The organism is Blastococcus aurantiacus (assembly GCF_900102425.1).
In the GTDB taxonomy this organism is placed as follows: domain Bacteria; phylum Actinomycetota; class Actinomycetes; order Mycobacteriales; family Geodermatophilaceae; genus Blastococcus; species Blastococcus aurantiacus.
This window is the reverse complement of the sequence record NZ_FNBT01000001.1, coordinates 55970-507794: the sequence shown is the minus strand read 5'-3', so window position 1 is coordinate 507794 and position 451825 is coordinate 55970. Positions and strand designations below refer to the sequence as shown.

Sequence of the window (451825 nt, the reverse complement as noted above, 5' to 3'; positions counted from 1 at the left end):
CGCTGACCCCCGGGGTAGCGCGCCCCTCGTCGCCACCCGAGAACCGCAGCCCGCTCAGCTCTGCGCGGTCCCGGATGGACCGCGCGCAGCGAACTCACCCGAGCGGGTACATGTAACGCCGTGACGCACTCAAGCGGGACGGCCGATCTGCCGACCACGTACAGGTGAGCCGGTCCGCAGCCCCCGAGGTGGCGACGACGCGCGTCATGGCGCGGATCCTGGCCACCTTCTTCGCCTTCGGCGGCTCGGCCGGGCTGCTCATGTGCCTCGACGTCGAGCCCGGTGCCCGCCGGACGGTCCTGGCCGCCCTGGGAACCGTGGCACTCGTCGCGGCTGCTGTCGCCGGGCGGTGGGGTGCCCGCTGGCGCCGGTCGTACTTCCACGGGGCGGTGGGTGCGGCGACGGCCCTGATCGTCAGCGCGGTGGCCCTCGCGCCGAACCCGGTCACGGCCATGGCCGCCGCCTTCCTGGTCACCTTCGTCGTCGTCGACGCCCACTTCTTCTTCTCCGCACGGCAGGCCAACGCCCACCTGGGCATCGCGGTCGTCGGCATCACCGTGGCGCTGATCGCCGGCGACGTGGGCATCGGCACCGCACTCGGCTACGACCTCGTGCTCGTCAGCATCGGCACCGTCATCCGCCAGCTGGTCACCCTGGCCTCCAGTGCCAGCCGTGACCCGCTGACCGGGCTGAGCAACCGGCGCGGCTTCGACCAGGCGCTCGAGGAACTGATGGCCGAGGCGGCCCGGACCGGCGAGCCGCTGTCCGCGGTGCTCATCGACGTCGACCACTTCAAGGCGGTCAACGACACCTACGGCCACGAGGAGGGCGACCGGGTGCTGCGCCGGGTCGCCGAGGTATGGCAGCGCGAGGTGCCCGACGGCACCTTCCTGGCCCGGCACGGCGGCGACGAGTTCTCCCTGCTGCTCCCCGGCATGCGGGCCACCACGGCGCTCGCCCTGGTCCGGCGGGTGTGCGCCGCCAACCCCGAGGTCTCGCTGTCCTGCGGCGTGGCCCAGTACCAGGCCGGCGACAGTGCCTCCCAGCTCATGCGCAGCGCGGACCGCGCCCTCTACGACGCCAAGATCCTCGGGCGCGGTCGCGCCGAGCTCGTCGGCGAGTCCGCCCGGCCGGCCGACGCAATCACCCGGACGCCCCCGCGCTCCTGAGCAGCGGCCGTCATCCGCGTTCCGGTCGACGGTGCCTCCTCTCCGTGAGCAGCCCGTGCACAGGTGGCGACGGCGCACGACGCCTGCGCACGAGCGGCGACGGAGCGCGCCCCGCGACGCGCGGTCGGCTGGGAGTTTCGCCGCGTTCTCGGGGGATCTCGAACGCTGAGGAGAGACGCATGCGGAACATCAGGAAGGCCGCGGTCGCGACCGCGGTCATGGCGCTGGTGATGGTGTCACCAGCGGTGGCGAGCGCCGACGACAAGCGCCGGCACGGAGGCGGCCCGCCGGTCAGCACGGTCGCCGGGGGCCTGGGCGGCCCGCGCCAGCTGAGCGACTACGAGGGACATCGGCTCGTCGTGGCCGAGTCCGAGTCGGGCGAGGTGTCCTCGGTCGACCTGCACAACGGTCGGGTGCGCACCCTGCTCACCGGCCTGGGCAACGCCCAGGGCGTCGACGCTGCCAACGGCCGGTTGTACGTCGCCGTGGGCGAGGAGATGGGTCCCCCCACCGGCGGACCCAGGACGGCGCTCGTCGAGGCCAAGCCCAACGGGCACGTCGTCCGCTCGTTCGACCTCCTGCAGTACGAGCTCGCCCACAACCCGGACGGCCAGTCGCAGGACGTCGGCGAGGAGGCGGACACCCTCTCCAACCCGTTCGCGGTCCTCGCGCAGCGGAACCGTGTCCTGGTCTCCGACGCCGGTGCGAACGCCGTTCTCGCCGTCGACCTGCGTCGCGGGAAGGTCAGCACCTTCTTCGTCCCGCCGACGGTCACCGACACCCCGGAGTGCCGGACCGCACCGAACAACGGGGGCACGTTCGGCTGCGACTCGGTCCCGACCGAGATCACCGAGGGCCCCGGCGGGCTGATCTACGTCGGCACGCTCGGCTCCGAGGCGCCCGGCGCCGCGCGGGTCTACGTCCTGACCCCGTCGGGCAAGGTCATCCACGTCATCAAGGGGCTGACCGGCATCACCGGCGTCGCGGTGGACCACCGCGGGACCGTCTACGCCTCGAACGTGTTCGCGGGTATGCCCGAGGGCGGGCCGGGACCCGGCCTCGACCCGAGGACGATCGGCGAGGTGACCAGGATCCCGGTGTGGGGGCCGCGCTCCACGGCGAAGGTGACGATGCCGACCGGCCTGGAGTTCGAGAACGGCAAGCTCTACGCCTCCGCGTGGAGCGTCGCCGGCTTCCTCGGCATGCCCGGCCGCGGTGAGGTGCAGCGGATCGAGGACCGCGCCTTCAGCGTGCTTCCGCGCTGACGGGCGAGCACGGCGGTCGGTGCGCGGATCCCGCGCACCGACCGCCGTCAGGCGGTGCCTTCCGCGTCGATCAGTTCGGTGACCTCGTCCGGGGGTGAGCTGCAGTCGTCGCCCGACGGCTCCTCGTCCGACGCGTCGCCCTCGATGCCGACGTCCTCGACCGGCTGGGTGCCCAGCCGCTCCAGGTGCGCCGGCACCCGCGCCTCGGCGTTGAGCACGTGCGAGCGCGACAGCCAGCCCAGGCCGTCGTCCACCTCGAAGTCCATGCCGCCACCCGGTGCGCGCTGCACGTGCCCGGGGGAGGGGAGCAGCCCGACGATCCGCACCGCCTGGGCCTGTGTCAGGTCGGCCGGCGAGACGTCGAACCAGTACCAGGAGGCCGCGCAGACGCCGTAGATGGTCGGGCCGAACTGCGCGTAGTTGACGTACAGCTCCAGCATCCGGCGGTCGTCGATGAGCGCCGCGACCTCCACCGACAGCAGCGCCTCGACGCCCTTGCGGACCGCGCTCAGCTCCTGGTTCAGGAAGAGGTTCTTGGTCACCTGCTGCGGGATGGTGGAGCCGGAGGTGTCCTCCTCGCCCGCCATGTGCGCCTGCGCCCGCTCCCACAGGTCGCCCCACTCGAAGGCGCCCGCGCGGGTGGGCAGTGCGGAGTCCTCGTGCGCGATCACCGCGGCCAGGAACGTGCGGGACACGTGCTCCACCGGCACCGACTGCTGGATGGCGCCGTCGGGGTTGGCGGACATGAAGGCCGTGGTCGGCGGGTCGACCCAGCGCAGCGAGAGCACGACCAGCGCCTGGACGACGGCGAGCACCGCCAGCACCTTCGCCACCCGGCGCAGCAGCTTCCGCCGGCGGGGGCGCCCCGATCGACCGCCCCGGCGACCGGGCTCCGGGGCAGGCGGGAGGGGCGGCTGGGGCGGCTGGGGCGACGGCGGGCGTCCGTAGCGGTCGTCGACCGGGGGAGCGCCGTACCAGTCGTTCCCGGCCGGCGGCGGCCGATCGAAACGGGGATCGCGGACGGGGCGGCCGTACTCGTCGAAGCGGAGCGGCTCGTCCGCCTGGGGTGGGCGGGCGCTCGGCGGCGGGCCGGCGGGCGGCCGGCGGAACCGTCGGGTGGCTCGGCGGTCCGGCTCGTAGGAGCCCATGAGGCGCTGCTCCTCTGGTCGGGTTCGGGTCGCCAGGCTAGGTGGGCAACCTGTGAGAGCCGCTGTGCTGCGCGGCCGGGGTGGGGGTCAGTCGGTGGGGTCGAGCCAGGCCTCGATGCGGTCCAGTTCGGCGTGGGTCAGCCCGCGCGTGTAGTGCGGGGCCACGACCAGCACCTGCCCGTTGGCGGCCAGCCAGTCGCGCGTGTCGTCGGCCTGGTCGGCGAGGTCGTCGTCCACCCAGACGATCCGCCGTCCCGGCTCGGCCTGGGCGACCGCTCGCGCTGCCGCCAGCTTCCACCAGCCGGAGGCGCCGCCGAGCGCGCCGCCGAACCCGGTGGGCAGCAGCTCGCGGCTGTGCGTGCGGAGCCCGCGCGGCAGCTGCAAGGGCTCGGCCAGCAGGCGGTCGGCCATCTCGGTCCAGGTCGTCAGCCACTGCAGCTCCACCCGCCCGGCCTCGTGCATCGCGCGCAGCCGGGCGAGGACGGTCGGGTCCCACGACAGCACGTAGCCGTTGAACCGCCCGCGCTCCCAGCCCTCCGGGAGGTCCGGTCGCACCGCGTTCAGCACGCCGTCGACGTCGAGCAGCAGGACCGGAGGAGGAGTCACGAGGTCGTGCCTACCCGGCCGCCGGCACCCGGAGTCGCTGCGTCGCGGTGCGAACCGGTGCGTCGAGCAGAGATCACGCTTGGGCCTCTTTCGGTTTGCACAATTGAATCGTGTAGCAACTACATGGTGTGACCCACACGGTGGATCGGTCCGACACAGCGGCCGACACGTCCTTCGCCGACCTGCTCGACCAGTACACGGCCCGCGCCTGGGCCCTCGCCCGCCGGATCCTCGGCGACGACCGGCTGGCCGAGGACGTCGTCCAGGAGGCATTCCTCGCCTACTGGCGCAATCCCGCGGCCTACGACGGGACGCGGGGACCCTTCGGGTCCTGGTTCCTCGCGCTCGTGCACCACAAGGCGGTGGACGCCGTCCGGCGCGAGGAGTCGCAGCGCCGCCGGGTGGATGCGGCGGCGCAGCTGGCGGGTCAGGACACTGTCCGCGACGTCGCCGAGACGGTGGCCGACCGGATCACGGACCTGCGCGTGCGCTCCGCGCTCGAAGCGTTGCCCCCGCTCCAGCGCGAGGCGCTCGTGCTGGCCTACTGGGGCGGGTACACCCAGCGCGAGATCGCGCAGCGCACCGGAGCCCCGCTGGGCACGGTGAAGACGCGGATGTTCACCGGGATGCGCCGGCTCCACGAAGGTCTCCACCCGGTGGGTGCGCCGTCCGTCGTGGCACCGCGGGTGGCCGGCGGCTGAGGCGCCGACGGTCAGGCGGTGATGGCGTCGCGGCGCTGCATGCGCAGCCGACGGCGCTCGCGCTCGGACAGGCCGCCCCAGATGCCGAAGCGCTCGTCGTTCCGCAGCGCGAACTCCAGGCACTCGGCCCGCACGTCGCAGCCGGTGCAGACGCGCTTGGCGTCGCGGGTGGAGCCGCCCTTCTCCGGGAAGAAGGCCTCCGGGTCCGTCTCGCCGCACAGCGCCGACAGGCGCCAGGACTCGTCGCCCTCGGCCGGCGCCGCCGTCCACGGCTGCGACCACGAGTCGGTCGCCGGCTCGGACCACTCCGACCAGGTCGGCTCCGCGGCCGGCGCATCGGGGACCAGGGACAGGAAGGGGCGGTACGAAGACACGGGATGCTCCAGGGGAAGTGGGGCGCTGGTGACGGACCGGTACGGATCCGTCTGCTGTCGGTAACGTTATGTGCCCGTGACCGACGGGGCTCCGGCGCAAGCACCTGAAACGACCGGGTTCCTTTGGCGCAATGTGTCGACACGTGGACTTCTCGACGTGTCGACCGGCGTGGCGGTGCGACGGCGTCACGGAGCGGCCGCTCGTGCAAGCATCGGCGCCGTGGCCGACCCCGCGCGCCTGCTGATCGCCAACCGCGGCGAGATCGCCGTCCGCATCGCCCGGGCGGCGGCGGCCGAGGGCATGGTCCCGGTCGCCGTCACCGCTGCGGACGAACCCGACGCCCCGCACCTGTCCGCCGCCGCCGAGAGCCATCCCCTCCCGGGCAGCGGCCCCACCGCCTACCTCGACGCCGCCGCGATGGTGCAGGCCGCCGTCGCCACCGGCTGCTCCCTGATCCACCCCGGCTACGGCTTCCTCTCCGAGAGCCCCGCGCTGCCACGGGCCTGCGAGGCCGCCGGCGTCCCGGTCACCGTCGTCGGCCCCGGCGCCACCGTGCTGGAGGCGCTCGGCGACAAGGTGCTCGCCCGCTCCGCCGCCGAGGCCGCCGGCGTGCCCGTCCCCAGGAGCACTCCGGCCGAGCCCGGCCCGGAGGCGGTCGCCGCCCTCCTCGACCGGACCGGCGCGGTGATGCTCAAGGCCAGGTTCGGCGGGGGAGGGCGGGCCACCCGCATCCTGCGCCGCGGTGACGACGTCGCGGCAGCCCTCGCGGAGGTGGCCGGCGAGGCGCGCGTCGCGTTCGGTACCGACGCCCTGCTGGCCGAGGAACTCCTCGAGCGCGCCAGGCACATCGAGGTGCAGGTGCTCGGCGACGCCCGGCAGCAGGTCGTCGTGCTCGGCGACCGGGACTGCTCCCTGCAGCGCACCCGGCAGAAGGTCGTCGAGATCGCACCGGCGCCGAACCTCCCCGAGGCGGTCCGCGCCCAGCTGCACGCCGCCGCGGCGGCGCTCGCCACCCGCGTCGGGCTGCGCGGCCTGGCCACCGTCGAGTTCCTGGTGCCCGCCGACGACCCCGGGCGGTTCGTCTTCCTCGAGTGCAACCCGCGCCTGCAGGTCGAGCACACCGTCACCGAGGAGACCCTCGGCCTCGACCTCGTCCGGCTGCAGCTGCGCGTGGCCACGGGCGCCGCTCTCGGCGACCTCGGCCTGGCCGACGGCGCACCGCGTCCGGTCGGCTGGGCCGTGCAGGCCCGCGTCAACGCCGAGACGATCACTCCCGATGGCGTCCTGCCCTCCGCCGGCACCCTCGCGGCGTTCACCCTCCCCGGCGGTCCCGGCGTCCGCGTCGACACCGCAGCCCGCGCCGGGACCGCGCACAGCGCCCGCTACGACACCCTGCTGGCCAAGGTCGTGGTGCACGAGCGCCACGGCAACCTCGACGACGCCGTCCGCCACCTGGCGCGAGCGCTCTGCGAGGTGGACGTCCGCGGTGTCGCCACCACCACAACATTCCTCCGTGCCCTCCTCGCCCACCCGGACCTCTCACGCGCCACCACGACGTTCGTCGACGACCACCTCGACGAGCTGGCGCCGACGGGGGAGGACGACGGCGCGACGGCCGGCGGCGAGGACGGCCTGCGCGCCCCCATGCCGGGCACCGTCGTCGCCGTCGAGGCGGCCGCGGGCGCGGACGTGCCGCCCGGGGGAGCCGTCCTCGTGCTGGAGGCGATGAAGATGGAGCACGTCGTCTCGCTCCCGGCCGGCGGCACCGTCCGGCGGCTCGCGGTGCGGGTCGGCGAGACCGTCCGCGAGGGACAGCTGCTCGCCGAGGTCGAGCACGCCGGGGACGGCGGGCAGGCGGGAGCGCCCCCGGTCGACCTGGACGCCGACCGCCCGGATCTCGCCGAGGTGCGCCGCCGCCACGAGATCGGCCTGGACGAGCACCGCACCGACGCCGTCGCCACACGGCACGCGCAGGGCCGCCGCACCGCGCGGGAGAACCTGGCCGACCTCGTCGACGAGGGCAGCTTCATCGAGTACGGGCCGCTCGTGTTCGCCGCGCAGGAGCGCCGCCGGAGCCGCGAGGAGCTGATGGAGCGCACTCCGGCCGACGGCGTCGTCGGCGGCCTGGCCGACGTCAACGGCGAGCTCGTCGGACAAGGGAACAGCGCGGCGGTCGTCGTCTCCTACGACTACACCGTGCTGGCCGGCACCCAGGGCATGCGCGGCCACCTGAAGAAGGACCGGCTGTTCGAGCTCGCCGAGAAGCGCCGGCTGCCCGTGGTCCTCTTCGCCGAGGGTGGCGGCGGCCGGCCGGGCGACGTCGACTCGGGCCACATCTCCGGCCTCGACACGGCTGCCTTCCACCTGTTCGGCCGGCTCTCCGGCCTGGTGCCCATGGTGGGCATCGCGAGCGGCCGTTGCTTCGCGGGGAACGCCGCGCTGCTGGGCACCTGCGACGTCATCATCGCCACCGAGGACGCGAACATCGGCATGGGCGGACCGGCGATGATCGAGGGCGGCGGCCTGGGCGTGGTCGCACCCGAGGACATCGGGCCGATCGGCGTCCAGCACGCCAACGGCGTCGTCGACGTCCGGGTCGCCGACGACGCTGCCGCCGTCGCCGCGGCCCGGAAGTACCTCGCCTTCTTCCAGGGCCCGGGGCAGGAGTGGACCGCACCCGACCCGCGCCTGGCGCGCCACGTCGTCCCGGAGAACCGCAAGCGGGTCTACGACATGCGCGCCGTCCTGCACGCGGTGGCCGACGTCGACTCGGTGCTCGAGCTCCGCGACGGCTGGGGGCACGGGATGATCACCGCGCTGGCCCGGGTCGAGGGAGCGCCGGTGGGCGTCGTCGCCAACGTGCCCACCCACCTCGGGGGCGCCATCGACGCCGACGCCGCCGACAAGGCCGCCCGCTTCCTGCAGCTGTGCGACGCCCACGGGCTGCCGGTCGTCTCGCTCTGCGACACCCCCGGCTTCATGGTCGGTCCCGAGTCGGAGGAGACGGCCACCGTCCGGCACTTCTCCCGGTTGTTCGTCATCGGGGCGAACCTCTCGGTGCCCATCGGGACCGTGGTCGTCCGCAAGGCCTACGGCCTGGGCGCGCAGGCGATGGCCGGTGGCAGCCTGAAGGTGCCGCGGTTCACCGTCGGCTGGCCGACCAGCGAGTTCGGCCCGATGGGCCTCGAGGGCGCCGTCCGGCTGGGCATGCGCAGGGAACTGGCCGCGGTCGAGGACGACGCCGAGCGTGCCGCGCTGTTCGACGCCGCCGTCGCCGCGTCCTACGAGCGCGGCCGCGGCCTCAACGTGGCGGCCCACTGGGAGATCGACGACGTCATCGACCCCGCCGACACCCGCCGCTGGATCACCACCCTCACCCGGGAGGCGGCGGCCACCCCGCGGCCGGCCGGGCGCGTCCGGCCACACGTCGACACCTGGTAGCGGCGGCCGCCCGCCCGGAACGGGACTCCCGCCCCACGACACCGGGACACGTCCCGCCCCACGGTGGTGCTCGCCCGACGGGAAGGACCTGCCGGGCGAGGAGGTGGACCCATGACCGCTCAGCCCGTGACCCCGGCTCCGGCCCGCAGCGCGACGCGAGAGCTGCCGGCCCCCCGGCCGGCACCGTTCGGACGCCGCACGGCCGTCGTGGCCCTGACCGTGGGTGCCGCGCTGAACCTCGCCGAGGCGCTCGTCTGGCGCGTCGTGGGCCAGAGCGGCTCGATCCCCGACGACCTGGCCGCCGTGGCGGACCGGCCGACGCTCGCCGCCGTCGCCCTCGCCGTGGGGACGATCGGCATCCCGTTCCTCCTGCTGGGGCTCGTCGCGATGGCCCAGCTGGTCCGGCCGCACATGCCGCGGCTGGGCACCACCGCCATGGTCCTGGGGTTCGTCGGGGTGCTGGGCTTCGCCGGCATGCACGCCGTATCGATCTACGACATCGCCGCGGCCGAGCAGCCCGACCGCGCCGCGATGGTGGCGCTGGTCGAGGACGCGCAGGGCAGCGCTCTCGCGCTGCTGGTCCTCGTGCCGTTCCTGCTGGGCATGGCCGGCTCGGTGCTGCTGTCCTCGATCGGGTACCTGCGCACCCGGGTCGTGCCGATCTGGATCCCCATGGCCTTCCTGGTCTTCCTGGTCCTCGACTTCGGTGGACTCCCCACCGGCCCGGTCGACCCGCACTGGCTCTTCGTCGCCGCGTCCCTCGGCCTGGCCGTGACGGTGGCCCGGCGCACCGACGAGCAGTGGTGGACCGGCCGCGCGGACGGCGACGCGGACCGCTGACCAGCCGCCCGGGTTCCGTTAGCGTCGCCGTCACGGAGGCCAGCCGGTGTTGAGACGACGCGCAGGCTCGAGCAGCCGGGCCGCCACCACGGCGGCCCGGCTGTCCGCCGCGGCCGCGATCGGCTACCTCGTGGTCGGCCTGGTCGCGCAGCTGGCCACCCCGGCCGCCGACCGGGCGGAGCTCTTCGCGTCTCCCGAGCCGACGGTGGGCCCCGCCATGGCGGTCGTCGGCGCCGTGCTGCTCGGCCGGGGGAACCGGGTCGTGCAGCTCACCACCCTGATCGGCTGCTCCGCCTGCGTCTACGCCGGCTCCGTCGGCCTCGCCGCGCACGGTTTCGCCGGCAGCGACGATCCCGCCCTCGTCTTCCGCGTCGCCGCCTGGCTCACCTTGTGGACCTGGGTGCCCTCGTTCCTCTCCTTCGCCCTCCTGCTGCCCCTGTTCTTCCCCGACGGCCGGCTGCTCTCGCGGCGGTGGCGGCCCGTGGCGGCCATGGCGGTCGCGCTGATCGTGGTGACATCGCTGCTCACCGCCTTCACCGACATCCAGCCCGAGGGCGGCCAGCCGCCGAACCCCGTCGCCCTCACGCTGCCGGAGGCCGTCCTCGACGTTGTCGAGGCGGTGCTCGACCCGCTCCTCCCGGCGCTCGCGCTGCTGGCGTCGGCGAGCCTGGTCCTCCGGTTCCGCCGCGCCGATCCGCAGGGCCGCCGCCAGATCGCCTGGGTCGGGTACGCGCTGGCCGTGGCGGTCCTCGCCTCCTTCGTCGCACCTCCACCGCTCAACGTCGTGGCCACCCTCGCCGTCCCCGTCGCCATCGGCATCGCCGTGGTGCGCTACCGGCTGTTCGGCATCGACGTCGTCCTCAACCGCACCCTGGTCGGCACGGCACTGCTGGCCTGCTCGGCGCTGGTCTACGTGGCGGTGGTCGGCTGGCTCGGCGGCCTCGCGGGCACGGCGGACACCGTCGTCGGCCTCGTCGGGGCGGTGGCCGTCGCTGCCGTCTTCCACCCGCTGTACGTCCGCATCCAGCGGGCGGTCGACCGGCTGCTCCACGGCCTCCGCGGCGACCCGCACCGGGTGATCGCGCACGTCACCCAGGTGCTGCGCGACGCCGCCTCGCCGCGGCGTGCGCTGGCCGAGGCGGTCGCGACGATCGCGGCGGACCTCAAGCTGCCCGCCGTCAGCGTCCGGGTCGACCGGCCCGACGCCCTCCCGGTGGTCGAGTCGGTGGGCGAGCCGGCGCTCGCGGTCCACTCCTTCCCGCTGCGGTGGCACGACGACGTCGTCGGCGCGCTCCACGTGGCCCGACGTGTCGGCACCGACGCCCTCGATCCGCTCGACGTCGCGCTGCTGGGCGATCTCGCCGACCAGCTCGCCGCCGTCGGGTTCGCGCTCCGGCTGGCCACCGACCTGGAGCGCTCGCACGACCGCCTGGTCAGCGCCCGGGAGGAGGAGCGCCGTCGGATCCGCCGCGACCTGCACGACGGCCTCGGGCCCCAACTGGCCTCGGCCGTCATGGCGCTCGACGTCGCGACGCGCGCGCTCGCACAGGAGCCGGGGCGGGCGGCGCCGCTGGTGACGACGGCGCGCGGGCAGCTGCAGGAGGCCGTCGGCGACGTCCGTCGCATCGTGCACGGCCTGCGTCCGCCTGCGCTGGACGACCTGGGACTGGTCGGCGCCCTCCAGGCGACCGGGCCCGGGCTGCTCGCGGACCAGGCGGGCGCACCGGACATCCGGATCGAGGGCAGCGGCGAGCTGGCGTCCCTGCCCGCCGCCGTGGAGGTGGCGGCCTTCCGCATCGCCCAGGAGGCGATGACCAACGCCATCCGGCACGCCGGGGCGAAGCGGATCACGGTGCACCTGGACGCCGGTCCGGACGGCGTCGGCATCGAGGTGGACGACGACGGTCGCGGGTGCCCGGACGACGCGGTCCCCGGTCTCGGCCTGCAGTCGATGCGTGACCGCGCCGCCGAGCTCGGCGGGTCCTGCCGGATCTCCTGCGGGCCCGGCGGCGGAACCCGCGTCTCCGCCCTCCTGCCGCTCCGGGTCGGAGGACCGGGATGATCCGCGTGGTCATCGCCGACGACCATCCCGCGTTCCGGGCCGGCCTGCGCCTGCTCCTGGAGGACAGCGGCCTCGACGTCGTGGCAGAGGCAGCCGACGGGCTCGCCGCCGTGGACGCCGTCGTCACGACCGGACCCGACGTCGCCCTGCTGGACCTGCAGATGCCCGGGATGACCGGCGTGGAGGTGACCCGACGGCTGCACGAGGTGGCGCCCGCGACGAAGGTCCTCGTGCTCACCATGATCGAGGCCGACGAGACCGTGCTCGCCGCGATCCGCGCCGGCGCGTGGGGCTACCTGCTCAAGGGTGCCGGTCAGGAGGAGATCGAGCGCGCGGTCCGATCGGTCGCGGACGGCCAGGTGGTCTACGGCACGGGCGTCGCGGAGCGCGTGATGGGCTTCCTCTCCGTCCGGTCGGGGTCGTCGGTGACTCCGTTCCCGCAGCTGTCCGACCGGGAGCGCGAGGTGCTGCGGCTGGTCTCCGAGGGGCGGGCCAACGCCGACATCGCGCGCCGGCTGTTCCTGTCCGAGAAGACCGTCCGCAACCACGTCTCGAGCATCTTCACCAAGCTGGACGTCCCGGATCGTGCGTCGGCCGTCGCTCGGGCACGAGACGCGGGACTGGGCGGACAGCCAGGCTCTGCCCCGATCGACTGACAACCCGGCCGCCGCGGTTGACGGACCGTCCGGCGGGGCACTCCAGGGATCAGTCCCACTGCCGAGGAGGCGAACATGGCCGGAATGATCCGGAAGCTCATCGTGTCCGGGGTCGCCGCACGGGTGATCCAGGAAGCGCGCAAGCCGCAGAACCAGGCGAAGCTCAAGAAGATGGTCGCCGACTTCCAGAACAAGAACAGCGGCAAGCGCCGCTGATCCACCAGCACGCCACGACGGCCCCCGTCCGCACCCGCGGCCGGGGGCCGTCGGCGTCCGGCCCGGGCATCGGCGCGGTGTAGTAGACCGGGCACGTGCACCGCATCGCCGTCCTCGACGACTACCAGTCCGTCGCCGCCGATTTCTGCGACTGGTCGCAGGTGCCCGGCCCCGTCGACGTCGTCGAGTTCCACGACGCCGTCGCGGACCCCGACGCCCTGGCCGCCCGGCTCGAACCCTTCGACGTCGTCGTCGCCATGCGGGAGCGCACCGAGTTCCCGCGCAGCCTCCTGGAGCGGCTGCCCAACCTGCGGCTGCTGGTCACCACCGGCATGCGCAACCGGGCCATCGACGTCGCCGCCGCCACCGAGCTGGGCATCACCGTCTGCGGCACCGGAGCGAGCGCCGCGGCCACCGCCGAGCTCACCTGGGGGCTGCTCCTGGCCACCCTCCGGCACATCCCGCGCGAGGACTCCTCGATCCGCGCCGGCGGCTGGCAGCAGACCCTCGGTGGTGACCTGGACGGGGCGCGGCTCGGTGTCGTCGGGCTGGGCCGGCTCGGCAGCCGCGTCGCCGCGGTGGGGAAGGCCTTCGGGATGGACGTCGTCGCGTGGAGCCAGAACCTCACCGACGAGCGGGCCGCGGAGGTCGGAGTCCGGCGCGTCGAGCGCGACGAGCTCTTCGCCACCGCGGACGTCGTCACGATTCACCTGCTGCTGTCGCGGCGGACCCGCGGTCTCATCGGCGCCGACGACCTCGGCCGGATGAAGCCCACCGCCGTGCTGGTGAACACCAGCCGCGGGCCGATCGTCGACCAGCAGGCGCTGCTCGACGCCCTGCACGGCGGACGGATCGCCGGCGCGGGGCTCGACGTGTTCGAGGCCGAGCCCCTGCCGCCCGACCACCCGCTGCGCTCGGCGCCGCGCACCGTGCTCACCCCGCACCTGGGCTACGTCACCCGGGGCACCTACGAGGTCTTCTACGGCGAGGCGGTGGAGGACGTCGCCGCGTGGGTGGCCGGCCGGCCGGTGCGGGTGATCGGGCAGTAGGTCCGCGGACAGTCGGCCTCTGCCCACACCTGTGGGCAGAGGCCGACTGTGCGAGGACCAACAGTGCGGCGGAGGTCAGCCGGCGTCGCGGCGCAGCAGCCGCCAGCCTCCGGCCGCCAGCGCCGCGGCCGACCAGCCGGCCTGCAGCGCCAGTGCACCGCCGAGGGACATCGAGTCCGGCTCGCCCAGCAGCGTCCGCACCGCACCCGTGCCCGGCAGCCACAGGGCGACGTCGTTCAGCCACCCGACGCCGAAGGACTGCATGAGGAACGGCAGCACCAGTTGCAGCAGGAAGACGGTGGCCAGGCCGGCCGCGGTCGACCGCAGCAGCAACCCGACCCCGACGGCGAGCAGCGACCCGGCGACGAGAACCGCGGCGATCCGCGCCAGCCCGGCCACCGCGTCCTCCAGGGGCAGCGTCAGCTCCGGGTCGATCAGCAGGGCGACGACGTCGGCGGTCAGCGCCAGCAGCACGCCGGTCACCGTCGCCACCACGGTCGGGACGGCGACCCGCGCCGCCAGCAGCACCCCGCGGCGCGGCGTCCACTGCAGCGTCGGCCCGATCGACCCGCTGGCGTACTCCTGGGTGACCGCGAGGAGGGCCAGCACCAGCAGCCCGAACTGGCCGAGCAGCACGCCGTACTCGCCGGCGAACGTCGACACGATGGGGTTCGCGGCGGTCGCCGTCCCCTCCGCCTCGTCGGCCGCCGCGATGGCGCCCAGCCCGACGATGACCACGGTGGCGGCGAGCAGACACGCCCACGTCGTCCGCACCGTGCGCAGCCGCACCCACTCCGCCCCGGCGGCCCGCAAGAAGACCGTGCCGGTCCCCGGCTCGGCCGGTCGCGCGAGCACCGCGGCGCTCATCGCTGCACCTGCCCGGCCGGCACGGGCTCGGCCGCCACCCGGTACTGCACGCTGTCGCCGGTGAGGTCGAGGTAGATCTGCTCGAGGGAGTTGTGCACCTCGGCCAGCCGGTGCACGGCCACGCCGACCTCCAACGCGACGTCGCCCACCGTCTCCGGCGAGGCGCCCTCGACCAGCAGGTCGCCGACGTCGGTCGGGTGCACCCGCAGCTGCCGGCGCAGCAGTGCGCCGGTCAGCTCGTCGGGGAACGGGGTGCGCACCTGCACCTGCCGGCGTGCGCTCTCGCCGCGCATCACCTCGGCCATCGAGGCGTCGGCGATGAGCCGGCCGCGGCCGATGATCACCAGGTGGTCGGCGGTCTGCTCCATCTCGCTCATCAGGTGGCTGGACAGCAGCACCGTCCGGCCCTCGTCGGCCAGTTGGCGCACCAGGCGGCGGATCCAGCGGACGCCGTCGAGGTCCAGGCCGTTCATCGGCTCGTCGAACAGCAGCACCGCGGGGTCGCCCAGCAGCGCCGTCGCGATGCCGAGCCGCTGCCGCATGCCGAGCGAGTAACCCTTCACCCGACGGCGGGAGGCCGGCCCCAGTCCGACCTGGTCGACCACCTCGTCGACCCGGCGCAGCGGGATGCCATTGGCGCGGGCGGCCACCCGCAGGTGGTCGCGGCCGCTGCGGCCCGGGTGCACCGCCTGCGCGTCGAGCAGCGCGCCGGCCGTGCGCAGCGGCTCGGCCAGCCGGGCGAACGGCCGTCCGGCCACCAGCGCGGAGCCTGCGGAGGGCCGGTCCAGCCCCAGCACCATGCGCATCGTGGTCGACTTGCCCGCACCGTTCGGGCCGAGGAAGCCGGTCACCTTGCCCGGCTGCACCTCGAAGGTCAGGTCGTCGACGGCGCGCACGGCGCCGTACTGCTTCGTGAGCCCGCGCACCTCGATCATGCGGAGCTCCCGGTGAGGCGGCACTGCCGCCAGGAGTTCGTCTCGGTCATGATCAGCAGCGTGTCGGCCAGGGACGTGCGCGCGGATCACCCCGCGGTGCCGACCTGGCTCCCCCACGTGGGGGAGGAGCGGAGCACGCCGTCGGGGGAATCGCTCGGCCTCGGCGAGCAGCAGGATCGAACCGTGCCGACGACGACGTTCCCCCGCTCCGCCCCAGAGATCGGGGCCGCCTTCCGCGGGGTGCTCGCCACCGCCGCGGGTCCCGGCTGGCCCGGCCGCGTGCTGTACGCCCTTCTCCTGCTGCCGGTGGGCGCGCTGGGCCTGGCCTTCTACTTCGCGCTGTTCGGCTCGGTCGTCGCGGTCATCTACGGCGTCGGGCTGCTGCTGATCCTGCTCGTGCTGGCCGCCATCCGCGCATTCGCCGGGCTCGAGCGCCGGATGCTGCGCACCCTGCTCGGGGTCGACGTCCCCACCGGCGAGCGGGTGCGGCGGCTGCCCGGCGTCCGGGCCAAAGTGCGCCGGCTGGTCACCTCGGCCAGCACCTGGCGGGCGGTCGGCTGGCTGGGCGCCCGCGTGCTGCTGGGCGCGGCCACCCTCGCCGTCCTGTTCTTCTCCACCGTGCTGTCCGCCGCGCTCATCGTCGGCATCGACTGGAACGTGCTCAACGGGCTGCCCCTGCTGGCGCTCATCGGCGTCATCGTCCTGCTGGCCCTCCTGCTGCTCGACCTGCTGGTGCGCCTCGCGGCGGCGGTCGGTCCCCGGCTGCTGGGCGCCGGCGCCGAGCAGCAGATCGCCGCGCTGCAGGCCGGCGGGCGGCGCCTGGCCGACCGCAACCGGCTGGCCCGCGACCTGCACGACACCATCGGCCACGCCCTGACCGCGAGCCTGCTGCAGGCCACCGCGGCCCGGCGCACCCTCGGTCCCGCCGGCGACGAGCCCCTACAGCCGGAGTTCGCCCGCCAGGCGCTGCAGCACATCGAGACCAACACCCGCGCCGCGCTCGCCGAACTCGACCGGGCGCTCACCGTGCTGCGCGCCGAGGACGACGGCCGCGACCCCGCCCCCTTCGCCGCACCGACGCTCGCCGACCTCGACGAGCTGCTCGCCGGGCTGCGCGACGGCGGCCTGCCGGTCGCCCTGACCGTCGACGTCGGAGCCGACGGGATCCCGCCGGAGGTGCAGGCGCTGGCCTACCGGGTGGTGCAGGAGGGGACGACGAACGTGCTGCGGCACGCGGGCACCCCGGCGACCGTCGCGCAGGTGCTGCGTCTCGGCGACACCCTCGTCGTCAGCGTGCACAACGAGCGCCCCGACCAGCAGGAGAGCCGGCCCGGTCCCGGCGGCGGTCGCGGGCTGGCCGGCCTGCACGAGCGCACCCGCGCCGCCGGGGGCACCCTCACCGCCGGACCCACGCCCTCGGGCGGGTTCGAGCTCTGCGTCGTCCTGCCGCTGGCCGGTGCCGCGTGACGCTCCGGCTGGTCCTCGTGGACGACGACGTGCTCGTGCGCTCCGGGCTGCGGGTGATCCTGGAGAGCGAGCCCGACCTGACCGTGGTCGGCGAGGCCGGCACCGGCCGGGAGGCGCTCGAGGTGGCGGCCCGCACCGACCCCGACGTCGTCCTGATGGACGTGCGCATGCCCGACATGGACGGCATCACGGCGACCGGGCTGCTGGTGGCCCGGGATCCCGGCCGGCCGCGCGTGCTGGTGCTGACCACCTTCGAGGACGACGACTACCTGTTCCGGTCGCTCAAGGCCGGGGCCAGCGGCTTCGCGCTCAAGCGGGCGGACCCCGACGAGCTGGTCGACGCGATCCGCATCGTGGCGCGGGGGTCGTCGCTCGTGCTGCCCGACCTGACCCGCCGGCTCATCGCCTCCCACGTGCCCTCCCGTGCGCGGGGCGCGGCCGCGCTGCCGGAGCTCACCGGCCGAGAGGCCGACGTCCTGCGGCTGATCGCCGGCGGGCTGTCCAACGCCGAGATCGCCGCCGAGATGTTCCTCAGCCGCGAGACGGTGAAGACCCACGTCAGCAGCGTGCTGCTCAAGCTGGGCGCGCGGGACCGCACCCAGGCCGTGATCGCCGCCTACGAAAGCGGCTTCATGACCGCCTGACCCAGCCGGCTCAGACCAGGAAGCGGTAGGCCGTCGAGCCGGGCGTGAGGTGCTCGATGCGCAGGGGGCTGGCCTGGACGCGCGTCAGCAATTCGGCCAGCCCCTCGGCGCGCCCCAGCTCGATGCCGGTCAGTGCCGCGCCGGTCTCCCGGTTGTCCTGCTTGACGTACTCGAACCGCACGATGTCGTCGTCCGGGCCCAGCACCTCGTCGAGGAAGCGGCGCAGCGCACCGGGCTCCTGCGGGAACTCGACCAGGAAGTAGTGCTTGAGCCCGCGGTGCACCAGCGAGCGCTCGATCACCTCGGCGTACCGGCTGACGTCGTTGTTGCCGCCGGACAGCACGCACACGACGGTCTGCCCGGGCTCGAGCGCCACGAGCCCGCCGCTGAGTGCGGCCGAGGCCAGGGCTCCTGCGGGCTCGGCGATGATCCCGTCGGCCTGGTAGAGGTCGAGCATCTCGGTGCAGATCTGCCCCTCGGGCACGGCGAGCAGCTCCGCGCCCGAGTCGCGGACGAGGGGATAGGTGACCGCGCCGGCCCGGCGCACCGCCGCGCCGTCGACGAACGTGTCCATCTCCGGCAGGTCGACCGGCCCGCCGGCGGCCAGCGCGGCCGCCATGTTGGCCGCACCCGCGGGCTCCACTCCGATCAGCCGGGTCGCGGGGGAGGAGGCGCGCAGCCAGCTGCCAGCACCGGCGAGCAGCCCACCACCGCCGACCGGCAGGAGGACGACGTCGGGTGGCTCGGGCAGCTGCTCGAGGATCTCGACCGCCACGGTCGCCTGCCCGGCCACCGTCGCCGGTGAGTCGAACGCCGGAACCAGGGTCGCGCCGGAGACCGCGGCGAACTCGGCTGCCGCGGTCGCCGCGTCGTCGTAGGAGTCGCCGCTGATGACCAGCTCGACCATGTCGCCGCCGAGCGCCGCGATCCGCTCGCGCTTCTGCCGCGGCGTCGTCCCCGGCACGAACACCCGGCCGCGCACCTGGAGGGCCCGGCAGGCGTAGGCGACGCCCTGCCCGTGGTTACCGGCGCTGGCGCACACCACGCCGGCGGCGCGCTCGGCCGCCGGGAGGGCGGAGATCATCGTGTAGGCGCCGCGGATCTTGTACGAGCGTCCGACCTGCAGGTCCTCGCGCTTCAGCCAGACATCGGCGCCGGTCAGCCCGGAGAGCCGGGCGTTGCGCTGCAGCAGCGTCCGCTCGGCCACGCCGTCGAGCCGGCGGACGGCGTCGCGCACCTCGGCGGTGAAGGTGTCGGAGGTCGGGGCGGCAGCACTCACCGGGCCATCGTCGTCCACCCGCCCCGGCGGCTCGCAGGGAGGCCGGTCAGGTCTGCAGCAGGCGGAGCTTCGGCTCGGCGCGCAGGCGTTTCTCCAGCACGACGCGGTGCCGGCCGTCGTCGGAGCGGACGAACTGCAGATCGTCGACGAGCGCCTTCATCAGCACGAGGCCACGGCCGGCCTCCAGGGGCGAGCCCTCGGGCGCGGCGGCCGCATCGAAGTCGAAGCCCTGGCCGTCGTCGAGCACGGTGACTCTGCAGATGTCGTCGGTGATGGCGACGTCGACCTGGTACTCGTCCAGTTCGCCCGCGTGCTGCACGACGTTGGCGCACGCCTCGGTGAGCGCCAGCACGATCTCCTCGATCGTCTGCGGCTTCGCATCCAGGTGCTCGAGCGCCTGGCGCATGAGACCGCGCATGAGAGGCAGGCTGCGCGCGTCCCGCGGCAGCCGGACGCTGAACGAGATGTCCATGGCAGCTCTGTCCCCTCGGCACCGATGTCCTACCCTCGACGGAACGACGAGGTGGGAGGGGCGGTGCGGTGCAGTTCGATGTGGAGCGGACGATCGTCGCCGGCCGGCCGGCTCTCACCGTACGGGGTGAGCTCGACCTCGCGACCGCACCGCGCCTGGATGCGGCCGCCGACGAACTGCTGACCGAGCGGGTCGGCGAGTTCGTCGTGGACCTGACCCCCACGATGTTCCTCGACTCCTCCGGCGCACGCAGCCTGCTGGGCGTGGCCCGCAAGGCCGAGGTGGCCGGTGTCGGGCTGTTCGTGCTGGCGCCCCGCTCCAACAGCCCTGTCCGGCTGACCATCGACCTGCTCGACCTGGGCGCGTTCGTCCCGCTCGTCGCCTCGGTCGGTGAGATCCCCACGGGCATCTCCGGGCGCGACGCCGGCACGTGACCTCCCCGCGGGTGGACGACGAGGCGCTGCGGCGCTGCGCCGACGAGCCGATCGCGATCCCGGGGGCGGTGCAGCCGCACGGGGTGCTGCTCGCCGTCACCGAGCCCGGCCTCGACGTCGTCGTCGCCTCGGCCAACGCCGCGGAGCTCTTCGGCGGACCGGTGAGCTCGCTCGTCGACGTGCTCGACGACGACGCCCTCGCCCGGCTGCGGGACGGGCTGGCCGGCGACCTCGCCGAGGTGAACCCGCTGCGCACGACCGTGGCCGGCGTGGAGGTCGACCTCGTCGTGCACCGCGCCGACGGGCTGCTGCTCACCGAGTGGGAGCCGGTGACCGGGGCGGAGCAGGCGGGTGCCGCGTGGCACCGCCGCCTGCCCGGCGTGCTGCAGCGGCTGTCGTCGTCGGCCACGCTCGAGCAGCTCGCGGAGACCCTGGCCCGCGACGTCCGCACCGTGACCGGCTTCGACCGCGTCATGGTCTACCGCTTCGACCCGGAGTGGAACGGCGAGGTGATCGCCGAGGACCGGCGCGAGGACCTCGAGCCCTTCCTCGGTCTGTGGTTCCCCGCCAGCGACATCCCCGCCCAGGCCCGCGCGCTCTACACGACCAACTGGATGCGGCTGATCCCCGACGCCGGCTACGAGCGGGTGCCGCTGGAGCCGGCGGCGAACCCCCTGACCGGCCGCCCGCTGGACCTCTCCGGCGCGATGCTGCGCAGCGTCTCGCCGGTGCACCTGGAGTACCTGGCCAACATGGGCGTGGTCTCGTCCATGTCGGTCTCGCTGATCGACCGCGGCCGGCTCTGGGGTCTCATCTCCTGCCACCACTACGCCGGTCCGCACCGACCCTCGTACGCCGACCGCACCGCCGCGGAGTTCCTCGGCCGCACCGCCTCGCTGCTGCTGCGCACCGTCGTCGCCGAGGACGAGCAGGAGGGCGTCGTCGACGTCGCCGAGCGCGCCGCCGAGCTGGCCGCTGCCGTCGGCCGCACCCCGCGCGCCCTGGGCGCGGCGCTCACCGAGCAGGACCTCACCGTGCTCGACCTGCTGCCCGCCGGCGGCGCCGCCGTCCGGCTGGGCGGGCAGCTCCGGCTGCTCGGGGACACGCCCCCGGCGGACCGGGTGACCGCGCTCGTGGGCGCACTGCTGGCCGCCGGCGTGACCGCGACGGACGCCGCCGCCCGGGTCGTGCCTGCGGCGGAGGAGTTCATCGCCTCGGCCAGCGGGGTGCTGGCCGTTCCCGTCGGCACGGGTGATTTCCTGGCCTGGTTCCGCCCGGAGACGCTGCGCGAGGTGACCTGGGGCGGCAACCCGTACGCGTCCAAGGTCGCGCAGACCGACGACGGGCCGCGGCTGAGCCCCCGCCGCTCCTTCGCAGCGTGGAGCGAGACCGTCCGCGGCACGTCGCGCCCCTGGCGGGACCACGAGGTGAGCGCGGCCCGCGCGCTGGCCGGGCACCTCACGGCCGCCGCGCTGAACCGCTCCGAGGAGGACAACCGGCTCGTCGGCGCGCTCCAGCGCACGCTGCTGCTGCAGGAGCTGCCGAAGGTCCCCGGTGTCGCCCTGGCGGCCCGCTACCGGCCCAGCGCCGAGGACGTCGTCGGCGGGGACTGGTACGACCTCGTGCCGCTGCCGGGCGGGAAGCTCGCCGTCGTCGTCGGGGACGTCGCCGGGCACGGGCTGGCCGCCGCCTCGGTCACCGCCCAGCTGCGGCACGCGCTGCGGGCCCAGCTGCTGCGCGCCGCCGGGCCGGCCGCGGCGCTGGGGCTGCTCAACGAGGTGACCAGCGCGCTCCTGCCCGGTGAGCTGGCGACCGTCGTGGTCGCGGAGCTCGATCCCCGGACGGGGGACGTCGTCGTCGCCAGTGCCGGACACCTGCCGGTGCTGCACGCGCACGACGGAGCCGCCGAGTACGTGATGGGTGGTCGTGGCCCCGCGCTCGGCGTCCTGGACCGGCCGACGTACGCCGAGTCGGAGCTGACGCTGGCCGGCGACGACCGGCTGCTGCTGTTCAGCGACGGGTTGGTCGAGCGAGGGCGGGGCGGGTTGCCGCGGGGGCTGGACGCGCTGCGCGAGGTGGTCGCGGCCGGGCCGGCCGGCGCCGAGCCGCTCCTCGACGCGGTGCTCGCCGCGTTGGCGCCGCCGGACGCCGACGACGTGACCGTGCTGGCGCTCGCGCGCACCTGAGCCCCACCCGCCCCACCGTCGGTGCGGTCGAGCCTCGGGACTGCCGATGCGAACGGGTGGAACGCCGAGCTCGCTCGGCAAGCAGCCCGTACGCACGCCGACGCAGGAGCACACCCCATGTCCCACCGGACGCTCACCCGCCGCCTGGGTCGCACAGTCGCAGCACTCGCCACGATCGGGACGCTCGCGCTCGCCGCGGGCTGCGGCCCCGAGGAGACGAAGCCGGCTGCGGCCGGCGAACCCGCCGCCCCGCCCGCCCCGGTGCTGGTCCCGTGGCCGCTCACCGGCGTCGAGGTGGACGCGGTGCCCGCCCGTCCCGCCCTGGCGGTGAAGATCGAGAACTCGGTGGCCGCCCGCCCGCAGAGCGGCCTGAACGCCGCCGACGTGGTGTGGGAGCAGGTCGTCGAGGGCGGCATCACCCGCTTCGTCGCCGTCTTCCACTCAACCCTGCCGCCGGACGTCGGGCCGATCCGCTCGGTGCGGCCGATGGACGCCGCGATCGCCGGTCCGCTCAAGGGCCTGTTCGCCTTCTCGGGCGGGCAGCCGAAGTACGTGGACGCGATCGCCGGCACCGGCGCGCAGGTGCTCAGCCAGGGTGCCGGGACCGCCGGGTTCTTCCGGCTGGACAGCCGGGACGCGCCGCACAACGTCTACGCCAACCCGGCCGACTTCGTCGCACAGGCCGACCCCGGCCACCAGGCGTCGCCGGTCGGGGAGTTCGCCTTCGCGACCGCGGGCCGGCAGCCCACCGCGGTCGCCGCGGGCGCGCCGTCCGCCGCCGTGCGGCTGAAGCTGTCGCCCAGCAGCTACCCGAGCTGGACGTGGAGCCAGCCCGACAACGGCTGGCTGCGGGCCGAGGGCGACACCCCCGCGACCGTCGCCGACGGAGCGCGGGTGCGCGCCGCCAACGTCGTCGTGCTGCGGGTCGACGTCGTCAACACCGCAGCCCGGGACGCCGCCGGCAACCCGGTGCCCGAGACGCAGATGGTGGGCGGGGGAGAGGCGCTGATCGCCAGCGGCGGCAGCACCATCGCCGCGACGTGGTCCAAGGCGTCGCCGACCGACCCGGTCGTCCTCGCCCTCCCCGACGGTGGGCCGGTGGAGCTGGCGCCGGGCAACACCTGGGTCGAGCTCGTGCCCAACGGCACCGGCTCCGTCACCCTGGGCTGAGCTGTCCGCACGGGCCGCCGTCGGTCAGCGCGACAACGGCGGCCCGTGCCCGGTGCCGTGCGCCAGGACGTCGCCGGCCGGATCGGTGCCGGACCCGAACAGCCGCAGCGGGACGCCGCGGGCACCGGGCTCCGGGGCGGGTTCGTAGGAGAGCCGCCAGACGTCGGGCCGTGCGGTGAGCGCCTCCACCTGCCGCCACTCGTCCGGGTCGACGTAGGTCCGGACGATGCTGTGCCACACGACCGGGACTCCTTGTGCCGAGGGCTGGTCGTCCAGCCGGCGGGTGAGCCATTCGGCGGCGCCGGCCCGCTCGACGGGGACCCGGTGGGAGCCGGCCATCTGGAGAGCGCCCTGCAGTCGTCGGAAGCGAGCCACCTGGTCGCCCCACACGCTGGACGAGAGCCGCAGTCGTGCCTCGTCGTCGCGCGGGTCCAAGGGCGCCGGGTCGCAGCCCGCCCGCTCGACGACCCGCACGCCGTCCAGGTCCAGCGGGATACCGGGATCGGGCAGCCGGCACGGTGAGTCCGGCGGCCCCCAGACCTCGCCGAAGCGGAACCGGTCGAACAGCAGGTTCAGCCCCGCGGAAGCGCCGATCTCCAGCAGGCGCAGGGGTTCGCCGGTGCGACGGGCGACCTCGGCGAGGCCGACGAGCAGCGGCACCGTGCGGCCGACCTCGTTGGTCTGGCACGGCTGCCCGGTCAGCTGCTGCACGTCCTCGGTCTCGCGCTCGAGAACCCGCCGGGCTGCCGGCCAGGCCCCCTCCGGATCGGCGGCACCCCCGACGGTCGGGTAGTGCTCGGCCAGCTCCGGCGCCCTCCCCGTCAGCACGAGGCGGTGCAGTGCCGCCGCGAACCGCAGCGGCAACGCCGATCCGGGCGGGTCGCCGGCGAAGGGCTGCAGCGCGGCGTGGGTGATGCCACCGGCGTCCCAGTCGCTGGCGGCGCCCAGGAGGAGGGCCTGCATGAGCGGGGAGCTGCGCTCGGCCGGGTGGTCGGCGTTCTCCCGGAACACCTCGGCGACGGTCAGCGGCATGGGCGCATCCTGGCGCACCTGCACTCTTCGCGTGCGCGGGAGCAGCCGGGCCGGCGCTCCGGATGGAACGCCGGCCCGGTGGTCAGTCGCCCTTGACGTTGACGATCTGACGCAGCGTGTGCCGCACCTCGACCAGATCGGCGGCGTCGGCCATCACCTGGTCGATCGGCTTGTACGCGTCGGGGTGCTCGTCGAGGAACGCGTCCGAATGCCCCCACGCGATGCCCGCCATCCGCGCGTCGAGGTCCTGCCGCGTGAACCGCTTGCGCGCCGCCGTCCGCGAGAAGTTCCGGCCGGCGCCGTGCGGCGAGGACATCAGCGAGGGCACGTTCCCCAAGCCGGCGACGACGTAGGACGCCGCACCCATCGAGCCCGGGATGAGGCCGAGCTGGCCCTCCCGTGCCGAGATCGCACCCTTCCGGGACAGCCACACCTCACGCCCGAAGTGGGTCTCGCGCTCGGTGTAGTTGTGGTGGCAGTTCACCGTCTCGGTGCGCTCGACCCCGGCGTTCAGGAACCGGCCCAGCTGGTCGACGCAGCGGTCCATCATCTCCTCGCGGTTGAGGTAGGCGAACCGCTGCGCCCAGCGGAGCGCCTCGACGTACCGGTCGAACTCCGGCTCGCCCTCGACCAGGTACGCGAGATCCCGGTCGGGCAGCTGGATGTGCCGGCGCTCGCACTGCTCCCGCGCCACCTTGATGTGCTTCTGCGCGAGCCGGTTGCCCACACCCCGGGACCCGGAGTGCAAGAACAGCCACACCCGGTCCTCCTCGTCGAGCGAGAGCTCGATGAAGTGGTTGCCGGAGCCGAGGGACCCCAGCTGCTGCGGCCACTGCCGCGACTCGGCGTCGGCCTGCCCGGCACCCGGCGTCTCGCGCAGCTCGGCGATCCGCGGCTCGGCGGACGCCCGGATCTTCTGGTTCCGGCCACCCGCCGACAGCGGGATCGAGCGCGAGATCTGCTGGTGCAGCACGTCCAGCGGGCGCCCGGCGACGTCGTCGGCGGTGAACTGGGTGCGAACGGCGATCATGCCGCAACCGATGTCCACGCCGACCGCGGCCGGGATGATCGCGCCGTCGGTCGGGATGACCGAGCCGACGGTCGCGCCCATGCCCAGGTGGGCGTCGGGCATCAGGGCCAGGTGCGGGTAGATGAACGGCATCTGCGCCGTGCGCTCCGCCTGCTCGCGGGTGGTGTCCTCCAGGATCGACGCCCAGTTGAGCAGGCGTGCGTTGATCTTCTCCATCGTCCTTTCGATTCGCTCGGATGCGGTCGTGTGTGCCCGAAGGCCGGTGCAGTCAACACACGCATCCGGAAACGCGCAGCCCTATTTCCCGGGAGCACTCCACGCCCCGCCTTTCCGCGGAAAAGCGGTCTGCTTAACCGCGGAAAAGCAGACCGCTTTACCGCGGAAAAGCGGGGACGGGGTCAGATGGTGAGCAGGCCGTTCGGCTGCTCGGTGAGCTTGCCGCGCTCGATCGCGGCGGTCAGCGCCTGCTCCAGGACGCCGGTCACCGCGGCGGAGCGGCGCTTGTGCCCGAACACCGCCGCTGTCTGCGTGAGCAGCTCACCGCGGCCCATCCCCGCCGAGGCGCGGCACAGGGCCGCCATCGCGTTGGCGATCTCCTCGGGCGCGACGTGGTCGATCGGCCGGTCGGTGCTGGAGACCTGACGGCGGAAACCCTCGTAGCTCTCGGGCGTCACGCCCTCGGGCCACAGGTGCTCGCCCTGCACGGCCGACGGGGGCAGCAACGACAGCAGCGTCGACTTCCGCGACTCGGTCGCCCGGTTGAGCCCGAAGGCCCCGACGGTGAGCTTGGCCAGCCGGTCGACGTGGATGGGGCCCTCGGCCTTGATCCCGGCGGCGAGCACGCGGCGCACCACGCGCGCGGCCTTGGACGCCGGCAGCTCGTCGAGCACCGACTTCTCGCCGGCGGTCTTCGGGATCCACGGCACGAACGGCGTCTCGCCCTCCATCGCCACCGGCCGCGCGGGCTTGGCCGCCGCCGGCTTGGAAGCGGCCGGACGCGTCGGCGCGGACGTCGCGGGCACCGCCACCGACGCGGTCACCGACGAGCGCAGCGCCGCCACGCCCTTGAACGACTCGACCGCCGCCGTCGGCAGGGGGATCGGTGCCGGCAGCACCGGGGTGGCCGGAGCGGAGTCGACCGCTTCGACCAGGCGGTCGACGACGGTGGACGGCGACAGCAGCCACGAGGGCAGCCAGACGCGGGAGACCACCGGCCAGCGCAGCAGCCCGCCGAGCACCTCGACCGGCAGTCCGTCGCGGTCGCCGACCGTGCCGCGCCGCGCCCATGCCGGGCTGTCCAGCAGCACGGCCGCGACCGGGGTCTCCGGGTCGACAGGTCGGCTGATCGACAGGTCGACACGGAACTCCGAGAGACCGACGTCGGTGCGCACGACCAGACCCCGCTCGCGCAGGGCGGCGGCGATCTCCTCGCGGTGCCGGTCCACGACGGCGACCGACCGCGGCGAACGGGGCAGCACGTCGGTGCCGCGCTCGGCCATGTCGAGGTAGGCGCGCAGGTGCTTGATGCCCACCGAGCTGGTCTCCTCGGCCCGCAGCTGCTCCGGGTCGAAGGAGGAGAAGACGACGACCTGCCGCCGGGCGCGGGTGATCGCGACGTTGAGCCGGCGCTCGCCACCGCTGCGGTTGAGCGGGCCGAAGTTCAGCGGCAGCGTGCCGTCGGCGGTGGGGGAGAAGCCGGTGGAGAAGAAGACGACGTCGCGCTCGTCGCCCTGCACGTTCTCCAGGTTCTTGACGAACAGGCCCTCGCCGTCGGTGCGGTCCAGGGCCGCGGCCAGCCGCTCGTCGTCGGCGTCGCGCAGCAGCGACTCGATGTAGGAGCGCTGCTGGGCGTTGAAGGTGACCACGCCGATCGAGGGCACCGCGTCGACGCCGTCCCACTTGGGTACCGCGTCGAACCGGCGGCGGATCTCGGCGACGATCGCCTTGGCCTCGATCGGGTTCGTCCGCAGCAGGCGGCCGGCGCCGGAGCGGTGGAAGGTGCCGGGCACCCGCACCAGCGAGACGCCCCGGCCGTCGGGCTCCGACGACGCCCGGCCGTGCGTGGGCGCCGGGAACGACGACAGCCGGTTCTCGTAGTACTGCGCGTTGGAGAACGCGATGAGCGACTCGTCCTGGCTGCGGTAGTGCCACGACAGCCAGTGGCGCGGCACCCGCGCCTGCACGCACTCGCTGAGGATCGACTCCTCGTCCTCGACCGCGGTCTCCACCTCGACGACGTCGTCGGAGACCGAGGCGGTCGGCTCGAGGAAGGACGTCGGCGGCATCTGCTTGGAGTCACCGACGACGACGGCGGCCTTCGCGCGGCCCAGTGCGCCCACGGCGTCGGCGACCCGGATCTGCGAGGCCTCGTCGAAGACGACCAGGTCGAACTGCGCGGCCGCGGCCGGGAAGAACCGGGCCACCGAGTCCGGCGACACCAGCACGCACGGCATGACGGAGGTGATCAGCTCGCCGTACTGCGCCAGCAGCTGGCGGACGCCCAGCCCGCGGCGCTGCTTGGCCAGCTCGCGCTGCAGCGCACCCACCTGGCCGGCACCGGACGCGGCGTCGAAGGGCCGCGTGGCCAGCACCGACGCGGGCAGGGCCGCGGTCAGGTGCTCCCGCACGGCCCGGGACGCGGCGGCGAAGCGGGTGATCGCCTTCTCGTGCAGCCCCTCGTCGAAGAGGTCCAGCCCGGTGGCGTCGAGGCGCTCGGTCACCGAGGCCGTCGCCATGCCCCGGTCCAGGGCGCGGACGGCGTCGTCGGCGGCGATCGCACCGGTGACGAGCAGCCGCCGGGCGTCGAAGAGCCCCGCGTAGCGCAGCGGCTCGAGGGTGTCGAGGAAGCTGACCCAGCGGCGCAGCGACATGAGCACCGAGCCGTCGGTGCCGCGCTCGGGGCGGGTCATCGACCAGCGCAGCGTGAAGCCGTCGTCCCCGGTCCAGGCGGCGAGCTGGTCGGCGCTCGTGGCGCAGACGCGCACCAGTGCCGTCACCGAGCGCTGCAGCCGGTCGACGGCCGTGGCGGCCTCCGGACCGACCGGCATGCCGGCCACGATCAGCTTGCGCAGCTGGACGTGGAAGGACGACGACCCGTCGACGGCCTGCCCCGCGCGGCGCAGCCAGGCGACCTGGTGCTCGGGCAGGTGCGGGTCGACGAACGGGTTCCAGCCCTCGGGCACGGCCAGGCCCGGGACGGCGTTGACGCGGCCGGCGATCTGCTGCACCGCGGTCTGCACCCGCCACAGGTTCTCCACCAGCGCGGGGACGTCCTTGGGCCTGACCTTGGCCTCGGCGCGCAGGTGCGGGGCGAGGCGGTCGCGCACGGCGACCAGCCGGCGCCGGCGACCCCACCACGACGACGCGGCGGCGGTCTGCGCGGCCACGTAGATGTCGGCCAGCGGCAGCGCCAGCACCTCGGGGGCGACCAGGTCCATGCCCGGGTGCCGGAAGGCGAGGAAGGCCGCGATCTCGCCGAGGACCGCGCCGGTCGCCGTCGTCCAGCGGCCGGAGAAGGTCTCGTCGAGGACGTCGAGCCCGACCGCCGGCCCGCCGAGCAGGTGGCCGAGGGCGGCGAAGTCGTCCGGCGTGCGCGCGTGCCGCAGGACCTGGGTGAGCTCGGCGTGGCCGGCGACGGCGCGCACCGCCTCGTCCACGGCGGTGGCCGCGGCCTGGGTGGCGGGCAGGTCGATGGCGGGGGAGTCGACGAACGCCCACGGGTGGCGGAGTGAGGGGCGGGTCAGGTCGGCGATCTCGGGCAGCAGCGCCAGGGCCCGCCGGATCTGGGCGAGCACCTCGGGAGCGGCGTTGGCGACGAAGGGCAGCGGCACCGGGAGGGGCTCGACGTCGGTGCCGGCGGTCAGCTCGGCGGTGCGGGCGGTGTACAGCGACAGCCCGGCGGCGTTCTCGGTGTGCAGCCGGTCGGCGTAGCGGGCCAGCAGCCGGCGGGCCGAGCGCAGGTTCTCCGAGTCGGCGGCCAGCCCCTGCTCGTCGACGGCGACCGCGTGCTCCAGCGCCAGCCGGATCTGCGCCCGCACCATCGAGGCGCGGCTGCCCTTGTCGTGCAGGTCGAGGGCGAACATGCCCATGCCGACGGCGTCGAGGCGGCGCGCGACGACGTCCAGGGCCGCCCGCTTCTCGGCCACGAACAGCACCCGCTTGCCCTCGGCGACCGCCCGGGTGAGCAGGTTGGTGATGGTCTGCGACTTGCCCGTGCCGGGAGGGCCCTCGAGCACGAAGGTGCGCCCGGCGCTGGCCTCCGCGATCGCCCGCAGCTGCGAGGCGTCGGCGGGGGCCGGCAGCTGCGCGGCGAGGTCGTCGAGGTCGGCGAAGGCGCCGGTGTCCAGCGCCGGGTCGGTGAACGGCTCGGTGGGCTCGTGCACCAGGTGGGAGACCAGCGGGTTCTGGGCGAAGTCGGCCCAGTGCTCGTCGAGGTCCTTCCACAGCCGGTACTTGGCGAACTGGAGGACGGCGAGGTCCGCCGTCGCCTCGACGCGGTAGGGCAGCCCGTGGCCGACCAGCGCGACCCGCATGGCCTCCAGCGCCGCCTCGACGTCCATCGTGCCGTCGGCGGTCTCGGTCAGCGTCGGGATGGAGAGCCCGTGCAGCTGGCGCAGCTTCTCCAGCAGGCAGTAGTTCGGTGCGGTGCTGCCCGACTCGTCCAGCGCGAGCCGGTAGGAGCCGGTGCGGCTCAGCGGCGTGAGCGTGACCGGGATGAGCACGAGCGGGGAGCGCAGCGGCCGGCCGTCGAGCTCCCACACCAGCGAGCCGAGCGCCAGGTAGAGGTTGTTGGCGCCGGTCTCCTCCTGCACGGTCTTGGCCCGGTAGGCCAGGTTGCGCAGCCGGGGGAGGTAGCCGCCGGTGGTGACGTCGGCGTGCAGCTCGCGGCGCTCGACGAGCAGGTCGGCCAGCTGCTGCGAGGGCAGGTCGCCGGCGCCGGTGAGGCCGCGCTCGGCCTGGACGGCGGCGAGCTTGTCGCCGGGCAGCAGCGTGATGGGTGTGCCGTCGTGGACGAACCGCTCCAGCACCGGCAGCGAGGTGGCCGGCACCGTCAGCGCCAGCCCGGTGCGGTCGGTGTAGTTGATCAGGCGGTTGCGCAGGCTGAGGTCCAGCAGGGCGTTCTTCCACTGCTGCACCCGCGGAGGCGCCTCGGGGCGGGGTGCCGCCGTCGTCGTCCCCTCGGGGGGTGCCGGGGCGCTGTGCACCGCGGCCCGGTACTCCACGACCTGCAGCACGCCCTGCTCGTCGCGGGCGCGCGCCGGCAGCGGCACGATGCCGTCGCGCCGGGCGCGGTGGACGTCGGTGACGCCGATGATCCGGTCGAGCTCGCCGGTCAGCCAGCCGTCGTAGGCCGGGCGGTGCAGGTCGGCGCCGGGCTCGCCCATGCTCGTGAGCAGCGTCGTCTCGACGAGACCGATCAGCCCGAGGTCGACCAGGTTGACCAGGCCGGCGGCGTCGGTGGTGGCGGCGGACTCGGCGCTGCGCTCCTCGCGCCAGTAGCCCAGGAACGAGTGCCCCTCCGCGAGCCACAGCAGCGGCCGGATGCCGGCCTGCTCGAGCGCGGCGGCCAGCAGCACCACGGTGTCCAGCGGCGTGCCGACCTTCCAGGTCAGGACGTCGCCCGGCGTCCGCACCTGCTGGCCGACGTCGGACCAGGTGGCCGGCGGCTCGCTGTAGCGGAGGCCGCGGGCCCGCAGGGTCTCGGCGATCGAGGCGACCACCTCGTCGACCCGCTCGGCCGTCGCGGCGTACCCGACGAGGGCGCCGCTGCCGGTGGCCTGCTCGAGGTGGTCGACGGCCTCGGCGACCAGCGCGGTGACCGCGGGGTGGTTGGGCATGACGTGCGCGGCGAGCATCTCCAGTGCCAGCGGCAGGGGAGAGGCCAGCCACTGGTTGGCGGCGAGCACCTGCACGGGCCGGGATGCCTCACCGGCCAGGACCGGACCGTCCTCGCCGTCCACCAGAACCTCGACGTCGATGACGCCCGGCCGCTGCTCCTCGACCTGGAGCATCGCGGCGGGGTCCATGACCAGGCCGACGTCGGTGAGCACGGTGCTGCGACCGGCGTCGATGTCGGCCAGCAGCTCCACGGGCCGGGCGATCGGGCCCTCGGCGTCACGGACCGACAGCCGCACGGTCGCGCCGCGGACGGTGGCCTCGGAGGTGAGGGCCAGCCGCGGGACTACGGGGATGCCGTTGTGCGCCAGGGCGTAGCTGAGCACCGGGGTGGAGGTGATCTCGATGGAGATCGCCGCCGTCTGCGGCGCCACGGCGTCGCGGAGGTCGAGATCGACAGTGCTCTCCATGTCACCTGTCTACCGGGTAGGACGGAATGGTCCCTTCATGCTCCCCGACGGGTGGGGCGCATGTGACGCCTGCGTCGGGAAGCCGGTGCGAATCACAGGGACGGCGCCGTGGAGGACCGGATCCGTTCCGGAGCCGGTCCTCCGGTGCGACGATGACGGGCGACGTCTGGACTGCGGAGGTGGCATGACCCACGCGCCCGGGCTGCGGGCGGCCGACGCCGACCGGCAGGCGGCGGCCGACCGGCTGCGCGCCGCCCACGACGAGGGCCGGCTCGACCTGGCCGAGTACGACCGGCGGCTGGCCGAGGCCTACGCGGCGGTGACCTACGCGGACCTCGACCGGTTGTTCACCGACCTGCCGGCGCGGCCGAACTCGCCCGTGCCGGCCTACACGGTGTCGTCCGCTGCGGCTGTGGCCCGGGCGGCGGGGGCATCGGTCGTGCGGAGCCCGGCCCGCTTCCCGCTGGCGTTGAAGATCCTGTGGACGGCGTGGGCCAGCGTGGTGGCGATCAACCTGACGGTGTGGCTGCTGGTCAGCCTCGCCGCGGACGGGTCCGTGCACTTCTGGCCGATGTGGTTCGCGGTGCCGGGTGTGGCGCTGGGCATCGGCACCACGATCACCATGCGGGTGCGCAACACCCGCTGACTTCCGTCAGCGGCGGAGGGTGCGACCGTCGGGCAACGTGCGACCGCCCAGCAGGGCGACCAGTTCGCCGGCGCCGGCGCGGACGACGTCGCCCTCGCCCCAGGACCAGTCGGCGTCGTCCGCCTCGAGCCCCGTGACGGTCAGGTCGAGACCGAAGAAGGCGCCGTTCGCGGCGGTGAGCTGGTCGAGGACGGCGACGACCGCCTCGCCCGGTGCCACCGCAGGCATGCCGAGCGCGACGGTGACGTCCAGGGAGTGGATGACGGCGTGGCTGAGCGCGCCGGCCGCGCCACCGCCCGGCGGCTCCCACTGGTGCAGGGTCGGTGAGCGCAGGTCGGCCAGGAGGTCGTCGGCCGGCAGGGCGCCGTCGCGGGCAGCCACCGTGTCGGAGAGCCGCCCGAAGTCCCCGCCCGCGGCCGCCATCTCCGCGCCGAACCGCTCGGGGGTGAGCCGGACGGGCATGGTCACGTGGGCGACGACGTGCCGGACCTGCCAGCCCTCGCACAGCGTGGCGGCGTCCCAGGGGTCGGCGGAGCCGTCGTCCAGCAGGTCCGCGAGGCTGCTGTACGTCTGCGCGATCCACGGCTGGAGGTGACGCTGGGTCTGGTCGGTGCCGGTCTCGGTCATCGCGTGCTCCTCCCGCGGCCGGTGTTCGGCGGCCGTCATGACGTAGACGTGCGGTGGCGCGGGAACTCAGCGCCGCTCTTCCCGGAGCCTCTCCCGCGGAGCAGCCGACGGCCCTCCGCGCGGAGTTGGTCAGCGTGCTGGACGCTCCCGCATGTCAGGCGAGGAGCCCGCTCAGGGCCAGCAGGTAGACGAGCCCGAGCCCGACGACGAGGACGACAGCGAGCCATACGAGCATGCGCATGGCTCGGCGTCTTCCCGGCCTGTTCTGCTTCAGCCCCTGAGCCAGGTCGCCCCACTGATCGATCTGGCCGGCCGGCGAGTACTGGTTGTGCTCGTATCGCTCCATCGGCCATCTCCCCTGTGCGGTGGCTGCCGAGTCGCACCTCACTCCCACCATAGGGCAGGGCCGCGCCGTGGACAGCCGCCCGCACGCACCGGCGGTGCCTCCCTTTGGACGCGCTTCTCCACTCGCGGCGAGGCAAGCATGAATCTGTGGACAGGCCGCTGACCTGGGGATTCAGGTGGTGCCCGGCACTCGATAGCGGTAGGATTCGTACATGTGTTCGACCGACTGTGCGACTCCGGTGGCGTGCCTCGCAGGTGTGCTGGAGGCGCTGGCCGGTGAGGACCTGAAGGGGTCGTTCGGCCCGGCGGTGATCGAGCGCACCGGCTCGCTGCTCGTGGCGCGGAACCGATTGGACGCGGTGCTGGCGCGGACGGTGCGCGAGGGGGAGCTGACCCAGGCGGCCGAGCACGACGGGAAGGCATCGATGTCCTCCTGGCTGCGGGGGCACCACCGACTGTCGCAAGGGGAGGCGAGCCGGCTGGTCCGGAACGGCCGCGTCCTGGAGCAGCTACCCGCCCTCGCGGCAGCGGCTGTTGCCGGCGCGGTGACCGCGGAGGCGGTGTCCACGATCGCGCCCGTGGCGGCGGCGGAGAACCTCGCCCGCGCCGACGAGCAGGGTGTGGACGTGCCTGCGGTCGACGCGGCACTCGCCACGGTGGCCGCGACCCGGGCGCACTCCGAGCTGCGGCAGGTCGTCGGCCACTACCTCGCGCGGCTCGATCCTGACGGCACCGAGCCCGACCCGACGGAGAACCGCAGCTTCGCGACGGCCCGGGACAGTCATGGCATGGTCACCGGCCGGTTCGTCCTCGATGAGATCGGCGGGGAGAAGCTGCTGGCCGCGGTCGAGTCCATCGTCCAGGCCAACCGGCCCGCCGGCGACGTGCGCACCCGCTCCCAGCAGCAGGCCGACGCCCTGGTCCAGTTGTGCGACAACGCCCTCGCCTCCGGTGACCTGCCCACGATGCGGACGGTGAAGCCGCACGTGGTCGTCACCATCGACCTCGAGGACCTGATGGACACCTCGACCGGGGAAGGTGCCGGACGGACCGGCTTCGGCGGCATCATCTCCGCGGCCGAGGCGCGCTGGCTGGCCTGCGGCGGCAACGTCACCCGCATCGTCATCGGCCCCGAAGGCCAACCGCTGGACCTGGGCCGCTCCACGCGCCTGTTCCCACCGCACCTGCGCCGAGCGGTCGAGGTGCGCGACCGGCACTGCGTGTTCGCCGGGTGCGACGCCCCGTCCCATTGGTGCGACGTCCACCACCTCGTCCACTGGATCGACGACGGCAACACCGATCTCGACAACTCAGCGCTGCTGTGCGAACGGCACCACACCAAGGTGCACCACGGCTTCCGCGTCGAACGACAACCGAATGGCCGATGGCGCACCCGGCGCCCCGACGGCACCGAGATCGTCGTCCACGAGCCGTTCCTCGTCCCCGCCTGATCGTTGGGGGACGCGGTCGTCGCGCGTCTGCAACGAGGGGAGGGTCCTGCACCGGTGCCTTCCGGATGGCGCGCCGCCTCAGCAGTGCTGGCCGGGGCCGGGCAGACGTCGCCACGCGCTCGGACCGTTCGCGACAGCGACGCCTGTCATCGGTCCGTTTCGATGGGAAGCCCGAACGCTGCGACGGCGCGGTGGTCCGTGAAGCAGTGGATCGCCTCGAGCTGTCCGCCGCGAAAGGTGAGCACGTCGACGGACAGCGCACGGAACAGACGATCGCCGGGACGGCGCAGATAGTTCACCGTGGCCGGCCGCCCGTTCGCACGCGCTGTCACGAGCCGCCATTCTCCGGGACGCGAAGGTCCGACGGCTCGGGTGAAGAACGCCGCAGCGGCGGCGCGGCCGATGGCGGGCTCCTCGGGCGGCATGCTGACGCGCACGTCCGCCGCCAACATCGCGGTGATCGCGTCGACATCGCCGTCCTGGTGGGCGCGGACGTACCGCCGGACGAGGCCGTCGTCCACAGGAGCGTCCGGTAGGCCACGTTCCGATGTCCCGTGACACCGCCTGACCTCGGCACGCGCCCGCTGCACGAGACTGTTCGCTGATGGAACGGAGACCCCGAGCAGCGCCGCGGTCTCCGTCGAGGACAGCCCGAGGAACTCCCGGGCGATGAGCGCTATCCGCTGCCGCGGCGGCAGGCGGAGGAGCGCGGCGACGAGCATGAGCTCGGTCGTCTCCCTGGCCTCGACCACGACGGCAGGATCGGGGCCCGACGGCGCGGACGTGAGTCGCCAGTCCGGGAACGGGCCGATCCTGCCCTCGCCCTCCAGCAGTTCTGTCAGGGAATCGGTAGGCGCGGCGCGCCGCTCGTGGAGGGCGAGGAAGTCCAGACAGGCGTTCGTCGCGATCCGGTACAGCCAGGTGCGCAGGGACGACCCGTGGCGGAACCCGTCGCGGCTGCGCCATGCGCGCAGGAACGTCTCCTGTGTCAAGTCCTCCGCGTCCGCGAACGATCCCGTCATGCGGTAGCACAGCACCAGGAGTTCGCGGCGGCGCTGCTCGAAGACACTGCCCAGGTCGGCCTCGGCTTCCACCGCGGGCGTCGTCACGTTCCCGTGAAGGAGTGGTGCTCGTGTGCGACCTGCCATGCACCGTCCTTCGCACGCAGGCCGACGCTGAGCCGCAGGCGTCGTTCCGGCCGGGCGGCCAGCTCGTCGGCGGTGCCACACCGCAATAGTGCCCACGCCCAGGCGACGTCCTCGCCGGCCTCCACGCGGAGATCCGCCAGCTCGAAGACCGCGCCGCTGCGGACGTACTCAAGGAACGGTGACCACGCGACCCTGTAGGCGTCGATCCCGCGCACGCCCTCCTCGGGGGGCGGCACGTCCATGAGCACGACGTCGTCCGTCCGGCGGGCACACACCCCGTCGAGGTCCGCCGCGTTCACGGCCTGTACCCAGTCCTCGATGAGAGCCCGGATGGTCTCCGGTCCCGTTGGCGCCGCCATCACGGCGCGAGCGCGAGCGCCGCCGCGCCCGTCTCGGGCTCGAACGGGAAGGACACGTGCTGGTGCACCATCAGCCACTTGCCGTCGACCTTGCGGAAGATCCGCGTCCCTCGCGACCACGTGACCCGCTCCGTCCCGTCGGGTCGACGGCTCGCCATCCTGTTCAGGCCCCAGGCGACGCCCAGATCCTCCCGGACGATCACGCGCAGGTCCGGGACGGTCCAGGTGAAGTCATCGAGCTCCTGCTCGAAGCCGCGCTGGCACTCCTTGCGGATGTCGTCGAGCGCGGTGAACTGCAGCGGCGAGACGTGCTCATAGGAGATGATGTCGGCGGAAATCGGCTCCATGGACGCCTCCACGTCCTTGTTCTCGGCGGCCGCGAACCACCTCTCGTGCAGCTCTATGAGTTCCCGCACGGATGCCTCGGTCTCGGTTGTCATCACAGTGTTCCTCTCGTGGGCCGGTCGTACAGGTACAGACGGGTGAGAAGCGCCGACTCATCGCTGCGGCGGCCGCAGGGCCGGCCGCGCCAGGGCCTGAACAGTCGTTCCGTCGGGAGGGTGGTCGGTCGTGCATTCACGACCCGGACCCCGCAAGCCCCCTGTACGGCGACAACCCGACCCGACGGGCCGCACCACGAGCGGGACCGGTACGAATGGGTCGTGAGCGGATCGCAGCGGTACGAGTCGGGCCTGGTCGTCGAGAACCGAGGGCACGTCCGCGTGCTCACCCTCGACCGGCCCGAGCGGCGCAACGCACTCTCCTCCGGGCTGCAGGCCGACCTGGTCGACCAGCTGCTCGACGCGGGGGAGGGCGGCGAGGTGCGCGCCATCGTGCTCACCGGCAACGGTCCCGCGTTCTGCGCCGGCTTCGACCTCAAGGAGATCCGCGAGCGCGACCAGCGCGGCGAGCGCTTCCGCCCGCCGATGAACCGCCCCGGCCGATCGCTGTTCGAGGTCGTCACCGAGACGCCCGTCCCCATCGTCGCCGCGCTCCAGGGGCACGCCGTCGCCGGCGGGTTCGAGCTGGCCCTTGCCTGCGACCTGCGGGTCGCCGCTCCCGGCATCAAGCTCGGGCTGCCCGAGGCGACGATCGGCATGGGCGCCAACTTCGGCTCCGTCGTCCTGCCCAAGCGCATCCCGATGGGCATCGCCCTGGAGATGCTGCTGATCGGCGAGTACGTGACCAGCGAGGACGCCGAGCGCTGGGGTCTGGTCAACCGGATCGTGGACGCCGACGCGGTGCTGCCCACCGCCATGGAGCTCGCCGGGCGGATCGCGGGGAATGCGCCGATCAGTGTCCGCCGGATGAAGGAGACCGCCGTCAAGGGCGTCGACCTGCCGCTGTGGCAGGCGCTCCGGCTGGACGTCGGCCCCAACCCCTACCTCAGCGAGGACCGCCGCGAGGGGATCGCCGCCTACCTGGAGAAGCGCCGGCCCGAGTGGCGCGGACGGTAGAGCTCGCGCCCGTCCGCCCGGCCGCTGCGCTGGGGCAGCTGGGACGCCGGTCATCGCACGGGGCGGCGCGACCGGTCGATCCCCGATGTCCTGGTGCGACGGGCGGCCGACCCCTAGGTTCCGCGCGGATGCCGGAAGTGCCGGCACGACCGACAGGAAGCGGGCGCATGTCCACGCCAGGTGGTTCCCCAGCTCCGGACTACGGCCAGCCGTACCCGGCGGCGCAGCCCAGTCAGACCTACGGCTACGGCGGTCAGCCGATGCCGAACGCTCCGGTCGGCGCCCAGTACGCGGCGCCGCAGGGCCCCGCGGGCAAGATCCGGCCGACCGGCATCGCGATCCTGCTCTGCATCGTCACGCTGGGCATCTACAGCCTGTACTACTACTACGCGACCCACGACGAGATGAAGAAGCACACCGGCGAGGGCCTCGGCGGGCTCGTGGCCTTCCTGCTCGCCTTCTTCGTCGGCATCGTCTCGCCCTACCTCCACAGCCATGAGGTGGGCAACCTCTACGAGCGTCGCGGCCAGGCCAAGCCGGTCAGTGCCGTGACCGGTCTCTGGGTGTTCCCCGGGATCCTGATCATCGTCGGGCCCATCGTCTGGTTCGTGAAGACCAACGGTGCGCTCAACGCCTACTGGCGGAGCGTCGGCGCCCAGGGCTGAACGCCCGCCTGCTGCGCCTCGCACCACCTGACCGGCCGTGTCGTCGCCCCCGACGGCACGGCCGCTCGCTTCCCGGCGCGCGCCGGAAGACCCCACGTGCGTCGCGACGGTGACACGATGCCGCTGCCCACGCGCGCCAGGAGGAGCCGGCATGAGCACACCGCAGCACGAGCCGCAGCCGCACGGCACGCCGCCGTCCGCACCGCCGGTCGACCAGACCCAGCAGATCTCCGCGCCCGGCTACGGGCAGCAGGGCTACGGGCAGGACCCCTACGTGCAGCCCGGCCACCAGCAGCCCGGCTACGGGCAGCAGGGGCCAGGGGGTCCCGGTGCCGCCATGCCGGCCCCGCCGTCCTGGGCGCAGTACGCCCAGCCGAACGGGGCGCTCGGCACGATGCGACCCACCGGCATGATCATCCTGCTGTTCTTCGTCACCTTCGGGATCTGGGGCTTCGTCTACTACTTCCAGACCCACGAGGAGATGAAGCGGCACACGGGCGAGGGGCTCGGCGGCATCGTCGCCCTGGTCATCTCGCTGATCTTCGGAATCGTCTCGCCGTTCCTGCTGAGCAACGAGGTGGGCAAGCTCTACGAGCGCCGCGGCCAGGCGCCGCCGGTCACCGCCCTGACCGGGCTGTGGTTCTTCCCGGGCATGTTCATCCTGGTCGGGCCCTTCATCTGGTTCGTGCGGACCAACAACGCGCTCAACGAGTACTGGCGCAGCCAGGGCGTCACCCGGACCAGCCTGGTCTGACCCGGCCCGGCAGAATCCGGGAGGTGCCGAGGACCAGCGCCGGGATCCTGCTGCACCGGCGCGGACCGGCCGGCCGCGAGGTGCTGCTCGGCCACATGGGCGGGCCCTTCTGGGCGCGCAAGGACGACGGCGCGTGGTCGATCCCGAAGGGGGAGCACGGCCCCGACGAGGACCCGCTCGCCGTCGCCCACCGCGAGTTCACCGAGGAGCTGGGCTCGCCGGTGCCGGCCGCCGACCTGGTGCCCCTCGGGCAGCTGCGCGCCTCGGGGAAGGTGCTCACCGTCTGGGCGGCCGAGGGCGACCTGGACGCGGCGGCCTGCACCAGCAACACGTTCGAGCTCGAGTGGCCGCCGCGCTCGGGCCGCATCCAGGAGTTCCCCGAGATCGACCGGGCGGCCTGGTTCGCGGTCGACGAGGCCAGGGCCAAGCTGGTCGGCGGTCAGGTGCCCTTCCTGGACCGGCTGCTCGAGGCCGTCGGCGGCCCCTGACCCCGCGTGGCCGGCACCAGACCGCCTGCATGACGGTTCGATGACATGTCGTCCCACCGCATGCGGAACGCCTCGGGGTCGCCGGTGGGCCTGTCACTGTTCCCCGGTCCGGTTCCACACCACGCCCATCGGGGAGGCATCCATGACCTGCACGCATTGCGACGCGGTCGAGCAGCGCGGCCGGTTCTGCGTCGGTTGCGGCAAGCGTCTGCCGCCGTCCCCGCTGCCGGCCCGCCGGGCGCGGCTCGCGCCGCAGTACCTGCGCGACGACGACACGCAGCCGGTGCTCCGCTTCAACGTCACCCCGCGCACCCCGCTGGAGCGGCAGAGCGACGCACTGGTCTGACCGGGCCGTTGCACGCGGAGACGCGTGACCGGCCTCACTGCTAGCAAATCGCTTGCAAGAGTTAGCACTCCGCCGGATCGGGGCATGACCCAGACCGTCAGGTCATCCCCGATCCCACGGAGTTGTTCCCAGTCATGACCGACAACACCAAGATCCAGAACCAGCTGCGCGCCCTCGTCCTGCTCACGCAGACCGAGGAGCAGGTCGCCCGGACGCGGATCTCCCAGGCCCGTACCGACGCCGTCCGTCGCGAGCTGACCCAGAACGCCGACAACGCGGCGGCGCGCACCATCGAGATCACCGAGGCGCTGCGTGCCGCCGGCGGCGTCCCTGACGTCGTCACCCCGGCTCTCGGCCGGCTCGCCGCCACCCTGAAGGCGACCTTCGAGCAGGCCGGCCCGCTGGAGGAGGCGCTGCTCACCGACCTGCAGCTCGAGCACCAGCTGCTCGACCGGGCCACCTACGTCAAGGTGCTGGCCGAGACGGCCGGCGAGACGAAGGTCGCGCGCCTGGCCGAGAAGCTCATCGAGGCGCACCGCGCCACCGTCGAGTGGCTGACCGTCGTCCTCGCCGAGGAGGCCATGGGTGGCCCGGCCGCCCTCGTCGCCACCCCGCTGCAGAAGGTCGCCGGCACGGTGGCCCGCGCCGCGGGTGCGCCCGTCCGGTTCGTGCACAACACGGTCAACAGCGCCGTCGACACCGTGCAGCACGCCGGTGAGGAGACCACCGAGCGCCTCGGCGCCGTGGCCGACCGCGCCGCCGCGCTCAGCGGCGCCGTGCGCGAGACGCTCACCGTCAGCCGGGCCGCCGGCCTGCGCCGCGCCGAGCGGATCGCCCAGCGCGAGGGCAACCCGCAGGCCGCACACGCCGCCAAGGCCGCCCGCGAGGAGCTCGGCGACGTCAGCGCCGACGAGCTGCCGATCAAGGGCTACGACTCGATGGCGGCCACCGATGCCGTGAAGGCGATCAAGCAGCTCACGACGCCCCACGACATCAACGTGATCATCCGCTACGAGGAGACCCACAAGAAGCGGTCGAACGTGGCCAGCGCCGCGCAGACCCGCCTGGCCGACCTGGCCAAGGAAGCCGTCGGCGTCTCCAGCTGATCGACGGACCCCGTCCTGACGAGGGCCCGCACCCCGCGAGGGGTGCGGGCCCTCGCCATGTGCGGAGGGTGAAACCGGGTGCCGGACGGGTGACAAGCGCCGCTCCCGGTTTGCCACGCCCGGGAGGCGGGGGACACCTTCCCCATGAGCATCACCCCCGAGGCCCTGGAAGCGGAGTTCTCGCTGTCCACGGCCGCGACCCGACTGGACTTCCTGAGCCGCCGCGACAACGGCGACACCGCCCTGAACACCGTGCGGCACGACGAGGACGAGGACGGCTGGGCGTCGCTCAAGGCCACCGAGACCCAGCTCGACGTGCACGAGTCCCTCGAACTGCTCGCCCTCGGCGAGGTCGTCGCCCGCAAGGCACACGACAGCCGGCTGGTCGGCATCCGCGCGGCGCTGCGCGGCGGCGCCGACTGGGACGAGATCGCCCGGGCGCTGGGCGTCAGCCCCGAGCGGGCCTACGACACCTTCCTGGCCGCGGTCGCGCAGCAGCTCGACAGCGACGCCGCGGCGGCCGCCCGCGAGCTGGCCGGTTCCCGCCCCGGCCGCTGACCCCCCGGAGCGAGCCTCCGGGGGCCCGCTCGAGAGGGCGGGCTACCAGCGCAGCGGCTGGATGGACCGGGACGTCGCGGTGTGGCAGGGCCGGCAGTGGCCCCACGTCACGATGTGGAGCGGAGTGGCCGGCCCGCCGCACTCGGGGCACTCGACCGGCTCCTGGCCCTTGGCGCGGGCCTCGGTGACTTCGGCGGATCGCTCCTCGTGGGCCTTGGCGTCCCCTCGGCAGGGGCATCCGAGATGGTCATCGGCGCATCGTCCGTGCTGAGCGGGAACGGGGTGCCTCCTGGGGCCGACCGCAGCGGAGCACCGTGCGGAGTTCCCCCAGGATACCGGCACGCACCGGCACAGGAACCCGTGAGTGACCAGGAACCTGCTGGGCATCACCCCATGGGGCACCCGCCGCCACGGCAGGACCGCCCGACCCACCCGTCGTCCGCGGGCGGGCCGCTTCCCGAGGAGACGTCGATGTCCAGCCCTGCACCCGATCCCCACGACCCCCACGCCGGACGGCCCACCGGCCGTTCCACGGAGAGCGGGCGCCGTCGCGGCCGGCTGCTGATCCCGGCGGTGTTCATCGGCGTGATCGTGCTGATCTTCCTGTTCATCCTGCTGGTCAGCCAGCTCAACCAGTGAGCGCGGGCCCGGGAGCGCCGGCCCGCGCCCCCGGGCTCAGCCGTGCAGCAGCGCGAAGGTGGCCACGGCGTGCCCGATGGCCTTGCCGTCCTGCTCCACCTCGGCCTCGCAGACGGTCAGGTGCTCGCCCTTGGTGCGCACGCGCGCGGTGACCGACAGCGGGCCGGGCTTCCCCGGGCGCAGGTAGGTCACGGTGAGCTGGCTGGTCGCCGGGACGTCGTCGTCGTCGGTGGCGGTGCGGACCGCCGTCCCCATCGCGGTGTCGACCAGCGTGGCCAGGACGCCGCCGTGCAGCGTGCCGGCCGGGTTGAGGTGATCGGCGGTCACCTCGAACGCGATGCGGGCCGACCCGTCGTCGGCGGCCGCCACGTGCGCCCCCAGTCGCCCCGCGAACCCACCCGATGCCCCGTCGTCAGCCATGCCCCGCCGCTACCCGTGACGTCGGCGGGCACACCTGGACGTGGATCGTCGGCGGCTACGTCGGGCTCCGCACACCGTCCAGCGCCTTCAGGTCGCCCGCGTTCGAGCGGGAGATGACGCTGAGCGACCCATCGGACTCCAGCACCACGGCGGCGATGCTGCCGAGATCCCCGCTGCCCGTCGCTCGCACGGCCTGCCGGACCTCGTCCTCGGTCACCCGCTGCTCGCGCAGGCTCACCGCCTCGGTCACCTGGGTGCTGCAGATCTACCCGGCCCTCGTCCGGCGGCGGGCGCTGGCCGTGCGGCTGGCGGTGCTCCGTCCGGTCGCCCCCGAGGACCTGCTGCACGACCCCGGCTCGAGCCTGGCCGCGCCGCTGCTCGCGGACCTGGGGGCCGAGCTGGTCCAGTTGCGGGTCGACGCCACGCAGTACGCCGGGACGTACTACTTCCGGGACGGTGACGAGGAGGTCGCGCTGCCGGCGATGATCCGGGTCGCGACCTCGCTGGCGGAGACCGGACGGTCCGCGCCGCGTCCTGACGTGCGGGTCGCTGCCGCGCTCCTGGCCGGGGCCGTCGACGACTCCGCCCGGGTGCTCGACGACCAGTTCCTGCACACCGGCGGTGGGACGGCGGAGATCCTGGAGGCCTATGCCAGGGCGCACCAGCGCGCGGCTCACGACTGAGCGCCGGCCCCCTGCCGGTGGGCCGCCCGGCGGCGGTACAGCACCCGCCCGGGAGCCGCGGTGATCCCGTGCACCAGGGTGCTGGCCGCGACGACGAGCGTGCCGGCAGCGAGCACGGTGGGGTCGGCCCCGAGGCGCTCGGCCTCCATCGCCAGGTAGAACAGCGCCGAGACGCCGATCGGGCCGAACCAGCCGAGGTGGACCGCGTCGGGGACCCGCAGCCCCAGCGGCCGGCGGAGCACGAACAGCACCGGCAGCCTGCGGAGGAGCAGGATCGCCACGGCAAGCGCGGGCCCCTGCCAGCCGAGGTCCGCCCACGCCGACCAGGGCAGCGCGGCCCCCACGGCGATGAACAGCGGGATCACCAGGAAGCGGTTGATCGCCTCGTCGATGGGCGCATCGGTGGTCCGCTCGGAACCGGTGGCCACGAGGTTGAACGCCAGGCCGCAGACGAACACCGCGAGCACGCCGTCCACCCGGACGATGCCGGAGAGTCCGAGCACCGCGAAGGCGAGCACGACGGTGAACAGCGCCAGCGGTCCCTGGTCGGTCGAACCGTGCGCCTCACCGGCCCGCAGTGCGCGTCCGCCGAGCCAGCCGAAGGCCGCGCCCAGCGCCACGGCGCCGACGACCTGCCACAGCGACTCGAGCACTGCGGCACCGGTGCCCAGCGGACCCGCCAGCGCGACGGCGAGCAGGACGAGTGGGAGCGCCAGGCCGTCGTTGGCCCCGGACTCCAGGGACAGGACCTGCCTGTCGCGTGCGGGCAGGTCCTCCTCGGCCGGCGCCCCGGTCACGACGTTGGAGGCGAGGACCGGGTCGGTGGGGCACAGAGCGGCGCCGAGCAGCGCGGCGGCACCCAGCCCGACGCCGAGGAAGGCAGCGGACAGGCCCGCGGTGATCAGCGCCATCGCCGGCATCGCCACCGCCAGGAGCAGCAGCACCGGCCGCAGCCGCGAGCGGGCATCCCGGAACGGGTAGCGCAGGGCCACCGACATGACCGAGACAGCCAGGAGCAGCCGGGTGGCGGTGTGCAGCCAGGTCTGGTCCTCGGTCAGCGGCGCCACGGGCAGCAGGTCCAGCACGGCAGGGCCGCACGCGATGCCGACCAGCAGTCCGACCATCGGCTCGGACACCGGGAGGCGGCGCAGCCGGCTGGACAGCGCCGCCACGACGATGCCCAGCAGACCGCCGACGAGCAGCAGGACGTCGATCGTCATGCGGAGCCACTGCCCGATCGTTCTCGCGGCCATGCGACGCCGCTGTCCCAGACGTCACGTGCGTCCGTCGACGTGCCCGGCAGCCGTCGGGAAAATCTTTCTGCGACGTGTCGATTCCGGCGGCGCCCGTTCGACGGAAAGGTAGAGCGGAGCCCACGCCGGGACGAAGAACCGGCCTCCGCCTCCACGACAGGGAGATTCCGATGCGTTTCATGGTGATCGTCAAGGCGACGGAGGACAGCGAGAAGGGCGCCATGCCCAGCCAGGACATGCTGGAGGCGATGGGCGCCTACAACGAGGAGCTCGTCAAGGCCGGGGTCATGCTCGACGGCGACGGGCTGCGGCCGAGCTCCTACGGCGCGCGGGTGCGGTTCGACGACGAGGGCAACGCCAGCGTCATCGACGGTCCGTTCGCCGAGACCAAGGAGCTGGTCTCGGGCTACTGGGTCTTCGAGGTCTCCTCCAAGGAGGAGGCCGTCGAGTGGGCCCGCAGGGCGCCCTTCCGCGGCGGCGAGCTGGAGATCCGCCCCTTCTCCGTCCCCGAGGACTTCGGCGAGGCGTTCACGCCCGAGCTGCAGGAGAAGGAGAACGAGCTGCGGGACACGCTCACGGCCCAGCGCGAGGCGTGAGCACCCCTCCTGCCCCGACGGCGTCGGCGACCGCGGATCTGCACCGCGTCGTCGACGCCGTCTGGCGCATGGAGTCCGCCCGGATCGTCGGTGCGCTGACCCGCGTCACCGGCGACGTCGGCCAGGCCGAGGAGCTGGCGCAGGACGCCCTGGTCGCCGCGCTGGAGCAGTGGCCGGAGTCCGGCGTGCCGGCCAAGCCCGGCGCCTGGCTCATGGCGATCGCCAAGCACCGGGCCATCGACTCCTTCCGCCGGTCGCAGAACCTGCAGCGCAAGACCGTCGAGCTGGGCCGCGAGCTCGTCCAGCAGGAGGGGGTCGAGGAGGACTGGGCCGCCGCGCTGGACGAGGTCGTGGAGGACGACGTCCTGCGGCTGGTCTTCATCTCCTGCCACCCCGTGCTCTCCCGCGAGGCCCGGGTGGCGATGACCTTGCGCCTGGTCGGCGGCCTCGCGACCGACGAGATCGCCCGCGCCTTCCTGGTGCCCGAGAAGACGCTGGCGCAGCGGATCGTGCGGGCCAAGCGGACCCTCACCGCCGCCCGCGTGCCCTTCGAGATGCCCACCGGGGCCGACTTCGGCGCCCGCCTCTCCTCGGTGCTGGAGGTGCTCTACCTCGTGTTCAACGAGGGGTACGCCGCCACCGCGGGGGAGGACCTCACCCGTCCGGCCCTCTGCCAGGAGGCGATGCGGCTGGGCCGCATCCTCGCCGGGCTGGTACCGGAGGAGTCCGAGGTGCACGGACTGCTGGCCCTCATGGAGCTGCAGGCCTCGCGGCTGGCCGCCCGCATCGGTCCGGACGGCGAGTCGGTGCTGCTGGCCGACCAGGACCGCTCCCGGTGGGACCGCGTGCTGGTCAACCACGGGCTGGCGGCCCTGGACCGCGCGAGGGAGACCGCCGCCGGTGCGCTCGGGCCCTACGCGCTGCAGGCGGGGATTGCCGCCTGCCACGCCCGCGCCCGCAGCGTCGAGGAGACCGACTGGGCGGGCATCGCCGGGCACTACGAGGCGCTCGCCGCGCTCAACCCGTCGCCGGTGATCGAGCTGAACCGCGCCGTCGCCGTCTCCCGCGCCTACGGGCCCGCCGCCGGGCTGGAGCTGGTGGACCGGCTGCTCGACGTCCCGGCGCTCAGCAGCTACCACCTGCTGCCCGCGGTCCGCGGCGACCTGCTCGTGTCGCTGGGGCGCGACGACGAGGCGCGGGCGGAGTTCGAACGGGCAGCGGGGCTGACCCGCAACGAGCGGGAGCGGGCGCTGCTGCTGGGCCGGGCGGCCGACTGCGGCGGGCCGGCCGGGCTGCCGACCGACTGACCGGGACGGCGCCGGAGGCGGGCGCTGCGCGGCGTCAGCGCCCGCCGGGACCGGGGCCCGCGCCCTCCGCGGCCAGGCGGAGCCGCTCCAGCGTCGTCCGCATGCCCTCGGCGAGCGCGGCCCGCCGGTCGCCCGCGGCGAACACCTTCTCGATGACGAACCAGCCGAGTCGGCGCACCGGGCGGAGCACCTCGTAGCTCTCGGTGACCCGGGTGCCGCCGGTCACCGGCTCGAACCGGTAGCGCCAGACGATGGTCCCGGCGAAGGGCTCGGTGCGGGAGAAGGCGAATTCCCGGCCGGGGTCCGCCACGACGACCTCGGGGCGGTTCTTCCACCTCTTGCCCGCCGCGGTGGTGTTCACGGCCTCGAAGCGCGCACCCACCGCCGGGCCGTCGGCGCCGTCCAGCCACCGGCAGCTCACGATGTCCGGACTGAACTCCGGCGTCCGGGTCACGTCCGCGACCAGGGCGTAGACCTCGTCCGGCGGAGCGGCGACGACGGTGCTGGCCTCGTCACGGTCGAGTGTCTGCACGGCGGGCTCCTCAGCGTGCGGAGGCGGCCCGGTCGGGCGCCGGGCCGTGGCCAGACGGTGTCCCTCGCGCCCGGGTTCGTCAACGCTCCCGGGCACGGGCCCGCATCCGGGTGCCCGCGGGCAGCGGTGGGGGAGCCGAGGCACCCGCGGTTGCACGGGCACGTCATGCTTAGGTGTGCCTTGCCATACCGGTAGGGTGCCGGGCCCGATGCAGGAGGACTTCCACACGTGACCAGGCCGCGCCGGGTGCTCACCGGTCTGCTGACTTCCGCCACCGTCCTCGTCGCGCTCGCCGCGTGCGGGGACTCGCAGGCGTCGGACACCGAGACCCTCACCGTCTACAGCGCCCAGCACGAGAGCCTGGTCCGGACCATGCTCGAGGGGTTCACCGACGAGACCGGCATCGAGCTGGAGTTCCGCGACGCCAACGACTCCGAGCTGGCCAACCAGATCGTGCAGGAGGGCAAGGCCTCGCCGGCCGACGTCTTCCTCACCGAGAACAGCCCGTCGATCGACGTCGTCGACAAGGCCGGGCTGCTCGCGCCGATCGACCCGGAGACCGCCGAGCAGGTGGAGGAGCGCTACCGCCCCGACTCGGGCAACTGGACCGGCTTCGCCGCGCGCTCGACGGCGCTGATCTACAACCCGGCGGAGATCCCCGAGAGCGAGCTCCCCGCCTCGATGCTCGACCTCGCCGACCCGGCCTGGGAGGGCCGCGTGGCGATCGCCGCCGGCGGCGCCGACTTCCAGGCCATCGTCAGCGCGGTCCTCGCGCTGGAGGGCGAGGACGCCACCCGCGAGTGGCTCACCGGCCTGGAGCGCAACGCCGAGATCTACGCGAGCAACACCGCCATCATGAAGGCCGTCGACGAGGGCGAGGTCCCGCTCGGCATCACGTACCACTACTACTGGTTCCGCGACCAGGCCCAGGAGGGCCTCGTCGGCGACGACGCCGAGCTGCACTACTTCCGCAACCAGGACCCCGGCGCCTTCGTCAGCGTCTCCGGTGCCGGCGTGCTGGCCTCCTCCGACCAGAAGGACGCCGCCCAGCGCCTGGTCGCCTGGCTGACCAGCCCCCAGGCGCAGGAGCGGCTGGCCGAGAGCACGGCGCTGGAGTACGCCGTCGGCGTCGGGGCGGACTCGGCCGAGGCGCTGCCGCCGCTGGCCGAGCTGCAGGCACCCGAGGTCGACCCGGGTTCGCTGGACGCCGAGCTCGTCACCGAGCTCATGCAGGACGTGGGGCTCCTCTGACCACCTCCGAGCTGCGGGCCCCGGCCCCCGGTCCGCCCGCGGCGGACCGGGGGTCCGGCGCGTCCGGGCGCCGGCTGCGGCGCTCCCCGGTCACCGTCGCGCTCGCGCTGGCCGTCGCCGCGCTCGCGCTGCTGCCGCTGGGCTACATCGTCTGGTACTCGGCCGATCTCGGGTGGGCGGGGATCCGCGAGCTGGTCCTCCGGCCGCGGGTCGGCGAGCTGCTGTGGAACACCCTCCGTCTCGTGCTGGGCACCGTGGTCTGCTGCGGGGTGCTCGGCGTGGGGGCCGCCTGGCTGGTCGAGCGCTCGTCGGTGCCCGCCCGCCGGATCTGGCACGTCCTGCTGGTCGCCCCGCTGGCCGTGCCGGCATTCGTGAACAGCTACGCGTGGATCTCGCTGCTGCCCGGCCTGGACACCTACGCCGGTGCGCTGCTGGTCGTCACCCTCTCCTACTTCCCGTTCGTCTACCTGCCGGTCGCCGCCGCCTTCCGCGGGCTGGATCCGGCCCTCGAGGACACCGCCCGCGGGCTCGGACTCTCGACCTGGGCGGTCTTCCTCCGGGTCCAGCTGCCCCAGCTCCGGGTGGCCCTGCTGGGCGGCGGACTGCTCGTCGCGCTGCACCTGCTCGCCGAGTTCGGCGCCCTGCAGATGCTGCGTTACCCGACCTTCACCACCGCGATCTACGACCAGTACCGCGCCACCTTCAACGGTCCGGGCGCGACCATGCTGGCCGGCGTCCTGGTGCTGCTCTGCCTGGTCCTGCTGATCGCCGAGATCCGGCTGCGCGGACGGCGGGGCTACGCGCGCAGCGGCCGCGGCGCCCCGCGCCCGGTCCGGCCGGTCGCCCTGCGCCGGCTCACCGCACCGGCGCTGCTCGCGCTGGGCACGCTCGTCGGACTGGCCGTCGCGGTCCCGCTGTGGAGCCTGGGCTACTGGATGGCGCGCGGGGCGGGCTCCGCCGTCGACTGGGCGGACCTCGGCTCCACGACGTCGACCACGCTGGGGCTGGCGGCGGCCGCGGCGGCGATCACCACGGCGATGGCGCTGCCCGCCGGCTGGCTCGCGGTGCGGGCACGCGGGCGGGTCGCCACGCTGCTCGAGCGCAGCACCTACCTCGGCAGCTCCGTGCCGGGCATCGTCGTGGCCCTCGCCCTGGTGACCGTGAGCATCCGGGTCACGCCGTGGCTCTACCAGACGGTGCCGGTGCTCCTGGCCGCCTACGCGATCCTGTTCCTGCCGCGGGCCATCGTGACCGTCCGGTCGGCCGTCGAGCAGGCGCCACCCCTCTACGACGACGTCGCCGCGTCGCTGGGTGCCTCGGCCCCCGACCGGCTCCGTCGCATCACCCTGCCGCTGCTGGCCCCCGGCATCGGCGCCGGGGCCGCGCTGGTCTTCCTCGCCGTCGTCACCGAGCTCACCGCCACCCTGCTGCTCGCGCCCACGGGAACGCGCACGCTGGCCACCGCGTTCTGGGCGGCGAGCAGCGCGGTGGACTACGGAGCGGCCGCCCCCTACGCGGTGATCATGGTGCTGCTCTCGGCACCTGCCACCGTCCTGCTGTCCCGAGACGCCCGACGAGGTCTGACCACATGAGCACCCTGACCGTGACCGGCCTGTGCAAGTCCTACGCGGCCGGCGTCCCCGTGCTCGACGGGGTGGACCTGCACGTGCCCAGCGGCAGCTTCACGGCGCTCCTGGGCCCGTCCGGCTGCGGGAAGACGACGCTGCTGCGGCTGATCGCCGGGTTCGACGACCCCGATGACGGCACCGTGGTGGTCGGGGACCGGACGGTGGCCGGTGGCCCCGGGCGCAGCGTCGCCGCACGGAGTCGAGGCATCGGCTTCGTGCCCCAGGAGGGCGGCCTGTTCCCGCACCTGACGGTGGCCGGCAACATCAGCTTCGGGCTGCCGCGCCGGCAGCGGCGCGAGGGGAGCCGGGTCCGCGAACTGCTCGGCCTCGTCGGCCTGGACGCCGCGCTGGCCGACCGCTCGCCGCACCAGCTCTCCGGCGGGCAGCAGCAGCGGGTGGCGCTCGCCCGGGCGCTGGCGCCCGCGCCGTCCCTCGTGCTGCTCGACGAGCCGTTCTCCTCGCTCGACGCCACGCTGCGGGAGGAGACCCGGCTCGCCGTCTCCGCCGCGCTGGACGCGATCGGCGCCACCGCGGTGCTGGTCACCCACGACCAGGCCGAGGCGCTGTCGATGGCCGACCAGGTCGCGGTGCTGCGGCACGGGCGGCTGGTGCAGCTGACCGACCCCCGGACCCTGTACCGCAATCCTCAGGACCTCGACGTGGCGACGTTCGTGGGCGAGGCCGTCGTCCTCGACGCCGACGTGCGCGCGGGGACGGCGCACTGCGCGCTCGGCGCGGTGCCCGTCGACGGAAGCCACCCCGACGGGCGGGCGCGGGTGCTGCTCCGACCCGAGCAGTTGCGTCTCTCCGCCCCGGGGACGGAGCCGGGCTCGGTCGTGGCACGGATCGGCGGGGTCGACTTCTTCGGGCACGACGCCCGGGTCCGGCTGGTCCTCCCGGGGGCGGGGACCGTGAGCGCACGGCTGGTCGGTGCGGACCTGCCGTCGACGGGCGAGGAGGTCGCCGTGACCGTCCTCGGGTCCGCGCAGGCCTTCCCGCCGTCCGCGGCCGACGACGTGCCGCACCCCGCCCTGTCGGCCTGACCGGCCCGTCGGCCGCGCCCGCCGATAAGGGAAGCCTAAGCTGACCGCCGTGGACCTCTTCCTCTTCTCCGTCGATCCCCTCCGGGGCGGCGACGTCGTCGCCGCCGGGGCGGCCGGGATCGTCGTGGACTGGGAGCGCCGGGGCAAGGAACGGCGGCAGCTGGGCGAGGGCACCCAGATCAGCACCGACACCCCCGAGGACCTGTCCCGGATGCGGGCGGCCACCGACGGCCGGGTCATCTGCCGGCTCAACGGCTACGGCCCCTGGACGGGGGACGAGGTCGAGGACGCGATCGCCCGCGGCGCCGACGAGCTGCTGCTGCCGATGGTGCGGACGGCGGAGTCGGTCGACCGGACCCTGGACCTGGTCGCGGGCCGGTGCGGCCTGGGCATCCTGATCGAGACGCAGGACGCGGTGGCCGCGGCCGCCGAGCTCGCCGCCCGCCCGCTGTCGCGGATCTACGTGGGGCTCAACGACCTGCGCATCGACCGCCGGTCCGACCAGCTCTTCCGGCCCCTCGTCGACGGCACCGTGGACGCGGTCCGCGCCGCGGTCACCCAGCCCTTCGGGGTCGGCGGGCTGACGCTGCCCGGCGGCGGCTTCCCCGTGCCCGGCGAGGTGCTCGCCGCCGAGCTCGTCCGGCTGCGCACCGACTTCACCTTCCTGCGCCGGTCCTTCACCGCCGACATGCAGGGCCGCGACCCCTGGGTCGAGGTGCCCCGGCTGCTGGCGCACCTGGCCGACCTGCGCCGCGCGGACCCGGTAGCGGCGGAGACCAACCGGCAGCGGCTCCTGGCGGTCACCCGGCCGGTGGCCCCGGTGTCGCCGTCGCCGGACCCGGTCGGCGTGGGTTCCTCGGCGTGAGAGCCGTGGTCACCGGGGGCGGCGGCTTCGTCGGCCGTCACCTGGTGCACCGGCTGCGCGCGGACGGCTGGGACGTCGTGCCGCTCGGCCGGGAGCAGGTCGACCTGGCCGACCCGGCGGCGGGCGCGGCCGCGGTGCGCGCGGCCGACCCGGACGTCGTGTTCTCCCTCGCCGCCGGGCGCGCCAAGGCGACCCCCGGGGAGCGGGCAGCCACCGTGACGGTCAACACCAGCCCGTGGCTGGTGGACGCCCTGCCCGACCGGTGCCGCACCGTCGTCCGGCTGGGGTCCTCGACCGAGTACGCGGCCTCCTCCGTGCCCCTCACCGAGCAGGCCGCCCTGGAGCCGAGGGGCTTCTTCGGTGCGACCAAGGCCGCGGGCTCGCTGCTGCTGCAGGCCGCGGCCGCCGAGCGGGGCGTGCGGGCGGTGGTCCTGCGCGCGTTCCAGGTCTACGGCCCGGGTGACCACCCGACCCGGTTGGTCCCCGTCGTCCTCGAGGCGGCGCGCACCGGCGGCACCGTGCCCCTGCCGCCGCACCTCAGCCGGCGGGACTGGGTGTGGGTGGGCGACGTCGTCGAGGCGTGCCTGCGTGCCGCCCTGCAGGAGGACCTGTCCCCGGGTGTGGTGCTCAACATCGGCACCGGGGTGCAGACCAGCACCGAGGAGCTGGTGGAGACCGCCGCCCGGGTCACCGGCCGGCCGATCGCCACGACCCCCGGCGCCCATCCGGGCCGGCACTGGGACACCGCGGACTGGGTCTGCGACCCCACCGCGGCGCGCCGCCTGCTGGGCTGGACGCCGACGGTCGACCTGGCCGAAGGGCTCGCCCGCACCTGGGCGCGGTCGTGAGCCGGCGGATCGCGGTCGTCGTGCCGGTGTACGGCAACGCGGCCACGCTCCGGCCCCTCGCCCAGCGCGTCGCGGCCGCGCTGGACGGGCGGGACTGGCGGCTGCGCCTGGTCATCGACGCCTCGCCCGACGACAGCGCAACCGTCGCCGCGTCCCTGGCGGCGCAGGACCGGCGGATCGCGGTCAGCGGGCTCACCGTCAACGGCGGTCAGCACGCGGCGATCGCCCACGGCCTGGCCGTCGAGGAGGACGCCGACGTGTGGGTCTGCCTCGACGCGGACCTGCAGGACCCGCCCGAGGCCGTGCCGCTGCTCCTCGACCGCCTCGCGGAGGGCGGCGTCTCGGCGGTCTTCGCCGGACGGCGGGGGCGCTACGAGTCGCCCGTGCGACGGGTCACCGGTGACCTGCACCGGCGGCTGGCCGCCCGGCTCACCGGGCTGCCGGCCGACGCGGGCGCCTTCCTGGCGATGGACCCGGTCGTCCGCGACGCGGTCGTGACCGCGGTGCGCGACCAGGGTGCGCCCAGCGTCGTCCTCGCGGTGGCCCGGGCCGGTTGCCCGGTCACCAGCGTCCCGGTCGAGCGGGACCTCCGCACGGAGGGCCGGTCGGCCTGGACCGCCCGGGCGCGGCTGCGCCAGTCGGTCCGTTCGCTGGCCTGGGCGCTGCGCTCCCGACGCTGACCGGCCCGGTCAGTCGCCGGCCTCCCAGCGCTGCAGTACCAGCCGGGTCTGCGTGCCGCGGAAGCCCTGCTCGTCGACGAGCCGGAGACCCGCCTCCCGGAGGATCTCGTCGTCGTCGGTCGGTTCCGGCACCCCGTCGATCACCCGCCGGACCAGCCACACCCGGTCGGCGTCGGCCGGCGCGTCGTCCGGGGGGAGGACGAGGTCGGCACGCAACCGCGGCGCCAGGGTGCGCACGTAGTGGTCCAGGCCGATCGCCGAGCGTTGGTCCGCGGCCACGACGGGTTCCCCGGCGACCTGCACGTCGGCCAGAACTCGCACCAGGTCGTCGGCGCGCTCCCGGGGCTCCCGGTCGGCCAGCGGGACGCTGGCGAGCAGCGCGCAGCCGAGCAGCAGGCCGGCGAGCGGACCGCGGGCACCGCGCGGCACCGCCAGCGCACCGGCAGCGGCCAGGACGCCGAGCCCCAGGAGCCCGGCGAGGAGGTAGCGCGGGTGGTAGACGGGGCGCAGGAACTCGGCGCCCGCCAGGAGGAGCAGGGGCACGCAGGTCCACGCCAGCCCCAGCACCCGCAGCTCGCGACCGCGGCTGCCGCCGCCCCGCACCGCGCCGATGACCGCCAGCCCGACGGCGAGGAAGAGCAGCGGCGTCCGGCCGCCGGCCCAGGCCTCGACCGCGTAACCCAGCAGGCGGCCGTCGGTGTCGCGCAGGTGCTCGGCGTTGCGCGAGCCGGTGCCGTTGAGCACGTTCAGCCCGACGAGCAGGCAGGTGGGCAGCGCGGCGACGGCGCCGACGAGGACGACCGGCAGGGCGCGGCGCCCGCGGAGCACCACCGCGGCGACGACGAACGCCGCGAGGACGGTGACCGCGTACCAGTGGGCCAGGCCCATGCCGGCGCCGGCCAGGCCGAGGAGTACCAGCCCCCGCGGCGGCTCCTGCAGCCAGCGGACGAGGGCCAGCGCGGTGGCCCCGGTCGCGAGGACGGCGAGCCCGTAGCTCCGGGCCTCGACCGAGTGCAGGACCAGCAGGGGGCTCGCGGCCAGCAGGAGCCCGGCCAGGACGCCGGTCGCGGTGCCGCCCAGTCGCGCCACCGCCCGGGTGACCAGCGCCAGTCCGCCGGCGGTCGCCAGGAGGGAGAGGACGCGCAGCGAGGTGTCGCCGCCCAGCCCCGGCACGGACATCCAGGCGTGGACCACCACGTAGTACGGCGCGTTGTACGACGGCGGGACGCCGGCGAGGTAGCTGGTCACGCCCTCGCCGCGCACGATCGCGGTCAGGATGTCCCCGAGCGACCGCCGGCCGACCTCCGCGGTGAACAGCTCGTCGAACCACAGCCCGTGCCCGGGGAGCAGCAGCAGGACGCCGAGGGCCACCACCAGCACGGGCGGGGCCAGCTCGACCGGGGACCAGCGCGGTGGCCGGCACCGGTCGGGAGGTGCGGTCGGCGCGGGGTGCTCCCGGGTCGCCGTCACGGCCCGAGATTAGGCGACGACCGGCCGGTTCCCGGTGGGTGCCGACGTGTCGCCCGGAGCCCTGCTCAGGGCAGGCGGGCGAGCAGGGCCCGGGCCAGGGTGACGACGGCGGGATCGGGAGCCGGGCGTGTGGCGGCCGCGCGCAGCAGCTCGGCCAGCGGACCGGCGAGGGCAGGGGAGAACGCGGTGATCCACGCGCCGGACCCCGCGCGCGCCTCGGCCACGTGCTCGGCGCCACCGTCGGCCCGGTGGGCGACCACCTCCGGGCGAGAGGCCAGCAGTCCGGCCGGCCGCCAGTCGCCCGGCGTCGTCCGCCCGGCCAGCTGCTCGATCCGGTCGGCGGCACTCAGCAGTGCGGTGGCGTCGTCCACCGGCGCATCGTCGCCGGTCGGCGGTTGTGCCCGATCGTCGGGGGTAGCGGCGCCCCGTGGACGTCTACGACACCCCGACGATCGAGCTGCAGACGATGCCCCTCGGCCTCTACGACGTGGTGCAGCTCGCGCTGCTGGGGGCCGGCTTCGCGCTGCTGGCCTACTTCCTCTACTCGCTGATCAGCATGAACGAGGTGTCCGCCCGGTACCGGCCCTCGGCCTACGCCGCGGTGTGCCTGGCGGCGGTGGCCGCGCTGGCCTACGCGCTGCTCTACAGCGACTGGGACTCCGGCTTCCGGCTCCAGGGGGAAGTCTGGGTGCCCACGGAGGAGGCGCGGAACTCCGTCGGCACGCGCTACATCGACTGGTCGATCACGGTGCCGCTGCTGACCGTCGAGCTGCTCGCGGTGTGCTCGATCGCCGGCGCCCGGGCGCGGAACCTGCGCTTCACGACCATGGGCGCGGCCTGGCTCATGATCGTCACCGGCTACTTCGGCTCGCAGGTGATCGCCGACGGGCGCGACCGCACCGCCCTGGTCGTCTGGGGGCTGATCAGCACCGTCTTCTTCGTCTACCTGGCCGTCGCCCTCATCGGTGCCGTGCGCGCCTCGCTGCCGACGATGGGCACCGAGGCCGCGGCCAGTCTGCGCAACGCCACGATCGTGCTGTTCAGCAGCTTCGGGATCTACCCGCTGATCTACGCGATCCCCGTCTTCGTGGACGTGACCCCGGCCTGGCTGACCGCCATCCAGGTCGGCTACAGCGCCACCGACGTCGTGGCCAAGGTCGGCTTCGGCGTGCTGATCCACAAGGTCGCCAAGCTGCGCACCGCCGAGGACGTCGCCGCGGGCACCGACACCCATCCCGAGCCGGTCTGGTCCTCGCACGTGCACAAGAGCGACGGCGTGCTGCCCGAGGTCGGGCGGATGTCGTCGTCCGTGGTCTCCCGGCTCCGGGGGGACGCGGGTGGCGGGGAGGTGCACCACGAGGGCTGACCGGGCGGGTGCCCGGCCCGGGGGCGCCCGCCTCGACGAGCCGTCCGCGGAGCACGCCGGGGCGCCGCGGGACCTGATCGCCGTACCGGCCGCGCTCGCGACGGCCGTGTCGACGACGGGGGTGGCCGCCGTGCTCGCCGTCGAGGTGCTGGTGCCCGGAGGCTGGGGTGCTGCGGCCTGGGTCCCCCTGGTCGCCGGGCTCCTCCTCGGGCTGCCGCACGGCGCGGTCGACCACCTCCTGCCGTCGTACCGGCTCCACTGGCGCCCGGTGGGGCTGCTCGCTTTCGCAGCGGGCTACGCCGCCCTCGCCGCTCTCGCGTGGGCGGTGTTCACCGCCGCCCCGGGGCCGGGCCTGCTGGTCTTCGTGCTCGTGTCGGCCTGGCACTTCGGGACCGGGGAGACGGCCTTCGCCGACCTGCGTGCCGGAGGCGTCCCGGTGCCGAGGCCGATCGCGGCGAGCGTGCTGGGCGCGCTCGTGCTGCTGGTACCGCTGGCCCGGGGATCGAGCGAGGTGGCGGCGATCTCCGCCGCGGTCGTACCGGGCTGGGACGGCCAGCTGCCCGGCGCCGTCCGCGTCGCTGTCCTCGCTGTCGTGCTCCCGGCCGCCGTCCTGCTAGCAGGGGTGTCGGCCGCACGGCGTCGGTGGCTGGAGGCGGGGGAGGTGCTGCTGCTGCTCGCCCTGGTGCTCGTCGTCCCCCCGGCGGCCGCCTTCGGGACCTGGTTCGGCACCTGGCACGCGGTACGTCACGTCGCGCGGGTGGTCGCCGAGGACCCGGCGGGGGCCGCCGACCTGCGCGCGGGCCGGCTGGCTCCGTCCCTGCGCCGTTTCGCGGTGGCTGCCGCGGCGCCCACGGTGGCGGTCCTCGTCGTCCTGACCCTGCTCTGGTCCGCGGCGGACGGCTGGCGCGGGTTCGTCGCGGCCTACCTGCCGTTGCTGGCGGCCCTCACGGTGCCGCACGTGCTGGTGGTCGCCTGGTTGGACCGCTCGGCTGCTCAGGCCGGCTCGCGCCGCATGGGCACGTGCGGGATGCCGTCCTCGACGTAGCCGGGGCCGCTGCGGCGGAAGCCGAACCGCTCGTACCAGCCCTCGAGGTGCGCCTGCGCGCCGAGGGTGAGCGGGACGGCGCCGTGGTCGGCGATGCCCTGCCCGATCAGCCGGGCGGCCAGCCCCGCGCCCCGGAACGCCGGCGCGGTCGCCACCCGCCCGATCGCGCGGGTCGCGCCGTCGTCCAGGACGCGGATGGTGGCCGCGACCTCGCCGTCGACCTCGAACCACAGGTGCTCCGTCCGAGGCTCCAGGTCCCGGCCGTCGAGCTCCGGGTAGGGGCACTGCTGCTCCACGACGAAGACGTCGACCCGCAGGCGGCACAGCCGGTAGACCTCGAACGGGGTGAGCTCGGCGAACCGGGCCCGCCGGAGTCGCGGCTGAGCATCAGAAGGAGCAACGGACACCCGGCCATCCTTCAGGGTCCCGCGCCGAGCCTGCGAGGCGAGGGGGGGGAAGGATGGTTCTTCTGTCAGGAGCGGTTGCCGTACCGGCGCATGGTCAGCGGGCCGAGCACGGCGACGAGCAGGGCCGACCAGAGCAGCACCATGCCGACGTCGCCGGCCATCGCCTCGCCGTGCATGAGCCCGCGCACCGCCGTCACCAGGTGGGAGACCGGGTTGACATCGACGAACGCCTGCAGCCAGCCGGGCATGGTCGAGGGGTCGACGAAGATGTTGCTGCCGAAGGTGAGCGGCGTGATGACCAGCATCGACCAGCCCATCACCGCATTGGGCGTCTGCAGCCGCAGGGCCAGGAACGTCCAGATCCAGCCCAGCGCGAAGGCGAACACCAGCAGCAGACCCACGGCGCCGAGCACGCCGAGCGGCCCGCCGTCAGGGCGGAAGCCCAGCAGCAGCCCCAGCGAGATGATCACCGCCGAGGCGAGCGTGAACCGCAGGACGTCGCCGAGCAGTGCGCCGACCAGCGCCGAGGGCCGCCACACCGGCAGCGAGCGGATGCGGTCGAAGACGCCCTTCTCGATGTCGGTGTTCAGCGCGACGCCGGTGTACATCGTGATCATCAGGATGCTCTGCACGAGGATCCCGGGCAGGAAGAACTGGATGTAGGCGTCCACCGAGCCGGCCAGGGCGCCGCCGAACAGGAACGTGAAGATCAGCGTCATCATCACCGGGAAGGCGGTGACGTCGAACAGCTGCTCGGGCACGTGCTTGATCCGCAGCAGCGTCCGCCAGCCGAAGGTGGCGGAGGCGGCGAGCGGGCCCTGCGGCCGCGGCCGGGCGCCGGCGACCAGCGCCTCGTGCACCGCGGCGGTGTCCGGCGTCCAGTGCTGCTGGGTCGGAGTCGGCGTGCTGGCGACGGCGGTCATGCCGGGGTCTCCTCGGAGGTGGCGCCGTCGCGGGACGGCGGGACGGTCTCGGCGGTGTGCCCGGTGAGCGCGAGGAAGACCTCGTCCAGGCTGGGCTGGCCGAGCGCGTACTGCGCCAGGCCGATGTCGGCGTCCTCGAGGGCGGTGAGGGCGCGGGCGACCGGTCCGGCGTCGCCGATGGCGGCGGTGAGCCCGGCCGGGTCGCTCTGCTCGCGGACCTCCACACCCAGCACCCGCGTCAGGAGGTCGCGGGCGTCGGCGCGCTGGTCGGGCCGTCGCACCCGCACCTGGAGGGTCCCGGTGCCGACCGAGGCCTTGAGCTCGCCCGGGCTGCCTTCGGCGACCACGCGTCCGGCGTCGATGACCGAGATGCGGTCGGCGAGCTGGTCGGCCTCGTCCAGGTACTGGGTGGTGAGGAGGACCGTCGTCCCGCCGCGCACCAGGGCGCGGATGACCTCCCACACCTGGTTGCGGCTGCGCGGGTCCAGCCCCGTGGTGGGCTCGTCGAGGAAGATCAGGTCGGGCCGGACGACGATGCTCGCGGCGATGTCGATGCGCCGCCGCATGCCGCCGGAGTACTTCTTCACCTGCTTGCCGGCGGCGTCGGTCAGGCCGAAGGCGTCCAGCAGCTGCTCGGCCCGGGCCCGCCCCTCCGCTCGGGGGTAGCCGAGCAGCCGCGCGAGCAGGCGGAGATTCTCGTCGCCGGTGAGGTCCTCGTCCAGCGAAGCGAACTGGCCGGTCAGGCTGACGCGGGCGCGCACGGCGTCGGCTTCCCGGACCACGTCGTGACCGAAGACCCGGGCGGTGCCCTCGTCGGGCCGGATCAGCGTGGCCAGCATGCGGATGGTCGTCGTCTTGCCCGCGCCGTTGGGTCCCAGGAACCCGTGCACGCCACCGCGCGGGATGACCAGGTCCACGCCGTCGACGGCGCGCGTGGCGCCGAACCGCTTGACCAGGCCCTCGGTCTCGATGGCGGGCTCCTCGGCCGGACGTCCGGGGCCCCGGACCGCGGCAACCTCTGCGATCGTCACTGCGCCTCCTGTGCTCCTCGTGCGCGCCGGGTGGCCGCACGGGAGAAGAGACGCCGGAGGCGCGGGGAACTCATCGGCGGCCGTTCCCGTGGCCCGCCCCGCGCCGAGAGCCGGGTGGGGACGGCCAACGGCAGGTGACCGGAGGGCGTCGGGACGCGGAACGGTGCCCCGCGGGCGGTGACGGGGCAGCGGAGTGGGTAGGGCGGCCGGCATGTCGATGTGGACGCCGATGGAGCCGAACCTGGGGACCCCCGACGAGGGCATCCCGGCCGCCGATCCCGGAGCCGGCGCGCCGCCGCCCGCGGAGGGGTTCGGGGTGGGCGGGGAGGAGCCCGACCGGCCCGAGGAGACGCCCGCCGACCAGACCGTCGCGGATGCGCCCGACGACCCGCCGTTCCGCACGCCGGACCCGACGGAGATCGGGCCCGACTGACGCCCGGGCCGGTCCGGAGGCCCGGGCCGGCCCGGTGCCCGCCCCGCGGGCTACAGGCCGAGGGCCGTCGTCGCCCTGTCGACCAGCTGGAAGTGCCCGACGGCCCAGAAGGCGGCACCGGCGGCGGCCAGGCCGCCGACGGTGATGGCCAGGGAGCTCACCGGGTGCTGCCTGGCGTGCGCCCAGGCGTCGGACGCCTTGCGGCGGAACGTCGCGAAGAACCGCGCCGCCCAGGCGAACTCGGTCGACCACACCCACAGGCCGAGCAGCACCGGCGGGATCGTCAGCGGCCCGGGCAGCACCGTGAGCGCGATGCCGAGGGCCACGAACAGCAGGCCGACGACGAAGACGCCGATGCGCCAGGCCAGCGCCACGCTGCGGTTGGCGTGCACCCGCTCGCGGAAGGAGCCGGGACGCACCTCTCGCGGCTGGCCGAGCCCGTCGGTGCAGTCGGGGCAACGGCTCGCGCCCGAGGTCTCGGAGGTGGGTGCAGCGGTGGTGGTGGTCACGGGACCAACGGGTACCCGGACCCGGGGCCCGCCAGTCCCGTTGTGCACGACCGATGCATGTGGGTCAGCCCACCAGCTCCGTCAGGGCGGTGCGCAGGTCGGTGGCCGGGCGGCCGAGCAGCTCCTCCAGGTCGGTCGGCGGCACGTCGAGCTCGCCGGCCGCAGTGGCCAGCTCGAGGGCGAGGACGAAGTCCGCGGTGCCCTCGTCGAGGCCGGCGGCCAGCAGCCCGGCGCGGAAGTCTGCCGGCGGGAGGTCGCGGTAGGCGAGGTCGGTGCCGGTGACGTCACCGAGCACGGCGGCCAGCTCGGCCATCGTGAAGGCGGGGCCGCCGAGCTCGTACCTCGCTGCGCGCGGCTCGTCGGCCAGCAGGGCAGCGGCGGCGGCCTCGGCGTAGTCGCCGCGCGTCGCGGCGGCCACCCGGCCCTCACCAGCCGCCCCGACGACGGCTCCGGTCGCGCGGTACTGCGGCAGCTGCGCGGTGTAGTTCTCCACGTACCAGCTGTTGCGCAACAGCACGGTGTCGATGCCGGAGTCGCGCAGCAGCTGCTCGGTGAGCCGGTGCTCCACCGCGAGGGGGGTGCTGTTCGTGTCGGCGCGCGCGATGCTGGTGTAGACGATCCGCCGCACGCTCGTGGCCTGCGCGGCCGCGACCACGTTGCGGTGCTGCACCTCGCGGCGGCCGGCCTCGCTGCCGGAGACGAACAGCAGGCGGTCCACGCCGGTGAAGGCAGCTTCCAGGGCAGCGGGGTCGCCGTAGTCGGCCACGCGCACCTGCACGCCGCGCGCAGCCAGGTCGGCGGCCTTGGAGGCGTCCCGGACGACGGCGACGAGGTCGGAGGGGGCGACGCCCCGGTCGAGCAGCGAGGAGACGGCGAGACGACCGAGGTGGCCGGTCGCGCCGGTGACGGCGAAGAGGCTCATGAGCCGCCCAAGCTGCATGAAGCCTCAAGCATTCCCGCGGGGCGCCGCCCTCAGGTGCCGTAGCGGAGGGCGGCGCGCTCGCGGGCCTTGGCGGCCTCGACCTCGCGGTCCTTGGGTGGCGCCGTCGTCACCAGCTCGGCCAGCAGCCGGGAGGAGATCTCGGCGATCTCCTCCACGGCCCGGTCGAACGCCTCGGTGTTGGCGCGGGACGGCTTGGTCGTCCCGCTGATCTTGCGCACGTACTGCAGCGCGGCCGCGCGGATCTCGTCGTCGGTCGCCGGCGGCTCGAAGTTCGACAGCGGGCGGATGTTCCGGCACATGCCCGGAGCGTAGGAGCGCAGGCTCAGCCCGGGAAGCCCGCGCGGTCGACCTTGCGGTGGAAGCGGTCGCCGAGCTTGCCGCCGAGCATCGCGCCGAGCAGCGTGGCCAGCAGGATCGCGACCAGGGTGACGATGCCGCCGGTGGTGGCGGTGCCCTCGTCGATGGGGATGCGCGGCAGGTCGAGCTCCTGGAGCACGTTGTACTGGGCACCCGCGATCGCACCGGCCGCGGCCAGCACGAGGACGACGACCAGGCCGATCACCCAGACGGCGATGCCCTGCCGGACGCCGTCGAAGCGCGCCATGCGGCCCGCGACGTACCCGCCCGCGAGGTAGGCCAGGAAGAGCACGACGAGGACGGCGATCGCCCCACCGAGCCCGATGGTCTCCGCCTGCTCGGCGGCCTCGTCCGCGGAGTCGACACCCCGGGCCAGGCCGAAGGCGACCCCGGCCGCGCCGAGCAGGCTGATCAGCAGCACGGCCAGCCCGTTGGCCGACAGCCAGCCGAAGAAGGCGGCACCCCACTTGACCCCGCCGAAGGTGGCGCGCTGGGCGGCGACCGCCTCGCGTGCGGTCGGGGGAGCGGTGTGCCGGCCCGTCGGGGGAGCCACCGCCGGCTGGACGAGGGTGTCGTCGCGCTGCGGCGTGGTGGGCTCGGTGCTCGCCATCGTGGGTCTCCTTCGGTTGCGGACCTCTCCGCGTCGGTCCCCCGGGCAGTCGTCCGCACTACGGTTCCCGGCTCTGACCTGGGCACACGCGGTGTCGCCCGGTCGGGCGAACGGGTAGGACCGGCCCGACGGGGAGGAGGACGGCGATATGGCGGTGCTGCTGGTCGACGTGGCCAACGTGGTGGGGTCGCGCCCCGACGGGTGGTGGCGCGACCGCGCGGGTGCCACGACCCGGCTGCTGGAGCGCCTCACCGCGGTGGTCGGCCGCACCCTCGCGGGGCCCGACGACGCGCCGCTGCTGTGCGAGGCCGTGGTCGCGGTGGTGGAGGGCCGGGCCCGCGACGTGCCGGGCGCGGGCCTGGTGCGGATCGTCCGCGCGCCGGGCAGCGGGGACGACGCGCTCGTGACCGAGGTCGCGGCGCTCGCCGCGTGCGAGCGGGACGTCCTGGTCGTGACCGCCGACCGCGGGCTGCGCGCCCGGCTGCCGGCGGCGGTCGACGTCGCGGGGCCGGGCTGGCTGCTCGCGCGCCTGGACGAGGTCGCGCCCGGTTGACCCACCGGGCGCACGGGTAGGCCTGCCGGGACGTCGCCCCAGCCGAGGAGCTGAGCCCGCCCCATGCCGATCCCATCCGACGGCGCCCCCCTGACCGTGCTGATCACCGGTGCCTCCAGCGGCATCGGCCGTGCCACCGGGCTCGAGCTCGCCGGTCGCGGCGCTCAGCTGGTCCTGATGTCCCGGGATCGGGAGTCGCTCGAGGAGGCCGCCATCGAGATGCGCGCCGCCGGGGCGAAGGAGGTCGTCGTCTGCGCCGGCGACGTCACCGACGAGGACCAGGTGCGCGCCGCGGTGACCGCGGCGACCGGCCGGTTCGGGCGGCTGGACGTCGTCGTCCACTCCGCGCAGGTCATGGCCTACGGGAAGATCGAGGACGTGCCCCGCGAGGTCTACGAGGCCGTGGTCGACACCTCGCTGCACGGCACCGCCAACCTCGCCCGCGTCGTCCTGCCCATCTTCCGGGAGCAGCGGGCCGGCCACCTGACCGTCGTCAACTCGTTGCTGGGCAACGTCACCGCGCCCACCATGGGCAGCTACGTCGCGGCCAAGTGGGGCCAGCTGGGCCTGGTGCGGACGCTGCAGCTGGAGACGCGCGACGAGCCGGGCATCTCCATCTCCATCGTGCAGCCCGGGGGCGTCAACACCCCGATCTACAGCCAGGCGGCCTCCTGGACGGGCAACACCGGGCGGCCGCCACCGCCGGTCTACTCGCCGTTCCGGGTCGCGCGACGGGTGCTGTCCACGCTCGACCAGCCGCGCCGGGTGGTGCAGGCCGGGGTGCTCAACCACGTGGTCACCGCGGGCTTCCGGATCGTGCCGGGCGTCTACGACCTGCTCGTGGGTCCGCTGCTGCAGCAGTTCGCGGTGTCCAAGGACGAGGTGCCGCCGACCTCCGGCAACGTGCTGGAGAGCAAGCCCGCGGGGAACGCCACCGAGGGGCGCTGGCGCAGCATCTGAGGGGCCGCGCCGCACGGGTGTGAACTCCGTGTTCCAACCTGTCGCAACCCGTTGCTGCGGGGCCTTGGACAGGGCCAGGCTGGCGACCCCGGGCTCGCGGGGGCTGACCGGAGAGGCCCGCCATGACCGTCGAACCCACCGCCCGGTCCGCTCCCCACCACGCCGGCGTCGAGGCGGAGGCGGTCGACGCGGGCTACCTGGAGAAGCGGCAGCTGCGCACCGGCACCGCCGGCTGGGTGCTGCTGGCCGGGCTCGGCGTGGCCGCGGTGATCTCGGGCGACTACGCCGGGTGGAACTTCGGCCTGGCCGAGGGCGGCTTCGGCGGGCTGCTCGTCGCCGTCGTCCTCATGGCGGTCATGTACGGGGCGATGGTGCTCGGGCTCGCCGAGCTCGGGTCGGCGCTGCCGACCGCCGGGGGCGGCTACACGTTCGCGCGTCGCGCGCTGGGGCCGTGGGGTGGCTACGCCACCGGGGTGGCCGTGCTCATCGAGTACGCGATCGCGCCCGCCGCGATCGCCACCTTCATCGGCGCCTACGTCGAATCCCTCGGTCTGTTCGGCATCACCGACGGCTGGTGGGTCTACCTCGCCGCCTACGCGCTCTTCATCGGCGTGCACCTGCTGGGCGTCGGTGAGGCGCTGAAGGTCATGCTGGCCATCGCTGCCGTCGCCGTCGCCGGCCTGGTGCTCTACCTGGTCGGCGCGATCCCCGCCTTCGACTCGTCGAACCTGCTCGACATCGCCCCGACCGACGCCGCCGGCGCGTCGGACTTCCTGCCGCAGGGCTGGATGGGCGTCTGGGCCGCCTTCCCGTTCGCCATCTGGTTCTTCCTCGCCGTCGAGTGCGTGCCGCTGGCCTCGGAGGAGGCCCGCGACCCCGCCCGGGCGCTGCCGCGGGGGATCGTCGCGGCCATGGGCGTGCTGCTCGTCCTCGCCGTCCTCATGCTCGTCTTCACCGCCGGTGCCGGTGGCTCGGAGGCGATGTCGGCGAGCGGTAACCCGCCGGTCGAGGCGCTGGAGATCGCCGGCTCGTCGTCCGCGCTCACCGACGTCGTCAACTACGCGGGGCTGTTCGGGCTGGTCGCCAGCTTCTTCTCGATCATCTACGCCTACTCGCGGCAGACCTTCGCGCTCTCCCGCGCCGGCTACCTGCCGAGGACGCTGTCGGTGACCAACAGCCGGAAGGCCCCGGTGCTCGCCCTGCTGGTGCCGGGAGCCATCGGCTTCCTGCTGTCGCTGACCGGCGAGGGCGCGATGCTGCTCAACATGGCCGTCTTCGGGGCGACCGTCTCCTACGTGCTCATGATGGTCAGCCACATCGTGCTGCGCCGTCGCGAGCCGGAACTGCACCGGCCCTACCGCACCCCCGGCGGGGTGACGACGACCGGCGTGGCGCTGGTGCTCGCCGCGGCGGCCGTCGTCGCCACCTTCCTGGTCGACGTCGAGGCGGCGCTGTGGACGCTGGCCGCCTACGCGCTCTTCCTCGGGTACTTCGCCCTCTACAGCCGGCACCACCTCGTCGCCTCCGCGCCCGAGGAGGAGTTCGAGCTGCTGGCCGCCGCCGACGAGGAGGTGCGGTGACCGTCCGCCGGACGACGCTGGGCGGGCACACGTTCGAGTTCGCCTCGCTGGCCGACCTGCTGGCCCGCGCGACCCCGCACCGCTCGGGCGACGTGCTGGCCGGGTGCGCCGCGGGGTCGGCGGCCGAGCGCGTGGCCGCCCAGTCGGTGCTGGCCGACCTGCCGCTGGCGACCTTCCTGGAGGAGCAGGTCGTCGGCTACGACGAGGACGACGTCACCCGGCTGATCCTCGACACCCACGACCGGGCCGCCTTCGCGCCGGTCGCGTCGCTGACCGTGGGGGAGTTCCGCGACCGGCTGCTGGCGTGGGCCGCGGCCGGCGACGAGCCGGCGATCTCGGCACTGGCCCCCGGGCTCACCCCGGAGATGGTGGCGGCGGTGTCCAAGCTGATGCGCAACGCCGATCTGGTCGCGGTCGGGCGGCGGGCGCGGGTGGTCACCGGCTTCCGGTCCACGATCGGGCTGCCCGGCCGGCTGGCCTCGCGGCTGCAACCCAACCACCCGACCGACGACCCGCTGGGGGTGACCGCATCCATCCTCGACGGGCTGCTGCACGGCTCCGGCGACGCCGTCATCGGGATCAACCCGGCCACCGACTCGCCGGCGCAGACCGTCGCGCTGCTGGAGCTGGTCGACGCGGTCATCCAGCGGTACGGGATCCCGACGCAGTCCTGCGTGCTCGCCCACGTGACGACCACGCTGCGCGCGCTCGAGCGTGGCGCGCCGGTGGACTTGGTGTTCCAGTCGGTCGCCGGCACGCAGGCCGCCAACCGCGGGTTCGGCGTCACCCTCGACCTGCTCGCCGAGGCGCGGGCCGGCGCCCTGGCACTGGGCCGCGGGACGGTCGGCCGGGACGTCATGTACTTCGAGACCGGGCAGGGGTCGGCGCTCTCCGCCGACGCCCACCGCGGGGTGGACGGCCGGCCGGTGGACCAGCAGACCCTGGAGGCGCGCGCCTACGGCGTGGCCCGCCACTTCGGGCCGCTGCTGGTCAACACCGTCGTCGGCTTCATCGGGCCGGAGTACCTCTACGACGGCAAGCAGGTGCTGCGCGCCGGCCTGGAGGACCACTTCTGCGGCAAGCTGCTCGGCCTGCCCATGGGCGTGGACGTCTGCTACACCAACCACGCCGAGGTGGACCCGGACGACACCGACGCGTTGATGCTGCTGCTCGGTGCGGCCGGCTGCTCGTTCGTGATCGCCGTCCCCGGGTCGGACGACGTGATGCTGCACTACCAGTCGCTGTCGTTCTCCGACGTCCTCACGGCGCGGCAGGTGCTCGGGCTGCGGCCGGCACCCGAGTTCGAGGAGTGGCTGGCACGGATGGACCTGCTCGGGCCCGACGGCCGCGTCCGCGACCTGCCCGCCGACGCCCCGACCACCCGGGCGCTGCTCGCCGCGGCGCGGCCATGAGTGTTCATGAGGGCCAGGATGGCCATTCTGGCCCTGACCCGTGGGCCGCGCTGCGCAGCGCCACCCGGGCGCGGGTGGCGCTGGGCCGGGCCGGTGACGCGCTGCCGACCTCCCGCGAGCTGGAGTTCAGAGCCGCGCACGCCGTCGCCCGGGACGCCGTGCACGCGCCGCTGGACCCCGTCCGCGTGCGGGCTGCGCTGCCCGGGCTCGAGGTGCTGGAGGTGCGGTCGGCGGCCGCCGACCGGGCCGAGTACCTGCAGCGCCCCGACCTCGGCCGCCGGCTGGCCGAGGGCACCGCTCTGCCGTCGGCCGGTGCGGACCTCGGCATCGTGATCGCCGACGGGCTCTCGCCGCGGGCGGTGCACGAGCACGCGGCCGGGCTGGTCACCGCGCTCCTGGCGCGGCTGGCGGGGTGGTCGGTCGCCCCGCTGGTGCTGGCGCACCAGGCGCGGGTGGCCCTCGGGGACGAGATCGGCGCGGCGCTGGGCTTGCGGGCGGTCGTCGTGCTCGTCGGCGAACGGCCGGGGTTGTCGTCGGCGGACTCGCTCGGCGTCTACCTCACCTGGGACCCGCGCCCGGGGCGGGTGGACGCGGAGCGCAACTGCGTCTCCAACGTCCGCCCGCCCCACGGCCTGGGTTACGAGCAGGCGGCCAGCACGGTCGCCGCACTCCTGGCCGGCGCCCGCGAGCTGGGCGCCTCCGGCGTGGCGCTCAAGGACGAGGCCGCGCTGCCCGGCTAGGCCGCTGCGCCGGTCAGGTCGCCGAGAGGCCCTGCGCCACCTCGCCGGGACGCTGCTGCTCACCGGCGTAGGAGCTGATCGCGACCAGCACGCCGGTCAGGGCCGGGATGACCCACTGCAGGGTGTCCAGCTGCTGCTGGGCGACGGCCACGTCGGCCTGGGCCACCTTGGTGCGCTTGCTCGGCTTCGTGCCCGACTTCGAGGGCACCGCCCCCGCGGCAGAGACCCGCTGGCCGAGCACCCGGCTGTAGGCGGTGGCGCCGAGCGCGGCGGCGGTGACCAGCGTCTTGAGCGTGGACATGCCGGCGACGCCCTGCTGGGCGGCGACCCGCTGCTTGTTCGCGCGCAGCTGGCCGACGCTGCCGACGAGGTGCGCGCCGATGGCGGCGGCGTTGACCGGCGTCCACCGGTCCCAGCCGGCGTTGGCGACCCGGCCGGTGGCGGCGTCGGACCCGGCCTCGCCCGCGGCGGCGTTCAGCGCCACCGCGTTGGCCAGCGTGCCTCCGAACCAGGCGGACAGGCCGACGTCGTGCAGCGTGCGGGAGAGGGTGTTGCGGGCCATGGGAACTCCTGAGCTGTGGGTGGACGGTCCTCCCGCCCTACCCGCCCCAGCCGAGGGCATACCGATCCCGCGCAGCCGGAACGGTCAGCGGCGGCGCAGGATCCTCGCGACCCGGTGGGTGCGGCCGGCGCGCAGCTCGGTCGTCGTCGGAGGTGCGGGCTCCGGGACGGCGGCCAGCGCGGCGTGCCGCTCGTGCAGCCGCGCCCGCACGTCGTCCGGGGTCAGCGCCCGGCGCTGGCGCTCGTCGCGGGCCAGCACCGCACCGGTGGCGGCGACACCGGCGAGGCCGGCCAGTCCGAGCAGCTTCCAGGGGCGCACGTCCGTAACGTAGCGCCCCGTGCCTGCGCTCCCGCTCGACGACGCGGTCGACCTGACCCGCACCGGTGACGTCTGGATCTTCCGCGGCGTCTCGGTCGCCGACCGCGCCATCCGTGCGGTGACCAACGCGCCGGTCAACCACGTCGGTATGGCCGTGGTCCTGGACGACCTGCCGCCGCTGCTGTGGCACGCCGAGCTGGGGCGGTCGCTGCCCGACGTCTGGTCCGGGGAGCACCAGCGCGGGGTGCAGCTGCACGACCTGCGCGACGCCGTCCTGACCTGGCGCCGGAGGTACGGCCAGCAGCCCTACCTGCGGCAGCTGGTCGGCCCGGCCGACGACGGCGGCGTGACCCCCGACATGGAGGACGCCGTGCTGCGCACCGTGGCGCGGCTGGACGGCCGGCCCTTCCCGACCACGCGCGGCCTGGCCGCCGGCTGGATCAACGGGCGGCTGCGCCGCCGCACCTCCGCGGAGGCCGTCTACTGCGCGGAGCTCGTCGCGGCGACCTACACGGCGATGGGGCTCCTGCCGGCCTCGCGCCCGCAGAACTGGTACGACCCCGGCAAGTTCTGGTCCGGCGACGACCTGGAGCTGCTGCAGGGTGCGGAGCTCGGTACCGAGATCCCGGTGGACGTGCCCGCAGCCTGACAGCACGAGAGGAGCGGTCGGCCCGGACCCGTCGGGAGTCGCGCTCGTCAGGGTGCGGTCGGGTACCGGCATGCGAGGTCGGCGGCCGCTCGGCGCAGCCACCGCGTGGGGTCCTGCAGGGCCGCCGGGAGGTCCCCGGCCACGTCGACGAGCGAGGCGGTAGCCGCGAACCCCTCGGTGCCGGTGGTGATGCTGCCGGCGACGAGCAGCGTGGGTGTCCCCGCCCGCCGGGCGAGGTCCTGGACGTAGGACGGCACCTTGCCCGCGGCGCTCTGCTCGTCGTAGCGGCCCTCGCCGGTCACGACCAGGTCGGCCGCGCTCACCAGTCGTGGGAGGTCCACGGCGTCCCCGACGGCGGCGGCACCGGTGGCCATCGTGGCGCCCCAGAGCCGGAGCCCGAACCCCGCGCCACCGGCCGCGCCCGTCCCCGGCTCGGCCGGGTCCCCGCCGGTGAGCCCGGCCAGCCGCTCGAGTCCCGCCTCCAGCACCGGCACGTCGGCGGGCCGGGCTCCCTTCTGCGGCCCGAAGACGGCCGCGGCGCCGGACGGCCCGAGCAACGGCGCGTCGACGTCGCCCAGCACCGTCGCGCCACCGGAGGGCAGCGGTCGCAGCCCGGTGAGGTCGATCCGATCCAGCACGGCCAACCCCGCGTTGCCGAGGGGGACCTGCCGGCCGGCGCGATCGAGGAAGCGGGCGCCGAGGGCGGTGAGCAGACCGGTGCCGCCGTCGGTGCTCGCGCTGCCCCCGAGGGCGAGCAGGAGCCGGTCCACGCCCTTGTCCAGGGCCGAGGCGATCGCCTGGCCGAAGCCGAGCGTGTGGGCCGCGAAGGCGTCGGGCCGGCGCATGAGCGGCAGGCCGCTGGCCGCCGCCAGCTCCACGACGCCCGTGCCGTCCGGGAGGCGGAGCCAGCTGCAGCGCACCCGCCGGCCGTCGGGTCCGTCGACCTCCAGCGGAACCCGCCGGGCACCGGGCACGGCTGCGGCGAAGGCGTCGAGGGTGCCCTCCCCGCCGTCGGCCATCGGCGCGAGCACCACCTCGTCGGACGCCCGTTCGGACAGCCACCCGTCCCGTAGCGCGGCCGCGACCCCGCCGGCGGTGGCCGATCCCTTGAACGAGTCCGGCGCGAGGAGCACGCGCATCAGGCTCGCCGCGGTCCTGCGATCCGGTGGGCGGCGCCGGTCATGACCGGCGGTCCCGGTTGCGGGCCCGCAGCGCGTCGAGGCCGCCCTGGGCGTCGGCGTTGTCCAGCTCCTCCGCGGTGGCGGCGTCCCCGGCGCGCAGCGCCCGCACCAGCGCCCGGTGGCTGCCGTACCGGTCCAGCCCGAAGCTGCCGTCGGCCGCGATCTCCTCGAGCAGCCGGGCGCGGCGCTCGGGCCGGGAGAAGACGCGGGACTGGGCGAGCAGTCGCACGAGCACCGGGTTGTTCGCGCACGCCTCGAGCGCGTCGTTGAAGTCCTGCATGAGGTCCAGCAGCGCGGTGACGTGCCGCTCGACGTCCTCGCCGTTGCGGTACCTCGTCGTCAGCACGATCAGCTGGTCGTCGGCCTCGTCGAGGATCGCGTCGAGACGGTCCAGCTGCTCCGGCGTGGCGTGCCGCGCGGCGAAGCGGGCCACCAGTCCCCGCAGGGCGACCTCCACCTCGGCCAGGTCGTCGATGGCCCGTTCCTGCATGTCGGTGATGACGACGGTGCGCGGCCTCAGGCGCTCGATCAGCCCGTCCTGCTCGAGCCGGCGGATGGCCTCTCGGACGGGCGTCGGGCTCACGGACAGCTCGTCGGCCAGGCCGCGCTCGGTGATCTTCTGCCCCGGCCGGAGCGCCCCGGAGCCGATCTGCCGACGGACCTCGCGGTAGACGAACTCCGCCCGCGTCCCGCCGGCGTCACCCGTCGGCCTCGCACCCGTCAACACCGTCATGGCGGAGAGTCTAGCCAGCTTTATGGCAAACCATGATGCGATGGTTGACTTGGTTGCTATGGCAAGTACGTTGCAGTGGGACGCGAGGAGGAACCGATGTCCGCTACGCCCGGGGCGGTGCTGATCACCACGGACCACCTCGTGCCCGGCGACGAGGTCGACCTCCTGCTGCGCGACGCCGGGTACGCCACCCGGCACCGACCGCTGCGCGGAGCGCGCACCGAGGACGACCTCGTGACCGCCCTGGACGGCGCCGTGGGGGCGCTCGTCGCGAACGAGCCGATGACGGCCGCCGTCCTCGCCCGCGCACCACGGCTCCGTGCCGTCGTGCGCACGGGCGTCGGGTACGACTCCGTCGACGTCGACGCCGCCACCCGCGCGGGCATCTCGGTGAGCAACCTGCCCGGCATCAACGCGAACGCCGTGGCCGAGTACACCCTGGCGCTCCTCCTGGCCCAGGCCCGCCGGCTCGTGCCGGTGGCGACGGGCGTGGCCGCGGGCGGCTGGCCCCGGGCGAGCGGCGTCGAACTGCGCGGCAGGGTGCTCGGCCTCATCGGCTACGGAGCGACCGCCCGAGCCGTCGTCCCCCTCGCCCGGGCGTTCGGGATGACCGTGCTGTGCACCACCGGCGTGCCGGCCGGGCAGCGCGACGGGTCGGTGCGGTTCGTCGAGCTGCGGGAGCTGCTCGCCTCGTCCGACTTCGTCTCCGTGCACACCGCCCTCACCCCGGCCACCCGCAACCTGCTCGACGCCGACGCGCTCGCGGCGATGAAGCCCACCGCGCACCTGGTCAACACCGCGCGCGGGCCGATCGTCGACGAGGCGGCGCTGGCCGAGGCGGTCACCTCCGGGCGGCTCGCCGGCGCCGCGCTGGACGTGACCACCACCGAACCACTGCCCCCGGACAGCCCGTTGCGCGGCGTGGAGGGCATCACCGTGTTCTCCCACCTCGCCGGGCAGACCGCCGAGGCGCGCCGCACGGCCGGGCTCGACGGTGCCCGCGAGCTGCTCGCCGCGCTGGACGGCCGGCCCCGCCACTCGCTCAACGCGCACCTGATCCCGCCCGCCTGATCCCGATCACCCGACCCCGTCGAGAGGACCCACGCGATGTCCAGCACCCCAGCACCGCCGGAGGAGGTCCGGATCCTCGTGCCGTCGGGGATGCTCGGCGGCGGCTTCCCCGCCGGGACGGTCGAGCGGGGGCTCGCCCTCGGCGCCGACGTCATCGCCGTCGACGGCGGGTCCACCGACTCGGGCCCCCACTACCTCGGCTCGGCGACGGCCAAGACCAGCGCCGCCGCCGTCGCCCGCGACCTGCGCTCACTGCTCGGTGCGTCGGCGACCGCGGGCATCCCGCTGGTCATCGGCTCGTGCGGCACCGGCGGCACCGATGCCGGCGTCGACTGGGTCGCCGGCATCGTGGAGGGGATTGTGCGCGAGCAGGGCCTGGCTCTGACCGTCGCCCGCATCTACAGCGAGCAGGACGCCGCCGACCTGGTGGCGCAACTGGACGCCGGCCGCATCCACCCGCTCGCCCCCCAGGGCCCGCTGGACGCGGCCACGCTGGAGAGCTGCACGCACATCGTCGGCATGATGGGCGCCGAGCCGATCATGGAGGCACTGGAGGCCGGCGCCGACGTCGTCCTCGCCGGGCGGGCCACCGACACCGCCGTGATCGCCGCCGTCCCGCTGATGCGCGGCATGCCCGCCGGACCGACGTGGCACGCCGCGAAGATCGTCGAGTGCGGCGGCCAGTGCACCACCGACCCGCGCTCGGGTGGCGTCCTCGCCACCATCGACGCCGGCGGTTTCACCATCGAGCCGCTGGACCCGGCGGTGGCCTGCACGCCCACGTCGGTCGCCGCGCACATGCTGTACGAGACGGTGGACCCGTTCCAGATGCGCGAACCGGCCGGGACGCTGCTGGTGCGCGAGGCGACCTACCGGGCCCTGGACGAGCGGCGGGTCCGCGTGGAGGGGTCGCGGTTCGAGCCCGCCGACCAGCACACGATCAAGCTCGAGGGCGCCCGCATCTCCGGCTACGCCACCATGTCGTTCAGCGCGATCCGCGATCCGCACATCCTCGGCAGCATCGAGAACTGGGCGGCGCTGCTGGAGCAGGTCCTCACCGCGCGGGTCCGGCAGACCCTCGGGATCTCGCCGCCCGAGTACGAGATCGACCTGCGGCTCTACGGCTACGACGCCGTCCTGGAGTCGATCGACCCGGCCACCGGCCCACCGCGGGAGGTGGGGGTGATGCTGCTCGTGCACGCCGCCGACCAGGCGACCGCGACGTCGGTCGCGAAGATCGCCAACCCGCTGATGCTGCACCTCCCCACGCGGGACATGGCCTACCTGCCGAGCCTGGCGTTCGCCTACTCGCCGGCCGAGACCGAGCGCGGCCCGTCGTACGAGTTCGCCCTCCACCACGTCGTCGACGTCGACTCACCGACCGGCATGTTCCGGCTCCGCCTGCCCGAGGGGGCCACCCGATGAGCGCCGAGCACCTGCCCACGCTGGGCGAGCTCGCCCTGGAGGTCCGGTCGAAGAACGCCGGCCCGTTCTGGGTGACCATGGAGCTGTTCATGCGGGACGCCGAGGGCTACGCCCTGGTCGCCGACGAGGAGTTCCTGGACGAGGACGTCGTGGCCCGGCTGTACGACCTCGACCCGGCGGACATCCTCTTCTTCCGCATCCCGGAGCTGAACGTGGTCAAGGTGTCGTTCCCGCGGCCGGTCGCGCAGGGCAGCCTCCGGGACCGGGACGTCCACGCCGGGCAGCACCACGTGCCGCTCGCCGCGCTCGTCCCCGGGCGCCGCTAGGCGGGCGTGCGGGCGGCGGCCTCGCCGAGCCGGACGACGGTGTCGCCCGGGCGCGGCACGTCGTCGTCGTGGGTCACGCAGACCACCACCCGGCCGGCCAGCGCGGTCCGCAGGTCCTCGACCAGCGCCCGCGCGGTCGGCGGGTCCAGGTGGGCGGTCGGCTCGTCGAGCAGGACGACGTCGCGGTCGGCGAGCAGCGCGCGGGCGGCGGCCAGCCTCCGGCGCTCGCCGCCGGAGAGCGCCGTGCCGCCGGCGCCGACGGGGGTGTCCAGCCCGGCGGGCAGGGCGGCCAGCAGCGGGCCGAGGCCCGCCGCGGTCAGTGCGCGGGCCATCCGGGCCTCCCCGTGGGGACCGGTCAGCGCGCCCCGGGGTGCGGCGACCGCGAGGTTGGCGCGGATGCTGCTCGCGAAGACGTGCGCCTCCTGCGGCAGCCAGGCGATGCGGGAGCGCACGTCGTCGCCGGTCAGCCGGGCGGAGTCGAGCCCGGCGAGGTCGTAGCGGCCGGCGCGCGGGCGCAGCGAGGCCATGAGCACGGCCAGGAACGTCGACTTGCCGGTGCCGGAGGGGCCGCGCACGACCAGCCACCCCTCGCCGGCGTGCGCCGGTGCGGTCAGGCCGCGCAGCACGTCGGGTCGCCCCGGCCAGCCGGCGGCCAGCTCCTCGACGGCGAGGTGGCCCACCGTGGCCGGCGCGGGCAGCGGGTCGGCCGGGTCCGCCGGCGGGGCCGCGGCGAGCACCGCGTCCAGCCGGGCGCGGGCGTCGAGGAGCGCCCCCCGCCGCTGCAGCGCGGACACCAGCCCGGCGAGCGGCTCGGCCAGGGCGAGCGGCGCCAGCGCCAGGACGGCGAGCACCGGGCCGACCAGGCCGCCGCGGGCGGCCACGGCGGTCGCGAGCACCGCCGCCAGGCCGGTGCCGAGCACGACCAGTCCGGTGCCCAGGGCCGCCGCCCGGTCGCCGGTGCGGGCGATGCCGGCACGCCGGCCGGCCACCGCCGCCAGGTCGTCGGCGGTGTGCGCGGCCAGTCCGTGCGCCCGCAGGTCGGCGGCGCCGTCCAGCGCGGCGGTGGTGGCCTGCAGCGCCTCGACCTGCAGCGAGCTCTCGGCCCGCGCCGCCCCGGCGTCGACCCGGCGGTGGACGGCGAGGACACCGGCGATGGTGAGGGCGAGCACCGCGGCGACCGTGCCCGCGGCCGCGACGTCGACCAGCGCCAGGGCGAGGACGGTCGCGGTCGGGACGGCGGCGGCCGCGACCAGCGCCGGGCGCACCCGCACCGTCAGGTCCTGCACGACGCCGACGTCGCCGACCAGCCGGGCGAGCGCGGCACCCGGGGTGCGGTCGGCGGCCAGGCCCTGGACGGCCAGCGCCCGCCACACCCGGACGCGGGTCGCCGCGGCGAGCCGGAGGGCGGCGTCGTGCGCGGCCAGCCGCTCCAGCCAGCGCAGCGCGGCCCGGCCGAGCCCGAAGAAGCGGACCCCCACGATGGCCACCATCAGCGTGAGCACCGGCGGCATCTCCGCGGCCCGCACGATCAGCCAGCCCGAGACGGCGGTGAGCGCCACCCCGGCGGCGGAGGAGAGCACGCCCAGGAGCCCGGCCCGGGCCAGCGCCCCGCGGGTCGGCGCCGTCCCCGGCTCCGCCGCCTCGTCGGCCGCCGGAGGAAGGGACTTTCGGTACAGGAAGTCCTGGGTGACCTGGGAACTTTCTGTACAGGGAGTTCCGGAGGGGGCGGGGGAGGGGAGGGCGACGACGCGGTCGGCGAGGGCGGCGAGCGCGGGGTCGTGCGTGGCCACCAGCACCGTCACGGTGCCGCGCAGGCCGCTCAGCACGTGGGCCACCAGGTCGCGGGCGTCGTCGTCGAGGTGGGCGGTCGGCTCGTCGAGCAGGAGCAGCCGGGCGCCGCGGCGGACGCGCACCAGGGCCCGCGCCAGGGCCACCCGCTGCAGCTGGCCGGGGGAGAGCGACTCCGGCGCGCGGCCGGCGAGGTCGGTGGCGCCCACCCGCGCGAGCGCCTCGATCACGTACGCCTCGCCGACGACCTCGTCCGCCCCGGGCGCCGACCCCGCGTGCCGGCGCAGCTCGTCGGCGACGGTCGCGCCGGTGGTGCGGGGGAACTGCGGCACCGAGGCGAGCGGGCCGACCCCGGTGACCGTGCCGGCCTGGACCGCGTCGGGGCCGAGCCCTCCGGCCAGGGCGGCCAGCAGCGTCGACTTGCCGCAGCCGCTGGCCCCGGTGAGGGCCACGAACTCACCCGGGCGGACGGCGAGGTCGGTAGGGGGCAGCGCGGCGGCCGTCCGGCCCGGGTAGCGCACGGTCAGGCCGCGCACGGCGACGTCGGCACCGCGCGGGTCGTCGTCGTCGATCGGCACCGGGAGCGGCGGAGCAGGAGCCGCGAGCACCGCCCGCGCCTCGGCCGCGGCGAGTGCGGCGTCCTCGGCGGCGTGGTGGGCCGAGCCGAGCGCGCGCAGCGGCGCGAACGCCTCGGGCGCCAGCAGCAGCGCGGTCAGCCCGACCGCCAGCGTGAGGTCGCCGTGGATCAGCCGCAGGCCGACGGTCACCGCCACCAGCGCCACCGAGAGGGTCGCGATCAGCTCGAGCACGAGCGCCGAGAGGAAGGCGATCCGCAGCGTGGCCATGGTGCGGGTGCGGTGCGCTTCGCCGAGCCGGGCGAGCGCGGCGGCCTGGTCGGCGGCGCGGCCCAGCCCCACCAGCACGGGCAGCCCGCGGACGAGCTCGGCGACGTGCGCGGCGATGCGGTCCAGGGCCCGGGCGGAGTCCGCTGTCGCGCTCTGCGTGTACCGCCCGACCAGCACCATGAAGACCGGGACCAGCGGGAGGGTGACCGCGACCAGCGCCGCCGAGAGGAGGTCGGTGGCGGCGAGCACCACCAGCAGGGCCGGCGGCACCACGAGCGTCTGCGCCAGCGCCGGCAGGTAGGTGGCCAGCGCCGGCCCGAGGTCGTGCAGCCGGGTGGTGGCCAGCACCGCGGCCGGGCCGGGACCACCGGCGGTGGCGACGGCGGCGGGGGAGGCGGCCAGCCGCTCCAGCAGCGCCCGGCGCAGGCGGTCCTCGGCGCGGCGCGCGTCCCGGCCGGCCAGCACCTGGCCGACTGCGCCCGCGGCCGAGCGGAGCACCACACCCCCGGCGGCGATCAGCAGCGGGCCGGTGAGCGGGCCCTCGGCGAGGCCTGATCCCCGCGCCACCGCGTGCGCCAGCCCGGCGGCCAGCAGGACCAGTCCCGCCGTCTGGGCCAGTGCCGCGACGGCGGCGCGCACCAGCGCCCCGGTCAGCCCCGGCACGCCGGCCAGCGCGCCCAGCGGCCCCCGGGCCGGAGGGGCCACCATGGCCATTCTGGCCCTGATCACGCGTGCGCCCCGGTGACCTGCTCGTGCACCGGTTCGGCGGTCAGCCGCTTCCGGAACACCCAGTACGTCCACGCCTGGTAGCCGAGGACGACCGGCAGGCCGACGCCGGCGGCCCAGGTCATGACGGTGAGGGTGTAGTCGCTGACCGAGGCGTCGGCGACCGTCACGTCGAAGGCGACGTCGATCGTCGAGGGGACGACGACGGGGTAGGCCGCGCCGAAGATGGTCGCCGCCGAGGCCACCAGCAGGACCGCCCAGGCGGCGAACGCGGAGCCCTCGCGGTCCAGCCGGATCCGGGCCCAGGCGACCACCACCGCGAGCGCCGCGACCAGCCAGAGCACCCCGGTGACCGGCGTCCCGTAGCGCAGGTGGGTGATGCCGGCCCAGGCCAGCAGCGGCAGCGCGGCGACCGGTGACCAGCGCAGCGCGAAGGCCCGGGCGCGCAGCCGCACGTCGCCGTCGACCTTGAGTGCGAGGAACAGCGCGCCGTGGATCAGCGAGAAGCCCAGGACGGCGGTCGCGCCGAGCAGCGCCGACCAGCTCAGCCCGGAGAAGGCGCCGCCGACCCGCGTGCCGTCGGCGTCGATCGGCAGGCCGAGGGTGGTCGCGCCCAGCGCGGCACCGATGCCCAGGGCGGCGATGAGCGAGCCGGCCGTGATGACCCGCGTCCAGGTCGCGTCCCAGGCCTCGGTGTGGTGGGAGTGCCGCCACTCGAAGGCCACCGCCCGGATGATCAGGCCGAACAGCACCAGCACGAACGGCAGGTAGAGCGTCGGTAGCCAGGTCGCGTACCAGCCGGGGAAGGCGGCGAAGACCGCCCCGACGGCGGTGATCAGCCAGACCTCGTTGCCGTCCCAGAGCGGGCCGATGCTGCGCAGCATCAGGTGCCGGTCGGCCGTCCGGCGGCCCAGCACGGGGAGCAGGGCGGCGACGCCGAAGTCGAAGCCCTCGAGCAGGAGGAAGCCGGTCCACAGCACCGCGACGGCGGCGAACCAGAGAATCTGCAGGTCCATGGTCAGCAACTCCCGGTTCAGTGGGCGAACTGGAGGACGTCGTCGTCGCGGTCGTTCCTCGCCGCGTCGTCGTCCGGCGGTTCCGGTGCGGGGTGGCCGTCCCCGGTGGTGACGCCGGCGCGCACGAACCGGGTGATCAGCCACAGCTCGACGACGGCCAGCGCGCCGTAGACCAGGCCCAGGGAGATCAGCGACGTCCACACCTCGGCGGCGCTGATGCCGGGGGAGACGGCCTGCGCGGTGAAGAACCACACCTGGTCCTCGACCGCGACGTCCGGGTTCGGGTGGACGACGAAGGGCTGGCGGCCCATCTCGGTGAAGATCCACCCCGCCGCATTGGCGACGAAGGGTGCGCCGACGGCGAGCAGTGAGCCGTACACCCCGATCCGCGAGGTGGGCACCCGCCCGCGGCGGGTCGACCAGAGCGCGTAGGCGGCGACCCCGGCGGAGACCGCACCCATGCCGATCATGAGCCGGAAGCTCCAGTAGGTGACGGCCAGCACCGGCGCGTAGTCGATGGGCTCGCCGGCCTTGTCACCGAACGACGGGTCGTCGGGGTAGGTCTCGCCGTAGACGGCCGCGTACTCCTCCTGCAGCTCGTTCACACCGGGCACGGCGGTGGAGAAGTCGCCGTGCGCGAGGTAGCTGAGGATGTACGGGACGGTGATGGAGTGGACGTCGTCGCACTCGTTGTCCCCTAACTTGCCCCAGGCGAAGATCGAGAAGGACGCCGGCGCCTCGGTCTGGCAGAGCGCCTCGGCCGAGCTCATCTTCAGCGGCTGCTGCTCGTACATGAGCTTGCCCTGCCAGTCGCCGGTCAGCGCCGTGAGCGCGAAGGCTGCCAGCGACACCCAGCCGCCGAGCCGCACCGAGCGGCGCCACACGGCGTGGTCCACGTCCTCGGGCGAGCGGCCGGCGAGCCGGCGCTTCCGCAGGTGCCACAGGCCGATGCCCACCAGCAGCGCGCCGGCGACCATCAGCGCGGCCACGATGGCGTGGCTGAAGGCGGCCAGCGCGGTGTTGTTGGTTAGGACGGCGAGGAAGTCGACCTGCACGGGGCGGCCGGTGGCGTCGTCCACCTCCACGCCGACGGGGTGCTGCATCCAGGAGTTCGCGGCGATGATGAAGTACGCGCTCACGACCGAGCCGATGACCGCGGCCCAGAGGGCGGCCAGGTGGAGCTTCTTCGGGATGCGGCCCCAGCCGAAGATCCACAGGCCGAGGAAGGTCGACTCGAGGAAGAACGCCAGCAGCGCCTCGAGCGCGAGCAGCGAGCCGAAGACGTCGCCGACGAAGCGCGAGTACTCGCTCCAGGCCAGCCCGAACTGGAACTCCTGCACCAGGCCGGTGGCCACGCCGAGCACGAAGTTGATCAGGTAGATGCGGCCCCAGAAGCGGGTCATCCGCAGCCACTCCGGCTTGTCGGTGCGCACCCACATGGTGTGCATGACCGCGACCAGGATCCCCAGGCCGATGGTCAGCGGGACCATCAGGAAGTGGTAGACGGTGGTGATCCCGAACTGCCAGCGCGCGATGTCCAGCGTGTCCATGCCCAGGACGTCCACGGCAGCTGTCTCCTCGTCGTTGAGGCCGACGTACTATCGACACGTCCTTTCTACGCCGAGTAGAAGAGTTTTTTCTACGACACGTAGAGGAGTTGGCTGTGACCCGTACGACAGGAGGAGCGATGGCCTCGCTGGGCGAGCTGGAGCGGGCCGTCATGGACCGGTTGTGGTCGGCCGACGGCCCGGTCGCGGCGACCGAGCTGCGGGCCGGGCTCGCTGACCGCGGCGTCGCGCTGACCACCGTGCACACCGTGCTGACCCGGCTCGAGCAGAAGGGCTTCGTCACCCACGACGAGGCCCGGCCGCGCCGCTTCACCGCGCGGGCCAGCCGCGAGGACCACGCCGCCGAGCTGATGCACGAGGTGCTCGGTCAGGCCGCGGACCGGCAGGCGGTGCTGGCTCGCTTCGTCGGCGGGGTGGACGACGACGAGGCGCGCCTGCTCCGGGAGCTGCTGGCCGGCGACGGGCGCTGACCGGCTCCTCCTCGCCGCTCCCGACCGATGCTGCCCCTCACCGCGGCCGCGCTGGCCGTCCTCGCCGCTCTGCTGGCCTGGCCGGTCCCGGCGCTGCTCGGGCGCGCCCGCTGGCCGGGACGGGACCCGCTGGTCGCGCTGGTCTGCTGGCAGGCGGTCGGCCTGGCCGGGGGACTGTCGATCATCGGGGCCCTGCTGGTGCACGGCCTCGCGCCGTGGGGGCACTCGCTGCCCGAGGCGTGGTGGTCGTGGGTCCGCGGAGAGCTCGCCGGTGACCCGGTGCGCGGCGACCACTGGGTGACGATGACGCTGGCCGCGGTGCTGGCTCTCGAGCTGGTCGGCGTGCTCGCGCTGTCCTGGCTCCGGACCGCCCGCGCCCGGCGTCGGCACCGCCAGCTGCTGGAACTGGTCGTCGCGCCGGGTGCCGAACCGGACACCCGGCTGTTGGAGCACCCGGCGCCGGTGGCCTTCTGCATCCCCGGCGCCCGGCCGCTGCTGGTGCTCTCCTCCGGGATGGTGGCCGAGCTCGACGAGGCGGAGCTGGCCGCGGTCGTGGCGCACGAGCGGGCGCACCTGCGGGAGCACCACCACCTGTACCTGCTGCCGTTCGTCGCCTGGGAGGCGGCGCTGCCCGTGCTCCCTGCGGCCGGGCGTGCCCACGCCGCCGTCCGGGAGCTGGTGGAGATGCGCGCCGACGACGCCGCCCTGGGCGAGCTTGGCGGGGCCGATCCCCGGCGCACGCTGGCGCGGGCGATCGTGGCCGCGGCCGGCCGACCCGGCGGCGCGGAGGTGCCCGGGAGCGCGCTGGCGGTGACCGGGGGAGCGGTGCGCGCCCGCGTCGTGCGGCTGCTCGACCCGCCCGCCCCGCTGTCGGTGGCGGCGCGCACCGGCGCCCTGCTCGGCGCCGGGCTGCTCCTCCTCCTGCCGACCGCCCTGCTGCTGCTACCGGCGCTGTGACCGGGTCGCGGCGCCCGCGAGGGCGGCGGAGGCGAGGGCGACCGCCGCGCTGATCCGCGCCGTCCGGCCGTAGCGGGCGGAGGCGACGAAGGGCAGCACGCTGGCGGCGTGCAGCACGTCGAGGCCGGCGCCGGCTGCCAGGAGCTCCGGCGCGGGCCGGACGAGCACCGGGGCGTGCTGGGCGAGCATCCGGGCGCCGAGCACGCGGACCACCCACCGGCGCTCCCGTGGGAACTCCGGTGCGACCACGTCGAGGACCCGCTGCGGGCCGGTCAGCAGCGCGAGCCCGATCGTGGCGCCGGCCCCGGCCAGGACGCGCGCGGGCGTTCGGAACGGCTGCTGGCGCATCAGGACCTCCAGGGATCGAGGGTGTTCCAGCACAGTCGGTCTCTGCCCGCTGGTGTGGGCAGAGACCGACTGTGCCGGACGACGTCCTCCGCGGGGAGGTCAGTGCCGGGCAGGTGCCTCGACGCGGGCCGTACCCGAGGGAAGTGCGGTGGCGACGTCCCGGTTCTCCGGCAGCGGCGCGAAGCCGCGCAGGCGCAGCGAGTTGGACACGACGAACACCGAGCTGAACGCCATCGCCGCGCCCGCGATCATCGGGTTGAGCAGCCCGGCCATGGCCAGCGGGAGCGCCGCCACGTTGTAGCCGAACGCCCAGAACAGGTTGCCCTTGATGGTGGCCAGCGTGCGGCGGGCCAGCCGGATGGCGTCGGTCGCGGCCCGGAGGTCGCCGCGGACCAGCGTCAGGTCGGAGGCCTCGATCGCGACGTCGGTGCCGGTGCCCATGGCCAGTCCCAGGTCGGCCTGGGCCAGCGCGGCGGCGTCGTTCACCCCGTCGCCGACCATCGCCACGACCCGGCCCTGGGCCTGCAGCCGCTTCACCGCGTCGACCTTCTCCTGCGGCAGCACCTCGGCGATGACCTCGTCGATGCCCACCGCGGCGGCCACGGTGCGGGCGGCCCGCTCGTTGTCGCCGGTGAGCAGGACCGGGGTGAGCCCGAGCGCGCGCAGCTGGGCGATCGCCGCGGCCGACGTCGGCTTGACCGCGTCCGCCACGACCAGCACCCCACGCGGGACGCCGTCCCAGGCGACGGCGACCGCGGTGCTGCCGGCCTGCTCCGCGTCGTCCACCGCCCGCCGCAGGGCGGGGGTGAGCGGGGCGGACCAGTCGGCCAGCAAACGGGGGCGGCCGACGACGACGGCGGCGCTGTCCACCATCCCGGTCACGCCCAGGCCCTCGACGTTGGTGAAGCCGTCGACCCCGGGCAGCTCTCCGCGCTCGGCGGCGGCGCGGGCCACCGCCTGCGCGATCGGGTGCTCCGAGGCTGCCTCCAAGGCGCCGGCCAGCCGCAGCAGCCGGTCGGCGTCCTCGCCGTCGGCCGGGACGACGTCCAGCAGGGTCATCCGGCCGGTGGTGACCGTGCCGGTCTTGTCGAGGACGACGGTGTCGACCCGGCGGGTGCTCTCCAGCACCTCGGGGCCCTTGATCAGGATGCCGAGCTGCGCGCCGCGGCCGGTGCCGACCATGAGCGCGGTCGGCGTGGCAAGCCCGAGCGCGCAGGGGCAGGCGATGATCAGCACGGCGACGGCGGCGGTGAACGCGGCCGGGAGGCCCGCGCCGGTGCCGATCCAGAACCCGAGCGTGCCGACCGTCAGCACCAGCACGACCGGCACGAAGACGCCGGAGATCCGGTCGGCCAGTCGCTGGACCTCCGCCTTCCCGTTCTGCGCGTCCTCGACCAGCCGGGCCATCTGCGCCAGCTGGGTCGCCGAACCCACGCGGGTGGCCTGGACGACGAGCCGGCCGCCGGCGTTCACGGTGCCGCCGACGACGGCGTCGCCCGCGCCCACCTCGACCGGCACGGACTCGCCGGTGAGCATCGACGCGTCGACCGCGGAGGAGCCCTCGGTCACCTCGCCGTCGGCCGCGACCTTCTCACCGGGGCGGACGACGAAGAGGTCGCCCACCGCGAGCTGGTCGACCGGCACCCGCACCTCGGCGCCGCCGCGCAGGACCGAGACCTCCTTGGCGCCTAGCTCCAGCAGCGCCCGGAGCGCCGCCCCGGCCCGACGCTTGGAGCGCGCCTCGAAGTACCGGCCGGCCAGCAGGAACGTCGTCACCCCGGCGGCGGCCTCGAGGTAGATGTTCGCGCTGCCGTCGGAGCGCTCGATGGTCAGCTCGAAGGGGTGCACCATGCCGGGGATGCCGGCGGTGCCCCAGAACAGCGCGTAGAGCGACCAGCCGAAGGCGGCCAGGGTGCCGAGCGAGACGAGGGTGTCCATCGTGGCGGCGCCGTGCCGCAGGTTGGTCCAGGCGGCGCGGTGGAAGGGCAGCCCGCCCCACACGACCACCGGTGCGGCGAGGGTGAGCGAGAGCCACTGCCAGTACTCGAACTGCCAGGGCGACACCATGGCCAGCACGATCACCGGCACGCTGAGCAGCGCGGAGACGACCAGCCGGGTGCGCAAGGCTCGGGTGGGGTCGGCGGCCTCCTCATCGGCCGGCTCGCCGCGCGGCGGCTCGGGCAGGGTAGCGGTGTAGCCGGTCTTCTCGACGGTGGCGATCAGGTCGTCGGTGGTGACGTCGCCGGTGACGCTGACCTTGGCCTTCTCGGTGCTGTAGTTGACGGTGGCGGTGACGCCGTCGAGCTTGTTGAGCTTCTTCTCGACGCGGGCCGCGCACGAGGCGCAGGTCATCCCGCCGATGAGCAGCTCGACGTCGGTCAGCGGTCCGGTGGGTGCGGTGGTCATCAGCCGTGCTCCTCGTGCTCGCCGACGGTCACCGTGAAGGCGGCCGTGCGGACGACGTCGCCGTGCCGGAAGTCCAGGAACAGGCGGTAGCTGCCGGCGGACGGCGTCGTGGTGGCGAAGGTGATGCCGGGGCCGGCAGGCGTGACGCCGTCGCCCGGCTCGCCGGTGGGGTGGACGTGCAGGTAGGCGAGGTCGCCGGTGCGCAGGGCCACCAGGTGCCCGTAGGCGTCGAGGTAGGGCTGCAGGTCGGTGACCGGCACGCCGTCGCGCCGCACGGTGAGGGTCAGCTCCGACTCCTCGCCGGCCACCAGGTCGCCGTCCAGGGTGACCTCGTAGCCGTCGACCTCGGCGGTGCGGGACGGCCCGGGCAGCGACCCGGGCGCGTAGTCGCCGGCGACCTGCAGGTCGGTGCCGAGGGTGCGGTCCTCGTCGTCGGCGGTCGCGGCGAAGTCGGCGAAGACCCGCCACGAGCCGGGGGAGAGGTCCAGCGGCACCCGCCAGACGCCGTCGGCGCCCAGCTCGGGGTGGACGTGCTGGTAGCCGGCCAGGTCGCGGCGGACCGCGATGAGGTGGAGGTCCTGATCGTGGCGCACCGCGTAGTCGGTCACGGGGTGGCCGTCCGGCCCCAGGATGCGGAAGGCGAACGGGACGTCCTCACCGGCCGGCAGTGCGGGCCGGTCGAGCGCGAGGGTGTAGCCGTCCTCGGAGACCGCCAGTCCGCCGGGGAGCTGGGCGGCGTCGCCCTCGTGGGCGGCCTCGTCGCCGTGGGCCGCTGCACCGTCGGCCGCCATGTCGTGCGCGGCGGGGGAGTTGTCCGCTGCGGCGGGGCCGACCGGGCCGACGGCCGCGCCGAGACCGGCCGCGGCACCGAGGACCGCGACCAGGCCGACGCCGAACGTGGCGAGCTTCAGGGAGGTGTTCATGGCGATGCGGTCGCCGGGGCCGGCTGGATCAGCCGGCCACCGAGTAGCCGGCCTCCTCCACGGCGGCGCGGACGGCGGCCTCGTCGACCGGGGCGTCGCTGGTGACGGTCAGCCCGCCGGACTCGAGGTCGACGTCGACGGCGCTGACACCGGGAACGGCCGAGACCTCCTCGGTCACGGAGTTGACGCAGTGGCCGCAGGTCATGCCGACGACGGTGTAGCTGGTGGTGGTCATGGGAGTCCTCTTCCGTTCAGTGGATGGGTGGGGGCAGTGAGGGGTGGGAGGTGGTCGGTCAGGAGCGCACGAGGCGGGCGATGGCCTCGGTGGCCTCGCGGATCTTCTCGTCGGCCTCGCGGCCGCCCGCCTGTGCGGCGGCGACCACGCAGTGGCTGAGGTGCTCCTCGAGCAGGCCGAGGGAGACCGCCTGGAGCGCCTTCGTCATGGCCGAGACCTGGGTGAGGATGTCGATGCAGTACTTCTCGTCCTCGACCATCCGCTGCAGGCCGCGGGCCTGGCCCTCGATCCGCCGCAGGCGTTTGAGGTAGTCGTCCTTGCGGTGGATGTAGCCGTGCTGGTGGTCGTGCGACTCCTCCGCGGACGCCGTCGCGGCAGCCGGCTGGTCGACACTGGTCACTGGGGCCTCCTGGTCGGGCGGCTCGAACTGCCGCCCGCAGGGAACTATACCCCCCTAGGGTTCCCGCGCAAGGGGTTCCGGGTGCGCAAGGAGGCGACGTCGGCGCGGAGCCGGTCCGCGTCGGCGCGGGCGTCGGCGAGCTGGTCCTGCAGGTCGACGATCGCCTCGGCCGAGGCGAGCGGGTGCCCGTCGTCGAGCAGGCCGCGCAACCGGGCGGCCAGCCCCAGCTGACTGCGGGAGTACCGGCGGTGCCCGCCGGCGGACCGGGACGGCTGCAGGGCGCCCGAGGCGTCCAGGCTCCGCAGGAAAGCGGCCTGCACGCCCAACAGCTCGGCGGCCTGGCTCATGGTCAGCGCCGGGAAGTCGGGGTCGTCGAGGCGGTGCAGTGGATCGCCGGGGCCGGTCATCGCCGTCCTCCTCCTGGAAGCACGTCCGGGAAAGCGGAGGGGCCGGACCCGCCGGGTCCGGCCCCTCCGGTCGCCGTCGTCAGTTGCCGACGGCCTTCTGCTCCGTGCCGGACGTGTCGCCCTCGATGGTGCGGGCCTCGACCGCCGCCGGGGTGTCGGCCCGGGTCACGGTGATCTTGCGGGAGCGAGCCTTCTCGGCGACCGGGATGCTCACCGTGAGCACGCCGTCGTGGTAGCTGGCCTCGAGCCGGTCGGTGTCCAGGCTGCGGCCCAGGACCAGCTGCCGGGTGTAGCTGCCGTAGGGCCGCTCGGCCGCGACCCACTCCGCGTTCTCCAGCTGCGGGACCGAGCGCTCCGCGCTGATGGTCAGCGTGGTGCCCTCGACGGAGAGGTCGATGGAGCCCGGGTCGACGCCGGGGAGGTCGAAGTGGGCGACGAAGTTGTCACCGACCTTGTAGGCGTCCATCGGCATGCCCGACAGCGGGCGGGCGGTCATGGAACCGGACCGGCCGGCCAGCTGGTCCAGCGCGCGGAAGGCGGCGGACGTGGCGGCGAACGGGTCGTAGGCGGTCAGCATCATGATCGATACCTCCGGTGTGTCTCTGGTGTGTTCGCTGCCCGAGGAAGAACCTCTAGTGGCGACTGGAGATTACCTCGGACAGGCACCGGAGTAAACATCTCAGCGGGTTGGATGTTCCCGCTTCCACGCGGCACTCAGCGCGCTGCTCCGGGAGATGGCCGCGGCGATCACGAGCGGCCCGACGCCGAGGAGCGCGGTGGCCCAGAGACTGTTGCCGAGCCCCGCGGTCATCGACTCCCGCGAGGCGAACAGCGACCAGCCCAGCCCGAGCAGCGGCACGGTCACGACGCCGGTGCCCAGCGCGGCGGCGACCGCCCGGACCGCACCCCGGTTCCGCGCCGCGAGCCCGGTCAGCAGGGCCGGGACGAAGGTGAACATCCAGTGGAAGACCGGGATGAGCGCGCCGGTCTGGAACTCCGCGTCGGCTGCCAGGACGAGCGCGTTCCAGATCAGCGCGGCGGCGGCGAGCAGCGACACGGCCAGCCAGACGAGGAACACCGGGTCCCGGGGCCGGAGAGCGGCACCCCGCAGGGTCACGGCCGAGCCGACGAGCAGGCAGGTCGCGGTGACGCCGAGCACCAGCGCGGTCAGCGACGACGGCACGTCCGCGACCTGCCAGTCGCGGAGCACCCGCTCGGGGACCGCCCAGTCGCGCTGCCCGAGCAGGACGGCGCCGACGGTGAGGACGGCGACGGCGAGGATCGTCGGCCACGGCAGGTCGACGCGTGCCCGGTCGGCGGGCGGTGACGACGGCGGGGGCGTCCGCGGCTGCATGGCGCGGAGCGTGGCAGAACGCCGTGCGGGGACCAGGTCGCGCGCGTGAACTCCACCCGTCCGGGGCAGTGACCAGCGCATGGCCGAGAGCGCAGCGCAGAGCCCGGGGCAGGAGAACGAGCCGCAGGTCCGTGCCGTCGTCGACGGCGACGTCCTGTCGGTGACCGTCGAGGGGGAACTCACCGAGGCCGCTCGCCGGCCCCTGGTGCGCGTCCTCACCGAGGAGCTGCTGTCCCGGCAGCCGCTGCGGCGGGTCGCGCTGCAGCTGGGCGGGGTCCCGTTCATGAACTCCGCCGGGATGGCGGTGCTGGTGCAGTTGCAGCGCATGGCCGCGCCCAAGGGCGTGGACGTGGCCCTCGTGACCCCGTCGGACGCGGTGTCCCGGCCGCTGCAGCTGACCGGCCTGTGGCACCGCTTCCCGATCGTGGACGAGAACGGCGGCGAGGACGCCACGGTGATCTCCTCCGCTGGGCCCGACGGGAGCCCGCGCGAGCACACCTGACCCGGTGTCGGGCACCGCCGGTGCCCGACCCGCCTCCTAGCCTGACCGGGTGCCTCCCAGCCACTCGCACAGCCACGGACCCGACCCCGACGCGCCACCGCCGAGCCCCGAGGCGGTCAGGCTCCGCCGGCGCGCGGTCTGGCTCATGCTGCTGCTCCTCGTGCCCGTGGGCCTGGCGACCGTCATCGGCTTGCTCGTCCTGTGGCCCAGCGGCGAGCCGACCCGCGCCCAGCAGGTCGCCGCCACGTACCTGCCGCCGGGGACGACCTACCCCGACGGCCGCGTGGTCTCGGTGGAGGACGTCGACTGCGGCGATCCGGAACGGCCGGCGACCTGCGCCCGGGTGGTCGTGGAGGTCCTCGACGGGGAGGGGGCCGGCGACTTCCAGCAGATCGACCTGGACGCCGTGGTGTCGGCGAACGGGGTCGAGGAGGGCGACACCCTCGTCCTCAGCCGGGACCCAGGCGCCGAGGGCGAGGCCGCGTACAACTTCTACGACTTCGAGCGGGACACCCCGATCATCGTGCTGGCGGTCGCCTTCGCCGTCGTGGTGGGGCTGGTCGCCCGATGGCGCGGACTGGCCTCGCTCGTCGGCCTGGGCTTCGCGTTCTTCGTGCTGCTGCAGTTCGTGCTGCCCGGGCTGCTGTCGGAGTCCTCGCCCACCCTGGTGAGCCTGGTCGGCTCCGCGGCGATCATGTTCGTCGTCCTCTACCTCGCCCACGGCTTCTCGGCCCGGACGACGACGGCGCTCGTGGGCACGCTGTTCGGGCTCTCGCTGGTCGCCGTCCTCGGGTCGCTGGCCGTGGCGACCGCCCGCCTCACCGGGCTGACCAGCGAGGAGACCACCACGCTCAACAACTTCGACCCGACCCTCAGCTTCTCCGGCCTGGTCCTCGCCGGCATCGTGGTCGCGGGCCTGGGCGTGCTCAACGACGTCACGATCACCCAGGCCTCGGCGATCTGGCAGCTGCACGAGGTCGACGACGCCATGACGTGGCGCGAGCTCTACGACCGCGGCATGGCGGTCGGCCGCGACCACATCGCGTCCACCGTCTACACGATCGTCTTCGCCTACGCGGGCGCCGCGCTGCCGCTGCTGCTGCTCTTCGAGCTCTACGACCAGCCGTGGAACGTCGTGCTCACCTCCTCGGCCCTCGCCGAGGAGGTCATCCGCACCCTCGTCGGTGCCATCGCCCTGGTCCTCGCCGTCCCGGTGACGACGGCGGTCGGCGCGTTCTTCGCCAAGGCCGCAGGCACCTCCGCGGGCGAGGCCACCGAGCGCCGGGTGACCGCCCTGCGCAGCCGCTTCGCCCGGTAGGCCAGGCTGTAGGCGTGTCCGATCTCCTCGCCGCTGCCTCCGCCGCCCCCGGGTTCATGCCCGACGACGAGGGCCGCGCCCTGTACGAGGCGGCCCGCGCCGTCGCCGTGCCCGGTCCGCTGCTCGAGGTCGGCAGCTGGATGGGGCGCTCGGCGCTGTACCTCGCGGCGGCCGCCCGGGAGACGGGCCGCCAGGTGGTCACCGTCGACCACCACCGCGGGTCCGAGGAGCACCAGCCCGGCTGGGAGTACCACGACCCGTCGCTGGTCGATCCCGCCGTCGGCCTGATCGACACGCTGCCCCGCTTCCGGCACACCGTCGCGACCGCCGGCGCGGAGGACGTGGTCATCGCGATCGTCACGCGGTCCGAGGTGCTCGCGCCGCTGTGGAGCACCCCGCTGGCGCTGCTGTTCCTCGACGGCAGCCACACCGAGGAGTCCGCGCGCCGCGACCAGGACGCGTGGGTGGCCAAGCTCGCCGTCGGCGGCACCCTGGCGATCCACGACGTCTTCCCCGACCCGGCCGACGGCGGCCAGGCGCCCTACGGCGTCTACACCCGGGTGCTGGAGTCCGGCGACTTCACCGAACTGCCCGGGGTGGGCTCGATGCGGCTGCTGCGCCGGGACCGATGAGCGCGGGGAGCGGGGACGCGCTCTCGGCGGAGCGGGCGGCCGCGCTGGCGCAGATCGCGGCGCTGACCCGTGAGTTCGACGAGGTCGTGGCCGCGTCGAAGGCCTCCAACGCCGACGACGAGCACGACCCGGAAGGCGCCACCATCGCCTTCGAGCGGCAGCAGGTCGCGGCGCTGCTCGGCCAGGCCCGGCGGCGGTTGGCCGACGTCGACGCCGCGGTCACCGCCGTGGAGGCCGGCACCTACGGCCGCTGCGAGGCCTGTGGCCGGCCGATCGCGGCCGAGCGGCTGGCGGCCCGGCCGTCCGCGCGCACCTGCATCGACTGCGCCCGCTGAAAAAACTTCCCGGCGGGATGTCGAGAACGCCCGCTCGGCTCCGTCCCCGGGGTGCACGCGGCCAGAATGGCCGCACATCACCGGAGGAGATCCCGATGGCCAAGTACCTGCTGCTCAAGCACTACCGCGGCGCACCGGCGGCCGTGAACGACGTGTCGATGGACCACTGGTCGCCGGAGGAGGTCACCGCCCACATCCAGTACATGAACGACTTCGCGGCCAAGCTGGAGGAGGCCGGCGAGTACGTCGACGGGCAGGCGCTGGCACCCGACGGGATGTGGGTCCGCTACGACGGCGAGGGCCGGCCGCCGGTCACCGATGGTCCGTTCGCCGAGACCAAGGACCTGATCGCCGGCTTCATGATCATCGATGTCGACGGTCCGGAGCGGGCGGTCGAGCTGGCGGGCGAGCTGTCGGCCGCGCCGGGCAAGGACGGGAAGCCGATACACGAGTGGCTCGAGGTCCGTCCGCTCTACGGCGAGCCGTCGCTCGTCACGGAATGACCGTCCCGCTCGACGAGGCCCTGCTGAGGGGCCTCGTCCCGGGCGTGCTGGGCGTCCTCGTCCGCCGCGGAGTCGACTTCGCGGCGGCCGAGGACGCCGTCCAGGAAGCGCTCGTCGAGGCGGTCCGCGTGTGGCCGGCCGACCCACCGCGGGACCCGAAGGGCTGGCTGGTCACGGTGGCGTGGCGCCGGTTCCTGGACGCGACGCGTTCCGACGCCGCTCGGCGCCGGCGCGAGGAACGGGTCGAGGAGGAGCCGGTGCCCGGGCCGTCCGGCGAGCTGGACGACTCCCTGCAGCTCTACTTCCTGTGCGCGCACCCGTCGCTGTCGCCGTCGTCGGCGGTGGCGCTGACCCTGCGCGCCGTCGGCGGGCTGACCACGCGGCAGATCGCCGAGGCCTACCTGGTGCCCGAGGCGACGATGGCGCAGCGGATCAGCCGTGCCAAGCGGACGATCGCCGGCGCTCGGCTGGACCGGCCGGGCGACGTCGCCACCGTGCTGCGCGTGCTCTACCTGGTGTTCAACGAGGGCTACTCCGGGGACGTCGACCTGGTCGCCGAGGCGATCCGGCTGGCCCGGCAGCTCCGGGCGGCGCTGGACCACCCGGAGGTGGCCGGGCTGCTCGCGCTGATGCTGCTGCACTCGGCGCGGCGTGCCGCCCGCACGGCGCCCGACGGGAGCCTGGTGCCGCTGGCGTCGCAGGACAGGGGCCGCTGGGACCCCGCGGCGATCGCCGAGGGCGTGCAGATCCTGCAGACGGCGCTCTCGCGGGACCGGCTGGGCGAGTACCAGGCACAGGCCGCCATCGCCGCGCTGCACGCCGACGCCGCGAGCGCCGAGGAGACCGACTGGGTGCAGATCCTCGAGTGGTACGACGAGCTGGTGCGACTCACGGACAGCCCGGTCGTCCGGCTCAACCGGGTGGTGGCGGTGGCCGAGGCCGACGGCTCCCGCGCGGGGCTGGCCGCGCTCGCCGAACTGGACCCGGGGCTGCCCCGCTACGCCGCCGTCGCCGCATACCTGCACGAGCGCGACGGCGCCCCGGTCACCGCTGCGCGGCTCTACGCCGAGGCGGCGCGGGCGGCGACCACGCTGCCCGAGCGGGACCACCTCACCCGCCAGGCCGCCCGCCTCAACGCTCAGCTCACGTAGCGGCGGGCGGTGGAGCTGCGCTGCGCCGCCTCCAGCGCGGCGAAGCGGGCCTCGGCGTGCGGGGGCAGCACCTGGCGCTCACGCAGCACCCAGGGCAGCCCGCGGACGGCGTCGAGCAGACCGAACGCGGTGATCCGGTCCCGCGGCACGGTGCGCAGCAGGTGCACGGTGCGGCGCAGCGCGGGCCGCAGCGGCCGGCGGAGCCACGTCGTCCACAGCGTGTTCCGGATGCCGTCCCGACGGCGCTTGTGCGGGTCGCGGGCCCGGCTGGCCTGGTGGTGCACGGTGAGGGCGGGGAGGTAGCAGAGTTCCCAGCCGCGGGCGGCGAGATCGCCGGCCATGAGCTCTTCCTCGCCGCCCAGCCACAGCCGCTCGGAGAACCCGCCCACCTCCTCGAACGCCGCGCGCCGCAGCACCGAGGCGCCGGCGAGGAAGGAGCCCAGCGCCGGCCCGGGCAGCCAGTCGGCGCCGCGCACCGGGGAGTCGCGGAGCTCGGGGACGATCGGGTCCTCGTGGCCGCCGGGCTCGACCAGGATCCGCGCGGTGACGACGGCGAGGCGCGGGTGGGCGGCCAGTGTGTCGGCGGCCGTACGCAGCGAACCGGGCTCCCACCAGGTGTCGTCGTCGCAGAACGCGACGTAGGGGGTGTCCAGCCGGGCGACGCCCAGGTTGCGGCCGATCGCGCCCAGGTTGACCGGGCTGGTGATCAGCTCGACGGAGGGGAAGCGCTGCCGCACCGCGTCGGCCGTGCCGTCGGTCGAGCCGTTGTCCACCACCACGACGTGCGGCTGCTCCGGCAGCGCGAGCAGCCGGTCCAGGGCGCTGAGCAGCTCGTCGCGCCGCTGGTGGGTGATCACCACGACCGCCACCCGCGGGTCAGGGGGGCTGTCCGTCGTGTGGTGGTTCCGGCCCTCCTGCAGGGGCCCGCTGGGAGCCTGCGAGTGGTGGGGGGCAGGAGGGTCCTCTTTCATGCCGACTCCAGCAGCCGCAGGTCGGCGTGCACGCGCGGGGGCACAGGGCTCCGACGGTGGATCGCCGCGGTTACGTCCGGCAGCGCCCGCGCCAGCCCGGTCAGCCCCGGGCGCCCGGCCCGCACCGCCTGGGCGACCAGTCGGGCGACGTCACGGGCGGGCAGCCGCATCACGGCGGTGAGTAGCCGGCTGCGCCAGATGCCGGCCTGACGGCGGCCGGGAGCGTCCCGGCGCGGCGAGGGGTGGTGGTGGATGGTGACCTCGTCGACGTAGGCCATGGTCCAGCCCGCGGTCGCCAGGTCGAGGGCCAGCCGCTCCTCCTCGCCCGGGAAGCGGACGACGGGGTCGAAGCCGCCGACCTGCTGGAACGCCTCGGTCCGCACCAGGGCGGCGCAGGCCACGAAGCCCAGCAGCGCCGGTCCGGGCAGGTCGCCGACCGGCAGCGGGCTGCGCGCCATCTCCTCGCACACCGGGTCGAGCCGTTCTTCGGGGCCGACGAGGATGCGGGCGTTCAGGACGGCGAGCCTCGGGTGGTCCGCCATGATCTTCGCGGCGCGGGCGAGGTCGCCGGGTGCCCACCAGGAGTCGTCGTCGGCGAACGCGACGAACGGGGTGTTCGCGCGGGCGACCCCGAGCGTGCGGGCGCGCGCGCCGAGGTTGCGCTCCAGCGGGACCACGGTGACCTCGGGATGCGCGGCGCGCACCGCGTCGACCGTGCCGTCGGTGGAGCCGTTGTCGACGAGGACCACGGGCGCCTCGTGGCGGGGGAGGGTGACCAGGAGGTCCTCGCGCCGGTTGCGGCTGGCGACCACCACGGTCACCTCGGAGGACGGAGCGGAGCGGGAGACGGTCACAGGGAGACCGTGCCCGTCCCTGCGGGGATCAACCCGTGGCGACAGGCACGTTCGCCGGGGCACCGGGGTCGACCGGAAGGGCGAACACGAAGACGTTGTCCTCGTAGTTGCCCGACGCGCGGTCGAACGCGCCCCCGCAGGACACGAGCACCAGCCGTCCGGTGCCGGGAGCGGGGCCGAAGGCGCTCTGCTGGTCGTACAGCGCCGCTCGGAGCTCCGGGCGGGCGGCCAGTTCCTCCTTGTCGTACTGCTCCCCGCCCGTGATGCGGTAGACGAGCTCACGGCCGTCGGCGAGGACGACCGTGAACTCCTCTCCCACGTGCTCGACGGCGTACTCGGCGAGGTCCGACAGAGCGCCACGCACCAGTTCGCCGTCGAGCACGGAGTTGACGTGCCCCACCAGGATGGCCGTGCCCCGGTGCGCGCCGGGTGCGGCGTCCTCCCGCGCCCAGCTGACGGCGCGCGGGTCGGACGGGACGAACAGGTCGCCGGCCCCGGTGAGTGAATCGGCGGAGATGGGCGCGGCGACCCCGCCGGGGTGGTTGCTGCTGGCGAACGGGATCTCCAGGCGTACCGGCACCCCGGACCGGTCGGGTGCCGTGTGCGCACGGGCGGCGGGCGCGACGGTGCGTGCGGCGGCGCCGGCCGACGTCGGCGTCCTGGAGCCCTCCGTCGTCTCCGGCCCCCACCCGTACTCGATGAGGAGCGCCGAGCCGGTGAGGGAGAGGAGCAGGCTCAGGACGACCGACGCTGGCCGGCGCACGGCGACGTCCTCAGCTGCCGGCGGACGCGCGCCGGTAGAGCGCGACGCCACCGGTGAGAGCACCGACCGAGGCCAGGCCGAGGCCCGCCATGAGCTGCCAGGTGCTGGTCAGTCCCTGGCCCGCGTCCGCGGCACCCGGGATCCGCCCGGTCGCGGACGTCGGGGTGCCGGCACCGCCGGCGGTCCGGTCCGTCACCTTCTCCGGCGCGTTCGGCGTGGTCGGGGTCGCTCCCTCGCTCACGGGGGCGACCGGCGTGCCACCGGTGCTGGGCGTGCCACCGGTGCTGGGCGTGCCACCGGTGCTGGGCGTGCCACCGGTACCGGGGGTACTGGTACCGGGGCTACCGGGGGTACCGGGATTACCCGACTCCACGGGCGCCTGGCAGCCGGCGGCGAGCACGGCCTGACCCTGTGCGTCCCAGTTGAGCGAGTAGGTCTGCCCCTGGAACTGGAACGGCGGGATGATGTCGCCCTGGCCGAGGTCGGCGTGCTGGCTGTAGTGGCCGTTGTAGGCGCCTGCGGCGGCCAGGGTGATCTGCACGTACGGGTTGGTGGCCGAACCGGTGGCGTGGCAGAGCGTCACCTTCGAGTTGTCGCGCGGCGGCTCGGGGTGGCTCGGGTTGCTCGGGTCGGCCGGTTCGGCGGGATCGGCCGGCTGGGCCGGGGTCCCCGGGTTTCCGGGGTTGTGCGGGTCGGCGGGCTTGCCCGGCTTCGGCGGCGTCTGGCAGCCGTTCGCGGCGATCGCCTGGCCCTGTGCGTCCCAGTTCAGGGAGTAGGTCTGCCCCTGGAACTGGAACGGCGGGATGATGTCGCCCTGGCCGAGGTCGGCGTGCTGGCTGTAGTGGCCGTTGTAGGCGCCCGCGGCGGCCACGGTGATCTGGACGTACGGGTTGGTGGCCGAGCCGGTGGCGTGGCAGAGGGTCACCTTCTCGGCGCCGTTCCCGCCGTTCCCGCCGTTCCCGCTGTTCCCCGGGGGTGTGGCCGCTGCCGGCAGGGCCGAGAGGACGACGATGGCCGACGATGCGGTCAGCACGGAGAGCCGGCCGGCCCTGGTGGCCATGAGTCGTGCACGAGTCGGTGCGGCGGAGCGCGCCATGATTACCCCCTGTGTGCGGACCGTGCCGGCCGGAGTGGCTGGAACGGTCGATGCGCCCCGAGTTCGGGGCCTGACGTCCGTGACAGTCAGTAGGGGGAGTTTGGTGACTCTCCGCAGTTCCAACCTGCGGAAATACGCTGAAAGGGTGAACGGCAGCAACGGCGCAGAGTAAGCACGCTACGGAACGTGAATCTCTGAGGGCCTGGCAGCAGGCGGGGTCACAGCCACCACGCGCGGGTGTCTAGGGGCGGACGGCGTTCGCACCCTTGCTCTCCGTGACGGAAAGGATGTCGTGGGCCTGCCGGTCCGGGACGAGGGTCGGAGCGCGATGGGCAGCAGCGGTCCTCCCACGGGCCCGCAACGGCAGGCGCGGCAGACCGAGATGTCCGGCATCCCGGAGGGCACCACGATGGGGCGGGCGGAGGCCCTCGCCGATCAGGCCTCGCTGTGCACGAACGGTCCGCGATGCGTCAGCGGCTGAACGGTGCTGCCCGGTCCGGTGATGCCGTCGTCGCGTCGTCCAGAGGCGCGGTCCCCGGAGACGGGATCGCGAGGGGGTCGGCGAACAGGTCGCATGCCGCCGTCGCCCCGGAGAGGGCATCCGCGGCCAGCAGGACGGCGGCGGCGGTCCAGGTGGTGCGCTCGATCGGCCACCGGGCGTCGTCGGCGAAGACGAAGCCGGTCCAGTACGACCCGTCGTCGTCCCGCAGGTGCTGCATGGCCGCGACCTGCTCCAGCGCCGCCTCCCGCTGTCCGGCGACGACGAGGGCCAGGGCCAGCTCGCAGGTCTCCGCCCCGGTCACCCACGGCCGGTCGGAGACGCAGCGCGCACCCAGGCCGGGGACGACGAAGGTGTCCCACCCGGCGGCCAGCCGGTCGCCCGCCTGCTCACCGGTCATCGCACCGGCGAGGATCGGGTAATACCAGTCCATCGAGTACCGGGACCGGTCGGCGAAGGCGTGCGGGCGGCTGCGCAGCGCCGTCCCGAGGTCGCTGACGGCCAGCTCCCAGTCCGGCTGCGGTTCGCCGACCAGTCCGGCCAGCGCGATCCCGCAGCGCAGCGACTGGAAGAGACTCGCGTTGCCGGTGAGCAGCGCGAGCGCGTCGGGCGTGCCGTCCTTGCGGAGGGCCCAGCCGATCGCGCCGCCGTCCAGCTGCATGGCCACCACCAGGTCCAGGCCGCGGCGGACCACCGGCCACAGCTCGCCGACGAACCGCTCGTCGGCGGTGATGAGCCAGTGGTGCCACAGCCCGACGGCGAGGTAGCCGGCCTGGTTGCTCTCCACGTCCGCGGACACCTCGGCCCCGTCGCGGTACTCCGCGGCCCAGGAGCCGTCGGCGCGCTGCCGGCCGGCCAGCCAGCGGTAGGCGGCGCGGGACCGGTCGTGCTCGCCGCCGAGGTCCAGGGCCATGGCCGCCTCGACGGAGTCCCAGGGGTCGAGCTGGCCGCCGCGGAACCAGGGGAGGGCGCCGTCGGTGTCCTGCTGGGCGGCGATCCAGGAGACGGTGGACCGCACCTGGTCGCCGGTCAGCACTCCCGGGAGCTCGGGGAGCAGCCGGCCGCTGTCAGCCGGCGGCAAGGGCCCGCTCCGCCCCGACGGACGCGGAGCCGGCCGCCGTCGCGGGCTTGTCGGCGTAGACCACGAAGCTCTTGCCGAACACCGGGTCCATGAGCTTCTCGGCGGTCCGCGTGAGCCACGGCCGGTGCATGAGGTCCCACACCAGCAGCCGGTGGTAGGCGCGGACGGCCGCGTTGTCCTTCTCGACGCCGACGGCGCACTTGAGCCACCAGAAGGGGGCGTGCAGCGAGTGGGCGTGGTGGGTGCGGCCGGGCACCAGGCCGACCGAGGCGAGCCGGTCGCGCAGGACGCCGCCGCGGTAGATGCGGATGTGCCCGCCCTCGTTGGCGTGGTACTCGTCGGACAGCGCCCAGCAGATGCGCTCCGGGCCGTAGCGGGGGACGGTGATGACCATCCGCCCGCCCGGCTTGAGCACGCGGAAGATCTCCGCCATCGCCGTCACGTCGTCCGGGATGTGCTCGAGCACCTCCGAGGCCATGACCCGGTCGACGCTGGCGTCGGGGAAGGGCAGGTGCAGCAGGTCGCCGCGGACCACCTCGAAGCGGGCCGGCGTGCCGTCGGGCCGCAGGCCCGCCTCGCCGGCCTCGCCGATCGCGCCCAGCCACCGCTTGGTGGTCCCGACCTCCGAGACGCCCCAGTCGACGGCCACCACGTCGGCTCCGCGCCGGTAGGCCTCGAAGGCGTGCCGCCCCTCGCCGCACCCCAGGTCGAGGACGCGCATCCCCGGCCGCAGGTCCAGCAGCTCGTAGTCGACGGTCAGCAAGGACGTCCCTTCCGTTCCAGGGTCTGCGCGTACCAGGCGGCGGTGCGCTCGGCGGTCGCCCGCCAGGTGTAGGTGTCCAGGACGCGGCGCCGGCCCGCGCGGCCCAGCTGCTCGCCGAGCGAGGGCGAGTCGAGCACCAGCTTCAGCGCGGCGGTGAGCTCGCCGACGTCGCCGGCCTTGACGCGCAGCCCCGCCTTGGTGCCCACGACCTCCGGCAGCGCGCCGGCGTCGGTCGTGACCAGCGGCGCGCCGCAGGCCATGGCCTCGATCGCGGGCAGCGAGAACCCCTCGTACAGCGACGGGATGGCGACCACCGTGGCCCGCTGCATCAGGTCGATCAGTTCGGACTCGGGCACCGGCCCGGTGAAGCGGACGGCGTCCTGGAGACCCAGCCGGTCCCGCGTGGTCTCCGCGGGGCCGCCCGGTCGCGCGCTGCCGACGACGGTGAGGGTGACCGGCCGCTCGGTGCGCAGCTTGGCCACCGCCTCGAGCAGGTGCACCAGGCCCTTGAGCGGGACGTCGGCGCTGGTGACGACCAGGATCGAGTCGCTGTCCCGGCGCTGGCCGTCCGGCGGCGGGGTGAAGGTGGCGGGGTCGATGCCGACGGGGATGACGTCGATGGCCGCGGGCGGCACGCCCATGTGGGTGCCGATGTCGCGCCGCGAGCTCTCCGAGACGGTGGTGACGGCGTCGAGCCTGCGCACCACCTTGGCCTGCATGCGCGTGAAGGCGTACCAGCGGCGCAGCGTCAGCTTGCGATACAGCGACGGGGCGGCGGCGAGGTCCAGCGCCCGGTCGATCGCCACGGGGTGGTGGACGGTGGCGACGGTGGGCAGCCCGGCCCGCGTGAGCCGGAGCAACCCGTACCCCAGCGACTGGTTGTCGTGGACGATGTCGAACTCGTCCGCGCGGGGGACCAGGTGCCGGGCGGCGCGCAGGGTGAAGGTCAGCGGTTCGGGGAAGCCCGCGGCGCACATGGTCGTCCACTCGGCGACGTCGATCCAGTCGCGGAACTCCGAGGGACGGGGCATCCGGAAGGGGTCGGGCTCGCGGTAGAGGTCGAGGCTCGGCAGCTTGGTGAGCGGGACGCCGGCGTCCAGCTCGGGGTAGGGCTGACCGCTGAGGACCTCGACGCGGTGGCCCAGCTCGGCCAGTTCGCGGGACAGCGCGCGGACGTAGACGCCCTGGCCGCCGCCGTGCGGCTTGCTTCGGTAGGACAGCAGTGCGATGCGCAGCGACCGTCCCATGCTCGCGACTCTAACGAGGCCACCCCGTGCCCCCGGCCACCAGCCGGGCCGGGACCCCCGTCCGGGTGGCGGTTCCACCTGGGATGGTGGAGCACATGATCCGTCACGTCGTCACGTTCACGTGGGAGCCGACGGCCGGTGAGGAGCGGGTGGCCGCCGCGATCGCGGCCCTCAGGGATCTCCGCCGGGAGGTCGGCGGCATGAGTTTCCTGATCGTCGCCGAGGACGCCGGGCTGTCCGACGGCAACGCCTCGGCGGTGCTGATCGCCGACTTCGCGGACGCCGAGGCGTTCTACCGCTACGCCCAGGACCCGGTGCACCTGTCCGTCGTCGCGGAGTTCGTCCGACCGATCCTCGCCGCCCGGGCCGCCGTCCAGTACCACGTCTGACCTCGCCGTCCGGCTCCCACCGCTACCGTCGGGCCATGTCGACGACGACGTCCCGCCCGTTCCGCCTGCGGAGCCTGCTCGCTGCCGGTCTGCTCTCCACCGCCGTGCTCACCGGGTGCGGTGGGGACGACGCGGACGACGAGCCGCGGGCCGAGTCCGACGCGAAGGCGTCCGAGGCGGCCGAGAAGGAGGAGCCCGAGGCCGATCTGGCCTCCGGTCTGCTGGGCGCCGACGCCTTCGGGCCCACGGCGGTGGTGACGGCGCTGTCGCCGGAGCAGCTGGAGGAGGGAGCCGCGCTGACGGGCGACCTCGACGACGTGCAGGTGACGCCGCCGGAGTGCGACGCCGCGGTGCAGGGGACGCAGCCCGACCTGGACGACTTCGACGACGTCGCGGCGGTCAGCGCGGTGGAGGAGACGACGGCGGTCGTGGAGATGCTCATCCGCGGCGGGCCCGTGGAGGGCGCGGTCGACCAGCTCGCCGAGGCCGCCCAGCGCTGCCCGCAGGCGCAGATCAGCTCTCCGGAGACCGGGGACGTCACGGTGACGTTCGAGGAGCTGCCCGTGCCCGACCTCGGGGACGGCGCCGCCGCGCTGCGTTTCACGACCGTCGTCTCCTTGCCCGACGGGACGCAGGCTTCGGTGCCGGCACTGCTGGGCGCGGTCGAGGACGGCGACCGACTGCTGGTGCTCACGTCCCTGGCGGTGGACCCGACGGGCGCGGCCGCCGTCCCGCTGGACGCCGCGGAGTTCACGGTGCTCCTGGAGCAGGCCTTCGAGACGCAGGCCGCCGCACTCGACTGAAGACGGACCGGGTCGACGGTCCACAGGCGGCGGTCCCGTCCACAGATGACCGCGGGCGCTCCTGCCCGGCCCGGCCGGCGGGCACGGTCGGGCCATGGATTTCCGCGACCCGGCACCGTTCCCCTTCCGCGCACCGCCGGGCGTCCCGCTCGACGACGCCGTCCGCGTCGGTGACCCCGGCGACCTCGCCGCCGGCCTGCCGCAGCTGCTGGGCTACCGGCCGAGCGAGTCGGTCGTGCTCGTCGCCCTGGGCGGTGGGACGGGTCGCCGTGTGGGTCTGACCGTGCGGGCCGACCTCCCGCCGCCCGGGTACGCCCGGGAGCTGGCCGCGGTCCTGGCCCGCAGCCTGGCCACCGACGGTCCCCGGGCGGCGCTGGCGTTCGTGGTGTCCGAGGCGCCCGACGAACCGGAGCTCCTGCGCCCGGACGCAGCGGGCCCGGCTGGCGGGTGCGGCACCGACCTGCCCCACCGCTCGCTGGTGCACGACCTCGTGCTGGCGCTCGACGCGGTCGGGCTGCCGCTGGAGCAGGCGCTCCTGGTGCGCGCCGAGCGCTGGTGGGACTTCGACTGCCCCGGCGCGTGCTGCGCCCCGGACGGCGGCACGCCGCTGCCCACGGGCGTGGGGGCGCTCGAGGCGGCGGCCGTCGCCTCCGGCACCGTGGTGGCGGCCGACCGCGGCGCCCTGCACGAGCGGCTGGCGCCGCCGGGGGAGGCTGCCCGCGCGGCGATGGAGGCCGTCGTCCTCCGGGTGGGACTCGAGGGGCCCGTCGGCCGGTCGGCGGCCCGCCGGCGGATCCGGTCGGCGGTCGGGCGCTGCCGGCCGGGCCGGGACGGGGAACGTCCGGTGGACGAGGAGGTCGCCCGGATCGCGTGGAGCCTCCGGCAGCCGGATGTGCGGGACTGGGCGCTGATGCTGTCCCTCGGCGAGGACGCCGCGGCCGCCGAGGCGCTGTGGACCGAGTGCACCCGGCGTGCGCCTTCCCCGCTGGACGCCTTCCCGGCGGCGCTGGTCGCGGTCTGCTCGTGGCTCCGCGGCGACGGCGCGATGGCGAACATCGCCCTGGACCGGGCGCTGGACAGCGAGCCCGGCAACCCGCTCGCGGGGCTGCTGGAGGACGCGTTGTCCGCCTGCGTCGCGCCGTGGCAGCTCCGCGCTCTGCTGGCCGAGGCCGGTCGCTCCGCCGGTGTCACCGGGCTGCCCGGTGCGCCCGCACGCTGACGCACCGGGCAGCCGCGGGCGGGTCAGAGCAGCGCGGGCCGCTGCCAGGGTTCGTCGAGGACGTGCTCGGCGAGGAAGGCCAGCACGGTCTCGTACCAGACCGTCGAGTTCCCGGGCGTGAGCACCCAGTGGTTCTCGTCCGGGAAGTAGAGGAACTTCGAGGGCACGCCCCGCTTCTGCAGGTCGTACCAGAGGTGCAGTGCCTCGCCGACGGGGACGCGGTAGTCCCGGTCGCCGTGGATGACCAGCATCGGCGTGCGGATGGCGTCGGCGTAGCGGTGCGGCGAGTTCTGCTCGTAGCGGCGCGGCTCGGCCAGCGGGTCGCCCCACTCCTTCTCCCAGTAGTACGCCGCGTCGGTGGTGCTGGTGAACGCGTCGATGTGCCACAGACCGGCGTGGCTGACGATCGCCCGGAAGCGGTCGGTCTGCGTGGCCGTCCAGTTGGCCATGTAGCCGCCGAAGGAGCCACCCATCGCCGCCGTCCGGGTCGCGTCGATGTCCGGGCGCTGCTCGGCGGCGTCCACCGCGGCCATCAGGTCGGTGTAGGGCGCCTCGCCCCACTCGCCCCAGCCACGGCGCACGAACTCCTGCCCGAACCCCTGCGACAGCGCCGGGTTGGGCAGCAGCACCGCGTAGCCCCGGGCGGCCAGCACCCACGGGCACCAGCGCCAGGACCACGAGTTCCAACTCATGAGCGGGCCGCCGTGGATCCACAGCACCAGCGGCGCGGGCGAGTCGGCCGAGGCGCCCTCGGGGAGGACGAGCCAGGACTGCACCCGGGTGCCGTCGGCGGCGGTGGCGTCGACCTCGTGCAGGGTCCCGGGAAGCGCGTCGATCGTGCCGGGGCTCGGCAACGGGGCAGGCTCCTGACCGGTCGCCTGCGGGTCGAGCCGGACGGGTACCGACGGCGAGTCGTACGCCGAGCGGAGCGCGTACAGCGCTCTCCCGTCCGGGGCGACCTGCAGGTGGCTGTAGGCGCCGTCCCCGGTCAGTCGCACCGGTGCGCCGCCGTCCACGGGCACCCGGAAGACGGCGTGCCGGCCGTCGTCGTCGGCGAGGAAGTACACGCCCGTGCCGTCCGCGCCGAACTGCGGTGCGCTCGGCCACCGGTCGAAGTCCGGCGTCAGGTCGCGGGCCGTGCCCGCGGCGACGTCGACGACCAGCAGCGTGTAGTCCGGCGGCTCGGCGTACGTGGACAGGGCCTCCCGGACGCACACCAGCGACGAGCCGTCCGGGGAGAAGGCCGCCCCGTAGACGTCGGCCAGGGGGTCGTCGACCAGCACCCGGGTGCCGCTGCCGTCGGTCGCGGTGACGACCAGCCGGTTGCGGTGCCCGGCCGGCCCGTCGGGGACCTCCTCCGAGCGTGCCAGCAGGCGGCCGTCGGGGGAGAGGGTGAACTCCTCGCCCGCGCCGTGCGGCGGGATCGCGTCCGGGGTCAGGTCGCGCAGCGCCACCGGCCCCACGGCGTCGTCGTCCGGCAGCGGACCGGCCCAGAACAGGTGCGGCGCGGCGGGGCCGAGGTCGTGGTCCCAGTACCGCACCGGGTAGGCCTCGTGCAGCACGGCCGTGACCCCGGCGTCCGCGCGCGCCTTGCGGCGTTCCTCGTCGGCCTCGGCCTCCGCACCCCCGGGCATCGTCGCGGCCGCGACGACGACGTCGCCGGTGTCGGCCGCGACCGACACGGCGGAGATGCCGCCGGGGCGGCTGAGCACCGGCCGCGCCTCGCCGCCACCGGGGGGCAGGCTCCACAGTGCCGGCTTCGGCTCGCCGGCCTCGGCAGCCGTCGGGTCGGGGCGGGCGGAGGTGAACAGGAGCGAGCCGTCGGGCGCCCACACCGGCGAGGACTCACCCGGCACGCTGCGGGTGAGCCGCCGGGCCGGGCGGGCGCCGGCGGGGTCGACCTCCCACAGCGCCGACTGCCACTTCTTCTTCGCGGGGTCCAGCGTGGCGACCGAGATCGCCAGCCGCGAGCCGTCCACGGACAGCGCCAGCGCGCCGATGCGGGGCAGCGCCGCGAAGTCGGCCAGCCGGGCGAACGGGCCGGACCCGGCGGCGCTCGCCGGGTCGGACGCGGGGTCCGACGCCGGGGCGTCGGGGGAGTCGGACGGGCTCACCGGGACCTGCTCTCAGGAGGGGTCGACGTCGGCCCCACCGTAGTGAGCGGCGCCCGTCCCAGGGCCGAGGGCCGGACCGCGCCCTCAGAGCAGGGGTGCCGCCTCCAGCGGGGTGAGCTCCTCGTCGACGGCGCTGACGAACATGTGCCGCGCCACCTCGAGGGGCAGCACGTAGCCGTTCAGGCTGACCGAGCCCTCGACCAGCCGGGCCTCCATCGTGACGCCCGGGCGCACCCCCTGGTCGGCCAGCGCCCGCAGCAGCTCGGGGTTCTCCTGAAGCTGCTCGCTGATCCGCCGGATCACCACCGGGCGCCCCTCGGCGGTGGCCGTCGTCGACAGCACGGTCAGCGCGTCGAGCACCGCGGAGGTCTCGCCACCGAGCGGCTCGTCGCCGCGCAGCGCCTCCAGGCCCGGGATCGGGTTGCCGAAGGGCGAGACGCTCGGGTTGCCCAGCAGGGCGAGCAGCCGGCGCTCCACCGCCTCGCTCATGACGTGCTCCCAGCGGCACGCCTCCTCGTGCACGTCGGCGTAGTCCAGGCCGATGACGTCGACGAGCAGGCACTCCGCCAGCCGGTGCTTGCGCATGACCGCGGTGGCCAGCTGGCGGCCCTCGTCGGACAGCTGCAGGTGCCGGTCACCCTCCACGGTGAGCAGGCCGTCGCGCTCCATGCGGGCCACCGTCTGGCTCACGGTGGGCCCGCTCTGGTGGAGACGCTCCGCGATCCGGGCCCGGAGGGGGGTGATCCCCTCCTCCTCGAGCTCGAAGATGGTGCGGAGGTACATCTCGGTGGTGTCGATCAGGTCGTTCACGCAGTACTCCTCCGGGTCGACGCCCAGTCTAGTGGCGCGACGCCACCCCACCGGGTCGCGCGACGCCGCAGGCGGGGGACGCGTGCCCCGCTCTCCGCCGGTAGCGTCGCCCCCGTCGGCCTCCGGAGCCGGCGCGGGGCACGAGGAGGTCCGGTTGAGCGACTCGGTCGCCGTCGTCTGGGACGAGAGCCTGCTCGGCTACACCATGGGCGGGGAGCACCCGCTGCACCCGGTGCGGCTCGACCTGACCATGCGCCTGGCCGACGGCCTGGGCGTGCTGAGCAGCGACCGGGTGCGGGTGCTGCGGCCCACGCCGGCCGGCGCGGACCTGCTCGAGCTGGTCCACGACCCGGTCTACCTCGAGGCGGTCCGCCGGGCACCGTCGGACCCGACGGTCGGGCACGGCCTGGGGACGTCGGACAACCCGATCTTCCCGGACATGTACGACGCGGCCGCGCTGATCACCGGCGGCAGCGTCCTCGCCGCGCAGCAGGTGCACAGCGGGGCGGCGCAGCACGCGGTGAACATCTCCGGCGGGCTGCACCACGCGATGCGGGACGCCGCCTCGGGCTTCTGCGTCTTCAACGACGCGGCCGTGGCGATCGCCTGGCTGCTCGGGCAGGGGTACGAGCGGATCGCCTACGTCGATCTCGACGTGCACCACGGCGACGGCGTCCAGGCCGCCTTCTACGAGGACCCCCGGGTGCTGACGGTGAGCATCCACCAGACCCCGCTGACCCTGTGGCCGGGCACCGGCTTCCCCGAGGAGACCGGGGACGCCGAGAAGGCCTCGGGCAGCGCGGTCAACCTGGCGCTGCCGAACGGCACGGAGGACTCCGCCTGGCTGCGGGCGTTCAGCGCCGTCGTGCCCAGCGTGCTGCGCGCGTTCGACCCGCAGATCATCGTCACCCAGTGCGGGTGCGACGCCCACCACGAGGACCCGCTGGCCGACCTCGGCCTCACCATCGACGGCCAGCGCGCCAGCTACCGGGCGATGCACGAGCTGGCGCACGAGATCTGCGACGGCCGCTGGATCGCCCTCGGCGGCGGGGGGTACGGCCTGGTGCGCGCGGTGCCCCGCGCCTGGACCCACCTGCTCGCCGAGGCCGCCGGCTCGCCCCTGGACCCGAGCACGGAGATCCCGCAGTCCTGGCGCGACGACGTCGTCGCCCGGGGCCTGCGCGCCCGGCCGCCCACCCACATGACCGAGGGCGGCTACACCGGCTTCGCCCGCTGGGACGCCTTCACCGAGTCCCGGGTGGACCGCTCGATCATGCGTACCCGCCGGGCCAGCTTCCCGCTGTTCGGCCTGGACCCGGACGACCCCCGTGATTAAGGACCTCCCAGCCCCCCACCACTCGCAGGCTCGCGGCGGGCCCCTACTGGGAGGCCGGAAGTGAACCCGACCCCCGCCGAGGAGGAAGCGGTGCCCACTCCGCCGAAGCACTGGGAGGCCGACATCGTCGCCGCCGACGGCGGCACGGTGCACCTGCGCCCGATCTGCCCGCAGGACGCCGACGGGCTGACCGGCCTGATGGACCGCAGCAGCGACCAGACCCGCTACTACCGCTTCTTCGGCCCGATGAAGCGGCTGTCGGCCAAGGAGCTCCACCGCTTCACCCACGTCGACCACGACGCGCGCGTCGCCTTCGTCGTGCTGCTCGGCGACCAGGTGATCGGGGTGGGCCGCTACGACCGCTACCCGGGCACCGACGACGCCGAGGTGGCCTTCCTCATCGAGGACGCCCACCAGCGGCGGGGTCTGGGCTCGGTCCTGCTCGAGCACCTCGCCGCGGCCGCCCGCGAGCGCGGCATCAAGCGCTTCGTCGCCGAGGTGCTCGCCCAGAACAGCACGATGGTGCGGGTCTTCCAGGACGCCGGCTACAAGTCCCAGCGCTCCTACGAGGACGGCGTCGTCCACCTCACCTTCCCGATCGAGCCGACCGAGGACGCCCTCGCCGTCGCCTACGAGCGCGAGCAGCGCAGCGAGTCGCGGTCGATCGCCCGGCTGCTCACGCCCTCCTCGGTCGCCGTGGTCGGTGCCAGCAACGACCCGGACAAGATCGGCAACGCCCTGCTCCGGCACCTGCTCGACTACGGCTTCGCCGGGCCGGTCTACCCGGTCAACCCCTCCGCCCGGCACGTGCGCGGGGTGCCGGCCTACGCCGACATCGAGTCGATCCCCGACGACGTCGACCTCGCCCTGGTGGCGGTACCGGCCGACGAGGTGGCCGGGGTGGTCGAGGCCTGCCGGCGCAAGCGGGTGCGCGGCCTGGTCGTGGTCTCCGGCGGGTTCGGGGAGTCCGGTCCCGAGGGGCGGGAGGCCGAGCGCCGGCTGGTCGCCTCCGCGCGCGCGTCCGGCATGCGCGTCGTCGGCCCGAACTGCCTGGGTGTCGTCAACACCGATCCCGCGGTGCGGCTCAACGCCTCGCTCGCGCCGATGGTCCCGGGGCGCGGCCGGGTCGGCTTCTTCGCCCAGTCCGGCGCCCTCGGCGTCGCGCTGCTCGAGCGGGCGCGCAGCCGCGGCATCGGGCTGTCCACCTTCGTCTCGGCCGGCAACCGTGCCGACGTCAGCGGCAACGACCTGCTCCAGTACTGGGCGACCGACCCGGGCACCGAGGTCGTGCTGCTGCACCTGGAGAGCTTCGGCAACCCGCGCAAGTTCGCCCGTCTGGCGCGCACCGTCGGCCGGACGAAGCCGGTCGTCGCGGTGAAGAGCGGCCGGCACGTCGGCGTGGCGCCCGGGCTGGCCGGCACGTCGGTCGCGGTCCCCGAGCAGTCGGTCGCCGCGCTGTTCGCCTCCGCCGGCGTCATCCGCGTCGAGACGGTGGCCCAGATGTTCGACGTCGGCACCCTGCTGGCCCACCAGCCGCTGCCCGCCGGCGACCGCGTGGCGATCGTCGGCAACTCCACGGCCATCGGGGTGCTGGTCGCCGACGCCGTGCTCGAGGAGGGGATGTCGCTGGCGCACGACAAGCCGGTCGACATCGGGGTCAACGGCACGCCCGAGCAGTTCCGCGACGCCCTGCAGGCCGCCGTCGACGACGACGGCGTCGACGCGGTCATCGCGGTGTTCCTGCCGCCGCTCATGTCGGGCTCGCACGAGTTCGGTCCCGCGCTGCGCGACGTCGCCGTCGGCTCGGCCAAGCCGGTGCTGGCCAGCTTCCTGTCCACCGAGGGCGTGCCGCCGGACCTCGCCGTCCTCGACGAGCACGGCATGCCGGCCCGCGGGTCGGTGCCCTCGTACAGCACCCCGGAGCGCGCCGTCATCTCGCTGGCCAAGGTGGCCGAGTACGCCCGCTGGCGCCGCCGTCCGGTCGGCGACGTGCCCGAGCTGCCCGAGGTGGACGAGGAGGCGGCGCGGGCCGTCGTCCGCGGGGCGCTGGCGTCGGCCCCGGCCGGCCGGGAGCTGGACGACGACGAGCTGATCGCGCTGCTGGGCGCCTACGGCGTGCCGTTGCTGCGCACGCGGACCGTGACCGACCCCGAGGCGGCGGTGGCCGCTGCCGAGGAGGTCGGCTACCCGGTCGTGCTGAAGTCGACGGCGCCGTGGCTGCGGCACCGCTCGGACCTGGGCGGCGTGCGGCTGGACCTGGTCGACGCGGACGCGGTGCGCACCGCCTACGCCGCGATCCCGTCCGGCGACCCGGTGATCGTGCAGGAGATGGCCGCACCCGGCGTCGCCACGGTCGTCGAGATCGTCGACGACCCGTCCTTCGGCGCACTGGTGAGCTTCGGCGTCGGGGGAGTGGCCACCGAGCTGCTCGGCGATCGGGCGTTCCGCACCCTGCCGCTGAGCGACCTCGACGCCGCCGAGCTCGTGCGCGGGCCGCGCGCCTGGCCGCTGCTGAACGGGTGGCGCGGCTCGGAGCCCGTGGACACCGCGGCGCTGGAGGACCTGCTGCTCCGGGTCGCCCGGCTGGCCGACGACCTCCCGGAGGTGCTGCGGCTGACCCTGGAGCCGGTGATCGTCGGCCCGGCCAACCCGTGGCACGGCGGCCGGTCACTGGTGGTCGCCGGCGGTACCGCGCGGGTGGGGCCGCCCACCGCCCGCGTCGACCCCGGCCCCCGCCGCATGCGCTCGCCCATCTGATCGGCTCGCCCGGCGAGCCGGAGGAGGAAGCGTGACCCCCGAGACACCCGACTGGCTGGACCTGCTGCGCGCCCACACCGAGGGATTCGCTGTCGCCATCAGCGATGCCGACCACGATGCGCTCGTCCCTGCCTGTCCGGGCTGGTCGGTGCGCGATCTCGTGGTGCACCTGGGTGAGGTCCACCAATGGGCGGCGCACTGTGTCGTCGAGGGCAACCCCGCCTTCCGGCCACGACCCGTCGAACGGGATCGTCGGGAGCTGACCGCTTGGTACCGCCACCACGCCTCACGGCTCGTCGACGTACTGACGGCGACACGGGCGGACGCACCCGCGTGGACCCTCGACGACCGGGATGCATCCGCGCTCTTCTGGAGGCGACGGCAGGTGCACGAGACCGTGCTGCACACCTGGGACGCCCACGACGCGCTCGGGCAGGTGCCGCAGGTGGATCCGTGGCTGGCATGGGACGGAGTGCTCGAAGTCCGGGACGTCATCTACCCGCGGCAGGTACGGCTGGGTCGCGTCGAACCGCTGCCACGAGGCATTCGGCTGGTGGCCACGGATGTGGCCGGCGACATCACCATCGGCGAGCGGGAGCCGGTGGCTGTCCGGGGCAGAGCCGAGGTGCTCCTGCGCTTGCTGTGGCATCGCGCGGACCCGGACGCCGCACTGGTGGATCGACAGGCGAGCAGGCTGCTATCGGGTGCCCTCACCCCTTGAGTCCCGAGACGACGAGAGCCCGCCCCCTCGCGGGGACGGGCTCTCGTTGGTCGTTTCTCTACGCGAGGTAGTCGCGCAGGGCGTCGGCGCGCTGCGGGTCACGCAGCTTGGCCATCGTCTCGCGCTCGATCTGGCGCACGCGCTCGCGGGACAGGCCGAACTGCTTGCCGATCTGCTCCAGCGTGCGCGGCTGACCGCCGTCGAGACCGAAGCGCAGGATGACCACGTCGCGCTCGCGGTCCTCCAGCGTCTCCAGCACGTTGCGGACGTCGCCCTTCATCATCTGGAAGGCGACCGCATCCTCGGCGACCGCGGCGTCGGCGTCCTCGATGAAGTCACCGAGCCGGGACTCCTCGTCGGCGCCCACGGTCTGGTCCAGGCTGACCAGGTCGCGGCTGTGCTCGAGCAGCTCGACCACCCGCGCCTCGGTCATGTCCAGCTCGAGGCCGATCTCCTCCGGGGTGGGGTCGCGCTCCAGCTCCTGGTGCATGCGGCGCCGGGTGCGGACCACCTTGTTCACCTGCTCGGCCAGGTGGACGGGCAGCCGGATCGTGCGCCCGGAGTCGGCCATGGCGCGGGTGATCGCCTGGCGGATCCACCAGGTGGCGTACGTGGAGAACTTGAAGCCCTTGGTGTAGTCGAACTTCTCCACCGCGCGGATCAGCCCGACGTTCCCCTCCTGGATGAGGTCGAGGAAGGTCATGCCGTGGCCGGTGTAGCGCTTGGCCACCGAGACGACGAGCCGGAGGTTGGCCTCCAGCAGGTGCGCCTTGGCTGCCTTGCCGTCGTTGGCCAGGATCTTGTAGTCCCGCTTCTTGGCGGGGGAGAGGTCCGGCTTCTCGGCCAGCAGACGGTCGGCGTAGAGGCCGGCCTCGATCCGCTTGGCCAGCTCGACCTCCTGCTCGGCGGTGAGCAGCGCGGTCTTGCCGATGGTGTTGAGGTACACGCGCACGAGGTCGGTGGACACCAGGCCGGTGGTGTCGGGCTCCCGGCGCGGCGTCCGCGAGCGCACCTCGAGGGTGTCGTTGAGGGAAGACTGCAGCAGCGTCACGATGCTTCTTCGTCCTTGCCTTCGATTCGGATGCATCCGCCGGTCGTCGCTGGCGCGGCGGTGATGCCATCCGGGGCGTCGATGGGGGTCCCGGGTCGTCCGGACCGTCCCCGTTGCTCTTCTGTCCGATGTGGTACGCCCTGCACAACGGTCCGGACCGGGGCGCGTGTTCCACGGATCCCCGGTTCACAGCCAACCGACAGGGAGTGTTGTCGCTCACGCGTCCTACCCCCGGGGATCGGGGCTCAGACCTCCAGCAGCAAGGTCATCGGGCCGTCGTTGACCGAGGACACCTGCATCCGCGCACCGAACACTCCCGTGGCCACCGTGCACCCGCGGCGGCGCAGCTCCGCCACCAGCTCGTCGACCAGGGGTTCGGCGACCTCGCCGGGTGCGGCCTCCGACCAGGAGGGGCGCCGACCCTTGCGGGTGTCGGCGTAGAGCGTGAACTGGCTGACGACCAGCACGGGGAGCCCGAGGTCGGCGGCGGAGACCGTGCCGTCGTCGCCCGGGAAGATGCGCAGCTCGTGGATCTTCCGCGCCAGCAGGCGGGCGGCGTCGGCGTCGTCCGCCCGGCCGACTCCGACCAGTGACAGCAACCCTCGCCCGATCTCGCCGACCACGGCGCCCTCGACCGCTACAGCGGCTGAATCGACCCTGGTCACGACTGCGCGCACGGACACATCCTCGTGGTGGGCCTGATCCGGGTCGCGGGCGCCCGGGCTGGCTCGGCCCGGGCGCGCCTGGTCACGCGGATGCCCCGGTCCGCACGGGGCGAACCGGGGCGTCCGGGTGACCGTGGCTACCGCAGGTCGAAGCGGTCCAGCTCCATGACCTTGACCCACGCGTCGGCGAAGTCACGCACGAACTTCTCCTGGGCGTCGTCCGCCGAGTAGACCTCGACGATGCCGCGCAGGATCGAGTTCGAGTTGAACACCAGGTCCGCGGCGGTGGCCGTCCGCACCACGTTGCCCTGCGCGTCCAGGCCCTCGTAGACGCCCTCCGTGGCGGCCGAGGTGCGCCAGGAGATGCCGAGGTCCAGGAGGTTGCGGAAGAAGTCCTGCGACAGCACGCCCGGGCGGTCGGTGAAGACGCCGTGCGGCGCCCCGCCGGTGTTCGCGCCCAGGACCCGGAGGCCGCCGACGAGGAGGGTCATCTCCTTGGCGGTGAGCTCGAGCATGTAGGCCTTGTCGACCAGGAGCGTCTCCGGCTCGAGCTTGCTGCCCGGCGCGATCCAGTTGCGGAAGCCGTCGGCCCGCGTCTCGAGCCAGCGGAAGTTGTCGACGTCGGTCTGCTCCTGCGAGGCATCGGTCCGGCCCGGGTGGAAGGGCACGGTCACCTGGACGCCGGCGTCCGCCGCGGCCTTCTCCACCGCCGCGGTGCCGCCGAGCACGATGAGGTCGGCGAGCGAGATCTTCTTGCCGGTCTGCTCGAACTCCGCCTTCACCCGCTCGAGCACCGGCAGCACATCCCGGACGCCCTCGTTGGCCGCCCAGTTGATCTGCGGCTCCAGGCGGATCCGGGCGCCGTTGGCGCCACCGCGCTTGTCCGTGCCGCGGTAGGAGGCCGCCGCCGACCAGGCCGTGTGCACCAGCTGCGGCACCGTGAGCCCGGAGGACAGCAGGCGCTGCTTGAGGTCCGCGATCTCCGCGTCGCCGACGAGCTCGTGGTCGACGGCGGGCACCGGGTCCTGCCAGATGAGCTCCTCGGCCGGGACGTCGGGGCCCAGGTAGCGGCTCTTCGGGCCCATGTCGCGGTGCAGCAGCTTGAACCAGGCGCGGGCGTACTGGTCGGCGAAGTACTCGGGGTCGTCGCGGAAGCGCTCAGACATCGCGCGGAACCCCGGGTCCATGATCAGGGCGAGGTCGGTGGTCGCCATCATCGGCGGGTTCTTCTTGCCCTCGATGTGCGCGTCGGGGACGAGCTCCTGGGCCTCGGGGTTCTTCGGCTGCCACTGCTTCGCGCCGGCGGGGCTCTCGGTCAGCTCCCACTCGAAGCCGAACAGGGTGTCCCAGTAGGAGTTGTCCCACTGCGTCGGCGTCGGCGTCCAGGCGCCCTCCAGGCCGCTGGTGATCGTGTCGGCGCCCTTGCCGGTGCCGTGCTGGCTGATCCAGCCCAGGCCGTTGCCGTGCACCGGGCAGCCCTCCGGCTCCGGGCCGACCAGCTCGGGGTTGCCCGCGCCATGGGTCTTGCCGAAGGTGTGGCCGCCCGCGATGAGGGCGACGGTCTCCTCGTCGGTCATGCCCATGCGGCTGAAGGTCACGCGGATGTCGTGGCCGGAGGCGACCGGGTCCGGCTGTCCCTTCGGGCCCTCGGGGTTGACGTAGATCAGGCCCATGGTGACGGCGGCGAGGTGGCCCTCCTCCAGGTCGAGGGGGGCCTGGTCGGCGTAGCGCTCGTCACCGAGCCAGGTGTCCTCGGGACCCCAGAAGACCTCCTGGGGCTGCCACGAGTCCTCGCGGCCGAAGGCGAAGCCGAACGTCTTCAGGCCCATGTCGTCGTGCGCGACGTTGCCGGCGAGCACCAGCAGGTCGGCCCAGGACAGCGTGCGGCCGTACTTCTGCTTGATCGGCAGCAGCAGGCGGCGGGCCTTGTCCAGGTTGGCGTTGTCCGGCCAGCTGTTCAGCGGGGCGAAGCGCTGACCGCCCTCCCCGCCGCCACCGCGGCCGTCGGCGATCCGGTAGGTGCCGGCCGCGTGCCAGGACATGCGGATGAACAGCGGGCCGTAGTGCCCCCAGTCGGCGGGCCACCAGTCCTGCGACGTGCGCATGACCTCGGCGACGTCGCGCTTGAGCTGGTCGACGTCGAGCTTGGCGAACTCCGTCCGGTAGTCCGAGTCGCCGAGGGGGTCGGAGTCCTTCGAGGGCTTGTTGAGCACCGAGAGGTCGACCTGGTTCGGCCACCAGTCCCGGTTGCTCCGCGGCCGGCCGCTGGTCACCTGCTTCGGCGACGGGATCGCCGGGTTCTCGCTCTCGCTGGTGCTGTCGGTCTCGACCTTGTTGGTCTCGTCCTTCACGGTGGGCCTCTCTGGTCTCGGGCGGGGGAGGGGGAGTTCTCGGGAGGTCAGGCGGCCGTGCACGCAGGGCAGCGGCCCCAGAAGACGACCTCGGCCTCGTCGACGTCGAACCCGGCGTCGTCGGACGGCGTGAGGCAGGGGGCCGCCCCGACGGCGCAGTCCACGTCGACGATGACGCCGCAGTCGCGGCACACCAGGTGGTGGTGGTTGTCGCCCACGCGGGCCTCGTACCGGGCGACCGACCCCTGCGGCTGGATGCGGCGGACGAGGCCGGTGTCGGTGAGCACCCGGAGGACGTCGTAGACGGCCTGGTGGGAGATGGCGTCCAGGCGGGTGCGCGCGGCCCCGATGAGCGCCTCGGTGTCGAGGTGCGGATGGGCGTGCACCGCGTCCAGCACCGCGAGGCGCGGGCGGGTGACGCGCAGGCCGACGCCGCGCAGATCGCGCTCGAGCTCCACGGGGTCGGGCACGCACGCATCCTGTCGCGCTTCCCTTGAGGGAGTCAAGAAAGTTGCTGCGCATCCTGCGGGGGTGCCGAGGGCCAGCCGTCGGGTGCCGTGGACGCCCGGCGCGCATGACGGTCGGATGACCCCGGTTGAGGACTCACCCACCACGGAGGTACGCACATGCTCGGCTTCATCGTCCTGCTGCTCGTCATCTGGCTGGCGCTCGCCGTCGTCGGCGCGGTCGTCGAGGGGTTGTTCTGGCTCCTCGTCGTCGGCGCGGTCCTGTTCGTCGCCACCGCGGCCTACGGATGGGTCAAGCGCAACACCAGGGTGTGAGGCCCGGGGCGTGCGGTGGTCCGCCGGCACGGCATGACCTGCGGTCCGCGGCGGGCCCGACCGCCCCGGCCGCGGAGCCAGGGTCGGCCGGCGCCCGGTGCGGCAGACTGCGTGCCGTGCCAGCACTCCGCATCGCCCAGGAGGCCGCCGCCGACGAGCTGCTCGGCCGCGACCCGCTCGCCCTGCTCGTCGGGATGCTGCTCGACCAGCACAGTGCCTAACCCCTAACCGCGGGGAGTGCACAGACCTCGGAGTTTCTCGACGGAGTCTCGGTCAAGTCCCGATGGGACCCTTGCGGGCGTATGGGCGCGCCGCCATCCTCCGCGCATGCAACTGACGAAGGTCCCGGCGGGTTTCCTCCTGGCTGTTGCCGCCGCCGGGACGCTCTCCGCGTGCTCCTCCGTGCCCCCGGCGGCCGATGAATCGGCTCTGCCACCTGATGCAGGCTCACCGGCGGCCGCCTACGAGCGGACGGGGGACTGGGGTACCGGTGAGCAGGCGCGGCTGGCCGGGACACTCCGCCTGATCGACGGATGCCTCGTCGTCGAAGGTGTCGACGGCGCGCAGGTCGTACCGGTGTTCCCCACGGACTTCACGTGGCGCGAGGGCGACTCCTCCCTGGAGGGATTCGGTCACGCTGTCACCGTTGACGGAGATGTCGTGCTCACGGGAGGGGTCACCGTGCGCGCTGGTGATGTCGCCCGCCTCCCGAAGGGGTGCGAAGGAGCCCAGGCGTACTTCATGGTCCACGCCATATGAGGTGAGGTCGCCGCGAGTACATGCGGCACGATCACCGGTGTGCCGACCCTCCGCATAGCCCAGGACGACGCCGCCGACGAACTGCTCGGAAGAGACCCGCTCGCGCTGCTGATCGGGATGCTGCTCGACCAGCAGTTCCCCATGGAGCGCGCCTTCGCCGCGCCGCGCCTGCTGGCCGACCGCCTCGGCGTGGACGCCCTGGACGCCGCGCACCTGGCCGGGGCCGACCCCGACGAGCTGACCCGCGTCTTCCAGGGGCCGCCGGCGCTGCACCGCTACCCCGGCTCGATGGCCGGTCGCACGCAGGAGCTGTGCCGGCTGCTGGTCGAGCGGTACGACGGGCGCGCGGAGAATCTGTGGGGCGACGCCCCGGACGGGCGGACGCTGTTGCGCCGGCTGAAGGAGCTCCCGGGCTTCGGTGTGCAGAAGGCGTCGATCTTCCTCGCGCTGCTCGGCAAGCAGTACGGCGTCACCCCGCCGGGCTGGCGCGAGGCGGCCGGCGCGTACGGCGAGGAGGGCGCGCACCGCTCGGTCGCCGACATCACCGGGCCGGAGTCCCTGGCCGAGGTCCGCCGGTTCAAGCAGGAGCAGAAGGCCGCCGCGAAGCAGGAGCGGGCCGCGCAGGCCTGACCGGTCAGGGCAGGATCGGGACCACCGCGATGGGGGCGGCCGCCCGGTGCAGGACGCCGTGGGTGGTCGACCCCAGGCGGGCGAGCCGGCTGCGGTGCCGGTGGCCGACGACGAGCAGCTCGGCCCCGGCCGAGGCGCCGAGCAACGCGGTCGCGGGGCCGTCGCGCAGCACCTCCTCCTCGATCCGGACGTCGGGTGCGTCGCGACGCCAGGGTGCGACCGCCTCGGCCAGCAGCTCCCGCTCCTGTGCCTCCACGACGCTCCAGTCGATGAGGGGCCCGAACCCGCCGACGGCGCTCTCCAGCGGGACGTCGCGCCAGGCGTGCACGGCCCGGAGGACGACGGAACGGGCGGCGGCCTCGGCGACCGCGAAGGCCAGGACCTGCTCGTCGCCGGGGCGTCCCTCCACGCCGACCACCACCGACGGCGCTGCGCCGTCCACCACGGTCTCGTCGGGCAGTGCGATGACGGGGCAGAGCGCGTGCTGGACCAGCGCGCCGGCCGTGGAGCCCAGGATCAGGCCCGGTAGCCCGCCCGTGCCCCGGCGCCCGGTGACCAGGACGACGGCGTCGGCGGAGAGCGCCAGCAGCCCGTCGACGGGATGGTCCTCGACCACCGACGCCGTGACGTCGGCGGAACCGGTCGCCTCTCGGACGTGGTCGGCGGCGGCCTGCACCAGGCGGGCGGCGCTCTGCCCGTACCGCTCCCGCACCTCGCGGTCGGCCATCGGGCGCGCCTCCTCGCCGCTCCCGTACGGGGTCACGTGCACCAGCAGCAGGCCCACCCCCCGGCGCCGGGCGCACTCCGCGCCGTGGACGGCGGCCTGCATCGAGGACGCCGAGCCGTCGACGCCGACGACCACCCGCCCATCGGCGTCCACCTGCGGACCGGACATCGGTTCCTCCCGTCGCGAGGCCGTGCGCCCGGCACCGGCGTGCCGCGGCGGGCCGGTCCAGTCCTACCCGACGCGGCGGCCCGTGACGACCCGGGCGCGCGGTGTGAGGCGGGTGGTCGCCGGTGTCACAGGCGACGCCTGCACGACCCCGCTCCGCGGTGGCACCATGGGGCGCGGATCCGGGGCTGTGCCGGGGCGCTCGCCCCCGGTGCACCGGGCAGCGGAGGGATGGACACCCGTGGCCACCAGCCAGCAGAACCCGCGGCCACGACGGGCCGAACCGGTGCTCATCACCGAGGCCCAGGTCAGCCAGGTCGACCAGCACGCCGCGCGCAAGAAGCGCTACGTGATCACCATGCTGGTGCGCACCGTCTGCCTGCTGTTCGCCGCGGTCTTCTACCAGACCGTCTGGCTGATGATCATCCTCGCCGTCCTCGGCACGATCCTGCCCTGGTTCGCGGTGATCATGGCCAACGACCGGCCGCCGAAGAAGCGGCAGGACGTCAACCGCTACGTGGCGCGGCCGGACCGGCAGCTGGAGAGCCGCCCGCACCGCGTCATCGAGGGCTGACCCGCCCGGCTCGGGCCCTGCTCAAGCCTCGGCGGGCACGGGCGCCTCGGCGTGGTGCCGACCGATCGGCAGCATGAGCGGCTTGCCCGAGACGGGGTCGACGATCACCCGGCTGTCCAGGCCGAACACCGCGCGCACGCAGTCCTCGGTCAGCACGGCCGACGGGTCCCCGGCCGCGTGGATCCGGCCGGACTCCAGCGCCACCAGGTGGTCGGCGTAGCGGGCCGCGAGGTTGAGGTCGTGCAGGACCATGACGATCGTCGTCCCGCGCCGGCGGTTGAGGTCGGTGAGCAGGTCGAGGACCTCGATCTGGTGGCTGACGTCGAGGAACGTCGTCGGCTCGTCCAGCAGCAGCAGGTCGGTCTGCTGGGCCAGCGCCATCGCGATCCACACCCGCTGGCGCTGGCCGCCGGAGAGCTCGTCGACGGCGCGCTCGGCGAGCTCCGTCGTCTGCGTCGCCTCGAGCGCAGCGGCCACCGCGGCGTCGTCCTCCCGGCTCCAGCGGGAGAAGATGCCCTGGTGCGGGTGCCGGCCGCGCCCGACGAGGTCGGCGACCGTGATGCCCTCCGGGGCGAGCGGCGACTGCGGCAGCAGGCCGAGCGTCCGGGCCAGCTCCTTGGCCGGCATGCGGTGCACCGCCCTGCCGTCCAGCAGCACCTGCCCCGCCCGGGGCGCCAGCAGCCGCGACATCGAGCGCAGCAGCGTGGACTTGCCCGAGGCGTTGGCCCCGACGATGGCGGTGATCGCGCCCGCGGGCACGGCCAGGTCGAGCCCCTCGATGACGGTGCGCTCGCCGTACCCGAGCGTCAGGTCCTGGGCCGTGAGCGTGTGGGTCGCCGTCATAGTGAGCCTCCGGCCCGGTTGGTGCGGATGATCAGGTAGATCAGGTACGGCGCCCCGAGCACCCCGGTGACGACCCCGACCGGGAAGCGGGTGTCGAAGGCGAACTGCCCGACCAGGTCGGCGACCAGCACGAGCAGTGCCCCGACCAGTGCGGCGGGGACGAGCAGGGAGCCGTGCGGCCCCACGATGCGCGCGGCGATCGGCCCGGCGAGGAACGACACGAACGCGATGGGCCCGCACGCGGCCGTGGCGAACGCGACCAGGCCGACGGCGGTGACGATCGCGATCAGCCGGGTGCGCTCCACCCGGACGCCCAGCGCGGCCGCGGCGTCGTCGCCCAGCTGCAGCGCGGAGAGGTTCTTCGCCTGGCCGAGCAGCACCGGGGCCAGCACCAGCAGGGCGACCAGCGCGGGGAGCACCGCCGTCCAGGTGGTGCCGTTCAGGCTGCCCGTCAGCCAGCGCAGGGCCTCCTGGTAGTCCCACTGGCCGGCCTTGGTCAGCACGTAGTTGATGACGCTGGTGAGCATGGCGCCGACGCCGATGCCGATGAGGATCAGACGGGTCCCCGCGACACCGCCCTTGAAGGCCAGGCCGTAGATGAGCACGGCCACGCCCAGGGCCGCGGCCACCGCGATCGTGGAGACCGCCGTGCCGTCGAGCGAGAAGATCACGATGCCGACGACGGCCGCCGCGCTGGCGCCGGAGCTGATGCCGATGACGTCGGGGCTGGCCAGCGGGTTCCGGAGCATCGTCTGGAAGGTGACGCCGCCCAGGCCGAAGCACAGGCCGGCGACGACGGCGAGGACCCCGCGGGGGAGCCGCAGCCGGCCGACCGTGAAGGAGGCGCCAGGCACGCGCTCGCCCAGCACCACGCGGACGACGTCGCCCAGCGGGTAGAACGTCCGCCCGACCATGAGCGTGGTGACGAAGGTGACGACGACGAGCACCGCCAGGACCGTGACGACGACGCGGCGCCGCGACGCCCGGCGGACCCGGTTGCGGGCGACCGCGTCGACGTCGGCGGCCGGCGCGGGGAGGAGGGCGGTCACAGCTCGCGCACCCGCTGCCTGCGGACCACCGCGATGAAGAACGGTGCGCCCACGAGGGCGGTGATGATGCCGACGTCGAGCTCCGAGGGGCGGGCGACGATGCGGCCGATGACGTCGGAGGCGACGAGCAGCGAGGCGCCGGCCAGCGCCGAGAACGGCAGCAGCCAGCGGTGGTCGACCCCCACGAGGAGCCGGCACAGGTGCGGGACGACCAGCCCCACGAACCAGATCGGTCCGGCCACCGCGGTCGCCGCACCGCAGAGCAGCACCGAGCCGAGGGCGGCTACGCCGCGGGCGACGGCCACGCGCTCGCCAAGCCCCGCGGCCAGCTCGTCGCCGAGGGCCAGGGAGTTGAGGCCGCGGGCGGACAGCAGGCTGATGACCAGGCCCACCGCGAGGAACGGCAGCACGGGGGTGAGGTTGTCGAAGGTGGCTCCGCCCACGCCGCCGACCTGGAAGGACTGCACGTTGGCGGCGATGTCGCCGCGGGGGAGGGCGATGGCGGTGATGAACGAGGTCAGCGCCGCCGAGGTGGCCGCGCCGGCGAGCGCCAGCTTGAGCGGTGTCGGTCCGCCGCGACCCAGCGCGCCGACCGCGTAGACGAAGACCGCGGCCAGGGCCGCGCCGGCGACGGCCACGAAGATCCGGCTCGTGGCGGTGAACAGGCCGAACCAGGCGAGGCCGGCGACCACCGCGAGCGAGGCGCCCATGTTGATCCCGAGCACGCCGGGGTCGGCCAGCGGGTTGCGGGTGACGCCCTGCATGACCGCGCCGGCGAGCCCGAGCGCCGAACCGACGAGGACGGCGAGGACCGTGCGGGGGATCCGCTTGGTGACCGCGGCCTCCTCGATGGTCTCCGACGACCCGCCGAGGGCGGACCAGATGTCGGACCAGCCGACGCCCCGCGAGCCGATCGCCACCGAGGCGACCGAGAGCAGGGCGAGGACCGCCAGGACGACGAGCAGCCAGAGGAGCCGGCCCGACCCCGGACGTCGCCGGGTGGCGGCGTCCGGGGTCGGGACGGGAAGGACCGAGGTCACGGGAGGAACGTCACAGCCGACGGGTCAGGAGGCCTTGCCGGCGGCCTCGGCCAGCATGGACACGTAGTCCTCGAGCACCCACGAGATCGCCAGCGGCGTGGGGTTCGCGGCGGTGCCGAGCGGCGTGTCCGGGAGCAGCACGATGGCGCCGTTCTTCACGGCGGGCATCTGCGCGAGCAGCGGGTCGGCGTTCAGCGCGTCCACCAGCTCCTGGTCCCCGTAGGTCACGATGAGCTCGACGTCGTCCAGCGTGTCGATCTGCTCGGCGCTGATCGTGCCGGAGAACTGGTCGGCCTCCGTCGAGGCGTCGGCGATGCTGGCCGGGGTGGCCAGGCCGAGGTCCTCGAAGAAGGCGGCGCGGGTGTCGAACGGCGTGTAGTAGCTGACCTCGCTGAGGTCGGTCGTGTCGACGTGCGTCATGAACATCGCGTTGGTGCCGGCGAGCTGGGGGTGCTCCGCGACGGTGTCGTCGATCTCCTTCTCCAGGTCGGCGACGAGTTGCTCGCCCTCCTCCGCCAGGCCCATGCCTGCGGCGTTCGTCTCGATCATGTCGCGCCACGACGTGGCCCACGGGCCCTCGGGGTAGGCGACGACCGGGGCGATCTCGCTGAGCGTGTCGTAGTCCTCCTGGGTCAGCCCGGAGTAGCCGGCGAGGATGACGTCGGGCTCGGTGTCCGCGACGGCCTCGAAGTCGATGCCGTCGGTCTCGTCGAACAGCACCGGGGTCTCGGCGTCGAGCTCCTCGAGCCGCTCGGCCACCCACGGGAGCACGCCGTCGCCGTCGTCGTCACCGAAGTTGGCCGCCGCCATGCCCACGGGCACGACGCCGAGGGCCAGGGGCACCTCGTGGTTCGCCCAGGCCACCGTGGCGACGCGCTCGGGCTTCGACTCGATGGTGGTGGTGCCGAGGGCGTGCTCGATGGTGATCGGCGAGAAGTCGCCGGAGCCCGCCTCCTCGGTGTCGGAGGAGTCGGAGCAGGCGGCGAGCCCGCCGGCCAGCAGCGTGGCCGCGGCGAGAGCGACCAGACGTGGTGCGCGGTGCATGGTGTCCTTCCAGCATGGTGCCGGGCAGCGCCGGAAGGGCGGCCGACAGGATTCGGTGAGGTGAGGCTCGCCTAACCTAGATGCACCCGATCGGGCTGTCGATCACGGAATGGTCACGTTCGGCGCCTGTCATCATGGGTGCGGCGCGGCGGCGCCCGGGCACCGGGTCGCGACCGCGAACGCAGACCCGAAGGAGTTCCAGTGAGCAGCAGCGACATCCTCGAGCGGCCGGACGTCCGCGACGCCGACACCGGCAGCGCCAACGAGGTCTTCCACTACGTGCGCAAGAACAAGATCGCCGAGAGTGCCGTCATGGGCACCATGGTCGAGGCGCTGTGCGGAGAGGTCTTCCCGGTCACCAAGACCCCCAAGCCCGGCAGCCCGGTATGCCCGGCCTGCAAGGAGGTCTACAACCAGCTCAAAAAGGACTAGTCACCGTCCGAGGCGGCGGGCCTCGGCGGCCAGCTTGGCCTCGCGCCGGGCCCGCCGACGGCGTTCGTGGCGGCGCAGCGGAGCCGGCCAGCGGGCCTGGATCGTGGCGTTCAGCTCGGCGCCCAGCAGGACGGCCATCCCGAAGAAGAAGCAGAACAGCAGGATGCCGATGGGTGCGGCCAGGGCCCCGTACGGCAGGGCCGCGGTGAGGACGTCGGCGACGTAGGTCCGCAGCACCAGGGCGGCCACCATGAAGAAGCCGAGCGCCAGCATCGCGCCGGGCAGGTGGCGGCTCCACGGCAGGCGGTTGGGCAGCACCACGTTGTAGAAGCTGGTCAGGGCGAGCAGCAGCCCGATGATCACCAGCGGCCAGTAGATGCCGTCGATCAGCACGGTGGCCACCGGCTGCCAGCTCGGGGGCAGCAGCGCGACCAGCACGCCGCGGCCGAGCACCAGCAGCGGCAGGGTCAGGACGGCGATCACCATGCCCACGATGAACAGCCACAGCGCCTTGAGCCGGGTGCGGATCGGGCCCCGGACGTCGCGCTGGTCGTAGGCGATGACGATCGTGTTCATGAACGTCGCCGTCGCCGACGACCCGGCCCACAGCGACAGCAGGAAACCCAGGCTGACGACGTCGAGCCGGCCGGCGCCCAGGATGTCGTTCAGCGTCGGGGCGACCAGCGAGTCGACGACGTCGGGGGTGAGCACCTCCGCCGAGGCGCTGAGCAGGTCGTCCTCGATCTGGCGCACGGCGTCGGCGCCGATGAACGCGCCGAGGTAGCCCAGCGAGCCGAGCAGCCCGATGAGCAGCGGGGGGACCGAGAGGATCTGCCAGAACGCCGCCTCGCCGGACAACCCCAGGATGCGGTCCTGCCAGGCCTTGGCCAGCGTGCGGCCCAGCACCTGCAGCGGTGTGCGGACGAACGCCGGCCAGGAGTCCAGCCGGCCGCGGTGCCCGTCCTCGGCGCCGGTCGATCGCGCGCCGTCGTCCGGTTCGCCGGCCGGTGGACCGCCGGTGGCAGCCGTCCCCTCGACCTCCCCGGCCTGCGCCGGCGGGTCGCCGGGCAGGACGGTGCTCATCCGGTCAGTGTGCACGTCGCGCCGACCGTCGGGGGCGGGTGCCCGCTCCCGATCGCCCCCCCCGGGTGATCCGGTCAGCGCACCCGCCGGCCGGCGGGCCGACGGTCCCCGGGGCGACCACCGGGTGCGGGAGCGCCGGACGGCGCCGTGCCCTCCGGACGGGGAGACGGCGACGCGGGTGGCCCGCCGGGACCCTCGGGCTTCGGCACGCAGTTGATGACCGCCTCGGCGTTGTAGCGGGTCCGGAAGTCCTCCCGCTTGATCTCCGCGCCCGTCGCCAGGTCCTTGAACACCCGGGTCACCGTGATGTCGAAGCCGGGCACGCCGGACTGCGGGATGCAGTCGCCGTCGTCGACCTTCTCGATCACGGCCGGCGTCCTCGGGTTCCGCCGCTCGCTGCTGATCGACTCGATCTCGTAGCGCTTGGTGCCGTAGAAGGTGACGGTGAGAGAGCTGGGCGTCCAGCGCGTGTCGACGTAGACGCCGGTCTCGCTGTCGTTCTTCCACTGGAGGTCGATCGCGCCCTCGTAGACCGTCGCCTCCCGGCCGGCCGGGTAGCGGCTGATGTAGAAGCTGTGCGGCTTGTGGAAGACGTCCTCGAGGCCGGCGAAGAACACCGCGTTGAACATCGTGGTGGCGAACTGGCTGATGCCGCCGCCCACCGCAGTCGACAGCTCGCCACCGCTGATGACCGTGGCCGGGACGTAGCCCTGCGCCGTCCCGCGGGGGCCGGTGAAGGTGTTCAGGCTGAACGTCTCTCCGGGCAGCACCAGCGCGCCGTCCACCTCGGCGGCCACCACGCGGATGTTCTCGCCGCTGCGCGGATTGCTGATGGTGGTCGTGAAGCTGCTGATCTCCTCGCGGATGCCCAGCGCCTCGGCCTCCTGGGTGGTCAGCTCGGCCGGCACCGGCCCCGGCTCGGCGGTCACCGACCGCGGCGCCGGGTCGTCCAGCACGGGCAGCAGCTGCTCGACCAGGTGGGCGGGGTCGATGCCCGTCCCGTCCACCGAGGGCACGACGCGGACGGTGCCCCCGGAGACCTCGAAGCTCGCGTCCTTGGCCGGGGTGCCGAACACCGCCAGCTCGTCGCCCAGGGCGGTCTGCAGCTCCGCCGGGTCGATGCCGACCTGCAGCTCGCCGTCCTCGGTCGGGGTGAACGTGAGCGACGCCGCGATGGCGGCGGCCGGCACCTCGGCGGTGGCACCGCCGGTGCCGCCGGTCACCGCGACCGGCGCGGCGAGGGCGGGCTCGACCGTCTCGGTGAGCACGCGTTCGGCCTCGGCCGCCTCGACGTCGACGGGGTCGACCTCCACGGGCAGTTCGAGGGAACTCGCGCCGTCCGGCTCGTCGGTCAGGGCGCCGGTGATCGCGTTCCGGGCGCCCTCGCGGTCCAGCGTCCGTCCGTCGGCGGGGGCCACGACGCTCGCCGTGGTGCCCTCGATGGCGATGGTGGCGTCGACCGGCGCGCGGTCGACCTGCTCCGCGAAGGTGGCCAGCTGGGCGTCGAAGGAGCCGAGCTCGTCGGCCACGGCGGACTCGTCGACGGCGATGACCGGCTCGACCTCGCGGTCGGAGAAGAACGTGCTGATGCGGGTCCAGGGGTTCAGCGGCTGGTCGTCGGCCGCGGCGACGGTGCCCTCGGCGTCCAGGCGGACGCCGGCACGCGTGGGGGAGAAGACGCCCTCCACGTCGTCGGCGACCACGGGGCGGTCGGCCGCCACCCGGTCGCCGAGCTCGGTCTCGAGCTTGTCGGCCGCGGCGGCGGGGGAGAGGCCGCCGATCTCGACGCCGGCGACCACGGTGGACCGGGGCACGTCACCGGACGAGAGGAGCAGGTCGACGCCGTAGACGGCGGCCAGCACCGCGACGGCCCCGGCGGGCACGAGCAGGGCCCGCCGGCGCCACCAGGGCGAGCCCTGCGCGTCGTCGACCCAGGGGGGAGGAGGCCCCTCGCCGCCGTCACCGGCGCCCGTCCCGGGCAGGACGCCGGTGGCCGAGGAGGCGGGCGGGACGTCGTCGTCGGGCGCGGCCGGAGCCTGGACCGGCTCCACGTACGCGGTGGTCCCCACGGGCTCCACGTAGGCCGTGGTCTCGACGGGTTCCACGTACGCGGTGGTCTCCGCCGGCTCCACGGACCCGGTGGTCTCGACGTCGTCGCCCTCCGGCGCGCCGCTGAGCCAGTCGCGGGGAACCGGCCGGGTGTCGTCGACCTCGCCGTCGGCCGGGAAGGAGTCCGGGAAAGAGTTCTGCGCTCCGGGCGTGTCGGCCTCGGCGGGCGTCGGGCGCGACGCCTCGACGGGGGGCCGGTTGTCGGTCCCGTCGCTGCGCATCCGCACGGTCTCGTCGTGCCCGGGGGGCTGGGGCATGGGGGATTCCTCCGGTCGCCGTGTACCGGGGGTGCCCGGGAACGACGGAGCCGCCGGTCCTCCCTCCGCTCGGGGCGGTAGGGAGGAGCCGGCGGCGTCGTCGGGTGAGGCTGTCATCGCGGGCGCGACGATAGCGGTTCTCTCACGCAGTTACGTGCTGCTCGCCCTCGGTGTCGATGATGTCGACGGCGATGTCTCGGAGCTTGCTCTCGTACTCACGTGCGTGGTGCCCGCAGAAGACGAGGTCGCTGCCACTGGCGAGTACGACCCGCACCTTGGCCAGAGCACCACAGCGATCGCAGTGGAAGGGAACGACGAGGTCATCGGTGGGCGGGGTCGTCGTCAGCGTCTGGGTCATCTGGCTCATCACTCGCTCTCTACCGCACGGACCCGCGGCTGCGGATCGGCCTCCTGCACAGCGCCAGGATGGCCCCTCGTGTTCCCGCTCCGCTGCCGGCGAACACGGACTCGCCGAATGAGATGAGTCCGTGATGTGCCGGGCGGTGGAACGGGTTCAGCAGGGGACGTCACTGGGGTGGTACCGGTCGTGCACGTGCTGGTCTCGCGCGCCGTCCCGGTCGGGTGACCGGTGCGGCCGTGGGTCCGCTGCTGTTCTGACGACCCCCACGCTACGCCGTCTACCCGCGGCATGAGGGCCTAACCCGGAGTCCCCCCTTCCGGGTCGGTCCTCCGGGACCGGCGCGAGCCACCGGGGGCGCAGCTCCGGGGTCCTCTTTCAGTCGAGGTAGTCGCGCAGCACCTGGGAGCGACTGGGGTGCCGCAGCTTGCTCATCGTCTTCGACTCGATCTGCCGGATGCGCTCGCGCGTCACGCCGTAGACCTGCCCGATCTCGTCCAGCGTGCGCGGCTGGCCGTCGGTGAGGCCGAAGCGCAGGCGGACCACGCCGGCCTCCCGCTCCGACAGCGTCTGCAGCACGCTGGTCAGCTGGTCCTGCATGAGGGTGAAGCTGACCGCGTCGACTGCGACGACGGCCTCGGAGTCCTCGATGAAGTCGCCGAGCTGGCTGTCGCCCTCGTCGCCGATGGTCTGGTCGAGGCTGATCGGCTCCCGGGCGTACTGCTGGATCTCCAGCACCTTCTCCGGGGTGATGTCCATCTCCTTGGCCAGCTCCTCCGGCGTGGGCTCGCGGCCCAGGTCCTGGAGCAGCTCGCGCTGGATGCGGCCGAGCTTGTTGATGACCTCGACCATGTGCACGGGGATGCGGATCGTCCGGGCCTGGTCGGCCATCGCGCGGGTGATCGCCTGGCGGATCCACCAGGTGGCGTAGGTCGAGAACTTGTAGCCCTTGGTGTAGTCGAACTTCTCGACCGCGCGGATGAGCCCGAGGTTGCCCTCCTGGATGAGGTCCAGGAAGGCCATGCCGCGGCCGGTGTAGCGCTTGGCCAGCGAGACGACGAGGCGGAGGTTGGCCTCCAGCAGGTGGTTCTTGGCGCGCTCGCCGTCCCGGACGATCCAGTTGAGGTCGCGGCGCATCTGCGGGGAGAGCTTGATGCCCTCCTCCTCGACCTGGCGCAGCCGCTCGGAGCCGTAGAGCCCGGCCTCGATCCGCTTGGCGAGGTCGACCTCCTCCTCGGCGTTGAGCAGCGCGACCTTGCCGATCTGCTTGAGGTAGGCGCGGACCGAGTCGGCGGAGGCGGTGAGCTCGGCGTCCTTGCGGGCCTGCCGCAGCGCCTCGGACTCCTCCTCCTCGTCCCACTCGAAGTCCGTGCCGGGCTCGGCGGCGGCCTCGTCCTCGACGGGGGCGACCTCGACGCCGTCCTTGCCCGTCATGACCGTCTCGTCGAGCTTGAGGCCCTCGGACCCGCCGTCGACCACCGCGACGGTGGTGCCGTCGACCGCCACGGCGGCCAGTACGGCTCCCTCGCCGGCGGCGGTGGACGGCGTGATCGCCGGCTTCGTCCGGCCCTTGGCGGGCGCCTTCTTGCCTGCGGCCTTCTTCGCCGGGGCCGCCGTGCCGGTGCTCTCGGGAACCGCGGCGGTGGCCCTCGGGGCGCGGGAACCGGCGGCGACCGTCCTGGAGCGCCTGGCGGTGCTCGCGTCGGCTGCTTCCGGTGCTGGCTGGTCGGCGGGCACTCAGGTTCCTTCCCGTGCTGGGACGTACGCCAGGGGACCGTCTGGTCCTCGGGTAGCGGCTCCGCCTCCCGCCCTCGACCTTCGGGGAGTCCCGGCGGGCCCGTGCGGGTTTGACCGCGCTGGGTGCAGGGGATCCCTCTCGGCTGGAGGGCGGCGGGCTGGGGCACCGCCATTGTAACGACGGCCACCGGCGATGACACCGCCCTTTGCACCTGCTGCGGCCGGTGCCCGCGGGGAGCGCCCGCTCCGGCTAGGCGCTGGCCCCGTCCGGGCGTTCGTGGGCCGCCAGGGCCGCGCCCACGATGCCGGCGTCGTTCTGCAGCTCCGCCGGCACGACCGGGGTCCGGGTGGTCAGCAGCGGCACCCACTTGTGCGCCTTCTTGCTGACCCCGCCGCCGACGATGATCAGGTCCGGCCAGAGGCCGGCCTCCAGGACGTCGAGGTAGCGGTCGACCCGCGCGGCCCACTCCGGGTAGCTCAGCTCCTCCCGCTCCCGGGCCGACGCGGCCGCGCGCCGCTCGCCGTCCTCGCCGTCGACCTGGATGTGGCCGAACTCGGTGTTGGGCACCAGCCGGCCGTCGACGAACAGCGCGCTGCCGATGCCGGTGCCGAACGTGAGCATCAGGACGACGCCGTCGCGGTCGCGGCCGGCGCCGTAGCGCATCTCGGCGATGCCGGCGGCGTCGGCGTCGTTGAGGGTCTCCACCGTGCCGGGGATCCGCGCGTCGAGGCCGGCGTCGACGTCGGTGCCGATCCAGCTCCGGTCGACGTTGGCGGCGGTGTGCGCCACCCCCTGCTTCATGACGCCGGGGAAGGTCACACCGAGGCGATCGGTCCAGCCGAAGTGCGCCACGATCTGCCCGACGGCGTCGTACACCGGTTCGGGCAGGGCGGGCTGCGGGGTCTCGATCCGCAACCGCTCTCCGACGAGCTGCCCCTTCTCGAGGTCCACCAGGCATCCCTTGATGCCACTGCCGCCGATGTCCACACCGAAGCCCTGCATCCGTCCAGGTTAGTAAGAGGGCCCCGTCGCCCCCCAACACGCGCTCCGCACGCGCCGGGTCCCTGCGACGGGGCCGGGGTGTGTGCGAGCGGGGAGGATCGGTGCATGACCGCGCCCCCGGACGCCGCATCCCTGCTGGAGCTGGCCGTGGCCACCGCTCGCGAGGCCGCCGAGCTCGTCCGGCGCGGGCGGGCCACGGCGGGGGACGACGTCGCCGTCAAGTCCAGCCCCGTGGACGTCGTCACGGCCGTGGACGCCGCGAGCGAGCACCTCGTCGTGGGGCGCCTGCTCGGTGCCCGGCCCGACGACGGGGTGCTGGGGGAGGAGGGGGCGCAGCGGCCCGGTACCACCGGCGTGCGCTGGATCGTCGACCCGATCGACGGCACGGTGAACTTCCTCTACGACCTGCCCGCCTACGCCGTCTCCATCGCCGCGGAGGTCGACGGCGCCGTGGTCGCGGGCGTGGTCCTCAACGCCGCCACCGGCGAGCTGTTCACGGCCGTGGCGGGCGGGGGCGCCTTCCGGTCGGCACCGGGGGAGGACGCACCGGTCCGGCTGACCGGCAGCCGGGCGTCGTCGCTGGGGCTGAGCCTGGTCGCGACCGGGTTCGGGTACCGGGTCGAGCAGCGGCGCGCGCAGGGCGCGGTCGTGGCCGCCCTGCTGCCGCGGGTGCGGGACATCCGCCGGCACGGCAGCGCGGCGCTGGAGCTCTGCGCGGCCGCCGCGGGACGGGTGGACGCCTACTACGAGACCGGTCTGGAGCCGTGGGACCACGCAGCGGGTGCGCTCGTCGCGGCCGAGGCGGGCCTGGTGCTGGGCGGGCTGCCCGGCCGGGCCTTCGGCGAGCCGCTGGTCGTCGCCGCGGCGCCCGGGATCGCCGACGACCTCCTCGCCCTGCTCGGCGAGCTGCACCGGGCCTGAGCGCCGCGGCCGTCAGCAGGCGGCGGCGGCCTCGTCTGCCTCGGCCAGGGCGGCGTCGACGACGTCGTCGGTGGCCAGGCTCTCGCCGATCACGAACTCCGGGCCCAGGACGAGGTCGACCTGCTGGGTGGAGCGGACGTCCTGCCAGAGGCCGGCTCCGGGGAGGTACAGCGCCAGGAAGGCGGCGGTGGACTTCCCGCTGACGCCGTGCCGCACCTCGCCCACGCCGGTGACCTCCCGGTTGGTGGGGTCGTTGGCGACCTCGGCGATGGTGAAACCACGGGCGCCGAGGTCGTCCGCGACGGACTGGGCGAGGCCGCCCTGGTCGGAGGCGTTGTAGACGCGCACGGACACGGTGGCGGGGTCCAGGGCGTGGGGCGCCGCCTCGGCCTCGGCGCAGGCGGCGTCCTGCTCGGCCTGCAGCTCGGCGTCCTGGTGGAAGACGTTCCACCAGACGCCCCCCGCGATCAGGGCGAGCACCAGCAGGAAGATGATCGGCGGCAGGGGCCGACGCCCGCTGCGTGCGCGCACCGTCGGGCGTTCGGTGCGCAACGTCGTCACGCGAGGGAGCTTAGAGCCGGACCGGCCGGCTAGATCGCACCGTCCTCGAGCGCGGCGCGTCCCAGCTCCACCACCGGATCGATGCGCTCGGCGTACCCGCTGGTGTTCTTGCCGGCCATGGCGCCGGCGGCCGAGCGGGCGACGATGCCGGCGATGATCGCGGCGAACTTGAAGAAGGCGAAGCCGACGTACCAGTTGAGGTCGGCCAGGTCCACCCCGGTGCGCTGGGCGTAGCGCTCCGCCGCCTCGAGGCGGGTCGGGAAACCGGGCAGCGTGGTCAGCGCGCTCTGCGTCGAGGCGCGGTCCTCACCGGCCTGCGGCCAGTAGACGAACATCATTCCGATGTCGGTCAGCGGGTCGCCGAGCGTCGACATCTCCCAGTCCAGGACGGCGCGGATGCGACCCGGCGCGGTCGGGTCGAGCAGGCAGTTGTCCAGCCGGTAGTCGCCGTGCACGATGCTCGACCGCTGCGTGGCCGGGACCGTCTCGGCCAGCCGGGCGGCCAGCGCGTCGAGCTCGGGCCGGTCCCGGTCGCGGGTGGCGTCCCACTGCTTGGTCCAGCGGCGCACCTGGCGGGCGGCGAACCCTTCCGGCCGGCCGAAGTCGGCCAGCCCCACGGCCTCGTAGTCGACCGAGTGCAGGTCGGCCAGGACGTCGATGAGCCCCTCGCCGATGGCGCGCCGCTGCTCGGGCTCGTCGGCGTACCCGGGCGGGAACGCGTTGACGGCGTGGATGCCGACGACCCGCTCCATGACGTAGAAGGGCGCGCCGAGAACCGACTCGTCGGTGCACATGTGCAGCGTGCGCGGCACCGGCACGGCGGTGCCGTCGAGAGCGGAGATCACCCGGTGCTCCCGCGCCATGTCGTGCGCCGTGGCCAGGACCGCGCCCGTGGGCGGCCGCCGGAGGATCACGGCGTCGTCCGGGGAGCCGCCCTGCGGGGTCACCACGTACGTGAGGTTGGACATGCCGGCGGCGATGAGCTCGACGGTCACCTCCCGCCACCGCTGATCGCCCAGCGCACGCGCCAGGTAGGGGCCCACGACGGTCGGATCAGCACCCACGGGAGTCGCCACGGCGGCAGGGTAACCTCTGGCGCTCCGCCGCCCGGACGCCCGTCCGTGCGCCCGATGTGTCGCCCGTGACCCCGCGGGCACAAACCGGGCCCGTACGGCGTTGGGCGGCTGCCGGTCCCGAACGCCGTCCACCAGGAGGGCAGGGGACGACCGGCACGGACCAGGACGCCCCGCATGCGGGCTCCTGCCGACAGACACACCGATCGCCCACCGGCGACCGGCCGAGACGACGGAGCCCACCCGGCACCGCGTCAGAAGAGCGGGTTCGACGCCCGCGAGAACCGAGGAGGGGCACCCCATGGCCACCGACTACGACGCCCCGCGCCGCAACGAGGCCGACGAGCTCGGCGAGGACTCGCTCGAGGAGCTGAAGGCACGCCGTGCCGAGGCCCAGTCCTCGTCGGTCGACGTCGACGAGACCGACTTCAACGAGAACCTCGAGCTGCCCGGCGCGGACCTCTCGAACGAGGAGCTGACCGTCCGCGTGCTGCCCAAGCAGGAGGACGAGTTCACCTGCTCGCGCTGCTTCCTGGTGCAGCACCGCAGCCGGCTCGCCGCCACCAAGGGCGACGACATGTACTGCCGCGACTGCGCCTGAAAGCAGAAGGACCCCGTCCTCCCCACCCCCTTGGCAAGCTCGGGGCGGGACCCGGGACGGGGCCATGACCGAAGGGGGACGTCGGTGAGTGAGCACTCGGCGCGCACCGCTGCGCCCCGCGACGTCCCTCCGCCGCGCCCGGTCGCACCCACCCCGGCCCCGACGGAGGACAGCGGGCTGGGGCGGGCGGCGCGTGCCGTCGCCGAGGCCGTGGCCGCCATGGCCGGGGGCGCGTCCGGACCCCAGGCCGACGGGACGACGGGGCGGTCGACCGGTGCCGGTCTCCGCGACGCGCTGGGCGCGGTCGCCACCGCGGTCGGCGCGGCCCTCGGTGGCGCCCCGACCGCCGGCGGGCCGGCCGACGCTCCGGCAGCCGATCCGGGACGTCCCGCGGGCGCGCTCCTCGACGACCTGCTGGCGGCGGTCGTGCCGCGGCTTCCGGTCCGCGACGCGGCGCGGCTGCGGGCCGCCCACCCCGGCGCATCGGATGACGAGATCGCCACCGCTCTGGTCGACCGGGCGGCACGAGCGACGTCCCGCATCGGTGCGGCGACCGGCGGGCTCGCGGCGGCGCACCGGTCCGCCCCGGCCTCCCTGCTGGCCGTCCCGCTCGAGCTGGGCGTGGAGACCGTCCTCGCCGCCGCGGTCGAGATCGTGCTGATCGGCGAGCTGCACGAGCTGCACGGCCGACCCGCGCCGGGCGACGCACGGGCACGCGGCGCCGCCTACCTGGGCAGCTGGTCGGCGCACCGCCCGGCCGCGAGCTCCACCGGCCTGGCCTCGGTGCTCGGCGCCGCGGGGCTGCGCGCCGTGCAGAGGGGCGTGGGCCGGCGGCTGGTCAGGAACGTGCCGACGACGGCTCCGTTCCTGCTCGGCGCCGCGCTGGCCGGCCGGGGGAACCGGCGGGCCACCGAGACGCTGGCGGCGCGCGTGCTCCGGGAACTGCGCGGCGGAGCCTGAGCCCGACGGTGCTTATAGGGTCGCCGACGTGCCCGACCTCCCCCCGTCCGGCCTGGACGTGCCGGTCTCCCTGCTGTCCGCCGAGGGCACCGTGCCGCGCTACGCGCTGCCCGGCGATGCCGGCGCCGATCTCACCCTCACCGAGGACGTCGAGCTGGCCCCGCTGCAGCGCGCCGTCGTCGGCACGGGCGTGGCGGTGGCCATCCCGGAGGGCTACGCCGGCTTCGTCCACCCGCGGTCGGGGTTGGCCGCCCGGCACGGCCTCGGGGTGGTGAACGCGCCGGGAACCATCGACGCCGGCTACCGCGGTGAGATCAAGGTGATCCTGGTCAACCACGACCCGACGCACGCGCTGACCCTCCGCCGCGGCGACCGCATCGCGCAGCTGGTCGTGCAACCGGTGGTGCGGGCCCGCTTCGTGCCGGTGGAGGAACTTCCCGCCAGCGAGCGCGGGGCGGGCGGGCACGGCTCGACGGGGGGCTTCTCGGGGCTCCCCACCACGGTGGACGAGGAGCAGGGCTGACATGCCGTTCGGACGACGACGCAACCGGATCGACCGCAGTCTGCGGGAGCGCGGCGTGCCGCCGGAGCCGCAGGTGCGCGAGCGCGACGTCGAGGAGACCACCGGGCCCTGGGACGTCGCGGACGCACCCGACGACGGGATCACCCGCCTGGACCTCGGCGCGCTGCGCCTGCCCGCCCGCCCGGGCATGGAGCTGCGGGTGGACCTGAACCAGCAGCAGCAGGTGATCGGGGCGACCCTGCGCTCCGGGGACTCCCTCCTGCAGGTCGCCGCCTTCGCGGCGCCACGGGCCGCCGGCATCTGGGACGACGTGCGCGCGGACATCGCGCGGACCGCCTCGGGCCAGGGCGCGTCGCTGCGCGAGGTCGAGGGGCCGTTCGGCACGGAACTGGCGGGCACCGTCGTCGCCGCGCCCCCGGCCCAGCCCGGGCAGCCCGCGCCCGAGCCCACCCGCCGTCCGGCCCGTTTCCTCGGCGTCGACGGGCCGCGCTGGTTCCTGCGCGGCACCATCAGCGGGCCCGCGGCGGCCGGCCCCGAGGCCGCGGCGGAGCTGGAGGAGGCCTTCCGCGCCGTCGTCGTCGTCCGCGGGAGCGAGCCCATGCCCGTCCGGGAGGCCCTGCCGCTGACCCTGCCGGCGGAGGCCGCCGCGCGGGTCGCCGCCCAGCAGCAGGAGGCGGCCGCCCGCCCCGCGGGTGCGGCGGCGCCGCGGACGCCCCCCGCCGGAGGGAGCACGGGCGGCTCTCACGCGCCGGGCAGCACTACGCTGGGTCCGTGACCGAGACCCGTCCGGTCGGCTGGCTGTCGCGGACCCTGCAGCGACTGACCGCCGACGAGCAGACGATCGATGCCGAGGAGCTGCGCGCGGAGTCGGCGAGCGCCGGCTGCGAGCCCCTCAGCTCCTGCCGCAAGGGCGCCGTCGTGACGGTGACCGGGCGGCTGAAGTCGGTGGTCTACACCCCCCGGGAGACGGTGCCGACGCTCGAGGCGGAACTGTTCGACGGCTCCGGGTCGGTGACGCTGGTCTGGCTGGGCCGCCGGCGCATCCCGGGCATCGTGCCCGGGCGCACGCTCACCGCGCGCGGCCGGTTCGCCGCCTTCGACGGCAAGCGGGTCATCTACAACCCCTGGTACGAGCTGGGTTCCTGCTGACCGCCACACGTGGGGGAGACGCGTGAGCGCGACGGGGAACGGACGGTCCGGGGAACCGGCGATCGTCTTCGACCGGCACATGGTGCTCGACCAGCTGGGGGGCTGGCGCGGCATGGTCGACGCGACGGTGCCCACCATCGCGTTCATCGTGGCCAACGGCATCGGCGGGCTCCGGACCGGGATCTGGGCCGCCCTCGGTGCCGCCGTCCTGATCTTCGGGCTCCGGCTGGTGCGCCGGGAGAGCGTGCAGCAGGCGGTGAGCGGCCTGTTCGCCGTCGGGGTCGCCGTCGCCATCGCCGCCGCCACCGGCCAGGCGCGGGACTTCTACGTCCCCGGCATCCTGCGCAACGCGGCGCTCGCCGTCGTCCTCCTGGGGTCCGTGGTGCTCCGCCGTCCCCTGGTCGGCGTCGTCGCCGAGTTCCTCTCGCCCAGCCACCTCGGTGCCATGGCCGCTCCGGGGGCGGGGTTCCCCGGATGGCGCGGCCGGGTCGATGCCACCCGCGTCGTCGCGCACCGCACCGAGCGCGACCCGGCGACCGGACGGGCCCTGCCGGACCCGGATCCGGAGCTGCCCTGGCGCGAGGACCCGCGGCTGGTGCGGGCATACGGCTGGCTGACGGTGCTGTGGGCCGCCGTGTTCCTCGTGCGCGCCGGGGTCCAGGGGTACCTCTACCTGGGCAGCAAGGACAGCGACGCCACCGACCTGGGCATCGTGTCGCTGCTGCTCGGGGTCCCGGTCACCGCCGTGGAGGTCGCGGTGACGCTGTGGGTGGTCTCCCGCCTGCACCGCCACCGCGCGGCGGGCGCGCCGGCCGGGGAGCCGGACGAGCGCCCCACGGACTGACGCCCGGCGTCAGATCCCCGCGCCGCCCGCGGGGGCGAGCACGGCCTTGAGGTCGTCCTCCACGTCGCCGTGGGTGATGAACAGCAGCTCGTCCCCGGCCTCCAGCGGCTCGTCCGGGGACGGCGTGATCACCCGCTCGCCGCGCAGGATCGCGGTCAGCACCGTCTCGCGGGGCAGGGGGACCTCCCGCAGCGCCCGGCCCACCCAGGGGGTGTCCTCGGCGAGGGTGATCTCGACCAGGTTGGCGGCTCCCTTGCGGAAGCTCATCAGCCGGACGACGTCGCCGACGGTGACCGCCTCCTCGACGAGCGCGGCGAGCACCCGCGGGGTGGAGACGGCGACGTCGACGCCCCAGGCCTCGGTGTAGAGCCACTCGTTGCGCGGGTCCTTCACGCGGGCGACGACGCGGTTGACGGCGAACTCGGTCTTGGCCAGCAGGGAGACGACGAGGTTGGCCTTGTCGTCGCCGGTGGCCGCCACGACGACGTCGCAGGTGGCCAGCTGCGCCTCCTCGAGGGAGGAGACCTCGCACGCGTCGGCCTGCACCCACTCGGCTCCGGGCACCGACTTGGTGCGCACCTTGCGGGGGTCCTTCTCGATCAGCATGACGGTGTGCCCGTTGCCGAGCAGCTCGCCGGCGATGGAGCGGCCGACGGCGCCGGCGCCCACGATGGCGACGCGCATCAGTGCCCACCCTCCTGGGTGCCGCGCTCGACGACGTCGTGGACTCGGGCGGTGATCTCGTCGGTGACGGCGACGACCAGCTGGTCGCCGTCCTGCAGGATCGTCGTGGGGGTGGGCAGCTGGGACTCGCCGAAGCGGACCAGCCACGCGGCCCGCGCACCGGAGGCCGCCTCGAGGTCCGCCAGCCGGCGGCCCACCCAGGTCTCGGTGACCGTCACGCGCATGAGCGAGACCTTCCCGGTGGGCTCGCGCCACAGCTCGCTGACCTTGACCGACAGCAGTTCCCGGATGAGCCGGTTCACCGTCCAGGGCACGGTGGCCACGCTCGGGATGCCCATGCGCTCGTAGACCTCGGCCCGCTTGGAGTCGTAGATGCGGGCCACGACGTGCTGGACGCCGAACGTCTCGCGGGCCACGCGGGCGCTGATGATGTTCGAGTTGTCACCGCTGCTGACCGCGGCGAAGGCGCCGGCGGAGTCGATGCCGGCGTCCAGCAGGGTCTGGCGGTCGAAGCCCAGACCGGTGACCTGCCGGCCGCCGAAGTCCGGCCCCAGCCGGCGGAAGGCTGCGGGGTCCTGGTCGATCACCGCGACGCTGTGACCGACCTGTTCGAGCCGGCGGGCGACGGCGGAACCGACCCGCCCGCAACCCATGACGACCACGTGCACGAAAGGGCTCCCACGGACTCGTCGCGCCGGCGGCCGACCCGCCCGCGCATCCGGCGCGAAGCTACACCCGTGACGGCCGCCGCCCGGGCCGGAACCGGCACGTCACCCGCGTGAGCAGGAGAACAGTCCGGCGGCGGCCATCGGCACCCCGCGCTCCGTACCATCGCCGCCGTGCCCACGCTGTCCGACCTCGGACATCTCCCCAAACGGCTGGTCCTGGGCCGCGCCGTGCCCAGCGACCGCCTCGGCGAGTCCCTGCTGCCCAAGCGGTACGCGCTGCCCATCTTCGCCAGCGACCCGCTCTCCTCGGTGGCCTACGCCACCCAGGAGATCCTCATCGTCCTGACCCTGGCGGGGACGGCGGTCCTGTACCTGGCGCCGTGGCTGGCCGTGGGCGTCGTGCTGCTGCTGGGCACCGTCGTCCTCAGCTACCGGCAGGTGGTCCACGCCTACCCCTCGGGTGGCGGCGACTACGAGGTCGCGATGAAGAACCACGGGCAGTTCGCGGCGCTGGTCGTCGCCAGCGCACTGCTCGTCGACTACGTGCTGACCGTGGCGGTGTCGGTCTCGGCGGGCACGGACAACATCATCTCGGCGTTCCCGTCGCTCGACGAGCACCGGGTGCTCATCGCCGTCGGCCTGGTGGCGCTGCTGGCGGCGGCCAACCTGCGCGGCCTGCGCGAGTCCGGCAAGGCCTTCGCCGCCCCGACGTACCTGTTCATCACCGGCATCGGGATCATGATCGTGACCGGGCTGATCCGCTGGTGGTTCAGCGACGAGGGGCTGGTCTCCGAGACGGCCGGCTACTCGATCACCCCGGAGCCCGAGCACACGAACATGGCCGGCCTGGCCCTGCTGTTCTTCGCGCTCCGCGCCTTCGCCTCCGGGTGCACCGCGCTGACCGGCGTCGAGGCCATCGCCAACGGCGTCCCGGCGTTCAAGCCGCCGAAGAGCCGCAACGCCGCCACCACGCTGGCCCTGATGGGCGGCGTCGCGGCGTCCATGTTCGCCGGGGTGACCGCCCTGGCCCTGCTGTCGGACGTCAAGTACGTCGAGCACCCCTGCGACCTCGAGGGCTTCGCGAACTGCGGGACCGAGCCGCAGCGCACGGTCATCGCGCAGATCGCCGCGGCCGTCTTCGGCGGCGACACGTCGATCGGCTTCTTCGGCATCCAGGCCGCCACGGCGCTGGTCCTCATCCTCGCGGCGAACACCGCGTTCAACGGCTTCCCGCTGCTGGGCTCGGTGCTCGCGCAGGACCGCTTCATGCCCCGGCAGCTGCACACCCGCGGCGACAAGCTGGTGTTCAGCAACGGCATCCTGCTGCTGGCCGGGTTCGCGATCCTGCTCATCGTCGCCTTCGACGCCGACGTCTCCCGGCTCATCCAGCTCTACATCATCGGCGTCTTCACCAGCTTCAGCATCGGCCAGTGGGGCATGGTGCGGCACTGGAACCGCGAGATGCGGGCGACCTCGGACGTCGCGGTACGGCGCGGCATGCGCCGCTCGCAGATCATCAACACCGTGGGCGGGACCCTCACCACCACGGTCCTGGTGATCATCGTGGTCACCAAGTTCACCCACGGTGCCTGGCTGGTGCTCGTGGCGATGCCGATCCTCTTCGTGCTGATGCGGTCCATCAACAAGCACTACTCGCACGTCTCCGACCAGCTCGTCCCCGACAGCGACTCCCGCATGCTGCCCAGCAAGGTGCACGCCGTCGTCCTGGTCTCCAAGGTGCACAAGCCGACGCTGCGCGCGCTCGCCTTCGCCCGCGCCACCCGCCCCGACGCGCTCACCGCGCTGACGGTCAACGTCGACGACGCCGAGACCCGCCAGCTGCAGCTGGACTGGGACAAGTTCGACATCCCCGTGCCGCTGACCGTCGTCGAGTCGCCGTACCGCGAGATCACCCGGCCGGTGGTCGACTTCGTCAAGAACATCCGCCGGGGCAGCCCGCGCGAGCTGGTCGTCGTCTTCGTCCCGCAGTACGTCGTCGGCCACTGGTGGGAGAACGTCCTGCACAACCAGAGCGCGCTGCGGCTCCGGGCCCGGCTCCAGTTCCAGCCGGGCGTGATGATCACGACCGTGCCGTGGCAGCTGGAGAGCTCCGTGGGCCGGGACGTCGGCGACGGTCCCGCGCCGGGGGACCTCCGGCGCGGGATGACCGACGACGCCGACGTGACGCCCTATGGCTGAGAAAGGACCCCGCCGCCCCCCGAGAAGGACCCCGTCCCCCTCACCCCTCGCAGGCTCGGAGCGAGCCTCCGGACGGGGCCGCACGGGCTCGCGGCGGGACCCTGCGGCGGGGCCGAAAGGCCTGGGTTGGGTCGGCACCGAGTTCGAGGTGACGGTCGGGCCCGTGGCGCACGGCGGCCACTGCGTGGCCCGGCACGAGGGGCGGGTCGTCTTCGTCCGGCACAGCCTGCCCGATGAGCGCGTCCTGGTACGGGTGACCGAGGACCGCCATCCCGGCTTCTGCCGGGCCGACGCGATCGAGGTGCTGGAGGCGTCGCCGGCCCGCGTGGAGCGGCCCTGCCCCTACAGCGGGCCCGGCAGGTGCGGCGGCTGCGACTGGCAGCACGTCGACCCCGCCGAGCAGCGCCGGCTCAAGGCCGCGGTGGTCCGGGAGCAGTTGGCCCGCCTCGCCGGGCTCGACGACGTCGCGGTGGTCGTGGAGGAGCTCCCGGGCGGACCGCTGCGCTGGCGCTCCCGTGCCCGCTTCGCCGTCGACCGGAACGGCGCGCCCGGTCTGCGCCGGCACCGCTCGCACGACGTCGTCGTCCTCGACGACTGCCCGATCACGGTGGAGCCGGCTGCGCAGGCCGTGCTGGGCCGGTCGTGGCCTGGCGCCGGCGCCGTCGACGTCTCGATCGACTCCGCGGGCGCGGTGACCACGAGCCGGCTGGACCGCACCGGGCGGCCGACGTCGAGCCGCGTGGTGCGCCCCGGCGGCGAGCTGCCCGAGGAGCCGGTCACCCGGGCGGAACGGCGCGCGGGCGGGCGGGACTGGGAGGTCGAGGGCACCGGTTTCTGGCAGGTGCACCCCGCCGCCGCGGACGCCCTCGTCGGGGCGGTCGCGGAGTTCGCCGCCGTCCGTCCCGGGGAGACCGTGCTGGACCTGTATGCCGGTGCCGGTCTGTTCGGCGGCGCGCTGGCGCCGACGGTGGGAGAGACCGGCCGGGTGGTGTGCGTCGAGTCCGACGCAGCCGCCTGCGCCGCCGCGGACGCGAACCTCGCCGACCTGCCGCACGCCGAGGTCTGGCAGGGCGACGTCGATGCCGAGGGGCTGCGCGAGCTGCTCGAGGAGCTGGGCGGCCCGCCGGACGTCGTCGTCCTGGACCCGCCACGGGCCGGTGCCGGGCAGGCGGTGAGCCGGCTGCTGGCCGGCACGGGTGCGCGCGCCGTCGTCTACGTGGCCTGCGACCCGGCGGCGCTGGCCCGGGACGTGGCCGCGTTCGGCGAGGCCGGCTACCGGCTGGCCGGCCTCCGCGGCTTCGACGCCTTCCCCATGACCCAGCACGTGGAGTGCGTCGCCCTGCTGGTCCCGGCCGGACCGGCCCCGTCCGGAGGATGACGGCGCCCGTCGCAGACGTCACCCGGGCCCGCACCGCGCCCGCCGTGGCGCGCGTGCTCACCGCCGCGCTGCTGGCAGCGGGTGCACTGGTCGTCCTCGCCCGCGCCGCGTGGTACCTGGTCGATCGCCTGGACCGCCCGTTCCCGCTGACGCCCTACGTTTTCCCGCAGTACTGGCTGGACTACGGCGACGGCTTCGTCCGGCGCGGGCTGCCCGGTCAGCTGCTGCGCTGGGTGCTCGGACGCCCGCCCGACCGCGGGGAGGCCGTCCTGGCCGCCACCGTGCTGGCTCTGGCCGCGGTGGCCGGCGTGCTCGCGCTCGCCGTCGCCCTCGGCCGCCGGGCCGGGTCGGTGTCCGGCGGGATCGCGGTGGCGGCGGCGGTCGTCGTCTCGCCGCTCACCCTGTCCCTGCCGGTGCGCGACCTGGGCCGGCCGGACTCGGTGGGGCTCGCCGTCCTGGCGCTGCTGGCCTGCCTGCCGTGGCGCCGGCTGCCGGTACCGCTCGCGGTCGGGCTGGTGGCCGCGCTGTGCGGGGTCGCTACGGCGACCCAGGAGTTCCTCCTGCTGGTGGTCGCCCCGGTCGCCGTCCTCGCGCTGGCCCGCTGCGTCCCGTCGCGGCGTGCCCGGGTGCTCGCGACGGGTGCGGCACTGATCCCTGCCGCCGCGGTGGCGCTGCTGAGCGCGGTGCGGCCCGCTCGGGCGGCGGCGGTGGACCGGGCCACCGCGGAGGCGGCGGCCGCCGGGGTCCCGCCGCCCGGCGCGCTGGTGCCGGACCACACGTCGGTGCTGCGCCTGCGCTACGGGTTCCTCGACAACCTCACCGCCTACTACTCGTTGCTCGACCCGCTGACCGTGGTCGCGACGACGCTGATGTGGGGCGGTGTCGCCGCCCTGACACTCGGCCTGGTCTGGCAGCTGATGGGCGGCGCGCTGCGGGACCGCCGGTTCGTCGCGGTCCTCTCCTCGGCGGTGGTGGTCGCGGGCCTGCTGTCCTGCGCGGGCATCGACCACCGCCGGTGGTGGGCCCTGGCGACCATGGGTGGCCTGGCCGCACTGGTCCTGCTCACCCCGCCGTCCGGTGCGGGAGCCGGCCAGGACCGGCGACGGGCGCTGCTGCTCCTCCCCGCCGCCGCGCTGCTGGTCGCCGCCGGCTGGAAGATGCAGCTCTTCCCGGTCTTCTCGCTCCAGGTCTGAGGAGGCCGGTCGGGTCGCCGGGAGGCCACTCGCTACCGTGCAGGGGTGCCCATGTGGGAATACGCCTCGGTCATCACCGCCAACGACGCGGAGTCGCAGCGGGCCGGCGTGAGCGTCAAGCTCCCCGGCGGTTCGTCGGAACGCCAGCAGGGGGACACCAGCACGGTGCTCAACCAGCTCGGCGCCGAAGGGTGGGAGCTGGTCAGCTACCACTCCAGCGGCGCGGGCACCTGGGGCTTCGAGCAGTTCTGGCTGAAGCGCCAGGTCGGTTCCTGACGGTCCTGCCGTCGCCGGCGGCAGGGGTCACCCGAGCACCGTCGCGCCGGCGGTCATGGTGCCCGGCTCGACCTCGGTCAGACCGGCGTCGTGGATGACGACGGGCATCGCGGCGACCTCGTCGCTCGTGCCGTCGAGGACGACCACCCGACCGTGCGGGACGTCGAACGCGCGGAGCGCGGCGTGCACGGCCTGGGCGCAGGCCTTGCCACGGCTCATCGGGACGTGGCGGTTGAGCAGGATGCGGACCTCGGGGGCGCTCGACGGCTCCGGGCCGGGGGAGGGGAGTCGGGGTCTCACGGCTGCTCCTGGGGGAGGACGGCGGCGGGTGCGGAAAGCGTCGTGCAGGAAGCTCGATAGCCGCTGCTCCCGCCGCGCGCCAGAGGTCGCGGTGCGCGACGTCGGCGCACCCGTGCGCAGCGACCCACTGCGGACGGCGAGGCGGATCGAACGCTTGTTCGATCGTGCGGCAGACTGGTGCGGTGGACGCGACGGTGCCGCCGGGCTGGCCGGACGAGGTGCGTCCGCCGGGTGCGCCCGACTGGGAGCGCACCGCGGTCGCCTGGCTCTACGACCTCGTCCCGCCGGACTACCGGGCGCACGAGGTGCTGCGCCGCTACCCGGTGCTGCTCGCCCGCTTCGCCTCCGACCACGTCGCCGCGGGGCTCGAGGCGGCCCGCGCCGGCTGGCGCACCGTCCGCGTCGAGCTGGCCGACCAGTTGCCGGTGGAGGCCATCGAGGCCGCGATGCGGGCCTACGAGCGGGAGGGCGCCCGGCTGGTGGCGGCCGCCCGCGGCGTGGAGGTCGTCGCCGGGGCGCTGCGGGGCGAGCGGTGGGTGCCGCGGCTCTGAGCGGCGGCGGGTGCCTCGCGCGGTGAGCGGAGGTGAGGGAACCCGGGGGCCCGGCCGCAGCAAGCGGACCCCCGGGTGGTCTCAGGCGGCGAGGCGGTCGGTCTCGCTCAGGGCCGCCGCGAGGGCTCCGAGCACCTCGGCGCGTCCGCCGAGGCTGCCGGGCACCACGCTCAGGCACTCGACGGCCGAGGGGATCGCCGACTGCGCCAGCGCCCGCCGCATCGGCTCGACCAGCAGGTCCCCGGCGGTGCCGAGCTCGCCCCCGACGACGATGCGGTCGGGGTTCAACGTGTTCACCAGCCCGCCCAGGACCACGCCGACGTAGGTGCCGGCGTCGGCCACGAGCCGCCGGCAGGCCTGGTCGCCCTCGATCGCGCCGTCGACCAGCGCGCGCAGGTCCGCCAGGTGCGGGGCGGCGGTCCGGACGGCGCGCAGCAGGGCGCTGCCCCCGGCCTTGAGCTCCAGGCAGCCGCGGTTGCCGCAGCGGCAGAGGTCGCCGTCGGGGTCGAGGCTGACGTGCCCGATCTCGCCCGCCGTGCCCGACACGCCACGCAGCAGCGAGCCGTCGAGGACCAGTGCGCCGCCGATGCCGGTGGCGAGCTTCAGATAGACCGTCGACCGGGAGCCGACGCCGGCCCCCCAGCGGGACTCCGCCAGCGCGCCCAGGTTGGCGTCGTTGTCGACCAGTACCGGCAGGCCCAGCCGTTCACGCAACTCGGCCGCGGGAACGGTGCCCGACCAGTTCGGCAGGATGTTCGACTTCACGACGATGCCGTCACCCGCCTCCGTGTCGCCGGACACCGGTGTCGGCAGGCCGGCGACCATGCCCACGACGTCGGCCGTCCCGGCGCCCACGCGGTCGAGCTGGGCGCGCACCTGCGCCGCCACGGTGTCGAGCACCGCGTCGGCACCCAGGTCGACCACGGGCACCGAGGCGACGTGCTCGCCGATCACCTCGTGCGCCAGGTCTCCGACGGCGACCCGTACGTGGGTGCGGCCGATGTCGACGCCGACCACCACACCGGCGCGGCGGGTGAGCTGGACCAGGCTGGCCGGCCGGCCGCCCGTCGGCAGCTGCCCGGAGGGGTCGGCGGGGGTGACGAGGCCGCGGTCGACGAGCTCGGCGACGTAGCCGGAGACCGTCGCGCGGGACAGCCCGGTGTGCTCGACCAGCTGGGCGCGGGTGGCCGGCCCGGCCAGGCGGAGGGCCTGGACCAGACGGCGTGGGGGGCCCGTGACGTCAGCCAGCCACGGTTGGTTCCCCATGGTCGGTGATGGTCGGGGCCGGTCGTACTTCTGTCAACTACCGACATCACAGGTCTCGATCCGGTGACATCTCGATGTCGTATTGACAAGTCCAGGCAGAAGGTCGACCGTCTCGTGCGGTGCATCACCTTTGCGCCCTTCGTCTTCCGACTCATCGAGGAGTTTCCGTGGACAAGCGTCGAGGCGCGGCCCTGGGCCTGGCTCTGACGGCGGTACTCGCCGTCACCGCCTGCGAGAGCGACAGCGAGGGTGGCGGAGGTGGTGGGGACGACGACACCCTGAACATCGCCTTCCTGCTGCCCGAGTCCCAGACCACCCGGTACGAGAGCTTCGACCGGCCCCTGTTCGAGGCCGCGGTCGAGGACGAGTGCCCGAGCGACCAGACCTGCAAGGTCCTGTACAGCAACGCCAACCAGGACGCCTCGCAGCAGCAGTCGCAGGCCGAGGCGGCCATCAACAACGGCGCCGACGTCCTCGTGCTGGACCCGGTCGACGGCGACGCGGCGGCCAACATCGCCGCCACCGCCAAGGAGAAGGACATCCCGGTCGTGGCCTACGACCGTTCGATCAGCGACGCCGAGGTCGCCTACTACGTCTCCTTCGACAACGTCACCGTCGGCGAGACCCAGGCGCAGGCGCTCGTCGACCGACTCACCGAGCAGGGCGTGACCAGCGGCAACATCGTCATGATCAACGGTGGCCCGACCGACCCGAACGCCAAGCAGTTCAACGAGGGCGCGCACAACGTCTTCGACGAGTCCGGCTTCACCCTCCAGCCCGAGGGCGAGGACTTCTTCACCCCCGACTGGGAGCCGGAGAACGCGCAGTCCTTCATGGACGGGCAGATCGCCGACCTCGGCCCGACCGGCTTCGTCGGCGTCTACGCCGCCAACGACGGCACGGCCGGTGGCGCCATCTCCGCCATGCAGACCGCGGGCATCAACCCGCTCCCGCCGGTGACCGGTCAGGACGCCGAGCTCGCGGGCATCCAGCGGGTCGTCTCCGGTGAGCAGTACATGACCGTCTACAAGCCGATCGCCCCCGAGGCGGAGAAGGCGGCCGAGGTCGCCGTCGCGCTGGCCCAGGGCGAGGAGGTCGAGGGCGACACCACCGTGAACAACGGCGAGATGGACGTCCCGTCCACGCTGTTCGACCCGATCGCCGTCACGGCGGAGAACGTGGCCGACACCGTCGTGGCCGACGGCTTCTGGACGGTCGAGGACATCTGCACCGCCGACTACGCCGCCGCGTGCGCGGCCATCGGCCTGCAGTGACCCTGCAGTGACCCCCTGCCCCGTGGGCCCGGGCATCCGCCCGGGCCCACGGGGCGCCGGTCGTCCCGGCACCCCCACCACCCCGCACCACCAGGAGGAACCGCGTGAGCGCCGACGTGCTCAGCACTGAGCCGCACACCCCGCCGGTGGGGACCAGCCTGCTGTCCCTCACCGGCATCCAGAAGCGCTTCGGCGCCGTCCGCGCCCTCTCCGACGTGGACTTCGAGGTCCGGGCCGGTGAGGTCGTCGCCCTCGTCGGCGACAACGGCGCGGGCAAGTCCACCCTCGTCAAGGTGATGTCCGGCGCCGGCCCCGCCGACGAGGGCAGCTACCGGATCGAGGGCCGCGAGGTCTCGATCGGCACGCCCGCCGCCGCGTCGGCCCACGGCGTCGCCACGGTCTTCCAGGACCTCGCCATCTGCGACAACCTCGACGTCGTCGCGAACCTGTTCCTCGGCCGCGAGCTCACCCGCGGCGTCGCCCTGGACGAGCCGGAGATGGAACGCCGCACCGTCGAGCTGCTCGAGCAGCTGTCGGTGAAGCTGCCCAGCGTGCGCATCCCGATGGCCTCGCTGTCCGGCGGTCAGCGTCAGTCGGTGGCGATCGTCCGCGCGCTGCTCGGGTCGCCCAAGGTCGTGCTGCTCGACGAGCCGACGGCGGCCCTCGGCGTCGCCCAGACCGCGCAGGTGCTGAACCTGGTCGAGCGGCTGCGCGAGCGGGGCCTGGGCGTCGTGCTGATCAGCCACAACATGGCCGATGTCATGGCCGTGGCCGACCGCGCCGTCGTCCTGCGGCTGGGCCGCGTGGCCGGCCGCTTCGACATGGCCGACGTCTCCCGCGAGCAGCTCGTCGCCACCATCACCGGTGCGGACACCAACGTCGTCAGCGAGCGGGCCGCCCGCGTGGCCGGCCGCTCGGCCGCCGCGCCCGCCGGTACCGAGGGGAACCAGGCATGAGCACCACCTCCACCGACAGCGCGGCCGACGCGGCGGCGATGGACCCCGCCGTCCCCGTCCCGGACGCCGCACCGCAGCAGCCCAAGCAGATGCTCCGCGAGCGGCTGGCCGGTCTGCGCGGGGGCGACCTCGGGTCGCTGCCCGTCGTCATCGGCCTGGCCGTCATCGTCATCGTCTTCCAGTCGCTGAACTCGACGTTCCTCAACTCGTTCAACCTGGTCAACCTGTGCCTGCAGATCGCCGCGGTCGGCATCATCGCCACCGGCGTGACGCTGGTCCTGCTCCTCGGCGAGATCGACCTGTCGGTCGGCTCGGTCTCCGGGCTGGCGGCGGCCATCCTCGCCGTCCTGAACGTGAACGAGGGCCTGCCGCCGGTGGTCGCGCTGCTGGCCGCCGCGGCCGGCGGCCTGGTGATCGGCACCATCCACGGGCTGGTCTTCACCAAGCTCGGGGTGCCGTCGTTCATCGTGACGCTGGCCGGCCTGCTGGTCTGGCAGGGCGCCCAGCTCCAGGTGCTCGGCTCGCAGGGCACCATCAACCTGCCGCCCAGCGGCGGGCTGCAGCAGTTCGGCCGGTTCTCCTACCTGGCGGACTGGCAGTCCTACGGCCTGGCCGTCGTCCTCCCGGTGCTGTTCCTCGCCGCGAAGCTCGCGACCCGCTCCCGCCGCACCCGGGCGGGGCTGCCGGTCGGCGCGGTGTGGGTGCCCGTGGCCCAGGCGCTGCTGCTCCTGGCCGTGCTGCTCGCCGTCGTCGCCAAGCTGTCGATCGACCGCGGCGTGCCGTGGATCTTCGTGGTCTTCGTCGCGATCCTCGCCCTCGTCGAGTACGTGCTGCGCCGCACCCGGTACGGCCGCGCGGTCTTCGCGGTGGGCGGCAACATCGAGGCGGCCCGGCGGGCCGGCATCAAGGTCGACGCCCTCCGCACCTCGGTGTTCGCCATCGCCTCGATGCTGGCCGCGGTGGGCGGCACGGTGGCCGCGATGCGGCTGGGCTTCGCCAACCAGAGCTCCGGCGCGGCCGACACCCTGATCAACGCCATCGCCGCGGCGGTCATCGGTGGCACCAGCCTCTTCGGTGGGCGCAGCCGGATGTACTCCGCACTGCTCGGTGCGCTGGTGATCGGGGCCATCGCCAACGGCCTGGACCTGCTCAACCTGTCCTCGGCGCTGCGCTACATCATCACCGGCACGGTCCTCCTGCTGGCGGTCGTCATCGACGCGCTGGCCTCGCGGGGACGCCGGTCCGCCGGGCGCTGATCGCGCCCCTCCTGTGCCGGCCGCCTCCTCCGCCCTCCCGGAGGAGGCGGCTGCACGGGATCTTGCTCACGGGGTCGAAGCCGCAGGACACGAGTACGGTTGAGCGGCGGCGGCCTCCTGCGCCGTGCCATCCCACGCCAGAGAGGACCAGCCGCGACGTGCCGCTCCTGCGATCGCTCCGTGGCCCGGACGATGTCAGGGCCCTCCGCCCTGAAGACCTCCCCGTCCTCGCCGCCGAGATCCGCGACGCGCTGGTCACCAGCGTGGCGAAGACCGGTGGGCACCTGGGCCCCAACCTCGGCTGCGTCGAGCTGACCATCGCGCTGCACCGGGTGTTCGACAGCCCGCGCGAGCCGATCGTCTTTGACACCGGCCACCAGTCCTACGTGCACAAGATGCTCACCGGCCGGGTCGAGGGCTTCGAGCGGCTGCGACAGCGCGGCGGGCTGTCCGGCTACCCGAGCCGCAGCGAGAGCGAGCACGACTGGGTCGAGAACAGCCACGCGTCGACGTCGCTGTCCTACGCCGACGGGCTGGCCAAGGCCTTCGCCATCCGCGGCGACTCCCGCCCCGTCGTCGCCGTCATCGGCGACGGCGCGCTGACCGGTGGCATGGCCTGGGAGGCGCTGAACAACATCGCCGCCGCGCAGGACCGCCCCGTGGTCATCGTGGTCAACGACAACGGCCGCTCCTACTCGCCGACCATCGGCGGCGTCGCCGACGCCCTGGCCACCCTGCGGCTGCGCCCCGGCTACGAGAACGCGCTGCTCCAGGTCCGGCAGACCCTGAACCGGGCGCCCGTCGTCGGCACCGCCCTGTACGACGCGCTGCACGCGATCAAGAAGGGCCTCAAGGACGTCCTGTCCCCGCAGGGCATGTTCGAGGACCTCGGCATGAAGTACGTCGGCCCCGTCGACGGCCACGACACCAAGGCCATGGAGTCGGCGCTGCGCCGGGCGCGGGACTTCGGCGGGCCCGTCATCGTGCACGCCGTCACCACCAAGGGCTTCGGCTACGCGCCGGCCGAGACCGACCAGATCGACGCCTGGCACGCCACCGGCATCTTCGACCCGGACAGCGGCGCCAGCGTGCGCAAGACCGGCCGCCCGTGGACCGACGCGTTCTCCGACGAGCTGGTGCGGGTCGGCACCGAGCGCCCCGACGTCGTGGCCATCACCGCCGCGATGCTGCACCCGACCGGCCTGGCCGCCTTCGGCGAGCGCTTCCCCGAGCGGACCTTCGACGTCGGCATCGCCGAGCAGCACGCGCTGACCTCGGCCGCCGGCCTGGCGATGGCCGGGATGCACCCCGTCGTCGCCGTCTACTCGACGTTCCTCAACCGGGCGTTCGACCAGCTCCTCATGGACGTCGCCCTGCACCGCCAGCCGGTGACGGTCGTGCTCGACCGCGCCGGCGTGACCGGTGAGGACGGCGCCTCGCACAACGGCATGTGGGACATGTCGATCGTCTCGATCGTGCCGGGCGTGCACCTGGCCGCCCCGCGCGACGAGGCGACGCTGCGCGAGGCCCTGCGCGAGGCCGTCGACATCTCCGACGGTCCCTCGGTGATCCGCTTCCCCAAGGGCGTCCTCCCGCCGGACCTGCCCGCGCTCGAGCGCCGTGGGCCGGTCGACGTGCTCCGTCGCGGGGCGACCCGGGACGTGCTGCTCGTCGCCGTCGGCTCGATGGTGCCGCTGTGCCTGGCCGCCGCCGAGCGCGCCGCCGACCACGGCATCGACGTCACCGTCGTCGACCCGCGCTGGGTGCTGCCGGTGTCCGACGAGCTCGTGGAGCTGGCGTCCGCGCACCGGCTCGTGGTCACCGTCGAGGACGGCGGCCGCGCCGGGGGAGTCGGCACCACGCTCACCCAGGCGCTGCAGGACCGCGACGTCGACGTGCCGGTGCGCGCGCTCGGCCTCCCGCAGCAGTTCTTCGACCACGGCAGCCGCGGCCAGGTCCTCGCCGACGTCGGGCTGACCGAGCAGGACGTCGCCCGCCGGATCGCCGAGTGGAGCGCGAAGCTCGGGGAGCGCGCCGACGCCGCCCAGCCCGAACGGGTGGACGGCGCTCAGGCGTGACCGTGATCGCCTCGGTGAACCGCTCGATGGACAGCCTCACCCGCACGTTCCGCTGATCCGGCCCGCGAGAGCCGCCCCGCGACGTCGCAGCCGCCGTGCACCGCGGCTCCGTGGCCGTACGGCGGCTCCCGTGGGACCCGAGGCGGGCGATCGAGGGTGGCGGCGCGCGAGGTCAGGCGCGGGTGGCGGCGTCGGTGAGCAGGTCGGCGGTGAGGCCGATCTGCCACTCGCGCGCCCCGCCGGCCCGCAGCGCCGTCACCACCGTGTCGCGCTCGCGCGGCTCGGGTGGGTGCCACATCAGCCGGCGCACGAGGTCGGGGGAGACGATGTTCTCCACCGGGACGGAGTGCTTCTCGGCCACCTCGGCCAGGCCCGCACGGGCCGCCTGCAGCCGCGTGGCCGCCGCGGGGTCGCGGTCGGCCCACCGGTTCACCGGGGGAGGACCGTCACCGGTCCGGCTGTGCGGGGGCAGCTCGTCCTCGGGGATCTCCTTGCCGCGGACCAGCGCCTGGAACCAGTGGGCCACGAGGCGCCGGTTGGCGCGGCCGCGGAACACCGGCAGCTCGAGCAGGGCGCCCTCGTTCTTCGGGTCGGCTTGCACCGCGGAGACCATCGCCGAGTCGGGCAGCACCCGGCCCGGGGCCACGTCGCGGCGGCGGGCCAGCTCGTCACGGGCCTCCCACAGCGCGCGCAGCATGCCCAGCTGACGGCGGCTGCGCAGCCCGTGCACACCGGAGGTGCGGCGCCAGGGGTCGACCCGGGGTGCGGCGGGGCCGGCGGCCAGGATCGCCTCGAACTCCTGGCGGGCCCACTCGGTCTTGCCCTGCTCCTCGAGGATCGCGGCCAGCGCGTCGCGCAGGTCGACCAGCACCTCGACGTCCAGGGCGGCGTACACCAGCCACTCCTCGGGCAGCGGTCGGGTGCTCCAGTCGGCGGCCGAGTGGCCCTTCTGCAGCGAGAAGCCCAGCAGCGACTCGACGACGGCGCCCAGCCCCACCCGGGGCAGGCCGGCGAGGCGGGCGGCCAGCTCGGTGTCGAACAACCGGCGGGGGACCATGCCGATCTCGGCCAGGCAGGGGAGGTCCTGGTTGGCGGCGTGCAGCACCCACTCGGCGTCGCCGATCGCGTCCTGCAGCCCGGAGAGGTCGGGCAGCGGGACGGGGTCGACCAGGCCGGTGCCCGAGCCGTTGCGGCGCAGCTGCACCAGGTAGGCGCGCTGCCCGTAGCGGTAGCCCGAGGCGCGCTCGGCGTCGACGGCGACCGGACCGGTCCCGGAGCGCAGCGCCTCGGCGTACTCGACGAGCTGGGTGGAGTTCTCGATGACCGGGGGCAGCCCGTCGCGGGGGGCGAGCAGCGGGACGGCGGTGGACTCCTCGGCGGGCGCCTCCGGGGTCGGCTCCTCCGCACCAGGAGTGGGCTCGGTGCTCAGTTGCCGTCCACCTTCTCGCCGGTCCTCGTCGGTCGGTCGCGGAGCGGGAGCCCGCGCGCCGGGACCGATGTTAGAGAGTCTCGCCGCCGGACCGGTCGGCGCCTCTCCCGCCCTCCCCGAGGAGATGGACCCCCGGGGGCGGGAGGCCCGCCGCGTTGGCCAGGACCTGGAGCCACGCCTGCAGGTGCTGGTCCAGTGCGGTGTCGCCCGCGGTCCAGGAGGCGCGCATCTCGACGTCCACCGAGTGCTCGGGTCCGGCCAGCTCGCCGAACCGCGTCGAGGCCGTGCGGGTGACGGTGCCGCCGACGGTCGTGTGCTCGGCCCCGGTCTCGGCCAGCGCGTCGGTGAGCCAGCTCCAGGCGACCTCGGAGAACATCGTGTCGTCGACGAGCTCCTCGTCGGTCTCGGCCGAGAGGTAGCCGACGCACCGCGTCGTCCCGTGCCAGGTCTCGTGGCCGGCCGGGTCGTGCAGGACGATGAACCGCGCGCTGGCGATCTCGACGTCCTCGTCACCGTCCCGCTCGCTCACCGACGCGCCGATGGCGTGGGCGTACGGGGCCAGCCGCTGGGGAGCCGGGATGTGCTCGAGGACGATCTCCGGGCGGGCGCGGACGCCCGCCAGCGCGTCCAGGGCGGCCCGGAACGCGGCGGGGACCTCGTCCCCGCGTCCGTCCTTGCCCTTGTTCCCGGCCTCGGCCAGGAGATGCGGCTCCACGTGCGCAGGGTAGGTCGCCTGCTAGCACATCGCTCCCGACGCGCCGCAGAGGTGGCCGACTGTGTCGCGACGCGCCGGGAACGCGCCCGGCGGGCGTCTGGGAGGATCGGCCCTCGTGAGCTCCGACCCCACCCCGGCCCCCGCCCCGGTCCCCTCGACGTCCCCGGCCGAGTCCGACCTCGTCCGCGCCGCCCGGGGGCTGCCGGTCAGCCGCACGCCGGTGTGGTTCATGCGCCAGGCCGGCCGCTCCCTGCCGGAGTACCGCAGCCTGCGCGCCGGCACGGTGATGCTGGACGCCTGCCAGGACCCCGACATGGTCACCGAGATCACCCTGCAGCCGGTCCGCCGGCACGGCGTCGACGCGGCCATCCTCTTCTCCGACATCGTCCTGCCGCTGGTCGTCGCCGGGATGGACGTCGAGATTAAGCCGGGCATCGGGCCGGTGATCGACAAACCGGTCCGCTCGGTGGCCGACGTCGACGCGCTGCCGGCCCTGGAGCCCGAGGCGCTGGGCTTCCTGGAGACGGCGGTGCGCCAGCTGGTCGCCGAGCTGGGGGCCACCCCGCTCATCGGCTTCGCCGGGGCGCCGTTCACCCTCGCCACCTACCTGATCGAGGGCGGCCCCTCCAAGGAGCACGCCCGCACCAAGGCGTTCATGTACGCGGAGCCGGAGGCCTGGTCCCGGCTGCTGGACAAGCTGGCCGTCTCGGCGGCGATCTTCCTGCGGGCGCAGGTGGACGCCGGAGCGGTGGCCGTCCAGCTCTTCGACTCGTGGGCGGGCGTGCTCTCGGCGGCCGACTACGCCGAGCGCGTGCTGCCGCACTCGCGGGCGGTGTTCGACGGCCTGGGCGAGCGCGACGTCCCGCGCATCCACTTCGGCGTGGGCACCGGTGAGCTGCTGCCGCTCATCGGGGACGCCGGCGCCGACGTCGTGGGCGTCGACTGGCGGATCCCGCTCGACGAGGCGGCCCGCCGCGTCGGCCCGAACCGGTCGCTGCAGGGCAACCTGGACCCCGCCGTCCTGCTGGCCGATCGCGCGACGGTCGACCGCGAGGTGCGCCGGGTCGTCGAGCAGGGCCGGACCGCCCGCGGCCACATCTTCAACCTGGGCCACGGCGTGCTGCCGGACACCGACCCCGGCGCGCTCACCCACGTCGCCGAGCTGGTCCACGAGCTCACGACGAGATGAGCCGCTTCGTCGTCGTCGGGGCCGGCATCACCGGCCTGACCGCCGCCTTCGAGTGGCGCCGTCGCCGGCCGGACGACGAGATCGTGGTGCTGGAGGCCGGCGACCGGATCGGCGGCAAGCTGCACCGCATCGAGCTCGCCGGGCACTGGTACGACACCGGGCCCGAGGCGATGCTCGCCCGCGTGCCCGACGCCGTGGCGCTGGTCGAGGCCCTCGGCCTGGGCGACCGGCTGGTCGCGCCCGCCACCACCCAGGCCTCGGTGGTGCTGCCCGACGGCCGGCACCCGCTGCCGGCCGGCACCGTGCTCGGCGTCCCCGCCTCCGCCGAAGGTCTCGAGGGCTTCCTGTCACCCGACGGCGTCGCGCGGGTGCGGGCCGAGGCCGACCTCCCGCCGGTCCGGCCCGACGGCGACGTCGCCGTCGGCGCGTTGCTGCGCGAGCGGCTGGGCGACGAGGTGGTCGACCGGCTGGTCGAGCCGCTGCTGGGCGGCGTCTACGCCGGCCGGGCCGACGAGCTGTCGCTGCAGGCGACCATGCCGGCCCTTGCCGCCTCCCTGCCGGCCGCGGGGTCGGTCCTGGGTGCCGCGGCGGCCGCCCGGGACGCCGGCATCCGCAGCCGGGGCGACGCCGACGGGCCGGTGTTCGTCACCGTCTCCGACGGGATCGGGTCGCTGCCGGCCGCGCTGGTCGAGGCCGCCCGCGCCGATGTCCGGCTCCGCACGCCCGCCCACGGGCTGCGCCGCACGCCCGGCGGCTTCCAGCTCTCCATCGGGTCCGCGGCCGAGCCGGAGCTGCTGGACGCCGACCACGTGCTGGTGACCGCTCCGGCGCTGAAGGCGGCCCGGCTGCTGCGCGAGGTGGCGCCGGGCGCGGTCGAGCCGCTGGCCGGCATCCCGTACGCGTCGATGGCCGTCGTCGCCATGGCCTTCCCCGCCCAGGACGTCCCCGCCGGGTCGGGGCTGCTCGTGCCGCCGGTCACCGGGCGCCTGGTCAAGGGCGTCACCGTGTCGTCGGCGAAGTGGCCGCACCTGGGCGGCGGGGAGGCGCTGCTGGTCCGTTCGTCGGTGGGCCGGTTCCGCGCGGAGGAGGACCTGCAGCGCGACGACGACGAGCTGATCGCCGCCGTGGTGGCCGACGTCGCCGATCTGCTCGGCCTGGACCGTCCCGAGCCGCTGCAGACGGCGCTGATCCGGTGGGGCGGGGGGCTGCCTCAGTACCTCGTCGGGCACCGGGAACGGGTCGCCGCGGTGCGGGCCGCCGTGGCGGAGGTGCCCGGCCTGGAGGTCGCCGGAGCGGCGTTCGACGGGCTGGGCGTTCCTGCGTGCATCCGCGACGCCACCCGGGCGGTCACCGCACTCCTGGGCTGACCGCCGGTTGCCGACTCCGGCCCGGGCGACCAGGGTCGAGGGCATGACCGGGACCTTTCTCCGCGGGCTGGCCGCCGGTGCGGCCGGCACCGTCGCGCTGGACGCCGTGGGCTACCTCGACATGGCGCTGCGCGGCCGCCCGGCCAGTCCGGTCCCCGGGCAGATCGTGGACGCGGTGGCCGAGCGCATCGGCCGGCCGGTGCCGGGCAGGGGCCGCGCGCAGGAGTCGCGCCGGAGCGCGCTCGCGGCCCTCGCAGGTCTGGGCAACGGCCTCGGCGTCGGCGTGCTGGCCAGCGCCGCCCGCTCCTACGGCGTGCGCTTCTCCCCACCCGTGGGCGCGGTGCTCGCCGGTGTGACGTCCGCCGCTGCCACGGACCTCGCGATCGCCGGGCTGGGCATCGGGGATCCGCGCACCTGGTCGGCCGCCGACTGGGCGGCCGACGCCGTGCCGCACCTGGCCTACGGCGTGGCGGTGCAGGCGGTGCTCGAGGCGGCGCCGAGCGACCGCGAGAAGCGCACGCCGCGCCGCCCGGCCGGTGCGGCCGTCGTGCTGCGCTCGGCCCTGTTGGGGCTGGCCACCGGCAGCCGCAGCAGCCTGGGCTTCGCCGGGCCCATCCTCAGCGCCCCCCGGGGCTCCGGACCGGGGCGGTCCACCGTGCCGGCCAAGGTGGCGACGACGGTCGCCCTGGCCGCGGAGCTGGTCGCCGACAAGCAGCCGGGTGCGCCGTCCCGTCTCAGCCGTGCAGGGCTGCTCTCGCGGCTGCTGGGCGGGTTCGAGGGCGGTGCGCGGCTGGCGACCAGGTCCGGCGCCAACGGCGCGGTGCCGGCCACGGCGGGCGTGGTCGGGGCCGCGGCGGGTTCCGTGGCCGGGGTCGCCTGGCGCCGTTGGGCGGCGACCCGGATGCCGGCGGTGACGGCGGCGCTCCTGGAGGACGGCGCCGCGGTGGCGCTGGCCGCGCTGGCGTGCCTGCCCGGCCGCGCCCGCCCCGCCCTGGTCGCCGTGCCCTGAGCCCGACGGTGGTGGACGCCACGGGCAGCGGGGGCATCCCCAGGGGCAGGCCGGTGTTGGTAGGACCGTGAGCACCCAGCACGACCCGATCCACCCGACCACCCCACGACCCCGTCCCGCAGCCCGTTGCCTGCGCCACCACGTGTGGCTGGCCGCGTGCGGTGACTGCCGCGAGCAGCACGCCGACCTGCTGACCGGCCGGCGCCGCGCCTCCGCGGACCGCTGAACGCTCCGCCCGCGACCCCGACCGGGTCGCGGGCGGTTCCACGTCCGGGGGGATGATGGGGGCATGACCGAGCAGACCGAGGAACGCAGCATCGGCAAGCGGGCGAACGAGCTCAACGCGAGCATCCGCTACACGATGTGGTCGGTGTTCCGCCTGGCCCGCCCGCTGGCCGACGACGCGCGCACCGCCGCCGCCGACGAGGCCTCCGCGCTGATCGAGGAGCTGGCAGGCAAGGACGTCGTCGTCCGCGGCGTCTACGACGTCGCCGGGCTGCGGGCCGACGCCGACGTCATGGTGTGGTGGCACGCCTCGACCCCAGACGCGCTGCAGGAGGCCTACACCCGGCTCCGCCGCACCACGCTGGGCCGCAGCCTCGACCCCGTCTGGTCGCAGATGGCGCTGCACCGGCCGGCGGAGTTCAACCGCAGCCACATCCCGGCGTTCCTCGCCGACGAGGAGCCGCGCCGCTACGTGTGCGTCTACCCCTTCGTGCGCTCCTACGAGTGGTACCTGCTCCCGGACGAGGAGCGGCGGGACATGCTCAAGGAGCACGGCATGCAGGCCCGGCCCTACCCGGACGTGCGGGCCAACACCGTCGCCTCGTTCGGGCTGGGCGACTACGAGTGGATGCTCGCCTTCGAGGCCGACGAACTGCACCGCATCGTCGACCTCATGCGGGACCTGCGGGCCAGCCGCGCGCGCCGGCACGTCCGCGAGGAGATCCCCTTCTACACCGGCGTCCGCAAGCCGATCGCCGAGCTGGTCCGCGACCTGGCCTGACTCCGCTTTTCCGCGGTGAAGCGGTCCGCATCACCGCGGAAAAGCAGGAACGCCAGAGGGCGGTCACCCGGTATCGGGTGACCGCCCTCCGACGTCGTGCGGTGGGTTACTCCGCCGGCTGCAGGCGGATGGAGACGCTGTTGATGCAGTAGCGGTCGCCGGTGGGCGTCTGCGGGGCGTCGTCGAAGAGGTGACCCAGGTGGCTGTGGCAGCTGGCGCACAGCACCTCGGTGCGGAGCATCCCGTAGCTGCGGTCCTCGCGGAGGATCACGTGGTCCTCCGCGGAGGCCTCGTAGAACGAGGGCCAGCCGCAGTGCGAGTCGAACTTGGTCTCCGAGCGGAACAGTTCGGCACCGCAGGCACGGCACTCGTAGACGCCGACGGTCTTGGTGTCGACGTACTCACCGGTCCAGGCCCGCTCGGTGCCGGCCTGGCGGAGCACCGCGTACTCCTCCGGCGACAGCTGGGCGCGCCACTCGGCGTCGGTCTTCTGCACCTGGGGCTGCTGCGAGGAGGTCGTCATGTCCGGTCGAACGGGCTCCGCCGGACCGCCATTCCCGCGGGTCAGCGCCCGAGGCCGGCGTCGCGGGCACGGACGATCGCCTGGGCCCGGTCGGTGACCTGCAGCTTGGCCAGCACGTTCGACACGTTGTTGCGGACCGTCTTCGGCGACAGGTACAGCGTGGCCGCGATCTGGGCGTTGGTGCGCCCCGCAGCGACCAGGTCGAGCACCTCGCGCTCCCGGGCGGTGAGCTGGGGGAACGCCGTCTCCGGGCCGGCGGGTCCGGCGGTGAAGAACTCCGCGATCCGGCGCGCGAGCGCTGCGCCGAACACCGCGCCGCCGCCGGCGACCGTCGTGATCGCGCGCACGACCTCCTCCTGGTCGGCGCCCTTGAGCAGGTAGCCGCGGGCCCCGGCCCGGACGGCGGAGAAGACGGTGCCGTCGTCCTCGCTCATGGTCAGCACGACCACCCCGACCGACGGTGACTCCGAGGTGATGGCGCGGGTCGCCGCGATGCCGTCCATCCCGGGCATCTGCACGTCCATGACGACGACGTCGGGTTGCTCCTCGCGGGCGCAGCGGACCGCCTCCGCGCCGTCCGCGGCCGTGCCGACGACGGCCAGACCGGGCACGGACCCGAGCAGCATCGCCAGTCCGTCCCGGTACACCGGGTGGTCGTCGACGACGAGCACCCGCAGCGGTCCCTCGTCGGGCTCAGCCATCCTCGCTCCTCCCGCGTGCGGGCAGCACCGCCCGCACCACCGTGCCACCGTCGGGCGGGCACTCGACCGTGCACGACCCGCCCAGTTCGGCTGCCCGCTCCCGCAGCGACACCAGCCCGACCCCCGCTGGGGCCTCCGGTGCGATGCCGCACCCGTCGTCGGTCACGGTGACCACGAGGGCACCGTCGTCGCGGCCGAGCGCGACCTCCACCCGGGAGGCGCGGGCGTGCCGGGCGACGTTGGCCAGCGCCTCGGACGCGATCCGGTAGGCGGCCACCTCGACCGCTGCGGGCAGCTCGGCCCCGGCGTCCCCGGTCAGCGCGAGGTCGACGTGCGGGGGCAGCACCCGCTCGGCCTGCTGGCGGACCGCTCCGACGAGCCCGAGGTCGTCGAGCGCGGGTGGGCGCAGGTCGTGCACCAGCCGGCGGACGTCGGCGAGCGCCGCGGCCACCTCGTCGCGCGCCCGGCGCAGCAACAGGTCGGCCTCCTCCGGCCGGTCGGCGGCCAGGTTGCGGGCGGTGTCGATGCGCAGCACCACGGCGCCCAGGCTCGGGCCCAGCCCGTCGTGCAGGTCGCGGCGCAGCCGGCGGCGCTCCTCCTCGCGGGCGGCGACCAGCTGCTCCCGGCTCGCCTGCAGCTGGGCGGCCAGGGATCCGGCCCGGGCCGCGCCGGCCGCCTGCCGGACGACGTCGGCGAGCAGCCGCTCGTCGCGGGAGAGCAGCTGGGCCCGCACCCCGCGGCGGGGGAGCAGCAGCCGGCCGATCGGCTCCCCGCGGTAGGCGATGGGCAGCGACTGCACCGCGGTGGGTCGTGCGCCGTGCTCGGCCAGCAACCGGCCACCGCCGGACGAGGTGACCTCGACCCCGACGTAGGGCGAGCGGAAGGCCTCGGCCACCGCCGACGCGACGGCCATGAGCTGCTGGTCGGCGTCGTCGGTGCGCTCGAGCCGCTCGGCCAGGCCGGAGACCACGCGGTAGGGGTCCTCCCGCTCGCCCAGGGCCCAGCGCCGGACGAAGCGCCACAGCGCGGCGCGCAGCGGGACGTAGCCGACGGCGACGACCAGGAGGGTGACGAGCAGCGCGTTGCGCTCGTCGAAGCGGCCGTCGAGGAGCACGCCGGCGGCGCCCAGGACGAGCAGGTCGAGGACGACGACGCCGGCCGCGAGTCCGCCGTAGACGAGGGTGCCGCCCAGCAGCCGGTCGATGTCGATCGCCCGCGGCCGCAGGATGCCGACCGTGACGGCCAGCCCGGTCAGCCCGATCGCCAGCGCCAGATCGAGGCTGATCCGGGAGGAGGGGAAGAGCAGGGCACCCAGCATCACCAGCGCGTCGACGACGCCGGCCCAGAGCAGCCAGCGCATGCGCCGCCGATCCTCGCCGGACGCGGCCCGCAGCCGGTGCACGACGACGGCCAGCGGCAGCAGGACGCCCAGGGCGACCAGCGGGAAGGCGACGTGCAGCAGCGGCAGGGCCACGGCCTCGGGGAGCGGCAGGCTCGTCGGATCGAGCACCAGCCCCTCGAAGGCCTCGGGCAGCTGCTGGTCGGCGCGCCGGTCCAGGACGTCGGCCGGGGTGGTGACGACGAGGACGGGCAGCAGGGCCGTGGAGCCGATCGCGACCCACGACACCGTGCGCCAGCGGCCGGTGGTGGGGAGCCGGCCGTCGGGATAGAGGAGCAGGAGCAGCGGGAGGCCGAAGAGCAACCAGGCGCCGAACCGTTGCACGAACCAGAAGGCCAGCGACGCGCCGGGCAGGGGAGGGTCGCTCTGCACCGCATAGGTGAGCCAGGACGACGCCAGGCCGTCGAGCGCCCAGAACAGCGCGGACCCGGCCACCACCCACGACACGGCGTTGCGCGGTGCCCGGCTCAGCAGCAGGGCGCCGGGGACCGCGAGCAGCAGGCCGGAGAGCCCGATCTCCCAGCCGGTGCCCGAGTCGACGGCCTCGCGGGCCGACGCGGGCGTGGCCAGGTCCAGTGCGGCGCTGGCCGCGACCGCGGCGAGCGTGACGGCGGTGGAGAGCCAGCCGAGTACGGGCACGAGCCGATCGCGCCGCGACTGCACCGGCGCGGGCACCTCCGGCGCGGCGGCGTCGGTGAGCTCCCGGACCTCCACGCGCGGATCATGCCGGGACCGGTGTCCCGGGGACCAGGGTCCCGGCGTCCCGAGCCACCCGGGACACGACCGGGCCGGATCGGGGTGCCGCGCCCCTGGCTGCCCGGGACGGCCGCCCGCGACGGTTCTCCCCAGCGGTGCCACCGGGGCATCGCCCCGTGAACCTCCGGAGGACCGATGTCCGTCAACACGAGCCCGGCGCCCGCGCGCACCGACACCACCGCAACCCCCAGGACGCGGAACGACCCCACCCGGGCCGTCCGGCTGGGCGGCCTGGCGATGGCGGCGGGTGCGGCGGCCTGGGCGCTCGGCACCGTGCTCACCTACGACGTCGACCCCGTCGACGGCGAGTACCCGCTGGCCTACAAGGCCAGCTCGCTGCTCTTCCAGCTGGGCCTGGTGGCGCTGGTCGCCGTCCAGCTGCGCACCCGGGCCACCGGCACCGGCCGGCTGGCGCGGCGCTTCCTCCACGCGGAGCACGTGATGCTGGGCCTGGCCATCGCGTCGTCGATCCAGTGGATGGTCGCCCCGGACGTGTCGGAGGACGCGATCTTCCTGGCGCTGGACGCGTTCTGGCCGCTGTCGATGCTGGGCATGGCCGCGATCGGCATCCGGATCGCGATCGCCGGGCGGTGGCGGGGACCGGCCCGGGTCTGGCCCGCGGTCGCCGAGACCTGGGTGCTGGTCATGCTGCCCGTCTCCGCGCTGGCCAGCGCCGAGGTCGGGTCCTTCGTCGGGGCCGCCCACCTGCTCGTCGGCTACACGGTGCTCGGCCTGATCCTGGCCCTCCGCCCCGAGCTGACGGTCGCGCGGGACCGCTGAGTCCCGTCGGCCGGCGCCCCGTCCCCCTCGTCGGGGTGGCGGGGCGTCGCCGTCCGCGGAGGTGCGGGGAGACTGGGGCGGTGACGTCCCCCCTGCCCGACACCTGGTTCACCCGCGACCTCCCCGTGCTGCGCGCCATCGCCCGGCTCGTGGACGCTCCCGAGCACGGGGGATCGCCCTACCTGCTCGGGGCGGTGGTCCCGGCCAGCGGGCTGCCCAAGGCGGAGGTGATCGTGGCGGCCAAGGCGCTGGCGTCGGCGGGCTACATCGAGCCGCTGACCAACCACGCCGGCGACATCGTGCGGATCACCGCGATCTCGGCGGAGGCGCGGCGGCTGGCCGGGCTCTGGCCCACGCCGCAGGGCGAGTGGGACCGGTTGCTCGAGCAGCTGGCCGCACGGGCCGAGCGCGCGCCGACCGAGGTCGAGCGGGCGCGCTGGCGGGCGTTCTCCGAGGCCGCCGCCGCCGTCGGCGCCCACGACGGCGCGCTGCTCATGTCCGCGCTCGTCGGCGGGTACGTGCCTCGCCGCTGACGGCTCCCGCCCCTCGAACGACAGCGCCCCCGTCCGGCGAACCGGACGGGGGCGCTGCGCGTGCTGATCAGGTGATCAGAGCGGGGTGACGTTCGCAGCCTGCGGGCCCTTCTGGCCCTGCTCGATGTCGAACGCGATCCGCTGGCCTTCATCGAGCGAGCGGTACCCGCTGGACTGGATGGCGGAGTAGTGGACGAACACATCAGGTCCGCCGCCGTCGGGGGTGGCGAAGCCGAACCCCTTCTCGGCGTTGAACCACTTGACAGTTCCTTCGGGCATTGCTCGCTCCTTGCTGAGGTGGTGCATCGGGGTCCTGCCATAGCGCAGGGCCTTCCCGACGGGGAAAGCCTAGCGGCTCCACCACCCCCGCGACCAGCGATGTCCCGTGCGGGAAGTGCGCCGGTCAGAACTGGCGACCGGGGCGCTCCGGGAACGGCGGCGTCGGCCGGGAGTCGGATCCGTAGGACGGGCCCACGTAGGTGAACCCGGCCGGGGCGGGCCGGACCGGCTCGGGGGCAGCGGCGATCTCGCCCGGCGCTTCCGGCCGTTCGGTGCGCCACGAGGTCACCCCGACGACCTCGGCGTCCGCCCAGTCCTCGCCCGCCGCGAGCGCCTGGCGGCGGCGCCACCTCGCCATCGAACGCGCCCAGCTCTCGAGGGCCAGGCGGCCGGCCAGGAGCACGCCTGCGGCCACGGCCACGAGGAGCAGGGAGTTCACCAGCGCCGCCGTCACCTCCAGGGTGCCGACGGCGGTCCACCCCGCGGCCTCGTACTCGCGGGCGAGCATGAGGAGCACGACGAGGACGACGCCGTACGCCGCGAGTGCATGCCTCATCTCCGCCTCCTCCGCTGGTCGGTCGCCCGGGTCGGACGTCCTGCCATCGACCAGCGTTGCCCGGGATGCAGTGGGACAGGCGTGCGCGGGGGCCGTCCTCACCCCGTGGGGGGACGGATCGGCCCCTCCGGCCCGTCTTGCGCATTTCCTGCGTCTTCCTGGGGCGTGGCTCGCGGTCCGCGACGGACGGTCGTCCTGCCGGGTCGACCGGCACGCCGTCACTACTGGAAGAGCCCCCGATGCACCCCCTCGTCGCGTCCCCCGCCCGCCCCGTCCATGACGAACCAGATCTCCTGCCGCTGTGGACGGTGGACGACCTGCACGACGCCGACCTCGACCTGTTCCTGGCCGACCGGCTCGCCGAATCCGCGGCCGCCCTGCGCGCGGTGGCGGCGTCGATCACCTCGCGCCTCTGATCCCGGGGAACGGACCGGGGCGTTCCGCTCAAGGTCTGGCCCCAACTGCCGATGCATCGATCGGCGAGCCGGATGGTGTCGCTACACACACCCATCAGTGACGGGGGCAGTCATGACCGATCCGGACGCCAACAGGCCGCACGAGAGCTCGCGGGCCGACGTCACGCTGGTCACCCGCGGGATCACGGTCACCGCGGCCGTCGACGTCTCCACCGAGTTCGCCATCGTGGTGCGCCCGGACGGGGAAGGCACCGCGTGGAAGACCGCGGTGAAGGACGGCGACCCGGTGGAGCTCTACTGGGTGGGCGCGGAGGAGGAGCGGACGCTCCCCGCCAAGATCATCGACGTGGAGCCCGGCGACGAGGTGCGCTGGCACCTCGTGGCCACGGGGCCGGCCGAGCGCAGCCAGCGGCGCAAGGCCGTGCGGGCCCGGGTCTCCGTGCCCGCCTACATCCCGTGGGCCGACGGCCAGCTCGTCGGCGAGACCGTCGACCTGAGCGAGGCCGGTGCGCGCTGCCTCGTCGACGGGTGGGGTCTCCCGCCCGAGCCGGAGTCGCGCCTCGAGGTCAGCCTCACGCTGGGCGACGAGGTCGTGCACCTGCACGGGCAGGTCGTGCGCCAGCAGGGACAGGGCCCCCGGTGGCTGCTGTCGATGAGGTTCCTGGACGTTCCCGAGCGGGACGGCGACCTGCTGCGCCGCCGGGTCTTCCAGGCACTGCGCGAGGAGCGCGCCGCCGCCGAGTGACCGGCCGGCACGTGTCGGCGGACTGCGCAGGGGCCCGCTCAGGTCCAGTGGGTGGTGAGCCGGACGCTGTTGCCGTGCGCGTCGCGGCGCAGGGCCACGTGGTCGCACAGCTGCCGGGCCAGCCACAGCCCCATGCCGCCGGCCGACAGGTCCTCGCCGTGGGCCGGTCCGTACCCGGCGAACGGGTCCGACGGTCCGGCCCCGGCGTCGGAGATGGTGCACACGAGCCGCCCCGGTGCGCTCCACAGCCGCAGGCCGACCGGCCGGCTGCCGTGCCGCGTGGCGTTGGAGGTCATCTCGTCCACGGCCAGCTGGAAGTCCTCCAGCAGGTCCTCCGGTCCGGCGACGGTGCGCAGGTGGGCGCGGATGGTCCGCCGCAGCGCGATGAAGTCGGTGATGTCGTCGGCAGCCAGTGCCGGCGACGTCCGCTCCAGAGGCTCGTCGGGGACCGGTAGGCCGGCCAGGTAGGTCGCCGGGTCGACGAAGTCGGCGTTCGGCATCCGGCCGGTCCGGCCCACCACGTGTGGGTGGGTGTGCCGGGCGGTGTCCAGCACCGGCTCGGGCAGCTCGGTGCTGAACGCGCACAGGCCCCACAGCGGGGCCGACGCGAAGGCGGAGTTGATGACCGCCTCGTAGCGCTGCCATTCGGTCCGGTCCCCGGCGGTGGCGCCGAAGTCGACCTCGCCGACGACCCGGACCCGCCGCCCCGGGCTCGCCTGCTCCCCGAGTCCGCGGAAGGTGGTGATCGCCGTCGGCGTACGTACGCGGTAGAGGGCGTGCCGCTCGAGCACCAGGACCAGTGGGTGGTTCCCGAGGGCGTCGTGCAGGGCGGCGGCGGCTTCCGGGCCGGCGGCGATGACCGCGCCGTCACCGGCTTCCAGCCCCTCGAGCAGGAACGGGGCGGCGATGTCGGCCAGTTCGTCGGCCGAGTCGTAGAACACCGCGTCGTGCCGGAAGCCCGGTCCCGAGGACGCGGTCGCCTCGGTACCGGACGTGTCACCGTGCCGTCCGGAGCTCCCCGCTGTCTCGAGGCCCACCGCGTCCAACCCCCATGTCGCCGCGCACGCTGGGAGGGGCGGCCGTTCCACGGTAGCGGCCGTTCCCGATCGAGCCACCCGGCGCGTCGTGCCGCGTCGCTCGGGGAGAGGTGTCACCCCCGGACTCCCGGGCTGTAGTCGATCCGCGCCTCGCGTCGGCTGTCACCGATCCAGCCGCACCGAGGTCGAGTCCTGGAACCGAGGCAGTTGCATGCCGGCTCATCCACGGCGCAGTGACAGTCCTCGCGTCGCCGGACGCGTCAGCTGCGGCTGCGCTATCGGTGGCAGGCGCGCGGGACTGCTAGGCATCCCGCAAACGGTGGTCGAAGCCATCGGCGACGCGCCGCCGTCAGCCTCGCTCAAACCCTGAGGACATGTTCGGCTCGGCTGGAGGCCGAATTCTGGGCGAGGACGCGCTGCGGGAGGTGTATCGGCTCATGATCCTGCTGCTGGTCCCAGCTCGAGGACGCCGGTTGGCAGCGAGGTCACAGGCCTGGGCCTACCGGTGTCCGCGAGGCGGCGGTTAGGCTGCTCATGCGTGACCGCCTCGAAGGGCTGGTCACGAAAATTGTCGTACCGGCGTTCCGCCGGGCGTCTGGGTCGCCGGCCGGTCACCCTGTTGTGGCTGGTCTTGGTGGGAGAGCGCGTGCCGGACGACGGGGACAACCACCCCCACGGGGCGCTGCGGGCACCCCTCTCGGATGCGGGCTTGGGCTTTGCCGACGCGCAAGGTCGGTCCCGGGTGGAGAGTCTCGGCGAGCGCGTGTTGGGCTCCCTGCTGGACCGGGCCCACCTGATGCCCGCCCGTCTGGTGGGACCGCTCGTGGCGCAAGAGATCGCCGAAATCGGTGGCACCGATGTCTCCATCTGGGTGCAGGACTACGACCAGCGCACCCTGCAGCCGTTGACCGGGCGAGGCCTGGTCGGAGAATCGACCCCGATCGACGACAGCTGGCCCGGGCGGGCCTTCACTGCCGACGCCCGCATCGAGCAACAGCTGCCCGACGGGTCGGTGCGGATGTACCTGCCGATGCTCGACGGCTCGGACCGGGTCGGGGTCCTGGCATTCACTCTGCCGACCGTGGATGACAACGACCGCCGGCTTGCCCAACGTCTGGCCGGCCTGACAGCCGACCTCATCGTCACCAAATCCCTCTACACCGACACGTTCGCCCAGGCCCGCACGGCTGCCCCGATGAGTCTCTCTGCCCACATGCAGTGGCAGACGCTGCCTCCGTTGGTGATGACCACCCCTGACGTCGCCCTGGCCGGAATTCTGGAGCCCTGCTATGACGTGGGGGGCGACAGCTTCGACTACGCGTTGAACGAGCATGTTCTGCACCTGGCGGTCTTCGACGCCATGGGCCACGGGCTCGAGGCAGCCACGATGGCCACCATCGTGCTCGCGGCCTATCGGCACGGTCGGCGGGCGAATGCCTCTTTGCCGGACCTCTACGTGCACATGGACGACGTGCTTTCAGCGACCTACCCGGGACGGTTCGCCACCGCGCAGGTGGGCCAGCTGGACACGGTCACCGGCGTGCTCAGCTGGGTCAACGCCGGTCATCCAGCGGCGCTGCTGATCGGCGGTAGCGGGATCGTCTCCGAGCTCGCCGCTCCGGTCACGCGGCCCGTCGGCTTCGGGGGAGCCGTGCCGGTCGTGACGGCCGTGCAACTCGCGCCGGGCGACCGGGTCCTGTTCTTCACCGACGGTGTCGTCGAGGAGCGACTCGACGACGGGCTCCAGTTCGGTGAAGCGCGACTATGGGAGTTGGTGCAGCAGACCACTGCCGACCGGCTCAGCGTGGCCGAGACGGTGCGACTGCTCTCACACACCCTGATGAGGGCACGCGGCGGCCGAACCAGCGATGACGCCTCGTTGCTCCTCGTGGAATGGCGCGGGCCGCCGCGGGATGACGAGCTCGCCCGCGGAATCCTCGGTGGCCTACCGGCCGGCGACATCGAAGGTTAGCCCTATCGCTCGGGTCAGTTGATCAAGCGGGTGTTCGAGCCTGAGGCCGGTGGGGCTGCGTGCGCCCGTGTGTGGTGCCTAGCTGGATGCAGGCGTCGGGCCGGGGTGGGGACGTAGGGCGGGTCGTTGCTGGGCAGGACCTACTCGACGGCGATGCCGAGGGGCAGCAACCAGGCGACCGCCCGGCGCAGCACGGCGGTGGCGGTGGATCGTCGGTGCTGGTCCTCCGGGACTCAGAATGCGGTGGCCACGCGAACATAGGCCCAGACGTGCTTGCGTCCGGCCTCCACTGCCCAGCCGTGGGCTTGGCTCAACTGCGCGACCAGGTGCAGGCCCAGGCCGCCGAGGGCGGGATCGCGATCGACTGCTGGGGTGGGGGAGTGGTCCGTCGCGGTGTCGGTGACGTCGATGAGCCAGCCGTCACTGGCGGCGGTCACCGACGCGTGGACCGGCGCGAGTCCGTGTCGAAAACCGTTGGAAGCCAGTTCCTCGTAGGCGAGCAGCAGGCGTTCGACGGCGTCGTCGATGTCGCCGGGCGGTACGCCGGCGTCCGAGACCTCAAGGCGGAGCTGCACGCGGGACGTGGTCAGCTGGGCGGCGCTGGTCAATTCCCACTGCCACGGCTGCAAGGCGTCGAGTTGGGGGTGCGGGGGTGGTCGTTGTGACCACGAGAATCGGTCAGTTCCGAGCTGCGTGTCGTCGCTGGCGCGGGCGTTCGGGTCATCGATCGGGCCGCCACCACCGTCGTTCACCGCACCGCCTCCGATCGTGGCTGCTGCCACCCTCCTCGACCAAGGCCAGCAAACGTACGGTAATCGCGCCAACTCACCGCCGCCGTCCAGGGTTCGATTCGCACATCGAATCCGGCCTCGGATCTGGTCCACCACACCGGCTGCGTAGTCGGGCCAGCGCTGTTGGATGCGCATGTCGGCCACCCGGATCACGACGCGTCCCCGAGCGGCGCCGAGGCATGGACCGTAGCTCCGCTCGTAGTGCAGCTCCTCAGCCTGCAGGGCCATCTCAGCGGAGAAGGCGGCTGTCGACGCCTTGTCGCGGATGAGCATGGTGACTGACACGGCCTTCCGCTCCGGAGTGCGTCGCTGGGCCAGCTGAACGATGTCGGTGAGCACACCGCTGAGTGGACGTCCGACCAGCGTCATCCGCGCGAGGTCCGCTCCAGCTCATCCATGCCAGGCGTCCTGAAGGTCCGGTGCATGCCGCCAGCGAATCCGCGCCGCAGGGAAGGCCACGCTCGCCGAGCGCCGCCCAGCTACGTCCGCTACCGTCCCCGGCCATGTCGACCTACCGACTCGTCGCCGGTCGTGGCATACCGCTGGAGACGTTCGAGGCTGACGACGACGTCGCAGCGGGTGCTCGAGGGCGCGAGCTGGCCGCGGGCTACTTCCCATCCCGGCTCGAAATCGACACCAGGCGCGTGGACTTCGCCGTGGAACGCCGCACAGAAAAGATGTGGCGGCCCGTGGCGGTCTGGGTGCCGAGGCCGAGACCCGCGGGAGACGGGCCAAGCTGGCGGGCGGGGGCTCACCCGGCGCCCTAACCGCCAGGGCCCCCGCCGCACACAAACCGTCGCACGGATGGGTGCCTGGCCGCGATTCGGTCGAGGGCATCGCGGCCGCCGGAAGATGCCCTCCGGGCGAGTGGGGTGAGGCGATCTCGAGCACGACGCGCTTCCACGCCGCCGAACCGTCGCCGGTGCTGACGATGAACCCGTGGTGTCTCCGCCCACCGTCGGGCCGACCAGAACTGCATTCCCCGACCCTGGTGGAGCGTGGCGTCCGTGGACACCCCGCGGAACGTGTAGCCGTCGTCGGTGACCCACGCCCGGCCGGGCTGGGGACGGTGCCCGCGCCTTGCGCGGAGATGATGAGGGGCGCGTCCTGCCTCAGCCGGTTGCGGGCCAGCCGGACTCCACAACTCGAGGCCGCCGGCCATGACCTCGGTGTCCACCTCGTGCGCCAGCTCGACGCGCAAGGTGTCGCAGCCGGGGCGGGGGATGGGGCGGGATGCCGTCGACGGACAGGTCGGTGACCAGCAGGATGCACGCGGGCATCGCCAGCACCGTCGTGTACGGCGAGAGGGCGTCGATCTCGGTTCAGGTGCGGCCTCGGTCGAACGACACCCACAGGCCCCGGTTGGCCGGGTTGTCGCCGGTGGTCAGCCCGAGCGCGTCCCACCACGGGTTGCAGCAGACCCCGTGCAGTGCATGTCCTGCGTGTTCGCGCTCTGGGACCGGCTGTTCGAGGGCATCGTTCCCGGCCGGTCCGACGACGACTCGCCCTGCTGGCCGTCGGCTGCCATTCCTAGCACGCACCTGCCCCGGCCGCACGAAGGTCGTAGCGCGGTGACGGCCGTTGGCACCGGCGGCCGCGTGGGGAGCTAGGGCAGCACCCGGCGTGGTGCCACAGTCAGCCACTCCAGGACGACGATTGTGGCGTCATCCTGGAGTTGGTCGGCCTGGTGGCTCAGGACGTGGCGCATCAACCGGCGAACGGTCTCCGGTGACGGGAGGCCGGCGGCCACAGCCGCGCTGACGAAGTCCGCCAAGCGCAGTTCACCGAAGAACTCTCCGGTCGGTGAGCGGGCCTCTGTGATGCCGTCGGTGTAGAGCAGCAGCCGGTCACCGGGTTCCAGCCGGGTCTCGCAGCAGGCGGGCGTGTCCTCTTGCAGTCCGAGCGGACGGGTCGGGGGGGAGGCCGGAGGCCGCACCAGGGACGTCCCGCGCAGAATCAGCGGGTTCGGATGGCCGGCGTTGATCCACCGCAGCCGGCCGGTCCGCAAGTCGAGCCGGATGAGCACCGCGGTGGCGAACTGGCTGCCGCCGATCTGCCCGGCGATCGCCGCGTCGATCGCCGCGGCGATGTCCGGCAGGTCGAGTGCGTTGCGGCGGGCGTGCCGATAGGCGCCGATCGCCACGGTGGCCAGGATTGCGGCCGGTAACCCGTGCCCTACCGCGTCGAGGACGAGCAACTCGGCGGTGTCGCCGTTGACCGCGTAGTCGAAAGAGTCCCCGCCGATGTCGTACGCGGGCGCCAGGCCACCGGTGATGACGACGCGGTCGGCTCCGAAAGACATCGGCGGCAGCAGCTCCCACTGCATCTCCGCGGCCAGGGACAGGGTTCTGCGGCGGCGGAGGCGCGAGAACACGTCGGAATAGGCGTCGCGGACGACGATCAGCTCGGCGGTGAGGGTGACGAAGGCCCACAGCAGGTCTCGCTGTTCATCGGTGGGCTCCTCGAGCAGAAGCAGCTCGGCGACACCGAGGCGCTCCACGCCGTCCAGCAGCGGCATCCACAGCCGGTAGCCGTGCTCCCCAGCGCTGCCGACCACCTCCACGCGCTGGAACGCACGCCCCGCCAGCGTGCCCTCGATGGGCAGCTCCTGACGTTCGGGCACGCCAAGGCCGGGCACAGGTAGCAGGGTGACCTGTTCGTAGTCGGCCAGGTACAGCACCGTCTCGCGGGCACCCAGCTGTGTGCAGCGGTCAGCGACGGTTGCGGCTAGCTCGTCGGGCGCCAGTAGGTGGCACGCGGCGAGAAGTGACCTCAGCGACTCGGTCGCAGGGCCTCCGGCCTCTCTGTTCAGCACCGCACTGACCGTATCGGTGTCAGTCCTCGGCGGAGCTCGCGATCTGCCGGGGCAGGCTCAGCACCTCGGTGCGGTTCCCGGCACACAGCGCCGATCGTGACCGTCGGCCAGCATGCATTCGGGGACCTCGGCCCCGACGCGATGGTCAACGGGTCGAGCGTCGGCGGGAGAGCCGCGCGGCATCTCCACGCGACCGCGGCAGTCGGCGGCGGCCGGGCGGAGGCCACGTTGCGAGCGGGTGGGGACGCTCAGGCGTCCCGCTAGCGCCGGGCCGCACGAGCGTCAGCGCCGGCCGCTGGCCCCGCTGATCGCGCCTGGCTGCTGCGGGCTCGCGCCGTGTCCAAGGACGCTAGGTGGACCGCTGGAGGACGCCCAGAGCTGGACGCAGCCGGAGTGGGCGCCGCCGGCAGGACCGGTGCCACCACATCACTGAGGCTGACGAATGCCAGCAGGCGTCGTAGCAGCGGGCGTGCGCCGTTCAGGACGACGGCAGCCCCGGCGTCCGCCGCAGCCCGCCGCAACGCCACTAGCGCCCGCAGGCCGGAGGCGTCGCAGAAGGTGAGGTCAGTGAGGTCCACGACCCACACCGCAGGGGTGGCCGCGACCAGCATCGGGCAGGCAGCGACGAGATGGCCGCAGGTTGCCCGGTCCAGTTCGCCGGTGAGAACGATGCGCCCGGCCGTTACGTGCAGGTCCAGCCCCATCCCTGCCACGGGCTCAAGGAGGAGTACTGGTAGTGGTGAGGCATCGCTGAGAGTGGCTGACTGCATGTCACGTCCCGGGCTCGCATGCGCCGGCAGCGACCTGGTCATACGGACGGCTCGCAGCTCAGCGCAGATCGGGCCGGGCATTCGACCCGGGTCCGACGGTAGCCGCACGGCCCCCCGGTGGCCATTCGGTCGTGCCGGGAAGCGCGGACGGCCGGTGAGGCGTCCATGCGGACCCTGGGCGCTCACGGGGCCGCCAGCGCGGCGTCGGTGGCCTGGCGGATCACCTCGTAGCAGCTGCATGCCTGGTGCTGCAGGCGCCGTCGGTCGGTGATGGTGATCGCGCCCCGGGTGTAGGTGATGCAGCCGTCCTGGGCCAGCGATTGCGCGACCTCGTTCACCGAGGTGCGGCGCACCGCGAGCATCTGGGCGAGGAAGTGCTGCGTGAGGTCGAAACTGGCGCTGTCCATGCGGTCGGCGGTCATGAGCAGCCACCGGGCGGCACGTTGGCGCACAGGGTGGACCCGGTTACAGGCGGCGTTGCGGGCCAACTGGGTGAACATGGCCTGCGCCGCGCGGCGGAGCATGCCGGTCAGCGGGCCATCGACAACGGCGATCTGCTCACGGAAATCATCGGCGCTCATGGTCAGCGCTTGGCCGGCCACCTGCACGAGGGAGCGTTCGGTCGGCGTGGTGGCGCCGAGGAACACCGAGATGCCGACGATGCCCTCGCGGCCGAGGGTGGCGGTCTCCACAACCTGATCGGCGCCCAGGTCGGCGACGACGGAAACGACGCCGGCGAGCGGGAAGTAGACGGTCGAAATCGGCTCGCCGGGCTCGTGCAGCACCTGCCCCAGCGCCAGCTCCGTCTGCTGCAGATCGGGCAGAAGCGGGGCGAGGTGTTGGTCAGCCAGTCCGCCCAGGACGGCGTTGCGGCGTGCGGTGGCGGGATCAATGGCCACGGGTGGCTCCCTCCGTGCGGTGCTGCTGAAGCCGGACCGACGGCGGGATGGCGTGCTCCCTCGTCACGGTCTACGTGCTCAGGCGGAGGCTGCTCCTGCGTGCGGGGCGATCACATCGTGGCACAGGCCCGACCAGCCCCGCCGACCCGCGTCGCTCGGGTCACCGCCAGGGGCAGTGTCGGGTACCGTGCACAACATCCACCGGACCTGCCCGGCGAGCCGCGAGTGCGCCCAGTGGTGTCAGTTGGTTCCGTTGACGTCTCCACTCCAGCCCCGGGGTGGCCGTCCTGCGGGCCTTGAGCGGTCGCCGTCATCGTTCAACGTGCTGGCGGGGTTTCGATGTCCCGCCGGTGTGCAGCGGCTGCAGGCGGCCGGACTAGAGAGGGCCACGTCGGTGACCGATTCCGTGGACAGTTCCAACCTGCGGGGCACCCGGGAGGCGCTCGACGAGCTCGCCCGGCTGGTGCTGGCCGAGGAGAACGTCCAGTCGGTGCTGGAGCGCGTCGTCGGTGCGGTCAAGGGCGTGCTGCCGGCCGGCGCGGAGGTCTCGATCACGGTGGTGCGCCAGCGGCGGCCGACCACCGCGGCCTTCACCGGAGAGCTGGCGCTGCACCTGGATGAGATGCAGTACGAGCAGGGCTACGGCCCCTGCATGGACGCGGCCCTCAGCGGCCAGCTCATCGAGATCACCGACGGCCGCGCGGAGGACCGGTGGCCGGAGTACATCGCTACCTTCCTTCAGCAGGGGGCGTTGAGTGCGCTGGCGGTGCCGGTCCCTGCCGTGCAACTGGCCGCGTGCCTGAACGTGTACTTCCCGGTCGCCGGCGCCTTCTCCGACGAGCACCGGCAGGACGTCTGCGAGTTCGCCGCCTACGCCGGGGTCGCGCTGACCAACCTCGACGCTCTGCAGGACGCCCGAGACCAGGCGGAGAACATGCGGGCGGCGATGGAGTCCCGGGCGGCCATCGAGCAGGCTAAGGGGATCTTGATCGAGCGACACAAGCTCACTCCCGACCAGGCCTTCCGGATGCTGGCCGGCGCCTCCATGCGGACCAACCAGAAGGTTCGCGACCTGGCCGAGCACCTGGTGCTCACCGGTGAACTGAAGCTTTGATGCGCCCTTCCGCCGGCGGTACAGACACTGCCCCCCGGCGAGCACAGCACCGCCTGCCGTACGCGACACCGACATCGACAGCCACTGCCGGACGGGATCACCGATGACCGACCCCACCAGCCCTGCGCACCCGACACCAGCGCAACTCCGCGAGCCCGGCACGCCGCCACCGGTGGACCTCACCTGGGCGCTGAGCCAGATGAGCGGTCTGCTGCTGTCTCGCGAGACCGTCGACACCGCACTCGAGCTGGTCACCACGCTCGCTGCGACCACCACTGCCGGCACGCTCGGGGCCGCTGTCACCCTCGTGGACGAGCACGGCAAACGGTCCAAGGCCGCGTCCAACGCCGCGGCCGAGCAGGCCGACGCTCTGCAGTACGAGTTCGACGAGGGCCCGTGCCTGACCGCCTGGGCCACCCGGGAACCGGTGCGCATCGACGACACTACCACCGACGGCCGCTGGCCGAGGTGGAATCAGGCGGTCAGTCGGTTGGGAGTGCGCTCGGTGCTGAGCACGCCCCTGGTGACCGGCGATGAGTCCATCGGCGCCATGAAGGTCTACTGCGAGCGCCCGATGAACTATGGGCCCCACGACGAGCAGGTCATGCGCCTGCTGGCCTCCCAAGCCGCGATCCTGCTGGCCAACACCCAGAGCCTGGTTGAGGCACGCCGGCTCAGCCGCCAGCTCACCGACGCCCTGGCCGGCCGGGACGCGGTAGCCCAGGCCACCGGCGTGCTCCTGGCGCAGGGCGCGGCGAACCGGCAGGAGGCGTTCGCCACCCTGGCCGCCACAGCGAACCGCACCGGCCGCCCTGTCGAGGAGATCGCCAGCGCGCTGCTCAGCCTGGTGGCCACCCGCAACAACGACCACGCCGACAACTGAGCACTCGACGACGATGACCAGCCACGAGCGCCACCGGCGTATGGACGCAGCCCGGGTCCGCGCGCAGCTGACCGTCCAGGACCTGTGGCTGCGCTACCTGGCCCTCGGCGGCACCGGGGACGCCTTCGACCTCGATGGCTACCTGCAGGGCCTGGTGCCCCTGGAGCCCTTCCAGCAGGACGTCCTCGCCCAGGCCCTCAACGAAGCGCTCACCGAGCAGTACCGCAGTCATCTGATCCCGCTGTCCACACCCACAGCACTGGACGGCCCGAGCGATGAACGCGTCCGCCGGCTCATGGACCAACTTCTCAACGAGACCGCACCGGCACGCCAGGCAGATTACGAGCCGCGCCCCGACGGAGGTTCCTGACCGGAGAAGGTCAGCGCCGAGTCCTGCACCGTACGCCGGACCGCATGTCGAGGGTCAGCGGGGAAGGCTGAGGCGCCGCCACGGCCGGTGCCTCAGCACCCGCGGCCCAGCGGCCACGCGCTGGACCGCCTGGCCTTGGTTTTCACCACCGCCGGCACTCGCGGCCATCGGTCGTGCTCGGCCAGCCAGCGGCTGAAGTAGCGGACGCTCTGGCCTTACAGCTCGATGGTCCGCGGCGCCTTGCTGGCCGCGCGCAGGTGCCGACGGAAGGACGCGAGAAGGTTTTCCAGTCGCACCGCCATGGGCGGAGGTCATCGAACGAACGAGCGGTGCGCTACCAGCGCCGGTGCGTCAGCCTGAGGCATTGTCGCTGGCAGGACGCTTGGCGCGGCTGGGCTGCACGCGCATCGGCTCGCCGGGCATCTTCGGGTAGTCCGGCGGATAGGGCAGGTCGCCCATGCCGTCGTCCTTCGCCTGGCGCTCGGCCAGCTCCAGCAGCGGCTCGATGCCGAACGCGTGGTCGGCGAGACCGGCGTGCTTGTCGCCGACCTCCCGGAATCGCGCCGGCATGCTCAGGACGTCGAAGTCGAAGGGCGTGACGTCGGGCAGCTCGTCCCAGTCGACGGGTGCGGACACCGGGGCGTGCGGCCTTGGCCGGATGGAGTACGCCGAGGCGATCGTGCGGTCCCGGGCCATCTGGTTGTAGTCGATGAAGATCTTCTCGCCACGCTCCTCCTTCCACCACGACATCGTCACGCGGTCGGGAAGGCGCCGTTCGAGCTCGCGGCCGAAGGCGATGACCGCGCGGCGGACGTCGGTGAAGGTCCACCGGGGCTGGATCGGCACGTAGATGTGCACGCCGCGGCCGCCCGAGGTCTTCGGCCAGCCCTCCATGCCGAACTCGTGCAGCAGCTCCCGGACGTGCGGGGCCACCCACACGGCGTCGGAGAAGTCGGTGCCCGGCTGCGGGTCCAGGTCGATGCGGATCTGGTTCGGCGACTCGACGTCGGCCTTGCTCACCGGCCAGGGGTGGAACGTCAGCGTGCCGAGGTTGGCGCACCACGCGACGACGGCGACGGAGTCCGGGGCGATCTCGTCGGCGGTCCGGCCGCTGGGGAAGGTGATGTGCGCCGTGGGCACCCACGGCGGGGCGTTCTTGGGCACCCGCTTCTGGTAGAACGCGTCGCCGGTGTTGTCCACGCGGGTGGACAGCCGGGCGCCCTCGAACACCCCGCCGGGCCAGCGCTCGAGCGTCGTCGGCCGGTCCTCGAGGGCGAACAGGATGCCCTCGCCGACGGCGACGAAGTACTCGACGACGTCGATCTTGCGGATGCCCTTCTCGGCGAAGTACGGCTTCTCCGGGCTGGAGACGCGCACCTCGTGCCCCGCGACGTCGAGGATCACCGCGTCCTTGCTGCTCGCCATCCACCTGCCCGTTCCGTCAGCGGCAGAGCCTTCCCTCGGCCGGGGTCCGAGTCTCACGCAGGGCAGGTGAGCCCGTCCAGGGGGACCACCAGGTCGATGAGGTAGCGGTTCACCGCGTCGTTGACGCACGGGTTCTTCGGGTAGGCGGTGTGCCCCTGCCCCTGCCAGGTGAGCAGGACGCCGGAGGCCAGCTGCTCGGCCATGTCCACCGCCCCCGGCAGCGGGGTCACCGGGTCACCGGAGTTGCCGACGACGAGGATCGGCGCGCTGCCCTCCGCGTCGCGCTGGGGGAGCGGGGTGCGCTCGGCCTCCCACGGGGTGCAGGTGTACAGCCCGGCGGCCGAGCCGGCACCGAACAGCGGGTACTCCGCGTCCCACTCGGCGGCCAGGGCGCGCACCTCGTCGGTCTCGATCTCCTCGTCGGTGTCCGCGCAGTTGATCGCCAGGTTGGCGTCGAGCTGGTTGGAGTAGGTCCCGTCCTCGAGCCGGCCGGCGTAGCTGTCGGCGAGGGAGAACAGCCCGGCGGCGTCGCCGTTGCGGGCGGCGGCCAGCGACTGGGACAGCTGCGGCCACGTCTGGGTGTCGTACAGCGCCGCCACGACGGCGGTGTGGACGACGCCCGGCGTCGCCTGGCGGGTCTCGCCCTCGGCGGCACTCGGGATGGGTCCCTGCGACGCCTGCAGCATGACCTCCTCGACGAACGACCGGGGGTCCGGTCCGATGGGGCACCCGGCGATGAGGCTCAGGCAGTTCTGCGCGAAGGCGTCGAAGCTGGCCTCCAGGCCCGCCGCCTGCGACTCGGCCGTGGCGCGCGCGTCGGCGTCGGGGTCGACCGCGGCGTCGAGCACGAAGGCGCGCACCCGGTCGGGGAAGAGCTCGGCGTAGGTCGAGCCCAGCGTGGTGCCGTAGGAGTAACCGAGGTAGGTCAGCTGCTCCTCGCCCAGGGCCTCGCGGAGCAGGTCCATGTCGCGGGCGGTGTCGACGGTGTTGAAGGCACCCAGCGCGGCGGGCGACTCGTAGCGCTCGGCGCAGTCCTCGGCGACCTCGCGGGCCAGCCCGAAGACGTCGTCCAGCTGCTCGGCGCTGGTGGGCTGCGGCTCGGACGCGATCAGCCGGTCCTTCGTCTCGTCGGGGATGCATTCGACGGGGGAGGACAGGGAGACGCCGCGGGGGTCGAAGCCGACGATGTCGAAGCGCCGCACCACGTCCTCGGGCAGGGTGAGCGCCAGCCCGATGGCAGCGTCGACGCCGGAGCCGCCCGGGCCACCGGGGTTGATCACCAGCGAGCCGATGCGGTCGGTCTGGCCGGGGTGCACCGCGCGGACCAGGGTCAGCGGCAGGCGCTCGCCCTCGGGCTCGTCGTAGCTGATCGGCACCGGCACCTGCCCGCACTCGAACGACAGCCCGCGCTCGCTCCCGGGGCGGCCGGCGATCAGCGGCTGGAGCGGCTCGTTGCAGTCCTCCCACTCGATGGGTTCCGCGGTCGGCTCGGCCGGAGCGCTGCTCGTCGAGGGCGTCGCCTCCTCGTCGGAGCCTCCGTCGGAGGTGCAGCCGGCGGCGAGGAGGGTGAGCGCGGCGAGCAGGCTGGGTACGACGGCGCGCCGGCCGCGGTGGTGCGAATACATGATCACGAGCCTAGGAGCCCTCCGGCGCCCGTGCAGATGATCACCGGCCCGGAACGACCCGATCACCCGGTCAGGGTGTCTCCAGCACCTCGGCCAGGTCGTAGCGCACGGGCACGTCCAGCTGGTCGTACGTGCAGCTGAGCGGCTCGCGGTCGGGCCGCCAGCGCAGGAACTGCCCGGTGTGACGAAGTCGACGGCCCTCGAGCTGGTCGTACTTGATCTCCACGACGAGTTCGGGGCGCAGCGGCACCCAGGAGAGGTCCTTCTTCGCGTTCCACCGGCTGACCGCTCCGGGCATGCGGTTCTCGCCGTCCTGCTGCACCTGCGCGTTGGCCCAGTCCTGCCACGGGTGCCCGTCCAGGGCCTGGGCGCGGTAGGGCTCGAGCTCCTCGACCAGCTCGGCGCGTCGCTTCATCGGGAAGGACGCCGCGACGCCGATGTGCTGCAGCGTGCCGTCGTCGTAGAGCCCCAGCAGCAGCGAGCCGACGATCGGCCCGCTCTTGTGCCAGCGGAACCCGGCGACCACGCAGTCGGCGGTGCGCACGTGCTTGACCTTGGTCATCAGCCGCTGGTCGGGGCCGTAGGGCAGCTCGGGGCTCTTGGCGACGACGCCGTCCAGGCCGGCGCCCTCGAACGTGTCGAACCAGCGCTGCGCGGTGTCGGCGTCCTCGGTGATGGCGGTGAGGTAGACCGGCGGGCGGGTGCCGGCCAGCGCCGTCTGCAGCAGCTTCCGGCGCTCGCCGAAGGGCCGGTCCACCAGCGACTCGTCGCCCAGGGCCAGCAGGTCGAAGGCGACGAACGAGGCCGGCGTCTGCTCGGCCAGCAGCTTCACCCGCGACTCCGCCGGGTGGATCCGCTGGAGCAGCGCCTCGAAGTGCAGGCGGTCACCGGCGGGGACGACGATCTCGCCGTCGACGACGCAGCGCTCGGGCAGGTGCTGCTTGACCGCCTCGACCACCTCGGGGAAGTAGCGGGTCAGCGGGCGCTCGTTGCGGCTGCCCAGCTCGACCTCGTCGCCGTCGCGGAAGACGACGCAGCGGAAGCCGTCCCACTTGGGCTCGTAGAGCAGGCCGTCCCCGATGGGCAGCTTCGTGGCGGCCTTGGCCAGCATCGGCTTGACCGGCGGGTTCAGCGGCAGGTCCATGCCGGTCAGTCAAGCAGCCCGCCTCGTCCTGGAGGGCCAGGATGGCCACGATGGCCCTCCGGCGACGTGCGGTTCCGGAGATCAGCGCCAGGCGAAGACCGGCTGCTCGTAGTGGGCCACGCGCTGCACCTCGCCGCGGCAGGCGACCCGGACGAACTGGTGGACGACCGCCGCGGTGGGCGCGTGCACGAACCCGTCCCTCAGCGGCAGCTTGATCACCGGGCCGTCGGACTCCGGGATGGTCTCGAAGACCGGCTCGACGTCAAGATCTGCGAGCGGCACCTCGAAGACGGCGGCCACCTCCGGCTCCGACCCCGTGAAGCCGTCGACCGGGCCGGCCCAGCAGACCACCGGCGTCATCACGTAGCCCGAGCGCGTCACGTAGTCGTCCAGCAGCCCGAGGACGGCGGAGCGGTCGAGGTCGAGGCCGATCTCCTCGTGCAGCTCGCGCAGCGCGCCCTCGACCGGTCCCTCGCCGGCGTCCAGCCGGCCACCCGGGAGGGCCCACTGCCCGGCGTGCGCGCGCAGGCCCGCCGCCCGCCGGGTGATGACCAGAGTCGGTGCGCCGTCCTGCTCGGTGACGCAGAGCGCGACCGCGGCCTGCTTGAGGTCGGGCCGGTCGGCCGCGACCCGAGGGAAGCCCACGAGCCGGTCGGCGACGGTGTCGCGGTCCAGCGGTGGCGGCACGCTCACGGTGGCTCCTCCTCGTCGCTACCGGCTGCCGGCCACCCGGTAGCGGGTGAACAGCACGCCGTCCTCCTCCAGGAGCTGGTGCAGCTCCAGCCTGATCGGCGCCGACAGGCCGTCGGGCAGCAGCCGGAGCGCCGCCCCGACCAGCGCGGGCGCAATGGTCAGGTCCAGCTCGTCGACCACTCCGGCGGTCAGCGCGGCGCGCAGCAGCTGCGGCCCACCCTCGCACGTCACCTGCTCCAGACCCCGGTCGGCCAGCGCGGTCACGGCGGAGGGCAGGTCGACGTCGTCGTCGCCGCAGACCAGCACCGTGGCGCCGGCGGCGGACAGGGCCGCGCGACGGCCGGCGTCCGCGGCCGCACAGGTGACGACCAGCGTGGACGGTGCCGACGCCAGCGCCGACGCGGGATCGAGCGAGGCCCGGCGGGAGACGACCGCGATCGGCAGCTCGACGGGCCGGCCGATGGTTGCGCGGAGCCGGCCGACGGGGGAGTCCGGCGCGACCGGCCGGTACCCCTCCGTGCCCGCCGTGCCGGCGCCCACCAGGACGACGTCGGCAAGCGCCCGCAGCACCCGGAACACCCGCTTGTCGCCGGGCGAGCCCAGGCCCGCGCTGCGCCCGTCGACGGCGATGGAGCCGTCCGGCGAGGCGACGAAGTCCATCCGCAGCGAACGGCCCGGCGGCAGCCGGTAGGCGTCCACCAGCGCGGCGTCGTCCAGGTCCGCGGCGGGCGAGGGCAGCAGCCGGCGCATCGTCAGCGGGTGCTGAGCACGGCCGCGCTCTCCGGCGGCACGGTGACGGTGTCGCCGTCCACTGAGGGCAGCTCGGCGGTGGCGAACAGCACCTCCCCGGCGGGCCGGTCGAGATCGATCTCCCGCGGCTCGTCGGCGAGGTTGACCACCACCCGCAGCGAGCCGCGGTGCACGACCATCCAGCGGTCGGCGTCGTCCCAGTCCACCTCGACCGCGGTGAGGTCGGGGTCGACGAGGTCGGGGTGCGCGCGGCGCAGGGCGAGCAGGGAGCGGTGCACGGCGAGGATCCGCTCGTGCGGCTCCTGGGAGAGCTCGGACCAGTCGAGCTTGGACCGGGTGAAGGTCTCCGGGTCCTGCGGGTCCGGGACGACGTCGGCGTCCCACCCGTGCTCGGCGAACTCACCGATCCGCCCCTCGGCGGTCGCCCTGCCCAGCTCCGGCTCGGGGTGGCTGGTGAAGAACTGCCACGGCGTGCTCGCGCCCCACTCCTCGCCCATGAACAGCATCGGCGTGAAGGGGCTGGTCAGCGTCACGGTCGCGCCGACGGCGAGCAGCGCGGGGGAGAGGGTGGCCGAGATCCGGTCGCCGACGGCGCGGTTGCCGATCTGGTCGTGGTCTTGGAGGTAGCCCAGGAACTTCCAGCCGGGCAGCGTCGCGGTGTCGACCGGGCGGCCGTGGTGGCGACGGCGGAAGCTCGACCAGGCGCCGTCGTGGAAGTAGGCGCCCGAGAGCACCTTGGCCAGGCCGGCGATGCCGGCCTCGGCGAAGTCGGAGTAATAGCCCTGGCCCTCGCCGGTCAGCGTGGAGTGCAGGGAGTGGTGGAAGTCGTCGCTCCACTGCGCGGTGAGCCCGAGGCCGCCGGCGACCCGCGGGGTGACCATGCGGGGGTCGTTGAGGTCGCTCTCGGCGATGAGGGTGAGCGGCCGGCCGACGGCGACCGACAGCTTGTCCACCTCCTGCGCCATCTCCTCGAGGACGTGGGTGGCGCGCTCGTCGACCAGCGCGTGCACGGCGTCCAGGCGCAGCCCGTCGACGTGCATGTCGCGCAGCCACATGAGGGCGTTGTCGATGATGTAGCGGCGCACCTCGTCGGAGTCGGGGCCGCTGAGGTTGATCGAGTTGCCCCAGGTGTTCGCCCCGCCCTCGGCGAAGATCGGGAAGAACTCGGGCAGGTAGTTCCCCGACGGGCCCAGGTGGTTGTAGACGACGTCCTGGATGACGCCGAGCCCCTGCTGGTGGCAGGCGTCGACGAACCGCTGGTAGGCAGCCGGGCCGCCGTACTGCTCCTGCACGGCGTACCAGAGGACGCCGTCGTAGCCCCAGTTGTGCGTGCCGTTGAACCCGTTGACCGGCAGCAGCTCGACGAAGTCCACGCCGAGGCGCACCAGGTGCCCGAGCCGGCCGATCGCCGCGTCGAGGGTGCCCTCGGGGGTGAAGGTGCCGACGTGCAGCTCGTAGACGACGCCACCGGCCAGCGGGCGCCCGGTCCAGGCGCCGTCGCCCCACGCGTAGGACTCCGGCTCGTACCGGCGGGAGAGCCCGTGCACGCCCTCGGGCTGCCGCCGGGACCGGGGGTCGGGCCGCGGCGTCTCGTTGTCGTCGAGGAGGAAGCCGTAGTCGGCCTCCGGGCTCGCGTCGATCGCGGCGCGCCACCAGCCGTCGTCGTCGCGGGTCATGTCGTGGACGGCGCCGTCGACCTGGACGCGCACCCGCTCCGGCAGTGGTGCCCAGACGGCGAACTCGACGGGTGCGGACATGCGGGGGCCTCCGGGGCGGGACGTGGTGGGGCGGTGCGGGCGGGGTGGGCCAGAGCGGATCATGCCCGCAGCGACCGTCGCCAATCACGGTGGCGTCGTCCAGGGCCGACGGCGTCCGGGGCGAGCTGCCCCGGACGCCACCGGTGATCAGCCCCGTGTCAGAGGGAGAGCTGCTGACCGACCCGGATCACGTTCGGGTTCCGGACGGCGTCCCGGTTCATCGCCCACAGCGCGCGCCAGCCCCCGTCGACTCCCTGGGCCCGGGCGATCTTCGCGAGGGTGTCCCCGCGCCGGACCCTGTAGTCGCCGCCCGACGACGTCGTGGGCGCCGCCGGTAGGGAGGCGGCCGGTGCCGGTGCTGCGGCCCGAGGTGCGGGCGCCGCCGCCCGGGGGGCAGGGGCGACGGCCGTCGTGCCGGACCGCAGCTGCGTGCCGCAGGTGGGCCAGGCGCCGACGCCCTGGGTGAGCAGGACCCGCTCCGCCACCGCGATCTGCTCCGCGGGGGCGGCCAGGTCGGCCCGGGGGGCGAACTCCCCACCGCCGTGGCCGAGCCAGGTCGGAGAGCTGAACTGCAGCCCGCCGTAGTAGCCGTTGCCGGTGTTGATGCTCCAGTTGCCGCCGGATTCGCACTGGGCGACGCCGGACCAGTCGTGCGTCGCAGCGGAGGCCGGCGCGGCGAGCACGCCGATGCCGATCGCCGCGGCCCCGGCCAGGACGGTGCCCCCGCGGAAGACGCGCCTGCGGGCAGGGGTGGTCGAGAGGTGCGTGGACATGGGTGATCCTCCGATCACCGCCTGCGAGGTGAGCTGTCGGGTTCGGGCGAATCGGTGCCCGGCCGCGTGCCCGGAGGGCAGGGGCGGCTTCACCCCGAGGCGCGCGTGCGCGCCGGTGGTGGTTCCCCCGCCCCCGTCCTGGGGTGGCTCGGAGTCAGGCTCCGGCGGACGGGGTTCGGCGGTCCGGTGCCTCGCGCCCGACCAGGAAGGCCCGGGCGCCCGCACGACGCTAGGTGCGTTCCCCGGAGCCCGTCGCGAGGGAACGGGAGAGCTCCGGCCGGTCGCCCCGGCGTGGCGCCGCCACGCCGCGCCGCGACCCCGCCACGTCCTGGAACGACACCGCTGCGTGCCCGGATGGGCCGCCGGCATCACAGGTCGACGGCGACCGTGCAGTACCCGACGTCGAGGGAGTCGGCCTGCACCAGGTCGGCGTTGGCCCGGTGCCAGGCGCCCGTGCGGATGTCGTCCGCCAGGCGGCTCAGGCCTTCCTCGAGCGCGGCCGGCTCGGTGGTCGCGAACACCGACATGCCGGCCCTGACCTCCGCGTCCAGGTACGCCTCGGGACGGCGCCAGAACGCCGCGGCGAACCCGTCCACGCAGTCGTGGGGCACCGGCACCGACCGGATCTCGGCGTCGGCGCCCAGCAGGCGGGCGAGCTCCTCGATCCGCACGGCCAGGCGCGCGTCGGTCTTGGCGGCCGCCGGGAGGTAGTCGCGGAGCAGCCAGAAGTCGGCCACCCGCTCGGGCCACCAGGTGAAGAAGACCGCGCGCCGGCGGGCCACCCGGCGCATCTCGGCCACCCCTGCGGCGACGTCGCTCCAGTGGTGGACGGTGAGCACGGCCAGCGCCGCGTCCACGGCGTCGTCGGCCAGGGGCAGCGCTTCGGCCACCGCCACCACCGCCGGCGCTGCGTCTGCCGGGCGCTGGTCGATCATCACCCGGCTCGGCTCGACGGCGAGCACTGTCTGCGGCGGCTCGTAGGCTCCCGCGCCCGCCCCGATGTTCACGACGCTGTCGACGTCCCCGAGCGCGTCCCGGATGGCGGCCGCGACGCGCGGGTCGGCCTGGCGGGTCCGCCGGTACGAGCGACCGATCCGGTCGTAGAGCGCCATCCGCGGAGTATGCCGGGCAGCCGGCGCGACCGGGTCGCCGATCCCGCCGCGGCACCGAGGCGCCCTAGCCTCACGCGCATGACCGACGCCTCGGGCCCGGTGCCGCGGACCTTCGCTCCCGGACGGAGCGTGCTCCGGCGGGAGGTCCTGCACGGTCGCCCGTGGATGGAGCACCCGGTCACCGTCGTGCACGACGCCGACGGCTGCCTCGCGGTGCTGCTGGAGCCCGGGTCGCGCTTCCGCTTCCACGACCACCCGTTCGGGCCGCACCCGTGGGGACGCCTCGACGCCTGGACCGACAGCACCGTCCTGCAGCTCCAGCGCGACGACGACGCGCACGCGGCGTGGAAGTTCTTCGACGGCACCGGCTCCACGCACTGGTACGTCAACTTCCAGGAGCCGGTGGTGCGGCACGTCGGCCCGGACGGGGGCGGCGCCTTCGACACGGCGGACCTCGGCCTCGACATCGTCTGCGCGCGCGACGGCAGCTGGGAGTGGAAGGACGTCGACGACCCGGACCTCATGGTGGCGAGCGGACGGATCACCCCGGCCGAGCGGGACCGCATCCGTGCGGAGGCGGCCGCCGTCGCCGGGTGGCTGGACGCGGGCGAGCGGTGGTGGGCGCCGTGGGACGGCTGGCACCCGGGGGATGCGCCCCCGCCGTAGGCCGGCCGGTCAGACGAGGGTGACCGGGTCACCGGTGCGCAGCACGCCCTCGCCGGTCACGTCGGCGTAGACCCCCGCGCAGGCCCAGGTGCCCAGGCCGGGAATCTCGCGGCGGTGGTGCCTGGCCACGGTCCGCAGGGTGTCGCGGTCCTCGGGCAGGTCGCCCTGGGCGAGCGTCGTCATGACGCAGCGCATCGTGAGCATCCGGACCGCGGCACGGGCGGAGTCACCCAGACAGGCGCTGCGCCCGACCCAGGCGTCCTCGGCGAAGCCCGGCTCGGTGCCGCCGACGAGGATGTTGGGCCGGTAGCGCAGGACGTCGAAGTCGCTGCCGCTGCCGAGCGCGGTCAGCTCGTCGAGGGTCGCCCGCGTCAGCAGGTGCAGCGCGGCGAGGTCGAAGAAGGTGCCGGGCGGGGCCATCTGCCCCAGGTCGATCGCGCTGACCGGCTCCTCGCCCTCGAAGGCGTGCGTCGTCCCCTCGATGAACTCGGTGGGCGCCAGGCCCTCGATGGCGGGCCACTGCTCCTCGAACCGGCTGCCCGCCGGTACCTCGCTGGTCAGCCGCACCGGACGGCCGACGAGGTCGGACAGCGCCGCGTCGGTGCCGGCTGCGTCGCTGCTGAGCTCGGTCCCGTCGGGCATCGTGATCAGCACCGGCGGTGCGGCCGCGCCGGGGACCGGCTCGGCGGCGAACCGGGCCGACAGGCCGAGCAGCGCGCCCCACTTGCGTGGGTGCTTGGCGCTGGCGACCGTGCCGTCGGCAGGATCGACGAGGGCGTAGGCGCGGTCACCCAGCAGCCCTCTGCCGGTCACCGAGGCCTGCTCCACCCGCTCGCCGAGCATGGACTTCACCGGGAAGCGGTAGAGCGCGTCGATGTGCACGGCGCATCACACCACGGCCGGCCGCGCGTTGGCGAGGGTCGGCGATCCCGCACGCCCTCGGACCCGGGAGCGTGCGGGATCGCGTCGCGTCAGGCCCGGACGAGCAGCGCGACCGGCAACCGGGCGAGGAGGACGTCGGCCGCGACCCCCGCGACGTCGGACACGAAGCGCTCACCCGTGAGCAGGTCGCGCCACGCCCCGTTCGGCAGCTGCAGGGCGGTGTCGCCCCACCCGGTCTCCGCCAGCCGGGCCGGCAGCCGGGTCGCGACGACGACGACGCCGTCCTGGTCGGCGCTGCCGCGGTCGTAGGCCACCACGCACTCCGCGGCCGACCCGGTCACCTCCACCGAGGCGTAGCCGCCGAACAACTCGGGGCTGTCCCGTCGCGCCCGCAGCACCCGCGAGGTGACCAGCAGCTTCGCCGCGCCGCTCGCGTCGACGGCCGGCACCGTGCCGGCGTCGAGCTCGGCCAGCAGCCGGCGCCGCAGCCCGTAGTCGACCGGGCGGCGGTTGTCCGGGTCGACCAGAGAGAAGTCGTACAGCTCGGTGCCCTGGTAGACGTCGGGGACGCCGGGCATCGTGAGCTGCAGCAGCTTCTGCGTCAGCGAGTTCGACCAGCCCAGCGGCGCGATGCGGGCGACGAACGCCTCGATCTCCGCCGTCGTCGTGGGGTCGTCGAAGGCGGCGTCGACCAGCGCGTGCAGCTGCTCCTCGAACTCCTGCACCGGGTTGGTCCAGGTGGTGGAGGTGCCGGCCTCGCGCGCGGCCTTCTCGACGTAGGCGTGTGCCCGCTCGCGGGACAAGGGCCAGGCGCCGATCAGGTTCTGCCACACCAGGTGGGCCAGCGAGCGGTCGGCCAGCGGGTGCCGGGCCAGCCAGCCGCGGACCAGCGCGGACCACTCGGAGGGCAGCTCGGCGAGCACGGCCAGGCGGGCGCGGACGTCCTCGCTGCGCTTCGTGTCGTGCGTGGACAGCGTGGTCATCGCCTGCGGCTTGACCGCGAGCCGGTGCGCCTGGGCGGCGTGGAACTCCTCGACCGTGCCGCCGAAGTGCGCGGGGTCTCCGCCGACCTCGTTCAGCGCGACGAAGCGGGACCAGCGGTAGTAGGCGCTGTCCTCCACGCCCTTGGCCATCACCGGGCCGGACGTCTGCTCGAACCGCGTGGCCAGCTCGGAGCCGGCCTGGCCCAGCCGCGAGTGCAGGGCCTCTACGGCCGGTACGAGCTCGGGCCGGTGCTCCTTGACCGCCGCGACCGTCTCGTCGAGGTGCGAGCGGCCGTCGGGCAGGTAGCTGCGGTACACGGGGAAGGCGGCCAGGAGCTCGGCCAGCGCTTCCCGCACCTGATCGGCGGGCAGACCGGGCAGGTCGCCGACGAGCCGCTGCAGGCGACCGACCTCCGAGCCGAGCATCCCGTCGGTGACCTCGCGCTTGCACCGCCGCACCAGCTCCGCGTAGTCGACCCGGCCGCCGGCCAGCTCGGTGTCCAGGGCCGTCAGCGCGGGCTCGCCGGCCGGGTCGACGAGCACCCGGTCGACCTCGGTGAGCGCGTCGTACCCCGTGGTCCCCGCCGTCCGCCAGCCCTCGGGCAGCTCCTCGCCGGGCTCGAGGATCTTCTCGACGACCGTCCACCGGCCACCGGAGGCCTCGGCCAACCGGTCGAGGTAGCCCTTGGGATCGGCCAGGCCGTCCGGATGGTCGATCCGCAGGCCGTCGACGGCGCCGTCGCGCACCAGCTGGAGCACCAGCTCGTGCGTCGCGTCGAAGACGGCCGGGTCCTCCACGCGGAGGCCCGCCAGGGTGTTGATCGCGAAGAACCGCCGGTAGTTGAGGTCGGAGTCCGCGCGCCGCCAGTCGACCAGTTCGTAGTGCTGGCGGGCGTGCACCTCCTGCGGGGAGCCGCCGTCGGTGCCCGGCGCGATCGGGAAGCGGTTGTCGTAGTAGCGGAGCTCGCCGTCGGAGATCTCCAGCTTCTCGACGTCCTCGGCGGAGCCGAGCACGGGGATGCGGACCTTGCCGCCCCCGAAGTCCCAGTCGATGTCGAACGCCGCCGCGTTCTCGCTGGCCTGCCCGTGCTGCAGGACGTCCCACCACCAGCGGGACGCCGACGGGTCGTCGACCCCCATGTGGTTGGGCACCAGGTCGAGCACCAGGCCCAGCCCGTGCTCGTGCAGCGCCGCGACGAACCGGTCGAAGCCGGCCTGCCCGCCGCGGGCCTCGTCGATGTGCGCGTGGTCGACCGTGTCGTACCCGTGGGTGCTGCCCTCGGCCGAGCGGAGCAGCGGCGAGGAGTAGGCGTGGGTGACGCCCAGGTCGGCCAGGTAGCCGGTCACCCCCGCGGCGTCGTCGAGGGGGAAGCCGGCGTGCACCTGCAGCCGGTAGGTCGCGGCGGGGACGCCCCGTCGGCGATCGCCGCCGGGCTGCTGGGCCCCTGTCACTCGGCGGGCCCGGTGAGCACGATGATCGAACGACCCTGCACGGTCACCGTGTCACCCGGCTTGACCTCGACCGGCTCGACCTCGTGCATCTCGGCGGTGTCGAGGACCGTGGTCCAGCTCCGCGAGTAGTCGTCGCTGGGCAGCGTGAACTCGATGGCGTCGGGGGAGGCGTTGTAGGCCAGGTAGAAGTGGTCGTCCTTGACGTACTCACCGCGTTCGTCCATCTCGCGGATGCCGACGCCGTTGAGGTAGACGGCGACGGACTTGGCGTAGCTGACGTCCCAGTCCTCGTCGGCCATCTCCTCGCCGGCGGGGGTCAGCCAGGCGATGTCGGGCACCGGGTCGCCCAGCCCGCGCCGGACGGGGCGGCCGTGGAAGAACCGGCGACGCCGGAACGTCGGGTGGTCGCAGCGGAGCTTGGTGACCTTCTTGGTGAACTCCAGGAGGCCCTCGTCGACGTTCTCCCAGTCGATCCAGGTCAGCTCGGAGTCCTGGCAGTAGCCGTTGTTGTTGCCGCCCTGCGAGCGGCCGAGCTCGTCACCGTGCAGGAGCATCGGCACGCCCTGGCTGAGCATCATCGTGGCGATGAAGTTGCGCCGCTGCTGGGCGCGCAGCTGCAGGATCTCCGGGTCGTCGGTCGGGCCCTCGACCCCGTGGTTCCAGCTGCGGTTGTGGCTCTCGCCGTCGTTGTTGCCCTCGCCGTTGGCCTCGTTGTGCTTCTCGTTGTACGAGACGAGATCGTTGAGGGTGAACCCGTCGTGGGCGGTGACGAAGTTGATGCTGGCCATGGGGCGCCGGCCGGAGTGCTGGTACAGGTCCGAGGAGCCGGAGATCCGGTCGGCGAACTCACCGATCGTGCCGCCCTCGCCGCGCCAGAAGTCACGGACGGTGTCGCGGTACTTGCCGTTCCACTCGGTCCACAGCGCCGGGAAGTTCCCGACCTGGTAGCCGCCCTCGCCGACGTCCCAGGGTTCGGCGATCAGCTTCACCTGGCTGACGATCGGGTCCTGGTGGACCAGGTCGAAGAACGCCGACAGCCGGTCGACGGCGTGCAGCTCGCGGGCCAGGGCGGAGGCGAGGTCGAAGCGGAAGCCGTCGACGTGCATCTCGGTGACCCAGTAGCGCAGCGAGTCCATGATCAGCTGCAGGGACTGCGGCGTCCGGACGTTGAGCGTGTTCCCGGTGCCGGTGAAGTCCATGTAGAACTGCTCGTCGCCCTCGACGAGCTTGTAGTACGTGCGGTTGTCGATGCCCCGGAACGACAGCGTCGGGCCCATGTGGTTGCCCTCGGCCGTGTGGTTGTAGACGACGTCGAGGATGACCTCGATGCCCGCCTCGTGCAGGGCGCGGACCATGCCCTTGAACTCCTGCACGTGCTGCCCGGCGGCGGTGTCGCTCGCGTACTCGTTGTGCGGCGCGAAGAAGCCGATCGTGTTGTAGCCCCAGTAGTTGCGCAGGCCCTTCTGCTGCAGGGTGTCGTCCTGCACGAACTGGTGCACCGGCAGCAGTTCGAGCGCCGTGATGCCCAGGTCGGTCAGGTGCTCGATCGTCGCCGGGTGCGCGACGCCGGCGTACGTGCCGCGCAGCTCCTCGGGGATGCGGGGATTGGTCATGGTCAGGCCCTTGACGTGGGCCTCGTAGATGACCGTCTTGTTGTAGGGCGTCCTCGGCGGGCGGTCGACGCCCCAGTCGAAGTACGGGTTGACGACGACGGACTTCGGCATGTGGGCCGCCGAGTCGTCGTCGTTGCGCTCCTTGGTCTCGAAGTCGTAGCCGAAGACCGACTGGTCCCAGTCGATCTGGCCGTCGATCGCCTTGGCGTACGGGTCGAGCAGCAGCTTGTTCGGGTTGCAGCGGTGCCCCTGGGCCGGGTCGTGCGGACCGTGGACGCGGAAGCCGTACTTCTGGCCGGGGTGGATGCCCGGGAGGAAGGCGTGCCAGACGTACCCGTCCATCTCCGGGAGCCGGATGCGTTCCTCGTTGCCCGCGTCGTCGAAGAGGCAGAGCTCGACCTTGTCGGCCACCTCGCTGAAGATCGCGAAGTTCGTGCCGGTGCCGTCGTACGTGGCCCCGAGGGGGTAGGCACTGCCGGGCCATACCTGGGTCATGGACTGGTTCCTCCTGCTGCTTGCCCCGCACAGGGGGCTGGACCTCGCTCCATGAAGCATGGTGGAGGAGGTCGGGACGGGGCGACCGTAGGGGCGTGCCCTCTGGAGGGCCTCCGCACACCTGGGAACGGTGTGACCCTGACGGCCGCGTCGAGGAGCACGACGGCGCCCCCGCGGCCAGGCCGCGGAGGCGCCGTGCGCGGAGCGGCGGACCGACCTCGCCCGGAGGATCCGGGTGGCGCTGGCCCGTGGGCGCCCCTGCGAGGCGCGACGCTAGGGCGCGCACGCGGGCGACCGCAAGTACCTGCGACGGGACCGTTGGGTCCGGTTCGGCGGCGGGTCCCGCGACCACCCGGCGGGCCGCCGGAGGACCGTCGCGCGGGCGCGACCCGGCGTTCTGTCGTACCCCCGTCGTACCGTCGTCCCCGTGCGCACGACCACCGACCTCAGGCCCACGCAGGGCCGCTTCCGCGTCGTCAGCGAGTTCGAGCCCGCGGGCGACCAGCCGGCGGCCATCAAGGCGCTCGCCGAACGGGTGAACGCGGGTGACGAGCACACGGTGCTGCTCGGTGCCACGGGTACCGGCAAGTCGGCGACGACGGCCTGGCTGATCGAGCAGGTGCAGCGCCCGACGCTGGTGATGGCCCCGAACAAGACCCTCGCCGCCCAGCTGGCCAACGAGTTCAAGGAACTCATGCCCGACGCGGCCGTCGAGTACTTCGTCTCGTACTACGACTACTACCAGCCCGAGGCCTACGTCCCGCAGACCGATACCTACATCGAGAAGGACTCCTCGATCAACGAGGAGGTCGAGCGGCTGCGGCACTCCGCGACCAACAGCCTGCTCACCCGACGCGACGTCGTGGTGGTGTCCACCGTCTCGTGCATCTACGGCCTGGGCACGCCGCAGGAGTACGTCGAGCGCGCGCTCAAGATCAAGCTGGGGGAGGAGCGCGACCGGGACGAGCTGCTGCGGACCCTGGTCACCGAGCAGTACACCCGCAACGACCTCTCCTTCACCCGCGGCACCTTCCGCGTGCGGGGCGACACGATCGAGATCTTCCCGGTGTACGAGGAGCTCGCCGTCCGCATCGAGATGTTCGGCGACGAGGTCGAGCGGCTGTACTACCTGCACCCGCTCACCGGCGAGGTGGTGCGCGAGGTCGAGGAGCTCTTCGTCTTCCCGGCCAGCCACTACGTCGCGGGCCCCGACCGCATGGAGCGGGCGATCCGCGGGATCGAGGCGGAACTCGAGCAGCAGCTGGCCGTGATGGAGCGGCAGGGCAAGCTGCTGGAGGCCCAGCGGCTGCGCATGCGCACGACCTACGACATCGAGATGATGCGGCAGGTCGGCTTCTGCTCCGGCATCGAGAACTACTCCCGGCACATCGACGGCCGGGCGCCCGGCAGCGCCGGCGCCTGTCTCATCGACTACTTCCCGGACGACTTCCTGCTGGTCGTCGACGAGTCGCACGTGACCGTGCCGCAGATCGGCGGCATGTACGAGGGCGACATGAGCCGCAAGCGCACGCTGGTCGAGCACGGCTTCCGGCTGCCGTCGGCGATGGACAACCGCCCGCTGAAGTGGGAGGAGTTCACCGACCGGATCAAGCAGACCGTCTACCTGTCGGCGACGCCGGGCGACTACGAGCTGGGCAAGGTCCAGGGCGACGTCGTCGAGCAGGTCATCCGCCCCACCGGCCTGATCGACCCGGAGGTCGTCGTCAAGCCGACCAAGGGGCAGATCGACGACCTCGTGCACGAGATCCGGCTCCGCACCGAGAAGGACGAGCGGATCCTGGTCACCACCCTGACCAAGAAGATGTCCGAGGACCTGACCGACTACCTGCTCGAGCTCGGCATCAAGGTGCGCTACCTGCACTCCGAGGTCGACACGCTGCGCCGGGTCGAGCTGCTCCGCGAGCTGCGCCAGGGCGAGTACGACGTGCTGGTCGGCATCAACCTGCTGCGCGAGGGCCTGGACCTGCCCGAGGTCTCGCTGGTCGCCATCCTCGACGCGGACAAGGAAGGGTTCCTCCGGTCGGGCAAGTCGCTGATCCAGACGATCGGCCGCGCGGCCCGCAACGTCTCCGGCCAGGTCCACATGTACGCGGACAAGATCACGCCGTCGATGGAACAGGCCATCGGGGAGACCAGCCGGCGGCGCGAGAAGCAGATCGCCTACAACACGGCCCACGGCGTCGATCCGCAGCCGCTGCGCAAGAAGATCGTCGACATCCTGGACGGCATCTACAAGGCCGCCGAGGACACCGAGGCCGCGACCGAGCTGCTGGGCGGGTCCGGCCGGCAGCAGTCCCGCGGCAAGTCGCCGGTTCCGGGCCTGTCCTCCAAGAGCAAGGCCAAGGCCGGCTCGATCGACGTGCAGGGGCTGCCCCGGGCTGAGCTGGCCGACATGATCCAGACGATGAACGACCAGATGCTCTCCGCGGCCCGGGAGCTGCAGTTCGAGGTCGCGGCACGGCTGCGCGACGAGCTGACCGAGCTCAAGAAGGAACTCCGCCAGTTCGACGCAGCCCACGCCTGACCCTGGAGCCCTGAGGCATGACCCGCACACCCGGCTCCCGTCCGCCCGCGACGGACGGGAGCGGGGAGCCCGGTGAGCGTCCCGGATCCGCGGTCACCCGCGTCGAGGCCACCACGACCACGGTGGTCCTGGGCGAACGGGAGTGGCGGCGGACCACGGGCACGCTGCACGGCGTCGTCGGCGCGGGGGAGCGGATCGCCGGTCTCGACGGGCTCACCACCGACGAGTACGGCCGGTACGCCTACAGCGCGCAGTTCGAGGTCCTCGATCCCGGGGGCGCCGGCGACCTGGTGCTCGTCGACATGGAGAACCGGGGTCGGCCGGCGACGCTGCTGACCCTGGAGCAGCTCGCCCTGGGCTCCGCGGACAGCACCCCGACCGGAGCGGTCTACCCACCGGGCCGCGGCACCGGCTTCCTCGCCGAGCAGGACCTCGGCTACGCCCGCGTCCAGTGGGAGTCCGGCATCGCCGCCGGCGTGCCCGCCTCGGCGCAGGGGGTCGGCGAGGTCGTGGTGCGCGACTTCGGCCGGTTGCTCACCGGTGCGGCCGGCCCGCTGGAGGGCGACAGCCCGCTGCCGCGGTTCGGCGCCGCGGTCCTCACCGGCATCAGCCAGAGCGCGTGGTTCGTCACGACGTTCGTCGCCGAGGGCTTCAACGTCGATCCGCGGACGGGCGGCGGGGTCTACGCAGCCGCTCTCGCCGTCTCCGGCACTGGGAACTGGCTGGCTATCAACCAGCTGGCGGGGAAGGAGGCGCAGCGGCCCTACCTCCTCGAGAACGGGGTCCCGCTCGCCTACGAGCAGATCCTCACCCGGGGGGACAGCGACCCCCTGTACGTCGACGTCGCCACCTACACCGACTACTACCGGCTCCGGGCGAGCGTCACCGCGCACGCCGAGCGCTCACCCGACGTCCACCGCTACGACTGGCCGGCCCCGCACGCCGGCCCCGCCTACCCGGACGCGATGGTCTTCGGCGTGCTCGGCTGCAACGGCGGCATCGAGGTGCCGCGGAACCCGATCGCGTACGACCCCTACCTCCGCAGCGTGGTCGCCGATCTCGCCGCCGTCCTCCGCGGGTCGACGCCCGACGGTGCCGGCCTGCCGGAGTCGGCGGTGTTCGAGCTGGTGCCCCCACCGCCGTCGGCCACCGTCAACGAGCTGCCCGGTGTGGAGCTGGCCGTCCCCGCGGTCGACGACGACACGGCGCAGCCACTGGGGGGCGTCCGCTTCCCCGACGCCGTCGTCCCGCTCGGCCGGCCGCTCCCGGTCGCGCTCGGCCCCGTGGGCACGTCGTCGATCACCGACGTGTGCGGCAACTGGGGCGGCTGGGAGCCGTTCACGGCCGCGGAGCTCCGCGACCGCTACGGCGACGTCGACGGCTACCTCGCCCGGTACGACGCCGCGGTCGACGAGCAGATCCGGGCCGGCTACCTGCGCGCGGGCGAGCGCGAACCGATGCTGGCGAAGGCACGCGCGGCCTTCCTCGCCACCGGAGCCTGACGCGCCTCTCCCGAGCGGGTGTCGGTGAGATCTGCGCCACAGCAGCGCCTCCCCGGGAACCCCGCCCCCGGGTGGGGCGTTCCTGGCCATGACGAGCACCGCTCCCGCAGGGTGCTTCGTGGAGGGGAGTATCCCCGCGCGGCGAGGTCGTCAATACGGGGTCCCGTGACCCCCGGCCCGCCGGCCGCCACCTCGAGTGGCAGTGGGAGAGACCTCCGGTACTGACGCATCGCCAGTCATCGGAGGCTTTTTCTTGGACGTCCCCTTCTGGGTGTGGGCCCTCACCGTCGGCCTGATCCTCGGCATGCTGATCTTCGACCTCGTCGGCCACGTGCGGACGCCGCACGCGCCCAGCCTGCGCGAGTCGGCCATCTGGTCCGGCGTCTACGTCGGCATCGCCGTCGTGTTCGGACTGCTCGTCTTCTGGTTCTACGGAGCGCAGTTCGGCGGTGAGTACTTCGCCGGCTACATCACCGAGAAGAGCCTGTCGATCGACAACCTCTTCGTCTTCGTGCTGATCATGGCCAGCTTCGGCGTCCCCCGGGAACTGCAGCAGAAGGTGCTCCTCTACGGCATCACGTTCGCGCTGGTCCTGCGCACGGTCTTCATCCTCGTCGGCGCCGCGGCGATCGAGAACTTCAGCTGGGTCTTCTACCTCTTCGGCGCGATCCTCATCTGGACCGCGTGGGCGCAGGCCCGTTCCGGTGGTCACGACGACCACGAGGACTACAAGGAGAACCTGCTCCTGCGTGCCGCGAAGCGGGCCTTCCCGACCACCGACGAGTACCACTCGGACAAGCTGTCGGTGCGCCTGGACGGCAGGCGCTTCATCACGCCCCTGGCCATCGCCCTCATCGCCATCGGCAGCGCCGACATCCTCTTCGCCGTCGACTCGATCCCGGCGATCTTCGGCCTGACCCAGGAGACCTACCTGGTCTTCGCCGCCAACGCGTTCTCGCTGCTGGGGCTGCGGCAGCTGTTCTTCCTCATCGACGGGCTGCTCGACCGGCTGGTCTACCTCTCCTACGGCCTGGCCGTGATCCTCGGCTTCATCGGCGTGAAGCTGGTGATCCACGCCCTGCACACCAACGAGCTGCCCTTCGTCAACGGCGGTGAGCACATCACCGCGATCCCGGAGATCCCGACCTGGCTGTCCCTGGCGGTCATCCTCCTGACGCTGGTGGTCACGACCGTCGCCAGCCTCGCCAAGAACCGGCGCGACCGCGCCGAGCGCGCGGCGCTCGCCGCCGGTGCTCCGCGCCCGGTCGAGCAGGCGCCGGCGGACGCGGTGGAGGCCCCGTCGGCTGCCGACGACGCCCGTGGCCGGTCCGCCGACGTGCTCGACCCCCGATGAGTGCGGCCGCCGTCGCCCCCCTCGAGATCCGGCCGGGGACGTCGATGACCGGGGTCCTCGCCCTCATGGACGAGCTGGCCCTCCTCGCCGGCGCCGGCGAGGAGGTGCGCCGGCAGGTCGACGAGCTGACCGGCCTCCGCTCCGGTGAGCTGCAGGCACTGCTCGCGGTCGCCGACGGCGCCGACCGGCCCACCACGGTCGCGGAGGCGACCGGGCAGGTCGACGACGCGGCGGCGGCGACGGTCGAGGCGCTCCGGCGCCGGGGCCTCGTGACGAGTGCGTCGGGGGCGGCGCTGCAGCTCACCGAAGCAGGGCGGGTCGTCCGGCAGCAGGCCGAGGGGCTGCGGATCCGGGTCCTGCACGGCGTCGTCAGCGCCCTGGGGGAGCAGGCGACCGACCAGCTGCGCCGCACCGTGCAGGCGCTGGGGTCGGTGCTGGCCCCGGAGGCCCCGCCGTCGTCGGGCGCACGCCCCGCCCTGCCCGGCTGAGCCGGTCGCGCCGCGTCGTGGCGCGACGGGCTCCGGGGTACGGTGAGCGCCACGTGCCCCGGGGCCCGCAGGCGGTGACGCCCGCGCGGCGACGGGGTCGCACGATGGAGGGGAGTATCCCCCCGCGGCAGCGTCGTCAACACGAGATCCCACGGTCTCCGGTGCTGCCGGTCGCCGGTCCCAGGCCGGCGGTGGGAGAGACCTCCGGTGCCGACGCCTGTCCCCGGAGGAACTCACCGCATGGAACTTCCCGTCTGGTTCGAGATCGCGACGTTCGTGGGACTCACCGTCCTGCTGCTCGCCGACCTCGCCATCGTCACCCGCCGTCCGCACGAGCCCTCCATGAAGGAGGCGGGACTCTGGGTGGGCTTCTACGTCGGTCTCGCCCTGCTCTTCGGACTGGCGATGCTCGCCTTCACGAACGGCACCTATGCGACCGAGTTCTACGCCGGTTGGCTGACCGAGTACTCGCTCTCGGTCGACAACCTCTTCGTCTTCGTGATCATCATGGCCCGCTTCCGGGTGCCACGGCACCTGCAGCAGGAGGCCCTGATGGTGGGCATCATCCTGGCCCTGGTCCTGCGGGGCATCTTCATCCTGCTCGGCGCGGCCCTCATCGAGCGCTTCACCTGGGTCTTCTACATCTTCGGCGCCTTCCTCGTGTACACCGCGATCAACCTCGTGAAGCACCGCGGTGAGGACGAGGACTACGAGGAGAACGCCTTCATCCGCCGGATGCGCAAGGTCCTGCCGATCAGCCAGGACTTCCACGGCGCCAAGATCCGGGTCACGGAGAACGGCAAGAAGCTCTGGACCCCGATGATCATCGTCTTCCTCGCCCTCGGGACGACGGACCTGATCTTCGCCCTGGACAGCATCCCCGCGATCTTCGGTCTGACCCGTGAGCCGTTCATCGTCTTCACGGCCAACGTCTTCGCCCTCATGGGCCTTCGCCAGCTGTACTTCCTGCTCGGCGGTCTGCTCAAGCGCCTGGTGTACCTCTCGCTCGGCCTCGCGGTCATCCTGGCGTTCATCGGCGTCAAGCTGGTGATGGAGGCGCTGCACACCAACGAGCTGCCGTTCATCAACGGCGGCGAGCACATCGAGGCCGTTCCGGAGATCCCGATCTGGCTGTCGCTGTCGATCATCCTCGGCGTGCTGATCATCGCCACGGTGGCCAGCCTCATCAAGACCCGCGGTCAGCTCCTCACGGTGGAGGAGCCGGTCGTCGACCCCGAGACGGCGCAGTCGGTGCCCACCGGGGGCCCGGAGGCGGCGGCGGCCGTCGAGAGCCGGATCGCGGACGACCAGGGCGAGGGCAGCGCCCGCCGGTGAGGCGGGCGGAACACAGTCGGGTGCGGGGCGGTTGACCGCACTTCGTGGGTGAGCAGACGGACGCCGGTCGCGTCGCCGCACTGGTCGGGCTGCTGTTCGGGCTCGCCGGCATGGGCAGCGCGGCCGTCGCCGTCACGCTCCCGGCCATCGCGGCGGACCTCGACCTGACCACCGGCGGCGTCTCCTGGGTCATCAGCCTGTACGCGCTGATGCTCGCGGTGGCGACGGCGGTCTACGGCCGGGCCGCCGACCTCGCGGGCATCCGGTTGCCCCTCCTCGTGGGCGTCGGCCTCATGGCCGGCAGCGCGGTGCTGGGGTGCCTGGCGCCGAACATCGAGGTGCTGCTGGTGGCCCGGGTGCTGCAGGGCGCCGGCGCCGCCGCGGTGCCGGTCCTCGGCATGGCCATCGTGAGCGCCCGGTACGACGGCGCCGTCCGCACCACCGCGCTCGGGCAGGTTGCCGGGACGGCGGCGGCGGTGAGCGCGCTGGGCCCGCTCGCGGGCGGTCTGGTGGCGGACCTGGCGGGCTGGCGGGCGGTCGTGGCGCTGCCCGCGCTCGGGCTCCTCGTCGTCCCGGCGCTGTGGCGGGCCCTGCCCACGCAGGGCACCGGCGCGCGGCTCGACCTCCTCGGCGCCGCGCTCGTCGCGGGCACCGCGGCGGGGCTGGTGCTGCTGGTGCAGTCCCCGGCCTCCGGCGTGGTGGTGGCGACGGCCGGCGCGCTCCTGCTGGCGCTCGGCATCCCCGCGGTCGCGGCATGGGTGCGCCGTCGCCCGGAGGGCTTCCTGCCGCGCCGGGTGATCCGGGAGCCCGTCGTCGTCCGCAGCGCGCTGGCCGCCTCGGCGGTGCCGGCGGCCTGGTTCGCGCTGCTCATCGCCGTCCCCGCCGTCCTCGCCGCGCGCGGCTGGACCCCGCTGCAGGTGGGGCTGGCGCTGGTGCCCAGCGCCGTCACCGGCTTCCTGGCGCCCCGGCTGGCCGGACCGCTGCTGGCGCGCCTCGGGCCGGCCCGGTCCCTCGTCACCTCGGACGCGACCGCCGCGGTGGCGCTCGGCGTCGCCGCCCTGGGCGCGGCCCGCGGATCGGGGGCGATCCTGGTGACCGCGGTGGTTCTCGTGACGCTGGCCTTCGGTCTGGGTCAGCCGGCCCTCATGGCCGCGGTGGGGGACGCGGTCCCGGCCGACGTCCGCGGCGTGGCGCTGGGCATCGCCACGCTGGTCTTCCTCGTGGGCGGTGGCGTGGGCTCCGCCGTCGTCGGCGGAGTGGGGGAGGCGCTCGGCGTGGACCGCAGCCTGCTCCTGCTCGCGGCGCTCCCGTTGTTGGGCAGCCTGGCACTGGTGAGCACCATCCGCGCCGCGCGCATCCCGTCCTGACGCTGCCGGCCGGGCTCCACCCGGGCGACCCGCCGGCACCGACTAGCGTCGCGGGCCATGCGCCCTGACGACCTCGCGCTGCTGCGCATCCCGGGCGTGCCCACCGTCTCGCCGGACGGCCGCATGGCGGTGGTCGCCGTCGAGCGGCCCGACCTCGAGGCCGACGAGTACCGCGCCCAGCTCTGGGCCGTCCCCACCGACGCCTCGGCGCCGGCCCGGCCGATCAGCGCCGGGCACCGGGACAGCGCCCCGGCGTTCTCCCCGAACGGCCGGTGGCTGGCCTACTTGAGCGCCGAGCCCGGCGGCCGGCCGCAGATCTGGCTGCTGGCCACCGCGGGCGGTGAGCCGCGGCGGCTCACCGACCACCCCCTCGGCGCCGGGACCCCGGTGTGGTCGCCGGACTCCGCGCAGCTGGCCTACGTCGCCCGCGTCCCGGAGCACGGCCGGTACGGGACGGTGGACGGCGTCGGGCCCGAGGCCGAGCCGCCCCGGCTCATCACGACCCTGCAGTACCGGGAGGACGGCGTCGGCGTGGTGACCGACCGGCGCAGGCAGGTGTTCCTCCTGGACCTGCCGCCGGCCCGCGGGGACGACGCGGCGCCGCTGCCCGAGCCGGTGCAGCTGACGCCCGGCGACACCGACTGCGCCGACGTCGCGTGGCGCCCCGACGGGCAGGCGCTGGCGTTCGTCTCGGCCCGCCACGCCCGCGCCGACCGGGACCTGGTGCGCGACGTCCACGAGATCGCGACCGACGGCTCGGGGCTGCGCCGCCTGACCGGGTCCCGCGGGCACTGCACCGGCCCGGTCTACGCGCCCGACGGCACGCTGGTCGTGACCGCCGTCCCCGACCTGGGGTCCGAGGGCACCGACTTCGTGGCACGCCAGGCCGTGCCGTGCCGGGTGGGCGCCGACGGGGAGCTGCAGCCGCTGCTGGACCCGGAGCACGACCACCGCGGCGACGAGACGCCCGCGACGGTGCTGGCCGACGGTGCCGTCCTCGTCGGGATCCAGCGCCGCGGTGCGGTGGAGCTGCTGCGCGTGCCCCTGGACGGCGCGGCGCCGGAGGTGGTCGTCGAGGGCCGGTTCACCGTGCGCGGCGTCGCCGTCGGGGGCGGTGTCGTCGTGGCCACCGTGGCGCACGACCGCTCCTCCGGTGAGCTCGTCGCGCTCTCCGGGGGCGAGCGCCGGCTGCTGACCGGGTTCGGCGCGGAGCTCGGCAGCACCGGCCGGCTGCACCGCATGCGGGAGCGGACGGCGACGGCCCCGGACGGCTACCCGGTGCACGGCTGGGTCACGACCCCGTCCGGCCCGGGGCCCCACCCGGTGCTGCTGATGATCCACGGGGGCCCCTTCGCCCAGTACGGCTGCACGCTGCTCGACGAGACGCAGGTCCTGGTCTCGGCCGGTTACGCGGTGGTCCAGTGCAACCCGCGGGGGTCGTCGGGCTACGGCTCGGCGCACGGGCGGGCCATCCGGCACGACTGGGGTGGGCTGGACGCCGACGACGTCGTCGCGTTCCTCGACTCGGTGCTGGCCGACCCGGCTCTGGACGCCGACCGGGTGGGCATCCTGGGCGGGTCGTACGGCGGCTACCTGACCACCCTGCTGATCGGGCGCACCGACCGGTTCGCGGCCGCGATCAGCGAGCGGGCGTTCCTGGACCCGGTGAGCTTCGTGGGGTCCTCGGACATCGGCTGGTACTTCGCCGACCAGTACGTGGGCACCGACCCAGCAGGCATCGCCGCGCAGAGCGCGCTGGCCGGCGCCGGCGCGATCACGACGCCGACCCTGGTCATCCACTCCGAGGAGGACTGGCGCTGCCCGGTGGAGCAGGGCGCCCGCCTCTACGTGGAGCTGAAGCGGCGCGGCGTCCCCTCGGAGCTGCTGCTCTTCCCCGGCGAGGGGCACGAGCTGTCCCGGTCGGGCCGGCCGAAGCACCGGCTGGCCCGCTTCGAGCACATCCTGCGGTGGTGGGCGCGCTGGCTCCCGACACCGCAGGGCCCGGGACCGGGCGAGGCCGAGGTGGTCGATCCCGAGCACCCGATCGGGGCGGCGCCTCGCGCCGACGGCTGAACTCGGTCAGGATCCCCGCCGAGGGAAGGAAGGAGGCCGCCGCCGTGGCCCGCACCCCCGACAGCCGACGTGGCGCCGCCTTCCGGCGCTGGCTCCACGGTCTTCCGCGGACGACGAGGCAGTTCGTCGTCACCGGCCTCGTGATCGGCTGGCTGGCGGTCTGGTACGCCGCACTCCTCGCGATCAAGGGCTCCATCGGGGACGACGACGTCGGCTGGGCAGACCCCCTGTCCTCGATGATCGGTCCGCTCATCGGCATCGCGCTGGCCTTCTGGCTCAGGCGCAGGGCGCTCGGCAGCTTCGGAGGGGTGTGGGAGTTCGACAGTGCGGTGCGGCGTCGCCGGTTGCCGGACGACGCAGACCCCGCCGCATGGGGACCACTGCTGGAGAAGGGAGGCCGTTTCCAGCGCGGGGCCCGGAGGTTCGCCCTCGGTCTCACGGTGACCGCGGTCGTCGTGATGGTGATCGGGTTCGCCTGGGCGGGCTTCGGGTGGATCGCCGTCCTGGTCGCCGCTCTGGTCGGCGTCGTCGCGGTCGCCCTGCTCGAGTTCGCCAGCAGGCGGCAGACGGCGCGGATCGACGACCTCCGCGACCAGCTGCGCGGTCTCGAGGACCGCGGACGGCTGACGCCGGGCGACTAGCGCTCGGCGTCGTCGAGCTGCCGGACGACGCGGGCCGGGTTGCCGACGGCGACGACGTTCGCCGGGAGGTCCTTCGTGACGACGGCACCCGCGCCCACCACGGTGTTCTCGCCGATGGTGATGTCGGAGCCATGGTCGACGTACACCGGGGGGCAGCTGGGTGCCCTCGCCGATCGAGCCGAGGAGCTGCTCCAGCATGCTCGGCGGAGCGGCCCCTGGCGGACCGACGTCGCGTTGCAGGCGGCCATGAGGTCCTGCGCCCGGGCGCCGGCCTCGGCGATCTCGGGGTCGTCCGCGACTTGGAGGTCGCCGGCCTTCATGCGCTCGCGCATCGACCGGGTGTCCTCCGTGCCTGCTCCGGCGCCCATGCGCGCCAGGCTGGGCGGCGGCGCGTGACCGCCAGCGCCCCTCTACGGTGAGGCATGGCGCTCATCTACCCCGTCCTCTCGGATGCCCCCGAACCCGATGAGGAGGCGCTGCCGGACTTCGCGGAGCTCGCGGCCGACCTCTCCGACCAGTGGCTGGTCGAGGTGGCCGTGGGGGACGACGGCGACGAGGGCTGCTTCGGCCCGCTGACCGCGCGCGCCGCCTGGGACCTCGCAGTGGGCGTCGACCAGCGCCGGCCCGACTGGAACGTGTCGATCCTCCCGCTCTACCTGCCCGGGACGCCCGACGAGCTCGCCGCCGCCTTCGACGACGACGACGACGACGCGGACGCCACCCCCGCCTGACCGGAGGGGTTCACCAGCCGCGGGCGCGCCACTCCGGGAGGCTCGGGCGCTCGGCGCCGAGCGTCGTGTCGCCGCCGTGGCCGGGGTAGACCCAGGTGTCGTCGGGCAGCGTGCCGAAGAGCCGCTGCTCGACGTCGTCGATCAGGCTGGTGAAGCGGGCGGCGTCCTTCTGGGTGTTGCCGACGCCCCCGGGGAACAGGCTGTCGCCGGTGAAGACGTGCGTGCCGCCCCCTCGCCAGACCAGCGCGATGCTGCCGGGCGTGTGCCCGCGCAGGTGCACGACCTCCAGCACCTGGTCGCCGACGGTGACGGTGTCGCCGTGCTCGACCGGCCGCTCGACCGGGACGGGCAGGTCGGCGGCATCGGCCGGGTGCGCGACGGTGACCGCGCCGGTCGCGGCCACGACGTCGGGGAGCGCGCGGTGGTGGTCCCAGTGCCCGTGCGTGGTGACGACGGTGCGCAGCGGGGCGTCGCCCACGAGCGCGAGCAGCGCCTCCGGCTCGGCCGCGGCGTCGACGAGGAGGGCCTCGCCGGTGGCCGTGCAGGTGAGCAGGTAGGCGTTGTTCGCCATCTCGCTGACCGCCAGCTTGCGGACGGTGAGCCCGGGCAGCTCCCGGACGTCGGGCGCCCCACCGACCTCGACGTTCCCGGTGTAGGAGCTCATCTCCGGCCTCCGTTCGAAAAGTGTCGGCGTGCGCCGTTACGGTCCAGGCATGGACGCTAGCGGAGGTCTCGGCCTCCCCCCGATCGTCATGCGGGCCGGGAACGGGTCGACGGGACGGCCGGTGCCGTGGGCCGGGGAGTTCGACGGGCCGAGCGACCCCTCGCTGGTCGGCCTCCCGGCCGCGGAGATCGCCGCCCGGGTCCGCTCGGGGGAGATCACCGCCGTCGACGTCGTCCGCGCGCACCTCGATCACATCGAGGAGGTCGAGGGCCGGATCGGCGCCTTCCGGGTCGTCCGGCGGGAGGCCGCGCTGGCCGAGGCCGCCGCCGTGGATGCCAGCCTCACCCGGTTCGCCCTCCCGCTGGCCGGCGTGCCGGTCGCGATCAAGGACAACGTGGCGGTGGCGGGGGAGACCTGCACGGACGGCTCCCCGGCCCGCCGCGGCGAGCCCGAGCGCAGGGACCACCCCGTCGTCACCCGGCTGCGCAAGGCCGGGGCGGTCGTCGTCGGCATCACCCGCGCCCCGGAGTTGTGCCTCTACGCCGCCACCGACGGGCCGGGCACCGTGAGCCGGAACCCTTGGGACACCGCGCTGTCCCCGGCCGGCAGCTCCGGGGGCAGCGCCGCGGCCGTCGCCTCGGGCTCGGTCCCCATCGCGCACGGCAACGACGGCATGGGTTCCCTGCGGCTGCCGGCCGCGGCGTGCGGCCTGGTCACGCTGAAGCCCGGCCGCGGCGTCGTCCCCGGCGGGATCGGTGCCGACGACTGGTCGGGCATGGCCGTCAACGGTGCGCTGGCCACGACGGTCGCCGACCTCGCCATCGCGCACGCCGTCCTGGCGGGGGAGACCCCCGAGCCTCCGCCCGCGCCCGACCGTCCGCTCCGCATCGCCGTGAGCACCCGGTCGCCGGTGCCCGGCGTGGGTGCGGACGCCGCCACGCGGGCGGCTCTCGACGCCGTGGTGGCCGAGCTCGAGGCAGCCGGGCACACCGTCGTGCGCCGCAACCCACCGATCACGCCGGGCGCGGCCGCCGGTGCGCTGGTGCGCTGGATGGCCGGCGCCGAGGACGACGCCGCCGTCCTGGGCATCGACCGCTCGGAGCTGCAGCCGCGCAGCCGCACCCACGCCCGGCTGGGCCGCCTGGTCCGCCGGCTGGGGCTGGTGCGTCCGCGCACCCAGGAGCGGTTCCGTGCCCGGATGGTCGAGTTCTTCGAGGACGTCGACGTGCTGCTCACCCCGGTGACCACCGGCCCGCCGCTGCCCGCCCGCCTCTGGCACGAGCGCTCGTTCCTGGCCAACATCACCGCCAACGCGCGCTGGGCGCCGTGGACCGCGGCGTGGAATCTGGCAGGTCTCCCCGCCGCCGTGCTCCCGGCCGCGAGCCGCCCCACGGGGCCGCCGGTCGCCGTCCAGTTCGTCGGCCCCCCGGGTGCCGAGGGACGACTACTCTGGCTGGCCGGAGAGCTGGAACGCCGGCTCCCGTGGCGCCGCTACGCGCCCGTCTTCGACCCCACCGCGACCGGCTCCACCGAGACCGCGGCCGCCGCGACCTGAGTCCGGCGCCCGTGCACCGTGGCCGGGCGCAGGTCACACCGCGGAGGCGGACGACCACGGCGAGCGGAGGCGTTGGAGCCAGCAGTACGGCGGCGTCCCCCGGCACGCTCTGCACGCACCAGCACGTTGCGACATCCACCCAGCGACCGACAGGGATCACATGGACCGGCTCGTCGTCCGCGGCGCCCGAGAGCACAACCTCAAGGACGTCCACCTCGACCTCCCCCGTGACGCGCTCATCGTGTTCACGGGCCTCTCCGGCTCCGGCAAGTCCAGCCTCGCCTTCGACACGATCTTCGCCGAGGGGCAGCGGCGGTACGTCGAGTCGCTGTCGGCCTACGCCCGGCAGTTCCTCGGCCAGATGGACAAGCCCGACGTCGACTTCATCGAGGGCCTGTCGCCGGCGGTGTCGATCGACCAGAAGTCGACCAACCGCAACCCGCGGTCGACCGTCGGAACCATCACCGAGGTCTACGACTACCTCCGCCTGCTCTACGCCCGCGCGGGCCAGCCGCACTGCCCGAACTGCGGCAAGCCGATCTCCCGGCAGACGCCGCAGCAGATCGTCGACCAGGTGCTGGGCATGGAGGAGGGCACCCGGTTCCAGGTGCTGGCCCCGGTCGTCCGGGCGCGCAAGGGCGAGTACGTCGACCTGTTCAGCTCGCTGCAGACCCAGGGCTTCTCCCGCGTCCGCGTCGACGGCGTCGTGCACTCGCTCACCGAGCCGCCGAAGCTCAAGAAGCAGGAGAAGCACTCCATCGAGGTCATCATCGACCGCCTCACGGTCAAGGAGAGCGCCAAGCGCCGCCTGACCGACTCGGTGGAGACCGCGCTGGGCCTGGCCGGCGGCCTCGTCGTCCTCGAGTTCGTCGACCTCCCGGACGACGACCCGCAGCGCGAGCGCACCTTTTCCGAGCACCTCGCCTGCGTCGACGACGGCCTGTCGTTCGAGGCGCTGGAGCCGCGCTCGTTCTCCTTCAACTCGCCGTTCGGCGCCTGCACCGAGTGCACCGGCATCGGCACCCGCAAGGAGGTCGACCCGGAGCTCGTCGTCCCCGACCCGGAGAAGAGCCTCAACCAGGGCGCCATCGCCCCGTGGTCCAGCTCGATGAGCAACGAGTACTTCACCCGGCTGCTCACCGGCCTGTCCCAGCAGATCGGCTTCTCCATGGACGACCCGTGGGAGCGGTTGCCGGCCAAGGTGCAGAAGGCGATCCTGCACGGCTCGCCCGACCAGGTCCACGTCCGCTACAAGAACCGGTACGGCCGCGAGCGCAGCTACTACGCCGCCTTCGAGGGCGTGCTGCCCTTCCTCGAGCGCCGGCACGACGACACCGACAGCGACTACATGCGGGACAAGTACGAGGGCTACATGCGCGACGTCCCGTGCCCCGTCTGCCACGGCACCCGCCTCAAGCCCGAGATCCTGGCCGTGAAGCTCAACGGCCGCTCGATCGCCGAGGTCACGAACCTCTCCATCGGAGAGGCCTCGCAGTGGCTGGGCGTCCTGGAGCTGGGCGAACGGGAGAAGGCGATCGCCGACCGCGTGCTCCGCGAGATCCAGGCCCGGCTGTCCTTCCTGGTCGACGTCGGCCTGGACTACCTGTCCCTCGACCGGCCGGCCGCCACGCTCGCCGGTGGCGAGGCCCAGCGCATCCGGCTCGCCACCCAGATCGGGTCGGGCCTGGTCGGCGTGCTCTACGTGCTCGACGAGCCCTCGATCGGCCTGCACCAGCGCGACAACACCCGGCTCATCGAGACGCTGGTCCGGCTGCGCGACATGGGCAACACCCTCATCGTCGTCGAGCACGACGAGGACACCATCAAGGTCGCCGACTGGGTCGTCGACATCGGCCCCGGCGCCGGCGAGCACGGCGGCGAGGTGGTCGTCAGCGGCACGGTCGCCGACCTGCTGGCCAGCGAGCGGTCGCTCACCGGCCAGTACCTCTCCGGCCGGAAGAGGATCGAGATCCCGGAGAAGCGCCGCGAGCTCACGCCGGGTCGCGAGCTGGTCGTGAAGGGTGCCCGCGAGAACAACCTGCGCGGCATCGACGTGACGTTCCCGCTCGGCGTCCTGGTGGCGGTCACCGGCGTGTCCGGGTCGGGCAAGTCCACGCTGGTCAACGACATCCTCTATACGACGATGGCCAACGTCCTGAACCGCGCGCGCATGGTCGCCGGCCGGCACCGCACCATCACCGGCCTGGACCAGCTGGACAAGGTCGTGCACGTCGACCAGTCGCCGATCGGCCGCACCCCGCGGTCCAACCCGGCCACGTACACCGGCGTGTGGGACCAGGTCCGCAAGCTGTTCGCGCAGACCACCGAGGCGAAGATGCGCGGCTACCTGCCCGGGCGGTTCTCCTTCAACGTCAAGGGCGGGCGCTGCGAGGCGTGCTCCGGCGACGGCACGCTGAAGATCGAGATGAACTTCCTGCCCGACGTCTACGTCCCCTGCGAGGTGTGCAAGGGGGCCCGGTTCAACCGGGAAACCCTCGAGGTGCACTACAAGGGCAAGACGGTCGCCGAGGTGCTCGACATGCCGATCGAGGAGGCGGCCGAGTTCTTCGCCGCCATCCCGGCGATCGCGCGTTACCTGCGCACGCTCACCGAGGTCGGCCTGGGCTACGTCCGCCTCGGCCAGCCGGCCACCACGCTTTCCGGTGGCGAGGCCCAGCGGGTGAAGCTGGCCAGCGAGCTGCAGAAGCGGTCCAACGGCCGCAGCATCTACGTCCTCGACGAGCCGACCACCGGCCTGCACTTCGAGGACATCCGCAAGCTGCTGCTGGTCCTGCAGGGCCTGGTCGACAAGGGCAACTCGGTCATCGTCATCGAGCACAACCTCGACGTGATCAAGAGCGCCGACTGGCTGATCGACATGGGCCCCGAAGGCGGCTTCCGCGGCGGCACGGTCGTCGCCGAGGGCTCGCCGGAGTTCGTGGCCACCGTGCCGGAGAGCCACACCGGCCGGTACCTCGCCAAGATCCTCGACGAGGACGCCGTAGTCGCGGCTGCGGCGCCGAAGAAGAGGGCCCGCAAGAAGGCCAGCTGACGCGCCGGCCGGCCGCAACCGGTTCCGACCCGCCCGGCGGGCTCAGGGAACCGGTTGCGGCCGGAACGGCGGCCGGTGGTCGACCACCTCCACGAGCGTTGCCCCGACCGGATCCGGCACGCGGCCGGCGGCCACGGCGGCGGTCACGGCGGCGAGCACCTCCACCGCTGCCTCGTCCCCGGACACCTGCCACCGGGCCCAGCGCCGGAAGCGACCCCGGGCGACCAGCCCCACCTCCCACGTGCCCGACCTCGGCGTACGCAGCCGAGCCAGCCCTTCACGCAGGAGCGCGGGGCCGGCGTCGAGGCCCACCCAGACCGTGGTGCCCGGCCGGTGCCACTGGTGCCGGAACTCCGCCAGCTCCGCGTCGACCGGGTCGCTGATGGGTGCGGCCGCGTCCCGCACGTCCGTGGTCGCCGACGCCACGAGGGGAGCCGGATACCGCTCCAGCGCCGCCTCCAGCCGCCGGCGCATCCGGTCGGCGTCCGGGCCGGGACGCGGCGGCGTCGTCCCGGCCCCGCGCACGTGCCGCGCCCGTGCCTTCCATCCGTCACCCCACTGGTCGGTCACCGTCTGCCGCACCGCGCACCTCCGTCGTCGTCGAGGAGGCGAGCATGCCGCCGCGTGGTGGCGGGCGAGGCGGTTGTCCACAGGTCGGCTCCCGCCCGGTGTTGACGTGGTCGCAGACTCGGGTTCGGATCTCGCACACTGACCGACCACCTCAGGGAGCCCCCTTGGATCTCACCGGCCACGTCGTCATCGTCACCGGATCGAGCAGCGGCATCGGCGAGGCCGTCGCCCGCAGGCTGGCGGCCGCCGGCGCTCGGATCGTCGTCAACTCCGCTTCCTCCGTGGAGGCAGGGGAACGGCTGGCGGGTGAGCTGGGAGAGGCCTGCTACGTGCAGGGGGACATCTCCGACCCCAGCACGGCACACGCGCTGGTCGGGGCGGCCCGGGATCGGTGGGGACGGCTCGACGGGCTGGTCAACAACGCCGCGGTCACGGCGGACGTCCCGCTCGCCGACATCGACGGCGTCACGGTGGACCACTGGAACCGCGTGCTGGGCGTCAACGTCGTGGGGACCTTCCTCGTGTCCCAGGCCGCGCTGCCGTTGCTTCGGGCCGCCGAGGACGGCTGGATCATCAACATCACCTCGATCGCCGGCATCCGCCAGACGGGCAGTTCGCTGCCCTACGCCGTGTCGAAGGCAGCCGTCGACCACCTGACGACGCTCCTCGCGAAGCACGCCGGCGGCGGGGTCCGGGTCAACGCGGTGGCCCCCGGTCTCGTGGCGACGCCGTGGACCGAGACCTGGGACGCGGTCAAGGAGGGCGTGACGGCGATGGCTCCGCTCAAGCGGGTCGCGACGCCCGACGACATCGCCGACGCCTGCGTCGGCCTCATCGGCGCCCGGTACGCCACCGGCCAGACACTGCTCGTCGACGGTGGGCTCGGACTGGTGCTCTGACCTGTGTCGCGCGGGCCACTGCGTGATCGGCCGCTCAGGACCAGTCGACCAGCTCCGCCTTCGCGCGGAGGCGCTCGCCGAACAGCGGATCGATGGAGGAGGCCCACGCGATCCGGCCCAGCACGTGGTCCCGGAACGTTGCCGGATCCCGGGTGCGCACTTGGCTCGTCCAGCTGTGCGTCGCGCAATTCTCCAGCGGCGCCCGCAAGGCGTCCCACCCGCCGCGCGGCTGAGCGCTCAGGGGGTGAAGCGGGAGCCCATGCCCAGCTCGGTCCGGAGGCAGCGCGGACGGCCGCGGTCGGGCTCGAGCGGGCGGTTCGGTTCCGGCTTGTGATAGAGGTCACGCGGGGCTACCCTCCTTGTGACAGACGTCACTGAAGGCCGTCCCGGCGGCCTGCGAGGAGGCCGCGATGAGCGCACTCACGCCCGACTGCGACCCCGACATGAGCCACTGCGGTCAGCCCTGGCAGGGGAAGAGTGGGCCGGGAGCCACCGTGCTGTCCGTGGCCGTGCTGCTCACCATCCTCGGGGTCTCCCTCGCCGTGGTGGCCACGCGGGCCGTGTCCGACGCCTTCGACTTCGTCGCCGTCCCCGTCGCGCTGTTCGCCGCCATCTCGCTGGTGCGCCGGCTCGCCCGCTCCGCCGCCCCTGGCGTGAAGGCCCTCGCCTCCCGGGTCCCGACGACCGTCACCGTCCGGCGCTCGCAGCCCGTCGGCTGACCGCACCAACCCCACCCGTCCCCCGGAACCGGGGCACGCCCCGGCGTGCTCCGGCTCCCGGCTGCCCGGGGTCGGCTGTGACCGCTGTGACGCCCGTGCCCCGGGCCCGGCGGTCTGTCACCCCATCGACCTAATCTGGATGCATGGCCGACCCCTCGACGTACCGCCCGGCGGTCGGCTCGATCCCCGAGAGCCCCGGGGTCTACAAGTTCCGCGACCCGAACGGGCGCGTCATCTACGTGGGCAAGGCCAAGAGCCTCCGCCAGCGGCTGAACAGCTACTTCGCCGACGTCGCCGGCCTCCACCCGCGCACGCGGCAGATGGTCACGACCGCGGCGTCGGTGGAGTGGACCGTCGTCGGCACCGAGGTCGAGGCCCTCCAGCTCGAGTACAACTGGATCAAGGAGTTCGACCCCCGGTTCAACGTCCGCTACCGCGACGACAAGAGCTACCCGTCGCTGGCCGTGACGCTGAACGAGGAGTACCCGCGGCTGCAGGTCATGCGCGGGCCCAAGAAGAAGGGCGTCCGCTACTTCGGGCCCTACGCGCACGCCTGGGCCATCCGCGAGACGCTCGACACCCTCACCCGCGTCTTCCCCGCCCGGACCTGCTCCAACGGCGTCTTCAAGCGGGCCGGCCAGATCGGGCGCCCTTGCCTGCTGGGCTACATCGGCAAGTGCGCCGCGCCGTGCGTCGGCCGGGTCAGCGCGGAGGAGCACCGGGAGATCGTCGACGACTTCTGCGACTTCATGGCCGGCCGCACCGAGTCGATGATGAAGCGGCTCGAGCGCGAGATGGCCGCGGCCTCGGAGAACCTCGAGTTCGAGAAGGCCGCGCGGCTGCGGGACGACCTGGGTGCGCTGCGGCGGGCGATGGAGAAGCAGGCAGTCGTCCTCGGAGACGGCACGGACGCCGACGTCGTCGCCTTTGCTCAGGACGAGCTGGAGGCCGCGGTGCAGGTCTTCCACGTCCGCGGTGGCCGGGTGCGCGGCCAGCGCGGCTGGATCGTGGACAAGGTCGAGGCGGTCACCACCGGCGAGCTCGTCGAGCAGTTCCTGCTCCAGGTGTACGGCGGGGTCGACGAGCAGACCGGCGTCGGCGAGGCGGGGGAGGCCGTGCCGCGCGAGGTGCTCGTGCCCGAGCTCCCCGACGACGCCGACGTCTACACCGAGCTGCTCGAGGAGCTGCGCGGCGGCAAGGTCTCCCTGCGGGTCCCGCAGCGTGGCGACAAGCGCGCGCTCATGGAGACCGTCGAGCGCAACGCGAAGGAGTCCTTCGCCCGGCACCGGGTGAAGCGTTCCAGCGACCTGACCGCCCGTTCCCTCGCGCTGAGCGAGCTGCAGGAGGCCCTGGAGCTCCCGGACGCCCCGCTGCGGATCGAGTGCATCGACGTCAGCCACGTCCAGGGCACGAACGTGGTGGCCAGCATGGTGGTGTTCGAGGACGGCCTGGCCAAGAAGTCCGACTACCGCCGCTTCTCCGTCACGAACGGAACCGACGACACCGCCGCGATGGCCGAGGTCGTGCGCCGCCGCTTCGCCCGGCACGTCAAGGACGAGCAGGACCGCCGCGACGAGCAGGGGATCGCAGCGGAGGAGGGGCGGCCGCGCCGGTTCGCCTACCCGCCGAACCTCCTCGTCGTCGACGGCGGCGCCCCGCAGGTCGCGGCCGCGGCGCGGTCCCTCGAGGAGCTGGGGGTCGTGGACGTCGCGATCTGCGGCCTGGCCAAGCGCATGGAGGAGGTCTGGCTGCCCGGCGACAGCGACCCGGTCATCCTTCCCCGCACCTCCGAGGCGCTCTACCTGCTGCAGCGGGTGCGCGACGAGGCCCACCGGTTCGCGATCACCTACCACCGGCAGAAGCGCTCCACCACGATGCTGGTCTCCCTGTTGGACGACGTCCCCGGTCTCGGGGAGACGCGGCGGAAGGCGCTGATGAAGCAGTTCGGATCCCTCAAGCGGCTGCGGGCTGCCACCGTGGACGAGCTCATGGCCGTCCCGGGCATCGGCCGGCGCACCGCGGAGGCCGTGCAGGCGGCCATCGCCGAGCCGGCCGACCCCGCCGGTGCGGCCATCGACGCCGACCCCGCCGCGGAGACGACCACGGCGCCCCAGGGCCCGGCGGTCCGCGGCGCCCCACGGGCCGGTGCCGGGCGCACCGCCGAGGTCGGGCGGGTTGCGTCGTGAGCGAGCTTGCGAGCGAACCAATGTGCACAGCAGCCCCGCTCACGCGGCCGACGAGCGCCAGTGAGGAGGACACGTGAGCGATCCGCTGACCAGCGCACCCGGGGCCGGGCTGCCCGGTCCCGACCTGTCGGCCGGCGGCGTGCCGGGGCTCGACGGGTCGAGCACCGAGACCCAGCCGCTGGAGGTCGTCGTCGTCACCGGCCTGTCCGGTGCGGGCAAGAACAGCGCGGGCCGGGTGCTCGAGGACCTCGGCTGGTTCGTCGTCGACAACCTGCCGCCGGCGCTCCTGCTGCCCATGGTGGAGCTCGGCGCCCGCGGTGACCTGCGCCGGTTCGCCGCGGTCGTCGACGTGCGCAGCCGGGCGTTCACCAGCGACCTGCAGGAGGCGATCCGCGTCCTGTCCGAGGCCGGGCACCGGCCGCGGGTGATGTACGTGCACGCCCGCGACGAGGTGCTCGTTCGGCGGTACGAGTCCAACCGGCGCGAGCACCCGCTGCAGGGCAACGGCACCCTCGTCGACGGGATCACCGCCGAGCGGAACCTGCTCACCGGCATCGCCGGCGAGGCCGACCTGTGGGTGGACACCAGCGACCTCAACGTCCACCAGCTGCGCGCGACGATCGAGAACGCCTTCGCCCGGGAGGGGCAGACCCCGCCGCTCACCGCGACGGTCATGAGCTTCGGCTTCAAGTACGGGGTGCCGCTGGACGCCGACCTCGTCGTCGACGCGCGCTTCCTGCCCAACCCGCACTGGATCCCCGAGCTGCGCCCCTACACCGGGCGCGATCCCGGCGTCCGGGACTACGTGCTGGGCCAGGAGGACGCCGGGGAGTTCCTCGACCGCTACACCGAGGTGCTGCGGCTGCTCGTGCCCGGCTACCGGCGTGAGGGCAAGCGCTACCTGACGCTCGCGGTCGGCTGCACCGGCGGGAAGCACCGCAGCGTGGCCATCGCCGAGGAGTTCGCCCGCCGCCTCACCGCCGACGGCATCGCCGCGGTCGCCCGGCACCGCGACCTGGGCCGCGAGTAGTGGGCGCGGGTCCGGTGGGAGGCGCTGCGGCGCCCCGCGTGGTCGCGTTCGGCGGGGGGCACGGCCTGGCCGCTGCGCTGGCCGCGTGGCGGCAGCTCACGCCCGACGTCACGGCCGTGGTCACCGTCGCGGACGACGGCGGGTCTTCCGGGCGCATCCGCCGGGAGCTCCCGGTGCTGCCCCCGGGGGACCTGCGGATGGCGCTGACCGCCCTGGCCGGGCCGGGGGAGCGGGAGCAGGAGCTGGCCGCCCTGCTGCAGCACCGGCTGGGCGGCAGCGGCGGCCTGGCCGGCCACTCGGTGGGCAACCTGCTGCTGACCGGGCTGGTCGAGCTGCACGGCGGCGACACGGTGCGGGCCCTCGACGCGCTCGCAGACCTGCTGGGCGCCTGCGGCCGGGTGCTCCCCATGGCGGACGTGCCGCTGGACCTCGTGGCCCGCGTGGAGCCCGTCGACCGGGAGGACCGCGCGCAGGTGCGCACCATCCGCGGACAGGTCGCCATCGCCACGACCCCGGGCAGGGTGCGGGAGATCCGGCTCTCGCCGGCCGATCCTCCGGTCAACCCCGCCGTGCTCGAGGCGATCGCTGCGGCCGACGTGGTCTCGCTGGGCCCCGGTTCCTGGTACACCTCGGTGCTGCCGCACCTGCTGGTGCCGCAGCTTCGTGCGGCGCTGGCTGCCGCGGCGGCGAAAGTGGTGGTGGTCCTGAACCTGGAACCGCAGCCCGGGGAGACCGACGGTTTCTCACCGGAGGAGCATGTGACGGTGTTGCAGGCCCACCTGGGCGGAGTGGCATTGCACAGCGTGATCGCGGATGCGGACTCGGTGGTTGACCGCCGTGGTCTCCTGTCTGCGGTGCGCTCGTGCGGCGCCGAGCTCGTCCTGGCGCCGGTCGCAGAACTCGACGGTGCGCCACGGCACGATCCCGTGCGCCTGTCGGCCGCCCTGGCCTCCGTGGTCGGGCGGCGCTGACGAGTAGAGGACTTGAGCCGGGTACCGGAGCGTTCGGACCTGGCCGGTACGAGGGGGAAGAGGGGACGCCGCTGATGGCGATGACCCGGACGACGACAGGTAGCCCCGTTGCTACGTGGGGGTGGACGACGTGGCGATGACCGCGATGGTGAAGGACGAGCTCTCGAGGGTCGAGTGCACGAAGACCTCGGAGCGCAAGGCCGAGGTGACCGCGCTGCTGCGGTTCTCCGGCGGGCTGCACATCGTCGGGGGCCGGGTGGTCATCGAGGCCGAACTGGACACCGGCTCGGTGGCCCGGCGGCTGCGGCGGGACATCAGCGAGGTCTACGGCTACACGAGCGGGGTGAGCGTGCTCGCCGGCGGCAACATCCGTCGCGGCGTGCGCTACCTCGTGCGCATCGCCAAGCACGGCGAGGGCCTGGCCCGGCAGACGGGCCTGGTCGACCAGCGCGGCCGCCCGGTGCGCGGCCTCCCGCCTGCGGTGGTGTCGGGCAGCATCAACGACGCCGAGGCGGCCTGGCGCGGCGCGTTCCTCGCCCACGGGTCGCTCACCGAGCCCGGCCGGTCCTCCTCGCTCGAGGTGACCTGCCCCGGCCCCGAGGCGGCGATGGCGCTCGTCGGTGCCGCCCGCCGGCTGGGCATCGCCGCGAAGGCGCGCGAGGTCCGGGGGGCCGACCGCGTGGTCGTGCGCGACGGCGACGCCATCAGCGCGCTGCTGACCCGCATGGGCGCCCACGACGCGGTCATGGCCTGGGAGGAGCGGCGCATGCGCCGCGAGGTCCGGGCGACGGCCAACCGGCTGGCCAACTTCGACGACGCCAACCTGCGCCGCTCGGCCCGGGCGGCGGTGGCCGCCAGTGCCCGCGTGGAGCGGGCCATGGAGATCCTCGCCAACGATGCCCCCGAGCACCTGCTCGTCGCCGGGCGGCTGCGGCTGGAGTTCGGGCAGGCCTCCCTGGAGGAGCTCGGCCAGCGCGCAGACCCGCCGATGACCAAGGACGCCGTTGCCGGGCGCATACGGCGTCTCCTGGCGATGGCTGACAAGCGCGCCAAGGACCTGGGCATCCCGGACACGGAGTCCGTCGTCACCGACGACATGCTCACGCAGTAGTTGAAGGACCCCGCTCTCGCCGTCCAGGGATACGTCTCCCCCCTCGGGGGGAGAGACAACTACAGATGGGCGGAGCAACCTCCGATCTTCTCGGCAGCGATGGGCAATGGTGCCCACCCTCGACCGAGGAGCAGGCATGACGCCACACCGCTGGGCGCTGCTGTTCGCCTGCGCTGCCGTCGTCGCGCTCGTCACCGCCGTACTGGCTTGGCAGCGCCGGGACCGCACCTTCGCGGCCACCGCGCTCGTCGTCACCATGACCGGGGTCGCCACCTGGTCGGGAGCCAGCGTGCTTCTGTACGGGAACGGGTCCGAGACGGCGCGTCAGCTCTACCCCTCCCTGCTGATGGGGGCGGTCGGCGTGGTCGTCGGTGGCATCTACGTGTTCGCCCGAGCCGTCGTCGACCCCTCGTGGCGCCCGGACCGCCGTACGGTCGGGCTGCTCGCGATCGAGCCCGTCGTCATGGCCGTCCTTGCCGCGCTGCCGGCGACCCGGGCCCTCGTCATGTCCGGCAACGGCCTGGCCGGCACCGGGATCGAGGAGCAGGTCACCCTCGGCCCGATCTTCGGGGCCCACACGCTCTACTCGTACGCCGTCATCGGGCTCTCGTACGTGCGCCTGGTGCGCCGGTGGTGGACCGCTGCCGGGATCTTCCGCCGGCAGATCGGCGTGCTGCTGTGCGCCGCGCTCATCGGCACGATCGGCAACGTGGTCACGATCGTCTTGCAGCTCGACGGGCGCGGCACCGACATCACCCCGCTCTTCTTCCTCGTGACCGGCCTGATCAATGCCTGGGCTGTCCTGCGGCTGGGCTTCCTGCGCCTCGTGCCGATCGCCCGGGAACAGGTCGTCGACACCGTTCCCGACGCCGTCCTGGTCATCGACCCCGACGGGGTGCTGATCGACCTCAACCCTGCCGCCGACCAGTTGCTGACCGCCCTGCGCCCGCAGCTCGTGGGCCCCGACCGGATCGGGCGGCTGCTGGCGGAGGTCGCCGGAGAGCACGCCATCGCCGTCCTGAACCGGACGGAGCGCCTCGACGGGCACCGGGTCGTCGAGGTGCGGCCCGGGCTGTGGCTGGACGTCCGGGACACCCTCGTGAGCGATGCCCGTGGTCGGGCTCTGGGCAAGATCGTCGTCGCCCGGGACGTCAGCGAGCAGGAGCAGCGGCGCGCGGCGGTCGAGGAGCTCAACCGGCAGCTCGCCGAGCGCGTGCGGGAGATCGAGCGGCTGCGGGCCGAGCTCGCCGAGGAAGCCGTGCGCGACCCGCTCACCGGGCTGCACAACCGTCGCCACCTGGACCGGGTGCTGGCCGGTGACCCGGGATCGGGAGCGCACGACGATCAGTTGGCGGTCATCACCCTCGACCTGGACCACTTCAAGACCGTCAACGACCGCTTCGGGCACATGGCCGGTGACACCGTCCTCAAGGCGGTGGCCCGGCTCCTGCAGGCATCGGTCCGGGACGGTGACACGGCTGTCCGTCTCGGTGGCGAGGAGTTCCTCGTCCTCCTGCCGGGTGCGGACCGCGAGCAGGCGGTGGTGCGGGCGGAGGAGATGCGCCGCGGTGTCGCGGCCGTCGTGCACGCCTTCGCGGGGGAGCAGGTCCGGGTCACGGTCAGCGCCGGCGTCGCCGTGCTCCCCGACGACGCCGCATCGGCCGCTGCGCTGCTCGAGGCCGCCGACCGGGCGCTCTACACCGCCAAGGCGACCGGCCGCGACCGTGTCGTGGCCGCCGGCGATGCACGGCACGGCCCGTCGGACGCCCCCGCGCCGGAGCCCGTACCGGCGGTGTGACCCCCGGGCGGGTGACCGGCAGCCGGGCCCGCCCTCGCCCGCTAGGGTCTGCGGCAGGGAGGCCGCGCGCTGCGCGTGGCCCGGTTGGCGCGACAGCGAACTCGACGTGGAGGTCTGCAGTGACGGTCCGGGTAGGCATCAACGGATTCGGCCGGATCGGCCGCAACTTCTGGCGCGCCGCCGCGGCCAGCGGCCAGGACATCGAGATCGTGGCGGTCAACGACCTGACCAGCAACGAGGCCCTGGCCCACCTGCTCAAGTACGACAGCATCCTGGGCCGGCTGCCCCAGGACGTCGTCGCCGACGGCGACGGCATCACCATCGGCGGCACCAAGATGACGGTGCTCTCCGAGCGCGACCCGGCGAACCTGCCCTGGGCCGACCTGGGCGTCGACGTCGTCGTCGAGTCCACCGGCTTCTTCACCAAGGCCGCCGACGCCCGCAAGCACGTCGACGCCGGCGGGGCCAAGAAGGTCATCATCTCCGCGCCCGCCACCGACGACGACATCACGATCGTCATGGGCGTCAACGACGAGCTGTACGACGGCTCGCAGACCGTCATCAGCAACGCGTCCTGCACCACCAACTGCCTGGCGCCGCTGGCGAAGGTCCTCAACGACGCGTTCGGCATCGAGCGCGGCCTGATGACGACCATCCACGCCTACACCGCCGACCAGAACCTGCAGGACGGCCCGCACAAGGACCTCCGCCGGGCCCGCGCCGCGGCGCTGAACATGGTGCCGACCTCCACCGGTGCCGCCAAGGCCATCGGCCTGGTCCTGCCCGAGCTCAAGGGCAAGCTCGACGGCTACGCCATCCGCGTCCCCGTCCCGACCGGCTCGGCCACCGACCTCACCGTGCAGCTCAAGCGCGAGGCGACCGCCGAGGAGATCGACGCCGCCTACCGCGAGGCCGCCGCGGGCCCGCTGGGCAAGTACCTCACCTACACCTCGGACGAGATCGTCTCCTCGGACATCGTCACCGACCCGTCGTCCTGCATCTACGACGCCAAACTGACCAAGGTCTTCGGCCCGATGGCCAAGGTGCTCGGCTGGTACGACAACGAGTGGGGCTACTCCAACCGTCTGGTCGACCTGACCGCTCTGGTGGGCTCGAAGCTCTGACGATGCGCTCTCTCGACGATCTCCTCGCCGAGGGCGTCTCGGGCCGCCGCGTGCTCCTGCGCGCCGACCTGAACGTCCCGCTGGACAAGCAGACCCACGGGATCACCGACGACGGCCGGATCCGCGCCAGCCTGCCCACCCTGCAGGCCCTGCGCGACGCCGGCGCGCGGGTGGTCGTGTCCGCGCACCTCGGCCGCCCGAAGGGCGCGCCGGACCCGCAGTTCTCCCTCGCGCCGGTCGCGGCGCGCCTGGGCGAGCTGCTGGGGACGACGGTGCCCCTGGCCGCCGACGTCGCGGGCGACGACGCCCGGGCCAAGGCGGCGGCCCTGGGCGACGGCGACGTCCTCATGCTGGAGAACGTCCGCTTCGAGGCGGCCGAGACGTCCAAGGACGACGCGGAGCGGGCCGAGCTGGCCGACCGCTTCGCCGCGCTGGCCGACGTCTACGTCGACGACGCCTTCGGGGCCGTGCACCGCAAGCACGCGTCGGTCTACGACGTCGCCCAGCGGCTGCCGCGGTACGCCGGCCGGCTGGTCGCCCGCGAGCTCGAGGTGCTCACGCAGCTGACCACGGACCCCGGGCGGCCGTACGTGGTCGTGCTCGGTGGGTCCAAGGTGAGCGACAAGCTGGCGGTCATCGAGGCGCTGCTGCCCAAGGTCGATCGCCTGCTCGTGGGCGGCGGCATGTGCTTCACGTTCCTCGCGGCCCAGGGCCACGGCGTGGGCAGCTCGCTGCTCGAGGCCGACCAGGTCGAGACCTGCCGACGGCTGCTCGCGGCCGCCGGCGACCGGATCGTCCTGCCGGTCGACGTCGTCGCGGCGACGGCGTTCAGCGCCGACGCCGACGTCAGCGTGGTGCCCGTGGCGGAGATCCCCGACGACCTCATGGGCCTGGACGTCGGCCCGCGCACCGTCGAGATCTTCGGCACCGAGCTGGGCGCCGCCCGCACCGTCTTCTGGAACGGGCCCATGGGCGTGTTCGAGCTGGCTCCGTTCCAGGCCGGGACGCGGGGCGTGGCCCAGGCCGTCGCCGCCGTGGACGGCCTGTCGGTCGTCGGTGGCGGGGACTCCGCCGCGGCGGTCCGCCAGCTGGGCCTGGACGAGGCCGCCTACGGCCACATCAGCACCGGCGGCGGCGCGTCGCTGGAGTACCTCGAGGGCCGGGAGCTCCCGGGCCTCGCGGTGCTCACCGACTGAGCGGGGAACGACGCATGGCACGCACCCAGCAGTCCGGCCGCCGGCCGCTCATCGCCGGCAACTGGAAGATGCACCTGACCCACCTCGAGGCCATCGGCCTGGTGCAGAAGATCGTCTTCTCGCTCAAGCCGGCCGAGCTCGAGGCGGCCGAGGTCGTCGTCGTGCCGCCGTTCACCGCGCTGCGCAGCGTGCAGACCCTGGTGGCCGGCGACAAGCTGGGCATCGGGTACGGCGCCCAGGACGTCTCGGCGCAGGACTCCGGCGCCTACACCGGTGAGGTCAGCGGCGCGATGCTCAGCGCGCTGGCCTGCACCTACGCCGTCGTCGGTCACTCGGAGCGGCGCGCGTACCACGCGGAGACCGACGAGGTCGTGGCGTCGAAGGTCCGGGCGAGCCTGCGGCACGGGCTGGTGCCCATCCTCTGCGTGGGGGAGGGCCTCGAGGTCCGCAAGGCGGGGGAGCACGTCGCGCACTGCACCGCCCAGCTGGACGCCGCTCTCGAGGGCCTGACCGCCGAGCAGGTCGCCGGGAGCACCGGGGACGGGGGCGGCATCGTCGTCGCCTACGAGCCGGTGTGGGCCATCGGTACCGGCGAGGTGGCCACCCCGGAGGACGCGCAGGAGGTCTGCGGCGCGCTCCGGGCGCGGCTCGCCGAGCGGTTCGGGCCGGAGACGGCCGCTGTCGTCCGTATCCTCTACGGCGGGTCGGTGAAGGCCGCGAACACGGCCGGGATCCTGGCCGGGCCGGACGTCGACGGTGCTCTCGTCGGCGGCGCCAGCCTGGACGCCGAGGAGTTCGCACAGATCTGTCGGACCGCCGCCGAGGCCAGCTAGCTCCTGCTGACCGCCGCCGGCCGCACTACCGGGGGCTGAACAGCACGCAGTGAACGAGACGCTCGAACGGCTCGGCCGGCGACTGCCGGCGTGGGCGCAGGGGCGCCAGGGGCGGCGGATCCTCGCGGCCGTGGCGCTGGCCGTCGTCGTCCTGGTCCTCGCGGTCAGCTGCTTGGGTGGCGCCGGTGGCCGCGCCGACGTGCCGGTCGTCGAAGGGCAGCCCGACGCCGGCATCGACGGCGTCCGAGCGCCCTCCGACGCGACCGGCGGCACGCTCCGCGTGGTGGCGCCCGAGATCGACAGCCTCGATCCGCAGCGCTCCTACCTGCCGGGCGTGTGGAACCTGATGCGGCTCTACACGCGCACCCTGGTCACGTACTCGTCCGAGCCCGGGCGCACCGACGAGCTCGTCCCCGACCTGGCCACGGACCTGGGGACGCCGTCGGAGGACGGGCGGAGCTGGACGTTCACCCTCCGCGAGGGAGTGCGCTTCGAGAACGGCCGCCCGATCACCGCGCAGGACGTCAAGTACGGCATCTCGCGGTCCTTCGACGCCCAGGTCGTCGTCGGCGGCCCCACCTACGTCGTCGACCTCTTCGACGACCCGGCCAACCGCTACCCCGGGCCGTACTCGGCCGAGGAGGACGACCCGGAGCTCACCTCCGTGGAGACGCCGGACGACCGCACGATCGTGTTCCGGCTGCGCGCCCCGGAGCCCAACCTGCCGTACGTGCTCGCGCTCCCGTCGAGCAGCCCGGTGCCCCAGGAAGCCGACACCGGCGGGGACTACGCCATCGACCCGGTGTCCTCGGGGCCGTACGCGATCACCTCCGTGGACGCCGCCCTGGGCATCCAGCTGGACCGCAACCCCGAGTGGGATCCGGCCACCGACGACGTGCGGACGGCGCTGCCCGACCGCGTCGTCGTCCGGACGGGGCTCTCCGGCGTCGAGCGCGACCAGGCGCTGCTCGCCGGGTCGGCCGACATCGACATCTCCGGGTCGGGCGCGCAGGCGCGAACGAGCGCCCGGCTGGAGGGCGAGGACAGCGAGGACCTGCGCAACCGGGTGGACGACGTCACCACCGGAGCGCTGCGGCTGCTCGCTCTCCCCACCGACGTGCCGCCGTTCGGGGACCGCGCCTGCCGCGCCGCCGTCGCCCTGGCGATCGACCGACGCCCGGTGCAGGAGGCGCTCGGGGGAGCGGGCAACGCCCTGCGCACCGCCCGGTTGTGGACGCGGCCGCTGGGCGGTGGGCCGGAGGACCCCGACCCCAGCGCGGACCTGGAGGCCGCGCGGGAGCTCCTGGAGGAGTGCGGGCAGCCCGACGGCTTCTCCACGGTGCTCGCGGTACCCGACGGCGGGGTCGGGGTGGAGGTCGCGGAGGTCGTGGCCGAGCAGCTGGGCGAGATCGGCATCGAGGTGGAGGTCCGGCCGCTGGAGGCGGCGAGCTTCTACGCCACGGAGGTGGGCAACCCCGACAGCGTCGCGGCGAACGGGTACGGCCTCGTGCTCGCCACCTCGACCCCGGACTTCCCGACCGCGGCGTCGCTGCTCGCCCCGCTGTCCGACGGCCGCGGCATCCGGCCGGTGGGCAACACGAACTACGCGCGGCTGGACGTCGAGGAGATCAACGGCCTGATCGACGCGGCCCGGGCGGCCGGCACCGGCGACGAGGCGCGCGAGGCATGGGCCGAGGTCGCGTCCTCCGTGCAGGAGACGGCGGCCTACGTGCCCCTGGCCGAGACCCGGGTGCAGCTGATCGCGGGCCAGCGGCTGCGCAACGGCGTCGTGATGCGGCCCTACAGCGGCTACGACCTCGCCACGGCCGGGATCGGCTGACGTGTCGGTTAGGCTCGGGGACGAGATCCGGCGCCCGGCGCCGGTCGTGAGGCTGGAGAGGTCATGATCGAGGTTGTCCTGAACGTGCTGCTGGTCCTGACCAGCACGCTGCTCGTGGTGCTCATCCTGCTGCACCGCGGCAAGGGTGGCGGCCTCTCCTCGATGTTCGGTGGTGCCGCCTCGGCCTCGCTGTCCGGCTCGTCGGTGGTCGAGAAGAACCTGAACCGGCTCACCATCTTCACGGCGCTGATCTGGACCGTCTGCATCGTCGGGCTGGGCATCCTCGTCAAGGTTGGCTAGCGCAGGACCGCTCCGCTCCACCGGCTACAGATCGCGCGCGAATCGTGACCGGAGATCGTCCCCCGAGGCTCTAGACTTCGCGCGCTGTGGTGATCTGCCACACGTCAGGTGCGGATTTCAGGGAGTGCTCGTGGCTGGTGGCAACGCGATCCGGGGCAGCAGGGTCGGCGCAGGTCCGGTGGGCGAGGTGGAGCGCGGCGAGTCCGCGCCGCGGCTGCGGCTGCCGTACTGGTGCGCCAACGGTCACGAGACGCGGATCGCCTTCGCCAGCGACGCCGACGTACCCGAGCTGTGGGACTGCCCCCGCTGCGGCCTGCCCGCCGGCCAGGACCAGCGGAACCCGCCGCCGGCACCGCGCAACGAGCCGTACAAGACCCACCTCGCCTACGTGCGGGAGCGCCGCACGGACGCCGACGGCGACGCCCTGCTCGAGGAGGCGCTCACCCGCCTGCGGGCCCGCCGCGGGATGTAGCGCTCAGCGCCGCGGCAGCCCGCCTGCCGCGGCCGCGTCGAGCAGCCAGCGCGTCGCCCGGGTGCCGTGCACACCGGCGGCCGGAAGCTCCCGGGAGTCGGCTCCGGACAGCGCCCGGGCGACCGCCTCGGCCTTGCCCTCGCCGGCGACGACGACCCAGACCTCGTCGGCCGCGCCGATCGCGGCGTAGCCGAGGCTGATCCGCGTCGGCGGCGGCTTGGGGCAGTCGCGGACGGCGAACACGGGCCGCTCGTCGTCGATCGCGGGGGAGTCCGGGAAGATCGAGGCCACGTGGCCCTCGGGTCCCATGCCGAGCAGCAGGACGTCGAAGCGGGGCACGGTTCCCTCATCGCCGGCGGCGGCCGCCAGTTGCTCCGCGTACCAGGCGGCGGCGTCCTCGGGCTCGGCGAACTCCCCGTCCGACGGCGGTATGGCGTGCACCCGCGCCGGGTCCACGCCGACGGCGTCGAGCAGTGCCCGTCGCGCCGCCTTCTCGTTGCGGTCGTCGTCGTCGCCGGGGACGAAGCGCTCGTCCCCCCACCAGACGTCGACGCGCTCCCAGTCCACCGTCTCGCGCACCGGCTCGGCGGCCAGCCCGGCGACCCGCTCGAGGACGGCGATGCCGATCGTCCCCCCGGTGAGCACGACCGACGCCGTGCCGCGGAGCACCTGCGCGGCGGCCAGGCGGGCGACCAGCGCCTCGGCGACGGCCCGGGCCAGCCGGTCGGCGTCGGGCTCGATGACGATGTCGGGAGTGGGCACGCCCGTGCCGGCCAGCTCGGCAGCCGCGCGGTCCCCGGGGGAGATGCTCACGAGGTCAGCGAACCCTCGACGGGGGTCTCGTCGCCTTCCGCCGGGTCGAACCAGACGTGCTCCCGCTCGGGGGAGCGCTCGGTGAGCCCACCGAGGCCGGTCGCCGTCTCGAGGGCGTCGCTGTAGGGCTCGTCCGGGTCCAGCCGGCGCAGCTCCTCGCTGAGCAGGTCACCGAGGGCCCTGGCGGGCAGGGCCACCGTGCCGTCGGGCCGGTTGGGCTGCGAGATGACTGCCCCGCCCCGGTGGTCGGCGGTGATCCGCACCTCCTCGCCCTGGTCCAGCTGGAGGAGCACCGACTCCACGCCGCTCGGACCGGCGTCGCGGGAGCCGGCGGTCACCTCGATGCTGCAGCCGCACCGCGAGGAGACCCACCCGGCCAGCAGCTGCGCGGTGGCGTTGTGCGGGTCGCCCTCGATCCGTCCGCCGGAGATGCGCACGGCGTCTCCGCGGCGTCCGGCGACGGAGTCGACGGTGGAGGCGAGGATCGCCCGCCAGGCGGTGCTGCGGGTCCAGGTCAGGTCCGTGTCGCCGGGCACGTAGTCCTCGGCCCGGATGCGCAGGGCGGCGCGCGGATCGTCGGCGAGCGAGCTGTCGGTGATCCGGCGGTCGGCGAAGACGGCGAGCGCGTCGGTGGCCAGCCGGTCGGGTGCCGCGCCGTGCCACCAGGCGACGACGGGGGCGTCGGCGGCCAGCAGGGGGAGGACGACGGACTCCGCGTGCAGGGCCAGCCGGCCGTACATGCGCAGCACGACGGCCTCGCCCGGCCCGAGCCGCCCGCCGATCTGCACCTCGGCGTCCAGGCGGGGCACGGGTGCCTCGATCTGCCGGCGGACGACGATGACCACGCGACAGGGGTGCATCTCCGCGGCGTAGGTGGCGGCCTCCTCGGCCTCGGCCACCCGCGACTCGTCGGCGATCACGACCAGGGTGAGCGCGACCCCGGACAGGACCGCGCCGCCGGTCCGCCGCTGGGCGGCCAGCTCCTTCACCACGGCCGAGCCGGTGGTGTCCCAGAGCGTGGTCATGGCGTCTCCTCGGTTCGGGCGGTGCCGGCCTGGGTGCGGCTCACGGCCGGCGCCACTGACGGTCCTCGGCGGCGAGCATCTCGTCGGCCGCACGGGGGCCCCACTCGCCGGCGCGGTAGGGGAAGGGCTCGGTACCGGCCCAGAACTCCTCGAGCGGGTCGATGACCGACCAGGACGCCTCCACCTCCGCGTTGCGCGGGAACAGGGTGGCGTCGCCGAGGAGGACGTCGAGCAGCAGCCGCTCGTAGGCCTCCGGGGAGGACTCGGTGAACTGTTCGCCGTAGAGGAAGTCCATCGACACGTCGCGGACCTCCATGACGCTGCCCGGCACCTTCGACCCGAACTTCAGGGTCACTCCCTCGTCGGGCTGCACCCGCACCACGAGCTGGTTGTTGCCCAGCTCCTCGGTGTCGGTGTCGGCGAAGGGCAGGTGCGGCGCGCGCTTGAAGACCAGCGCGATCTCGGTGACCCGGCGGGGAAGGCGCTTGCCGGTGCGCAGGTAGAACGGCACCCCGGCCCAGCGGCGCGTCTCGACACCGAGGCGCACCGCGGCGTAGGTCTCGGTGGTGGACGCCGGGTCGACGCCCTCCTCCTGCCGGTAGCCGTTGGCCCGCTGACCGGCCAGCCAGCCCTGCTCGTACTGCCCGCGGACGGCGAAGGTCTGCAGGTCGTCGGGGAGGGAGATGGCCCGCAGCACCTTGAGCTTCTCGATCCGGATCTGCTCGGCGGAGAACTCGACCGGCTCCTCCATGGCGGTGAGCGCCAGCAGCTGCAGCAGGTGGTTCTGCAGCACGTCGCGCGCGGCGCCGGTCTCCTCGTAGAAACCTGCCCGCCCGCCGATGCCGACGTCCTCGGCCATGGTGATCTGCACCGAGTCGACGTGGTGGCCGTTCCAGATCGGCTCGAACAGGGTGTTGGCGAACCGCAGCGCCATCAGGTTCTGGACGGTCTCCTTGCCCAGGTAGTGGTCGATGCGGAAGACGTCGTCGGCACCGAACACCGAGTCGACGAGCTCGTTGAGCGCGCGGCTGGAGGCGAGGTCGGTGCCGAAGGGCTTTTCGACGACGACGCGGCGCCAGCGGTCCGGGGTGCTGTCGGCCATGCCCGTGCGCTGCATCTGCTTGAGCACGGTCGGGAACATCGCCGGTGGGATGGAGAGGTAGAAGGCCGCGTTGCCGCCGATGCCGTGGCTCCCCTCGAGCTCGGACAGCGCCCCGGCCAGCTCGTCGAAGGCGTCGTCGTCGTCGAAGGAGCCCTGCACGAACCGCACGCTGGAGGCGAGCCGCTCCCACACCTCCTCGCGCCACGGCGTGCGGGCGCTCTTGCGGGCGGCGTCGCGGGCCAGCTCGGCGAACTCGGTGTCGCCCCAGTCGCGGCGGGCGAAGCCCAGCAGGGCGAAATTCGTCGGCAGCAGCCCGCGGTTGGCCAGGTCGTACACGGCCGGCAGCAGCTTCTTGCGGGCGAGGTCGCCGGTGATGCCGAAGACCACCAGGGCGCAGGGTTCGGGGACCCGGGGGAGCCTGCGGTCCCGAGGATCGCGCAGCGGGTTGGTGATCATGATCTGTCCTCGTGGTCGGCGGGGGGTGCGCTGCGCATGTGCGGTCCCGCTGGGGTGGTCCGGTCAGGCGAGAGCGGCGAGGAGCTGGCCGATGCCGGCGGCCCGGTCGGTCAGGTGGAGGTGCAGGAGCGGCCGGCTGCGATCGGCCAGCGCCTTGCGGTCGCCCGCCGCCTGGGCGGCCTGCAGGCTGCCGAAGGTGTACGGCTGATCCGGGACCGGGAGGTCCTCGCCCGCGGCTCCGGTGATCTGTAGGAAGGCCCCGGCCTGCGGACCGCCCTTGTGGTACTGGCCGGTGCTGTGCAGGAACCGCGGGCCCCAGCCGAACGTCACGGCGTGCTCGGTCCGGGAGGCCAGCGCGGAGCGCAGGTCGGCGGCGCTCGCGTCGGCCAGCCGGTCCAGGTAGGCCATGACGGCCAGGTAGCCCCGCTCGGGGACGGCCGTCAGCAGTGCGTCGACGGCCAGCGAGACGCCGTCGAGGGCGCTCAGGTCCACGCCGTCGAGCACCCCGCCGCTGCCCCGCACCTCGATCGCGCCGATCGTCGCCGCCGGCGGCTCGTCGGGCAGCCCCGAGGAGAGGATGGCCTGGGTGTTCTCCTTGCTCTCGGTCACGTTGGGCTGGTCGAAGGGGTTGATGCCCAGCACCCGGCCGGCCACCGCCGTGGCGTACTCCCACCCGAGGAACTGCGCGCCGAGCGGGCCGCGGACCGTCAGGCACGGTGCGGACGCCGGGGCGTCGCCACCGACCACGGCCAGCAGCGTGTCCGGCCCGGTGGCGCCGGGGGCGGTCGCCGACTCCAGGACGACGGGCAGGATGCCGCGGCCCTCCTTGCCGGTCGACTCGGCGATGAGCTGCTCCGCCCAGTCGCCGAAGCCCTCGATGGCCGTGCCGGTCTCGGTCGCGGCGTCGGCCAGGGCCAGCTTGTCGCGCCCCTGCACCGCGGCCGCGCCCAGGACAGCGCCCAGCTCGAGGGCCGGGTTGTCGCCGTCGGTCAGGTGCTCGGCGAGCTCCTCGGCCTCGTCGAGCAGCGCGCCGACGTCCGCGCCGGCCAGCGCGGACGGGACGAGCCCGAACGCGGACAGCGCGCTGTAGCGCCCACCGACGGTCGGGTCGGCGAGGAAGACGGCACGGGCGCCCATGGCCGCAGCGGTGTCCGCCAGGGGCGAGCCCGGGTCGGTGACGACGACGAAGCGCGCCCCCACCTGCTGCTCGTCGAGCCCGGCCGCGGCGAAAGAGGCCTGGAACGCGCGACGGTGGCTGTCGGTCTCCACGGTGCCGCCGGACTTGGAGCTGACCACGACGACGGTGCGCTCCAGATCGATCATCGCCGCGGCGACCTGGCCCGGGTCGGTGGTGTCGAGGACGACCAGCGGCACACCGGCGGTCCGGCAGATGACCTCCGGGGCCAGCGAGGAGCCGCCCATGCCGCACAGGACGATGCGGTCGAGCCCCTCGGACTGCAGCTGCTCGCGCAGCTGCGCGAGCTGCTCGACCAGGGAGCGCGAGGACGACGGCAGGTCCAGCCAGCCCAGCCGGATCGCCGCCTCGCTCTCGGCACCGGGGCCCCAGAGCGTCGCGTCCTTGCGGGTCAGCCGCGCGGCGACGTCGTCGGCGGCCAGCGACGTCCGGACGTCGTCCGGGACCTCGAGGCCCTCGACGCGGACCTCGAAACTCACTTCTTGTCCTCCAGCTGGGTGCGGACGGACTCGGTCAGCTCGTCCCAGGAGTCGACGAACTTCTGGATGCCCTCGACCTCGAGGACCCGGAAGACGTCGTCCAGGTCCACGCCGGCGTCCCGGACCGACTGCATGACCGCCGCCGCGTCCTCGTAGGCCTTCTGCACCGGGGTGCCCGGGCTGCCGTGGTCGGCGTAGGCCATGAGGGTCTTCTCCGGCATGGTGTTGACCGTGCCGGGGGCGATGAGCTCGCTGATGTAGAGCGTGTCGGGCAGATCGGGGTTCTTCACGCCGGTCGATGCCCACAGCGGCCGCTGCGGGCGGGCGCCCTTCGCCTCGAGCGCCTTCCAGCGGTCGGAGGAGAAGACCTCCTCGTAGGCCTGGTAGGCCAGCTGGGCGTTGGCGACGCCGGCCTTGCTCTTGAGCGAGCCGTCGGCCCCGGCCTTGTCCAGCCGCTTGTCGATCTCGGTGTCCACCCGGGACACGAAGAACGACGCGACCGACGCGATGCCGGACAGGTCCGCCTCCGGGTCGTCGGAGAGCCGCTGCTCCAGGCCGGACAGGTAGGCGTCCATGACCTTGCGGTAGCGCTCGGGGCTGAAGATCAGCGTGACGTTGACGCTGATGCCGCGGGCGATCGACGTCTGGATGGCCGGCAGACCCGCCTCGGTGGCCGGGATCTTGATGAACAGGTTGGGCCGGTCGACCAGCCACCACAGGTGGGCCGCCTCGGCCGCGGTGGCGTCGGTGTCGTTGGCCAGCCCGGGCGCGACCTCCAGGGAGACCCGCCCGTCGCCGGGCTGCCGCTCGGCCACGGGGGCGAGCAGGTCGCAGGCGTCCCGGACGTCGGCTGCCGTGATGGTCCGCAACGCCTCTTCGACGGTCACCTTCCGCACGGCCATGGCGTGCAGCTGGTCGTCGTAGGACTCGGAGCCGCTGATCGCGGCGGCGAAGATGGTCGGGTTGGTGGTGACGCCCACGACCGAGTGCTCGTCCACGAGCGACTGGAGGTTGCCGCTGCGGATGCGGTCGCGGGAGAGGTCGTCGAGCCAGACTGCGACTCCGGCCGAGCTCAGGTCGGCGAGGTTCTCGTTCTGTGCCATGACGGTGCCTTTCGTCCGTGGTGGCCCCGGTGCCGGGACCCATCGCCGGCGTGCGAGCGGTGGGCGGCACCGGGGTCCTTACATCAGCGGTCGCCGGTGGGGTGGGGGAGGCCGCCGGTGGCTGCAACCGGCCCGGCCGGCACGGCGTTCCCGGAGGCGGCCGCCGCGATGCTCTCGCGGGCCGCGGCCACGACGGCCTCGTCGGTGAGGCCGAACTTCTCGTACAGCACCGAGTAGGCCGCGCTCGCGCCGTAGTGCGTCAGACCGACGATCCGGCCGGCGTCACCCACGAACTCGCGCCAGCCCATCGGCACACCGGCTTCGACGCTGACCCGGGCGCGGACCGAGGGCGGGAACACCTCGTTCTTGTAGCCCTCGTCCTGCTCGGCGAACCACTCGACGCACGGCACCGAGACCACCCGGGTCGGGACGCCGTCGGCCTCGAGCCGCTCGCGGGCGGCCACCGCGATCTGCACCTCCGAGCCGGTGCCCATGAGGATCACCTCGGGGGTGCCGCCGGAGGCCTCGGCGAGCACGTACGCGCCGCGGGCCGTGCCCTCGGCCGAGCCGAACTCGCCGCGGTCGAACACGGGGAGGTTCTGCCGCGACAGCAGCAGGCCGGCGGGCCGGTCGTTGTTCTCCAGCACGGTCCGCCAGGCGACGGAGACCTCGTTGGCGTCCGCGGGGCGGACGACGTCCAGGCCCGGGATCGCCCGCAGCGCGGCGAAGTGCTCGATCGGCTGGTGGGTCGGGCCGTCCTCGCCCAGGCCGATCGAGTCGTGCGTCCACACGTAGGTCACCGGCAGCTGCATGAGGGCCGCGAGCCGGACCGCTCCGCGCATGTAGTCGGAGAAGGTGAGGAACGTGCCGCCGTACACGCGGGTGCCGCCGTGCAGCGCGATGCCGTTCATGATCGCGCCCATGGCGTGCTCGCGGACGCCGAAGTGCAGGGTGCGGCCGTAGGGGCCGCCGCTCCACATCTTGGTCTGGCGGCTGGCCGGCAGGAACGACGGTTCGCCCTTGACCGCGGTGTTGTTGCTCTCCGCGAGGTCGGCCGACCCGCCCCACAGCTCGGGGAGCTCGGGGTAGAGGGCGGCGAGCACCTCACCGGAGGCCTTGCGGGTGGCGACGCCCTTGGGGTCGGCGTCCCAGCTCGGCAGCTTCTCCGCCCAGCCCTCGGGGAGGGTGCGGGTGGTCATCCGCTCCAGGAGGGCGGCGCCGTCCGGGTTGCCCTGCTTCCAGGCGTCGAACTGCTCCTGCCAGGCGGCGTGCGCCTCGCGGCCGCGGTCGACGACCTTGCGCGCGTGCTCGATGACCTCGGGGGCGACGTCGAAGGACTTCTCCGGGTCCATGCCGAGGATCTGCTTGGTGGCCTTCACCTCGTCCTCGCCGAGGGCGGAGCCGTGGGCGGCGCCGGTGTTCTGCTTGTTCGGCGCGGGCCAGCCGATGATCGTCCGCAGCACGATGATCGACGGGCGCTGCGTCTCCGCCTTCGCGGCGGCGAACGCGGCGTCCAGCGCGGCCAGGTCCTCGCCGTCGTCGACGTGCTGCACGTGCCAGCCGTAGGCCTCGTAGCGCTTGCCGACGTCCTCGGTGAAGGCGACGGTGGTGTCGTCCTCGATGGAGATCTTGTTGTCGTCGTAGACCAGCACGAGGTTGCCCAGCTGCTGCGTGCCGGCCAGCGACGACGCCTCGGCGCTGACGCCCTCCTCGAGGTCACCGTCGGAGCAGAACGCCCAGATGGTGTGGTCGAACAGGCTCTGGCCCTCGGGGGCGTCGGGGTCGAACAGTCCGCGCTCGCGCCGCGCGGCCATCGCCATGCCCACGGCGTTGCCGACGCCCTGGCCGAGCGGGCCGGTCGTCGTCTCGACGCCGGGGGTGTGGTTGACCTCGGGGTGGCCGGGGGTCTGCGACCCCCAGGTACGCAGAGCGCGCAGATCCTCCAGCTCCATGCCGTAGCCGGAGAGGTAGAGCTGCACGTACAGCGTCAGGCTCGAGTGCCCCATGGACAGGACGAACCGGTCACGGGCGACCCAGTTCGGGTCCGTGGGGTCGTGGCGGAGCCACTTCTGGAAGAGCAGGTAGGCGGTCGGCGCCATGCTCATCGCCGTCCCGGGGTGGCCGTTGCCGACCTTCTGGACGGCGTCCATCGCGAGGACGCGCGCGGTGTCGATCGCGCGGCGGTCCAGTTCACCGAAGCCCTCGGGGAGGGTCGGGTTCGGCTGGCTCGGGGAGCCGGTGGGCGTGTCCGTCGCGGCCTCGGCCGGCGCTTCCGACCCGGTGCTCTGCGTCATGTGCTGGGTGCTCCCTCGAAGATCTGGCCCTGCGTCACGCGGCCGGCGCCCGTCCCGGATCCCGCACTGGACCGGGGCGCACCGTCGTCGTCGTCGACGTCGGCCCTACCCGCTGCGCACGCGGCAACAACGTGATCAACCCTAGTCATCCGGGCCCACACCGCGAGGTGGCCGGGGCACCGGCCCGTCTACAGTGGCCGGAGTTCACATCGTCGTTCTCGAAGGGACACCTTGGTGCCCTGCTGCCCGCGCGCCGCCGCGCTCGAGGGCACCCGGTGACCGCGCTCTCCGAGCGCTTCACCACCGCCCGCCAGGAGGGCCGGACCACCGGCCGCACCGCCGCGGTCCGGGCCCGGGTGCTCGCCTACGTCGGCCTCACCAAGCCGCGCATCATCGAGCTGCTGCTGGTGACGACCGTGCCGGCGATGATGCTCGCCGCCCGCGGCTGGCCCTCCTTCTCGCTCCTGCTCGCCACCCTGGTCGGCGGCACGCTCGCGGCCGGCGCGGCGAACGTCTTCAACTGCTATTTCGACCGCGACATCGACCGGCTGATGCAGCGCACCCAGAAGCGGCCGTTGGTGACCGGCGAGGTCACGCCGCGCGCCGCACTGGTCTTCGGGTTCGTCCTGACGGTCAGCTCGATCGCGCTGCTCGCCGCGACCACCACGCTGCTGGCCGCGGCGCTGGCGGCGGCGGCGATCTTCTACTACGCCGTGCTCTACACGATGGTGTTCAAGCGGCACACCCGCCGCAGCACCGAGTGGGGCGGGGTACCGGGGGCGGCCCCGGTCCTCATCGGCTGGGCCGCGGTCACCGGGTCGCTGGACTGGCCCGCGGTCGTCGTCTTCGCCGTCGTCTTCTGCTGGCAGATGCCGCACTTCTGGGCGCTGGCCCTGCGCTTCAAGGACGACTATGCGCGCGCCGACGTCCCGATGCTGCCGGTGGTCACCACCGCGCTGTCGGTCGGCCGGCAGAGCGTCGCGTGGGCCTGGGCGACCGTCGCCGTCTCGCTGCTGCTCTGGCCGGTGGCCACCGGCTACGGCATCGGCCTCGGCTACACGATCCCGGCGATCCTGCTGGGCGGCTGGTTCGTGGTGGAGGCCCACCGCCTGCTGGCCCGCATCAAGCGCGGCGGCGACATGAAGCCGATGCAGCTGTTCCACGTCTCGATCTCGTACCTGGCGCTGCTCATGGTCGCGATCGTCGTCGACGCCATCGTCTGAGTGCGGCGCGAGCTCCCGGACCGGGACTGGAAGGCGCTGGGACCCGGAGCGCTGATCGGGCCGGACGGGCGCACCTACCGGCGTCGGACGACGCGCATCGAGCGTGCGGACGCCGAGGCGCTGGCCGAGGGCGGCTGCCCGGTGGTGACCTACCTGCCGGGTGGGCGGCTGGTCTGGCACGACGAGGACGACGCCTGGCCGGCCTGGGCCGATGCGCGGGCCGCCCTCACCACCGGGATGCCGGACCCGGACTCGGTGACCGGCGGCCGGTGGGAGTCAGCCGACGGCGGCACCGCGCTGGTCCTCGTCTGGCACGACTGACCGGTCAGCGGGTGGCGACGGCGGGCCGCGAGGGCGCGCTCAGCGGGACCTCGGACGCCGGCCCGCGCACCGACCAGACCAGCCGCGCGGTGAACGCGGTGATGAGCACCGCGCCCAGCATGTGCAGCAGCACCAGCGCGATCGGCAGCTCGGTGAAGTACTGGACGTAGCCGACGACGCCCTGGGCGAGCTGGACGACCAGCAGGTCGCGGGCCGCCCGGCGCACGCGGTCGGGGGAGTCCGTCGCGTAGAGCGCGACCAGCAGCGCGACGGTCAGCCCGATGAGCAGGAAGACGACGTCGGCGTGCAGCTGGCTGATCAGCTCGGTGTCGACGCCGATCCGGTCTCCGGTCGGGACGTCGGCCTCGTCCACGTCGCCGCTGTGCGGGCCGCTGCCCGTGACGATGGTGCCCAGCACCAGCACCGCCGCCGTCGCCGCGGCGATCCCCCAGGTGAGCAGGACGAACGGGCGGCGCAGCAGGGGCTCGCCGACCCCGGGCTCGCGGGACCGGAGCCACAGGGTGGTGGCCAGCGCGACGAGCACCGCGGAGACCAGGAAGTGCGCGGCGACGGTCCACGGGTTGAGCCCGGTCAGCACGGTGACGCCGCCCAGCAGCGCCTGGGCGGGGATGCCGATGAAGGTCAGGGCGGCCAGCCGGCGCAGGTCGTGCCGCGCGGAGCGCCACACCGCGACGACGGTGGCGATCGCCACGGCGGCGAGGACGAAGGTCAGCAGCCGGTTGCCGAACTCGATGACGCCGTGCCCGGCCAGCTCGGGCGTGGTGGTGAAGCTCTCGGACGTGCAGCGCGGCCAGGTCGGGCAGCCCAGGCCGGAGCCGGTCAGCCGGACGGCGCCGCCGGTGACGACGATCAGCCCGTTCGCGACGGCGTTCGCCAGGGCGAGGCGCGAGATGGTCGCGGAGGAGAAGGAGGTGGGCAGGACCGGCACGCCTCAGATGTTAGACAAGGACCGCGCTGCCCCCCGCCGCTCGCAGGCTCGCAGCGGCCCCTGCAGCGCGGCCGTGGTGACCCTGCTCACGGAGCGGGCGCTGGAGATCACTTCTTAGGTCCACCTTGCTTGCAGGGTCCTCGATTTAGGACACACTCTTGTTGTGGAAAGCGCCGTGGCACCCCCGCGCTCGTCGGCTCCGGCCGACGACGGGCGTACCCGCGACCGCGTCAGCGCCCTGCTCCTCGAGCACGGGCCGCAGACCGCCACCGAGCTCGCCGCGCGGCTGGGCATCTCGCCGGCTGCCGTCCGCCGGCACCTGGACTCGCTGGTCGCCGCCGGCCGCATCGAGGAGCGGGTCGCCCGCGATGCGCATCGTGGTCGGGGTCGCCCCGCCCGGCGGTTCCACCTCACCGACGCCGGCCGCTCCGCCTTCCCGCACGCGTACGACGACCTCGCGCTGACCGCGCTGCGGTACGTCGCGGCCGCCGGTGGTCCGGACGCCGTGCGTGCCGTTGCCGAGCAGCAGCTGGCCGGTCTCGAGGCACGCGCCTCCAGCGCCGTGCAGAGCGCCGTCGACGCGGCCGGGGGAGCGCCGGTGGACCGGGCCCAGGCCCTGGCCGCCGCGCTCACGGCCGAGGGCTACGCTGCCACGGCCTCGGCGATCTCCGGCGGGGGGCAGCTCTGCCAGCACCACTGCCCGGTGGCGCACGTGGCCGCGGAGTTCCCCCAGCTGTGCGAGGCCGAGACCGCGGTGATCGGCCGGCTCGTGGGCAGCCACGTGCAGCGGCTGGCCACGATCGCCCACGGTGACGGGATCTGCACCACACACCTCCCAGGACCGTTGCGTCCGGGGAACAGAACGGCCCCCGCACGCCCTGTACCTGGTGAGCGAGCAGCGCCCCACAGCGCGCCCACCAGCCAGTCCAGCAGCACTGCCCCTGAGATCGACCGGGAGAGGACGCCCGCATGACCAGCACCCAGCAGCCGGCTACGCCGCTGACGCAGGACGAGCAGATCGAGCAGCTCGGCCGTTACGAGTACGGCTGGGCCGACGCCGACGTCGCCGGTGCCTCCGCCCGCCGCGGTGTCGACGAGGACGTCGTCCGCGACATCTCGCGCCGCAAGAGCGAGCCCGAGTGGATGCTCGAGCGCCGCCTGAAGGCCCTCAAGCTCTTCGGTCGCAAGCCCATGCCCGACTGGGGCTCGGACCTCTCCGGCATCGACTTCGACAACATCAAGTACTTCGTGCGGTCCACCGAGGCGCAGGCCGCCTCGTGGGAGGACCTGCCCGACGACATCAAGAACACCTACGACCGGCTGGGCATCCCCGAGGCCGAGAAGCAGCGTCTGGTCTCCGGTGTCGCCGCCCAGTACGAGTCCGAGGTCGTCTACCACCAGATCCAGAAGGAGCTCGAGGACCAGGGCGTCATCTTCCTGGACACCGACTCGGCCCTGAAGGAGCACCCGGAGATCTTCCAGGAGTACTTCGGCTCGGTGATCCCGTCCGGCGACAACAAGTTCGCCGCGCTGAACACCGCCGTGTGGTCGGGTGGCTCGTTCATCTACGTGCCGCCGGGCGTGCACGTCGAGATCCCGCTGCAGGCCTACTTCCGGATCAACACCGAGAACATGGGCCAGTTCGAGCGGACGCTGATCATCGTCGACGAGGGCGCTTACGTGCACTACGTCGAGGGCTGCACCGCGCCGATCTACAAGAGTGACTCGCTGCACTCGGCCGTCGTCGAGATCATCGTCAAGAAGAACGCGCGCTGCCGGTACACGACCATCCAGAACTGGTCGAACAACGTCTACAACCTGGTCACCAAGCGGGCCGTGGCCCACGAGGGCGCGACCATGGAGTGGGTCGACGGCAACCTCGGCTCCAAGGTGACGATGAAGTACCCGGCCGTCTGGATGACCGGCGAGCACGCCAAGGGCGAGGTGCTCTCCATCGCCTTCGCGGGCGAGGGCCAGCACCAGGACGCCGGCGCCAAGATGGTGCACGCCGCACCGCACACCTCCTCGACGATCATCAGCAAGTCCGTCGCCCGTGGCGGTGGCCGCACCTCCTACCGCGGCCTGGTCCAGATCGACGAGGGCGCCTACGGCTCCAAGTCGACCGTGAAGTGCGACGCCCTGCTGGTCGACACGATCAGCCGGTCGGACACCTACCCCTACGTCGACGTCCGCGAGGACGACGTCTCCATGGGTCACGAGGCGACCGTCTCCCGCGTCAGCGACGACCAGCTCTTCTACCTCATGAGCCGCGGCCTGTCCGAGGACGAGGCCATGGCGATGGTGGTGCGCGGGTTCGTCGAGCCCATCGCCCGCGAGCTCCCCATGGAGTACGCCCTCGAGCTCAACCGGCTCATCGAGCTGCAGATGGAAGGTGCCGTCGGCTGATGACCGACCAGAACACCGGTACGGCCGACCTGAACACCGGCACGACCGATCTCACCACCCAGCCGGCCACCCTCGCCTCGGAGCTCTTCGCTCCGGGCGTGGGTGCGCAGGCCGGCCCGCCGACCACCCCGGCGTCCGACACCGGCACCGCCGGTAACGCGTCGCCCGGCGCGCACTCGCACGGTGGACCCACGCCGACCGGCTCGCCGCCGGAACGGCTCACCTCCACCGACCCGGACGTCTTCGGCGTGCCGACCGGTCGCGAGGAGACGTGGCGGTTCACGCCGATGAAGCGGATCCGTCCGCTCCTGGACGGTGCCGCCTCCGACGCGAGCCTCACCTGGGCGACCGATCTGCCCGAGGGCGTCGAGCTGACCAGCGTGGAGGCCGGCGACCCCCTGCTCAAGGGTCTGCCGGAGCCGGTCGACCGGCTGGCCGCCCTGACCCGCCAGCGGGCCGGCGGCGCTGCCGTCGTCCGCGTGGCCAAGGAGGCCCAGCTGGACCGCCCGGTCACGCTCGGCCTGGCCGGCACCGGCGGCGACGACGTCGTCTGGAGCCAGCTGGTCGTCGAGGTCGGCGCGTTCGCGAAGGCGACCGTCGTCCTGGACCACACCGGCCCGGCCAAGTACTCCGGCGGCGTGACGGTGCTCGTCGGCGACGGCGCGCAGGTCACCCTCGTCTCCATCCAGGACTGGGCGTCCGGCTCCGTGCACGGCGGCCAGTACGACGCCGTCGTCGGGCGCGACGCCATCTACAAGCAGGTCGTGGTCACCCTCGGCGGTGACCTCGTGCGCCTGGTCAGCAATGTGCAGTACGCCGGTACCGGCGGACGCGCGGACCTCTTCGGCGTCTACTTCTCCGACGAGACGCAGCACCAGGAGCACCGGCTCTGGGTCGACCACGCCGTCCCGAACTGCACCAGCAACGTGCTCTACAAGGGCGCGCTGCAGGGCGAGGGTGCGCGCACGGTCTGGATCGGCGACGTCCGCATCCGCCCGGCGGCGACCGGCACCGAGACCTACGAGCTCAACCGCAACCTGGTCCTCACCGACGGTGCACGGGCCGACTCGGTGCCCAACCTGGAGATCGAGACCGGTGAGATCGTCAGCGCCGGCCACGCCAGCGCCACCGGCCGGTTCGACGACGAGCAGCTGTTCTACCTCTGCTCGCGCGGCATCGACGCCGAGACCGCCCGCCGACTGGTCGTGCGCGGCTTCTTCGCCGACGTCGTCCAGAACATCGGGATCGACGCCATCCAGGACCGCCTGATGGGCACCATCGAGACGCGCCTCGGTGCCCTGCCGGGTCTGGACGAGCAGCCGGTCGAGGTCGCCTGACCATGGCCTTCGAACGCGTCTGCGCACTGTCCGACGTCCCCGAGAACGGCGCCCTGCGCGTCGAGCTCTCGGACGTCGACGTCGCCGTGGTCCGGTTCGAGGGTCAGCTGTACGCCCTCGAGGACCGGTGCTCGCACGCCGACGTCCCGCTGAGCGAGGGGGACGTCGAGCAGTTCGGCGGCGCCCCGACCATCGAGTGCTTCCTGCACGGCTCGTGCTTCGACCTGCGCACGGGCGAGCCCACCAACCTGCCGGCGACCGAGCCGGTCGACGTCTACCCGGTCCGCGTGGAAGGGGAGGACGTGCTCGTCGACACCGAAGCTGAGGCAACGGCGAGCGCCGTCGAGTCCTCCCACGCGGCCGGCAACTGAGGAGCGAGAAGAAGTGTCCGTTCTGGAGATCCGCGACCTGCACGTGACGGTCGGCGAGGGTGACGACGCCAAGGAGATCCTCCGTGGCGTCGACCTGACCGTCCGCTCGGGCGAGACCCACGCGATCATGGGCCCCAACGGGTCCGGCAAGTCGACCCTGGCCTACTCGATCGCCGGGCACCCCAAGTACACCGTCACCGGCGGCACCGTGACCCTCGACGGCGAGGACGTCCTCGCCATGAGCGTCGACGAGCGCGCCCGCGCCGGCCTGTTCCTCGCGATGCAGTACCCCGTCGAGGTCCCCGGCGTCTCGGTGTCGAACTTCCTGCGCACCGCCGCCACGGCGATCAAGGGCGAGGCCCCCAAGCTGCGCACCTGGGTCAAGGACGTCAAGAGCGAGATGGAACTGCTCGAGATGGACTCCGCCTTCGCCGAGCGCAACGTCAACGAGGGCTTCTCCGGTGGTGAGAAGAAGCGCCACGAGATCCTGCAGATGCGCCTGCTCAAGCCGGCCATCGCGATCCTCGACGAGACCGACTCCGGTTTGGACGTCGACGCGCTGCGGATCGTCTCCGAGGGCGTCAACCGCACCCGCGAGGAGGGCGAGATCGGCGTCCTGCTGATCACGCACTACACGCGGATCCTGCGCTACATCAAGCCCGACTTCGTCCACGTCTTCGTCGCCGGCAAGGTCGTCGAGGAGGGTGGCGCGGAGCTCGCCGACAAGCTCGAGAACGAGGGCTACGCCGCCTACGTCAAGGACTCCAACGAGCAGGCCGCTGCGGAGGTTGCCAGCGCATGACCCAGACCGTCTCGCGTCCTGTCGGGGCGCACGAGCCGCTGCCCCTGGACGTCGAGGCGATCCGGGCGGACTTCCCGATCCTGACGCGCACCGTCCGCGACGGGAAGCGGCTGGTCTACCTCGACTCCGGCGCCACCTCGCAGAAGCCGCGGTCGGTGCTGGACGCCGAGCGCTGGTTCTACGAGAACGTCAACGCCGCTCCGCACCGGGGGGCCCACGCACTCGCCGAGGAGGCGACTGGTGCCTACGAGGCCGCCCGCGCCACCATCGGCGGGTTCATCGGCGCACCGGACCGGGAGATCGTCTTCACCCGCAACACCACCGAGGCGATCAACCTGGTGGCCTACGCCCTCTCCAACGCCGCCACGGCGAAGGAGGAGGAGTTCCGCACCTACGCCGTCGGCGAGGGTGACGAGATCGTGGTCACCGAGATGGAGCACCACGCCAACCTGGTGCCCTGGCAGCAGTTGTGCGAGCGGACCGGCGCGACCCTGCGCTGGCTCGGCCTCACCGACGATGGCCGGCTGGACCTCTCCGACCTGGCCACGGTGGTCAACGAGCGCACCAAGCTCGTGGCCGTGACCCAGCAGTCGAACATCCTGGGCACGATCAACCCGCTCGGCGACATCATCGCCCGGGCGCACGAGGTCGGTGCCCTGGTGCTGGTCGACGGCGCCCAGTCGGTGCCGCACCAGCCGGTCGACGTCACCGAGCTCGGCGCGGACTTCCTGGTGTTTTCCGGGCACAAGATGCTGGGGCCCACGGGCGTCGGCGTGCTCTGGGGCCGCTACAAGGTGCTCGACAAGCTGCCGCCGTTCCTGACCGGTGGCTCGATGATCGAGGTCGTGCGCATGGAGGCCTCGACCTTCGCCGCGCCGCCGCAGCGCTTCGAGGCCGGCGTGCCGATGACCGCGCAGGTGATCGGCCTGGCCGCGGCCGTCGAGTACCTGCAGGACCTCGGCATGGACCGCGTCGAGGAGCACGAGAAGGCCCTCACCGGCTACGCGCTGCAGAAGCTCGCCGAGATCCCTGGCGTCACCGTCATCGGCCCGCCCGACACGGTCGCCCGCGGGGGAGCGGTGTCCTTCACCGTCGAGGGCATCCACCCGCACGACGTGGGGCAGGTCCTCGACGACCACGGCATCGCCGTACGCGTGGGGCACCACTGCGCCTGGCCGGTGGTGCGCCGCTACGGCGTCCCGGCGACCACCCGCGCCACCTTCTACGTGCACAACGGCTACGACGACATCGACGCCCTGGCGGACGGAATTCGGGCGGCCCAGAAGTTCTTCGGAACTGCGTGAGGTCGATCTGATGCAGCTGGAGTCGATGTACCAGGAGATCATCCTGGACCACTACAAGAACCCGCACGGGCGTGGACTGCGCGAGCCCTTCGAGGCCGAGGTGCACCACGTCAACCCGACGTGCGGCGACGAGGTGACGCTCCGACTGCACATCGAGAACAACGCAGCGGGCGACGCCGTCGTGTCTGATCTGTCGTACGAGGGCATGGGCTGCTCGATCAGCCAGGCCTCGATCTCGGCGATGTACGACCTCGTCCTCGGCAAGAGCGTCACCGAGGCCCTCGCCACCGGCGAGGACTTCATGACGCTGATGCAGGCCAAGGGCGACCCCACCGTGGCCGAGAAGCTCGAGGACAGCCTGGAGGACGCCGTCGCGTTCGCCGGCGTCTCGAAGTACCCGGCCCGCATCAAGTGCGCGCTGATGAGCTGGATGGCGTTGAAGGACGCCTCCGCCCGGGCACTGGCCACCACGACCCCTGGAGGAACGTCATGAGCGCCGACAGCAGCACCGAGAACGCCACTCCCGCCACCGACGGTGCGCCGGGCGACCTGCCCGCCTACAAGTCGGCCCTCCTGGAGGATCTCGAGGAGGCCATGCGCGACGTCGTCGACCCCGAGCTGGGCGTCAACGTCGTCGACCTCGGCCTCGTCTACGGCCTCGACGTGGACGACAACAACATCGCCATCATCGACATGACGCTGACCTCGGCGGCCTGCCCGCTGACCGACGTCATCGAGGACCAGGCCCGCCAGGCCCTCACCGGTGGCCCCGGCCCCGGGCTCGTGGACGACATCCGGATCAACTGGGTCTGGATGCCGCCGTGGGGCCCGGACAAGATCACCGACGACGGCCGCGAGCAGCTCCGCGCCCTCGGCTTCCGCGTCTGACGCGCTAGCACCTCCACTTCTGGGGTGTTCTTCCCGCTTCTCCGGTCCTGCAGGACCCGATGAGCGCGAGGAACACCCCAGAAGCGGGTCCGGGGTAGTTCGGAAACGCCGCTGTTCGGCGCCGCTGCGGGACGCCTGCGTCTGCTTGACTGCCCGCGTGTCCAGCAGCGGAGTGCTGGCCTACCCGGCCTTCGTGCGCCTCTGGCTGTCCGGCACCGTGTCGTGGCTGGGCTCGTTCACCTTCGGCCTGGCCCTCCAGCTGCTGCTGATCGAAACGCTGTCCGCGGACCAGACCGCGATCGGCTTCGTCCGCGCGGCGCAGTGGCTCCCCGCCGTCGCCGTGGGCCTGCTCGCGGGCGTGCTCACGGACCGGATGCGCCGTCGTCCCGTGCTGATCGCCGCCGACACCGCGACCGCGCTGGCGACGGGGACCATCGCCGGCCTGGCGTTCGCCGGTCTGCTGACCGTGCCGGTCCTGGCCGTCCTGGTGGCCGTCGTGGGCTCGGCGTCGATGTTCTTCCACGCCGCGCACCAGTCCTACCTGCCGCAGCTGGTGCCCATGGAGCTGCTGCCGGTCGCCAACGCGCGCGTGGAGCAGACCACGACGGCGGCCGAGGCGGTCGGTCCGCTGGTGGTCGGGGTCCTGGTCCGGTTCCTGTCCGCTCCCGTGGCCATCCTGTTCAACGCGGTCAGCCACGCCGTGGCCGCGCTGCTGCTGGCGTCGATCAGGGTCCACGAGCCGACACCTGCGCGGCAGCCGGACCGGCAGCTGTGGCGGGAGCTGCGGGAGGGCGGCTCCTGGGTGTACCGCCACGGGACGCTGGCTCCCTACGCCGTCTCCCTGCATCTCTGGTTCCTCGCGAACTCGGCGCTCATGACGGTCTTCGTCTTCCATGCCACCGAAGAGCTGGGCCTGAGCGCGCTCACGGTCGGGCTCGTGCTCTCGTGCGCGGGCATCAGCGGGGTGGTCGGCGCCGGCCTGGCCCCCCGCGCCGCCGAGCGCCACGGCGTGGGCCGGGTCTGCGCGGCCGCGGCATGGCTGCACCCGCCCGCGTACCTGTTCCTCCTGCTGGCCCCCGCGGGCACCACCGGGGCGGCCCTGCTGGTGGCCGGCCAACTGCTGCACGGGCTGGGTTCGGGCATCAAGGGGCCGCTGGACCTCAGCTACCGCAACGCGGTGACCCCGGACCGGCTGCGGGCGCGCATGAACGGCACCATCCGGGCGTTCAACTGGGGGTCGATCGCTCTCGCGGCTCCGCTGGCCGGTCTGGCGGCGACGGCGTACGGCGACGGGCCGGTCATCGCGGTGGGTATCGGGGTGCTGGCGCTCTCGGCGCTGGTGCTCACCCTCTCGCGGTTCCGGCGTGCGGAGATGCCGGCCGCCTACGCCTGACCGGTGGTCGACCCACCGCGGCCACCTACGACGCCTGCCAGGCGTCGGTCAGCCGGCGGATCGCCGTGGTTCGGCTGACGCCGCTGGCCCGCCGGGAGCGGTGACTGCGTCGCCGGCCGTGGCGTAGGAGACGGCCGCGGCGGTGGCCAGCCGGTCGAGCACGTCGGCGAGCGTCCACCGCCCGGGGGCGTCAAGGGCGTGGACGACCATCCGGGCCGTGGGCGAGCCGTCGAAGGACGGCGGGTGGAAACAGAGCCCGAAGGGCGCCGGCGCACCGCCGTTCGCGGCGTAGAAGGCGATCCGACGCTCCCGGCTGCGCACCTCGTCCGTCGTGAGCCCGGGCTCGGCCGGATCCTCGACCTCGAACAGGACGGCGACCCCCAGCGTTCGGATCTGCTCCACCATCCGGGCGCCGTACCCACCTCCCCGCGCACCGCTGCGGACGGCCAGGTACTCCAGGAAGTGCGTGTCCTCCGCCAGCGGTATGAGCGAGGCGAATGCGACGACGCGACCCTCCGAGCGCAGCACCAGGCAGGTCCGGCTCCGACCCAGCTCGGCGGCGAGCACGGCCGTGGGCACGCGTTCGTTCGCCGGGAACGCTTCTTCGTAGATGGCCAGTACGTCGGCCAGATCGGCCGCCACGAGAGGCTCGGGGATGCTCATGCGTGCCGGGTCAGCGGAGGTCGGCCAGGCGGGTGGCGAAGCCTGCGACCGGACGTCGTTCCCGGCGCGCACCGATGGCGAGCAGGACCCCGCCGACGACCAGCGCGGACGCCACCGGCCACGGCAGCGCACGCACGCTGAGCCCCAGGGCCAGCGCCAGCGCCGTCCCCGCACCGATCTCCAGGGGCGCGCGCAGGGCGCGACGACCGCCGGCGACCAGTACCGCAGCCGCGACGACGAGCACGGCGACCGCCCGAGGCGCGTCCGCCGCGACGACGGCCAGCACCGTCGAGGGGACGGCGGCGACCACCAGCCCCGGCCCCCAGTTCGCCCACGAGCTGCCGCGCAGCAGGCCCGGGCCTGCGGCCAGCAGCAGTCCGGCCGCTGCGGGAAGCGAGTACCACTCGACCGCGCCGACGTCGGCCGACGCCGCGGCCACCCACGCGGCCACCACCAGCTGGGCGGCGCCCACCCGCCAGGCCTCGCGGGACAGCTCGGCGTCGTCGGCCGTGCGCTGCGTGGTCCAGGTGCGCCAGGCCCAGAGCAGCGTGCACGTCCCCTGCACGGCCAGCAGGGCGGCGAGCACCCACGGCCGGTCCCGGGCCACGACGAGCAGGACGGCGGCGGCCGCGCAGACGGCGGCGGCGATCGCGGTCGCCCGGCGGGAGGCGGTGTCCAACTCGGCGCCGGCCGCCATCGCGACGGCGTAGAGGGCGGTCAGCGCGGTCGCGGCGGCGGTCGGTGAGAGCACCCCGTCCGGGATGGCGAGCAGCGCCGCGCCCGCCAGGCTCCACACCGCCACCGGCAGGGCCAGCGGCCGGTCCTCCGGTCGGCGCACCGCCACCCAGACCGTGGGCAGGGCGGTGAGGACGAGCAGGACCGACAGCGCGGTCCACTCCTGACCGGCGAGCAGCCTGCCCACGCTCAGCGCCGTCATCACCGTGCCGGCCGCGAGGGAAAGGGGGAGGAACAGCCCGCGCCTCCACGCGGTCAGCACCGCCGCCGCCACGCTGGCCAGCAGGACGCCCGCATACCCGGCGGCAGTGACGGCTCCGGTCCCGAGTGCGGAAGACGCCCCCGTGACGGCGGCACCCGCGACCGCTCCGGCCAGCACCGGGGCCGCCTTGGGTGGTCCGGTCAGCGGCTCGAGCACCCGGCGCAGGCGGGTGACCACGAGTCCGAGGCCGGCGACGACCACCAGGGATGCCGAGACGGCGCGCTCGGTGCCCGTGCCGGTCCACGCGGTGGTGGAGCCGCTGACGACGCCGGCCACCCACCACGGGACCGTGGTCAGCAGGGCCAGGCGCGCCACGACCGGCCGGCCGAACAGCGCGATGCCCAGACCCATCAGCGCGACGCCGAGGTAGGCCTGGGTGCGGAGTGCGTCCGGCACGGCGTCGAGGACCTGGAGGACGGCGAGCTGCGCGGCCACCCAGGAGGCCATGGGCCACGTCGCGGTGCTGGGCGCCACCCGGTGCAGCGCCAGGAAGACGGCGGCGAGCAGGGCGGTCGCGGCGGCGTAGCCGAGCGCGTCACCCCCGACGGCGGAGGCGCTCACGGCGAGGCCCGTGGCGCTGGCCGCCAGCACCTCCTCGGAGCTGCGCAGCCGTGCGCGAGCGGAGCGCAGCGAGAAGCCGGCGGCGACGGCGGCCAAGGCGAGCAGCAGGGCGCGGGCCGGGGTGCCCCCGTAGGCCGACGCGACCGCGGCGCCGGCGCTGACCAGCAGGACCGCACCCACAGCCAGCAGCACCTGGGGTGGGCGGGTGCGATAGGGCAGGGGAGGGAGTGGTGCCGTGGCGACCGGTTGCTGCATGACCGCCTCCTTCCCGTCCCCCGAGGTGTCCCCACCGTAGGGCGGGGCGCCGGGGCGGGCACCCGGTCAGCGCATCTGGCCGACCCAGGCGACGGCCTCGCGCGCCTGCTGCCGGCGCCGTTCGTAGGTGCCGCCGAGCACGAGCAGCAGGATCCCCGCGGTCCCGAGGGTGAGCCAGCGGGGGAGCAGCGGGGCGAACGGGGCCAGCCGCCCGACCGTGACCAGCAGCAGGACGCCGGCGCCGACGACGAACGGTGCCTGCCGGTGGAGCAGCGTGCCGGCGACGACGAGCGCGCACGCCGCGGCGATCACCAGCACGAGGCGCAGCGCGGTCGGTTCCGCGACGACCACCAGCGCTGACGGGACCAGCGCGACCCCGGCTGCGGCGCCCTCGGCGGCCCAGGACGGCGCGCCCGACCGCAGCGCGGGCAGCGCGACCACGAGCAGTCCCAGCGCCGCGGGCAACGTGTAGGCCTCCGGTGTCTCGACGCCCGCGCCGCCGACGGCGATCCAGGAGGCGACCACGAGGTCGGCCACCGCGAGGACGCCGACCCACCGCCGTCCCGCGACCACGGCGTAGCTCCCCGCGGCGATGCCCACGATGCCGAGTTGCAGCCCGACCTGCCCCCACGCCTCGACGTCCCCGGAGGTGGCGCCGGCCGCCAGCCCGACAGCGGCGCCGACAGCCGCGCACACCCCTTCCTCGGGCAGCCCCCTGCGCAGCGTGGCGACGGCGAAGGCGCCGGCGGCCAGCAGCGCCAGCAGGAGCCCGGCGGTGGTCGCGGCGAACACGGCGTCGGCTCGGGCCAGCAGGACCGCGGCGGCAGGCGCGAGCAGCGCGGCGGTCGCGGCGGGACAGCGCAGCGCGGGCACGCGGACGGCGGCCACGACGGCGGGGACCGTGGCCGCGAGCGCCACGACCGCGAGTTCGGCCCAGCGCTCCGCGTCGGCGAGCAGGGCTGCATGCGCGAGGACGAGGGCGCTCCCCGCGGCCACGGCACCCGCCACAGGCTCCGGACGTTCTCCCAGCAGCGCAGCGACGGTCAACAGGCTCAGGCCCAGCGCCGCGGCGATCCACCATCCGACGTCGCCGGCGTGCTGCAACGAGCCGGCGAGGGCGAGCCCCACCACGGCGCCGACCGCGCCGGGCACGGTCCAGGGCGGCAGCCCGGGGGCAGCCCCGGGGGAGCGGCGTGCGTGCGCCACGGCGGCGGCACCGGCGAGGGCGAGCACCCCGGTGGACGTCCACGAGTCCCCGGGACCGGCCCAGACGGACACCGCGAGCCCGCCCAGCACTCCGGCACCTCCGGCGAGCTGGGCCAGGCGCCGGGCGACCGGCACCAGCGGCGCGCGCAGCCGCTGGGCCGCGGCGAGGTCGGCCGCCGCGAGGGCGAGGGCTGCGGCCACCCCCGCGGGCCCGGTCAGCAGCTCGTCGCCCAGCAACAGGAAGGGGAGCGGCTGCGCGGCCAGGAGCGCGGTGAGCGGCCACATCGCCGTCGTCCGGGTCAGGCGGCCGAGCGACAGCGCCACGAGGACGACGACGGTGCAGCAGATCGCCGACCAGTGCCGCAGCGGCACGTCCTCCAGGGCGAACAGTCCCAGTGCCCGCGCGGCGAACAGGTCGATGACGAGCAGCGCCGCGGCCGCGGCGGCCAGCGCCTCCTCGGTGGCGCGCAGCCCGCGGCGGGCGCTCCACGAGGAGAAGCCGGCTGCCAGCGCGGTGGCCGTGAGCATCGCTCCGGCCTGGAAGACGATGCCGAAGCGCGTCCAGCCGACGGCGACGAAGGTGATGCCCGCCGCGACGACGAGCAGCGCGCCGAGGCCGAGCAGCACCTGCTGGGGGCTCAGCCGCCGGACAGGGCGGGGCGTGGGCGGGGGGAGCGAAGGCAGCGGCGGGGGAGCGGGCGGCGGGGGCGGCGCACCACCCACCGGCGGCGCCGCGGGGAAGCCGGGTGTGCCGGCACCCGTGGGCGACCGCGTGGCCGGTACGGGAGGGGGTGCCGGCACGTGGGCGCCGACCGGCGCGGAACCCGCGTGCAGGGGCGCGTGCGGGGCGGCGGCACGCAGCGAGGCCAGGAGCGCGTCCCGGTCACGCGCCAGCTCGGTGAGCGTCGTCCCGATGCGGGCGACCACGTGCGCCGCGTGCGCGGCGGCCGGCAGCCCGCAGGAGGGACACGGACCCGCCCCGACGTCGCCGGTCGGCCGGCCGCACACCGGGCACCCCGTTCCCCACCCCGCCGCACCCGGTCGCATGTCGGCATCCTGGCCGCTCCGACGCCTGCGCGGGGGCGTTTCCACAGAACACGCCCGGGCGGGGGATGACGTCGATGTCACCCCGGAAACGTGGGGGGTATCGCACGGCGAGCGCCTACCCTGGGTTCAGTGATCACGACGACCGGCCTCGAGCTCCGCGCCGGCGCCCGCATCCTCATCAGCGAAGCCAACCTGCGCGTGCAGCCGGGTGACCGCATCGGCCTGGTCGGGCGCAACGGCGCCGGCAAGACCACCACTCTCACCACGCTCGCCGGTGAGCGCGTCCCGCACGCCGGCAAGGTGGAGATCTCCGGCGAGCTGGGCTACCTGCCGCAGGACCCGCGCAGCGGCGACCTGGACATCACCGCCAGCGACCGGGTGCTCTCCGGGCGAGGGCTCGACGTGATCCGCAACCAGCTGGTCAAGGCGCAGATCGCCATGGCCGAGCCGGCCGACGACGCCGAGCAGGACAAGGCCGTGCGGCGCTACGGCCGGCTGGAGGACCAGTTCGCAGCTCTCGGTGGCTACGCCGCCGAGAGCGACGCGGCCCGCATCTGCACCAACCTCGGCCTGCCCGACCGCGTGCTCGCCCAGCCGCTGCGCACGCTCTCCGGTGGCCAGCGCCGCCGCGTCGAGCTCGCCCGCATCCTCTTCTCCGACGCCGAGACGCTGCTGCTCGACGAGCCCACGAACCACCTGGACGCCGACTCGATCACCTGGCTGCGCGGCTTCCTCACCAGCCACCGCGGTGGGCTCATCGTCATCAGCCACGACGTCGAGCTGCTCGAGGCCGTCGTCAACAAGGTGTGGCACCTGGACGCCAACCGCGCCACGGTCGACATCTACAACCTCGGCTGGAAGCGCTACCTGGAGCAGCGGGAGACCGACGAGCGCCGCCGCAAGCAGGAGCGGGCCAACACCGAGCGCAAGATCGACACGCTCAACGCCCAGGCGGACAAGATGCGCGCCAAGGCCACCAAGGCCAAGGCCGCCAAGAGCATGGACAAGCGGGCGGAGCGGCTGGCCGCGGGCCTGGCCGACGTGCGCGTGGCCGACAAGGTCGCCAAGCTGCGCTTCCCGACGCCGGCCGCGTGCGGCAAGACGCCGCTGTTCGCCGAGGGGCTGTCCAAGAGCTACGGCTCGCTGGAGATTTTCACCGACGTCGACCTGGCCGTGGACCGGGGGACGCGCGTCGTCGTCCTCGGGCTCAACGGCGCCGGGAAGACGACGCTGCTGCGGATGCTGGCCGGCACGGAGCTGCCCGACACCGGCGAGGTCAAGGCCGGGCACGGACTGCGCGTGGGCTACTACGCCCAGGAGCACGAGACGATCGACATGGACCGCTCGCTGCTGGAGGTCATGCGGTCCGCGGCGCCCGACAGCACCGACACCGAGCTGCGGCGCATCCTCGGCGCCTTCCTCTTCACCGGCGAGACCGTCGACCAGCGCGCCGGCACCCTGTCCGGCGGCGAGCGCACCCGCCTGGCCATGGCGACGCTGGTCGTCTCCGGCGCCAACGTGCTGCTGCTCGACGAGCCGACCAACAACCTGGACCCGGCCAGCCGCGAGCAGGTGCTCGAGGCGCTGCGCACCTACACCGGTGCGATCGTGCTGGTCACGCACGACGAGGGCGCCGTCCGGGCGCTCAACCCCGACAAGGTGATCCTGCTGCCCGACGGCACCGAGGACGCCTGGAGCGAGGACCTCGCGGACCTGGTCGAGCTGGCCTGATTCTCGCGTGGCCGGGGGCCGGTCACTGGGTGATCATGGGTTGCCAGGGGCCGTGGTCAGCGGGACGGCGGCGCCACAGGGACAGCCATGAACCGGGCACGCGCGCGTCGGCTCGACGCGTCCGGCTCGGGGCTGACACGGAGGGGAGCCATGGCCGACTCGAGCACTGCCGACCTGGGCAAGGGCAAGCGGATCACCGGTGGGGACCGGAGCACGCTCGCCGACGAACTGCGCAAGCGTTACGACGGCGGCGAGAGCATCCGCTCGCTGGCGGAGTCGACCAAGCGCTCCTACGGCTTCGTCCACCGGCTGCTGTCCGAGTCGGGTGCCACGCTGCGCAGCCGCGGTGGTGCCAACCGGAACACCAAGAAGGCGTGAGCGCGCCCGACGCCTTCGTCCGCACCGCCCGAGACGGCGCCGTCCTCACCGTCACCCTCGACCGGCCCGAGCAGCTCAACGCGCAGACGCCGGCCACCTGGGCTGCGCTGGCCTCGGTCGGGGAGTCGTTGGACGACGAGGTCCGCGTGGTCGTCCTGCGCGGGGCCGGGCGGTCGTTCTCCGCCGGCCTCGACCGCAGCCTGTTCAGCCCGGAGCCCGGCACCGACGGCGGGCTGGGCGACCTGGGCCGGGCGCCGACGGCGGAGGCCGAGGAGCGCATCCGCGGTTACCAGGCCGGGTTCCGCTGGCTGCGCAGGCCGGGCATCGTCTCGATCGCCGCCGTGCAGGGGCACGCCATCGGGGCCGGCTGCCAGCTGGCCCTGGCCTGCGACCTGCGGGTGCTGACCGAGGACGCGCAGCTCCGGCTCCCGGAGCCCACGCTCGGTCTCGTCCCCGACCTGACCGGCACCAGCAACCTCGTCGAGCTGGTCGGCTACTCGCGGGCCATGGAGATCTGCCTGACCGGCCGCCCGGTGGGCGCCGCCGAGGCGCACGCGATGGGGCTGGCCAACGTCGTCGTCCCGCGCGAGCAGCTCGACGACGCCGTCGCGCAGCTGACTGCGGCGCTCCTGGCCCCGCCGGTGGCCGCCAGCCGCGCGAGTGCAGCCCTGGTGCGATCGGCCGTGCGCAACGACCCGGAGACGCAGGACGCCGCCGAGCGGTCGGCGCAGGTGCTGCGGCTCCAGGAGCTCGCCGGTCGCTGAACCGTCAGCGCTCGGTGGAACGCTCGACCCCGGCGGAACAGCGCCCCGCCGGCCGGCGTTGGCCGCAGGGCTGGTGGTGTCATCGGCACGGCGACACGAGGAGGCATGTCCGTGACCCCGAACATGACCTCCATGGCGGCGATGCGGTCGTTCCGCCGTGACCCCTCGGTCGTCGGGCGGAAGCTGCCGCCGGGCACCGTGCGCCGCATCCTCGGCGTCGCCCGTCCCTACCGGCGCGACCTCGGGTTCTTCCTCCTGCTGGTGGTCGGCTCCTCGCTGATCGGCGTGATCACCCCGCTGCTCGCCGGCGACATCGTCAACCGGATCGCCTCGCTCGACGGGACGTCGGGGGACATCGTCCGGATCGCGCTGTTCATCGCCGGCCTCGCCGTCGTCGACGCCGCCATCTCGCTGGGCACCCGGTGGTACTCCGCACGCATCGGCGAGGGTGTCATCTACGACCTGCGCAGCAAGGTCTTCGCGCACGTCCAGCGCATGCCGGTCGCCTTCTTCACCCGTACGCAGACCGGTGCGCTGGTCAGCCGGCTGAACAACGACGTCGTGGGCGCCCAGCAGGCCTTCACCTCCACCCTCTCCGGCGTCGTCTCCAACGTCATCGGCCTGGTCCTGACCGCCGGCGTGATGCTGACGCTCTCCTGGCAGATCACCCTGCTCTCGCTGGTGCTGGTGCCGCTGTTCGTGCTGCCCGCCCGGCACATCGGCGGGCGCCTGCAGGAGATCACCCGGGAGTCCTACGAGCTCAACGCGTCGATGAACGCGACGATGACCGAGCGGTTCAACGTCGCCGGCGCGCTGCTGGTCAAGCTGTTCGGCCGGCCCGACGCCGAGGAGCGCTCCTTCAGCGCCCGCGCCGCCCGTGTCCGCGACATCGGCGTCCTGTCGGCCATGTACGGGCGTTTCTTCTTCACCGCGCTCACCCTCGTCGCCGCCCTCGCGACCGCACTCGTGTACGGGCTGGGCGGGCACCTGGCGTTCACCGGCTCGCTGAGCCCCGGCGACGTCGTCGCGCTGGCGCTGCTGCTGTCCCGCCTCTACGGCCCGCTCACCGCCCTGGCCAACGTCCGGGTCGACGTCATGAGCGCGATGGTGAGCTTCGACCGGGTCTTCGAGGTGCTGGACCTGCCGCCGATGATCCGCGAGGCCGACGACGCCGTCCCGGTGCCGGCCGACGACCGGTCGATCGAGTTCGACTCCGTCTCGTTCAGCTATCCCGCGGCCGAGGACGTGTCGTTGCCGTCACTGGAAGAGGTGTCGCTCCCCGAGCACGGCGGCCCGGTCGACGTGCTGCACGACGTCTCCTTCCGCGTCGAGCCGGGCCATCTGGTCGCCCTCGTCGGGCAGTCCGGGGCAGGCAAGACGACCATCGCCAGTCTGGTGTCGCGGCTGTACGACGTCACGGGCGGCGCGGTGCGGGTCGGTGGTGTGGACGTGCGGCAGGCGACGCTCGCGTCGCTCCGCGATGCCATCGGGGTGGTCAGCCAGGACGCTCACCTGTTCCACGACACGATGCGCAACAACCTGCTCTACGCGCGCCCGGAAGCCAAGGAGGAGCAGCTCTGGGCAGCGCTGGACGGGGCGCACATCGCCGAACTGGTCCGCACCCTGCCCGACGGTCTGGACACCGTCGTCGGCGACCGCGGGCACCGGCTCTCGGGCGGCGAGAAGCAGCGGCTGGCGATCGCCCGTGTGCTGCTGAAGGCCCCGGGCATCGTGATCCTGGACGAGGCCACCGCGCACCTGGACAGCGAGTCCGAGGCCGCCGTCCAGCGGGCCCTGGACACGGCCCTGAGCGGCCGCACCTCGCTGGTCATCGCGCACCGGCTCTCCACCGTGCGCAGCGCCGATCAGATCCTCGTGGTCGACGACGGTCGCATCGTGGAGTCGGGCACGCACGCGGAGTTGCTGGCACTCGGTGGGCGCTACGCCGACCTGTACCGCACCCAGTTCGCCGACGGCGGGGCCCGACCGGTCGGCGTGGCCTGACCACTACCGTCGCTCCTGTGACATCCGCGCATCCGCACGACGCCCAGATCCGTTCCCTCTACGCCGCCTACCTCGACGGCTGGAACCGGCGCAGCGGAGCAGCGGTGGCGGCGTGCTTCGCCGACGACGGCGACATCGTCGGCTACGACGGCACCCACCACCACGGGCGGCTTGCCATCGCCGCCGACCTCCGGCAGATCTTCGGCAGCCACCAGACCGCCGCCTACGTCGCCGTCATCCGCTCCGTGCGCGCCGCGGCTCCCGGGGTGGCCGTGCTCCTCGCGCACGCCGGCATGATCCCGCCGGGCGGCACCGACGTGGAGCCGCAGTTCCACACCGTCCACACCATGGTCGCGGTGGACGACGGGGGCGGCCGCTGGCGCATCCAGCTCCTCCAGGCCACCCCCGCGGCCTGGCACCAGCACCCCGAGGCCCGCGACGCCCTGACCGAGGAGCTGCGCGGCCTGCTGGCCCCCCAGTGACCACCGACCCTGCTTTTCCGCGGAAAGGCGGCCCGCTTTTCCGCGGAAAAGCGGATGACGTGCTGGTGTCCGCCGACGAGTTGATGGCGGCAGGGGAGCGGCCGGTGCTGCTGGACGTGCGCTGGGCACTGGGCGACGACCGCGGCCGCGAGAAGTACCTCGCCGGTCACCTGCCCGGCGCGGTGTTCGTCGACCTCGAGTCCGAGCTCGCCGACCCACCCGAGCCCGCTCGTGGCCGACATCCGCTGCCGTCGGTGCAGCGACTGGAAGCAGCTGCACGCCGGTGGGGGATCGACGCGGATCGGCCCGTCGTCGCCTACGACGACAGCGGCGGGCTCGCGGCCGCCCGGGCGTGGTGGCTGCTCCGCTGGGGCGGCGTGCACGACGTGCGGCTGCTCGACGGCGGGCTCTCTGCGTGGGTGCGGTCCGGCGGCGGGCTCGGGACCGGCGACGTCGTCCCACCGCCCGGGGACGTCGTCCTGACCGGCGGCGGGATGCGGGTGCTCGACGCCGACACCGCAGCGGCGTTGCCCGATCGCGGCGGGGTGCTGCTGGACGCCCGTGCAGCCGAGCGCTACCGCGGCGAGGTCGAGCCGGTCGATCCGCGGGCCGGGCACGTGCCGGGTGCGACGAGCGCCCCCACGACGGGCAATCTCAGCGGCGACGGCACCTTCCTCCCACCGGCGGAGCTGGCGGAGCGGTTCGCCGCGCTCGGCGTGCGGCCCGGAGCGGACGTCGGCGTCTACTGCGGGTCCGGGGTGACCGCCGCGCACGAGGTGACGGTGCTGGCGGCCGCGGGCATCGAGGCGGCGCTGTGGCCCGGGTCGTGGTCGCAGTGGTCGGCCGACCCCGACCGCCCGGTGTCGATCGGGGAGGAGCGCCGGTCGTAGGCCGCCGCGGCCCGGCAATCCGCGTGCCCCCGGAACAGGCCGCTGGTATACCCCGCCCCATGGTGGAGGAGGCGGAACAGCGACTGGCGGGCGGCAGCTTCAGCGAGGTGCACCGTTCGGGGAACGAGGTGCTCCGCCGGTCGCACTCGTGGAGCCCCACGACCGTCGGATTGCTCGCCCATCTGCACCGGGCCGGCTTCACCGCGGTACCCCGCCCCCTGGGAACCGGCTTCGCGGCCGACGGGCGTGAACGGCTCGCGTTCGTCGACGCGGAGCCCCAGGGGGACCGGCCGTGGTCCGACGACGGCATCCACGAGCTGGGACGCCTCCACCGCCTGCTCCACGAGGCCGCGGCCGGCTACCGCCCGGCGTCCCCGGCGTGGTCCCGTGGCTGGCCGCGGGGCCTGCCCGAGCACGACACGGACATGGTGATCGGCCACGGCGACCCGGGTCCCTGGAACGTGTTGGGCCGCGACGACCACCCGGTGAGCCTCGTCGACTGGGACACGGCCGGGCCCGTCGGCCGGCGCTGGACGGTGGCGGAGACCGCGTGGCTCAACGCGCACCTCTACGACGACGACGTCGGAGAACGCCGGCGGCTGCCGGGTCCGGCCGCCCGCGCGCGCCAGGTCAGGCACTTCGCCGACGGCTACGGGCTGGCGCGGCCGGATCGTGCCCGCCTGGTGGCGGACATGGTGGAGGTCGCCGTCCGCAGCGCCGCGCACGAGGCCACCGCGTCCGGGGTGACACCCGACGGCGCGTCCAACCCCCCGCGACCCGGTGCCGGCTGGCCCTTCACCGGCGATGACCTGACGTGGACCCTGGCCTGGCGGGTGCGCAGCGCGCGCTGGATGCTCGACCACCGTGCGGAGTTCACCGCGGCGCTGGCGTAGGACCCCGAGCACCGGCCCGAGGACTCAGCCGCCGCGGACGACGCTCTCGACCCTCAGCTCGTCGGACCGGGTGACCGTGGCCGAGGCGCCGACGCGGGCGACGTCGTCGACCACGCCGCCGGAGACGTTCAGCGCGACCTCCAGATCGGTGGGCGGCCCGATCGCCACGATCTCGTAGGGAGCGTCCAACCCGGTCCCGTCCACGGTGAGCGCGTCGGGGCGGCCGCCCACGTAGCTGGACGCCACGACCCGAACCCCGTCGATCTCGATGGCCTCGGCGCCGGCACCGCGGAGCTCCTGGATGGCGTCGAGCAGCACGGCCGTCGTCACCGCGCCCTCCCGGTCCTGGATGACGACGCGCAGGCCGGGACCGCGGGCGGGCAGCGTGCCGTTGAGGATGCCGATGGCCTCGGCCCGCCGCTGCGCCTCCGCGAGCGCGGAGCCCGACTGCGTCCGGCCGCCGCTGAGCTCCTCGACCGCCTGCTCCCGCTCGCCGAGCTGCGAACGCAGCTGCTCCTCGCGGGTGTCCAGCTCGTCGAGGATCCGGACGAGGTCCTCCTCGGTTGCCCCGGTCCGCTCCTCGGCCTTCTCGGTGCTCTGGATCTGGACGACGAGCGCGAAGCCCAGCGCCAGCGCGAGCGCCGTCGTGACGACGCCGGAGATCACCTTGTCCCACCGCCGGCCGCTCTGCGTGGTGGTCCCGGGGCCGGGGGTGCTCTCGGTCGGTGGCTGGTCGCCGACGGGGTCGCTCATCGTGGACCCACAGTAGGTCACCGACCGGCCGGAGCCGCCTCGCCCGGAGCCGGTGCGACGGCGGCGTCGTAGCGGTCGAGCAGGACGGCGGCGATGCGCGGGTCCGGCAGCAGGGGAGCGGTGACCAGGTCCGCCCCGGCCGCGCCCAGCTTGTCGTGGAAGTGGCCGGGGGCGAGCAGGTAGGAGGCCAGCACCACGCGCTCGGCGCCGCCCCGCCGGGCCGCGGCCACGGCGTCGGGCACCGGCGGCTGGGCTGCGGAGCCGTACCCGGTCGTCACCGGACCCGCCCACGACCGCTGCAGCAGATCGGCGGTGTTCCGGACGTCGGCCACCGATCGCGGGTCGCTTGAGCCCGCGGCTGCCAGCACGACGGCGGTGCGCGGGTCGCGCGGGTCGGCCCCGGCCTCGGCCAGCCGGTCGAGCAGGACGGCGACCAGCCGGGGATCTGGCCCCAGCGGTCGGGCGGCGACGGTGCCTTCGGCGTCCGCGACGGCGCCCGCGATGTCCACGTGCACGTGGTAGCCACCCGACAGCAGCAGTGGGACGACGACGGCGGGGCGTCCTTCGGCGGAGAGGCCGGCCACCACGTCCACCACGGTCGGGGGCTGCACGTCGACGAAGGCCGCGGTGGTGACCAGGCCCGGGCGCAGCTCCTTGGCGGCCAGGGCGAGCTCGGCGATCAGCCGCCGGCCGGTGGGGCTGCGGGTGCCGTGCGCGCAGGCGATGAGGACAGGTCGTGCACTCATCGTCGCGTCCCGGACCCGGGGACGACGCTTCGTGCACGAAAGGTACGGGCGGGGCCCTTCACAGCGCGCGGGTCATGCCGCCGTCGACGGCGATCATCGTGCCGGTCAGGTAGGAGGCGGCGGGGGAGAGGGCAAAGGCGGCGATCCGGCCGAACTCCTCGGGTCGGCCCACCCGCCGCAGCGGGATGCCGGCCTCGGTGCGGGCGCGCGCTTTCACGGGATCGCCGGACGCCGCCTCGATCTCGGCGATGCGGTCGGTGGCGATGGTCCCGGGCAGGAGGCCGAGCACCCGGATGCCCCGGGGACCCAGCTCGTCGGCCAGCGCCTTCGCCGTCATCGCCAGGCCGGGGCGCAGGCCGTTGGAGATGGCCAGGTGGCCGATCGGCTGCTTCACCGAGATGGAGAGCACGAACGCGATCGCCGCACCCTCGCCCAGGTGCGGGACGAGCGCCCGGACCAGGCGCAGCGGCCCGAGCAGCACCGACTCCACGCCCGCCCGCCAGGCGTCCTCGGCGGTCGAGAGGACGGTCCCCGGTGCGGGGCCGCCGACCGAGATCAGCACGCCGTCGATCTGCCCGAGTCGTTCACCGGCCTCGGCCACCAGGCGTTCCGCGGCGGCGTCGTCGGCCAGGTCGGCCGGGATGCCGAACGCCGCGGGCGCCCCGCCGAGCGAGGTGACCGCGGTGTCCACCGACTCGGGGGAGCGCGAGCTGATCAGCACGCGCGCCCCGTCGTCGACGAGGGCCCGGGCGGTCGCGAGCCCCAGCCCCCGGCTCGCGCCGGTGAGCAGGAACCCGCGACCACCCAGGCCCAGGTCCATCAGGCGGCCGTGCCGCGCAGGGACCGGAGGACGTACTGCATGATCCCGCCGTTGCGGTAGTAGTTCGCCTCACCGGGGGTGTCGATCCGGACCCGGGCGTCGAACTCGACGTCCCCGGCCTTCACCTTCACCGTGCGGGGGACCGAGCCGTCGTTCAGCGCGGTGATCCCGGTGATCGTGAACTCCTCGTCGCCGGTCAGGCCGAGCGACTCGCGGTTCTGGCCCTCGGGGTACTGCAGCGGCAGCACGCCCATGCCGATGAGGTTGGAGCGGTGGATGCGCTCGTAGCTCTCGGCGATGACGGCCTTGACGCCCAGCAGCGCGGTGCCCTTGGCCGCCCAGTCGCGCGACGAGCCCGAGCCGTACTCCTTGCCGGCCAGCACGACCAGCGGGATGCCGGCGTCGATGTAGGCGCGCGAGGCGTCGTAGATCGTCGTCGTCTCGCCGGTCAGGTGGTTCTTCGTGACGCCACCCTCGGTGCCGGGCACCAGCTGGTTGCGCAGCCGGATGTTGGCGAACGTGCCGCGGATCATGACCTCGTGGTTCCCGCGGCGGGAGCCGTAGGAGTTGAAGTCGCGGCGGTCCACGCCGTGCTCGCGGAGGTACTTGCCCGCGGGGCTGTCGGCCTTGATCGAGCCGGCCGGGGAGATGTGGTCGGTGGTCACCGAGTCACCGAGCACCGCGAGGGTGCGGGCGCCGGTGATGTCCTCGACCGGGGACGGCTCGGCCGGCATGCCCTCGAAGTACGGAGGACGCCGCACGTAGGTGCTGTCCTCGGCCCACTCGAAGGTGTCGCCGGTCGGGGTGGGCAGGTTCTGCCACTGCTCGGTGCCGGCGAAGACGTCCTCGTAGGAGCGGCCGAACTGCTCCGCGGAGACGGCGTGGTCGATGACCCGCTGGACCTCCTGCGGGGAGGGCCACAGGTCGCGCAGGAAGACGTCGTTGCCGTCGGGGTCCTGCCCCAGGGGGTCGTTGTTCAGGTCGACGTCCATGGAGCCGGCCAGCGCGTAGGCGATGACCAGCGGCGGCGAGGCCAGGTAGTTCATCTTGACGTCGGGGTTGATCCGGCCCTCGAAGTTGCGGTTGCCCGAGAGCACGGAGACGACGGCGAGGTCGGCCTCGTTGACCGCGTCGGACACCGGCTGCGGGAGCGGGCCGGAGTTACCGATGCAGGTCGTGCAGCCGTAGCCGACCAGGTAGAAGCCCAGCTTCTCCAGGTACGGGGTGAGCTCGGCCTTCTCGTAGTAGTCCATGACGACCTTGGACCCGGGGGCCAGCGTCGTCTTCACCCACGGCTTGCTGGTCAGCCCGCGCTCGACGGCGTTCTTCGCCAGCAGCGCGGCGCCGATCATGACCTGCGGGTTCGAGGTGTTCGTGCACGAGGTGATCGCGGCGATGACGACGTGGCCGTGGTCGATCTCGGTCTCCGTGCCGTCCTCCATGACGACCTTGGTGGGCTTCCGCGGCCGGCTGACGTCTCCGCTGCCGTCGTAGTGGTGCGGCTTGCCGGCCTCGCCGTTGCCGTGCTCGGACGGTGCGGCCGGATCCGAGGCAGGGAACGACTCGGCGGAGGCCTCGTCGACCGAGGACTCGACGCCGAACGGCTTCTCCTGCTGCGGGACGCCGGGCTTGCGGTCCTCGCCACCGGTCTCGTCGGCGGCCACGTAGTCGGCCAGCGCCGCGCGGAACGAGGACTTAGCGTCGGTGATGGCGACCCGGTCCTGCGGGCGCTTCGGGCCGGCGATGGAGGGGACGACGGTGCCGAGGTCGAGCTCCAGGTACTCGGAGAACGCCGGCTCGCGGGAGGCGTCGTGCCAGAGGCCCTGCTCCTTGGCGTAGGCCTCGACGAGCGCGACCTGCTCGCGGGAGCGGCCGGTGAGCTCGAGGTAGGTGATCGTCTCCTCGTCGATGGGGAACATCGCCGCGGTGGAGCCGAACTCCGGGCTCATGTTGCCGATCGTGGCGCGGTTGGCCAGGGGGACGGCGGACACGCCCTCGCCGTAGAACTCGACGAATTTCCCGACGACGCCGTGCTGGCGCAGCATCTCGGTGATGGTGAGGACCAGGTCGGTGGCGGTGGCGCCGTCCGGCAGCTGGCCGAAGAGCTTGAAGCCCACGACGCGCGGGATGAGCATCGAAACCGGCTGGCCGAGCATGGCGGCCTCGGCCTCGATGCCCCCGACGCCCCAGCCCAGCACGCCCAGGCCGTTGACCATCGTGGTGTGCGAGTCGGTGCCCACGCAGGTGTCCGGGTAGGCGACCACGCGGTCCCCCTCCTGCCGCGGGAAGATCACGCGGGCCAGGTGCTCGATGTTGACCTGGTGGACGATGCCGGTGCCCGGGGGGACGACCTTGAAGTCGCTGAAGGCGCCCTGGCCCCAGCGGAGGAACTGGTAGCGCTCGCCGTTGCGCTCGTACTCGATCTCGACGTTGCGCTGGAACGAGTCCTCGGTGCCGAAGATGTCGGCGATGACCGAGTGGTCGATGACCAGCTCGGCCGGGGCGAGCGGGTTGATCTTCTGCGGGTCGCCGCCCAGCTCCGCCATGGCCTCGCGCATGGTGGCGAGGTCGACGATGCAGGGGACGCCGGTGAAGTCCTGCATGACCACGCGGGCCGGCGTGAACTGGATCTCCTGGTCGGGCTCGGCCGACGGGTCCCAGTTGGCGATCGCCCGGATGTGGTCGGCGGTGATGTCCGCGCCGTCCTCGGTGCGCAGCAGGTTCTCGAGGAGGACCTTCAGGCTGAAGGGCAGCTTCTCGGAGCCCTCCACCGCGTCGAGTCGGTAGATGTCGTAGTCCGTGCCCTCGACCGACAGAGTCGACCGGGCTCCGAAGCTGTCTCTGGTCCTGCTAGTCGTTCCGCCGTCTGCCACTCTTCTGCGCCTACCCCTCGCTGGTTCGTCGCGGCTGGTTCGTCGCGCTCGTGTCCACCCCCGATCATCCCAGTCCGCGGACCGGAGCACCGGGTCAGGCGACCCTTCCTTTCCCCCGTGACGTCCGTCACTCCTGCCGAGGGGCCTCCGGGTGCCTCGCTCCCTACCGTGGACGACGTGACCGGCGCCGTTCCCGAGCCCCTGCCCGACTGGCTGACCGCAGCACGGCGGATCACCGTGCTCACCGGTGCGGGGATCTCGACCGACAGCGGCATCTCGGACTACCGGGGCCCGCAGGGCGTGTGGACACGCGACCCGGACGCCGAGAAGCTCGTGACGCTCTCGTACTACCTGACCGATCCGGAGATCAGGCGGCGGTCCTGGCTCCTGCGCCAGGCGATGCAGGACGCCGATCCGCAGCCCAACGCCGGCCACCGGGCGCTGGTCGACCTCGAACGCCAGGGGCGCCTGCGGGCCCTGGTGACTCAGAACATCGACGGCCTGCACCAGGCGGCGGGCTCGGGCGCCGGTCTGGTGCACGAGATCCACGGCACCGTGGCCGAGGTGGTCTGCACCGACTGCGGCGACCGCACCCCGATCCGCGAGGCGCTGGACCGGGTCGCCGGGGGAGAGCCGGACCCGGCGTGTCCGCGGTGCGGCGGCATCCTCAAGACCGCGACCGTCTACTTCGGCGAGATGCTCGACGAGCGCGTGGTCGAGGCGTGCAACGCGGCCGCCGCGGACTGCGACGTGTTCCTCGCCGTGGGCACGTCGTTGCAGGTCTGGCCGGCCGCTGGCCTGGCCGACATCGCGGTGCGCTCGGGGGCCCGGCTGGTCGTGGTCAACGCCCAGGAGACGCCCTACGACGGTGTCGCCGCCCTCGTCGTCCGCGAGCCGATCGGGACCTCGTTGCCGCGGCTGGTCGGCGGATGACCCGCGCGGACCTGCTCGCCCGCTACCGGGAGCTGGTGCTCGGCGAGCTGCCGCGGCGGGCGCGCGCGGGGAAGTGAGTGGTGCGCGACGACCACTGCTTCGGGCGGATCGTGCTCGACTCCACCGTGGGGGGCTGCTGGTACGACGTCCTCGACCGGCGGCGTTCACCGGCCTTCGCCCAGCTGGACGACGGGCAGCTGGCCGCCGCGGTGGCGTTGGCGGAGCGGATCCTCGCCGAGGGCGACCCGCTGCTGCGCGAGCTGGACGCGCAGAGCCTGCGCTGGCGCGGTAAGCGGCCGGAGCGAGCGGCGTGACTCTGCTCGTCGTCCACCTGGCGCTGACCGCGGCCTACGCCGGGTTCCAGTGGACGGTGCGGTTCCTGGTCTACCCGCAGTTCGCGCAGGTGCCGGCCGAGGCCTTCGCCGGCTACGAGCGCAGCCACCAGCGGCTGGTCAGCCGGGTGGTCGGTCCGCTCTTCGCCGGGCAGGGCGTCACGACGCTGCTCCTGCTCGCGGTCCGGCCGGCGGAGGTGCCGCTGCCCCCAGTGCTGGCCGGGGCGGCCTGCCTTGCCGTCGTGCTGGGGGTCACGGCGTTCCTGGCCGTCCCGCTGCACCGCCGCCTCGACGGCGGCTGGGATCTCGCGGCGCACCGGCGGCTGCTGCGCGTCGACGGGCTGCGGGTGGCCGCCGCCACCGCCGGCACGGCCGCCGCGGCATGGGCGCTCCTGCTCGCCTGACCGTTCGACCGGCCCGGTCGGCCGCGCCGCGGCAACGTGCAGAGGTGCCTCCGACTCCCGACGACCTGCCCGACGACCTCACCGGGATCCTCGAGAGAGGTGGCCGCCGAGGCGCGCCCGCTGGCCGAGGACGACGAGGTCGCCCAGCCGGGCGAGGGGCCCGAACGCTTCGCGCTCGCGCTGTGCGAGATGGACGGCACCGAGCACGTCGCCGGCGACGCCGATGCCGGCTTCCCCGTCCAGAGCGTCGTCGAGGTCTTCGCGCTGACCGCCGCTCTCCAGCACGTCGGCGAGAACGTCTTCCGGCGGGTGGGCAGGGAGCCATCGGGTGACCCCTTCGACTCCCTCATCCAGTCGGAGCACGAGCGCGGGATCCCCCGCAACCCGTTCATCAACGCCGGCGCCCTCGTCGTGTGCGACTTTGCTGGTGGGCGCCACCGGGTCGGCGGACGCGGCGAGGGCGGCCGTCACCAACCTGCTGTCGGACCTCGTGGGCGAGCGGCTCGAACCCGACTCCGAGGTGGTCGAGGAGGAGCGCGCGGGGGCCGACCTGAACACCGCGATGGCCTGGCTGATGCGCTCGTTCGACAACTTCACCCACCCGGTGGACGAGGTGGTGGACGCCTACGCGCAGCTGTGCACCCTGACGGTGACGGCCCGTCGGCTGGCCCGTGCCGCCCGGTTCCTGGCCAACGACGGGGTGGACCCGGGCACCGGTGAACGGGTCCTGACCGAGCCGCTGGCCCGCCGGGTGAACGCGGTGATGATGACCTGCGGCACCTACGACGCCGCCGGTCAGTTCGCCTACGACGTCGGCTTCCCCTGCACGAGCGGGGTGGCCGGCGCGGTGATGGGGAACGTGCCGAACAGGTTCGGGGTGTGCGCGTGGTCCCCGCCGCTGGACAGGGCCGGCAACTCCCGCGCCGGCCGCGCCGCGCTGCACATGCTCAGCGAACGGCTGGGGCTGTCGCTGCTGTAGTCCGGCCTCGTGAGCGTCGGCGCGGCCTATTAGCGTGACGGCCACCACGTCGAGCGGCCGGTGCCGAGCCGGCCGCGCACCCCAGGGAGCCGGCATGCGCGTGCCCTTGACCACCCGTGACTTCCTCGAGCGGGCCGAGCTCGTCTACGGCGACCGCGTCGGCATCGTGGACGAGCCGAACCAGTCGGCGCCGTCCCTGGGCGAGGTCAGCTACCGGGACGTCGCCCGCCGCGGCCGGGCGCTGCAGGCCGCGCTGGACGAGCTGGGCATCGGCGAGGGCGAGCGGGTGGCGATCGTCAGCCACAACGCCGCCCGGCTGCTCGAGGTGCTGCTCGCCGTCCCCTCGTCGGGGCGGGTGGCGGTGCCGATCAACTTCCGGCTCTCCCCGGAGGAGGTCGAGTACATCGTCGGGCACTGCGGCGCGCGCGTGCTCTTCGTCGACCCCGAGCTGGAGCCGACGCTCAAGGGCGTGACGGCGGAGCACCGGTTCGGCACGGGGGAGGAGTACGAGCAGCTGCTCCGATACGACGTCGAGCCGCGGGCCTGGGCGCAGCCGGACGAGGACGCGACGGCCACCATCAACTACACGTCCGGCACGACGGCCCGCCCCAAGGGCGTGCAGATGACGCACCGCAACCTGTGGGTCAACGCGGTCACCTTCGGCATGCACATGCAGGTCAGCGACCGCGACGTCTACCTCCACACGCTCCCGATGTTCCACTGCAACGGCTGGGGGCTGCCGTACACGATGGCCGGCCTCGGGGCGCGGCAGATCGTGCTGCGCAAGGTCGACGGCGCCGAGATCCTCCGCCGCGTCGAGCAGCACGGCGTCACGATCATGGCTGGGGCGCCGGCGGTGTGGAACGCCGTGCTCGAGGCGGCGGCCGACTGGGACGGCCCGATCCCGGGCCGCGACAAGGTGCGCATCGTCGTCGCCGGCGCGCCCCCGCCGTCGAAGACCATCGCCCGCGTCGAGGCCGAGCTCGGCTGGGAGTTCAACCAGATCTACGGCCTCACCGAGACCGCTCCGCTGCTCACCATCAACCGGCCCCGCGCCGAGTACGACGACCTGTCGCCGGAGGAACGGGCCAAGCGGCTGTCCCGGGCGGGCGTGCCCGCGCTGGGCACCCGCCTGTCGGTGAGCGAGTCCGGCGAGGTGCTCGCGCACGGGAACACGGTGCTCGCCGGGTACTGGGAGAACCCCGACGCCTCGGCCGAGGCGCTGGAGGGCGGCTGGTTCCACACCGGCGACGGCGGCACGATCGACGACGGCGGCTACGTGACGATCTCCGACCGCAAGAAGGACGTGATCATCACCGGCGGCGAGAACGTGTCGTCGATCGAGGTCGAGGACGCCGTCTTCAGCCACCCGGCGGTCGCGGAGGTCGCCGTCATCGGCGTCCCGGACGACAAGTGGGGCGAGATGGTGACCGCGATCGTGGTGGTCGCCGAGGGCCAGCAGGTCACCGAGGCCGACATCGTCGCCCACTGCCGCGGCAAGATCGCCGGCTACAAGATCCCCAAGCGGGTCGAGTTCCGGGACGAGCTGGCGCGCACGGCCACCGGCAAGATCCAGAAGTTCAAGCTGCGCGAGTCCTTCTGGGAGGGCTCCGAGCGCCGGGTGAACTGAGGCCCCGTCCCGGGACCCGCCGCGAGCCTGCGAGGGATGGGGCGGACGGGGTCCTTCGGCCTTCCCCCCACGCCTCGCACGCTCGGCGCCGGCCCCTGAAGGGCGGCCGTTCCAGCACGTCACCCGCGCGTGGCGTCCCACCCCTTGGGGTGAGACGCCCCTCAACGACGTCGCCCGGCTGACCGATCCCCTTCCCGACGGCACCCCTCCGGGTGCCCATCGTCGAGAAGTCGGAAGAGGTCGCGACGTGAACAGCGGTACCCCGAACAGCCAGGCGCGCCCGGCATGGCGTCGTGGAGCGCTGCGCGCGGGTGGGACGGCGCTCGCCGCCGCGTTCCTCGTCGGCCTGACGCCCGCCGTCGCCGACGCGACCCCTGGCGCGCCGAGCGACGGGGAGATCTCCACCGCCCGCACGCAGGCCGACGCCGTGGCCGCCCGCATCGGCGAGCTCGACGGCCAGCTGGCCGCCACGCAGGCCGAGGTGGACAGCGCCCGGGAGCAGGCGCTCCTGGCGCTGGACGAGTACCAGGCGACCGAGGAGGCCGCCGAGGCGGCCCGCGCGCACGCCGAGGCCGCGGCCGAGGACGCCGCCCGCAGGACCGCGCAGCTCGGTGACGCCCGCGACGACCTGGTCGCCTTCGCGCGCAGGACCTACATGGAGGGGAGCGCCAGCCCGGGCGCCAGCGCACTGCTCACCGCGGGCAGCCCCTCGCAGCTCATCGAGCGTGCCGCTCTGCTCGAGGCCGCCGGCTCCCACCGCACCGACGTCGTGGGCCGCGTCACGGTCCTGCACAAGCGGGCGAGGGCGGCCGAGGTCGTCGCGCGCACCGCCGTGGCCGAGGCCGACGAGCTGAAGCAGACGGCCGGGGAGCAGCTCCGGGTCGCTCGGAACGCCGAGGTGTCCGCCCGGGCACAGCAGGCGCAGGTGCGCACCGAGCAGGCCGCGGTGCAGGCTCAGCTGGACCAGGCGGAGCAGCAGCTGACCTCGCTCCTCGGCGCCCGCGAGGCCGCCGTGCGTGCCGCGGCCGCCAAGGCTGCCCAGCAGCCCGTGGCACCGGCCCCGAGGCCGGAGTCGCCGGCTCCCAACGCGCCGGCTCCCAACGCGCCGGCTCCGAACGCGCCGGCTCCGGCTCCGGCTCCGGCTCCGGCTCCGGCTCCGGCCCCGGCTCCGGCTCCGGCCCCGTCGCCCGGCCCCGGCTCGTCGTCGGCCGCGCAGACCGCGATCAACGCAGGCATGCGCTACATCGGCCTCCCCTACGCCTGGGGTGGCGGCGGCAGCCGCGGCCCCGGTCCCGGACAGGACCCCGACCGCGGTGTCATCGGCTTCGACTGCAGCGGGCTGACCCAGTACGCCTACGCCCAGGCCGGCATCGCGATCCCGCGCAACAGCCGGGCCCAGTACGCCCAGCTGCCCAAGGTGGGGCGTGCCGCGCTGCGGCCCGGGGACCTGGTCTTCTGGGCCACCGACCCGGGCAATCCCTCGACGATCCACCACGTGGCCATCTACCTCGGCGGGGACCGGATGCTCGAGGCCCCGGAGAGCGGCAAGACCGTCCGGACGACGGCGATGCGCTGGAGCCACTACGCCGGCGCGGTGCGGCCCTCCGCCTGAGCGGGGCCGGCCGGCCGGGCGGGCGTTCCGCGGGCGCCTGGAGATGAGGCGTCGGGCAGCCACGGGGGGAGCTGCCCGACGCACCTCTGAGGCTAGCAGCCGGCACGCCTGAGAGCAGCCGTCCCGCAGAGATCGATCGCAGGCGTCGGCACCGCGGGGAGGCCTTCCGGCGGCATCCAGCTGTCGCCCAGGAAGGTGTAGGACACTGGTTCCCGGGGACGGCTGTGCCGCCCCGTCGACGGCCACTCTTGTTCCGGTGACCGCGGCCAGGCACGACCAGGGAGCCCCGTGACGAGCGCTGCCAGCACGCCGACCGAGAACCCGACCGCGCAGGCGGGCGCCCCGGTACCGCCGGCCACCGATGCCGCCCGGCTCGAGCGGGTGCTGTTCGAGATCAAGCGGGTCATCGTCGGCCAGGACCGCCTCGTCGAGCGGATGCTCGTGGCGCTCCTCGCCCGCGGGCACGTGCTGCTCGAGGGCGTCCCCGGCGTCGCGAAGACCCTCGCCGTCGAGACCCTGGCCACCGCCGTCGGCGGGAAGTTCGCCCGCCTGCAGTTCACCCCGGACCTGGTGCCGGCCGACATCATCGGCACGCGCATCTACAAGTCGGGGCAGGACGCCTTCGACACCGAGCTCGGCCCGGTGTTCGCCAACTTCGTCCTCACCGACGAGATCAACCGCGCTCCGGCCAAGGTGCAGTCGGCGCTGCTGGAGGTCATGGCCGAGCGGCAGGTCAGCATCGGCGGGGTCACCCACCCGCTGCCCGACCCGTTCCTCGTGCTGGCCACCCAGAACCCGATCGAGTCCGAGGGCGTCTACCCGCTGCCCGAGGCGCAGCGCGACCGCTTCCTCATGAAGGTGCTCGTCGACTACCCGAGCCCGGACGAGGAGCGGGAGATCATCTACCGCATGGGCTCCGAGCCGCCGGTGGCCCAGACCGTGCTGGGTCCCGACGAGCTGCGCCGGCTGCAGAAGACCGCCTCCCGGGTCTTCGTGCACCACGCGCTGGTCGACTACGTCGTCCGCCTCGTGGTCGCCACGCGCACGCCGCGCGAGCACGGCATGGAGGACGTCGCGACGTGGGTGTCCTACGGCGCCAGCCCGCGCGCCTCCCTCGGCCTGATCGCCGCCAGCCGGGCGCTGGCGCTGGTGCGCGGCCGTGACTACGTGCTGCCCCAGGACGTCCTCGACATCACCGCCGACGTGCTGCGCCACCGGCTGGTGCTCTCCTACGACGCCCTCGCCGACGGCGTCCCCGCCGACCACATCGTGAAGCGCATCGTGCAGACGGTGCCGCTGCCGCAGGTGGCCCCCCGCCAGAACGCCGGCGGCTTCGGTCCCGGTGCCGGCGGCGGACCGCAGGTGCCGCAGTACGGCCCGCCGCAGGGCATGCCGGTGTCGAACGGGCAGGGCCAGGGCGGGCCGGGCCAGGGTGCGACCGCCTACGGCGCGCCGGGCCAGGGCATGCACGCCGCACCGCCCGCCCAGGGCGGTCAGGGCTCCAACGGTCACGGGCCGCACCCGGCGTGATCCGGCGTCGCCGCAGCGCCGGCCCGTCCCCGGCGGTCTCCGCGCACCCCGGCCTCCTGCTGCACGACGCCGGGGACAGCCCCGGCGGGGACGACGGCGCGCCCCCGCGCTTCACCGACGGCCCGGCCGACGTCCTGCTGCGCCGGCTGGAGCTGACCGTGCGGCGCCGGCTGGACGGGCTGCTCCAGGGCGACCACCTGGGTCTGGTCCCGGGCTCCGGGTCCGAGGCCGGTGACTCCCGCACGTACCACCCGGGCGACGACGTCCGCCGCATGGACTGGCCGGTCACCGCCCGCACCCAGGTCCCGCACGTGCGCGAGACGATCGCCGACCGCGAGCTGGAGACGTGGGCGGTCGTCGACCTCTCGGCCAGCCTGGACTTCGGCACCGCCAAGTGCCTCAAGCGCGACCTCGCGATCGCCGGCCTGGCCGCGGTCGGGCACCTGACGGTGCACGGAGGCAACCGGCTGGGCGCGGTCGTGACGACGGGGGAGCGCGTGGACCGCCACCCGGCACTGCCGGGCCGGGTCGCCGCCGAGCGGCTGCTGCGCTCCGTCGTCGCCACCCCGCGTGCCGCCGGCGGCCGCCGGGGCGACCTCGCCGCCGCCCTGGAGACGCTGCGCCGGCCGGAGCGCCGCCGCGGCCTGGTGGTCGTGATCTCGGACTTCCTCGGCGACAGCGACTGGGAGCGGCCGCTGCGAGCGCTGGGCACCCGGCACGAGCTGCTGGCCATCGAGGTGGTCGACCCGCGGGAGCTGGAGCTGCCCGACGTGGGGCTGCTGACCGTCGTCGACCCGGAGAGCGGGCAGACCCTCGAGGTGCCCACGGGCGACGCCGAGTTCCGCGCACGCTTCGCGCAGGGGGCGGCCGAGGAGCGGGCCCGGATCGCGAGGGCGCTGCGCCGGGCCGGTGCCGGTCACCTGCAGCTGCGGACCGACCGCGACTGGCTCATGGACGTCGTCCGGTTCGTCGGCGAGCGCCGCCGGGCCGGGAGCGGAGGAGCGTCCCGATGACCTTCCAGGCCCCCCTGTGGCTGCTCGGCCTGCTCGTGGTCGCGGCGCTGGTGGCGTACTACGTCGTCCTGCAGCTGCGCCGCAAGGCGTATGCCGCCCGCTTCACGAACGTGGCCCTGCTCGGCTCGCTGGTGCCCAAGCGGCCGGGATGGCGCCGGCACGTGGCCTTCGGGCTGGTCGCGCTCGGGATCGCCACGCTGGTGGTGTCGCTGGCGAAGCCGAGCACCGAGGTGCGGGTGCCGCGGGAGCGGGCGACGGTGATCATGGCCGTCGACGTCTCGCTGTCGATGGAGGCCCGGGACGTCGAGCCGAGCCGCTTCCGGGCGATGCAGAAGGCGGCGAAGGAGTTCGTCGACGTCCTGCCGGAGCGCATCAACCTCGGGCTGGTGACCTTCGCGGGGACGGCGACGACGCTGGTGCCGCCGACCACCGACCGCGAGCAGGTACGGGGCGCGATCGACAACCTGGAGCTGGCGGAGTCGACGGCGATCGGCGAGGCGATCTTCACCTCGCTGACCGCGATCCAGAACTTCCAGGCGACGCTCGAGGAGACGGGCGAGGAGGCCCCGCCGGCGCGGGTCGTGCTGCTCTCCGACGGCTACCCGACCGTGGGCCGCGACGAGACCCAGGCGATCGACGCCGCCCAGGACGTCTCCATCCCGGTGTCGACGATCGCCTTCGGTACCGACTACGGCACGCTCGACCTGGACGGTGACACCGTGCCGGTGCCCGTGGACCGGGCCACGCTGGAGCGGATCGCGGACGAGACCGGCGGCAGCTACAGCGAGGCGGCCAGCGCCGAGGAGCTCGAGGAGGTGTACGCCGACCTGGGCAGCCAGATCGGCTACACGACCGAGCCGCAGGACATCAGCCCGCGGTTCGTGCGGGTCGGCGTCCTGGTGCTGCTCATAGGCGCCGCCCTCAGCCTGCTCTGGACCAACCGCCTGGTCTAGCCCGCAGGGTCGGGCGGCACCGTCGGGGGAACGTCCCGCGGCCCGGCGACGTCGGGGCGGGGGCGGTCCTGGCGGTGCAGGCGGATGGCCACCAGGGCGACGTCGTCCTCCGGGCGGGAGTCCACCAGCCGCTCGATGAGCCGGTCGCACAGCTCGTCGAGCGGGAGCCCGGCGAACTCGGCCGCCGCTGCCCGTAGGCGGTCCATGCCGTCGTCGAGCACGGAGTCCCGGCGCTCGATCAGTCCGTCGGTGTAGAGCAGCACGGTGGTCCGGCGGTCCAGGCTGACCACCGACTCGCTGCGCCGCGTGTCGGAGTCGACCCCGAGCATGAGGTCGCCGCGCCAGCTGGCCAGCTCGGCGATGGTGCCGTCCGGGTGGATGATCAGCGGCGGCGGGTGGCCGGCGTTCGCAAAGCGCATCCGGGTGATGCCCCGCTCCAGGTCCTCGGGGCTCTGCTCGAAGCGGGCCAGGGCCGCGGTCGCGTAGGTGTGCAGCTGCAGCTGGGTCATCGCCGCGTCGAGCTGGGCGAGCAGCCCGGCCGGGCCCACGTCACCGGTGACGGCGATGCCGCGGAGCATGCTGCGCAGCTGGCCCATCGACGCCGCAGCGGAGGTGTCGTGGCCGACGACGTCGCCGATGACCAGGACGGTCGCGCCGTCGGGCTGGACGAAGGCGTCGTACCAGTCGCCGCCCACGCGGGCGGCCTCGCCGGCGGGCAGGTAGCGCACCACGATCTGCGCGTGGTCGGGCTGGGGCGCCGCGGTCAGCATGCTGCGCTGCAGCTCCTCGGCGAGGCGCCGCTGCTGCTCGTACAGCCGCGCGTTGTCCAGGGCCAGACCCGCTCGCTGCGCGACCTCGGTGGCGGTGGCCAGATCAGCGGGGTCGACCGCCCGGTGCCGGTCGTGCACCAGGGTCAGGACGCCGAGCACCCGGTCCGGCCCTCGGATCGGCAGCACGGTCATGGTGCCGGGGTCGAGCACCCGGAGGAGTCGGCGCGCCTCACCGGTGGCGACCAGCCCGAGCGCGCGGCCGGTCAGCCCGGTGGCGGGCACGGTCACCGGGGTGCCGGTGGTCACCGCGCGCAGGCTCGGCGACGTCGTGGGGAAGGACGCCTGCGCCGCGGCGGCGAACCGGCGCACCAGCGGCACCTTTGCCGGGTCGACGTGCCAGGCCCCGGCGTCCAGCAGCGTGCCGTCCTCGGCCAGCACGGCGACCGTCGCCCAGTTGGCGAGCGCGGGCACGATCACCCGGGGGATCCGCCCCACCGCCGCAGGGGCGTTCAGGGTGCCGACGAGGTCCTCGCTGACCCGGGCGAGCAGCGCCAGCCGCTCGACGGCCTGGCGGCGTGCGGTCACCTCCGTGAAGTACACCCAGAGGCCGTGCAGGGCGGGCACTGCGTGAACCTCGTACCACTGGTTCAGCGGCTCGGGGTAGAAGGCCTCGAAGGTCTGCGGCCGGCGGGTGGCGACGGCCTCGCGGTACGCGCGGCCGAAGTCGTTGCCCGTGCTGGCCGGGAACGCATCCCAGTAGGACCGGCCCAGCAGGTCGGCCCGGACGTGCCCGACCATCTGCTCACCGGCCGCGTTGATGTAGCGGACCGTCCAGTCGGTGTCCAGCTCGAGCAGACCGATCGGCATGCTCTCCAGGGTCTGGGCGTCGGCGTCGTCCACGCCGTCGTCCACGCCGTCCGTCCGCCACCAGCGGGACATCGCACCTCTTCACCGGGAACTTCTGTCGAGTGACTTGACGAACTTATCAAGCACTACAGAAGGCCGCTGGTTCGTATGCTGGCGGTATGCCGTTCACACCCGGCCGCCCCCTGGCCGAGGCCAAGGCGGACCTCTTCAAGGCTCTGGCGCACCCGGCGCGCATCCGGGTGCTCGAGCTCCTGGCCGAGGGGGAGCGCACGATCGGCGAGCTGGCCGAGGGCACGGGGCTGGAGCTCTCGCACCTGTCGCAGCAGGTCAGCGTGCTGCGCCGTGCGGGCATCGTCGGGAGCCGGCGAGTGCGGAACAACGTCATCTGCTCGCTGTGCGACCCGCAGACGGCCGAGCTGCTGGCGGTGGCTCGCCGGATGCTGACGGCCAACCTGCGGCAGGGTCAGGCGCTGCTCGACGCGCTCGACGGCGCCGAGGACGCGGTCGCCCTCGCCGACGCCGCCCGCGCGAAGGGCTGACCCCCCCGCTCCCTCAGCGAGTGGGGTCGAGGACGAGCTTGCCGGTGGTGCGGCGGGCGAGCAGGTCCTGGTGTGCGTCGCGCACGTTGGACAGCGGGTAGCGCCCACCTGCGACGGGCTTGAGCGAGCCGTCCGCGGTCATGGCGAGCAGGTCGGTCATGGCGGCGTCGAGCATGTCGGGACGGGCCATGCAGTGCGCCAGCCAGAACCCGATGACCGCGCGGCTCTTCTGCATGAGCGCGCCCGGGGGCACCGACGGCGTCTCCTGGCGGGCGGCCATGCCGTAGGTGACCAGCCGGCCGAAGGGGGCCAGCGCCGAGAGCGAACCGGAGAAGACGTTGCCGCCGGTCATCTCGAGCACGATGTCGACGGGTTTGCCGTCGTTGGCCTCGCGGAGGGCGGCGGCGAACTGCTTCGGGTCGTCGTCCGCCAGCGCCGGGTCGACGGTAGCGTGGGCGCCGAGCTCCTCGGTGAGTGAGCGCTTCTCGAGGCTGGACGCGGTGGCGATGACGCGGCCGGCGCCCCAGCGGCGGGCCAGCTGCACGGCCAGCGAGCCGACGCCACCGGCACCGGCGATGACGACGACGGACTCGCCCTCGGCCAGGTGCGCGCAGGTGCGCAGCAGGTGCCAGGCGGTGGTCCCCTGGAGGACCAGCGACAGCGCCTGCTCGTCGGTGACGCCGTCCGGCACGGCCCAGGTGAGCCGGTCGTTCGCGGCCACCCGCTCGGCGTAGCCGCCGCCGTCGAGCAGGCCGACCACCCGCTGGCCGCCGCCGACCGGGGTGCCGACGAACTCCGCGCCAGGGATGAGCGGCAGCTGCTGGGCGGCCAGGTAGGAGTTCTCGATCTGGTGGGTGTCGGCGAAGTTGACTCCTGCGGCACTCACCTCGTACAGCGTCTGACCTGGTCCTGGAGTGGGGTCGGGAAGGTCGACGACGTCGAGGACTTCCGGGCCGCCGAAGCGGGTGATCTGCACAGCACGCATGCAGGTCAGGCTAGGGCCTGCCCCTTCGGGCGGCGGACGGTCAGCCCGCCCCCGCCGCCAACGGTCAGTACCTGCTCCACGCCGTCCACGACGAGGACCAACTAGCCTTGGCCGCTTACTGCCACGAAGGCCGCCTGTTGGGCGAGTTGGATCAGTGGAGCGCGAACGCATCCGTTACGACGGCGGCCACCTGCCGGAGGTGGGTGTCGGCGTAGGTGACTCCGGCGGCTGAGACGTCGTGCAGGGTTCGGCCGGCGCTCGTCGGCCGAGTTGAGGGCCGAGACCGGCGCCGGTCCCGCGGAGGTCGAGATCGGCGCCGGCCGTGGCGGCGGTGGGCTCAGCCGACCACGCCCTCCAGCTCCTCGTCGCGACGTCGACCGGCGGCAGACGCCCTGGACCCCGGCCCGTCGCCCCGAATTTCGTCGGTGACCTCCGCCTCGATCGTGGGCAGCAGTCGGTCGAGCCAGGCGGGCAGCCACCAGCTGCCTCGTCCCAGGAGGGTCATCGTGGCGGGCACGAGGATCATCCGGACGACGGTGGCGTCCAAGAGCACCGCGACGGCCATGCCGAGACCCAGCTGCCGGACGACGAGGTCGGACTCCGTGGCGAAGCCGAGAAAGACGACCACCATGACGGCCGCGGCGGTCGAGATGACGCGTCCCGTCCCGGCGACGCCCCGCACGACGCTGGCGCGGGCGTCCCCGCTCCGCAGCCAGTGCTCGCGAATCCGCGAGAGCAGGAACACCTCGTAGTCCATCGAGAGGCCGAAGAGGATGGCGAACATCAGGATGGGCAGCCAGCTCGACACGGGCATCGCGTGGTCCAGGCCCACCAGGTCGGTGGCCCAGCCCCACTGGAAGACCGCGGTGACGACCCCGTAGGCAGCCCCGATCGACAGCAGGTTGAGGGCGGCCGCCTTCAGCGGCACGACGGCCGAGCGGAACATCGCGGCGAGCAGCAGCATCGACACCGCGACGACGAAGCCGACGACCAGCCACATCCTTTCCGACAGCATCACGGAGATGTCGGAGAGCATGGCGGTGTTGCCGGTGATCTCGGCGCCGTCCACCTGGGCGCGCAACCGTTCGAGCAGCTCGGGCGTGCGCTCGTCGGCCGGGCCGAAGGCCGGTTCCGCCGTCAGCACGGCGACCTGTCCGTCGGGCGAGACGACCGGGCCGGTGACCGCGACGACGTCGTGCACGTCGCTCAGCCGTGCGGCGGCCGCGGCGACACCGGCGTCGCCGACGGCCGCGCGATCGACCACCACGGTGATCGGCCCGTTCGCCCCGGCGCCGAACTCGGCGGTGACGATGTCGAAGGCCTGCCGGGTCGTGCTGTCGTTGGCGTTGTTCGACACGTCCCGCGGGAACGTGCGCATGTCCAGGGCCGGCAGGGCCAGCGTCGCCATCAGGAGCAGCGCGGCCAGGGCCCAGGGCACCGGTCGGCGGGTGACCGCCGCCGCCCAGCGCGCGGACAACGGCTCCCGGACCGGTCGGGAACGTCGGGGCGGCAGACCTCTGCGTTCTCTCCGCGGCAGCAGTCGGCGACCGAGGAGGCCGCAGAAGGCCGGCACGAGCGTGAGGGTGGCCGCCGCGACGGACACCACGGCGATACCCGTCGCGAACCCGAAGGAGGAGTAGGTGGGCAGACCAGCGAGCGGGAGCCCCATCAGCGAGACCAGCACGATCGCTGCGGCGAACACCACCGAGCGGCCCGCGGTGGCGGTCGCCCTCCCCGCGGCCTCGGGAATCGGGACGCCGGCGCGCACGTACTCGAGGTGGCGGGTGATCAGCAGCAGCGCGTAGTCGATACCGACGCCGAGGCCCACCATCATCGCGACGGTCGGGGCGGTGGTGCTGACGTCCGTCACCGCGGCCAGGAGCGTGACGCCCGCGACCGAGATCCCGAGACCGGCCAGGGCCACCAGCAGGGGGAGGCCGGCGGCCACGACAGTGCCCAGGACGAACACCATCAGCACGAGCGCCAGGAGGACGCCGGCGATCTCGCCGGTGCCCTGCACCGCTTCGGCGGACGTGTTGGGCAGCTCGCCGCCGAGCTCGACCTGCAGACCGTCGTCGGCCGTGCTCACCGCGTCCTGGAGCGCCTCGACACCGAGGCCGCTCGCGAGGTCGGGGTGGGTGACCGGCACGTCGAAGACGACGTGCAGCAGGGCGGTGTCGCGGTCGTCGGACCAGCGCGGCGGCGCGATCGACGTCACGTGCTCGACGTCGGCGAGCCCAGCGATCAGATCGGAGAGCTGCGCGTCGCCCACCTCGCCGCCGTCGGGGTCGTGGACGACGACCTGGGCGGAACTGCCGGCCGCGCCCGAGCCGGGGAAGTTCTCACGCAGCGACTCGATGCCGGCGAGCGCAGGGGCGCCCTCGACGTCGAAATTGTCCTGGGGCGTGCCACCGAACGCACCGGCGGTGGTGACGGCCACGACGGCGATGAGCACCCACGCCGCGAGCGCGCGCCAGGGATGGGCGGCCGTCGATCTGCCGAGGCGATGCAGGAAGCGGCTCATCGCAGGTCCTCGGGCTGCATGCCGGCGGTGGTGGCCTCGGGGACGGCCAGGGACTGGGCCCCGATCACGGTGAGCATCTGGAGCTTGTCGTAGCTCTCGGTGCCCGGAACGGCGGTGTAGACCATCAGCCGGTGCGCCTGGTGCGGGTCCACGAGCGTCTGGCAGTTGAGCTCGAGCCGCCCGACCTCCGGGTGCTGGTAGCGCTTGACCTCCTGAGGATGGATGCCCACCTCGTGGACCTCCCACAAGTCGCAGAACTCCTCGCTCTGCTCCAGCAGGAGGTCGGTCAGGTGAGCCGCGCGCGAACCGGGCCCTCGCATCGCCAGGATGGCGCGCAGCCCGGAGGCGTACATGCGGGAGAGGAAGGCGTGGTCCTCGGCGGCATGCAGCGCCCGCGAGGACGGATCGGTGAACCACCGGTACCCCTTGCTGCGCGCCGGCCCGGTGAACCGGGTCGTGTCGCCGGTGAGGGCGATCCCGACGGGCGTCTGGCGCAGGGTCTCGCCCAGCTCGGTGACGATCTCGGCGGGGGTGTCGGTGAGGCGGTCGAGGATCCGAAGCAGGCCGGGGCTGACGTGCTCGCTGTCCGCACCGCGGGGAGGCGGCTGCTGCCCCGCCAGCCGGTGCAGGTGATCGCGCTCGTCGAGGGACAGGTGCAGCCCCTGGGCGATCGAGGCGATCATCTGCTGCGAGGGCTGGGGGCCGCGCTCCTGCTCGAGGCGCGCGTAGTAGTCGGTCGACATGTGGCAGAGGGCAGCGACCTCCTCCCGTCGGAGGCCGGTGGTCCGGCGCCGCTGCCCGCGGGGCATGCCGACGTCCTCGGGCTGCAGCGACTCCCGGCGGTGCCGGAGGAATTCCGCCAGGCCGGCTCGATCGATGGCCACATGTCCTCCTGGTGCGTAGTGCGCCGGCCCGGTCGGGACGGCGGGGCCATGTCTACCGGCGCGGCACCGGCACAACCACGGTCCGTCGATCCCCCCTTGCGGTCGGCATTGGGGGGGATCGACAGGTCCTGCCTCCCGACGGCAGCGCGGGGGACTGTGGTGTCACGGCGCACCCAGCGCATCGACCAGACAGGAGCCCGCTGATGGCCCGCAGAACGATCGACATGCTCGTCCCCGACCTGTCCGGCAAGCGAGCGGTGCTCACCGGAGGCAGCGACGGCATCGGCCTGGTCATCGCCCGCCGGCTGGCTGCGGCGGGCGCCGACCTCGTCCTCCCGGTCCGCAACCGTGGCAAGGGCCAGGCCGCGGTCGCGGAGATCCGCGCGCGGGTACCCGGGGCGACGATCACCCTGCACCCGCTCGACCTGGCGTCGCTCGAGTCGGTCGCCGCCTTCAGCAGTGCGCTCCTCGAGGAGGGACGGCCGATCGACGTCCTGATCAACAACGCGGGCGTCATGACCCCGCCGGAGCGGCGGACGACGGTCGACGGGCACGAGCTGCAGTTCGGGACCAACCACCTCGGCCACTTCGCGCTCGTGGCGCAGTTGCTGCCGCTGCTGCGCGCCGGCCGCGCGCGCGTCACCTCGCAGGTGAGCATCGCGGCCAACCGGTACGCGATCAACTGGGACGACCCGCAGTGGGAGAGCGCCTACCACCCGATGCGCGCCTACAGCCACTCCAAGATCGCGTTCGGGCTGTTCGGCCTCGAGCTGGACCGGCGCAGCACGGCACGTGGCTGGGGGATCACGAGCAATCTCTCGCACCCCGGCGTGGCCCCGACGAACCTGCTCGCCGCGCAGCCGGGCATCGGCCGCTCCGAGGAGTCCCGCGAGATCCGCATGATCAGGAGGTTGTCCGCGATGGGCATCGCGGGCACCCCCGAGACGGCCGCCCTCCCCGCCTTGTTCGGCGCGACCTCGTCGGAGGCCGCCGGTGGCCGCTTCTACGGGCCGCGCAGGTTCGGGCACATCAGCGGACCGCCGGCCGAGCAGAAGCCCTACGGGCGGCTGCGGCGCACGGGGGACGCGCAGCGCATGTGGCAGCTGTCGGAGCAGCTGACCGACGTGTCATTCCCGGATGGTCGTGCGGACGGCGGAACCGACGAGCCCGCTCTCGGCCTGCTCCGCGAAAGTCCTCGTCCGGCCTGACGAGGCCGGTCTCCCCAGCGGTGACGGCCGACCGGGTCCGGTCTCGCCGCGTCCATGTCCAGCTCGACCACCTCGAGGGAGTGCTCGTTCCTGTGGACGCCCTGCTCCAGATGAGTGCACCAGCGTCGTTGGTGGCGGTCGCGCTCGTGCTGGTGCTCGAGGCAGGTCTGCTGATCGGCATCGTCCTGCCGGCCGGATCACTGGTCCTCGGGCTGGGCGTGCTCGGCGGCATCGGCGTGGTGTCGCTGCCACTGGCTGCGCTCAGTGCCGCCACCGGCACCGTGCTCGGTGCGGCACTCGGGCACCAGGTGGTCAGGCGCAGGTCGGGCGGCACCTCGCCGGCAGGTGACGCAGTCCGCCGTCGCGCGCCGGCGCAGGTCATCCGTCTGGTCGACCGGCTCATCACGCCGTGGCGCGAGACGATCCGACGCCGGCCGGTGCGGGCGGCGGCGACGGCCCAGTTCGTCGTCGGCGCGCGCACGCTGGCCCCGCGCCTGGCCGCGTCCGCCGGCGTTCCGCTCGCGATCATGCTCCGCGGCACCGCCCCCGCGTCCCTCCTGTGGTCCAGTGCACTGGTCGCCGCGGGCGCTGTCGCCGGCGCTGCTCTGCCACTGATCGACGATCTGCTCACGGTCGCCGGCGTCGTACTGACGTTGGTCATGGCCGCCTGGCTGCTGGTTCGCCGTCAGGTGCGGCTCCGCGCGGTCCTCCTCACCGGTTCATCCGCCTGACGCCGGCGTTGCGCCCGACGAGATCCGCCTTCGTCGATCACCGCCTCCAAAGACGGGTGTCGGGAGTCTCCGTCTCCCCGCGCGCCGGTGGTTCGACAGTGCCGTGCTGGGCGCCCGATGGGGGCATCCGGCCCGGCCGGCGTCCAGCCCTCTGGTGCCTGCGCGGAATCAAGCGAAGCCGGCCGCAACTCCCATGCTCATCTCCTGCACGTGCGGGTGACGTCCGTGGCGAGACAGCCGGTGGTGGGTGTCGGCGAAGTTGATCCCCGCAGTGGAGACGTCGTAGAGCTGCTGGCCGGGACCCGCCTCCGGCTCGGGGACGTCGACGACATCCAGAACCTCGGGACCACCTAACTTGGTGATCTGCACGGCTCGCATGCCGGAGAGGCTATGGCCTTTCCCCGCGCTGGACGTGACGGGCGGGGTGCTCGCCGCAGCAGCACTGAGTGGGGAACCTCCTCAACAGGCAGCGGTGGCGGACCCGCGAGGAACTGCGCCCAGTGATCATGGTCTGGTTGGAGAGGGCCCGCCCCTGCGCCGGAGCCAGGACGCCCTCGGCCGTTCCGCGGCCGTGACGCGGGCACGTTGGGCGCGGACGAATTCGCCAAGGGGGCCACCCGCTCTCGCCATGTCAACGACGCTGTCCGCGATCCACTGTGCCAGCGAGGGTGCGTCCTCCTGTCATGCCGCGTCACATGCCGGTGTTCGGGACAGCTGGTCACCCGACGGGGTCTCGCAAGATCGTGCGGAGGGTGTCCTGCGGTGTGCTGCGCGTGAAGCCGTCGAGGTGGATCTCGTGGTGCGGCCCGCGGCGACGCAGGCCCTGCTGCCGGGCGAACTCGCCGAGCAGCCCGAGCGTGGCGAGCTCCTCTGCGAACGGGCCGTGGTGCATGACCTGGACGACGTCCTGCTCAGGCATGGAGAACACAGCCACGTCGTCGGACGTCGTGTCCGCGGTGCTTGCTGCGCGGGCCCGGGCGTCCTCGACGGCCGTCTGGGTGGTACCTGCGGGGATCTGGCAGAGGACGCGGTAGAGCAGGGAGGGAACCGGGTTCACGCTGTAGAAGTCGGCGATCTCGACGGGCGTGGATCCCTCCGGGTACCAGTACTGGATCTCCACGACCGGCGCGGACCCAGCCTGGGTCAGTTCGTCGGCGACGTCGGCGACCAGGGCTTTCTTGCGGTAGAACTCGTCGGTCCCGGGTGACCCGTCACCCAGCACGGCGACGTAGGTCACCGGAGGCGTTCGCACGTATTCGGGGTCGTCGGTGGCGCGCAGGTGCTCGGTGGACCGCGTGCTGGACATGGGTGCTCCTTCTGGACTGCTGCAAGAGGTCGGTTGCGTTCGGACTCGGTGGTGTGGGCGCAGTTGAGAGATGCGTGTTCGTCCGTCGGGAGGCCGGATCGGCCCGGCGTTCCTGAGGCAACCCATCAGCCCCCGGCCGCGCACTCGATGCGCCGACCGATCTCGTGCGCCGGGGCGGACGCGTCCCTGGCTGGCGCCTACTGGTCAGTGCCGCGTGCGGCTGCCTTGATCACATCCGCCACCTCCCGGGGGTGGCTGACCATGGACAGGTGCCCGGCCTGGACCTCGGTGACGGCGGCTCCTGCGCGCTCGGCCATCCGCAATTGCAGGTCCAGCGGGATGCTCCCGTCGACGCGTCCCGCTACGTACCAGGAGGGGAGCTGCTCCCAGGCCTGGCCCGGGGCCGCCGGCGCTCCCACCGCTGCGAACGTGATGGGGCGCTGCTTGGCGTAGAACTCCGTCTGGACCTCTTCGGAGAGGCCGGTCGCGAACGCCGGCTCGAACGGCCCGCGCTGGATGTACAGGTCAACGTCGCCCTCAGGGGCGCCGGGGTAGGGCGCCATGTCGAAGAGCTGAGTGGGGTCGACAGGTCCGACGCTGTTGAGCAGGTCGAGCAGACTCTCGCCCTGAGCCGGCACGAACGCGTTGACGTACACCAGGGCGCGCACGTCGGTCGCGGCGAGGCCCGCGGCGCCGATGACGGCGCCGCCGTAGGAGTGGCCCACCAGGACGACGGGGCCGCTCGTACGCGTCTGGAGGAACGTGGCGAGGTAGTCCGCGTCGCCGGCGAGCGAGCGGAGCGGATTGGCGAACTCGAGGACTGTGTAGCCCTCCTGGGAGAGGAGGCGCTGGACTCCCGCGAAGGAGCTCGCGTCGGTCCACGCGCCGTGGACGATGACCACGGTGGGCGTGGGGGCCGGATCGGTCATGGCTGGGTGCACCTTTCAGGGAGCGAGCGAGAGGGACCATCGGAGACGTTCTCCGCTCCCGAGACTCCCGGCGTCGCGCTCGCCGGTGAAGGGCGCGACACCCTAGGAGCAATGCACCCTGTCTGGCGTCTCCACCCGCGGGCAGGCTCGGACCCATGACGCCAGCCACCGCCGATGCGGTCCCCCCGGGCCCGACGACCGCCTCGGTCACCCGGTGGGTCGAGGACTACGTGAAGGCCTGGAAGAGCAACGCCCGCGCCGACATCGAGTCCCTCTTCACCGACGACGCCGAGTACCACGAATCGCCCTACGACACCGACTGGATCGGTCGAGAGGCGATCATCGAGGGCTGGCGCAGCCGGTGGGACTGGCAGAGTGGCGGATGGGAGTTCGAGTGGTCCATCGCCGCGATCGACGGGTGGGACGTCGTCATCACCGGGATCGGGCGGTACGCGAAGCTCGGCGACTTCGACAACCGCTGGACCGTGACCTTCGAGGAATCCGGCCGGTGCAGCCGGTTCGTGATGGTGAACACCGAACGGAGCTGACCATGTCCGGAGCGCACACCCGCGCGAGAGACAACGAGCTCGGCGACTTCCTCCGAGCCCAGCGCGCCCGGATCACACCCGAGGCGGCCGGGCTGCGCAGCGTCGGCAGCCGACGCGTGACCGGCCTGCGGCGCGAAGAGGTCGCCGTGTTGGCCGGCGTGAGCTCCGACTACTACGCCCGCCTGGAGCAAGGGCGCGAGCGCGCCCCGTCGCCACAGCTCATGGAGGCGGTCGCTCGCGCCTTGCAACTGGGCGCCGACGCTCGTGACCATGCCTTCCGGCTGGCGCGGCTCGCCCCGACGACCCGAGCCACCGAAGAGCAGCTGAGCCCACACCTGCGGCAACTGCTGAACTCGTTCTCGAAGGCCGCGGCCTACGTGGTGAACCCCGCCTTCCGGGTGATCGCGGCCAACGAGATCGCGGCCGGGCTGATCGCTCCCGCCCACCACGACGGCAAGGTGCTGGAGTACCTGTTCCTCGATCCGACCGCGCCGACGTACTTCGTGCACTGGGACGACGTCGCTCACGCCTCGGTCCGCGGCATACGCCTCTCCGCGGGCTTCTCGCCGCCCCACCCCGAGGTTGCCGCCCTGGTGCGCCGCCTCTACGTCCGCAGCCCGGCGTTCGCTGCCATCTGGGACGCCCATGAGGTCGCCGGTCTCACGACCGTGCACATGCACATCCGACACCCCGCCGTCGGTGACCTCGAGCTGTCCTACCAGACCTTCGACGTACGCGAGTCGCCGGGACTGCAGTTGACCGTGGCCAGCGCAGCGCCAGGCAGTCCCAGTGAGGACGCTCTGGCCCTTCTCGGCACGATCGAGGCGACCGAGCGCGGGGGCTACGGGTTTCCGACAGTCGGGCCCTCTCCGCAGGTCACACGCACCCAGGAGTCGACGTGAGCCAGCCGGGACAGGTCGATCTCGAGTCCGCACGCCGGCGGGCGATGGAGGTTCGGGCCCTCTACGAGGCCATCGAACGACGACTCAACGGCCAGGAGTGGACGCTCCAGGAGCTCATGTTGGGCTTCGGCAACGACGTCGGCACCGTCGGGCGACTGATCCTGGCCCATGAGGGGACCTGGGAGATCGACGGCGACGTCGATGCGCAGCTCGCACACAAGCTGTCCGAGTCGTTGTGGTGGGTGATCGTCATCGCCGAGCGCCTCGGGATCGACATCTCCGTTGCCTTCGCGGACACCATGAACCGGATCGAACACGGACTCGTGCCCTCGGCCGACCAACCGACGCCTCCGTCCTGACCTTGTGCCCGTCCACTTCCCGTCAGGTCAGTTGACCGACAGGCAGTGGTGGGTGTCGGCGAAGTTGACTCCTGCGGAGCTCCCCTCGTAGAGCTGCTGGCCGGGACCCGCCTCCGACTCGCGGACGTCGACGACACTCATGACCTTCGGGCCGCCGAAGCGGGTGATCTGCACGGCACACATGGCCGGAGGGTGGGGGTTCCCGTTGATCCGGAGTCCCAGCGGTGCAGATGGACCTCCGGGCAGGCGGCCGTCAGGGGATGATGCGCGCCGCGCGGTACCGCTCGACGTAGCGGAAGAAGCTGTCGCGGCTGTCCCGGCTCTGGGTGAACCCGGCCTTGCGGCTCTTGTTCATGTCGGTCAGCACCTCGATCTCCCGCCCGAGGTCACTGTCGGTGTGCCACCAGGAGGCGATCCGGCCGAGGTCGGGCTCGACCAGGCCGTGGTCCGCGGCGATCCCGGCCCAGACGTCCTCGGCCCCCGCCATGCTCTCGGTGAGCGGCCGGATCCGTCCCTCGTACCCCTCCCACTCCACGCCGAAGTGGGCCGCGATCTGCGGCCACAGCCAGCGCCAGCGGAAGACGTCGCCGTTGGCGGTGTTGAACGCCTGGTCGTGGCCCGCCTCGGCGCCGGCGGCCCAGATGATCTGGTCGGCCAGCAGATCGGCGTCGGTCACGTCGGTCACGCTGTTCCACTGGGTGCTCGACCCGGGAAAGACGAAGGGCCTGCCGAGCTCCTTGCAGATCGCGGCGTACGCCGACAGCGTCAGCACCATGTTCATCGCGTTGCCCACGGCGAAGCCGAACACCGTGTGCGACCGGTGGACGCTCCAGGTGAACCCCGCGCGGGCGGCGGCGGCGAAGAGCTCGTCCTCCTGCGCGTAGTAGAAGTTCGGAGCGTCCAACCGCGGCTCGTCCTCGTGGAAGGGCGTGTCGGGCATCTCGCCCTGCGCGTAGGCCTCGAATGGGCCGAGGTAGTGCTTCAACCCTGTCATCAGGGCCACGTGCCGCTCAGATCGGGCCGGCTCCAGCGCCTCGAGCACGTTGCGGACGGCGGCCCCGTTCACCGCGATGTTCTCCGCCTCGGTGGCCTGCCGGGTCCATGCCGTGATCGCGACCAGCTCGGGTGACAGCCCGGCCACGGCCGCGGCTAGTCCTGCGGCGTCCGCCAGGTCGGCCTTGACGGGGTGCACCCCCGGGCCGGCGACCCGCCCGCTGCGGGAGAGCCCGTGCACGTCCCAGCCCTGGGCCGTGAGCCGTTCCGCCAGGTTCTGGCCGACGATCCCGGTGGCACCCACGACGAGGGCCTGTCGCGGGTGGGCTGGTGCAGTCATCTGTCTGGGGTCTCCTGTCAGTCGTGCACGAAACTCACGTGACCCGGCGGGGAGTGGCCAGGTCGGGCGCACCTGTCTCCATGAGCGTTCCACCGGCCATGAGTGACCGCGTGGTGAGGTGGGCGACGACCAGGCACGTGTGCCGGTTGGTGGTCCGGAACACGCAGAACGCGCTGATCACCTGGTGCTCGTCGAGCGCACCGACGTCGTCGTCACCTGGAACGCGGACGTGCAGGGTCGGATGGCGGTCGACGGCGGTGTGACGGCCGACGGCGGCCTCCATGGTTGCCGACTCTCCTGGGGACGCGGACGGCAACCAATGATCGTGGGTAGGCGGCTGATCGGTCAGGACGTCTTGGATCTGCGGCTGACTGGGGCGCGCACCGCGCTCAGTCCCGGCGGGTCGGCGAGGGACGTGACCAGGTCGAGGCAATAGTCGAGCCTTATCCGGAGTCGCTGGCCCGCATGACCGGACCACTCCCTGCGGCGAGCAACCTCAGGTAGGTCTCACGACAGCTGGTGGTGGGTGTCGGCGAAGTTGATGCCGGCCGCGGAGACGTCGTGCAGGCTCCGGCCAGGCCCCGCCTCGGGCTCCGGGACGTCGACGACGGTCAGGACCTCGGGGCCACCGATCTCGGTGATCTGGACTGCGCGCATGCAGGGGACGCTACGGAACGACGGTCTCGACGGCGATGCCCGTCCGCCGCCCATCCGCGACGCTGGGTCCTACCTGCACGGCCGCGGTGAGCGTGAGCCTCAACGCGTGGAGCGCGCAGGGCTGCGACGTCGACTTCGCTGACCCCTGTGGGGCGCGAACGCACGCCCGGTCGGCCTGCCGGAGGCCGACCTATCCTGCGCGGGTGACTGCCGAGACGACGACACTGGCCGAAGGCCTGGGATTCCCGGAGGGACCGCGCTGGCACGGCGGCCGGCTCTGGTTCTCCGACTTCCACGACCGCCGGGTGCGCACGCTGACGCCAGACGGCGACCTGACTCCGGTGCTGGACCTCGACGACTCGCCGTCCGGGCTGGGCTGGACGCCCGAGGGGACCCTGCTCGTGGTCTCGATGCAGCGCCGGCTGCTGCTGGAGGTCGCCGGCGGCGATACGACTACGCGGGCAGATCTCTCGGCACACACCCGATTCCGGGCCAACGACATGGTCGTCGACGCGGCGGGCCGCGCCTACGTCAGCAGCTTCGGCTTCGACCTGGTCCGCGGGGCCTCTGTGGAGCCGACGGTGTTGGTGCGCGCCGACCCCGACGGCAGTGTCACGGTCGTCGCCGAGGACGTCGTCTTCCCCAACGGGATGGTGCTGACGCCGGACGGTCGGACGCTGGTGGTCGCCGAGACGTACGGTGCACGACTCACCGCCTTCGACGTCGCCGCCGACGGCTCCCTGTCGGGGCGGCGGGTCTTCGCCGAGACGCCGGGCATCGCGCCCGACGGAATCTGCCTGGACGCCGGCGGCGACGTGTGGGTGGCCACGGCGCGTACGCCGGAGGTGGTACGGGTGCGCGAGGGCGGCGCGATCACCGGCAGGGTCGCCATCGCCTCGGGGTCGCTGTCCTACGCCTGCGCGCTCGGCGGGGACGACGGTCGGACGCTGTTCGTCTGCACCGCGCCGAGCTGGGCCGAGGGCCCGCGTGTCGGCCGGATCGAAGTGGCCCCGGTCGACGTCCCGGGGGCGGGCATGGGCTGACGCCGCCAGGTACGGCGCGAGGCAGCCCCTTCCTTCGCCACGCGCCTGCGGTATGCCCGAGAGCCCTGACGCCTCCTGCCGACTCCAGGCGACCGGCAGGACGGGGATCTATGCCCGTCCACGGATCGCGCAGGGCACCCGGGAAGGTGCACTGCATGGACCCGCCCCCCGGGACGAACGAGCCGATGGACGTGGACGGACGTCGGATGAAACGCAGTGCGGGCCGGCGAGGCGTTCCATGTGGCCCCGCGGAAGGTGGTGGGAGCCAGTGCCATCTCACCCGCCAGCCGTCCGAGGGCGCTGCGCGTGACGTCGGGCCCGGTCGCGGTCATGACGGGGAGCAGACCACCGAGTCGCCAGTCCATCTGTCCCGAGCCGGCGCTGTATCGGTCGAAGCCGGTGACCGGTATGCCGGCGAAACGCGCGCGGGCGGCCCAGATGAACCCCGCGGCGGGGCGAGAACCTGGGTGGCGGTGAAGAATCGCCAGGCGCCCAGGCGGATCTCACCGCGCATCGTGAGGATGACTGACGGCCACAGCGGCGTCTCGGGGGCGATCGCGTGAACGAGCCAGCGGCGGGCCGCCATCGGCAGGTCGGTGACCATCGCGGGATCGAACAGCTCCGGTGGCTGATCGCTGCTCGAGAGCAGTGCCCACTCGCGTCGGACACTGCGTGCCGCTCTCGGGGCCGGGGGAGTGGTCACGCGGTCCCCCCACCGGGGGACCGGGAGCTGCGGTGAGCCGCGCAGGCTCGCCAGCTGGTACCAGCCGCGTGCCGATCAGAGTCCCCGCCTCACAGTGGGAGGCCGCGGTGGGTCAACGTCATCAGCGCGATGGCAATCGCAGCGACGAGGTCGACGACGGCGCAGAACACCGGCCACCACCGGGTGTTGGCCACGAAGCCGGTCCGGTGCTGCCAGAGGTCCTTGAGGCCGTGGCCTGCCAGTCCGCCGACGATCAGCCAGGCCGGTCCGGTCACCGCGACCGCGGCGACGACGACGAAAGCTGAAGCGACGCCGATCTCGACGGCGATGACCGTCGGCCGCCCATCCGCGACGCTGAACCCCACGTACACAGCCGCGATGAGCGTGAGCCCCAACGCGTAGACGGTGGCTGGGGTCAGCCAGGGGAAGCCCAACGGCGACGCCGCCTGCAGGCCTCCGAACACCACGCCCCACGCAGCCGGGGCACGTATCAGGCCAGCCGGCATGGTCGCCCGTGGGGCGGATCCGGTCACGGTTCCGCCGCCGCTGAGCCGGTCCGCGCCGCCTGCACCACGTCCGCGATGGCGGCGACGGTGTGGTCGGAGTCGGCGGCATCCAGCAACAGTGACGTGTGCGTCGCCGGCACGAGTCGATGACTGCTGGTGGGGGAGAGCTCGGCCAGGGCGGCCTGCGCGTCCGCCCAGCCAGCCTGCCGGTCGCCGGCGGTCGCGGTGACGACGACGAGCGGGGTGCTGCCGATCCCGGTCAGGGCCTGGGCCTGCTCGAAGAGCGCGGGGTAGGCCGCCACCTCGTCCCGCAGGCCGCGCAGCTCGCGCGGGCTCGCGTCGAACGCTCGCACCTGCGACCTGGCCGCGGGCGGTAGGTCCGCCGGGACGTCGGAGGTCAGCAGCGGACCGGCACCGAGGCGCTGCAGGACCGGCAGGAGCGCCGTGGCCCGCCGCATGAACGAGTAGGCGCCGGGATAGTCGGGCAGCGCGGTGAACTGGAAGGGGCTCGCGGAGTCCAGCAGGACCAGGCCGGCGACGTCGTCGGGGTGCTCCGCCGCGTAGACCATCGCGTAAGGACCGCCCACGGAGTGCCCGGCGAGCACGTAGGGGCCAGGTTCGCCCGCGCGGTCCAGCAGGGCGTGCAGGTCAGCAGCGACCTGCCGGCCGTCCTTCGGTCCCGTGGCGCCGTCGCTCCACGCCTGACCGGCGCGGTCGTAGGAGCAGACCCGCGTCGTGCCGGCGACGGCGGGCTGCACGAGCCCCCAGGCGGCGGAGGTCTCACCCATCCCGCCCAGCAGCAGGACGGTCGGGCTGCCGGAGCCGGTGCACGACAGGTGCAGCCGGTGGTTCCCGACGTCGACCAGCTCCCCGGGCATCGACGGCGGATCATCGGCGAGCGTGGTCCGCAGGGTCGCCGAGCCGCCGCCGAGTGAGGCGAGCAGGAGCAGCACGAGGGCGGGGGAGAGCAGCCAGAACGGGACACGGAGGTGCAGCGAGCGCGCCGCACGGGCGGCGGTCCACGCCGTGAGCGCCAGGAGGAGGGGCGGCCAGACCCAGCCGGCGGCGCTCAGCGCGCGGTCGCCCGGCGCGAGGACCATCACCGCCGCTCCGCCGGCGCCGAGCGCGGCAGCAGGCACCGCGGCCCAGCGCTGCGGCCGGTCGGTCAGCGTCGAGGACGCCAGGAAGAGCACCGCCCACCCCAGCGCCAGACCGAGCAGTCCGCACCCGATCAGCACGTGCTCGGGCGCGCCGGCGACGACGCCCAGCACGAGCACGGCGACGGCGAGCGGGCCGAGCAGCACCGAGCCGGCCACCACCCAGGCCAGGCGACGGCCGAGGGCGCGACCGCCGCCGCTCCGGACCGCATCGCGGTCGGATCCCGTCGTGGCGGGCGGGGCAGCGGTCGCGGGCACGGTCCGACACTGAGCCACCGGTGCCGGGGGCGCCAGGACGAAGAATTGACGAATCCGGCCATGCCGCCCCGTACCGTGTCGCCGTGTCCGGTCTCGATGTCGCGGTGGTGACCTTCCCGTCGGCGCAGATCCTGGACGTGACCGGCCCGCTCGAGGTGTTCTCCAGCGCCAGCCGCCTGGTGCCGGGGGCGGAGTACCGGACCCAGGTGGTGAGCAGTACGGGTGGGCAGGTGCTGGCGAGCTCCGGGCTGTCGTTCGGCACGACCGCACTGCGCGACGTCGCCGAGCCGGTGGACACGCTCGTGGTCGCCGGCGGCCGCGACATGGACGAGGCCTGCGCGGACGAGGAACTGCTGGACCAGGTCCGGCGACTGGCCGGCGGCGCCCGGCGGATCACCTCCGTCTGCTCCGGCGCCTTCGTCCTGGCCGCCGGAGGACTGCTCGACGGTCGGCGGGCCACCACGCACTGGGCAGAGTGCCGGCAGCTGGCCGCCGAGTACCCACAGGTGTCGGTCGACGACGACGCCATCTACGTGCGCGACGGCGACGTCTGGACCTCCGCGGGCGTGACCGCGGGCATCGACCTGGCCCTGGCGATGGTCGCCGACGACCACGGCGCCCGGGCGGCGGCGGCGGTCGCGCGGCACCTGGTGGTCTACCTGCGGCGGTCCGGCGGGCAGACGCAGTTCTCCACGATGCTGGCCGCCCAGGCAGCGGAGAGCGAGCCGGTGCGCGAGCTGCTGGCGTGGCTGCCCGACCACCTCACCGACGACCTGTCGGTGCCCGCGTTGGCACGGCACGTCCACCTGTCCGAGCGGCAGTTCAGCCGGGTGTTCAAGGCCGAGGTGGACGTGACGCCCAGCGAGCACGTGGAGCGGCTGCGGGTGGAGGCAGCCTGCCGGCTCCTCGAGACGACCAGCCACGCCGTCGACCGCATCTCGCGCACCTGCGGGTTCGGGGCGCCCGAGACGATGAACCGCGCGTTCCGGCGCCGGCTGAACACCACCCCGGGGGACCACCGACGCCACTTCGGGCAGGTCGCGGCGGAGTAGCTCACCGGGAAGGTTCTCGTCGGATGCGACGTCGGTCCGGTGGCGCCGCCCGGCGCCCTGCCCGCGCGGGTCGGTTGCCGGGGCGCGAACGACGTGCGCACTGCGGCCGGGGTCGTGTTCGTCCGGCAGCGGTTGCGTTCGGGCAGCTTGCTCGCGCCGGCGCTGCTGCATGCGGCGGTCAACGGCCTGAGCACGCTGGCCGGCCTGGCAGTTCATCAGCTGGACCGATCCGAGTGCTCAGGGACAGGTGCTCTGCTGAGGGAGTCCGGCGAGCCGGTCCTGTGTCCACTGCTCGAGGTCGGCGTTCAGCGGCGAACCCGGCTCCAGCACGCCCATGTGGTTCCTCCCTGCGTACGTCGTGTACTGCAGGGGTCGGCCGGCGGCGCACAGCCGGGCCACGTAGTCGTCCTGCAGCCGGGCGACGATGACCTCGTCGTCGGTGCCCTGGCCGATGAACAAGGGTGCCGGCCAGGGGCCCAGGGGCACGTTCTCCCGCAGCCGTCGCCCGACCGCCCCCGTCGACGGGTCCGCTCGGAGGATGGGCGTGTCCTGGGAGACGGCTACGCCGGTCAGGACGGTGAAGAGCGTGCCCGGATCGCCGGTGCACCGGGCGGCTGCCTCCTCCACCAGCGTCCGCGCCGCCGGGTGGACGTCGTCCATCGAGATGTCCGGGTAGGTCCAGCTGTACGCGGCGAGCACGAAGGAGATGCCGAGGCTGGCCCCGAGGGCACCGGGGTGGTCGGTGACGAGCTCGGCCAGGGCCAGCGGGTCGCTCGCCGCCGACAGCGCGGCTGTCCCGACGACGTCGACGTCCGGCGCGTAGGTCGGGGCGAGCTGCCCGGCCCAGAGGGCGGCGTGCCCTCCTTGGGAGTGGCCCCAGATCACCGTCTCCGGAGCGAGGTCGAGGTCCTCCAGCTGGTGTGCGGCCCGGACCGAGTCCAGGACCGAGCGTCCCTCGCCCTGCCCGATCAGGTAGGGGAAGTCGCCCTCGGTCCCCTGTCCGATGTAGTCCGTCGCGACCATGCCCCAGCCGTTGCGGGCCAGGGCGTCCATCGCCGGCATGCCCTCGGGGGTGATGGCGTAGCGCCCCAGGCTGGGCGCGCAGGCGCGCGCGACGCCCACCGTGCCGTGGGCCCAGGCGATCAGCGGGACCGGCCCCTCCGCGGCCTCCGGGACGGCGACCACGCCGCTGGCCAGGCCGGGGACGCCGTCGTCGGCCGTGGTCGTGTAGAAGATGCGGTACGCCACCAGCCCCTCCGGCAGGACGCCGTCGTAGGGCTCCGCCCGGAGCAGCTGCCCCGGCTCGTCGGGGACGTCGTCGGGTGCGTCGTAGAAGCCGTCGAGCACCGGGACCCCCTGGCGGAACTGTTCGCTGACCGCCAGCGTCGCGCCCGCCACCAGCAGGACCGCGCCCGCGGCCGCCCAGCGCAGGAGCGGCGATCCCGGACGCCGGGCCGTCGCGTCGGTCGGGGCCGGGGAAGGTCGACGCGCGGCCCGGATCCCGCGCCAGACCAGTGACAGGCCGAAGCCGGCGGTGCGGACCCCGAAGAGGATGGCGATGACCAGCAGGGTGGCGTCCGGCCACAGCCACGCGACGGCGCCGAACGCGATCTCCGACAGCCCGAACGCGCCCGCGAGCAGCCGTTCGCTGGTGGGGCCGCGGCGCAGGTCGAGCAGCCGGACGACCCCGCTGACGACGAGCAGGCCGGCCACGAAGGGCCCCAGCAACTGAAGGCTCCGGCCGAGCCAGGCGAGGACGGCCACGCCGGCGAGGACCCAGCCGATCCCGGTGAGGAGCGACAACCTCCCGCGATCGGCACGGCGGGCGATCAGGTCACCGAGGCCGGAGACGACGCAGCTGACACCGGTGTAGATGCCCAGGACGGTCAGCGAGCTGAGGGGGCGCACCGCGAGCAGCAGTCCGAGCGCCGTGGTGGCCGTGCCGATGGCCACGAGCACCCACCACGGCGCCCGGGCGAGGAGACCCGGCAGCGCCCGGACCCGGTGGCTCAAGCGGCGGTACGGCGTCGCGGTCGACATGTTCGGAACGTAGTGACCCGAGCACCGGCTGAACAGCCGTCGGAGGCAACCGGACGACGGGCGTCGAGATCGCCGGCGCTTGTCGACGGGAGCGCGAGGGCCCATGCTCCAGTTGGGACACCGATGTCCGCGTGCCGCCGTGCGTCGGGATCACCGGCGAGCGGTGCAGTCACCCGACGAGAGCACCCGCCCGTACCGCTGTCGGGCACGGTTCGAGGAAGAGGGCCATGCAGGCGGACACCCGGCCGGTCACGGCGTCGTCCGGCCTCGGTCCTGACGAGGTCGCCGCACGGGTGGCCGCCGGGCAGACCAACGCCACATCCGTCCGCACGAGCCGGACCATCGGGCAGATAGTTCGCGGCAACGTCTTCACCTTCTTCAACGGCTTGCTCGCGGTGCTGTTCGTCCTCGTCGCCGCAACCGGTCAGTGGCAGAACGGGCTCTTCGGCGGGGTCGTGGTGGTGAACTCCGCGGTCGGCATCGTCCAGGAGCTGCGGGCCAAGCGGACGCTCGACCGGCTGGCGGTCCTCAACGCGCCGCGCGCACGGGTGCGTCGCGCCGGCGGGGAGCAGGACGTCGCCGTGGCCGAGGTGGTCATCGACGACCTGTTGTGCCTCGGCGCCGGTGACCAGGTACCGGCCGATGGCGTCGTCTCGGACTGCCAGGGCCTGACGGTCGACGAGTCGTTGCTCACCGGGGAATCCGAGCCGGTGGTCAAGCAGGCTGGGGACCAGGTGCGGTCGGGGTCGATCGTCGTCGCCGGCCGGGGGCTGGCACAGACCACAGCCGTCGGGGACGACTCCTACGCCGCCCGCCTGGCCACCGAGGCGCGCCGCTTCACCACCACGCACTCGGAGCTCGTCGCCGCCACGAACCGGCTGCTCCGCTGGATCTCGCTCATGTTGCTCGTCGTCGGGCCGGCCGTGCTGTGGAGCCAGTTCCGCACCACAGAGAACAGCACCTGGCAGGAGACGGTCACCGGAACCGTCGCCGCGCTCGTCGGCATGATCCCCGAGGGGCTCGTCCTGCTCACCACCCTGGCCTTCCTGGTCGCCACGGTCACGCTGGCCCGACGGCAGACGCTGGTGCAGGAGCTGCCGGCCGTGGAAGGCCTCGCGCGCGTGGACGTCGTGTGCCTGGACAAGACCGGGACGCTGACCCACGGCGACGTCCGGTTCGACGAACTGGTCCCGCTGGGTCCGGCTGCCGGCGACGAGGCGCCGACGGCGCTGGGAGCGCTGGCGGCTGCCGACCCGGCGAACGCGACGGCCTCCGCACTGGCCGCGGCGTTCCCCGCCGCTGAGTCGCGTGCTGCCGCGGTGGTGCCGTTCTCCTCCGCACGCAAGTGGTCGGCGATCCGCACGACCGACGGGTGGACCTGGGCGCTGGGCGCCCCGGAGATGGTGCTGCCCTCACCGGTGGGTGCCGACCAGGAGGTCGCCCGGGCGCGGGCGGACGAGCTCGCGGCCCAGGGCCGTCGGGTCCTGCTGCTGGCCCGGTCGACCGCCCACTGGACCGCGGCCGACGACGACGCGCTCCTGCCCCCGCACCTGGAGCCGGTGGCCCTCGTGGTTCTCGCCGAACGCCTGCGGGAGGACGCCGCGGACGTGCTGCGCTACTTCACCGACCAGGGAGTGGCCCTCAAGGTCATCTCAGGGGACAACCCGCGGACGGTCGGTGCCGTCGCAGCCGCGGTCGGAGTACCCGGCGTGCGCGGTGCGGCCGACGCCGTCGACGCACGCGCTCTGCCGGCCGACGCCGATGCGCTCGCGGAGGCCCTGGAGACGCACAGCGTCTTCGGCCGGGTGACCCCGCACCAGAAGCGCGCGATGGTCGCTGCGCTCCAGGCGCGCGGCCACGTCGTGGCGATGACCGGCGACGGCGTGAACGATGCGCTGGCGCTCAAGGACGCCGACATCGGGGTGGCGATGGGCAACGGGTCGCCGGCGACCCGAGCCGTCGCCCAGCTGGTGCTGCTCGACGGTCGTTTCGCGCATCTCCCGGAGGCCGTCGCCGAGGGCCGGCGGGTCATCGCGAACGTCGAGCGCGCGGCCAGCCTCTTCCTGGTCAAGAACATCTACTCACTCGTGCTGGCCGTGATCACGGTGGTGACACTGGGCGCCTACCCGCTGGCGCCGATCCAGCTCACGCTCATCTCCGTGCTGACCATCGGCGTACCCGGATTCTTCCTCGCCCTGGCCCCGAACCGGCGGCGCTATCTGCCGGGCTTCCTGCGCCGGGTGCTCGGCTTCTCCGTGCCCACCGGCGTCATCGTCGGTGCTGCCGCCTACGCGGGGTACGCCGCAGCACGCTGGCTCGTGCCCGAGGAGGGCATCGCTGGAGCCAGGACGACGGCGACCCTCGTCGTCCTGCTGGTCGCATTCTGGACGCTGGCGATCCTGGCCCGTCCGCTCACCGCGTGGAAGGCGGCGCTCGTGGCCGGCATGGTCGGGCTGGCGTGCCTGGTCGTCGCGGTCCCGGACATCGCGGGGTCGATCGTCCTGCTGGAGGTCACTGTTCAGTCCCTCGCGCTCGCCGCGGTGATCGGTGTGGTCGGGGTCGTCCTCGTCGAGCTCGTCCACCGGCGTGTGCCGTCGTCGGCCCGGACCGCTGAACGCACCATGTGAACCCAGGCCACCTCAGCGGGCGAGCAGCCGCCGGGTCTGCCCGTCCATCACGATCTCCTCGTCCGCGGGCACGACGAGGGTGCGTACCGGCGCGGCGCCCGCGGACACGTCGCCGGGCGCGCGGGCTGCCGGGTCGATGGCGACACCGAGGTGGGCCAGCCGGCCGGTGACGGCTGACCGGACCGTCGAGGAGTGCTCGCCGACCCCGCCGGTGAACACCAGGGTGTCCAGGCCGCCGAGCGCTGCTGTGGAGCCGGCGACCTCGGTGGCGATGGCGAGGGTGAAGACCTCCAGCGCCAGCCGGCACGCCCGGTCTCCGGCATCGGCTCGGGTGGTGATCTCCTGGACGTCGGCGAGCCCGCCGCTGATCCCGGCCAGTCCGGACCGCCGGTTGACCAGGTCGCGGAGCTCGGCCGTGCTCCATCCGCGATCGGCGAGGAACAACAGCGCATCGGGGTCGAGGTCGCCGGTCCGGGTGGCCGACGGGATACCGCCGGTGGGGGAGAAGCTCATCGAGGTGGCCACGGAGCGACCGTCGGCGATGGCGGTCACGCTGCACCCACCGCCCAGGTGAGCGACGACGGCACGGCCGAGCGACGGCACCGACTCGACGACGTGCTGCAGGTTCAGGCCGTGGAAGCCGTACCGCTGCACGCCGAGAGCGGCCACGTCGTCGGGCAGCGGCAGCCGGCGGGCGGCGTCCGGCAGGGTGGCGTGGAAGGCAGTGTCGAAGCACGCCACGTGCCGTAACTCCGGCCACTGCCCCCGAGCCGCGACGATCGCGTCGATGTCCCCAGGAAGGTGCAGGGGGGCGAAGGGGACCAGGGCGCGCAGGGACGCCACCAGGTCGTCGTCCACCAGTTCGGGCCGGGTGTGTTCCGGGCCGCCGTGCACCACGCGGTGCACCACGGCGACGAGCTCGATGTCCTGGCTGCGCACCCGGTCGGCCAGTTCGTGCACGGCGGCCGCGAACTCGTCCACCGGTCTGGCCACGTGCAGGTCCAGCAGCCGGGTGCCGCCCGTGTCGTGGACGGCGGCCTTCAGCGAGCGGGAGCCCGGGTTGATGGCCAGGACGGCGCCGCCGATCACCCCGCCCATGTCCAGTCCCGGACCTCCGGCATGTCCTCCAGGTGCTCGCGGACGTAGCCGACGTGCTTGGTCAGCTGGTCGCGGCAGAACCGGGCCAGCTCCTCGCCGCGCTCGGGGACCCGGCGGGACCGGCGCAGCGCCTCCAGCACCAGGTGGTACCGGCTCATCCGGTTCAGCACCACCATGTCGAACGGCGTGGTCGTCGTCCCCTGCTCCTCGAAGCCGCGCACGTGGAAGCGGCCGGGCTCGGTGCGTCCGTGCAGGAGCTGGTGCACCGCCCGCGGATAGCCGTGGAAGGCGAACACGACGTCGGTGTCGCGGGTGAACAGCTCGAGGAACCGGTCCTCGGAGAAGCCGTGCGGGTGGTCGTCCTGGGGGAGGAGGGCCATCAGGTCGATCACGTTGACCACCCGGACCCGCAGGTAGGGCACCCACTGCCGGAGCAGCTCGGCGGCGGCCAGGGTCTCCATGGTCGGGACGTCGCCGGCCGAGGCGAGCACGATGTCCGGCTGGTCCCCTGTGCCGTCGGGTTCCGTTCCGGCCCACGACCACACGGACGCCCCGGCGGCGGCGTGCGCGTCGGCCTGCTCCAGGGTGAGGTACTGCAGGTGCGGCTGCTTGTCGGCGATCAGCAGGTTGACGTGGTCGGTGCTGCGCAGGCAGTGGTCGGCGACCGACAGGAGGCTGTTCGCGTCCGGCGGCAGCCACACCCGCACGACCTCCGGCGACAGCGGGATCACCGTGTCCAGCAGGCCCGGGCCCTGGTGGCTGAACCCGTTGTGGTCGTTGCGCCAGCAGGTGCTGGTCAGCAGGATCGTCAGGGAGGACACCGGTGCCCGCCAGGGCAGCCCGGCCGCGTGCTGCAGCCACTTGACGTGCTGGATCACCATCGAGGCGCTGACCATGGCGAAGGCCTCGTAGGTGGCGAACATGCCATGCCGGCCCGACAGCAGGTAGCCCTCCAGCCAGCCCTGGCACAGGTGCTCGGACAACACCTCCATCACCCGCCCGTGCGGGGAGAGGTGGTCGTCGGTCGGCAGCACCTCCGCCTGCAGGCATCGGTCGGTGACCTCGAAGACCGAGTGCAGCCGATTGCTGGCCGTCTCGTCGGGACAGAACAGCCGGAAGCTGCCGCCGCCGTCCGCGGTGGTGGTGCGCGCGTAGATGTCACGCAGCAGCTCGCCGAGTGGATGCGTCGTCTGGTGGAACGTCGTGCCCGGGGAGGGGACGTCGACGGCGTAGGTCTCCAGCGGGGGCAGGTCCAACGGGGTGCGCCGCCGCCCACCGTTGGCGTACGGCGTCGCCCCCATCCTCAGGTCGCCGTCGGGGGCCAGCGCCGCCAGCTCGGGTACCAGTGCACCATCGGCGGTGAACAGCGTCTCCGGGGAGTAGGAGCGCATCCACTCCTCCAGCAGGGCCAGGTGCGCGTCGTCGGTCTGGACGCCGGACAGCGGCACCTGGTGGGCGCGGAAGGTGTCCTCGATCTGGGTGCCGTCCACCTCGTGCGGGCCCGTCCAGCCCTTCGGTGTGCGCAGCACGATCGCCGGCCAGCCCGGCCGGAGGTCCTCGCCGCCGTTGCGGGCAGCGGTCTGGATCTCCCGGATCCGGTCGTGGGCCGTCCGCAGGGCGGCCTCGAGGTCGCGGAACACCTGCCGGGGGTCGTCGCCGGAGACGAAGACCGGTGCCCAACCCTGGCTGGTCAGGTATCCCGCCACCTCGTCGTCGCTGGACCGGCCCCAGACCGTCGGGCTGCTGATCTTGTAGCCGTTCAGGTGCAGCACGGGGAGGACGGCACCGTCGCGTCGCGCGTCGAGGAACGCCGGGATCTTCCACGAGCCGGACAGCGGCCCGGTCTCCGCCTCGCCGTCACCGACGACGCAGGCCACCAGCAGGTCGGGGCTGTCGAACGCCGCGCCGGCGGCGTGCACCAGCGCGTACCCGAGCTCACCGCCCTCGTGGATGCTGCCCGGGGTCTGCACGCTGACGTGGCTGGGGATGCCGCCGGGGCTGGAGAACTGCCGGAAGAGCCGCAGCACCCCGTCGGCGTCCGCACTGACCTTCGGGTAGATCTCGCTGTACGTGCCCTCCAGGTAGGTGCCGGCCACCAGCGCCGGCCCGCCGTGCCCGGGGCCGGCGATGTAGACGCACGGCGTCCCGGTGCGCTTGATCAGCCGGTTCAGCTGCACGTACAGCGCCGACAACCCGGGGCTGGTGCCCCAGTGACCGAGGAGCCGGGGCTTGACGTCGCCGTGCGTCAGGGGCCGTCGCAGCAGCGCGTTGTCCCGCAGGTAGATCTGTCCGACCGTCAGGTAGTTGGCCGCCGCCCACCACCGCAGGTCCAGCTCGAGATCCTCCTCGGAGTAGGGCGTCGATGACTGCGTGGGCTGGGCCGTTTCCTCCTGCATCGCCATGGACCGACCTTGCCGCATCCGGGTGAACGGCGCGTGACTCGCCGGAGCAGGACGGGGTCATCTCGACCGCCCCGGCCGTCATGCCGGCCGCGTCCTCGGGTCGACTCGTCGGTGATGGTCGCCGCTCCTGATCAGGCGAGCAGACGGACCAGCTCCTCGGCCACCCGTTCCATGCCGAGGGCGTTCGGGTGGAAGGACCCAGCGCTGGACGCGGGATCCGTGAGCAGTCCCCTGACCCAGGGTTCAGCGGAGTCCAGGCCGTGATCGCGGCTGAGTTCGGACACCCGGACGAGTTCGGCACCCGACTCCTCGGCAGCCCGCTCGTACGCTTCCTCCAGTGCCGTCCTCATCCGGAGGAACAGGTCGCGCTCCGCTTCGTCGAAGCACGCTCCGCCGCTCGTTCCCGCGCCGATCACCGTCAGGTAGTCCACGAGCACGATGCGAGCGCTCTCCGTGCGGCCCGATACCTCCTCGACGATGCGGACCAGCCCGGACTCCGCGGTCTCGACCATCTCGTCCGAGGGTTCCTGCAGCCCGTCGGGGAACCTCGGCGCAAGCATCCGGTTCGCCGGGTGGGCGGGCTGTTTGGCGAAAGCGGCGAACAGCATGGAGCCCGTGTAGTGCAGGTCGTTGCCGCCCGCGGTGATCGTTACGACGTCGGCGTTCCGCGGCACGCCCTCGATCTGCGGCTCGTACACCTTCCCGGTCATCGTCGTCTGGGACTGGTCGAGGATCGTGGCGGTCGTGGCGCCCGAGACCGTGAGGTCGACGAGCTCGGCTCCGAGTCGCGCCGCCGTCAGGTGGGGGTAGTTGCGACCCGACCGTCCGGCGTCCGCGTCGACGACCGGCGGGATGAAGGGACCTGCTGCGAACGAGCTGCCGAGGGAGACCACGGTGAGCGCCATGGAGGGAGCCTCGCACCGAGGGGCCGGGTGGGCCTGTCTCTCCGGGATGCCCCCGACTGTGTCGAGCCCGCTCACCGCGGCGACCGGTTCACCGACCGTCCGGCCGGGCGCTGCCTGCGCGCCGTCCGCGAGCAGGGCCTGCAATGGTTGTATCGAGCGCGTGAGCCAGGGAGCCGCTGTCCCCGGCCAGGTCCTCCCCGCCGTCCTCGGCGTCCTCGCCGTCGCTGGAGCACTGGTGTGGTCGCTGCGGAGCGACCCACGGGCGCTCCGCAACGGCGTCCTGGTGGTCCTGGCGGTCCACTACCTGCTGGGTCTGGTCGCCGTGGTGGCCTCGCGGTCGCGCGTGCTGGAGACGGTCACCGACGTGGTGTTCCTGGTGATCGGCATCCCGGTCGCGCTCGGTCTCGCCCTGCTGCCGCTGCTTCTGGTCCTCGACGGCGTCCTGATGCTGCGCCGGGAGAGTCGATCGCTGGGCAACGCGCTGTCCCTGCTGGCGGGGCTGTCGATGATCGGCCTCCCCGTCGTCCTCGTCGTGCTGATCCGGCACGAGAACCCGGTGACCGGCGCCCTGGCGGCGGGCCTCCTGACCGCGCAGGTCTGCGCCGGCCTGCTGTTCCTGTTCTTCGCGGCGCACACCGTCCTCTACGCCCGGATCGCCCGGCGGGCCGATGCGCGCGCGGTGATCGTGCTGGGGGCCGGACTGGTGGCGGGGCAGGTCCCGCCGTTGCTCGCCGCGCGCCTGCGCCTGGCCGTCGCCGCCGCCGAGGAGCGGAGCGCGCCCGCCGCGCGGGTCCCGATCGTCCCCAGTGGCGGCGAGGGCCCCGACGAGCCGCGCGCGGAAGGAGTGGCCATGGCCGAGTGGCTCCGGCGGGAGGGAGTCGCTCCCGAGGACGTCCTCGTGGAGGACCGGGCACGCACGACGCGGGAGAACCTGCGGTTCAGCACGCGACTGCTGCACTCCCGTGGCGTGCCGGAGCCCTACCTGATCGTGACGAACGACTACCACGCCCCTCGTGCGGCGATGCTCGCGCGGAGTCTGGGCATCGACGCCCAGGCGGTCGGTTGCCCGACCGCGCTCTACTACTGGCCGAGCGCGTATCTCCGCGAGTTCGTGGCGGTGATGGTCGAGCAGCGCGTGCTGCTCGTGCTCTCCGGTCTGACGGTGACGGGGATGACGGGGCTCGTCTGGCTGTCCCTGACCGCGGCATGACCGCAGACCGCGTGCCTGCGACGAGAGGACCGATGTGCTGACCGTGCTCGACGCCTTCGTGGGCCAGCTGGGGCTGGGGGCGGTCCTCGCGCTGTTCGCGCTGGCCGCGGTGACCGTCCCGGTCCTGGTCGTGCAGTACCGACGGTTCGGAGTGGTCGACCGGGGGCGCGCCGCCGGTGCCTACCTCTTCGCCGCCTACGCCGCCTTCGTCGTCGCGCTGACGCTGCTTCCCCTGCCGTCGCCCGACGACGTCGTCTGCGTCGGGCGGAATCTGGACCCGCTCGCGTTCGTCGGCGCCGTACGGGACGACCTGGCCGACGGGCGTTCACTGCTGTCCAGCCCCGCGCTGTTCCAGCTGCTCTACAACGTCGTGATGTTCGTCCCGGGGGGTGTGCTGCTCAGGCGCTCTTTCGGCTGGTCGCTGCCCCGCGTCCTCGTGGCCGCACTGCTGGCCTCCGCGGCCATCGAGGCGGTCCAGGGCAGCGGCATCCTCGGCTTGTACGACTGCGCCTACCGCGTCCTCGACGTCGACGACGTCCTCACCAACGTCTCCGGTGCACTGATCGGCGCCCTGCTGGCGCCGGCGGTCGTCCTGGTGCCGCGCCCGGGCCATGTGGCCGGGCGCACGGGTCGATCCGGTCCCCTGCGCCGGGCGACCGCTGCGTCGGTCGACCTCCTGCTCGTGAGCATCGTCGGCGGCAGCGACCCGCTCCTCGTGGGGGCCTGCCTCCTGCTCGTCTTCGTCGCCGTCCCGGTCCTGGCGGGTGGCGCCACGCCCGGGCAGCACCTCGTCCGCGCGGCGGTGGTGCAGCCGGACGGCCGTCCCGCCGGACGTCGTGCCCTGGCGCTGCGCGGGGTGCTCATCTCGGGTCCGTGGTTCCTGGTCGCCGTGTTCGCGCAGTGGTCCGGAGACCGAGCCGCAGAACTGCCCGGGCTCGTCGTCGTCGCACCGCTGGTCGTGCAGGCCGGCCTCGTGGCCGCGGTCATCGGCACCGCGACCGTCCGACGCGACAACCGAGCACCCCAGGACGTGCTCACCGGGACCGAGCTCCATGTCAGGGAGCGGACCGGCGTCCGAGCGAGGAGGGCCGGTAGCGGGTCGACGTGAACCGGCGAGGTGCCTGCCGGGACCACCGTGAGGGGCAGCTGCCGGACGAGCGATCAGAGGCGGGGAACCGCGGGGGGCGCGGCGAGCGCCAGGAACGTGGCGGTCAGCCGCTGGCCGAACTCGTCGTCGATCGGTTGCCCCGTGACGGCGACCCGCGCCAGCAGCGGGGCGACGAGCAGCTCGACCAGCATGCCGACGTCGGCATCCGGGGGCAGCTCGCCCCGGGCGATCGCCCGCTCGAACGGCAGGACGACGAACTCCGTGTCCTGCCGGGCCAGCTCGTGCAGCCCGGAGCGCAGCCCCGGGTCGTCGGCCGCGGCGCGCGTCTGCACGAACGCGACGGTCGTCGGGTCCCGGAACAGCCGGACCAGCCCGCGGACCAGCGCCTCGATGTCGGCGGCCAGGCTGCCCTCGTCGACCCGCGGGTAGTGCTCGAGCTCGCCGGTGACCAGCACGTCCTGGACCAGCTGCGCCTTGGTCGCCCACTGCCGGTAGAGCGTGGACTTGTGGACGCCGGCAGCCGCGGCGACGTCGTCGAGACGCAGCGCGGCGTACCCCTCGGCGACGAGGAGACGGCGGACGGCGGCGTGGACCTCCTGGCGGACGCGCTCGCTCAGCCCACGGGGCCGTCCGCGGCTCGTCGTCTCGGTCACCCGGGCAGCGTCGCACGGGGGACGGCGTCGCCCAATATTTTCTGCGACACAACGTTGCAAGAAATGACCCGCGCTGGCTAGCTTCACGGTGCGCGAGTGCCGGCGACCTACGAGCCCCGGCACCGCCGCCAGAGTCGTCGTCCGAACCAGGGGAGTACCCGTGCAGCTCGAGAATGTGTCCGCGATCGTCACCGGAGGCGCGTCCGGCCTGGGGGCGGCCACCGCTCGTGCCCTCGCCGCCCGGGGCGCCAAGGTCGTCGTCGCCGACATCGCCGACGACAAGGGCAACGCCCTCGCCACCGAGATCGACGGCGCGTTCGCCCACGTCGACGTCACCAAGACCGACGACATCATCGCCGCCACGGAGCTGGCCAAGACGATCGGCCCGCTGCGGGTGCTCGTGAACTGCGCCGGCATCGGCTCGGCCAGCCGGACCGTCGGCCGCGGCGGCTACGAGACGGCGTTCGACCTGAACACCTTCCGCCGGGTCCTCGAGATCAACACCATCGGCACCTTCGACTGCATCCGCATCGTCGGTACGGCCATGGCGCAGGAAGAGCCGCTGGAGGACGGCGAGCGGGGTTCCATCCTCAACACCGCCTCCGTCGCCGCGCTCGACGGCCAGATCGGGCAGGCCGCCTACTCGGCCTCCAAGGGCGCCGTCGTCTCCATGACGCTGCCGATCGCCCGCGACCTCTCCGCCATCGGCGTGCGCGTGAACACCATCGCCCCCGGCCTCATCGACACCCCGATCTACGGCTCGGGCGAGGCCTCCGAGGCGTTCAAGGACAAGCTCAAGCGCGACGTGCTCTTCCCCAAGCGCCTGGGCTACTCCGAGGAGTTCGCCACCCTCGCCGTCGAGGTGCTGGCCAACAGCTACATGAACGCCGAGCTCATCCGCCTCGACGGTGGGGCCCGCCTGCAGCCCAAGTGATGCCCGTGCCGGGGGCGCAGCGACTGCGCCCCCGGCCGGCACCGCACGACCCGTACGACCGCACGACATCCGCGACGACGCGTGACCGACCCACCGACCGAAGGAGATGGCTGTGTCCGACGAGGTACTCCTGGACCGCCGGGACGGCGTCCTGATCATCACCATCAACCGGCCGGAGGCGCGCAACGCGCTGAACAAGGCGGTGGCCGACGCCGTCGCGGCAGCCGCCGACGAGCTCGACTCGTCCGACGACCTGCGCGTCGGCGTGCTGACCGGCGCGGGTGGCACGTTCTCCTCCGGGATGGACCTCAAGGCCTTCATCCGCGGCGAGACCCCGAGCATCCCGGGTCGCGGGCTGTGCGGGATCACCGAGACGCCGCCGCGCAAGCCGCTCATCGGCGCCGTCGAGGGCTGGGCGCTGGCCGGTGGCTTCGAGCTGCTGCTCGCCTGCGACCTCATCGTCGCCGCGGAGGACTCTCGGTTCGGCGTGCCCGAGGTGAAGCGCTCGCTGGTGGCCGCCGGTGGCGCCGCCCTCGCGCTGCCCCGGCGCATCCCGCAGTCGATCGCCCTGGAGCTGCTGCTCACCGGCGACCCGATCAGCGCTCCCCGCGCCGCCGAGATCGGCCTGGTCAACCGCGTGACGGCACCGGGCGAGGCCCTCGACGGAGCACTCGCCCTGGCCGCCGTCGTCGCCGCGAACGGACCGCTCGCCGTGGCCGCCACCAAGCACATCGTGCGATCGGCCCCCGACTGGACGTTCGAGCAGGGCTGGGAGGAGCAGGCGAAGGTGATCGCCCCGGTCTTCGCCAGCGAGGACGCCCGCGAGGGGTCGACCGCCTTCGCGGAGAAGCGCGCGCCCCAGTGGAAGAACCGCTGACCGCTCCCTCCTAGGGTCGCCCGACGTGGGCGACCGTCGGACCGGACTGCTCGGACTGCTCCTGGCGGTGCTCTCCGCGGCCGCCTTCGGCACGGCCGGGGTCTTCGCCGCCGGCCTGCTGGAGGCCGGCTGGAGCGCCGGGTCCGCCGTGATCGTGCGCATGGGCCTGGCGGCTCTCGCGCTGACCGTCCCCGCCGTCCTCCAGCTGCGGGGGCGGTGGCCGTTGCTGCGGGCCAACGCCGGCGCCGTCCTGGCGTTCGGTGCGCTCGCCGTCGCGCTGCCGCAGCTGGCCTACTTCTCCGCGGTCGCCCGGCTGTCGGTCGGGGTGGCGCTGCTGCTGGAGTACTCCGCCGTCCTGCTGGTGGTGCTGTGGACGTGGGCGCGGCTCGGCCAGCGGCCCTCCGCGGTCACCAGCGCCGGGGTGGCCGTCGCACTCGCCGGGCTGGTGCTGGTGCTCGACGTCGCCAGCGGCGCCCGGCTCGACCCGGTCGGCATCGTCTGGGGTCTGGTGGCCGCGCTCGGGCTGGCGGCCTATTTCGTCCTCTCCGCCCGGACCGAGGGTGCCCTCCCGCCGCTGGTCAGCGCATGGGCGGGACTGGTCGTCGGCGCGCTGCTGCTCGGCGGAGCCGCGCTGGTCGGCGCCGTGCCGTGGCGGTCGACGACGTCCGACGTCGAGTTCGCCGGGCGGGAGACCAGCTGGCTGGTCCCGGTCCTGGGCCTGTCGCTGCTCGCGGCGGCGTTCGCCTACGCCACGGGCATCGCCGCCGTCCGCCTCCTGGGCTCGCGGCTGAGCTCCTTCGTGGGGCTCGGTGAGGTGCTCTTCGCGGTGGGGGCTGCGTGGCTGGCGCTCGACCAGCAACCGGGGAGGGTGCAGCTCGTCGGCGGCATCGTCGTCCTGGCCGGGATCGTGCTCGTCCGGCTGGGCGAGCGACCGGCCGGGGAGCCGGCCGGCGAGGTGGTCCCCGATCCGGTCGCGGTCGGTGGCGGGCCGGACCGGAGCCGGGACCACGGGACGTCGCCGACGGAGCCGTGACCGTGGCGTCTCCAGCCGCACGACACGGGGCACGGGGGAGCGGTCGCCAGCGTGAGGCGCCGGCATGCTCCATGATGGGGCCGTCCTGTCGTGCGCCACCTTCCGTGGCACGTCGCTCCGGAGGTGGCACCCTCGTGGGGGGAACCGCGCGTGCGGATGGCCGCATCACGGCTGCCCACCTCGCAGGGATCTCCGCCCACGTCCGGCGCGAAGGTGCGCGGGCGTGAGTGGCTCTGCCCGGACCCCGGCGGACTACGCCGCGGCGTACGCGTCCTGGCGCAGCGACAGCCCCGTTCCCGCGGCCACCACGACCCGGCTGTCGCTCCAGCTGGAGTCGCTGCGCGGCCTGAGCGCCGTGCGGCGGCAGGTGGAGCAGTTCCTGCTCTCCTCGCTCGGCATCGGGCGCGAGGACGACGTACCGGCGCAGATCGAGGACGTCGTCTCGCAGGCCGTCCTGGTGATCGACGAGCTGACCTCGAACGCGCTGCGCCACGGCTCGCCCCCGTCGAGCCTGCACATCGGGGACGACGAGGGGCGGTGGATCGTCATCGTGACCGACGGCGCACCGGGCCGCGCGCCCACCCCGGCCCGGGAGCGGCCGGCCGGTCAGGGCGGCTACGGCCTCTACGTGATCGCCGACCTCACCGCCGAGCACGGCGTGCACTACGAGCCCGAGCGCAAGCTCGTCTGGGCCTGCCTGCTCAAGCCCGGCTGAACGCGCAGGAGGGGCGGGTGACCATCGGGCCACCCGCCCCTCCTGCCGTCGCGGGCGCAGTGCGCCCGCCCGCTGTTCCCTAGGCGGTCTGCTGCTCGCGCCGCGGTAGCACCCAGTCGGGCCGCACGTAGTGGCACGTGTAGCCGAAGGGAATCTTCTGCAGGTAGTCCTGGTGCTCCTCCTCCGCCTGCCAGAACGGGCCGGCCGGCTCCACCTCGGTGACGACCTTGCCGGGCCACAGACCCGAGGCGTCGACGTCCGCGATGGTGTCGAGGGCGACCTGTCGCTGCTCGTCGCTGGTGTAGAAGATCGCCGACCGGTAGCTGCGGCCGATGTCGTTGCCCTGCCGGTTCTTCGTCGACGGGTCGTGGATCTGGAAGAAGAACTCGAGCAGCTCGCGGAACGAGATCACGTCGGGGTCGAAGACGATCTCGACCGCCTCGGCGTGGTCACCGTGGTTGCGGTACGTGGCGTTCGGGGTGTCGCCGCCCGAGTAGCCGACCCGGCTGGAGATGACCCCGGGGCGCTTGCGCAGCAGGTCCTGCGCACCCCAGAAACATCCGCCGGCGAGGATCGCGGTCTCAGTGGTCACGTCGTGCCTCCTTCGTGTCGAGCACGTCCGGTGAACACCGTGCCACGCCCGCCGCTTCCCGACGGAGCCTCCCGGTGTCGCGGTCGGTCACCACGTGCCGGGCTCGGGCGGGACGGGTCCCGGCAGGATCCGGGGGCCGGCCTCCGCCGGACGCGGGCGGTCCTGCGGGTGGAGACGGACGGCCACGAGCGCCACGTCGTCGTCGGGATGCCCCTCGACCATGCGCTCGATGACCCGGTCGCAGAGCTCCTGCAGGGGCAGGTCGGCGAGATCGGCGAGCACGGCCAGCAGCCGCTCCATGCCGTCGTCGATGTCGGAGTCCCGGCGCTCGATCAGCCCGTCGGTGTACAGCAGCACCGTCACGCCGCGGTCCAGGGTCACGACGGTCTCGGTGCGCCGGGTGTCCGGGTCGACGCCCAGCAGCATCTCCGCGCGACCGAAGGTGCCCAGGGCGGCGACCGTGCCGTCGGGGTGGACGGTGACCGGCGGCAGGTGCCCGGCGCTGGACCAGCGCATGCGGGTGACCCCGCGCTCGCGCTGGTCCATGTCCTGCTCGAAGCGGGCGACCGCGGCGGTGGCGAGGGTGTCGACCTGCAGCAGCGCCATCGAGGCGTCCAGCTTCGCGAGCACGGCGGCGGGTCCGGACTCGTCGTGGGAGGTCGCGATCCCGCGCAGCAGGCTGCGGAGCTGGCCCATCGTCGCGGCGGCGGCGGTGTCGTGCCCGGCGACGTCGCCGATGACGAGCATCGTGGCCCCGTCCGGTTGCAGGAAGGCGTCGTACCAGTCCCCGCCGACGGCGGCGGCCGCGGCCGCCGGCAGGTACCGGACGACGATCTCGGCGTGGTCCGGTTCCGGCGGAGCGGTGAGGAAGCTGCGCTGCAGCTGCTCGGCCAAGGCGCGCTGCTGGCTGTAGAGGCGCGCGTTGTCCAGCGCCATCCCCGCCCTGCCGGCGACCTCGGTGGCGGTCTGCAGGTCCGCGGGGGAGATGGCGCCGCGTCCAGGGCCGTTGAACAGCGACAGCAGACCCACGGTGCGGCCCCGGCCGTGCAGCGGCAGCACCGCTATGGACTCGGGTGCCAGCTCGGAGATCAGGTCCTGGGCCTCGCCCGGCTGGAGGACCTCCCGGATGGCGGTGGTGGCGTCGTGCTCCACGATGACCGGCTCGCCACTGCTCAGCGCCCGGTAGACGAATGCGTTCTCCTGCAGCGCCGGCAGTCGGACCTGGCAGTACCGCTCGACGATCTCCCGCACCTTCTCGTCGGAGTGCCACCAGCCGGCGTCCCGGACGCCGCGGCCGACGCCGGGATGCACGTCGTCGACGAGGGTCACGATCGCCCAGTCGGCCAGCGACGGGGCGACGAGCTGGGCGAGCATCGCCACCGCCCGGTGGGCCTGCATCGTGCCGGTCAGCTGCTCGGTCACCTCCGCCAGGAGGGCGAGGCGGGCGGCGGTCTGCCTGGCCCGCTGCTCCTCGCGGTGCCGGGCGGTGATGTCGAGGAAGTACACCGACAGCCCGTCGGGGCTGGGCCAGGCCCGGATCTCGTACCAGCCGTCCAGCGGCGGTGGGTAGTAGGCGGGGAAGGACACCTGTTCGCCGGTGGCCACGGCCCGCCGGTACCCCTCCTCGACGACCGAGTCGCGGGCGGCGGGGAACTCGTCCCAGATGACCCGCCCGAGCAGCTCCTCGCGGTTGCGGAAGAGGAGCTTCTCGGCGGCCGCGTTCACGTGCGTGAACCGCCAGTCCCGGTCCAGCGAGTAGAAGCCGGCCGGCATGGCCTCCAGCACGCGGGTCACCCGCAGCTCGGCGTCCCGCTGGTCGGTGACGTCGTAGGCCGCCCCCAGCAGGCGAGCCGGAGTGCCGTCGCTCGCGCGCAGCGTCCTGCCGCGGGCGGAGACCCAGCGGGTCTCACCGGCCGGCAGGCACACGCGGTAGGTGGCGGCGAACTCCCCGCCGGTGTCGATCGCCGTCCGCAGCGCCAGGGTGACCCGGTCCAGATCGTCAGGGTGCAGGCGGTCGTTGAAGCCGTCGATGGTGCTGTCGAAGGTGTCGGCGTCGTAGCCGAAGATCTCGACCAGGCGGGCGTCCCAGTCCAGCCGGCCGGTGACCAGGTCCCAGTCGAAGGTCCCGATCCCGGCGGCCGCGATGGCCAGCTCACCACGGAGCCGGTCGGCCTCGCGGTCGTCGATGACCGCGGGGTCCACGGGGTCGCTCACAGCAGCCTCTCTGACCGGCGGGACCGGCGGGTGGCAGGGACGACCGGAGCACCTCTGCTGGGCGTGGCCTGCGGCCATTCTCCCGAACGTGACCCGTTGCGCACAACCATCCTGCCCGACGGAGGACGTGAGCGAGGACACTCGTCGCCGCCTCCCGCCAGGGGGGCGGCGGGGATCGCATGGCCTCGGTCGGTCGGGCTACGCGGGAACCGCGGCCGCGCGCCGACGCTGCGCGCGCAGCACGAGCAGACCGCCGACGGCCGGCACGAGCGACAGCGCGCGCACGCGGGAGGGCGCGGGCGGCTGCCAGGCGAGTGCGATCACGACGAGGTAGCAGAAGCCGTGCACGGGCCCGAGCGCGGACGCGATCCACGGCAGGTGCGCCGTCGCGAGGTTGGTCAGAAGTGCCGCCAGGGACAAGGTCTCGACGGCGGCGGCAGTCCCCAGCCGGCGGTGGAGCACCTCAGACCCCGGTCGTGGAGCCGGGCCGCACGATCATCAGCACCACCACGGTCACCCAGACCAGGTTGAAGACGCCGGAGACCATGGCCAGCCGGCGCACGAGCGCGGCCGCCTCGGCGATCCGCGCGGGGGCGGCCACGGTCGCCCCATCGTCGGCGGAGCCTTCAGGAGCGGCAGTCACCGTGTCGAGCAGGCGGCGCTGACCGGGCAGCACCACGCCGGCCAGCAGCACGCCGGCGAGCAGGGTGAGCGCCATCGAGATCTGCACCCAGGCGTCGCCGAGCACGTCGAGCTGCGCCGCGACCGCCACGCCGAAGACCGGCACGGCGAGCGCCAGCGCGGCGTAGGCGCGGGTGACGCGGTGCAGCAGTTGCACACCGGGGACGGCGGTGGCCGCCGTCGTCTCGTCCAGGGCGAGCCGGGCGTAGCGGGGGAAGAGACTGACGGCGACGGTCACCGATCCAACGAAGATCACCGCTGCCACCACGTGCACGCTGAGCAGGAACGCTGCCATGACTTCCCTCCCTCTTGGTCACCCCACGGTATCAGCCGGACTGAAACCGTCGGTGCATCGTGCGGCGGGCCTGCGAGGATGGGGCCGCCCGCTGAGGAGAGGACGACGACGTGACGGATCCGGCTCCGCCCGGCCCTCCGGCGACGAGCCCCGCCGTCCTGCTGGTGGCGCTCGGCCGCCAGGTCGAGACGCGGCTCAACCGGGCGCTGGAGACGGCAGGCCTGTCGCTGCGGCTGATGGGGGCGCTGGGTCACCTCGCCCGGCAGCCGGGCCTCTCCTACACGGAGCTGGCGAGCCGCGCGCGGGTGACGCCGCAGAGCATGCACGCCACCGTCGCGAGCCTCATCGACGCCGGCGCCGTCGCTCCCGCCGGCACCGGCCGGGGCCGGCGGGCGTTGCTGGAGGTCACCCCGCGCGGCCACCGGCTGCTGGCGGCGGGACAGGAGGCGGTCGCGGCGGTCGACGCCGAGCTGCGCGAGCTCGGCGCGCTGCCCACGGACCAGGAGCTGTTCCGGCTGACCACGGCCGTGGCAGGCCGCCGGCCGGAGTGAGCGCTCCGGGTCAGGGCTGCTCGACGGCGGGCGCCGGCTGCTCGTCGGCGGGCGGGGTCGCCCAGCTCGCCAGCAGCTCGAGGCCGTCCTCCGACGCCGAGCCGGGCACGGCGGTGTAGATGGTCAGCCGCAGGTCGGAGCGGTCGGCCGACGGCAGGTCCAGCGTGCAGTTGCCCAGGTCCAGGGTGCCGACGACGGGGTGGTGGAACGTCCTGCTGCCGTCGTGGTGGATGCGGAGGTCGTGCGCGGCCCAGGGGGTGCGGAACTCCTCGCTGACCGTGGACAGCTCCCCGACGAGCTCCCGCAGCCGGGTGCCGTGCGGGCGGCGGCCGGCCTCGGCGCGCAGGAGCGCGGCGGTGATGGTGGCCGCGCTCTCCCAGTTCTCGTAGAAGTCGTGGGACCGCGGGTCGAGGAACTGGAACCGGGCGAAGTTCGGCGGCCGCTGCGGGTCGTCGAACATCGGAGCGTGCAGCGCCTGCCCGAGGGTGTTGGCCGCGACCTGGTCCTCAACACGGTGAGCGCCCATCGACGTGGACGCCTACCTGTCGCTGCTCGCCGTCGACGGTGCGCTGGTCAACGTCGGCGCCCCGGGCGAGCCGCTGAGCCTGCACGTGATGGCGCTCATCGGCGGCCGCCGGTCGTACGCCGGGTCATGATCGGCGGCATCGCCGAGACCCAGGAGATGCTCGACTTCTGCGCCGAGCACGGCATCGGGGCCGAGGTTGGGGTCATCGCCGCCGACCGGGTCGACGAGGCCTACGAGCGCGTGCTGGCCCCCGACGTCCGCTACCGGTTCGTCATCGACACGGCCACCCTGCGGTGACCTCGGGCGCCGGACGGCGGCTCGCCGCCGTCCGGTCAGCCCCGTGGGTGATGCCGTCCCGTGCGGACGGCGCAGGTGTCAGGCGACGTCGGTGCGGGCGCCGGCGAGGTACTCGCGGACGGCGGGCTCCGGAACCCGGAAGGAGCGGCCGACGCGGACGGCGGAGAGCTCGCCGCCGTGGACCAGGCGGTAGACGGTCATCTTGGACACCCGCATGATCGCCGCCACCTCGGTGACGGTCAGGAAGGAGACCGCGGGACGCGGGGCCGGGCGCTGTGCGACCGGGGCCATCGGGGCGTGGGCCTCGGGGCGCATGCCGAGGGGGCGGGCGGCCATGGGGTGCTGGACCGCCGGGCGTGCACCGGGGACGGCGGAGCGGTGGACGGGGCGCTGGCCGTAGCCGGCCGGCCGGGCGAGAGCGGGGGCGGCGGAACGCTGGGGAAGGGACACGTCGTACTCCTCGGTGTGGTCCGCGGTGGCGGAGGCAGCGCATCGGCGACGTTGTGCGCCCGTGCTGCTACCGACAGTAAGGGGGTGCCGCAGGAGTCCGCGAGGGACAGACGGGACGAGACGGACCGGTCCGCTTCGGCACATGTTGACCGTGCGCTCCCTCCCGGGACCACCGAGTCTGCGCGCCACGCCCGTTCGCAGTCCGGGACGACTGTTGCCCAGAATGCTTCGACCATGAAAGTGTCCGAGGTGTAGCCGGGGTCACTCCCCGGGTGCTCGTCGTAGAACCCGTCTAGGAGGCGTCGTCCCGTGTCGTTGAGTCATCAGGAGGCCGTGGCACAAGTCACCAGCCCCGGGCAGATGTTCGAGCTCGTGCCGTGGACCCGGCCTGATGGCGTGACCTACGACATCTTCAAGAACGCCCCGCCGAGCATGCGCGAGATCTTCGCCCTCTGCCGCGCTCACGGCGACGCGCCGTACCTCGTCTTCGGCGACGAGCGGCGGACGTTCGCCGAGACCTTCGCCGAGGCCGACGCGTTCGCCGCCGCCCTCGTCGAGCGCTACGGCGTGCAGAAGGGCGACCGCGTCGCCATCGCCATGCGCAACTTCCCGGAGTGGGTCGAGGCCTTCATCGCGATCCTCTCCATCGGCGCGATCAGCGTCTCGATGAACGCGTGGTGGACCGAGGACGAGCTGGACTTCGCCCTCGAGGACTCCGGCGCCACCGTGATCGTCGCCGACGAGCAGCGGGCGAAGCTCGCCGCCGCCTCCGCCGCGCGGCTGGGCGCACGGATCGTCGTCGTCCGGTCCTCCGCCCCGATCGAGGGCGCCGACCGCTGGGAGGACGTCGTCGTCCCCGGAACGCCGCTGCCCGACGTGGCGGTGGAGTCGGAGGACGACGCGACCATCCTCTACACCTCGGGCACGACGGGCCGCCCCAAGGGCGCGGTCTCGACGCAACGCGCGCTGGTGAACACCGTCATGGGCTTCCTGGCCCGCGGCATGGTCGCCGCGCTGGTCACGCCCCCGGAGGACCCCGACGCCCCGCCCGGTGGCGCGATCCTCGCCGTGCCGCTGTTCCACGTCACCGGCTGCGTGGCCGTCATGCTCGGCTCGCTGGTCGCCGGCCGGAAGCTCGCGATCATGTACAAGTGGGACCCCGAGGCGGCCCTCGAGCTGATCCAGAGCGAGAAGCTCAGCGCCTTCGTCGGGGTGCCGACGCAGAGCATCGACATGCTCCAGCACCCCCGCTTCGCCGAGTACGACACGTCGAGCCTGCTGTCGGTGGGCGGTGGCGGTGCCCCCACGCCGCCGGCGCTCATCGCCAACATCGACAACTCGTTCAAGGCCGCGAGCCCCGGCTTCTCGTACGGCATGACCGAGACCAACGCGCTCGGCCCCAGCCTCGCCGGGCAGGACGCGCTGGACAAGCCGATGGCAGCCGGCCGCGTGCCGCTGCCCATGCAGGCCGAGATCCGCGACCCCTCCACCTTCGAGGTGCTGCCTGTCGGCGAGCGCGGCGAGATCTGGTTCCGCGGGGTCAACCTCATCCGCGGCTACTGGAACCGGCCCGACGCCACCGCCGAGACCATCGTCGACGGCTGGCTGCGTACCGGCGACATCGGGCACCTCGACGACGAAGGGCTCGTGTACGTCGACGACCGGCTCAAGGACATGGTCCTGCGCGGCGGCGAGAACGTGTACTGCGCCGAGGTCGAGGCGGCGATCTACGAGCACCCCTCCGTCATGGAGGCCGCCGTGCTCGGTGTGCCGCACGAGCGGCTGGGCGAGGAGGTCGCCACGGTCATCGTGCTCAACGACGGCGCCTCGCTGACCCAGGACGAGCTGGTCGGCTTCCTCGGGGAGCGGCTGGCGTCGTTCAAGATCCCGACGGTCATCGACATCCGCACCTCGCCGCTGCCGCGCAACCCCGCGGGCAAGTTCCTGAAGCGCGAGCTGCGGGGCGAGCTGGAGCCGCAGCAGGGCTGATCCACGCAGCCGGACGACCGCTCGGGCCGGGCTCCTCGAGGAGTCGGTCCGGGCGGTCGTCCGCGTTTCCGGGGCGGCTGGGTCAGGCGGCGATACGCGCGGCCAGCGACTCCCCGGCCTCCTCGGCGTTCTTGCGAAGCAGCTCGGCGAGCTCGGTGAACTCGTCGAGGGCCGGGTTGACGCCGACCAGCGTGAACTCGCGCTCGACCAGGGTCAGGTCGGCCCCCCAGACGTCGACGAGGACCCGCCGCAGGTAGTCGGTGCAGTGGTCCCAGCCCCGTCCCATGGCTGTCGGAGGACCAGCAGCAGGACTGGGCGGCTCTGGTGCGCCTGGTGATGACGCTGCCGACGGCGATGGACGCGCAGCTCAAGCGCGCGACGCCGGCCTGAACAACTTCGAGTACCACCTGCTCGCCCGGCTCTCGATGGCGCCCGGCCGTGCGCTGGTGCTCAGCGACCTCGCCTGGCAGGCGCAGGGGTCCCTGTCGCGGCTGTCGCACGCGATCACCCGGCTGGAGCGTGCCGGCTGGGTGGAGCGGCGAGCCTGCAACGACAAGGGGCGCCGGGTCGAGGCACGCCTCACCGACGCCGGGATGGCCAAGGTGGAGGCCGCCGCCCCCGGTCACGTCCGGGAGGCCCGCCGGCTGGTGGTCGACGTCCTGACGCCCGAACAGCTCGCCGCGCTGGGAGAGGCGGCCCGCGCGATCACCGCGGTGACGATGGCCGGCGATCCGGGGGCCTGCGAGGAGCCCGGCGACTGCTGACGCGGTCCGCCGTCGGCAACGGAGGGGGACTGGACGATGCTGTGTGGGTCGGACCGCCGCTTCCGGGCGGTTCATCGAGGCGCTGGAGGAACCGTGACGACGGAGGAGCACGCCGTTCCGGGCGACCAGGTCCTGGCCGAGGCCACGCGGATCGCCGACCTGCTCGTCGACGTCCAGACCCGGGTGAACGCGCGGATCGACGCAGCCCTGACCGAGCTGCTCCCCGCCGTCGTGCAGGAGCTTGGCGCCGCGGACGCCGCGCCGGTCGACCTTGGGGACCTGGTCAACGCGAGGATCACCGGCCTCAGCGTCGTCGTCACCCCGGCGGCCGTGGCGTCCGTCGTCCCCCTGTCCGCGGCATCGGTCGACACGACCCGCGCCGCACGCCGCGCGGTGACCGGCGTCCTCGCGGGTACCGACGACCGGCTCACCGTCATTGCCGGTCCGTGCTCGATCCACGACCCCGCGGCGGCGCTGGAGTACGCGGGTTTCCTCGCCCGCATGCGCGAGCGGCACGGCGCCGACCTCGAGATCCTGATGCGCACCTACACCGAGAAGCCGCGGACCGAGGTGGACTGGAAGGGCTTCGCCTACGACCCCTTCCTCGACGGTTCCAGCCGGATCAGCGTGGGGCTGGTGGCCACCCGCATGCTCATGGGCGGCATCACCGGACTCGGGGTGCCGGTCGCCGCCGAACCCCTCAACGCACTCACCCCGCAGTACGTCAACGGACTGGTCACCTACAACGGCGTCGGCGCCCGCAACGTCACCGACCAGACCGCGCGCGAGCGGGTCTCCGGCTTCTCCTCGGTCGTCGGCTTCAAGAACTCGCCCGAGGGCAGCATCGACGCCGCGATCCAGGCGGTCGTGGCCGCGCGCGCCCCGCACGAGTTCCTCGGCGTCGACGCCCACGGCGTGAGCGCCCAGCTGTCGACGACGGGCAACGACACCGGCCACGTCATCCTCCGCGGGGACAAGGCCGGGCCCAACTACTCCGCGGCACACATCGCCGCGACCAGGGAGAAGCTCGCCGCCCGTGGCCTGCCCGAGGTGGTCGTGGTCGACGCCTCGCACGGCAACAGCCAGAAGGACCACCGGCGCCAGATCGACGTCGTCCGCGACCTGGCAGGGCAGATCGCCGGCGGCGAGCGTGCGATCCGGGGCGTGATGGTGGAGAGCAACCTGGTCGAGGGTCGGCAGGACCTCGACCAGCAGCACCCCGACCGGCTGACCTACGGGTGCAGCGTCACCGATGCGTGCGTCGACCTCGCCACGACCGAGGTGATGCTCGCCGAGCTCGCCGACGCGGTCCGGGCCCGCCGCACGGCCGCCTAGCCGCCGGGCAGCCGAGTCGTGCCCGCGGAGGGCGGGGGGTCAGTCCAGGTCGTCGGGCCCGGGGCCGACGCCGCCCGAGTCCGGCACCGGGGAGGTCTCCGGCACGTCGTCGTCCGGGGGCTCGTCGGCGACCGGACCCTCGCTGTACAGGGTGCTGGGATCCTTCGGGTTCATCTCACGCACACGAGCCCTGTGCCCGGCCGCGCTGCGCGCCATGCCCAGGGCCGATAGTCGAGCGGGAGAGGCCGGTGCCCAGCGGGTGTCGGCACCCCGGCTGCCGGGGTAACCGCCCCCGCATGGCATCGACTCTCGTGCGGCCCCGGTCCGGCAAGGTCCTCGCGGGCGTCTGCGCGGCACTGGCCGACCGCTTCGGGCTCTCCCGCGGCGTGATGCGGCTGGCGTTCGTGCTGTTCGGCCTCTTCGGCGTCGGGGAGCTCGCCTACATCGTGCTGTGGGTGCTCATCCCCAAGGCGCCGTGACCGGCGCCGCGGACCGGTCCCGCCCGTCGTCGCGAGAAGGAGGACTCCGTGCTGACCCGCCGGGGCCTGCTCGTCGCGGGTGCCGGGCTGCTCGCCGCCTGCAGCACACGGCGCGGCCCCGTCCGGGACGGGGGAGGGTCCGGTGACGTCGGAGTGCTGACCGCGCGTCCGGGGGCGGCCTCCCCGTCCCCGGGCCCCCTTCTCGCGCCCGGCACCCACCCGCTCGGTCTCGCGGCGGAGCGCGACGTGCTCCTGCACGTTCCGTCGACCCTGCCTGCGGGCGGATCCCCGCCGCTGGTGCTGAGCCTGCACGGGGCCGGCGGCGACGCCGGAGCCGGGCTGGCGCTGCTGCGCCCGCTGGCCGAGGAGCGGGGCCTGCTGGTGGTGGCGCCCGCGTCCCGCGGGTCGACCTGGGACGCGGTGGGCGGCAGCTACGGGGCCGACGCCGAACTCGTCGACCGCGCACTGGAGCTCGTCTTCGCCGCCTTCGCGGTGCCGCCGGACCGCGTGGCCGTCGCCGGCTTCTCCGACGGAGCCTCGTACGCGCTCGGACTGGGGCTGGCCAACGGGGGCCTGTTCCGCGACGTCCTCGCCTTCTCCCCGGGCTTCGTCCCGCCGGGGGCGCCGCGCCGGGGAAGGCCGCGCATCTTCGTCTCCCACGGGGACGCCGACGACGTGCTGCCGATCGACCGCACCAGCCGGCGGATCGTGCCCGCGCTGCGCGACGACGGGTACGACGTGACCTATCGCGAGTTCGCCGGACCGCACGTCGTGCCGCCGGAGATCGCACGGGAAGCGGTGGACCGGCTGGTCTGAGCTCAGCTCTGTCCGAGGGCGGCGAGCACCTGCTCCCGGGCGAGCCGGCGGGCCCGCGCCAGCGGATCGCCGCCGGGGAGCCCGGGCGTCGTGGCGCCACGGGCGTACCGGCTCAGTGCGCCGTCGTACAGCAGCAGCAGGGTGGCGGCGAGGTCGTCCGGGTCGCCGGCTCCGGCCGTCACGGCGAGGTCGCGCAGCCGGCCGGTGAGCAGCTGGGAGTCGGCGTCCAGCCAGGGCCGCCCCGGGTGGCCCGGCGGGAGTTCGGTGGCCGCGGCGAGGAAGCCGCACCCGCGCCGGTTGCCGCCGCGCTCCCGGAACCGTGTCACCGCGTCGAACACCGAGAGCAGGCGCTCGACCGGGTCGTCCCGCTCGGCGAGGACCTCGTCCCAGGTCCGCTGCCACGCCTCGTGACGCTGCTGGAGGTAGGCGGCCACCAGGCCGTCCTTCCCGGCGAAGTGCGCGTACATCGTGGCGGGGGAGACCCCGGCGCGGGCCAGGATCGCGTCCACGCCCGTCGCGGCGATGCCGGACTCGTAGAACAGCCCGCCGGCCGCGTCGAGGAGCCGTTCTCTCGCGGGCCGGGATGCCGGCACGGGGGTCATGCGCCTACTGTAACGACCGTTATGCCGAAACGATCGTTACAACGAGCTACCGGGCCCCAGGTCGTCGCTGCCGGCCTCGCCGTCATCGCCGTCACCTACGGCCTGGCGCGGTACGGCTACGGGCTCTACCTACCCGAGTTCCGGACGGCGTTCGGCCTGTCCGCGGGCACCGCGGGCGCCGTCGCGGCGGGCGGCTACGCGGGGTACTGCGCCGCCGCGCTGCTGGCCGGCCGACTGGTGGGCGGCGGGCACGCGCGCGCCACGCTGTGGCTCGCGGGCGGGAGCGCGGCGCTGGGGTGCCTGCTGGTCGCCGTCGCCTGGTCCGCGCCCGTCCTGGCCGGCGGGGCCCTGGTCGCGGGCAGTGGCGCGGGAGCGGCCACCCCGGCCCTGGTCGCCGCCGTCGCCGCGACCGTCCCCCCGGCGGCGGAGACCCGGGCACAGGGCGTCGTCAACAGCGGCACCGGCGCGGGCGTCGTCGCGGGGGGCCTGCTGGTGCTCACCCTGCCCGGGAGCTGGCGCTGGTCGTGGGTCGGCTTCGCCGTCGTGGGCGTGCTCGTCACCTGGTGGGCGGACCGCACCGCACGGTGGGGATCGGCGGCGCCGGCCTCCCGGGGGTCCACCGGTGCCCGGCCGCTGCGCCGCCTGGGGCGGCCGCTGGTCGCCGCCGTGCTGGCGGGCGCCGGGTGCGCCGGGGTGTGGACGTTCGGGCGGGACCTCATGGCCGACCAGGGCGGCCTGCCCGACCGGGTCACCGGCCTGCTGTGGTGCGTCCTCGGCGCCGCCGGTCTGCTCGGCGGCGGCAGCGGTGTCCTGGTCGCGCGCGCCGGGCTGCGGGCGGCCTGGACCTGCTCGGTCGCCGTCGCCGGCGCGGGAACGGCCCTGCTCGCCGCCGGACCCGACAGCACGGTGCTGGCCGCAGTGGCGCTGGCATGCTTCGGCGCCGCCTTCGTGGCCCTGAGCGGGGTGCTGCTCGCCTGGGGGGCGGACCGGGACCCGGCGGCGGCCCCGGCCGCGGCCGGCGTGCTCTTCATCGGGCTGACCGTCGGTCAGGCGCTCGGAGCCGTCCTGCTGGGGGCCGTCGCCGGGGGAGGGAGTGCGGCGGCGGCCTTCTACGCCGCCGCCGGGCTGCTCGTGCTCTCCGCCGGAGCGGCTGAGCCGGGCACCGGATCGCGGCGGAGGCGACCGCCGAGCACCCCGAGCGGGGCCTCCGGGCGGTGCCCCGAGGCGGCCGAACGCATGGTCTAGGGTGCGAGGCGGATTCTAGAACCACGATCTAGGAGGCGCTCGACGTGTGGACCCGGGACACCGCGCCCCCGCGCCCTGGCGTCCCGTCGCCCGCGACCGAGCGCGCCACCCTGGTGCTGGCGCCGAACGCCAACGCATGGACGTTCGAGGGCACCAACACCTGGGTGCTGGCCGAACCGGGCAGTGACGTCTGCGCCGTGGTCGATCCCGGCCCCGACGACGACCAGCACCTGGCCGCGATCCTGGCCGCCGCGGGGGAGCGCCGGATCGTCGCGGTCCTCGTCACGCACGCCCACCACGACCATGCCGAGCTGGCCCGCCGGCTGGCCCGGGTCACCGGCGCGGCCGTGCGCGCGGCCCACCCCCGGCTGACCGGCGAGCCGCTGCAGGACGACGACGAGATCCAGGTCGGTGCCCTGACCGTCCGCGTCCTCTACACGCCGGGCCACACCGGGGACTCGGTCTGCTTCCTGCTGCCCGCCGAGGGCAGCGTGCTGACGGGGGACACGGTCCTCGGCGGCGGTTCGCCGATCGTGAAGCCCGGTCGGCTGGGCCAGTTCTTCGACAGCCTGGACCGGCTCAGCGAGGCGCTCGCCGCCCCGGGCTCGGTCATCCTCCCGGGCCACGGACCGGCCCTGCCCGACCCGCTGGCCCAGATCGAGCGCCGGCGGAAGGCGCGACTCCGCCGGGTGGGCCAGGTCGTGGACGCGATGGCCGACGGGATCCAGGACCCCGAGGACCTGGTGGACCACCTCTATCCAGACCTGCACCCCGACCTGCGCGACGCCGCGCGGATCTCGGTGGAGGCCGTGCTCGCCCACGTCCAGACCGATCCCGACCCCGTTCCGAGCTGAGGAGATCCACGCCGGTGCCGCCACCCACCAAGCCCGCCCCCGTACCCACCCCGGAGACCCTTCCCTTCTGGGAGGGCTGCGCGGCCGGTGAGCTGCGCATCCAGCGGTGCACGTCCTGCGGGAAGCACGTCTTCTACCCGCGGCCCGCGTGCCCGCACTGCTACTCGACCGACCTCGAGTGGGTGGTCAGCGACGGCACCGCCACGCTGCACTCCTACGTCATCAGCCACCGGGCCGGGCCCGGGTTCGCCGAGGAGGTGCCCTACGTCATCGCGATCGTGGAGCTCCCCGAGGGCGTCCGCATGATGACCAACCTCGTGCAGGTCGAGGCCGACCCCGAGCAGCTGCCGCTGGACATGCCGCTCCGCGTGGTCTTCGAGCCGCGCGGCGACGTCCACCTGCCGCTGTTCGCACCCGCCGGGAGTGCCGCATGAGCGCCAAGGACGACATCGTCATCATCGGCGCTGCCGAGACCGACCAGCTGGGCAAGCTGCCTCACCTCTCGACGCTGAGCCTGCACCTCGAGGGTGCGCGCAACGCGCTCGCCGACGCCGGCATGACGCCCGCCGACATCGACGGCATCGCCACGGTCCAGACGCCCGGGCCGGTGAGCATCGCCCATGCCCTCGGCGTCGAGGCGACGTGGCTCGACGGCACCGGTGTGGGCGGGACGTCGTTCCTCTTCCACGTCCGGCACGCCGCCGCTGCCATCCGCGCCGGCCTGGCCGGGACCGTGCTCATCACGCACGGTGAGTCGGGCCGCTCGCGGGTGGACGCCCCCGGCTGGGGCCGCAGCCCGCAGTCGCTGAACGGCCAGTTCGAGGCGCCCTACGGCGTCTTCGGCCCGCCGACGGCCTTCACGCTCACCGCCCTGCGGTACATGAAGGACACCGGCACGACGCTCGAGCAGCTGGCGGAGGTCGCGGTCGCCCAGCGCCGCTGGGCGAACAAGAACCCGCGCGCCCTCATGCAGGACCTCGTCACCGTCGACGACGTCCTGAACTCGAAGATGATCGCCTGGCCGTTCACCCTGCTCATGTGCTGCCTGGTCACCGACGGCGGTGGCTCGCTCGTGGTCACCACGCGGGAGAAGGCGGAGGCCCGCGGCTACGACAAGCCGCTCGTGCACCTGCTCGGTGCCGGCGAGGCCGCGGACTCCCCGATGGTCAGCCAGATGCCCGACCTCACCTCGTTCGGCGCCTTCAAGCGCTCGAGCGCGGCGGCGTTCGCCGAGGCCGGCATCACCCACTCCGACGTCGACCACCTGATGATCTACGACGCCTTCGCCCACGTGCCGATCTACGGGCTCGAGGACGCCGGCTTCGTCGGCCGCGGTGAGGCCGGCGCGTTCGTGGCCGAGGGCAACACCTCGCCGGGCGGGAAGCTGCCGATGAACACCAACGGCGGTGGCATGTCCTACACGCACACCGGTATGTACGGCATGTTCGCCATCCAGGAGGCCGTGCGCCAGGTGCGTGGCGAGGCGGCCGCGCAGGTCGAGGGCGTCGAGCGCAGCGTCGTCATGGGGAACGGCGGCATGTTCATGGCCGGCGCGACCCTCGTGCTGGGGAAGTCGCCCCGCTGATCCGGGAGCCGGCCGCCGCCTTCCCCGGGCGGCGGCCGGCGTCGGCCTCGGTGGCGCAGCTCTCGGCCCGATGGGAGTCGTCGGGCACCTCCGTGCCCTAGGCTGTTCTAGAACTACGTTCTAGGTCGCCGAGGGGAGGCCCGATGCCGCGCGACGCCGGTCCCGTCCCGGGACGCAGTGCGTGGAAGTGGAGCCGCACCGGCGAGACCCGCCGGGTGCTGCTCGACGCCGCCCGCGAGGTGTTCGCCGAACGCGGCTTCGCGGAGTCCAGCGTCGCCGACGTCGTCGAGCGCGCCGGGTCCAGCGTCGGGAGCCTGTACCACCACTTCGGGGGCAAGAGCGAGCTGTTCCTGGCCCTCTGGGAGGACTGGCAGGGCAGCCAGGAGAAGCGCGCGGCCGAGGCGGTCACGGCCGCCGTCCGGGCGGGGGAGAAGCGCCCCCTCGCCCTGTTCGTCGCCGGCGCCCGCGGCTTCCTCCGCGGCTCGTGGGAGGGCCGCAGCCTGGGCAGCCTGTTCGTCGACAAGGACGGCCCGCCCGGCTTCGAGCTCATGCGGCGCACCCGCGGTCACGAGTGGCTGAGGCAGAACTCCCTGCTGCTCCGCGCGCCGGACGACGCCATCGGCCGGGTCACGGTCTCGGTGCTGACGACGGTCATCGGGGAGGCCGGCCGCGAGGTCATGGCCAGCCGCACGCGCCGCGAGGCGGAAGCGATCGTCGACGCAGCGGTCGCGATGATCGAGCGGCTCGGCGTCCTGGCCGAGGAGGCCGACGCGACCGACCCGCCGGCCGGTGCGGAGGGCGACTCCTCGTGGACCGACGAGGTGCCGCAGCCAGGCGCCGGCACGGCGATCGCCGGCGCCTGACCGAGGGTCACTCGGGGGCGCCGACCTCAGCCCGGCCGCGGTCGATGACGACCGTGCCATCGCCGCGGAGGGTCTGGAACAGCACGGCGCCGTCGGCCCCGCCCTCGTGGCGCCAGATGCGCACGGTGAGCTCGTCACCGGGCAGGACCGGGGAGCTGAACCGCCCGGACATCGCGCGGAACTGCCCCGGGTCACCGCCCATCGCCGACTGCAGCAGCGCCCGGCCGGTGATGCCGTAGGTGCACAGCCCGTGCAGGATCGGCCGCTCGAACCCGGCCCGAGCCGCGAACGCCGGGTCGGAGTGCAGCGGGTTCCGGTCACCGTTGAGGCGGTAGAGCAGCGCCTGCTCCGGCCGGGTGGCCAGCGTGACCTCCCAGTCAGGCTCGCGGTCGGGCTGCGCCCAGTCGTCGGCCGTGGCCGGTGCGCCGGACTCCACCTGCTCGCCCCGGATGAAGATCGAGCTCCGCGTGGTGATCAGCGGCGTGCCGTCGGCGTCGGTCGCCGTCGACGACGACGTGACCAGGGCGCCGCTGCGCTTGCCCTCCATCGACTCGACGCGGGCCTGCGCGCGCAGCGTGCCCTCGACCGGCAGGACCCGGTGCAGCCGGATCTCCTGCTCGGCGTGCACGAGCATCGCGGGGTTGAACTCGCCGATGCTCACGCCCCGGGCCTGGGCCAGGAGGACGCCGAACGTGGGCAGCACCTGCTGCTCCACGCCGTGGCTGTTCTCGGTGGTGAAGCTCAGCTCCTGGCTGGGGTCGCCCAGCCCGGCGCCGACCCCGACGGCGTAGAGCAGTGCGTCCTTCGACGTCCAGCTCCGCTCGTGGACGGGTCCTTCGCGACCGATGGCCGACGGGTCCAGTGGCATGGGGTGTACGCCTCTCCTCGACTCGGGGCGCTGCACTGCGCCGCCGGGCCAGCATGCCCCACCGCCGTCCTCAGCTCTAGAGCCTTGTTCTAGGATTGCTCGGACAGTGGGGGAGGGTGCATGTCCTGGTCGACCGCCTCGCGGCCGGACGGGCTCGAGCAACCGGTCGTCGGCACCTCGGGGGCGACGGACAGCCCCGAACCGGCGTTCCCGCCGGTGCCGCACCCGGAGCCGGCGCGCACCGACGACGACCCGGCGGTCATGCGCGAGGCCTGGCGGGTGCTGTCCGTCGTCGGCCTGGCCAGCATGTTCTCCGGCCTGTCGAACAGCGCCCTGAACGTGGCGCTGCCCGCGGTGGCGCGCGAGTACGACGCCTCGGCGACGGCGTCGAGCTGGATCCTGCTGTCGTTCATGCTCACCCAGACGCTGCTCATGGTGTCCTTCGGCCGGCTGGCCGACCTCTTCGGCCGCCGGTCGATGTACCTCACCGGCCTCGCGGTCTTCACCGTGGGCAACCTGCTGGCCGGGTTCGCGCCGGACGCGTGGTGGCTGGTCGCCTGCCGGGTGCTGCAGGCCGCGGGTGCGGCGATGCTGCTGACCAACAGCGCGGCCCTGGTCACCGGCGCCTTCCCGAGGCACCGCCTCGGGCAGGGCATGGGCATCTACCTGGCCTCGTTCTCCGTCGCCCAGCTCGTCGGGCCGACCCTCGGCGGCTTCCTCGCCGAGCACGTCGGCGTGCAGTGGCTGTTCTGGTCCAACGTGCCGGTCGGCATCGGCTGCCTGATCTGGGGCATCATGGCGCTGCCGCCGGTGCCCCGCTCCGGTGAGCGGATGGCGCTGGACGTCCCGGGCAACCTCCTCGCCTTCCTGGGCCTGGGTTGCGGGCTCGTCGCGCTCTCGCAGGTCACCGCGCTGGGCTGGTCGCACCCGCTGGTCGTGGGCGGGCTCATCGCGTTCGCCGTCATCCTGCCGGTCTTCCTCCTGGTCGAGGGCCGGGTGCGGGACCCGCTGATGGACACCCGCCTGTTCGAGGACCGCAGCTTCTCCTGGGGGCTGAGCGCCTCGTTCCTCAACGCCATCAGCAACTTCGGCGTCGTCCTGCTGGTCTCGCTGTACCTCCAGGCGGTGGGCGGGGAGGACGCGCTGTCGGCGGGGTGGAAGGTGCTCCCACTCGCCGTGTCGGCGCTGGTCTTCTCCGCGGCGTCCGGCTTCTTCCAGCGGTGGATCGCGGCGCACACCCTCACCGTGCTCGGCAACGTGGCGACGGCGGCCGGTCTCGGTGTGCTGCTCCTGTTCACGGGCGCCGAGGTGAACGACGCCGCGGTGATGGCTGCGCTGATCCTCGTGGGTGCCGGGTCCGGGTTGTTCATGCCGTCCAACACCCAGGTGCTGCTGGCCACGATGCCCTCCGAGCGCCTCGGCATCGCCAACGGCATGCGGCTGATGCTGCAGAACACCGGCGCGGTGCTGGGCACCGCGGTGATCCTGACCGTGCTGACCACGCCGTTGCCGTTCGAGCTCCGCCGCTACGTCTTCGCCGGAACCATCTCGGACGTGTCGGACGCCGGGGTGGCCGACTTGGTCACCGGCTACCGGTGGACGGCGATCACGTTGCTGGTGGTCTGCCTCGGGGCGGTGGCGTGTTCCTTCGGCGCTCGCCGGGCCGGGCAGCGGCTGAGCCGACAGGACTGAGACCGGGGGTCGTCGCCGCCGTCAGCGAGGGCCGAGCGGGCGCACCATGCCCTCCTGCGCGACGGTCATGACCAGCCGGCCGGCGCGGTCGAAGAGCCGCCCCGAGCAGTGGCAGCGGCCACCGGCGGCCCAGGTGCTCTCCTGCTCGAAGCACAGCCACTCGTCCGCGCGCACGGGGGAGTGCAGCCAGACGGCGTGGTCCAAGCTGGCCGCGGCCACGTCGGGGGCGCCCACAGCGCGCGCGTGCGGTGCCAGCGACGTGGACAGCATGAGCATGTCCGAGGCGTAGGCCAGGGCGGCCGCGTGCACCAGCGGCTGGTCCGGCAGCGGCTCCAGCGAGCGCATCCAGAACCGCTGGTGCGGCGGCGCCGTCTCGCCCCGGGAGGCAGCGACGCGGGGGAGCTCGCCGTCGAAGCGGATGTCGAAGGGGTGCCGCCGGGTCAGCTGCTCGAACCACCCGCGCAGCGGGCTCTCGATGTCGGCGGCGGCCTCCTGCGCGGTGGGCAGCGACTCCGGCTCGGGTGCCTCCAGCCGAGGGACCTGGTGGGTGAAGCCCGGCTCGGCCACCTGGAAGGAGGCGGTCAGCTCGAGGATCGCCCGGCCGGACTGCTCGGCGGTGACCCGCCGGGTGCTGTACGACCCGCCGTCGCGCACCCGGGAGACGCGGAAGTCGATCGGGGACGACGCCTCGCCGGCGCGGAGGAAGTAGGCGTGCAGGGAGTGCGGGGCCCGCTCGGGGTCGACCGTCGCCCCGGCGGCCAGCAGCGACTGCGCGACGACCGCGCCGCCGAACGAGCGCTCGGGCAACCGGCGGCGTGGCCCGGCGCGGAACTCGTCGTCCCCGGTCGGCGAGACCAGCATCACGCCGGCCCAGCCGTCGCGTACGACGTCCGCTACGTCCCCACCCAGCACCCGCCCCTGCCCATCCGGTGCCTGCATGCCGTCAGCCTGCACGAAAACCCGACTCCTCCTGGCCAGCCCCTCTTGACCTGTTAAGTGAATCACTATTCAATTCGTGGCGTGGGACGCATCGCAGGCGCAACCGGCGCACAGACACGGCAGCGGCTGCTGCGTGCTGCCGCCGACGTGTTCGCCCGCCGCGGCTACGACGGCACGCGCGTCGCCGACATCGCGACGGAGGCGGGGCTGAGCAACAGCGCCCTGTACGCCTATTTCACCTCGAAGGCCGAGCTCCTCGTCGGTGCCCTGCGCACCCACGGCCGCCGGCCCCTCGAGGACATGGTCGCCGCCGACCCCCAGCGCTCGATCGTCGACATGCTCATGCGCACCGGCGTGGGCCTGCGCGAGCGGCCGGACGCCGACCGCTACCTGGTCATCGAGGCGCTCATCGCCGTGCGGCGCGACCCGGAGGTCGCCGCGTCGATGACCGGCTACGTCCGCGAGCGCGCCGAGTGGATGACCGACCTGGTCGAGCAGGCGCAGCTGCACGGCGAGATCGACGCCACCGTCTCCGCCCGCGCCATCGCGCACCTGGCGACGGCGCTGGCCATCGGCAGCACGCTGCTCACCCCTGATCTGCACGACGTCGGCGACGAGGAATGGACAGCGCTGCTGTCCCGGGTCGTGACGAGCATCGCCCGTACCGAGGAACAGATAGGAACCCGCACATGAAGGTGCAGATCGACTCGCAGCTGTGCCAGGGGCACGGCCGCTGCTACGACCTCGCCCCCGACCTCTTCGGCGAGGACGACGAGGGCTACGCCACGCTCACCGCGCTCACGGCCGACGGCAACGTGCCCGAGGGCCGCGAGGGCGATATCCGTCTCGCTGCAGCCAACTGCCCCGAGTCCGCTGTTCTCGTCCATGAGGAGGCACTGAATGACCGTCGATGACAGGTTCACCGACTCGCCGTTCCAGAAGGCCGATCCCGCCGAGCTCACCCGGTTCGAGGTGATGGACGGTCCGGTCTCCGACTGGGCCACCGACTTCTCGCACATGGACGAGCAGTACGCGGAGAACGCCCACGAGATCTGGGACGACCTGCGTGGCCGCTGCCCGGTCGCGCACACCGAGCGCTTCGGTGGCGCCTGGCTGCCGACGCGGTACGAGGACGTCCAGGCGATCGCCTACGACACCGAGCACTTCACCTCGCGTGCCGTCATCGTGGGCAACTACCGGCCCCCGCTGGACCTCGCCCCCGTCGGCGGAGTCCCCCCGATCTCGTCCGACCCGCCGTTCCACCACGACGCCCGCAAGCTGCTGCTGCCGGCCTTCACCAAGGCGAACGTCGCGAAGCAGGAGATCACCACCCGGGAGTTCTGCCACTCGCTGATCAACGCCTTCGAGGGCCGCGACCTGGTCGACGCGGCCACCGAGTACGCGATGCACATCCCGATCCGGGTGATCGCGGACATGCTCGGCTTCCCGACCGAGGACACCCCGAAGTTCAAGGTCTTCGTGGAGAACGCCCTCGAAGGGGTCAACCGGTCACCCGAGGAGCGCGAGGCCTCCACCGAGGTGCTCTTCTCCTACCTCCTCGAGCAGGTGCGCGACCACATCGACAACCCGCGCGACGACCTGACGACCTACCTCATCAACGCCGAGCTGTACGGCCAGAAGCTGGCGCCGAACCACGTGGTGGGCACGATGGCGCTGCTGCTCATCGCCGGCATCGACACCACGTGGAGCGCGATCGGCGCCTCGCTGTGGCACCTGGCGAAGAACCCCGAGGACCGGAAGCGCCTCGTCGAGGAGCCCGCCTTGCGGGCGACCGCCGTGGAGGAGTTCCTCCGCGCCTACGCCCCCGTGACCATGGCCCGCCTGGTCAAGGAGGACGTCGAGCTCGGTGGCGTCGAGATGAAGAAGGAGGACTGGGTCCTCCTGCCCTTCCCGGCCGCCAACCGCGACCCGGAGAAGTTCGAGCGGGCCGACGAGGTCGTCATCGACCGCGAGGTCAACCGGCACGCCGCGTTCGGCCTGGGCATCCACCGCTGCGCGGGCTCGCACCTGGCCCGCATGGAGCTGCGCGTCGCCCTCGACGTCTGGCTCGACCGGATCCCGGAGTTCTCGCTGGCCGAAGGCGCGCCCATGCGCTGGTCGACCGGTCAGATCCGCGGTCCCCGGATGCTGCCGATCAACCTCGGCTGATGTACTCGGAGCCCCGGTGGCCGTGATCCCACGGCCACCGGGGCTCCGGCACGTCCAGCGCCAGCCTGCACCAGAGAGTGGGTTCCACCCGTGACCACGGAGACCGTCGTCGTCGTCGGCTCGTCCACCGGCGGGGTGCGCACCGCGCAGGCCCTGCGCCGCGAGGGCTTCGCCGGCCGCATCGTGCTCGTCGGCGAGGAGCCGCACGCGCCCTACGACAAGCCGCCGCTGTCCAAGCAGTACCTGGCGGGGGAGTGGGAGCTCGACCGGCTCGCGCTGATCACCCCTGAGGCGGCCGCGAGCGCGGAGATCGAGCTGCGGCTCGGCGTCGCCGCCGTCCGGCTCGATGTCGCGGCGCAGCAGGTGCTGCTGGCCGACGGGACGGCGCTGGACTTCGACTCCGTCGTGATCGCCACGGGTGCCGCGGCCCGGCCCTCGCCGTGGCCGGCGGACTCCGGCGTGCACGTCATCCGCACGCTGGCCGACGTCGACGGGCTGCGCGCCGACCTGGCCGCCGGGGGCGCGGTCGTGGTGGTCGGCGGCGGCGTCGTGGGCGCCGAGGCGGCCGCGACCATCAGCACGCTCGGGCACGCCGTGACCGTGGTCGACCCGCTGCGCACGCCGCTCGCCCGGCTCGTCGGCCCCGAGGTCGGCCGCCCGCTGGAGGAGCTGCACCGCCGGCACGGCGTGGACACCCGCTTCGGCGTCGGCGTCGAGGGCATCGACGGGACCGCCGGCAACCTGACCGTGCGCCTCACCGACGGGTCGGTCCTGCCGGCCGCGACCGTCCTCGTCGGCATCGGCGCCGTGCCGAACGACGCCTGGCTCGCCGACTCGGGGCTCCTGGTCGAGAACGGCGTCGTCTGCGACCGGTACTGCCGCGCGGTGGACTCCGACCGGGTGTGGGCGGTCGGCGACGTCGCCCGCTGGCAGGACCCGCGCTACCCGACCGAGGTGCGCCTGGAGCACTGGACGAACGCCGTCGAGCAGGCGGCCGCGGTCGCGCACAACATCGTGCATGCCGACGGCCTGAAGCCCTACAGCCCGCTCGAGTACGTCTGGAGCGACCAGTACGACTGGAAGCTGCAGATCGTCGGGCACGCCTCGCGCGGTGGTCGGTACGAGGTCGTCGGCGACCTGGCGGCCGACCCGGCGCGTGCGGCCGTCCTCTACTCCGACGACGACGGCCGGCTCATCGGTGCCGTCAGCGTGAACTGGCCCAAGGCCCTGGTCACGAGCCGCCGGGCCCTGACCGCGGGTGGCTCGGACTTCGAGAGCTTCGTCGAGCAGATCAAGGCGCTACCGGCCAAGCCACCGGCTCCAGCAGCCCGCTGATCTTCTCCGGCACCCGCGCAGCGGCCCGGAGGGGATCAGAGCACCTGGACCAGGCGGCCGCCGTCCGCACGGAGCGCCCCGCCGTTGGTGGCCGAGGAGAGCGGGCTGGCGAGGTAGGCGACCAGACTCGCCAACTCCGCCGGCTCGAGGAAGCGCTGCACGAGCGAGCTGGTGTTGCTCGCGGCGATGCCGGCCTTCACGTCCGCCTCCGGCAGCCCCTGCAGCTCGGCGACGTGGCGGACGGCGGCCTCGACACCGTCGCTGTACGTCGGTCCCCCGAGGATCGTGTTGACCGTGACCCCGGTGCCTCGCGTGAGCTTGGCGAGACCGTTGCCCAGTGCCAGCATCGCGGCCTTGCTCACGCCGTAGTGGATCATGTCCGCCGGGACGTCGACGCCGGACTCGCTGCTCACCATGACGACGCGCCCCCATCCGCGCTCGAGCATGCCCGGCAGCAGCTGCCGGGACAGTCGCACGGCGCTCATCAGGTTGACGTCGAGGACGCGACGCCAGTCCTCGTCCGTGGTCGCCGGGAAGGACGCCAGCTCGAAGACCCCGACGTTGTTCACCAGGACGTCGACGTCGCCGACGGTCCCCAGCAGGCGGCCGAGCTCGGCGTCGTCCGCGACGTCGCCGGCGACACCTGACACGTCGACCCCGTGCCGCTCCGCCCTGAGGCGCCGCACGGCGTCGTCGACGCCGTCGCGCGTGCGGCCGTGGAGGACGACGGCAGCGCCCTCGGCAGCGAGTGCCCGGGCGACGGCATGGCCGATGCCCCGCGTCGAGCCGCTGATGAACGCCCGCTTGCCCGTCAACTGCAGATCCATGTCCGCCTCACTCCACGTCGTCTGACTTGCTTGAGCAAGTGACGCTACAGGTGACTTGCCTGAGCAAGTGATCTAGCCTGCGTGCATGTTCTGCCTCCGTCGCCCGCGACATGGGTGAGATCTCTGGCCCCGCCGCGTTCTCGGGCGACGAGCTGCAGACGTGGTCCAGCCTGGCCACAGTGCTGGAGTGGTTGCCGGCGCTGCTGGACGCTCAGCTGCAGCGCGACGCGGGTCTGACGCACTTCGAGTACGGCCTGCTCTACGCGCTCTCCGTCGCCCCCGACCGGACCCTGCGCCTGAGCGTGCTGGCGGGCTACGCGAACAGCTCGCTGACCAAGCTGTCCCGCGCCGTCACCCGCCTGGAGCGACGGCAGTGGGTCCGCCGCACGACCGACCCGACCGACGGCCGCTACACCCTGGCGACCCTCACCGAGCTCGGGTGGCACCAGGTCGACGAGGCCATGCCCGGGCACGTCGCGACCGTCCGGCGACTGGTCCTCACGCCGCTGACCGCGGCCCAGCATCAGCAGCTCCGGGACATCACCCAGAGCATCCTGACCGCCGCCGGCCCCGGGCACCCCTGGCGATCACCGACCGCGGACACCCCGGTCGACATGGACGGACACACCTGATCGGAGCCCGGACGACTCCGGGGGAGCCCCGAAGGGAGGCAGCCGGAACGGGTGGGTGCAGCTGTTTGCATAGGCGACCGTCCAATCGGACAGGGCGATCACGTCGCGGGCGATCTCGGTGACCGTCCGATCGTCGGTCGGAACCCGGGTCACCCACTCCGGTGCTTGTTTCTGGAGGTAGTCAGCCATGCGTGTGCTGCTCACCAGGTGCCGATCGAGATCGGAGCCGATCTCGCGCTGGGGAAGTCGTGCAGAGCGAGTCGTTTCCGACGCGGTGAGCAGTACGCCGTGCAGGCGGACTCTGCCCAGCGCGCGCGTCACCAGCTCGAAGTCGACGACGCTCGCGGTCTGCGCGTACACGCAACGCAGGTAGCCCTCGGCCGCGAACACCCCTGCCATGGCGCGAAGGGTGTTCACGGTCATGCGCCGACCATCCTGGTCGTCGGCAGGGCGGGGCCATGCGGCATCGAGCACATCGCCTTCCAGATGCCAATGGGCGACGGCGCGACGGTTCAGCTGGCTGGAGACCTCCCACCCGACGCTCGACTCGCCGACCCCGGCTGCACCGCCGATGAGCAGCACTTCCTCGATTGCCATGGCCGCGAGGGTGCCACTGCGAGCGATGGCCATGGTCCCGCTCCAGATCGCCCATTTCGAGGGCGCAGAGCGGTCGTTCCGCGCGCGATACCGTCCGCCCATGGGCCGACGGAACTATCTCGTCGAAGGCGTCTCCGGCACCGGCAAGACCTCTGTCTGCGCAGAACTGCAGCGGCGGGGGCACCACGCCGTCCACGGCGACCGAGAACTGGCATACCAGGGCCAGCCGGCACCTGGCGCAGCGGTGGATGGCCACAGGCACGAACACCACATGTGGCACGTGCAGAAGGTCGCAGCTCTGGTCGCGAACGACGACGCGGAGGAGACGTTCTTCTGCGGCGGCTCCCGGAACTTTCCGCAGTTCATCGAGCTGTTCGACGCCGTCTTCGTCCTCACGGTCGATCGAGACACGTTAATCCGGCGGCTGGACGAGCGGAACAGCGACGACAGCGAGTGGCATCCGGCGCAGGGAGAACGCGAACTCATCGAGCGGCTGCACGCGACGGGGGAGGGCACTCCCCCCGGCATCGCCATAGACGCCACGGCGCCCATCGCACGCGTCGTCGACGCCATCCTTGAAGCGATAGCCCTGCGTCAGCTCGGCGACGACCCACCGGACTCCACATGCACGTCCGGGCCGTCGCTGGCGCCGATCACCCATGAGAAGTGAAGCCGTTCCGGCGGTCAGCGCATGCGGGTGCCGCTGCCCCAGAACAAGCCGTCGATGACGTCGTGAACCTCGATGAGCCAGCCGAGCGAAGCAAGACGCTTCTGCAAGGCTTCCGACGTGTAGGGCGCCTTGACGAGGCGGTGCTCGTCACCATCCGCTGTGCGTCGGACGATCGTCGTTGTCTCCTGGCCGCCTCGCACCTCATCTGACGTCCGCCACGCATCGTCGATGAAGAAGACGCGGCCATCCGGAGCCAACGAAGCATCGACGAGCCGCCAGAACGAGTCGAAGCGGCCGGGCGGGACGTGCGACAGCCAGAAGCCGAAGAACACCGTGTCGTAGACGTGACTGGGACGCCAAGAGAACAGGTCCGCCTGCACGAACTCGACGCGGGCATCGCCGACTTGTCGTCGTGCCTGATCGAGCATCTCCGGCGCTGCGTCCACCGCCGTGACCGTCGTCGCGGTCCTGAGCAGCATCGGCGTCCACGTCCCGGGACCGCAGGCCAGTTCCAGCACGGCGCCGGACGGTCCGAAAGCCGTCACTGCTCGGGCCAGTTCGTCGAAGCCCGGGATCAGACGATGTCGTTCCAGGTAATCCGCTGCACGGATCCGGTAGTAGGCGACCTGCTCGCTGAGCACGACGTCCTGCTCGCTCATGACCGGACGATAGTGCCGACGGTCGTCGGCGACGGGGCCGACGACGCGAGGTGGTGGTCAGGGCATCATCTGGCTGAGGAGATCCACGGTCCGCGGGCTCTCGACGTCGGCCGGTGTGCCCCCGGTCCAGCCCCGATGGTGACTGACCCACCCGGTGAGCAGGCCGCAGTCCCGCGCGCCCGCGATGTCGGCCACGGGGTGGTCCCCGACCATCCACGCCGGCCCGCGGCCGCCGTGGCGGCGCGCTGCTTCCAGCGCAGCCCGGAAGATCAGCGGATCCGGCTTCCTGCTGCCGACGGCTTCGGAGATGACGGCGTCGGTGACCAGCGAGCCCAGCCCGGTCCGCCGAAGCTTCTCGTCCTGCTGGGCGACGGTTCCGTTGGTGACGACGACGAGGGTGACGCCCGCCGTCGTCAGAGCATCCAGCGCGGCGGGGACCCCTGGGTAGGGTTGGACGAAGGGCAGGTGGTCGAAGAGCAGGCGATGCACCAGGTAACGGACGCTGACGTCCAGGCCCCAGCGCTCCCTGAGAGCCACGGCCACGTCGGCACGCGGCGTGTAGCCGTCCCCGTCGACGGCGAGCAGCCACGGCAGATCGTCGGGGTCGGCCCCGATGTCCTGGATGAAGTGCTGCGCCCAGGTCCGGAAGGCCAGATCGCGGTCGACCAGGGTGTTGTCGAGGTCCACCAGCATGATCACGCCGGCGAGCCTAGAGCCGACGATCGCCACGCACGGGGCACGGCGCCTGCGATGTCCACGTGCACACTGACGGCCGCCTGTTCGACCCGGAGGAATGCGCCGTGCCCGACCGACCCGAGATCGTCTGCATCTGCGGCTCTACCCGGTTCGTGGACGAGATGCTTGCGGCCAACCGTGACCTGACCTTCGCCGGTGTCATCGTCGTCGCGCCCGGCGTCTTCCTGCGCGCCGAGGATGACGACGCAGACAGGTTGATCACCGACGAGCAGAAGACGGCGCTGGACGCCCTCCACCTGCGCAAGATCGACCTGGCCGACCGGGTCCTCGTCGTCAATCCGGGCGGGTACATCGGCGAGTCCACGAGCAGGGAGATCGCCTACGCCCGCGCCACCGGCACGCCGGTCTCGTTCAACGATCCCGGCTGACCAGCAGAGCGTCGCGGTCCGGGCCCCTCCGCAGTCGACTGCCGCGCGGTTGTCCTACCGAGCCGAGCGGGTCTCGGCGATGATGCGCGCCATGGAGCACCGGCCGTCGTTGGACATCCCGTAGAGGCCTCTGACAGGCAGGCCGTGATCGACGCGGCCAAGGCCGAGATGCGGCACAGGTTCGGGATAGACGACGAGTACTCGACGCGCTCCCGAGGGCCGACCGCGGAGCGCTCTGCTCAAGGCTCGGAACGCCGGAGCCCGGGGACCATGCGATCCCCGGGCTCTGGTGCGTCGTGGTGGGGATCAGCCGTGCAGGAGCTTCCGGAACTTCCCGCAGGTCTCTTCGATGGCCGCCTTCGCCGCCGGCGACAGCCCGCCCATGTCGAAGAAGCCGTGGATGAGGCCGTCGTACCGGGTGACGTCGACGTGCACTCCCGCAGCCTTCAGCGCCTCGCCGTAGGCCTCGCCCTCGTCGCGCAGCGGGTCGAACTCCGCGGTGACGATGACCGCCGGCGGCTGGCCGGTCAGGTCGGCGTGCAGCGGCGCCAGGCGCGGGTCCTTGGCGTCCTCCCAGGCCCCGGCGTAGTGGCCGTAGAACCAGTCCATCGTCGGCTGCTCGAGGAAGTAGCCGCGGGCGTTCTCGACCCGCGAGGGGTACTCGCCCTCGGCGTCGACGGCCGGGTAGATGAGCAGCTGCGCGGCGACCGGGGTGTTCTCGGCGTGCAGGGTCTGTGCGACGACGGCGGCCAGGTTGCCGCCGGCGCTGTCGCCGGCCAGACCCAGCCGGTCGTCGCCGCCGAAGCGGTCGCGGTTCGCGGCGATCCAGCGGGCCGAGGCGATGGCGTCGTCGGCGGCGGCCGGGAAGGGGTGCTCGGGCGCCAGCCGGTAGTCCACGGAGACGACGACGGCCTCGCCGTCCCGGCAGATGTGCCGGGCCATGTTGTCGTGGGTCTCCAGGTCGCCGATGACCCAGCCGCCGCCGTGGAAGAACACCACGGTGGGGAACGGGCCCTCGCCCTCGGGCCGGTAGACGCGCGCCCGCAGGTCACCCTCGGCACCGGGGACGGGGATGTCCTCGGTGCTCGCCACCGGGATGACCTGCTCCGGGCTGCGCAGCCCGGTGGTCATCGCCAGGTACTGGGCGCGACCGACGTCCGGCGCACTCTCGTACATGGGGGGCATGTCGGACTGCTGGGCCATGGCGAGCAGTGCGGCGATGTGCTGGTCGACCGGCACGGGTGGGTCTCCTGTCCTCGGGGTGGGGGCGAAGGTGGGGCGCTCAGCGGCGGTAGACGAGCCCGTCGTCGAGGTCGGCCGTGGGCAGGACCGCCCGCTCCTCGGTGTACTCCTTGTGGTGCGTCCAGGGCTCCCGGTCGCCGCGCTTGAACATTCGGTGCTGGGAGCGCATCACGTACCCGGGGTTGAAGTTCTCCGGGTCCGACCAGTCCAGCAGCGGCATGTCGGCGTCCTCGGGGCGGAGCTGCGGGACGACGATCGGCGTGCCCTGCTCGTCCATCTTGGTGAGCAGCCGGCAGACGAACTGGCTGACCAGGTCGGCGCGCAGCGTCCAGCTGGCCCGGAAGTAGCCGAAGACGTAGGCCATGTTCGGCACGTTGGTGATCATGATGCCGCGGTAGGTGACCTGCTGGGTGAAGTCCACCGGCTCGCCGTCGACGGTGAAGGCGACATTGCCGAACAGCGACAGGTCGAACCCGGTGGCGGTGACGACGATGTCGGCCTCGAGTTCCTCGCCGGAGGTCAGCCGGATGCCGGTTTCGGTGAACCTCTCGATGGTGTCGGTGACGACGGACGCGCGGCCCTCGCGGAGCGCGGTGAACATGTCGCCCTCGGGGACGACGGCCAGGCGCTGCTGCCACGGGCGGTAGGTCGGGTTGAAGTGCTTGTCGATGTCGAAGTCCGGGGGTAGCAGCGGGCGCATCGACTCGATGAGGAACTCGCGCAGCGCGTCCGGGGTGTCGATGGACATGCGCCACAGCTCCTCGCCCATCTTGAAGGAGGCGCGGCGCATGATCTCGTGGGTCCACTCGTCGGGAATGTCGAGTGCGCGCAGCTGCTCGGCCAGCTCGGCGACCTTGGGCCGGGAGATGAAGAACGTCGGCGAGCGCTGCAGCATCGTCACGTGCTTGGCGGTCTCGGCGATCGCCGGGATCAGCGTCGCGGCGGTCGCGCCGGAGCCGATGACGACGACGCGCTTTCCGGTGGCGTCGAAGTCCTCGGGCCACTTCTGCGGGTGGACGACCTGGCCGCGGAACTCGTCCATGCCCTGCCACTGCGGCTGGAAGGGCTTGTCGTGGTCGTAGTAGCCCTGGCACATCCAGAGGAAGTCGGTGGTGAAGCGCAGCTGCTCGCCGGTGTCCTCGCGCGTGACGTCGACGGTGTACCGCCGCTCCTCCGACGACCAGCTCGCGGCGGTGACCCGGTGCCGGTACCGGATGTGCTGGGCCAGGTCGTTCTCCTCGATGACCTCGTCGAGGTAGGCGAGGATCTCGTCGGCGGTGGCGATCGAGGGGCCGCGCCACGGCTTGAACCCGTAGCCGAAGGTGAACAGGTCGCTGTCCGAGCGCGCACCCGGGTAGCGGTGCGTCCGCCACGTGCCGCCCCGGGCATCGAGCGCGTCGAGGAGCAGGAAGGTGCGCCCCGGCTGCTCGTGCTGCAGGTGGTAGGCGGCGCCGATGCCGGAGATGCCGGCGCCGACGATCAGCACGTCGATGTGCTGGACGTCGGAGGTCGTGGCGTGGCCGGCGGAGGCCTCGATGGTGGTCATGGCGAACTCCCTGCAGCGGGCGTGATGTACGTCGCAAACGTACTGGCGCGGGACCCGTATTGCTAGAACGTCGCTCTGGTTGCACGCCGCGTTCCGCTCGCCGCTCCCGCGGCGCACCCGAGATACGTGGACGTCCTACTAGTTGGGGCCGTACGGTGCGGGCAGCCACGTCGTCCGCCCGGCGCGATCCGGGCTCCAGGGCAGGAGTGCCATGACGTCCAGCACCACGGAGCCCGACCGCCCGCCGCTGCACGTGCCGGTCCACCCGGTGCGGTTCGTGACGGCGGCGAGCCTGTTCGACGGGCACGACGCGTCGATCAACATCATGCGGCGGATGCTGCAGAGCCAGGGTGCGGAGGTGGTGCACCTCGGCCACGACCGCAGCGTCGACGCCGTCGTCCGGGCGGCCCTCGAGGAGGACGTGCAGGGCGTTGCCCTCTCCTCCTACCAGGGCGGGCACGTCGAGTACTTCGGCTACCTGGTCGACCGCCTGGCCGAGGCCGGCGCGGGCCACGTGCAGGTGTTCGGCGGCGGGGGCGGCGTCATCGTGCCGGAGGAGATCGCCGCGCTGCGCGCCCGGGGCGTCACCATCTTCGCGCCCGAGGACGGCCAGCGGCTGGGCCTGCCGGGCATGGTCAACGAGCTGATCCGCGCCTGCGACGTCGACCTGACGGCCACCGAGTTCGACGTCGAGGCGTTGCTCGCCGGTGACCCCGCCGCCCTCGCCCGGGCGATCACGGTGCTCGAGAGCGGCCGCTCGCCCGGCCTGGCCGAGCAGGTCCGCGCTGCCGCCGCCGGCCGGCGCGTTCCCGTCCTCGGCATCACCGGCACGGGGGGCTCCGGGAAGTCCTCGCTGACCGACGAGCTGCTGCGCCGGCTGCGGCTGGACCAGGAGGACAAGCTGCGCGTCGCCGTCCTCGCCATCGACCCCACCCGCCGCCGCGGAGGTGGCGCGCTGCTCGGTGACCGCATCCGGATGAACGCGCTGGACGGCGCCGGCTCCCGCACCTTCTTCCGCTCCATGGCCACCCGCACGGCCGGGGCGCAGGTGCCCGGGCACCTCGACGACGTGATCGCCGCGGTGCGGGCCGCCGGCTTCGACCTGGTGATCGTCGAGACGCCGGGCATCGGGCAGGGCGACGCCGCGATCGTGCCGTTCAGCGACGTCTCGCTCTACGTCATGACGCCGGAGTTCGGCGCCGCCTCGCAGCTCGAGAAGATCGACATGCTCGACTTCGCCGACGTCGTGGCCATCAACAAGTTCGAGCGCCGCGGCGCCGAGGACGCCCGGCGCGACGTCGCCCGCCAGCTGGTGCGCAACCGCGAGGCCTTCGGGGTGCCCTGGGAGCAGATGCCGGTCTTCGGCACCAGCGCCGCCCGGTTCAACGACGACGGGGTGACCGCGCTCTACCAGCAGCTGCGCGCGCTGCTGGTCGACGCGGGGCTGGCCGCGGGCGCCGGTGTCCTGCCGCGGGTGGACGTCCGGGCCTCGTCCGGGCTGACCAGCGTGGTGCCCGCGCAGCGCGCCCGGTACCTGGCCGAGATCAGCGACGCCGTGCGCGGTTACGCCGCGCTCACCGGGGCGCAGGCCGAGGTCGCCCGCCGCCGTCAGCACCTCACCACCGCCGCCGAGGTCCTCGAGGGTGCCGCCGCCGAGGCGGCCCGGGCGGCCGCGGAGGCGGCCGCGGCCGAGCTGCTGCCCGACGTGCGCGGGCTGCTCGACGGCTGGCCGGCGGTGGTCGAGGCGTACTCGGGGGAGGAGTACGTCTACCCGGTCCGCGGCCAGGAGGTCCGCACGCCGCTGACCCGCACGACGTTGTCCGGCACCGCGGTCCGCCGGGTGTCCCTGCCCCGCACGCGGGACGACGCCGAGCTGCTGCGCTTCCTCCGGGCGGAGAACCTGCCGGGCGCCTTCCCGTTCACCGCCGGCGTCTTCCCGTTCAAGCGCGCCGGCGAGGCCCCGGCCCGCATGTTCGCCGGCGAGGGCGACGCGTTCCGCACCAACCGGCGGTTCCGCCTGCTGTCGGCCGGCAGCGAGGCGACCCGGCTGTCGACGGCGTTCGACTCCGTGACCCTCTACGGCCGCGACCCCGACCCGCGCCCGGACATCTACGGCAAGGTCGGGACGTCCGGGGTCTCCATCGCCACGGTCGAGGACATGAAGGTCCTCTACGACGGTTTCGACCTGTGCTCGCCGACGACCTCGGTGTCCATGACCATCAACGGGCCGGCCCCCGCGATCCTGGCGATGTTCTTGGCGACCGCCATCGACCAGCGGCTGGACGCCTTCCGCGCGGAGCAGGACCGCGAACCCGACGCCGCGGAGGCCGAGGAGCTCCGCGCGTGGGTGCTCGCGAACGTCCGCGGCACGGTGCAGGCCGACATCCTCAAGGAGGACCAGGGCCAGAACACCTGCATCTTCTCCACCGAGTTCGCGCTGCGCTGCATGGGCGACATCCAGCAGTGGTTCATCGACAACGGCGTCCGCAACTTCTACTCCGTCTCCATCTCCGGCTACCACATCGCCGAGGCCGGGGCGAACCCCATCAGCCAGCTCGCCTTCACGCTGGCCAACGGGTTCACCTACGTGGAGAGCTACCTGGCGCGGGGGATGGACGTCGACGACTTCGCGCCCAACCTGTCCTTCTTCTTCTCCAACGGCATGGACGCCGAGTACTCGGTCATCGGCCGGGTGGCGCGCCGGATCTGGGCCGTGGCGATGAAGGAGCGGTACGGCGCGGGGGAGCGGTCGCAGAAGCTGAAGTACCACGTGCAGACGTCGGGCCGGTCGCTGCATGCCCAGGAGATGGACTTCAACGACATCCGGACGACGCTGCAGGCGCTCTGCGCGATCTACGACAACGCCAACAGCCTGCACACCAACGCCTTCGACGAGGCGGTGACGACGCCGGGCGAGCAGTCGGTGCGCCGCGCCCTGGCCATCCAGATGATCATCGACCAGGAGTGGGGGCTGGCCGGCAACGAGAACCCGTTGCAGGGTTCGTTCGTCGTCGAGGAGCTGACCGACCTGGTCGAGGAGGTCGTGCTGGCGGAGTTCGACCGGATCGCCGAGCGCGGGGGAGTGCTCGGTGCCATGGAGACCGGCTACCAGCGCGGCCGCATCCAGGACGAGTCGATGCTCTACGAGCACCGCAAGCACGACGGCAGCCTCCCGATCGTCGGCGTCAACACGTTCATGGCGCCCGACCGCGCCGACGCCCCGCCGGCCCCGGTTGAGCTGGCGCGGGCGACGGAGGCGGAGAAGCGCTCCCAGCTGGACCGGCTGGCCGACTTCCAGGCTCGGCACGCCGCGGAGGCCCCGGCGGCGCTGGCCCGGCTGCAGCGGGTGGCGATGGACGGCGGCAACGTCTTCGCCGAGCTGATGGACACCGTGCGGGTCTGCACGCTCGGCCAGATCACCGAGGCGTTCTTCGAGGTGGGCGGCCAGTACCGCCGCAACGTCTAGTCGGGACCGGAGGGCCAGGATGGCCATCATGGCCCTTCTCGACGACCTGGGGACGGCGGTGGAGCTGCCCCGGCCGCCGCGGCGGGTGGTGTCGCTCGTGCCGTCGCTGACGGAGGCGCTGGCGGTCACCGTTCCCGACCGGCTGGTGGGCGCCACCGACTGGTGCACCCACCCCGCCGATCTGGACGTGGCCCGTGTCCGGGGCACCAAGAACCCCGACCGCGCCACGATCACCGCCCTGGCCCCGGACCTGGTGATCGCCAACCAGGAGGAGAACCGGCAGCTGGACGTGCAGCGGCTGCGCGCGGCCGGCGTCCCGGTCTGGGTCACCGTCATCGAGTCGCTGGACCAGGCGCTCACGTCGATGCGCCGGCTGTTCACCGAGGTGCTCGACGTGGGTGAGCCGGAGTGGCTGTGCACCGCCGCCGCGGAGTGGGCCCGCCCGGCCCCGGAGCCGGACCTGCGCGTCGCCGTCCCCATCTGGCGCGACCCCTGGATGGTCGTGGGCGGCCGCACCTTCGCCGGTGACGTGCTCGCCCGACTGGGACTGCGCAACGCCTTCGCCGACGGCGGGCAGCGCTACCCGCGCATCGAGCTCCACGCCGTGCGCTCGCAGGACCTGGACCTCGTCCTGCTCCCCGATGAGCCGTACGCCTTCACCGCCGACGACGGGCCGGAGGCGTTCCCCGACGTCCGGTCGGTGCTCGTGTCGGGACGCGACCTCACCTGGTACGGCCCTTCCCTGGCCACCGCGCGCCACCGGCTGCTCGCCGCCACCCGCGGCTGAGCCGGGCAGCGCAGTCCCCTGTAACGCTGGAGCGCATCCGGACATGTACTCCACGTGATCGCGATGCAGGAGCCGCCACCGATGACCAGACCGCCCGGAGGCGGCGAGCGCTTCGAGGAGGTGTACCGGACCACCGGCACCGCCGTCCTGGGCTACGCCCTGCGCCGATGCGGCTCCCGCGAGGACGCGCTGGACGTCGTCGCGGAGACCTTCGCGGTCGCGTGGCGACGGCGAGCGGACCTGCCGCCGGACCCGGACGAGGTCCGGCCGTGGCTCTTCGGCATCGCCCGCAACTGCCTGGCCAACTCCCTGCGGAGCGCCGGTCGGTCGGGCCGGCTCGGCGAGCGCCTCGCCGCGGCCTTCGAGCCTGGGGCGGTGCCCGATCCCGCCGTCATACACGAGCGGTCGGCGGATGCCCGGCGCGTACGGGAGGCCCTCAAGCAGCTCCCGGAGGAGGACCGCGAGCTGATCTCGCTCGTCGCCTGGGAGGGGTTCACCCCGGCCCAGGCGTCCGCCGTCCTCGACCTCCCTCCCGGCACCGTCCGGGTGCGCCTCCACCGCGCCCGCGGCCGGCTCCGCACGCTGCTCGCCACCACCACGTCGCCCGAGGAGACCTCCGATGAGCACTGACCGAGAGCTGGACACCCTCCTCGCCGAGGCGTCGGGCGTCCGTGACGCTGAACTGCCCGAGCTCCCCGCGGAGTTCCTGGCGGCGCTCCGCACCGGCGCCGACGAGCCGGCATCGGTGCTCGCCGCCCGGCAGCTCGCCGACGACGCCCGGCGGGCCCGTGGACGACGTCGGCCGAGCCGGAAGGTGCTCGTGCGCGCGGGTGCCGGCGTCCTCGCCGTCGCCGCGGCCTGGACGACCGCCGTCGTCGTGGACACCCAGGGTGCCGAACGGTCGCCGGAGGCCATCCCGGCTCCGCCGTCGGCCGAGCCGACGGAGCTGCCGATCGACCCCGCCGGTGGCCTGACGCTGCTGGCGGCCGGCGCGGTCACCTTCCCGTACTCGGTGGACCCCGAGCCGGAGGGGCTGACGCCGTACCTCACCCGGGTCGGTGGGCTGGAGTCCTTCGGCACCGTCGATCCGGTCGCCTACCGGGCCCTCTACCGCTCGGCGGAAGATCTCGGCTTCAGTTTCAGCATCGCGTCGCGCGACCCGAGGATCCCTCGGCCGGGGGTGTTCGAGGCGTCGCCGTACACGGCCGAGGAGATAGACGAGCGCGGCGCGACCAGCGTCGGTGGTCGGCCCGCCGACTTCGTCCGCGCCACCTTCGACGAGCCGGACTGCCGTTACGCACCCAGCACCCCCACCCAGGAGGAGGAGCCGGAGGAGGTCTGCAGCACCGCCTACGCCGAGCTGTTCTGGCAGCGGGACGACGGCCAGTGGGTCGCGATGTACGGCCAAGGCGACCGGTACGGCGACGAGACGGCGCTGGTCGAGGTGGCCGAGGCGATCGTGGACCGTCCGCAGCCGGTGCAACTGCAGTTCGAGCTGAGCCCCGAGAACTGGGAGGTGTCCGGCTACGAGAGCCTCTCGAACCTCTCGCTGGTGGACCGGGCCGATCCCACGAGCCTCACCGAGCGGATCAGCGTGAGCCTGCAGGAGCGCTGGCGAGGCGAGCGGGATCCGGAGGATGCGGCCCGCGGCATGGCCGACGGGAACCCGATCGAGCAGGTGACCGTGCACGGTCGCCCCGCTGCGCTGGTGTCGGTGCCCGACCACTGCGCCGACCCCGCGGAGGGGCGCCGGATGTGGAACCTGTGGGCGCAGTTCGCCGACGGTCCTCAGTTCCTCCTGCAGGCGCCGGACACACTCACGCGCGAGGACGTCCTGGCCATGGCCGAGGGCTTGAGCTACACGCCCTGACGGTGGCGCGCCCGGCGATCCCCTCGGGGCACGCACCGATCTGCGCGTCCGAAGGCGCTGGTCAGCCCCTCGGACGGGGGGGGCAAAGACGGTCGGCGCCGCTGCACGGGCGCTCCCGTGCGGGGATGCTGGGCCCGACAGCGGGTCCAGGAGGGGGTGGCGGGTGCGCCGGGAGAACCGAGCGCGACGGACGGCGTGCCGTCTGTTCGCCGTCACCGTCGCTGCCGCGCTCGCGGTGGGGAGCGCCGCCGGCACGGCCTCCGCCGCACCCACCGACGCGGAGATCGCCGCCGCCCAGCGAGCCGCCGACGCGGCCGCCGCCCAGGTCACCGCGCTGCTCACCGAGGAAGGCGCCGTGCGATCGGCGCTCGACAGCACGGCGGCCGCCGCCGCGGCTGCCCGCGGCCGGTACGAGGCCGAGCGGGTCCAGGTGGAGGAGGCCCGGGCGGCCGCCGAGCGCGCCCGGGCCACCGCCGACGGTGCCGCGTCCGCGGTGGAGACCGCGCGGACCGACCTGGCCGCCTTCGCCCGGCAGAGCTACATCGACGGCACCGCCTCGGCGGGGATGCGCGCGCTGCTCACCTCCACCGGTCCGGCGCAGATGATCGAGCGTGCGGCGCTCCTCGACGCCGCCGGCCGGGGACGCAGCGTCGTCCTCGACCGCTTCACCGACGTGCAGGAGGACGCCGAGGAGAGCGCCGCCTCGGCCGGGGCGGCGGTCGCCGAAGCCGCGGACGTCGAGCAGCAGGCCGCGGCCGCACTCGCGTCCGCCCAGGAGGCGCAGGCCGAGGCACGGCGGAGCGCCGCCGCGTTCGAGGCGGAGCAGGCCGACCTGCGGGCCAGGCTCGAGGCGGCGCGGACCACGATCGTGGAGCTCGAGCGCGAGCAGACCGCCGCGCGTGCGGTGTCGCCGCCGGCGCCGTCGTCACCGTCGTCACCGGTCCCGGCACCGCAGGCGCCGCCCCGGGCGAGCCGGGATGCGGCACCGCCGCCGCCGGCTGCGGCCGTCCCGGCACCGGTGTCCGGCCGCGACTGGGACGCCGTGGCCCGGTGCGAGTCGGGCGGCAACTGGAGCATCAACACCGGCAACGGCTACTACGGCGGACTGCAGTTCTCCGCGTCCACCTGGACCGGCTACGGCGGCGCCGCCTACGCCCCGCGGGCCGACCTGGCCACGAGGGAGCAGCAGATCGCCGTCGCGGAGAAGGTGCTCGCCGGGCAGGGACGGGGCGCCTGGCCCACCTGCGGCCGCAACCTCTGAGCGCTCAGGCGCCCCCGCCCAGGCGAGCGCGGACGACGGCGGCCTGCTCGGGCGAGCCGATCAGCTGTCCGATCTCGGCCTGCTCGGCGGCGAACCCCTCCTCGAGCGACACCCGCCCGGCGAGGTCGACCAGCCGCTTGACCGCCCGGGTGGCGTTCCTGCTGTGCCCGGCGATCTCGGCGGCGAGGGCGAGCGCGGCGGCGAGCGGGTCGGCCTCCTCGCGGGTGGCCAGTCCGAGCCGCGCGGCCTCGGTGCCAGAGACCCGGCGCCCGGTCAGCGCCAGCTCCTTGGCGACGTCGCGGCCCACGAGCTCGGGCAGCAGCTGGGTGCCGCACATGTCGGGGCAGATGCCCCACTGGATCTCCATGAGCGACAGCTGCGCGTCGGGGGCGACGAGCCGGATGTCGGCACCGAGAGCGATCTGGAGCCCGCCGCCGAACGCGTAGCCGTGCACCGCGGCGATCACCGGGGCCGGGACCAGCGACCACACGTGCACGGCCTGCTGGGCCAGCACGCCGGCCGCACCCAGCGGCTCCCGCGGCGCGACCTCGCGCGGCCCGCTCCGCTCGGCCATCGCCGCGAACCCGCTGAAGTCCAGCCCGGCGCAGAAGGCGCGGCCCGCGCCGGTGAGCACCACCGCGCCGACGTCGTCGCGCTCCATCAGCTCGCGTCCGGTGGCGACGATCGCCTCGAACATGGGCGTGTCCAGGGCGTTCATCTTGTCGGGGCGGTCGAGCCGGACGGTGGCCACACCGTCGGCCACCTCGAGCGCTACGCGGTGCGGGTCCTCTGAAGCCATCTGCGCTGTCTACGGGCGGTGCGCCCGCGCTGTCAACGAGCCTCCCTAGGCTGCGGCCATGAGCGCCCTCGCCCGCACGGCTGCCCGACTGCTGCTGGGCTCGGCCATGGTGGGCGCGGGAGTGCTGCACCTGACCACCCAGCGGCAGGAGTTCCGGGCGCAGGTGCCCGAATGGTTCCCCGTCGACGAGGACCTGACTGTGCTGAGCTCCGGTGTCGCCGAGATCGCGCTGGGCGCCGCCTTCGTCGCGCTGCCAGGGAGGAAGCGGCTGATCGGCGGACTGCTCGCCGCCTTCTTCGTGGTCATCTTCCCGGGCAACGTCGCGCAGTACCTGGAGAGCACCGACGCCTTCGGCCTGGACAGCGACCGCAAGCGCCTGGTCCGCCTGTTCTTCCAGCCGCTCCTGGTCCTGTGGGCGCTGTACGGCGGTGGCTGGCTCCGGCGGCACCCCACGGGCTGACCCGGCCCGGGGTACTCACCGGTAGGCGGTGCGACCTGCGGCGACGGGATAGGTTCGGGGCAGACAACGGCTCGTCGGCAGGGGAGTGGCACTGTGGGAACGAGTGGCAGGTCGGTGCTGGTCACCGGCGGAAACCGGGGCATCGGGCTGGCGATCGCCCGCTCCTTCGCCGAGCAGGGCGACGCCGTGGCGGTCACCCACCGCGGCAGCGGCGCACCGGACGGGCTGTTCGGCGTGCAGTGCGACGTCACCAGCAGCGAGGACGTCGACCGCGCCTTTGCCGAGGTCGAGGCCCACCAGGGCCCGGTGGAGGTGCTGGTCAGCAACGCCGGCATCACCCGCGACGGGCTCCTGATGCGGATGAAGGAGGAGGACTTCGCCGACGTCCTCGACGCCAACCTGACGGCCGCCTACCGCGTGGCCAAGCGCGCCAGCGCCAAGATGGTCCGCGCCCGCTCCGGCCGGATGATCTTCGTGTCGTCGGTCGTCGGCCTGCTCGGCTCGGCCGGCCAGACCAACTACGCGGCGTCGAAGTCGGGGCTGGTCGGCCTGGCCCGGTCGATCGCCCGCGAGCTCGGCAGCCGCAGCATCACGGCCAACGTCGTCGCACCCGGGTTCGTGACGACGGACATGACCGCTGCCCTGCCGGAGGCGCGGCAGCAGGAGATCCTGGGGCAGGTGCCGCTGGGGCGGTACGCCTCGGCGGAGGAGGTGGCCGGCGTCGTGCGCTTCCTGGCCTCCGACGCGGCGGGCTACATCACCGGGGCGGTCGTCCCGGTCGACGGCGGACTGGGGATGGGGCACTGATGAGCGGCATTCTCGAGGGCAAGAAGGTCCTCGTCACCGGCGTCCTCACGGAGGCGTCGATCGCCTTCGCGACGGCGCGCATCGCCCAGGAGCAGGGCGCCACAGTCGTCCTGTCGAACTTCGGGCGGGCGCTGTCGCTGTGCCAGCGGATCGCCAAGCGGCTGCCGCAGGAGGCGGGCGTCGTCGAGCTCGACGTGACGGACACGGAGCACCTGTCGACGCTGGCCGACCGGCTCCGCGAGCAGGGCTTCGACACCCTCGACGGTGTCGTCCACTCCATCGGCTTCGCGCCGCAGGAGGCGATGGGCGAGGGCTTCCCCGAGGTCGCCTGGGAGCACGCCGCCACCGCGTTCCAGGTCTCGGCCTGGTCCTACGCCTCCCTGACCCAGGCCTGCCGGCCGCTGCTCGCCAACCCCTCCTCGGTCGTGGGGCTGACCTTCGACGCCTCCGTCGCCTGGCCGGTCTACGGCTGGATGGGCGCGGCCAAGGCGGCCCTGGAGTCGACCAGCCGGTACGTCGCCCGCGAGCTCGGGCCCCAGGGCGTGCGTTCCAACATCGTCGCCGCGGGTCCGCTGCGCAGCATGGCCATGAAGTCCATCCCGGGCAGCGCCCAGTTCGAGGAGGCCTGGGAGGGCCGCGCACCGCTGGGCTGGTCGGTCACCGACACCGCGCCCGCCGGCAAGGCCGTCGTCGCGCTGCTGTCGGACTGGTTCCCCGCCACCACCGGCGAGATCGTCCACGTCGACGGGGGCTTCCACGCCGTAGGCGTGTGAAGTCACAGAGCCACGCCGTCGGCGTGTGACGCCTGCCCCTGCATCCAGAACCACCCAGCAACCGGAAAGAACACCGTGCCCCGCGCCATCGTCGACATCACCCCTGCCGGTCAGCGCCCCGACGAGGACCCCTCGCTGGCCGTCCGCAACAACGGCGGCGTCGAGCCGTCGTCCGCCCCCGCCCCGGCCGGCCGCCGCGAGGCCCTGCTGCTGCTCTCCTTCGGCGGCCCCGAGGGCCACGACGACGTCATGCCGTTCCTGGAGAACGTCACCCGTGGCCGCGGCATCCCGCGCGAGCGGCTGGAGGAGGTCGCCGAGCACTACCACCACTTCGGTGGCGTCAGCCCGATCAACGACCAGAACCAGGCGCTGCTCGCAGCACTCGAGGACGGCCTGCGGTCCGCCGGGATCGACCTGCCGGTCTACTGGGGCAACCGGAACTGGGCGCCCTACGTCGAGGACGTCTGGCAGCAGATGGCCGACGACGGCATCGAGCACGCCTACGTCCTGGCGACCTCGGCCTACGCCTCGTTCTCCGGGTGCCGGCAGTACCACGAGGACGTCGCCCGGGCCCGTGCCGCGATGACCGTGGACGCCGGCGCGGCCGGTGGGCCGACGGCGGAGAAGCTGCCGCACTACTTCGACGCCGACGGCTTCGTGCGGGCCAACGCCGACGCGCTGGCCGCGGCGCTCGCCGGGCTGCCCGACGACGTGCGCGACGGCGCCCGGCTGGTCGCGACCGCGCACAGCATCCCGGACTCCATGGCGGCCGTCGCCGGACCCGAGGGGCACGCCTACGAGGCGGAGCTCCAGGCCGCCGCACGGCTCGTCGTCGACCGCGTCGCTCCCGGGCGGTCCTTCGACCTGGTGTGGCAGAGCCGCAGCGGCCCGCCGTCGGTGCCGTGGCTGGAGCCGGACGTGAACGACCACCTCAAGGCGCTCGCGGCGGCGGGGGAGAAGGCCGTCGTCCTGTTCCCGGTCGGCTTCGTCAGCGACCACCTCGAGGTGATCTGGGACCTCGACAACGAGGCGAAGGGGACCGCCGAGGAGCTGGGGCTGACCTTCGCCCGCGCCGCGACGGCCGGCACCCACCCGGCGTTCGTCGGCTCGCTGGTCGAACTGCTGGCCGAGCGCCGGGCCGGGGGAGAGCCGAGGTTGGGCACCAACTGCCCCGCGTCGTGCTGCTTCGTGCCGCCGCGGCCCCGCCCCACCAGCTGAAGGTCCCTCGGCCAACACCCGTGAAGCACCGTTGGTGCCGGCCGGCGCCAGGTAGGTGCCCCCTCCTAGCGGCGTCTGACGTAGACCCGGTCGACAGTGACCGACCGTTGAACCCTGACCACCCAGGTTCCGGCGGATGAGGGTTGCGGAGGTTCAACGGTGCGAGCCGGCGTCACCGCCAGGTGGGGGCGACGTCCTTGTAGTAGCGGCGGCCGAACACGCGCGACAGCACCGTGACGACCGGCGTGGGCACCGACCTCTTCAGGACGGCGCGGTTCTCCTCGCTCATCCCATCGGTGAGCCAGGCGAAGAACCGTCCGGCGACCGGCAGCGGCTGACTGCGCAGCTTCTTCTCGACGGCGTGCCACTCCGGGGAATCCATGTGCGGGGCGAGCAGCGGCTCCAGCTCCGTCTCCTCGTGCCGGAGGTGCCGCTCGGTGACGTCCCGCGTGCGTAGGAGGCTGCCCCGGGCCGCCGCGGCGTCGGCGCGCGATCCGCTCATGGCGACTGCCGCCATGGCAGACCTCGTCTCGGCCAGCGCCTCGGCCATGGCGTGGTGCTCGCTCTCCATGGTGTCCAGCAGCTGCTGGTCGACGCCCACCGAGGCGAGCATCGGCCAGATGTGGGTGTCCTCGCCCTCGTGGTGGTGGGTGAGCTCGGTCTGCAGGTTGCGGTAGGCCCGGTCCAGCGCCTGCGCGCGGGCCCGGTCGCCCTCGGCCATCTGGCCCAGGGCGTGCTCGAGGCGGTCCAGGTCGCGCCGCACCGCGCCGTGGATGACCCGGTTCATGGTCAGCTGCTCGGTCATGCCGGACGACCGTAGCGACTCCGGTGCGCCGCCGGAGGGGCTTACGGCCCGCCTCAGTCGGTGCCCGACTCCATCGCCGCGCGGTCGAGCAGCTCGTCGTGCTCGGAGACCTGCCCACGCGAGGCGATCGTCTCCGCGCCACCCTGAACCGAGGCGTCGATGAGACCGGTGGAGGCAGCCTGCGCGGCACCGATCGCGGCCTGCACCGAGCCCCCGACCATCCCGATCCGCGCGTACTGCTCCAGCCGGGCGCGTGAGTCGGCGATGTCCAGGTTGCGCATGGTCAGCTGGCCGATCCGGTCGACGGGGCCGAACGCGGAGTCCGAGGTGCGCTCCATCGACAGCTTGTCGGGGTGGTAGCTGAATGACGGGCCGGTCGTGTCGAGGATCGAGTAGTCCTCGCCGCGCCGCAGCCGGATCGTCACCTCGCCCGAGACGGCCATGCCGACCCAGCGCTGCAGCGACTCCCTGAGCATGAGCGCCTGCGGGTCCAGCCACCGGCCCTCGTACATCAGCCGGCCCAGCCGCCGTCCCTCGCTGTGGTAGCTGGCCAGGGTGTCCTCGTTGTGGATCGCGTTGACCAGCCGCTCGTAGGCGATGTGCAGCAGCGCCATGCCCGGCGCCTCGTAGATGCCGCGGCTCTTGGCCTCGATGATCCGGTTCTCGATCTGGTCGGACATGCCGAGCCCGTGCCGGCCACCGATCGCGTTGGCCGCCATCACCAGGTCGACGGCGGAGTCGAACTCCTTGCCGTCGATGGTCACCGGCCGGCCCTGCTCGAAGCCGATGGTCACCGTCTCCGGCTCGATCTCCACCGACGGGTCCCAGAAGCGGACGCCCATGATCGGCTCGACGCTCTCGATGCCGGTGTCGAGGTGCTCGAGGGTCTTGGCCTCGTGGGTGGCGCCCCAGATGTTGGCGTCGGTGGAGTAGGCCTTCTCGGCGCTGTCCCGGTAGGGGAGGCCGTGGGCGACCAGCCACTCCGACATCTCCTTGCGTCCGCCGAGCTCGGTGACGAAGTCGGCGTCCAACCACGGCTTGTAGATCCGCAGCCCCGGGTTGGCCAGCAGGCCGTAGCGGTAGAACCGCTCGATGTCGTTGCCCTTGTAGGTGGAGCCGTCGCCCCAGATCTGGACGTCGTCCTCGAGCATGGCCCGCACCAGCAGCGTGCCCGTGACGGCCCGGCCCAGGGGGGTGGTGTTGAAGTAGCTGCGCCCGCCCGAGCGGATGTGGAAGGCGCCGCAGGTCAGCGCGGCCAGCCCCTCCTCGACCAGCGCGGCCCGGCAGTCGACGAGACGGGCGAGCTCGGCGCCGTAGGCGGTGGCCCGGCCGGGGACCGAGTCGATGTCGGGCTCGTCGTACTGGCCGATGTCGGCGGTGTAGGTGCAGGGGACGGCGCCCTTGTCGCGCATCCACGCCACGGCGACCGACGTGTCGAGACCGCCGGAGAACGCGATGCCGACGCGTTCGCCGACCGGGAGGGACGTGAGGACCTTGGACACGAGCACAAGTATTCACGACTCTGCATGACCATGCAGCACCGGGTCCTCGGGCTCAGCGCGGCAGCGCGTTGTAGGCCGCCGTCACCGCCTCGCGGACGGCGCCGGACAGCGGCCGGAGGACGGCGTCGCGCCGGGCCGCCTGGGCCTGGTTGACCGCGCCCCCCGGGGCGTCGGCCATCGCCAGGTCGAGGACGGCGGCGACCCGCAGAGCGCGACCGAGGATGGCGAGCGCGAGGGGATCGGAGTCCGGCGGCAGCCCCTGCGCGGGCGTCGGGCGGGCCAGCCCGGCGAGCAGCTCGGGCACCTCGGGGTGCCAACGGGCGAGGTCGAGCTCGGCCAGCGTGCGGGCGGAGCCGCTGACGGCCAGGTCGAGCGCGCCCGAGGCCGCGCGGAGCGTCCCCTCGACCGGCGGGGGCGGGGGCGGCACGCCGTCCAGTCCGACCGCCGTCCACTGCAGGACCTCCGGGCCCAGCGGCTCGGGCACCAGCACCACCCGGTCGCCGATCGCGGCCTGCCCGGCCTCCAGTGCCAGGGCCGCGAGTCCGGGCACCGCCGGCAGCCCGCGGACGTCGCCGGGCGCGGGGAGCACCAGGCGCAGCCGCCGCTCACCGAGCCCGCGCAGGGCGGCGAGCGCCTCGCCCAGGGGGACGGCGACGTCGGTGCCCGGGAGCCCGCTCACGCGGTGGGCGGTGTCCGCAGTGACGGCGTCGAGCGCGTCGTCGTAGGAGGTGCGGCCGGTGAGCCAGGCGGTGGCCCACGCCGCGAGGCGGCCGGCAGGGAAGTCGTGCACCGGGCGAGGCTACGTCGGGAGCGACCGGGAGCGCCGATGGAACGATCGACGGGAAGCGCTCCGACCGGAGCGACGGGAGGAGTGGCGTGGCGCGACGGAGGAAGCCGGCAGCGCGGGAGCAGGCGCAGGAGAGCCGCCGACGGCCGAACCTGGGCGGCCTGCTGATCCTCGTCGCGATCTTCGCCGGCGTGTGGCTGCCGGACGGCGTGACGTTCCGGGTCCTGGGACCCTGGCTGGAGTCGCTCGGCGGATGGCAGCGAGCCGTCGTCGGAGTGCTGGTGGGGGCCGCCGCCGCGTCGCCCTGGGTACTGCAGCTGGCACCGCGGGTCTGGCGGTGGGGGCGCATCCCGGCCCAGACCCTCGTGGCCGCGGCCGGTGCCTGGTTGCTCACGGTGTGGCTGCCGCCGAAGAGCTACAACGGCACGGGCGTCCGTCAGGAGCTCTTCCGGGCCCGCGCCGAGTGGTACATCGCCACCTCGGTCGTCACCTTCCTGGCGGTGCTGGTCCTCGTGCTGGTCGCGGACTTCCGGGCCGACCGACGGCGTACCACCGCCGTGCACGAGGAGCACATGGCCGCGGTGCGCCGCGAACTCGCCGCCGGACGTGGGCGCCGCGGCCGCTGAGCGCGCGGCGGTGCGCCGCGTGCCGTTGCCTGCTCTGCCAGACTCGCGCCATGGCTGCGTGGGTGCTCTGGTTGATCGCCGCAGGCCTGTTCGTCGGCGGCGAGCTGCTCACGCTCGACCTCGTGCTGCTGATGTTCGCCGGAGGCGCGCTCGGCGGCACGGCCGTGGCGCTCGCCGGCGGGGCGGTGGCCTTCCAGCTGATCGCGTTCATCGCGGTGTCCCTCGCGCTGCTCGCCGTCGTCCGCCCGATCGCGAAGCGGCACCTGGAGAACAGCACCCCCCTGCAGCTGGACGGGGTCGACGGCCTGGTCGGGCGCACCGCCGTCGTCACCCGCGCGGTCGACGCCGCGGGCGGGCGGATCCGGATGGGGGCCGACGAGTGGTCGGCTCGCACCCAGCACCGTGGCGAGGCCTTCGGCGTCGGCGAGACCGTGCGCATCCTGCAGATCGACGGCGCCACGGCCGTGGTGGGCGACGCCCTGGAGTGAACCGTCCACAGGCTCCGTGACCGGGGCGGGCGGACGTGGGAGGGTCGGTGCCGACCGCCCCGACGAAGGAGGCCCCCGTGGAGCCCGCACTCATCGCCCTGATCGTCGTCGCGCTGCTGCTGATCTTCGTGCTCGCCAAGAGCCTGACCATCGTGCCCCAGGCGCAGGCGAAGGTCGTCGAGCGGCTGGGCCGCTACAGCCGCACGCTCACCCCCGGACTGTCCATCCTGGTGCCGTTCGTCGACCGGGTGCGCGCCACCATCGACCTCCGCGAGCAGGTCATCTCCTTCCCGCCGCAGCCGGTGATCACCGCCGACAACCTGCAGGTCGGGATCGACACGGTCGTCTACTTCCAGGTCACCGATCCCAAGCTGGCCGTGTACGGCATCGCGAACTACATCACCGGCATGGAGCAGCTGACGACCACGACGCTGCGCAACGTCGTCGGCGGGCTCAACCTCGAGGGCGCGCTGACCGGACGGGACGGCATCAACAGCCAGCTGCGCGAGGTGCTCGACGGCACGACCGGCCCGTGGGGGCTGCGGGTGGCCCGCGTGGAGATCAAGGCGATCGACCCGCCGCACTCGATCCAGGACTCCATGGAGAAGCAGATGCGCGCCGACCGCGACAAGCGCGCGGTCATCCTCACGGCCGAGGGGCACCGGCAGGCCGCCATCACCTCGGCCGAGGGCGAGAAGGCGTCGGCCATCCTCTCCGCGGAGGGCCGCAAGCAGGCCGCGATCCTCGAGGCGGAAGCCGAGCGGCAGAGCCGGATCCTGCGCGCCGAGGGTGAGCGGGCCGCGCTCTTCCTGCAGGCGCAGGGGCAGGCGAAGTCCATCGAGACCGTGTTCCAGGCGATCCACGACGGCAAGCCCGACCAGGGGCTGCTGGCCTACCAGTACCTGCAGACGCTGCCGCAGATCGCCCAGGGCGACGCGAACAAGATGTGGATCGTCCCGAGCGAGTTCAGCAAGGCCCTGGAGGGTCTGGCCAACCTCGGCGGTGCCGGCGACGGCAAGTCCTGGATGGACGTCGACGCGTCGGTCGACGGGCGCACCGCTCCTGCCGAGGGCGGCATCGACACCAGCAGCTGGTTCGAGTCGCAGCTGCCCAGCGCCGCGGAGCAGCCCGAGGCCAAGATCGAGCTGACCAGCATCACGGACTCGACCCCGCTCGTGCCGACGCCCCCGCCGCTGTCGGAGATCACCCCCGGCGTGCCGGCGGACGGCGAGGCGCCCCGGCCGTAGCGCGCGGCGGCCTCAGCAGGTCCCGGGTCCCTCCGCGCGAGGAACCGGGGCCGTCAGGGGGTCGACGGGCAACCGGGTGCGACCGGACGCCGTCCGCACGGCCAGGCCCTCGCGCGCCCAGTACTCGAAGCCGCCGATCATCTCCTGCACGTGCCGGTAGCCGGCCCGGGCGAGCGCGAGGGCACCCCGGGTCGAGCCGTTGCAGCCCGGACCCCAGCAGTAGACGACGAGGTGCGGGTCCGCCTCCGGCGCGGGCAGCTCGTCCAGCCGGGCGACGAGCTCCGGCAGCGGGAGGTGGCGCGCGCCGGGCACGTGGCCCTGGTCCCAGGCCATCCGGCTGCGCACGTCGATGAGCAGCGTGTCCGCCCCCGCCGTCCGGGCGGCGGCGACGTCGGAGGGGTCGGTCTCGTAGCGCAGCCGGGCGGCGAAGTGCGCGACGGCGTCCTGGTCGGGCGCGGGAAGGGGGGTCACGGGGCCAGCCTCGCCCGCCTCGGGCTCCGGTACGAGCGGTCCGGGCGCCAATGACCGCAGCAGAGCTGCCGTTCCCGGGGACGACGACGGCCCGGAGCCGTGTGGTCCCGGGCCGCCCGTCGCGTGCTCGTCAGTCCTTGAGCAGGCCCTCGCGGAGCTTCGCCAGCGTCTGGGACAGCAGGCGGGACACGTGCATCTGCGAGATGCCGATGTCCGCGGCTATCTGCGACTGGGTCATGTTGCCGAAGAACCGCAGGATGAGGATGCGGCGCTCGCGGGCCGGGATGGTGGCCAGCAGCGGCTGCAGCGACTCCCGGTACTCCACGCCCTCCAGCGCGGCGTCCTCCTCGCCCAGCGTGGCGGCCAGGGTGGGGGAGTCGTCGTCGCCGGACAGGCGCTCGTCCAGCGAGCTGCTGCGGTAGGCATTGGCGACGGCGAGGCCCTCGAGGACCTCCTCGCGCGGGATGCCCAGGTGCTGGGCCAGCTCGCTGGGCGTGGGAGCCCGGCCGTTCTTCTGCGCCAGCTCGCCCACCGCCGCGTTCAGCGACAGGTGCAGCTCCTGCAACCGGCGCGGCACGCGCACCGACCAGCCCTGGTCGCGGAAGTGCCGCTTGATCTCACCGGTGATCGTCGGCACGGCGAAGGAAAGGAACTCCACGCCGCGGGTCGGGTCGAAGCGGTCGATGGCCGCGATCAGACCCAGCGTGCCGACCTGCAGCAGGTCGTCGAAGGGCTCGCCGCGGTTGCTGAACCGGCGCGCGAAGTGCCGGACGAGGGGCAGGTGCTCCTCGACCAGGATCTCGCGCAGCCGCTCCCGGCGCGGGTCGTCCTTCTCCAGCGTCGCGAGCTCGGCGAACAGCGGCGCGGTGCGCTGCGCGCGGCGCCGGTTGTCCGAGAGCGGGACGGCTTCCTCGGCGGCGGGGGCCTCCACGGCGGGCGTCTCGTCCGTCGACGGGCCCTCCGCGGCGGGAAGCTCGGTGACGGGCACCTCGGCGACGGGTGCCTCGGTCACGTCCGGTGCCTCGCGCGGCTCCGGGGCGGCGTCCCGCGGGATCACCGTCATCCCGGTGGGGTCCGTGGCGGGAGACCGGGTCATCGGGCCACCGAGAGGTTCTGCCCTGCGCCGCCCGCCAGCTCGGCGGGGCGCTGGCCCGGCAGGAACTTGTCCATGGCGATCACCGCGACAGGGGAGGCGGAGCCGTCCCCGCCCGGGACCCGGTCCTGGCTGGCCGGGCGGCCCTCGACCGCGTCGACGAGCGTGGCCAGTACGGCCCAGCCGAATCCGTCGCGCGGCACGTCGACGCCCGCGGCCGTGGGCACCCACGCCTCGATGTGCAGTCCGCTCCGGGTCGTCTCGAAGACGACGGTCAGCGGGGCATCGCCCTCGACGATGCTGGCGAGCGTCGCGCACGCCTCGTCGACGGCGAGGCGGAGGTCCTCGACGCTGTCGAGGTCGTAGTCCATGCGGATGGCGAGGTCACCGGCCATCGCCCGGACCGCGGGCAGCTGCATCGGGGTGATGGGCACCCGCAGCTCCAGCCGTTCCGCGCGCCGCCCGTCCTGCGCGAGGGCGCCCCTCGAGTCAACCATCCGTTACCGCTCCTTCGTCCCGGCGTGCCCGGCCGACTGCCGTGCGACGTCCATCCTGCCCGTCGGACGCGGCGGAGGCCCACGGACCCTCGACGCGGCTGGCGGACCGGCGGGGAGAACTACCCGTTCCGGACGCGACGGCAAACGTGCGCTGCCCCACGCCCCACGCCCCCTCCGGCGCGGTTGCCGAGGTCGGGGGCCTGTTGTTCTCTGGCGGGCGATGAGCACCGACCACGCAGGGCAGCCACACCCGCCGGACGGCCCCGGGCCGGACGGGGCCGCCGTGCTGCTCGCGGCGATGGAGGGCGCGTCGGCCGCCATCTACTGCCTGGCCGGCTCCGGTCGGACCGTCTGGGCCAACGCCCGCGCGCGCCGGCTGGGCGGCGAGCTCGACCAGGTGCCGCCGGTCGCCGGCCGGCTCCTCCCCGCGGTGGTTGCGGCGGTGACACGCACCGGCCGGGCCGAGACGCTGAGCGGACCGCTGGGCGAGGGCGGGCCCTCGGTGACGGTCGTCGTCCGGGCCCTCCCCGTCGGCGGGGGGACCGGCGCGATGGCGATCATCGAGCACGACGCCGACGACGCCGCTGCCTGGCCGGCCCCCGGTGCGCACGCCGTCGAAGCCGCGCAGTCGTCGCTGCTCCCGCCGTTCCTGCCGATGCTCCCGGATCTGGCGCTGGCGGGCAGCTACCACCAGGCGACGTCGATCCGCGCCGCCGGTGGTGACTGGTACGACGCGGTGCCGCTGGGGGACGGGAAGCTCGCCCTCGTGGTCGGCGACGCGGTCGGTCACGGCGTCCCCGCGGCGGGCGCGATGAGCCGGCTGCGCGGCGCGATGCGGTCCACGGCGCTGCGCGACCCCGCGCCACCGGCCGTCCTCGCCGGCCTGGACGCGTTCGCCACCCTCATGGACGACGTCGAGGGCGCCTCGGTCTTCTACGGCGTCCTCGACTCCGCCAGCGGCGTCCTCTCGTACACGACGGCCGGCCACCCCGCGCCCCTGGTCGTCGGCGCGGACGGCAGCGCCTCGTTCCTGCCCGTCACACCCCGCCCGCCGCTGGGCAGCCTGCCCGACTCCGGGACGCCGGTGCACGAGTTCGTCCTCGAGCAGGGGTCGACCCTGGTGCTGTTCTCCAACGGAGCGCTCGCCGGGGCCGGCAGCGACTGGTCCGACGCCTTCGACCGGCTGATCGCCGCTTCCCGGCAGGTGCTGGGCCGCCCGGGCGCGGGGGACCCGGCCACGGCGTCGGCCCTCGCCGTCGAGATCGCCGAGCTGGTCCGGCCACCGCAGGACTGGCCCGACGACGTCGCCGTGCTGGTGGCCCACCGGCGGGTCGCGAGCCTCCAGCCCTTCCAGCTGGACCTGTCCGCCGTCCCGGCCTCCCTGCCCGGGATTCGCCGTCGGCTGGGTGCATGGCTCGGCGGGCTGGGGATGAGCGAGAACGACCGGGTCGGCGTGATGGCCGCCGTCGGCGAGGCGTGCGCCAACGCCGCGGAGCACGCCTACCGCGGGTCGGAACCAGGGCCCATGTCGGTGCGGGCGCGCGTGGACCCCGACGGCGTGCTCACCGTCTCCGTCCACGACGACGGGACCTGGCGGCCCCCGGACCGCGATCCGGGCGACCGGGGGCGCGGACTGCTGATCATGCGCCAGCTCGTCGACGGCGTCTCGCTGGACGACCGGGACGGCACGACGGTGACCCTGACCGTGCGACTGCGGCACACCTCCGAGGACGAGCCGTCCCCGGGCGGGAGCACCGAGGGCACGACGGTCGTCGTCGACCGGAGCGGGGACCGCCCGGTGGTGCGCGCCGAAGGAGCGGTCGACGAGGCCGGCGCCGACCAGCTGCGCATCCGCCTGCTCGAGGCCAGCCGCGGCGGCACCGCGCGGGTGGAGCTCGACCTGGAGGCCGTGACGCTCTTCAGCAGCGCCGCCGTGCGGGTCGTGCTGGCGATGGCCCGCATCGCGCGCGACGAGCGGTGGCGGCTCGTGGTGCACGCCACCGAGCGCGGGGTCACCCGGCACGTGCTCGAGGTCAGCGGCCTCGGCGGGCTGGTGGACCTCCGCTGACGGGTGACGGCGCGCCGTCCTGCGTTTGCGCAGGGTCATGCGTGCCCATCCTCCGGCGGTGAGACTGCGGCGGAGTGACGTGAACGGTCCCGGCTACCGACGCCGCCGGGCGGGCCGGGGGTTCGCCTACTACGACACCGACGGGGCGCTGATCAAGGACGACCGCCTCGACCGGATCCGCGGCCTGGCCATCCCGCCGGCCTGGCGCGACGTGTGGATCTGCCCGTGGCCCAACGGCCACATCCAGGCCACCGGGTTCGACGCCGCGGGGCGCCGGCAGTACCGCTACCACGACCAGTGGCGGGCCCGGCGCGACGCGGAGAAGCACGAGCGGGTCCTGGAGATCGCCCACCAGCTCCCCGACGTCCGGGACGAGGTCGTCGCGGCGCTGCGCACCCGCGGGCTCAACCGGGAGCGGGTGCTGGCGACGGCGATCCGGCTGCTGGACCTGGGGGCGTTCCGCATCGGCAGCGAGCAGTACGCCGAGGAGAACGGCACCTACGGCCTGGCCACGCTGCGCCGCGAGCACGTGCGGGTCCGCGGGGAGCGGACGTTCTTCTCCTACACCGCCAAGGGTGGGATCGAGCGCGAGGTCGAGCTCACCGACCGGCCGACGGCCACCGTGGTGCGCCAGCTGCTGGAGCGGCCGGAGGGCACCGGGGAGGAGCTGCTCGCCTACCAGGTGGAGGACGGCACGTGGCGTGACGTCACCAGCAGCGAGATCAACGCCTACCTCAAGGACATCAGCGGGGCGGAGATCACCGCCAAGGACTTCCGGACCTGGAACGCCACGGTGCTCATGGCCGCGAAGCTCGCGGAGGCGCCCCGGCCGACGTCCAGGACCGCCCGGAAGAAGATCGTGAACGCCGCCTACAAGGAGGTGAGCGAGCAGCTGGGCAACACCCCGGCGGTCTGCAAGGCCAGTTACGTCGACCCGCGGGTGGTGGACCGGTTCGAGCACGGCGAGACCGTCGCGGAGGCGCTCGGGGACGCGGAGGACGCCGAGGCAGACCGCGACGTGCAGCGCGCGCTGGAGCAGGCGGTCTGCCAGCTGCTCACGGCCTGAGCTGAGACAAGGAAGGGCCCCACCGGTGACCGGCGGGGCCCTTCCTCGTGCGTCAGCTTCAGCGGGCGGAGCTGTCCGCGATGGTGAAGAGGTCGATCAGGCCGGTCACCTCGAGCGGCCGCGTGACGGCACGGGTCGTGGCGATGAGGCGCAGGGCGACCTCACGGCTGCGGGCGGACTTCTGCGTCTCCACCAGCACGGCCAGGCCGGCGGAGCCCAGGAACTGGACGCCGGACAGGTCGATCACCAGCTCGCGGGGCGACTGCTCCAGCTGGCTGTCCAGCGTCGAGCGCAGCACGGGAGCGGTGAAGGTGTCCACCTCGCCGACGACCTTCACCGTCACCACGCCGTCCTCGTCGGTGGAGGTGGAGAGCGTGATCACGTCGTCGAACGGCGCCTCGGTGCCTTCGGTCGACACGTCGGGCTGCCCCTCGGCGGGCAGGTCGGAAGTGGTCACGGACGGTGCTCCTCTCGGCGGCGGCGCAGTGGCACACCGCCCGGTCAATCTACCGCTGCGCGTCCAGCGCACGATGGCACCGGGTGGCTGCGCTCGGTCGACGCGGCCGGAACAGGCCCTCGTGGGGTCCGCTCCGGTACGGCTGCCTGCTCAACCGCGGACCCAACGTAGACAACGGTTCGTGCGGACGCCAACCCACCCCGGGAGTTGGCGGCCGGGTGTCGCGTCTCCGGGGTGGATCAGGACCGGAACCGTGCGATCAGCCGTCGATGACGTGGACGGCGGACTCCTCGGGGCCCTCTCCGCCGATGGCCGCGTCCCCGGTGGCCTCCATGTCGTCGGCCGTGCGGTTGGTGCCCGAGTCGCTGTTCGGCGTGGTGTTCAGGTCCTGCTCCAGCTGGACGTCCGCGCGCTGCGGGTCCTCGGCGGGTCGGACGTCCGGGACGTCGTCGGGGAGCTCGCGGTCCAGGCGGCCGGTGAGCGACTCGCCCTCGGCCTGCTCGAACGCGGTCGTGCCGAAGTCGGTGGTGGCGGTCGGGCTCTCCCCGGGCATCGCCTGGAACTGCGGGTCCTCGGCGCGCTGCAGCGTGGGGGAGTCGTCCTGCGCCACCTCGGGGATGCCGTCGTCCTCGGGGAAGATGTCGCGGGCGGTCTGACCTTCGGTCTGGGTGGTGCCGTCGGTGGTGCCGGGATCGGTCATGAGCGTCTCCGTTCGTCGCGCGGGCGCACCCGCGTCCGTCGTCCGCTGGGGACCATGGGCCGGTCCGGTGGACCGGCATCGGACCACCGCCCTACCCGTGGCCTGCGTCGCCATGCCTCGTGTGCCCTGCGGCACGCTCGGACGGATCGGCGCGTGGCGGGGCGGTTGCGCGGGTAGCGCCGCACCATGGCGATCGCAGACGAGGTGCAGCGGATCGGGGCCCCGGTCCGCCGGTGGGCCCGCACGCAGAAGCGTGAGTACACCAACGGGGAGGCGCGCCCCCTCGGCGCCGACCTCGGCGCGATGGGCGTCTACCTGGGTCTGGTGTCCGCGGCCGCCACGGCGGTCCGGGCCTCCGGGAAGGAGTTGCCCGAGCGGATCCCGTTCGGCGACGCCGCCCTGCTGACCGTGGCCACCTTCCGGCTGGCCCGCCGGATCGCCAAGGACCCGGTGACGGCTCCGGTGCGGGCGCCGTTCGTGCGCTTCGAGGGCCCGTCGGGGCACGCGGAGGTCGCCGAGGAGGTGCGCGAGCACGGCGGCGTCAAGCACGCGGTGGGGGAGCTGCTGACCTGTCCGTTCTGCCTGGCGCAGTGGGTCGGCACCGGCTTCGTGTTCGGCTACGTCACCGCGCCGAAGGCCACCCGGTTGGCCGCCCTCACCATGACGATGGTGGCCGGCTCGGACGTGCTCCAGTTCGTGTACGACGCCATCCAGAACGGCGCGCTGGCGCCGTCCACGGGGGACGAGGAGTCCGCCGGCGTGGACGCCTGAGGTCCTCCGACCGGGGGAGACCCCGTGTCCGCCGACCTGCCACGGGCGGCCCTGCGCACCTATCGTGTGATCTTGACCCGGAACGGGTCGGCGCGGGACCCACCCCGGGTCCCCTTCGGGAAGGGGCGGCATGCGATCGATCTGGCGCGGGGCCGTGTCCTTCGGGCTGGTCAGCATCGGCGTGAAGCTGTACTCCGCCACCGAGGACAAGGACATCCGCTTCCACCAGGTGCACGCCGTGGACGGTGGCCGGGTCAAGTACAAGCGGGTCTGCTCGATCGACGGCGAGGAGGTCGAGTACGGCGACATCGCCAAGGGCTACGAGCTGCCCGACGGCCAGGTCGTCATCCTCACCGACGCCGACTTCGACGAGCTGCCGCTGAGCACCCGGCGCGAGATCGAGGTGCTGGAGTTCGTCGACCAGGACGAGATCGACCCGATCATGTTCGAGAAGACCTACTACCTCGAGCCCGACGGCCCGGCGGCCCGCCCGTACGTGCTGCTGCGCGACGCCCTGGAGAACGCCGGTCAGGTGGCGATCACCAAGATCGCCATCCGGCAGCGCGAGTCGCTCGCGGTCCTGCGGGTCCGCGACGGCGTGCTGGTGATGCACACGATGCGGTGGCCCGACGAGATCCGCCGTCCCGACTTCGCCTTCCTCGACGAGGACATCGCCGTCCGGCCGCAGGAGCTGAAGATGGCCGAGGCGCTGATCGGCTCCATGACGTCGGAGTTCGACCCGGGCCAGTTCACCGACGACTACCGCGAGGCCATGACCGCCCTGCTGGAGGCCAAGCAGAGCGGCGGTGACGTGCAGCAGCCGCCGGAGGTCGCCGACGACGGCGCCGCGGTGGTCGACCTGATGAGCGCGCTGCGCCGCAGCGTCGAGCGCGCCAAGGGCGGCTCCGGAGCAACCGACTCCGCCGACGACGTCGACGACTCCGACGACTCCGCCGCCGAGGACGAGGCTCCGGCGAAGAAGGCCCCCGCCAAGCGCGCCCCGGCGAAGAAGGCGGCCGCCGCGAAGGCGCCCGCGAAGAAGACCCCGGCATCGAAGACCACGGCATCGAAGACCACGGCCGCGACGACCACGGCCGCGAAGACCACGGCGGCGAAGACCACGGCCGCGAAGACCACGGCGGCGAAGAAGAGCGCGAGCGCCGACAAGCCCCCGGCCAAGCGCGCCCGCCGCAGCGCCTGACGTGCCGGGCCGGCGGGACGACCCGCTCGCCGAGTACCGCGCCAAGCGGGACCCGGCGCGGACGGCCGAACCGGTGCCGCCCGCCGGGCAGCGGCTGCCCGTGGGCGACGACGACACCTTCGTCGTCCACGAGCACCACACGCCCCGCGGCAGGACGGGCGAGCGCGTGCACTGGGACCTCCGGCTCGAGCGCGACGGCGTCCTGAAAAGCTGGGCGGTGCCCAAGGGGCCGCCGCTGGAGCCGGGAACCAACCGGCTCGCCGTGCCCACCGAGGACCACCCGCTCGAGTACGCGTCGTTCGCCGGCACCATCACCGCCGGCGAGTACGGCGGCGGCGCGGTGACCATCTGGGACGCCGGCCGGTACGCCACGGAGAAGTGGGACGAGCGGCACGTCATCGTCACCTTCGACGGCCGCCGGCTGACCGGCCGGTACGCCCTCTTCCCGCTCGCCGACGGCACCTGGAACATCCGCAAGCTGGACGCCACCGCGCCGCCGGAGCCGCCGCCCGCCCCGCTGCCGATGCTGGCGACCGCGGGGGCGATGCCCTCCGCCGACGAGGACGACCGCTGGGGCTACGAGTTCAAGTGGGACGGGGTGCGGGCCGTGGCCACGGTCCGCGGCGGGGTGCTGTCCCTGTCCTCCCGCAAGGCCACCGACATCACCGTCCGCTACCCGGAGGTGTCGCGGCTGCCGACGGCGCTGGCCGGTCGCGACGCCGTCGTCGACGGCGAGATCGTGATGATGGACGCCGCCGGCCGCCCCGACTTCGGCGCCTTGCAGAACCGGATGCACCGCACCGGCCCGGAGGTGCCGCGGATGGCGGCCGCCGCGCCGGTCACCTACCTGGTCTTCGACCTGCTCGCGCTGGACGGTGAGGACCTGCGCGGGCGGCCCTACGCCGAACGGCGGGAGCTGCTCGACGAGCTGGCCCCGGCCGGGCACCGCTGGGTGCTGACCCCGTGGTTCCGGGGAGGCGGGGCCGACGTGCGGGCCGCGAGCGAGGAGAACGGCCTGGAGGGCGTCGTCGCCAAACGGCTGGAGTCCCCGTACCGGGAGGGCGTGCGCAGCCCCGACTGGCGGAAGGTCAAGAACTTCTTCACTCAGGCGGTCGTCGTCGGCGGGTGGCGCCCGGGGCAGGGACGTCGGGAGGGGACCATCGGCTCGCTGCTCGTGGGCGTACCGGACGACGAGGGCCGGCTGGTCTACGTCGGGCACGTCGGCACCGGTTTCAGCGACGCCGACCTGCGGCACCTGCAGCGCACGCTCACGCCCCGGACGTCGGCGCCGTTCGACGGGGCGTTGCCGCGGGAGGTCACCCGGGACGCGCACTGGGTGGAGCCGGACCTGGTGGGCGAGGTGGCCTATGCGGTGTGGACGGCCGACGACCGGCTGCGGCACCCGTCGTGGCGCGGCGTCCGGGATGACCTGGAGCCGGACGACGTGGTGAGGGAGCCGTGAGCCCCTCCAAGCAGCGGGTGGAGATCGACGGCCGGACGCTGTCGGTGTCCAACCTGGAGAAGGTGCTGTTCCCCGAGGTGGGGTTCACCAAGGCCCAGGTCATCGACTACTACGTGCGCATCGCACCGGTGCTGCTGCCGCACGTGGCCGGGCGGCCGGTCACCTTCACCCGGTGGCCCGACGGCGTCGAGGGCCAGACGTTCTTCGAGAAGAACAGCGCCCGGCACGCCCCGGAGTGGGTGCGGCGGGTGACCATCCCGAGCCCGGGCAGCAGCCGGGGGCGGGAGACCCTGGACATGGTGCTGCTCGAGTCCACCGCGGACCTCGCATGGGCGGCCAACCTCGCCGCTCTCGAGGTGCACGTGCCCCAGTGGCAGGTGGACGACGACGGGCAGCCGGCGCTGCCCGACCTGCTCGTGCTCGATCTCGACCCGGGGCCGGAGACCGGCATCCTCGAGTGCTGCCTCGTGGCGGAGCGGCTCGGGCAGCGGCTGGAGGCCGACGGGCTGGACCCGGTGGTGAAGACGTCGGGTTCCAAGGGCATGCAGGTGTACGCGCCGATCGAGGCACCCACCGACCGCGAGCACCCCAGTCGGTACGCCAAGGCGCTGGCGCAGGAGCTCTCCGCCGAGACGCCGGACGACGTCGTCTGGCGGATGGAGAAGGCGCTGCGCCCGGGCAAGGTGCTCATCGACTGGAGCCAGAACAACACGGCCAAGACCACCGTCGCCCCGTACTCGCTGCGCGCCCGCGCCGGCGCCACCGTGTCCACGCCGATCGGGTGGGACGAGGTCGACGCGGTGCGGGACGGCTCGCTGGACCCCGCGGAGCTGCGCTTCACCACCGACGAGGTCCTCGCCCGGGTCGAGGAGTACGGCGACCTGTTCGACGTCGCCGGTGCCACCCGGGCGTCCCTGCCGGAGGCCTGAGGAGGCACGATGGCGGCCATGTCCGCCGCCGGCCCGAACGACCCCAGCACCACCGACGTCGGGCGGCTGGTGGTCCGCTGCCCCGACCAGCCGGGCATCGTCGCCGTCCTCTCCCGGCTGCTGGCCGACGTCGGCGCGAACATCACCGAGTCGCAGCAGCACTCCTCCGACCCCCTCGGCGGCACCTTCACCCTCCGCCTGGAGTTCGTCCTCCCGGAACTGGCCGCCCGCCGACCGCAGCTGGAGGGGGCGCTCGAGCTCCTGGCCCGGCAGTGGGGGATGACGTGGCGGCTGGCGGAGGCGACGCACCGGCCCACCGTCGCTGTGTTCGTGAGCAAGACGGACCACGTGCTCCAGGAGCTGATCTACCGGGTGCGGGCCGGGGACCTGCGGGCCGAGATCACCGCCGTCGTCTCCAACCACCCCGACCTCGCACCGGTGGCCGAGGCCGCGGGCATCCCGTTCCACCACGTGCCGGTGACGCCCGCGACGAAGGCCGAGGCGGAGACCCGGGCCCTGGAGATCGTCGGCGACGTCGACCTCGTCGTGCTGGCCCGGTACATGCAGGTCGTCTCCGCCGACTTCTGCAGCCGGTTCCCGGAGCGGCTGATCAACATCCACCACAGCTTCCTGCCGGCGTTCGTGGGCGCGAACCCGTACCAGGCCGCGCACGACCGCGGGGTGAAGCTGATCGGGGCGACGGCGCACTACGTGACGCCGGAGCTGGACGCCGGCCCGATCATCGAGCAGGAGGTTGCCCGCGTCGACCACCGCGCGACGGTCGAGGACATGCGCAGGGTGGGCCGCTACGTCGAGCGGCAGGTGCTCGCCCAGGCCGTGACCTGGCACGTGGAGGACCGCGTGATCGTGGAGGGGCCGCGCACCATCGTTTTCGGCTAGTCACCTCGGCCCCGTGCAGGGGCCCGTCACGAGCGTGCGAGTGATGGGAGGCACGGGGTCCTTAAGTTGACTAGTTCAAAACAAGGGTGTTGGGTGGACGCCGATGGAGACGACCTGGGCGCACCGGCTGCGCGAGACGGGCCTGCGGGTCACCCGACCGCGGCTGTCCGTGCTCGACGTCCTCTCCGCCCACCCCCACGCCGATGCCGACACCATCGTCACCGGCGCCCGCGCCCAGCACCCCACGCTGTCCCCGCAGACCGTCTACGGCGTGCTGGACGCGCTGGTCTCCGTGGGGCTCGCCCGCCGGATCGAACCCGCCGGCGCGCCCGCGCTCTTCGAGCTGCGGGTGGGCGACAACCACCACCACCTGGTCTGCCGCTCCTGCGGCGTCGTCGCGGATGTCGACTGCGCCGTGGGAGCCGCCCCGTGCCTGAGTCCCTCGGACGCGGCCGGCTTCGTCGTCGACGAGGCCGAGGTCGTGTTCTGGGGGCTGTGCCGAGCCTGTCAGCAGCCGGCAGCAGCAGAGTCCGTGCAGTTCGAAGCGCACGAAATCCGAGGAGGAGCATCCGCATGACCGACGTCGCATCGCAGGGCGCGGCCCCGAGCGAGGCCGACCGCCCGGTCCTGACCAACCGTCAGGGCCACCCGGTCTACGACAACCAGAACCAGCGGACGGTGGGCGCACGTGGCCCGGCGACCCTGGAGAACTACCAGTTCCTCGAGAAGATCAGCCACTTCGACCGGGAGCGCATCCCGGAGCGCGTGGTGCACGCCCGCGGCATCACCGCGTTCGGCTACTTCGAGGCCGACGGCACCGTCGGCGACGAGCCGATCGCGAACTACACCCGGGCCAAGCTGTTCCAGGAGAAGGGCAAGCGCACCGACGTCGCCGTGCGGTTCTCCACGGTGGCCGGTGGCCGCGACTCCTCCGAGTCCGCGCGCGACCCTCGCGGCTTCGCCGTGAAGTTCTACACCGAGGACGGCAACTGGGACCTCGTCGGCAACAACCTGGGTGTCTTCTTCATCCGGGACGCCATCAAGTTCCCCGACTTCATCCACTCGCAGAAGCCGGACCCGGTCACCTTCGAGGCCAGCGTCGCCGAGCGCGCCTTCGACTTCTTCAGCCAGACCCCCGAGGCCATGCACATGATCTCGCTGGTCTTCAGCCCCCGCGGCACCCCGGCCAACTACCGGAACATGCAGGGCTTCGGCGTGAACACCTACAAGTGGCTCAACGCCGCCGGTGAGAGCGTCCTGGTCAAGTACCACTGGTACCCCCGCGAGGGCGTGAAGTCCTGGCGCGCCGCGGACGCCGCGGCCGCGCAGGCCAAGAGCCTGGGCACCCACACCAAGGACCTGCACGACTCGATCGCCGCGGGCGACTTCCCGCAGTGGGACCTCTACGTCCAGATCATGAGCGACGACGAGCACCCGGAGCTGGACTTCGACCCGCTCGACGACACCAAGACCTGGCCGCAGGAGCTCTTCCCGGTGCGCAAGGTCGGCACGATGACCCTCAACCGGATGCCGGTGGACAACTTCACCGAGAACGAGCAGATCGCGTTCGGCACCGGTGTGCTGGTCGACGGCCTGGACTTCTCCGACGACAAGATGCTGGTCGGCCGGACGTTCTCCTACTCCGACACCCAGCGCTACCGCGTGGGCCCGAACTACCTGCAGCTGCCGGTGAACGCGCCCAAGGCTCGCGTGGCCACCAACCAGCGCGACGGGCAGATGGCCTACGGCGTCGACCGCGCCGAGGGCACCAACCCGCACGTGAACTACGAGCCGTCGATCCTCGGTGGCCTGCGCGAGGCGGAGTACCCGACTCACGACGAGCAGGGCCCGGTCATCACCGGCCGGCTCACCCGCAAGCGGATCCCGCGCACGAACGACTACCAGCAGGCCGGTGAGCGCTACCAGCTCTCCGAGCAGTGGGAGAAGGACGAGCTGGTCGCCAACCTCGTCGGTGCCCTGGAGCAGTGCCGCCGCGACATCCAGGAGCGGATGGTGTGGCACTTCTTCATGTGCGACGACGAGTGGGGCCAGCGGGTCGGCGACGCCCTCGGCATCACCGCCGACGACGTGCGCGGCCTGGAGCCGCTCCAGACGCAGACGCTCACCGACGACGAGCTGGCCCGCGCGGCCAACCTCGGCAAGAACGGCCCGCGGGACGTCACCGGCAAGGACATGACGCACTGCGTGCCCAACGAGCACGTCGCCGTCGCCTGACGCCTCGCACCACCACGACGGGCCGCGACCGGGAAACCGGTCGCGGCCCGTCGTGCGTTCAGAGCAGGACGGCGGCGCGCCAGCCGCGCAGCGAGTTCACGACGGCGAGTTCCTCGGCGCCGGTGAGGTCGTCCGGCGTGAGTGGCCGTTGGTGCAGCCGGCCTGCCGCGACCAGCCGCCCGCGTTCCACGCCGGGCAGGCACCCGGACGACACCGGAGGCGTCCACCAGCGGCCGTCGAGCCGGACGGCGAGGTTGGCGATGGTCGTCTCCGTCACCTCCCCGCGCGAGGACGTCAGGACGACGTCGTCGGCGGCGGGCCACCGCGCGGCGCGCTCGGTGTAGACGTCCCGTCGCGTGGTCTTGTGCCGGAGCCAGACGTCGTCGGCGTCGACGGGCTCGGGGTCCACCGCGAGCCGGACCGGACCGTCGACGGCGGCCGGCGGCGGAGCGACCTCGATCTCCAGCCCCCCGTCGCGCCGGAGGACCAGCCGCACCCGCGCCGGTGCGGTGTCCTCGGCGACCCGGGCCAGCCGCCGGCGGACGTCGTCGAGGTCGAGGGGGAAGCCCGCCCAGGCGGCGGAGCCGGCCAGCCGGTCGAGGTGGCCCTCGAGGTTGCGCAGGGTGCCCCCGGGGAGGCGGGCCATCGTCTCCAGCAGCGCGAACTCCTCGTACGGCCGGCCGAGGATCTCCGCCTTCGCCAGCAGCTCGGCGTGCTCGGCGTCGGCATCCGAGGCCCAGGTGATGCCACCACCGGTGCCGTAGACGGCCGTACCGCCGGCCCGCTCGACCGTCACGGTCCGGATCGCCACGTTGAACCGGGCGCGGAAGGCCTGGCCCGGGGGTGCGACGACGCCGACCGCGCCGCAGTAGACCCCGCGCGGCTCGGCCTCCAGCTCCCGGATGAGCTGCATGGTCCGGTGCTTGGGCGCGCCGGTCACCGATCCGGAGGGGAAGAGGGCGCGGAAGACGTCGACCAGGCCGACATCGGGTCGCGGCCGTGCGGTCACGTCGGAGGTGAGCTGCCAGACCGTCTCGTAGCGCTCGGCGCGGAACAGCACGGGGACCTCGACGCTGCCCACCTCGGCGATGCGGCCCAGGTCGTTGCGCAGCAGGTCGACGATCATCAGGTTCTCGGCCCGCTCCTTGTCGCTGGCCAGGAGCGCCCGGCGCGCCTCGTCGTCCTCGATGGTGGTCGCGCCCCTGCGCGCGGTGCCCTTCATCGGGCGGGTGAGCAGACGGTCGCCGGTCCAGTCGACGAACAGCTCGGGGCTGGCGCTGGCGACGACGTGGCTGCCGACGTCCAGGAAGGCCGCCCACGACCCGCGCTGCCCGTACGCCAGGTCGGCGTAGAGCTGCTCCAGGTCACCGGTCACCGGTGCGTGCATCCGCACGGTGAGGTTCACCTGGTAGGCGTCCCCCGCGGCGATCGAGGCCCGGACCGCCGCGACGGCGTCCCGGTACCCGGCCGGTGTCCAGTCGCGCCGCCAGGGTCCGGCCGTGTAGTCGCGCGTGCGGCCCGGCGGGGGAGCGACGGGTGGCACCGCGTGCGCCCGGTCGGCGAGCCCGAACACCGCCAGGGGCAGCGACTCGCCCGGGGGGCGCGCGGGAACCGAGGCGCCGGGGTGGAGCCCGGGGGCCGCCTCGTAGGCCACGTAGCCGAAGGCCCACGCCCCGGCGGCCGTCGCCCGCTCCACCTCGGCCAGCACGGGCACGACGTCGGCCGTCTCCCGCGCCACCAGGACCCGGTCGGCCCGCGGGAAGGCCAGGGCGGTGCCCGCGGCCAGGTCGTCGAACCGCCCGTGCACCGGGCCGCCCAGGCCGGAGTCGTTCAGGGCAGGGTCACTCGCCGCCACGGGGGTGCTTGCGGTCCTGGTCGGCCAGGAACCGCTCGAACTCGGCGCCGATCTCCTCGGCCGTCGGGACCGCGCCCTCCTCGCTGAGCAGGTCGCTGTTCTCCCGAGCCGTGGTGAAGGCGTCGTACTGCTGCTCCAGGGCGGCGACGACCGCGGTGTTCTCCGCCGACCGGGCGATCTGCTCGTCGACCTCGGTGCGGTGGGTCTCGGCGGCCTCGCGCAGCGACTCGACCGGCACGTGCAGGCCGGTCAGCTGCTCGAGGTGCTCCAGCAGCGTCAGGGAGGCGGCGGGGTACGTGGCCTGGGCCAGGTAGTGCGGCACGTGGACGGCGACGCCGAGGGCGTCCACTCCGGCCTCGCCGAGCCGCACCTCCAGCAGCGAGGCCACGCTGCCGGGGATCCGCATCTCGCCCCAGTACACCGGGTACTGCTCGATGAGCGCCCGGCGGGTGGCGTGCGCGGTGACGGTGACCGGGCGGGTGTGCGGCACCGGCATCGGGATCGCGTGCAGGGCCACCACCGAGGTCACGCCCAACCGCTGGACCAGCTGGGCGATCGCGGCGACGAACCGCTCCCACTGGAAGTCCGGCTCGGTGCCGTGCAGCAGCAGGAACGGGGTGCCGGCGTCGTCCTCGACGGAGTACAGCTGGATCTCCGGCGCGTGGAAGGTCTCGTAGCGGTCGCCGCTGAAGGTGACGCGGGGCCGGTGCGCCCGGTAGTCCACGAGGGCGTCGGCGTCGAAGCGGGCGATGACCTCGTGCGGGAGGCCGGCCAGCAGGTGCGAGCCGGCCAGGGCGCCGGCGTGCGCGGCGTCGAAGTCCCCGGCGATGTCGTGCACGAGCACCAGCCCGCCACGGCCCTCGGGGCCTCCGGCCGCCTCCTCGCGGGCGAGGCCATGATTCTTCTCCCCGCCCGCGAGGAACTGATCCGCTCCGGGCAGGAGCTCGACGAGGTCCTCGGGTCGCTGGGTCACTCGGTCATACCTCCGTCGTCGGAACCACTTCCGCTGCAGCCTCGCGGCGCCCCGCGGCATTCCCGTCAGCGCCCCGACCGGTCAGCCGGACGTGGCGGGCCCGCCGGAGGTGGCCGGCCCGGTCGGGACGTCGGCGTCGGGCGGTGCCTGTTCCTCGGTCAGGACGGCGCCGTCCTGACCGCCCTCGAGCCTGGCCCGGGTGCCGTCCTCGTGCACCTCCGGGTTCCGGCCGTCCAGTTCGTCCCGGATGTAGCGGTAGACGACGGCGATGAGCGCCGCCACCGGCACGCCCAGGAAGGCGCCCGTGATCCCCGCCAGGCTGCCGCCCGCGGTCACCGCCAGGATGACCACGCCCGCGTGCAGGTTGAAGCCCCGCCCCTGGATGATCGGCTGCAGCACGTTGCCCTCGATCTGCTGCACCAGCAGCACGATGCCCAGGATGATCAGGGCGGTCGTGAGCCCCTCGTCGACCAGCGCGATGAGGACCGCGAACGCGCCGGCGACGAACGCACCGATGATCGGGATGAAGGCGCCGAAGAAGGTCAGTACGGACAGCGGGATCACCAGCGGGACGTCGAAGATCCACAGCCCGAGGCCGATGAACAGCGCGTCGATGAAGCCGACCAGCGCCTGCTGCCGGATGAACTCCGACAGCGTCGACCAGGTCTTGTACGACAGCGCGGCCACGTGGCGGGCGGCCCGGGGGCCGGTCTGCGCCGACAGCCAGGGCACCCAGCGGGTGCCGTCCTTGAGGAAGAAGAAGCACAGCAGCAGGGCCAGCAGGAGGTTGATCAGTCCGCTGCCGACCGCCGAGGCGCCCGACACCGCGGTGCTGGCGATGTCCTGGGCGTTGCCCTGGATGTTGTTGATGACGGAGTCGACGGCGTCGCCGATCTGCTGCTCGTCGATGTTGAACGGCGGGCCCTGCAGGCGTTCCTGGAGGTCCTGGAGACCACCGGAGGCCTGGTCGCCCAGCTCGACGACCTGGTCGGCGACCGACGGCGCGATGGCCGCGATCAGGCCGCCGAACGCGGTGAGGAAGACGACCACCACCACGCTGGCCGCCAGCGCCGGCGGCCAGCCGTGCCGGCGGAGGAACCTCGTGGGCGGCCAGAGCACGGTGGCGATCAGCAGCCCCAGGACGATCGGGAGCAGGACCACCCACAGTCTGCCCAGCACGTACCCGAGGACCACCACCGCGGCGACGATGAGCAGGAACTGGGCGGAGGCGGTCGCGAGGACGCGGGAGGCGGCCTGCATCCGGGCGCCCCGGCTGTCGTCCGGGGCGGGGGCCTGGCTGCCGGCCGCGCCGGTGACGCCGTCGGTGACCGGCGCGGCGGTCACGCCGGACGGGTGGGGCGCCGGGGCGCGGGGCGCCTCGACGGTGCGGGCGGCGTCGTCCCGGCGGGGGAGCTTCAGACCTGGAACGCGGAGCCTCATGGAAGTGATCACAGCACACGCGGCGCGGTCCGACCGGCCGGACGGCGATCGTCACACCCGCGTCGTAGCGTCGGGTCATGCCGAGGACCGCCACCGCCGACCGTGTCCACCGCGCTGCCCTGCTGGAGTTCCTCCGGCCCCGCCACAAGGCCGTGCTCGTCACCCGCCGCCGCGACGCCGGGGTGCAGCTCTCGCCGGTGACGTGCGGCGTGGACGGCGAGGGACGCATCGTCGTCTCCACCTACCCGCAGCGCGCCAAGGCGGCCAACGCCCGCCGGGCCTCGGCGGTGTCGCTGTGCGTGCTGTCCGACGACTTCGACGGGCCCTGGGTCCAGGTGGACGGCGAGGCGGAGGTGCTGGACCTGCCGGAGGCGCTGGAGCCGCTGGTCGACTACTACCGGGCGATCAGCGGAGAGCACCCCGACTGGGACGAGTACCGCGCGGCCATGGTGCGCCAGGGCAAGTCGCTGCTGCGGATCACCGTCACCGGGTGGGGGCCCGTCGCGACGGGTGGATTCCCCCCCGACGTGGTCGACAAGCTCTGAGGCTTGCATCTTCTGATGAAAGCTGACAGGCTTGCGGGGTGCCCTTCGTGCTGACGGTCGACCAACGCGCCAGCCGGCGGACCCCGGACCGGGTCGCCGACGTGCTGGGCCGCCTCGAGCGCTCGGTGCCGGCGGTGTTGGCCTTCGAGCGCACCGCGGGTGACGAGTTCCAGGGTGTGCTCGACGACCCGGACGTCGTCGTGGACGTCGTCCTCGACCTGCTGCGCGACGGCACCTGGAGCGTGGGCGTGGGCGCGGGTCCGGTGCAGACGCCGCTGCCCTCCAGCACCCGCGCCGCGGCCGGGCCGGCGTTCCTCAGCGCACGCCGGGCGGTCGACGCGGCCAAGCAGCGCTCCGTGCACGTGGCGGTCCGCGGCGCGGGAGCGACGGACGCCGAGGACGCGCAGGCGGTGCTGAGCGCGCTGGCGGTCGTCGTCGAACGGCGCAGTCCCCAGGCGTGGGAGGCCATCGGACTGGTCGAGGACGGCCGCACCCAGGCCGAGGCCGCGGCCGCGCTCGGCATCTCCCGCCAGGCGGTCGGCCAGCGCCTCGCGGCCGGGCTGTGGGAGCTGGAACGCGAGCTGCGGCCGACCGCCGCACGCTTGCTGGTCAGGGCGGCGGGATGAACGTCCTCGCCCTCGTGCTGCTGGGCCTGACCGGCGTCGCCGGGCTGGCGCTCGTGCTGCTGGGCCGGCCGGCGCCCCAGGCGCGGGGTGCGGCGATGGCGGCGCTGCTCGCCGCCGCGGCGGCGAGCGCCTGGGCCGGCGGGGACGCCACCGACACCGAGCTCGGCATCGCCACCGTGCTGGCCGTTTTCGCCTCCGTCGCGGGAGGCGGGCCGGTGGCCACCGGCGTGCTGCACGCCGCGGATCCCGCCGCGGTCGGCGTGCTGGGCGGAGCCCAGGACCCGGAGATCCTGCGTGGGGGTGCGTGGATCGGCGTGCTGGAGCGCGCGGCGCTCACCGGCACGCTGCTGGCCGGCTGGCCCGAGGGGCTGGCCGTCGTCCTGGCCGTGAAGGGGCTGGGCCGCTTCGCGGAGCTGCGGTCGCCGGCGGCCGCCGAACGCTTCATCGTGGGCACCCTGGCCAGCGCCCTCTGGGCCGCCGCCTGCGCCGGTCTGGTGCTGCTCCTGCGGGTCTGACCGGCGGCTACGCCGCGCGGGGCGCCTCCCCGGCGGCGACAATGGGCGGGAATCCGTCGTCGTCAGGAGGCACCGTGTCCGAGTCGTCCACCGGGGGAGCGCTGCGTCACCCCGAGTTGCTCGGCGTCTACTGCAACGACCACCTCGCCGCCGCCACCGGCGGCATCGAGCTGGTCACCCGGATGATCGGCCGCTGGCGGGGGACCCCGTACGAGCAGCCGCTCGAGCAGCTGCTGGACGAGCTGCGCGAGGAGCGCGCGGGCCTGCGCTCCACGATGTCCTCGCTCGGGGTGCCGGTCCGCCAGTACAAGCAGCTGGCCACCTGGGTGGGGGAGAAGCTGACGCGGGCCAAGCTCAACGGGCGGCTGGTGTCCCGGTCACCGCTGAGCGACCTCATCGAGTTCGAGTTCATCGCGACCGCCGTGCTCGCCAAGCGGGCGGGGTTCGAGACGCTGCGCGCGCTCGGCGAGGTCGACACCCGCGTCGACGCCGCGCTGTTCGAGCGGCTCATCGACCAGGCCGACGACCAGCACACCTGGCTGGCCGAGGCCCGCCGCGAGGTCGCCGCCGACGTGTTCGGCGGCCGGCCGCAGGCCGCCAGCGACGCCGCGGACACCTGAGCCGCCCTCCCACGAAAGCACGGAGACCCGTGGTCCACCCCTCGCGGGGCGCACCACGGGTCCCCGTGTCCGTGCGGTGTGCCTACTGCGACTGGGTGCCCGTCCGCAGCGAGCGGAACGGGACGTCCTTCGACGCGTCGGGCTCGCGGGGGAGGCCGAGCACCCGCTCACCGATGATGTTGTGCTGGACCTCGTCGGACCCGCCGTAGATCGAGGGCGCGGGCGCGCCCAGGAACTGCAGGGCCAGGGCCCCGTTCAGCGGGCCGTCCTCGCCGGCGAGCATGCCCGACGGTCCGGCGATCTCCATGCCGACGTCGCGGGACATCCGGGTGATGCGCGAGACCATGAGCTTGCCCAGCGACGCCTCGGGGCCGGGGCGGCCGCCGGCCTCGACCGCGGCACGCGCACGCAGCGTGTTCCAGCGGTTGAGCGAGGTCAGCGCGTGCACCCGGGCGATGCCCTGGCGCACGGAGGGGTCCTGGTCGCGGCCCATGTTCTTGGCCATCTTGGCCAGCGCCTCGCCGTTGCGGACCATCATCATGGCGGGCACGCGACCGCCGGACGCCTGGCGCTTCTGGGAGTCGACGAACTCCCCGACGGACTGCTCGAGGAGCTGCGCGGAGCGACGGCCACCGGGTGCCGACAGCGGGAACCCGAGGGAGCCGCCACCACCCAGGCCGACGCGCTCGTTGGCCAGCGTGGTCCGGGCGACGTTCCAGCCGTTGTTCAGGCCACCGATGATGTTGTCGGCGCTGACGCGGGCGTCGGTGAGGAAGACCTCGGCGAAGTGCGCCTCGCCGGTGATCTGCCGCAGCGGACGCACCTCGATGCCCGGCTGGTCCATCTCGATGGCGAAGTACGTGATGCCGGCGTGCTTGACGGCGTCCGGGTCGGTGCGGGCGATCAGCATGCCGACGTCGGAACCCATGGCGCCCGACGTCCAGACCTTCTGGCCGTTGACGACGTACTCGTCACCGTCCAGCTCGGCCTTCGTCTGCAGCGCGGCCAGGTCGGAACCCGCACCGGGCTCGCTGAACAGCTGGCACCAGGCGTCCTCGCCGACGAGGATCCGCCGGATGTAGGCGGTCCGCTGCTCGTCGGTGCCGTGGGAGATGATCGTGGGCGCAGCGAGCATGCGCGACAGGCCGGGCGGCGGTCCGACGGCGTTGATCTTCTTGAACTCGTCGTAGGCCTCGGCGGCCAGGTCGTTGGTCAGCCCCTTGCCGTACCACTGCGCAGGCCACTGCGGCACCGCCCAGCCGGAGTCGGCCAGCTTGCCCAGCCAGTCCTTGAGCGACACCGAAGGGTCCCAGTGCTCGTCGATGAACGCCTTGACGGCGCTGCGGACCTGACTCGGGGTGTCCAGTTGTTCGGCCGTGGTGGTCTCGATGGCCATACGCACTCCTTCGGGCGCTCGGGTCTCCCGAACCTAGTGCTCCCCTGGAAAAGTGCAAGGCTCTAACTAATCGCTCTTGCCGTCCGCCGCACCCGCCGCCCGCGGAGGACTCCGTCCGGGGAACACTCGGACGTCCACCGTCGTCCCACCCGCCCGCCCGCGGGGCGCGCAGACCACCGGAGGCGCAGTGCCCGAGCCGAACGAGTGCGACCGGGCGCGGCCGTGCGCGCCCCGGCGTCCCGGCGACGGTGCCCACCCGCCGGTGCTGGCGGCGATCGCCGCGGAGCTCCTCGACGCGGACCTGACCGCGCTGGCCGGTGAGGTCAGCGAGCGCCTGCGGGCCGAGGAGCCGGCCTACCGGCGCCTCGGGGCCGGGGAACTGACCACCGACGTCGCCGCCCACCTCGATGCCACGCTCGACCGGCTGTCGAGAGACCGGTCCACGGTCCCGGCCGGCGACGCCGGGTGCGCGACGGTCGGCCGGCGCCGCGCCGAGCAGAACATCCCGCTGCCCGTCGCCCTCCGCGGGCTGCGCTCGGCGGCCTCCGTCCTCTGGCGGGAGCTGGCCGCGCGCGCAGCCGCGCGGACCCCCGCGGAGACGACCGTCTTCCTCGAGCAGTCCGGAGCGCTCTGGACGGTCCTCGACGAGCAGTCCCGAGCACTGGCCACCGGGTACGACGAGGGGCTCACCGCCCTCACCGACGCCGACCGCGAACGACGACGCCTCCTGCTCGACGCCCTCGTCGACGGGCGGCTGGGGGAGTGGTCGCGCCTCGGCGGCAGTCTGACCCGGCTCGGCCTGCCCGAGGAGGGCCCTTACGTCGCGGTCTCCGCCGAGCAGGACGCCGCCGGCCGCCCCGCGCTCGCCGGCGCCGAGGACTTCCTGGCCGGTCACGGGGTCCGCTCCGCCTGGCGGACCACCCTGGACGGCACGGTCGGCATCGTGGCGATCGGGGAGTGGCGGACCGTCACCTCCATCCGCGAACTGCTGGGCACCCTGGCGACGGGGCGCGTGGGGCTCAGCCGTTCCTATGCCGACGCGCTGCAGACCTCCGTCGCCGTGGCCCGCGCCATGGTGGCCCGCCGGTGCCTGCCGGCCGGGGCCGTGGGCGTGACGGCGATCGACGACGACCCGGTGGCGGCGCTGCTGGCCTCGTCGGTCGAGACCTCGACGGAGGTCTCCCGCCTTCTGCTCGGTGCCGTCATGGAGCTGCCGGAGCCGGAGCAGCAGACGCTGCTGGCCACGCTGGCCACCTGGCTGGCCACCAACGGCAACTCCACCGAGACCGGCCGGCTGCTGTTCTGCCACCGCAACACGGTGCGCAACCGGCTCGCCCGACTGGAGCAGCTCAGCGGCCAGTCGCTGGAGGACCCGCGCAGCGTCGCGCGCCTGTTCGTCGCCGTCGAGGCGTTGCGGCTGCTGGAGCCCTCGGTGCTCGGGGACGCCGGCAGCGCCTGACCGGGGCCCCCGGATCCCGACTGCGCGGGGACTATCCGCCCGGCTCGCGGCCCGCCGTTGTGCGCTCCGCATAGCCGGAGCCCTTGTGACAGTGACATCACGTCTAGTGACTCCAGTCACTGTGATGGAGGACACTTCCCGACAGCGCGGAGAGCGCAAACAGCAGGGGGCGGCCGCTCGCGCGCCCGGTGCCCCTGCTGACGAGCAACGTCGAGGGGTGGACATGCGCAGTCATTCGCATCCGGTGGGCAGGTGGCGCCGGACAGGTCGGGCCGTGGTCTCCGCGGGCATCGTGGGCCTGCTGATGGCGACGGCGGCCTGCGGTTCCGACGACGGGGACGGTGGCGGCGGGGAAGGTGCCGTCGTCGACGCCTCGGAGGCCGGCGACCCGGTCGACGGCGGCGAGATCGTCGTCGGCCTCGAGGCCGAGACGAACAGCTGGCTGCCCGGGACCGCGAACTTCGGCAACCCCGGATACAACGTGGCCTACTCCATCTACGACCCGCTGATGAAGCGGACGCCCGAGGGTGAGCCGGAGCCGTACCTGGCCGAGTCGATGGAGCCGAACGAGGACCTCACCGTGTGGACGCTCACGCTGCGTCCCGACGTGCAGTTCCACGACGGCACGCCGCTGAACGCCGAGGCCATCAAGACGATCTGGGACAACTACCTCGTGGCGCCGGGCTCCAACCTGGCGGCCAACCTCGCCGAGGTGCAGTCGGTGGACGTCGTCGACGACCTCACCGTCACGTACACCCTGAAGGCGCCCAACGCGGCCTTCCCTGACCTGCTCACGGACCCGGCCGGCTGGCCGTTCTCGCCGACCGCCGCGGCGGCGGCGGGTGCCGACGCCGGTTCCGAGCCGGTCGGCACCGGCCCGTTCAAGTTCGTCAGCTGGCAGCGGGACAGCCAGCTGGTCGTGGAGAAGAACGAGGACTACTGGCAGCCGGGTCTGCCGCACCTGGACAAGATCACGTTCCGTCCGATCCCCGACGAGGACACCCGCCTGTCCAGCCTCCAGAGCGGTGACATCGACGCGATGCAGTCCCTGCGGCAGAGCACGGTGTCCCGCGCCCGGGATGTCGAGGGCGTGGACAACTACGAGTTCCTCGGCAACAACAGCGGCGGGTCGAACTTCAACACCTCCCGGCCGCCGTTCGACGACCTCCGGGTGCGCAAGGCGCTGGCCCTCGCCCTGGACCAGGACGCGCTGATCGAGGTGCTGGGCGGCACCGGGCTCACCCCGCCGTCGACCCAGTTCTTCGGCCCGGAGGACCCGTTCTACTCGGAGAAGGCGGCCGAGGCCTGGCCGACGAACCGGCCCGACGAGGCGCAGGAGCTGTACGACGAGTACATCAACGACCCCCAGCGCAGCGACGGCAAGGCGGTCGGGGAGCCGGTCACCTTCACCTACAAGTGCCCGCCCGACCCGAGCCTGAACGAGCTGTCCCAGCTGTACCAGTCCTTCTGGAACGGGCTCGGGATGCAGGTGGAGCTCGAGCAGGTGGAGCAGGCGGCCTACACCTCGCAGGCCGTCGCCCGGGACTACGACGCCGGCTGCACCCGGCACGGCGCCGCCCGTGACCCGTACTACGTCTTCCAGCGCGCCTTCACCACCGGCGTGCCCAACGTGACGGAGTTCACGGACCCCAGGATCGACGAGGCCCTGGCCACCATGCGCGGCTCGACCGACGTCGAGGAGCGCAAGGCGGCGGCCGAGCAGATCAGCCTCGTGATCGCCGAGCAGGTGCCGGTCACGTTCACCGGCGGCACCCTCACGGTCGTCGCGGTCCGCGACGTGATCAAGAACGTCGACGGCTGGGTCTTCCCGGACGGCAGCGAGGGCAACGGAACGCCTGACGGCACCGCGATGTGGGGCCACGTCTGGAGCACGGAGTAGCACTGCGCACGCGTACAGCGGCCCGGGTGGATCACCGCCCGGGCCGTTGTGCTGTGCCCGGCTAGCACACCGACCCCGCTGTGCGGACCGCCGGGTCTCACCCTCCGTGACGGTGGCGGCCCGCCCAATGACTCTCCGCATTCCCGCGGGGAGACTTCGACCGGGCGCTCCGTGCGCCCGCGCCCCGGCGCGCCCTCTCCAGGGCCGGCGTCGAGGTGCCACGAGCACATGGTCGAGGGGTACACACATGCAACAACACCGGCGCCCGATGAGGGGCCCGTGGAAGCGCGCGCTCGTCTCCGCGGGCATCGCGGGTCTCCTGCTGGGCACCGCCGCCTGCGGTGGCGGCGGCTCGGACAGCAACGGCGACGCCGAGGCCGGCGCGGTCAGCGACGTCGGCGAGGCCGGCGACCCGGTCGAGGGCGGCGAGATCACCGTCGGCCTGGAGGCCGAGACGAACAGCTGGCTGCCCAACGAGGGCACCTTCAACCAGCCGGGGACGAACGTCGCCTACGCGATCTACGACCCGCTGATGCACCGCACCGCGGACGGGTCGGTCGAGCCCTACCTGGCCGAGTCCATGGAGCCGAACGCCGAGCTCTCCGAGTGGACCCTCAAGCTCCGCCCGGACGTGCAGTTCCACGACGGCACCCCGCTGAACGCCCAGGCGCTCAAGACGATCTTCGACGAGTACCTCACGGCGCCGGACTCGCGGCTGGCCGCCAGCCTGGCCCAGGTCACCTCGCTGGACGTCGTCGACGACCTCACCGTCGTCTACCGCCTGACGGCGCCCAACTCGGCCTTCCCCGACGAGCTCGTCACCGCGGCCGGCTGGCCGTTCTCGCCCACCGCGGCCGCGGCCGCTGGTGAGGACGCCGGTGCGAACCCGGTCGGGACCGGACCGTTCACGTTCGTCAGCTGGCAGCGCGACAGCAACCTCGTCGTGGAGAAGAACGAGAACTACTGGCAGGAGGGGCTTCCCCACCTGGACAAGATCACGTTCCGCCCGATCCCCGACGAGGACACCCGCCTGTCCAGCCTGCAGACCGCCGACATCGACGTCATGCAGTCGCTCCGGCAGAGCACCGTCGTGCGCGCCCGCGAGCTGGACGGCGTGAGCAACTACGAGCACCTGGGCAGCAACTCGGGTGGCATGACGATGAACACCAGTCGTCCGCCGTTCGACGACGTCCGGGTCCGCCAGGCCATGGCGCACGCCATGGACCAGAACGCGCTGATCGAGGTCCTGGGCGGTGCCGGTGTCACGCCGCCGCAGACCCAGTTCTTCAGCCCGGACAGCCCGTACTACTCGGAGAAGCTCGAGGAGAGCTACCCGAAGTTCGACGTGGAGCGGGCCCAGGAGCTCTACGACGACTACATCAACGACCCGGAGCGCTCCGACGGGAAGTCGGTGGGCGAGCCCATCTCGTTCACCTTCCAGTGCCCGCCGGACCCGAGCCTCAACGAGCTGTCGCAGCTCTACCAGGCGTTCTTCAACGCGCTGGGCGCCGAGGTCGAGCTCCAGCAGACCGAGCAGGCGGCCTGGATCCAGGACATGCTGGCCCGGGACTACGAGGCCGGCTGCACCCGTGTCGGTGCCGACCGCGACCCGTACATCGTGTTCAGCCAGGCGTTCCAGGAGAACCCGCTCAACATGACGGCGTTCCAGAGCCCGGAGATCGACGAGCAGCTGGAGATCCTCAAGACGACGACCGACATCGACGCCCGCAAGGCGGCGGTCGAGGCCATCGGCGAGGTCCTCAACGAGAACGTGCCCAACACCTTCTCGGCCGGCACGCTCACCGTCATGGCCACCCGTGACGCGGTGAAGAACCTGGACGGCTGGGTCTTCCCCGACGGCGCGGAGGGCAACGGCGCGAACAACGCGCAGATCATGTGGGGCCACGTGTGGGTCACCGACTGATCTGATCGGCACCACCACCACGGCCCGGGCGAGCACCTCGCCCGGGCCGTCGTGCTGTCCGGCGCGAGTCGCGCGCGGCGCACAGGTGGTGGACCCGCGGCGACGGGTAGTGACGTGGCTCACTCCATGGGCCACACTCCGACGGCGCGCGCTGGCGCGCGCGGGTCGACGCGCCGGCGGATGGTCGCCGTCGTGCGGCACGCACCTTCGGTCGGGGAGAAGAACGCATGCGAGGACGTCGGCGCCCGGTGGGAGGTCCGTGGAGGCGGGCCGTCGTCTCCGCCGGGCTGGTGGGTCTGCTGCTCGGGAGCGCCGCCTGTGGCGGCGGGGGCGACGACGGGGACGGTGACGGGGACGGCGGCACCGAGGTCGGCGCGGTCAACGACGTCTCGGACCGGGGTGATCCGGTCGACGGCGGCGAGATCACCGTGGGCCTGGAGGCCGAGACCAGCAGCTGGCTCCCGGGGGAGGGGACGTTCAACCAGCCCGGGATCAACGTCGCCTACGCGATCTACGACCCGCTGATGCACCGCACGGCCGACGGTGACGTCGAGCCGTACCTCGCCGAGTCGATGGAACCCAACGCCGACCTCACCGAGTGGACGCTGACGCTGCGCCCCGGCGTGACGTTCCACGACGGCACGCCGCTGAACGCCCAGGCCTTGAAGACGATCTTCGACGAGTACCTCACCGCTCCCGGGGCGAACACGGCGGCGTCGGTCGACGAGGTCACCTCGCTGGACGTCGTCGACGACCTCACCGTCGTCTACCGGCTGGTCGAGGCGAACGCCGCCTTCCCCGTCCTGCTCATCTCCTCGCCGGGCTGGCCGTTCTCGCCGACGGCGGCGGCCGCCGCCGGTGAGGACGCCGGCGCGAACCCCGTCGGCACCGGCCCCTTCCGGTTCGTCAGCTGGCAGCGGGACAGCCAGCTGGTGGTCGAGAAGAACGAGGACTACTGGCAGGAGGGGCTGCCGCACCTCGACCGCATCACCTTCCGCCCGATGCCGGACGAGGACACCCGCCTGGCCAGCCTGCAGAGCGGCGACATCGACGTGATGCAGAGCCTGCGGCAGAGCACCGTCATCCGGGCCCGCGACCTCGACGGCATCGACAACTACGAGCACCTGGGCAGCAACTCCGGTGGCGGGACGGTCAACACCAGCAAGCCGCCCTTCGACGACGTCCGGGTGCGCAAGGCTCTGGCGCATGCCCTGAACCAGGAGGCGATCATCGAGGTGCTCGGCGGCAAGGGCGTCACCCCGCCGACGACCCAGTTCTTCAGCGAGGACAGCCCGTACTACTCGGAGAAGGTCGCCGACAGCTACCCGGCGTACGACCCGGACAAGGCCCAGAAGTTCTACGACGACTACGTCAACGACCCGGAGCGCTCCGACGGGCTGCCGGTCGGTACCGACCTCTCCTTCACCTACAGCTGCCCCCCGGACCCCAGCCTCAACGAGGTCGCGCAGCTGGTGCAGTCGCTCTACGGCGCCCTCGGTGCGCAGGTCGAGCTGGAGCAGGTCGAGCAGGCCACCTGGATCCAGAAGATGCTCGCCCGGGACTACGACACCGGCTGCACCCGCGTCGGGGCGGACAGCGACCCCTACATCGTCTTCAACGCGGCCTTCACCGAGGGCCCGCTCAACATGACGGCGTTCCAGAGCCCGGAGATCGACGAGCAGCTCGACATCCTCCGGACGACCACGGACATCGACGAGCGGAAGGCGGCCGTGGAGGAGATCGGCCTGGTCATCAACGAGAACGTGCCCAACACCTTCAGCGGCGGGACGCTCACCGTCATGGCTGCCCAGGACCAGGTGAAGAACCTGGACGGCTGGGTCTTCCCGGACGGCACCAGGGGCAACGGCGCGGCCAGCGCACAGGTCATGTGGGGCCACGCCTGGCTGGCCGGGTAGCGGTCCGCGGCGGTGCGGTGGCCCGGCCGGGCCACCGCACCGACCTGCACCGATCAGGGGCCGGGACGGCGTTGTGCGCACCGCATAGTCCGGCGCCCGGTGAGAGTGGCGAGGCGCCTAGTGACGCAGCCCACTCCCGTAGGACAGACTCCCAGCACGCGCTGTGGGCGCTCGCACATCGACGCGCCTTCGCCGGCCTCGTCGCTGTGCCGGCACGAAACTGGTCAAGGAGTAAATACATGCGAGTACATCGGCGCCCGATGAGAGGTCCGTGGAAGCGGGCCCTCGCTTCCGTGGGCCTCGTGGGTCTCCTCCTGGGGACCGCCGCCTGCGGCGGAGGCGGCGACGACGGCAACGGGGACGTGGAGGCCGGCGCCCAGTCCGAGACCGTCGAGGCCGGCGACCCGGTCGAGGGCGGCGAGATCACCGTCGGCCTGGAGGCCGAGACCAACAGCTGGCTGCCGGGTGAGGGCACGTTCAACCAGCCCGGCGTCAACGTCGCCTACGCGCTGTACGACCCGCTGATGCACCGCACCGAGGACGGGGCCGTGGAGCCCTACCTGGCCGAGTCGATGGAGCCGAACGCCGACCTGTCGGAGTGGACGCTCAAGCTCCGCCCGGACGTGCAGTTCCACGACGGCACCCCGCTCAACGCCCAGGCGCTGAAGACGATCTTCGACGAGTACCTGACCAGGCCTGGTTCGAACGTCGCCGCCTCCGTCGCCGACGTGACGTCCCTGGACGTGGTGGACGACCTCACCGTCGTCTACCGCCTCAAGGAGACCAACGCGGCGTTCCCGGACAACCTGGTGGCCGCTGCCGGCTGGCCGTTCTCGCCGACCGCCGCTGCTGCCGCCGGCCCCGACGCCGGCGCGAACCCGGTCGGCACCGGCCCGTTCAAGTTCGTCTCCTGGCAGCGGGACAGCCGCCTCGAGCTCGAGAAGAACGAGAACTACTGGCAGGAGGGTCTGCCCCACCTGGACAAGATCACCTTCCGGCCGATCCCCGACGAGGACACCCGCCTCTCCAGCCTGCAGAGCGGTGACATCGACGTCATGCAGTCGCTGCGTCAGAGCACCGTCATCAAGGCGCGCGAGCTGGACGGCGTCACCAACTTCGAGCACCTGGGCAGCAACTCCGGCGGTTCGACGATGAACGTCAGCCGGCCGCCCTTCGACGACGTCCGCGTCCGCCAGGCCCTGGCCCACGCCATGGACCAGGAGGCCCTGATCGAGGTCCTCGGCGGCGCCGGCGTCACCCCGCTGCAGACCCAGTTCTTCAGCCCGGACAGCCCCTACTACTCCGAGAAGCTCGAGGAGTCCTACCCCGAGCACAACGTGGAGAAGGCCCAGGAGCTGTACGACGAGTACATCAACGACCCGGATCGTTCCGACGGCAAGCCGGTCGGCAGCCCCATCTCCTTCACCTTCACCTGCCCGCCGGACCCGAGCCTCAACGAGCTGTCGCAGCTCTACCAGGCCTTCTTCAACGTCCTGGGTGCCGAGGTCGAGCTGGAGCAGAAGGAGCAGGCGGCCTGGATCCAGGACATGCTCGCCCGTGACTACGACATGGGCTGCACCCGCGTCGGGGCCGACCGCGACCCCTACATCGTGTTCAGCCAGGCGTTCACGGAGGGGCCGCTGAACATGACGGCCTTCCAGAGCCCCGAGATCGACGAGCAGCTCGAGATCCTGCGCACCACGACCGACGTCGAGGAGCGCAAGGCTGCGGTCGAGGCCATCGGCGAGGTCCTCAACGAGAACGTCCCGAACACCTACAGCGGTGGCACGCTCACCGTCATGGCTGCCCGTGACGTGGTGCGCAACCTGGACGGCTGGGTCTTCCCCGACGACACCAAGGGGAACGGTGCTGCCAGCGCCCAGGTCATGTGGGGCCACGTCTGGACGACGGAGTAACCGCCCGTGTACGTACTCCGCAGGCTCCCGTCGCTGCTCGCGACCCTGTTCGCGGTGTCGCTGCTGACCTTCCTGATGACCAGCCTGCTGCCCGGTGACCCGGCGCTGCAGATCCTGGGAGCCGAGAACGCGACGCCCGAAGCCATCGCGGCCGTCCGCGCCGACCTCGGCCTGGACGACCCGCTGCCGGTGCGCTACCTGCACTGGATCGGTGACGCGCTGACCGGCGACTTCGGTCGCTCCTACCGGACGAACGAGCCGGTCAGCGAGGCCATCATCGACCGGCTGCCGGTCACCGCCGAGATCGGGATCCTGGCGATCATCATCGCGCTGCTCGTCGCGATCCCGGTCGGGATGCTGTCGGCCTACCGGGCCGGCACGCGGACCGACAAGCTGATCAGCAGCACGAGCTTCGGCCTCCTCGCGGTGCCGAACTTCATGGTGGCGATCTTCCTGATCCTGATCTTCGCCGTGTGGCTGGGCGTCCTGCCCGCCACGGGCTGGGTGAACTTCACCGACAACCCGGTGCAGAACCTCCGGTCGGCGTTGCTGCCGGCGCTGTCGCTGGCGATCGCGGAGATGGCGGTCTACACCCGGCTGCTCCGCACCGACATGATCGGGACGCTCCAGCAGGACTTCGTGACCATGGCCCGCGTCAAGGGCGTCTCCAACCGGCGCATCCTGTTCCGGCACGCCCTCCGCCCGTCGTCGTTCTCGCTGATGACGGTCGCGGGCGTGCAGGTCGGGGCGATCATCGGCGGCTCGGTGGTCATCGAGACGCTGTTCGCCCTGCCGGGCGTCGGCCGCCTCCTCCTGGAGGCGGTGCTGGTCCGCGACCTGCTCATGGTCCAGGGCGTCGCGCTGGTGATCGCCGTCAGCTACGTCGTCGTGAACTTCACCGTCGACATCCTGTACTCGTACCTGGACCCGAGGATCTCGCATGGACGCTCTGCGGCAAGAGTCTGATCCCCCGCCCGCCGTGCACCGCTCGACCGCACAGGGAGAAGCATGAGCACCCCCGTTCCGAACCTCGGCGCTCCCCACCCAGGGGCGACGTCCGAGCTGGCGGTCTCCGACGGGCTGATCGCGGAGACCACCGAGGTCGCCGCGGCGCCCGGCAAGAAGAAGAAGCGTGGCTACGGCCTGACGTTCTGGATGGCGACGGTCTGGCTGGTGGTGGTGCTCATCTGCGCCGTCTTCGCCAATCTGCTGCCGGTCAGGGACCCGCTGACGCCGGACGTCATCAACAAGCTGGCGCTGCCCGGAGAAGCAGGTCTGCTGGGCACCGACGGCCTGGGGCGTGACACCCTGGCCCGGCTGGTCCACGGTGCTCGGGTCTCGGTCACGATCAGCGTCACGGCGGTCGCCATCGGCATGGTCGTGGGCGGCTTCCTCGGCATCATCTCGGGCTTCTTCCGCGGCAAGACCGAGACGATCCTGATGACGATCATCAACATCATCCTGGCCTTCCCGGCCCTGGTGCTGCTGCTGGTCCTGCTGGCCTTCGTCGGCCGCAGCCTGGTCGTCATCTCGCTGATCGTCGGGTTCCTGTCGATCCCGATCTACACCCGTGTGGCGCGGGCGACGACGCTCGCCGTCGCCGAGCGGGAGTTCGTCCGGGCCTCGCGGACGATGGGCGCCAAGAACTCCCGGGTGCTCGCCCGGGAGATCCTGCCCAACGTGGTGCTGCCCGTGGCCGCGTTCGGCCTGGTGGCCATGGGCGTGGTGATCGTGCTGGAGGGGACGCTGGCCTTCCTCGGGCTCAGCGTCCAGCAGCCGGCCCCGACCTGGGGCGGGATGATCTTCGACGGCAAGCGCTACCTCAACGAGGCCCCCCACGTCGTGCTCATCCCGTCGATCGCCATGTTCCTCACCGTGCTGTCGCTGAACCTTGTCGGCGACGCGCTCCGCACCCGCTTCGACGTCCGAGGGAGCAACCTGTGACGACCGCGCGGCCGCTGGACGGCCGAGGCAACGAGCCGCTGCTCGAAGTCGACGACCTGCGTACCTACTTCGACACCCCGCGTGGCGTGGTGAAGGCGGTCGACGGCGTCTCCCTCCGGGTGGACCGCGGCAAGACGCTCGGCATCGTGGGGGAGTCCGGCTCGGGCAAGACCGTGCTCTCGCGGTCGATCATGAACCTGCTGCCGAAGAACAACACCATCCGCGAGGGCTCCGTGCGCTTCGAGGGTCGTGAGCTCACGACCATGAAGAACAAGGAGATGCGCACCATCTGGGGCGCCGAGATGGCGATGATCCTGCAGGACCCGATGACCTCGCTGAACCCGGTCACCAAGATCGGCGATCAGATCACCGAGTCCCTGGGCATCCACCTGGGCGAGAAGGGCAAGGTCGCCAAGGCGCACGCCGTCGACCTCCTCAAGTCCGTCGGGATCCCGGCGGCCGAGCGGCGGCTGGGTGAGTACCCGCACCAGCTGTCGGGCGGTATGCGGCAGCGCGTGACGATCGCGATCGCGCTCGCCTGCGGCCCCAAGCTCCTGGTCGCCGACGAGCCGACGACGGCTCTGGACGTCACCGTCCAGCGTCAGATCCTCGACCTGCTGGAGACCCAGCAGCACGAGCGGAACATGGGGCTGATCATCATCACCCACGACCTCGGCGTCGTCGCCGGTCGCGCGGACGAGATCGCGGTCATGTACGCGGGACGGATCGTCGAGCGGGCGCCCACCCGTGAGCTGTTCGCCCGCACCCGGATGCCGTACACGGAGGGTCTGCTCAAGTCGATCCCGCGACTGCACCAGCCCAGCCACACCAGACTGGCCGCGATCCCGGGCCGGCCGCCGGACCTGGTGGACCCGGGGCCCGGGTGCCCGTTCGCGCCCCGGTGCAACTACGCGCAGGACAAGTGCCTGACGGAGACGCCGGTGCTCGCGCCGCACGCCGCCGGGCACGAGGCGGCCTGCCACTTCCCGGTGGGGACGACGGCCGGTCAGGACGCGCTCGCGCGCAACCTGGCCGCCGGGCGCACCGCCGCCGGGACCCCCCTGGACAGCAGCACAGCGATCGCAACGGCAGGAGCAGCCTGATGGCCGGCAGTGGTACCGCGCACCTGCGGGACCAGGACGACATCGTCCTTCGCGTCGAAGGGCTGGTGGTCGAGTTCCCGCTGGAGCGGGGGCAGAAGGTCCACGCCGTCTCGGGCATCAGCTTCGACATCGCCAAGGGCGAGACGCTGGGCCTGGTCGGGGAGTCCGGATGTGGTAAGTCGACGACCGGGCGGGCGATCATGCAGGCGCCCCGGCCGACCAGTGGCGAGGTCCTGTTCGACGGCAAGGACCTGAGCTCCCTGTCCGCCGACGAGCTCCGGCGCAGTCGCACGAAGCTGCAGATGATCTACCAGGACCCGATCTCGTCGCTGAACCCACGGCGCCGGGTGAAGGACATCGTGGCCGAGGGCCTGTCCATCTGGGAGGGCAAGGGCAGCGACGACCCCCGCGTGGAGGAACTCCTCGCAGCGGTCGGCCTGGACCCCGACCGGGCCGGCGGACGTCGTCCGCACGAGCTCTCCGGTGGTCAGTGCCAGCGCGTCTCGATCGCGCGGTCGCTGATCATGCGGCCGGAGGTGCTCATCTGCGACGAGCCGGTGTCGGCCCTGGACGTCTCCGTGCAGGCGCAGATCCTCAACCTGCTCGAGGACCTCAAGGCCGAGTACAACCTCACGATGGTGTTCATCGCCCACGACCTGGCCGTGGTGAAGAACATCAGCGACCGGGTGGCGGTCATGTACCTCGGGAAGATCTGCGAGGTCGCGCCGTCGGACACCCTGTACGCGCACCCGGCGCACCCCTACACGGCCGCGCTGCTGGCCTCGATCCCCGAGCCCGACCCGGAGGCCAAGCACACCGACGCAGGCCTGACCGGTGAGCTGCCCTCGCCGGTCAACCCGCCGTCGGGGTGCCGCTTCCGCACCCGCTGCCCTCGTGCGGCGGAGCGGTGCGAGCTGGAGGAGCCGCAGATGCGCGAGGTCGCGACAGGCCAGTTCGTCGCCTGTCACTTCCCGCTGGTGGGGGAGCAGGCCCCCGAGGGGAACCGGGAGCTGGCCACGGCGCCCGCCTGATCCCCAGCAGGTCGCAGGACGTCCCGCGGCCGAGCGGACCGGATCCCCGGTCGGCTCGGCCGCGGTCGTCCGTCCGGAGTCAGGCGCGGGACACCCGGTCGGTGAGCCCGAGGACGTGCTCCCAGGCGTCGCGGCAGGCCTCGCTCCAGTCGCCGTGGGCGCGGTCGAAGAAGGAGTGCGGCGCCCCGTCGTAGACGGGGGCGTCCACGTCGGCGCCGGCGTCGCGCATCGTGGCGGCGAGGGCCAGCTGGTCCTCGACCGGGGTGGCCTTGTCCGCGCCGGCGATCAGCATGACCGTGGGCAGGTGGGCGCGGCTCGCGGCGTCCCCCACGAGCGAGGGCCGGCCGTAGAAGCCGGCGCATCCGGCCAGGCCGAGGTCGCCCCCGGACTGCCGCCAGGAATGGCTGCCGCCGAAGCAGAAGCCGACGGTGACGATCGGCAGGTCCTCGCCGTGCCGCTCCCGCAGCGCGGCCATGGCGGCGACGATGTCGGCGTCGATGCCGTCGGCGGTCGTCTGCGGGATGTGCTCCTGCCAGCTGAAGTCTTCGCCGCGCGCGCCACCGTCCGGCACGCCGGCAGTCCGGCCGAACCAGTCGATCGCGACCGCGGCGACGCAGGCCTCGGCGAACCGCTCGGCCAGCGCCACGTAGTACGGGTGCAGTCCGCGGATGTCGGGCAGGACGACGACGCCGGCGCCCGGTGCGCCCTCCGGAGCGGCGTATGCGGCGGCGAAGGCGGTGCCGTCGGCCGACGTGAGGGTCAGGGACTCCCGGGAGGCCACGGCCCCGCTGCGGGGCGGTGCGGGCGGGCGGCTGTCGTGGTCATGGCACATGGCCCCGTTCTAGCGCCTCGCGGACGTGCCTGCCCGGTGGCCGCCCCCGGACGTGCGACGACCCCCGCACCGGCCCGGAGGCGGCGCGGGGGTCGTGGTGCAGGCGTCAGCGGGAGAGCAGCTGCTCCGCCACCGCGTCCCAGTGCTCGGTCGGGGTGCCGAACAGCAGGCTCGTGGACTTCGCGCGGCGGTAGTACAGGTGGGCGTCGTGCTCCCAGGTGAAGGCGATGCCGCCGTGCAGCTGGATCGAGTCCGAGGCCGCGATCCAGTAGGCCTCGGAGCAGTACGCCTTGGCCAGGTCGACCGAGATCTCGGCGTCGTCGGCGCCCTCGGCCAGCGCCCAGAGGGCGTAGTAGGCCGCGGAGCGCGCGGACTCGACCTCGAGCAGCATGTCGGCGCAGCGGTGCTTGACCGCCTGGAAGCTGCCGACGGGGCGGCCGAACTGGAAGCGGATGTTGACGTACTCGACGGTGCGCTCGAGGCAGCGCTGGGCGCCGCCGACCTGCTCGGTGGCGAGGAGCACCACCGCGGTGCGCATCAGCTGCGGGACCAGCGTCGCCGCGTCGCCCTCGGCACCGACCAGGCGGGCCGGGGTGCCGGAGAAGCCGACCTCGGCGAGCTTGCGCGTCATGTCCAGGGTGGTCAGGCCGCGGCGGGTGAGGCCGGAGGCCGAGCCCTCGACGGCGAACACGCTGGGGCCACCCGGAGCCTGCGCGACGACGAGCAGCAGCGAGGCCGTGGTGCCGTCCAGGACGAAGGACTTCTGGCCCTCGAGCGTCCAGCCGTCGCCGGCCCGGGTGGCGGTCGTGGAGAGGTTCTCCGCCGTCCACCTGCCGTCGGCCTCGGCGAGGGCGACCGTGGCGATGGTCGAGCCGTCCGCGATGCCGGGCAGGAGGTCGGTCTTGGCCTGCTGGTCGTCCGACAGCTGGAGCAGGTTGGCCGCGAGCACGGTGGCGAGGTAGGGCGCCGGCAGCAGCGCGCGGCCCATCTCCTCGGTCACCAGCGCGGTCTCCAGGATGCTGAAGCCGGAGCCGCCGAACTCCTCGGGGATCGCCAGGCCCTGCAGGCCGAGCTGCTCGGCCATCTGCTTCCAGACGCCCGGGTCGTAGCCCTCCTCGGTCTCCATCAGGCGACGGACCTCCTCCGAGGAGGACTTGGTCTCGAGGAAGCGGCGCAGGGTCCGGCGCAGCTCTTCCTGCTCCTTGTCGAACTGCATCAGCATGGGGTGAACCTCTCAGAAGTCGTACGGACGGGACAAGTCATCGGAGACGGGAGGACGGCGGGTCAGTTGCCGAAGTCCCAGCCGCCCTCGGTGGCGTAGCGGTCGAGCACGTGCTTGGCGATCAGCACCTTGTGCACCTCGTCCGGCCCGTCGGCGAGCCGCAGGGTGCGGGCGCCGAGGTACATGCCGGAGAGGGGCAGGTCGCTGGAGACCCCGGCCGCGCCCCACACCTGGATGGCGCGGTCCACGACCCGGGAGTAGGCGGCGGGCACGAAGACCTTGATCGAGGAGATGTCGGTCCGGGCGCCCCGGTCGTTGCGGGCGACGCGCTCGGCGGCCTGGATGGTCATGAGCCGGGCGGCGCTGATGTCCATGTAGCTGTCGGCGATGAAGCCCTGGATGAACTGCTTGTCCTGGAGCGGCCCGCCGTGGACCGTGCGGGTGGTGGCCCGCTCGACCATGAGGTCGAAGGCGCGCCACATCTGGCCGATGGAGTTCATGCAGTGGAACACGCGGCCGGCGCCGAGCCGGTCCTGCGCGGCCTGGTGGCCCTGGCCGACGGCGCCCAGCAGGTTGCTCGCCGGCACCCGCACGTTCTCGTAGCGGACCTCGACGTGGTCCGACGTCGGCCGGCCCCAGATGCCCACGCCGCGGACGATGTTCACACCGGGGGTGTCGGTCGGCACGATGAGCTGGGCCATCTGGCCGCGGCCGGTCGCGGGGTCGTGGTCGGCGTCGACGACGCGGGTCATGACGATGAAGAAGTCGGCCGCGTTGCCGTTGGACGTGAACCACTTGTGCCCGTTGAGCACGAGCTCGTCGCCGTCGCGGACCGCCGTGGTCGTGAGCGAGCGCGGGTCCGAGCCCGGGTTCTCCGGCTCGGTCATCGAGAAGCCGGACTCCATCTCGCCCTCGACGAGCGGGCGGAGCCACTGCTCCTTCTGCTCCGGGGTGCCGTACTTGAGCAGGATGGTCTGGTTGCCCGAGTTGGGGGCGACGACGCCGAACAGCGCCGCCGCGCCCATCGCGTAGGCGAGGACCTCGTTCATGTAGGCGTGGGCGAGGAAGTCCAGCCCCATGCCGCCGTACTCCTGGGGGAGGTGCGGGGCCCAGAGACCGGCCTTCCGGACCTTCTGCTTGATCTCCTCGCGCAGCTGCTTGGCGTCGATGACCGAGGGTTCGGTCTCGACCGCGCCGCCGTGCGCCGAGCGCCAGAGGTTCCGCTCGTTCGGGAGGATGTCGTCGTTCACGATCTCCGCGGTGCGCATGCGGATGTCGTTGATGCGGTCGTCGAGCGTGGGGATCGGCCGGACGGTCAGGGGCATGTCAGGTCCTCTCAGGCATCCGTGCCCGCGGCCGCCGCCTGCTGGCGGAAGTTCTCCCGCAGGGTGCGCTTGGACAACTTCCCGGACGGGGTGCGCGGCAGCTCCTCGACGAAGTCGACCGTGCGGGGGCACTTGAAGTGGGCCAGGCGCTCGCGGGCCCAGCTGGTCAGCTCCTCGGCCAGCGCGGGGGACGCCTCGTAGCCGGGCTGCAGCTCGATCACGGCCTTCACCGACTCGCCCCACTCGGGGTCGGGCACCCCGATGACGCCGACGTCGCCCACGGAGGGGTGGGTGATGAGCACGGCCTCGACCTCCGCGGGGTACACGTTGACCCCGCCGGAGATGATCAGGTCGACGCTGCGGTCGGTGAGGAAGAGCCAGCCGTCCTCGTCGAGGTAGCCGACGTCGCCGAGGGTGAAGTAGTCGCCCTTGTAGGAGGACTCGGTCTTGGCCTGGTCGCCCAGGTAGACGAACCGGTTGGTGTCCGGTGCCTTCAGGTAGATGGTGCCCGGGACGCCGGCGGGCAGGTCCTCGCCGGCGTCGTCCAGGATCCGGATGTGCCCGGCCGGGGGCTGCCCGACGGTGCCGGGGCGGGCCAGCCACTCGTGCGGGCCGACGACGGAGCCGAAGCCCTCGGTGGCCGCGTAGTACTCCCACGCGATGGGGCCGAGCCAGTCCATGAAGGCCTGCTTGACCGGCACGGGGCACGGGGCGGCGCCGTGCCAGACGTGCCGCAGACTGCTGGTGTCGTAGCGGTCCTTGACCTCCTGGGGCAGCGAGATCATGCGGTGGAACATGGTCGGCACCAGGTGCGTGTGCGTGATGCGGTGCTTCTCGATCAGGCGGAGCGTCTCCTCGGCGTCCCACTTGTCCATGAGCACCACGCCGGCGCCGCGGGTCATCGCCAGGCTCAGCGAGAACGCCAGCGGCGCGGAGTGGTACAGCGGGCCGGTGACCAGGTTGAGGTCCTCGCCCGCGACGTAGCCCGACACCTCACCGATCAGGGCCGTGAACGGCGACACGGCGACGCCCGCGCGGTGCACGCCCTTGGGCCGGCCGGTCGTGCCCGAGGTGTAGGCCATGGTGCTGCCCAGCACCGGGTCCTCGATGTCCTCGCCGGACTCCGCGGAGACGGCCTGCTCGTAGTCGTCGAAGGGGGCGTGCCCGCCCTCGGCGGCGTCGACGACGAGGAGGGCGCGGGCGTCCACGCCGTCCAGGGACGCTCGCACGGTGTCGACGAAGCGGCGCTCGGTCACGACGGCGGCCGCGCCGCAGTCGCGGAGGATGTAGTTGATCTCCTCGGCGGTGAGGTGCCAGTTGACCGGCGTGAGCCGGAGCCCCGTGCGCTGGGCGGCGTAGAGGGTCTCGATGAACTCGGGCCGGTTGGAGCAGATGAGGGCGATCGAGTCACCGGCCTGGACGCCGTAGCCACGCAGCGCGCGGGCCAGCTGGTTGGTGCGCGCGTTCAGCTCCCGGAAGGTCAGGTCGCCCTGGGCCGAGTAGATCGCGGGGGCGTCGGGCTGCAGCGAGGCCCACAGGGCGCTCAGCATGCCGGTGGCGGTCGCCCGCTCGACGAGCGCCTGACGCGCGGCGGCCTCGTCCTCCGTCCGGGCCTCGGCCTCGGTCGCCTCCTCGTCGGGGCGGCCCTCCAGGTCCTGGGTCTGCTCGTCCTGCGGCGCGGTCGGCGGCATGCTGTCTCCTGACGGGAAGCGTTCGGGCCAGTGGGGGGCGCGTGCGGCGGTGTCGCGGTAGGAGTCCAGGGCCCGCCCCCAGGCGGCCAGACCCGCACACGCGTCCGGAGCGTCCTCGGGGGCGAGATGGGTGGCCAGGTCCCGAAGCCGGGCCGCCGCCGCGCGGTCGGCCTCGGCGAGCACCTGCTCGCCGCGCTCGGTGACCAGGTGGGTGACGTGGCGGCGGTCTGCCGGGTCCGTGCCGCGCTCGACCATGCCGCGGGCGACGAGACCGTCCACGAGCGCGGTCACGCTCGGGCGGCTCACCACGAGCCGCTGGGCGAGCGTGGAGGCGTTCACCGAGCCCTCGGACAGCAGGCTCAGCAGCCGGTACTGCGGCACGGAGAGATCGCAGCCGGCGAGAGCCACTTCGACGTGCCGGGCGAGACGGGCCACCGTCCGGGCACCGGTCGCGGTGGCTTCGATCACAGTCGCTAACCATTCAGGCTTCGAAGTTCTTTTGCAAGGGGCTGCACGACACCTGTCGCGACCCGGTGCACACGGTCGTGCCGGATCGGTGAGGTGACGTAGGCCACTACGCGCCAGTAGTCTTCCGCCGGTCGCGGATCGTCGGGTCGAGGGGTGTGGGCCGGTGCGGGCGAGCGGGCAGTCGCAGGGCAGTGCGTGGCAGTGGAGCCGGACGGCCGACACGCGCCGGACCCTGATCGCGGCCGCCGGTGAGGTGTTCGCCCAGCGCGGCTTCGCCGAGTGCAGCGTGGCCGACGTCGTCGAGCGGGCCGGGCTCAGCGTCGGCAGCCTGTACCACCACTACGGGGGCAAGTCCGAGCTGTTCCTCGCCGTGTGGGAGGACCACCAGGCCGCCTACGAGGAGCAGGCGGCCACGGCGGTCGCCCTGGCCCGGCGGGACGGCACCACCTCGCCGGCGGAGCTGTTCCTCGTGGGGGCCCGGGCCTACCTCGAGACGACGTGGGAGCGCCGGGCACTGGCCCGGCTGTTCCTCGACGGCGACGGGCCGCCCGGGTTCTTCCTCGTGCGCAGCCGACGACGCAACGACTGGGTGCGGCAGAACGCGGTGCTCCTCGCGGTGGGCACCGGGCCGGCCGACCGCCTGCTGGTCTCCATCCTCACCGCGGCGATGGGGGAGGCGGGGCGTCAGATCATCGGCTGCGAGACCGAGGATCAGGCCGTCGCGGTCACCGAGAGCGCCCTGGCGATCATCCGGCGGCTGTCGGACCTGCCGGAGGGATGACCGCGCCGTCGGCCCGCTTGCTCGCACGCAGCGCGGCCAGCGAGGTCAGCACGGTGGCCGCGTTGAGCGTGAGCATGGTGAACAGGGTCCACCGGTAACCGGTCAGGAGGTCGGTGAGCCCGTCGGCCGAGACGTCGGACAGCGTGCCGGCGAACGCGTACTGCCGGAGCTCGGGTGCCAGCGGGGCGGTGAGCACGGACAGGACGACGGCCGTCCCGACCACGAACCCGCTCTGCTGCAGCATCAGCCGCATCGCGTTGGCGATGCCCAGCCGGTCGTGCGGCATGGCGCCCATGAGTGCCGTCGTGTTGGACGGCATGAACAGCCCGGACCCCGCGCCGGCGAGCACCAGGCCCGCGGCGATGGCGACGTAGCCGGCCTCCGTGATCACCGACGAGGCGAGCACCGAGAGGCCGGCGCCGGTGCAGAGGTTGCCCACCACGGCCAGCGCGCGCGGGGACACCCAGCGCTGGAACAGGCCCGAGGACGAGGAGAAGATCAGCGTCGCCACCGCCAGGGGCAGGACGCGCAGGCCGGCGTCCAGCGGGTCGACGCCCTGCACGGCCTGGAAGTACAGCGAGAAGAGCAGCAGCACGCCGGCCTGCGACGTCGAGTTGAGGAACGAGGCGCCGAGGCCCAGGGCGAACGGCCGGTCGCGGAAGAGCGTCATGTCGACCAGCGGGTGGGTCACCCGGCGCTCGAAGAGCACGAACGTCGGCATGCCGAGGAGGAAGACGACGAGCCCGCCGATGACCACCCAGCTGGTCCAGCCCAGCGTCGTCGCCTGCGACAGCGCCGCCAGGCCGCTGCCCAGCGCCACGATGACGAGCAGGTTGCCCGGGACGTCGATGCCCTGGCGCTGGCCGGACCGGGCGACGCGGGGGAGGGCCCAGGCGCCCCAGGCCAGGCAGATCAGGCCGATCGGCACGTTGAACCAGAACACCCAGCGCCAGCCGGCGTGCTCGGCGAGCACCCCGCCGACGGTCGGGCCCAGCAGTTGGGCCACCGAGAACGAGGCCAGGTAGATGCCCATGCCCTGGCCCAGCCGGGCGCGGGGGAAGGCGGCGGTGACCAGCGCCGCGCTGTTGGTGAGCAGCATCGCCGCACCGGCGGCCTGGAGCACCCGCAGTCCCACGACCGTCCAGGCGTTGGGCGCGAGGCCGCACAGGAAGCTGGCGAAGGTGAAGGTGGCCAGGCCCACCAGGTACATCTGCCGGCGCCCGAACATGTCGGCCAGCCGGCCGAAGAAGATCATCAGTCCGGTGTTGGCCAGCATGAAGGCCAGCAGCATCCAGCTGGCCGCCGTCGCGCTGGCGTCGAAGTGCCGGACGACCGTCGGGAGCGCGACGTTCAGCGCGCTGCCGGACATGCCCGAGAAGATGCTGGCGAGGCTGACCACCGAAAGGGTGAGCCAGGCCTCCTTCATGACCGCGCGTTCGTCGGGCGCCTCCTCGGCGCCGACCCCCTCGGGTGCGGTCGTCGGGGCCGCGGCGACCTCGCTGCTGCTGGTGCGCGCGTCGGCAGGCATGCATCCCCTCGGAGATCGAGCGGTCGCCCTCGGGGCGGCCCAGCCGGTTGACTCCGGCAATCCTGGAACAGGATTCTAGGGGCACCGACGAGAAGGAGGCTGCCTGATGCAGTCCGACGAGCAACGCGTGGTCATCGTGACGGGTGCGGCCCGGGGGATCGGCCGGGGGCACGCCCTCGAGTTCGCCCGGCAGGGGTACGCCGTCGTGGTCAACGACCTCGGCGCCGACGTGGACGGGAGCGGCGGCTCGACCGGCCCGGCGGGCGAGGTCGTCGACGAGATCCGGGCGATGGGCGGCCAGGCCGCCGCGAACGGGGACGACGTCTCGGACTTCGCGGCCGCCGAGCGGCTCGTGCGCTCGACGATCGACCGCTTCGGCCGGCTCGACGTGCTGGTCAACAACGCCGGCATCCTGCGCGACCGGATGCTGGTCAACATGTCCGAGCAGGAGTGGGACGCGGTCATCCAGGTCCACCTCAAGGGGACGTTCGCCCCGCTCCGCCACGCCGCCGCGTACTGGCGCGAGGAGCACAAGGCCGGGCGCCCGGTGGACGCCCGGGTCATCAACACGACGTCGTCCTCGGGCATCTACGGCAACGCGGGGCAGTCCAACTACGGGGCGGCCAAGGCCGGGATCGCGGCGATGACCGTGATCACCGCGATGGAGCTGGGCCGCTACGGCGTCACGGTCAACGCGGTCGCGCCCGCGGCCCTCACCCGGATGACCGAGAACCTGCGTCCCGACCGCGAGAAGCCGGACCCGAACGCCTTCGACCCGTCCGCGCCGGACAACATCGCGCCGCTGGTCGTCTGGCTGGCGGGGCCGGCCGCGCGCGAGGTCACCGGCCGGGTGTTCAACGTCCGCGGCGGCATGATCAGCGTCGCCGAGGGGTGGCAGGCCGGTCCTGGCGTCGACAAGGGCGCGCGGTGGACCGTCGAGGAGCTCGACGACGTCCTCCCCGGACTCGTCGCGAAGGCTGCGCCCAACGCCGACCAGCGCGGCATCCGGCCGGCCGCCGGCTGACCTGCCGCGCTGCGCCATCCGGCCGGCGCCAGCAGACTCCGCGACGTGGACGACGTCGTTCGGGGGCCGCTGCCCGGCGCCCTCGGGGGTCCGGGTGCGCCGGGCGGTGGCCGCCGATCTGCCGGCGCTGGTGGCGCTGCTGGCTGACGATCCCCTCGGCGCCGGGCGCGAGTCGCCGGAAGGCGAGCTCGCCCCGTACCGCCGCGCCTGCGACCTCGTCGACGCCGACCCAGCGCACCTGCTGGTCGTCGTCGCGGAGGGCGAGGGGTCTGCGGAGGGCAAGCGGGTGGTCGGCACGCTCCAGCTGTCCTTCCTCCCGGGGCTGTCGCGTCGGGGAGCGCTGCGCGCGCAGATCGAGGGCGTCCGCGTCCGTCCCGACCGTCGGGGGCGGCCCTCGGGGAGGCGCTGTTCCGCTGGGCGATCACGGGGGCTTACCGACGGGACTGCGCCTTGGTGCAGCTCGCCACCGACCGCGCCCGGCCCCAGGCGCTCCGCTTCTACGAGCGCCTGGGCTTCGTCGCGTCGCACGTGGGCTGCAAGCTGGTCCTGCGCTCCTAGGGTGGGCGGTGTGACCAGCGAACCCATGGATCCCCAGCTGCTCGAGGTGGCCCGCCGGATGTTCGACCTGGCGCGGTTCGGCCACACCGAGGAGCTGGTGTCCTACATCGACCGTCGGGCTCCGGTGAACCTCACCAACGAGAAGGGCGACACGCTCCTGCTACTCGCGGCCTACTACGGCCATGCGGACACGGTGGCGGCGCTGCTCGCGCGCGGGGCCGATCACTCGCGGGTCAACGACAAGGGGCAGACGGCGCTGGCCGCGGCGGTGTTCAAGCAGGCCGAGGACGCCGTCCGGCACCTGCTCGCCGCCGGGGCGGATCCCGACCTCGGCGGGCAGAGCGCCCGGGTGACGGCGCAGTTCTTCGAGCTCACCGCGATGACCGAACTGCTCGACGCGCCCCGCTGAACCGACGCGTCACGGGGGCAGCCGTCCGAGCCTTCCGCTGCGGCGCCGGTGCCTCCTAGGCTGCCCGCCATGAGCAGCAGCGGCGGCCCGTCCACCGGCACCGTCCAGGCGGGTCACCTCTTCGACCTAGCCCGACAGGGCGAGACGGAGGTGCTGGCTGCCTACGTGGATGCCGGCGTCCCGGTCGACCTGACCAACAGTGCCGGGGACACGCTGCTCGTGCTCGCCGCGTACTACGGCCACGGGGACACGGTGGCAGCACTGCTGGCCCGGGGCGCGGACCACGCCCGGATCAACGACAAGGGTCAGACGGCGCTCGCTGCCGCCGTCTTCAAGCAGGCAACGGACGCCGTACGCCATCTGCTCGCGGCCGGCGCCGACCCCGACCTGGGCGAGATGACCGCGCGCATGACCGCCGACTTCTTCGGCCTGACCGCCATGACGGAGCTGCTCGACGCCCCTCGCTGATCCGCGCACCTACCTGATTTCCCCGAGCGCGGATCAGAACGGCGGCGGGCTCTCGTCGACCGGTGTTGGTCGTGGTGGTGGGAGCGCGCGCTGGTCGCGGAAGCCTGGTGGCCGGGTGGTGCGGGTGATGCCGGACGGGGTGGTGACGGTGAGGGTGCCGTCGGTGGTCATCGCGAAGCGCCAGCCGCGGGCGAAGGTCTTGAGCCGGTGGTGGCTGCGGCACAGGCAGCAGAGGTTCTGGCAGCTGGTGCGTCCGCCGCAGTCGTAGGGGACGACGTGGTCGGCGTCGGTGCGGCCGGCGGGCTGACCGCAGCCGGGGTGCCGGCAGGTGCGATCGCGCAGGCGGAGGAACCGCTCCTGGGTCGCGGAGTGGGCGTAGCCGTCGGCCTCGGCGGGGGGCCCGAGGACGGGGCACCCGCAGTCGGAGTCGCGACCGTGGGTCGGACAGCCGCGGGCGGCGAGGCGGGCCAGCTCGGCGGCGGTGGCGGTGGCCAGCAGCGCGCCGTCGTCGTCGGCGAGAGCCACGGCCAGGCTGCCACCGGGCGGCGCCTGCACGCCGAGTGCGCCGAGCTGGGCGAGCAGTTCGCGCAGGTGCTCGGTGGTGATCGGGCTGCCGTCAAGGCTCGGCGTCGCCGCACCGGCCGCCGCCCGGACGCGATCCGCCGCGTCCGGCGCTTGGCCCGCCCACGGCTGCGCCGCGGCTGCCGCACGACCCGGCCGCCGTAGTGCGGACAGCGGGGCGGTGACGGTGAGGTGGCCGGTCACGGCCGGGCCAGAGGTGTCCCACGGCCGCAGCACCAGCGCGGGGTGGGCCTCGGCGCGCAGCACCCCGATCGGCCGGTCATCACCGGCGGTGGCGGCCAGCTGGGCGGCCTGGTCGATCGTCGACCACATCGCCGCCGCCACGGCCGACGGCAACTCACTGGTCAGCGCCGACATCCCGTCGCCGGTCGGGTGCAGGCGCACCGCCGCGCGCCGCTCGGCCTCGATCCGGCGCCGCTCGGCGAACTCCTCATCGGCTGCCACGGCCGCAGCGACCAGCCGGTTGCGCAGCTTTCCCGACGACAGCCCGGCAGCCTCGGGCAGCACCGCGGGCACGACGACGGCCACCACGTCGTCGGAGGCCGTGGCGAGCACGTCGGCGAACACCCGCGCCCGGAACCAGTCCAGCCGACCCGCGGCGCACTCGGCCAGCACCGCCGGCATCCGCTCCACCAGCTGGAACGCATCACCCAGCACCCCGCCGGCGTAGACGCGGGAGCAGTTCAGCACCAGCGCCAGCTCGTCGGGCAGGAACTCCGACGTGCCGGGAACCGGCGACCCCGCACCCCGCCGGCGCGCACCGGGATGACCGGGCGGCGGATCGTCGGTGTCAGGACGGCCGGCGGCCACCGCCATGACGAGCTCCGCCTCGTGAGCGGCCTCCATCGCCTTGCGCGCCTGCACCCGGGCCAGCTCGATGGCCGCCTCCTCCGGCGTCATCACCCCGACCGGGACTCGCCGCACCGACGGTGCCTGCCGCAGCAGCCAGCCCAGCAGCGCACCCTCCGCCAGGGAGCGGTGGAGCATCGTCCGGGCCACGGATCGAACGTAGGTTCGAGGTATGACAGTTCCCGGTCGCGCTGCTGACGCGCGCGGACAGGTCGCGAGCTAGGGCGAGCGTCGCACGTCGTCGAGGTGTTGCGTGAGGGCGTGCATCGTGTCGGCGAAGGCGGCTTCCAGGTCGACGCCGTAGGTGTCGGCGAGGGTGAGGACGGCCCATAGGCAGTCCGCCAGTTCATGGGCCAAGGCGTTGTCGAGGTCGTCGCGTGGCCGCACGCCGGCCTTGCCCTGCACGAGCTTCGCGAGGTCGCCGACGTCCCCGAGGAAGCCCAGCATGATCTCTTCGGCCGTCCACGGGCGTCCGTACCGCTCGCTCTCCACCTGCGCGTACTTCGCTCGCACTGCGCGTGCCGTGGCCTGCATCTCGATGAAGTGCATGCCTCATCGTGGGCCACCGCCGACGGCCGGCCCATGCCGTCCACGACCTGCCGGTGATCGCGGAACGGCCGGGAACGCGGCGGGACCTGCGGCATCAACGGTGCGATCCGCTCCCACTGAGCATCACCGGGTTCCGGCGCACGGCCCATGCAACCGACATCGTCGACCATCCCCGCTCGACCAGGGAGGCACGCTCTAGGTGCAGTGCTTGACGAGGACCCACTCGTCGTAGGCGATGCCGTGCTCCACCGTTCGGATGAGCCGGCCGGTGACCGTCCACCCCTGCCGCACGTAGAAGGCGATCGCCGCGAGGTTCTCGACCCTGGCGTGCAGCTCGAGGTCGGCATGGCCGTGTGCGGTGAGCATCGCCTCGCCCCGGGCGAGCAGGCGTCGGCCGAGGCCGCGGCCCTGATGGCCGGGTTCGACGAAGAGGTGGACCAGCCGATGGCCGCTGACCGTGACGTGCCCGATCGGCGTGCCGTCCGCGACGGCGACCACCGTCTCGCAGTCGGAGCCGGGCAGGAACCGGTCGTGGAGCTGCTGCCTCGTGCCCGAGCGCTCGGGTGGCCCGAACTCTCCGGCCGCCACCTGCGCGGCGTACGTGGAGAGGAAGCATCGGTGGTGGTACTCCTCGACCGCCTCGGCGTCGGCGGGCCGTGCAGCGCGCAGCTCGACGGCGTCCATGCGCCGACCCTGGCACGCCGGAGCCGGGCGCGGGACCGAGTTGCGGCTCCGCGCCGACACGGCGCAGGCCTGGGCCCGGGGGCGCGCGGGGCATGGGTGGACACTCCGGGGGTACGAGGCGCGCGGGAGGGGGAGGTGGGCTGCGGTGGTGCGACCGGCGGTGCACGGCAGCGGGCGGGAGGCGTCCCGCGGGCTCGGTCCCGGCGCGCCGTCTCCCGTAGGTGCAGAGTCCACCGACCCGGCGCCGACACAGCCCACCCCGACGCAAGCACCGGGGGCACAGCCACCGGAGACGCAGCCACCCGCGGCCGACCCCGGCCGGCAGGCGGGGGCGTCGACCCCGACAGCGACGTCCGGCTCGACCGCCGCCGTCGAGACTCCCGAGGGGCCGTCCTCGGGCCTGCCCCGGTGGCTGTTGCTGCTGGCCGGAGCGGCCGCCGCGACGATCGCCGTCGCCGGCGTGCGCGCCGTCGCCTGGCTGGTCGCGCCGCTGCTCCTGGCGCTCGTGGTGGTCGTCGGTCTCTGGCCGGTCTCCAGCTGGCTGCGCCGCCACGGCGCCCCGCGCTGGGTCGCGACCACGGTGCTGCTCGTGCTCGTCTGGGCCGTCCTGCTCGGCTTCGTCGCCCTGCTCGTGGTCAGCGTCGCCCAGCTGGCCGCGCTGCTCCCGGACTACGCACCCCGCGCCCAGGAGCTCATCGACGGCGTCGTCGCCGACCTCAACGACGCCGGTCTGGTGTCCGGTCAGTTCTCCGACCTCGTGGAGCAGATCGACTACACGCAGCTGGTCGACCTGGCGACCGGCTTCCTCGGCCAGCTCACCGCCGCCGCCAGCACCCTGGTCCTGCTGCTCTCGGCCCTGGTCTTCATGACCATCGAGTCCAGCGGCTTCGGCCGGCGGCTCGCGCTCGTGGGCAAGGAGCGACCGCACCTGCCGGTCGCGTTCAGCCTGTTCGCGCAGGGCACCCGCAGCTACCTGCTGGTCAGCACCGTCTTCGGGGCGATCGTCGCGGTCGGCGACGCCATCGCGCTGGCCATCCTGGCGGTCCCCGCCGCGCCGCTGTGGGGCCTGCTGGCCTTCATCACCAACTACGTGCCCAACATCGGCTTCGTGCTCGGCGTCGTGCCGCCGGCGCTGCTGGGGCTGCTCGCCGGCGGCTGGGGCGAGCTGATCGCCATCCTGGTCGTCTACACGCTGCTCAACTTCGTCGTCCAGACGCTGATCCAGCCGCGGTTCGTCGGTGACTCCGTCGGGCTGTCGATGACGGTCACCTTCATCGCGCTGCTGTTCTGGGGCTGGGTCCTCGGCGCCCTCGGCGCGCTGCTGGCCATCCCGCTCACGCTGGCGGTGAAGGCGCTGCTGGTGGACGTCGACCCGCGCGGGCACTGGCTCGACGCCCTGCTGCGGGAAGAACCGCGCGCACCCCGGACCTCGCGCGCCCGGCGCCGCATGAACGCCCGGCGGTCGGCGCTCGCCTCCGTGCGACGCCTGCACCATCCCCGACGGGTGGCCGGTCAGGCACCCGCGCCTGCCGGCCAGGCACCGGCACCGGCGGGGGACGCCGGGACGCCGGTGGGCTGAGGTGCAGGAGTTGGTCGTCATGGTCGGCCTGCAGGGCGCCGGGAAGTCGACCTGGGTGGCCGCCGAGCTGGCCGGGAACCACGCCGTCGTCAGCAAGGACCACTGGCCGCGTGCCCGTCACCGGGAGGCCCGTCAACGGCACGTCGTCGCCGGGCTGCTCGCGGCCGGCCGCAGCGTCGTCGTCGACAACACGAACCCGTCGGCCGCCGAACGCGCCCCGTTGGTGGCTGCCGCCCGCGTGGCCGGTGTGCCGGTGCGGGCGGTCTGGGTCGACACGCCGCTCGAGATCTGCCTGGCCCGCAACGCCGTCCGCCCGGCGGAGCGGCGCGTGCCCCTGGTCGGCGTCCACGCCGCCCTGGGCCGGTTCGAGCCGCCCTCGGTCGAGGAGGGCTTCGCGCGCGTCGACGTCGTCCGCCCGTCACCGGACCTGGTGCATGCGACAGGGGACCCGGTGCGGTAGACACGGCAGGCCCGTCCCCGACGTCCGGAGGTTCCCTCGTGCTGGCCAGCATCGGCTACGCCGCCGCGTACACGGGCGTGGGCATCGCGCTCCTCGCGCTCGGCTTCGTGGCGCTCGACCTGCTCACCCCGGGCCACCTCGGCCGTCACATCTACGAGGAGGGCTCGGTCAACGCCGGCATCGTGCTGTCGGCCGGGTTCCTCGGCCAGGGCGCGATCGCGTTCACCACGATCTGGACCAACGCCACGAACGGCTTCGGCGAGGCGCTCTGGTACACGGTGGTCTTCGGGGTCCTGGGCGTGCTCCTGCAGGCGCTTGCGTTCCTGGTGCTCAACCTGGTCACCCCGGGTTCCCTGGGAGCGGCGCTGGTCCAGGTGCGGTTCCACCCGGCCAGCCTGGTGAGCGCCGCCTCGCAGCTCGCGGTGGCCGCCATCATCGTGGCCTCGATCTGGCCCTGACGGCGCCCGCTTCCCCCGTGTGACGGGGGACTCACGCCCTGGCCGTAAGGTGCCGGGCAGCTTGTCGTCCCCGCTCGGTCGGGGACCGACGCAGCAGCAGACCTGACGAGAGGAAGATCAATGAGCGAGGCAGTCAACAGCACCCGGGTGGCCATCGTCACCGGCGGCGCGCGCGGCATCGGTGCCGCCACCGCCCAGCGGCTGGCGCAGGACGGGTTCGCCGTCGCGGTCCTGGACCTCGACGAGGCGTCGGCCAAGAACACGGTGGACGCGATCGAGGCGGCCGGCGGCAGGGCCCTGGCAGTGGGCGCCGACGTCAGCGACGCCGAGCAGGTCCAGGCGGCCGTCGACCGCATCGCGTCCGAGCTCGGCGCGCCGGTCGTGCTGGTGAACAACGCCGGCGTGCTCCGCGACAACATGCTGTTCAAGATGTCGGACTCCGACTGGGACATCGTCATGAACGTGCACCTCCGGGGTGCCTTCCTCATGTCGCGCGCCGCCCAGAAGCACATGATCGAGCAGAAGTGGGGCCGGATCGTCAACCTGTCCAGCACCTCGGCGCTCGGCAACCGCGGCCAGGCCAACTACTCCACCGCGAAGGCCGGTCTGCAGGGCTTCACCAAGACCCTCGCGATCGAGCTCGGCAAGTTCGGCGTCACCGCCAACGCCATCGCCCCCGGGTTCATCCAGACCGAGATGACCAAGGCGACCGCCGACCGCATGGGCATCCCCTTCGACGACTTCATCAAGGGCGCCGGGTCGCAGATCCCGGTGCAGCGCGTCGGCCAGCCCGAGGACATCGCGCACCTGGTCTCGTTCTTCGTGAGCGAGGGTGCGGGCTTCATCTCCGGCCAGGTCGTCTACGCCGCCGGTGGCCCCAAGGCCTGAGCAGGATCCCCGCGCGACGCGCGGGGCGCACGAAATCGGCGGGCCACGGACGGCGTTGTGCTGTCCGTGGCCCGTTCTGCTCTCCGTCTCCTGGTCCTCGGCGACTCGATCGCCTACGGCACCGGCGCCCGGCGCCCCGAGGACACCCTGGGACGCCGGCTGGCCGCCGCCCTCACCGCCGACGGCCATGACGTCGACCTGCACCTGCGGGCGGTGCCGGGGGCCGTGTCCGCCGACCTCCCGCGTCAGGCGCGCGGGGCCGCGGACCTGGCGGCCGACCTCGCGCTGGTCGTGATCGGCGCCAACGACCTCACCCGGCTCGTCCCGCCGGAGCGGGCCGCCGCATCGCTCGACGAGGCGCTGCGGGTGCTGCGCGCCACGGGCACCGACGTCGTCCTGGTGCCGGCGCCGGACATGTCCCACGTGCCCTTCGTGCCGCCGGCCTTCCGGCCGCTCGTCCAGGCCGCCTGCGCCCAGCTGCGGCAGCGGCAGGTGGCCGTCGCCGCGGCGACCGGTGCCACTGTCGTGCCGGTGGCCGACGTCAACCGGGCCTTCGGTACCGACCCGGCGCTGTTCGCCGCTGACCGGTTCCACCCGTCGTCGGCCGGCTACGCCCGTATCGCCTCCGCGCTGACCCCCGTGGTCCTCGAGGCCGCCCGGGCGCGCCGGGACGACACCGCGGCCTGATCAGCGCGAGCGCCCCGCCAGCAGCTGGGCCAGGTGCAGGCCACGGCGGCCGGCCAGCTGGTCCAGCTGGGTGCGGCAGGAGAACCCGTCGGCGAGCACGACCGCGTCGTCGGGGAGCTCCTCGACGGCCGGGAGGAGCTGCTGCCCGGCGATGGCGACCGACACGTCGTGGTGGCCCTTCTCGACGCCCCAGTTGCCCGCCAGACCGCAGCAGCCGCCCAGGCGGGTGACCTCGGCCCCGGCCCGCCGCAGCAGCGCGGCGTCGGCCGACCAGCCGAGCACCGAGGCGTGGTGGCAGTGCGGCTGGGCCACGACCTGCAGGCCGGCCAGGGACGGCGGCGCCCAGCCCGGCGTCGCGGCCAGGAGCTCGGCCAGCGTGCGGGTTCCCCGGGCGACCCGTTCGGCGTCCGGCCCCCCGACCACCTCGAGCGACTCGTTGCGCAGCACGGCGGTGCACGAGGGCTCGACGCCGACGACCGGGATGCCGGCGTCCACGACGGGCGCGAGCTCGGCGATGGTGTGCCCGAGGATGCGTCGGGCGGCGTCCAGCTGGCCGGTGGTGATCCAGGTCAGCCCGCAGCACGTGTCCGAGCCGGGCACCTGCACGCGGTAGCCCGCGGCCTCCAGCACCTCGGCGGTGGCCAGGGCGACGTCGGGGTCGAAGTGGTCGGTGAAGGAGTCCACCCACAGCGCCACCGGGGCGCCGTCGTGCGTCGCCGCCGGGCGGTCGGCCCACTGCTGGCGGAACGTGCGGGCGGCGAACGCGGGCACCTCCCGACGCTGGTCCATGCCTGCGCCCCACTTCGCCAGCCGGCCGCCCACCCGTGAACCGAGGAGGGCGTTGACCACCCGCGGAGCGCGCGCTGCCAGGTCGGCCCAGCGCGGCAGCCAGCCCAGCGTGTAGTGCGGGCGGGGACGCAGCCGGCGGCGGTAGGACTGGTGCAGCACCTCGGCCTTGTAGGACGCCATGTCCACCCCGGTCGGGCAGTCCGACGAGCAGCCCTTGCAGGACAGGCACAGGTCGAGGGCGTCGTGCACCTCGGGGGAGCGCCAGCCGGTGACCGGGCCGCCGGGGGCCAGCATCTCCTGCAGCACCCGTGCCCGGCCGCGCGTGCTGTCCTTCTCCTGCCGCGTCGCCGGCCACGAGGGGCACATGACCCCGCCGGAGGACTGCAGGTCCGCCCGGCACTTGCCTACGCCGGTGCAGCGGTGCACGGCCGCCGAGAGGTCGCCGCCGTCGTGCCGGTAGGCCAGGGCGAGCCCCTCCCGTACGACCGGGGCGGTGGCCATGCGGATGTCCGCGTCCAGGGCCGAGGGCCGGACGAGCACGCCGGGGTTGAGCACGTCCGCGGGGTCGAAGACCGCCTTGACCTGCTCGAAGAGGCTGATCACGGTGGGGGAGTACATGAGGGGCAGCAGCTCGCTGCGGGCCCGCCCGTCGCCGTGCTCGCCGGACAGCGAGCCGCCGTAGCCGGCGACCAGCCGCGCGGCGTCCTCCACGAAGGACCGGTACCGCGACCGCCCCCGGTCCGGCTCGCCACCGCTACCGAAGGGGAAGTCGATGCGACCGTGCACGCAGCCGTCCCCGAAGTGCCCGTACGGGACGCACTGCAGGCCGTGCTGGTCGAGCAGCGCCTCGAACTCCCGCAGGTAGGCGCCCAGGCGCTCGGGCGGGACGGCGGCGTCCTCCCACCCGGCGTGCGCCGGCCGCCCGTCGGACGTGCGGTTGGCCAGCCCGGCGCCGTCCTCGCGGATGCGCCAGATGGCCGCGGCGTGCGCCGGGTCGGTGACCACCATCGAGTCGACGGCACCGGCGTCGGCGAGCACGCCGCGCGCCTTGCTCTCGACCTCGGCGACGTCGTCGCCGGTCAGCTCGACGATCAGCCACCCCGCGCCGCGGGGCAGGTCGGGGACGACGGCGGCGGGCACGTCGCGCAGTCGCTGCACGATCCGCTCGTCGAGGCCCTCGACCGCGGTCGGCTCGTGGGGGAGCAGTCCGGGTGTGGCATCGGCGGCGTCGGCCATGGAGGGATAGCCCAGGACGACCAGACCGCGGAACGGCGCGTCGGTCACGAGCCGCACGGTGGCGCCGAGGACCAGCCCGAGCGTCCCCTCGCTGCCCACCAGCGCGCGGGCGACGTCGAAGCCGCGCTCGGGCAGCAGGTGCTCGAGCGAGTAGCCCGAGACCTGGCGGCCGAAGCGGCCGAGCTCCGTGCGGATCGTGCCCAGGGAACCGGCGACCAGCTGGTGCAGGTCGGCCAGGGGACCGGCGTCGGGGGTCGTGCCGGGGCGGAGGTCCAGCCGGGTGCCGGCGCCGGTGGCGACGTCCAGGCCGACGACGTTGTCCGATGTCCGCCCGTAGCCCAGGGCCCGCGAGCCGCAGGCGTTGTTGCCGATCATCCCGCCGATCGTGCAGCGGTTGTGCGTGCTCGGGTCGGGGCCGAAGCGGAGGCCGTTCGGGCGGGCTGCGGTCTGCAGCGCGGCCTGCACGACGCCCGGGTCGACGACCGCCGTCCGCGCCTCCGGGTCGATCGAACGGACCCGGTTCAGGTGACGGCTGGTGTCGAGGACCACGCCCGGTCCGACGGCGTTGCCCGCGATGGACGTTCCGGCGCCCCGGGCGGTGAGCGGCACGCCCAGCTCGCGGCAGACGGCGAGCGTGGCGAGCACCTCGTCGACGTCCCGGGGCCGCACCACGGCGCGGGGGTGGATGCGGTAGAGCGAGGCGTCGGAGGAGTAGAGCGCGCGGGCGAGCCCTGAGTCGTCGACGTCGGCGATCCCCGCCCGGCGGAGCGCCGCGGCGAGCTCGGGACCGGTGCCGTCCCCCGTGCGCAGGTGGCCGGGGGAGGTGGTCGTCATGCCCCCGAGTCTCCCTTCCCGCCGGTGCGGCCGGCCACCCGGTGTCCCGCCGGCACGCGAAGGGCCGCCGTCGGAACGACGGCGGCCCTTCCGGAGCCGGTGGTGAGCCGGGGTCGGCCCGGGCTCAGTCGGACGTCGGGGGCTCGTCCTTGCCCTCTTCCTCCAGCCGGTCGGCCTCCTCCTTGGTCTTGTGCACCGCGCCGTCGGCGTGCTCCGGCGGGCCGTAGACCGTGTAGAGGATCAGCGGGTTCTCGCCGGTGTTGAGGAAGTTGTGCTTCTTCCCGGCGGGCACCACGACGAGGTCGCCCTGGGCGACGGCCTTCTCCGACCCGCCGATGATCGCCTTCCCGGTGCCGCTGACGAAGGTGAGGATCTGGTCCACCTCGTGGATCTCCTCGCCGATTTCGCCGTCCTTCGGGATGGTCATGATGACGAGCTGGGTGTGCTCCCCGGTCCAGAGCACGCGACGGAAGTCGGGGCTCTTCTCGGCCTCGGTCGCGATCGTGTAGTGGATGACGGACGCCATGGACGGCGCTCCTCTCGTCTCGGCTCGTCTGCTGAGCGGCCCGCCCGGACATCGGGGCGGGCGACCGTGCAGCTCCTGCCCGCGCAGGCGGGGGAGTAGTCCTGGTTCGCCCGTTCTGCTGATCTTGGCCTGGCCGCGCGGTGTCGCAGACGTGCGCGGGCTCAGGCCGTGATCGGTCCCCGGGCCGGAACGGGCGGCGAGCCGTGCGCGCGCCACAGCCGGATGAGACCGGTGCCGACGAGCAGGACGCTGGCGCCGACCGCGATGCCGGCCACCGTCAGCACGGTCAGGCCGTCCCGGTAGGCCATCACCTCCACGCCGATGCCCTCCACCGCCACCGCGCACCACACCGCGACCGCGGCGACGCGGTCGGAGGCGGCGATGCCGGAGTAGAGCAGCAGCTGGGCCAGGGCGAACAGCGTCCCGAGGATCGCGAAGACCCAGACCGCGCCGCCCAGCGCGTCGCCGTACTCCGCGCCGCCCACCAGGGGGAGGGCCCGTGCGCCGAGCACCGCCGTGGCGGCGGTGATCACCGCGCCGACCAGGGCGACCAGGGCGGCGGCGACCGGCAGCAGCCGCCGTCGTCCCCCGGCGTTGGCCAGCCGGGGCAGCAGGACGACGCTGACGCCCTGCGGGAGCCAGAAGGCGACCTTGGCGAAGATCGAGGCGACGGCGTACTCGCCGGCCAGATCGGCGGGCAGGTGGTGGCGGGCCAGCAGCAGGTCGAGGTTGACCATGAGCACCAGACCGAGGAGGGCGCCGGAGGCCTTCGTGGCCGCCACGACGTGCACCCGCAGGCCGCGGGCGAAGCCGGGACGGCCGGAGAACCACCAGCCGACGACGGCGCTGCCCGCGCAGCCCGCCGCCATCCCGATGAGCGCGGCCTCGGGCGTTCCGCCGATGACCAGACCGGCGATGCCGCCGCCGGACTTGAGCACGCCGAAGGTGGTGTTCACCAGTGCCAGCCGGCGGTAGCGCCGGGTGCCCTGGAGCAGGCCGTCGTAGCCGCCGACGAGGGTGTGCGGGACCAGGACGGCGATCAGCCACAGCACCGTCGAGGGACCGGAGAGGTGGAGGAGCGACACCAGGGGGACGACGGCCAGGAGCCCGAGGAGGCCGACGGCCCCGGCCCCGACCCAGGTGGCGGTGTGCAGCCGGGCCACCACGGCCGCGCGGTCGCGGGGGTTGGCGCCCAGGGTCAGCGCCGCCGCGGTCTGCAGCCCGATCGCCGGGACCACGCCGATGAACATGACCCCCAGCAGGGCGGCCAGTTCACCGAAGGCCTCCGGCGCGAGGAGGCGGGCCGCCACGACGGTCATGACGTACGCGAGCCCGTTGACGCCCAGCAGGGCCAGCGAGACGAGCGCGGCCGGGACGGCGGCCGCGCGGCGCCGGCGGAGGAAGCCCGGGGCCGGTGGCGCTTCCGTGGCGGTCATCCCCGCACCCCGCACCGAGGGTCCGGGTGGACCGCTCGCCGCCGGGTGTCCGGGTGGCCGCCCCAGCTCACGGCAGCCCTGAGGAAGCGGTCTCCCGGGAGCGTGCCGTGCCGGCCGCGGACACCTCGACGTGGGCGGCGAGCTCCAGGGCCAGGTCGCCGGTGCCGTGCTGGATGCGCTCCAGCAGCTCGACCAGGTCGCCGGCGTCGGCGCGGACGTCGGCGCGCGACGACTCGTGGACGGAGCGGGCCAGGACGCCGGCGAACTCCCGGACGCTGGCCGACCACTCGAAGGTGGCCGCGTGCCGCGCGGCGGCCTCGCCCATGGCGCGGCGGGCGTCGGCGTCCTCGAGGAGGCCGGCGACGGCGTCGGTCATCTGGTCGAGGTCGTCGACGAGCACGCCGCTGACGCCGTCCACGACCGACTCCTGCAGGCCACCGGAGGAGTGGTAGCCGACCGTCGGCACACCGTGGCCACCGGCCTCGATGACCACCATGCCCCAGCCCTCCTTCACCGACGGGCAGACGAACACCCATGCGGCGGCGAGCTGCTCGTGCTTGGCCTTCTCGTCGAGGAACCCGAGGAACTCGACACGGTCGGCCACGCCGAGCCGCTCGGCCTGGGTGCGCAGCGTCTCCTCCCACCAGCCCTCGCCGACGACGGCGAGGGTGAGGTCGGGCCAGCGGTCGCTCAGCCGGGCGAGGATGTCCAGCGAGTGCTCGACCTGCTTGTGGGGGACCAGCCGGCCCAGCGTGATCAGCCGCGGCGTCGGGGAGCGCGGCACGTCGACGGGGACGACCGGCTCGGTGCCCACGGGGACCAGCGTCGTCCGCTCGGGGGCGATGCCGAGACCGGCCATCTCGCGCCCGGTCGCGTCCGAGATCGTCACGTAGGGCACCCGGCGGTAGACCCGGGGCGCCACCTTCGACTCCAGCCACCAGCCGATGCGCCCGCCGACGGGACCGAAGACGATCGGCCACTGCTCCTTGTGCACGTGGAAGACCACGGTGGTCACCGGCGAGCGGGTGGCCAGGGTGCTGCAGAAGGGGATGCCGTTCTGGACGTCGACGACCAGACGGGGCTTGGTCTTCCGGACGAACGCCATGGCCCGCGGGTAGATGCTCAGCCGCCCGCCGCGCCGGACGATCCGGACACCGTTGAGGATCTCCTCGCGGGGAGCGCGGCCGTGCTCGGCGCAGAACAAGGTCACACGGAGCCCGGCGGCAGCCAGACCCTCCGCGATCCGCTGCACGTACCGTTCCGATCCGCCGCCCTCCGGGTGGCTGACATCACGCCAGTTCACGAAGAGAACATCGATGTCCGTCGTTCGGTACAACACCCGCGGCACACTAATGCACCCGAGCAGCGGCTTCGACCCGCGACGAGTCCTACGACCCTTTGGAGTACACGGATGAACCGATCGGCCACCCTCTCGCGGTCGGTCTCGCTCTTCCAGGCGTTCCTGCACGAACAGGACGACCCGGAGCGCTTCTACAGCGTGCTGGCCGCCGATTCGGTGGCGCAGCTGTCCCACTGGGTCGACCTCGCCGGCACCACGGTGCTGGACGTGGGCGGCGGCCCCGGCTACTTCGCGGATGCCTTCCGTGGCGCCGGTGCCACGTACGTGGGCCTCGAGCCGGACGCCGGCGAGATGTCCGCCCGCGGCGAGCCGGAGCCGGGCACGCTGCGGGGCAGTGGTGAGGAGCTGCCGATCCGCACCGGCGCGGTCGACGTCTGCTACTCGTCCAACGTGCTCGAGCACGTGCGGCACCCCGTGCGGATGGCCGACGAGATGGTGCGTGTGACCAAACCCGGGGGACTCGTCTTCCTCTCCTTCACCCCGTGGCTGTCGCCGTGGGGTGGGCACGAGACGGCGCCGTGGCACTACCTCGGTGGCCACCGTGCCCGCCGCCGGTACATCAAGCGCAACGGGGCCGAGCCGAAGAACAAGTACGGGGAGTCCCTCTTCGCGGCCTCGGCCGGCGCCGCCTGCAAGTGGGCCCGCGCCTGCCCGGACGCCGAGCTGATCGCCGCGCTGCCCCGGTACCACCCGTGGTGGGCCGCCTGGGTCGCCCGCGTTCCCGGCCTGCGTGAGTTCGCCACCTGGAACATGGTCCTGGTGCTGCGCCGGAACAGCTGATCCCCGGCCTCCCGGGTCGGAGGCGCTCTCGCACCACGCGCACCGGTGGGCGCGCCTCCCACCTGTGCACCAGCGGGCCCGGGAGGCCCGGGGAACTCGTCCGGCCCGGGGGTCCCCGGCGCCCCCCGGGCGTGTCGCGGCGTGCCGGCGGAGGCGGTCGATTCCCGGGTCCGGGTGTCGGGGCGTCGTCCGGGACCGGGGCGCCGGAGTCACGTACCGTCGGAACCCGTGCCGCGCAAGCCGTAGCGGCGAGGGGGAGCTGCATGCGGACGCGTGTCGTCGGGCTGGCCGTGATGGGCCTGGGAGGTCTCGCGGTCGTCGCGGCGGTCACGGCGGACGCCTGGGTGCCGCTGTCGCCGGCCGAGCTGCGCCTGGACGAGGACCTCGCGACGGAGTCGATCGGGCAGCAGGTCCGGTACCTGGACCCGGCGCAGGTCGCCGAGGTGACGGGCGAGGAGGTCACCGTGTCGGTCCGCGTCCGCGGGGACGAGGACACCGGAGCCGCCGACGACGACACCGCCGTCTGGCAGTACGTGTCCGAGACCGACGACGCGAACGGCACACTGATCGCCACGAGCACCACCCTCGTGTGCCTGGACCGCCGCAGCGCCGAGGCGGTGAACTGCGTCGGCGAGTCCATCGACGGGGAGCCCGTCGACGTCCGTGGCCTCACGCTGCGCTTCCCGGCCGACACGCAGCAGCGCGACTACGATCTCTGGGACACCACGGCGAGGCAGCCGTTCCCTGCCCGCTACGTGGGCGCCGAGCAGCTCGACGGCCTGCGGGTGTACCGCTTCGAGCAGGAGGTCCCCGAGCAGGTGGTCCGGTCGGTGCCCGTACCCGGTCGCCTGGTCGGGGACGACGCCGTCGAGATCGAGGCCGAGGTCGTGCACACCAGCTCTCGCACGGTGCTGGTCGAGCCGGTCAGCGGTGTCGTCGTGTCCGAGGAGGAGAGCCCGGTGACCGCGTTGCGTGGTCCCGACGGCGCCGCGGGGGCCGTCCTCCTGGCCGGCACGTTCCACTGGTCGGAGGCCTCCGTCGACGACGCGATCGACCGCGCCGAGCAGGTCCGCGACGACCGTGGCGACCTGAGGACGGGGGTGCGGTGGGCCGCGTCCAGCACCGGCGCTGCGCTCCTCGCCACCGGCGCGCTCCTCGCCCTCCGCCGGAACCCCGCCCAGCCCGACGACGCCCAGGACGAGCCCGTGCGGGTTCCCGTCCCGAGCGCCTGAGGCGACGGGGGAACTCTGCACATGGCGACCATGGTCACCGGCACGCCCGCCGGACCTTCGTCCACCGACGCCGCCTCGTCGGGTGGACCCCGCGAGCCCGTGACGGGACGGTTCAGGGCCCTGCTGGGGCGCTGGCGGCTGGCGCTGGTCTGCGCCGGCTTCCTGGTGCTGGCGATGCTGCAGGCGCCGGGGAAGATCCTGGGCGACACGAAGTCGGACCTGGTGGTCGACCCGCTGGCCTTCCTCGGCCGGGCGCTCACCCTGTGGGAGCCCGAGGGCGCCGCCGGTCAGATCCAGAACCAGGCCTACGGCTACCTCTTCCCGATGGGCCCGTTCTTCGCGCTCGGGCAGCTGGCCGGGGTGCCGGCGTGGATCGTCCAGCGGCTGTGGTTCGCGGCGCTGATGAGCGTCGCCTTCCTCGGCGTCGTGCTCCTGGCCCGCCGGTTGCGCATCGGCACCCCGGCGACGGCGGTGCTGGCCGGCATCGCCTACGCGCTGTCGCCGCGCATGGTCACCGAGATCGGCGCCATCTCGATCGAGACCATCCCGCTGGCGCTGGCCCCGTGGGTCCTCGTGCCGCTCGTGGGCGCGGCGGACCGCGGCTCCGCAAGGCGTGCCGCCGCGCTGTCGGGTCTGGCCGTCTTCTGCGTCGGCGGGGTCAACGCCGTCGCCACCGCGGCCGTCCTGCCACTGGCCGTGCTGTACCTGCTGACCCGTCCGGCCGGCCCGTTCAAGCGCCGGTTGATCGCCTGGTGGGTGGTCGCCGTCGGTCTCGCCACCGCCTGGTGGGCCGGCCCCCTGGTGCTGCTGGGCCGGTTCGGCTCGTCGTTCCTCTACTACATCGAGACGGCCGCGGCCACGACCTTCCCGACCGACGTGCTCAGCGTGCTGCGCGGGACGTCGCACTGGCTCGCCGCGCTGGCCTCGCCGTCGGGTCCGAACTGGCCGGCGGGGTGGGCGCTCGTGCACGAGGTCGTCCCGATCGTGGGCACGGTCCTCCTCGCCACGGCCGGGCTGGCCGCGATGTGCCGGCGCGATCTGCCGGAGCGCACCTGGCTCGTCCTGGGACTCCTGGCCGGCGTCGGTCTGGTCTCCCTGGGGCACCTCGCCGAGGTGCAGGGAGTGCTGGCCGAGCGGCTGCACGACTGGCTCGACGGACCGCTGGCGCCGCTGCGCAACGTGCACAAGTGGGACCCGGTGGTCCGCCTGCCGCTGGTGCTCGGCCTGGCACACCTCGGTGGTGTCGCCGTCCGGCACGTGCGGCGGGTCCGCGAGGATGCCGGAGCGCGGCACGGGCGACGGGGCGGGGCGACCCTGGCCTCGCGCGCGGTGCTGCTCGCGCTCGCGCTGGCGCTCGTGGCGTCGGTCTCCCCGGCGCTGGCCGGGCGGCTCGCACCGCCGGCCGGCTTCTCCGACGTCCCCGGCTACTGGCAGCAGACGGCGGACTTCCTGGCCGCGGAGCAGCCCAGCGGCCGGGCCCTGCTGGTGCCCGGGTCCTCCTTCCCCGAGTACGAGTGGGGGACGCCGATCGACGAGCCGATGCAGGCGCTCGCGGAGTCCCCGTGGGACGTCCGCAACGCGATCCCGCTGACCCCCGAGGGCCACATCCGCATGCTCGACGCCATCGAGGCGCGGCTGGAAGTGGGGGAGGGCTCCGCGGGTCTGACCCGGTACCTCGCGCGGGCCGGCATCTCCCACCTGGTCCTGCGCAACGACCTCGACACCGGTGAGGCGGTCGCGACCCGCGCGGTGCTGGTGCGCCAGGCCTTGCGCGACTCGCCGGGCATCGGCCTGGTCGCCACCTTCGGCCCCGTGTCGGGCGGCGACGACCTGCGCGACGGCTCGGTCGCCGACGCCGGGCTCGACGAGCCGGCGCCGGCCGTCGAGGTCTACGCCGTCGCGGACACCGCGCCGTCGGCGTGGACGGCGCCGCTGTCCTCGGCGGTCACCGTGCACGGCGGTCCCGAAGCCCTGCTGTCGCTGGAGGACCGCGGGATGATCACCGACCGGCCCACCCTCATGGCCGGCACCCCCGGGGCCCCGATCGAGCCGGCCATGGTGACCGACGCGCTCATCCGGCGCGAGCGGAACTACGGCCGGTTGATCGGCGCCACCTCCGGGGGGCTCACGGAGCAGGACGCGCTGCGCCTGGACAACCCGGCGCGCGACTACGTGCTCCCCGCCCTCGGCGCCGCGGAGAGCGTGATCGAGTACCTCGGCGGCACCCCGACCGCCTCCAGCTCCGCGTCGGACGCCGACGGCTTCGCCGCCGCCCGGCTGGACACCCAGCCCTGGTCGGCCGTGGACGCCGACCCGATGACCGCCTGGCGGCCCGCCCCCTGGGACGAGAGCGGCGAGCCGCCCTGGTGGCGGCTGACGACGGAGCGGCCGGTCGCGGCCCGCGAGATCATCGTGTCCCTCGGCCAGGAGCCGGGTGTGGCCCGGCCCGAGGAGCTCCGGATCACGACCGACACCGGAGAGCTCGTCGTGCGGGTGGCCGACACCGGCGAGGAGCAGGCCCTGCCCCTGCCGGAGGGCTACACGTCCACGGTGACCATCAGCTCGCTGGTGCCGGCCGGTGCCCCCGGTGCCCCCGCCCTCTCCATCGCGGAGGTGCGCGTCCCCGGTGTGAACATGCACCGCTCGGCCGTCACCCCCTCGCCCGCCAGCCCGGTGAGCGTCTTCGCGTTCGACGCCCTCCGGGGCCGGTCGGGCTGCGTGACCGGCGCCGAGGGCGACCCCCGCTGTGCCCCCGGGCTCGTCAGCGGGTCGGAGGAGGCGATCTGGCTCGACCGCGGGTTCAGCACGTCGCAGTGGTTCGACTACGAGGTCTTCGCGACCGCGGTGGCCCGTCCGGGCCGGGCGCTCGACGCGGTGCTCGCCGAGGCCCGCGGCAGTGCGCGGGTCGAGGCCAGCAGCGAGCCGGTCACCGATCCGCGCGGCAGTGGCGCGGCGGCCGTCGACGGGAACCCGGCGACGGCCTGGATGGCCGGGGGCGACGATTTCCGGCCGACGCTCGAGCTCACCTGGGACGAGCCCCGAGCCGTGGACTCCCTGCGCGTGGTCACCGCCCCCGGGCTGGCCGCCGCGACACCCACCGCGGTCTCGATCGACGCAGGTGGGCTGCCGAGGACCGTGCGGCTGGCCGAGGACGGCATCGCGCAGTTCGCCCCGGTGGTCACCGACCGGCTCTCGGTCACCTTCCTGCTGCCCGGGGACGCCGAGTCCGTCGACCCGTACACGCGGTGGGAGCAGCGGCTGGGCGTCGGGGTGAGCGAGCTCGAGGTCGGTGGCCCCAACCCGGTCGCCGATCCGGACACCGAGGTCTTCTTCGAGTGCGGTGAGGGTCCGGAGGTGCGCGTCGACGGCACCGTGATGCTGACCGCGGCGCGGACCACCGTCGGCCGGCTGGAGGCGCAGCGCCCGCTGGCGCTGGAGTTCTGCGACACCGCACCCACGATCCGGCTGCCGGCGGGCGAGCACCGCCTCCTGGGGCGCAGCAGCGCGACCATGAGCATCGACTCGACCACCCTCCTGCGGGTCGGGTCCCCGGGCGACACCGACCGCGGCGTGCGCACGGCGGCGGAGACGCCCCGCTGGAACGCCGAGCACCGCACCGTGCAGGTCGAGGACCGCAGCGAGGACACGCTGCTCGTGATCCCCGAGAACACCAACCCCGGCTGGACCGCGCGCCTGGACGGGCAGGTGCTCGCCCCGGTCGCCGTCGACGGGTGGCAGCAGGGCTACATCCTCCCGCCGGGGGCGGCCGGCACGGTGCAGCTGGACTTCGCGCCCGGCCCCTACTACCGCGCCGCGCTGGCCGTCGGTGCAGGAGCGGTGCTGCTCCTGGTCCTGGTGGCGGCGCTGCCGGCACGTCCGGGCCGGAACCGCCCGCCCCGCTCGCCGGGCCGCGCCGCGGCGCTCTCCGCCGTCCTCATGACCGCCTTCGTCACCGGGGCGGCCCTGCTCGGCACCGCGCTCGTCGGCGGGCTCGTGGGCATGGCGGCGCTCGCCGGCCTCTGGGTGCTGCGGCAGCTCCTCCCGCGGACGGCACCCGCCCTCCTCGGGAGCGTCGCCGTCCTCGCCCTCGTCGTGGCGGGCGGGCTGCTGCTCGCCGACGCCGACGGGACGGAGACCCAGCGGCAGGTCCTGGCCGTCGTCGCGTTGAGCGCGGTCGTGGCGGGTGTGGTGCCCGGGTTGCCCGCCCGGTGGCTGCCGGGGCGTCGCGGGGCGCCGGCCGTCGTGGCGGGCCGGTGAGGTGGCGCGCATGAGGCACCATCGGGACGTGCCCCGCAGAATCGCCGTCCTCGTCCCGGTGGTCTGCCTCGCGCTGACCGGCTGCCTGCGGCTCGAGGCCCCGGCCCCGGACGTCCAGCCGGGCCGGCAGGGACCGGTCCTCGCGGAGATCCAGCCGGCCGCGGACGCGGACACGGCGCGGCTGGAGCCGGCCTGCCCGGCTCCCGAACAGCCGGCGACGCTGTCGGCGGCCCAGCTGAACGAGATGGTCACCGAGTCCGACCTGCCCTATTGGCAGGCGGCGGACGTCGGGGCGAGCGCTGTCCTGAGCGACGGCCGCGTCCTCTGGGTCTACGGGGACACCCTGCGCGAGAAGCAGATCGAGCCGCGACTGGTCGACAACACCGTGCTCGTCACCTCCGGCACGTGCATGTCCCAGCTGATCACCGACGGGCTCGGCCCGGTGTTCCCCCGCGACTCCCGGGAGCTGAGCCACTGGCCGATGTCGCTGGTCCGCCTGGAGCCCACCGCGGCCGACGGCGAGGGCGTGACGGACGTCGTGGTCGTCTACCTCTCCCGCATCCAGCGCGGCGACCGGCAGTGGGACTTCATCTTCCGCGGCACCACGGCCGCCGTCCTCGAGGTCGGGGCCGACGGGGTCCCGCGGCTGGCACGGATGGCGCACCTGACGCCGGACAGCGTCTCCTTCGACCAGATCAACTGGGGGGCGGCCGCGACCGTCGACGGGGACTGGCTGTACCTCTACGGCACCCGCCAGACCGGCGAGGCCGACGTCTACGGCCGGGAGCTGTACGTCTCCCGCCGGCCGGCCGGCGAGCCGATGAACGCCGCGGCGATGCAGTACTGGGACGGCTCGGAGTGGCAGCCGGACGGCTCGCGCGCGGTGCCGATCCTGGACGCCGTCCAGGGGACGTCGCAGACCCTGTCGGTCAACCGGCTGGACGGCCGGTGGACCGCGATCTCCAAGCGGGGCGGCGACCTGGCCGACAAGATCACCATGTGGACCTCCGACCAGCCCTACGGGCCCTGGACGGCGACCGACGTGGCCGACTCGCCCAACGGGCAGGACACCGGGAACCTGCAGTACACCCCGCTGTCCCACCCCGGCATCCGCACCCCGTCCGGGCGGCTGCTCGTCTCGGTCTCGCGCAACACCTCGAGCATCGAGGAGCTGTTCGCCTCGCCCGAGGTGGGACGGGTGCTCTTCACGGAGGTCGGCCGACCCTGACCACGCCGGGTGACCGGTGAGCGAGGTCACCGCCGGTCGCGGAAGATCGAGGACGTGTCCGGTGTCGGGACAGGGGTGACCCCGCCGACGTCTGCCCGCGCCTACGCGGTGTGGGGCGTGGCGCTGCTGTCCTACGTGGTCGCCGTGTTCCACCGGGCGTCCCTCGGAGTGGCCGCCGTCGACGCGCAGGAGCGCTTCTCCGCCGGCGCCTCGGCCGTCTCGCTGTTCCTGGTCCTCCAGCTCGCCGTGTACGCCGGCCTGCAGATCCCGGTCGGTGTGGCCCTCGACCGGCTCGGGTCGCGGCGGCTGATCCTCGCCGGGGCGGTCACCATGGCCGCCGGGCAGCTCGTGCTCGCGCTCGCGGAGGACGTGCCCACCGCGGTGGCGGCCCGGGTGCTCGTCGGCGCCGGCGACGCGATGACCTTCATCAGCGTGCTGCGCGTCGTCTCGTTCTGGTTCCCCGGCCCGGTGATCCCGCTGATCACCCAGCTGACCGGCATCCTCGGCCAGCTCGGTTCCGTCCTCGCGGCGTACCCGCTGGTCGCCCTGCTGCACGGCACCTCGTGGGAGGCGACCTTCCTGGGCGCCGCGGCCACGGGCCTGCTGGTGGCGGTTCTCGTCCTGGTCGCGCTGCGCGATGCTCCGGGCGGCACGGTGCGCGGACCCGCCGTCGGCCTGGCCGAACTGCGCGGCACCCTCCTGGACACCTGGCGCGAGCCGGGGACGCGGATCGGGCTCTACACGCACCTGGTCACGCAGTTCTCCGGCACCGTCTTCGCGCTGCTCTGGGGCTACCCGTTCCTGGTCGTCGGGCAGGGGCTCTCACCCGGGACGGCGGCGGGGCTGCTCACCCTGCTGGTCCTGGTGGGCATGGGCGTCGGCCCGCTGCTGGGCCGGCTGTGCGGACGCTGGCCGTTGCGGCGGTCGGTGCTGGTCTTCACGATCCTGGGCGCCACAGCGGCGGTCTGGACGGTGGTGCTGGCCTGGCCGGGACGCGCGCCCCTGCCACTGCTGATCCTGCTCGTCGTCGTGCTGGGCACGAACGGGCCGGGCTCGATGATCGGCTTCGACTACGCCCGCACGGAGAACCCGGCCGAGCGGCTGGGCAGCGCCAGCGGGGTGGTGAACGTCGGCGGCTTCGTCGCCTCGCTGTTGACCATCCTCGCCATCGGAGCCGTCCTCGACCTGCTCACACCCGGCGCTTCGACCGACTACGACCTCGGCGCCTTCCGGGCGGCGTTCGCCGTGCAGTACGTGTTCTGGGCGATCGGCCTGGTCGGTGTGCTGAGGCACCGGCGCGAGCTGCGGGCCCGGCTGGCGCGCGACGGCGTCGTCCTGGCACCGCTGGCCACCGCCGTGCGCGCCCGGCTCCGCGGCGGCTCCGCCTACCGCTGAGGCCGGAGCGGGCGCCGGCACCGGGACGCCCGGGACGTTCCCGGGTCGCCCGGCGGGACGGCTCCGAGCATGATCGGCACCGGGACACCCATCGAGCGCCGCAGCCCCCGGAGGTGCCATGACCGAGGTCGAGCCCACGCTGGGCGCCGGACCCCTGCTGCTCATCGCGGCGGGCGGGGTGCTGCTCCTGCTGCTGCTGATCATCCGGTTCAAGCTGCACGCCTTCGTGGCGCTGATCCTGGTCAGCCTGCTCGTCGCGCTGGCGGCCCGCGTGCCGATCGAGGACGTCGTCGACACGCTGACCGGCGGGTTCGGCAGCACGCTGGCCAACGTCGCCCTGCTCGTCGGGCTGGGCGCGATGCTGGGTCGGCTGCTGGAGTTCAGCGGCGGTGCGCAGGTGCTGGCCGATCGCCTGATCGCCCGGTTCGGAGAGCAACGCGCGCCGCTGGCCCTGGGCGTCGCGGCGCTGCTGTTCGGTTTCCCGATCTTCTTCGACGCGGGCCTGGTCGTCTTCCTGCCCATCGTGTTCACGATCGCGCTGCGGCTCGGGGGCTCGCTGCTCACCTACGGACTGCCGGTGGCGGGGGCGTTCGCCGTCATGCACGCGTTCGTGCCGCCCCATCCGGGTCCGGTGGCGGCCGCCGAGCTCATCGGGGCCGACATCGGTCTGGTCCTGGTCCTCGGGCTGCTCATCGGCCTGCCGACCTGGTTCCTCGGCGGCTACCTCTTCGGACTCTGGGCCGGTCGCCGCTACGACGTCCCCGTCCCCGACATCCTCTCCGAGGGGGAACCGTTCGACGGCGCGCAGCGGGACGGGGGCGCGCCCGCGGGAGCCTCATCCGGCGCGACGCCGGTCGCCGGGACCTCGCCGGAGGTCGCCGGCCGGTCCGGGGGTGCCGCGGTCGGCACCGGCACGGCACCGTCCCCGGGCCCCCCTGCGTTCGCGACCGTGCTGGGGCTGCTGCTCCTGCCGCTGCTGCTCATCTTCCTGAACACCGGGATGAGCACCCTGGCCTCGGCCGGCGCCGTCGACGAGGAGTCGACGCCGGTGCGCGTGGCGCAGCTGATCGGGGCGACCCCCATCGCGCTCCTGATCACGGTCCTCGTGGCGATGGTCGTGCTGGGCAGGAACCGGGGGAGCTCGGGCGCGGAGGTGGAGTCGGTGGTGAACAGCGCCCTCGGACCGGTCTGCGCGATCATCCTGATCACCGGTGCGGGTGGGATGTTCGGCGGCGTGCTGCGTGCCAGCGGCATCGGCGAGGCCCTCGCCGACGTGCTCGGCGACATCGGCCTGCCGGTCATCGTGGCCGCGTTCGTCATCTCGGTGCTGCTGCGCGTCGCCCAGGGATCGGCCACCGTCGCCCTCACCACCACGGCCGGGCTCATCGCCCCCGTGGTGGAGGCCAGCGACGGGCTCTCGAGCATCGACCTCGCGCTCGTGGTGATCGCCATCGCCGCCGGGGCGACGGTGCTGTCGCACGTGAACGACTCCGGCTTCTGGCTGGTGAGCCGTTTCTTCAAGATGGACGAGAAGACGACGCTCAAGACCTGGACGGTCATGGAGACGCTGCTCGGCACCATCGGCTTCGTGCTGGCGCTGGTGCTCAGCCTCGTCCTCTGACGGGGCCGGGAGGAGTCGGGATGTCACGGATCGGACGGACCGCAGGAACCGGACTGGCGGCGCTGGCGGCCGTCGCTGCCCGAGACCTCCTGCAGCGCGAGCACTCGCTGCTCCGCAACTTCCCGGTGCTCGGGCGCGCCCGGTACCTGCTCGAGTCGATCGGCCCCGAGCTGCGCCAGTACCTCGTCGCCGGCAACAACGAGGAGCGGCCCTTCACCCGCGACCAGCGCCGCTGGGTGTACGCCTCGGCGAAGGGCGAGAACAACTACTTCGGCTTCGGCACCGACAACGACCTCGAGTACACCGCCGGCTACCCGGTGATCAACCACAAGACGCTCGGCCGGGCCGTGCCGTCGACGGACGTGCACACCGGGCACGGTGCCGGGCTGCCGGCCGCGAAGGTGCTCGGCGCCGCACGGGGCCGCCGGCACGCCTTCCGGCCCGCGTCGGTCGTCAACATCTCCGCGATGAGCTTCGGCTCGCTGTCGGGGGCCGCGATCGAGGCGCTGAACCGCGGCGCGGAGCTGGCCGGCTGCCTGCACAACACCGGGGAGGGCGGGCTCTCGCCGCACCACCGGCACGGCGGCGAGCTGGTGTTCCAGCTCGGCACGGCCTACTTCGGCTGCCGCGACGAGCACGGCCGGTTCGACCTGCAGCGGCTGAAGGATCTCGTCGCGGGCGTACCCGTCCGGGCCCTGGAGATCAAGCTCAGCCAGGGCGCCAAGCCGGGCCTGGGCGGCGTGCTGCCGGCCGCCAAGGTGTCGGCCGAGATCGCCGCGACGCGTGGCATCCCGGTGGGCGAGGACTGCATCAGCCCGTCGCGGCACGCCGAGTTCTCCGACGTGGACAGCCTGCTCGACTGGGTGGAGCTGCTGGCGGCGGAGACCGGGCTGCCGGTGGGCATCAAGTCCGCCGTCGGCGACATGGGCTTCTGGGAGGAGCTGACCGACCGGATGGCCGCGTCCGGCCGCGGGGTCGACTTCGTGACGATCGACGGGGGAGAGGGCGGCACCGGCGCGGCGCCGCTCATCTTCACCGACTCGGTGTCGCTGCCCTTCCAGCTGGGCTTCGCCCGCGTCTACGCGACCTTCGCCCGCACGGGCCTGCACGAGGACGTCGTCTTCGTCGGCGGCGGCAAGCTCGGCCTCCCCGACAACGCCGTCGTCGCCTTCGCGCTGGGCTGCGACCTGGTGAACATCGCCCGCGAGGCGATGCTGGCGATCGGCTGCATCCAGGCGCAGAAGTGCCACACCGACACCTGCCCCACCGGCGTCGCGACGCAGAACCCGTGGCTGGCGCACGGTCTGGACCCGGCCCGGAAGTCGGTGCGGGCCGCCACCTACGTGCAGACCCTCCGCCGCGACCTGCTGAAGGTCGCCGAGGCGTGCGGCGTCGAGCACCCCGGCCTCATCGATACGGGCTCGGTGGAGGTGCTCACCGGGCGGACGGCGTCCACCCCGCTGCACGAGGTGTACGGCTACGACCCGGCCTGGGGCCTGCCCTCGGCGGCCGACCGCGCGGCGATCGTCGCTCTCATGGCGGTGGAGTCGCCGCAGGGCGGCAGCGCCCCGCCGTCGCCCGGCGCCGCGGGCTGACCCTCAGCCCGAGGTCGAGGGATCAGGAGCCGCGGAGCAGGTCCTCGAAAGACGTCGTCGGGTCGGCGAACGGGTCGACGGGTGCTGCGGGCGGGCGCCCGGCCACCAGGTCGGCGAGCTCGCCGGCGGCCCGTGCCACCCGGTCGGCGAGCGCGCGACCGGCCTCCCCGGCGCCCGCCCAGTCCTCCGCCGCGGCGAACACGGCGGTCGGGACGACGGTGGCGCGCAGGTAGGCGAACAGCGGCCGGAGCGCGTGCTCGAGGGCCAGCGAGTGCCGCGCCGTCCCCGCTGTGGCGCCCATGAGCACCGGCGTCCCCACCACGGCGTCCTTGTCGAGCACGTCGAAGAAGGTCTTGAACAGACCGCTGTAGGACGCCGAGAAGATCGGCGTCACGGCGATGACCGCGTCGGCGCCCACGACGGTGTCGACGGCGGCCTGCAGCGGCTTGTTGGCGAAGCCCGTGAGCAGGTCGTCGGCGAGGTCCCGGGCGTGCTCGCGCAGCTCGATGACCTCGACGGTGGCGGTGATGCCCCGGTCGGCCAGCGCCGCCACGGCGGCCGCCGTGAGCCGGTCGGCCAGCAGCCGGGTCGAGCTGGGGGTGCTCAGCCCGGCGCTGACGACCGCGATCGTGCGGGTGCTCATCGGACCTCGATCTCCTCGCGGGCCTGGGTGGGGGCCCGGCCCGTGACGCTGTCGGCGCCCGCGTGCACGGTGGCGTCCTTCGGGCCGCCCGCAGCGGCGACCCGCGAGGCGTGGGTCGGGGCATCCGGGACGTGCGCGGGCTTGAGCGCGGCGAACTCCCGGCGGAGCACCGGCACGACCTCCTCGCCGAGCAGGTCGAGCTGCTCGAGGACCGTCTTCAGCGGCAGGCCGGCGTGGTCGATGAGGAACAGCTGGCGCTGGTAGTCGCCGACGTAGTCGCGGAAGCCCAGCGTGCGCTCGATGACCTGCTGCGGGCTGCCGACGGTCAGGGGCGTCTGGCTCGAGAACTCCTCCAGCGAGGGGCCGTGGCCGTAGACCGGGGCGTTGTCGAAGTAGGGCCGGAACTCCCGGACGGCGTCCTGGGAGTTGCGCCGCATGAAGACCTGCCCGCCGAGGCCGACGATCGCCTGGTCGGCGCTGCCGTGGCCGTAGTGCTCGTAGCGGCGGCGGTAGAACTCCACCATCCGCTGGGTGTGCTCGGGCGGCCAGAAGATGTGGTTGTGGAAGAAGCCGTCGCCGTAGTAGGCGGCCTGCTCCGCGATTTGCGGGGAGCGGATCGAGCCGTGCCACACGAACGGAGGGACGCCGTCCAGCGGCCGCGGCGTGGAGGTGAAGCCCTGCAGCGGGGTGCGGAACTTCCCCTGCCAGTCCACGGTGTCCTCGGTCCAGAGCCGCCGCAGCAGGGCGTAGTTCTCGACCGCGAGCTCGATGCCGTTGCGGATGTCCTTCCCGAACCACGGGTAGACCGGCCCGGTGTTGCCGCGACCCATCATGAGGTCCACCCGACCGTCGGCCAGGTGCTGGAGCATCGCGTAGTCCTCGGCGATCTTCACCGGGTCGTTGGTGGTGATCAGGGTGGTGGCGGTCGACAGCTGCAGCGTGGAGGTCCGTGCCGCGATGTGCGCCAGCGTCGTGGTGGGGGAGGAGGAGAAGAACGGCGGGTTGTGGTGCTCCCCGAGCGCGAAGACGTCCAGCCCCACCTCCTCGGCCTTCTGCGCGATGGCGAGGACGGCCTTGATCCGCTCGGCCTCGGTCGGCGTGCGACCAGTCGTCGGGTCCTGGGTGATGTCGCTGACCGTGAAGATGCCGAACTGCATGACCGCCCCTGGGATGGTTGAGAGTGCAACTACTGCTCGGGACAACTTAGCGGACGGGGCCGGCATTCCCTGCCCGCGGCGGTCGCACCGGCCGACTTCGCTGCGTGACCGACTCGCCACCAGCAGCAGAACTACGCCGATGGCAGTTCACGGTCCGGTCACGGCGCACCTCGCCACCTTCCCGGTTCTGGCACTGTCCGGATCGATACCACTGAGGTGCGAGGGGGCGGCGCGATGGCGGTGCGGGCGGAGACCGGTTCCGGCGAGCAGGGCGGTGCGCGCGGAGGGTCGCCGATGCCCGCCTTCACCGGGGCGCTGGACACGATGCTCGGCTCCGCGCCGGTCTTCCGGAGCCGGATGCGTGGCTACGACCCGGCGGAGGTCGACACCTACGTCTCCTGGGCGGAGTCGGAGCTGCGCACCGTGCGGCGCCAGGTCGACGACCTGCTGGCCCGCTTCGGCGCCGCCTCCGCCGAACTGGAGACCTCCCGCCGTCTGCTGGCGGACGCGCCGCGCGGCCGGGTCGTCTTCCCCGTGTCCGAGCGCGTGGAGGAGATGCTCCGGCTCGCCGCCGACGAGGCGGCCGCCATGACCGAGAACGGCGCCCGCGAGGCCGAGCACCTGGTGGCCGAGGCGCGCAGCGAGGCCGACGCGCGGCTGCGGAAGGCGCGCGAGATCAAGGAGACGGCGGTGCGGGCCGCCGACGAGCTGCGCGACCAGGCCCGCAAGCAGCGGGCCGTGGCCCAGTCGGTGCTGGACCGTGCACGCGCGGAGGCCGCCGAGGTGCTGCGCGCGGCCGCCGCGGAGCGCGACCGCCTGGGCGAGGAGGCCGCCCGCGAGCGCGACCGCCTGGCTGTCGCGGCCGCGGAGGACCGTCGGCGCCTGGACGACGAGGCCGCCCGCGAGCGCGAGCAGGCCGCGGCCACGGCCGCGGAGCGGCTGGCCGGGCTCCAGGCCGAGGTGGCCGAGCTGCGCCGCCAGCGCGATCAGGCGCACCAGTCGCTGCGCGGCCTGAGCAGCCGGATCGGGGAGGCGCTGCAGGCCGTCGCGGCCACGGTGCCCGAGGTGGTCGAGCCCAACTTCGCGGTGGAGGGCAGGGAGTACGACCCGGCCCTGGTCGACTCGGACCCGGCGGGCAGGCCCGCCGCCGCCGACGCGCCTCCCGGGCAGCGCGGCGCGGGCGACGGCGTGGTGCTCCTGCGACGTGCGGCGGCCGTGTCTTCCTGACCCACCCCCGCTCATCCGCTCGCCCGCGGAAACTCGGGGGCCGATCCGCGCGTGCGGTAGGAAGAGTCCTCCGGTGCGGTGTGCACCGGTGCCGCAGCTGACAGGGAGGTCCAATCGTGGACGAGGTCGCCGAGACGGTGCAGCTCGACGGTGGGGTGGTCGTCGCGCACGACGGCTCGAAGAGCGCGCAGGAGGCGCTGATCTGGGCCGGCAGGCTGGCGGCCAGGGCCGACGTGGAGCTGCACGTCGTCCGGGCGTGGGCCATGACGACCGCCCCGCAGCCGTCCTCGTGGACGCCCGGCTACGTGCCGCCGCTCGCCGACTACGAGAAGGCCGTGGGCGACGAGCTGGAGGCGCACGTCGCCGTCGCCCAGTTGGACGCGGGATGCCGCGTCACCTGCCACGTCGTGCACCGGGCGCCGGCGCAGGCCCTCATGCAGGCGGCCGAGAACGCCAGCCTGCTGGTCATGGGTGCCCGGGGTCGAGGCGGCTTCTCCGGCCTGCTCCTGGGCTCGGTCAGCGACAAGCTGGTGCACCACGCCCCGTGCCCGGTGACCGTGGTCCGCACCGGCGCGACGGGCAAGGCGATCGCCGCGGACGAGGGCGCCGTCGTCGAGGTCGGCTGACCGCACCGGGATACCGGCGGGCCGGCCCGGCGGGGCGGTCAGTCCGGCGGGCTGCCGTAGACGGCGGTGAGCCAGACCCGCAGGAGCACGGGGACGACGTCCTCGTCGGCCACCGCCGGCCCGTCGCCGCTGAGCGACGCGTAGATCACGCGCTCGTTCATCGAGGTGAGCGCGATCGCCAGGTCGCGCGCCGCCGGGCCGGCCGGTGCCGCCCCGCGTGCCCGCTCGGCCTCGATGGACGTGGCGCAGCGCTGCACCCAGCGCTCGAAGACCTCGGCCCACAACGTCCGCACGGCTCCGCTCGTCGAGCGCGCCTCGGCCCACGCGACGGTGAGCGCGCGGTGGGTGCGGAACGTGTCGTAGTAGGCGGCCAGTGCCCGCTGCCACGCCTCGCGCGGTCCCGCGGCGGGTGAGTCGAACACCGCTCCCATGGTGGCGTCGGCCTCGGCGACCACCCGGTCGAGCAGCGTCAGCAGGACGGCGTCCTTGGAGGGGAAGTAGAAGTAGAAGGTCGGCCGGGAGATGCCCGCGCCGCGGGCCAGGTCGTCGACCGAGATGGCGGACAGGGACCGCTCCTCGAGCAGCCGCTCGGCCGTGGCGAGAATGGCCAGCTCCCGGTCGTCCCCGGTCGCGCGCGACGGACGACGGCCGCGCCCGGGCGTCACCGGGGGAGCTGCGCCGTCCGACATGTTCCGGAGAGTACCGGCGCGAACCCGTATCTCGACACCCCGTTGACTCGTTCGACAGTGCGTCGATAACGTCGGCGGTGCCTCGATCTCCCTGGCAGAGTCCCGCGGCAGCGCCGAACCCCTCGCCCGGCTCCGGCCGGCCCGTTCCTGGAGTGTGCACATGAGTCCGGAGCACGTGGACGTCCTGGTCGTCGGCGCCGGCCTGTCGGGCATCGGTGCCGCCTGCCACCTGCAGGCCGAGTGCCCCGACAAGACCTATGCGGTGCTGGAGTCGCGCGGCGCCATCGGCGGCACCTGGGACCTGTTCCGCTATCCGGGCATCCGCTCGGACTCCGACATGTTCACCCTCGGCTACGCCTTCCGCCCGTGGACCGGCGCGAAGGCGATCGCCGACGGCGAGGCGATCCGCGAGTACATCGTGGACACCGCCCGCGAGTACGGCGTCGAGGAGAAGATCCGCTTCCACCACGAGGTCGTCTCGGCGGACTGGTCGAGCGCGGAGGCGCGCTGGACGGTCACCGCCCGGCGCACCGACACGGGGGAGACGGTGCAGCTGACCTGCTCGTGGCTCTCGGTCTGCTCCGGCTACTACCGCTACGACGAAGGCTTCCGTCCCGAGTTCCCCGGCGAGGAGCGGTTCGCAGGTGCGCTGATCCACCCGCAGCACTGGCCGGAGGACTTCGACGCCACCGGCAAGCGGATCGTCGTCATCGGCAGCGGTGCCACGGCCGTGACCCTCGTGCCCAACCTGGCCGACGACGCCGAGCACGTGACGATGCTCCAGCGCACGCCCAGCTACATCATGTCGCTGCCCGGGAAGGACCCGCTCGCCGAGCTGCTGAACAGCTTGCTGCCGCCGAAGGTCGCCTATCCGATCGTGCGCTGGAAGAACGTGCTCACCACCACCGCGCTGTTCCAGGCCAGCCGGCGCTGGCCGAACGGCGTGCGCAAGCTCATCCGCAGGCTCACCGAGAAGCAGCTGCCGGCCGGCGTCGACGTCGACACGCACTTCAACCCGCCGTACGACCCGTGGGACCAGCGCCTGTGCCTCGTCCCCGACGGCGACCTGTTCCGCACCCTGCGCAGCGGCAAGGCTTCCATGGTCACCGACCGGATCGCCACCTTCACCGAGACCGGCATCGAGCTCGAGTCCGGGAAGCACCTGGACGCCGACGTGGTCGTCAGCGCCACGGGGCTGAACCTGCTGGCCATGGGCGGGATGACCCTGCACCTGGACGGCGAGCCGGTCGACGTGTCCGAGACCGTCTCCTACAAGGGGATGATGCTCTCCGGCGTGCCCAACTTCTCCATGGTCATCGGCTACACGAACGCCTCGTGGACGCTCAAGGCCGACCTGGTCAACCGGTACGTGTGCCGTCTGCTGCAGCACATGGACCGGCGCGGGCTCGCCGTCGCCACCCCGCTCGCCCCGCCCGAGGGCGCCGACCTGCCCTTCCTCGACCTCGCCGCCGGCTACGTGCAGCGCAGCCTCGCCCAGCTGCCCAAGCAGGGCAGCCGCACGCCGTGGAAGCTCCACCAGAACTACATCCGCGACGTGCGGCTCATGCGCCGCGGTCCGCTGGAGGACGAGGGCATCGCGTTCAGCGCCGTCCCGGCCCGGACCGAGCAGGCGGCCGCCTGATGCGCGCCTACGAGTTCTCCGGCGGCACGGCCGTCGTCACCGGCGCGGCCAGCGGGATCGGGGAGGCGCTCGCCGTGCAGCTCGCCGACCGCGGCAGCTCCCTGGCGCTGGTGGACCGGGACGGTGACCGGCTGGCTGCTGTCGCCGACCGCATCCGTGGCGCTCACCCTCGACTGGAGGTCGACACCTACGTCGTCGACCTCGCCGACGAGGTGGCCACCGACGCGCTGGGAGCGGCGCTGGCGACCGCCCACCCGGGGACGACGCTGCTGGTGAACAACGCCGGCGTCGCGCTGGGCGGGCGCTTCGACCAGGTCACCCTCGAGGAGTTCGACTGGGTGCTGGCGATCAACTTCCGGGCGGTGGTGCGACTCACCGCGGCGCTGTTGCCCGTGCTGAAGGCCAACGAGGGCGCGCACCTGGTCAACGTCTCCAGCGTCTTCGGCATCTTCGCCCCGCCCGGGCAGGCCGCGTACGCCGCCAGCAAGTTCGCCGTCCGGGGCTTCAGCGAGTCGCTGCGGCACGAACTGGCCGACGACGGCGTGGGGGTGACCGTCGTCCACCCCGGCGGCATCCGGACGCGGATCGCCGAGACCGCGCGCCTGGGCTCCGGCGTGGACGCCGAGGAGGTCGCCGCGGGCCGCGAGCAGATGGCCAAGCTGCTGCGCATACCGCCGGAGAAGGCGGCCGCGCAGATCGTCGCCGCGATCGAGGCGCGTCGTCCCCGCGTGCTCATCGGGCTCAGCGCGAAGGTGCCCGACCTGCTGGTGCGGCTGCGGCCGGGTACCTACTGGCGGCTCATCGCCCGGGGCATCGCCGCCCGGGGAGGCGCCCCGAAGTAGCCCGACCCACCGCACGGCGCCGCACCCGGCCCGGCGAGACTGACGGGGTGTCCGTCCCCGCCTCCTTCATCCGCGCCCACACCCGGCCCGTGCGGCCCTCGCTGGTGCCCGAGGTGCAGCTGCTCGTCGCCGCCGACGTCGTCGCGCTCTGGGAGGCGATGGAGGGCGAGCAGGGCCGCACGGAGCAGGAGCCGCCGTTCTGGGCGGCGGCCTGGCCGGGTGGGCAGGCGCTGGCCCGCTACGTGCTCGACACCCCGGACCTCGTCGCCGGCCGCTCGGTGCTCGACCTGGGCGCGGGCAGCGGCCTGGTCGCCGTGGCGGCGGTCCTCGCCGGTGCCACGCGGGTGGTGGCGAGCGAGATCGATCCTTTCGGCCTGGCCGCCATCCCGGAGAACGCGGCGCTCAACGGCGTCAGCGGGATCGAGCCGGTCGGCGACCTGCTGGGGGAGCGGCCGCCCGCCGTCGACGTCGTCCTGGCCGGTGACGTCTGCTACGACCGGACCATGACGGAGCGGGTGCTGCCGTTCCTCGACGCCGCGCGGGCGGCCGGCGCCGAGGTCCTCATCGGCGACCCCGGCCGGCCGTACCTGCCGCACGACCGGCTGGAGGAGGCCGCCGTGCACGAGGTCGCCGACACCGAGGACGCGCCGGGCCGGCCGCCACGGGTGCGGCGCACGACGGTCTGGCGGCTGCCCTGACGTCACCCCAGGTGCGTCAAGGGGACATGCGTCACGCCAGAAAATGTCATTGAACGTTTGTCACGGGCCGATAACGGCGGCTACGTTGGATCGGTCCGGTCGGCGGCCCCTCACCGAGGGTGCCGCGCCGGGCGCCGCCGAGTCGTCCTGCGGGACGAGCCGGGGACCCATCGAACCACTGGGGTGAATCCTGGCCCCGGACCTCCAGTCCGGGGCGGGTAGGGCTACTTCCCGCCCGAATCCGTCAGCTAACTCGGTAGGCGGCTCACGGAAGAACTGGACAGCCGCAGACGTGTGCCGCCCCTGTGAGGGCGGCTGCTCTGCTGCGCCCTGACACCCGGAGCAGAACCTCCTCATGAACCTCCGCACCACCATGCACGCACGTCTCCGCAACCGTCCGCCCCTCGGTACCCGTCGGTCCGCCGCCCTCGTCGGTGTGGCCACCGCCGGCGCCGTCATGGTCGGCGTCCTGTCGGCCGGGGAACCCGAGGCGCAGGCCGTGGCCCGGACCGAGTCGATGAGCGTCGCCCAGCAGCTCGGCATCGCCGCGGAGCCCAGCGCCGCGCTCGACGCCGACACCGTCGCGCCGCTCGAGCAGCTGGCCGCCAGCCGCAGCGCCCGGGACGCCGACCAGGCCACCGCCGCCCTCCAGCAGCTGGCCGCCGAGCAGGCCGAGCGGGACCGCCTCGCTGCCGAGGAGGCCGCCCGCCGTGCCGCGGAGGAGGCCGCCCGCCGTGCTGCCGAGGAGGCCGCCCGCGCCGCCGAGGCCGCGCGCGCCGCCGAGGCCGCGCGCGCCGCGGAGGCGACGCGGAGGACGCAGGCGCCCGCCCCGGTCCGGTCCGGTGGCGGCGGGTCCGCAGCCGCGGCGCCGTCGGGCTCCTTCCAGAGCTACGCGCTGCAGAGGCTCGGCGGCGACAGCTCGCAGTTCTCCTGCCTCGAGAAGCTGTGGGGCAAGGAGAGCGGCTGGAACCCCAACGCGCAGAACCCCAGCAGCACCGCGTACGGCATCCCGCAGTTCCTGGACAGCACCTGGGCCGGCACCGGGATCGCCAAGACCTCGAACGGCTACCGGCAGATCGATGCCGGCCTGATCTACATCGAGAACCGCTTCGGTTCGCCCTGCGGGGCCTGGTCGCACTCCCAGGCCAAGGGTTGGTACTGACGGACCCAGCCTGACCGGAGGCCCGTCCCGCTCACGCGGGGCGGGCCTCCGGTACGTCGCGGCTCAGTCCAGGAGGCCGGCCCGGGCCTTGGCCAGCAGCGCCGTGCGGACGGCGGCGTCCACGACGGCGGCGAACGCGGGATCGGCGGCGTCACGGGCGACGACGGCGTCCAGCATCGCCGGGAAGGTATCCGGGGCGACGGTGAGCACGAGGGTGCCGCCCGCGGCCAGGAAACGGACAGCCCGCTCGCCGACCGGCACGTCCGCGACCGCGGTGGCGTTGCCGAGGTCGTCGGAGATGACCGGGCCGGTGAACCCCAGCCGGCCGCGCAGCACGTCGCGGACGACGACGGGGGAGAACACCGCCCGGTTCGCCGGGTCGATGCGGGGATAGGTCGCCGACGACAGCATGACCATCGGGTGCGCCTCCGTGGCGGACAGCGTGCTCGCGAAGGCGGACACCTGCTCGTCCACGGCCGAGGTCTCCGGGTCGACGACGTCCGCGCTGTCGTCGGTGTTGCCGCGCACCCGGCCCAGCCCCGGGAAGTGCTTGAGCGTCGCGGTGACCCCGGCGCCGGCGAGCCCGTCGACGACCGCCGTCGCGGCCGGGACGACCTCCGCGGCCGTGGCGCCGTACTGGCGGTCGTGGGCGCCGACCGGGCCGTTGCTGCTCTCCGTGCCCGCCGGCACGACGTCCACGACGGGGGCGAGGTCGAGGTTCACGCCGGCGCTGGCCAGCTGGCCGCCCAGCGCGGCGGCCAGCGCCGCCAGCTGGTCGGCGGGCAGGTCACCCTGCGCCGTGGCGGGCGGGAGGCGCTCGAACCCCGCCCCCTTGAGGCTCTGCACGCTGCCGCCCTCCTGGTCGGCGGCGATCCACAGCTCCGGGCCCCGGCTCAGCTCCTGCCAGCCGGCGGTCAGCTCGGCGAGCTCGGCGGCCGACGCGGGCGGCCGGCCCGCGAGGAACGTGCCGCCCACCCCCTGGGTGACGAGGTCCGCACCCCGGTCCGGGTCGTCGGCCGGGACGCCGACGACGAACAGCTGCGCGATCCGGGCCCGCCGGTCCAGCCCGGCCAGGGCCGCGGCGACCTGCTGCTCCAGGTCCGCGCCGGGCGCGGGGGCAGGGGGCGACGGCTCGGCCGGCGGCGGGGGCGTCGACGTCGAGGCCGAGGTCGTGCCGGTCGCCCCGGCGTCGGACCGGGGACCGCGCTCGCCCCCGCACCCTGCCAGTCCGCACACGGCGGCCACCAGGACGGCCGTGGTGCGGAGGGCGGTCGCGCGCATGGCTGTCCTCCGTCGACTCTGCAGCAGCTGCCGGGCGCGCCTGCCGACGCGCTCCGCCCGCCAGTCTGCCGTGCGCCGGCCTACGGCGTCCGGGCGGACCGGGCGCCGGGCTCGCCCCCGCGCCGTCCGCGGAATAGCGTCCGGGTATGACCGAGGAGCAGCCGGCGCCCGACCGTCCGGTGCCGCCGGGGAGCGCCGTCGGGCGGTCCATCGAGGAGTTCGTGCAGCAGCTCCGGGGCTTCACCGACCGGGCGCGGGCGGCCGCCGGATCGGTGCCGTCGCGGCTGTCCCTCCCGGCGCTGCCCAGCCCGCCCGGCGCCATGTCGGCGGCCCAGCTGCGGGCAGTGGCAGAGATGGTGGCGGCGCAGCGCGCCTCGATCGGGGGCATGCGCGCCCAGCTGGACGCCTTCGACCAGCAGCTGGCGGTGTTCGAGCGCATCCTCGAGCCGCTGGTGGAGTGGAGCGGTACGTGGGCCCGGCTGGAGGAGGCAGTGGGCGACCTCGTGCGCCGGGACGGCGGGAGCGCCGGGCCCCCGCCTGCCTGACGCACCCCGGCCGGTCAGTCCGGCCGGAACTCGCCGCTGGCCACGAACCGCACCGCGACGTCGCGCAGCTTGGTGTTGGTCTCCATCGACACGCGGGTGAGGGCCTGGAAGGCGGCGTCGGGCGTGAGCCGGAACCGCTCCATGAGGATGCCCTTGGCCTGGTCGATGACCGCCCGGGAGTCCAGCGCGGACTGCAGGTGCTCCGCTCGCGCGACGGCCGCCTCGTAGAGGTACATGTTCGACACCGGGACGGCGGCGTAGGCGGTGAGCCGGACCAGCAGGTCCCGGGTCCGCTGGTCGGCCGTGGTGAGCTGGCGGGCGTACACGTTCAGCGCGCCGGACACCTGCTCCCGCACGGGCAGGGGGTGGGACAGCATGCTGTCGCACCCGGCCTCGGCCGCGACCGCGGCGAAGTCCGGCCACTGCTGGTCGGACCGGGTGTCGGCGATCTCCGACGGCCGGCCGGTCGCCGCCGCGCTCAGGCAGGGCCCCGCGCCCAGCCGGTACTGCTCCTGGTCCAGCTCGAAGGCGAGGTCGCCGCTGGACGCCACGGTGCTCGCCCGACCGCCCCGCAGGATGGTCACCGAGGCGATCGGCTCACCGGGGAGCACCCGCGCCGTCAGCTCGGTGACCGTGCGGACGATCGACTCCAGGGAGTGCTCGGCGAAGTTGAGGCGGCCGAGTTCGTCGAAGGCCGACTGGACGACGGCGGCGTCCGGCCCATCGGCGTCGGGGGATGTCACGTACTGCTCCGTGTCAGGTCTCTCCGGACGTGCTGTGCCGGTGGGATCGGCAGGCTCCGGATCCCGGTGAACCAGTGGAGGGACTCCTCCAGGCGCCGGTTGTATGACGCACCGGGATCATAACGGCGAGGGAGCGGCAGGTGGGACGGACTCCGGTCGTGCCCCCACCGATCCGGTCCTCTTCAGCGCCAGGTGGTGACGCGGACCGTCGTCCCCCAGGAGCCGGACCGCACCTGCACCAGGTCGCAGAGCTGGTTGACGAGGTAGAGCCCCCATCCGCCGGAACGCTCCGCCCCGGGCGGCCGGCGGCCGGCCAGCGGCTCGGTCAGCTGCCCCCTGTCGCTGAACTCGACCACCGCGGCGTCGTCGGTGCGCCACATGGCGAGGCTGCCGCTCCCGCCCCCGTGGCGGACGGAGTTGGTGGCGAGCTCCGCAGCGGCCAGCTCGAGGGCCTCGGAGCGCTCGACGGACAAGCCGCAGGAGCGGGCGAACGACGCCACGGTGCGCCGGGTGGGCCGGAGGTCCTCGGGCCCGTACGTACCCCGCAGGACGCCCTCGTGGGGCGGGGGGAGGGGCGTGCCGAAGTCCGCGGCGGCGGCGTCCGGGGAGAAGGAGGTGCTGGGCCGGCCGCCGGTCGGCGTCGCGACCAGCGGGTGCGAGAGCAGCGCGCCGGTGCGGACGTCCCGGGGGAGGCGGACCTGGTCGTAGGGGCACAGCAGCCGCCACGGCGGGCCGTCGGCGAAGGCGGTGCCCAGCAGCAGCTCGTGCAGCCGGCACTCGGCGTACTCGGCGTCGTGGCGCCCCGGCCACGCCGATTCCCCGACGCCGCGCAGCCGTCGGCCTGCGGCGGTGGCCTCCGCCAGCAGCGTGGTGCATGCGTCGATGAGCCGCCCGGGGTTGCGACCGAGCTCCGTCACGTCCAGCCAGCGCACCGCAGCGGCCGCCGGGCCCAGCGCGGTCCGCAGGAGTTCCTGGCGGTCGGGTGGCTCGGCGACCACCACCTCCTCGTCGAAGGCCAGTCCCTCGTGGAGGAAGGGCAGCAGCCCGGCGAGGAAGGTCGCGTCGTCGCGGTAGAGCAGGACCTCGTGGGTGAAGGCGGTCGGGGCGGTCGCGGACGACCCCCTGGTGCTCATCCGCGGGCGTCGGCGAAGGTGACCGGCGCGATGTCGGAGAAGCCGAGGATGCGCCAGATCCGCTGCACCAGGGCGGAGGCGCCGCGGATCTCGAGCGGTACGCCCCGGTCGCGGAGCGCGATCGCCCAGCCGGCCAGCGCCCGGCAGCCCGCGACGTCGACGAACTCCAGGCCACCGAGGTCCAGGACGGCCGACCGGCCGGTCGGCGTGCCGGCCAGCGCGGTGGCGAGCCGTCCCGCCGTGGAGGTGTCGACGCTCCCGGTCAGCACGACGCGGTCGGCGTCGAAGAAGAGCCGGTACGGAGTGACGTGTCCCGGCCCGTGCGCGAGGGGGTGGACGGCCAGCACGTCCCCGAGGGTCGCCGGAGGCAGATCGCTCCGGTAGGCGCACATCGCGGTCATCCCCGCCCCGGACGCGAGGAGCTCGTCGGCGACGTGCTCCCAGCGGACGAGCTCGGCGTGCTGCCCCGAATCGGCGGCCAGCTCGCTGAGCTCGGCGACGACGCGCAGGCCGCTGTATCCGTCGGCCAGCGCCCGGGCCGTCTCCGTGGCGTAGAAGGCCCGCTGCCGCTCGGCGACGAGCGGGCCCGCGACCGCGTAGGCCTCGACGACCGTCATGGTCCCCAGCGCGCCGTCGGCCAGCAGACCGGGGACGTCGCCCAGGTCCTCGCCGGCGCCGTCGAGCGTGGCGATGGCGCGCTCACCCACGCACAGGAGCCGCTCCCCGCGGGCCAGCCCCCCGGCCAGGAACGCCCGGACGGCCATGTCGAAGGACTCGTCGTCGTCGTGCACCCAGCACAGATGATCGGCCGGGCGCGCCTCCGGCTCCTTCACCGATCCGTGTGCGCGCATGCACCGACGGTAGGCCGATGCCGCGCCCAGCGACAGGGGCGGAGAGCAGAACTCCCCGGGCCGTCAGAGCGCCCGCAGGATGTCCTCCACCCGCTCCCGGGCGTCGCCGAACAGCATCCGGCTGTTGTCCCGGAAGAACAGCGGGTTCTGGACACCGGCGTAACCGGTGTTCATCGACCGCTTGAACACCACGACCCGCTCGGCCTCCCACACCCGGAGCACCGGCATGCCGGCGATCGGGCTGGTGGGGTCGTCGGCGGCGGCCGGGTTCACCGTGTCGTTGGCGCCGATGACCAGGACGACGGAGGTGGCGGCGAGGTCGTCGTTGATCTCGTCCATCTCGAGGACGACGTCGTAGGGCACCTTGGCCTCGGCCAGCAGCACGTTCATGTGGCCCGGGAGGCGGCCGGCTACGGGGTGGATGCCGAAGCGCACCTCGACGCCGCGCTCGGTGAGCTTGCGGGTCAGGTCGGCGACCGCGCCCTGCGCCTGGGCCACCGCCATGCCGTAGCCCGGCGTGATGACCACGGACTTCGCATCGCGCAGCAGCTCGGCGGTCTCCTCGGCGGAGATCTCGGTGTGCTCGCCGTAGTCGACGTCGGAGGACGCGGCGCTGCCCTCGTTGCCGAAGCCGCCGGCGATCACCGAGATGAACGAGCGGTTCATCGCCTTGCACATGATGTAGGACAGGTAGGCACCCGAGGAGCCGACCAGCGCACCGGTGATGATCAGCAGGTCGTTGCCGAGCAGGAAGCCCGACGCCGCGGCGGCCCAGCCGGAGTAGCTGTTCAGCATCGAGACGACGACCGGCATGTCCCCGCCGCCGATCGAGGCCACCAGGTGCCAGCCCAGCGCGAGCGCCAGCACGGTGAGGACGGCGAGCACCGGCAGGTTGGGCTCGATCACGAAGACGACCGTCAACGCGGCGAACGCGGCCAGGGCACCGAGGTTGAGCCAGTTCTTGCCCGGCAGCACGAGCGGGTTGCTCTTGATCCGGGCCGAGAGCTTGAGGAAGGCCACGATCGAGCCGGTGAAGGTGACCGCGCCGATGAAGACGCCGATCGCCACCTCGCCGGAGTGGATGCCCAGCAGGTCGGCCGATACCTCGGTCTGGTTCTCCAGGTCGGCCTCGACCGAGAGGTAGCCGTTCCAGCCGACGAGCACCGCCGCCAGGCCGACGAAGCTGTGCAGGATCGCGATGAGCTCGGGCATCCCGGTCATCTCGACCTTCGCCGCCCGCCACAGGCCGATGGCGGCGCCGATGACGACGGCGACGGCCATCAGCACGGCGCCGGTGCCGGAGAGGCCGTGGTCGACCGCGAGGCCGATGGTCGCGGCCAGGGCGATGACCATGCCGGCCATGCCGTAGGCGTTGCCCGTCTTGGCCGTCTCGTGCTTGGAGAGCCCGGCCAGGCTGAGGATGAACAGCAGCGCGGCGACGATGTAGGCCGCGGAGGCGGCGGACGTGGCGGTCATCGGGCTGCACTCCCCGTGCTCGGGCCGCGGGTGAACATGCCGAGCATGCGGCGGGTGACGGCGAAGCCACCGAAGACGTTGATGCTGGCGACGAGGATGGCCACGAAGGCCAGGGCGGTCACCAGTGCGTCGTCGTGACCGATCTGCAGCAGTGCGCCGACGACGATGATCCCGGAGATCGCGTTGGTGACGCTCATCAGCGGCGTGTGCAGCGCGTGGTGCACCCCGCTGATGACGTAGAAGCCCACGACGACGGCGAGCGCGAACACCGTCAGGTGCTGGACCAGCTCGCTGGGCGAGAAGCCCGCGAGGACGAACAGCAGCGCGGCGCCCAGCCCGACCAGCGCGAGGCGCCGGCCCGGCTTCGGTGGCTCCGGTGGGGGAGCGGGCTGCTTCGGGGCGACGGGGGCGGCTGCCGGGGCGGCCGAGACCTGCACCGGCGGCGGGGGCCAGGTCTTCTCGCCCGCGTGGACCACGGTGATCGTCCGCTGGACGACGTCGTCCATGTCGAGGACGAGCGTGCCGTCCTTGCCGGGGGTGAGCAGCTTGAGCAGGTTGACCAGGTTGGTGCCGTAGAGCTGCGAGGCCTGGGCCGGCAGCCGGGCCGGGAGGTCGGTGTAGCCGATGATCGAGACGCCGTTGGGCGTCACCACGATCTCGTCGGCCACCGAGCCCGCGACGTTGCCGCCCTGGGCTGCGGCCATGTCGACGATGACCGAGCCCGACCGCATGGAGGCGACCATCTCCTCGGTGATCAGCCGCGGCGCGGGGCGGCCGGGGATGAGCGCGGTGGTGATGATGATGTCGACGTCGGTCGCCTGCTCGGCGTACATCTCGGCGGCCCGGCGGTTGAAGTCCTCGCCCATCTCGCGGGCGTAGCCGTCGGCGCTGACCTCCTGCTCGCCGGCCGGCACGGCGACGTACTCGCCACCGAGGGAGCGCACCTGCTCGGCGACCTCGGGGCGCACGTCGGTGGCCCGGACGACGGCACCCAGGCTGCTGGCGGCGCCGATCGCGGCCAGGCCGGCCACTCCGGCGCCGGCCACGAGCACCTTGGCCGGCGGGACCTTGCCCGCGGCGGTGACCTGTCCGGTGAAGAAGCGGCCGAAGACGTGGGCGGCCTCGACGACGGCCCGGTAGCCGGCGATGTTGGCCATCGAGCTGAGCACGTCGAGGGACTGCGCGCGGGAGATGCGCGGGACGGCGTCCATCGCCAGCACGGTGATGGGCCGGGCGGCGAGCGCCTCGACGAGCTCGGGGTTGAACGCCGGGCTGATCAGCCCGATCAAGGTGGCGCCGTCGCGGAGCCGGCCGATCTCCTCGACCGAGGGGGCGTTGACCCGCAGCACCACGTCGGCCTGCCACGCCTCGTCGGCGGTGCCGATGCGGGCGCCCGCTCCGGTGTAGGCCTCGTCGGTGAAGCTGCTGGCCTCGCCGGCCCCGGCCTCGACGACGACGTCGTAACCGAGGCCGACCAGCTGCGTCACCGTCGTCGGCGTCGCGGCCACCCGCGTCTCGCGGCGGCGGGTCTCGCGCGGCACTCCGATGTGCAACGTGGCTCCGATCATCGGGGACCGGCTCCAGGGCCGGTCACCAGGTGTGGGGTCGAACGCGTGCTCGGTGATCCGGGAGGATCATGCCTGGGCAACGACGATGTGCCTGCCCGGGGCCCGCCGATGTGACCACTGCCACGTCCGGTGGGGTGAACGCCGTCACCCCGGTCGCCGATCTCAGGCCAGCCCGTTGACCGAGACGCCGGCCGCCCGCAGCTCCTCGATCCCGGTCAGCCGGGTGCCGTCGGTCTCGTCGAGCCCGAGGTTGACCAGCGACTCCACCCGCAGCAGCGGGCGGAGGTCGGTGAGCGGATTGGCGCCCAGCTGCAGCTCCTGCAGCAGCGGGGCGTCGGCAAGCCCGCCCACGGCGTCGATCCGGTTGCCGAACAGGTCGAGGACCAGGAGCGTCGGCACGGTGCCCAGCGGGGACGGGTCGACGATCGCGTTCCCACCGAGGCGCAGCGTGTCGAGCGTCGGCAGCCCCGCCAGCGGGAAGACGTCGGTGATCGAGTTGCCGGACAGGTCGAGCGCCCGCAGCGCGTCCTTCCCGGCCAGCGCCGAGATGTCGGTGACCTGCGCGGCCGCGACGCCCAGAGCGTTGAGCGTCGTCGTCCCGGCCAGCGGGGACAGGTCGCTCACCGGGTTCTGCGAGAGCCCGAGGTCGTGCAGGGGGAGGGCGGCGAGCGGGCCGATGTCGGCGACCTGGTTGTCGGTGAGCGTGAGCGTGCCCAGCCGCGCGAGGGCGGCGAGCGGGGAGATGTCGCTGATCCGGTTCCGGCTCAGGTCGAGGATGCCCAGCTGGGGCAGCGAGGCGAGCGGGGCGATGTCGGTCAGCCCGTTGCCCGAGAGGTCGAGCTCGACCAGGTTGGGCAGCCGCTGGATCCCCTCCAGCGAGCGGACGGGGCCGAGCGCGGACGTCTCCGGCGTGCAGCTGAGGTCGGTGATCGCGCTGAGATCGCGGTCGGACACCCCGTCGGTCGCCCCCGGCAGGCCCGCGGCGGCGGCCACGCACGCGGCCAGGGCGTCGTCGACGACCACCCGCGCGGGCTCGGTGCTGGTGCCGAACCACGACCACGCCCAGACCCCGGCGCCGGCGACCGTCGCGAGCACCGCGACCACGGCCACCCAGCGCACCGCGCCGGCCCGGGACGACGCGGCGTCCCGCGGAGGACGGGGGAGCGGGGTGGTGCGCCGGTCCGCCGCGACGACCACCAGGAGGAGGCCGGCCAGCAGGGCCAGGGCCGCGAGGCCGGCCCGGGGCCGGTCGACCGTGATCACCGCCGACGTCGACGCAGCGACCGACCGGGCCAGCAGCACGGCGGCGACGGCAGCGGACAGCAGGACTCCGATCCCGGTCGCGAGCACGCCGAGGACCCGGTCCGCGGAGCGCGCCGCCAGGCCCGCGAGCACGAGCGCCACCCCGGCGGCGGCCCAGCCCAGCGGCGCCGTGGTGCCGGCGGCCTGATAGGCCACGTCGCGGAGCGGGGTCGCGGGGTCGGCGAGCGCGAACACGTCCTCGCGTCCGTTGCCGACCAGCCCGAGGACGAGGACGACCGCGCCGGCCGCCGTCACGGGGCCCCACAGCCGTTCGGCCGGGACGCGCCGCGCGGCGGCCAGCAGGAGCGGGACGGCGCACACGGCGGACGCGAGCAGCACAGGGGACGACGACTCGCCCGGCGATCGGACGGCCGGCGCCAGTGCGGCTCCGGCGAGGGCCAGCGCGAGGCAGGTCAGGTCCAGGATGCGGTGGATTGCGGCACCTCCTGGTCCGCAGGCTATCCGGCGGGCGCGCCGTCGGACGGCACCGGCACGGGGCGCCGGCCTCACCCCGACGGGGGACGGGCCCCCGTTGGGCTGAAGGACCCTGCCCCGCTCCGCCGATGACGGCTGTGGCGCACCGATCCGTGGACGCCGTACCGCCTGCGCCGAGGGAGGACCGTGACCGCCGTGATCGCGTCGGACGACCACGTCCCGCCGGAGATCGTCTCCTCCGTCTTCTACAGCGCCTCGGTGAGCGACTCGCTCGCGCTGCTGGTGGCCGAGACGGCCGGCCGCACGCAGCGGATCGCCTGGGCCAACGAGGGGGCCGTCCAGCTGCTGGGCTACGGGCTGGCGGACCTGTCCACGATGCCGGTCGAGCAGCTGTTCCCCACTCTCGGCGGCGGCGAGCTCAAGCTGCTGCTGCGGCGGGAGCGGTCGGCGCGGCGCACGCTGCAGGTGCGGACCGCCAGCGGCGCGCTCGTCGAGGCCGGCGTCATCACCACGCCGTCCCCGGGGGGACGCCGGTGGACGGTGATGCTGCGGGCGACCGCGAACGAGCAGGAGCGCGCCCTGCGCGCGACCGCGGACGCGCACGAGCGGCGCTTCTCCGCCCTCACCGAGCGCTCACCGGTGCCGACGCTGCTCTCCGAGCAGGGCATGCGGCTGGCGCACGTCAACGACGCGTTCTGCGGCCTCGTGGGTCGCGGCGCCGACCAGATGCTGGGCACCGGCTGGATCGACACGATCCACCCCGACGACCTCGACGCGGTCATCGAGCAGGTCTCCGCGGCCCTGGACGGCGGCGAGGTCGAGGTGCAGGCCCGTCTGGTCCGCGACGACGGCGCGCTGCGCACGACGGTGATCCGCTTCGCCCACCTGTTCACCCCGGGCGTCGGCGCCGGCTTCGTGGCCACCATCGAGGACATCACCGACCGGCTGGCCTTCGAGGCGCAGCTGGCGCACCAGGCGAACCACGACCCGCTGACCGGGCTGCCCAACCGCACGCTGCTGGCCGAGTACGTCGCCGAGCGGTTCCGCCCGGCCGCGGGTGGGCTGGCCTGCCTCTTCCTGGACCTCGACAACTTCAAGGTCGTCAACGACTCGCTCGGTCACACCTCCGGCGACGAGCTCCTCGTCGAGGTGGCCGACCGCCTCCGCGCAACCGTGCGTCCCGGCGACCTGGTCGCCCGCTTCGGCGGCGACGAGTTCGTCGTGGTGTGCGAGCGGGTGGACGAGGACGACGCCGTGGCGCTGGCCGAGCGCATCACCGCGGCCCTCTCCCGGCCCATGCGGCTGGGCGGCGTCGACGTCCGCCCGCACGCCAGCGTCGGGGTCACGGTCCAGACCGCCGAGCACGTCGCACCCGAGGAGCTCATCCGGGACTGCGACATCGCCATGTACCAGGCCAAGGCCGGGGGCAAGGGGCGGATCTCGGTGCTCGACCAGGAGGCCCGGGCGCAGGCGCGGGACAAGCTGCGACTGGTCACCGAACTGCGCGACGCCATCGACGACCGCGCGATCACGCTGCTGTACCAGCCGATCTTCGGCACGGTCTCCCGCACGCCGGTCGCCGTCGAGTCGCTCGCCCGGTGGGACCACCCGGTCCGCGGGCCGATCAGCCCGTCGGTCTTCGTGCCGTTGGCCGAGGAGAGCGGCCTGATCGCGGGCCTGGGCCTGCTCGTGCTCGACGAGACCTGCCGGCAGCTCGCCGAGTGGGACCGCCTCACCGGCGCCGCCGCGCCGCCCCGGGCGAACGTGAACGTCTCGGCCCTGCAGCTGGACGGGAACCTGCCCGACCAGGTGCTGGCCGCCCTGCAGCGCCACGAGCTGCACCCCTCGCGCATCTCCATCGAGATCACCGAGTCCGCCCTCATGAAGGACCCGGAGTCGGCCCAGAAGGTGCTGCAGCAGTTGCGCGACCTCGGCGTGGAGCTGGCGATCGACGACTTCGGCACCGGTTACTCCTCGCTGGCCTACCTCCGCCACCTGCCCGTCCAGTGCCTGAAGGTCGACCGGTCCTTCGTCGCCGAGCTCGGCGACGGGCACGGGGAGATCGCCTCGGCGGTCATCGCGCTGGCCCGCAACCTCAACCTCTGCACCGTCGCCGAGGGCGTGGAGACCGCCGAGCAGGCCGACGAGCTCGGCCGGCTCGGGGCCACCTACCTGCAGGGCTTCAACCTCGCCGAGCCCATGACCGGGGGGCACGCAGCCGCCTGGTTCGCCGTCCACGGGGAGACCACCACGTGACCGTCACACCGTTCCCCGAACTCGCGCCGGTCCCGGCCCCGGTGTTCGACGTCGAGACGATCCTCGCCGGCATCGACACCATGGCCGCGCAGAAGCCGGTCGCCGCGCAACTGGTCTCGGTGGCCAACTCCGAGGACACCAGCGCCAAGGAGCTGTCGCGCATCCTCGCCTCGGACGTGGCGCTGGCCGGACGGGTCATGAAGCTGGCCAACTCGGCCTACTTCGGCATGCGCGGCCGGGTCACCTCGCTCCAGTTCGCGGTGACCGTCGTCGGCTTCACCACGGTGCGCACCATGGCGACCGTCGCGCTCACCGACCTCGACGACGAGTCGCGGCTGCCGGAGAACTTCTGGGACTTCACCACGCACCTGGCCCTGGCGGCGTCCACGCTGGCGCCCCGCTTCGGGGAGCGCCCGCAGGACGCGCTGTGCCTCGGGCTGCTGGCCCAGCTGGGGGCGGCGCTGCTGTTCCACAACGACAAGGAGGGCTACGGCGAGATCGCGGCCGCCGAGCCGACCTTCGCGGGCCGCCGCGCCGCGGAGACCCGCCGGTACGGCATCAACAGCCTCCGGCTGACCGCCGTCGCGCTGGAGCAGTGGGGCTTCCCGGCCCCGATGGTCGTGCCCCTCAAGCACGTGGACGACTACCGGGCCCCCGAGGGCGCGCTGCTGCGCAGCTGCTTCGAGATCGCGGCCCGGCTCACCACCGAGGACTACGACACGGTGCCGATCGTGCGGGTCAGCTGCGGGCAGCTCCGGGAGGACGACGTCGTCCCGGTGCTCGACGTCGTCCGCGCCGACGCCGACGAGCTCCGCCGCGCCATGCTCGCCGACTGAAGGAAGGCCGGCGGTCTCGACCGGTCAGCGCAGTCGCGGACGGAAGCCCTTCGAGCGCGTCGAAGCATCGACCGCTGCCGTCGCGCTGGGGAACGGCCCTACGATCCCAGTGGCCATGCTTCCCGCAGTTGGTCCGCTCGTCGTCGGACGTCCTCCGTCGGTGCCATGGTCCCGCTCTGGCGGTAGTAGTCGTCGCCGTGCCACCGCGGGATGCCGTGAACGTGGTAATGCCAGACGTCCTGATTCCCGGCCGGCTCGTTGTGTTGCCTCGTCGAGACGCCCTGGCAACCGAAAGCCGACTTCATCGCGAGCGCCGCGGCGCGCGCTGCACGCTGGATCGGAACGCCGAGCTCGACGGGCAGGTCGAAGATGTTCTCGTAGTGCCGAACAGGGACGACGAGCACGCTGCCTGGGTTGCTCGGGCGCCACTTCGGGTTCAGCTTGACGAAGACATCGGCATCTCGGTAGATGATCTCGAGTGGGTGCTCGCCTGCGCCCGTTCGGATGTTCCGGCAGAAGGGGCACAGGTAGCCGACGGGGGCATGGGAGATCACCGGGAGATGCTCCCTCAGCCTTCCGGGCAGGAGGACCAGGAGCCGGTGCCGATCGTGCGGGTCAGCTGCGGGAGCTCCGCGAGGACGACGTCTTCCCGGTGCTCGACATGGTGCGGGTCGACGCCGACGAGCTCCGCCGCGCCACCTACGACCGCTGAACCTGGGCGACTCACGACCGGGCCGGAGGTGGGTCGCCCGGGTTCACCGGTGCGGCCAGCTACGGACTGGGGCCGAGTACAGGGACTTCTGGTACGGACGTCATCGGTGACGACGGAGCCCCGCCCCCCGGAAGGGAGCGGGGCTCTGTCTGTCGTGCGTCAGGCGTACGGGGCGCCCAGCGGGTCGACGGTCGGGTAGCTGCCGACCTTCGCCGCGAGCCGGTCGGCGGCGAAGTCGCCGTCGCCCAGCAGGTGGTCGATCGCGGTGAGCCGGCTGGTGTAGTGGCCGACCTTGTACTCGGCGGTCACGCCGATGCCACCGTGCAGCTGGATGGCGTCCTTGCCGATGTGCCGGCCGGTGCGGCTGGTGAGCAGCCGGGCCCGGTCGGCGGCGGTGACCACGTCACCGTCGGAGAGCTGCACCACCGAGGCCCACAGCGCGATGCTGCGGGCCAGCTCCAGGGACACGTACATGTCCGCGGCCCGGAAGTTGAGCGCCTGGAACTTGTTCAGCGTGACCCCGAACTGCTTGCGGGTCTTGAGGTACTCGGTGGTGGTGCGCAGCGCGGTGTCCATGGCGCCGACCGACTCGTGGCTGTAGGCGATGCGGGCCACGGCCTGCGCCCGCTCGATGGCCTGCGTCTGGTCGCCGCCGGTGCCCAGCTGGGTGGCCGGGGTGCCGTCGAAGCGGACGTTGGCCGACCGGGTGCCGTCGTGGTTGCGGTAGCCGGTGCGGCTCAGGCCGGTCGCGTCGCCCTGGACGACGAACAGTCCGGTGCCGCCGCCGGGGAGCGCGGCTGACACCACGAGGACGTCGGCGCGGGCGCCGTGCGGCACCGGCTCCTTGGCCCCGGAGAGCGTCCAGCCGTCGCCGGCCTCCGTGGCGGTGACCGCGGAGGCGGTCGGCGTCCAGCGGGTGCCGATCTCGGCGTGCGCGAAGGTCGGCAGCGAGGTGCCGCCGGCGACCGCCTCGAGGAACTCGCCCTTCTGCGCGTCGGTGCCGACGGCGTCGATCAGCCCGCCGGCGAGGACGACGGCCTCGATGAACGGCTCGGGTGCCAGCACCCGCCCGATCTCCTCGGCGACGATGGCGACCTCGACCGGGCCGGCGCCCATGCCGCCGTGCTCCTCGGCGAAGGGCAGACCCAGCAGGCCCATCTCGGCCAGCTGCGTCCAGACCTTCTCGTCGAAGCCCGGGTCGGTCTTGGTGACCTTGCGACGCGCCTCGCTGTCGCCGTAGGCGCGGGTCAGCAGCGCGGCGACGGCCTCGCGCAGGTCGTTCTGCTCGCTGTCGTAGGTGAAGTCCATGGCTATCTCACAACCCCAGGATCGTGCCGCTGATGATGACGCGCTGCACCTCGTTGGAGCCTCCGTAGATGGAGACCTTCCGGTAGTTGAGGTACTCGGGAGCCGAGACCCGTGCCCAGTCGGGCACGTCGGACCCTTCCTCGGCGAACGAGGCCACCGAGAGCGGGCCGGCGATGTCGACGATCAGCTCGGTCACCTCCTGCTGGAGCACCGAGCCCTTGAGCTTGAGCACCGAGGAGGCCGGGTGCGGCTTGCCGTCTGCGGAGTTGGCGACCACGCGCAGCGCGGTCAGCTCCAGAGCGACGAGCTCGTTCTCGATCTCGGCGATGCGGGAGGAGTAGCGCCGGTCCTCCAGCAGCGGGGCGCCGTTGTACATGGTCTCGCGGGCCAGCTCCTTGGCCAGCGCGAGCATGCCCTTGGTGCCGCCGACGCGGGCGATGCCCACGCGCTCGTTGCCGAGCAGGAACTTGGCCTGGTCCCAGCCCTTGTTGACCTCGCCGATGAGGTTCTCCGACGGGACGCGGACGTCCTCGAAGAAGACCTCGTTGACCTCGAACCCGCCGTCGAGCAGCTCGATCGGGCGCAGGGTCACGCCGGGGGTGTCCATCGGGAAGACCAGCATCGAGATGCCGCGCTGCTTCTTCTCCGCCGTCGGGTCCGTGCGGGCGAGGCAGAAGATCCAGTCGGCGTGCTGCCCCATGGTCGTCCAGGTCTTCTGACCGTTGACGACCCACTCGTCGCCGTCCTGGACGGCGGTGGTGCGGAGCCCGGCCAGGTCGGAGCCGGCGTCGGGCTCGGAGAAGCCCTGGCACCACCAGATGTCCAGGTTGGCCGTCTTGGCAAGGAAGCGGTCCTTCTGCTCCTCGTTGCCGAACTGGGCCAGCACCGGGCCGATCATGCTGGTGTTGAACGCCAGCGGCTCGGGCACGTGGGCCAGCTGCATCTCCTCGCGCCAGATGTGGCGCTGCAGCGGCGTCCAGTCCCGGCCGCCGTACTCGACCGGCCAGTGCGGCACGGCCAGGTTGGCGGCGTTGAGGATCTGCTGGGTGGTGACGAAGTCCTGCTTCGTCGGGTGGCGGCGGGCCGCCACCTTGTCGCGGATCTCCTGCGGCACCTGGGTGGTGAAGAAGGTCCGCATCTCCTCCCGGAAGGCCTGGAGCTCCGGGGACAGCTGCAGCTGCATCGGTCCTCATTCCTGACCGCAGGCGCGCTGCGGTCTCGACGTGTAGGTGCGACGATCCCACATCCCCGAACGGCATTCGGTTCGCCCCTCCCGTTAGGGCGGGCCGCTGTGGGGCAAGGTCGCGTGGTGCCCGCCCTGTCCTCCCGCACCCTGTCCCTGCTGAGCGCGTCGGTCGCCACACCCGGCTACGACCGGGGGCAGGTGCGCGTCGGCATCGTCCACCTCGGGGTCGGCGGGTTCCACCGCTCCCACCAGGCGATGTACCTCGACCGGCTCATGGAGCGGGGCGAGGCGCTGGACTGGGGCATCTGCGGCGTCGGCGTGCTGCCCGGCGACCGGCGGATGGCCCAGGTCATGGCGGCGCAGGACTGCCTCTACACCCTTCTCGTCACCCACCCCGACGGCTTCCTCGGTGCGCGGGTCATCGGCTCGATCGTGGAGTACCTGCTCGCCCCCGACGACCCCGAGGCGGTGGTCGAGCGGATGACCGACCCGGCGATCCGCATCGTCTCGCTCACCGTGACCGAGGGCGGCTACAACGTCGACGCCGTCACCGGTGCCTTCGACGCCACCGACGCCGCCGTGCGGGCCGACCTGGTGCCCGGGGCCGCCCTGCGCACCAGCTTCGGGCTGGTCACCGAGGCGCTGGTGCGCCGCCGGGAGCGGGGCATCGCGCCGTTCACGGTGATGTCCTGCGACAACATCCCGGGCAACGGCGACGTCGCCCGCCGCAGCTTCGCCGCCTTCGCCGCGCTCCGGGACGCGGAGCTGGGGGAGTGGGTGGAGCGCGAGGTGCCGTTCCCGAACTCGATGGTCGACCGGATCACCCCGGCCACCACCGACGTGCACCGGACCGAGCTCGCGCGCCGGTTCGGCGTGGAGGACGGGTGGCCGGTGATCTGCGAGCCGTGGACGCAGTGGGTGCTGGAGGACTCCTTCGGCTCCGGCCGCCCGCCCCTGGAGAAGGTCGGCGTCCAGGTGGTCGGGGACGTGGAGCCCTACGAGCTGATGAAGCTGCGCCTGCTCAACGGCAGTCACCAGGCGATGGGCTACCTGGGCACGCTGGCCGGGTACGGCTTCATGCACGACGTCTGCCAGGACCCGCTGTTCCGCCGGTTCCTGCACGGCTACATGGACCAGGAGGCGACGCCGACGCTCGCGCCGGTGCCGGGGATCGACCTGGACTCCTACAAGGCCGACCTGATCGGCCGGTTCTCCAACCCGAACATGCGCGACACCCTCGCCCGGCTGTGCGCGGAGAGCTCCGACCGCATCCCCAAGTTCCTGCTGCCGGTGCTGCGCGCCAACCTCGCGTCCGGCGGCGACATCCGCTGCACGGTCGCGGTTCTGGCCGGCTGGGCCCGCTACGCGGAAGGCGTCGGTGAGGACGGCCGGCCGATCGAGGTGGTGGACCCGCTGCGCGATCGGCTCATGGCGGCGGCCCGCCGGCAGGCCGGGGACCCGCTGGCCTTCGTCTCCGACAGGGAGCTGTTCGGCGATCTCGTCGACGACGCGCGGTTCGCCGAGGCCTACGTGCGGACGCTGGACCTGGTCCGCAGCCGGGGGACGCGGGCCGCGCTCGAGGAGGTGCTCCGCACGCCCTGAGCGCAGCCGGGAACCCCCGCGCCCCCCGCCCGCGTTGGACAGGCATGGAGCTGACCTGCCCGAAGTGCCACGGCCCGATGCGCACCTACGAGCGCAATGGCGTCCACGTCGACCAGTGCGCCGAGTGCCGCGGGATCTTCCTCGACCGCGGCGAGCTCGACCGGCTGATCGACGCGGAGAACGCCTGGCACGGGGGAGCGGCGGCCGCGGAGCCCCGGACCGAGCACGAGCGGGACGACCGCCACCGCTACGACCGCGACCGCTACGACCACGACGACCGCGACCGCTACGCCGCCCCGAAGCAGGGCAGCGGGGACCTGGGCGCCGTCGTCGGCGAGGTCATGCGGCAGGTGCGCGGCAGCAAGAGCAGCTCGCACGGCCACCAGCAGTACGGCCACCGGCGCAAGAAGGAGTCGTTCCTGGGCGACCTGTTCGGCTGAGCCGAGCCGGCGTCGTCCCCGCCGGTGACCGCGAATGGCGGAAACTGACAGGGACATGTCATTGCCGCCGTCGCTCCTCCCGCTGATGATCACCGCGTGAGCGATCTGCGACGCGTGGCCGTCGCCCTCTTCGAGGGCGTCGAGCTGCTGGACGTCAGCGGGCCGGCCGAGGTCTTGGCCACCGCCACCCGGCTCCTCGCCGCCGACGCGCGGCCGGGCTACGCGGTCACGATGGTGGCGGCGAGCCCGGACCCGGTGGTGACGTCGAACGGCGTCCGCCTGCTGCCCGACACGACTTTCGCCGAGCTGACGGGCCACTGGGACACGTTCGTGGTCCCGGGGGCACTGCAGCACGGGGGCCGGCTGCCGGACGCGGTCGTCGACACGGACGTGGTCGACTGGCTCGCTGCCCGGGCCGGGGACGCCGGCCGGGTCGCCGCTGTCTGCGCCGGGGCCCGGACGGTGGCCCTGGCCGGGCTCCTCGACGGGCGCAGGGCGACGACCCACTGGGCCGTCGCCGCAGCCCTCGCCGCGCACCACCCGGAGGTCGAGGTCGACCCGGACCCCATCTTCATCCGCTCGGGCGACGTGTGGACGTCGGCCGGTGTCACCGCCGGGATGGATCTCGCCCTCGCCCTCGTGGAGGCCGACCACGGCCGCGCGCTCGCACTCGAGGTGGCCCGGTGGCTGGTCATGTACGTCAAGCGCCCCGGCGGGCAGAGCCAGTTCAGCGTGGCGCTGTCGATGCAGCGCCCCGAGCGCGACGACGTCGCAGCGCTGCCCGGCTGGATCGCCGAGAACCTGACGGGGGACCTCTCGGTGGCCGCGCTCGCCGCCCGGGCCCGCCTCAGCGAACGCCACTTCGCCCGGGTGTTCGCCGAGCAGGTGGGCAGCACTCCCGGGGCCTTCATCGAGGCCGCCCGGCTCGAGGGCGCGCGCCGGCTGCTGGAGGAAGGCCGGGACCCCCTCCCCGCCGTCGCACGGGCCTGCGGGTTCGGCTCGGTGGAGACCCTCCACCGGGCCTTCCGGCGACGGCTCGGCGTCACCCCGGCCCAGTACCGGGAGCGCTTCCGGACGTCCCTGGCATGACCCCGACCCCGATGCACCTGGAGGTGGCACCGTGACCTGGTCGACCCGGCCCGACACCCCGCTGGCCGACGCGGCGGACCACCTGCTGAGGACGTGCGCCCCGAGGGTCCTCGTCGCGCACTGCCGGCGGACGCACGCCTTCGCCACCGCTCTGCTCGGGCGCGCGCACCGGTCGTTCGACCCCGAGCTGCTCTTCGTCGCCTCCGCGCTCCACGACCTCGGCCTCTGTGCTCCCGGGGAGGACGGCGTCACACCGTTCCAGCTGCGGGGGGCGGACCTGGCCCACGACGCCGTCCTCCGTGCGGGCGGGGCGCCGGACGCCGCCGACCTCGTCCGGGAGGCGGTCGCCCTGCACCTGGAGCTCGGGACCGCGGACGATCCCCGGCCCGAGGTCGCCGGGGTGCACCTGGGCGCTGCGGCCGATGTCCTCGGCCTGCACCTGGACGAGCTCCCGGGAGGGCTGGTCGGCGACGTGCTCGAGCGCTGGCCGCGGGAGGGGTTCCCGGCGTACCTGGAGGCGGCCATGCGGCAGGAGGCGACGACGAAGCCGGACTCGCGGGTCGCGGTGCTCCAGCGGGAGCTCGGCTTCATCGACCTCATCGCCGCCACCGCCTTCCCGGCGGGGCGATGAGCGTGCGGGCGACCTGGATCGGCACGGCGACGGTCCTGGTCGAGGTCTCGGGGGTGACCGTCCTGACCGACCCCGCCTTCGACCCTCCGGGCACGCCGCACCACTTCGTCGTGCCCGGCTCCGCGATGCGCATCCCGCTGCGGCGCACGGTCGGCCCGGCCGTGGCCGTCGAGCAGCTGCCGCCGATCGACGTCGTGCTGCTCAGCCACGACGAGCACGCCGACAACCTGGACACGAGCGGACGACGGCTGCTCGACTCCGCGCGCCTGGTGATCACGACCCCGTCGGCGGCCCGGCGGATCGGGCCGCCCGCGATCGGCCTTGCGCCGTGGGAGAGCCGCGTCGTCCGGTGCGGCGGCATTCGGCTCCGGGTGACCGCGACGCCGGCCAGGCACGCACCCGAGGCGTGGGCCGGCCTCGCCGGAGAGGTCATCGGCTTCGTGCTCGAGGTCGTGGACGACCGCACGCCCCGGGAGCCCGTCCTGTACTTCTCGGGGGACACCGTCCCCCATCCGCAGCTCGACGAGGTCGGCAGGCGGTTCGCCGTGGACACCGCCTTCCTGCACCTGGGCGCCGCACGGTTCGCGGCGTCCGGTGACACGCCCTACTCGCTCGACGCGGAGGAGGCGGTCGCGCTGGCCCGGTCGCTGCGTGCCCGTGCGGTGGTTCCCGTCCACGTGGACGACTGGGACCACTTCACCCTCACGTCCGACGCCGTCCGTGCCGCGTTCGCGGCGGCGGGGCTGTCCCACGTGCTCCGGCCGCTCACTCCCGGCGTCCGGACCGAACTCGGAGGTGCGGCATGACGGACCCCGACGAGAGGGGGCGGGACCTCCCGGGCGGCGCCGGTCCCATGCGGGTGGCGGTGCTCGGCCCCGGCGCGGTGGGAGGTCTCCTGGGCGCGCTGCTCGCGGCCGCGGGTCACACGGTCATCTGCCTCGCGGCGGAGCGGACAGCCCGGCACGTGTCGCGCCACGGCCTCCGGGTCGGCAGCGACCGCTTCGGGGAACTGGCCGTGCACGTGGGCGGTGCCGTCGTCCTCGACGAGCCGGTCGATGCCTGCCTGGTGACGGTGAAGGCGGTCCACCTGGGGGCCGCCCTGGACCGGCTGGCGCCCGAGCGGCTCGGAGGCGCCGTCCTCGTGCCCCTCCTGAACGGCGTCGAGCACGTGCGCCTGCTCCGGGACCGGTTCCCGGCGACACCGACCGTCGCGGCCTCCGTCCGGGTCAGCGCGGCCAGGACGGCTCCGGGAGTGGTCCACCACCGCGGGCACCTAGCCACGGTCGACCTGGCGGCGGAGCCCCGGGCCGACGGTGTGGCAGCGGCGTTGGCGGGCGCGGGCCTGGACGTCCGACGTCGCCCGGAGGCGGAGCTGCTGTGGGACAAGCTGTGCTTCCTCGCCCCGCTGGCCCTCCTCACGACGTCGGAGGATGCGCCTCTGGGCCGGGTGCGGCAGCGTCGCGCCGCAGACCTCCGGTCGGTGGTCGAGGAGGTGGCGGCGGTGGCGAGGGCCGAAGGGGTGAGCTCCGACGGTTCGGCGGTCCTGGACTTCCTCGGGCAGCTGCCGGAGGACTTCCGCTCCTCGATGCAGCTCGACGCCGCTGCCGGTGTGGCGACGGAGCTCGATGCCATCGGTGGCGCCGTGCTGCGGGCCGCCGGACGTCATGGTGTCGACGTCCCGGTGACGGCTGGGCTGGTCGCCGAACTGGGCGGTCGTCCGGTCTGACCGTCGGTCGGTCCGGTACGGGGGTCCCGGAGCTGCCGGGCGCCGGCTCAGCGCAGCCGCACCGTGAGCCGCACCCGGACGCCGTCGCCGCCGGGCCCGCCGGAGATGTCGACGTGGTCGCACAGCTGGCGGGCCAGCCACAGGCCCATGCCGCCGCGGGACAGGTCGTCGCCGTGGGCGGGCCCGTACCCGGCGAACGCGTTGTCCCAGCCGGGGCCGCCGTCGCCGATGGTGCACACGATCCGGTCCTCGGCCGTCCACAGCCGCAGGCTCACCGGTGGGGCGCCGTGGCGCACGGCGTTGGACACCATCTCGTCGGCGGCGAGCAGGAGGTCCTCGACGGCGTCCGGGTGGGCGCGGGTGCCGGCCAGCTCGGTTGCCAGGGCGTGCCGGAGGCCCACGAACTCCCGGACGTCCAGAGCGGTCAGCCGCGGCGGCGTGGCCTCCAGCGGCTCCTCCGGGACGGGCAGGTCGCGCAGGTAGTCCGCCGGGTCCACGAAGCGCGGGTTGTCCGCGGGTGCACCGCCGGGCTCCAGCAGTGCCGGGTGCGTGGCGAGGGCGGCGTCCAGCAGCGGAGCGGGCAGCCGCCGTGCGTCGAAGACGCACAGCCCCCACAGCGGCCGCCCTGCGAGGGCCTCGTTGACCACGGACTCGTAGCGCTGCCACTCCAGCCAGTGCCGCTCGGTGGCGCCGAAGTCGACCTCGCCGACCACGCGCACCCGAGGCACGCCGTCCCCGGTGTAGCGGTCGGTCAGCCGCCGCAGCGACGTGATCGCCGTCGGCGTGCGCCCCTGGTAGGCGCCGGCGCGATCCACCACGTGCAGCAGCGGATGGCTCCCGACGGCGTCGCGCAGCGCCCCGGCCGCGCGCGGTGTCGTCGCGATCACCGCCGCTTCGCCGGCCTCCAGCCCCGCCTGCAGGAAGGGCGCCGCCGCGCGCACCAGGTGCTCGTCGCCGTCGCAGACCAGGCCGTCGTGCCGGTGCTCACGGCCCCCCGACAGCGCGCAGCCGGACGTGCCGAGCACGCTCACCGATCAGCCCCCGTACGTCGATGCAGCCCTCCCCGCCGGGCCACGCCACCGCCCCCCTACCCCGGGGGAGCGGTGGTCATGCAAGGCCGGCCGGGGGGCGGAGCCGCTCAGGCGGTGCCGGCCGCCCGCGGGGCGGCGTCCTCGCGGCGCAGCCGGGAGTGCCGGTAGCCGTACGCGGCGTAGACGACCAGCCCCAGCGCCAGCCACAGCAGGAAGCGCAGCCAGGTCTCCAGGCTCAGGTTGGCCATCAGGTAGAGGCAGGCCAGGGCGGACAGCAGCGGGACCACCGGGGAGAACGGCACCCGGAAGGGGCGCTCGAGGTCGGGCCGGGTCCACCGCAGCACGGGGACGGCGGCCGACACCAGCAGGAAGGCGAACAGCGTGCCGATGCTGACCAGGTTCGCGAGCTCGGCCAGCGGCACGAAGGCCGCCATGACCAGCACGAGCGCGGCGAACAGCAGCGTCATGCGCACCGGCGTCCCGGTGCGGGGGCTGACCCGCGCCACCGCCTGCGGCAGCAGGCCGTCGCGGCCCATGGCGAAGCCGATGCGGGTCATGGTGATCAGGTCGACCAGGATCACCGACGTCAGTCCGGCGACGGCTGCGATCGACACCAGCGACGAGGCCCAGCCCAGGCCCACCTGGTCGAAGGCGTCGGCGATCGGGGCGCCGGGGTCGATGTCGCGGTAGTCGACCATGCCGACCAGCACGAACGAGACGCCGATGTAGAGCGCGGTCGCCAGACCCAACGTGCCGAGGAGACCCAGGGGGACGTCGCGGGAAGGCCGCTTCGTCTCCTCGGAGAGGTTGGCCACGGCCTCGAAGCCGGTGTAGGAGAAGAAGACGACCGCAGCCGCGGTGAGCACCCCGCCGACGCCGAAGACCGCCGGCTCCAGCCCCGCGACCGCCGAGATCAGCGGCTGGTCCAGACCGCCGCCGGAGTCGCTGGACCGGCCCGGCGGGACGAACGGGGTCAGGTTGGCGCCGCGCACGAACCAGGCGCCGGCCACGACGACGAAGACGCAGATCGCGACCTTCACGACGACCAGCGCGCTGGTGATGCGGGCCGACTCCCTGATGCCGAGGGCAGCCACCACGGTGAGGACGACGACGATCAGGATCGCGCCGACGTTGACCGGCGCCTCCTCGCCGAACAGCGAGGGCGGGAGGTCCAGCAGGTTGCCCACGTAGCCCGACCAGCCGCGGGCCACCACGGCGGCGCCGAGGGCGAACTCGAGGAAGAGGTCCCACCCGATGATCCAGGCGATCAGCTCGCCGACGGTCGCGTACGCGTAGGAGTAGGCGCTGCCCGCCGTCGGCACGCTGGAGGCCAGCTCGGCGTAGCAGAGCGCGGCCAACAGGGCCACGACCCCGGCGACGGCGAAGCTGAGCACCACCGCCGGGCCGGCGGTGTCGCGGGCCTCGATGCCGGTGAGCGTGAAGATGCCGGTCCCGATGACGACGCCGATGCCGAAGCCGACCAGGTGCCGGGCGCCGAGCGAGCGGCGCAGCCGGCCGACCGGGCCGCCCTCGCCCCCGCCCTCGCCCGCGGCGTCCGCGGCGATCCGCTCCACGGGCTTGGTCCGGAAGAGGTCCACGGCGGCACGCTAGGTCCGCCCGCGGCGGTCCGCTCGGCGGAGCGACCGTTTCACCCGCGGCGGCCCGGGCAGGTCAGCTGCGCGAACGACGGAGGGATCCACCATGGCCATCGCCACCATCAACCCGACGACCGGGAAGACGCTGAAGACCTTCGAGCCGCTCTCGGACGAGGCGCTCGAGGAGAAGCTCGCGCGCGCGGCCGCCGCCGCGCGGACCTACCGCCGCACCACCCCGCAGGAGCGGGCCGGCTGGCTGCGGTCGGCCGCGGACGTGCTGGACAGCGACACCGAGGCGGTCGCCGAGCTGATGACCACCGAGATGGGCAAGACCCTCGCCTCCGCCAAGGCCGAGGTGGGCAAGTGCGCCGAGGCGCTGCGCTGGTACGCCGAGCACGGACCGGCGCTGCTCGAACCCCAGCGCTACGACGCCGAGGCGGTGAAGGCGACCGAGGCCTACGTCGTCCACCAGCCGCTCGGCGTGGTGCTGGCCGTCATGCCGTGGAACTTCCCGCTCTGGCAGGCGATGCGCTTCGCCGCGCCGGCGCTCATGGCCGGCAACGTCGGGCTGCTCAAGCACGCGAGCAACGTGCCGCAGACCGCCCTGTACATGGAGGAGCTGTTCGGGAAGGCGGGCTTCCCCGACCACGTCTTCCAGACCCTGCTCATCGGGTCCTCGACCATCGAGCAGGTGCTGCGCGACGACCGCGTGGCCGCGGCGACGCTCACCGGCAGCGCCCCGGCCGGCCAGTCGGTCGCCTCCATCGCGGGCGACGCGCTCAAGCCCACCGTCCTCGAGCTGGGCGGCAGCGACCCGTTCATCGTGATGCCGTCGGC

436 protein-coding genes, 4 pseudogenes and 2 riboswitches (2 of these 442 cut by a window edge) are annotated in these 451825 nt (G+C 73.6%); of the genes and pseudogenes, 249 read left to right on the top strand and 191 right to left on the bottom strand.

What is annotated here, in order from left to right; all coding sequences use genetic code 11:
- From BLS70_RS20645 to BLS70_RS02430, 3 genes are all read left to right on the top strand, one after another.
- Positions 1-6: the end of a hypothetical protein gene (locus BLS70_RS20645; protein WP_176946242.1), read on the top strand. Its footprint begins 165 nt before the window's first position; 6 of the gene's 171 nt are visible here — the last part of the coding sequence; the start codon falls outside the window, past its left edge; it ends in the stop codon at positions 4-6.
- A gap of 158 nt (positions 7-164) precedes the next feature.
- On the top strand, positions 165-1169 hold the full coding sequence (locus tag BLS70_RS02435; RefSeq protein ID WP_143030324.1) for a GGDEF domain-containing protein: 1005 nt from the start codon (positions 165-167) through the stop codon (positions 1167-1169).
- A gap of 179 nt (positions 1170-1348) precedes the next feature.
- Positions 1349-2434, top strand: a complete 1086-nt coding sequence (locus BLS70_RS02430) for a ScyD/ScyE family protein (protein WP_091763889.1) — start codon at positions 1349-1351, stop codon at positions 2432-2434.
- 47 nt (positions 2435-2481) lie between these two features.
- Here BLS70_RS02430 and BLS70_RS02425 read toward each other — a convergent pair whose 3' ends face one another.
- Together BLS70_RS02425 and BLS70_RS02420 are read right to left on the bottom strand one after the other, a co-directional pair.
- A complete protein-coding gene (locus BLS70_RS02425; RefSeq protein ID WP_091763888.1) occupies positions 2482-3582 on the bottom strand; it encodes a transglycosylase domain-containing protein in 1101 nt (366 codons plus the stop codon).
- Between the two features lie 87 nt (positions 3583-3669).
- Positions 3670-4188 carry an HAD domain-containing protein gene (locus tag BLS70_RS02420; protein WP_091763887.1) on the bottom strand — a complete coding sequence of 173 codons (519 nt, stop codon included), beginning with the start codon at positions 4186-4188 and terminating at the stop codon, positions 3670-3672.
- Between the two features lie 140 nt (positions 4189-4328).
- Between BLS70_RS02420 and BLS70_RS02415 the strand changes: the two genes are divergently transcribed.
- On the top strand, positions 4329-4889 hold the full coding sequence (locus BLS70_RS02415) for a sigma-70 family RNA polymerase sigma factor (protein ID WP_255362181.1): 561 nt from the start codon (positions 4329-4331) through the stop codon (positions 4887-4889).
- An 11-nt stretch (positions 4890-4900) separates the two neighbouring features.
- On the opposite strand, the gene BLS70_RS21695 is transcribed toward BLS70_RS02415, so the two are convergent.
- Positions 4901-5263, bottom strand: coding sequence for a WhiB family transcriptional regulator (locus BLS70_RS21695; protein ID WP_439645375.1), 363 nt, complete (start codon positions 5261-5263; stop codon positions 4901-4903).
- Positions 5264-5483: 220 nt separating this feature from the next.
- Between BLS70_RS21695 and BLS70_RS02405 the strand changes: the two genes are divergently transcribed.
- The 6 genes from BLS70_RS02405 to BLS70_RS02385 all read left to right on the top strand — a co-directional run bounded on the left by BLS70_RS02405 (position 5484) and on the right by BLS70_RS02385 (position 13528).
- Complete coding sequence (locus BLS70_RS02405; protein ID WP_091763884.1) at positions 5484-8705, top strand: acetyl-CoA carboxylase family protein; 3222 nt, start codon at positions 5484-5486, stop codon at positions 8703-8705.
- A gap of 111 nt (positions 8706-8816) precedes the next feature.
- A complete protein-coding gene (locus tag BLS70_RS02400) occupies positions 8817-9545 on the top strand; it encodes a hypothetical protein (protein WP_091763883.1) in 729 nt (242 codons plus the stop codon).
- Between the two features lie 46 nt (positions 9546-9591).
- Positions 9592-11607: a sensor histidine kinase gene (locus BLS70_RS02395; RefSeq protein WP_091763882.1), complete on the top strand. Its 2016-nt coding sequence runs from the start codon at positions 9592-9594 to the stop codon at positions 11605-11607.
- Positions 11604-12263 carry a response regulator transcription factor gene (locus BLS70_RS02390; protein ID WP_143030323.1) on the top strand — a complete coding sequence of 220 codons (660 nt, stop codon included), beginning with the start codon at positions 11604-11606 and terminating at the stop codon, positions 12261-12263. The genes BLS70_RS02395 and BLS70_RS02390 overlap by 4 nt, the downstream gene beginning before the upstream one ends.
- A 75-nt stretch (positions 12264-12338) precedes the next feature.
- Positions 12339-12479 carry a hypothetical protein gene (locus tag BLS70_RS20640; RefSeq protein ID WP_176946241.1) on the top strand — a complete coding sequence of 47 codons (141 nt, stop codon included), beginning with the start codon at positions 12339-12341 and terminating at the stop codon, positions 12477-12479.
- Between the two features lie 95 nt (positions 12480-12574).
- A complete protein-coding gene (locus BLS70_RS02385; protein ID WP_091763881.1) occupies positions 12575-13528 on the top strand; it encodes a D-2-hydroxyacid dehydrogenase family protein in 954 nt (317 codons plus the stop codon).
- Between the two features lie 75 nt (positions 13529-13603).
- Here the strand turns inward: BLS70_RS02385 and BLS70_RS02380 are convergent, their stop codons facing one another.
- Complete coding sequence (locus BLS70_RS02380) at positions 13604-14395, bottom strand: hypothetical protein (protein WP_091763880.1); 792 nt, start codon at positions 14393-14395, stop codon at positions 13604-13606.
- The gene (locus tag BLS70_RS02375) at positions 14392-15330 is read right to left on the bottom strand and encodes an ABC transporter ATP-binding protein (RefSeq protein WP_091764191.1); all 939 of its coding nucleotides are present in this window, start codon (positions 15328-15330) and stop codon (positions 14392-14394) included. The genes BLS70_RS02380 and BLS70_RS02375 overlap by 4 nt, the downstream gene beginning before the upstream one ends.
- A gap of 48 nt (positions 15331-15378) precedes the next feature.
- On the opposite strand from BLS70_RS02375, the gene BLS70_RS02370 reads away from it, so the two are divergent.
- The gene (locus BLS70_RS02370) at positions 15379-16797 is read left to right on the top strand and encodes a sensor histidine kinase (RefSeq protein ID WP_143030322.1); all 1419 of its coding nucleotides are present in this window, start codon (positions 15379-15381) and stop codon (positions 16795-16797) included.
- The gene (locus tag BLS70_RS02365) at positions 16794-17441 is read left to right on the top strand and encodes a response regulator (protein ID WP_091763878.1); all 648 of its coding nucleotides are present in this window, start codon (positions 16794-16796) and stop codon (positions 17439-17441) included. Before BLS70_RS02370 ends, BLS70_RS02365 begins: the two co-directional genes overlap by 4 nt.
- Before the next feature lie 10 nt (positions 17442-17451).
- Here the strand turns inward: BLS70_RS02365 and ilvA are convergent, their stop codons facing one another.
- On the bottom strand, positions 17452-18720 hold the full coding sequence (gene ilvA, locus BLS70_RS02360) for a threonine ammonia-lyase IlvA (RefSeq protein WP_091763877.1): 1269 nt from the start codon (positions 18718-18720) through the stop codon (positions 17452-17454).
- A 46-nt stretch (positions 18721-18766) separates the two neighbouring features.
- Positions 18767-19192 carry an ATP-binding protein gene (locus BLS70_RS02355; protein WP_091763876.1) on the bottom strand — a complete coding sequence of 142 codons (426 nt, stop codon included), beginning with the start codon at positions 19190-19192 and terminating at the stop codon, positions 18767-18769.
- A 68-nt stretch (positions 19193-19260) separates the two neighbouring features.
- On the opposite strand from BLS70_RS02355, the gene BLS70_RS02350 reads away from it, so the two are divergent.
- The 3 genes from BLS70_RS02350 (at position 19261) to BLS70_RS02340 (ending at position 22982) form a co-directional block, all read left to right on the top strand.
- On the top strand, positions 19261-19626 hold the full coding sequence (locus BLS70_RS02350; RefSeq protein ID WP_091763875.1) for an STAS domain-containing protein: 366 nt from the start codon (positions 19261-19263) through the stop codon (positions 19624-19626).
- A complete protein-coding gene (locus BLS70_RS02345; protein ID WP_091763874.1) occupies positions 19623-21812 on the top strand; it encodes a SpoIIE family protein phosphatase in 2190 nt (729 codons plus the stop codon). Before BLS70_RS02350 ends, BLS70_RS02345 begins: the two co-directional genes overlap by 4 nt.
- A 117-nt stretch (positions 21813-21929) precedes the next feature.
- Positions 21930-22982 carry a DUF3048 domain-containing protein gene (locus BLS70_RS02340; protein ID WP_091763873.1) on the top strand — a complete coding sequence of 351 codons (1053 nt, stop codon included), beginning with the start codon at positions 21930-21932 and terminating at the stop codon, positions 22980-22982.
- A 24-nt stretch (positions 22983-23006) separates the two neighbouring features.
- On the opposite strand, the gene BLS70_RS02335 is transcribed toward BLS70_RS02340, so the two are convergent.
- The 3 genes from BLS70_RS02335 to proA all read right to left on the bottom strand — a co-directional run bounded on the left by BLS70_RS02335 (position 23007) and on the right by proA (position 31349).
- A complete protein-coding gene (locus tag BLS70_RS02335; RefSeq protein ID WP_091763872.1) occupies positions 23007-24014 on the bottom strand; it encodes a DUF2332 domain-containing protein in 1008 nt (335 codons plus the stop codon).
- An 82-nt stretch (positions 24015-24096) separates the two neighbouring features.
- Positions 24097-25260 (bottom strand): RtcB family protein, encoded by a 1164-nt coding sequence (locus BLS70_RS02330; protein WP_091763871.1) that lies wholly within the window; start codon positions 25258-25260, stop codon positions 24097-24099.
- A gap of 182 nt (positions 25261-25442) precedes the next feature.
- Positions 25443-31349, bottom strand: coding sequence for an anti-phage protein ProA (proA, locus tag BLS70_RS02325; protein ID WP_091763870.1), 5907 nt, complete (start codon positions 31347-31349; stop codon positions 25443-25445).
- 184 nt (positions 31350-31533) lie between these two features.
- Between proA and BLS70_RS02320 the strand changes: the two genes are divergently transcribed.
- Entirely contained in the window at positions 31534-31995 is a 462-nt protein-coding gene (locus tag BLS70_RS02320; protein ID WP_091763869.1) for a DUF1707 SHOCT-like domain-containing protein, read from the top strand.
- A 6-nt stretch (positions 31996-32001) separates the two neighbouring features.
- Here BLS70_RS02320 and BLS70_RS02315 read toward each other — a convergent pair whose 3' ends face one another.
- Both BLS70_RS02315 and BLS70_RS02310 read right to left on the bottom strand, forming a co-directional pair.
- Positions 32002-32622: a maleylpyruvate isomerase family mycothiol-dependent enzyme gene (locus BLS70_RS02315; protein WP_091764188.1), complete on the bottom strand. Its 621-nt coding sequence runs from the start codon at positions 32620-32622 to the stop codon at positions 32002-32004.
- 154 nt (positions 32623-32776) lie between these two features.
- The gene (locus BLS70_RS02310) at positions 32777-32968 is read right to left on the bottom strand and encodes a hypothetical protein (RefSeq protein WP_091763868.1); all 192 of its coding nucleotides are present in this window, start codon (positions 32966-32968) and stop codon (positions 32777-32779) included.
- Between the two features lie 211 nt (positions 32969-33179).
- On the opposite strand from BLS70_RS02310, the gene BLS70_RS02305 reads away from it, so the two are divergent.
- A complete protein-coding gene (locus BLS70_RS02305) occupies positions 33180-34418 on the top strand; it encodes an HNH endonuclease signature motif containing protein (protein ID WP_091763867.1) in 1239 nt (412 codons plus the stop codon).
- A gap of 146 nt (positions 34419-34564) precedes the next feature.
- Here the strand turns inward: BLS70_RS02305 and BLS70_RS02300 are convergent, their stop codons facing one another.
- Genes BLS70_RS02300 through BLS70_RS02290 form a run of 3 tightly spaced genes read right to left on the bottom strand, consistent with a single transcriptional unit; the run spans position 34565 to position 36365 of the window.
- A complete protein-coding gene (locus BLS70_RS02300) occupies positions 34565-35527 on the bottom strand; it encodes an RNA polymerase subunit sigma-70 (RefSeq protein ID WP_176946240.1) in 963 nt (320 codons plus the stop codon).
- Positions 35524-35925: a YybH family protein gene (locus tag BLS70_RS02295; RefSeq protein WP_091764185.1), complete on the bottom strand. Its 402-nt coding sequence runs from the start codon at positions 35923-35925 to the stop codon at positions 35524-35526. Before BLS70_RS02295 ends, BLS70_RS02300 begins: the two co-directional genes overlap by 4 nt.
- Positions 35925-36365 (bottom strand): YybH family protein, encoded by a 441-nt coding sequence (locus tag BLS70_RS02290; RefSeq protein WP_091763865.1) that lies wholly within the window; start codon positions 36363-36365, stop codon positions 35925-35927. Before BLS70_RS02290 ends, BLS70_RS02295 begins: the two co-directional genes overlap by 1 nt.
- Positions 36366-36587: 222 nt before the next feature.
- On the opposite strand from BLS70_RS02290, the gene BLS70_RS02285 reads away from it, so the two are divergent.
- From BLS70_RS02285 to BLS70_RS20635, 8 genes are all read left to right on the top strand, one after another.
- Positions 36588-37382, top strand: a complete 795-nt coding sequence (locus BLS70_RS02285; RefSeq protein WP_091763864.1) for an enoyl-CoA hydratase/isomerase family protein — start codon at positions 36588-36590, stop codon at positions 37380-37382.
- A gap of 167 nt (positions 37383-37549) precedes the next feature.
- Entirely contained in the window at positions 37550-38047 is a 498-nt protein-coding gene (locus BLS70_RS02280; protein ID WP_255362179.1) for a DUF4234 domain-containing protein, read from the top strand.
- A 151-nt stretch (positions 38048-38198) separates the two neighbouring features.
- Positions 38199-38801: a DUF4234 domain-containing protein gene (locus tag BLS70_RS02275; RefSeq protein ID WP_255362178.1), complete on the top strand. Its 603-nt coding sequence runs from the start codon at positions 38199-38201 to the stop codon at positions 38799-38801.
- Between the two features lie 23 nt (positions 38802-38824).
- Positions 38825-39289 (top strand): NUDIX hydrolase, encoded by a 465-nt coding sequence (locus BLS70_RS02270; RefSeq protein ID WP_091763862.1) that lies wholly within the window; start codon positions 38825-38827, stop codon positions 39287-39289.
- A 142-nt stretch (positions 39290-39431) separates the two neighbouring features.
- Positions 39432-39635: a hypothetical protein gene (locus BLS70_RS02265; RefSeq protein WP_091763861.1), complete on the top strand. Its 204-nt coding sequence runs from the start codon at positions 39432-39434 to the stop codon at positions 39633-39635.
- A 134-nt stretch (positions 39636-39769) separates the two neighbouring features.
- Positions 39770-40741, top strand: coding sequence for a hypothetical protein (locus tag BLS70_RS02260; protein ID WP_091763860.1), 972 nt, complete (start codon positions 39770-39772; stop codon positions 40739-40741).
- Between the two features lie 144 nt (positions 40742-40885).
- Entirely contained in the window at positions 40886-41299 is a 414-nt protein-coding gene (locus BLS70_RS02255) for a hypothetical protein (RefSeq protein WP_091763859.1), read from the top strand.
- A gap of 471 nt (positions 41300-41770) precedes the next feature.
- The gene (locus BLS70_RS20635; RefSeq protein ID WP_176946239.1) at positions 41771-41938 is read left to right on the top strand and encodes a hypothetical protein; all 168 of its coding nucleotides are present in this window, start codon (positions 41771-41773) and stop codon (positions 41936-41938) included.
- A gap of 36 nt (positions 41939-41974) precedes the next feature.
- Here BLS70_RS20635 and BLS70_RS02250 read toward each other — a convergent pair whose 3' ends face one another.
- A complete protein-coding gene (locus tag BLS70_RS02250) occupies positions 41975-42358 on the bottom strand; it encodes a PaaI family thioesterase (protein WP_091763858.1) in 384 nt (127 codons plus the stop codon).
- Between the two features lie 55 nt (positions 42359-42413).
- Positions 42414-42608, bottom strand: a complete 195-nt coding sequence (locus tag BLS70_RS02245) for a DUF421 domain-containing protein (RefSeq protein ID WP_091763857.1) — start codon at positions 42606-42608, stop codon at positions 42414-42416.
- 4 nt (positions 42609-42612) lie between these two features.
- On the opposite strand from BLS70_RS02245, the gene BLS70_RS02240 reads away from it, so the two are divergent.
- Positions 42613-43041 (top strand): hypothetical protein, encoded by a 429-nt coding sequence (locus tag BLS70_RS02240; RefSeq protein ID WP_091763856.1) that lies wholly within the window; start codon positions 42613-42615, stop codon positions 43039-43041.
- Here BLS70_RS02240 and BLS70_RS02235 read toward each other — a convergent pair.
- The gene (locus tag BLS70_RS02235; protein WP_091763855.1) at positions 43032-44261 is read right to left on the bottom strand and encodes a cation:proton antiporter domain-containing protein; all 1230 of its coding nucleotides are present in this window, start codon (positions 44259-44261) and stop codon (positions 43032-43034) included. The genes BLS70_RS02240 and BLS70_RS02235 overlap by 10 nt on opposite strands.
- 203 nt (positions 44262-44464) lie before the next feature.
- On the opposite strand from BLS70_RS02235, the gene BLS70_RS02230 reads away from it, so the two are divergent.
- Together BLS70_RS02230 and BLS70_RS02225 are read left to right on the top strand one after the other, a co-directional pair.
- Entirely contained in the window at positions 44465-44890 is a 426-nt protein-coding gene (locus BLS70_RS02230) for a YciI family protein (RefSeq protein WP_091763854.1), read from the top strand.
- Positions 44887-46197 (top strand): RNA polymerase sigma factor, encoded by a 1311-nt coding sequence (locus tag BLS70_RS02225; protein WP_255362177.1) that lies wholly within the window; start codon positions 44887-44889, stop codon positions 46195-46197. Before BLS70_RS02230 ends, BLS70_RS02225 begins: the two co-directional genes overlap by 4 nt.
- A gap of 34 nt (positions 46198-46231) precedes the next feature.
- Here BLS70_RS02225 and BLS70_RS02220 read toward each other — a convergent pair whose 3' ends face one another.
- Entirely contained in the window at positions 46232-46729 is a 498-nt protein-coding gene (locus BLS70_RS02220; RefSeq protein ID WP_091763853.1) for an SRPBCC family protein, read from the bottom strand.
- Positions 46730-46957: 228 nt separating this feature from the next.
- On the opposite strand from BLS70_RS02220, the gene BLS70_RS02215 reads away from it, so the two are divergent.
- The 6 genes from BLS70_RS02215 to BLS70_RS02190 all read left to right on the top strand — a co-directional run bounded on the left by BLS70_RS02215 (position 46958) and on the right by BLS70_RS02190 (position 53044).
- Positions 46958-47980: an iron ABC transporter substrate-binding protein gene (locus BLS70_RS02215; RefSeq protein ID WP_091763852.1), complete on the top strand. Its 1023-nt coding sequence runs from the start codon at positions 46958-46960 to the stop codon at positions 47978-47980.
- A 242-nt stretch (positions 47981-48222) separates the two neighbouring features.
- Entirely contained in the window at positions 48223-49572 is a 1350-nt protein-coding gene (locus tag BLS70_RS02210; RefSeq protein ID WP_255362176.1) for an ABC transporter permease, read from the top strand.
- Positions 49569-50651: an ABC transporter ATP-binding protein gene (locus BLS70_RS02205; protein WP_091763851.1), complete on the top strand. Its 1083-nt coding sequence runs from the start codon at positions 49569-49571 to the stop codon at positions 50649-50651. Before BLS70_RS02210 ends, BLS70_RS02205 begins: the two co-directional genes overlap by 4 nt.
- A gap of 49 nt (positions 50652-50700) precedes the next feature.
- Complete coding sequence (locus tag BLS70_RS02200) at positions 50701-51516, top strand: aldolase/citrate lyase/malate synthase family protein (protein WP_143030321.1); 816 nt, start codon at positions 50701-50703, stop codon at positions 51514-51516.
- Positions 51513-52364, top strand: a complete 852-nt coding sequence (locus tag BLS70_RS02195; protein ID WP_091763850.1) for an NAD-dependent epimerase/dehydratase family protein — start codon at positions 51513-51515, stop codon at positions 52362-52364. The genes BLS70_RS02200 and BLS70_RS02195 overlap by 4 nt, the downstream gene beginning before the upstream one ends.
- Positions 52361-53044 carry a glycosyltransferase gene (locus tag BLS70_RS02190; protein WP_255362175.1) on the top strand — a complete coding sequence of 228 codons (684 nt, stop codon included), beginning with the start codon at positions 52361-52363 and terminating at the stop codon, positions 53042-53044. Before BLS70_RS02195 ends, BLS70_RS02190 begins: the two co-directional genes overlap by 4 nt.
- A gap of 9 nt (positions 53045-53053) precedes the next feature.
- Here BLS70_RS02190 and BLS70_RS02185 read toward each other — a convergent pair whose 3' ends face one another.
- Positions 53054-54514 carry a glycosyltransferase family 39 protein gene (locus BLS70_RS02185; RefSeq protein ID WP_091763849.1) on the bottom strand — a complete coding sequence of 487 codons (1461 nt, stop codon included), beginning with the start codon at positions 54512-54514 and terminating at the stop codon, positions 53054-53056.
- A 65-nt stretch (positions 54515-54579) separates the two neighbouring features.
- The gene (locus BLS70_RS02180) at positions 54580-54885 is read right to left on the bottom strand and encodes a hypothetical protein (RefSeq protein WP_091763848.1); all 306 of its coding nucleotides are present in this window, start codon (positions 54883-54885) and stop codon (positions 54580-54582) included.
- A 56-nt stretch (positions 54886-54941) separates the two neighbouring features.
- Between BLS70_RS02180 and BLS70_RS02175 the strand changes: the two genes are divergently transcribed.
- Both BLS70_RS02175 and BLS70_RS02170 read left to right on the top strand, forming a co-directional pair.
- A complete protein-coding gene (locus BLS70_RS02175; RefSeq protein ID WP_255362174.1) occupies positions 54942-55880 on the top strand; it encodes a bacteriorhodopsin in 939 nt (312 codons plus the stop codon).
- On the top strand, positions 55852-56925 hold the full coding sequence (locus BLS70_RS02170) for a Brp/Blh family beta-carotene 15,15'-dioxygenase (RefSeq protein ID WP_091763847.1): 1074 nt from the start codon (positions 55852-55854) through the stop codon (positions 56923-56925). Before BLS70_RS02175 ends, BLS70_RS02170 begins: the two co-directional genes overlap by 29 nt.
- On the opposite strand, the gene BLS70_RS02165 is transcribed toward BLS70_RS02170, so the two are convergent.
- The 3 genes from BLS70_RS02165 to BLS70_RS02155 form a co-directional block, all read right to left on the bottom strand.
- Entirely contained in the window at positions 56874-57332 is a 459-nt protein-coding gene (locus BLS70_RS02165; RefSeq protein WP_091763846.1) for a GNAT family N-acetyltransferase, read from the bottom strand. The two genes, BLS70_RS02170 and BLS70_RS02165, sit on opposite strands and share 52 nt — an antisense overlap.
- Before the next feature lie 65 nt (positions 57333-57397).
- Positions 57398-58255, bottom strand: coding sequence for an ABC transporter permease (locus tag BLS70_RS02160; protein ID WP_091763845.1), 858 nt, complete (start codon positions 58253-58255; stop codon positions 57398-57400).
- Entirely contained in the window at positions 58252-59286 is a 1035-nt protein-coding gene (locus BLS70_RS02155; RefSeq protein WP_255362173.1) for an ATP-binding cassette domain-containing protein, read from the bottom strand. Before BLS70_RS02155 ends, BLS70_RS02160 begins: the two co-directional genes overlap by 4 nt.
- 211 nt (positions 59287-59497) lie before the next feature.
- On the opposite strand from BLS70_RS02155, the gene BLS70_RS02150 reads away from it, so the two are divergent.
- Complete coding sequence (locus BLS70_RS02150; protein WP_091763843.1) at positions 59498-59719, top strand: hypothetical protein; 222 nt, start codon at positions 59498-59500, stop codon at positions 59717-59719.
- Between the two features lie 50 nt (positions 59720-59769).
- On the opposite strand, the gene BLS70_RS02145 is transcribed toward BLS70_RS02150, so the two are convergent.
- The 4 genes from BLS70_RS02145 to BLS70_RS02130 all read right to left on the bottom strand — a co-directional run bounded on the left by BLS70_RS02145 (position 59770) and on the right by BLS70_RS02130 (position 62138).
- Positions 59770-60228, bottom strand: a complete 459-nt coding sequence (locus BLS70_RS02145; RefSeq protein ID WP_176946238.1) for a PGPGW domain-containing protein — start codon at positions 60226-60228, stop codon at positions 59770-59772.
- 64 nt (positions 60229-60292) lie between these two features.
- Complete coding sequence (locus BLS70_RS02140) at positions 60293-61150, bottom strand: SDR family oxidoreductase (RefSeq protein ID WP_091763841.1); 858 nt, start codon at positions 61148-61150, stop codon at positions 60293-60295.
- Positions 61151-61200: 50 nt separating this feature from the next.
- Positions 61201-61470: a DUF2277 domain-containing protein gene (locus BLS70_RS02135; protein ID WP_091763840.1), complete on the bottom strand. Its 270-nt coding sequence runs from the start codon at positions 61468-61470 to the stop codon at positions 61201-61203.
- A 23-nt stretch (positions 61471-61493) separates the two neighbouring features.
- A complete protein-coding gene (locus BLS70_RS02130; protein ID WP_176946237.1) occupies positions 61494-62138 on the bottom strand; it encodes a hypothetical protein in 645 nt (214 codons plus the stop codon).
- Between the two features lie 148 nt (positions 62139-62286).
- On the opposite strand from BLS70_RS02130, the gene BLS70_RS02125 reads away from it, so the two are divergent.
- From BLS70_RS02125 to eutC, 5 genes are all read left to right on the top strand, one after another.
- The gene (locus BLS70_RS02125) at positions 62287-62691 is read left to right on the top strand and encodes a hypothetical protein (RefSeq protein WP_091763839.1); all 405 of its coding nucleotides are present in this window, start codon (positions 62287-62289) and stop codon (positions 62689-62691) included.
- Between the two features lie 63 nt (positions 62692-62754).
- Positions 62755-63651 carry an SDR family NAD(P)-dependent oxidoreductase gene (locus tag BLS70_RS02120; protein ID WP_091763838.1) on the top strand — a complete coding sequence of 299 codons (897 nt, stop codon included), beginning with the start codon at positions 62755-62757 and terminating at the stop codon, positions 63649-63651.
- 122 nt (positions 63652-63773) lie between these two features.
- On the top strand, positions 63774-65231 hold the full coding sequence (eat, locus tag BLS70_RS02115; RefSeq protein ID WP_091763837.1) for an ethanolamine permease: 1458 nt from the start codon (positions 63774-63776) through the stop codon (positions 65229-65231).
- On the top strand, positions 65228-66643 hold the full coding sequence (locus BLS70_RS02110) for an ethanolamine ammonia-lyase subunit EutB (protein WP_091763836.1): 1416 nt from the start codon (positions 65228-65230) through the stop codon (positions 66641-66643). Before eat ends, BLS70_RS02110 begins: the two co-directional genes overlap by 4 nt.
- Positions 66640-67383, top strand: coding sequence for an ethanolamine ammonia-lyase subunit EutC (gene eutC / locus BLS70_RS02105; protein ID WP_091763835.1), 744 nt, complete (start codon positions 66640-66642; stop codon positions 67381-67383). Before BLS70_RS02110 ends, eutC begins: the two co-directional genes overlap by 4 nt.
- 13 nt (positions 67384-67396) lie before the next feature.
- On the opposite strand, the gene BLS70_RS02100 is transcribed toward eutC, so the two are convergent.
- Positions 67397-67945, bottom strand: coding sequence for a hypothetical protein (locus BLS70_RS02100; protein ID WP_091763834.1), 549 nt, complete (start codon positions 67943-67945; stop codon positions 67397-67399).
- Between the two features lie 84 nt (positions 67946-68029).
- Positions 68030-68263 carry a hypothetical protein gene (locus BLS70_RS02095; protein ID WP_091763833.1) on the bottom strand — a complete coding sequence of 78 codons (234 nt, stop codon included), beginning with the start codon at positions 68261-68263 and terminating at the stop codon, positions 68030-68032.
- A 19-nt stretch (positions 68264-68282) separates the two neighbouring features.
- Between BLS70_RS02095 and BLS70_RS02090 the strand changes: the two genes are divergently transcribed.
- On the top strand, positions 68283-68912 hold the full coding sequence (locus tag BLS70_RS02090) for a hypothetical protein (RefSeq protein WP_091763832.1): 630 nt from the start codon (positions 68283-68285) through the stop codon (positions 68910-68912).
- Positions 68913-68959: 47 nt separating this feature from the next.
- On the opposite strand, the gene BLS70_RS02085 is transcribed toward BLS70_RS02090, so the two are convergent.
- Both BLS70_RS02085 and BLS70_RS02080 read right to left on the bottom strand, forming a co-directional pair.
- Entirely contained in the window at positions 68960-70051 is a 1092-nt protein-coding gene (locus tag BLS70_RS02085) for a glycerate kinase (RefSeq protein WP_176946236.1), read from the bottom strand.
- A gap of 40 nt (positions 70052-70091) precedes the next feature.
- Entirely contained in the window at positions 70092-70826 is a 735-nt protein-coding gene (locus tag BLS70_RS02080; RefSeq protein ID WP_091763830.1) for a GntR family transcriptional regulator, read from the bottom strand.
- Positions 70827-70922: 96 nt separating this feature from the next.
- Here BLS70_RS02080 and BLS70_RS02075 point away from each other — a divergent pair, with 96 nt between their 5' ends.
- Genes BLS70_RS02075 through BLS70_RS02065 form a run of 3 tightly spaced genes read left to right on the top strand, consistent with a single transcriptional unit; the run spans position 70923 to position 73648 of the window.
- Positions 70923-71897 carry a phosphoglycerate dehydrogenase gene (locus tag BLS70_RS02075; protein WP_091763829.1) on the top strand — a complete coding sequence of 325 codons (975 nt, stop codon included), beginning with the start codon at positions 70923-70925 and terminating at the stop codon, positions 71895-71897.
- A gap of 36 nt (positions 71898-71933) precedes the next feature.
- Positions 71934-73322, top strand: coding sequence for an acyclic terpene utilization AtuA family protein (locus BLS70_RS02070; protein ID WP_091763828.1), 1389 nt, complete (start codon positions 71934-71936; stop codon positions 73320-73322).
- Positions 73319-73648, top strand: a complete 330-nt coding sequence (locus BLS70_RS02065) for a DUF4387 domain-containing protein (RefSeq protein ID WP_218122235.1) — start codon at positions 73319-73321, stop codon at positions 73646-73648. Before BLS70_RS02070 ends, BLS70_RS02065 begins: the two co-directional genes overlap by 4 nt.
- On the opposite strand, the gene cydC is transcribed toward BLS70_RS02065, so the two are convergent.
- Genes cydC through BLS70_RS02050 form a run of 3 tightly spaced genes read right to left on the bottom strand, consistent with a single transcriptional unit; the run spans position 73645 to position 79588 of the window.
- A complete protein-coding gene (cydC, locus tag BLS70_RS02060) occupies positions 73645-76986 on the bottom strand; it encodes a thiol reductant ABC exporter subunit CydC (protein ID WP_255362171.1) in 3342 nt (1113 codons plus the stop codon). The genes BLS70_RS02065 and cydC overlap by 4 nt on opposite strands.
- Before the next feature lie 20 nt (positions 76987-77006).
- Positions 77007-78023, bottom strand: a complete 1017-nt coding sequence (gene cydB / locus BLS70_RS02055) for a cytochrome d ubiquinol oxidase subunit II (protein ID WP_091764160.1) — start codon at positions 78021-78023, stop codon at positions 77007-77009.
- Between the two features lie 17 nt (positions 78024-78040).
- The gene (locus BLS70_RS02050) at positions 78041-79588 is read right to left on the bottom strand and encodes a cytochrome ubiquinol oxidase subunit I (RefSeq protein WP_255362170.1); all 1548 of its coding nucleotides are present in this window, start codon (positions 79586-79588) and stop codon (positions 78041-78043) included.
- A 122-nt stretch (positions 79589-79710) separates the two neighbouring features.
- On the opposite strand from BLS70_RS02050, the gene BLS70_RS02045 reads away from it, so the two are divergent.
- On the top strand, positions 79711-80061 hold the full coding sequence (locus BLS70_RS02045; protein ID WP_091763827.1) for a BlaI/MecI/CopY family transcriptional regulator: 351 nt from the start codon (positions 79711-79713) through the stop codon (positions 80059-80061).
- Positions 80062-80088: 27 nt separating this feature from the next.
- Positions 80089-81018, top strand: coding sequence for a M56 family metallopeptidase (locus BLS70_RS02040; protein WP_091763826.1), 930 nt, complete (start codon positions 80089-80091; stop codon positions 81016-81018).
- Here BLS70_RS02040 and BLS70_RS02035 read toward each other — a convergent pair.
- The 8 genes from BLS70_RS02035 to BLS70_RS02000 all read right to left on the bottom strand — a co-directional run bounded on the left by BLS70_RS02035 (position 81004) and on the right by BLS70_RS02000 (position 87091).
- Complete coding sequence (locus tag BLS70_RS02035; protein ID WP_091763825.1) at positions 81004-81366, bottom strand: hypothetical protein; 363 nt, start codon at positions 81364-81366, stop codon at positions 81004-81006. The two genes, BLS70_RS02040 and BLS70_RS02035, sit on opposite strands and share 15 nt — an antisense overlap.
- A 99-nt stretch (positions 81367-81465) precedes the next feature.
- The gene (locus tag BLS70_RS02030; RefSeq protein WP_091763824.1) at positions 81466-83772 is read right to left on the bottom strand and encodes a heavy metal translocating P-type ATPase; all 2307 of its coding nucleotides are present in this window, start codon (positions 83770-83772) and stop codon (positions 81466-81468) included.
- Entirely contained in the window at positions 83772-84695 is a 924-nt protein-coding gene (locus BLS70_RS02025; RefSeq protein ID WP_091763823.1) for a DUF8832 domain-containing protein, read from the bottom strand. The genes BLS70_RS02030 and BLS70_RS02025 overlap by 1 nt, the downstream gene beginning before the upstream one ends.
- Positions 84696-84723: 28 nt before the next feature.
- Complete coding sequence (locus BLS70_RS02020) at positions 84724-84930, bottom strand: heavy-metal-associated domain-containing protein (protein ID WP_091763822.1); 207 nt, start codon at positions 84928-84930, stop codon at positions 84724-84726.
- Positions 84931-84988: 58 nt separating this feature from the next.
- Complete coding sequence (locus BLS70_RS02015) at positions 84989-85330, bottom strand: metal-sensitive transcriptional regulator (protein ID WP_439645373.1); 342 nt, start codon at positions 85328-85330, stop codon at positions 84989-84991.
- 44 nt (positions 85331-85374) lie between these two features.
- Positions 85375-85737 carry a MerR family transcriptional regulator gene (locus tag BLS70_RS02010; protein WP_091763821.1) on the bottom strand — a complete coding sequence of 121 codons (363 nt, stop codon included), beginning with the start codon at positions 85735-85737 and terminating at the stop codon, positions 85375-85377.
- 79 nt (positions 85738-85816) lie between these two features.
- On the bottom strand, positions 85817-86317 hold the full coding sequence (locus BLS70_RS02005; protein WP_091763820.1) for an Hsp20/alpha crystallin family protein: 501 nt from the start codon (positions 86315-86317) through the stop codon (positions 85817-85819).
- A 99-nt stretch (positions 86318-86416) separates the two neighbouring features.
- Positions 86417-87091 (bottom strand): hypothetical protein, encoded by a 675-nt coding sequence (locus BLS70_RS02000; protein WP_091763819.1) that lies wholly within the window; start codon positions 87089-87091, stop codon positions 86417-86419.
- A gap of 79 nt (positions 87092-87170) precedes the next feature.
- On the opposite strand from BLS70_RS02000, the gene BLS70_RS01995 reads away from it, so the two are divergent.
- From BLS70_RS01995 to BLS70_RS01970, 6 genes are all read left to right on the top strand, one after another.
- Positions 87171-87593, top strand: coding sequence for an STAS domain-containing protein (locus tag BLS70_RS01995; protein WP_091763818.1), 423 nt, complete (start codon positions 87171-87173; stop codon positions 87591-87593).
- Between the two features lie 49 nt (positions 87594-87642).
- Positions 87643-88911: a YibE/F family protein gene (locus BLS70_RS01990; protein ID WP_091763817.1), complete on the top strand. Its 1269-nt coding sequence runs from the start codon at positions 87643-87645 to the stop codon at positions 88909-88911.
- Between the two features lie 14 nt (positions 88912-88925).
- Entirely contained in the window at positions 88926-89543 is a 618-nt protein-coding gene (locus BLS70_RS01985; RefSeq protein ID WP_091763816.1) for a class I SAM-dependent methyltransferase, read from the top strand.
- Entirely contained in the window at positions 89540-89878 is a 339-nt protein-coding gene (locus BLS70_RS01980) for a TraR/DksA family transcriptional regulator (RefSeq protein WP_091763815.1), read from the top strand. Before BLS70_RS01985 ends, BLS70_RS01980 begins: the two co-directional genes overlap by 4 nt.
- 95 nt (positions 89879-89973) lie before the next feature.
- Complete coding sequence (locus tag BLS70_RS01975) at positions 89974-90381, top strand: YciI family protein (protein WP_091763814.1); 408 nt, start codon at positions 89974-89976, stop codon at positions 90379-90381.
- Positions 90378-91532, top strand: a complete 1155-nt coding sequence (locus BLS70_RS01970; protein ID WP_091763813.1) for an RNA polymerase sigma factor — start codon at positions 90378-90380, stop codon at positions 91530-91532. Before BLS70_RS01975 ends, BLS70_RS01970 begins: the two co-directional genes overlap by 4 nt.
- On the opposite strand, the gene BLS70_RS01965 is transcribed toward BLS70_RS01970, so the two are convergent.
- The 7 genes from BLS70_RS01965 to BLS70_RS01930 all read right to left on the bottom strand — a co-directional run bounded on the left by BLS70_RS01965 (position 91520) and on the right by BLS70_RS01930 (position 98806).
- Positions 91520-92401 (bottom strand): glycosyltransferase family 2 protein, encoded by an 882-nt coding sequence (locus BLS70_RS01965; RefSeq protein WP_255362169.1) that lies wholly within the window; start codon positions 92399-92401, stop codon positions 91520-91522. The two genes, BLS70_RS01970 and BLS70_RS01965, sit on opposite strands and share 13 nt — an antisense overlap.
- A gap of 98 nt (positions 92402-92499) precedes the next feature.
- Complete coding sequence (locus BLS70_RS01960) at positions 92500-93357, bottom strand: glycosyltransferase family 2 protein (RefSeq protein ID WP_091763812.1); 858 nt, start codon at positions 93355-93357, stop codon at positions 92500-92502.
- Between the two features lie 28 nt (positions 93358-93385).
- Positions 93386-94120, bottom strand: a complete 735-nt coding sequence (locus BLS70_RS01955) for a class F sortase (RefSeq protein ID WP_091763811.1) — start codon at positions 94118-94120, stop codon at positions 93386-93388.
- Positions 94121-94130: 10 nt separating this feature from the next.
- Positions 94131-95180, bottom strand: a complete 1050-nt coding sequence (locus BLS70_RS20630) for a hypothetical protein (protein ID WP_091763810.1) — start codon at positions 95178-95180, stop codon at positions 94131-94133.
- Positions 95181-95686: 506 nt separating this feature from the next.
- On the bottom strand, positions 95687-96796 hold the full coding sequence (locus BLS70_RS01940; protein ID WP_255362168.1) for a prenyltransferase/squalene oxidase repeat-containing protein: 1110 nt from the start codon (positions 96794-96796) through the stop codon (positions 95687-95689).
- On the bottom strand, positions 96783-97559 hold the full coding sequence (locus BLS70_RS01935) for a class I SAM-dependent methyltransferase (RefSeq protein WP_091763808.1): 777 nt from the start codon (positions 97557-97559) through the stop codon (positions 96783-96785). Before BLS70_RS01935 ends, BLS70_RS01940 begins: the two co-directional genes overlap by 14 nt.
- A complete protein-coding gene (locus tag BLS70_RS01930) occupies positions 97553-98806 on the bottom strand; it encodes a glycosyltransferase family 4 protein (RefSeq protein WP_091763807.1) in 1254 nt (417 codons plus the stop codon). Before BLS70_RS01930 ends, BLS70_RS01935 begins: the two co-directional genes overlap by 7 nt.
- A 95-nt stretch (positions 98807-98901) precedes the next feature.
- Here BLS70_RS01930 and BLS70_RS01925 point away from each other — a divergent pair, with 95 nt between their 5' ends.
- The 3 genes from BLS70_RS01925 (at position 98902) to BLS70_RS01915 (ending at position 101217) form a co-directional block, all read left to right on the top strand.
- Positions 98902-99195 carry a Dabb family protein gene (locus BLS70_RS01925; RefSeq protein WP_091764148.1) on the top strand — a complete coding sequence of 98 codons (294 nt, stop codon included), beginning with the start codon at positions 98902-98904 and terminating at the stop codon, positions 99193-99195.
- Positions 99196-99230: 35 nt separating this feature from the next.
- Positions 99231-99998 carry a hypothetical protein gene (locus BLS70_RS01920; RefSeq protein ID WP_091763806.1) on the top strand — a complete coding sequence of 256 codons (768 nt, stop codon included), beginning with the start codon at positions 99231-99233 and terminating at the stop codon, positions 99996-99998.
- Positions 99999-100092: 94 nt separating this feature from the next.
- Positions 100093-101217 (top strand): DUF4192 domain-containing protein, encoded by a 1125-nt coding sequence (locus tag BLS70_RS01915; RefSeq protein ID WP_091763805.1) that lies wholly within the window; start codon positions 100093-100095, stop codon positions 101215-101217.
- A 23-nt stretch (positions 101218-101240) separates the two neighbouring features.
- Here BLS70_RS01915 and BLS70_RS01910 read toward each other — a convergent pair whose 3' ends face one another.
- Complete coding sequence (locus BLS70_RS01910; RefSeq protein WP_091763804.1) at positions 101241-103331, bottom strand: S9 family peptidase; 2091 nt, start codon at positions 103329-103331, stop codon at positions 101241-101243.
- 84 nt (positions 103332-103415) lie between these two features.
- A complete protein-coding gene (locus BLS70_RS01905) occupies positions 103416-104141 on the bottom strand; it encodes an iron-dependent transcriptional repressor DtxR (protein WP_091763803.1) in 726 nt (241 codons plus the stop codon).
- A gap of 154 nt (positions 104142-104295) precedes the next feature.
- On the opposite strand from BLS70_RS01905, the gene BLS70_RS01900 reads away from it, so the two are divergent.
- The 3 genes from BLS70_RS01900 (at position 104296) to BLS70_RS01890 (ending at position 108955) form a co-directional block, all read left to right on the top strand.
- A complete protein-coding gene (locus BLS70_RS01900) occupies positions 104296-105477 on the top strand; it encodes an acetoin utilization protein AcuC (protein WP_091763802.1) in 1182 nt (393 codons plus the stop codon).
- A 90-nt stretch (positions 105478-105567) separates the two neighbouring features.
- Complete coding sequence (locus tag BLS70_RS01895; protein WP_255362167.1) at positions 105568-108234, top strand: bifunctional acetate--CoA ligase family protein/GNAT family N-acetyltransferase; 2667 nt, start codon at positions 105568-105570, stop codon at positions 108232-108234.
- Between the two features lie 31 nt (positions 108235-108265).
- A complete protein-coding gene (locus tag BLS70_RS01890; protein ID WP_091763800.1) occupies positions 108266-108955 on the top strand; it encodes a maleylpyruvate isomerase family mycothiol-dependent enzyme in 690 nt (229 codons plus the stop codon).
- Positions 108956-109013: 58 nt separating this feature from the next.
- On the opposite strand, the gene sigB is transcribed toward BLS70_RS01890, so the two are convergent.
- The 4 genes from sigB to BLS70_RS01870 form a co-directional block, all read right to left on the bottom strand.
- Positions 109014-110006 (bottom strand): RNA polymerase sigma factor SigB, encoded by a 993-nt coding sequence (gene sigB / locus BLS70_RS01885; RefSeq protein ID WP_176946235.1) that lies wholly within the window; start codon positions 110004-110006, stop codon positions 109014-109016.
- 245 nt (positions 110007-110251) lie between these two features.
- On the bottom strand, positions 110252-110683 hold the full coding sequence (gene dtd / locus BLS70_RS01880) for a D-aminoacyl-tRNA deacylase (protein WP_091764142.1): 432 nt from the start codon (positions 110681-110683) through the stop codon (positions 110252-110254).
- A gap of 125 nt (positions 110684-110808) precedes the next feature.
- Positions 110809-113022, bottom strand: coding sequence for a catalase/peroxidase HPI (gene katG, locus BLS70_RS01875; RefSeq protein WP_218122234.1), 2214 nt, complete (start codon positions 113020-113022; stop codon positions 110809-110811).
- A gap of 47 nt (positions 113023-113069) precedes the next feature.
- Positions 113070-113492 (bottom strand): Fur family transcriptional regulator, encoded by a 423-nt coding sequence (locus tag BLS70_RS01870; protein ID WP_091763798.1) that lies wholly within the window; start codon positions 113490-113492, stop codon positions 113070-113072.
- Positions 113493-113648: 156 nt separating this feature from the next.
- On the opposite strand from BLS70_RS01870, the gene BLS70_RS20625 reads away from it, so the two are divergent.
- The 3 genes from BLS70_RS20625 to BLS70_RS01860 all read left to right on the top strand — a co-directional run bounded on the left by BLS70_RS20625 (position 113649) and on the right by BLS70_RS01860 (position 115193).
- Complete coding sequence (locus tag BLS70_RS20625; protein WP_176946234.1) at positions 113649-113804, top strand: hypothetical protein; 156 nt, start codon at positions 113649-113651, stop codon at positions 113802-113804.
- Between the two features lie 327 nt (positions 113805-114131).
- A complete protein-coding gene (locus tag BLS70_RS01865) occupies positions 114132-114563 on the top strand; it encodes a hypothetical protein (protein WP_091763797.1) in 432 nt (143 codons plus the stop codon).
- Positions 114564-114602: 39 nt separating this feature from the next.
- Positions 114603-115193 (top strand): HhH-GPD-type base excision DNA repair protein, encoded by a 591-nt coding sequence (locus BLS70_RS01860; RefSeq protein ID WP_091763796.1) that lies wholly within the window; start codon positions 114603-114605, stop codon positions 115191-115193.
- A 4-nt stretch (positions 115194-115197) separates the two neighbouring features.
- Here BLS70_RS01860 and BLS70_RS01855 read toward each other — a convergent pair whose 3' ends face one another.
- A complete protein-coding gene (locus tag BLS70_RS01855; protein ID WP_091763795.1) occupies positions 115198-116088 on the bottom strand; it encodes a universal stress protein in 891 nt (296 codons plus the stop codon).
- 238 nt (positions 116089-116326) lie between these two features.
- Here BLS70_RS01855 and BLS70_RS01850 point away from each other — a divergent pair, with 238 nt between their 5' ends.
- A complete protein-coding gene (locus tag BLS70_RS01850) occupies positions 116327-116659 on the top strand; it encodes a DUF3099 domain-containing protein (RefSeq protein ID WP_218122233.1) in 333 nt (110 codons plus the stop codon).
- Between the two features lie 21 nt (positions 116660-116680).
- On the opposite strand, the gene BLS70_RS01845 is transcribed toward BLS70_RS01850, so the two are convergent.
- The 4 genes from BLS70_RS01845 to BLS70_RS01830 are packed head-to-tail and all read right to left on the bottom strand — an operon-like array spanning position 116681 to position 120635.
- The gene (locus tag BLS70_RS01845) at positions 116681-117502 is read right to left on the bottom strand and encodes an ABC transporter ATP-binding protein (RefSeq protein ID WP_091763794.1); all 822 of its coding nucleotides are present in this window, start codon (positions 117500-117502) and stop codon (positions 116681-116683) included.
- Positions 117499-118551, bottom strand: a complete 1053-nt coding sequence (locus BLS70_RS01840; RefSeq protein ID WP_091763793.1) for a FecCD family ABC transporter permease — start codon at positions 118549-118551, stop codon at positions 117499-117501. Before BLS70_RS01840 ends, BLS70_RS01845 begins: the two co-directional genes overlap by 4 nt.
- A complete protein-coding gene (locus BLS70_RS01835; protein WP_091763792.1) occupies positions 118548-119591 on the bottom strand; it encodes a FecCD family ABC transporter permease in 1044 nt (347 codons plus the stop codon). Before BLS70_RS01835 ends, BLS70_RS01840 begins: the two co-directional genes overlap by 4 nt.
- A gap of 24 nt (positions 119592-119615) precedes the next feature.
- Positions 119616-120635, bottom strand: coding sequence for an iron-siderophore ABC transporter substrate-binding protein (locus BLS70_RS01830; RefSeq protein ID WP_091763791.1), 1020 nt, complete (start codon positions 120633-120635; stop codon positions 119616-119618).
- Between the two features lie 201 nt (positions 120636-120836).
- On the opposite strand from BLS70_RS01830, the gene BLS70_RS01825 reads away from it, so the two are divergent.
- Positions 120837-121067 (top strand): DUF3039 domain-containing protein, encoded by a 231-nt coding sequence (locus BLS70_RS01825; RefSeq protein WP_091763790.1) that lies wholly within the window; start codon positions 120837-120839, stop codon positions 121065-121067.
- On the opposite strand, the gene BLS70_RS01820 is transcribed toward BLS70_RS01825, so the two are convergent.
- The 5 genes from BLS70_RS01820 to ppgK all read right to left on the bottom strand — a co-directional run bounded on the left by BLS70_RS01820 (position 121068) and on the right by ppgK (position 127614).
- Positions 121068-122150, bottom strand: coding sequence for a YihY/virulence factor BrkB family protein (locus BLS70_RS01820; RefSeq protein WP_091763789.1), 1083 nt, complete (start codon positions 122148-122150; stop codon positions 121068-121070).
- Between the two features lie 74 nt (positions 122151-122224).
- Positions 122225-124516, bottom strand: a complete 2292-nt coding sequence (locus BLS70_RS01815; protein ID WP_091763788.1) for a VanW family protein — start codon at positions 124514-124516, stop codon at positions 122225-122227.
- Between the two features lie 142 nt (positions 124517-124658).
- Positions 124659-124883: a DUF7455 domain-containing protein gene (locus BLS70_RS01810; protein ID WP_091764134.1), complete on the bottom strand. Its 225-nt coding sequence runs from the start codon at positions 124881-124883 to the stop codon at positions 124659-124661.
- A gap of 369 nt (positions 124884-125252) precedes the next feature.
- Positions 125253-126611 carry an RNA polymerase sigma factor gene (locus BLS70_RS01805; protein WP_091763787.1) on the bottom strand — a complete coding sequence of 453 codons (1359 nt, stop codon included), beginning with the start codon at positions 126609-126611 and terminating at the stop codon, positions 125253-125255.
- A gap of 250 nt (positions 126612-126861) precedes the next feature.
- On the bottom strand, positions 126862-127614 hold the full coding sequence (gene ppgK / locus BLS70_RS01800; protein WP_091763786.1) for a polyphosphate--glucose phosphotransferase: 753 nt from the start codon (positions 127612-127614) through the stop codon (positions 126862-126864).
- Positions 127615-127719: 105 nt separating this feature from the next.
- On the opposite strand from ppgK, the gene BLS70_RS01795 reads away from it, so the two are divergent.
- Complete coding sequence (locus BLS70_RS01795) at positions 127720-128535, top strand: inositol monophosphatase family protein (protein ID WP_091763785.1); 816 nt, start codon at positions 127720-127722, stop codon at positions 128533-128535.
- Positions 128536-128547: 12 nt separating this feature from the next.
- Here the strand turns inward: BLS70_RS01795 and BLS70_RS01790 are convergent, their stop codons facing one another.
- Entirely contained in the window at positions 128548-129096 is a 549-nt protein-coding gene (locus tag BLS70_RS01790; RefSeq protein WP_091763784.1) for a LytR C-terminal domain-containing protein, read from the bottom strand.
- A 29-nt stretch (positions 129097-129125) separates the two neighbouring features.
- The gene (locus BLS70_RS01785; protein WP_091763783.1) at positions 129126-130172 is read right to left on the bottom strand and encodes a phosphotransferase family protein; all 1047 of its coding nucleotides are present in this window, start codon (positions 130170-130172) and stop codon (positions 129126-129128) included.
- Positions 130173-130470: 298 nt separating this feature from the next.
- On the opposite strand from BLS70_RS01785, the gene BLS70_RS01780 reads away from it, so the two are divergent.
- The 6 genes from BLS70_RS01780 to BLS70_RS01755 all read left to right on the top strand — a co-directional run bounded on the left by BLS70_RS01780 (position 130471) and on the right by BLS70_RS01755 (position 134246).
- Positions 130471-130770 carry a DUF4193 domain-containing protein gene (locus tag BLS70_RS01780; protein ID WP_091763782.1) on the top strand — a complete coding sequence of 100 codons (300 nt, stop codon included), beginning with the start codon at positions 130471-130473 and terminating at the stop codon, positions 130768-130770.
- 84 nt (positions 130771-130854) lie between these two features.
- Positions 130855-131730, top strand: coding sequence for a hypothetical protein (locus tag BLS70_RS01775; protein ID WP_091763781.1), 876 nt, complete (start codon positions 130855-130857; stop codon positions 131728-131730).
- 28 nt (positions 131731-131758) lie between these two features.
- Complete coding sequence (gene dut / locus BLS70_RS01770; protein WP_176946233.1) at positions 131759-132253, top strand: dUTP diphosphatase; 495 nt, start codon at positions 131759-131761, stop codon at positions 132251-132253.
- Position 132254: 1 nt separating this feature from the next.
- On the top strand, positions 132255-133028 hold the full coding sequence (locus BLS70_RS01765) for a DUF3710 domain-containing protein (protein WP_091763780.1): 774 nt from the start codon (positions 132255-132257) through the stop codon (positions 133026-133028).
- Positions 133025-133402 (top strand): OB-fold nucleic acid binding domain-containing protein, encoded by a 378-nt coding sequence (locus BLS70_RS01760; protein ID WP_091763779.1) that lies wholly within the window; start codon positions 133025-133027, stop codon positions 133400-133402. Before BLS70_RS01765 ends, BLS70_RS01760 begins: the two co-directional genes overlap by 4 nt.
- 22 nt (positions 133403-133424) lie before the next feature.
- Complete coding sequence (locus BLS70_RS01755; protein ID WP_255362166.1) at positions 133425-134246, top strand: DUF3159 domain-containing protein; 822 nt, start codon at positions 133425-133427, stop codon at positions 134244-134246.
- 9 nt (positions 134247-134255) lie between these two features.
- Here BLS70_RS01755 and BLS70_RS01750 read toward each other — a convergent pair whose 3' ends face one another.
- Together BLS70_RS01750 and BLS70_RS01745 are read right to left on the bottom strand one after the other, a co-directional pair.
- Entirely contained in the window at positions 134256-134930 is a 675-nt protein-coding gene (locus BLS70_RS01750) for a potassium channel family protein (protein ID WP_091763778.1), read from the bottom strand.
- Positions 134930-135598 carry a potassium channel family protein gene (locus tag BLS70_RS01745; RefSeq protein WP_091763777.1) on the bottom strand — a complete coding sequence of 223 codons (669 nt, stop codon included), beginning with the start codon at positions 135596-135598 and terminating at the stop codon, positions 134930-134932. Before BLS70_RS01745 ends, BLS70_RS01750 begins: the two co-directional genes overlap by 1 nt.
- Positions 135599-135769: 171 nt before the next feature.
- On the opposite strand from BLS70_RS01745, the gene BLS70_RS01740 reads away from it, so the two are divergent.
- The 4 genes from BLS70_RS01740 (at position 135770) to BLS70_RS01725 (ending at position 140644) form a co-directional block, all read left to right on the top strand.
- A complete protein-coding gene (locus BLS70_RS01740) occupies positions 135770-137797 on the top strand; it encodes an APC family permease (RefSeq protein ID WP_091763776.1) in 2028 nt (675 codons plus the stop codon).
- Positions 137798-137918: 121 nt separating this feature from the next.
- Positions 137919-139175, top strand: a complete 1257-nt coding sequence (locus tag BLS70_RS01735; protein ID WP_369406204.1) for a class I SAM-dependent RNA methyltransferase — start codon at positions 137919-137921, stop codon at positions 139173-139175.
- Positions 139172-140368 (top strand): hypothetical protein, encoded by a 1197-nt coding sequence (locus tag BLS70_RS01730; RefSeq protein ID WP_091763774.1) that lies wholly within the window; start codon positions 139172-139174, stop codon positions 140366-140368. Before BLS70_RS01735 ends, BLS70_RS01730 begins: the two co-directional genes overlap by 4 nt.
- Before the next feature lie 51 nt (positions 140369-140419).
- The gene (locus BLS70_RS01725) at positions 140420-140644 is read left to right on the top strand and encodes a DUF4177 domain-containing protein (RefSeq protein ID WP_255362209.1); all 225 of its coding nucleotides are present in this window, start codon (positions 140420-140422) and stop codon (positions 140642-140644) included.
- Positions 140645-140671: 27 nt separating this feature from the next.
- Here BLS70_RS01725 and BLS70_RS01720 read toward each other — a convergent pair whose 3' ends face one another.
- Complete coding sequence (locus BLS70_RS01720; protein WP_255362164.1) at positions 140672-140944, bottom strand: aminoacyl-tRNA hydrolase; 273 nt, start codon at positions 140942-140944, stop codon at positions 140672-140674.
- 182 nt (positions 140945-141126) lie between these two features.
- Here BLS70_RS01720 and BLS70_RS01715 point away from each other — a divergent pair, with 182 nt between their 5' ends.
- On the top strand, positions 141127-141495 hold the full coding sequence (locus BLS70_RS01715) for a hypothetical protein (protein ID WP_091763772.1): 369 nt from the start codon (positions 141127-141129) through the stop codon (positions 141493-141495).
- Between the two features lie 81 nt (positions 141496-141576).
- Here the strand turns inward: BLS70_RS01715 and BLS70_RS01710 are convergent, their stop codons facing one another.
- Positions 141577-142761, bottom strand: a complete 1185-nt coding sequence (locus BLS70_RS01710; RefSeq protein ID WP_091763771.1) for an ROK family transcriptional regulator — start codon at positions 142759-142761, stop codon at positions 141577-141579.
- 167 nt (positions 142762-142928) lie between these two features.
- On the opposite strand from BLS70_RS01710, the gene BLS70_RS01705 reads away from it, so the two are divergent.
- From BLS70_RS01705 to dxs, 4 genes are all read left to right on the top strand, one after another.
- Positions 142929-144035 (top strand): sugar ABC transporter substrate-binding protein, encoded by a 1107-nt coding sequence (locus tag BLS70_RS01705; protein WP_091763770.1) that lies wholly within the window; start codon positions 142929-142931, stop codon positions 144033-144035.
- Between the two features lie 104 nt (positions 144036-144139).
- The gene (locus BLS70_RS01700) at positions 144140-144991 is read left to right on the top strand and encodes an ATP-binding cassette domain-containing protein (protein ID WP_255362163.1); all 852 of its coding nucleotides are present in this window, start codon (positions 144140-144142) and stop codon (positions 144989-144991) included.
- The gene (locus BLS70_RS01695) at positions 144988-146247 is read left to right on the top strand and encodes a sugar ABC transporter permease (protein WP_091763769.1); all 1260 of its coding nucleotides are present in this window, start codon (positions 144988-144990) and stop codon (positions 146245-146247) included. The genes BLS70_RS01700 and BLS70_RS01695 overlap by 4 nt, the downstream gene beginning before the upstream one ends.
- 158 nt (positions 146248-146405) lie before the next feature.
- Positions 146406-148325, top strand: a complete 1920-nt coding sequence (dxs, locus tag BLS70_RS01690) for a 1-deoxy-D-xylulose-5-phosphate synthase (RefSeq protein ID WP_091763768.1) — start codon at positions 146406-146408, stop codon at positions 148323-148325.
- A gap of 172 nt (positions 148326-148497) precedes the next feature.
- Here dxs and BLS70_RS01685 read toward each other — a convergent pair whose 3' ends face one another.
- Together BLS70_RS01685 and BLS70_RS01680 are read right to left on the bottom strand one after the other, a co-directional pair.
- A complete protein-coding gene (locus tag BLS70_RS01685) occupies positions 148498-149646 on the bottom strand; it encodes a ribonuclease D (protein ID WP_255362208.1) in 1149 nt (382 codons plus the stop codon).
- Between the two features lie 178 nt (positions 149647-149824).
- Positions 149825-150469, bottom strand: a complete 645-nt coding sequence (locus BLS70_RS01680; protein WP_091763767.1) for a DUF3000 domain-containing protein — start codon at positions 150467-150469, stop codon at positions 149825-149827.
- A 115-nt stretch (positions 150470-150584) separates the two neighbouring features.
- On the opposite strand from BLS70_RS01680, the gene hemE reads away from it, so the two are divergent.
- The 5 genes from hemE to hemQ all read left to right on the top strand — a co-directional run bounded on the left by hemE (position 150585) and on the right by hemQ (position 155040).
- A complete protein-coding gene (gene hemE, locus BLS70_RS01675) occupies positions 150585-151658 on the top strand; it encodes a uroporphyrinogen decarboxylase (RefSeq protein WP_255362162.1) in 1074 nt (357 codons plus the stop codon).
- Complete coding sequence (gene hemG / locus BLS70_RS01670; protein WP_091763766.1) at positions 151655-153025, top strand: protoporphyrinogen oxidase; 1371 nt, start codon at positions 151655-151657, stop codon at positions 153023-153025. Before hemE ends, hemG begins: the two co-directional genes overlap by 4 nt.
- A gap of 43 nt (positions 153026-153068) precedes the next feature.
- A complete protein-coding gene (locus BLS70_RS01665) occupies positions 153069-154034 on the top strand; it encodes a hypothetical protein (protein WP_091763765.1) in 966 nt (321 codons plus the stop codon).
- A 67-nt stretch (positions 154035-154101) separates the two neighbouring features.
- The gene (locus BLS70_RS20620) at positions 154102-154260 is read left to right on the top strand and encodes a hypothetical protein (RefSeq protein ID WP_176946232.1); all 159 of its coding nucleotides are present in this window, start codon (positions 154102-154104) and stop codon (positions 154258-154260) included.
- A gap of 63 nt (positions 154261-154323) precedes the next feature.
- On the top strand, positions 154324-155040 hold the full coding sequence (gene hemQ, locus BLS70_RS01660; RefSeq protein WP_091763764.1) for a hydrogen peroxide-dependent heme synthase: 717 nt from the start codon (positions 154324-154326) through the stop codon (positions 155038-155040).
- A 106-nt stretch (positions 155041-155146) separates the two neighbouring features.
- Here hemQ and msrB read toward each other — a convergent pair whose 3' ends face one another.
- The 3 genes from msrB to BLS70_RS01645 are packed head-to-tail and all read right to left on the bottom strand — an operon-like array spanning position 155147 to position 158377.
- Positions 155147-155563 (bottom strand): peptide-methionine (R)-S-oxide reductase MsrB, encoded by a 417-nt coding sequence (msrB, locus tag BLS70_RS01655; protein ID WP_091763763.1) that lies wholly within the window; start codon positions 155561-155563, stop codon positions 155147-155149.
- A 41-nt stretch (positions 155564-155604) separates the two neighbouring features.
- Positions 155605-156264: a response regulator transcription factor gene (locus BLS70_RS01650; RefSeq protein ID WP_143030318.1), complete on the bottom strand. Its 660-nt coding sequence runs from the start codon at positions 156262-156264 to the stop codon at positions 155605-155607.
- On the bottom strand, positions 156257-158377 hold the full coding sequence (locus BLS70_RS01645) for a sensor histidine kinase (protein WP_091763762.1): 2121 nt from the start codon (positions 158375-158377) through the stop codon (positions 156257-156259). Before BLS70_RS01645 ends, BLS70_RS01650 begins: the two co-directional genes overlap by 8 nt.
- A 177-nt stretch (positions 158378-158554) precedes the next feature.
- On the opposite strand from BLS70_RS01645, the gene BLS70_RS01640 reads away from it, so the two are divergent.
- Both BLS70_RS01640 and BLS70_RS01635 read left to right on the top strand, forming a co-directional pair.
- Positions 158555-159199: a hypothetical protein gene (locus BLS70_RS01640; RefSeq protein ID WP_091763761.1), complete on the top strand. Its 645-nt coding sequence runs from the start codon at positions 158555-158557 to the stop codon at positions 159197-159199.
- 80 nt (positions 159200-159279) lie between these two features.
- Positions 159280-159732 carry a hypothetical protein gene (locus BLS70_RS01635; RefSeq protein WP_091763760.1) on the top strand — a complete coding sequence of 151 codons (453 nt, stop codon included), beginning with the start codon at positions 159280-159282 and terminating at the stop codon, positions 159730-159732.
- A 75-nt stretch (positions 159733-159807) separates the two neighbouring features.
- On the opposite strand, the gene BLS70_RS01630 is transcribed toward BLS70_RS01635, so the two are convergent.
- Complete coding sequence (locus BLS70_RS01630) at positions 159808-160011, bottom strand: cold-shock protein (protein WP_014377016.1); 204 nt, start codon at positions 160009-160011, stop codon at positions 159808-159810.
- 124 nt (positions 160012-160135) lie between these two features.
- The gene (locus BLS70_RS01625) at positions 160136-160567 is read right to left on the bottom strand and encodes a hypothetical protein (RefSeq protein WP_091763759.1); all 432 of its coding nucleotides are present in this window, start codon (positions 160565-160567) and stop codon (positions 160136-160138) included.
- A 239-nt stretch (positions 160568-160806) separates the two neighbouring features.
- Between BLS70_RS01625 and BLS70_RS20615 the strand changes: the two genes are divergently transcribed.
- Positions 160807-160983, top strand: coding sequence for a hypothetical protein (locus tag BLS70_RS20615; RefSeq protein WP_176946231.1), 177 nt, complete (start codon positions 160807-160809; stop codon positions 160981-160983).
- Positions 160984-161095: 112 nt separating this feature from the next.
- On the top strand, positions 161096-161728 hold the full coding sequence (locus BLS70_RS20610) for a PilZ domain-containing protein (RefSeq protein WP_176946230.1): 633 nt from the start codon (positions 161096-161098) through the stop codon (positions 161726-161728).
- A 38-nt stretch (positions 161729-161766) separates the two neighbouring features.
- Here the strand turns inward: BLS70_RS20610 and BLS70_RS01615 are convergent, their stop codons facing one another.
- Entirely contained in the window at positions 161767-162765 is a 999-nt protein-coding gene (locus BLS70_RS01615; RefSeq protein WP_091764111.1) for a sensor histidine kinase, read from the bottom strand.
- A gap of 538 nt (positions 162766-163303) precedes the next feature.
- Between BLS70_RS01615 and BLS70_RS01610 the strand changes: the two genes are divergently transcribed.
- The gene (locus BLS70_RS01610; protein ID WP_255362161.1) at positions 163304-164737 is read left to right on the top strand and encodes a PP2C family protein-serine/threonine phosphatase; all 1434 of its coding nucleotides are present in this window, start codon (positions 163304-163306) and stop codon (positions 164735-164737) included.
- Positions 164738-164970: 233 nt separating this feature from the next.
- Here the strand turns inward: BLS70_RS01610 and BLS70_RS21570 are convergent, their stop codons facing one another.
- From BLS70_RS21570 to BLS70_RS01585, 4 genes are all read right to left on the bottom strand, one after another.
- Positions 164971-165867, bottom strand: a complete 897-nt coding sequence (locus BLS70_RS21570) for an ATP-binding protein (RefSeq protein WP_369406200.1) — start codon at positions 165865-165867, stop codon at positions 164971-164973.
- A 1267-nt stretch (positions 165868-167134) separates the two neighbouring features.
- Positions 167135-168208, bottom strand: a complete 1074-nt coding sequence (locus tag BLS70_RS01595) for a PP2C family protein-serine/threonine phosphatase (RefSeq protein ID WP_255362160.1) — start codon at positions 168206-168208, stop codon at positions 167135-167137.
- Between the two features lie 395 nt (positions 168209-168603).
- Entirely contained in the window at positions 168604-169047 is a 444-nt protein-coding gene (locus BLS70_RS21565) for an STAS domain-containing protein (protein WP_091763755.1), read from the bottom strand.
- Between the two features lie 248 nt (positions 169048-169295).
- Positions 169296-170012 carry a Crp/Fnr family transcriptional regulator gene (locus tag BLS70_RS01585; RefSeq protein WP_091763754.1) on the bottom strand — a complete coding sequence of 239 codons (717 nt, stop codon included), beginning with the start codon at positions 170010-170012 and terminating at the stop codon, positions 169296-169298.
- A gap of 394 nt (positions 170013-170406) precedes the next feature.
- Here BLS70_RS01585 and BLS70_RS21165 point away from each other — a divergent pair, with 394 nt between their 5' ends.
- From BLS70_RS21165 to BLS70_RS01570, 3 genes are all read left to right on the top strand, one after another.
- Positions 170407-171126 carry a GAF and ANTAR domain-containing protein gene (locus BLS70_RS21165; RefSeq protein WP_255362159.1) on the top strand — a complete coding sequence of 240 codons (720 nt, stop codon included), beginning with the start codon at positions 170407-170409 and terminating at the stop codon, positions 171124-171126.
- A 103-nt stretch (positions 171127-171229) separates the two neighbouring features.
- Positions 171230-172009, top strand: a complete 780-nt coding sequence (locus tag BLS70_RS01575) for a GAF and ANTAR domain-containing protein (RefSeq protein WP_091763752.1) — start codon at positions 171230-171232, stop codon at positions 172007-172009.
- Positions 172010-172049: 40 nt separating this feature from the next.
- On the top strand, positions 172050-172379 hold the full coding sequence (locus BLS70_RS01570) for a hypothetical protein (RefSeq protein ID WP_143030317.1): 330 nt from the start codon (positions 172050-172052) through the stop codon (positions 172377-172379).
- 351 nt (positions 172380-172730) lie between these two features.
- Here the strand turns inward: BLS70_RS01570 and BLS70_RS01565 are convergent, their stop codons facing one another.
- The 8 genes from BLS70_RS01565 to BLS70_RS01530 form a co-directional block, all read right to left on the bottom strand.
- A complete protein-coding gene (locus tag BLS70_RS01565) occupies positions 172731-173804 on the bottom strand; it encodes a DNA polymerase domain-containing protein (RefSeq protein WP_091763750.1) in 1074 nt (357 codons plus the stop codon).
- A gap of 53 nt (positions 173805-173857) precedes the next feature.
- Entirely contained in the window at positions 173858-175429 is a 1572-nt protein-coding gene (locus BLS70_RS01560) for an alpha/beta hydrolase (RefSeq protein ID WP_091764102.1), read from the bottom strand.
- A 70-nt stretch (positions 175430-175499) separates the two neighbouring features.
- Positions 175500-176573 carry an ATP-dependent DNA ligase gene (locus tag BLS70_RS01555; protein WP_091763749.1) on the bottom strand — a complete coding sequence of 358 codons (1074 nt, stop codon included), beginning with the start codon at positions 176571-176573 and terminating at the stop codon, positions 175500-175502.
- Positions 176574-176654: 81 nt separating this feature from the next.
- The gene (locus BLS70_RS01550) at positions 176655-177266 is read right to left on the bottom strand and encodes an NUDIX hydrolase (RefSeq protein ID WP_255362158.1); all 612 of its coding nucleotides are present in this window, start codon (positions 177264-177266) and stop codon (positions 176655-176657) included.
- 18 nt (positions 177267-177284) lie between these two features.
- On the bottom strand, positions 177285-178016 hold the full coding sequence (locus tag BLS70_RS01545) for a dihydrofolate reductase family protein (protein ID WP_091763748.1): 732 nt from the start codon (positions 178014-178016) through the stop codon (positions 177285-177287).
- Between the two features lie 2 nt (positions 178017-178018).
- The gene (gene treZ / locus BLS70_RS01540) at positions 178019-179773 is read right to left on the bottom strand and encodes a malto-oligosyltrehalose trehalohydrolase (protein WP_091763747.1); all 1755 of its coding nucleotides are present in this window, start codon (positions 179771-179773) and stop codon (positions 178019-178021) included.
- Positions 179774-179931: 158 nt separating this feature from the next.
- Positions 179932-180546 carry a LysM peptidoglycan-binding domain-containing protein gene (locus BLS70_RS21480; RefSeq protein WP_091763746.1) on the bottom strand — a complete coding sequence of 205 codons (615 nt, stop codon included), beginning with the start codon at positions 180544-180546 and terminating at the stop codon, positions 179932-179934.
- A gap of 3 nt (positions 180547-180549) precedes the next feature.
- Positions 180550-180705, bottom strand: a riboswitch (cyclic di-AMP (ydaO/yuaA leader).
- 209 nt (positions 180706-180914) lie between these two features.
- A complete protein-coding gene (locus BLS70_RS01530) occupies positions 180915-181658 on the bottom strand; it encodes a methyltransferase domain-containing protein (RefSeq protein WP_091763745.1) in 744 nt (247 codons plus the stop codon).
- Between the two features lie 78 nt (positions 181659-181736).
- Here BLS70_RS01530 and BLS70_RS01525 point away from each other — a divergent pair, with 78 nt between their 5' ends.
- The gene (locus BLS70_RS01525; protein ID WP_176946229.1) at positions 181737-182324 is read left to right on the top strand and encodes a ribonuclease FAU-1 family protein; all 588 of its coding nucleotides are present in this window, start codon (positions 181737-181739) and stop codon (positions 182322-182324) included.
- A 9-nt stretch (positions 182325-182333) separates the two neighbouring features.
- On the opposite strand, the gene BLS70_RS01520 is transcribed toward BLS70_RS01525, so the two are convergent.
- From BLS70_RS01520 to glgX, 3 genes are all read right to left on the bottom strand, one after another.
- Positions 182334-183206, bottom strand: a complete 873-nt coding sequence (locus BLS70_RS01520) for an MOSC domain-containing protein (protein ID WP_091763743.1) — start codon at positions 183204-183206, stop codon at positions 182334-182336.
- An 89-nt stretch (positions 183207-183295) separates the two neighbouring features.
- A complete protein-coding gene (gene treY / locus BLS70_RS01515; protein ID WP_091763742.1) occupies positions 183296-185641 on the bottom strand; it encodes a malto-oligosyltrehalose synthase in 2346 nt (781 codons plus the stop codon).
- Positions 185638-187749 carry a glycogen debranching protein GlgX gene (gene glgX / locus BLS70_RS01510; RefSeq protein WP_091763741.1) on the bottom strand — a complete coding sequence of 704 codons (2112 nt, stop codon included), beginning with the start codon at positions 187747-187749 and terminating at the stop codon, positions 185638-185640. The genes treY and glgX overlap by 4 nt, the downstream gene beginning before the upstream one ends.
- Positions 187750-188176: 427 nt before the next feature.
- Between glgX and uvrB the strand changes: the two genes are divergently transcribed.
- The 8 genes from uvrB to BLS70_RS01470 all read left to right on the top strand — a co-directional run bounded on the left by uvrB (position 188177) and on the right by BLS70_RS01470 (position 199054).
- On the top strand, positions 188177-190294 hold the full coding sequence (gene uvrB / locus BLS70_RS01505) for an excinuclease ABC subunit UvrB (RefSeq protein WP_091763740.1): 2118 nt from the start codon (positions 188177-188179) through the stop codon (positions 190292-190294).
- Between the two features lie 17 nt (positions 190295-190311).
- A complete protein-coding gene (locus BLS70_RS01500; protein WP_091763739.1) occupies positions 190312-191796 on the top strand; it encodes an alpha/beta hydrolase domain-containing protein in 1485 nt (494 codons plus the stop codon).
- A 253-nt stretch (positions 191797-192049) separates the two neighbouring features.
- The gene (locus BLS70_RS01495; RefSeq protein WP_091763738.1) at positions 192050-193150 is read left to right on the top strand and encodes a TerC family protein; all 1101 of its coding nucleotides are present in this window, start codon (positions 192050-192052) and stop codon (positions 193148-193150) included.
- Entirely contained in the window at positions 193147-193638 is a 492-nt protein-coding gene (locus BLS70_RS01490; protein ID WP_091763737.1) for a helix-turn-helix domain-containing protein, read from the top strand. Before BLS70_RS01495 ends, BLS70_RS01490 begins: the two co-directional genes overlap by 4 nt.
- A 240-nt stretch (positions 193639-193878) precedes the next feature.
- Positions 193879-194973, top strand: coding sequence for a TerC family protein (locus BLS70_RS01485; RefSeq protein WP_091763736.1), 1095 nt, complete (start codon positions 193879-193881; stop codon positions 194971-194973).
- Between the two features lie 44 nt (positions 194974-195017).
- Positions 195018-196340 (top strand): MFS transporter, encoded by a 1323-nt coding sequence (locus BLS70_RS01480; protein ID WP_218122232.1) that lies wholly within the window; start codon positions 195018-195020, stop codon positions 196338-196340.
- Positions 196341-196397: 57 nt separating this feature from the next.
- The gene (locus BLS70_RS01475) at positions 196398-198413 is read left to right on the top strand and encodes a S9 family peptidase (RefSeq protein WP_091763735.1); all 2016 of its coding nucleotides are present in this window, start codon (positions 196398-196400) and stop codon (positions 198411-198413) included.
- Positions 198414-198457: 44 nt separating this feature from the next.
- Complete coding sequence (locus BLS70_RS01470; RefSeq protein WP_091763734.1) at positions 198458-199054, top strand: hypothetical protein; 597 nt, start codon at positions 198458-198460, stop codon at positions 199052-199054.
- Here the strand turns inward: BLS70_RS01470 and BLS70_RS21475 are convergent.
- Complete coding sequence (locus BLS70_RS21475) at positions 199051-199422, bottom strand: hypothetical protein (protein WP_143030316.1); 372 nt, start codon at positions 199420-199422, stop codon at positions 199051-199053. The two genes, BLS70_RS01470 and BLS70_RS21475, sit on opposite strands and share 4 nt — an antisense overlap.
- A 54-nt stretch (positions 199423-199476) precedes the next feature.
- Here BLS70_RS21475 and BLS70_RS01460 point away from each other — a divergent pair, with 54 nt between their 5' ends.
- Positions 199477-199785: a hypothetical protein gene (locus tag BLS70_RS01460; protein ID WP_091763733.1), complete on the top strand. Its 309-nt coding sequence runs from the start codon at positions 199477-199479 to the stop codon at positions 199783-199785.
- A 10-nt stretch (positions 199786-199795) separates the two neighbouring features.
- Here the strand turns inward: BLS70_RS01460 and BLS70_RS01455 are convergent, their stop codons facing one another.
- Positions 199796-200449 (bottom strand): MBL fold metallo-hydrolase, encoded by a 654-nt coding sequence (locus BLS70_RS01455; protein ID WP_091763732.1) that lies wholly within the window; start codon positions 200447-200449, stop codon positions 199796-199798.
- Positions 200450-200498: 49 nt separating this feature from the next.
- On the opposite strand from BLS70_RS01455, the gene BLS70_RS01450 reads away from it, so the two are divergent.
- Positions 200499-202004: an amidase gene (locus tag BLS70_RS01450; RefSeq protein WP_255362157.1), complete on the top strand. Its 1506-nt coding sequence runs from the start codon at positions 200499-200501 to the stop codon at positions 202002-202004.
- Between the two features lie 160 nt (positions 202005-202164).
- On the top strand, positions 202165-205056 hold the full coding sequence (gene uvrA / locus BLS70_RS01445; RefSeq protein WP_091763730.1) for an excinuclease ABC subunit UvrA: 2892 nt from the start codon (positions 202165-202167) through the stop codon (positions 205054-205056).
- A 42-nt stretch (positions 205057-205098) separates the two neighbouring features.
- Here the strand turns inward: uvrA and BLS70_RS01440 are convergent, their stop codons facing one another.
- The gene (locus BLS70_RS01440; RefSeq protein ID WP_091763729.1) at positions 205099-205638 is read right to left on the bottom strand and encodes a hypothetical protein; all 540 of its coding nucleotides are present in this window, start codon (positions 205636-205638) and stop codon (positions 205099-205101) included.
- 152 nt (positions 205639-205790) lie between these two features.
- Here BLS70_RS01440 and BLS70_RS01435 point away from each other — a divergent pair, with 152 nt between their 5' ends.
- Positions 205791-206525: an SDR family NAD(P)-dependent oxidoreductase gene (locus tag BLS70_RS01435; protein WP_218122231.1), complete on the top strand. Its 735-nt coding sequence runs from the start codon at positions 205791-205793 to the stop codon at positions 206523-206525.
- Positions 206526-206559: 34 nt separating this feature from the next.
- Here BLS70_RS01435 and BLS70_RS21145 read toward each other — a convergent pair whose 3' ends face one another.
- Positions 206560-206685: a hypothetical protein gene (locus BLS70_RS21145; RefSeq protein WP_255362156.1), complete on the bottom strand. Its 126-nt coding sequence runs from the start codon at positions 206683-206685 to the stop codon at positions 206560-206562.
- Positions 206686-206935: 250 nt separating this feature from the next.
- Between BLS70_RS21145 and BLS70_RS01430 the strand changes: the two genes are divergently transcribed.
- The 12 genes from BLS70_RS01430 (at position 206936) to BLS70_RS01375 (ending at position 220105) form a co-directional block, all read left to right on the top strand.
- On the top strand, positions 206936-207244 hold the full coding sequence (locus tag BLS70_RS01430) for a hypothetical protein (RefSeq protein ID WP_091763727.1): 309 nt from the start codon (positions 206936-206938) through the stop codon (positions 207242-207244).
- Positions 207245-207387: 143 nt separating this feature from the next.
- A complete protein-coding gene (uvrC, locus tag BLS70_RS01425; RefSeq protein ID WP_091763726.1) occupies positions 207388-209430 on the top strand; it encodes an excinuclease ABC subunit UvrC in 2043 nt (680 codons plus the stop codon).
- A 73-nt stretch (positions 209431-209503) separates the two neighbouring features.
- Positions 209504-210460, top strand: a complete 957-nt coding sequence (gene rapZ, locus BLS70_RS01420) for an RNase adapter RapZ (RefSeq protein ID WP_255362155.1) — start codon at positions 209504-209506, stop codon at positions 210458-210460.
- A gap of 38 nt (positions 210461-210498) precedes the next feature.
- On the top strand, positions 210499-211431 hold the full coding sequence (locus BLS70_RS01415; protein ID WP_255362154.1) for a gluconeogenesis factor YvcK family protein: 933 nt from the start codon (positions 210499-210501) through the stop codon (positions 211429-211431).
- Between the two features lie 136 nt (positions 211432-211567).
- A complete protein-coding gene (whiA, locus tag BLS70_RS01410) occupies positions 211568-212542 on the top strand; it encodes a DNA-binding protein WhiA (protein ID WP_304457087.1) in 975 nt (324 codons plus the stop codon).
- A 136-nt stretch (positions 212543-212678) separates the two neighbouring features.
- Entirely contained in the window at positions 212679-214340 is a 1662-nt protein-coding gene (locus BLS70_RS01405; RefSeq protein ID WP_176946227.1) for a histidine kinase N-terminal 7TM domain-containing diguanylate cyclase, read from the top strand.
- 119 nt (positions 214341-214459) lie between these two features.
- Positions 214460-215464 carry a type I glyceraldehyde-3-phosphate dehydrogenase gene (gap, locus tag BLS70_RS01400; protein ID WP_091763723.1) on the top strand — a complete coding sequence of 335 codons (1005 nt, stop codon included), beginning with the start codon at positions 214460-214462 and terminating at the stop codon, positions 215462-215464.
- A 2-nt stretch (positions 215465-215466) separates the two neighbouring features.
- The gene (locus tag BLS70_RS01395) at positions 215467-216660 is read left to right on the top strand and encodes a phosphoglycerate kinase (RefSeq protein ID WP_091763722.1); all 1194 of its coding nucleotides are present in this window, start codon (positions 215467-215469) and stop codon (positions 216658-216660) included.
- Positions 216661-216674: 14 nt separating this feature from the next.
- Entirely contained in the window at positions 216675-217493 is an 819-nt protein-coding gene (gene tpiA / locus BLS70_RS01390) for a triose-phosphate isomerase (RefSeq protein ID WP_091763721.1), read from the top strand.
- Between the two features lie 49 nt (positions 217494-217542).
- The gene (locus BLS70_RS01385) at positions 217543-219333 is read left to right on the top strand and encodes an ABC transporter substrate-binding protein (RefSeq protein WP_091763720.1); all 1791 of its coding nucleotides are present in this window, start codon (positions 217543-217545) and stop codon (positions 219331-219333) included.
- Positions 219334-219396: 63 nt separating this feature from the next.
- On the top strand, positions 219397-219633 hold the full coding sequence (secG, locus tag BLS70_RS01380; RefSeq protein ID WP_218122230.1) for a preprotein translocase subunit SecG: 237 nt from the start codon (positions 219397-219399) through the stop codon (positions 219631-219633).
- Between the two features lie 130 nt (positions 219634-219763).
- The gene (locus BLS70_RS01375; protein WP_091764093.1) at positions 219764-220105 is read left to right on the top strand and encodes an RNA polymerase-binding protein RbpA; all 342 of its coding nucleotides are present in this window, start codon (positions 219764-219766) and stop codon (positions 220103-220105) included.
- A gap of 3 nt (positions 220106-220108) precedes the next feature.
- Here the strand turns inward: BLS70_RS01375 and pgl are convergent, their stop codons facing one another.
- The 6 genes from pgl to tkt all read right to left on the bottom strand — a co-directional run bounded on the left by pgl (position 220109) and on the right by tkt (position 228572).
- Complete coding sequence (pgl, locus tag BLS70_RS01370; protein ID WP_091763719.1) at positions 220109-220918, bottom strand: 6-phosphogluconolactonase; 810 nt, start codon at positions 220916-220918, stop codon at positions 220109-220111.
- On the bottom strand, positions 220915-221943 hold the full coding sequence (locus BLS70_RS01365; protein ID WP_091763718.1) for a glucose-6-phosphate dehydrogenase assembly protein OpcA: 1029 nt from the start codon (positions 221941-221943) through the stop codon (positions 220915-220917). The genes pgl and BLS70_RS01365 overlap by 4 nt, the downstream gene beginning before the upstream one ends.
- Before the next feature lie 40 nt (positions 221944-221983).
- Complete coding sequence (gene zwf, locus BLS70_RS01360; RefSeq protein WP_091763717.1) at positions 221984-223501, bottom strand: glucose-6-phosphate dehydrogenase; 1518 nt, start codon at positions 223499-223501, stop codon at positions 221984-221986.
- Positions 223502-223564: 63 nt separating this feature from the next.
- A complete protein-coding gene (locus BLS70_RS01355; protein WP_091763716.1) occupies positions 223565-225175 on the bottom strand; it encodes a phosphoglucose isomerase-related protein in 1611 nt (536 codons plus the stop codon).
- Positions 225172-226278, bottom strand: a complete 1107-nt coding sequence (gene tal, locus BLS70_RS01350) for a transaldolase (RefSeq protein ID WP_091763715.1) — start codon at positions 226276-226278, stop codon at positions 225172-225174. The genes BLS70_RS01355 and tal overlap by 4 nt, the downstream gene beginning before the upstream one ends.
- A gap of 83 nt (positions 226279-226361) precedes the next feature.
- The gene (gene tkt, locus BLS70_RS01345; protein ID WP_091763714.1) at positions 226362-228572 is read right to left on the bottom strand and encodes a transketolase; all 2211 of its coding nucleotides are present in this window, start codon (positions 228570-228572) and stop codon (positions 226362-226364) included.
- A 275-nt stretch (positions 228573-228847) separates the two neighbouring features.
- Between tkt and BLS70_RS01340 the strand changes: the two genes are divergently transcribed.
- Complete coding sequence (locus tag BLS70_RS01340) at positions 228848-229795, top strand: heme o synthase (protein WP_176946226.1); 948 nt, start codon at positions 228848-228850, stop codon at positions 229793-229795.
- Positions 229796-230116: a hypothetical protein gene (locus BLS70_RS01335; RefSeq protein ID WP_091763713.1), complete on the top strand. Its 321-nt coding sequence runs from the start codon at positions 229796-229798 to the stop codon at positions 230114-230116.
- A 4-nt stretch (positions 230117-230120) separates the two neighbouring features.
- Here the strand turns inward: BLS70_RS01335 and BLS70_RS01330 are convergent, their stop codons facing one another.
- A complete protein-coding gene (locus tag BLS70_RS01330; protein ID WP_091763712.1) occupies positions 230121-231065 on the bottom strand; it encodes a COX15/CtaA family protein in 945 nt (314 codons plus the stop codon).
- Positions 231066-231228: 163 nt separating this feature from the next.
- On the opposite strand from BLS70_RS01330, the gene BLS70_RS01325 reads away from it, so the two are divergent.
- From BLS70_RS01325 to BLS70_RS01285, 9 genes are all read left to right on the top strand, one after another.
- On the top strand, positions 231229-232038 hold the full coding sequence (locus BLS70_RS01325) for a helix-turn-helix transcriptional regulator (RefSeq protein WP_255362153.1): 810 nt from the start codon (positions 231229-231231) through the stop codon (positions 232036-232038).
- On the top strand, positions 232035-233471 hold the full coding sequence (gene sufB, locus BLS70_RS01320) for a Fe-S cluster assembly protein SufB (RefSeq protein WP_091763710.1): 1437 nt from the start codon (positions 232035-232037) through the stop codon (positions 233469-233471). The genes BLS70_RS01325 and sufB overlap by 4 nt, the downstream gene beginning before the upstream one ends.
- Entirely contained in the window at positions 233471-234808 is a 1338-nt protein-coding gene (sufD, locus tag BLS70_RS01315; protein ID WP_176946225.1) for a Fe-S cluster assembly protein SufD, read from the top strand. The genes sufB and sufD overlap by 1 nt, the downstream gene beginning before the upstream one ends.
- A gap of 2 nt (positions 234809-234810) precedes the next feature.
- The gene (locus BLS70_RS01310; RefSeq protein ID WP_091763709.1) at positions 234811-235179 is read left to right on the top strand and encodes a Rieske (2Fe-2S) protein; all 369 of its coding nucleotides are present in this window, start codon (positions 234811-234813) and stop codon (positions 235177-235179) included.
- A gap of 13 nt (positions 235180-235192) precedes the next feature.
- Entirely contained in the window at positions 235193-235981 is a 789-nt protein-coding gene (gene sufC, locus BLS70_RS01305; RefSeq protein ID WP_091763708.1) for a Fe-S cluster assembly ATPase SufC, read from the top strand.
- Positions 235978-237285 carry a cysteine desulfurase gene (locus tag BLS70_RS01300; protein WP_091763707.1) on the top strand — a complete coding sequence of 436 codons (1308 nt, stop codon included), beginning with the start codon at positions 235978-235980 and terminating at the stop codon, positions 237283-237285. The genes sufC and BLS70_RS01300 overlap by 4 nt, the downstream gene beginning before the upstream one ends.
- A gap of 10 nt (positions 237286-237295) precedes the next feature.
- Positions 237296-237778 (top strand): Fe-S cluster assembly sulfur transfer protein SufU, encoded by a 483-nt coding sequence (gene sufU / locus BLS70_RS01295; protein ID WP_091763706.1) that lies wholly within the window; start codon positions 237296-237298, stop codon positions 237776-237778.
- Entirely contained in the window at positions 237775-238173 is a 399-nt protein-coding gene (locus tag BLS70_RS01290) for a metal-sulfur cluster assembly factor (protein ID WP_091763705.1), read from the top strand. Before sufU ends, BLS70_RS01290 begins: the two co-directional genes overlap by 4 nt.
- Positions 238174-238330: 157 nt before the next feature.
- Complete coding sequence (locus BLS70_RS01285; RefSeq protein ID WP_176946224.1) at positions 238331-239566, top strand: MFS transporter; 1236 nt, start codon at positions 238331-238333, stop codon at positions 239564-239566.
- Positions 239567-239614: 48 nt separating this feature from the next.
- Here BLS70_RS01285 and BLS70_RS01280 read toward each other — a convergent pair whose 3' ends face one another.
- The 3 genes from BLS70_RS01280 to BLS70_RS01270 form a co-directional block, all read right to left on the bottom strand.
- Positions 239615-240229 carry a GNAT family N-acetyltransferase gene (locus BLS70_RS01280; RefSeq protein ID WP_143030315.1) on the bottom strand — a complete coding sequence of 205 codons (615 nt, stop codon included), beginning with the start codon at positions 240227-240229 and terminating at the stop codon, positions 239615-239617.
- 10 nt (positions 240230-240239) lie between these two features.
- A complete protein-coding gene (locus tag BLS70_RS01275) occupies positions 240240-242042 on the bottom strand; it encodes an SCO7613 C-terminal domain-containing membrane protein (protein WP_143030314.1) in 1803 nt (600 codons plus the stop codon).
- A 66-nt stretch (positions 242043-242108) separates the two neighbouring features.
- Positions 242109-244175: an SCO7613 C-terminal domain-containing membrane protein gene (locus BLS70_RS01270; protein WP_255362152.1), complete on the bottom strand. Its 2067-nt coding sequence runs from the start codon at positions 244173-244175 to the stop codon at positions 242109-242111.
- A 249-nt stretch (positions 244176-244424) separates the two neighbouring features.
- Between BLS70_RS01270 and BLS70_RS01265 the strand changes: the two genes are divergently transcribed.
- The 7 genes from BLS70_RS01265 (at position 244425) to BLS70_RS01235 (ending at position 251437) form a co-directional block, all read left to right on the top strand.
- Positions 244425-246026, top strand: a complete 1602-nt coding sequence (locus BLS70_RS01265) for an ABC-F family ATP-binding cassette domain-containing protein (protein WP_091763700.1) — start codon at positions 244425-244427, stop codon at positions 246024-246026.
- A gap of 150 nt (positions 246027-246176) precedes the next feature.
- The gene (locus tag BLS70_RS01260) at positions 246177-246404 is read left to right on the top strand and encodes a helix-turn-helix domain-containing protein (RefSeq protein WP_091763699.1); all 228 of its coding nucleotides are present in this window, start codon (positions 246177-246179) and stop codon (positions 246402-246404) included.
- Positions 246401-247168: an enoyl-CoA hydratase/isomerase family protein gene (locus BLS70_RS01255; protein WP_091763698.1), complete on the top strand. Its 768-nt coding sequence runs from the start codon at positions 246401-246403 to the stop codon at positions 247166-247168. The genes BLS70_RS01260 and BLS70_RS01255 overlap by 4 nt, the downstream gene beginning before the upstream one ends.
- 105 nt (positions 247169-247273) lie before the next feature.
- Entirely contained in the window at positions 247274-249172 is a 1899-nt protein-coding gene (locus tag BLS70_RS01250) for an ABC transporter ATP-binding protein (RefSeq protein WP_091763697.1), read from the top strand.
- A gap of 17 nt (positions 249173-249189) precedes the next feature.
- Positions 249190-249654, top strand: coding sequence for an SgcJ/EcaC family oxidoreductase (locus tag BLS70_RS01245; protein WP_091763696.1), 465 nt, complete (start codon positions 249190-249192; stop codon positions 249652-249654).
- A gap of 65 nt (positions 249655-249719) precedes the next feature.
- Entirely contained in the window at positions 249720-250544 is an 825-nt protein-coding gene (locus BLS70_RS01240; protein WP_255362151.1) for a sulfurtransferase, read from the top strand.
- Positions 250545-250603: 59 nt separating this feature from the next.
- A complete protein-coding gene (locus BLS70_RS01235; RefSeq protein WP_091763695.1) occupies positions 250604-251437 on the top strand; it encodes an aminoglycoside phosphotransferase/kinase family protein in 834 nt (277 codons plus the stop codon).
- A gap of 24 nt (positions 251438-251461) precedes the next feature.
- On the opposite strand, the gene BLS70_RS01230 is transcribed toward BLS70_RS01235, so the two are convergent.
- Genes BLS70_RS01230 through BLS70_RS01215 form a run of 4 tightly spaced genes read right to left on the bottom strand, consistent with a single transcriptional unit; the run spans position 251462 to position 256629 of the window.
- Positions 251462-252190, bottom strand: a complete 729-nt coding sequence (locus BLS70_RS01230; protein WP_091763694.1) for a DUF881 domain-containing protein — start codon at positions 252188-252190, stop codon at positions 251462-251464.
- Positions 252191-252207: 17 nt separating this feature from the next.
- Positions 252208-252936 (bottom strand): sirohydrochlorin chelatase, encoded by a 729-nt coding sequence (locus tag BLS70_RS01225; RefSeq protein ID WP_091763693.1) that lies wholly within the window; start codon positions 252934-252936, stop codon positions 252208-252210.
- Between the two features lie 58 nt (positions 252937-252994).
- Positions 252995-253756 carry an SDR family oxidoreductase gene (locus BLS70_RS01220; protein WP_091763692.1) on the bottom strand — a complete coding sequence of 254 codons (762 nt, stop codon included), beginning with the start codon at positions 253754-253756 and terminating at the stop codon, positions 252995-252997.
- Positions 253756-256629, bottom strand: a complete 2874-nt coding sequence (locus tag BLS70_RS01215) for an aconitate hydratase (protein ID WP_091763691.1) — start codon at positions 256627-256629, stop codon at positions 253756-253758. Before BLS70_RS01215 ends, BLS70_RS01220 begins: the two co-directional genes overlap by 1 nt.
- A 177-nt stretch (positions 256630-256806) precedes the next feature.
- Between BLS70_RS01215 and BLS70_RS01210 the strand changes: the two genes are divergently transcribed.
- From BLS70_RS01210 to BLS70_RS01160, 10 genes and pseudogenes are all read left to right on the top strand, one after another.
- A complete protein-coding gene (locus BLS70_RS01210) occupies positions 256807-257562 on the top strand; it encodes an SIR2 family NAD-dependent protein deacylase (RefSeq protein WP_091764089.1) in 756 nt (251 codons plus the stop codon).
- 80 nt (positions 257563-257642) lie between these two features.
- Positions 257643-257876 carry a hypothetical protein gene (locus BLS70_RS01205; protein ID WP_255362150.1) on the top strand — a complete coding sequence of 78 codons (234 nt, stop codon included), beginning with the start codon at positions 257643-257645 and terminating at the stop codon, positions 257874-257876.
- Positions 257873-258298: a DUF1772 domain-containing protein gene (locus tag BLS70_RS01200; protein WP_091763690.1), complete on the top strand. Its 426-nt coding sequence runs from the start codon at positions 257873-257875 to the stop codon at positions 258296-258298. Before BLS70_RS01205 ends, BLS70_RS01200 begins: the two co-directional genes overlap by 4 nt.
- A gap of 189 nt (positions 258299-258487) precedes the next feature.
- A pseudogene (locus BLS70_RS21560) lies at positions 258488-258667 on the top strand (glutaminase); the annotation flags it as partial.
- A 58-nt stretch (positions 258668-258725) separates the two neighbouring features.
- Positions 258726-259277 (top strand): glutaminase, encoded by a 552-nt coding sequence (locus BLS70_RS01185; RefSeq protein WP_176946223.1) that lies wholly within the window; start codon positions 258726-258728, stop codon positions 259275-259277.
- Between the two features lie 94 nt (positions 259278-259371).
- Positions 259372-260907, top strand: a complete 1536-nt coding sequence (locus BLS70_RS01180) for a long-chain-fatty-acid--CoA ligase (protein WP_091763687.1) — start codon at positions 259372-259374, stop codon at positions 260905-260907.
- 247 nt (positions 260908-261154) lie between these two features.
- A complete protein-coding gene (locus BLS70_RS01175) occupies positions 261155-262519 on the top strand; it encodes a C40 family peptidase (RefSeq protein ID WP_091763686.1) in 1365 nt (454 codons plus the stop codon).
- Positions 262520-262807: 288 nt separating this feature from the next.
- Entirely contained in the window at positions 262808-264049 is a 1242-nt protein-coding gene (locus BLS70_RS01170; protein ID WP_255362149.1) for an AAA family ATPase, read from the top strand.
- Positions 264046-265062 carry a DUF58 domain-containing protein gene (locus BLS70_RS01165; RefSeq protein ID WP_255362148.1) on the top strand — a complete coding sequence of 339 codons (1017 nt, stop codon included), beginning with the start codon at positions 264046-264048 and terminating at the stop codon, positions 265060-265062. Before BLS70_RS01170 ends, BLS70_RS01165 begins: the two co-directional genes overlap by 4 nt.
- On the top strand, positions 265059-266015 hold the full coding sequence (locus BLS70_RS01160; protein WP_091763685.1) for a VWA domain-containing protein: 957 nt from the start codon (positions 265059-265061) through the stop codon (positions 266013-266015). The genes BLS70_RS01165 and BLS70_RS01160 overlap by 4 nt, the downstream gene beginning before the upstream one ends.
- Here the strand turns inward: BLS70_RS01160 and BLS70_RS01155 are convergent.
- Positions 266012-267724 (bottom strand): SpoIIE family protein phosphatase, encoded by a 1713-nt coding sequence (locus BLS70_RS01155; RefSeq protein ID WP_091763684.1) that lies wholly within the window; start codon positions 267722-267724, stop codon positions 266012-266014. The genes BLS70_RS01160 and BLS70_RS01155 overlap by 4 nt on opposite strands.
- An 86-nt stretch (positions 267725-267810) precedes the next feature.
- On the opposite strand from BLS70_RS01155, the gene BLS70_RS01150 reads away from it, so the two are divergent.
- Complete coding sequence (locus tag BLS70_RS01150; RefSeq protein ID WP_091763683.1) at positions 267811-268191, top strand: ArsR/SmtB family transcription factor; 381 nt, start codon at positions 267811-267813, stop codon at positions 268189-268191.
- Between the two features lie 13 nt (positions 268192-268204).
- Here BLS70_RS01150 and BLS70_RS01145 read toward each other — a convergent pair whose 3' ends face one another.
- The 3 genes from BLS70_RS01145 to BLS70_RS01135 form a co-directional block, all read right to left on the bottom strand.
- On the bottom strand, positions 268205-269176 hold the full coding sequence (locus BLS70_RS01145) for a quinone oxidoreductase family protein (RefSeq protein ID WP_091763682.1): 972 nt from the start codon (positions 269174-269176) through the stop codon (positions 268205-268207).
- A gap of 337 nt (positions 269177-269513) precedes the next feature.
- Positions 269514-271700, bottom strand: a complete 2187-nt coding sequence (locus tag BLS70_RS01140; RefSeq protein ID WP_091763681.1) for an MMPL family transporter — start codon at positions 271698-271700, stop codon at positions 269514-269516.
- Entirely contained in the window at positions 271697-272584 is an 888-nt protein-coding gene (locus tag BLS70_RS01135) for a helix-turn-helix transcriptional regulator (RefSeq protein ID WP_091763680.1), read from the bottom strand. The genes BLS70_RS01140 and BLS70_RS01135 overlap by 4 nt, the downstream gene beginning before the upstream one ends.
- Positions 272585-272787: 203 nt before the next feature.
- Between BLS70_RS01135 and BLS70_RS01130 the strand changes: the two genes are divergently transcribed.
- Positions 272788-273792 carry an SDR family oxidoreductase gene (locus BLS70_RS01130; RefSeq protein ID WP_091763679.1) on the top strand — a complete coding sequence of 335 codons (1005 nt, stop codon included), beginning with the start codon at positions 272788-272790 and terminating at the stop codon, positions 273790-273792.
- Between the two features lie 110 nt (positions 273793-273902).
- Positions 273903-274523 (top strand): hypothetical protein, encoded by a 621-nt coding sequence (locus BLS70_RS01120; protein ID WP_176946222.1) that lies wholly within the window; start codon positions 273903-273905, stop codon positions 274521-274523.
- A 168-nt stretch (positions 274524-274691) separates the two neighbouring features.
- On the opposite strand, the gene BLS70_RS01115 is transcribed toward BLS70_RS01120, so the two are convergent.
- From BLS70_RS01115 to BLS70_RS01105, 3 genes are all read right to left on the bottom strand, one after another.
- The gene (locus BLS70_RS01115; protein ID WP_255362147.1) at positions 274692-274901 is read right to left on the bottom strand and encodes a Zn-dependent oxidoreductase; all 210 of its coding nucleotides are present in this window, start codon (positions 274899-274901) and stop codon (positions 274692-274694) included.
- Between the two features lie 340 nt (positions 274902-275241).
- The gene (locus tag BLS70_RS01110) at positions 275242-275829 is read right to left on the bottom strand and encodes a GyrI-like domain-containing protein (protein WP_176946221.1); all 588 of its coding nucleotides are present in this window, start codon (positions 275827-275829) and stop codon (positions 275242-275244) included.
- A gap of 197 nt (positions 275830-276026) precedes the next feature.
- Positions 276027-276758, bottom strand: coding sequence for an alpha/beta fold hydrolase (locus BLS70_RS01105; protein ID WP_091763675.1), 732 nt, complete (start codon positions 276756-276758; stop codon positions 276027-276029).
- Between the two features lie 155 nt (positions 276759-276913).
- On the opposite strand from BLS70_RS01105, the gene BLS70_RS01100 reads away from it, so the two are divergent.
- Genes BLS70_RS01100 through BLS70_RS01090 form a run of 3 tightly spaced genes read left to right on the top strand, consistent with a single transcriptional unit; the run spans position 276914 to position 278567 of the window.
- Positions 276914-277306, top strand: a complete 393-nt coding sequence (locus tag BLS70_RS01100) for a nuclear transport factor 2 family protein (protein ID WP_091763674.1) — start codon at positions 276914-276916, stop codon at positions 277304-277306.
- The gene (locus BLS70_RS01095) at positions 277267-278208 is read left to right on the top strand and encodes a helix-turn-helix transcriptional regulator (RefSeq protein ID WP_218122229.1); all 942 of its coding nucleotides are present in this window, start codon (positions 277267-277269) and stop codon (positions 278206-278208) included. The genes BLS70_RS01100 and BLS70_RS01095 overlap by 40 nt, the downstream gene beginning before the upstream one ends.
- Positions 278205-278567 carry a nucleoside triphosphate pyrophosphohydrolase family protein gene (locus tag BLS70_RS01090; RefSeq protein ID WP_218122228.1) on the top strand — a complete coding sequence of 121 codons (363 nt, stop codon included), beginning with the start codon at positions 278205-278207 and terminating at the stop codon, positions 278565-278567. The genes BLS70_RS01095 and BLS70_RS01090 overlap by 4 nt, the downstream gene beginning before the upstream one ends.
- Before the next feature lie 27 nt (positions 278568-278594).
- On the opposite strand, the gene BLS70_RS01085 is transcribed toward BLS70_RS01090, so the two are convergent.
- From BLS70_RS01085 to BLS70_RS01070, 4 genes are all read right to left on the bottom strand, one after another.
- Complete coding sequence (locus BLS70_RS01085; protein ID WP_091763672.1) at positions 278595-278750, bottom strand: Zn-dependent oxidoreductase; 156 nt, start codon at positions 278748-278750, stop codon at positions 278595-278597.
- A gap of 70 nt (positions 278751-278820) precedes the next feature.
- Positions 278821-279900 (bottom strand): SDR family oxidoreductase, encoded by a 1080-nt coding sequence (locus BLS70_RS01080; RefSeq protein WP_091763671.1) that lies wholly within the window; start codon positions 279898-279900, stop codon positions 278821-278823.
- A 34-nt stretch (positions 279901-279934) separates the two neighbouring features.
- On the bottom strand, positions 279935-280183 hold the full coding sequence (locus tag BLS70_RS21140; protein WP_091763670.1) for a hypothetical protein: 249 nt from the start codon (positions 280181-280183) through the stop codon (positions 279935-279937).
- A gap of 224 nt (positions 280184-280407) precedes the next feature.
- Entirely contained in the window at positions 280408-280557 is a 150-nt protein-coding gene (locus tag BLS70_RS01070; protein ID WP_091763669.1) for a Zn-dependent oxidoreductase, read from the bottom strand.
- Between the two features lie 203 nt (positions 280558-280760).
- Here BLS70_RS01070 and BLS70_RS01065 point away from each other — a divergent pair, with 203 nt between their 5' ends.
- The gene (locus BLS70_RS01065; protein WP_218122227.1) at positions 280761-281600 is read left to right on the top strand and encodes an SMP-30/gluconolactonase/LRE family protein; all 840 of its coding nucleotides are present in this window, start codon (positions 280761-280763) and stop codon (positions 281598-281600) included.
- A gap of 263 nt (positions 281601-281863) precedes the next feature.
- Here the strand turns inward: BLS70_RS01065 and BLS70_RS21555 are convergent.
- The 4 genes and pseudogenes from BLS70_RS21555 to BLS70_RS21470 all read right to left on the bottom strand — a co-directional run.
- Positions 281864-282040: pseudogene (locus BLS70_RS21555) on the bottom strand (DUF6544 family protein); the annotation flags it as partial.
- 26 nt (positions 282041-282066) lie between these two features.
- A pseudogene (locus BLS70_RS21690) lies at positions 282067-282204 on the bottom strand (hypothetical protein); the annotation flags it as partial.
- Between the two features lie 188 nt (positions 282205-282392).
- Complete coding sequence (locus tag BLS70_RS01060) at positions 282393-282770, bottom strand: hypothetical protein (protein WP_091763667.1); 378 nt, start codon at positions 282768-282770, stop codon at positions 282393-282395.
- 62 nt (positions 282771-282832) lie between these two features.
- Positions 282833-284224, bottom strand: a complete 1392-nt coding sequence (locus BLS70_RS21470) for an alpha/beta hydrolase (RefSeq protein WP_091763666.1) — start codon at positions 284222-284224, stop codon at positions 282833-282835.
- Positions 284225-284307: 83 nt separating this feature from the next.
- Here BLS70_RS21470 and BLS70_RS01050 point away from each other — a divergent pair, with 83 nt between their 5' ends.
- Positions 284308-285276: a GlxA family transcriptional regulator gene (locus tag BLS70_RS01050; protein ID WP_091763665.1), complete on the top strand. Its 969-nt coding sequence runs from the start codon at positions 284308-284310 to the stop codon at positions 285274-285276.
- Positions 285277-285513: 237 nt separating this feature from the next.
- Here the strand turns inward: BLS70_RS01050 and BLS70_RS01045 are convergent, their stop codons facing one another.
- Entirely contained in the window at positions 285514-287316 is a 1803-nt protein-coding gene (locus BLS70_RS01045; RefSeq protein WP_091763664.1) for a lipase family protein, read from the bottom strand.
- A gap of 227 nt (positions 287317-287543) precedes the next feature.
- On the opposite strand from BLS70_RS01045, the gene BLS70_RS01040 reads away from it, so the two are divergent.
- Positions 287544-289943: an HAD-IC family P-type ATPase gene (locus tag BLS70_RS01040; protein ID WP_091763663.1), complete on the top strand. Its 2400-nt coding sequence runs from the start codon at positions 287544-287546 to the stop codon at positions 289941-289943.
- Between the two features lie 12 nt (positions 289944-289955).
- Here the strand turns inward: BLS70_RS01040 and BLS70_RS01035 are convergent, their stop codons facing one another.
- The 3 genes from BLS70_RS01035 to BLS70_RS01025 form a co-directional block, all read right to left on the bottom strand.
- Complete coding sequence (locus tag BLS70_RS01035; RefSeq protein WP_091763662.1) at positions 289956-291041, bottom strand: acetate/propionate family kinase; 1086 nt, start codon at positions 291039-291041, stop codon at positions 289956-289958.
- Entirely contained in the window at positions 291029-293443 is a 2415-nt protein-coding gene (locus BLS70_RS01030) for a phosphoketolase family protein (RefSeq protein WP_218122226.1), read from the bottom strand. Before BLS70_RS01030 ends, BLS70_RS01035 begins: the two co-directional genes overlap by 13 nt.
- Before the next feature lie 131 nt (positions 293444-293574).
- Entirely contained in the window at positions 293575-294348 is a 774-nt protein-coding gene (locus BLS70_RS01025) for an SGNH/GDSL hydrolase family protein (protein ID WP_091764086.1), read from the bottom strand.
- Between the two features lie 160 nt (positions 294349-294508).
- Between BLS70_RS01025 and BLS70_RS01020 the strand changes: the two genes are divergently transcribed.
- Positions 294509-295558: a YdcF family protein gene (locus tag BLS70_RS01020; protein ID WP_091763660.1), complete on the top strand. Its 1050-nt coding sequence runs from the start codon at positions 294509-294511 to the stop codon at positions 295556-295558.
- 34 nt (positions 295559-295592) lie between these two features.
- Positions 295593-296666, top strand: a complete 1074-nt coding sequence (locus BLS70_RS01015; RefSeq protein WP_091763659.1) for a VanZ family protein — start codon at positions 295593-295595, stop codon at positions 296664-296666.
- A 53-nt stretch (positions 296667-296719) separates the two neighbouring features.
- Here BLS70_RS01015 and BLS70_RS01010 read toward each other — a convergent pair whose 3' ends face one another.
- A complete protein-coding gene (locus BLS70_RS01010) occupies positions 296720-297319 on the bottom strand; it encodes a TetR/AcrR family transcriptional regulator (protein WP_218122225.1) in 600 nt (199 codons plus the stop codon).
- Between the two features lie 160 nt (positions 297320-297479).
- Here BLS70_RS01010 and BLS70_RS01005 point away from each other — a divergent pair, with 160 nt between their 5' ends.
- From BLS70_RS01005 to BLS70_RS00990, 4 genes are all read left to right on the top strand, one after another.
- Positions 297480-298253, top strand: coding sequence for an SDR family NAD(P)-dependent oxidoreductase (locus BLS70_RS01005; protein WP_091763658.1), 774 nt, complete (start codon positions 297480-297482; stop codon positions 298251-298253).
- Positions 298254-298365: 112 nt separating this feature from the next.
- The gene (locus tag BLS70_RS01000) at positions 298366-299130 is read left to right on the top strand and encodes a crotonase/enoyl-CoA hydratase family protein (RefSeq protein ID WP_091763657.1); all 765 of its coding nucleotides are present in this window, start codon (positions 298366-298368) and stop codon (positions 299128-299130) included.
- A 25-nt stretch (positions 299131-299155) separates the two neighbouring features.
- Complete coding sequence (locus BLS70_RS00995) at positions 299156-300163, top strand: EamA family transporter (protein WP_091763656.1); 1008 nt, start codon at positions 299156-299158, stop codon at positions 300161-300163.
- Positions 300164-300386: 223 nt separating this feature from the next.
- Entirely contained in the window at positions 300387-300878 is a 492-nt protein-coding gene (locus BLS70_RS00990; RefSeq protein WP_091763655.1) for an ATP-binding protein, read from the top strand.
- Between the two features lie 79 nt (positions 300879-300957).
- Here BLS70_RS00990 and msrA read toward each other — a convergent pair whose 3' ends face one another.
- The 4 genes from msrA to BLS70_RS00970 all read right to left on the bottom strand — a co-directional run bounded on the left by msrA (position 300958) and on the right by BLS70_RS00970 (position 304660).
- Positions 300958-301470 (bottom strand): peptide-methionine (S)-S-oxide reductase MsrA, encoded by a 513-nt coding sequence (gene msrA, locus BLS70_RS00985; protein WP_091763654.1) that lies wholly within the window; start codon positions 301468-301470, stop codon positions 300958-300960.
- 87 nt (positions 301471-301557) lie between these two features.
- Positions 301558-303684 (bottom strand): SpoIIE family protein phosphatase, encoded by a 2127-nt coding sequence (locus tag BLS70_RS00980; RefSeq protein ID WP_255362146.1) that lies wholly within the window; start codon positions 303682-303684, stop codon positions 301558-301560.
- Between the two features lie 198 nt (positions 303685-303882).
- Positions 303883-304146, bottom strand: coding sequence for a hypothetical protein (locus BLS70_RS00975; protein WP_218122223.1), 264 nt, complete (start codon positions 304144-304146; stop codon positions 303883-303885).
- A 1-nt stretch (position 304147) separates the two neighbouring features.
- Positions 304148-304660 carry a hypothetical protein gene (locus BLS70_RS00970; protein ID WP_091763652.1) on the bottom strand — a complete coding sequence of 171 codons (513 nt, stop codon included), beginning with the start codon at positions 304658-304660 and terminating at the stop codon, positions 304148-304150.
- A gap of 110 nt (positions 304661-304770) precedes the next feature.
- On the opposite strand from BLS70_RS00970, the gene BLS70_RS00965 reads away from it, so the two are divergent.
- On the top strand, positions 304771-305211 hold the full coding sequence (locus BLS70_RS00965; RefSeq protein WP_218122222.1) for a MarR family winged helix-turn-helix transcriptional regulator: 441 nt from the start codon (positions 304771-304773) through the stop codon (positions 305209-305211).
- A gap of 10 nt (positions 305212-305221) precedes the next feature.
- Here the strand turns inward: BLS70_RS00965 and BLS70_RS00960 are convergent, their stop codons facing one another.
- A complete protein-coding gene (locus BLS70_RS00960) occupies positions 305222-305737 on the bottom strand; it encodes an MmyB family transcriptional regulator (RefSeq protein ID WP_176946220.1) in 516 nt (171 codons plus the stop codon).
- 4 nt (positions 305738-305741) lie between these two features.
- On the opposite strand from BLS70_RS00960, the gene BLS70_RS21465 reads away from it, so the two are divergent.
- Together BLS70_RS21465 and BLS70_RS21460 are read left to right on the top strand one after the other, a co-directional pair.
- A complete protein-coding gene (locus BLS70_RS21465) occupies positions 305742-305867 on the top strand; it encodes a hypothetical protein (protein WP_304457082.1) in 126 nt (41 codons plus the stop codon).
- The gene (locus BLS70_RS21460; protein ID WP_218122221.1) at positions 305864-306034 is read left to right on the top strand and encodes a hypothetical protein; all 171 of its coding nucleotides are present in this window, start codon (positions 305864-305866) and stop codon (positions 306032-306034) included. Before BLS70_RS21465 ends, BLS70_RS21460 begins: the two co-directional genes overlap by 4 nt.
- A gap of 78 nt (positions 306035-306112) precedes the next feature.
- On the opposite strand, the gene BLS70_RS21685 is transcribed toward BLS70_RS21460, so the two are convergent.
- A complete protein-coding gene (locus BLS70_RS21685) occupies positions 306113-306484 on the bottom strand; it encodes a helix-turn-helix domain-containing protein (protein WP_255362145.1) in 372 nt (123 codons plus the stop codon).
- Between the two features lie 333 nt (positions 306485-306817).
- Here BLS70_RS21685 and BLS70_RS00945 point away from each other — a divergent pair, with 333 nt between their 5' ends.
- Complete coding sequence (locus BLS70_RS00945; protein WP_218122219.1) at positions 306818-308473, top strand: class I adenylate-forming enzyme family protein; 1656 nt, start codon at positions 306818-306820, stop codon at positions 308471-308473.
- Positions 308474-308555: 82 nt separating this feature from the next.
- On the opposite strand, the gene BLS70_RS00940 is transcribed toward BLS70_RS00945, so the two are convergent.
- Positions 308556-308759, bottom strand: coding sequence for a hypothetical protein (locus tag BLS70_RS00940; RefSeq protein WP_176946219.1), 204 nt, complete (start codon positions 308757-308759; stop codon positions 308556-308558).
- Between BLS70_RS00940 and BLS70_RS00935 the strand changes: the two genes are divergently transcribed.
- Together BLS70_RS00935 and BLS70_RS00930 are read left to right on the top strand one after the other, a co-directional pair.
- A complete protein-coding gene (locus BLS70_RS00935; RefSeq protein WP_218122218.1) occupies positions 308758-309237 on the top strand; it encodes a MarR family winged helix-turn-helix transcriptional regulator in 480 nt (159 codons plus the stop codon). The two genes, BLS70_RS00940 and BLS70_RS00935, sit on opposite strands and share 2 nt — an antisense overlap.
- A 93-nt stretch (positions 309238-309330) precedes the next feature.
- The gene (locus BLS70_RS00930) at positions 309331-310572 is read left to right on the top strand and encodes a 3-deoxy-7-phosphoheptulonate synthase (protein ID WP_255362144.1); all 1242 of its coding nucleotides are present in this window, start codon (positions 309331-309333) and stop codon (positions 310570-310572) included.
- 39 nt (positions 310573-310611) lie between these two features.
- Here the strand turns inward: BLS70_RS00930 and BLS70_RS21130 are convergent, their stop codons facing one another.
- Positions 310612-310746, bottom strand: a complete 135-nt coding sequence (locus tag BLS70_RS21130) for a hypothetical protein (protein ID WP_255362143.1) — start codon at positions 310744-310746, stop codon at positions 310612-310614.
- A 122-nt stretch (positions 310747-310868) separates the two neighbouring features.
- On the opposite strand from BLS70_RS21130, the gene BLS70_RS00925 reads away from it, so the two are divergent.
- The gene (locus BLS70_RS00925; protein ID WP_091763649.1) at positions 310869-311051 is read left to right on the top strand and encodes a PspC domain-containing protein; all 183 of its coding nucleotides are present in this window, start codon (positions 310869-310871) and stop codon (positions 311049-311051) included.
- Between the two features lie 48 nt (positions 311052-311099).
- Complete coding sequence (locus tag BLS70_RS00920; RefSeq protein ID WP_218122217.1) at positions 311100-311867, top strand: alpha/beta hydrolase; 768 nt, start codon at positions 311100-311102, stop codon at positions 311865-311867.
- 2 nt (positions 311868-311869) lie between these two features.
- On the opposite strand, the gene BLS70_RS00915 is transcribed toward BLS70_RS00920, so the two are convergent.
- Positions 311870-312469, bottom strand: coding sequence for a TetR/AcrR family transcriptional regulator (locus BLS70_RS00915; protein ID WP_091763648.1), 600 nt, complete (start codon positions 312467-312469; stop codon positions 311870-311872).
- Between the two features lie 21 nt (positions 312470-312490).
- Here BLS70_RS00915 and BLS70_RS00910 point away from each other — a divergent pair, with 21 nt between their 5' ends.
- The 5 genes from BLS70_RS00910 to BLS70_RS00890 all read left to right on the top strand — a co-directional run bounded on the left by BLS70_RS00910 (position 312491) and on the right by BLS70_RS00890 (position 317016).
- Positions 312491-313714 carry an MFS transporter gene (locus tag BLS70_RS00910; RefSeq protein WP_091763647.1) on the top strand — a complete coding sequence of 408 codons (1224 nt, stop codon included), beginning with the start codon at positions 312491-312493 and terminating at the stop codon, positions 313712-313714.
- 44 nt (positions 313715-313758) lie between these two features.
- Positions 313759-314568 carry an MBL fold metallo-hydrolase gene (locus BLS70_RS00905; protein ID WP_091763646.1) on the top strand — a complete coding sequence of 270 codons (810 nt, stop codon included), beginning with the start codon at positions 313759-313761 and terminating at the stop codon, positions 314566-314568.
- Between the two features lie 14 nt (positions 314569-314582).
- Entirely contained in the window at positions 314583-315002 is a 420-nt protein-coding gene (locus tag BLS70_RS00900) for a Zn-ribbon domain-containing OB-fold protein (protein ID WP_091763645.1), read from the top strand.
- Positions 314999-316153 (top strand): thiolase C-terminal domain-containing protein, encoded by a 1155-nt coding sequence (locus tag BLS70_RS00895; RefSeq protein ID WP_091763644.1) that lies wholly within the window; start codon positions 314999-315001, stop codon positions 316151-316153. Before BLS70_RS00900 ends, BLS70_RS00895 begins: the two co-directional genes overlap by 4 nt.
- Before the next feature lie 143 nt (positions 316154-316296).
- On the top strand, positions 316297-317016 hold the full coding sequence (locus BLS70_RS00890) for a TetR/AcrR family transcriptional regulator (protein WP_091763643.1): 720 nt from the start codon (positions 316297-316299) through the stop codon (positions 317014-317016).
- 7 nt (positions 317017-317023) lie between these two features.
- Here BLS70_RS00890 and BLS70_RS00885 read toward each other — a convergent pair whose 3' ends face one another.
- Positions 317024-317884 (bottom strand): MaoC family dehydratase, encoded by an 861-nt coding sequence (locus BLS70_RS00885; RefSeq protein WP_091763642.1) that lies wholly within the window; start codon positions 317882-317884, stop codon positions 317024-317026.
- 120 nt (positions 317885-318004) lie between these two features.
- Between BLS70_RS00885 and BLS70_RS00880 the strand changes: the two genes are divergently transcribed.
- Positions 318005-319576, top strand: a complete 1572-nt coding sequence (locus BLS70_RS00880) for an MFS transporter (protein WP_091763641.1) — start codon at positions 318005-318007, stop codon at positions 319574-319576.
- Positions 319577-319597: 21 nt separating this feature from the next.
- Here the strand turns inward: BLS70_RS00880 and BLS70_RS00875 are convergent, their stop codons facing one another.
- A complete protein-coding gene (locus BLS70_RS00875; protein WP_091763640.1) occupies positions 319598-320515 on the bottom strand; it encodes an acyl-CoA thioesterase in 918 nt (305 codons plus the stop codon).
- Between the two features lie 81 nt (positions 320516-320596).
- Between BLS70_RS00875 and BLS70_RS00870 the strand changes: the two genes are divergently transcribed.
- The 4 genes from BLS70_RS00870 to BLS70_RS00855 all read left to right on the top strand — a co-directional run bounded on the left by BLS70_RS00870 (position 320597) and on the right by BLS70_RS00855 (position 324019).
- Positions 320597-321208, top strand: a complete 612-nt coding sequence (locus BLS70_RS00870) for a TetR family transcriptional regulator (protein ID WP_255362142.1) — start codon at positions 320597-320599, stop codon at positions 321206-321208.
- Positions 321205-321429 carry a ferredoxin gene (locus BLS70_RS00865; protein WP_091763639.1) on the top strand — a complete coding sequence of 75 codons (225 nt, stop codon included), beginning with the start codon at positions 321205-321207 and terminating at the stop codon, positions 321427-321429. Before BLS70_RS00870 ends, BLS70_RS00865 begins: the two co-directional genes overlap by 4 nt.
- Positions 321416-322684, top strand: a complete 1269-nt coding sequence (locus BLS70_RS00860; protein ID WP_091763638.1) for a cytochrome P450 — start codon at positions 321416-321418, stop codon at positions 322682-322684. Before BLS70_RS00865 ends, BLS70_RS00860 begins: the two co-directional genes overlap by 14 nt.
- A gap of 90 nt (positions 322685-322774) precedes the next feature.
- Positions 322775-324019: an NAD(P)/FAD-dependent oxidoreductase gene (locus tag BLS70_RS00855; RefSeq protein WP_091763637.1), complete on the top strand. Its 1245-nt coding sequence runs from the start codon at positions 322775-322777 to the stop codon at positions 324017-324019.
- Positions 324020-324054: 35 nt separating this feature from the next.
- On the opposite strand, the gene BLS70_RS00850 is transcribed toward BLS70_RS00855, so the two are convergent.
- The gene (locus tag BLS70_RS00850) at positions 324055-324846 is read right to left on the bottom strand and encodes an SDR family NAD(P)-dependent oxidoreductase (protein WP_091763636.1); all 792 of its coding nucleotides are present in this window, start codon (positions 324844-324846) and stop codon (positions 324055-324057) included.
- Positions 324847-324956: 110 nt separating this feature from the next.
- Between BLS70_RS00850 and BLS70_RS00845 the strand changes: the two genes are divergently transcribed.
- On the top strand, positions 324957-325478 hold the full coding sequence (locus BLS70_RS00845; protein WP_091763635.1) for a MarR family winged helix-turn-helix transcriptional regulator: 522 nt from the start codon (positions 324957-324959) through the stop codon (positions 325476-325478).
- On the opposite strand, the gene BLS70_RS00840 is transcribed toward BLS70_RS00845, so the two are convergent.
- Positions 325434-326108: a hypothetical protein gene (locus tag BLS70_RS00840; protein ID WP_176946218.1), complete on the bottom strand. Its 675-nt coding sequence runs from the start codon at positions 326106-326108 to the stop codon at positions 325434-325436. The two genes, BLS70_RS00845 and BLS70_RS00840, sit on opposite strands and share 45 nt — an antisense overlap.
- Positions 326109-326175: 67 nt before the next feature.
- Here BLS70_RS00840 and BLS70_RS00835 point away from each other — a divergent pair, with 67 nt between their 5' ends.
- Positions 326176-326745, top strand: coding sequence for an AAA family ATPase (locus tag BLS70_RS00835; protein ID WP_143030312.1), 570 nt, complete (start codon positions 326176-326178; stop codon positions 326743-326745).
- Positions 326746-326759: 14 nt separating this feature from the next.
- Here BLS70_RS00835 and BLS70_RS00830 read toward each other — a convergent pair whose 3' ends face one another.
- Entirely contained in the window at positions 326760-327404 is a 645-nt protein-coding gene (locus BLS70_RS00830; protein WP_091763634.1) for a class I SAM-dependent methyltransferase, read from the bottom strand.
- Positions 327405-327461: 57 nt separating this feature from the next.
- Positions 327462-328097 carry an HAD family hydrolase gene (locus BLS70_RS00825; RefSeq protein ID WP_255362205.1) on the bottom strand — a complete coding sequence of 212 codons (636 nt, stop codon included), beginning with the start codon at positions 328095-328097 and terminating at the stop codon, positions 327462-327464.
- Between the two features lie 107 nt (positions 328098-328204).
- Here BLS70_RS00825 and BLS70_RS00820 point away from each other — a divergent pair, with 107 nt between their 5' ends.
- Positions 328205-328528: a hypothetical protein gene (locus BLS70_RS00820; RefSeq protein WP_091763632.1), complete on the top strand. Its 324-nt coding sequence runs from the start codon at positions 328205-328207 to the stop codon at positions 328526-328528.
- A 306-nt stretch (positions 328529-328834) separates the two neighbouring features.
- Here the strand turns inward: BLS70_RS00820 and lipP1 are convergent, their stop codons facing one another.
- Together lipP1 and BLS70_RS00810 are read right to left on the bottom strand one after the other, a co-directional pair.
- The gene (gene lipP1, locus BLS70_RS00815; RefSeq protein WP_091763631.1) at positions 328835-329767 is read right to left on the bottom strand and encodes a LipP1 family hormone-sensitive lipase; all 933 of its coding nucleotides are present in this window, start codon (positions 329765-329767) and stop codon (positions 328835-328837) included.
- A 43-nt stretch (positions 329768-329810) separates the two neighbouring features.
- A complete protein-coding gene (locus BLS70_RS00810; RefSeq protein WP_091763630.1) occupies positions 329811-331316 on the bottom strand; it encodes a flavin-containing monooxygenase in 1506 nt (501 codons plus the stop codon).
- 211 nt (positions 331317-331527) lie between these two features.
- On the opposite strand from BLS70_RS00810, the gene icmF reads away from it, so the two are divergent.
- The 5 genes from icmF (at position 331528) to BLS70_RS21450 (ending at position 338700) form a co-directional block, all read left to right on the top strand.
- A complete protein-coding gene (icmF, locus tag BLS70_RS00805; protein WP_091763629.1) occupies positions 331528-334782 on the top strand; it encodes a fused isobutyryl-CoA mutase/GTPase IcmF in 3255 nt (1084 codons plus the stop codon).
- A 28-nt stretch (positions 334783-334810) separates the two neighbouring features.
- Positions 334811-335569, top strand: coding sequence for a helical backbone metal receptor (locus BLS70_RS00800; protein WP_091764079.1), 759 nt, complete (start codon positions 334811-334813; stop codon positions 335567-335569).
- 81 nt (positions 335570-335650) lie between these two features.
- Positions 335651-336199 (top strand): RNA polymerase sigma factor, encoded by a 549-nt coding sequence (locus BLS70_RS00795; protein ID WP_218122216.1) that lies wholly within the window; start codon positions 335651-335653, stop codon positions 336197-336199.
- Positions 336189-337439 (top strand): hypothetical protein, encoded by a 1251-nt coding sequence (locus BLS70_RS00790; protein ID WP_091763628.1) that lies wholly within the window; start codon positions 336189-336191, stop codon positions 337437-337439. The genes BLS70_RS00795 and BLS70_RS00790 overlap by 11 nt, the downstream gene beginning before the upstream one ends.
- Positions 337440-337602: 163 nt before the next feature.
- On the top strand, positions 337603-338700 hold the full coding sequence (locus BLS70_RS21450) for a transglycosylase family protein (RefSeq protein ID WP_304457080.1): 1098 nt from the start codon (positions 337603-337605) through the stop codon (positions 338698-338700).
- 4 nt (positions 338701-338704) lie between these two features.
- Here the strand turns inward: BLS70_RS21450 and BLS70_RS00780 are convergent, their stop codons facing one another.
- The gene (locus tag BLS70_RS00780; protein ID WP_091763627.1) at positions 338705-339499 is read right to left on the bottom strand and encodes a crotonase/enoyl-CoA hydratase family protein; all 795 of its coding nucleotides are present in this window, start codon (positions 339497-339499) and stop codon (positions 338705-338707) included.
- A gap of 58 nt (positions 339500-339557) precedes the next feature.
- Between BLS70_RS00780 and BLS70_RS00775 the strand changes: the two genes are divergently transcribed.
- From BLS70_RS00775 to BLS70_RS00760, 4 genes are all read left to right on the top strand, one after another.
- Positions 339558-339959, top strand: coding sequence for a DoxX family protein (locus BLS70_RS00775; RefSeq protein WP_091763626.1), 402 nt, complete (start codon positions 339558-339560; stop codon positions 339957-339959).
- A 114-nt stretch (positions 339960-340073) separates the two neighbouring features.
- On the top strand, positions 340074-340766 hold the full coding sequence (gene fabG / locus BLS70_RS00770; RefSeq protein WP_439645372.1) for a beta-ketoacyl-ACP reductase: 693 nt from the start codon (positions 340074-340076) through the stop codon (positions 340764-340766).
- Positions 340766-341539, top strand: coding sequence for an enoyl-ACP reductase FabI (fabI, locus tag BLS70_RS00765; RefSeq protein ID WP_176946217.1), 774 nt, complete (start codon positions 340766-340768; stop codon positions 341537-341539). Before fabG (BLS70_RS00770) ends, fabI begins: the two co-directional genes overlap by 1 nt.
- Before the next feature lie 75 nt (positions 341540-341614).
- Positions 341615-342757, top strand: a complete 1143-nt coding sequence (locus BLS70_RS00760) for a ferrochelatase (RefSeq protein ID WP_091763624.1) — start codon at positions 341615-341617, stop codon at positions 342755-342757.
- Between the two features lie 172 nt (positions 342758-342929).
- Here the strand turns inward: BLS70_RS00760 and BLS70_RS00755 are convergent, their stop codons facing one another.
- Genes BLS70_RS00755 through BLS70_RS00745 form a run of 3 tightly spaced genes read right to left on the bottom strand, consistent with a single transcriptional unit; the run spans position 342930 to position 345854 of the window.
- Entirely contained in the window at positions 342930-343562 is a 633-nt protein-coding gene (locus tag BLS70_RS00755) for a hemerythrin domain-containing protein (protein ID WP_091763623.1), read from the bottom strand.
- A 53-nt stretch (positions 343563-343615) separates the two neighbouring features.
- A complete protein-coding gene (argG, locus tag BLS70_RS00750; RefSeq protein ID WP_091764075.1) occupies positions 343616-345064 on the bottom strand; it encodes an argininosuccinate synthase in 1449 nt (482 codons plus the stop codon).
- A 52-nt stretch (positions 345065-345116) separates the two neighbouring features.
- Positions 345117-345854 carry an Rv1486c family protein gene (locus BLS70_RS00745; RefSeq protein WP_091763622.1) on the bottom strand — a complete coding sequence of 246 codons (738 nt, stop codon included), beginning with the start codon at positions 345852-345854 and terminating at the stop codon, positions 345117-345119.
- Positions 345855-345940: 86 nt separating this feature from the next.
- Here BLS70_RS00745 and BLS70_RS00740 point away from each other — a divergent pair, with 86 nt between their 5' ends.
- The 3 genes from BLS70_RS00740 (at position 345941) to BLS70_RS00730 (ending at position 348212) form a co-directional block, all read left to right on the top strand.
- Positions 345941-346477 carry a hypothetical protein gene (locus BLS70_RS00740; protein WP_091763621.1) on the top strand — a complete coding sequence of 179 codons (537 nt, stop codon included), beginning with the start codon at positions 345941-345943 and terminating at the stop codon, positions 346475-346477.
- 50 nt (positions 346478-346527) lie between these two features.
- Positions 346528-346965 (top strand): NfeD family protein, encoded by a 438-nt coding sequence (locus BLS70_RS00735; RefSeq protein ID WP_091763620.1) that lies wholly within the window; start codon positions 346528-346530, stop codon positions 346963-346965.
- A gap of 77 nt (positions 346966-347042) precedes the next feature.
- Positions 347043-348212, top strand: coding sequence for an SPFH domain-containing protein (locus BLS70_RS00730; RefSeq protein ID WP_091764074.1), 1170 nt, complete (start codon positions 347043-347045; stop codon positions 348210-348212).
- A 12-nt stretch (positions 348213-348224) separates the two neighbouring features.
- Here BLS70_RS00730 and BLS70_RS00725 read toward each other — a convergent pair whose 3' ends face one another.
- From BLS70_RS00725 to BLS70_RS00715, 3 genes are all read right to left on the bottom strand, one after another.
- Positions 348225-348683, bottom strand: a complete 459-nt coding sequence (locus BLS70_RS00725) for a rhodanese-like domain-containing protein (protein ID WP_176946216.1) — start codon at positions 348681-348683, stop codon at positions 348225-348227.
- Between the two features lie 130 nt (positions 348684-348813).
- Positions 348814-349779 (bottom strand): RNA polymerase sigma factor SigF, encoded by a 966-nt coding sequence (locus BLS70_RS00720; protein WP_255362141.1) that lies wholly within the window; start codon positions 349777-349779, stop codon positions 348814-348816.
- On the bottom strand, positions 349776-350273 hold the full coding sequence (locus BLS70_RS00715) for an ATP-binding protein (protein WP_091763618.1): 498 nt from the start codon (positions 350271-350273) through the stop codon (positions 349776-349778). Before BLS70_RS00715 ends, BLS70_RS00720 begins: the two co-directional genes overlap by 4 nt.
- 220 nt (positions 350274-350493) lie before the next feature.
- On the opposite strand from BLS70_RS00715, the gene BLS70_RS00710 reads away from it, so the two are divergent.
- The gene (locus tag BLS70_RS00710) at positions 350494-352341 is read left to right on the top strand and encodes a SpoIIE family protein phosphatase (protein WP_255362140.1); all 1848 of its coding nucleotides are present in this window, start codon (positions 350494-350496) and stop codon (positions 352339-352341) included.
- Positions 352342-352399: 58 nt separating this feature from the next.
- Positions 352400-353407 carry a DNA topoisomerase IB gene (locus BLS70_RS00705; protein ID WP_255362139.1) on the top strand — a complete coding sequence of 336 codons (1008 nt, stop codon included), beginning with the start codon at positions 352400-352402 and terminating at the stop codon, positions 353405-353407.
- Positions 353408-353465: 58 nt separating this feature from the next.
- On the opposite strand, the gene BLS70_RS00700 is transcribed toward BLS70_RS00705, so the two are convergent.
- Together BLS70_RS00700 and BLS70_RS00695 are read right to left on the bottom strand one after the other, a co-directional pair.
- Positions 353466-353864, bottom strand: a complete 399-nt coding sequence (locus BLS70_RS00700; protein WP_091763616.1) for an STAS domain-containing protein — start codon at positions 353862-353864, stop codon at positions 353466-353468.
- 259 nt (positions 353865-354123) lie between these two features.
- A complete protein-coding gene (locus tag BLS70_RS00695; RefSeq protein WP_091763615.1) occupies positions 354124-354564 on the bottom strand; it encodes a hypothetical protein in 441 nt (146 codons plus the stop codon).
- A 186-nt stretch (positions 354565-354750) separates the two neighbouring features.
- Here BLS70_RS00695 and BLS70_RS00690 point away from each other — a divergent pair, with 186 nt between their 5' ends.
- From BLS70_RS00690 to BLS70_RS00660, 7 genes are all read left to right on the top strand, one after another.
- Positions 354751-355335, top strand: a complete 585-nt coding sequence (locus BLS70_RS00690; RefSeq protein ID WP_091763614.1) for a DUF1360 domain-containing protein — start codon at positions 354751-354753, stop codon at positions 355333-355335.
- 130 nt (positions 355336-355465) lie between these two features.
- A complete protein-coding gene (gene ku / locus BLS70_RS00685) occupies positions 355466-356536 on the top strand; it encodes a non-homologous end joining protein Ku (RefSeq protein WP_091763613.1) in 1071 nt (356 codons plus the stop codon).
- Position 356537: 1 nt separating this feature from the next.
- Positions 356538-357998: a non-homologous end-joining DNA ligase gene (gene ligD, locus BLS70_RS00680; protein ID WP_091763612.1), complete on the top strand. Its 1461-nt coding sequence runs from the start codon at positions 356538-356540 to the stop codon at positions 357996-357998.
- Positions 357995-358927, top strand: coding sequence for a non-homologous end-joining DNA ligase (ligD, locus tag BLS70_RS00675; RefSeq protein WP_255362138.1), 933 nt, complete (start codon positions 357995-357997; stop codon positions 358925-358927). The genes ligD (BLS70_RS00680) and ligD (BLS70_RS00675) overlap by 4 nt, the downstream gene beginning before the upstream one ends.
- A gap of 9 nt (positions 358928-358936) precedes the next feature.
- On the top strand, positions 358937-359827 hold the full coding sequence (purU, locus tag BLS70_RS00670; protein WP_176946215.1) for a formyltetrahydrofolate deformylase: 891 nt from the start codon (positions 358937-358939) through the stop codon (positions 359825-359827).
- A gap of 103 nt (positions 359828-359930) precedes the next feature.
- Entirely contained in the window at positions 359931-360404 is a 474-nt protein-coding gene (locus BLS70_RS00665) for a Fur family transcriptional regulator (protein ID WP_091763611.1), read from the top strand.
- Positions 360401-362062, top strand: a complete 1662-nt coding sequence (locus tag BLS70_RS00660) for a catalase (RefSeq protein WP_091763610.1) — start codon at positions 360401-360403, stop codon at positions 362060-362062. Before BLS70_RS00665 ends, BLS70_RS00660 begins: the two co-directional genes overlap by 4 nt.
- 58 nt (positions 362063-362120) lie before the next feature.
- On the opposite strand, the gene pabB is transcribed toward BLS70_RS00660, so the two are convergent.
- From pabB to BLS70_RS00645, 3 genes are all read right to left on the bottom strand, one after another.
- Positions 362121-363917 (bottom strand): aminodeoxychorismate synthase component I, encoded by a 1797-nt coding sequence (gene pabB / locus BLS70_RS00655; protein ID WP_255362137.1) that lies wholly within the window; start codon positions 363915-363917, stop codon positions 362121-362123.
- The gene (locus BLS70_RS00650) at positions 363904-364890 is read right to left on the bottom strand and encodes a proteasome assembly chaperone family protein (RefSeq protein WP_218122215.1); all 987 of its coding nucleotides are present in this window, start codon (positions 364888-364890) and stop codon (positions 363904-363906) included. Before BLS70_RS00650 ends, pabB begins: the two co-directional genes overlap by 14 nt.
- A gap of 81 nt (positions 364891-364971) precedes the next feature.
- On the bottom strand, positions 364972-366330 hold the full coding sequence (locus BLS70_RS00645) for an AI-2E family transporter (protein WP_091763608.1): 1359 nt from the start codon (positions 366328-366330) through the stop codon (positions 364972-364974).
- A gap of 77 nt (positions 366331-366407) precedes the next feature.
- Here BLS70_RS00645 and BLS70_RS00640 point away from each other — a divergent pair, with 77 nt between their 5' ends.
- From BLS70_RS00640 to BLS70_RS00625, 4 genes are all read left to right on the top strand, one after another.
- Positions 366408-366875, top strand: a complete 468-nt coding sequence (locus tag BLS70_RS00640; protein ID WP_091763607.1) for a PPOX class F420-dependent oxidoreductase — start codon at positions 366408-366410, stop codon at positions 366873-366875.
- Between the two features lie 38 nt (positions 366876-366913).
- Positions 366914-367501, top strand: a complete 588-nt coding sequence (locus tag BLS70_RS00635) for a hypothetical protein (RefSeq protein WP_091763606.1) — start codon at positions 366914-366916, stop codon at positions 367499-367501.
- Complete coding sequence (locus BLS70_RS00630; RefSeq protein WP_091763605.1) at positions 367498-368016, top strand: hypothetical protein; 519 nt, start codon at positions 367498-367500, stop codon at positions 368014-368016. Before BLS70_RS00635 ends, BLS70_RS00630 begins: the two co-directional genes overlap by 4 nt.
- A gap of 74 nt (positions 368017-368090) precedes the next feature.
- A complete protein-coding gene (locus BLS70_RS00625; protein WP_091763604.1) occupies positions 368091-368636 on the top strand; it encodes a hypothetical protein in 546 nt (181 codons plus the stop codon).
- An 82-nt stretch (positions 368637-368718) separates the two neighbouring features.
- On the opposite strand, the gene BLS70_RS00620 is transcribed toward BLS70_RS00625, so the two are convergent.
- The gene (locus tag BLS70_RS00620; RefSeq protein ID WP_091763603.1) at positions 368719-370032 is read right to left on the bottom strand and encodes an acyl-CoA dehydrogenase family protein; all 1314 of its coding nucleotides are present in this window, start codon (positions 370030-370032) and stop codon (positions 368719-368721) included.
- A gap of 187 nt (positions 370033-370219) precedes the next feature.
- Between BLS70_RS00620 and BLS70_RS00615 the strand changes: the two genes are divergently transcribed.
- The 9 genes from BLS70_RS00615 (at position 370220) to BLS70_RS00575 (ending at position 383225) form a co-directional block, all read left to right on the top strand.
- Positions 370220-371491 carry a PucR family transcriptional regulator gene (locus BLS70_RS00615; protein WP_091763602.1) on the top strand — a complete coding sequence of 424 codons (1272 nt, stop codon included), beginning with the start codon at positions 370220-370222 and terminating at the stop codon, positions 371489-371491.
- A gap of 274 nt (positions 371492-371765) precedes the next feature.
- Positions 371766-373391, top strand: coding sequence for an ABC transporter substrate-binding protein (locus tag BLS70_RS00610; RefSeq protein ID WP_091763601.1), 1626 nt, complete (start codon positions 371766-371768; stop codon positions 373389-373391).
- Between the two features lie 268 nt (positions 373392-373659).
- Positions 373660-375315, top strand: coding sequence for an ABC transporter substrate-binding protein (locus tag BLS70_RS00605; RefSeq protein WP_176946214.1), 1656 nt, complete (start codon positions 373660-373662; stop codon positions 375313-375315).
- A 248-nt stretch (positions 375316-375563) separates the two neighbouring features.
- Positions 375564-377231 (top strand): ABC transporter substrate-binding protein, encoded by a 1668-nt coding sequence (locus BLS70_RS00600; RefSeq protein WP_143030310.1) that lies wholly within the window; start codon positions 375564-375566, stop codon positions 377229-377231.
- Positions 377232-377533: 302 nt separating this feature from the next.
- Positions 377534-379147 (top strand): ABC transporter substrate-binding protein, encoded by a 1614-nt coding sequence (locus BLS70_RS00595; RefSeq protein ID WP_143030309.1) that lies wholly within the window; start codon positions 377534-377536, stop codon positions 379145-379147.
- Positions 379148-379153: 6 nt separating this feature from the next.
- Entirely contained in the window at positions 379154-380113 is a 960-nt protein-coding gene (locus BLS70_RS00590; protein ID WP_255362136.1) for an ABC transporter permease, read from the top strand.
- A gap of 42 nt (positions 380114-380155) precedes the next feature.
- Positions 380156-381091 (top strand): ABC transporter permease, encoded by a 936-nt coding sequence (locus BLS70_RS00585; protein WP_091763597.1) that lies wholly within the window; start codon positions 380156-380158, stop codon positions 381089-381091.
- Positions 381088-382194: an ABC transporter ATP-binding protein gene (locus tag BLS70_RS00580; RefSeq protein WP_218122214.1), complete on the top strand. Its 1107-nt coding sequence runs from the start codon at positions 381088-381090 to the stop codon at positions 382192-382194. The genes BLS70_RS00585 and BLS70_RS00580 overlap by 4 nt, the downstream gene beginning before the upstream one ends.
- Positions 382194-383225, top strand: coding sequence for an ABC transporter ATP-binding protein (locus BLS70_RS00575; protein ID WP_091763596.1), 1032 nt, complete (start codon positions 382194-382196; stop codon positions 383223-383225). The genes BLS70_RS00580 and BLS70_RS00575 overlap by 1 nt, the downstream gene beginning before the upstream one ends.
- 79 nt (positions 383226-383304) lie before the next feature.
- On the opposite strand, the gene BLS70_RS00570 is transcribed toward BLS70_RS00575, so the two are convergent.
- The 4 genes from BLS70_RS00570 to BLS70_RS00555 form a co-directional block, all read right to left on the bottom strand.
- On the bottom strand, positions 383305-384057 hold the full coding sequence (locus tag BLS70_RS00570; RefSeq protein ID WP_091763595.1) for a dienelactone hydrolase family protein: 753 nt from the start codon (positions 384055-384057) through the stop codon (positions 383305-383307).
- 106 nt (positions 384058-384163) lie between these two features.
- Positions 384164-385279, bottom strand: coding sequence for an acyl-CoA dehydrogenase family protein (locus BLS70_RS00565; protein ID WP_091763594.1), 1116 nt, complete (start codon positions 385277-385279; stop codon positions 384164-384166).
- 62 nt (positions 385280-385341) lie between these two features.
- Positions 385342-386604: an acyl-CoA dehydrogenase family protein gene (locus tag BLS70_RS00560; protein WP_218122213.1), complete on the bottom strand. Its 1263-nt coding sequence runs from the start codon at positions 386602-386604 to the stop codon at positions 385342-385344.
- An 11-nt stretch (positions 386605-386615) separates the two neighbouring features.
- Positions 386616-388763, bottom strand: a complete 2148-nt coding sequence (locus BLS70_RS00555; RefSeq protein ID WP_143030308.1) for an AMP-binding protein — start codon at positions 388761-388763, stop codon at positions 386616-386618.
- Between the two features lie 163 nt (positions 388764-388926).
- On the opposite strand from BLS70_RS00555, the gene BLS70_RS00550 reads away from it, so the two are divergent.
- Positions 388927-389544: a TetR/AcrR family transcriptional regulator gene (locus BLS70_RS00550; protein ID WP_091764066.1), complete on the top strand. Its 618-nt coding sequence runs from the start codon at positions 388927-388929 to the stop codon at positions 389542-389544.
- Here BLS70_RS00550 and BLS70_RS00545 read toward each other — a convergent pair.
- A complete protein-coding gene (locus BLS70_RS00545; protein ID WP_091763592.1) occupies positions 389510-391072 on the bottom strand; it encodes a DHA2 family efflux MFS transporter permease subunit in 1563 nt (520 codons plus the stop codon). The two genes, BLS70_RS00550 and BLS70_RS00545, sit on opposite strands and share 35 nt — an antisense overlap.
- Positions 391073-391178: 106 nt before the next feature.
- On the opposite strand from BLS70_RS00545, the gene BLS70_RS00540 reads away from it, so the two are divergent.
- From BLS70_RS00540 to BLS70_RS00525, 3 genes are all read left to right on the top strand, one after another.
- The gene (locus BLS70_RS00540) at positions 391179-392096 is read left to right on the top strand and encodes an SDR family oxidoreductase (RefSeq protein WP_091763591.1); all 918 of its coding nucleotides are present in this window, start codon (positions 391179-391181) and stop codon (positions 392094-392096) included.
- Between the two features lie 568 nt (positions 392097-392664).
- Positions 392665-393063, top strand: coding sequence for an ankyrin repeat domain-containing protein (locus tag BLS70_RS00530; protein WP_255362135.1), 399 nt, complete (start codon positions 392665-392667; stop codon positions 393061-393063).
- Positions 393064-393132: 69 nt separating this feature from the next.
- Entirely contained in the window at positions 393133-393531 is a 399-nt protein-coding gene (locus BLS70_RS00525) for an ankyrin repeat domain-containing protein (protein ID WP_091763590.1), read from the top strand.
- 33 nt (positions 393532-393564) lie between these two features.
- On the opposite strand, the gene BLS70_RS00520 is transcribed toward BLS70_RS00525, so the two are convergent.
- The 4 genes and pseudogenes from BLS70_RS00520 to BLS70_RS00510 all read right to left on the bottom strand — a co-directional run bounded on the left by BLS70_RS00520 (position 393565) and on the right by BLS70_RS00510 (position 396195).
- On the bottom strand, positions 393565-395112 hold the full coding sequence (locus BLS70_RS00520; protein ID WP_255362134.1) for an HNH endonuclease signature motif containing protein: 1548 nt from the start codon (positions 395110-395112) through the stop codon (positions 393565-393567).
- Positions 395113-395181: 69 nt separating this feature from the next.
- Positions 395182-395511: a MazG nucleotide pyrophosphohydrolase domain-containing protein gene (locus tag BLS70_RS00515; RefSeq protein ID WP_218122212.1), complete on the bottom strand. Its 330-nt coding sequence runs from the start codon at positions 395509-395511 to the stop codon at positions 395182-395184.
- A 32-nt stretch (positions 395512-395543) separates the two neighbouring features.
- Positions 395544-395660: pseudogene (locus BLS70_RS21120) on the bottom strand (transposase); the annotation flags it as partial.
- A 46-nt stretch (positions 395661-395706) separates the two neighbouring features.
- On the bottom strand, positions 395707-396195 hold the full coding sequence (locus BLS70_RS00510) for a GNAT family N-acetyltransferase (protein ID WP_091763588.1): 489 nt from the start codon (positions 396193-396195) through the stop codon (positions 395707-395709).
- 415 nt (positions 396196-396610) lie between these two features.
- Here BLS70_RS00510 and BLS70_RS00505 point away from each other — a divergent pair, with 415 nt between their 5' ends.
- The 5 genes from BLS70_RS00505 (at position 396611) to BLS70_RS00485 (ending at position 400267) form a co-directional block, all read left to right on the top strand.
- Positions 396611-397774, top strand: coding sequence for an AI-2E family transporter (locus BLS70_RS00505; protein WP_255362133.1), 1164 nt, complete (start codon positions 396611-396613; stop codon positions 397772-397774).
- Positions 397775-397793: 19 nt separating this feature from the next.
- Positions 397794-398234: an ATP-binding protein gene (locus BLS70_RS00500; protein WP_091764062.1), complete on the top strand. Its 441-nt coding sequence runs from the start codon at positions 397794-397796 to the stop codon at positions 398232-398234.
- A gap of 38 nt (positions 398235-398272) precedes the next feature.
- Positions 398273-398692: a DUF350 domain-containing protein gene (locus BLS70_RS00495; protein ID WP_091763587.1), complete on the top strand. Its 420-nt coding sequence runs from the start codon at positions 398273-398275 to the stop codon at positions 398690-398692.
- 120 nt (positions 398693-398812) lie between these two features.
- Positions 398813-399580 (top strand): 3-oxoacyl-ACP reductase FabG, encoded by a 768-nt coding sequence (gene fabG / locus BLS70_RS00490; RefSeq protein ID WP_091763586.1) that lies wholly within the window; start codon positions 398813-398815, stop codon positions 399578-399580.
- Positions 399581-399646: 66 nt separating this feature from the next.
- Positions 399647-400267: an SGNH/GDSL hydrolase family protein gene (locus tag BLS70_RS00485; RefSeq protein WP_091764061.1), complete on the top strand. Its 621-nt coding sequence runs from the start codon at positions 399647-399649 to the stop codon at positions 400265-400267.
- Here BLS70_RS00485 and BLS70_RS00480 read toward each other — a convergent pair whose 3' ends face one another.
- From BLS70_RS00480 to BLS70_RS00465, 4 genes are all read right to left on the bottom strand, one after another.
- Positions 400268-403126, bottom strand: coding sequence for an FAD-binding and (Fe-S)-binding domain-containing protein (locus tag BLS70_RS00480; protein ID WP_091763585.1), 2859 nt, complete (start codon positions 403124-403126; stop codon positions 400268-400270).
- Between the two features lie 124 nt (positions 403127-403250).
- Positions 403251-403652: a cupin domain-containing protein gene (locus BLS70_RS00475; protein ID WP_091763584.1), complete on the bottom strand. Its 402-nt coding sequence runs from the start codon at positions 403650-403652 to the stop codon at positions 403251-403253.
- A gap of 161 nt (positions 403653-403813) precedes the next feature.
- Positions 403814-405088 carry a lipopolysaccharide biosynthesis protein gene (locus BLS70_RS00470; protein ID WP_143030307.1) on the bottom strand — a complete coding sequence of 425 codons (1275 nt, stop codon included), beginning with the start codon at positions 405086-405088 and terminating at the stop codon, positions 403814-403816.
- 67 nt (positions 405089-405155) lie between these two features.
- Positions 405156-406391 carry a glycosyltransferase family 4 protein gene (locus BLS70_RS00465; RefSeq protein ID WP_218122211.1) on the bottom strand — a complete coding sequence of 412 codons (1236 nt, stop codon included), beginning with the start codon at positions 406389-406391 and terminating at the stop codon, positions 405156-405158.
- A gap of 108 nt (positions 406392-406499) precedes the next feature.
- On the opposite strand from BLS70_RS00465, the gene BLS70_RS00460 reads away from it, so the two are divergent.
- The 7 genes from BLS70_RS00460 to BLS70_RS00430 all read left to right on the top strand — a co-directional run bounded on the left by BLS70_RS00460 (position 406500) and on the right by BLS70_RS00430 (position 418556).
- Positions 406500-407228: a class I SAM-dependent methyltransferase gene (locus BLS70_RS00460; RefSeq protein ID WP_091763582.1), complete on the top strand. Its 729-nt coding sequence runs from the start codon at positions 406500-406502 to the stop codon at positions 407226-407228.
- 263 nt (positions 407229-407491) lie between these two features.
- Positions 407492-408460 (top strand): cell envelope lipid trafficking protein PgfA, encoded by a 969-nt coding sequence (gene pgfA, locus BLS70_RS00455; RefSeq protein WP_091763581.1) that lies wholly within the window; start codon positions 407492-407494, stop codon positions 408458-408460.
- A 99-nt stretch (positions 408461-408559) separates the two neighbouring features.
- Positions 408560-412717, top strand: coding sequence for an alpha-(1->3)-arabinofuranosyltransferase (locus tag BLS70_RS00450; RefSeq protein ID WP_176946213.1), 4158 nt, complete (start codon positions 408560-408562; stop codon positions 412715-412717).
- A 28-nt stretch (positions 412718-412745) separates the two neighbouring features.
- Positions 412746-413945, top strand: a complete 1200-nt coding sequence (locus BLS70_RS00445) for a DUF5005 domain-containing protein (protein ID WP_176946212.1) — start codon at positions 412746-412748, stop codon at positions 413943-413945.
- 54 nt (positions 413946-413999) lie between these two features.
- The gene (locus BLS70_RS00440; RefSeq protein ID WP_255362132.1) at positions 414000-415340 is read left to right on the top strand and encodes an MFS transporter; all 1341 of its coding nucleotides are present in this window, start codon (positions 414000-414002) and stop codon (positions 415338-415340) included.
- Positions 415341-415458: 118 nt separating this feature from the next.
- Positions 415459-416961, top strand: a complete 1503-nt coding sequence (locus tag BLS70_RS00435; protein WP_091763577.1) for a GntP family permease — start codon at positions 415459-415461, stop codon at positions 416959-416961.
- Positions 416962-416981: 20 nt separating this feature from the next.
- On the top strand, positions 416982-418556 hold the full coding sequence (locus BLS70_RS00430; RefSeq protein ID WP_091763576.1) for an FMN-binding glutamate synthase family protein: 1575 nt from the start codon (positions 416982-416984) through the stop codon (positions 418554-418556).
- Positions 418557-418578: 22 nt separating this feature from the next.
- On the opposite strand, the gene BLS70_RS00425 is transcribed toward BLS70_RS00430, so the two are convergent.
- Both BLS70_RS00425 and BLS70_RS00420 read right to left on the bottom strand, forming a co-directional pair.
- Complete coding sequence (locus BLS70_RS00425; protein ID WP_091763575.1) at positions 418579-419199, bottom strand: FMN reductase; 621 nt, start codon at positions 419197-419199, stop codon at positions 418579-418581.
- A complete protein-coding gene (locus tag BLS70_RS00420; protein WP_091763574.1) occupies positions 419196-420356 on the bottom strand; it encodes an LLM class flavin-dependent oxidoreductase in 1161 nt (386 codons plus the stop codon). Before BLS70_RS00420 ends, BLS70_RS00425 begins: the two co-directional genes overlap by 4 nt.
- A 294-nt stretch (positions 420357-420650) precedes the next feature.
- On the opposite strand from BLS70_RS00420, the gene BLS70_RS00415 reads away from it, so the two are divergent.
- Both BLS70_RS00415 and BLS70_RS00410 read left to right on the top strand, forming a co-directional pair.
- Positions 420651-421583 carry a DivIVA domain-containing protein gene (locus BLS70_RS00415; RefSeq protein WP_176946211.1) on the top strand — a complete coding sequence of 311 codons (933 nt, stop codon included), beginning with the start codon at positions 420651-420653 and terminating at the stop codon, positions 421581-421583.
- 116 nt (positions 421584-421699) lie between these two features.
- Entirely contained in the window at positions 421700-422209 is a 510-nt protein-coding gene (locus tag BLS70_RS00410; protein ID WP_091763572.1) for a universal stress protein, read from the top strand.
- A 38-nt stretch (positions 422210-422247) separates the two neighbouring features.
- Here the strand turns inward: BLS70_RS00410 and BLS70_RS00405 are convergent, their stop codons facing one another.
- A complete protein-coding gene (locus BLS70_RS00405; RefSeq protein WP_091763571.1) occupies positions 422248-422898 on the bottom strand; it encodes a TetR/AcrR family transcriptional regulator in 651 nt (216 codons plus the stop codon).
- A 160-nt stretch (positions 422899-423058) separates the two neighbouring features.
- On the opposite strand from BLS70_RS00405, the gene BLS70_RS00400 reads away from it, so the two are divergent.
- From BLS70_RS00400 to BLS70_RS00385, 4 genes are all read left to right on the top strand, one after another.
- Positions 423059-424540: a flavin-containing monooxygenase gene (locus BLS70_RS00400; protein WP_091763570.1), complete on the top strand. Its 1482-nt coding sequence runs from the start codon at positions 423059-423061 to the stop codon at positions 424538-424540.
- The gene (locus BLS70_RS00395) at positions 424540-425382 is read left to right on the top strand and encodes an SDR family NAD(P)-dependent oxidoreductase (protein WP_091763569.1); all 843 of its coding nucleotides are present in this window, start codon (positions 424540-424542) and stop codon (positions 425380-425382) included. Before BLS70_RS00400 ends, BLS70_RS00395 begins: the two co-directional genes overlap by 1 nt.
- 47 nt (positions 425383-425429) lie before the next feature.
- Positions 425430-426080: a class I SAM-dependent methyltransferase gene (locus tag BLS70_RS00390; RefSeq protein ID WP_091763568.1), complete on the top strand. Its 651-nt coding sequence runs from the start codon at positions 425430-425432 to the stop codon at positions 426078-426080.
- Positions 426081-426205: 125 nt separating this feature from the next.
- Positions 426206-426358, top strand: a riboswitch (cyclic di-AMP (ydaO/yuaA leader).
- Between the two features lie 77 nt (positions 426359-426435).
- Positions 426436-427242, top strand: a complete 807-nt coding sequence (locus BLS70_RS00385; protein ID WP_091763567.1) for an aggregation-promoting factor C-terminal-like domain-containing protein — start codon at positions 426436-426438, stop codon at positions 427240-427242.
- A 63-nt stretch (positions 427243-427305) separates the two neighbouring features.
- Here BLS70_RS00385 and BLS70_RS00380 read toward each other — a convergent pair whose 3' ends face one another.
- Positions 427306-428523 (bottom strand): glycoside hydrolase family 3 N-terminal domain-containing protein, encoded by a 1218-nt coding sequence (locus BLS70_RS00380; protein WP_091763566.1) that lies wholly within the window; start codon positions 428521-428523, stop codon positions 427306-427308.
- Between the two features lie 146 nt (positions 428524-428669).
- Here BLS70_RS00380 and BLS70_RS00375 point away from each other — a divergent pair, with 146 nt between their 5' ends.
- Complete coding sequence (locus BLS70_RS00375; RefSeq protein ID WP_091763565.1) at positions 428670-429068, top strand: hypothetical protein; 399 nt, start codon at positions 428670-428672, stop codon at positions 429066-429068.
- 14 nt (positions 429069-429082) lie between these two features.
- On the opposite strand, the gene BLS70_RS00370 is transcribed toward BLS70_RS00375, so the two are convergent.
- The 6 genes from BLS70_RS00370 to BLS70_RS00345 all read right to left on the bottom strand — a co-directional run bounded on the left by BLS70_RS00370 (position 429083) and on the right by BLS70_RS00345 (position 436480).
- A complete protein-coding gene (locus BLS70_RS00370; protein WP_091763564.1) occupies positions 429083-429811 on the bottom strand; it encodes a GAF and ANTAR domain-containing protein in 729 nt (242 codons plus the stop codon).
- 182 nt (positions 429812-429993) lie between these two features.
- Entirely contained in the window at positions 429994-430944 is a 951-nt protein-coding gene (locus BLS70_RS00365) for an anti-sigma factor RsbA family regulatory protein (RefSeq protein WP_091763563.1), read from the bottom strand.
- Entirely contained in the window at positions 430941-431795 is an 855-nt protein-coding gene (locus BLS70_RS00360; RefSeq protein WP_091763562.1) for an MEDS domain-containing protein, read from the bottom strand. The genes BLS70_RS00365 and BLS70_RS00360 overlap by 4 nt, the downstream gene beginning before the upstream one ends.
- A 63-nt stretch (positions 431796-431858) precedes the next feature.
- Positions 431859-433271 (bottom strand): Re/Si-specific NAD(P)(+) transhydrogenase subunit beta, encoded by a 1413-nt coding sequence (pntB, locus tag BLS70_RS00355; protein WP_091763561.1) that lies wholly within the window; start codon positions 433269-433271, stop codon positions 431859-431861.
- Positions 433268-434839: a Re/Si-specific NAD(P)(+) transhydrogenase subunit alpha gene (locus BLS70_RS00350; RefSeq protein ID WP_255362131.1), complete on the bottom strand. Its 1572-nt coding sequence runs from the start codon at positions 434837-434839 to the stop codon at positions 433268-433270. The genes pntB and BLS70_RS00350 overlap by 4 nt, the downstream gene beginning before the upstream one ends.
- Positions 434840-435001: 162 nt before the next feature.
- The gene (locus BLS70_RS00345) at positions 435002-436480 is read right to left on the bottom strand and encodes a leucine-rich repeat domain-containing protein (protein ID WP_176946210.1); all 1479 of its coding nucleotides are present in this window, start codon (positions 436478-436480) and stop codon (positions 435002-435004) included.
- Positions 436481-436762: 282 nt separating this feature from the next.
- On the opposite strand from BLS70_RS00345, the gene BLS70_RS00340 reads away from it, so the two are divergent.
- Together BLS70_RS00340 and BLS70_RS00335 are read left to right on the top strand one after the other, a co-directional pair.
- Entirely contained in the window at positions 436763-438832 is a 2070-nt protein-coding gene (locus BLS70_RS00340) for a putative bifunctional diguanylate cyclase/phosphodiesterase (protein ID WP_091763560.1), read from the top strand.
- The gene (locus BLS70_RS00335) at positions 438829-439668 is read left to right on the top strand and encodes an HDOD domain-containing protein (protein ID WP_255362130.1); all 840 of its coding nucleotides are present in this window, start codon (positions 438829-438831) and stop codon (positions 439666-439668) included. The genes BLS70_RS00340 and BLS70_RS00335 overlap by 4 nt, the downstream gene beginning before the upstream one ends.
- A gap of 98 nt (positions 439669-439766) precedes the next feature.
- Here BLS70_RS00335 and BLS70_RS00330 read toward each other — a convergent pair whose 3' ends face one another.
- The 3 genes from BLS70_RS00330 to BLS70_RS00320 all read right to left on the bottom strand — a co-directional run bounded on the left by BLS70_RS00330 (position 439767) and on the right by BLS70_RS00320 (position 442871).
- Positions 439767-440222 (bottom strand): HIT family protein, encoded by a 456-nt coding sequence (locus tag BLS70_RS00330; RefSeq protein WP_218122210.1) that lies wholly within the window; start codon positions 440220-440222, stop codon positions 439767-439769.
- Between the two features lie 317 nt (positions 440223-440539).
- The gene (locus BLS70_RS00325; RefSeq protein WP_091763558.1) at positions 440540-441688 is read right to left on the bottom strand and encodes an acyl-CoA dehydrogenase family protein; all 1149 of its coding nucleotides are present in this window, start codon (positions 441686-441688) and stop codon (positions 440540-440542) included.
- A 7-nt stretch (positions 441689-441695) separates the two neighbouring features.
- Entirely contained in the window at positions 441696-442871 is a 1176-nt protein-coding gene (locus tag BLS70_RS00320; protein WP_091763557.1) for an acyl-CoA dehydrogenase family protein, read from the bottom strand.
- Between the two features lie 126 nt (positions 442872-442997).
- Between BLS70_RS00320 and BLS70_RS00315 the strand changes: the two genes are divergently transcribed.
- The 6 genes from BLS70_RS00315 (at position 442998) to BLS70_RS00290 (ending at position 448362) form a co-directional block, all read left to right on the top strand.
- Positions 442998-444476, top strand: a complete 1479-nt coding sequence (locus tag BLS70_RS00315) for a mannitol dehydrogenase family protein (RefSeq protein ID WP_091764057.1) — start codon at positions 442998-443000, stop codon at positions 444474-444476.
- A 44-nt stretch (positions 444477-444520) separates the two neighbouring features.
- Positions 444521-444916: a TFIIB-type zinc ribbon-containing protein gene (locus BLS70_RS00310; RefSeq protein ID WP_091763556.1), complete on the top strand. Its 396-nt coding sequence runs from the start codon at positions 444521-444523 to the stop codon at positions 444914-444916.
- A 96-nt stretch (positions 444917-445012) separates the two neighbouring features.
- Positions 445013-446005, top strand: a complete 993-nt coding sequence (locus BLS70_RS00305) for a GlxA family transcriptional regulator (RefSeq protein ID WP_091763555.1) — start codon at positions 445013-445015, stop codon at positions 446003-446005.
- 31 nt (positions 446006-446036) lie between these two features.
- Positions 446037-446636, top strand: coding sequence for an HD domain-containing protein (locus BLS70_RS00300; RefSeq protein WP_091763554.1), 600 nt, complete (start codon positions 446037-446039; stop codon positions 446634-446636).
- Entirely contained in the window at positions 446633-447442 is an 810-nt protein-coding gene (locus BLS70_RS00295) for an MBL fold metallo-hydrolase (protein ID WP_091763553.1), read from the top strand. Before BLS70_RS00300 ends, BLS70_RS00295 begins: the two co-directional genes overlap by 4 nt.
- The gene (locus BLS70_RS00290) at positions 447439-448362 is read left to right on the top strand and encodes a ketopantoate reductase family protein (protein WP_091763552.1); all 924 of its coding nucleotides are present in this window, start codon (positions 447439-447441) and stop codon (positions 448360-448362) included. Before BLS70_RS00295 ends, BLS70_RS00290 begins: the two co-directional genes overlap by 4 nt.
- A gap of 47 nt (positions 448363-448409) precedes the next feature.
- Here the strand turns inward: BLS70_RS00290 and BLS70_RS00285 are convergent, their stop codons facing one another.
- The gene (locus BLS70_RS00285; protein WP_255362129.1) at positions 448410-449393 is read right to left on the bottom strand and encodes a sensor histidine kinase; all 984 of its coding nucleotides are present in this window, start codon (positions 449391-449393) and stop codon (positions 448410-448412) included.
- Between the two features lie 107 nt (positions 449394-449500).
- Positions 449501-450991 carry an amino acid permease gene (locus tag BLS70_RS00280; protein WP_091763551.1) on the bottom strand — a complete coding sequence of 497 codons (1491 nt, stop codon included), beginning with the start codon at positions 450989-450991 and terminating at the stop codon, positions 449501-449503.
- A 103-nt stretch (positions 450992-451094) separates the two neighbouring features.
- On the opposite strand from BLS70_RS00280, the gene BLS70_RS00275 reads away from it, so the two are divergent.
- Positions 451095-451825 carry the 5' portion of an NADP-dependent succinic semialdehyde dehydrogenase gene (locus BLS70_RS00275; protein WP_091763550.1) on the top strand. Its footprint extends 694 nt past the window's final position, so the window shows 731 of its 1425 coding nt (coding positions 1-731); the start codon lies at positions 451095-451097; its stop codon lies beyond the right edge, outside the window.

Bases quoted from the DNA above. Each gene is read 5' to 3' on its own strand.
- BLS70_RS01110 (WP_176946221.1), bottom strand. From the start codon at position 275,829: ATGTCCAGCACGCGGTCCACCGAGCACCTGCGCGCCACCGACGACCCC.
- BLS70_RS01865 (WP_091763797.1), top strand. From the start codon at position 114,132: ATGCAACTGACGAAGGTCCCGGCGGGTTTCCTCCTGGCTGTTGCCGCC.
- BLS70_RS00695 (WP_091763615.1), bottom strand. From the start codon at position 354,564: ATGACCGATCCCGGCACCACCGACGGCACCACCCAGACCGAAGGTCAG.
- BLS70_RS02065 (WP_218122235.1), top strand. From the start codon at position 73,319: ATGAGCGCCGAGCACCTGCCCACGCTGGGCGAGCTCGCCCTGGAGGTC.
- secG (WP_218122230.1), top strand. From the start codon at position 219,397: ATGATCGAGGTTGTCCTGAACGTGCTGCTGGTCCTGACCAGCACGCTG.
- BLS70_RS01920 (WP_091763806.1), top strand. From the start codon at position 99,231: ATGTCGACGACGACGTCCCGCCCGTTCCGCCTGCGGAGCCTGCTCGCT.
- BLS70_RS01300 (WP_091763707.1), top strand. From the start codon at position 235,978: ATGACCCAGACCGTCTCGCGTCCTGTCGGGGCGCACGAGCCGCTGCCC.
- BLS70_RS00800 (WP_091764079.1), top strand. From the start codon at position 334,811: ATGGCCCTTCTCGACGACCTGGGGACGGCGGTGGAGCTGCCCCGGCCG.
- BLS70_RS01555 (WP_091763749.1), bottom strand. From the start codon at position 176,573: ATGGACCTGCCGCTGAACCCGCCGGTCAAGCCGATGCTGGCCAAGGCC.
- BLS70_RS00720 (WP_255362141.1), bottom strand. From the start codon at position 349,779: ATGACCCGGTCTCCCGCCACGGACCCCACCGGGATGACGGTGATCCCG.
- BLS70_RS01120 (WP_176946222.1), top strand. From the start codon at position 273,903: ATGAGTGCACCAGCGTCGTTGGTGGCGGTCGCGCTCGTGCTGGTGCTC.
- BLS70_RS00845 (WP_091763635.1), top strand. From the start codon at position 324,957: ATGGGTGAGATCTCTGGCCCCGCCGCGTTCTCGGGCGACGAGCTGCAG.
- BLS70_RS02205 (WP_091763851.1), top strand. From the start codon at position 49,569: ATGAGCACCCTGACCGTGACCGGCCTGTGCAAGTCCTACGCGGCCGGC.
- BLS70_RS02230 (WP_091763854.1), top strand. From the start codon at position 44,465: ATGCGTTTCATGGTGATCGTCAAGGCGACGGAGGACAGCGAGAAGGGC.
- BLS70_RS00885 (WP_091763642.1), bottom strand. From the start codon at position 317,884: ATGCCACTGGACCCGTCGGCCATCGGTCGCGAAGGACCCGTCCACGAG.
- BLS70_RS02280 (WP_255362179.1), top strand. From the start codon at position 37,550: ATGTCCACGCCAGGTGGTTCCCCAGCTCCGGACTACGGCCAGCCGTAC.
- BLS70_RS00825 (WP_255362205.1), bottom strand. From the start codon at position 328,097: ATGCTGGTGGACCTCGACAACACCCTGGTCGACCGCGATCTGGCCTTC.
- BLS70_RS02265 (WP_091763861.1), top strand. From the start codon at position 39,432: ATGACCTGCACGCATTGCGACGCGGTCGAGCAGCGCGGCCGGTTCTGC.
- BLS70_RS01980 (WP_091763815.1), top strand. From the start codon at position 89,540: ATGAGCGCGGGGAGCGGGGACGCGCTCTCGGCGGAGCGGGCGGCCGCG.
- sufB (WP_091763710.1), top strand. From the start codon at position 232,035: ATGACCAGCACCCAGCAGCCGGCTACGCCGCTGACGCAGGACGAGCAG.
- BLS70_RS02120 (WP_091763838.1), top strand. From the start codon at position 62,755: ATGCCGATCCCATCCGACGGCGCCCCCCTGACCGTGCTGATCACCGGT.
- BLS70_RS02010 (WP_091763821.1), bottom strand. From the start codon at position 85,737: ATGACCGGCCCCGGCGATCCACTGCACCGCCTCGACGACCCCGACTTC.
- BLS70_RS00860 (WP_091763638.1), top strand. From the start codon at position 321,416: ATGACCGTCGATGACAGGTTCACCGACTCGCCGTTCCAGAAGGCCGAT.
- BLS70_RS02430 (WP_091763889.1), top strand. From the start codon at position 1,349: ATGCGGAACATCAGGAAGGCCGCGGTCGCGACCGCGGTCATGGCGCTG.
- msrB (WP_091763763.1), bottom strand. From the start codon at position 155,563: ATGACGACCTCCTCGCAGCAGCCCCAGGTGCAGAAGACCGACGCCGAG.
- BLS70_RS00970 (WP_091763652.1), bottom strand. From the start codon at position 304,660: ATGGCAGCGTTCCTGCTCAGCGTGCACGTGGTGGCAGCGGTGATCTTC.
- BLS70_RS00755 (WP_091763623.1), bottom strand. From the start codon at position 343,562: ATGACCGAGCAGCTGACCATGAACCGGGTCATCCACGGCGCGGTGCGG.
- BLS70_RS01695 (WP_091763769.1), top strand. From the start codon at position 144,988: ATGAGCACCACCTCCACCGACAGCGCGGCCGACGCGGCGGCGATGGAC.
- BLS70_RS21130 (WP_255362143.1), bottom strand. From the start codon at position 310,746: ATGAACCCGAAGGATCCCAGCACCCTGTACAGCGAGGGTCCGGTCGCC.
- fabI (WP_176946217.1), top strand. From the start codon at position 340,766: ATGAGCGGCATTCTCGAGGGCAAGAAGGTCCTCGTCACCGGCGTCCTC.
- BLS70_RS01235 (WP_091763695.1), top strand. From the start codon at position 250,604: ATGGTGGAGGAGGCGGAACAGCGACTGGCGGGCGGCAGCTTCAGCGAG.
- BLS70_RS00840 (WP_176946218.1), bottom strand. From the start codon at position 326,108: ATGGCCATCGCTCGCAGTGGCACCCTCGCGGCCATGGCAATCGAGGAA.
- BLS70_RS20615 (WP_176946231.1), top strand. From the start codon at position 160,807: ATGCACCCCCTCGTCGCGTCCCCCGCCCGCCCCGTCCATGACGAACCA.
- BLS70_RS02275 (WP_255362178.1), top strand. From the start codon at position 38,199: ATGAGCACACCGCAGCACGAGCCGCAGCCGCACGGCACGCCGCCGTCC.
- BLS70_RS01930 (WP_091763807.1), bottom strand. From the start codon at position 98,806: ATGGGACGGTCGCTGCGCATCGCACTGCTGTCCTACCGAAGCAAGCCG.
- BLS70_RS20630 (WP_091763810.1), bottom strand. From the start codon at position 95,180: ATGGCCACCAGGGCCGGCCGGCTCTCCGTGCTGACCGCATCGTCGGCC.
- BLS70_RS01975 (WP_091763814.1), top strand. From the start codon at position 89,974: ATGGCCAAGTACCTGCTGCTCAAGCACTACCGCGGCGCACCGGCGGCC.
- BLS70_RS01145 (WP_091763682.1), bottom strand. From the start codon at position 269,176: ATGCGTGCTGTGCAGATCACCCGCTTCGGCGGCCCGGAAGTCCTCGAC.
- BLS70_RS00775 (WP_091763626.1), top strand. From the start codon at position 339,558: ATGAGCGCCCTCGCCCGCACGGCTGCCCGACTGCTGCTGGGCTCGGCC.
- BLS70_RS00790 (WP_091763628.1), top strand. From the start codon at position 336,189: ATGAGCACTGACCGAGAGCTGGACACCCTCCTCGCCGAGGCGTCGGGC.
- BLS70_RS00395 (WP_091763569.1), top strand. From the start codon at position 424,540: ATGCGCGCCTACGAGTTCTCCGGCGGCACGGCCGTCGTCACCGGCGCG.
- BLS70_RS00295 (WP_091763553.1), top strand. From the start codon at position 446,633: ATGAGCGTGCGGGCGACCTGGATCGGCACGGCGACGGTCCTGGTCGAG.
- glgX (WP_091763741.1), bottom strand. From the start codon at position 187,749: ATGACCCAGGTATGGCCCGGCAGTGCCTACCCCCTCGGGGCCACGTAC.
- BLS70_RS02290 (WP_091763865.1), bottom strand. From the start codon at position 36,365: ATGACAACCGAGACCGAGGCATCCGTGCGGGAACTCATAGAGCTGCAC.
- BLS70_RS21460 (WP_218122221.1), top strand. From the start codon at position 305,864: ATGATCGGCGGCATCGCCGAGACCCAGGAGATGCTCGACTTCTGCGCC.
- BLS70_RS00935 (WP_218122218.1), top strand. From the start codon at position 308,758: ATGGCTGTCGGAGGACCAGCAGCAGGACTGGGCGGCTCTGGTGCGCCT.
- BLS70_RS00910 (WP_091763647.1), top strand. From the start codon at position 312,491: ATGCCGAAACGATCGTTACAACGAGCTACCGGGCCCCAGGTCGTCGCT.
- BLS70_RS00735 (WP_091763620.1), top strand. From the start codon at position 346,528: ATGGCTGCGTGGGTGCTCTGGTTGATCGCCGCAGGCCTGTTCGTCGGC.
- BLS70_RS02005 (WP_091763820.1), bottom strand. From the start codon at position 86,317: ATGATGCTGACCGCCTACGACCCGTTCGCCGCCACGTCCGCCGCCTTC.
- BLS70_RS00525 (WP_091763590.1), top strand. From the start codon at position 393,133: ATGAGCAGCAGCGGCGGCCCGTCCACCGGCACCGTCCAGGCGGGTCAC.
- BLS70_RS20610 (WP_176946230.1), top strand. From the start codon at position 161,096: ATGACCGATCCGGACGCCAACAGGCCGCACGAGAGCTCGCGGGCCGAC.
- BLS70_RS01710 (WP_091763771.1), bottom strand. From the start codon at position 142,761: ATGGGGAACCAACCGTGGCTGGCTGACGTCACGGGCCCCCCACGCCGT.
- BLS70_RS00630 (WP_091763605.1), top strand. From the start codon at position 367,498: ATGAACGTCCTCGCCCTCGTGCTGCTGGGCCTGACCGGCGTCGCCGGG.
- BLS70_RS01250 (WP_091763697.1), top strand. From the start codon at position 247,274: ATGTCCGTGACCCCGAACATGACCTCCATGGCGGCGATGCGGTCGTTC.
- BLS70_RS00640 (WP_091763607.1), top strand. From the start codon at position 366,408: ATGCCGAGGACCGCCACCGCCGACCGTGTCCACCGCGCTGCCCTGCTG.
- BLS70_RS01730 (WP_091763774.1), top strand. From the start codon at position 139,172: ATGACGGCGCCCGTCGCAGACGTCACCCGGGCCCGCACCGCGCCCGCC.
- BLS70_RS01565 (WP_091763750.1), bottom strand. From the start codon at position 173,804: ATGGCGAGCAGCAAGGACGCGGTGATCCTCGACGTCGCGGGGCACGAG.
- zwf (WP_091763717.1), bottom strand. From the start codon at position 223,501: ATGATCACCAACCCGCTGCGCGATCCTCGGGACCGCAGGCTCCCCCGG.
- BLS70_RS00895 (WP_091763644.1), top strand. From the start codon at position 314,999: ATGAGCGCCAAGGACGACATCGTCATCATCGGCGCTGCCGAGACCGAC.
- BLS70_RS00385 (WP_091763567.1), top strand. From the start codon at position 426,436: ATGAACCTCCGCACCACCATGCACGCACGTCTCCGCAACCGTCCGCCC.
- hemQ (WP_091763764.1), top strand. From the start codon at position 154,324: ATGACCGAGCAGACCGAGGAACGCAGCATCGGCAAGCGGGCGAACGAG.
- BLS70_RS02320 (WP_091763869.1), top strand. From the start codon at position 31,534: ATGACCCACGCGCCCGGGCTGCGGGCGGCCGACGCCGACCGGCAGGCG.
- BLS70_RS02425 (WP_091763888.1), bottom strand. From the start codon at position 3,582: ATGGGCTCCTACGAGCCGGACCGCCGAGCCACCCGACGGTTCCGCCGG.
- BLS70_RS01795 (WP_091763785.1), top strand. From the start codon at position 127,720: ATGACCGCGCCCCCGGACGCCGCATCCCTGCTGGAGCTGGCCGTGGCC.
- BLS70_RS00320 (WP_091763557.1), bottom strand. From the start codon at position 442,871: ATGCAGCTGCAGCTGTCCCCGGAGCTCCAGGCCTTCCGGGAGGAGATG.
- BLS70_RS00365 (WP_091763563.1), bottom strand. From the start codon at position 430,944: ATGAGCACCAGGGGGTCGTCCGCGACCGCCCCGACCGCCTTCACCCAC.
- BLS70_RS01070 (WP_091763669.1), bottom strand. From the start codon at position 280,557: ATGCGCGCAGTCCAGATCACCGAGATCGGTGGCCCCGAGGTCCTGACC.
- BLS70_RS01665 (WP_091763765.1), top strand. From the start codon at position 153,069: ATGACCGGGACCTTTCTCCGCGGGCTGGCCGCCGGTGCGGCCGGCACC.
- BLS70_RS02335 (WP_091763872.1), bottom strand. From the start codon at position 24,014: ATGCCGCTGACCGTCGCCGAGGTGTTCCGGGAGAACGCCGACCACCCG.
- BLS70_RS02375 (WP_091764191.1), bottom strand. From the start codon at position 15,330: ATGATCGAGGTGCGCGGGCTCACGAAGCAGTACGGCGCCGTGCGCGCC.
- BLS70_RS00375 (WP_091763565.1), top strand. From the start codon at position 428,670: ATGACCGAGGAGCAGCCGGCGCCCGACCGTCCGGTGCCGCCGGGGAGC.
- BLS70_RS00515 (WP_218122212.1), bottom strand. From the start codon at position 395,511: ATGCACTTCATCGAGATGCAGGCCACGGCACGCGCAGTGCGAGCGAAG.
- BLS70_RS01025 (WP_091764086.1), bottom strand. From the start codon at position 294,348: ATGGCGCTCACCGTGGTCTCCCTCGGCAGCTCGTTCGCAGCAGGTCCC.
- BLS70_RS00565 (WP_091763594.1), bottom strand. From the start codon at position 385,279: ATGCTGATGCAGTTCGACAAGGAGCAGGAAGAGCTGCGCCGGACCCTG.
- BLS70_RS00430 (WP_091763576.1), top strand. From the start codon at position 416,982: ATGTCACGGATCGGACGGACCGCAGGAACCGGACTGGCGGCGCTGGCG.
- BLS70_RS00350 (WP_255362131.1), bottom strand. From the start codon at position 434,839: ATGATCGGAGCCACGTTGCACATCGGAGTGCCGCGCGAGACCCGCCGC.
- BLS70_RS02390 (WP_143030323.1), top strand. From the start codon at position 11,604: ATGATCCGCGTGGTCATCGCCGACGACCATCCCGCGTTCCGGGCCGGC.
- BLS70_RS02000 (WP_091763819.1), bottom strand. From the start codon at position 87,091: ATGCAGCCGCGGACGCCCCCGCCGTCGTCACCGCCCGCCGACCGGGCA.
- BLS70_RS01995 (WP_091763818.1), top strand. From the start codon at position 87,171: ATGGCCGAGAGCGCAGCGCAGAGCCCGGGGCAGGAGAACGAGCCGCAG.
- purU (WP_176946215.1), top strand. From the start codon at position 358,937: ATGGCGGCCATGTCCGCCGCCGGCCCGAACGACCCCAGCACCACCGAC.
- BLS70_RS00715 (WP_091763618.1), bottom strand. From the start codon at position 350,273: ATGGTTGACTCGAGGGGCGCCCTCGCGCAGGACGGGCGGCGCGCGGAA.
- BLS70_RS00850 (WP_091763636.1), bottom strand. From the start codon at position 324,846: ATGGATCTGCAGTTGACGGGCAAGCGGGCGTTCATCAGCGGCTCGACG.
- BLS70_RS00795 (WP_218122216.1), top strand. From the start codon at position 335,651: ATGACCAGACCGCCCGGAGGCGGCGAGCGCTTCGAGGAGGTGTACCGG.
- BLS70_RS00585 (WP_091763597.1), top strand. From the start codon at position 380,156: ATGAGCACCCCCGTTCCGAACCTCGGCGCTCCCCACCCAGGGGCGACG.
- BLS70_RS02045 (WP_091763827.1), top strand. From the start codon at position 79,711: ATGGCCTCGCTGGGCGAGCTGGAGCGGGCCGTCATGGACCGGTTGTGG.
- BLS70_RS01460 (WP_091763733.1), top strand. From the start codon at position 199,477: ATGGCGCTCATCTACCCCGTCCTCTCGGATGCCCCCGAACCCGATGAG.
- BLS70_RS02370 (WP_143030322.1), top strand. From the start codon at position 15,379: ATGATCAGCAGCGTGTCGGCCAGGGACGTGCGCGCGGATCACCCCGCG.
- BLS70_RS01275 (WP_143030314.1), bottom strand. From the start codon at position 242,042: ATGCAGCAACCGGTCGCCACGGCACCACTCCCTCCCCTGCCCTATCGC.
- BLS70_RS01230 (WP_091763694.1), bottom strand. From the start codon at position 252,190: ATGAGCGACCCCGTCGGCGACCAGCCACCGACCGAGAGCACCCCCGGC.
- BLS70_RS01650 (WP_143030318.1), bottom strand. From the start codon at position 156,264: ATGGCTGAGCCCGACGAGGGACCGCTGCGGGTGCTCGTCGTCGACGAC.
- BLS70_RS01365 (WP_091763718.1), bottom strand. From the start codon at position 221,943: ATGACCACGCTCTGGGACACCACCGGCTCGGCCGTGGTGAAGGAGCTG.
- BLS70_RS01500 (WP_091763739.1), top strand. From the start codon at position 190,312: ATGACCCGCACACCCGGCTCCCGTCCGCCCGCGACGGACGGGAGCGGG.
- BLS70_RS01475 (WP_091763735.1), top strand. From the start codon at position 196,398: ATGCGCCCTGACGACCTCGCGCTGCTGCGCATCCCGGGCGTGCCCACC.
- BLS70_RS02305 (WP_091763867.1), top strand. From the start codon at position 33,180: ATGTGTTCGACCGACTGTGCGACTCCGGTGGCGTGCCTCGCAGGTGTG.
- BLS70_RS00470 (WP_143030307.1), bottom strand. From the start codon at position 405,088: ATGACCGCCACGGAAGCGCCACCGGCCCCGGGCTTCCTCCGCCGGCGC.
- BLS70_RS00500 (WP_091764062.1), top strand. From the start codon at position 397,794: ATGGTCGGCCTGCAGGGCGCCGGGAAGTCGACCTGGGTGGCCGCCGAG.
- BLS70_RS00605 (WP_176946214.1), top strand. From the start codon at position 373,660: ATGAGGGGCCCGTGGAAGCGCGCGCTCGTCTCCGCGGGCATCGCGGGT.
- BLS70_RS02315 (WP_091764188.1), bottom strand. From the start codon at position 32,622: ATGACCGAGACCGGCACCGACCAGACCCAGCGTCACCTCCAGCCGTGG.
- pntB (WP_091763561.1), bottom strand. From the start codon at position 433,271: ATGACCGCCACGTCCGCCGCCTCCGCGGCCTACATCGTCGCCGCGCTG.
- BLS70_RS02400 (WP_091763883.1), top strand. From the start codon at position 8,817: ATGACCGCTCAGCCCGTGACCCCGGCTCCGGCCCGCAGCGCGACGCGA.
- BLS70_RS00645 (WP_091763608.1), bottom strand. From the start codon at position 366,330: ATGAGGCTCCGCGTTCCAGGTCTGAAGCTCCCCCGCCGGGACGACGCC.
- BLS70_RS01915 (WP_091763805.1), top strand. From the start codon at position 100,093: ATGGATTTCCGCGACCCGGCACCGTTCCCCTTCCGCGCACCGCCGGGC.
- BLS70_RS01750 (WP_091763778.1), bottom strand. From the start codon at position 134,930: ATGCGCGTCGCCATCGTGGGCGCCGGCGCCGTCGGCCGCTCCATCGCC.
- BLS70_RS00405 (WP_091763571.1), bottom strand. From the start codon at position 422,898: ATGTCGGACGGCGCAGCTCCCCCGGTGACGCCCGGGCGCGGCCGTCGT.
- hemG (WP_091763766.1), top strand. From the start codon at position 151,655: ATGAGCCGCTTCGTCGTCGTCGGGGCCGGCATCACCGGCCTGACCGCC.
- BLS70_RS21480 (WP_091763746.1), bottom strand. From the start codon at position 180,546: ATGTCCACGCACCTCTCGACCACCCCTGCCCGCAGGCGCGTCTTCCGC.
- BLS70_RS02340 (WP_091763873.1), top strand. From the start codon at position 21,930: ATGTCCCACCGGACGCTCACCCGCCGCCTGGGTCGCACAGTCGCAGCA.
- BLS70_RS00420 (WP_091763574.1), bottom strand. From the start codon at position 420,356: ATGCAGTTCGGCATCTTCACGGTCAGCGACATCACCCAGGACCCGACG.
- BLS70_RS02100 (WP_091763834.1), bottom strand. From the start codon at position 67,945: ATGGCCCGCAACACCCTCTCCCGCACGCTGCACGACGTCGGCCTGTCC.
- sufD (WP_176946225.1), top strand. From the start codon at position 233,471: ATGACCGACCAGAACACCGGTACGGCCGACCTGAACACCGGCACGACC.
- BLS70_RS01130 (WP_091763679.1), top strand. From the start codon at position 272,788: ATGGCCCGCAGAACGATCGACATGCTCGTCCCCGACCTGTCCGGCAAG.
- tpiA (WP_091763721.1), top strand. From the start codon at position 216,675: ATGGCACGCACCCAGCAGTCCGGCCGCCGGCCGCTCATCGCCGGCAAC.
- BLS70_RS01115 (WP_255362147.1), bottom strand. From the start codon at position 274,901: ATGCGAGCCGTGCAGATCACCAAGTTAGGTGGTCCCGAGGTTCTGGAT.
- BLS70_RS01180 (WP_091763687.1), top strand. From the start codon at position 259,372: ATGCGCGTGCCCTTGACCACCCGTGACTTCCTCGAGCGGGCCGAGCTC.
- BLS70_RS01765 (WP_091763780.1), top strand. From the start codon at position 132,255: ATGCCGTTCGGACGACGACGCAACCGGATCGACCGCAGTCTGCGGGAG.
- BLS70_RS01395 (WP_091763722.1), top strand. From the start codon at position 215,467: ATGCGCTCTCTCGACGATCTCCTCGCCGAGGGCGTCTCGGGCCGCCGC.
- BLS70_RS01640 (WP_091763761.1), top strand. From the start codon at position 158,555: ATGTCCGTCAACACGAGCCCGGCGCCCGCGCGCACCGACACCACCGCA.
- BLS70_RS01925 (WP_091764148.1), top strand. From the start codon at position 98,902: ATGATCCGTCACGTCGTCACGTTCACGTGGGAGCCGACGGCCGGTGAG.
- eutC (WP_091763835.1), top strand. From the start codon at position 66,640: ATGAGTGTTCATGAGGGCCAGGATGGCCATTCTGGCCCTGACCCGTGG.
- BLS70_RS01725 (WP_255362209.1), top strand. From the start codon at position 140,420: ATGTGGGAATACGCCTCGGTCATCACCGCCAACGACGCGGAGTCGCAG.
- BLS70_RS00665 (WP_091763611.1), top strand. From the start codon at position 359,931: ATGGAGACGACCTGGGCGCACCGGCTGCGCGAGACGGGCCTGCGGGTC.
- BLS70_RS00360 (WP_091763562.1), bottom strand. From the start codon at position 431,795: ATGCGCGCACACGGATCGGTGAAGGAGCCGGAGGCGCGCCCGGCCGAT.
- BLS70_RS02025 (WP_091763823.1), bottom strand. From the start codon at position 84,695: ATGAACACCTCCCTGAAGCTCGCCACGTTCGGCGTCGGCCTGGTCGCG.
- BLS70_RS00835 (WP_143030312.1), top strand. From the start codon at position 326,176: ATGGGCCGACGGAACTATCTCGTCGAAGGCGTCTCCGGCACCGGCAAG.
- BLS70_RS02070 (WP_091763828.1), top strand. From the start codon at position 71,934: ATGTCCAGCACCCCAGCACCGCCGGAGGAGGTCCGGATCCTCGTGCCG.
- BLS70_RS01220 (WP_091763692.1), bottom strand. From the start codon at position 253,756: ATGGACCTGGGCCTGGGTGGTCGCGGGTTCCTGCTCACCGGCGCGAGC.
- BLS70_RS01085 (WP_091763672.1), bottom strand. From the start codon at position 278,750: ATGTGTGCCGTGCAGATCACCCGCTTCGGCGGCCCGAAGGTCATGAGT.
- BLS70_RS02235 (WP_091763855.1), bottom strand. From the start codon at position 44,261: ATGACGATCGACGTCCTGCTGCTCGTCGGCGGTCTGCTGGGCATCGTC.
- whiA (WP_304457087.1), top strand. From the start codon at position 211,568: ATGACCGCGATGGTGAAGGACGAGCTCTCGAGGGTCGAGTGCACGAAG.
- proA (WP_091763870.1), bottom strand. From the start codon at position 31,349: ATGGAGAGCACTGTCGATCTCGACCTCCGCGACGCCGTGGCGCCGCAG.
- BLS70_RS01225 (WP_091763693.1), bottom strand. From the start codon at position 252,936: ATGAGTGCACGACCTGTCCTCATCGCCTGCGCGCACGGCACCCGCAGC.
- BLS70_RS00620 (WP_091763603.1), bottom strand. From the start codon at position 370,032: ATGGCCATCGAGACCACCACGGCCGAACAACTGGACACCCCGAGTCAG.
- BLS70_RS01040 (WP_091763663.1), top strand. From the start codon at position 287,544: ATGCAGGCGGACACCCGGCCGGTCACGGCGTCGTCCGGCCTCGGTCCT.
- icmF (WP_091763629.1), top strand. From the start codon at position 331,528: ATGACGTCCAGCACCACGGAGCCCGACCGCCCGCCGCTGCACGTGCCG.
- BLS70_RS01780 (WP_091763782.1), top strand. From the start codon at position 130,471: ATGGCCACCGACTACGACGCCCCGCGCCGCAACGAGGCCGACGAGCTC.
- BLS70_RS00560 (WP_218122213.1), bottom strand. From the start codon at position 386,604: ATGCCCCTGACCGTCCGGCCGATCCCCACGCTCGACGACCGCATCAAC.
- BLS70_RS01845 (WP_091763794.1), bottom strand. From the start codon at position 117,502: ATGACGGCGACCCACACGCTCACGGCCCAGGACCTGACGCTCGGGTAC.
- BLS70_RS02310 (WP_091763868.1), bottom strand. From the start codon at position 32,968: ATGGAGCGATACGAGCACAACCAGTACTCGCCGGCCGGCCAGATCGAT.
- BLS70_RS00925 (WP_091763649.1), top strand. From the start codon at position 310,869: ATGGCATCGACTCTCGTGCGGCCCCGGTCCGGCAAGGTCCTCGCGGGC.
- BLS70_RS02380 (WP_091763880.1), bottom strand. From the start codon at position 14,395: ATGAGCGCCGCGGTGCTCGCGCGACCGGCCGAGCCGGGGACCGGCACG.
- BLS70_RS21475 (WP_143030316.1), bottom strand. From the start codon at position 199,422: ATGGGCGCCGGAGCAGGCACGGAGGACACCCGGTCGATGCGCGAGCGC.
- BLS70_RS02140 (WP_091763841.1), bottom strand. From the start codon at position 61,150: ATGAGCCTCTTCGCCGTCACCGGCGCGACCGGCCACCTCGGTCGTCTC.
- BLS70_RS00435 (WP_091763577.1), top strand. From the start codon at position 415,459: ATGACCGAGGTCGAGCCCACGCTGGGCGCCGGACCCCTGCTGCTCATC.
- BLS70_RS01430 (WP_091763727.1), top strand. From the start codon at position 206,936: ATGAGCGCACTCACGCCCGACTGCGACCCCGACATGAGCCACTGCGGT.
- BLS70_RS00710 (WP_255362140.1), top strand. From the start codon at position 350,494: ATGAGCACCGACCACGCAGGGCAGCCACACCCGCCGGACGGCCCCGGG.
- BLS70_RS01630 (WP_014377016.1), bottom strand. From the start codon at position 160,011: ATGCCCGAAGGAACTGTCAAGTGGTTCAACGCCGAGAAGGGGTTCGGC.
- uvrA (WP_091763730.1), top strand. From the start codon at position 202,165: ATGGACCGGCTCGTCGTCCGCGGCGCCCGAGAGCACAACCTCAAGGAC.
- BLS70_RS02085 (WP_176946236.1), bottom strand. From the start codon at position 70,051: ATGCGCGTGCTCCTCGCGCCGGACTCGTTCAAGGGATCGGCCACCGCC.
- eat (WP_091763837.1), top strand. From the start codon at position 63,774: ATGACCGTCGAACCCACCGCCCGGTCCGCTCCCCACCACGCCGGCGTC.
- BLS70_RS01035 (WP_091763662.1), bottom strand. From the start codon at position 291,041: ATGGGCGGGGTGATCGGCGGCGCCGTCCTGGCCATCAACCCGGGCTCC.
- BLS70_RS01560 (WP_091764102.1), bottom strand. From the start codon at position 175,429: ATGTATTCGCACCACCGCGGCCGGCGCGCCGTCGTACCCAGCCTGCTC.
- BLS70_RS00325 (WP_091763558.1), bottom strand. From the start codon at position 441,688: ATGGACTTCACCTACGACAGCGAGCAGAACGACCTGCGCGAGGCCGTC.
- BLS70_RS00890 (WP_091763643.1), top strand. From the start codon at position 316,297: ATGCCGCGCGACGCCGGTCCCGTCCCGGGACGCAGTGCGTGGAAGTGG.
- BLS70_RS02020 (WP_091763822.1), bottom strand. From the start codon at position 84,930: ATGACCACCACCAGCTACACCGTCGTCGGCATGACCTGCGGCCACTGC.
- BLS70_RS01530 (WP_091763745.1), bottom strand. From the start codon at position 181,658: ATGGCGCTCTACGACCGGATCGGTCGCTCGTACCGGCGGACCCGCCAG.
- BLS70_RS20640 (WP_176946241.1), top strand. From the start codon at position 12,339: ATGGCCGGAATGATCCGGAAGCTCATCGTGTCCGGGGTCGCCGCACGG.
- BLS70_RS00940 (WP_176946219.1), bottom strand. From the start codon at position 308,759: ATGGGACGGGGCTGGGACCACTGCACCGACTACCTGCGGCGGGTCCTC.
- BLS70_RS02330 (WP_091763871.1), bottom strand. From the start codon at position 25,260: ATGGAGAAGATCAACGCACGCCTGCTCAACTGGGCGTCGATCCTGGAG.
- tal (WP_091763715.1), bottom strand. From the start codon at position 226,278: ATGGCACAGAACGAGAACCTCGCCGACCTGAGCTCGGCCGGAGTCGCA.
- BLS70_RS01080 (WP_091763671.1), bottom strand. From the start codon at position 279,900: ATGACTGCACCAGCCCACCCGCGACAGGCCCTCGTCGTGGGTGCCACC.
- BLS70_RS00830 (WP_091763634.1), bottom strand. From the start codon at position 327,404: ATGAGCGAGCAGGACGTCGTGCTCAGCGAGCAGGTCGCCTACTACCGG.
- BLS70_RS00460 (WP_091763582.1), top strand. From the start codon at position 406,500: ATGAACCGATCGGCCACCCTCTCGCGGTCGGTCTCGCTCTTCCAGGCG.
- BLS70_RS00540 (WP_091763591.1), top strand. From the start codon at position 391,179: ATGCAGTCCGACGAGCAACGCGTGGTCATCGTGACGGGTGCGGCCCGG.
- BLS70_RS02130 (WP_176946237.1), bottom strand. From the start codon at position 62,138: ATGGCGAGCACCGAGCCCACCACGCCGCAGCGCGACGACACCCTCGTC.
- BLS70_RS01260 (WP_091763699.1), top strand. From the start codon at position 246,177: ATGGCCGACTCGAGCACTGCCGACCTGGGCAAGGGCAAGCGGATCACC.
- BLS70_RS01450 (WP_255362157.1), top strand. From the start codon at position 200,499: ATGGACGCTAGCGGAGGTCTCGGCCTCCCCCCGATCGTCATGCGGGCC.
- BLS70_RS01830 (WP_091763791.1), bottom strand. From the start codon at position 120,635: ATGCACCGCGCACCACGTCTGGTCGCTCTCGCCGCGGCCACGCTGCTG.
- BLS70_RS20625 (WP_176946234.1), top strand. From the start codon at position 113,649: ATGCTCGGCTTCATCGTCCTGCTGCTCGTCATCTGGCTGGCGCTCGCC.
- BLS70_RS01525 (WP_176946229.1), top strand. From the start codon at position 181,737: ATGACCGACGCCTCGGGCCCGGTGCCGCGGACCTTCGCTCCCGGACGG.
- BLS70_RS01405 (WP_176946227.1), top strand. From the start codon at position 212,679: ATGACGCCACACCGCTGGGCGCTGCTGTTCGCCTGCGCTGCCGTCGTC.
- BLS70_RS00545 (WP_091763592.1), bottom strand. From the start codon at position 391,072: ATGCCTGCCGACGCGCGCACCAGCAGCAGCGAGGTCGCCGCGGCCCCG.
- tkt (WP_091763714.1), bottom strand. From the start codon at position 228,572: ATGACGCAGAGCACCGGGTCGGAAGCGCCGGCCGAGGCCGCGACGGAC.
- BLS70_RS02355 (WP_091763876.1), bottom strand. From the start codon at position 19,192: ATGGACATCTCGTTCAGCGTCCGGCTGCCGCGGGACGCGCGCAGCCTG.
- BLS70_RS02135 (WP_091763840.1), bottom strand. From the start codon at position 61,470: ATGTGCCGGAACATCCGCCCGCTGTCGAACTTCGAGCCGCCGGCGACC.
- BLS70_RS00290 (WP_091763552.1), top strand. From the start codon at position 447,439: ATGACGGACCCCGACGAGAGGGGGCGGGACCTCCCGGGCGGCGCCGGT.
- BLS70_RS00915 (WP_091763648.1), bottom strand. From the start codon at position 312,469: ATGACCCCCGTGCCGGCATCCCGGCCCGCGAGAGAACGGCTCCTCGAC.
- BLS70_RS01545 (WP_091763748.1), bottom strand. From the start codon at position 178,016: ATGCGCCGGCTGCTGCCCTCGCCCGCCGCGGACCTGGACGACGCCGCG.
- BLS70_RS21565 (WP_091763755.1), bottom strand. From the start codon at position 169,047: ATGGGGCTGGACCTGCACGTAACGGCCGGGCGCATCGTTCTCACCGGC.
- BLS70_RS01155 (WP_091763684.1), bottom strand. From the start codon at position 267,724: ATGTCCCGCTGGTGGCGGACGGACGGCGTGGACGACGGCGTGGACGAC.
- BLS70_RS01625 (WP_091763759.1), bottom strand. From the start codon at position 160,567: ATGAGGCATGCACTCGCGGCGTACGGCGTCGTCCTCGTCGTGCTCCTC.
- BLS70_RS01855 (WP_091763795.1), bottom strand. From the start codon at position 116,088: ATGTCCGGTCCGCAGGTGGACGCCGATGGGCGGGTGGTCGTCGGCGTC.
- BLS70_RS00480 (WP_091763585.1), bottom strand. From the start codon at position 403,126: ATGACGACCACCTCCCCCGGCCACCTGCGCACGGGGGACGGCACCGGT.
- BLS70_RS01570 (WP_143030317.1), top strand. From the start codon at position 172,050: ATGGACGCAGCCCGGGTCCGCGCGCAGCTGACCGTCCAGGACCTGTGG.
- BLS70_RS00875 (WP_091763640.1), bottom strand. From the start codon at position 320,515: ATGCAGGCACCGGATGGGCAGGGGCGGGTGCTGGGTGGGGACGTAGCG.
- BLS70_RS01575 (WP_091763752.1), top strand. From the start codon at position 171,230: ATGACCGACCCCACCAGCCCTGCGCACCCGACACCAGCGCAACTCCGC.
- BLS70_RS02250 (WP_091763858.1), bottom strand. From the start codon at position 42,358: ATGGCTGACGACGGGGCATCGGGTGGGTTCGCGGGGCGACTGGGGGCG.
- fabG (WP_091763586.1), top strand. From the start codon at position 398,813: ATGAGCGAGGCAGTCAACAGCACCCGGGTGGCCATCGTCACCGGCGGC.
- BLS70_RS01160 (WP_091763685.1), top strand. From the start codon at position 265,059: ATGACCTTCCAGGCCCCCCTGTGGCTGCTCGGCCTGCTCGTGGTCGCG.
- BLS70_RS02160 (WP_091763845.1), bottom strand. From the start codon at position 58,255: ATGACCGCCGTCGCCAGCACGCCGACTCCGACCCAGCAGCACTGGACG.
- BLS70_RS01490 (WP_091763737.1), top strand. From the start codon at position 193,147: ATGAGTGCGGCCGCCGTCGCCCCCCTCGAGATCCGGCCGGGGACGTCG.
- BLS70_RS01820 (WP_091763789.1), bottom strand. From the start codon at position 122,150: ATGAGCACCGTCCTGCCCGGCGACCCGCCGGCGCAGGCCGGGGAGGTC.
- BLS70_RS01290 (WP_091763705.1), top strand. From the start codon at position 237,775: ATGAGCGCCGACAGCAGCACCGAGAACGCCACTCCCGCCACCGACGGT.
- BLS70_RS01815 (WP_091763788.1), bottom strand. From the start codon at position 124,516: ATGCCCCAGCCCCCCGGGCACGACGAGACCGTGCGGATGCGCAGCGAC.
- BLS70_RS00380 (WP_091763566.1), bottom strand. From the start codon at position 428,523: ATGCGCGCGACCGCCCTCCGCACCACGGCCGTCCTGGTGGCCGCCGTG.
- ku (WP_091763613.1), top strand. From the start codon at position 355,466: ATGCGATCGATCTGGCGCGGGGCCGTGTCCTTCGGGCTGGTCAGCATC.
- BLS70_RS00690 (WP_091763614.1), top strand. From the start codon at position 354,751: ATGGCGATCGCAGACGAGGTGCAGCGGATCGGGGCCCCGGTCCGCCGG.
- BLS70_RS00570 (WP_091763595.1), bottom strand. From the start codon at position 384,057: ATGTGCCATGACCACGACAGCCGCCCGCCCGCACCGCCCCGCAGCGGG.
- BLS70_RS02150 (WP_091763843.1), top strand. From the start codon at position 59,498: ATGTCGATGTGGACGCCGATGGAGCCGAACCTGGGGACCCCCGACGAG.
- BLS70_RS00310 (WP_091763556.1), top strand. From the start codon at position 444,521: ATGGAGCTGACCTGCCCGAAGTGCCACGGCCCGATGCGCACCTACGAG.
- BLS70_RS01100 (WP_091763674.1), top strand. From the start codon at position 276,914: ATGACGCCAGCCACCGCCGATGCGGTCCCCCCGGGCCCGACGACCGCC.
- sufU (WP_091763706.1), top strand. From the start codon at position 237,296: ATGCAGCTGGAGTCGATGTACCAGGAGATCATCCTGGACCACTACAAG.
- BLS70_RS00415 (WP_176946211.1), top strand. From the start codon at position 420,651: ATGCCCGCCTTCACCGGGGCGCTGGACACGATGCTCGGCTCCGCGCCG.
- BLS70_RS01485 (WP_091763736.1), top strand. From the start codon at position 193,879: ATGGAACTTCCCGTCTGGTTCGAGATCGCGACGTTCGTGGGACTCACC.
- BLS70_RS01140 (WP_091763681.1), bottom strand. From the start codon at position 271,700: ATGAGCCGCTTCCTGCATCGCCTCGGCAGATCGACGGCCGCCCATCCC.
- BLS70_RS01045 (WP_091763664.1), bottom strand. From the start codon at position 287,316: ATGTCGACCGCGACGCCGTACCGCCGCTTGAGCCACCGGGTCCGGGCG.
- BLS70_RS00510 (WP_091763588.1), bottom strand. From the start codon at position 396,195: ATGGACGCCGTCGAGCTGCGCGCTGCACGGCCCGCCGACGCCGAGGCG.
- BLS70_RS00660 (WP_091763610.1), top strand. From the start codon at position 360,401: ATGACCGACGTCGCATCGCAGGGCGCGGCCCCGAGCGAGGCCGACCGC.
- BLS70_RS02255 (WP_091763859.1), top strand. From the start codon at position 40,886: ATGAGCATCACCCCCGAGGCCCTGGAAGCGGAGTTCTCGCTGTCCACG.
- BLS70_RS00810 (WP_091763630.1), bottom strand. From the start codon at position 331,316: ATGACCACCATCGAGGCCTCCGCCGGCCACGCCACGACCTCCGACGTC.
- BLS70_RS01970 (WP_091763813.1), top strand. From the start codon at position 90,378: ATGACCGTCCCGCTCGACGAGGCCCTGCTGAGGGGCCTCGTCCCGGGC.
- BLS70_RS02080 (WP_091763830.1), bottom strand. From the start codon at position 70,826: ATGACGGTGTTGACGGGTGCGAGGCCGACGGGTGACGCCGGCGGGACG.
- BLS70_RS00575 (WP_091763596.1), top strand. From the start codon at position 382,194: ATGGCCGGCAGTGGTACCGCGCACCTGCGGGACCAGGACGACATCGTC.
- BLS70_RS02295 (WP_091764185.1), bottom strand. From the start codon at position 35,925: ATGGCGGCGCCAACGGGACCGGAGACCATCCGGGCTCTCATCGAGGAC.
- BLS70_RS01105 (WP_091763675.1), bottom strand. From the start codon at position 276,758: ATGACCGATCCGGCCCCCACGCCCACCGTGGTCATCGTCCACGGCGCG.
- BLS70_RS00960 (WP_176946220.1), bottom strand. From the start codon at position 305,737: ATGGGCGCTCACCGTGTTGAGGACCAGGTCGCGGCCAACACCCTCGGG.
- BLS70_RS01150 (WP_091763683.1), top strand. From the start codon at position 267,811: ATGCCGTTCACACCCGGCCGCCCCCTGGCCGAGGCCAAGGCGGACCTC.
- BLS70_RS02040 (WP_091763826.1), top strand. From the start codon at position 80,089: ATGCTGCCCCTCACCGCGGCCGCGCTGGCCGTCCTCGCCGCTCTGCTG.
- treZ (WP_091763747.1), bottom strand. From the start codon at position 179,773: ATGTCCGCACCCGTCGAGTTCGCCGTCTGGGCACCACTGCCGGAGCGG.
- pgfA (WP_091763581.1), top strand. From the start codon at position 407,492: ATGCGGACGCGTGTCGTCGGGCTGGCCGTGATGGGCCTGGGAGGTCTC.
- BLS70_RS20635 (WP_176946239.1), top strand. From the start codon at position 41,771: ATGTCCAGCCCTGCACCCGATCCCCACGACCCCCACGCCGGACGGCCC.
- ppgK (WP_091763786.1), bottom strand. From the start codon at position 127,614: ATGCAGGGCTTCGGTGTGGACATCGGCGGCAGTGGCATCAAGGGATGC.
- BLS70_RS01030 (WP_218122226.1), bottom strand. From the start codon at position 293,443: ATGGCGATGCAGGAGGAAACGGCCCAGCCCACGCAGTCATCGACGCCC.
- BLS70_RS00865 (WP_091763639.1), top strand. From the start codon at position 321,205: ATGAAGGTGCAGATCGACTCGCAGCTGTGCCAGGGGCACGGCCGCTGC.
- BLS70_RS00475 (WP_091763584.1), bottom strand. From the start codon at position 403,652: ATGGCGTCCGTCATCCACTACACGATCGCGACCGAGGCCGAGAAGAGC.
- uvrC (WP_091763726.1), top strand. From the start codon at position 207,388: ATGGCCGACCCCTCGACGTACCGCCCGGCGGTCGGCTCGATCCCCGAG.
- BLS70_RS21140 (WP_091763670.1), bottom strand. From the start codon at position 280,183: ATGGAGGCCGCCGTCGGCCGTCACACCGCCGTCGACCGCCATCCGACC.
- BLS70_RS02075 (WP_091763829.1), top strand. From the start codon at position 70,923: ATGTCCGCTACGCCCGGGGCGGTGCTGATCACCACGGACCACCTCGTG.
- cydB (WP_091764160.1), bottom strand. From the start codon at position 78,023: ATGGACCTGCAGATTCTCTGGTTCGCCGCCGTCGCGGTGCTGTGGACC.
- BLS70_RS02125 (WP_091763839.1), top strand. From the start codon at position 62,287: ATGGCGGTGCTGCTGGTCGACGTGGCCAACGTGGTGGGGTCGCGCCCC.
- BLS70_RS00425 (WP_091763575.1), bottom strand. From the start codon at position 419,199: ATGAGCACCCGCACGATCGCGGTCGTCAGCGCCGGGCTGAGCACCCCC.
- BLS70_RS01810 (WP_091764134.1), bottom strand. From the start codon at position 124,883: ATGAGCCAGATGACCCAGACGCTGACGACGACCCCGCCCACCGATGAC.
- BLS70_RS02030 (WP_091763824.1), bottom strand. From the start codon at position 83,772: ATGACCACCGCACCCACCGGACCGCTGACCGACGTCGAGCTGCTCATC.
- BLS70_RS01455 (WP_091763732.1), bottom strand. From the start codon at position 200,449: ATGAGCTCCTACACCGGGAACGTCGAGGTCGGTGGGGCGCCCGACGTC.
- BLS70_RS01310 (WP_091763709.1), top strand. From the start codon at position 234,811: ATGGCCTTCGAACGCGTCTGCGCACTGTCCGACGTCCCCGAGAACGGC.
- BLS70_RS00780 (WP_091763627.1), bottom strand. From the start codon at position 339,499: ATGGCTTCAGAGGACCCGCACCGCGTAGCGCTCGAGGTGGCCGACGGT.
- BLS70_RS02035 (WP_091763825.1), bottom strand. From the start codon at position 81,366: ATGCGCCAGCAGCCGTTCCGAACGCCCGCGCGCGTCCTGGCCGGGGCC.
- BLS70_RS00880 (WP_091763641.1), top strand. From the start codon at position 318,005: ATGTCCTGGTCGACCGCCTCGCGGCCGGACGGGCTCGAGCAACCGGTC.
- BLS70_RS00400 (WP_091763570.1), top strand. From the start codon at position 423,059: ATGAGTCCGGAGCACGTGGACGTCCTGGTCGTCGGCGCCGGCCTGTCG.
- BLS70_RS02260 (WP_091763860.1), top strand. From the start codon at position 39,770: ATGACCGACAACACCAAGATCCAGAACCAGCTGCGCGCCCTCGTCCTG.
- BLS70_RS01280 (WP_143030315.1), bottom strand. From the start codon at position 240,229: ATGAGCATCCCCGAGCCTCTCGTGGCGGCCGATCTGGCCGACGTACTG.